Here is a 461,373-nt window from a genome sequence, read left to right on the forward strand (position 1 = left end):
TGGCGGAGCACCTACTAAACGAACATCATCAAAACGCTCGTAAACAAAAAGGATGAACTGGTTAGACTTGTAAAAGTCCTTTACATTGGCCTCAATTGTAGGCCCTGTAACAGCTGCTTTTGAAATTGCACTAAATACTTCAAGCATTTTCGAAGACTTCTCTGCTCCCTTTAAACCTTTAGTAGCTTCATTTACCTGTGCAGTTACATCTTCCATTTTTTGAAGAAAACGAACAAACAATCCATCAATTGGCTTCTCTTCGCCATAGTTTTTAGCATAAAAACCATTATCAAGGATATTGTTTTGCGCAGTTGAATTTGATGCAATTGCATCATAACCACAATGGTGATTGGTAAAGATCAAACCCTTATCAGATACGATTTCTCCTGTACAGAAGCCACCGAAATGAACAATAGCATCCTTTAAGCTAGATCCGTTCGCATTATACAGGTCTTTGGCAGTCAATTTAAAGCCCTGCTTCTTCATTTGCTCATAGTTTTTACCTATCAGCATTGGGATCCACATCCCTTCATCTGCTTTTACAGTGTTTACAAAGGAAAACACCAATGCAAACAACAGCAGGTATACTGTTTTTTTCATGAAAAAATAATTAGTTAGTGATGCGGTAAAGTTAATCAATATCAGCACAAAACGACAACCCCAATCTATAAAGTGACAATCAGCGATTACAACTTAATTTCGAACAGATTAAGGCTCCCTCCTCTGTAGTGCAAAGGCAACTCCTCTTCAAATCCCATTACCGTAATCCCTTTATCCTCAAAACCACAGTTAAAATAGTAGTTATTCAGCTTGTCATTACCGGCGGTAGTATCCATTCTTACAAACTCCTTACCGGTTTCTTTTGCGTGCCCTTTAGCCCATTCTACAATTTGCTTAACAAAAGAACTACCCCTAAATGATGGATTGGTTGCTATACGATGAATATAAATTGAAGGATCAGCATCTTTTTCTTTCCAAATTAACGGATCACTATAAGTGATTACAAAAACACAGGCAATCACACCATCCACTATAATTTTGTACTGTCTCTGTTCTTCAATCTCTCTTTTAACAAGCGATCTTTCAAAGCCCTTCCAATAATTAATAGTTTGTTTCTTCTGATACTCGGTAGCATCATCATAGATCTTAAAAATAGAATCTAAATCGTTCTGGGTGCTGTGTAAAATAGTCATATGTGTACTCTTAAAATAATAAAACAAAATTGAACAATATAATTACACCAACACAGATACAATTTTATTAAATTCGACCAATACAGCCGTAACCTATGGAAATAAAGCAACAACCTAAATCAGAGCCTTACTTATACCTTCAAATAGCTGCCCGCATTGAGAAACAAATCATGAGCGAGGTTCTAAAAGCAGGCGACAAACTACCTTCTGTAAGAATGCTTTGCCGAGAACTTGGCCATAATATGAGTACAGTTACGCAAGCCTATTATGAGTTAGAAAGCCGATCATTGATTGAAACAAGGCCCAGATCTGGTTATTACGTTTCCGTTCCTCCTAAAAAACGTTTAGCTGTACCCGGAACAAGCAACCCCTCTGCCGAGGCTACGCTGCGTAATCAGGATGACCTGATTACTAGGGTTCATAAGGATAGCGAAAACCCTAATGTAACGCTGCTTTCATTAGGAGTGCCCGACAAAAGCCTCCTTCCTATTGCAAAGTTAAACAAGGGAATGTTGCAAGCCATGAGAACATTGGACGGTAGCGGAACTGCTTACGATCATGTGCAAGGGAACGATAAGCTAAGAAGAGAGATTGCTAAATGGTCGCTCTCCTGGGGTGGCGATCTTGACGATACAGATATCATAACTACCTCCGGTTGCATGAACGCCGTTGCTTACTGTTTACACGCATTAACCAAACCCGGCGACACGGTAGCTGTTGAAAGCCCCGCTTATTTTGGCATCCTTCAGCTTACCCAAACCATGGGGTTAAATGTTTTGGAACTCCCTACAAATGCAACCACAGGAATAGAACTTGAAGCTTTAAAAAAGGCTTTAACAATGAATAAAATCAAGGTATGTCTGTTGATTAGCAACTTTAACAACCCTTGCGGCGCTTCTATGCCTAATGAACATAAAAAAGAAGTAGTTAAATTACTGGAGCACTTTAATGTGCCCTTAATTGAAGATGATCTTTATGGCGATCTTTATTTTGGCAGCAACAGACCTACCACTTGCAAAACATACGATGAAAGTGGAATGGTGCTTTACTGCAATTCCATATCTAAAACACTAGCTCCGGGCTACAGAGTTGGCTGGGTTGCCCCTGGAAAGTTTAAAGATCAAGTATTGAGATTAAAACTGAGTCACTCTATTTCCTCTACCACAATCACTTCCGAAGTTGTTGCCGACTTTTTAAAGAATGGTCGCTACGAGAACCATTTAAGAAAAATACGCCAGATACTCCACAACAACAGTATGAAGTATAGCCGTGCTATTGCCAATTACTTCCCGGAAAGCACATGCGTAAGCAGACCAGAAGGCGGCTATTTTTTATGGGTTGAACTCGATAAAGACATCAATACGCTCGATTTATATGAACGTGCAATAAAACACAACATAAGTATTGCTCCCGGAAGAATGTTTAGCTTGAAACAACAGTTCGATAATTGCTTAAGATTAAGCTTTGGACTGCCATGGAGCGATGAGTTAGAAAAGAAAATTAAGCTACTAGGAATACTGATTAACAAGGGATAGCACTATGGAGAAATAGTCTGTCCCTCAAGCCAGGCCTTAAAACCACTAACCCGTTCCCTACTAATAATCGCTTCTACATCAACTGCCGGTTGCAATTGCAAAATAAACCGGCTATTATAATAGGTTGTAATTTTTTTAATCGCATCTATATGAATAATCAGTTTCCGGTTAATCCTAAAAAACAGATTCTTATCCAACATTTTCTCAATCTGATCTAAAGAATAATCCAAGGGAATCCTCTGATCCGTCATTGTGGTGGCCCAGATTAGCCCATCGGCAAAGTAAATATGTGCAATATCTTTCGCCTTAACATAAATAAGCTGATTGTTGATTTTCCCTATAAAACGCGTGTTTTCACGCTTTGAAAACTCTTCTGCAATTTTAGAAATATTAACCCCGGAGTTTGCCGGAAGCTTAAAATATTCATATTTCTCGATAGCTCGTTTAAGGTCTTTTATATCAATTGGCTTCATCAAATAGTCAACACTATAAACCTTAAATGCCTGCAAAGCAAAACTATCATACGCGGTAGTAAAAACGATAGGAATCTGAACATCCCTCCTTTCAAACAGCTCAAAACAATTACCATCCGACAGCTGAATGTCCATAAATATCAAATCAGCTTTATTAGCCTGATTGTCGAACCATTTAACTCCATCCTCAACAGATTCAATTATAGCCACCACATCAATTTGAGGCAAACACTTTTGCAGAAGCTGAATCAATCTTTCGGCATTATGCCTTTCGTCCTCAAATATTACAATCTTCATAATCAAATATTATAGTCCTCATAATTACGTATTATTGGTACACGCACTGTAAATGTATCTTTTGTTTCGGTTACTGTAATTCTTTTATCACTTGTTAACTCATACCTTTTGCTAATATTATCAAGGCCAACACCAATAGAATTCTGAATACTGGCACGTTTCCTTAAATCATTGGAAACAACCAGATAGTCGTCCTCATCCTTAATACAAATACGCAGAGGATCATTAGCCGAAAAACGGTTATGCTTTACTGCGTTCTCTACCAGCATTTGTAAGGTTGCCGGCGGCACCATTCCTGTACATTGTACCTCCTCGCTAATGTTTATATGGAACTCTATACTGCTCTGATGCCTTATTCTTATTAGAAAAGAGTAAGACTCTAAAAACTCCAGCTCCGTTTTAATGGTTACCAGATTATCAAATTTCTTATCCAGTATATACCTGTAGCTTTTAGCCAACTGAGTAATATACTCGGCCGACAAATCCGGACTTTTATACACTAAATTGGTAAGCACACTGAGTGAATTAAAGAAAAAATGAGGATCTATCTGACTTTTCAATACATCGTATTTGGCCTGTATATTCTCGCGCATTAGCCGCTCGGCATTCAACTGCGATTCTTTCCAGTTTTTATAATAAAGCACTACCCCATTGTAAGCAAGCAATAGCAGATAGAAAATGAAAGTACCAAAGTTTAAATCGTAGCTAAAAGCTACAAACTGATTCCAGGCTTCATATTTTTTAAATAAAACGATGTCAAATACCGAGTAACAAAGGCCAAACAAATAAGAGATCAGCAAACCATACAACAGCAAACTGATACACAGAAACAACAGCTTGGAAGAAACACTTTTATTAAAAACATTCCTTTCGATGTACTTTGAGAGCCACACTGCCCCCTCCCATGCAATCAATCCGAAAATAATGTACAATACACTAAAAGCCTGTCCTCTAAATAAGAACGAACCAATCTCGTGCGGAAACGTCAGGTCAAAAGATTTAAATATCAGACTAAAAGTATAAAGCACCAATATTCTTAAACCGTATTTGAAGTATTTGTTCTGAAAAATCTGTTCAGCCTTGGCAGGATTCATCCTTAACAGCATTATTATAAAACCAATTAACATAGCATTAGCAGTAATTATTCTCTTTAAACCATGTTAATGCACTCCTAATAGCTTTATCTATTGGAGTATATTTTACGAATAACTCCCTTTCAGATTTTTTGCCAGAATAGTAGTTGTATAAACACAGCATATAAGCCGAAGAATAAGTCAACTTACCAGATGTTTTGCTTAATACTCCAACCAATGTACCCATTATTCCTATCATTTTTAAAACCAATTGAGGGATACGAACCATCGTAGGATCTTGTCCTGCTACCCCATTTAACAACTCAAAAAACTCTTTATAGGTTAAATTCTCTCCGGCCAGCAAATAGCAATCGCCTATTTTGCCCCTTTCCAATGCATTTGCTATTCCAGTGCATACATCATTTATGTGTACAAAGTTTTTACCTCCCGGCGGATAAAAAACAAGCCTCTTATTTATGCCATGCAGTATGATTTTTCCGGAACTTGGCTTTACATCATATTGCCCAATCATAAAAGTCGGATTAACAATAATTGCCTGCAGATTCTTACGCTCAATCTGCTCCAGAACATACTGTTGAGCTATATATTTACTGTTGATATACCCTGAATTTACGTGAAGCAACGTAAAAGAATTTAACTCATTAGCAGGCTTAACCCTATTACCCGGGCCAATAGTATTGGCCGTACTAACATGGATCAGCTTTTTTACATTATGCTGCAAACAAGCATTTACCACATTTATAGTTCCCTGTACATTAATTAACTCATACTCCTTAAAAGTTACCGCCCATTGTTGTGTTATAGATGCCGTATGCACCACATAATCACATCCTTTTACAGCCATTAATACCTCCTGCGCGTCGCTGATATCGCCATGATAAATCTCGCAAGGAATATCTGCCACTACACTGGCATCAGCTGTGCTTCTCATCATGAGCTTCACCTCATAGCCGCGCCTAAACAATTCACGGGCAACGTTAGAACCTAAAAAACCATTGCCTCCCGTTATTAAAGCTCTCATTATTCTTTCGGATTTTTATTTAATTGCTATTTCCTTTTTTACCGCGCGGGATACTATTCTAAGCTTTGTTTCTAAGGGTAAAATTCCCATCAGCCTATGATTTATCTTATTCCAAAACCCCGGAATAATTATGGCCTTATTATGCTTTGTTTGTTTCAGCGCAATGCGAACAATTTCGGAGGTTGTTAACAATCCAATTCTTCCTTTTGCACCTTGCCCCATTATCCTTGTAGATACGCCTGAATTTGTCATTATTGGCCCAGGGTAAACCACGCTAACCGACAAATTGGTATCAAGCAATTCTTCTCTTAAACCCAACGAAAACGAAGAAATAAATGCCTTTGATGCAGGGTACACTGTTTTATAAGCTATCGGAGTAAAAGCAGCCATGCTTGAAACATTTAGGATATAGCTTTTTTGATGCTTTAGCAAATGAGGCAAAAGCATTTGAGTTATTGACACCATACTCCGGATGTTAACCTGCAAAATTCTATCCATTGCCTCTAAAGAGCTCTCCGTAATAGAAGCAGTACCACCAATGCCGGCATTGTTAATTAAAAAGTCGACCTCAAAATTTTCAATAATATGATTCAATTTTTCTATAAGCAAAATGCCATCGGTAATGTCAAATTCAAATACCCTAGCATCAATTTTATATTCAAGAGCAAGACTCTCAGCAATAGAAGCCATATTGCTCCCCGGCAGCGCAACCATAATAATATTCCTACCCATGGCCGCACATTGAACAGAAAACTCTTTTCCCAAACCTGAACTGGCCCCGGTTATCAATGTATATCTAGTGCTTTTCATCTTGTTTAAGATCAACAATGGCCATTAAACAATTAAGATTACCATACACACTTCTCTTTCTTAAACCCTGCACATTACAACTAAAACTCTTTATAAACTGTTTAATGTTTACGCAAGAGAACCTTTTCCCTAAATAATTACTGATAATCTGATACTCTTCTTCGCTAACCGTAGCTATTGTTTTCCGGGTAATATATTCCAACAATCGCATGTTGATTTCATCCAGTTCATCTGTTACCACATAATCGGCCAAATACCTTAGCAAGTTGCTAACCATCAACAGCTCTATCCAACTGATTTCTAAACCGTAGCACACAACCCTATTCTTATGAATTACTTTTTCTTCGCGAAGAGCGACGCCCGTATAAGCCTTTTCCAGACACTCTAAAAAATCGACCAACAGAGTTGAAACTTCTGTATCTTCCAACTCGTAATCAACAATTAGCATGGTTACTTTATGCACCGTTCTGTGCAATGAAATCAAATCAGAAGTATCGCCAAGTATCTTTACTCCAGCTCCATTATTAAAAAGACATCCTGTTAACATAAATCAGCTTATTACTTATCTGTACAAAGCTGTAGATATGCAGATTAAGAAAAGACAAATAACTGATGAAGCGTAGATATTTCGCCTTGAGTTGTACTTATTTACTACCGAGCCAAATTAAGCTATTGATGATTAGTTTATTCTGAATTTCATTATCAAATGTGAATGATAACTCTTTGTTATGTGGTGGATGCTCATAATCAATATCGTTATGCCCCATATTCACATAAATCATTTTATACTTTGTATTTGTCCACACTACCGGATAATATCCGCTATGCCAAATTTCGTAAGCTTTAGGCCCAGTTCCTAGCGGAAAACTACTGCTATCTATAGACAATAGTATTTTAATATCAGGGTTCTTAGTAAGATCATTTGACCATTTATACCACTCATTAGGAGCCGTCTTAAATGTTTGAGGCAAGTTCTTAGTGGCAGGGTGGTTTTTATCTTCTACCTTAAGAATGGCAGATGTTGGTCGCCACGTATTGCTACCATAAGCCCCAGAGCCAAGGAACTTATTATGGTACCAATCCCAATTTTCTGGAAAATCTGAAGGTGATAATGCAAAAGCAGAAAAGTGAAAGCCCATCCATGCGCCTCCATGTTTCATATAATTTTCGAAGGCTTCACGTTGTTCCGGCTTGTCTGGTCTGGTATCTAAAAAGAGTACAACCTGATACTTGGAAAGGAAATCTGCATTAAGATTATCCCAGTTACTGGTAGAATCATAGCTGAAATTATACTTTACGCCCATTTTTGGGAACCATTTATTGGCTTCATGAACATAGCTTATATGTGCCTGATCGTTTTTACCGGTATAAAATGCAATTACTTTAAATTTAGGACTACCACTCTGGGCATTTGAAAAAAGGAAAAGGAAGCAAAATATGCTGCATACAAACACGCTTTTTAATAAAGCCTGAGTACATAAAAAGGAATAGGTTCGGTTCACAATTTGGAGGCGTTTATTCTTAACTTTATTGAAAAGAATTGGCTTACAAATCCAAATTACTAAATTTAATTAGCATTAGCTATTGAGGCATTTATCACATTTATGAGTAGTTGAATTAAAACTTGTTTTTAGATGCTAATTGCTCTCTTCAATTTTCTCAAAAAATTGTTTTAGTTCATCAAAAAATATCAGTGTTTTAAGTCTTTCTTCAGTTTCAACCTGAACTGCAGCATGGCCTGCCCATCCACTATAAAGTTTGTCAAGCATCTCGTGGATTTCTTCAAAAGAATGCTCATCAAAGAATTCCTTTGTCGTCACTTGTAGTTTTTCTGATTCTCTAATTTCTAATGGCATGGCAATTCCTCCTTATATTTTTCGGACCTCGACTGTAACTTATTTGTTGTATAACGCAAAAAAAAGAGGAATGATATAACCAATTGTTATTTGATTGAAAATTAACTATTAGCCCAATGGTTCTGTTATTTAAAGGAAAAAATTTAAAGCATATGTAAACCATTGGGAGGAAAAACGAAGCTAATTGGGCTTAGGAGTCAGTCCACGTTTTTCTAGAGAAAAGGTGGACTGAGGGTGGATTCATCGTGCGCTGAATGTGGGATAACATCAGCGTTACCTTATCCCTCTATTAATTTCGTAACAGTTAAATTATTAATTACATCAACAGGCTAAAAACGACGAAGCGCCAGTTAATACCCTGACTTAATTGAATTAAATGATGTAAACAAAAAAGGCTCAAACATTTTTTAAGATGCTTGAGCCTTTTTATTTGGATATTAATCCTTGTTAGTTAAACAAATATCTAACTCCGATTTGTCCTTGCCATCTTGAATCGAAAGATTCAGTAGATGTATTTCCAGGAGTTGTTGGAGAGAAATTGAATCCTTTTGCTGATGAATTATATGAAATCAACTGATAAGCCTGGTTACTGTAGCTGTATTGACGACCCCATTTCTTATTTAATAAGTTGGTGAAGTTAAATACATCGAACGATAGTTGTAAACGGTTTTTAGTTGAACCGATCATAGTACCGATATCTTGCATTACACGTAAATCAACTTGGTGTTGCCAAGGCAAACGAGCACCGTTTCTTTTCGCATACTGACCTCTAATAGTTTTAAGGTAAGAATCGTTGTTGATGTAGGTATTTAATGCATCCCATTGCTCTTGTGGGGTATAGCTTTTAATAACAGCACCTTTTGCATCTTTAATATCAAGTTTCACCATATTGATATCGCTCATTGTTCTAGGAACAAACAATAAATCGTTACCAAAAGCTCCGTCACCATTTAAATCACCATTGTATAGGTAGGTGAAAGGAGTACCCGAAGTACCTGCATAGAATATAGAGAAAGTAGTACCACTTGCTTTTTGACGGCCATAGTTAACAGCGTATGATAAGCTACCTAAAATTCTATGACGAACATCTTGATTAGAATAAACCAGATCTGGGTTATTAGGATCGTTAACGATCTGAACAAACTCCCAGTTAGATTGAGCTGTACTGTTAGCACCAGAGTTTACATCTTTAGACTGACCGTAGTTATAAGCTACAGTAGCAAATAAACCATTAGTGAAGTTTTTCTTCAATTCGGCAGTTAAACTATAAGAATAACCTTTGCTTGTATTGTCTAAAAGATAAGCACCAGTATAAGTTGGATCTACTTTGTTAGCATAAGCTGGACGTAAATCTGCTCCGTTACTCAATGCAGAGCTAATTGTTGTACCTTTTGCTTTAACATTTAGATCTTTGTAAAGAACGTTATTTACAGTTTTAGAGTAAATACCTTCTAAAGTACCTACCATACCTGCAGGTAATTTAAAATCGGCTGCTAAGTTGGTACGGAATACCTGAGGCACTCTGAATCTAGGGCTCATTAAGTTAACCTGGTAAGTATTTCCAGCTGAGCCAACTGTAGACTGTTTGTTTGGATCAGGCTCAAAACCTGCATTGTTAGCTGCAGTTCCAGATAATGCAATAGATTTATAATCTAAACCAGTATTTCCATATTGGTTAGAGAACCATACAAATGGAGCACGACCGGTAAATAATCCACTACCACCACGTACTTGAATTGTTCTGTCACCAGTAGCATCCCAGTTAAATCCGATACGAGGAGAAACTAAGATTTGTCCACTTGGTAAGTTACTTGTTCCGTAACCTGGGAACGAAGCTGCAACGGCCGGGTTATTAGCTGGTTTATCAAAGAATAAAGGAACATCTAATCTTAAACCTGCAGTTAATCTGAAAGTAGGATCAACCTGAATTTCGTCCTGGAAATAAAACCCTAATTGAGCTGCTTTAAATGCTGCAGGCGGAAGAGTACCGGCAACTGAAGGATAAGTAACGTCGATATTTTTTGGTTTGTCGTTATAGAAATCATCAAGATTATCAAAACGGTAGCGACCTCTATAGTTGTTTACAAACAAGTTACTGAATTTGAAAAACTCATTGTGTGTACCTAACGTGAAAGTATGGTTACCCGCTAATAGTTTTAAGTTGTCAGTAAATTCGATAACATCCTGATCAAGTGAGTTTGCTGTAGAGCTTCTTTCTGAACCGAATTGAAGCGTGCTTCCAGCTTGTCCACCCCAGTTTTGAATTTCAACTTGTGGGAATAAAGAGCCATTTGTAGCACGTGAATCTCTGATTCTTGAATAACCTACAATAAGGTTGTTTGATAAGTTAGAGTTTATTTGAGATCTTAACTCTAATACACTGATGTTTTGACTGTTCTCGAATTTATATCCATTATTTCCTAAACGGAAGAAAGAAGGGCTTCTGCTAAGGTTATCATCCGATGCTTTAATATAGTTATGACGTAAAGTTAATTGGTTTTTGCTGTTGATATTCCAATCTAAACGTGCAAAAATCTTATCACTTTTAGTTTCCTGATCAATTTTATCAAAGCTACCAACATTGTAGCCATATGTTTTTTGAACAAAATCAGCTAATGCATTAGCATCAGATGAAGAAAGCATTGCATTTGCATCGCCAACATTAAATGATGTAGGAACTTTATCTCTTGTTTGCTCAGCATTCACAAAGAAGAATAGTTTGTTTTTAACAATTGGAGCACCTAAACGGAAACCGTATTGAGTTCTGTAAAAGTCGTTAGCTTTTTCTCCTGCAAAGTTTTTACCTACTAATTTTTGGTTTCTACCAAAAAAGTAAGCTGATCCTTCTACGTTATTTGTTCCTGAACGTGTAATAGCATTAATACCACCACCTGTAAAGTTACCATAGCTCACATCGTAAGGAGCTAAAACAACTTGAATCTCCTGAACTGCGTCAAGTGAAATAGGTTGAGTTTTTGCTAAACCACCTGGTGCCGGAGAACCTGCGATACCGAAGATGTCATTGTTCATAGCACCATCAATGTTGATGCTGTTGAAACGAGTACTTGATCCAGAGAAAGAGTTACCGTTTGCCTGAGGCGTTAAACGCGTAAAATCCTGTAAGCTACGGCTTAAAGTAGGTAGATTTTGGATTTGCTCTTTCGAAATGGTTGTTGCCGCACCAGTTCTCTTGCTGTTCATAGTTGCATCTTTTTTACCAGATACTACTACTTCTTCAAGACTTTTGCTGTCATCACTTAATACAACGTTTAATGTATAAGGATCACCTAACTTTAAATAAACATCAGATGCAGTTTCTTTTTGAAAGCCTACATAGTTTACTTCAATAGTGTATGGCCCCCCTGGTCTCATGTTTGCAATGCTAAATCTGCCGTCGTTGTTTGTAGAAACAGAATATACAGTACCTGTAGGAACATGTATAGCTTTAACACTTGCACCTGGCAAAGCTCCTTTAGAGTCTTTGACTGTACCCGTCATAGCAGATGTGGTTACTTGTGCATTTACTGCAGAAATAGACCCTAAAAATGCTAAAACGATTACTACCATCTTGAATAGTAAAGATTTCTTCATATTGTTTTGTTTTTTTATGAATAACACTAAAAATTAGTGATATCGGCAAATTTAAATATTAATTTAATGCTGACTTTATTTTTCATGTTAAATAATTATTAAATATGTCAGAATTTTTCAACATTTAACACAGGAATTAAATATATAACCAACAGTTTATCAGTCGATTGTTTTCCAGTTATAATTCAACTGACACTTCAACATTACCATCTCTTAATATTTCATTCGATTAAATCACTTGCTCAAAAATCTTTATGGAGGTATTAACGAACATTTTTTTTTATTTTTGGGCGTTTATTAAAGTTAAATTCCTTTATAATAAGATATGAACTACGATGTAATTGTAATAGGCAGCGGTCCCGGTGGATACGTAGCTGCAATCAGAGCTTCTCAGTTAGGTTTGAAAACTGCAGTTGTAGAGCGCGAATCCTTAGGTGGGATATGCCTTAACTGGGGCTGTATACCTACCAAAGCATTACTAAAAAGTGCACAGGTTTTTGAATACATTAACCATGCTTCGGAATACGGTATTAAAACCGCTGAAGCTGAGGCTGACTTTGCAGCAGTTATTAAACGTAGCCGTGGTGTTGCTGATGGTATGAGCAAAGGGGTTCAGTTCTTAATGAAAAAGAACAAAATCGATGTAATAATGGGTTCGGGTAAAGTAAAACCTGGAAACAAAGTTGAAGTTAAAGCAGCTGATGGCTCTCAAAAAGAATATACAGCTACAAGTATAATATTAGCTACCGGCGGAAGATCAAGAGAACTTCCTAACTTAAAACAAGACGGTAAAAAAGTAATCGGATACAGACAAGCAATGGTATTACCTGAACAACCAAAATCTATGGTTGTTGTTGGTTCTGGCGCTATAGGTGTTGAGTTTGCTTATTTCTACGCTACTTTAGGCACTAAAGTTACTGTTGTTGAGTTTATGGACAACGTTGTTCCTGTTGAGGATGAAGACGTATCTAAACAACTATTGCGTAGCTTCAAGAAAGCAGGTATCGAAATCATGACTTCTTCGAGCGTTGAGTCTGTTGACACTAGCGGTGCTGGTTGTAAAGTACAGGTCAAAACTGCTGCCGGCATGCAAACTCTTGAGTGCGATATCGTACTTTCTGCTGCTGGTGTTGTTGCTAACATCGAAAACTTAGGTTTAGAAGAAACTGGAATCAAAACTGAAAAAGGTAAAGTAGTTGTTGATGAGTTTTACAATACTACTGTAAAAGGTGTTTATGCTATCGGCGATATCGTTGGTGGACAAGCATTAGCTCACGTTGCTTCTGCAGAAGGTATTATTTGTGTTGAAAAGATTGCTGGTCATAAACCAGAGCCTTTAGATTACAATAACATCCCAGGTTGTACTTATTGCAGTCCTGAAATTGCTTCAGTAGGTTATACTGAAAAAGCTGCTAAAGCTGCCGGATATGAGTTGAAAATTGGAAAATTCCCATTCTCTGCTTCAGGTAAAGCTAGTGCAGCTGGTGCTAAGGATGGTTTTGTTAAATTAATCTTCGATGCTAAATACGGCGAATTATTAGGTGCTCACATGATTGGTGCTAACGTTACTGAAATGATTGCTGAGATTGTTGTTGCCCGTAAATTGGAAACAACTGGTCTTGAAATGATTAAATCGGTACACCCTCACCCTACTATGAGTGAAGCGATTATGGAAGCTGCTGCTGATGCATATGGTGAAGTGATTCACTTGTAACAAGCAAAATAATATTTTGAAAAGGGCCGCACAATGCGGCCTTTTTCATTAATTTTAAAATATGAATTTACATACAATCAATACCGGTTTATTTAAACTCGATGGTGGCGCCATGTTTGGCGTAGTTCCTAAATCCATCTGGCAACGTAGTAATCCGGCGGATGCAAATAACATGTGCACCTGGGCTATGAGGTGTTTGTTAATTGAAGACGGTGATAGATTAATATTAATAGATAACGGAATTGGCGACAAACAGGATCAGAAGTTTTTAGGTCATTATTATTTGCATGGTGATGACACTTTAGATAAATCATTAGCTGCAAAAGGCTTTTCAAGAGATGACATAACTGATGTCTTTTTAACTCACCTGCACTTTGATCATTGTGGTGGTTCTATAACTCGCATTGGCGATAAACTTAGGCCAGCATTTAAAAATGCCTTCTACTGGAGTAATCAAAAACACTGGGATTGGGCTGTAAATCCAAATGAAAGAGAAAAAGCCTCCTTTTTAAAAGAGAATATTTTACCGATTCAGGATAGTGGGCAACTTAGGTTTATTGAAGACACTGACGGCGTTCAATTTCATGACGGTATTAGCATCCGCTTTGCGTATGGACATACTGACGCCATGATGTTGCCTCAAATCCAATATAAAGACAAAACGATTGTCTACATGGCAGATCTTTTACCTTCTGTAGGACATATTCCTTTGCCTTATGTTATGGCATACGACATGTTTCCTTTGCAAACTTTAAAAGAAAAGAGATCGTTTTTACAGGAGGCAACCGACAATGGATACATCCTTTATCTCGAACATGATGCCGTTAATGAATGTTGTACTTTACAGCATACAGAAAAAGGAATAAGACTAGACCAAACTTTTGATTTAAAAAGTATTACCGCTCTGTAGATAGAAAAACTGCTACATAAACAAAGTAAGAATAATCGCTTGGTTTTGTTTAGTTTTTTATAAATTGGATTATTAAAACAATCTACTGTAAAACCAAATTAAAAAAGATTATGGGCAAATTTGAAATCACAACAAGAAAGAATGGAGAATTCCAATTCAATTTAAAGGCAGGAAACGGCCAGGTAATTTTAACTAGTGAAGGTTATTCGAGCAAAAGCGGATGTACCAATGGGATAGAGTCTGTTAAGAAAAACTCTCAGGATGACAGTAAGTATGACAAAAAAACGTCTACAAACGGCAAACCATACTTTAATTTGAAAGCGACTAACGGACAAATTATTGGCAATAGTGAAATGTATGAAAGTGTTGCCAGCAGAGACAATGGTATTGAATCTGTTAAAAAGAATGCTCCAGAGGCAGAGATTTCAGATTTAAGCTAAATAATACTCATAAGTAATTTTTTAGAGCCTGCATCATTCATATTGATCAGGCTCATTTTCTATACACCTGAATACCTTCGAAACTCCAATATATCTCCGGGCTGACAATTCAAAACACTGCATATAGCCTCCAAAGTTTCCAACCTTACTGCCTTTGCCTTTCCGGTTTTCAATATGGAAAGATTAGACATTGTTACTCCTACTTTCGTACTAAGTTCGGTTAACGACATCTTTCTTTTTGCTAACATCACATCTAAATTTATAATTATAGGCATAATATAATTTTATAATAAGTCACCAATTATGAATTAATGTTCTCTATTTTCCCCAATTTTGAGATTGTTTACACATGTTTATTTTCCTGACATGAGCAAGACAAACTTTTATTTCGGCAAAAGTTAATCTATATTATTATTAATTTACAAAGAATAAACATTGTAAATCAATAATAGTATTATGTTTTACAATATAACGATATTAATACTGACAAAAGTATTTTGGAATAATTTTTGCTGCTAAATTATTGTATAATTAATACGTGTAAAGTGTAACGTTTTCAGTAATTTATGTTTTCTAATTGCCTTAAAATTCTTACTTTTGCACGTTCAAACACATAAAGAGTACCAAAGCATATAAATGAGACAACTCAAAATCACGCAATCGATTACCAATCGCGAAAGTCAATCTCTAGACAAATACCTTCACGAAATTGGTAAAGTGGATTTAATTACCGCGGAAGAAGAAGTAATATTAGCAAGAAAAATACGTGAGGGCGATCAGGCAGCGTTAGAACGTCTAACTAAAACCAATTTGCGCTTCGTGGTTTCTGTAGCAAAACAATATCAGAACCAAGGTTTAACTTTAGGAGATTTAATTAACGAAGGGAACTTAGGGTTAATTAAGGCTGCTAAGCGTTTTGATGAAACAAAAGGTTTTAAGTTTATCTCGTATGCTGTTTGGTGGATTCGTCAATCTATTCTACAGGCAATCGCAGAACAGAGTCGTATTGTTCGTTTACCACTTAACCAGGTTGGATCTCTAAGCAAAATCAGTAAAGCATTTTCAAAATTAGAACAAGAATATGAGCGTGAGCCTTCTCCTGAAGAATTGGCAGATATTCTCGAAACAACTGTTGATAAAATTTCTGACACATTAAGTAATTCAGGAAGACACGTATCAATGGATGCTCCATTTGTTCAAGGTGAAGAAAACACATTATTAGATGTACTTGAAAACCACGAGCCAAATACTGACAGTAGTCTTATCAACGAATCTCTTTCAGAAGAGATCAAAAGGTCATTGTCTACTTTAACAGAAAGAGAACGTGAAATCATTGTCCTATTCTTCGGATTAAGCACAAACCACCCTCTATCTCTTGAAGAAATTGGTGAAAAATTCAATTTAACTCGCGAACGTGTGCGCCAGATTAAAGATAAAGCACTTCAGCGTTTACGTCACACCTCAAGAAGCAAGATTTTAAAATCTTACTTGGGATAAGCTTAAAAGCATAAGAAATATATAAAGTAAAAAAGATTGGGCGAGTGCCCGATCTTTTTTACTTTTATGGCATTCTAACCAAATTTCATAACATGCTAAATAAGTACCAATCTGAATTCCAAAGCTGGATTGAAAAGGAAAAAAAGGCAATTCAATTAATCAATATAGTTGGGCAATTATGGTTCGACAAATCAATTGAACTGGTTCTATTTAGAAAGCCCTTATTTGATGTAAGTAGCAGCGAAATACTTTCCTATCATCAGTACGCCAAGGAAGTAAGTGGTAAAGACATCAGCATTTATGAAACATTAGAATTAGCTACTACAATAGCAAACAGCAACCTCGCTCCTTCTCGCATTGATATGGGAAGATTAGCCAGCGAATGGCTTGACGACAACAACACTCCTATTCAGGACTTTATAATCAATAAGCTAAGCAAACACATAGGCAAAGACAAAATTACCCTAATACCTAAAGATGTTGTGCTCTTTGGTTTTGGCCGTATTGGTCGTATTGCGGCCCGAGAATTAGTTTTACAGGCCGGTAAAGGAGAACAACTACGATTACGTGCAATTGTAACCAGAAGCAATGGCGATGAAGAACTTATAAAAAGAGCGGAGTTGTTACGCACAGATTCTGTTCAAGGCCCTTTTAACGGCACTATCACAGAAGATTTTGAAAACCATGCGCTAATTATTAATGGGCAAACCATCTATTTTATTGAAGCGGAACAGCCAGAAGATATTGATTATACAGCATATGGCATTCAAGATGCCTTACTAATAGACAATACAGGAATATTTCGGGAGAGAGAAGGCTTAAGCAAGCATTTACAGGCAAAAGGAATAACCAAGGTGCTATTAACTGCTCCAGCCAAAGGTGATGTCCTAAACATAGTAACCGGTGTAAATGATGTAGGCATTGACTTTAACAATGAGAGTATCCTTTCTAATGCATCTTGCACCACAAATGCTATAGTTCCGGTATTGAAATTAATTGATGATGCCTTTGGTGTTGAAAAAGGACATATAGAAACTATACACTCTTATACAAACGACCAAAACCTTCTGGATAATTACCACAAGAAATACCGAAGAGGACGTGCCGCAGCATTAAACATGGTTATCACAGAAACAGGCGCAGATAGAGCAATCGCCAAAGTGCTCCCTCATTTAGGCGGCAAATTGACAGGAAACGCAGTTCGCGTTCCTACACCAAATGTATCTTTGGCCATATTAAACTTGTCGCTTAATAAAGTATCATCCAAAGAAGAGATTAGCGAAATACTAAAGCAAGCATCTCTTTTTGGCGATCTATCCGAACAAATCGAATATTCAATCTCCAATGAACTGGTAAGTACAGACCTAATTGGCAATAGTCATTCAGCGATTATAGATGGGCCAGCCACAATAATGGCTAAGGACAATAAATCGGTAGTTATATATGTATGGTACGACAATGAATATGGCTATACCAGACAAGTTATTCGCCTCGCCAAAAAAGTTTCAGGCGTAGTAAGGTTAACCTATTACTAAAAATCTATATCAATAAGACTACTTAAGGGAATATGAATTCCATTTTTCAATTGAAGGTAAGTATCTGTAACTGACCAAACTGTAGTATTAACCGTTTTTGGCCCTTCTGTAGTGTTAAATGTAATATCTGCTTTTGATTTAAATTCATTTCCCAATCGTTGTGCAGAGTTTAATTTATCCCTTAATTCTTCTGTGTGATTCTGATCGGCTGAAACGATTTTACTAATATCTATTGACTCTTTTTCTATTAATTCCCCTAACATAGTAATATGACTTATTCTTACTTAAATATGCATTTATTCTATTTAAATAACAATAGACCACGAAAAGAGTTATAAAAGAATCACATATTCGATCAGTTTTATTACAAAGTCATGATATGTTCTATATCTTTACCTATAGAACTAAATCAACAAAATGAGATTGTACCTTTTAATATCACTTGGCTTTATATTAAGCTGTAGTTCTGTAAAAAAAACAGATGCACAAATTGGCAATCAACTACTTAAGGATGTAGAGGTATTATCTTCTGATGCTTATGAAGGAAGAAAAACAGGAACCAAAGGGGCTGAAATGGCGCGCACCTATATTGAGTCTCGCTTTAAAGAAATCGGTTTAAAAACTTTACCTTCTCTTGCGAACTATGAAATGCCTTTTGCTTTTAAAGACAACAAAGGAGCTGCAATACAAGGCAAAAACCTAATTGCTTACGTTGAAGGAAAAACTGAAAATGCGATAGTTATATCTGCCCATTACGACCACATTGGAATCATTAATAATGAAATTTATAATGGAGCTGACGACAATGCTTCGGGAATAGCTACTTTGCTAAAAATTGCAGCTTACTATGCAAAGAACAAACCAGATCATACCTTAATTTTTGCAGCCTTTGATGCGGAAGAGATGGGACTAAGAGGAGCACAAGCTTTTGTAGCAAAATCCCCTATCTCTATTGACAGAATCAAGCTAAACATTAACATGGACATGGTTAGTCACAATAACAAAGGAGAGCTTTATGCTTGTGGCACATTCAAATATCCTCAATTAAAGCCATATGTTTTCAGTGAGAATACTAAAATAAAGATCCGCTTAGGTCATGATGACCCTAAATTAGGAAGCGATGACTGGACGAATCAAAGTGACCATTCAGCCTTTAACAAAAAAGACATTCCTTTTATTTATTTTGGAGTGGAGGATCACAAAGATTACCATAAAGCTACAGATGAATTTAAAAACATCAATGCTCCCTTTTTTATTAATGCCAGCGATGTCATTCTTGAAATAACGAAAAGATTAGACAACAAGCTCTACTTAAAGGCTATAATAAAGGAAAAGAAAACAATTGATTAATCAGTTATTTTCTATTCTCAATCATCCCCACAAATTCACCACCTGATCTGTTTCCGATTGCTTGTGAACGCGTTGAGATAGATCTATTTGCAGTTACAGATACTTTTGCCTGACCAGTAACAGCAACACCAGGGGCCAAAAGATTAATAGCCGTAGCAGTACAATCATCTTTAGCATTACCGAAGTCGTACATCTTATCATCTGCGGCAAACTCATAACCTTTCACATTAGGAATCATTCCGTTATAATAACCGCCTTCATCCTTTGAGTTTCTAGTTTCAAACATTGAGAAATAAACATCATATTTATTCTCTAATGTTATAGGAAAAAACCCAATTGGTTTACCATAAGTGGTTTCTCCAACCAATTTTACAGTAATTATCGGCTTAAGACTATTTATTACCAACTCACTAGCAGAAGCTGTGTTTCTGGACACAATAAACACCACATTTTTTATTCCACTTAAATTGCCCTTCTTTTGAAATGTAGTTGTATTACCACTTATAGTATAATCGTCGTCAAAAAGCGTCCCTATAACCTGACCTCCAGTACTAACAAGTGGTTGATTCTTTAAGATAGTAGCTTTTTTATTCTGCATAGTTGAATTATAATGTTCAGTAAACATTACCCCTGAAGTTCCTGAAGGTGCTATAAGGTTCACCATATGCTCTGCAGTACTAATATAACCACCACCATTATATCGTAAATCGACAATTAAGTCTGTAACCCCTTTAGTAGCAAAATCATTAAAAGCAGTAGTTAACACACTCTCCGAATTCTCTTTATTTGAGAATCTTGCATAAGCTAAATACCCTATTTTTTTATTGCCGGCCGTAAAAACAGTAGTTTTATATATAGGATTACTCTTATAAATAGCTTTATTAAGTGTTTTAGTAAAACTTACACTTCCTCTTTTTCCTACTAGAGTTACCGATCCTTCTTTTGCACTTTCAATGCTACCTATTTCAGCATCAAAATTAGCTCCATAAGTTCTTCCGTTAACTTCAGTAATTTCATCACCTCTTACAATCCCAGCAACAGCAGCCGGAGAATTTGGATAAACAGCAGTAACAAAGATCGAGTAATCAGATTCCGAGGCAGTTTCAGGTATATCAAAATATCCAAACCTCAACCCCACATCATTCCCATTTCCATCCAGATCAACCGACAAAGTGGTATTTGGAATACTTGCAGTAGGATTCTTATCTGCCTGATCAAAAATATACGAGTACTTAGGGTACGGTTTATCGGTCAAATAATCCTGAGATTTTGAAGCTTTAACTATGTTAAACAAGTTGTTCTCGTACTTAACAAAATTCGTTGCACTGCCAGCACTATATTGTCTAGGCTCAAACGCATCATAAGTAGGCAACTTTGTATTCCAAAAATAAATTTCCTTAGCATACAGGAATAAAGAATCATTGGTTAAATCTGTCCTGTCAGTTGTTGGAGTTTGTTTAGTATTTTCCTTAACTTCAGGCTCTGGATTAGGCTCCGGATTATTTTTATTCTTTTTACATGCACTAAATAAAACGCTAATTACCAACACAGAACCAATTACATATCTTTTTAAGAGGCTATTTTTCATCAATATAGTTTTAGGCACCCACACCAGGTCCGGAGGTATAAACGGAATTAAGTTAACAATAGTTTATCAACATTCAAATATTCTATCCCTGCATTTGCTGCGCATTCTTCATCTGACTTCACTTTACCTACCAACAGGAGATCTTCCTTTTTTAGGTTATGCTTTTCCAAAATCTCCTGAATCCCATCAGTTGCAGGTTTAAGGGCTGTCTCTGCCGCGAAATAAACAGTAAGGTAGTTTTCCAATCCATGCCATTCCATCTGCTTAATCTTATTAAGCTGCATAATAGGATCTCCATTTGTAAATATAAATATCTGCTTACGTTCAACAGTTATCTTCTGTAAAAAATTTAACATTTCATTATACATCAAGAGTTTTAGTGGCAAGCGTGCACTCAAAAAAAGTAAATCAAAATTCACTTTATACTTTAATGGGATGTTAAACTGTTCGGCAGTTTTTTCAAAAATACCCTCACTACCACCTGAAGTATAAGTATGCTGCATGCTTTTAATGATCTCCTCAGCACTTATTTGTTCCGCATACTCTATAAACTGAGCAAACAAATAGTAAACCTGCAATAAATAGTCCTTTTGTGGATACAGAACGTCATCGATCTCAAAAACGAATGCTTTCTTATCTTCTATATATTGTTCAAATACCATTAAATACTTGTTAAATGGATAATTTGATCGTTTTCGGGTATTAACACCTGAATATTAAATTCCTCAAAAAGCACTTTAGATTTTGTGATATCGGCTATCTCAAATTCATGTAGAGGCAAAACTGCATCTACACCTTCATTTAGACAATGATTTAGCAAATTATGAGCTATAATCTCATCATTTCTCTCACCTAGAGAAATGAAATAATATCTTGCCGAAGGAATAGAAGGCATATCGCCATAATCAGCCAGTACAATGTTATCTTCGGCAAAAGTTTTAACCAGTTTTAGCGACTGAGCAGACTTCCCCCCTGTTATTAGTATTTTCAAAACTTAAATTATTAAACCGTCTTTCATAGTAACTACCCTATCACTAATTTTTGCTAAACCCTCATTGTGCGTAACAATAACAAATGTCTGTTTAAAATTATCTCTTAGGGTAATAAAAAATTGATGTAATGCGCTAGCGTTTGCTGAGTCAAGATTGCCGGAAGGCTCATCAGCAAGAATAATTGCTGGATTATTTATTAATGCTCTCGCTACAGCAATACGCTGCTGTTCGCCACCCGACAACTCATTAGGCTTATGATCTGCCCTATCCTTTAAACCTAAAAGATCTAAAAGCTCTGTTGCCCTTGATATTGCTTGCTTTGTTGGCACCTTAGCTATAAATGCAGGTATGCAAATATTCTCTAAAGCGGTAAACTCAGGTAAAAGATGATGAAACTGGAAAACGAAGCCTATATTTTTATTTCTAAAAACACTTAATAACTCGCCCGATAGTTTATTGACTTTAGATCCATTAAGTTCAACTGTACCCTCATCAGGTTTATCTAATGTACCTAATATATGAAGCAAAGTACTTTTACCAGCCCCTGAAGCGCCTATAATACTTACAATCTCACCTTTTTGAACCTCAAAATCTACCCCTTTTAAAATGGGTAAGTTCCCATACGCTTTTTTTATCCCTGTGGCTTTTAGCATAAATGCAAACTTACTGTTTTTAAAACCAATCTGAAATTGTAGATTTGGACAAATTTTTTCAGCAAATGAATATCCACGAATATCAAGGTAAAGAAATACTTAAAAGTTTTGGTGTTGCCGTACAAGAAGGCATAGTTGCCGACACGGTTGAGCAGGCTGTAGAAGCTGCTAAAAAAATGAAAACCGACTATAACTCTGACTGGGTTGTAATTAAGGCTCAGATTCACGCAGGTGGAAGAGGTAAAGGTGGTGGTGTTAAACTAGCCAAAAACCTTGATGAGGTTAAAGAAAGAGCTACCGCTATTTTGGGTATGCAATTAGTAACCCCACAAACAGGTCCTGAAGGTAAAAAGGTTAATAAAATTCTTGTTGCACAAGATGTTTATTATCCTGGAGCTTCTGAAACTAAAGAGTTTTATGTGAGTGTTCTTTTAAACCGTGCAAACGGAAGAAACATCATTATGTATTCTACTGAAGGTGGAATGGATATCGAAGAAGTTGCTGAGCATACACCACACTTAATCTTCAAAGAAGAAATTGATCCTAAAGTTGGTTTACAAGGATTTCAAGCTCGTAAAATAGCTTTCAACCTTGGCCTAAGCGGTCAAGCTTTCAAAGAGATGGTGAAATTCGTTTCTGCACTTTACAAAGCTTACGACAATACTGATTCTGCAATGTTCGAGATCAATCCTGTTCTTAAAACATCTGACGATAAAATCATTGCAGTTGATGCTAAAGTAGATTTAGATGAGAATGCATTATTCCGTCATCCTGACTACGCTGCAATGCGTGATAAATTAGAAGAAGATCCTACTGATGTTGAAGCAAGTGAATCAAACCTTAACTATGTTAAACTTGACGGAAACGTAGGTTGCATGGTTAACGGAGCTGGTTTGGCAATGGCAACTATGGATATTATCAAAATCGCAGGTGGAGAACCAGCTAACTTCTTAGACGTTGGTGGAACTGCAAATGCACAAACAGTTAAAGCCGGCTTTAACATTATCCTTAAGGACCCTAATGTAAAAGCAATTTTAATTAACATTTTTGGTGGTATTGTTCGTTGTGACCGTGTTGCTCAGGGTGTTATTGATGCTTATAAAGAAATTGGAGATGTTCCAGTTCCTATCATTTGCCGTCTTCAAGGTACAAACGCTGTCGAAGCTAAGAAATTGATAGATGACTCAGGATTGAAAGTTTTCTCTGCTATCGCGTTAAAAGATGCAGCTGATTTAGTTACTAAAGTATTAGCGTAAGCTAACAGCTATTCAAAATAAATCTTTATTAAAGATTAAAGCCAATTGTTAACTCAATTGGCTTTTTTTATTTACAAAAAAATTAAACAGAGCTCATTTCTGTTTAAAAACAAATTAAATATCACTTTTAAAATAAGAAGAGGCATACAACCATCCAGTTGTATGCCTCTCTAACCAAATATAAATTAAACGAGCATTACAAATATAGAGTTTTAAATTAAAAAACAATACTAAATTCAAATATTTAGCCATAAAAATCAAAAAATAACACAAAAACTAAATACAAAACCAATAAAACAACAAAAATACACACAAAAACTACATTAAAAACAAAATTAAATACCACAAAAACAAAAAATACACAAACAAAACAACTAAAACACAAAAAACAAACACATAAAAACACAATAACACCTATTAAAAACAAAGAAAACACCAATAAATAACACATAAAATCAATAATCACTAAAAATTCATCTAAAATACAACTACAACCTATTTAATTCTTCTCTAAAATATTCCCTCCCATTTATTAAAGGAAATCCTTATTTTTGACGCTCTCCACAAGAAAATCATGATTAAAAGAGAAAAAGTAAAAAGTTTGTTAAGCACAAACGAATTCGACAGAGAAGTTACAGTTATGGGATGGGTGCGAACATTTCGCAACAACCAGTTTATTGCAATAAATGATGGCTCCTGCCTTGGGAACATCCAAATCGTAGTTGATTTTAATAATACTCCCGAAGAACTTTTAAAACGTATTACTACAGGAGCTGCAATTTCTGTTAAAGGAACAATTGTAGAATCATTAGGAAAAGGTCAGAGAGTAGATATTAAAGCAGAAACTATCGAAATACTAGGCGATAGCGATCCTGAAAAATTCCCTCTTCAACCTAAAAAACATAGCTTGGAGTTTCTACGTGAAATCGCTCACTTGCGTTTCCGTACCAATACTTTCAATGCTGTATTTAAATTACGTCATGCATTAGCTTTTGCTATCCATCAATTCTATAACGAAAGAGGCTTTGTATACATGCACACTCCTGTTATTACTGCTTCAGATGCAGAAGGAGCAGGTGAAATGTTTAAAGTAACCACCCTTGATTTCGATAATACCCCTCGCACTGAGGATGGCAAAGTAGATTTCTCGCAGGATTTCTTTGCACGCGCAACTAACTTAACCGTTTCTGGTCAGCTAGAAGGTGAGCTTGCAGCAATGGCATTTGGACAGATCTATACATTCGGCCCTACTTTTAGAGCAGAAAATTCAAATACAACGCGTCACCTTGCTGAATTTTGGATGGTTGAACCTGAGGTTGCTTTTGCAGATCTTGATGACAACATGCAACTTGCAGAAGACATGTTAAAATATGTGATCAGCTATGCGCTTGAGCATTGCAAAGAAGAGATTGATTTCTTAAACAATCGTTTACTTGAAGAAGAGAAAACAAAACCTCAGAATGAGCGTAGTGAGCTATCTTTAATAGAAAAACTAAACTTCTGCTTAAACAATGATTTTGAGCGCTTAACATACACAGAAGCTATCGCAATCTTAAAGTCTTCTAAACCAAATCAGAAAAAGCAGTTTAAATACCTTATTGATGAATGGGGAGCAGATTTACAGTCAGAGCACGAACGTTTCCTTGTTGAAAAGCACTTTAAAAAACCTGTTATCTTAACAGATTATCCTGCTGACATCAAATCGTTCTACATGCGTCAAAATGAACCTGATGCACAAGGCAGAAAAACAGTTGCTGCTATGGATATCTTGTTCCCGGGGATTGGTGAAATAATTGGTGGTTCTCAAAGAGAAGAACGTCTTGACAGATTAACCCAAAGAATGGAAGATCTTGACATTCCTCAAGATGAAATGTGGTGGTACCTGGATACCAGACGTTTTGGATCGGCACCTCACTCAGGCTTTGGATTAGGCTTTGAACGATTGATATTATTTGTAAGCGGAATGACAAACATCAGAGATGTAATTGCCTTCCCTCGTTTCCCTAAAAACGCAGAGTTTTAACGAACTCATGAAAATAGCATAAAAAGAGGTGTATCAATCAGATTGATACACCTCTTTTTATTTGTACGCTACCTATTCTGATTTTGATTTAAATCATCAGCAAACGAGTTTGCATGTGTATAATCAACCAACGAAACCTTATAATCAGAAGGCACAAAACTCGTAGATACGCTCAATGCCATTCCCAGTTCAAATCTTATAGGATAAGGCGACTGCAATAAACTTCCTTCAGGAATATAAGGAAAACTCTCCATATACGACTGCATTACATTCGGTGCAATCCTTCTATTGATATAAGCTCTAGTCAATTGATGCGGGTGATGTAAACCTGCAGCACCAAGTAATTCCACAGCACTACCAACTGTAAGCTTATGGAAGTTATGCACTCTTACCGTTTTATCCTCTACTACAAGACCTTTCATTAAACTTGGGTCCTGTGTTGCTACACCAGTCGGACAAGTGTTGCTATTGCACTCTAAAGCCTGTATACAACCCAATGCAAACATCATTCCCCTGGCCGAGTTACATAAATCAGCACCAAGCGCAATATTCTTTACCAAATCAAAGCCTGAAGCTACTTTACCAGATGCAATAATCTTGATGTGCTTCTTCAAATTAAAGCCAACCAAAACATCATAAACAAAGGCAACCGCTTCTCTCAATGGCATACCAACTGCATTAGAAAACTCTTGTGGCGAAGCTCCTGTACCGCCCTCTCCCCCATCAACAGTAATAAAATCCACATATGTATTTGTTTCCACCATTGCTTTACAAATGGCAAAAAACTCGCTTCTTCTTCCAATACACAACTTAATACCCACGGGCTTACCACCAGAAAGCTCTCTTAGTTTTTTTACAAAACCAACTAACTCTAATGGCGTTTTAAAAGCAGCATGAGCTGGTGGAGAAATCACATCGAATCCCTCTTTTACAAGCCTTATTCTTGCAATTTCGGGAGTAACCTTTTTGGCGGGTAATATACCTCCGTGCCCAGGCTTAGCTCCTTGAGATAGTTTTATCTCAATCATTTTCACCTGATCTGTACTTGCTCGCTCAGAAAACGCTTCATAATTAAACGTACCATCGTGATGACGACAACCAAAATAACCTGTTCCAATTTGCCAGATTAAATCCCCACCCGGATTAGCATGATAATCACTTATACCACCTTCACCTGTGTTATGTGCAAAATTACCCAATTTAGCTCCACCATTTAAGGCCAGAATCGCATTCTGACTTAATGAGCCAAAGCTCATTGCAGATATATTATAAATACTCGCAGAATATGGTTTTAAGCAATCAGGCCCACCCACAAGCACACGAGGATCTTCATTCAATTCGGTATGGCTAATTGCAGAAATACTGTGACTTAACCACTCATAACCATTTTCATATACATCTAACTGAGTACCAAATGGAATAGTGTCATTTTCTCTTTTTGCACGCTGATAAATTAATGAGCGACTAAGTCTGCTAAACGGTTTACCATTGGTATCACTCTCCACAAAATACTGATATACTTTAGGTCTTAAATCTTCCATAAAATACCTCAACCTACCTACCACCGGATAGTTCCTAACTATACTGTGTTTTGGCTGATACAAATCATAAATACCCAACAAAACAATTGGTCCGGTAAAAATGAACAACCACCATAAAGGCGGATAAGTAAGGCCCAACATTACAGTAAGTGCCACTAAAAACGCTGCAATTGCGACAAATGCTTTTCTCATATTCCTTAATTTAATAAAAACATGCCAATAGAACAATTATAATCTGATTTCGGATCAATATTTTGTAAATTTACATATGCTTATTAAAATCTATCCTGAAAACCCAAATCCCAAGGCGATTGAGCAAGTTGTTGAAGTATTGAAAAAGGGAGGTATAATTATCTATCCAACTGATACCGTTTATGGGATGGGTTGTGATATTACAAATCATAAAGCCATTGAGAAAATTTGTCGGTTAAGAGGCATCAAACCCGAAAAGGCCAATTTCTCTTTTATCTGCTCAGATTTAAGGCATATCTCTGATTACATCAAACCTATTGACACCACAACATTCAGGGTATTAAAAAAGGCATTACCAGGACCGTTTACATTTATTTTTAATGCAAACGGAAATGTTCCAAAGCTTTTAAGCTCCAATAAAAAAACTGTTGGTATAAGGGTGCCCGACAATGACATTGCGCGGGAAATTGTTTTACAACTTGGAAACCCAATTCTCTCTACATCTATCTATGATGATGACGAGGTAATAGAATACTCAACAGATCCGGAATTGATCCACGAAAAGTATGAAGATACTGTAGACATCGTAATTGATGGTGGATATGGAGACAACGAACCCTCAACAGTTGTAGACTGTACATCGGGAGATTTTGAAATAATCCGTCAAGGAAAAGGAAACCTGGAAACCCACTTATAATGGCTAAACTAATAAACCTACAAGCATTCAAAGACTTTTTACGTTCAGGGCAAATTGGAGGCATACTACTCATGGTATGTGTTGCAGTCTCACTATTCATTGCAAATTCAAGCTATAAGGATGCCTTTTCATCCTTTTTGGCTACAGATTTCGGTTTTACATTTGGCTCCGGCTCTTATGTTTTTAGTGTTTCAGCATGGATAAATGATGCCTTAATGGCCGTATTTTTCCTTTTGGTAGGTTTAGAAATTAAAAGGGAGCTTGTAGAAGGCGAATTGTCATCTATTAAAAAAGCTTCATTACCTGTGGTTGCTGCCCTTGGAGGTATGCTTGTACCTGCGTTTATTTATTTCATTTTAAATAAAGATACCACTACTGCATCTGGATGGGGAATCCCGATGGCTACAGATATCGCCTTTGCACTAGCCATCATATCTATGTTGGGCAAAAGTGTTCCTGCATCTTTAAAGATATTTCTTGCGGCATTAGCTATAGTCGATGACTTGGGCGCTATACTGGTTATCGCTGTGTTTTACACCAATGAAGTACATTTTGAGTACTTGTTAATGGCAGGTGGTGTACTTGCCCTATTGCTTGTATTTAACTTTTTCAACATTAAACCGCTATTTTTTTACCTGATACCCGGAGTGTTTTTATGGTATTTCATCCACCATTCGGGTATACACGCTACAATTGCCGGAGTACTGCTTGCCCTTACCATTCCAACCAATTCACTCAGTACCGAATCGCCATTAGAAAAACTAGAGCATCTATTAAACGGGCCTGTAAACTATTTTATCATGCCAATATTTGCGCTAGCAAATACCAACATCACCTTTCAAAAAGAGATGCTTGGCGGCTTGGTATCACCTTTGGGATTAGGCATTGTAACCGGACTCTTTGTAGGTAAAACAGTAGGTGTTACTGTATTCTCCTGGATAGCAGTAAAACTGAAGCTCGGGACACTCCCTTCACAATCCGGCTGGAAACACATCATTGGCTTAGGTATGTTGGCAGGTATAGGATTTACCATGTCAATATTTATTTCACTGCTTTCATTTAACGATGAAATGCATGTAACCGAAGCAAAATTTGCCATTCTTTGTGCTTCGGTTATTGCAGGATTAGTTGGTTTTGTTTTCCTAAAATCTATTAAAAAAAAAGCACCGGTTACAGCGTAAATTCTTTCATGAACTGTTTAACACTGCCCTGAACATCATCGGCAGATAAACTTTTCACAAAGGCAGTACCTATAATTGCACCATTGGCATATTTACAGGCTTTATCGAAGGTTTCTTTACTACTAATACCAAAACCTATCATCGTTGGGTTGTTAAGTTTCATCGAAGCAATTCTAGCAAAATACGCTTCTGTAGTATCAGATACCTGCAGGTTCTTTCCTGTGGTTGCTGATGATGATATCAAGTAAACAAAACCATTGCTTAAGCCATCAATTTTACGGATTCTCTCTTCCGAAGTTTGAGGAGTAACTAAAAATATATTACTCAAATCGTATTTAGCAAACACAGGTGCGTAAAGTTCCTCATACTCAACCATAGGAAGATCCGGAACGATGCAACCATCAACACCAATCTCTGCACAAGCTTTACAAAAATTCTCTACACCAAACTGAAGCATTGGATTTACATAACCCATTAATAAAACCGGGATACTTACTGTTTTACGCAAGTCTTTAAGCTGTGCAAACAGCGTTTTCAAATCCATACCCTTATCTAGCGCCTGCTTACTGCTAGCCTGAATAACCGGCCCATCAGCAACAGGATCAGAATACGGGAAACCTATTTCTAATAAATCAGCACCTGAGCGTTCTAACTCTTCGGCAATTGCCACTGTATCTCCTAAATTGGGATAACCGGCTGTATAATAAATTGATAATATATCTTTCTTTTCCTGAAATAACTTTTTAATTCTATTCATTTCTTATAATCCAAAATATTTCATGTAAGTATCCATATCCTTGTCACCGCGGCCTGATAAGCAAACCACTACATTCTCTCCACCTTTAAAGTTCATTTTTTCTAAATAAGCCAATGCATGCGCACTTTCTATAGCAGGGATAATACCTTCCATTTGAGTAAGCAACAAACCAGCCTGTAAAGACTCATCGTCGGTTATAGAAACATACTCACCCCGACCAGTTTTAAACAAATGTGCATGCTGAGGACCAATGCCCGGATAATCTAATCCTGCTGATACTGAATGCGGTTCAACAACCTGTCCATCTTCAGTTTGCATCAAAATACTTCTGCTACCATGCAGAACACCTTCTTTACCTAATGCAGTTGTAGCTGCCGAAAAACCACTATCAACACCTCTACCGCCTGCTTCAATAGCAATAAGCTTAACTTTTTCATCATCTATAAAATGATAAAACATACCCATTGCATTACTTCCACCACCAACACAAGCCAATACATAATCTGGCTGATCGTTGCCCGTTTGCTCTATAAGTTGCTTTTTAGTCTCTTCAGAAATGATAGATTGAAAAGTAGCAACCATATCAGGGTAAGGATGCGGACCAACAACAGAACCTATAATGTAATGTGTATCAACAGGGTTATTAATCCAGTCTCGCATCGCCTCATTGGTAGCATCTTTTAACGTTTTACTTCCAGAAGTTGCAGGCACAACTGTAGCGCCCAACATTTTCATTCTGGCAACGTTAGGTGCCTGACGCTGAATATCAATCTCTCCCATGTAAACCACACATTCCAATCCACGTAATGCACAAACTGTAGCGGTAGCCACACCATGCTGTCCAGCTCCGGTTTCAGCAATAATACGTTTCTTACCTAAGCGTTCTGCCAGTAATATCTGGCCGATGGTATTGTTAATCTTATGTGCACCTGTATGATTAAGATCCTCACGTTTCAGAAAAATATTAGCGTTGTATTTTTGTGATAAGCGTTTAGCTAAATACAATGGCGAAGGCCTGCCAACATAATCCTTAAGTAACTGATGAAATTCCTTTTGAAAATCTTCATCATCAATTATTTTAAGATAATTCTGTCGTAGTTCTTCTACATTTGGATAAAGCATTTCCGGAATATAAGCTCCGCCAAAATCTCCGTAGTATCCTTTTTCATTTACAAAATAGTTCATAGTCTTGTTCTTAAGTCCTTTATTGAGCAAACTCAATAGGACAACATATTTTTAAAGTCAATCAATTTATCTATATCCTTTAGCCCAGGCTCCAATTCAAATTTACTATTGATGTCTACGGCATAAAAACGTGTATCTTTTATTCTATTGATCTCATCGATACTTTCCAGATCAATGCCCCCGCTTAAGAAATAAGGTTTATCCAATACATATTTCTTAAGCAAATCCCAGTTAAAAGTTCTTCCTGAACCACCATGATCGGGAGTTTGAGTATCAAACAAGAAGTAATCAACCGAATCTGAGTATGCTTCCAACTTATCGAAATCAAATTGTTCATCAACTCCGAAGGCCTTTATTACCTCAACATCCATCAAAGCCTTTAGCTCTGCACAGTAACTAGCAGGCTCACTTCCATGTAATTGAACCGCATGTAATCCATATTCCAGAACCCGTTCAACTACTGTTCTAAGTTCTTCATCTACAAACACACCGGTTCTTTTGATATTAGATGGCAGACTCTTAACAAAATGTGCTGAAAGATCTGCAACATATCTTTTCGAGCCTTTATAGAAAATAAATCCCATATAATCAGGCTGCAAGTCAGCCACCATTTCAATGTTTGATGGCACCTTCATTCCGCATACTTTCAGTCTTTTGTCCATTACCTTGCTATTAAGTTTTTAAAACTGTTCAGTGCACTTTTGCTCATTAAAGAAGCTTCTGCTTCATAAAAACAATCAGCAAAAGATTTAGTGTTATCTATTGTTTGAATAGCCAATGCAGCGTTGCAAAGCACAACATTTCTCTGCGCATCAGTACATTCATCATTAAGTACATTCATAAAAATCTTTGCCGATGATTCAACTGTATCACCACCTTTAATCTCCTGCTCATCAATCTGCGCAAAGCCAAGTTCCGCAACAGTTACCAGCGACTCTCCTTTTTTACTGAAAGTTTTAAAATCGCAACTTAAAGATACCTCATCAAAACCATCTACTGCATGCAGAATGGTATAGTTTTTATCTGTATCCTGATATAAATAAGCATATAACCTTGCCAGTTCCAAACTAAACACCCCAACAATTTGATTTTTCGGCTGCGCCGGATTAACCATTGGTCCAAGCATATTGAAGAAGGTTTTTACACCAAGTTCTTTACGTATTGGTGCAACAATTTTCATTGCCGGATTAAACAACGGCGCATGGATAAAGCAAATCCCTGCTGAATCTAAGCTACGTTTTAAAACATCCTGATCGTTGGTAAATGTATACCCTAAATACTCCATCACATTCGAAGAACCGCAGCCCGACGAAACACCATAATTACCATGCTTAGCTACCTTATGACCAGCACCTGCAACTACAAAAGAAGCAAGGGTTGATATATTAAAAGTATCTTTCCCATCACCACCGGTTCCGCAAAGATCTACAAGTTCATAATCAGAAAAATCTAGCTTTACGCAAAGGTCAAGCATTGCATCACGAAAGCCCTGAAGCTCTGCCACAGTGATATTTCGCATACCATAAGCGGTAATAAATGCAGCAATTTGCGAAGTATTAAATTCGCCCATAGCAATCGAAGTAAGTATCCTTTGTGCCTCTGATCTGGTAAAGGTTTTGTTTTCGAATAAGTGGTTAAGTATTTTCTTCATGTTATTTACTCCCAAAAGGAGCCTTTTCAAAATGTCGTAAAACAAAAAAGGTTGCCTTAAGCAACCCTCAAAATATTTTTATATAAAATATAACGTTCAAAACGGGGTTACACTACGCATTTGCGTTGTGCCACCACCAGTTGTTAAGTCCGTTTGTTAGTATCATTAAAGCAAATATGGAATTGTTTTTGCAAAGCAGCAAATCTTTTATCAAAAAAAATAAAATTTATTACTCTTTGCAAGAGGGGTTTACTTAATTAAGGCGTTCTTTTCTTTGGTAAAATGATTAAAAACCAGTTTATCAGCCAATGCAGGCAATAATTTATTAATCCACACAGTTAGCTTGCCTTGCCCGGTCATTACTAAAGTCCGCTTTCTCGCAGCAATGCCATCCACTATTCGGGTAGCAACCTCTTCGGCCGACATCATTTTACCTTCTTCCATACTTGTTTCGCCATGCGAAGCACCATCTTTAGCCAAGGCCGTAACACGAATATTAGAAGCCGTAAAACCCGGACAAGCCACCATTACATGAACTCCCGTTTTAAGCAATTCTGTTCTTAATGATTCCATGAAACCGTTCATCGCAAACTTAGAAGCAGAATAACCGGTACGACCAGGCAAACCGCGGTAACCTGCAATAGAGGACACTCCTATTACACTACCCTGAGTTTCTAAAATCTCAGGCAATGCATACTTAGTGCAATAAACTGTACCCCAGAAATTCACATCCATCAGATTTTTCAATACAGATAAGTCCAGGTCATTAAACAAAGCACGCATAGATAAGCCCGCATTGTTAACTAGTATATCTATCTTATTGAAAGTAACTAAAGCATTTTTAATAAGGACTTCGCAATCCTCTTCTTTGCTTACATCTGCCTGCACGGCTATTGCTCTTATTCCATATCTGGTTTCCAGATCGGCTGTAATTTCACAAAGTGTAACATATTGTCTGGCACCTAAAACCAGGTTGGCACCTCTTTTTGCAAACTCTTCGGCACATGCTTTACCAATACCAGATGATGCACCCGTAATTATGACTACTTTATTCTTAAAATCCATTCTAATTATTTAATTAATGAGTTTTCATAAGGCACCCTGGTAATGATAGATCTTCCCAGCGTAATCTCATCAGCATACTCCAGCTCTCCGCCAAAGGCAATACCTCTGGCAATTGTGGTAATTGGTATTTGAAAATCTTTAAGTCGTTTGTATAAATAGAAGAGAGTAGTATCCCCTTCCATGGTAGCGCTAAGTGCCAATATCACCTCTTTTACAGGAGTTGTAGCCACGCGCTGCACTAACGAATCAATAAACAGATCGGATGGTCCTACTCCATCCATTGGCGAGATTAACCCACCAAGCACATGATAAACACCAAAATACTGCGAAGTATTTTCCACAGCCATTACATCCCTGGTATCTTCTACAACACAGATTACTTCCTTTTCACGCTTGTTCGAAGCGCAAATTTCACAAATCTGGTTATCAGAAATATTATGACAAATGCCGCAGTGCTTAATTTCTTTTCTAAGCCTTACAATTGCATTCCCAAAATGCTCCACTTCCTCCTGCTCTTTATTTAATAAATGCAGAACCAACCTTAAAGCCGTCTTTTGTCCAACGCCAGGTAACTTCGAAAATTCGTTAACGGCATCCTCAAGCAATTTAGAAGAAAAGTTCATCTTACAAACTTAGATAAATTGTGAATGTAAATTAATATTTATCTCTTGATATTTACTTTTTATAAGTAGAAACTCATGATGGTTTCTTACATTTAGAACCTTAACAAATCATAAAAAATGAGTCCAATAATACTTTTGTCTTTTCTGCTAGGTTACTTTACACTGCTAATTGGTGTCTCCTATTTTACTTCCCGAAACAACTCAGACAATGCTTCATTTTTTATAGCAAACAGAAATTCTAAATGGTATCTGGTGGCATTTGGAATGATTGGAACAGCCCTTTCCGGTGTTACTTTCATTTCCGTTCCCGGAGCCGTAGGCAAAAGCGAATTCGGCTATTTTCAGTTCATATTAGGTAACGCTGTCGGCTTCGTTATCATTGCAACTGTATTGCTGCCACTTTATTACAGATTAAACATCATTTCCATATACACCTATTTGGAGAGGCGTTTAGGCTTTTGGAGTTATAAAAGTGGCGCTGTTATCTTCTTAATTTCACGGACTATCGGCTCATCTTTCAGACTGTATCTTGTAGCCATTGTACTACAGAAATTCATATTTGACGCATGGAATGTACCCTTTTGGCTTACCATAGTAATTTGTCTGGCACTCATTTGGCTTTACACACATAAGGGAGGATTAAAAACAATCATCATTACCGATACACTTCAAACCGTATTCTTACTCCTATCAGTAGTACTATCCATCATTTTCATTTCCAGATCATTAAACTTAGATATCGCCGGAACTTTTGAAGCTGTAAAGAATAGCAGTTATTCAAAAATCTTCTTCTGGGAAGACTTTATGGGCAGTAAAACCCACTTTATAAAACAGTTCCTCGGAGGTATTTTTGTAACCATTGCCATGACGGGATTAGATCAGGATCTGATGCAAAAGAACCTGAGCATGAAAACCATAGGCGAGGCTCAAAAAAACATGTTCACCTTTACTGCTGTATTCATTATCATGAACATTTTCTTTTTAAGCGTAGGTGCGCTTTTGTACCTATTTGCAGCTAAAAATGGCATTGATGTAGCAGCATTAAAAACACCAGACCACCTATACCCCGAAATTGCTTTAAACTACCTTAACGTTATTCCGGGTATTATTTTTATGCTAGGTTTAACCGCCGCAACATTTGCGACAACAGATTCTGCATTAACAGCCTTAACAACCTCTTTTTGTGTAGATTTTTTACATTTCGATAAAAAAGCTGATCAAAACGACCCTAAACTCGTTACTCAAAGACACTACGTACATGTTGGTTTTTCGGCGCTAATGGTCGCCGTTATCATGGTTTTCAAACTAATTAACGACGATTCAGTTGTTAATGCCATATTTAAAGCAGCCGGCTATACCTATGGACCATTGGTAGGTTTATTCGGTTTTGGCATGCTAACCAAAAGAGCGGCAACAGATAAACTTGTACCTTACATCTGTATTCTTTCGCCAATACTATGCTATATAATAGATATAAACTCACTAAGCTGGTTTAGCTACGCCTTAGGCTTTGAGCTTATCATATTAAATGGCCTGATTACGTTTATACTACTTTGGATAACCGGGAAACAAGCGACAACCCAGACCAAATTTTAAATACTTTAATACCTATTAGAATGACAAGTGAAGAGAAAATAAGAAGCGCATTTGAAAACAAAGACTGGCAGGAAATAAAAGTTACTGACTCCTGGCAGATCTTTAAAATAATGGCCGAATTTGTTGACGGCTTTGAAAAACTGGCTAAAATAGGCCCTTGTGTAACCATTTTTGGTTCGGCAAGAACTGCTGAAACCAATAAGTATTACCAAATAGCTGTTGAGTGTGGCAAACTATTAACCGACCGAGGTTACGGTGTTGTTACAGGTGGTGGCCCCGGCATTATGGAAGCTGGAAATAAAGGCGCACATACAAACGGTGGTAAATCAGTCGGTTTAAACATTGAACTACCATTTGAGCAATTCCACAACAAATACATAGACCACAACAAACTGCTAGAATTTGATTACTTCTTTGTAAGAAAAGTAATGTTTATGAAGTACTCGCAAGGTTTTATCGTACTACCAGGCGGTATGGGTACTATGGATGAACTTTTTGAAGCAATCACCTTAATCCAAACAGGTAAAATTGCAAGGTTCCCTATTGTACTTGTCGGCAAAGATTACTGGAGCGGATTGGTAGATTGGATAACGAACACCATGCTAAACAAAGAGCACAACATTCATGCAGAAGATCTAAACCTATTCAGATTAGTTGATACTGCCGAAGAAGCTACTGAGCATATCTTCAGATTCTACGAGAAGTACGTATTGAAACCAAACTTCTAATCGAGCCTTTAAATAAGCTCTTAGGCCTTAACCTAAAATATCATAAATCTTTTCTGTTGGTCTTGCTATCACGGCAAGATCATCAGAAACTAGTATCGGACGTTCTATTAGAATCGGATTTTCAACCATCGCAACAATCCATTCTTCCTCAGAAAGAACCTTACCTTTATATTTTTCTTTATAAATAACTTCCGATTTACGGACAAGTTCATGAGCCGAAATCCCCAATTTACCAACAATAGCGCGCAATTCACCCGTCGTAGGAACTGCTTCCAGGTAATTAACTACTTCAAATTCCTTTCCACTTTCCTCTAAAACCGTCATTGCGCAGCGGCTTTTACTACATCTGTTATTATGATAAATCTTAATCATTTTCTCTTAACTAAATTTAAACTTTACTTCCTTCCCTTTTTCCCCCTTCTGTCCGGAGTTACATTCATTCCTCAAAAAAACAACTGTTGAGAGACGACATGCAAATATTTTGCCCTTCAGCAAAAGATTTGAGGAGGCGAGCAATGGTTGTTTTTTTTTTAGAAATGGCTAACTCCGCCAGATACCACCAACTTCATGGCATCCGCCGCACTCATATTCAACGGTTTAATCTTTTCGTTTTTAACAACATAAACCTGACCCGCAAAAGAATAAGAAAACGGGAAATAAACAATTGCTTCACCCGGAAGACCGATAGATTTAAGATCAGACTGCGTAAGAAACCCAATCCTTTTCAAATCCCCTTCAACCTCAACAAGTACAGGATGATTAAACTTCTTCTCATCACCAACAAAAGCTTCAGTAAGATCTTTAATAGAAGAATAGATAAATTTCACCACCGGAAGCCTATCTAAAGCCTTCTGAAACCAATTATACATTGGTTCAGTAACAAAGTTAGTTACAAAAATTCCGGCAACCAGAATAATCGAAACTACCAATGCCAAGCCTAATCCGGGAATATTTCGGCTGGCTCCCGTTCTGGGATCTACGCCAAGAATATTGTTTATATTTAACCAGCTGTCAACCGTAGTAACAGCCCAAATCACGATAAAAATACTTAGTGCAATAGGCAGCACAATCAACAACCCTTTAATCAGGTAATTTAACAACGCCCTACCAATTCTATTCATGCTGCAAACTTATGTAAAACTACTCATAAAAATACACTCGTTTTACCCTTTGAGATACATTTGTTAATATTTCATACGGTATAGTGTCAATTTGTTTTGCCAATTCGGCGATGGTAAGTTCACCGTTAAAAACAATCACCTCATCGCCAGTTTTCACGCCCAAACCAGTAACATCGAGCATACACATATCCATACATATTACACCTACGGTAGACACCAGATTGCCATTAATCAACATTTTACCCACACCATTGCCAAATTTGCGATTATAACCATCAGCATAACCAATTTTAACAGTAGCGATCATGCCTCCTTCAGGTAAAACACCACGGCGACTATAACCCACCGTTTCATTAGGTCTTATTGGTTTCACCTGAGTTACCGTAGTTTTTAAAACGGCAACAGTTTGCAGGCCTTTATTATGAGACAAGCCGCCATCAAAACCATACATTCCAATACCAAGCCTAACCATATCTAATTGAACTTCAGGGTGACGAGAAATCCCTGAAGTATTAGAAATATGTCTAATAAATGAATACCCAACCCCATCTTTAATTTGATCAGCAACAGCTGTAAACCTACTCAGCTGGTGCGCTGTAAATTCATCATGATCAGCACTATCACTCCCTACCAGATGAGAAAAAACAGAAACAACCTTTACCTTTTCGGTTTCCTTTAACTGTTGTAAAAGATCAGTTAGATCAGCCTCTTCAAAGCCCAATCTATGCATTCCCGTTTCAATTTTCAGGTGTATAGGGTAATTCTTTACATTTTCACTTAAGAAATCGATGAAACTTCTTAAAATATCAAGATTATATATTTCGGGTTCCAGCTTATGCTTTACTATGGCATCAAAAGCAGACGGCTCCGGACTCATTACCATAATAGGCATAGAAATACCGCCTTTTCTAAGCGCAACACCCTCATCTGTATAAGCTACCGCGAGGTAATCAACTTTATGGTACTGTAGCAGATTAGCGATTTCAAAACTACCGCTACCATAAGAAAAAGCTTTAACCATTGCCATTACCTTAACTCCGGGACGTAATTTATTCCTATAGAATTGCAGATTCCCTGCCAACGCATTTAAATCTATCTCCAGAACCGTATCATGTATCTTTTGGGTAATCAGCTTACTGATACGTGCAAACTCGAACCTACGAGCTCCTTTAACCAAAACTGTTTCACTACTAAAATGTAGCGATGGAAAGTTCTCTACAAAGGCCAATGTACTCTCAAAAAAAGAGGCTTCCATATCAAACAATTCTGCTGCTGCAGAAATATGCGGGCCAACCCCTATCAACCTATTCACGTTCTTTTGCTTAAGCAGAGCCGCTATTTCGGCATAAAGATCCTCATCATTTTTCCCTGTTTCATACAGATCAGAAAGGATAAGCGTCTTTTTAGGATGCTGGTTTTGCAGATTTAAAAAATCGAGCGCAATGGCTAGTGAAGAAATATCAGCACTGTAAGAATCATCTATAACGGAACACTGATTGATCCCATTTTTCAGTTCTAAGCGCATGCTCACTGACGTTAACTTTTCTAACAAAGCGTCAGTTTGCTGTGGATTGTACCCCAAAGCAAGCAAAGTGGCCCAGCAAATCACTCCATTTTCGAGAGATGCTCTATCACTAAATGGAATTAAGCATTCTATTTCATCGCCTTTAAACTTTGCTCTAATGTAATTTCTGCCATCAATTTGCTCTATAAATAAGATTTGCAGATCTGCCTTTTGTTTAAAACTCCATGAGAATTTTGACTTACCTGGTAAATCATTTAAACCGAGTCCTTCAGTATACTCAGGAGAATAAATAAACAGTTCTGAATTTTTAAAAAGCTTTAATTTTTCGAGCAGTTTTTCTTTAATAGATGAGAATCCTTCTGCATGTGCTTCGCCAATATTGGTTAAAACACCAACGGTTGGCTGTATAATTTCGGCAAGGCTATCCATCTCGCCGGATTTGGAAATTCCGGCTTCAAATATCCCCATGGTATGATCTGAATCGATTTGCCAAACAGAAAGCGGCACCCCTATTTGGGAATTAAAGCTTTTAGGACTGCGAACAATATTAAAATCGGCAGCAAGTAATTGATATAACCATTCTTTAACTATAGTTTTCCCGTTACTACCGGTAATTGCAAGCACTTTTAGGTCGTACTGTTCACGATTGTACTTCGCTAAAGTCTGAAGAGCGGCTAATACATCAGTAACCAACAAGATATTGGCATCAGGAAAGTTATTCAAATAGCTTTCATCGCTGATTACAAAATTCTTAATTCCATTTGCATAAGCATCTTTAAGGTACGCATGACCATTTCTTTTTGCATCTAAAGCAAAAAACAAAGATTCATCAGGATCTATTACACTCCTGCTATCAATTACCAATTTAGTAATTACGGCATTACTGTTTATGATGAAAGGTTTTGCAGTTAAAATAGCGGCAATAAGAGAGATGGAATAGTTGGCATTACTCATGACCCAAAATTAAACAATTTTCAGTACAGGACATAAAGTAAAACATTACACCATTGCTTTGTCAAAGTCCATAGTGAGTCCATGTCATGTCCATGTATTACTGCAAAAAGGCGGACTCAGCGTTGACTGACCGTCTGGTCAATGTGGAGTAATTCTACCCCACTTCATAAACCGAATTAAATGGCTATTAAATTGCACTCAAAAAAATGAAATTGAAATTTTCTAACTTTTAAAACTGAATATCGGTAAACCATTTTTTATAAATGGTTTGATAGGTTCCGTTCTCTTTTAAAAGGCTCAAAACTTCGTTAAACTGATCACGAAGCTGAGTATCGCCCTTTTTCATAGCGATTGCATATTGAGAATCTGTTTTTGGTAAATACATCCCCACCTTTAATTTCTTGTTTTTTTGCAAAAACCCACCTGCTATTGGCGAATCATCAATAAGTAAATCTATTTTTCCAGCTTGTAGTTTTCTATACAACTCTTTATTGGTTTCGGCATGCACCATATTGTTCCCCGGGAAGTTTACATGAACGTATCTTTCTGCTTCTGTTGCCTCTCTAATGCCAATTGTTTTATTTTTAAGGTCGTTAATATCTCTTAAATCACCATCGCTATTAACCACAGCACACAATCTGAAATGTAAATAAGGATTGCTGAATTCAAGGATATGTCTGCGTGAAGATGTAACGGTTACGGCTGAACATATCAAATCTAACTCCCCTTTAAACAGTTTTTCGAGAATGGTTGCCCACAATGAAACCTCATATTCTACCTCTATATCAAGATGTTCGGTGATGGCTTTCATTAAGTCGACTTCGAAACCTTCAAATTTTTCAGAATTATAATCTGAGTGCATAGGAAATGGAGCTGCAGAATCTAATCCGACTTTCAATACTTTTTTTGGTTCCATAAAAGGAGAGTTAACTAAATGACATCCGAACGTAGCTAAAATACGCCTTTAAAACAATAATTTAACAGAAAAACCATCGAAACAACGGAAATGTTTGAAAAACTCATCTCTTTTTATTCATTTACAGCGAATTAAAATCAATTAGGTTCAAATATTTGATAAAAAACAAAATCTGCATCTTGTTTTAAGATAAATCATACTTATGACAAGCACATTTAGTAATATTGCAAATGCTGGATTCATCAAAACAACAAACTGTAAAGTTAGATAAGAAGGCGGCTTTGGCAAAAGCTGAGCATTACTGTGCTTATCAGGAACGGTCTCAACAAGAAATTAGGAACAAACTTTATGAATGGGGATTGTGGAAAAACGAGGTTGAGGAAATCATTTCGGAACTGATACAAACTAACTTTTTAAACGAAGAGCGTTTTACGATGGCTTATGTTTCTGGAAAATTTAAGATGAAGAAATGGGGCAAGATGAAAATCAAACAAGGGCTTAAGCTAAAAGGTGTAACTGAAAAGATGATTTCGAACGCGCTAAAAACGATAGATTATGATGAATATCTAGAAACAATACTCATTTTAGCGAACAAAAAGTTACCTTCTATCAAAGAAAATGATGCTTACAAGAGGAAATATAAGCTTACTTCTTACTTAATGGGCAAAGGCTTTGAAAGCAATTTAATATCGGAAGTCCTAAACGCCAATGGCTTAGCTTAAGTTCAATATTTTTTCTAAAAAATAACTTGACAGTAATACAAAAGTATTTATATTTGCAATCCCAAACGGAAACAAGGTTAACAACTTTATTCAAGTTTCAAAAAGGGAATCATTGGATAATGATTTAATGAAACCAATGCGAAAGTAGCTCAGTTGGTAGAGCACGACCTTGCCAAGGTCGGGGTCGCGAGTTCGAATCTCGTCTTTCGCTCTAAAAACCTGAAAAGGTTTTTAAGTAAACAGTCATCGTTTCAATAGATGTTGAAATAGGACTATGCTCAGATGGTGGAACTGGTAGACACGCAGGACTTAAAATCCTGTGACCTTAAAAGTCGTGCGGGTTCGATTCCCGCTCTGAGTACAATAAAACAACAATACAAACGCGAAAGTAGCTCAGTTGGTAGAGCACGACCTTGCCAAGGTCGGGGTCGCGAGTTCGAATCTCGTCTTTCGCTCTAAAAACCTGAAAAGGTTTTTAAGTAAACAGTCATCGTTTCAATAGATGTTGAAATAGGACTATGCTCAGATGGTGGAACTGGTAGACACGCAGGACTTAAAATCCTGTGACCTTAAAAGTCGTGCGGGTTCGATTCCCGCTCTGAGTACAATAAAACAACAATACCAACGCGAAAGTAGCTCAGTTGGTAGAGCACGACCTTGCCAAGGTCGGGGTCGCGAGTTCGAATCTCGTCTGTCGCTCCAAATGCCTTCAGTAGAAGGCATTTAATTTTCACAGGTTATTCACCTGCTCAGATGGTGGAACTGGTAGACACGCAGGACTTAAAATCCTGTGACCTTAAAAGTCGTGCGGGTTCGATTCCCGCTCTGAGTACAATAAAACAACAATACCAACGCGAAAGTAGCTCAGTTGGTAGAGCACGACCTTGCCAAGGTCGGGGTCGCGAGTTCGAATCTCGTCTTTCGCTCCAAATGCCTTCAGTAGAAGGCATTTAATTTTAAAAGGTTATTCACCTGCTCAGATGGTGGAACTGGTAGACACGCAGGACTTAAAATCCTGTGACCTTAAAAGTCGTGCGGGTTCGATTCCCGCTCTGAGTACACAAAGCAGCTATTTCAATAGTTGCTTTTTTTTTGAATAAGTTTAAGCTTTCACCATCACAATATATTAATGAACTTTTCTATTACTTCATGTTTTATAAACAGGAATATATCAAAGTCATGTTTATTGGTCTTTATAAAAAGCCTGGATTTATTATTAGTTCCCTTGTAGGACTTTATCTTTTAACAGCAACAGAAGAATGAAAGCTGAACATTGTTACCAACAGCTGAATTGCTTATCTTAGATTAGTAAATTAAACTCAATCAAGATCTAATGAACTTCGTAAAAACATGCTTCATTTATATCTGCTTTTTGGCGCTCATGACTTGCAGCATAAACACAAGTGCGCAGGATGTCCAAAATCTAGATTTGGTAGAAGGCATTTCTATTTTTAAATTCGGAACAGACACAAACAAAATCAAAGATCTGGAGGCTGTAGCCAATGCCAATCTGAAATCGAAAAACATTGCCCTTTACCGCTACACCGGAGATTCCCTTAGAACATTTTTCAATGTTCCAGTTAATGAGGTACTCCTACATTATTACAAGAACAAACTGTTCAGGGTTGATGTTAATTTCGGAACGAACAACAAAGAATATACGTTGCAGGAATACAGTCAGGTACATCAGGAACTGGAAAAAACCTATGGGACCGATAAAGTTAAGCTAGCCATGTCGGGCGCGGTAATACTGGGTGGATTCCGATGGTCTGGCAAAAAGATTCACATTTCGCATACACGACATTCCTATCCTCCCAAACGAAAAAAAGACAATGGCATTTTTGGCGAAGTTACTTTCTCAGACAATTCTATTCAAAAGCAAAGTGTGCTCGATAAATCTTAGAAATCATTAAGAATCTTCTTCGAAGGTAGTTTCACTAAAGATTCGATGTAATTACTGAAGTGTCGATCATTTTTGAAATTGAACTTTTCCTGAGCTATTATTAATCCAAGAGCGAAAACTAAGTTTGTGTAAATCTTTTTGTAAATAAATTTGCGCAACTGATCAGTTGCCTATATATTTGCAACCAATTGGTTTACTATTTAAATAAATTACAATGAAGAAAAAGATTATGTTTGTTTTATGCCTACTAGCAGGCCTAATGTTTATTAACGCGGGATTGGATAAATTCTTTCATTATATGCCGGTTCCAAAGGAAATGCCTGAAAAAATGTTGACGGCAATGAAAGCACTTATGGTAATCGGCTGGCTCATGCCTTTAGTTGGCACCATTGAAATACTTGGAGGTGCATTACTGATCTTCAACAAAACAAGAGCTCTTGGTGCAATAGTAATTTTACCTGTTTTAACTGGCATTCTCCTTACCAACATCAATGTGGCGCCATCAGGTTTACCTATCGTAGGTGTATTGATCGCAATCATTCTGTGGGTCATCATTGATAACAGAGAAAAGTACTTGCCAATGATTAAGGAATAGCATGAGAAGAGATATTTTTCAGGCAATTGCCGATCCTACCAGGAGGGCAATTATCGCCTTAATTGCTGTGCATGCAATGACCCCAAGTGCCCTTGCTGAGCATTTCGATAGTACCAGGCAAGGTATTTCAAAACACTTAAAAATACTGACCGAATGTCAACTGGTGAAACAGGAACAACAGGGTCGGGAAATCTATTATCAACTTGAAATTGACAAAATGAAAGAAATAGACAAGTGGTTGGAGCAATTCCGCAAGATCTGGGAGACTCGCTTCCAACAACTAGATGACCTTTTATTAACCATTAACATGAAATAACTATGAGAAGTAACTTGCAATTTGACTTCATTGCTGACAAAGCAAAAAATACGTTAACCATCAATCGTGAATTTTTAGCCGACCAACAACTGGTTTGGGACTGTTACACTAAAAGTGAACTACTCAATCAGTGGTTCGCTCCAAAACCGTTAACCACAAAGACAAAATCAATGGACTTCCGTGAGGGCGGACACTGGCACTATGCAATGGTAGAGCCAAATGGTACAGAATATTGGGGACTAACAGAGTATCTAAAAATCAAGCCAATAGATTTTTACACTGCGTTAGATGCTTTCACCAATGCAGAGGGTGAGATAAATAAAGACCTACCACGCGCAGAGTGGCTTGTAAATTTTAGCGAAAAGGATGGAAATGCTTTAGTAGAGACTATTGTGACCTATAAATCTCTTGCTGACTTGGAAACCGTTATACAAATGGGAATGGAACAAGGAATGATCTCAACTCTTGAAAAATTAGACGAGTTATTGTTAACGATAACATAACTTGTCTATGTTATCTCAATATCTTCTTTAAAACATCCTCTCTCTTCTGTCTTGAAATTGGGATTTGACTGCCATCTTCCATTGAGATATAGCCGCCTTCTGTTTTTACATAGGCTGAGATTTTTCGAAAGTTGATTAAATGCGATTGGTGTGTACGCAAAAAATTATATCGTTCCAGTAATTCTTGAAACTCTTTTAGTGTTTTGCAGACCAGGTATTTCTTATCTCCATCCATATAAATGTGTGTGTAATTACCCTCAGCTTCAAGCCTTATGATTTTACTTATTGCTACAAACTCTATTTTATCAGTTAGAGGCACAGCAATCCGCTGTTCATCATCTGCACGATCTATGTTTGCAATAAGCTCCTGTAACCTTTCATTTTCCTTTTTCGGGCTGATTTGCTTAGTTGCTGTTTCAACTGCATTACTAAGCTCCAGAATATTTATTGGCTTAAGCAAATAATCGATTGCACAGGCCTTAGCTGCCTGAATGCCATATTTATCAAACGCGGTAACAAATATAACTTCAAAACTTTGATGGCCATTCAACAGCTTTAACATATCAAATCCTGAAACTTCCCCCATTTCAATATCCAAGAATAATAGATCGGGCTTTTGAGTGGAGATTAACTTTAGGGCCTCTGTAGCGGAACCGGCCTCTCCTACCACTTCTACAGAAGGGCAATAAGCTGCAAGTAACTGTCGCAAGTTTATACGGCTCTTAGTCTCATCATCAACGAGTATACATTTCAATTTCATCAGTCAATAGGAATAGTTAATACCGCGCTTGTTCCACTTTCATCGCCTTCTAAATTACTGCTTAAAATTAAGTTTCCTTTAGCTCCACGTGCATTTAATAAATTCAATCTTTCTCTTACCAGCTTTAAGCCGAAACCATTGCTAGATTGATCTGCTGATTCCTTTTTTAAGCCCAGGCCATTATCTGTTACTTCTATTTTAAGATAAATTTGTTCCAAACATATTTTGATTTTTAATGCTCCGGCAGTTCCTTTTTGAGCAAGACCATGTACTATTGAGTTTTCTACAAGAGGCTGAATAATCATACCCGGAATCTCAATCAGATCAGCATTAACTTCTTTGCGTATATCTATCGAAAAAGTAAAATCAAAGCGAAGCTTTTCGAGCTCGCAATACAATTCGACTGCTTCCAGCTCGTCTGACAGCGTAACAAAGCTTTTTTCAGAATTATTCAGTACTCTACGCATTAGCAAAGCGAATTTCTGCAAGTAAACATTGGCTTCTTTGTATTGCTGATTATTGATTAAAGATTGAATAGAATTTAAAGCATTGAACAAAAAATGAGGATTCATTTGTGATCGGATTGCTTTGATTTCCAACTCCTTGATCTGTCGCTTCATCAACTCCTTTTTCTTAAGATTAGCCACCCTTACTTTATATATCCATAGCCCAACTAAAAATGAGACAAAGATGGAGCATGCGCTCCATCCTATTGTTCTAATTAATGCGGCTTTCTTTTCCGGACTCATCTGTCTGGTTATCATAGCACGCTTTAGTGCGTCTTCAAAAAGATGATCGTTTTGAGGCTTATAGCTGTCATCTATATTGTCATCTACTATTTTCAGGTCTGAGTCAAAAATGAATGTTTTAACATCCCAAAAGTCTAATAAAACAGCTTTATCTCTTTGCTCATCATCTCTGCTTACTTCAACATAGGTTACATTAGGAAGGCTTTTCAATATAGAATCTATGGTGCCTTTTGGAAATTCCTTCTGATCAATCTGAGCAATTACAAAATGAACCTTTTTAGGATCTTGCTTCTTTATCCGATCAATCAAATGCTTAATATTATCAGGATAATGGAAATTGAAAGTCAGACATAGTGTTTTCCCTTTAAACTGTTTTAAATCCAGTGTTTTTCCGTCCGACAGTTTTAGACTAGTCAATGGGCTTGCTTTGCCAGGAGCCCAGGCACTAATCACTTTCCAATTCTGTTTTACAGGGTTTGTTAAAATAGAATCTCCACAATTACGAATAAGATCTTCATAATAAGCTTTTAAACTTTGAGCCTGTTTCCAGGTGCTGTTTACCAATTCTTGCTTTAATGATTCGGATAACGAATAATATAATGGGAAACGTTTAAGAAAAGTTAAAGACCTTGGATAAGAGGCAAAAAAACCAAACTGCCCGCTCACCATACCTACCTTATCTCCAAGATATAAATCAAAATCATGCAAAAATCTTTGGTACCATCCTTCAGATGTCTGATCAATCATCAAAATTGGTAATGTATCAATACTTAAAAAGAAATCAGTAGGAAAATCCTTAAAAATTTCAGTTGATCCCGGAGTACTTAGATTACCTGTTCTTGAAAGGAAGCGAAGTTTTTTAGTTGCCTGCTCAAAGGTGAATTTAAAGTAATAATAATTCCATGCATCTTCTGGGATCTGACCTTTATAGGTATTCAATACATTTTCAAATGTGGCTTTATCTTTTTGTTGCTGGGTCATAAAATCAGCAGTGGAAAAAGATTTCGGATCAACCTCTTTAGTTCCGGCTGATATCTTACGCTCAATTTTACCCATTTGCACTCCAAGTTCAGCAGTTCTAGCTCCCTTACCTAAAAAGCGAAGACTTTCCTCTATATTATTTCCATCAGCTGTTATTGTCAAAGTATCTCCGGGCTTAACAAATAAAGAAATGTGCAGATCCCCCTCATCGTATAGTTGTACATCGATAGGCTCTTTAATTGAAAGCGGAATTTTAAAACTTCCGTCTTCTGCTATTGTGAAATAACCACCATTAGAAGCACTATACAAAGAAAGCTGTTGCTGAGTCCCATTTTTGAAATTGCTGATATTACCTGTAAGTAGTGTGTTTTTTGGAAGTGGAAAAGAGGCACCAAACAGCAAGATCGACAAATCAGAATCTTTAAGCTTACCTCCATTAAACAGTTGACTATGATGACTTCCTATAGCTGTTGTAACTGTTTCTGAAATTGTTTGAGCAGTTTCTAATTGCACAGGACTCATTTCAGCGGAAGACCCTCCGCTTTTTTTTCTGGCGGTTATTTCATTGAGTAGCACCGGCTGAAAATCCTTATCAGCTTTCATACTGATTGTTTTACCAACTTTGTTTACCTGAAGCTGAAACCCTGGCTTATCTAAAGTTTCATTGTTGCTCTGCAAGTACGCAGGATAATAAGAATCATACCCAAGTGACAAACTTCCCGGAGATAGAAGTTTTATTCTTATTCTTTCAAAGGTTAGGTTGTAATCTCTATTGCCATTATCCAGAATCTTGGCTAAATGATATTTCATTTCATACAAATAACCATTATAATCATTCACTCTCACTTCAAACCAATCACCTGGTTTCATTTTGGAGAATGAATCTTCCTGCTGAGCAAAAAGTAGTTGGGGTAGCCAAAGCAGCATAAATACTGCTGTGCTTAAAATTTTGTTCCGTTTCATAATTTAAGATTTGAAACAAAGTACCCTAAATGAGGTGGCTATAATTTGGTTCATCTAGCAGGCAACACTTTTCACTTATTATTTGGTTAAATACTAAAAGGCTAAAAATAAAAAAAGGGCTTTTCAGCCCTTAAATACATTCAAAAAGTTTTATTACACAATACCCTGCGCTATCATCGCATCAGCAACTTTAACAAAGCCTGCAATATTTGCACCCTTGCCATAATTTACATAGCCATCATCTTCTTTGCCATACTTAACGCAAGCCTGATGAATCTGGGCAATAATTACTTTTAATTTAACATCAATTTTCTCGCGATCCCATGAATAACGAAGTGAGTTTTGAGACATTTCCAATCCGGAAACAGCAACACCACCTGCATTGGCAGCTTTACCTGGAGCGTACAATATCTTAGCTTTTTCAAATACATGGATAGCTTCTGGTGTAGAAGGCATATTTGCTCCTTCTGCAACACAAAAACAACCATTGTCTACCAAAATCTTAGCATCACTTTCGTTCACTTCATTTTGAGTAGCATTAGGGAAAGCGATATCACATTTTATGCCCCATGGTTTCTCGCCAGCAAAGAACTGACAGTTATATTTATCTGCATATTCTTTAATTCTTCCTCTACGGTTATTTTTTAAGTCCATAATGAACTTAAGCTTTTCAGTATCTATTCCTTCTGGATCGTATACAAAACCTTCCGAATCTGACAAGGTTAATACCTTTGCTCCTACCTCTATACACTTTTCTGCAGTATATTGAGCCACATTTCCAGAACCTGAGATTACAATATTCTTTCCTTTTAATGAATCGCCTTTCAGCTTCAACATCTCCTCAACAAAGTAAACTACTCCGTAACCGGTTGCTTCAGGACGAATTAAACTTCCTCCCCACTCAAAACCTTTTCCGGTTAAAACACCAGTAAACTCACCTCTGATGCGCTTATACTGACCGAATAAAAAACCTATCTCTCTAGCTCCAACACCAATATCACCGGCTGGAACATCTATATCAGCACCAACATGACGATACAATTCTGTCATAAAGCTTTGGCAAAACTTCATTACTTCAGCATCAGATTTACCTTTAGGGTCAAAATCTGAACCTCCTTTACCACCGCCCATTGGTAAACCGGTAAGGCTATTTTTAAATACCTGCTCAAAAGCAAGGAATTTAAGAACGCTTAGGGTTACAGATGGGTGGAAGCGCAAACCTCCTTTATAAGGGCCAATTGCACTGTTCATTTGAACTCTAAATCCACGATTAATTTCTACTTCACCTTTATCATTTAACCAAGGCACTCTAAAAATAATCACCCTTTCCGGCTCAGCAATTCTTTCTAAAATCTTGTTTACTTTATACTTTGAATTCTTTTCACTAAAAGGGATTATTGATTCTGCTACTTCATATACTGCCTGTAAGAATTCCGGTTCATGTGCATTCCGTAATTCTATTTTACTCATAAAGGTGTTGATCGATGAATCCATTGGTTGGTTTAAATGTTAAAAAAATGATGAGTTTGGCTTAAACGCACATAAATGCTTTAGGCCTGGAGGTCCTAAGTAAATGGAAAATTCGTTATAGAACTTTATTATTTGATTCCCGCATAAAAATAAGTTTTTTTCATTTAAGGTCAAGTATTTTTTATATTCTAGCTGCTAATGTTACAGAAAAAGTTCTACCATCCGAAGGCCAAATCCCTGGTCCTGGATAAAATTGAGGCCTTTTGGTAAAGTAATGTTTATCAAAAGCATTATTTATATTAAATCCTAAATGTAGGTACTTAGTTATTGCCGTATTTGCATTAAAATCAAACAAATTATAAGAGGGAACAAGCCCGGCAGACCCTGTAGGAGTTGGAATTGTGCTGTTAAATGCATCAGCAAAAGATTTAGCTGTATAACTATGCAGCACACTCATACTCGATCTTTTAATCCGCAACGTTACCCCATTTCTACTTTGCCATTTCGGTACACTTTCTACCTCATTCCCATCTATTGATACGTTTTTATTTCCTGAACGCAATGTTGCATTCTTATACTTTGCATCCATATAAGAAGTTGCTGTAAATATAGAAACGGTAGTAGCTGTACCTAGTTGAAACTCTGCCTGAGTAAATAATTCCAGCCCTTTGGTAAGTGAATTGCCAATATTAGTTCTGTAGATGATCTCCTCTCCCTTATCATTTAACTGCGCCAATGTGCCTAAACGATTGTTATAGGCAAGTTGAAAATAACTTAGATCCCAATTCAAAAATTTCCAACTACCACGGAAACCTCCTTCAATATTATAACCTTTTGCATCTTTTAAATTCTTATCCGCTACTTCATACAACGAACCAGGAATAATATCTTTAAAAATAATAGGACGATATGCTTGCGACCATCCGGCATACAAATTCATATTCTTAGTTAACTCGTATTGTGCACTTGTTCCAAATAAAGGGAATTGATGTTTTATATTATTAGGAATTGCATTATCCGGATAGTTCACGATTACACCTGACATCTTTGTTTCTCCGATTTCGACACGAACGCCTGTATTAACTGAAAACTTAGGGAACAACACCCACCTGTTTTCTGCAAAAACCGCAGCATTTTTAGTTTTTAAGTGCATATCTCTGCCCCAGCCCGGGGTAACCAGAGAAAGGTCATAGTCGCTATCTGTACTGCCCTTTCCAAGTTGCTGACGGTGCAAATCGTTGTTCATATATTGAACACCCATTGCAAGATTACTGGTTTGCTTAAACAGCGTATAAGATTGAAGCAATCTAAGTTCGGCAGTGTAACTGTTAAAATGATCAATATCAACTTGTCTGTTGGCATACTTAAGCGTTACAGGATCTATCGCATCTACAGTTGTAGCCGGTTTATCAAACATCACACTGTTCCGCACACCTATAATGGCAGAGGTGATGAATTTTATTTGAGTTTGCTTCCCTGCTTTCCAGTCTAACGTAATAGATGGCACATTAATTTCAGGGCTGTAATAGTTTCTGGATCTTGTTGAGGCTTTAGGATCGGCATTAAACATTTCATCAGTAAGCGGTCCTGGCAAGTGAGCTACGTAATTAGATCTGGTCCATTCTGCTATCACTAACAGGTCAGGATTAAACTCATAGAATAAAGAAATATTCTGTGCATCATATTTTGAATCGCTGTTTTTGCGGTAGCCTTCAATTGCTTTTTTATTGAACCATGCGTAGTATTTAAACTTTCCTTTGGTTCCGCTAATAGAGTTAAATGTGCTTAACAAGCCATAAGACCCAGCAGTATTTATTGTTTCAAATGTAAAGACTTTTGATGAATCGGGTTGTTTACTTACATAGTTTAACATTCCTCCAAACTGGGCTCCATATTGTAAAGAACCAGTTCCTCTAACCAATTCAATTCTATCCACTGCTTCAAGTGGGATATTATAATGGCTTGCCGGATATCCATACATATCGGAATTGGTAATGATTCCATCTTTTCTGATGTTAAATTCCCATCCTCGATGCGGATCTAGACCTCTTGTAGAAATGTTGATTTGGTTACCTGTGCCATCCATATCGTAAACGAATATTCCCGGTATTTTGGCAAAAACCTGTCTGCCGTATTTCTCAGTTAACGCAGCATCACGATTTGAAAGTTTAATTACTTCGCTCTTTTTACCGGAAAAGATAAAAGTCCCCTGTAGGGAATCTAGTCTGGAAATATCGCGTTGCTTTTTAATATTGATATTAACCTCATTAAGCCTTGAGGCGGTGTCTTTGGGTAAAGTTTGAGAGAAAAGTGGTAAACAGATAAAAGAAAAAAGGATAGTAGAAATTATTCTCATAAAGTTTAATATTTGGTTCTAGACTAATATAGAAAACTTCGCCTTTTAATTACTATACAACAATAAAAAAGGGCTATCCAAATTGGATAGCCCTTTTTTATTGAGCGCTTATTTAATAGCCGGGGTTTTGAGTTAGCTCATTATTTCTATTGATCTCATCACGACTGAAGGGTCTAAAGTAAAGCTTAGCAACCCAAGCTCTCTTTTCCTGTGCTGTTTCAACTGTGGGAGTATAGGTGTAATTATAAACTGTCGGGTCATAAGCATAAGTTGTAGCCTTTGTTTTACCAGGTTTAAATACACCCGAAATTTTAATGTAAGTTGGTTGTCTGCCCAGTGTTTCTTTAGCAATTAACCAACGACGGGTATCATGGTAACGTTGTTCTTCGTAAGCCATTTCTATTCTTCGCTCATGACGGTATATTTGTTTCAATTCTTCCTTTGAACCTCCTACAATAGCCGGCATTCCTGATCTGAAACGAATACGGTTTAACCATGTAACTGCATCTGCAAGTTCATCAAGTTCAATACTTGCTTCAACATAATTTAGCACCGCCTCAGTGTATCTAAAAAATGGCCAAGGTATAAATTGAGGCATAGAAGCATCTATGATTTTAGGGTCTGGATCTATAAATTTATGCGTGTAGTATCCGGTCCAGCTGCCATTCCAGTTTTCAATTGAACTACCTCTGGTATCCAACCCTTTAAAACGGATAGTTTTATTATCCTCAACTAAATCATACTCGCCTGTTTGTATCTGATTTGCCGGGTCTACACCGCCAGAAACTTTATCGCGTGGTTTCCATCCTGCTCCATCATATAAAACAGTTGCATAAAAGCGCGGATCTCTATCCTTATAAGGATCAGCTTTTTGCGCAGGATTAGCCCAACTGAACTTTGTACCATCAGTCATTTCATAATCATCCACAAGCAATCCTATAGGTGTATTTCCTGCCCAGTTATGGTATCCATTAGGTCCATTAGCACGACCATAACGCATATCACTGCGGTCAATAAAATATCTCGCAAAAATTAGTTCAGATTCAGCATTTGCGTCTATTCCAGGAGCTTTACTACCTCCTCCCATTGCAATACTTTTATAATTATTACGCCCATCTGCCGTTGAAACTTTTGCTGTAAGATTTAATTTATATCCGGCACCTCCGTCGATAACCGCCTTAGCAGCATCTTTAGCGGCTCTCCAACGTGCCGACTGATCGCCTTGTGTGTAACCAAAAAGAAGCTTCTGCTCAGGTGTATATTTATCTACTAGTGTCCCTAATTCACTATCATGGCTTGATATATCAGATAAATCATGCAAATCACTAGCCGCATAAAGTAATACGCGAGCTTTTAATGCCTTTCCAGCTAATGCATTAGTTTGACCTTTCAGCATAGCCTTACCCGTTAAAAGCTTGATAGACTCATCACAATCTTTAATGATAAAGTTTACACACTCTTCGTACGATGATCTCTTAATTTTGAAATTATCAACCAGTGTATAGCTTCTGGTTACAAGCGGTACACCTCCATAGAAACGAAGTAATTGCTGATAAAAGTAAGCTCTTAAAAAATATGCCTGACCTAATAACTGATCTTTAACTGTCTCATCGGTAATTACATTATCATCAGCGGTCAACCTTTCTACAGTAATGTTACATGAACGGATGCGGTTATACATTTGGTTATAATCCCAGGTAGCATCAACCCAACCTAATGTTGTTGGATTTATTGTACCTCCATTTACGAGGTCAATACCCCTGTTTGGGTGCGTAAAAAGTGATTCATCAGAAACTGAGGATAGCATTTGCTCAGCAAAACCACCAACACTTAGTCCGTTGTATATTTCAGTAACAAAGGCCTGTGCCAATGCAGGATCCTTCCATACTAGTTCACCTCTAATGGCAGTTGGTGGTTCCACAGATAAAAAATCCTTTTTACAACCAGATCCGAAAAGGGTAATAAGAGCAATGGAAAATATGTATGTATTTCTATTTATAGCTTTCATATAAAATGTTTTAATTCGTCTAAACTTAAAAAGTAGCCTTAATTCCAGTGTTAATTACCCTTGCCTGAGGGTAGTACTGAGCACTTGAATTAGTTGATTCCGGATCCCAGATCTTAATCTTATCTAAGGTTACCAGATTTAGCCCATTTACATATACCCTAAGCGCGGTTAAACCCACTCTTTTTACTAATTCAGGAGCGAATGTATAACCCAACTCAACATTTTTTAATCTGATATAATTGTTACTGCGCATCCAATAGGTATTGCGTGCAGCATTATTAAAGTCTGTATAATAGGTTTTTCCACGGTTTGATAAGCGAGGGTTTTCACTACTTGGATTTTCAATGCTCCAACGATTTTTATATGACCATTCAAGGAAGTTACCTATATCGCCAGATTCTGTTAATCCTACAATCTGCATACCACCGCTAGCACCTTGAATTAATGCAGAAAGGTCAAATCCTTTATAAGCCAGATTCAAATTAAAGCCACCCGTAAAAGTAGGCGTGCTGGTTTTATCCATTCTAATCTGATCATCTCCATTAATTTTACCGTCACCATTTACGTCTTTAAACTTCATATCACCTGGCAATAAATTACCTGTAAAAGCGCTATAATCAATAGTGTTGGCATTTATTTCGGCCTGATCTTTAAAAACTCCTGCATATTGATACACCAATTCAGTTCCTGTAGGCATACCTGTTGAGCGCTGCCATGCAGGAGCTCCAGGTGTTTCATCCCAGAATATGATCTTGTTTTTTGCGTATCCACCATTAACACTCACTCCGTAAGCTAGCTCACCGACATTGTCATTGTAGCTAAGCTTAAACTCGAAACCTTTATTATTTACTTTTCCAAGATTTACTGGAGGAAGTTTGTCTGTAATTCCGGAACTACCTGGAATAGAATTACCTCTGGAAATTAGAATATTGGTACGCTTGTTATAAAAGGCATCAAACTCGAAACTTAATTTATTATCTAAGAATGAAGCATCTAAACCAATATTGGAGTTGTTTGCTACCTCCCATCCAAAGTCTCGGTTAGGTACACGATTTTCAATTAAAGTCTGAGTTAATTGGTCATCGATAACATAACTACCAAAACCCATTGTACTTAGGTATTGATATTCTGCAAGCGCATCACCAAAATACGCCTCGGCACCCATCTGCCCCCAGGAAGCTCTGATTTTTAAATTATTGATAAAGCTTACGTTGTCTTTGAAGAAAGGCTCTTCCGACACTCTCCATCCCAATGACATCCCCGGAAAAAACCCAAAACGTCTATCTTCAGGGAAGATATAAGAACCATCTACTCTCCATAAAAACTCAGCAAGATATTTTTCCTTGTAGTTGTATCCTACCCTACCGAAGTAGCTTAAGCGTGCTCTTTTGTATAAGTTATTTGGGTCGCCCGGATTACTGATTGATTGCTCTTTGTCGCTACCTGCCAATAGTTCTTGCAATGCAGTTGAAATAAAATATCTTCTGAAAGCTGAGAACCCATCATTGTCGACTTTTTCTCTGGTTACACCAGCCATTAAACCAAGGCTATGATTCCCTATTTTTTTATCATAGTTAACCATTCCCATTAAGTTTACTGCCAATTGAGCACCTGCAGTTTCCGTTAAACTAGGGTCAGTACGCTCTGAGCGGACAGATCCTTTTAGCAGTGGGGTTACACCGTCTGGTTCAAAAGACTTTTTATCCCAATAGTATAAAGTCCATGGTGTTTGCCATCTTTTTTGTCTGCCAGAAAATTTATCAATGGATGCAGTTCCTGTCACTTTTAAACCATCCACCCAAGGTATCTTTACTTCTACTTTACCTGTGGTTTGCAAATAATCTCTGCGATCTCTGTTATAGCCAGTTAGATCCGTAGTGGTTACATACGGGTTATACCCGAACTCAATATCTGGTCCCGGTAAACCATTTGGCCAAACCTCAATTTCTGTTGGTTTTCCGCGCATCAACATTCTAAATACATCAGATGCATTTACAGTAGGGAAATTACGGACTTCCTCTCTGCCTGTTACTCCTAAAGTTGCAGTTACATATTTATTGATGTTTGCTTCAAGATTAATCCTTAAATCATATTGTTGATATCCTGTTGCAGATTTTTTGTAATAACCATCCTGATCTAAATATCCTAACGACACAAGATATTTAATGTTATCTCCTCCTCCATTAATTTGTAAATTGTGCTTTTGTTGAGGCGACCAGTTTTTAAGTGTGGTATTAAACCAATCAGTATTTGGATACCTTAAAGGATCTGAACCATCACGTAACTTTTGCATCTCATCAGGCCGGTATGCCGCACTGATTGTGCCTTCTTTATCGGTACGTTTATATGACCCTGTTTCTTTAAATGCCTGCCAGGCGGCGCTCCACTGATCTTGCGGTAAATCCGCTCCGAATATGTTTAACTCATTCAATATCTCAGCATATTGAGAAGAATTAGACATTTTTGGCGTTCTGGTTGGCTGTTGTAATCCATAACCGTAATCGTAAGAAAGTTGTGGCTTACCAGATTTGCCTTGTTTAGTCGTAATTAAAATAACACCATTTGCCGCCCTTGAACCATAGATAGCTGCCGATGCATCCTTTAGTACTGAAACACTCTCTACATCGTTTGGATTTAAACGTTCTAAACCACCTGCTCTGTTTGGAACTCCATCGATAACAATTAAAGCATTGTTATTTCCTAGAGAGTTAACCCCACGAATGCGAATAGTTGAGCCATCGTATCCCGGCTCTCCACTTGCCTGAACCGCAGTAACACCTGGTAAACGACCAGCCAGTGAATTTGAAAGGTTTACAGTTGGTGTTTTTGCCAATTCAGCTCCTTTAACAGAAGCGACTGCACCTGAAACTACAGCTTTTTTCTGTGTTCCATAACCAACGACTACAATTTCTGATAGAGCTTGAGCACTTTCTACCAGTTTAACATTAATTGTTGACTGGTTATTCACCACTATTTCCTGGGTTTGATACCCCATATAGGAGAATAGCAGCGTTCCATTTTCCGGAACTTTGATGCTGTACTTACCTGTTGCATCTGTAGTTGCACCAATTTCGCTTCCTTTTAATTTAATACTTACTCCGGGGATACCAGTTCCATTGGCATCCGTTACCAGACCTTTCACCAAAATATCGGCAGCCCAAGTGTTTTTTAATCTTATTACAACCAGGTTGTCTTCTAATTCCTGAAACTCCAGATTAGTGTTCTTTAGCAGTAATATCAGAGCGTCAGCAACAAAGATCTGATTCTTTATTATCGTAACATTTTTACTACCCGAAAGGTCGTCTTCGCTGTACAGCAGACGTATGTTCCCTTTCTTTTCCAGCACGTTGAGTGCTTCCTTTAATTTGACCTTATGGAGCTCTAAATCAACCTTTGTACCCTGAGAGAAGGTAGACGCTGATACCTGCAAACATAAGAGGAACGATGAAACAAAGATCCAGTTTAGCATCATTATTAGTTTTTTTTTGGGAAAGTTGGCACATAGAACTTTATTGCACAGTTCTTTTTTTTTCATAGATTTGTGAATTTCAAAGTTAAAAATCTGTAATAGTAGCACTTAGCTACTCATGAAGGTTTAGGGGGAGAGAAATGTTAGCCGCATTTAACTCCCTTTTTTGTTTAGTAAATGATCAGGTCATGTTCTTTAAGTTTAAATTTAAACGGTTTGATTAATTGCATTGCTTTCAGGGTTTCTTCGATTGTTTCATTTTTAAATACACCTGTAAAGCGATAAGATTTTGGTTGTTCTATTTCAAACTTGATCTGCACATTAAACCAGCGTTCTAGTTTTGGTTTCAGATCCTCTAAAGATTCATTCTGAAATACGAGTTGGCTATCACGCCATGAGGTTTCTTCTATGTACTCATTCTCACCAATGCGCACGGGTACAACATGTTCGATCGTTAAAGTAATGTCCTTAGGGAGGTCTGGTAGGATATTGGATTTTGCACGTACCACCTTTTTATCCTCAACCAATGCAAATTTCTCTGAAGGACTCAGCAATATCTTTTGTTCTGATCTGTCGTTTACTGAAAGCTCAATGGAGCCACGAATAAGCGTAGCCTCTGACTTTTTATCGATGGGATAGGCTTTTATGTTGAATGCTGTTCCTAAAACTTTTACGCAGATCTTATCGGTACGAACAATAAAAGGCTGGGATTTACGATGCGCCACATCAAAGAAAGCCTCACCAACAAGGTAAACCACACGTCGCTTTTTTCTATTGATATCACTCTCGTAAGAAAGCTTACTATCGGAGTTAAGCCAAACCATCGTACCATCTGGAAGTTTGATTTTTTTACGGATGCCTTTTCCGGCCACAATCTGGGTATCTGGAGAAAACTTATCTCCTCTGCTAAAATAAAAGAGAGAGACAGAAACAATAACCAACAACACCGCAGCTATAGCAATGATGTTCTTATATTTTTTTAAACTGAATGATTTAGATTTTTCTTCAATTTGGATAAACTCTTCACTGAATTTAAGTTTATGTTGCAAATATGCCTGGTCCACATCAGGTATATCAGATTGTTCATCTGAATTTTCCCAAACTTGCGATAAAAATTCTTCATAATAAACAGAATCCGGATACCTTGTTATGAGGTCATTCAGCTCTTCCAATTCGCTTTGTGTGGCCTCACCAGCTAATTTACGGGCTAATAATTCTATAATTCTGTTTTTATACATACAGATAATCCGGATAGGTTTATATTGGTTTGTATGTATAGGACAATGTTTTTGAGAAAACTCCCTAGTCTTTTATAAAAAAAATAAAAGTTTTATTTACATGAGGTTAAACTCTGCTTTTAAAACAGTACTCATTTTTTTTATTGCCGATACCAAATGGGCATCAACTGTTTTAATAGAAATATTTAAAATGGATGCAGTTTCCTTATAACTCAACCCATCTTCCTTAATCAGTTTAAAGACTAATTTGCATTGAGAAGGTAATTTTTCGGTTGCTCCTTCTAATTTCTTTTTCAATTCGTCATTAATCAATAATTGCTCCGGATTCAAGTTATCCAGAATAATTTCGAAATCAATATCATCAAGAGAAATCCACTCCTGTTTTGAATGTTTGTTAAGAACATTTAATGATAAATTACGGGCAATAACAAAAGCATAAACTTTTATATTTCTTACTTCCGATAACTTTTCTCTGTTTCGCCACAGCGTAATCATCACATCACTCGCAACCTCTTCCGAAAGTTCTCTTGACTTTAATAAACAAAAGCAAAAACGATATAAAGAAGGAAACAAAGATTTGAAAAGCTTCTCATATGCGTTCTCATTATTGTATAAAGCAATATGACTTATCAGACTATTTAGGTCGGGTAAATGTTTAGGCATAGGGGTTATATTTGATTAATTCAAATGTATGAATTTAACAATACCATCCAAATCTCTATGCAATTCTATTGTAATTCGGCTCTACATAAGTACCTATTAATCAACCACAGGCAAAGAGAAACAGAACCTACTACCCTCTCCAATTGCACTTTCAACCCATATTTCGCCACCTTCAGCAGTGATAAAATCTTTTGAAATTGCGAGTCCCAAACCTGATCCGGATTTATTATTTCCATCGGTTGGCACCTGAAAATACCTATCGAATAATCTCTTTTGATACTGCTCATCTATCCCTTTTCCAAAATCACGAACAGAGAACTCTATGTTTTTTCCTATTTCAATAACCTGAATTACAACCTTAGATTTTCCTGAACTGTACCTTAAGGCATTAGAGAGAAAATTAATTAGCACCCATGCCGTTTTTTCAATATCAACACTTATATGTGGGAGATTATTTCTACTGATCAGCTCCAATTCTATTGACCTCTGCTCTGCCTGAAATCTTACAGCATCCATAGCATAAATTGCTATTTTCCGAGGGTCAGTTTTTACAAAATTTAGTTGCAGATTACCGGTTTCAACCTGAGCCAGATCTAACAGTTCGCTGGTAATTTTCAGCAATCGACTACAGTCTTCTTTAATGTGCTGAACCAATTCTTTTTGTTCGGGATTCATGCTTCCTACCCGCTCATCATCCATTAATTTTAAGCTCATTTTTATAGATGATATAGGGGTTTTTAATTCATGAGAAACTGTTGCTATAAAATTGGTTTTAGCTTCATCAAGCTCTTTAAACTGGGTAATATTTTTTAAAATATAAACCTCCCCCGCTTCTTTTCCTGTCTGCACAGTGGCCTGTTCATTGTTTTCATTATAGCTTGGCACTATTATTTTTCTACGCTCTAACTGGAAATAAGACTCCTTCTCATCAGCGTAAATTTTCATTAATTTTTCGCCTCCTTCATTTTGCAAAATCCTGTTTAACAGATCATTTTTTTTCATTAGATCCAAGCCATTTAATCCAATAACTTCTTTCTCATTTATGCCTATCAATTGCGCAGCTACTTTATTCATAAACAGCACATCGTTTTTTTCATTTAGTCCAATAATGGCATCCTGCATCTGCTCTATTATAGCTTCAATTCTAAGCTTTTCAGATTGAACTTTAGCCAGGTTACTATTTTCCCATTTATTAAGTTCAGCTACCATTGTATTAAAAGACATTGCTAGCTCGGCAAACTCATCCGATCCATTAAATTGCAAACGTTGTTTGTAATTCTTTTTACTGATCTCTTTAATTGCTTCAGAGAACTCACGTAATGGATTAGCAACAAAACCAGGGAAATTTACAATGAAAGAGAACAGAATTAAAAAGCACATAGATGCCGCGAAAATTAAATACATGCTAGCCCTTTCTACAGCCACCTGTGCTGCAGCATTTTTCCTAACTATTGCATTCATGTTCAATTGATCAATAACACTCAATTGAAGTCTGGCCTTACTTACCGCAGCTTGTCGACTGACGCTTGTTACTTCAGGATTAACAATATCCTTATAGGCTGAATTTAAAATAGCCACAGCAGCCCCCTCTCCAGGCTCTGTTATATTTTTACCTTCCTGTTCAAGTAATCCAGCAAATTGCGCTGATACATTAGCCGGAAGCGGCAAATTATTTACATCAAGTATCGCTCGCATTTGGCGTGTAAAACTTAATGTTTCGTAATTATCTTTTAAAATAACCTTTGAGCTAACCGAAATCTTATTCATATAGTACAAGGAAATTGCACCGAAAAAGAGAACAACCACGAATAGAAATCCGAATCCGAGGCGTAATTTGGTTTTTATTTTCATCGTATTTTAATATTATGTAAAAATTGGTTAAAAATATCGGTTCTCATAATATTCTGAAACAAGTATATCTTTAGTAATCTATAGCCAACATATGTACCACATCAACAACCAAAACAACAATAAGTTGATTATCAGCCAATAAAAACTATAAAACTATAAAATGAAATATTGCGAAAACAAATAACCCTTCCAAAATGGAAGGGTTATTTGTCATTATGATAAGATCATTAGTAATTACTATCATTCAGCTTTATGAGAGCCTCATCAAGTTCAGTAGGTTTAAAGCCTAATCCTTGTTTTCAATTTTTCTGTATAGAGTAGTTAAACCAATCCCCAGTAAACGAGCAGTTTCCGTTTTATTACCACCAGTGTACTTAAGTATTTTATCTATATGCTGTTTCTCTACTGTTTCCAATTTCATCATATCCCCTTCAGAAGCAATCTCCGCAACATGAAACTCATAAGGCAGCAGATTTGCTGTAATTGAGTTCCCATCGGCAAGAATAACTACTCGCTCAATTACATTTTTAAGTTCTCTAATATTCCCTTTCCAGTTATGTTTAAGGAGTAAATCACAAAAATCATCATCCATCGTAAGCTGAGGCTTATTTACTTTATTAGCAAACTCTTTCAAATAATGTTTAGCAATTAATATAATATCAGATTTTCGCTGAGATAATGGCGGCAACTCAATCGAGAATACAGAAAGTCGATAGTAAAGATCTAATCTGAACTTACCACTCTCCGCTTCAGCTTTTAAGTCTCTATTTGTAGCGGCAATGATACGCACATTAACCTTACTGGTTTGTGTATCCCCTACTTTTATAAAAGTTTGATTTTCCAATACACGAAGCAACTTAGCTTGCAGATCCAAATTCATCTCACCAATTTCATCCAAAAAGATAGTCCCTTCGTTTGCTTCTTCAAGTAAACCTTTTTTATCTCTAATTGCACCTGTAAAGGCTCCCACCTTATGACCGAATAACTCACTTTCTAAAAGTTCGTGATTAAATCCACTGCAATTTACGGCAACAAAGGGTTTCGTTTTCCTTAAGCTTTCATAATGGATCGCTTGTGCAAAAACTTCCTTTCCTGTACCTGTTTCACCAAGTAAAAGAACGGTAGTATCTGTACCCGAGACTTTTTCCGATAATGATATGGCTTCCTTAATCGCTTTCGACTGCCCCAGTATGGCAGAAAAATCATACTTCCTGGCTACTTTATTTTCCAATTCACTAACCCTAAACTGAAGCTTAGCTTTGTCCATTGCTTTATAAACAAGAGGGATAATTTTATCATTATCATCGCCTTTAGTGATGTAATCAAAAGCGCCATTACGCATGGCCATTACACCATCTTGTATCGTTCCAAAAGCAGTCAGATTGATCACCTCAGCATAAGGCTTTATCTTCTTGATCTCCTTTACCAACTCAACCCCATTAATATCAGGAAGTTTTACGTCGCTAATTACCACATACACATCCTGAGCAGCCAAAACTTTTAGCCCCTCTTTTCCAGTGTTTGCCTGAAAAACCTTAAAGCCTTCCAGCTCAATGATGCGCGCCAACAGGCTACAGATCTTTTTCTCGTCGTCTATTATTAAAACCGTGTTTTGCATCGCTGATAATTTCAACAATATTAACAATTATTCAAGACAAGTTGCTGTTCATACACTGAATCATCGATAATAGAAACATTGGTAACATCTTCTCTTACCGTAAATTTACACCTTGTATGATTTTTAATTGTATTTAATATCTCTTTTTCTGTGTAATTATGATCGTAAACAATTGCTACCGTGAATCGACACTCCTTAGAAGTGCAATTTTGTCTACCATCTGTATTTACGTGGGTAACTGTCATCTTAACAGGATCCGGCAGATTGTTTTCAATAGGAAATGTGTATTCAGAAAACCATAAAATATCACTTAGAGCACTACAAATGGCATTAGTTCCTTCTGCACCAGCTGCCAGGCTCAATCTTGGATAGGAGATACAATCAAGTACTATCTCACATTTTTCGCTGGCAGGTGTTAAGGCATGGGTATTGAAATTTTGCTTATGAGGATCAAACAACATGGCCGTGCACAAACAATTACATTTTTTCTTACCCTCCAAAATATTGTAATTAACGCAACTTTTACAACCCTCCCAAAAGTATTCATCATGGGTGATTTGATCAAACGTTACGGGTTCAAATCCTAATTGAGCATTCATTTTCATAATAGCAGCTCCTGAGGTGATGCTGAATATTTTAGCCTCAGGATATGTTCTTCTCGAAATTTTAAAAATTCTCTCCTTGATTGCCTTAGCCACTCCTGCATGTCTAAATTTTGGAGCGACAATTAAGCCCGAGTTAGAGACAAACGAATTGTTTTCATAAACTTCAAAATAGGAGAAGCCAACCCATTCACCACCTCCCGTAACAGCAATAACTCCCTTACCTTCCTTTATCTTTTGAACGATAGATTCCGGAGTCCTTTTCGCAATTCCAGACCCTCTGGCAATTGCCGAAGATTCAGTCTCTTTTACTATTTCATCAACATGTTTTATATCTGCAATGGTAGCGATACGAACAAATATCATTTGATTTTCCATTTTTTTAAACGATTAATAACCGTCATCATCAAATGAAATGCCCATGCCAAATTAAAACTCCAAAACCCACTCTAAAGACAAAAAAAGCCATTAAGAATCAATAAACGCATTTTCAAACACTTAAACCACCCTTCCAATATGGTATGGTTTTATTCCATTTTGGATAGATAAAAAGGTTAAAAGCATAAATAATAAAATATTTTTACATAAAGTCTAGTAATTTTATAGACTTTATATATATTTGTCCTATCAAAAGCGCTTAACTGCTTTTGATAAATAAAAAATAGTCATGTGGCCGAGTGGTTAGGTGAGGGTCTGCAAAACCTTTGACGGCGGTTCGAATCCGCCCTTGACGTCCAGTTCAATTTCTATATTGTCTGACTCATTAGATGTTTGGTTAGATCTAAGTTTTGTTTAAAAGCAGCCAGGTTGGATGACCTGGCTTTGCTATTTATTAGCAAAGTGGGCGACTAGAAAAATTAGGGCAAAAAGAAACGGGGATACAGCAATCCACCGTATCCCCGCTATCTAAATTAACGCTCTCATATACATAGACGCCTAAATATTCGATTTATTGTATATCATATCAAAAAAATTATTTCTCGTAAAATTCTATTGGAAGTTGATCAGGGTCGGATATGAAAGTAAATCGCTTATCTGTAAATTCATCCACACGTATTGGTTCGGCTTCCACACCTTTAGCATTAAGCACACTAACAACAAGATCGAGATCATCAACTTCAAAGGCGAGATGCCTTAAACCCATAGCTTCAGGTCTTGATGGTCGCTTAGCAGGATCAGGAAAAGAGAAAAGTTCTACAACATAATTTCCATTCAATGCCAAATCCAGCTTATACGATTGTCGTTCTGCTCTGTAAACTTCCCTAATAATTGTAAGCCCCAAAACATCAGTATAAAATGCTCTCGAAACCTCATATTCACTACATATTATTGCAATGTGATGAACCTTATTTATCATACGTTTTCTTATTATTTTGCGCCAATAATCAGTTTATAGATCTCTCCTTTGTTTCCCGCTAAAAGAATAAGCTTACCCTTTTTAGCTCTCTGAACCACATTGAAACTAGAGGACGATATGTTATGCCAATTTAGCCCACCATCTTTAGACACATCAGTTCCTGAGGTACCCGTTGCCAGTAAAGTCTTTGAATTTACATAAGCCACACCCGAACGATAACCAGTTATAGGCTTTAAAGGTTTTTTCCAAGTCTGTCCCCCATCGTATGTTAACAGCACATTGTTTGTATTCTCTTTGTCTTTTAAGTAATTACCACCTACAACTATGCCTTTACTTTTATCATAAAATGCCATAGAGAAAGGACCGGTACTACTCTCTCCCTGTAAAATGGGACATTTAAAAATTTTCCAGGTAGCCCCATAATTGCTAGAAAAGTAAATATTAGATGCAGCACCACCAGTAGCAATCCACACCTTTCCTTTTCCCAGTGTTTTTATTGTAGAACCACTTGCAGCAAAACCAGCTTCACCAGATGCCATCTCCTTTTTCAGGTTATCTGAAACATTAGCCCAAGATGCTCCTCCATCTTTTGTGCTTAACAACTGCATCTTATTCTTAATTGGGTCTCCAAACATCATTCCTGTACGCTGATCCCAAAAATCCATACCATCCAGAAAAATGGCAGAATCAACATTCTTATAGGTTTGAGTCCAGGTTTTCCCACCATCCTTTGTGAGCAAAATATAGGCAGGAGAACCTGCATTTACTACTACGGCCCTATCTGCATCAAAAGCCTCAATATCCCTGAAATCGAGTGTTTCGTATCCGGCAGGCATAATCCATTCCCATGTGGTTCCTCCATCAATCGTTTTACCTATGCTGCCATTGCTCCCACTTACCCATGCAACATGATCAGAAACAATAGACATCCCTCTTAAACTTGTATTTGTACCACCTGTTAATGGTATCAAATCATAGGTCTGTCCAAAACCTAATAAGGGGGAAAACAACAAGCACCAGATTAGTTTTTTCATTATTTAACTCTTTTCCAAACTTCTGATCTGCCAATTAAAGAGATACCAACGTACCCCCTCATATTTAGCAGACCACTATCTTTAAGCGTCATATTACAACTATATGTTTTACCAGATTTCGGGTCATAAATAGTACCATCGGTCCATTTACTACCCGTAAAAACAAAATCCTTAAGTATTTCTAATCCTAAAATAGGTCTGGTTTTTAAGTTTGCATCAGGATTCTTTAAATCTGCTTTAACAATCCCTTTATTGTCTTTAGTCTCTTTAAGCCAAACTATTTTACCATAGTATTTATCACTTTTTTTGGTGATTTCTACATGAGCCTCACCAGTCGAATTAATCCATTTTCCAAGGATTGCGTCCTTGTTTTGCGTAAAACCGGAGAATGATATTGCAGTTAAAAGCAGCATCAGCGAAAAATATTTCATAATCATAAGTTAGTGTTTTTTAAAGTTAGTGAATCCGCAAAAGAATAAGAAAAAAACTTACTCAGCTATCTCTTTTAAAAGCAAGGAAGAGATAGCCGAGTAATCATCATTAAAATGATGAGTCCCCGGAATGGTAATTACCTTTAAACCATTGCGCACAAATTTATCCTTAATATCGCTATCTTCTTCTGTTCCAAAAACACAAAGTAGTTTTAACGCCTTAATCTTTTTCATTTCAGCAATTACATCATACTTATCATTCGAACTTCCAATGCCAAGCATATCTGCAATATGGATTTCAAAATCCGCGGTTACATCAGGTGAAAGAGAGAAAACTGCTTTTAAAGCCCCTTTAAATTCAGTAGGCAACCTACTTGCCAGAAATGGAACAACTGAAGCACCAAAAGAATATCCGGCAAGAACAAAGCTGTCTTTCCCTAACTCTTCTCTATAATAAGAGATAGCTTTACCCAAATCCGCTGCAACAGCTTCTGGAGTCTTAGCATTCCAAAAATATTTCTGGGCATCAAGACCAATTACCGTTAATCCTTTTGAAGCCATTGATTCTGCCAGAGATTGGTCAAAACTAGTCCAGCCACCATCACCGGATATCATAAATACCAATGGCAAATTGTTCTTTTTACCTGAAGGAATCAGCGTTAAGGGCATGCCTCCTGTATAAGCTTTGGATCCTTTAAAAAACTCATAGGTCGACTTTTGCTCATTAAATGATGGAGCAGCCAATACCTTCTTATATGCAACATTAAAATCGGGAAGCCAATTATTTGCAATAGAAAATCCATGGCCCACCTTTGTCAATGTAACAAGTTCAGTCATTGGCATATCTTTTAAAAAAGTTGCTGTAGCCTCAAAGGGACAAGTCTGATCTTTTACTCCATTTAACACAATAAACGGGGCCGTTAAACTTTTTGTAACTTCCAGATAATAAGAAACTCCAGGCTTTAAAACGTGCTGAGTAAGGCCACTCCCTTTGCACAAAGGCTTTTTAAGGTCAATATCCGGACAAAAACCTAAAGCAATAGCACCTTTAAAGGTATTTGCAGGAGCTTGCGCTAATATTCCATATATTAAAACCGCACCATACGAGTACCCTATAAGTACAGGCTTATGATAGTTAGTTAATTTGTATTTCTTTTGAATAAAAAGACTCAACTCTTCAAAATCGGCTGCCGGATACAAACATTGAGCTGTTACTTTGGCCAAGTATTTCCCATAAAATTTACCATCAATACCTAATACCAATGCACCCTGGTTAGCAACATTTTTTGCCATATTAATTACTCCATTTTTCCACCCTCCATCTCCAGAGACAAATAAAGCGACCGAAGTTGGCGTACCAGTAGGATGGTAAACTGTTATAGTACCAAACTTACCATAAGTTATAGAGTCAATAACCATCGCTCTGCCTTTTGTTACCAAAAAACAGATCAGTACAAAACATAAGGCAGCAGATCTTTTCATAATGGTTAAGGTTTAATTACTTTAGTCAATACGTTTGGCACCTGTAAGAGATCATAATCCTGATCATATATCAAATATTTATTGTGCCATTCCGGCGAAAACTTCTCTTTTGAAGCCCTTAAGCCCTTATAATGAGAAAACGACCTGATCTTTTCATAAGCAAACTTCATTGATCGTTCAGTAAAATTATGTGGAGTGATAAGGCCAGATAAAGGAGCAAAACCGAGGTTAACCGCAGTATAATTCTGTTCCTTAAGGTGATTAAATAACGCTACCATAATAAAATCAACAATACCGTTTGGCGCGTCAGCAGTTTTTCTGATTAAATCATAAGTCCCCTCACCCTTTACATAATCAGGTATTACATTTAAAAACGCAACAATCTTTTCTTCTGTATTTTCTACCGTAATTATAGTCTGTTTTTTTAATTCATCCCATATAAACATCCCTTGCGAGAATACAATTTCCTCACGTTCAGTCCCTACCAACCATTCATCAGATACAGATTTCAATTTCTGAAGCAAGCCATCCTTAATTGGAGCATTATATGTTTTTGTATGAAAACCCTGTTCTGCAACCTTTTTTAACGCATTCCTGATAGACTTCCTACTTCCTCCCTCCAAAGAAAATTCCGTAAGATCAACCACTCCCTCCTGTCCCAGAAAAAGTCTTTTTTTACCTAGAGAAAGAAAATCATGCAAACTTTCTTCCGGAACTCTGTAATACAAACTTTTAACACCACTTTCCACACAATAACTATCAAAAGATTTGATAAATGACAGCCTGTTCTCAATCGAAGTAACCGGAAGTTCTAACACCACAGCAAAATTGCCTGCTATGCGATAAGCTATAAAACCGTCAAACTCATCTGTTGTATAGATTAGCTTATCGCTATATGTTTTAAAATAATCTATAGCCGAGTTACCATATTTTTCCAAATCTGTTTTTGCTGATTCAAACTCTTCCTCAGAAGTATCCATTTTCAGAATATATGGCCTGATCAATGTATAAATCAAGAATGCAATAGATAAAAACCCACTAATGTTAATAGAAAAAAGGAAGCCTCTGGCAAACGCATCCTGGGGTATCAAGTCTGAACTACCAATCAATAGAAAATTCTGCAAAGTATACCTTATAGATTGAACCCAGCTAAAGTCTATGTCAAAATGCTTTTCGTCAAGAAAATAGAAGCCAATAACACCATAAAGTAGCACACCTAGAATACTCAATAAAGTTGTTTGTATTCCTATAAATCTTAATCTGGAATTGTGCTTAATGTAATATTCCTTTCTTGACCCCAATAGAATAACAAGCACGATTATAGAAAACCCAGCCTCCTCATAATCAATTGCCTTAGTTAAATGGCCCACTAACGAGAGCATACACAAGGCAACGGCAAAATACCATGCCATCCGTAACCCCTTAAGCATAAATGCCGCTGTAACCAAAAGAAACAACCCTGCAACAAGTACAAAATAATTAGAAGCCGTTATCGCTCCCATGGGAAGAAAATCTTTAAGAAATGCAAGCCTTGAATGGATTGCAGGCGTAAGTACCGAGACAATATTGATGATACCCAATAGCAGCAACAATAATGCAGGTACAATCCTCATTAACAACTTATTGATCTTGAGTAAAAAACTTAACGCACCCAGAGCCATAGGAATCCAAAATTCCATAAACCTATATAACAGTGTAATTGAAACTGCCGCAGCATTAGAATAACCTAGCCTGATTAGAATGAATGTCATGGACGCTTCTACGGCACCAAGCCCCCTTAAAAAAGGAGAGATAATTAGGAAAACAACAGCAACGATATAGCTAATGGTGGCAAAAATTAGGGATGGGTTCATGTTCAGCGCAACCATGGCAATGTATATGTGGATGATCCCAACGATTTCTATCAACATGCTATACATAAAAGTCGAAAGAAAGTGTTTACGCTCAATCTTGTTCGCTCTAAATTCTTCAGCAAACACTTCAACAGCAGGAATATATTTAATAATGATTTTATAAGCTGCCCCCTTTTTGATAACTGATCTGTATAATGAATAAATACCGCCAATTAGTAGCAATGCAGCTAACAACCCAAACCATTCTCCCTGCCCCAAAGTCCCCTCTAAAACACCATACACAAATACAGGAATGGCAATTACCAAAACCGATAAAATACCTACAAAACCATATATAGATGAAGCAAAGTTAATTTGTGATCTGCTTACTCCTTTTCTTTCTATTGGCGCACTAAAAAAGGCCAATGAAGAAACTCCTCCGGCAGGTAAAAAAACACTCACAAAATTCCGCTTTAAGAAAAGAATGGTGCCATCGACCAGAGATATTTTACTTGATACAGCAGCAAATGAAGACCGATACATCATTCCGTGAATAAATACATAAACTACACTCAGTAGCATTCCAATGCTTAGCCACCACCAATTTGCAGTTACAATTAATCGTTTTACATGATGTATTTCCACACGCTCCTGCTTAATGAACCATATGGTCAGGCCGATAAAGAAAAGAGTAAAAATATAACTGGAAATTATCTTTCCATTCTCACGAATAAAGGGCACAAAAAACTTGAAGCGCTTCATTAATTGGGATAATTAGAGTAGTAAAGAAAGTTTTTTTACCTAATAAATATATGAAAAACATTATTTAAAGTAATGACAAGGTCCCTTTAAATCTCAATTACAAAAGGATGATCGCTGGTTGTAAGCTTAACAGCGCTTACATTGCTTAATGTTTGAATAGCATCAGTACCTTTTGTAGGGTCGTAAACTTTTATCAAAGGATATACTTTATCAAGCTTTATTTCTACATCCTCAGCTCCCTTTGCCTTCTCTCCCCAAACTACCAGTTCAAATTTCCCATTGCTTTTCTGAAGCAACAGATGATGTACCGTTTCAGGCTGATTAATGATTTGGAAACTTAGTTCCTCTGTTTTAAACTTAGATGGTTTATCGGCAAGAATTGTAGTTAAGTTATGAAGATATATTGCTGATTTACGAGGACTATAATCCGGTTTATAAAACCCGAAAGTTTGATTCCCTGCTTCATCAACCCTATCTCTCAGTAAATAAACAGCCGTATAGCTCCAATTTCTTTTAAATTGAGAAAGATAAAGATTCAAATATAGCCTTGCCTGTTTTTCTTCATTTATTTCGTCTGTAAGCGTAACACCAGTTTCGGTAGTAACCCTTGGCAATGTTAAAAGCTCCTTTTCTGTATATCCCTGATGTTTCCCTCGCCAGGTTTTTCCATAATTACCATAAAGACCATCAACCTTACAAAGTGGACCGGGATCAGCAGCATTCCAGGTTTGATTATCATACAGACCAGGATGAGAAGGGTGCGAGAAATAATTATGACATGTTGCAAAATCAGCATATTTTGTTCCATCAGGCATTAGTGTACCCGCTCCTTTTGGTATTTCTAGAAATTGCAATCCTACATTATCAGTTTGTGCACCATTTTCACAAAGATCCCACACAGGATACTTTTTTAATGTAGCATCGCTTTTAACCGCCTGGCACAAATCCTTTTGCAATTGAGCTATAGGCAACCAGGTTAAATTTTTCCCACCATCAACACCTTTGTACTTAAATCCCCAGTTGTTTGGTTCATTAGACCCTTCAAATGCCAAAAGCGCACCAACAGCATCAAGTTTTTTTGCTCCTGCTAATAACCTTTTAATATCGGTTCCGCCACTCAATAATCCATAGCTAAACCGAACGCCTGTTTCTTTATGAAGTTTAATAAAATCTGCATCTGGAATATCTCCCTCATAACCTGCACGAATCCATCTGATCCCAGTATACTTCATCAACTCTATAGTCTTATCCAAAGACTCTCCACGTTTAGAGATTGCTGAGTTTACACCAATACTATTTAAAAAATCAACTGCTTTAACTGCCTTCTCTTTGACTATTGGTTTTGATTTCACAGGTACTTTTGCACTTAATAAAATGGCAAGTAAAGCTATTCCTATAAAACCAGCTATTGATTTCATTAAAGAACCTGAATTCGTCATTAGTTTATTCATTAAAACAAATATTTAGTATTTAAAAAGGATGCCTAACAGCTTAATAAAGATGCAATAAAATTTGTATTGTGCTTAATTAAATTATTTTTGTATATGGAGCGTCGTCAGTTTATTTCTCTTTCCTGTTTTGCAGGGCTTATTGGTTTGCACCCTAATATTTTTGCTATTGCAGCAGAAAAATCTGGAGCTGAAAAAGGTTTTATCATGACTGTAAATGGTAAAATTGACATCAGTGCAATGGGCCTAACCTTACCACATGAGCATATTGTTACCGATTTTAAAGGTGCAGAACCTGCCAGCCGCCTTGAGTATGACAATGAAGCAACTGCAAGCCTACTACTTCCCTATTTAAAGGCTGCTAAGAAATCCGGAATCAATACAATTATTGAATGCACTCCGGCACATATTGGCAGAAATGTAAAATTGCTACAGTTACTTTCAAAAGCGAGTGCCATAAACATTATAACAAACACCGGTTATTATGCCGCCGTAGGCCAAAAATACCTACCTAAGCATGCCTTTACCGAAACCAGCGAAGAGTTAGCTACCAGATGGCTAAAGGAATGGGAAAGCGGGATTGATGGAACCGATATTCGACCAGGATTTATAAAACTTGGAGTGGATAATGCTCCTTTGAAACCCGTTGAAATAACACTAATTAAAGCCGCAGCAATTGTTCATTTAAAAAGTGGTTTAAAAATAGCTATCCATACCGGCAATGCTGCCGCTGCACGAGAAGAAGTTGAGCTTCTTATCAAGTCGGGTGTAAGTCCTGAAGCTTTAATATGGGTACATGCTCAAAACGACACTACCGGATTTTTGCATGTTGAACTAGCAAAAAAAGGTTGTTGGATTAGCTTAGACGGCATTAACGAACAACCAGACTCATTAGTTCAATATCGAAACCATATTTACAGGATGAAAGGTGAAGGATTATTACACAAACTATTAATTTCTCATGATGATGGTTTTGCAGTAACAGAAGACAGTGGTAAAGCTGCTTTCAAGGCTTTTGAAAATGGTAACACAGTACCTTACAAAACCATATTCGGAGTATTAAAATCTTCTCTAACAGCATTGGGCATTACTCGAGACGAATTTAAAATGATCACAGTGACCAATCCGGCTAATGCTTTTCGGATAAAAGTTTGCCCTCAGGGTTAAGCTTCTCTTCTTAATATTTCTTTAAGTTTTTTTGGGATAAATAGAAGCCCCTGATTTGTCTTGCCTTATTAATTAAAAAATTAATTAAAGTTTTCAAAACTTTATTAACTCTGAAAAGGTTGAGTATTTAGATACTCAGATTAACCGGAAACAGTTATCGCTCGAGAGTACCCTTTACTTAAATTGATTACACCATAAATAGAAAAAAAGTATAGACTAGAGTTTTTAAAATAATGCCGGTTAATTTGAACAGATGAGAAACAAACCAACAAACCATCTTAAGCTGTCTTTAATACTTGGGATACTGTCTATTTCTGCGCTCAACGCGAACAGCCAGACAACATCTCTTGAAACATGCTTTAATCTCGCCCGGGAACATAACATAACACTTAGGCAAGCAAAATCTGCACTGCTATCCAGTCAGTATAATTTGCAGGCCGAGAAGAAGAGTTATCTACCCAAAGTAGACCTATTATCCAGTTACACCTACCTCAGCAGTCCGCTAACCGTAAACCTTCAAACCGTAAAAGATGGCGTTGTTGAGGGATCGTCAAGGCAAAGTGTAAATGCCGCAAACGAGGCTTTCAAAGAAGTTACAGGCACCGACTTGTCGCAAGCCGCTCAGGATCGCATATACAACGCATCAAAAAACATAATCGGAGGCATTTACCCCGACTACAACCCTACCTTAAGCAAACAATCTTACTTTGTTGCAGGTTTGGGTGTAAGGCAACCCATATTTCTTGGAAATAAACTAGATGCGGCAGGCAATCTGGCACAATCCCTTGTAACCTCAGCCGGTATAAATGTAGAGCTGGTAAATAAAGAAATAGACTTTCTAATTGCCGCCCAATACCTCCGCATTTTATACTTAAACACCCTATTCAATAAACAACAGGTAATGGTAGAGGCCTTAACCAAAAACAAAACCTACGCTCAGGAATTAGTGAAAAACCAAATACTGGCACCCTACCAAAAAAGCTGGACTAACGTAGTGCTAATGCAAGCCGAAAGCCATTTTAACAACATCAAACTGGAGCAGCAAAACGCCTATCTGGAGCTTAACAAACTAATGGGAGTCCCTTTGGATTCTGCCATTGTAATTACCGATACCTTAAAGTACACAGCAATTGAGCCTTTTAAACCAGAAGGTGATTTTTGGGAGGCCAACCCTGTGTACAAGCTAGCTGGCAGTAAAATCAACTATGCCAAAACAGCCGAAAAGATCAGCAAATCATTTGCCTTACCTAATATTTTTGCCATTGGAAACTACAACTTATACCAACGCGATTTACCTGTTCTTATTCCAGACTGGTTTGTTGGTGTAGAACTACAATGGACTCTTTTTAACGGGCAAACAAGAAAAAGAACCCTCGCCGCCCGTCAATTGATAGAAGAAGCAAAACTTTCGGAGGATAATGCAAGCCTAGGGATAAAGGTTTTATCCACAGTTGCCAGAAACAAAATGAAATCCCTCCAAAATGAAGTAGGCTCATTAGACAATGCACGAAAGGAAGCCCACACCACAAGCCGCCTCATTACCGAGCGGATGAAAAACCAGCTCTCCTCGCCAAAAGATGTAAATGATGCTTTAGTCATAGAAACAGAAATAGAAAAAGGCTACCACACCGCCGTGTTTGGTTACTATTTAGCCGCAGCAGAATATTTCAACAGTTTAGGTAAACCACAGCAAATAACTCAATACATTAAGTAATGAAAGATCTTCTAAAAAACTATTGGGCACTGCTCATTCCAATATTGGTAGTAATTATTGCCTTGTTTTTCTTCTTATCAGGAAATAAGGATGATGAAAACAACTTTGTTGGAATGGTAGACGCGTCTAGCGTTGACGTGGCAGCAGAGTTCCCCGGCAGATTGGATTCCCTACTGGTTGAGCAAGGCGACACCGTAAAAGCCGGACAATTGGTAGCAATACTTCGCTCAAATGAAATAGATGCCATTAAAAACCAGGCACTTTCTGCTATAGATGCCGCCAAAGGTCAGCAAGAGTTATTAACCAATGGCGCCAGACCAGAACTAATTGAAGCAACTTCAAAACTTTATCAAATAAGTCAGGAGCAGTACAACCTTTTCAACACCACCTATCAGCGTATGGAACGTTTGTACAATGCCGACGTAATATCCGGACAGGAAAAAGACGTTTTCTATTTCAGGTATCAGGCAGCAAAAAAAGAAATGGAAACCGCAGAACTGAACCTAAAAATGCTAAAAAATGGCACAAGACCAGAATTACTTAAAACTGCAAATGCCATAGTAAAACAAGCCGAGCAAGCCTATGAACTCACAAAAGCCTTAGGCGACAACACCAAGGTTTATGCTACTGCAGATGGCGTTATTTCGAGCTTAGTTACCCATCAGGGTGAGATTGTTTCCATAGGCTACCCAATGATGACCATCGAAAAGAAAAACTCAACCCTCTTAAGATTTAACATCCGACAAGACAAAGCCAACTTACTCAAATTAGGCGCAGTAGCATCTGTAAAAGTACCGGGATGTGAGCCTGAAACCTTTAACGTAAAAGTAACCTCCATATCGCCAACCCTAGAGTTTGCCAACTGGGTACCTTCAAAAGACAAAGGCCAGTTTGAATTAAGAACCTTTACCATAGAGCTTAAGCCCGAAAACCCATCGCAGATAAAAGGATTACGTTCAGGCATGACGGCATCATTAATTCTGCCTTAATGAATCGCTTTGGTCATATCATCATTAGAGAATGGAAACGCATTCTCAGCTTAAAGGTATTTTACCTTGTTATGCTGGTTGTGCCCGCCCTTCTGTTTTCATTTTATGCAGTAATTTACCAAAAAGAAGAAGCCAAACATCTATCATTTGCCATCTGGGATGACGACCAAAGTCCGGTTAGCCGACAGCTTACCTTTTTACTGGAGCAAAGAGAAGCCCTACACATCACCAGAAGGGTAAACAGCGAGGCTGAAGTAGAAAAACTAATACAGGAGGGCAAAATATTAGGTGCGGTACATTTCCCGGCAAATATGCAGAAGGACATTTACAGCCGACATCCCGTTCATGTAACACTTTATACCAATGCCGCCTCTTTGGTGCCCGCCAAAATGGTATACAAAGCCGTGGCCGAAGTTGTAATAACAGGTAGCGCTGGAGTTATTTTAAAGAAACTGATAAAAACAGGGATGAAACCAGATCAGGCAATGGCGCTAGCCAATCCCATCAAGCTAAACTCCTACCAACTTTACAATGCCAGTTACAATTATCAGGAATATCTGGTACCCGGCTTAATAACCGTTGGCATGCAAATGATACTGATCATCAGCAGTATGCTGGCCTTAAATTACGAATGGAAAACTGAGACAATGCAAGAGCTACATCAACTCTCAAATGGATCTGCCCTCACCGTAATTACAGCCAAAACTATTGCACACCTTGTAGTTAGCTGGGTTAACTTTATACTAATTGCTTTTGTGGTGTTCCCCTTTTTTGACATCGGGGTCCCCTCCGCAACCGGGAAGTTCTTTGTTGTTTACACCCTACTCTCTCTGGCCTGTATTGGCATTGGAATGTTTATTTCGGCCTTATTTAAGGATGTAATGCTTGCTGGTGATACCGCATTGTTTTACACTTCTCCTGCCTTCGTTTTTAGCGGTTTTACCTTCCCAAGATGGGCCATGCCATGGTACGATCAATATTATGCAACCATTATGCCTTACACCCCATTTCTGGATGTTTTTTTTAAAGTTTACTACATGAACCTGCCCTTGCACTACGCACAGGCAGACATCAATAAACTCTTATTGTTTTGCACAGTGATGTTCCCTACAGCGATCCTTTTATTTCAACGTCAGTTTAATACCAGCACAAATGAAAAAGCAATCAGGGCAGTCCATAACTAAACTCTTATTAAGAGAAGCCTCTTTGGTGGCAAAGGATCATAGTTTGCTCCTTACCCTACTGATTGCACCCCTGCTTTATGCTTTTTTCTATGGAAGTATTTACATTAACAAAGAAGAACAGAACGTAAAACTTGCCGTTGTTGATGATGACCATTCCAGATTATCGCGCTTGTTACAGCAAAACATCGACAACTCGCCAACGGTTGAATTGATACACTTCCCAAATCTGGAAGAAGCCAAAGAACACATGTATCGTGGAAATTGTCAGGGTTATTTTTATATCCCAAAAGGTACAGAATCGAACCTGTTAAGCCTAAAACAAAGCAATGTGGTACTTGCAGTTAATGCCGCTCGTTTTTTGCCATCAAGCGATATATTGATGAGCGTACAGCAAATATGCCTTACAATTGGAGCTGGAGTACGGTTGCAATATTATCAGAAAAGCGAAGGCATGAGCTCAACAATTGCCATGCAAAACGTAATGCCTGTAAATTTAGACTACAGACCGCTATTTAATGAAAGATCTAGCTATGGCGCGTTCTTGCTTCCTGGTTTGTTGGCATTGATTTTACAACAAACCTTACTGATAGGCTTATCAGAAAGTGTTGCAGGAGAGCGACAACACTCAGGCATTAAAGAATGGCTAAAAGGAGGAGTATCAACAGGTATTTGGGGTAAGGGCTTATTTTACCTGCTCTTGTTTTCGGCTTATGCCTTTTTCTTTCTGAATGTAAATTACAGCTTACTCAATTTACCGATGCGGGGCAATGGCTTCGAGCTGAGTCTTTTATTGGTGCTCCTTATTCTTACCCTTATCCCTATGGCCCAATTTATAGGGTCGTTGTTTAAATCACAGCTGCTTTGTTTGCAAATGATGGCCTTTTCTACCTATCCCATTTTTCTGATTACAGGATATTCATGGCCGTTTGAATCACTTCCTATAGCTATTCAATGGCTTTCGAAACTACTGCCTACTACACCGTTTATACAAATCTATACTTCAATTGTACAGTCTGGCGCTAGTTTATGGGCTAACCTCGGCGCATTAATACACCTGATGTTGCTTTGGTGCTTTTACAGTACCATTGCCTATGTAAGGCTAAATATGCTTAGGGAAAAATCTTTAGGAGTTTAGTTGTTTTTAGAATCATCTGCTGCGATTACAATAAAGCACACAATCAATATTGCGCTGTATTCAATCCCGCCTGATCCATGTTCGCCTACAAACCAGCCATTTTCAGCATGTATAATTATAATTCCAATTAGCAGCATTACAATGAATCCTATTGAAATCCATTTTCTGAAATATCCGGCAATGAGTAATAAGCCACCGATGATTTCAAAAGTTGTAATTCCCCAAACAAAAGCGGTTCCATAAACAAAGCCTTTGCCGTTTAAAAAGCCGCCAAACCGTTCAATAGTTCCACCAGTAATGCGAACAATGGCATGAGCAAGGAATAGTAAAGAAATAAATATTCTTAAGAGAGTCAGGCTTTGATTTAATGAGATAAAAGGAAATGATTTCATAAGGCTTTGGCTTTTTTCATTTCAATGCGTTTCCTATAAATATAGAAAATTTTAGAACTTAATAAATAACAAAAAAAAGGCTATTTAAAATAGCCTCTTTTTTGTTATTTATTATAAACTACTTACTTATGGTTTCTTTTATATCACCACAGGTAAGCATACTCTCACCAAAATAAGGATTCTTTATTTCTTTTTGGTTACTTAACCACGATGCTCCTTTATCATTTAAAGCCATTGGGCAATACTCAACATATACCTCGCCTGAGTTTAAACCTGAGGCTTTTACGCGTTCAATAAAGTCTGTGCTTAACTCTGCAAATACAACTCTCTGCGCATCAATATCAGCTGCAGAACCGATTTTAGCTACCAATGTTGCTAAAGCTGCGCCGTTAGTTAACTCTTTTGAACCTAACTCAATTGCATTGGCAGCAACCTTTGCTTCCGCTACATCCCCCTTAACAAGCGCATTGGTTAAGTGAACATAATGTTGATAAACCGCGTTCAACTTATCGTCCTTTAAACTTACTGTAGAAGCACTCCCTTCTGTAGCTGCACCATGTCCTTCGCCTGCGGCATGATTGTGACCTTCGTGAGCATCGGCAGTCTCTGTTTTTTGTGGGTTACCACATGCAGCAAATAAGGTTACTGCAGCCAAAGTAATAACGAAATTAATTACTGTTTTCATCTTTTCTTTTTTTTAATGGTTGTGTGTTTATTATTATTTTATTTTAAGTCCTTCGACAGGATTTTTTCCCTTTTTAAGGATGTACTCGCTATATAAAAGGTAAGCTCCAGTTACTACTACCTGATCTCCGTTTTTCAATCCTTCAGCAATCTCTACCTCATTGTTATTCTCCTGACCAGTTTTTACTAATCGAGGCTCAAAGCTGTCCTTGCCATTTTTAATCCATACATGCATACCTTTTCCATCTCTTACCACAGCATCAACCGGAAGGGTTAATACATTGCTTTTACTTTCTGATGGAAGAAAAACGTTTGCCTGTAAGCCCGGCTGCCATTGATGTTGAGGATTAGGAATACTGCCTCTGATTTGCGTAAGTTGCGTGCCTGATTGAAGCGCAGGTGTAATAAAGCTAACGGTCATTTCCTGAGGCTGATCTTCCCAGCCGGCAATAACTACCTTAACTTTCTGCCCCATCTTAATATTTTTTGCCTCATTTGGATAAACGTCTGCCTCAACCCATAGCTGTCCGTACCCCTCTAATCTTAAAATCGGGTTACCCTCTGTTACATACTGGCCCTGAGTTACGGATAGCTCAGCCACTACTCCACCTTCAGGTGCATAAAAAACTACGTAAGGATCTTTCTTCTGGGTTTTAACAATCTGCTTTATCTGATTTTCAGATTGCCCGTATAACAACAGTTTTTGTTTTGCAGAAGCTACAATCTGTAACTCTATTTTATCGCCCTGAAATTGTTTTTCTTGCGCCACTGCCATCAGGTATTCCTGTTGTAGTGTAGCCAATTGTTCAGAATACAGCTTGTACAAAGGTTGCCCTTTGGCCACTTTTACGCCGGTTTCTCTTATGTACAATTCCTCTATTCTACCAGCAATTCTGCTAGAGATATAACTGCTTTGCTCGGGGTTAACTACTAGTCGGCCGTTAAGCTGTTTAGCTCCCGAGAGATTGCCTGTACCAATCATTACAGTAGTAATATTTGCCAATGCCTGACGTTTCTCATCAACCTTTAATGCCTTATCATTGCTGTTTTTTTCAAATGGAACCAAGTCCATTCCGCAGATAGGACAAGTACCCATCTCATTTTTTATCACCTGAGGGTGCATAGGGCAGGTAAATGTTTGCGGTTTTCCTTGTGCCACTTCCCCATTTGATTTTTCTTGATTACTGCAAGCAGCAACAAATACCGACGGAACCAAAGCCAGTAAGGCCATCTTTTTTATAAATAATTTCCGTTCCATAACTTAATTTCCTTTGTTTTCAGTCATTTTTATGAAGCTTTCGCTATCCACCAGATAAGCAGCATTTTTACTTACCTGCCAGCTACTGATGTCTTCTTTAATCTGGATCATTCCGGCAATGGTAATACCCGATTTTACTATTTTAGGGATCACAACATTGCCTTCTTTTTTAAAAACCACGGTTTTATTACCCAGAGATACCGCAGCCGATTCTGGCAACCACCATGAAGCGGATAGCAACACCGGAATTCTGGCAGTAAGTAACTCACCTACTCTAAAATTCGGTTTGTTCAGGTAAATGCGCGCAATGGTAAAATTTACTCCATCTTTAAAAACAGGCTGTATCATACCAATGCTGGCCGATTGAATGGTAGTTTTATCGGCAGTTTTATAGAATGCAAACTTATCGCCCCGTGCTATAAGCGAGGCCAAAGCAGGTTTTAAAGAGAATTCGGCAATTAGTTGACTTGCATTGTAGATGGTGAAAAGCGATTGTCCGGCGCTTACGTATTGTCCTGGCCTTAGTAATACCGGTGAATTAACAGGCACGGCACTCACTGGTACGGCTGAAGACGAGCTTCCGCCACCTCCCATACTGCTCATTCCATCTCCACCAGATGATGGCGCAGGTGTAGCAGTGGCAACAGGTGCGGCGGCAGCAGATTTTTCGAGGATATACCCATCCGCATTGCTATATACCGGAATGCGGTAATTTATTTTTCCGGTTCTTAATAACTTGCTGACATCTGAAGCGCTCATTCCCAACAAGATTAGTCGTTGTTTAGCCCCCTGAAGCATATTTTGGTCTGTTCCAGTGCCTTTAAGGAATAGTAATTCCTGTTGTGCAGCGGCCAGATCTGGAGAATAAACCTCCATTATCAGTTGTCCTTTTTTAACTGGCTGATAATTGTATTTAATGAGCAAACGCTCTATTCTTCCGCTTACTCTGCTGGCCACACTATTCTGATTCCTTGTATCGTAATTGATAATACCTTGCGCCTCTTCTGTGAATATTTTTGTGCCATATTCTGCCTTAATTACAGGCAGTGTAGATACCACCTGCTCGTTTGAAGGCTTTAACAAATGCGAAAGATTGCTGTCAATATTTACAACACCCGGATCATCATGATTGGCGTGTTTATTGTCCTTTTCTCTGTTACAAGAGCTAAATACCAATACGCCGATCAGTACCAGAGCTACCAATGCGTAGGTCTGCAGCTTAGCGATATAGTTCTTTCTCATAATCAGCTATCATTAAATAAAGTTTCAATTTCTCATCCAAAACACTGGTTTGCATCATGGTTAGCGCTTCCCATGAATCAATTACTTCTGGCAGTTCCATTTTATTCTCACGGTAATTCAAAAAGTTAACGTCAAGCGTTTTTTGAAGTGTTGGAATAATCTTACTTTCCATGGCATCTATACGTTTTTGCATCGATTGAATTTCGAACTGCATACCGTAAAGCATTCCTTGAGTTTCCTGCAACATTGCCGCTTTCTCTTTGCCCATAGCCTGCACTTCGTACTCCATCCCTTTTACTTCTGATTTATACATTTTTGAAGACCAGGGAGCAATTGGAATACTTATCATGCCCATTACACTGAAAGCCTTCGGCATCATCTTAGTTAAAGGCGACATGTGGTCGAACCGCAGCTTAAAATCAGGTCTGCTTTGCTTTTTCATCGCCTCAATGTTCAATTGCATCGATTGGATGTTGTAATCCATTTTCTTGATGTCGTTTCTGGCCATTGCCAAACTACCGGTATCAATAGCGGATGCTTGTACAAATTTTGGCTGATAAGTGGTATCAATGGTTATGTCTGCATTTCCCGGCTGATTCATTAAACTGTTTAGCCATGCTCTGGATTTGGCGATATCGCCTTCCTGCATACGGATCATGTTTTTGTTTTCTTCCAGTTTTGCAGTGGTTTTGTATACGCTACCCAATTTGGACTGATTGAATGGATACCTGATCTCTTCGATCTTTTTCATGGTTTCCATAATCTTCTCGTTCTTCTGCAATACCTCTATTTTTTGCGTTGCAACCAACCAACCAAAATACAGGCGTTTTGCTTGTGTTTTGTATTCGTTTAAGGTAACACCGCGAGTTTCGTTCTCTGCCTTACCTTTCGATTCGATATAGCGTTTGTTGGCATTCAGCTTAGCCATGTTTGGAATATCCTGCTCCAACTGTATCATTACAGATCCTTTATCCCTATCGTCCATAAGCACCTGGCCGGGATAAGGCGTCATAAACGTACCCACACCAACCATTGGTGCCATCCATGCTGTTGCTGCTTTTGCGGTGTGTTTATAGCTTTCGGCCTTTAAACCATACGATTGCAATAGCAGGTTGTTTTTATCTATACGGTGCAAAATCGTATCTAACGATAGTACCTCTTTTTGCTGTGCTGTTGTATAAAATGGCAGCAACAACAATACCCATGTTAATTTCTTAATGATGTACATCGTGAACCTCCAATTTTCCATATTTCCTCAATTCATATTCTTTGGACATTAAAAAGATGAGTGGTGTAACCAGCAAGATGTGTGTAGATGAGGTTAGCACCCCGCCTATCATAGGCAGTACTATTGGCTGCATTACATCAACTCCTACTCCACTAGCCCATAATACTGGTACCAATCCAAATAGCGACACACAAACGGTCATCAGTTTTGGCCTTAACCTTTTTGCTGCACCATGAATTACATACTCCCTAAGGTCTTCTTTAGTAATTGTCTCGCTTGAATTCCCTTTTAGTTTAATCAGTTGTTGCATACCATCATTGAGGTAAATGACCATCACAATTCCGGTTTCTACGGCAATCCCGAACAGGGCAATGAAGCCTACGGCTACCCCAACTGAGAGGTTAACTCCCCAGAAATAAATCATGTACGCTCCTCCAATTAAGGCAAAAGGCACCGTGATTAGACTTAAAAATGCCTCTCTGATGGAGCGAAATGCAAAGTAAAGAGAGAAGAATATGATTACTAAAACCACCGGAGCAATCCACATTAGGGTTTGCTTACCTCTAATCAGGTTTTCGTACTGACCACTCCATTCCAGGAAATAACCTTCAGGAAGTACACCTTTCTCTTTATTCAGTTTCTCCATTGCATCCTTAACCGTGCTGCCTAAATCTCTATCGCGGACGTTAAACATTACAGCGCCACGCAGAATCGCATTGTCAGAGCTGATCATTGGTGGTCCATCTTCAAACTTTACATCAGCTACTGCTGACAAAGGAACCTCACCAAATGAAGCCGATTGAATAGGGATTCTTTGAATACGTTCTACACTGTTACGGTACTCTTGAGCCAAACGTACGCTGATAGAAAAGCGCTGTCTGCCCTCAATGGTATTACCAATTGTTGCACCGCCCAGGGCGCTTTCTACAACCTGATTAACATCGTCTACATTTAAGCCATATCTGGCCAGTTCTTCTCTTTTTACATCAATAGATAGGTATTTACCACCTGTAATAGGCTCTACAAATAGGTCGCTTACGCCAGGGGTACCTTCTAGTGCTGCTTTTACTTTTTCTGATACCGAGGCAATGGTATCCAGGTTTTGTCCGAAAACTTTTATACCTACATCGGTACGGATACCGGTAGCCAACATGTTAATTCTATTGATGATCGGTTGAGTCCACCCGTTTACTACACCCGGAATTTGAAGTTTGGCATCTAGCTCTGTTACTATGTCTTTTTTGGTGATGCCTTTTCTCCATTCGCTTTTCGGTTTCAGGGTAATGATGGTTTCGATCATACTGATCGGCGAGTTATCTGTAGCGGTATTTGCTCTACCCGCTTTTCCTAGCACCTTATCTACTTCAGGTACCGATTTAATAATCTTGTCCTGCACCTGTAGTATCCTCTTTGCTTCTGCATTAGAAACATCGGGTAAGGTTACGGGCATAAACAAAATACTCTGCTCGTCTAATGGAGGTATAAACTCCGTACCCAGATTTTTAAGCAATGGTATGGTGATCAGCAATGCGATGATATTAATAGCAATTGTTGTTTTTCTCCATTTTAAAACCGTTCTGATAATCGGCTCATAGACCTTTTCTAGCACCCTGTTTACAGGATTTGCATTATCAGGTTTGAATTTCCCTTTCATAAAGAAAGAGATAAGTACCGGGGCTAGTGTAATCACCAACAAAGCATCAACAATCATGATGAATGTTTTGGTGTAAGCCAGTGGGTGAAATAATTTACCTTCCTGTCCGGTTAACATAAATACCGGTAAAAAAGAGGTAATGATAATTACCGTTGCAAAGAACACGCCTCTTGATACCTGTTTGCTGGATTTAGTGATCACCGCTAGACGATCTTCTTCGCTAATCCAATCCGGAGATTTGCGAAATATATTTTTGAACCAGTTCATCATGATGTTGTCGTTTTATTTTGATCCTTTTCCCATTCCTCATATCGCTCTGCCAAATGCTTGTAAGCATTTTCACTCATGATAATTCCATTATCAACAATTACCCCGATGGCCAGTGCGATACCGGTTAGTGACATAATGTTTGATGAAATATCGAAGGCATTGAGCAGGATGAAACTTGCTGCAATGGTAATAGGGATTTGTATAATGATACTTAATGCACTGCGCCAATGGAACAAAAACACGAATACAATTAGGGAGACTACGATCATCTCCTCAATCAGCGTGTTTTTTATAGAGTCAACAGATTCTTTGATCAGTTCTCCTCTATCGTAAACGATATCAAATTTTACACCTTTAGGTAGTCCTTTTGATACTTCCTTCATCTTTTCTTTTACACGATCGATTACTTCTGCCGCGTTTTCGCCGTAACGCATTACCACAATACCACCTGCGCGTTCACCTTTACCATCCTGATCGAATATACCTAGCCTGGTTTCTCCTGTCATCTGGACAGTGGCCAGATCGGATACCTTTATCGGTGTACCATTCTGATTTTTTACAGGGATATTAGAAATTTCTTCTATTGATTTAAGGTAGCCTGAGGTTTTAATGATATATCCCATGTCGCTCATCTCGAACTTTCGTCCGCCCGACTCGTTATTGTTACTCCTAACCGCAGCAATTACCTGTGGTACACTGAGTTTATAATACAACAACTTGTTTGGATCTATTGAGATTTGGTATTGTTTCTGGAATCCACCAAATGAAGCGATTTCACTCACTCCGGGGACTGTTTGCAAGGCAAACTTTACATACCAATCCTGTATTGCCCGCTGCTCTCCCAAGTCCATTTCAGGAGCATCTAATGTGTACCACAATACGTGACCTACACCTGTTCCATCTGGTCCCAATTGCGGAGAGACACCTTCAGGCAGGGTTCTGGAAATGGTACTGATCCGTTCCAAAACACGTTCTCTGGCCCAATATACATCTACATCATCTTCAAAAATTACGTAAATAAAACTCATCCCAAACATGGAAGAACCTCTTACATACTTAATTTTAGGAATACCTTGCAGATTGGTTACCAGCGGATAAGTTACCTGATCTTCTATCAATTGTGGCGATCTGCCCATCCACTCTGTAAATACAATCACCTGATTTTCTGAAAGATCAGGGATTGCATCTATAGGATTCTTTTGTACAGAGAATACTCCCCATATAAATAATCCGGCAGAAAGTACCAGCACAATAAATCTATTGCGCATCGACCATTCTATAATTTTATGTACCATTTATAATAACCCTCTTTCTTTTAGTTATTTTTTGTCTGTACTGTCTTTATCGTATTGGCAGCATGAAGGTAGTTTGCTATAGTTTTCGTCTTTGGCTTTTACCTTTTGGGTATCGTGCCCTACAGCGGCAACTTTTTGTTGAATGGTTTCGTTTGAAATCTTTTTACTATCATAGTTTACGGTTAATACTTTCGATTTCACATCCCATACAGCAGTTTTAACACCTTCAACTTTTAGGGCAGTTTCGATGCGTTTTTTACACATTCCACAGTTTCCTGATACATTGATTTTTTCAGTTTTAGATTGTGCGAATACAGCACTACCAAGGAAAGTCAAGCCGACTACCAAAAGAGATCTTAATGAGTTCATCTTAATAAGTTTTGAAGAAAATGATGTAAATAAAAATTGGGGGTTACAACAATGTTGCAACCAGGGCACGAATGTGCCAGGCATTAGAAAAGAAAGAGGGTATTATATTCTGTAGGTACAGTTTTTTAGGTAGACAGGCAATGCTTGTCCATCGGGTGGGGCATTACTTAATGCTTCCCTTACTATTTTTACAGGCACTGGCGCCTGATAATTAACGAATAATTCTGGTAATATAATTGCCGTAGATGACTGATCGAATTTATAAACCGTTTGGTTTACTTTCTGAGAACTCTCGACCTTTACTTGTTGCTTAACATCTTTACAGCATGATTTCTTTTTAGATTCTGCCATAGGCATTTTACAGAAATCACATAGCTTGCCAGATTGTTTTGTCATGCTCCAGCTTACCAGCTTGTCCATGCAATAATGAAAGTGCACAGCTGCCCCACTGGATACACCCAGGTAGAAAATGGCAAGTATGGTGAGCAGTGTTCTTTTCATTATGGGTCAAAGATTGAAAAAAGAACGGAGAAACATTTATATAATTCCGTTCTTTTTTTATATCACAATTTAATTACAGTGTGTAGCATAAGTTGGTGAGCCGATCTGATCTGCAATAATTAATTAATTAATGCTTTTTTCAAAAATAGAATTAGAACACTCATCAACCAAACGAAGTATAGAATAATAGTTCTGTCCTACTGCATCAGACAATGCGATTTCACAAGTTTTGGAGGAGGAGTAATAGCCATCATATTTGATTTCTTTAACTTCTTCCACTTCCTTTTTTGTTGCCGCCGCTGTAAGTTCGGGATAAAGAAAGCCTCTGTCGCCAGCCATGCCGCAGCATCCGGCAAATAATGGTTGAGTAACCTGTTCCGCAAAATGATTGGCAATGCTATTAAATTTTTGTTGCACGCCATCCATTTTCTGAATCGAACATACAGGATGCAAAACAATGTTTTCTTTTTTCTTCGAAATCTTAACTTTTGGTATGACATAATCAGCGATGTACTCAATGCTATCGATAATTTTTAGTGCATCAAATCTGATTTTGTTTTCGGCCGTTAATGAGTTACGACAATTCAAAAGAGTTTGTGTACAGGAACTAATGTCAAGCACTATGGGAAAGCGTCCTCGCTTGGTGGATTCCCATAATTTAGAAATAGTTTCATTAGCGGTATGACCAAAAGCTGCTGTAAACCCTTTGGAAGAGAAAATCTGTCCGCAGCAATGCCGTTCTATTTCAGATGGAAGAATTACTTGAATATTTGCTTTTGCCGAAACATCAATCAATGTTTGCATTACACCTTTGTCATTTTTCTGTGGATCTCCTATTACTCTTGAAATGCATGCCGGAAAATAAACAATTGCTTCCTGCTCATGTTTAAAATTTTCATCAGACAAAATTAAAGGCTTTCCAGCAGCTAATTGAGCAGACCACAATGGAAAAGAAGGAAATAGCTTTTTTATTGTTTTGGTTAGCTTCGACATCGTATGCGGGCCAAAGACTTTGTTCAACAAACCACCACTTATTAAAGCTAATTTCACAATTTTAGATACCAGTTTGAAATTTTTGGCCACCAACATGGCTAACTTATTGGCACCAACGGAGTGATTTTCTTTTCTGAGGCGTTTAACCAGATCACCTGTATTGATATCAACCGGACAAGCAGTGGCACATAAACCATCTACAGCACAGGTATCCAATCCTTGATATTGATATTGTGCTAAGAGTGTTTGGTACTCCTTTTTATTTCCGTTTTTGCTAAGATTTAAAAGTTCACGTCTGACAACAATTCGTTTACGCGGGGTAAGCGTAATATTTCTACTGGGGCACATATGCTCGCAAAACCCACATTCCATACACCTGTCCACCTCTTCTTCTACTGTTGGAAGTTCCTTCAAATATGAAATGTGTGCATTCTGATCAGCATTGATAATGACTCCGGGATTAAGTAAGTTATATGGGTCTACCATCTCTTTAATAGACTTCATGATATGGTATATTTCAGCTCCCCACTCCTTTTCTACAAAAGGTGCCATATTACGTCCTGTACCGTGCTCCGCTTTTAAAGCCCCATCATACTTGTCTACCACGAGATTAACTACTTCGTTCAGAAACAGATTATAACGGGTTATTTCGGTCTCCGTATCAAATGCCTGTGTAATTACAAAATGTATATTACCATCCTTGGCATGCCCAAAAATTATAGCATGTTTATAGCCATGTTTTTTAAAAAGTCCCTGCAAATCGGCTATGGCATCGGCAAGATGCACAATAGGAAAAGCTACATCTTCAAGGATGACTGAAGTGCCGCTAGCCCGTACCGCACCTACAGCCGGAAACATACCTTTGCGCACTTTCCATAATAATGCCTGCTCCGCAACAACAGTTGTAAATTCAGGAACATTTAAAAGCATTAGCTCATCAGCTGTTGCCAAAAAAGCATCAATCTGTAATTTCAGTTCTCTTTGGTCTTTACCTTGATATTCAACTAATAAAGCAGCAGCGGTTTCTGGTAAAGTTTTAATAATTTCGGGCATTCCCTTTATATGTTCTACCGACCGAAGTGAAGCTCTGTCCATTAATTCAACTGCAGCTGCTCCCGACTCCTTTAAAGGGATAATAGCTTTACAGGCAGCATAGATATCGGGAAAATACAACATAGTAGTTGATTTTTCGGGATGATCCGGAATCGTTTCCATTACTGCTTCAGCAATAAAGGCGAGTGTACCTTCTGCTCCTACAAGCAAATGCGCCAGAATATCAAGAGGTTCTTCGTAATCAATAAATGCATTTACACCGTAACCTACCGTATTTTTAGTTTGATATTTCTTTCTAATCCTTTCAAAAACCTCCGGTTGATTTAAAATCTCCGTCCTGATTGCTGCCAAATGCAGATAAAGCGCTTCATACTCCTGTTTAAAACGAATATAATCAAACTGACACTCAGTACTATAAACTTTACCATCAGGCAAGATAAACCTGATATATTTTATGGTATGATAGGAATTATGGGATACTCCACAGCACATCCCACTTGCATTATTGGAAATAATACCACCCATCATTGCAGAGTTGATACTGGCAGGATCAGGGCCGATCTTTCTGGCATTCTTTTTAAGATGAGTATTTACCATGGCGCCAATAGCACCAGGCTGTACCCGAACTAAACTTCCTTCTTCTTCAACTTTTATCCGGTCCCAGTGTTGGCTCAAATCTACCAGTATGCCATCCGTAATTGACTGTCCTGATAAACTTGTTCCAGCTGCACGAAAAACTAGCGGAACGTGCCTTTTTCTTGCAAATTCAAATAAATTAATAATCTCATCTTCTGAAACAGGTAATACTACAGCCAATGGCCTGAGGTAATAGAAGCCCGCATCGGAAGCATAGGCCACCAGGTCTATTAAGCTTGCCTTTATTCTTGATTCAGGAAAGATTTCTTCCAGTTCTTTCACAATTTTTTCTTGATGCATTACTTGTTTCATACGTAAACCGGCTCAGTTCTGAACCCGTAAGTTTTTGATAACAACAGACATTCCTCAGCCTGCATTATACTATCAGAAGAGGTTGCAGCAAATAAACTCGACGCCGCAGCACATACGCCAAGTTCAAGGCAGTATTCCATTTCGTGATCGTTGTGCAGTCCCATCAGTACACCGGCGGCAAAAGCATCGCCGGCGCCAACAGCTCCCTCAATTTTATTACAAGGCAAATTAATACTATGCTGAAATAGCTGTTTTCCCTCTTTATTAATCGCAATAGCTCCAAGTGGAAAATGAAGAATTACCCATTTATTTACACCCATTTCGATAATCTTAGCCGCAGCTTTATAACAATTATCCAGCAAGGTTGCTCCGACATCAGAAATAGTTTCTATTCCCGTAATCATTCCCGCTTCAAATTCATTTACAAAAAGATAGTCTATGTAAGGTAGCGAAGGTGTTATCACCTTTTTAAATCTGTTCGATTTTTCACTTACAATATCCGCTGAAGTAATAAATCCATTTTCCTTTGCCTGTTTCAAAACCTTAGACGCTCCAGTTAATCCATCTTCATCAATAAGGTCGAGCTGATCTAGCAATAGTAAATAGCCCAGATGGAACATTTTCGCGGAAGAAACAGCGAAATTGAAATCATCGGTTCCCAGCAATGCATTTGCACCCCGCTGATGAAAAAATGTTCTCTTTCCGGTTGATTTTACAGTCATCACATCTGTATAAGAGGTGAAAGTGCCCGCTTTTTTACGGATATGTGTAGTATCAATACCAAGGTTTAAACATTCCCTGATAATGCCGGAGCCGCGCTCATCATCACCAACAAGACCGAGACCTTGTAAAGGGAAATCTGCTTTTAGCTTCACAAGCCCTTTTAATACGTTATAAGCTGATCCGCCATTGCTGCTATACTCTTCTAAAATATTCACCAGTTTTTCTTCTTCCGGAAAAACGTCGATCACTTTTACCTGATCAATGATCCAGTTTCCACCAACTAATATTCCCTTTTTCATGATTATTTGTCGCTTATCAATTTTACAGCCGCAACTTCATCTTCAACAATATCTGAGAAACGGCCTATATTTTGGTCTGAAAAAAAGTTATCGTTATGGTCATCGTTAGCGGTTGACACCTCACCAATAATACAGGATTCGGAAGCAGGATAAAACTGATGCCAGATACCAGGCTCAATCGTTACACGTTCACCGGCATTCAATGTAACCTTATCTCCCGAAACTATCGCAGTGTATTCTCCGTTTATCTTTGTGTTAATTTGAGTCTGAATTATGGTTTTAGAAGGATCATCGGCCCAAAGCTGCACCATCAGCACCCCCGACCTGCAAATAATATCTTCCTTCTTTTTTTTATGGGTATGAGATGGTGTAACCTGATTTTTGACTGCATACATCAGCTTTTCACAATATTCTTGTTCCTCGGCCAGATTCACAAGAACCAGCCCAGATTTGAAAAAATCATTAAGACCGAAGTCGGTAACATCCCATTTTGGGGCAGGCGGAAGTGTCCAGCCATTTTCATTAAAACACGTTGTTGCTGTCGAAATTATGCTGTTTATCTCTGATCTTTTCATACGGTTTGGTTCTGATGATAATAAACATTTTCTACAGTATGTTTGGCAAAAGATTTCAATGCTGCATTAAATACATAATGACTATCTACTGCTTCCTGAGGCATTACACAACCAAATCTATCATTTAAAACGCCGGCTCTCTCAGCAACATATGCAGCAAGCATCTGCATAAAGCAATCCGGGAATCCGGGTTCAAAAATCCCCCCGGTTATAGTTGAAAAAGGCATTCCTTTAAAACCTAGGTCTGTTCTTTGCCATAATTGTTCCTTTTCGCAAGAGAATGTCCACAGTGCTTTTGTATCCTTGGTACTATATTTAACCCCTCCTTTTGTACCCAACACTTCAATATACCATGTATTTGTCTCTCCAGGAGCAATGCGTTTCATTTCCAGCGTCATAGGTACTTCTTCAGCACCTATCTCAACCTGAGTATTTAAAATAGCATTGTTCCATGTATCGCATACTGCTCTTCCACCCTTTCCATCAGGTCTTTCCGTTATGATCTTTTGCAGTTGGGCATATAAGCGTTTCGGCTTCCATCCCAGCCTTAAAGGTACATGTAACACATGCATACCCAAGTCGCCCATTACTCCTATTTCGCCACAAAACTGCGTTTGTCTTTTCCAGTTGATTGGCTTATTAGGATCCAGGTCACTTGAATGCAAAAAGCCTGCTTTAATTTCTATGATTTGTCCGAGTCTGCCAGAAATCACTTCTTCAATAACCCTTTGCGGGCCCGGCAAAAATGGCATTTCCGAGCTACAACGTACAAAACGACCTAATCTATCTGCCGCCTCTTTTATCTCTAAAGCGGCTTGTAAGTCTATTCCAAAAGGTTTTTCGCCCAAAAGATCTTTACCTGCTTCAAGTACTTCCAGATAGTATTTTTGATGCAAGTTATGCGGTAAAGCTACATAAACCACATCTACCGATGGATGTGCAAGTAATTCCTTATAATCCGTTGTGATCAATTCTACTGAAGGAACTGCCTCATACCATGAGAGTACCTCAGGATTCAAATCACAAACAGCTGTTAAAGCTACCTGAACCGGAAAATCGTTTAATGCAAACCATCTTCCAAAGGCACTGGCGGCCTCCTTCCCCATTAGTCCACCACCGATTATCCCTATATTTACTTTCTTCATTTATATTTGGTTGTTTAATTATTGAGCGATTAAATCTGTTGCTTTTATCAGGTGCATGACATCAACAGGACGAGCTCCTTCATGTACAATAGCCATTAATGCTTTAGTCATACCTGCTGGATTTGCATGTTGTATCACATTTCTCCCATACACAATTCCTTTTACTCCTTGCTGCATCAATCCAAAAGTTCTTTCCAGAATTTCTTCATCCGTAGCTTTCCCTCCACCTCTTACCAGAACAGGAATGTTTCCGGCAATTTCCACTATTCTATGATACTGATAAATATCGTCTGTAGGATCAGCCTTAATAATATCAGCGCCTAATTCCACACCTTGTCTCACCAATGGAATAATCTTTTCCGGATCACCATTTACCATATACCCCCCTGCTTCACTATTCGGCCTGAACACCAATGGCTCAATCATTAATGGCATAGCATACTGCTCACAAACCGGTTTTATCTTTAAAATATTCTGGATACACTGATCAGTTACTTCGGGCTCTCCGGGGATACTGAAAAGATTAACAACTACGCAGGTAGCATCTAGTCGTACTGCCTGTTCAACCGGATTTTCTATCATCCTGCTGAATAAAGTACGAGGAAGTTCTTTTCCATAAACATTAGCAACATCGGTTCTTAAAACCAATGAAGGTTTTTCTCTACCAGGTATGGATTGCAAATACTGAGCTTGTCCTATTGTTAGCTGTATGGCATCTGGAGCTGCTTGAACCAGAACCTCTACTGCCTTCTGTATATTTTCTATTCCGCTTAAAAAAGGGTATTCGTTAAAAAAGCCGTGGTCAATGGCAACGTCGAAACAGTTGCCCGATTTGCTATTAAACAGTCTATTTAATTTGTAAGTTTTCATACGTTAAAGGTATCATTTTTTCTACAACTTGTATACACAAGTAAATAAATTAAAAACTAATTTGAATAATGATTTTTGAACATATTAAAGAACAGATACGGATCTGTTACTTCAATATCTAAATCAGGGCGTTTCTTTTTAAGAACCTCAATTGCATCAATTACCTGACCTGGACTGGTCCATACAATCCTGAAAAAATGGAATCCCGGTTTATTTGTCCCCGACGAAACCGGGATCGCATCAGACATTTCCTTAGCTGTTTGTTCTTCATTTGAAAAATTACATGCAGAATTAATTAATTCCATAACGGGCATACCTTTCCATACCTGTGGTTTAGGCAGCTTACCTCCATCTTTATGCATATCTATTACAATGGTAGCGAACCCGTCTGGAGAAAATTGAGTAAAAGCATCTTTCACATCCGCAGTTGGCTCATCAAAATCAAGAACCATCGGCGAGAGCGTCATATCAAGTTTTTCATAAAATCGTTTATTGTGTCCTATAAAAAGTGGAAGATATTTTTTTTTGATTTGATTAGGGTTCATATATCCCGCAGCACTGGCATCAGCAGCGAAGTAGTCATTTTTTGATTTTGACCTATAAATATGCTGTATAATATCTGGGAATGTTTCAACCAAATTCGGGTTAATTCCCCAAAGAAGTGGAATAGTGCCTCTTCTTTTATCGTCCCAATGCTTTGGCATAAAATCATAAAGAGGAGTTGCAGAGTCATAATCGGCCATCAGAATACAGATATAGGTTTTATTCTCTGGCTTATGAAAAACAGCAGGTTTTTCCTGCTTTACAGCCGTAAATGGCGCCTGACTGTGAACAGATTGGTTATAACAGCTACTAGCAACCGTATTTTGATAACAATTATATGGAGAAATTATATGAACAGTTTCCCATTCTGTAGGAACCGGCTCATGTTTACTTTTGTTGCCAGGAACATTGCTGTATTTAGAAAACGCGAAGAAACCGGCAACTTCGGTCATCTTTTTCCCTGCAGTTTGTTTTAAAATTTCCTTTAACATTACTTTATAGGTTTTAAGATCTGTACCCATCTTTTGGCCAGGATCATCTGATGGGATCTCATCCCCCCAAGGCGACAAATCGTAAACAAACGAACGGTTCTTTACGGCCCAATCTCTTGTGATTACATATCCCACATCTCCTTTAGATCGTGTAGTAAAACTATCTTCGTACAAGCACAGCAAATGACTGGAGCATAACCCTTTATTAAGATACTCACGTACAGCCCATCGGTAAGCATCATTTTTTTTACTCCCCGTTTCTTTCCCTGTAAACATTCCCCGGAGATCTTTGATGATGGGCATATTCCATTTTGACTGATATTTCTCTGCAAATTCAGGGCTAAGAACAATTCCATCTTCAATACCGGCAATAGTAGTTGCTACATTTATTGAAGCCGGCACCTGGGGATCCCAAATAATTACGCCCTTTATACGTTTACCTGCAAACTTAACCAAAGCATCCAAATCTGCTATATCCCGGGTTTTCCTACCTGCAAGCCATCCATTTTCAGCTGAAAAAATATCAAGCCAGTATTCTGGTCTTTTATAGCTGTCAGACAAAACATATAAACTCGGTTCTTTTCTGTTTACTATACCTTGAATGCACGCAACCAGCATTGTTTCATCATAAGAAGTTTTTGAAGCCTCTTTTGAAAGCTTATAAGTATAGAGCAGATTTGATTCTGTTGCGATTTTTGCGTCCGAACCTATAGCTATAAATATTAACAAAACAGGGACTACATATTTAACGAGATTGCAAATTCTGTGGTTAATTTTCATAATTTAATGTTTATACAACAATAAAATTCACTAATTGGGTAGTTTACCTTCTGCCGCATCTTTATTTTCTTTTAAATAGATTCGGTACAATTCAAAAAATGATGGGGCATCAAGTAATTCTATATCAGGGTTTGATTTTTTTAATTCTTCAACAACTTTAACATACCATGTAGGGGATTTCAGGATGTTGCGAAACCAGTGAAAAGGTATATTCCGTTTATTTACCTGATCTGCAATAGTTTTTGCAGCAGCGGCGGGGCTATCTTCATTTACATCCCAAACGGAACGTAGAACGGGCATATCCCCATGTAAGAGTGTTAACGGAACTTTTTGTGGCACGATTCCATTGGGACTAAACCTGGCATAGCTATCCAATCCTTTTTGATTAAGCCCAGGTGCTTCTCCATCTATAATAAACCCCGTTATGGTTAATCCCCATTGCTTATAATAAGGCAGGTTGTGCTGTGCCCATGAATCAAGTCCATCCGGCAAATCCGATATAGGTCTGGGTGCCTGCAACATGCCGGGCATAAGATATCCTGCACCATTATCAGCAGCAGCAAAATAATCATTAGGTGTTGCCGTTTCTCTCCGGTATTCCATCGCCATTGGCACTCTTTCAGCTAATACCGGGCTTATACTCCACATTAAAGGAACCTTTCCTCTATTGGGATCATCCCAAATAGTAGGAGTTGTTTGAGACAACCATGAAGACGCATCATAATCACCAACATAGAAAACGAAAAAGTTTTTACCCTTGATCTGCAATTTCCCATCCTTACTCAAGTACCCTTTTTGCTTTAATTCATCGTGACCTACCCATCGTTGCTTATAGGTCTTTTGAAGCGGGTAATGCTGCCAAAAAGAGGCATTTGCCAACGCTCCGAATCCTATTGCATCAGCATCTTTAAAGGCGTTGTATGCGCTGATAACCCTTGAATATTCCCATTCTGTCTCCACATCTTCATGTTTTCCACCGGCATGACGGGTATATTTAAATGCCCAGGGAGGGAAACCCCCGAGATATGTAAATTTATTACCATTGTCATTATGCTGATACGCTTGCAAAAGGTATTCTTTCAGCGTTTTTAGATCTTCTCCTTTTTGCTGACTGGCATCATCTGTTGCTTTCTCATCTCCCCATGGACTCAGGTCGAAAAAGAAGGCATTTCTACTCACAAAAAAATCGTGATTAGAAAGCGTATGATGGTTTATGCGTGTAGCTCTGGGATTCTCCATCCATCGCTGGTCAATATAATAAGCACCATGAGCAGTATTACAACGTCCTGTTTTTACATAGTTTTCAATAAACCATAGATAGGCATCGTTCTTTGCGGATCCACTTGATTTCCTTTTTGTACTTGGAATGGTACCAATACCAGTAAATAATGAGGTACCATTTTGTTTTAGCAACCATTTTTTTACGGGAATTTTGGGGCCGTTCAGGATGAGTTTACTATACAGGCTACCGGGACTTATATCATACCTGATTGCAATAAGACCATCAGCTCCGGCTACGGAAGATGCCACATTACTTGTTGAAGGCACTTTGGGATCATATACCACTGCTCCTTTGATATCAGAAATAAAAGCTGTTGTCAATTTAACAATATCAGTATAAAGAACTGTATCCGCGCCGTGAAGCCACTTCTCCTCCTTTCTGTATTTATTCCACCAATAGCGATCTATATTTACACCATCATTTTCAATATAAAAGAAGTATAAACGAGGAGAAGACCTGTTTACAATACCCTGCAGGGTAGCCAATGTATGGGTATGATCCCAAATCATCTGAATATTTGAGGCTTTCTTCACATCCAGTTTCAGCGTATACCCCAGATCAAACAATGTGATGGGCGGCAGCTTATTTTCCCTTGATAGTGCAGTTGTACTTGCTAAGATTAGGATACTGATCAAAAATTTCTTCATAATAGTTAAATATCTAATTTTACTGCCGCAGCATAATTAAATTTTGCTTCAGGTAAATTAATCAGTGCACCTACTCTGAAAAAGTATGGTTTTCCGGGCTTTAACAAAGAACTATTTGCAGCCAGATCAATTTCCAATACAAAAACCTGATTTTCATCAACTACAGTATTAACATCCAACTCAGTTGCAACAGTTCTTATGGGCTCACCAACGATTGGTTCTGAGCTGGCATACAATCCTATTTTAGTTACATTATTAGGCACATTTTGCTGCAATTTAAAAGTGGCTTTAACTTTTGTTCCGTTTTTAACAATGCTGAGGTCTTTAACCCTAATGTAGGGAACCACTAAAAAATCGAGCACTGTTTTGCCTGTAATTTTTATTACCTGTTCGGGAATCTGCACAAAATTTCTCTGATCAGGTTGTATCGTATACGTATTTGCAAATAACATCTTATCGGCATAAGTACCATTGTTTGTTGCTCTTAAATATTGCGGCGAAACCGGATCATAGCCATGTTCGATAATTTTTAAAGTAGTACCTCTTATGATATCTTGTTGTACGAGTTCTTTTGTTCCTATATCGATTATGCTCCCCGACAATTCAGCATTTGGGCCATCATAATTATCGAGCTCGCAGGAAGCTAACAATACAGTTGTAATTATCATTACAGCCAAGTAAATTTTTCTTATTTTCATTATAACTCCTTGTTAAATATTTTTTAAAAGAATAAAAATTGGTCTTAATATTGAGGGTTTTGAACTAATCCATTCGCCCCAATGCCAGGGATAGATACATAATAAAAGTTGACCGGAAAGGTTAACGGTGCTTCTCTAGACAAGTTTCTTCGGACAAAGATATATTTGACTGGGTTTTCTCTTAAGTCAAGAAGAGGAACCAAAGCTTTCCGAACTGTATTATTAAAGAGAACATGATAATCTCTTCTTCTGACCAGGTCCCAATATCTTTTGTTTTCAAAAGCCAGTTCGACTCTCCTTTCACGCAATACATTTGTCAGAGACAATGGTATGTTCTGTTTGTGGCCTGCTCTCCGGCGAATAACATTTATAGCATCGGCTGCTTTTAGTTGCGCATTGTCAGCTGTATAATTACTTTCTATGACAGCCTCTGCATAATTAAGCAATATTTCAGCATAACGAAAATCCATCCAATCATTTGTTGAGGCACCTAAATTAGGTGGCACAGCATTTTTTGAAAGAAATTTTTTAAAACTGAATCCTGTTCTGGTCATATTTCCGGCCTGAACAGCAAACCCCGAATACTGAGGCCATTCTGCAGCACCGTAAGTATAATATTTTATGCCGTTTACAACAATAGATTCATCGGTTTCAATTTTCGCAGTTCCATCTGGTTGGATATATCCCCCTTGTATAATGATCGTTTTCCCTTTCCATTCCGTACCCGGCAGTATAGCTGTTGCCCATAAACGAGCATCTTTATCTTTAAAAATATCGTAGGGTGTATTAAAGGTCTTATATGATTTATTCTTATCAAAACCATTGTAATCATTAACATTTCCATCATTGGTAGTAACTACTGGTGCACTCACACCTGGATTACTATAACTTTCATACAAATCGACCAGCGCCAATGTAGGGTTCATTCTACCTGGGTGCGGTGAGCCGTCAGAAGTCTGGTTTGGATTGAACCAAAAGTCGGTACTATGCCCGGAAGACCCTGGGTTTGTAAAACCTTTAACAAAAATTGCCTCTTCAGGTGCGGCATTTGGGTTTTCAAAAAGTGCCCTGTAATTTTCGATAGCTTCCGCTACAGTAGCAGGACTGGGCTTGTATAACGAAAACTGACCTGAATTCATAATCGCTTCAGAAGCTTTAATACATTCCTGATAATAGCTATCCGCTTCAGCAGCATCAATACCTACCAGCTTCTGAGTTACAGCTGTACCTGAAAGCGGTGCTTTTGACCAATATTTTGCTATTGATGCTGCATGAAGAGCTGCACGAGACTTAAGTGCATAAGCACCCCATTTTGTTGCCCTCCTTTTATCTGTTGTACGTGTCTCTGGCAAGTTCTCTGCAGCAAGATCACACTCATCAAGTACAAAGTCCCAGATTTCCTTTTCAGTACTACGTGGTACCTTGAGGCTTTCCACTTCTCCATTATACTTTTGTGTATTGGTAATCAACGGCACACCACCGTATCTTTTTACCAGTGCGAAATAAGTATAAGCACGTATAAATGCTGCCTCTCCAGCAATTTCTGACTTATCCTTTTCATTAAGATTAAGCGTTGGAATGGTTTCTATTAAAAGATTAACATCTCTGATTAGCTTATAGCCCTGATCCCACCAGGGATAATTACCTCCACCATCTACCAAATGGCTATACTCTGAATTGGCTGCTTCATCAGTTTGAGTAGCGGGAGCAATACCAATGGTATTTATATTTGCCGAATTAAATCCGTTTCTGCCAAAAGCAAAATCTTCAATAGGTAACTGGCTGTACAAATTTGCCATATAGACTTTTATACCTTCTGGACTGGAGAATAGCGTTTTGCTATCTAATTTATCCAATGGTTTCAAATCCAATACGTTCTTGCATCCAAATACAAAGCATACAATACCTATAAACATTACTATATTTTTGATTGTTCTCATAATTGTAAGCTGTTAAAAATTTACGTTTACCCCTATATTGTAACTCTTGCTTACCGGATAAACCCATCCGGCATTATATGCACCTTCTATCTGTTCAGGATCAAAAGGCCTAACGAACGGATCGGTGATTGTAAATAGATTATAGGCATTGAGATATATCCTTAGTCCGCTGATTTTCAAAGATTGCATCAACTTACCTGAAAATGAATATCCTAATTCCAGACTTTTCAACCGCACATACGATGCGTCCTTCCTCCAAACAGAACTTTCGGAATACAAAGCACCAATATCCTGCTCAAGACGTGCTGCAGGCCATTTTCCTGGTATCCATTCACTGTCTGGATTATATGCATCGGCTTTATGCCACCTGTCATAGAAATAAGCAGGCTCATTACCCTGCCCCCAAAACATTGTTGCGTAAGCATGGGTAAATCTCACTGAATAATTTCCAGATCCCTGAAATAAGGCATTCAGATCAAAACCTTTCCAGGAAGCATTTAACGTTAGTCCGTAATGCATTTTGGGATTTCCGCCCCATGCTGAAGGAAGTGCATCATTTCCATCAATCAGTCCATCCCCGTTTGCATCTCTATATTTAAAATCACCAACGAGTTCACGGCTATTGCCAAGGTCTCCATTTTGGATAGGGGAAGAGACCAATTCATCCTGACTTTGAAACTGACCTTCTACATCATACATCCATACAATATCATTCCAACGGTTGGCAGAACCATTTCTCCACTTATCCATACTATTTAAAAAAGGCCCTCTTTCAACATAAACATTCATCGTTCTTGCAAAATTGAAATTTCCGCTAAGACTATAACTAAAATCACCCAATGTCTGTCTGTGATTGATCGTGAATTCTAACCCGCGAACGCGATCGCTATTAAGATTTTCTTGCGGCAAAGAGCCCCCAAAGGTGTTGGGTAAGGATACATTTCTATATGCAAGCAGCCCGGTTCTATCTCTCTGATAAGCATCAATTTCCATACTAAGTTTTCCTTCGAAAAAACCCAGATCTAAACCTACGTTTTTAATATTCGACTTAAACCATGTAAGGTTTTCATTAACAATCCCTGGTGCTGATGCACCAGAACTATAACTTCCATCATTAAATTCATAACCACCACCACCAGTAGTAGAGAATCCAGCCACATATTGAAAAGGATTGCCAGCATCCTGACCAACAAGACCATAAGATGCCCTAAGCTTAAGATTATATATAAAAGGAGCCTTTTCTTTTATAAAAGATTCTTCGGATATGCGCCATCCAACAGAAGCCACTGGAAATAGCCCCCATCTCCTATCAGGATGATACCTATAAGAGCCATCGTATCTAGCAGCCAATTCAAAAAGATATTTCTCTTTATAATTATATGTAGTACGTCCAATAAAAGATTTACTTCCAAACTGATGTTCAATACCACTTGTTTGTTGGTTATTCAAACCGGCCATATCTATCTGATCATTGGTATAAAACTGGTACTCTCTTCGTAACGATGCATTTCGATCCCAACCACTTCTTTGTTCATAAACTAACGTTATACCTAGTTTATGATCAGTTGCAATAACCTTATCATAAAGCAAATGTGCCTGAAGGCTTACACGGTTATTATCTATATATCCATTATGAATAGAAGTAGGGTTCCGCAAATCTGTAGCTATATATTTATCGGTTGCAGCATCGTAATTAAATAGCTGATAACTTTTTGCCAGATTCTTTCCCAAATAATTATTACCGTCAAAAGAAGCAAGTCCTTTAACTCTTAAACCTTCTAAAAAAGGCATATTATAAGTCAAAGCTACAGAAGATTGAAAAAATTTGTTTACATCTTCGGCATAACCGGTACGGTTGCGATCAGAAAGTGCAAGAGGATTTTTACTCTGCCCATCTGTTACCAATGCCGGGTATTCGGGGTTGTCATTTGCATAGGGTCTATGGTTTGGCAGACTGGATACAGTACCCCTTAAGATTTCAAAAAAACTTTCGCCTGGGGCATTTTTTTTATCATATCGTCCAGAAAGCTGTATCTCTGCTGTAAGATCTTTAGCTAGATTGGCGGTTAGATTGGTCCTGAAAGTATACTTTTCGTAGTTAAGCGCATTGCTCTTTAAAAGCCCATTATCTGTTTGATAGCCAAAGCTGGTAAAGTAGTTGATGGCATCAGAACCTCCCTGGGCAGAGATTGTATGTTGCTGCTGACCCGCATATTTTTTCATGGTTTCATCATACCAGTTGATACTTTCATACCCAGGAATGCCCTGTTGATATTTGAGAAGTTCTTCCTTAGAGATATAAGGACTCTTGCCGATGTTAATATCAGCTTCATTCCGCATTTCCATCCACTGAGCAGCAGTAGCCATTTCGGGCATACCAGTTGGCGATTGTACTCCTACAACCGCATTGTATTTAAACTGTGGCTTTCCCTTCTTTCCTTTTTTTGTGGTTACTATGATTACACCATTTGCAGCATTCAATCCATATATAGCTGCAGACGCATCTTTAAGCACGGATATACTTTCAATATCTTCTGGGTTGATTCGCTGAAATTCACTACCTCCATCGCGCGCTATACCATCAATAACATACAAAGGTGATCCAAACCCCCTGATGTTGATCATTGCATCAAAGTCACCTGGCCCGCCGGTATTCTGGCGTATTTGTAGGCCTGCTATTTTTCCTTGCAGCTTCTGTGCCAAACTGGTATGCGTAGTAGTTTGAATAGCTTTCCCATCAATATTACTAATAGCTCCCGTCAGGTTAACCTTCTTTTGGGTGCCATATCCAACCACCACGACCTCCTCCATCTGATTACCTTCAGATTCCAGTTGAACATTATGGACTTTAATCCCATTTATTGCTACCGTTTTCGACACAAATCCGACATAGGAAAAAACCAGACTATCAGTACTTTGAGCCTGAATACTGAAAGCCCCGATATTATTGGTTATCGTTAACTTGGAAGAATTTGATTTCAACCTAACAGAGACTCCGGGTAAAGCCATTCCTGAACCGGACTTAACCACCCCACTTACCATTATTTCATCCTGACTTAAAGTCATTTCTGCATACCCTCCTGGGATATAAATGGATGTCAAAAGCAAGACAATCGCTATTAACCTTTTCAAAGCATAATAATGATTACGTGTTACATTTTTTTTTCTCATTGTTTAGTGTTTATTTGGTTCACGGTTATCTTTTTTATATATTCATAATTATTTTTGATTGTATAGTTTCGATAAAGAATATGGTACATCTTCTTTTCTTATCCCCCGCGTTTTATTTGGATCTTTTTGCATTGTAAAATCAATTGTTGCCCCATTCATCAAAGCTTTATGACTGACCCAATTCTTTTGATGAAGACTACCATTAAATTTCATTGATTTTACGTAGCGATTACTGCTACTATTCGTAGTGGCGTTAATGGTAATTTTCCTCCGATTTTCTAAACTCACCGTTACCTTTTTAAACAAAGGCGCACCTACAACATATTCATCAGTACCAGGGCAAACCGGATAGAAGCCCATAGCAGAAAACACATACCAAGCTGAAGTCTGCCCGTTATCCTCATCCCCACAATATCCGTCGGGAGTGGGTAAATATAATTTATCCATTACTTCTCTTAACCAATATTGGGCTTTCCAGGGCTGACCAGCATAATTATACAAATAAATCATATGCTGTATAGGCTGGTTGCCATGAGCATATTGTCCCATATTCATGATCTGCATCTCCCTAATCTCATGGATCACCTGACCGTAATAACTTTCATCAAATAAGGGTACGGAAGTAAATACAGTATCTAATTGTGCGTTAAATTTATCTCTACCTCCCATTAAACCTATTAAACCTTCAATATCATGGAAAACTGACCAAGTATAATGCAAGCTATTGCCTTCAGTAAAAGCATCACCCCATTTATATCGGTTAAAAGGGCTTTGAAAATCACCGTTTTTATTTTTTCCACGCATTAAAGAATTCTCTGTATCAAATACATTTCGGTAGTTCAAACTACGCTTTGCAAAGCGATCAATTTCGTGTTGTGGTTTACCCAAAGCTTTCGCCAATTTGTAAATGGTAAAATCAGCATATGCATACTCCAGCGTTCGGGCTGTATTCTCCTTTACACCCACGTCATAAGGCACATAGCCTAATTCATTATAGTACTTAACACCTTTTCTACCTACTGAGCTAAGTGGACCCTCATTTTCAGAGTTTTTAAGCATAGCCTGATATAACGTTTCTATATCAAAACCCCTTGCTCCCTTTAAATAAGCATCAGTTATGATTGAGGCAGAATTAGAGCCGATCATACAATCACGATGCCCCGGACTGGCCCATTCAGGCAACCATCCACTTTCCTTGTAAGTATTTACAAGCCCCTCCATAATTTGTGCGTTTAAGCTAGGATACATCAAATTATAAAAAGGGAATACAGCCCTAAAGGTGTCCCAAAAGCCATTGTCTGTAAACATAAAACCAGGCAATGTTTGTCCGTTGTATGGACTATAATGAATTACCTCATTCTTTTTATTATACTCATAGAACTTCCTGGGGTACAACAGGGTTCTATATAAACAAGAGTAGAATGTTTTTATCTGATCTGAGTTATCCGTTTCTACTTTTATTTTTGCGAGCTCCTTGTTCCAAATTTGTGCTCCTTTAACTTTAATTTGGTCAAAATCGGCACCACCTATTTCTTTAAGATTTTGAATTGCTTGTTCGTGACTGATAAATGAAGACGCAACTTTTGCATTAACCTGTTCTCCCTTTTGCGTCTTAAATCCAATAACAGCTAAAGCATGATTACCTGTATATTCAAGTCCATTCTGCTTAACACTATGCTCAAATGTGGACTGATTAGTGAATGACTTATCAAAAGTAATTACAAAATAATTCTTAAAATTTGCTGGCACGCCCCCTTTATTCTTGGTATTATAACCAACGACCATGCGTTTCTCTGGAATGATTTTTACATAGGAGCCTTGATCAAATGCATCAATAACAACGTAAGCACTATCTGTTTTAGGGAAAGTAAATCTAAAAACAGCTGCACGTTCTGTTGGAGTTACTTCAGCTTTAACATCATAATCAGCAAGATAAACACTATAGTAATGAGGCTTAACAATTTCTGATTTATGAGAAAACCAACTTTCCCGCTCATCTTCAGTGACTTTTAGTTTTCCGGTAACAGGCATTAGCGAAAACTGGCCATAATCACCGATCCAAACACTCGGCTGGTGCGTTTGTTTTAAGCCTTTAATTTTATTTGCGGAATAAGTATAGAGCCAGCCATCCCCCATTTTACCAGTTTGAGGAGACCAATGATTCATTCCCCATGGTAATGCAATAACCGGATACTGGTTCCCATTGGATAGGTCATATTTGGAATCAGTTCCCATTAATGGGTTAACCCATTGCAACAGATTTGGCGAACCTGTTATCTGCTGAGCAGAGGCAGTATAGCCAAAAATGACCAACATTTTCAAAATCAGAATTATTTTAAATTTCATAGCTATTTAATTGTATAATGAAGTGTTTAAGTTGATATTTGAAGGTGGAATATCTGTTTCTAGAGCTCCCCATCTTTTATTTGGCTCACTGCCCATAAACAGCTCAAGTGTACCTCCGTGTACTAAGTCAGCATGAGTAAACCAGGGTTTTGTTAATTCCTTACCATTCAAAAGCGCACGTTGGATATAAATATGCTCTACCGCATAATTTTTAGCAATTACTTTAAATGACTTCCCATTTGGCAAGCTCATATCAATTTCACTGAATACAGGACTACCGATATTATAAACTGGAATTCCGGGAGTAACCGGAAAAAAACCCATCATAGAGAAGACTACAAAAGATGTCATTCCGCCACCATCTTCGTCACCAGGTAAACCAAACAAATTATCGGTAAACCAGGTATCCAACAACATTCTGATTCTTTTTTGGGTTTTCCATGGTGCACCTAAATAGTTATACAAATAAGGAATATGAAAACTAGGTTCGTTGCCCATCACAAACTGGCCCACCAAACCGGAAGCATCTGGCTGTATATTCCAAAATTTCCATTTTGGCAAGCTCAGGTCTTCTCTAAACAGCTGATCAAGTTTATTCTCTGCTAACTTCAGCCCACCCATCAATTGAAAAACCCCTTGCAGGTCATGTTTTACATGCCAATTGTAAGTGTATGCGTTATTCTCTGTAAAATATTCCCTAACAGCCAATTTTGAGTTAAATGGTTCTATCCATTTCCCCTCCGCATCTTTAGGCCACATCATCCCTTTTTCAGTCCTAAAAACATTCTTATAATAAGCGGCACGTTTTAAAAACAGTTCCTTATCACCCTGGTTACCAGACGGAATCGCTAACTGTGCAATGCACCAATCACTATAACTATTCTCAAGGGTAACAGAAACCGCCTGCCTCTTTTCCCATGTAGGTTCAACTTCTTTTACAGTTTCCTTTTCACCCATTGCAAGGCCCGGCATATAGCCGTTTTTATTATAAAATGAATCTAGTACAGTTGCGGGGCCATTTTTCCATGGAATTAATGTCCCTTCTAAAGAATTCTTTTTAAGCCCTTCATAAGCTTTTTTAACATCAAAACCCCTCAATCCCTTAAACCAGGCATCAGCAATCCAAGATGCAGCATGATTACCAGTCATTGCCGGCCAGTCCCCAAAAGTTACTGCAAATGAGGGCATCCATCCCCCCTGTTCATACATTTTGATATATGATTTTATCTTCTCGGTTTCCTTTTTCGGATCAAGAATCATGTGCAATGGTTCCAAAGCGATATAATTGTCCCAGATCCAGTTGTCTACAAAAAAAGGCTCCTTCGATTCATGTATCTTATGATCATAGGCACTATAATACTTCCCATACTCATTGATATCAACCATACGTTCATAACTTCTGTATAAAGAAGTATAAAACACCCGCTTTTGCGCCAGAGTCCCTCCCTTTACATTAATTTGCATAAACTTCTTATCCCAAACCAGAAAAGCTTTATGCTTTAATTCGCTAAAATTCCATGAAGGAATCTCTCTGTATAAATTTTGTTTTGCTTGTTCTATGCTGATATAGGAAATACCATATTTAAAGCCAACAGTTTTATTGTTATTACTAAATGCCAACAATAGCTGCTGCTTCTCGGTAGGACTCTGATAATGTGAGGTTATGATATCAGCATCACATTCTGCATAAAAATAAGCCTTCATTCCAGAAAAAGATTCTGTTCCCGACACGATTCTTTTACCCTCCACATTTACTTCGCCGGTTTTACCAAAAAGGCCTAAACGTAGATGATGTTTTTTAGGGCTATTAAAAGTTGTCTTGAAATAGCCACTCCTTTCCGCGGGACTAAACTCTACTACATCGGCATATTCTTCATCAGTAACTTTATAATAATAAGGAGTAAGGGCCTCCTTTTCAATAATTAAATTTTTATCCCATAGACTTTCTGTCTCATCTCCACTTACAGGAAGAAAAGAAAACACCCATGCAATGCGATGCGAAGCCACATTTAATGGAAAAGAACTGATCCTGTCATCTAATTGATCTTTTTTTATGGGATACACCCTAAGCATGCTATTGGGAAGGTGAACGGTAGGTCGGGCAGGCTCCAGTATTATCCCCACACCTCCTATTGAAGGGTCTACATAAGATACATTTGATTGTTTAACCTGCGCAAACACAGAACTAGTGATTGACAATAATATCCCTGCAAATAAAAAACAGGAAAGGTGCTCGCAAAATCTTACGTTCATAAGAATTAGATTTGGTTGGATTTCGGTTTATTTGGTTACAGCAACCTTTTCAGATGGCCTTAAACAAACATAAAAAAAACAACTTGTATATACAAGATAAATATAACATTTATAACAACTTATATATACAAGTTACAATACAACAACTTGTATAGCCATATTTATATAAGCAGCTATAAATAACTACATTTGCAGAGACAGCGCTAAACATGATATCGATGAGTAAAAAAGAAACCATTCCCTTATACAAAAAGGTTATTGATGACCTTAAAACATTAATAGACAAGGGAACATATAAAAAAGGAGAACTTCTCCCTTCAGAAAATGATCTTTGTAAAACCTACAGCACTACACGAGTTACCGTACGACAGGCATTAACAGGCTTGATGAGTATGGGTTATATTACCAGGCGACATGGCAAAGGCAGTATCGTTTCGGAACCGAAACAGGGCCTGGGAATTCTTTCTTTAAGTGGTGTTACTGCAGGAGTTGGTGATCAAACATTAACAACAGCAATACTACAAAAGCAAGCCAAACAAAGCTGGCCGCTCGATTTCTTCCATGAACTCAATAAAGAAGAATTGCGAAATGGATGTGTGTTTTTTAGTAGATTAAGACATATCAATGGTACACCTGTCTTATATGAAGAAACTTTTATTACTAATATCAATTTACCAAGATTTACTTCGCGAAATTTAGAAAACTGTTCTCTGTTTAAAATACTCAAAGAACATTATAATATAGAGGTTAAAGAAGGTGAGCAAAAAATATGGGCAATACATGGAGATAAAAACATCAGCAAGCTGTTGGATATTAAAACCAATCATCCTATTGTACATATGAAAAGAAGATTACAAACGAACATTAATAATCTGAATATTTACTCCTTGGTATACTGTAATACAACCGAGTACTTTTTACAAGATTATTTCTAAGCCATTCTTCAATACCATTTATTTCTAATCAAAAAAATGCTGGACCAGATTTCAAAACCTAGCCCAGCATTTACCCTAAATTAGCCTAATGCCCACCAGCAACATTTGCAGCTTTTACATCTCCCAACCTCGCTGAGCAGAAGAAACCAAAAAAAGCAATATATAAATAGGATATTACCGGAATAAAAAATGACTTCTGGATCCCTACTGCATCAGCAGCTGCACCTTGTATCAATGGAAGCAGTGCACCTCCCAGTATAGCCATCACCAATAATGATGATCCTTGACTAGTATATTTTCCCAAACCATGTATAGATAAAGTGAAAATATTTGACCACATGATGGAATTAAACAACCCAACACCAATTATTGCCCACATCGCTGTGACACCTGTTGAAAATATAGTCAGCAATATCAAGGCAATGCAAATCATTGCAAAAAACGAAAGCGTCCTCGCAGGGGCAGCCTTACCTATAAAAAATCCAATTAAGTTAATTCCAATAAGGATAAGAAATACTGACATCTGATCAAAACTCAGATCTACAATTGCAAAGATCAGTAGAAACACTGCTATTGCCGTACCTACCATAAATAACACTTTTTTTGAACCAGCGATATGATGATTTAAGGAAATTGCTCCCAGAAACCTACCTATCATTGCCCCACCCCAATATAAGGCCAGATAATTCTTACTCACCGATTCCGACAAGCCCATAATATCCTTATGTTCCAAAAAATTAATGATAAAGCTACCAATACACACCTCTCCGCCCACATAAAAAAAGATGGCAAATATGCCCAACTTAAGTTGAGGGAATTTAAGAGCTCCTAACGATTTTTCTGAAGTTTCTTCAGACCTAAAATCAGGCAATCTAATTTTATAAAGCAAAGCGGCCAATAATAAAAATACTCCCGTAAAGATAACGTAAGGAATCTCAGTAGCCTCAGCAGTAATTTCTCCGTTTACTGCAAAAAATTCGAAGATCAGAAATCCGCCTATTATAGGCGCAATTGTTGTCCCAAGGGAGTTGAAAGCTTGAGACAGATTAAGTCTGCTGGAAGCGCCTTCTGGTTTACCAAGCAAAGAGACATAAGGATTGGCTGCAATCTGCAGTAATGTAAAGCCCAGACCTAAAATAAATAGTGCACCTAAAAAAAGCCCATAAGAAGCATATCTTGCCGCAGGAAAAAACAAAAAACAACCTATCGAAGCCACTACAAGACCAAGTAGCAGCCCGTTTTTATAGCCTATTTTATTGATGGGATCGCCTTTAAAATAAGAGACTACAAAATAGGCAACCGAACCTATAAAATATGCTCCAAAAAACACAAACTGCACGAGCATTGATTGTAAATAATTGAGTTCAAATAATACTTTAAGGTGAGGTATCAATACATCATTCATACAGGTTAAAAAACCCCACATAAAAAAAAGTGTAGTAATAACGATAAATGGCATAGAATAACTGCCATGTTCCTTGGTTTGATGCATAAACTGATTTATATTGGTTTAAAGGTTATTTTCAAATGTAATTTAAAATACTTGTATATACAAGTATTTTAAATTACATTCTTTTCTCAATCTATAATTAAATTGAAAACAGTTTAAGCACCTGTTTAAATTTCTGTTTTATAAAATTAAGAAGCTAGTTTAGCCATTAACCTAAGGATACATATATTTGAGGGCTCAAATTTTAAAACTTTCACATATAGCATCACAGGAAATTAACTCCTAAGTCATAGCTTATGCCACTTTTTTGTAGCATAATATTAAGCTTTATCCATTACAGATAATTGTTCAATACATCTAACTAAACTGTCTCTCCAATAAGGAACTTCAATTCCGAAAGTGGTTTTGATTTTAGTTTTATCCATTACTGAGAACTTAGGTCGGGTAGCCTTTGTTGGGTATGCAGAAGTAGGAATTGGATTAACTTTTACCTGTGTATCACTAATATCAAAGATACCTTTTGCAAAATCAAACCATGAAATAGATCCTTCGTTGCTATAATGATATACACCATATTCCGTTTTACCTGAAGCAATAACATCGAGAATAGCATTTGCCAAATCGATAGCATAAGTTGGTGAACCAATCTGATCTGCAATGATGCTCAATTCGTCACGATCTGCCCCGAGTTTCAACATGGTTTTCACAAAGTTGTTTGCATACTCAGAATACAACCAGCTTGTGCGAATGATGTAATGCTCATTAAGGTTATCGATAATATCCGCTTCACCTTCTAGCTTAGTTAAACCATATATATTTATTGGTTCAGCAACATCTGCTTCTTTTAGCAATTCTGGAATAGCACCTTCAAAAACAAAGTCTGTAGATACATGAACTAGCTTAGCACCAAATTCTTTGCATAGTAAAGCGATATTTAAAGCTCCTTGTTTATTGATTAATCTGCAAAGATCAACGTCATCTTCAGCTTTGTCAACAGCGGTGTAAGCAGCACAATTAATTACGTAGGCTGGTTTTCTCTCGGCAAATAAAGTTCTTAGTTTTTCAACATCAAGGATATTTGCTACGCTTTCATCGGGGAAGTCTAATGTATCGATATTTCTTTTTGAGGCAACAGCCTTAAGGCATTGTCCTAATTGTCCTGATGCTCCTAGTACTAGTGTTTTCAATATAATTGGGTTAGAAGGTTTTCTACTTAAAAAGGTTAATTAATTAATCAAAAATAGAATAAAAACAGAAGAATGTATTGCTTTCGACAATTTACGGAAAAGTCATGCTAAACTCCATACTCACATTCCTCTTTGATCATTGAATATAAAACCAGGTCTAAAAATTCCCCATTCACTTTCTCGGCTTGTCTTAGAACACCTTCGACTTGGAACCCCAGTTTTTTGGGTATTGCCTGGCTTTTTAAATTAGAAATAGCCACTTTAATCTCGATACGATGTAATCCCAACTTCTTAAAACCATAATTAATCAATGCTTTACAAGAGCGAATCATAATCCCCTTACCCTGGGCACTTTCTGTAAGCCAGTAACCTATTGCAGCATTTTCATTTAAAAGATTCAAATAGTGTAGTCCGATCCTACCCACAGCTTGTTCATTAAATATGATTACAAAACTCACCTCCATTCGCTGTTGGTAAAATAATTCGCAGTTTTTGATATAGGCAATAAAATCATCTACAGACTGCATATTAGGCACCCAAGGCAGAAACTCTGACAACTGCTGTCGACTACTATTTAAAGCTTGAAATAAACCTTCTGCATGTTTTTCAGCTGTTAGCTCCAGTCTGAGATTTTGATCGATCGTTATTACCATTTCCACTACACTTAATACTGGTAGTAAAATTATCTATTTTAACATCGTAATCTCCAAAAAATGGGATTTATTTTGGAGGATTTATATGTTGGATTACTCCATCAAGCATAACGGATAGTTTTTTAGCACCAAATCTATTTAGATGATCAGCATCATGGAAATCTGAAATACTAAAAGAGTTATCCTTTAGCAGGTTTACATAAGTCACGTTATTACGATGAGCAACTAAATCTGCCATCAGATGGGTTGTTTGGTTCAATTGCTTCGCATCAAGGTGTTCAAAATATGTTTTATAAGCAGGCGGAGTATAAAACAGCACCTGTATGTTTCTTTGTTTTGCGAAACGGATAATGCGTTCTAGAACAGCTTTATTCTTTACAAAATACTCCTCATTTATTCCTGTATGTCTTTTGGCGGCCACGGGTCCACTATTAAGAAATTTAGTTTTACCTAACACTCTTTTGTGTTCTCCCCAGCCCAAATAGGAAGAAGTAAGAAGCGTACTTTTTTTAATATAGTACAAATATAGTTTGTTCATATTTAGCTCAAACTGACTGAATATTTCAAATTGGCTGAAAAGATCGTCTGTTACCTTAATTCCACAATAAATTTCATAACTCTTCAATCTCCAGCTTTCACCATTATGCTTCATGGAGCTATATAAGCTAAAATAAGAAATAGGCACGACGATGAATTTCAAACTTTTCCAGTCTGCGCCATATTTTTCGAGGATCTCATCATCTAAATCCAGTGTTTGTGAAACATATGCTGCATTGAAAGATTTCTCTTTAATATTGGCCGGGTTAATTCCATAAAATGCATGTGAACTCCCCAGAAATAAAACAGCTATCTCACTTGTGTGTAGTTTTAAGTAGTTACTCTTAAGTTCATAATCATTTGGAATATGACGAAGGAGAAATTCTCCCAAGATTCCAAGAACTAGTATTGGAAGCAGAAATAGAAAGGTAGATTTCAGAAACTGTCTCATATTAAAACTGAAAATAAATGAATTGTTGTTTTTCGCCGGCAAACCAAACAATTGCCAGCACCAAAGTATAATAAAAGGCCCACCTGACCGGTTTAGGAAAGTTAAACCCGAAATTAGCAATAGCATACTCCTGCATTCTTCCCCTCCATTCTATCAGTATAAACACTCCAATCAGCAATATGATAGATCGAGGAAATATTTGAGGTTTACTAAAGGCCGAAGTAGAAAACATACCTCCAAGATATTCAAAGGCATGATGAAGATCTTTTGCTCTAAAAAATACCCAGGCTATCACAGTTAACCCAAAAGTTACTCCCATGGCTATAATCTCCCTTAAATTCGGAAAAATCCTCCCCTGAGCTACAACGTCAAGATTGCGCCTATTTGTTTCAAAGAAAATCGAGGGCATTATGTATAAGGCGTTTAAAAGTCCCCAAACAATAAAGGTCCAGTTAGCTCCATGCCAAAAGCCGCTTACCAAAAATATTATAAATGTATTTCTTACTTTTTTCCAGATACTACCTTGACTTCCGCCCAATGGAATGTATAAATAGTCCCTGAACCAACTTGATAAGGAGATATGCCACCGACGCCAGAACTCAGCAATGTCTCTTGAAAAATAAGGAAAGGCAAAGTTTTTCAGCAGATCAATACCAAAAAGTCGGGCAGTTCCTAAGGCAATATCTGAATAACCGGAAAAGTCACAATAAATCTGGAAGGTAAAAAATAAAGCACCCAATATTAAAGTGCTTCCATTGTATTCAGATGAATTGTTAAATATCATATTGGCATATTCTGCACAACCATCTGCGATAACAATTTTTTTAAACAGCCCCCATAAAATCTGTCTTAACCCATCCACCGCTTTAGAAACATCAAAGTTCCTTTCTCTTTTTATTTGTGGTAAAAGATGGGTAGCTCTCTCAATCGGTCCGGCAACAAGTAATGGAAAGAAACTTACAAAAAGTGAGTAATCTATAAAGTTGCGTTCTTCCTTTATCCTGTTTTTATAAATGTCTATGATGTATGACAAGCCATGAAAAGTATAAAAGGAAATCCCAACGGGCAGTAATACATTTAAAGTGAGAAAACTTGGCTTAAAACCCAATAAAGAAATGCCATCAGCAAAAGAAGCCACAAAAAAATTGAAATATTTAAAGACCGCCAAAAAGCCTAGGTTTATACTTATGCTTAACCAGAGCCAGAAAAGTCTCACTTTTTTGCTGCTTGCTTCGCTTATTTTTATTCCGGAATAATAGTCTAATAAGGTTGAGAAAATAAGTAGAAACAGGAATCTGTAGTCCCAACAACCATAAAAGAAATAGCTGGAAACTAACAATAATTTATTTTGAAGCTTGAGGTTACCTTTTGTTGCAAACCAATACAGCAGAAAAACTACCGGTAAAAAGATGGCGAAACTTAAAGAGTTAAATAACATGCCTCAAGAAGCATTAGAGCTATAGATAAATGTAATAATTTCATTATTCTATTTGTGTGGTATAAATTACACAATCGAATCAAAATTGTATTATTCATCCAAAAAACTGTTTAATTCATTTCCACAGAATAAACTTCTGAGTAACTTTAATACAACCAAACTAAATTTAAGAGATAATATTAAATATAACATTTGCCAAATCCGCTTAATGATATGTTAATAATTATTAATAAATAGACTTTAACAAAGTATAATTTTATTGATTAACCATTTATATAGTTCGTCTTGTGGGGATGAGTTTTTTATTAAGTGATTTCCAGATCGAGCATTAATAATTATGAAATCATATCCATCTTTTACTGACGCTGAATTGATCACATTGTTTTGTGAAGGGGATAACCATGCATTCACTGAAATATATAACCGTCATTGGAAGCAGGTACTTTATTATGCAGCAAAAAAAACGGAAGACATTGCCGTTGCCGAAGACATTGTTCAGGATGTATTTGTTTCCTTATGGAAAAGAAGAGCACAATTAGAGATAATTTCAGAATTTAAGAACTATTTGATTGTTTCCATAAAGTATCGGGTACTGAAATTTTTAAACAAACAAAGGATTAAGAGATTAGCAGAAGAAAGTAATGTATTGAACTATGACATTTTGGACGATTCTACTCAACAATATCTTGATTTTGATGAACTTCGTTCTGCTCTTGAGGAAATGGTAGGTAAACTTCCAGAAAGGAGTGCGCTCATCTACCGTATGAATAAAGAAGAAGGCATGAGCCATAGAGAGATTGGCATTGAAATGGGAATGTCAGAAAAAGCAGTAAATGCTAATCTGGTACGAACAAAAAAAACACTTCGCGCAGGGCTAAACACTTTTCTTCTTAGTTTCCTGCTTTAAAACACACATTTTTTCCTTATTAATATTTTTTTATTTTTTTGTGTCATTTGGTTGAGTTGGGGTACTTGTCAATATATACCTGTTCTGAGAGATGACAAAAACAACGGATAAGACCAGACTTCAAGAGCTTGCTCATAAATATCTTCAGGGGAATCTTACCAAAGAAGAAAAGAATGAGTTTGACAGTTGGTTTAATCAAACTACTGATGAACCATTAGAAATTCATGCTTCTTATGCAAATGATGAACAAGCGCACCAACATGCTATTTTCGACAGGATTAGAAAGGAATTAGGTATTGTCCCCCCATCACGATTAGTTACTCTATGGAGAGGGATTGCGGCAGCTATTTTAGTTATTTTGTCTGTAGGTGCAGGATTATTGTATTTCAAATCGAATCAACCGATTTCAAAACAGACTGCAAAGACTAATAAAAATGATATTGCTCCTGGTAACAATCAAGCGACTTTAACCCTTGCGAATGGAAAACGAATCTTACTCTCTTCAAAAGACCAGTCAGTGTATAAGCAAGTAGCTGATAGCAGATCTGGACAGATGGAATTCAATACCCTAACCACTACTAAAGGTGAACAATATCAGGTTATTTTACCGGATGGCACTCATGTTTGGTTAAATGCAGCATCCTCAATTAGGTTCCCGGTTAGTTTTGCTCCTTCAAAAGAGCGGAAGGTATTCATTACCGGAGAAGCTTATTTTGAAGTGGCTAAAGATAAAACCAAACCTTTTAGAGTGGTTTCAGAAAATCAGCTGGTTACAGTCTACGGAACCCACTTCGACATCAATGGATATAAAGACGAAGCCGGAACAAGGACTACGCTTCTTGAAGGAAGTGTGGATGTAAATGGGACGTTATTAAAACCAGAACATCAGGCGATAAATGTTAAAGGAGAGATGAAAGTGGTATCAGTGGACACTGAAAATATAATAGCCTGGAAGAATGGCTATTTCAGATTCAAGTCCGAAACTCTTGAAAGCATTATGAGGAAAATTTCTAGGTGGTATGATGTTGATGTAGAGTTCCAATCTCCAGCACTTAAAGATATAGAATTTGGAGGGGTTATGACCAAGTATGTGAATGTTTCTAAAGTTTTGGAAATGCTTGAACTTACAGGGGAAGCTTCATTTGAACTTAAAGGAAGAACCATAATTATTAAAAATATAAAATAACAGATCAATTAAACAACCTAACCAAAAAAGTATGAGCAAAAACAGACCAGCCACGTAGCAATTACTAGTATATGGTTTAAGAAAATAATCAGAGGCGAAAGAACGCCCCTGATACGTTCTGGTAAAACCGAAAACAATTGAAATCAACTATTTCCTGCTAATTAGAAAAGTGTTTTTGAGCCTTGGACAGCTAACGCTTTTCGCTATTAACCAAACGACCAAATGTATAAAAAATATGTTAAAGATTTTTGTATGCCCAGTGGCTACATGCTTAAAATCCTGTTGACTATGAAGTTAACCGTTATTCTTTTAATCGCCGGTATGCTGCAGGTTTCTGCAGCAGGCTTTGCTCAAAACGTTACGTACGTAAAGAAAAACGTATCATTGTCGCAACTCTTCGACGAGATTAATAAACAAACCGGATATGACATTATCTGGTCAGAGAAAAAACTAAAGAATATCACCCCCATTAATGCCGATTTCCATAATGCATCTCTGGAAAATGTACTTCAAATCAGTTTAAAAAATCAACCTTTAACTTACATCATTAAAGACAAAACCATTGTTCTTCGAGAACGTGATCCAATACCTGTCACTCCTGTCTCCTTAGTCGCAGCTATTGACGTGAAAGGAACTGTTCTTGATGAGAACGGCAAGCCTCTAGTCGGAGCAACAATAAAAGTGAAGGGGAGCTCAATGACTACCTTAACTAATGAAAGCGGTTCCTTCTCGATCAAAGGGATTAATGAGAATGCAGAACTGATCATCTCTTTTTTAGGCTATGATACAAAACAGGTTAAGGTTACGGCTGGAAACATGGTGATTAGTTTATCCTTGAAGCTGAATGATCTTGAGACAGTTGAAGTTTCTGTAGGTTATGGCACAAAAAAGAAAATTAATCTTTCTGGTTCTGTAGCAAGTGTTTCAGGAAATACTATAAATGAACGCCCGGCACCCAATGTACAAAACTTATTGCAAGGCCGTATAGCTGGAGTAGATGTTGTACAGTCTACAGGAGAACCTGGCAGAGACAATGGTACCTTAAGAATACGTGGATTTGGTTCAAATGGAGCCTCCCCTAATCCACTTATATTAGTAGATGGTATTATTGGATCAATTTCGAATCTTTCACCTCAGGATATTGAAAGTGTAACGGTACTTAAGGATGCTGCTTCTGCATCTATATATGGATCAAGAGCGGCCAATGGCGTAATTTTAGTAACTACTAAGAAAGGTAAGTTAGGTACTAATGACATAGAATACAATGGCAATTGGGGTACTAGCGAGGCTACAAAGTTTCCGGAATTGATTACAAATTCGGTTACCTATATGGAAATGTACAACCAGGCAAAGGCCAGAAGTGGACAAGCAGCCCAATATACTCAAGCTCAGATTGATGCATACAAAAACAATCCAAATAGTGCTCAATACCCGAATTTTAATTGGCTGGAGTATGTCTTGGGTAAAGGACCTATACAAAACCATAACCTAAGTTTTTTAGGTGGAACCGATAAAAGCAATTACAACATTTCACTAAATTATTTAGACCAAAATAGTATTACCAAGGGGTACCTTTACAAAAGGTATAATGGCCTGATAGATTTTGCTACTCAAGCGCACAGCAGGGTAAAAGTAGGCACTAACATTAATTTTTCTTATCAGGATTTTAAAGCGCCTTGGTTAACTAATGATGATTTGCTTCTATTGGCTTATGCTTCTGCTCCTACTTTTCAACCATATTTACCAGATGGTACCGGTAGAGTGGCCAGTAGAGATTATGTTTCCAGTGGAGGTACAAACAGAACTGTAGAGGAAGTTTACAATACTGGAGGTCAGTACACCAAAAACTATAACGTAAATGCCCAGGCTTTTATAAATGTTGATATTACCAAGGATTTAAAATGGTATTCAAAAGCTGCCGTTACCTTTTTTAATCAAGATTATAGGCAACGTCAATTTGCAAGTCCTTCATTTGCCTATCAACCAAATGCAGCAGGAGAATATCAGCAGGTTAGTAATGGGAATCCCTCTTTTTTCGGGCTTCGACAACGTTCCGAAAGAAATATTACTAAAGTATTTTACAGCACCCTGAACTATACCAAAACGATTGCCAATGACCACAACATAGGTGCTTTGGCAGGATACGAACAACAAGACAACAGGAGTACAACCTTAAGTGGTAATCGGTTCGATTTCCCCAACAATACCATTATGGAATTGGACGGAAGCTCACCTAAAGACCAATCATTAGGAGGTAACTCTTTTGAGTGGGCTTTGCAGTCACTGTTTGGAAGAGTAACTTATGATTATAAAGGCAAATATATTTTGGAAGGCAATATTCGTTATGATGGTACATCCAGAGTAGATCCAAAATACAGATGGGGAACCTTCGGTGGAGGCTCCGCCGCATGGAGACTCTCAGAAGAAAATTTTATAAAAGATAACGTTTCCTGGGTTGATAATTTGAAGCTAAGGGCGTCTTATGGCGTACTTGGTAATCAGGAAGTGCGATATCCCAATGGTGATCTTAACTATTACCCCTATCAGGATATTCTTACAAATACCGTTTATCCATTAAACGGCTTAAATTCGGGTGTATACTTGTTAAGAAAAACCCAAAAAGATTTGAAATGGGAAAAAACAGCCATTGTTGATTTTGGTTTAGATGTTGATTTGTTTAAAGGATTATTTGGCGCAACCGTTGACTGGTATAATAAAAACACCACAGATATATTGGCATCAGCTTCCGATCAACCTCTCAGCGTTGGTATGGATCCACCTACAATCAATGCGGGCGCTATGGTGAATAAAGGAATAGAGATAGAACTAAGGCATCAAAATCAAATTGGCGAGTTTACCTACGGAGCAAACTTTATATTCAACAGATATAGAAACAAAGTAACTAAAGTTTTAGCCCCAACTGTAGGAACATTTGAGGTTGGCCAACCTTATGACAACTTCTTTTTATACGATTGGATTGGTATTTTCCAAAGTCAGCAAGAAATAGACAACTCACCCAAACAACCAAACTCAGGCACATTAAAACCTGGAGATTTAAAAATCAGGGATGTAAGTGGAAATGGAACTGTAGGACCTGAAGATCGAATTCGCATTAGTAGATTTCCTGATTACACCTATTCTTTCAGTGTAAATGGAGGCTGGAAAGGATTTAATTTAACCGCATTTTTTCAAGGTGTACAGGGACAGAAAGTGCAAGTAGCCCAATGGGGTTACGAACCATTTATGCAAGGTTCTGCCCCACCAACAAAGTTCTTGAACGCGTGGTCGCCAACCAATCCTAGTAATACTATACCTGCCGTTTATCTTACAGGCTATTCAGGTGTAGCTGGTTATACCTCGACCTATTTTCTTCAGGATGCTTCTTACTTGAGATTAAAGAACCTTTATCTCTCTTACACATTCCCTGAAGTGATCACCAAAAAAATTGCAGCTAAAGGAATAACAGTATATGTATCAGGTGACAATTTAATTACGTGGACTAAATACGAAGGTAATGATCCTGAAAGAGCTGGATCCGGCAGATTTGCCCAGTTCCCTCAACTAAGGATATACACAGCAGGTTTAAAAATTAAATACTAATCTGCCCGGTAAAAAATGATCACATGTATTGTATTCAATAAAAAAATTCATAAAATGAAAGCAAAACAAACCAGCATATTTTTAATTATTGTAATGATAATTGGAATGCTAACTTCTTGTAAAAAGGACTTTCTCGATAAAAATCCTACTGCCGCAATAGCCAGTCAGGCATTCTGGAAAAATGACGCAGATGCGCAAATGGGTTTAGTAGGTGTATATAGACGACTGCAAAGTGGATTTTATGGCCAAAGAAAATTATGGCTTGACGCTTACTCAGATAATGCATTGGATAGGCATACTTTCTATGGTTTCAACAGCAACTTAACATTAGGTGTAGTAAACTCGACCAATATTCCGACCCCCTTTTACAACATACCATACCAAGGTATTGCGGGATGCAATTTCTTTCTGGATAATATAGACGCAGTTCCAATTACTGATGCAAAAAAAACGGATTATAAAGCTCAAGTCAGATTTATTAGGGCAATGTTCTACTTTGATCTGGTGCAGGCATACGGAGGGGTTATATTATACAAAACTGCGCCAATAACAACTGATGATGCTAGAATAGCAAAAAGTACAAAAGAAGAAGTTTTGACTTTTGTACATGAAGAGCTTGATTATGCCATCGCTAATTTACCAGATGTAGCTTATACTGGTAGTGTAGTAAAGGGTAGTGCACAAGCTTTAAAAGCCAGGGTTTATCTTTTTCAACAAAACTGGCCATTAGCAGCTAGTACTGCAAATGCAGTAATGACCGGTAGTGGTGGCTTTCAAATTTATCAAGGTGGTTATGCAAACTTATTTCTTACCACAACGCAGCAAAACAACCCAGAGATCATATTCTCTACCAAATATCTTGCGCCTAATAATCCACAGGGTGATGAGGGTGTTTTAGTGGAACTAGGTTGGTATGGCTCTATTGCTCCTTATCAAAATTTAGTAGACGATTATGAAATGGCTAATGGAAAAACGATCAACGAAGTAGGCTCTGGTTACAATCCGGCCGATCCATACACTAATAGGGATCCACGTTTAAAGTTCACCATTAAAGTACCTACGGAAAAATATATTAACCCTGATGGCTCGGTATTTAATGAGTCTGATCCACTTTTAACTACCTATTCACAGAAAAAATATATTGATTTATCCAAACTTCCGTTTGACAGGAGTAAAACACCTCTTACCGACCAAAACATCATTCACATTCGCTATGCTGATGTGTTATTAATGTATGCAGAAGCAAAAAATGAGGTAAGTGGCCCAGAGGAGAGCATTTATGCGGCTTTGAATCAAATTAGACAAAGAGCAGGTGTTAATTTGCCGCCGGTAAACCAAGCCCTTTATGATACGAAAGATAAACTAAGAGAGTTCATTCTTCATGAGAGAAGAATCGAACTAGCCTTAGAAGGACATCGCTATTATGATTTAAAAAGAAGAAACTTAATGGAAAGTAAATTGGCCCCATTAAAAAATCCAGGCGGAGCACAGTTAATCTTCGGTGAAAAAAACAATGTATTACCGTTTGCTCAATCGGAATTAGATAGAAACAAACAATTGGTACAAAACCCAGGATATAATTAATAACTAAATTAACTCCTCAAACGTTTAAAACCTCACTGGCTCTATTTAATGAGCTTGTGAGGTTTTCTTGCAGCAATATTTCTATTTAAGGACCTGATAATTTTTCTGAAATTTATAAACAATATCCACATTACTCAAGGCCATCGAAATTTTTGCTGTAATATTTTTTCTGGTGTAAAAGCGCATTTTTATAAACCTTCAAGCCTCGTCAAACTTCTCTTGCTGTTCATATACAGTGCCCTTGTTATTCTGGAAATCGGCGATGAATTGTGTTCTGCTTTTTTATCATAATATCTCTTAAATCATAAAACAGGAGAAAAAGTGCTTTTTAGCCAAATCGTATAGGTTCTGCTTGGCACTGCTGATATGGTTATACTGAAAGGCCAGCCAAGTATAGATTATTCAGTGTCTACCAATAGTTTAAATTGAAATCTTGATATTAGGTATAAATTGTATACGGTTTACTCTTTAGCTTCAATATCATGATCAACTAAAGCATTTTTATAGCCAAGTGAATAATTAATGGCGCCCCATGCAGTTAGCATCGTAATGATATCTTCTTCTTTTAGTGGGCCTGTGATTTGATTTTTACAAAACTCCAGATATTCCGTTTCGGTCATAAGCTTTATTTCAAAATAAAAAAACTTCCGATATGGGAAGTTTTTCATGGTACTCACAAATGTACTATTATCAAGGATAATTTAAAAAGTTAAGGTGAAAATTGCCTGTATTTATAATTTCGCAGCCATTTCTTAAAAATCAAGAATATACTTCCCAAATTTATTTAAGGAAGGGTCTTTAATTTAATTCCTAACAGAAAGATCAACCTCATTTCTGGATGCATCTATCACTCCCTTTTTAAAAGTATCTGTTTCATTCTTTGCCTCAGAATAATTTTGCAACAGACTCACATTAATCATAGAAACATCGTTAATACGTTATGCTAGGGAGAGACCGCCAGACGCTGTGAAATTATAAGTTTCACCCTTTCTAGCGTATCTTTCGCCCGTTGCTTTACTTGTAAACCATTACCTTTATACAGTTTATAGGTAGGTTTTATCTTATCGTTGAAGACGATTTGTTCAACGGATAATACTTCCCCGGGAATATTCCCCCCGAACCACAACGAGTCGGGTTTTTGTTTCCAAATCACCTCATATAGAATAGTTCCAGCAGGATAATCATAATCGTTATTTGCATGAACATGATCCATAGCTAAATCATTCCCGTACAAAGTGGCCATTGTGTTATTGTTTGGGTTTATAGAGGAACTTAGCGGATGCAGCAACAATGGATTCTCCGGTAATTCATTCAGTGCTAAAACACTAGCGCCTTCATTTAAAACATTCACGTTAGATTGACCGCATCCAAACAAGTTTATCAAGATCAAAATATGGGTACTAATCATTAATAGTTTTTTCATTTTCGGTTACTCCTTGTTATTTTAAATTGAGTGGAATGGTAAATACATTATCATTCTCACGGACAGGCCTGTGACATGAAATACATTCAGTGGTGAAATTTATAGTTTTTCCGTAGGGTCTCAGATCATCGCCCTTCCACCTGGCCCAACCCCAACCTTCCGTTTTAGCGTATTTTTTTGAATCTTTGATCATGTACTCCACTTGTACAAATTGACCTGTAGAGACACTCCCGTCGAGGGCTATTTCTTGCGTCCAGGCCGCTTTTGCTAAAACACTACCATCTGGCCAGGGATTTATATTTTTGGCCTTGATTGCAGCAACGGCCACTTCGTTTGCAAAAATAATTCGCATAGTCCCATTGTCAAAACGATCTGTTGTACTGATGGCTTTCCAATTTCTGTAATCCGGCATATAAGCAATGCCATTTAGAGCAGGCTTTACCCATTTATGATCCCGTTCTAACGCCTTTAACTTTACACTATCGGTTTTGCCTCTGGCGGAGATTGACAACAAATATGCCTCAAGTACTTGCATCTGATTTTTATTTATTTTAGCAGCGGGATGTGCTAAGATATAGCTGGACAGCGGCATTTCTCCAGAACGTATTTTGTTGATGGAGTAATAAAGCACTGCCTTTTGCTTAGCGATGGACATACTCATCCAGTCCTTAAAGTTTAACACTTCAGTTCCTTCCTGAATATGGGATGCTACCAAAAAACTAACCGGTGTTATTTTATCATACCAGGCCAATTCGGAAGAAGAGGAATGACAGTTGAAACAAGAGTTCCTTAAGATCTCATTTACTTCTTTGGGAACTCCGGCAAGATCCTCAGTTTTCACACCATTCTCATATTTTTTTATGTTATCCGGCCTTATGAATTGTGCCAGACCAACAATGGCAGCTAATATTAACAGTATAATCGTTTTCTTTTTCATCTTAGTTGTATTGTGAGGCAAGGTTAAACATAGGGCAAATTTATAGGCCATATCAAGGTAATTTCATTGAAATCTGGTGAAAGGGATATTTTCGACCTTAAAGCCGAACACCTTCAATCCGATTTGTTTTTGTATTTTTACCGGAACGAAAAGCGCTCCGAAATTTAACAGCTTATGACTGATATACGCTCTTGTAATCCATGAAAAAAGGCCGCCTAAATACCATTCTCCTTATAGGGCTTAGCACAGTTGTCTTCATTGTAAGTTTGGTTTCTTTCATGCTACTCTACCAATCCGCCAAGGATAACCTTTGGAACAGCAGACTTGAGTCTGGAAACAGGAGGGTAAGGGAGATAAGTGGCCTGCTGGAAACACAATTACAAAGCGGGATACCAAGGAAACAGATCATAGTCAATCTCCAGAAGAGTATCGTCAATACCGATGTTGGGAGTGAATTTATCTGCATGTATAATACAGCCGGTGTTGAACTTTGTCATCCTAACCCAGCCCTCATCGGCAAGAAGATCAGTTTAGATAATTCCAGAATTCTGAAAGATGAGGAAAACTCCGCTTTTCTTGAGGTCCTGAATTCGGGAAAATTAAGTAATGGCATCAGGTCCTTCCCTGAAGCATCCAATAAAAGTTCAGAAATCGTCAATGTTTATCCAGTCAAAGGAACAGACTGGATGGTTGCTTCTCACGTTAAAATTCCAGCGCTCGAAGAACAGCTGACAGGTCTATACTTAAAATTTTCAATAGGCTTTCTTTTAAGTACATTCATCATTATCGGCTGTAGCGTCATTTTTGTACGTATGATTTACAGCAGGTACGAGGAAAGAATGAACCAGGAGATTGACAAGCTTAACCAGGAACTTAGCGTCCTAACCAGATTAAATAATCAACTGCGTGTTTTTCAGACAGAAGATAAAGTTTCGTTACCGGTTACAGGTCCGGATCAGGAGAAATCAATCCCTAAAAAACGAATTATCGCCTATCATAAAGACGAGCTTGTCTCCATAGATACAGATACTTTAGCCTTTGTATTTTTGCAAAATGGAATTACATACATAAGTACATTTTCAGAGGAAAACTATCCGGTAAGTGACAGTTTGGATGAACTGATGAAGCAATTGGACAATGGGGATTTCTATCGTGCCAACAGGCAGTTCATTGTTAGTCTAAAGGCAATTGCTACTATATATATCTATGGAAAAAACCAGCTAAAACTCATTACAACCCCAAAATCGCCAACTGAAGTGATCATTAGCAAAAACAAGGTAGCATCTTTCAAGCAATGGCTTGACAGGTAGGGTCACGTCTCATGTCTTTCTAATCTTAGACCAAATGACCAAATGTTCACCCAATTTAAATGCACAAAACAATATACTAAACCGGTTAAAATAACCGCGAAAAGGAAACCAAAATAGCGGCTTTAAGGATTATTTTACTACAATAATTTATTTAATTTTTTCCGAGACTCTGGATTTTCTTTTATGGACAAACACTTTTTAAAACATTCAATCGCTTTTGATTTATCGCCAATTGCCAGGAAATAGTCCCCATAAGAATCGTAGACATTATCACTTTCAGGATAATTGTCAACATTTATTTTAAATAACCTTCCGGCTTTGGCATATTGCTTTTGCTGTAATAGTTCATAGCCCAAGCCGTTTATCGTATTTTCAGGTGGGGAAACCTTATAACCAAACAGCTTTGAAACTTCCTGATAATGTTTCTCGAATTTATTTACTAAGTCTACCTTAGGATCTGTCAAATCTTTAAAGGAAAACTTAAAACGATACTTGTTAAAAATGAAGCGTAAAGCATCATATTCTGTGATTAAGGGTACAGATCCGTGGTCATCATTACTATAATATTTACTTTCATACCTTAACCCGTTTTGCTTTTGCGTTTTAATATATTTATCCAAATCAAGAATTGAACGGATATGCCTGGTACCACTAGATGTGTCACTCCGAACTTTAGTTATATCCATGCGCTCATCCATAGTATTTGCAATTCCTAAATACAAAGTAGTACCTGAAAAATTCTTTTCTTTCAGAGATTTCTTAGTTGTATTTAAAAAATTCATTTTATCCCACCACATGCTTGGGTCTATGCAAATGTAAGAGTTGAACAATTTTGTATGGTTTATTGCAACGTTCATCACCGTTAGACCTCCAAGCGAATGTCCGGTTAATATTTTGTAAGGTTGAGTTGGATATAAGGAATCAATACGCGGCATCAATTCCTTTTCAATAAATGAAACAAAGCGTTCGCCGCCCCCTGATGTTTTTGAAAATGCACTATCGATAAAAGGCGCGTCAGAATCTACATGTGTTGGAGTCAGATCCCTTGTTCTGTCCGTGTTTGGAATACCAACTACAATCATTTCTGGGCAAATAGTATTGCCATTTACCTGACTGAGTTGTTGAATCATACCTACTACTGAATAAAAATGGGCATCACCATCCAACAAATATAAAACAGGGTATCGCTGTTTAGAATCAGCCTGCCAACTACTTGGTACATATATCCAGATTTTTCTTTGTTCATTCAGAATTTTCGATTGGATGCTATCAATTGTGCCGATAGTCACTTTATTGTCCTTTTGAGCCAAGGCACACAATGAAAAAAATGCTATAAGAACTGAAAGAATTAATTTTTTCATTATCGAAGTATGATTTACTGTTATTAACATAGTACAACTCCTCAATATTTGGACCGCCTATTTTATGAGATCTTGGACTCAGATAAATCAGATAATTTGAGGTTGAGCATAATTGTTATTTTAGTAAATCCAAGATAATGAATTTCCATTGAAACATAGTGACATCAGTAAAAACAATACTAAGCTCATGATTTTGTTAATTACTCCTGATTGCTTCAATATAATTGATCATATTTCAAGTCCACAGAAAACAATCGATGAGATGGTAGTATCTGTGGTATAATAGACAAACGTGATCCAAACTAAAGGGGTTGCAGATAACCTGCAACCCCTTTAGTAATTGTCATTGGAAACATTAACCCTATACTAACACAGTGTTAAAAATATGTTCCGGTCAGGAGGAATACGTTGAACATCTAAACCGCTTTTTATTGCTTATTGAGCCTATAATCGAGGATTTGGAAAGAAAAAAATTCATTTAATCAGGCATCAAAAATCAAAGTGATTTTCGATTAGGACACCTTGACCAGATTATAATAGAACAAAAGATTTCGCAAATATGAAAAGAACAGAAGGATATTGAAAAATTTGAAATAAATACATTTTGTCACATTATGATTTTTTACTTGTCTATTTACTAAATACTAGATTTATACGTAAATAAAAAACGATGGAATTACACTTTTACCCACCAGAAAACGATATATTAAAACAGTACATTGAGGGTTACTATTTTTTAAATGATCATGGAACTGGGGCTGATAGGGCATACATGACATTCCCAAACAATTACTGCATTGTTACCGTAAACCTTAATTCTAAAGTAAAACTAGAAAGAAATAAAATCTCTATTGAACCCTCTTATACTAATAATATATATGCGAGTTTTGCGTATCGTTATGTAAATCCGATAGAAGTGCAATATACAAAGCCTTTCAGAGAGATTACTATTTACTTTAAACCGCTCGGTATTAATTATTTTGTAGAAAATCTGGAAACAATGTTTTCTCTAAAAAGAATGACAGAATTTATTCCGCAATTTTCAGATTTTAAAGAGGAAATGAATAAAATTTTCCATATAGATAAAAGACCTTTACAAATAAATGCATTAGAAAATTATTGGCTATCAAAGCTGGTGATGAAAGACCTAGCATTCATGAAAACTATTTTATTAGACATTGAATCTAACATGAAAATCGAAGACATTGCTAAAAAACATCATATTTCTAGAAAGCACCTAAACCATATAGTTCAGAAGAAATTAGGAAAGTCCCCGGTGGAATACAGGAAAATATTCCGGTTCAGAAAAGCGATTACCAAATATCAAGGTTTAAAAAGCCTAACTGAACTGTCGTACGAGAATCTTTTTTTCGATCAATCTCATCTTATTAAAGATTTTAAATCCCTTACTAAAATCAATCCCAATCTTTTCTTTAGAAATGTAAACACAGCAAATAAAAATGTTTGGCTTTTTACATAGTTGGTTACATTTTTACAATTTCGATGATTTTTTCCACGGTTACTTTGTAGCAGACTTATCACTTAAGGTAAGTATTGGTAATAAACTAACAACATTTTAATCTTAAAGCCAATCAGTATGAAAAAAATAATATTTACAATAGTTATCATCTTTGCTATTCTTTTTACTAGCCTAAAAAGTTTTTCACAGCTATCTTCTCTTAAAATTGATTCGCTTATGCAAGAAGCAATAACTAAATTAAAAGTGGCTGGAGCCGCGATAGCGGTTGTAAAAGAGGGGAAGGTAATCCATCTAAAAGGCTATGGAGTTAGTTCGATTGATACAAAACAATTAACCACAGAATTTACGAACTTTCAGATAGCTTCCAATAGCAAGGCATTTACAACAGCCGCACTATCTATACTCGTTGATGAGGAAAAAATAAAATGGGATGATAAGGTAAAGGACTACATTCCAGAGTTTAAAATGTACAATGAGTATGTAACTGATAATTTTACTATTGTCGATTTATTAACTCATAGAAGCGGCCTCGCACTCGGTGCTGGTGACTTGACATTTATTCCAGATGGAGCAGATTTCACAGTAAAAGACATTACCACTATTTTCCAGAATTTTAAACCAGTTTCGGCATTTAGAACAAAATATAATTACGACAATCTGCTCTATATTATTGCGGGTGAAGTTATTAAAAGAGCAAGTAAAATGAGCTTTGAAGATTTTATTCAAAAACGCATTTTCCTACCCTTACAAATGAGTAACTCGTTTATTGGTGATTCTCTAATCAATGAAATAAAAAACCTTGCAACACCGCATTCTACAGCAACAGGCACTTTAAAAACAATTAATCGTTTCAATATTGGAATGATTGGCCCCGCAGGAGGTATATACTCTAATGTGGATGATATGTCTAAGTGGATGATCATGCAACTAAACAAAGGTAAATATGGAAATGACCTGAAGTCTTCTTTGTTCTCTACAGTTAACAGCGCTAAAATGTGGACCATACAAACAGTTTTACCAAACTATGTATCTGAAAGATATAATACCCATTTTAATGGATACGGTTTAGGTTGGCTCCTAAATGACGTGAAGGGGAATTTGGTAGCTATGCACACTGGCGGTTTACCAGGTATGTTATCACAGGTGACCTTAGTCCCGGATTTGAATTTAGGCATTGTAGTTTTAACGAATACAGAAAGTGGTGGAGGAAGTGTTGCTTTTGCAGTTTCGAGAGCAATTACCGATAGTTATTTTGGCTTAGACGACGCACATTGGATTGATAACAGGGCAAGAAATCTTACGAAAAATGTAAGTAATGTTGATGCAGTAACTAAGAAAGTCTGGGAAAAAGTAGATTCCGTAAAGAATACCAAAATTAGAAACGAGGATTACATAGGTATGTATGAAGATAAATGGTTTGGAAAGATGGCGGTTTTTATGAAGGGCAAACAACTTTGGATTAAAAGTTTACGTTCCCCAAAATTAAATGGTCCAATGTATTTCTATAACACAAATACCTTTGCCATTAAATGGGAATACCAGGATATGAATTGCGATGCATTTGCTATATTTTCCTTAAAAGAAAACAGGAAAGCTCAATCTTTCAACATAAAAGGCATTTCACCATCTATCGATTTTAGTTTTGATTTTGGTGATTTAAATTTAATTAGAGTAAAATAATTTTTTCCCTGTTGCCTAACTAGTACTTATTATTAGCAAAAAAGCTTAATAGCAATTTTAATTGTTTAAATCTGGAATCGACGTAATTAAATAAACTTTCAATACTAAATATAAAGTATTGGTAGACTATTAAGTTTGATGAAAGTTCATACGTAGTCTCCCCGTTCCTCCTTTACCAGACTGAACCATTAGCAGGAATACTTTGAACAATGCTGGCACAATTAAAAACATCGATTAGGCATAAAAAACCGGACTTTGGAGTATCAAAGTCCGGTTTAGTACCCGAGAGCAGATTCGAACTGCCACGCCGTTGCCAGCACCAGCCCCTCAAGCTGGCGCGTCTACCAATTTCGCCACCCGGGTATCTTGGCTGCAAATATATATTTATTCGCAGTATAATGTCAAGCCATCATAAGCTAATTTGATATTATCAGGCAATTCTTTTTCCACAACCTCATGAAGGCCCATATTATGGCTTATATGCGTTAAATAAGTCTGCTCTGCTCCTATCTTCTGAGCAAATTCAATAGCTTCATCTAATGTAAAATGAGAAATGTGCTGCTCCTTTTGCAACGCATTTACAACCAATATTTTAGCTCCTTTAATTTTAGCAATCGTCTCTTCAGAAACGGTTTTTGCATCAGTTATATAAACGAAATCATTTATTCTGAAGCCTAAAATTGGAAGTTTATAATGCATTATGTCCAGAGGGACTATTACAGTCTCGCCTACAGAAAACGGCTCATCGCTAATTGTATTTAAATCAATTTGCGGTAAACCCGGGTAATGTGCCTCAGCAAAAATGTAAGAAAACTCTCTTTTTAAAGCATGCTGAACGCGTTCTGTTGCATAAATCTCAATATCCTTCTTAAGGAGGTAATTAAACGGTCTGATGTCATCTAAACCGGCAACATGATCTTTATGCTCATGAGTAAACAAAATAGCATCCAGATCTTTAACATTTGCCCTAAGCATTTGGTATCTGAAGTCCGGTCCACTGTCAATAACAATAGTTTTATCGCCTGTCTCAATCAAGACAGATACCCTTAAACGTTTATCTTTATGATCGGTAGAACGACAAACAATACAATTACATGCGATAACAGGAATACCCTGCGAAGTACCTGTTCCTAAAATCGTGATCTTCAAAATAGAGGAATTACTGTCATATCGCCAAACTTAGAAAAAATTGTTAAAAAAAGCTTATCTCAAATCAACTACTTCTACCCCAGGATACTTCTTAGCATCAAAAGCAAAAGTAGATTCGGGAACCTTTACATTAGGTACAAAACTCTTTATTGAATAAGCATATTTGTTGCCATTCTTATCAAAGATTAACACATTTGCAATTTGCTTAGCTGCCTTATCAATGCCCAAACGAATCTTAAAAAAGGATTTCTTGGTATCTATTGGCGACAAGTCAATCATGTGATAAACCTTACCACCAACCTTACTATCACCGGTATACAGATACTTAAAGCCTTTTTCATATACTGTAAAAATCCTTGCAGGATTTAATACATCATCGCTATTATCAACACTGGTGAGCTGTACCTCTTTGTCATCTTTCAAATAAGTCCATTGGCTTTTACCATCGCTAATTAAGTCCTGATCGGTCATAACTACTTTGTACTTATTAGCGCTTGCCTTTGCAAACAAGGTACCTTGCTGTGTTTCTTTAATTTTTGCTTGTTGATTATCTAAAGTAAAAGTAAAATCAGCTTTAACAACATCGTACGAGCGGTACTTCTTACTTACTTCTGCTAGTATGGCTTTTGCTTTTGCATCAGTTTGAGCATAGATGGAAAAGGTTAATCCCAACACAAACATCAACAACGTTATCTTTTTCATCATGTTCTTTAATTATTTACCAAGTTCATTCAAGAACTGTTCCAAAGCATAATCGTCAGGTATTAAAACCTCCCTTGCTTTGCTTCCTTCAAACGGACCAACAACCCCTGCAGCCTCCAATTGATCTATAATACGGCCTGCCCTGTTATAACCAAGCTTTAATTTTCTTTGTATTAAAGATGTAGATCCCTGTTGATGCATCACAATTAATCTTGCTGCTTCCTCAAACATAGAATCCCTGTCATTCGGATCAAACTCCAATTTAGCCGATTCCGCAGCCTCATCAATATATTCTGGTAGCTGATAAGCTTCAGGATAACCACGTTGAACACCAATAAACTCAGAGATTCTATCAACCTCAGGTGTATCAACAAACGCACACTGCAACCTGATCAAATCATTTCCTGTAGATAAAAGCATATCCCCTCTACCAATTAACTGATCGGCACCACCGCTATCCAAAATAGTTCTTGAATCTATTTTAGACAATACCCTAAACGCCAAACGTGCCGGGAAGTTAGCTTTAATAGTACCCGTAATAATATTTACCGAAGGGCGCTGAGTTGCCAGCACAAGGTGAATACCTACCGCACGTGCTAGTTGTGCCAGTCGGGCAATAGGCGTTTCCACTTCTTTACCTGCAGTCATCATTAAATCTGCAAACTCATCCACTATAAGCACTATGTAAGGCAAAAATCTATGTGAATTATTCGGATTTAATTTCCGCTTAATGAACTTCTCATTGTATTCTTTCAAATTCCTTACCTGTGCATCTTTTAATAGATCATAACGCTGATCCATTTCTATACAAAGTGAATTTAAAGTATTAATTACCTTTTTGGTATCAGTAATGATGGCATCAGCCTCACCAGGTAATTTTGCTAAAAAGTGACGTTCAATTTTATTAAACAAGGTTAACTCTACCTTTTTAGGATCGACCAACACAAACTTAAGTTGCGAAGGGTGCTTTTTATAAAGCAGCGATACTAAAATAGCGTTAATACCTACCGATTTACCCTGACCAGTAGCCCCTGCAACAAGTAAGTGGGGCATTTTTGAAAGGTCGGCAATATAAACCTCATTAGAGATGGTTTTACCAAGTGCGATAGGCAAATCCATTGTAGTTTGCTGAAATTTCTCTGTTGCCAGGATGCTTCTCATAGAAACCATCTCAGGATGCAAATTAGGCACCTCAATACCAATAGTACCTTTACCAGGCATTGGGGCAATAATACGAATACCTAAAGCGGCTAAGCTTAACGCAATATCATCTTCCAAATTCTTGATCTTCGAAATACGAACACCAGGCGCCGGGATAATTTCATAAAGTGTAACAGTGGGCCCAATTGTAGCCTTAATCTTATCAATTTCTATATTGTAATGATTTAAGGTTTCAACAATTTTATTCTTATTGGCCTCCAGCTCATCCGCATTAACAGATATTTTGTTAGAACCATAATTCTCCAACAAATCCAAATGAGGGTATTTATAACTGGCAAGATCCAGCGTAGGATCATAAGTACCAAATTGCTCTACCAGTTCTTCAGATTTCTTATCCTCATCTGTTTTTTCAATCGTCAATTCAGGTTCAGCCTTAACCGGAACCTCCAGAATAGGAGATTTGGGTCTTTCGTCAATTGTTGGCGAAAGTACAATCGGAGTATGCGCAGCTGGAGTATGCATCACATTTACAGCCTGAGTAAATGCTGGAGCTTTCTCTTCTTCAACAACTTTCTCTTCGAACCTTGATGGAGTGACTACTACATTCTGCTCTCTTTTGCGCTGATTCCCAAGCTTATCATTCAATGTAAACTCAACAGGTTCAGAGGCAACCTCATTTTCCAGCTCAATATTGTCTGGTGTTTCAGGTACAATTGCCTGATCGCGTTTACGTTCCGGTAGTTTAAAATCTATGTTATAAGCAATAATTAAAATGGTTAATCCTAAAAAAGTAATCAACCCACCTACTCCCGCTGCCCCAATCTGTGCAGCTAGTAATTTATTTGTCCAATAACCAAATTCACCTTCTAAAAAATGAGGGGCATTTGAAAAGAAAGAATGACCAAACCCAAGGGTTAAAGAAATAAACAGTAAAAAGAAAAGACTATAACCAAGCGTTTTTTCAAGCGCGAATATTTTCACCTTAAATAACAATCGGTAACCAATAACAAAGAATACAAAAATGAAAAGAAAAGAAGCTACACCAAACCATTCATAAATGAATTGATGAGATAATAATGCACCTATTTTTCCAAGCCAGTTTTGTACTACCGGAGGAATATTTACCTGCTGCAGTTCTTCATAAGTTTTAAACAAATTGCTCCATCCACCATTTGCATCTATTACGTAACTGTAATCTTCTTGCCAGGTGAATAAATAGGAGGTAAAAGCAATAAGAAAGTAAAGTGAAAGAATGACAAAAAACAAGCCTATGATCTTAATCGCTTTCCCATTCTGAAAATCCAGGCGGGGAAATAAATCTGGTCTCTCCCTGAATTTCTTTGGGTCTTGCGATCTGGAGCCTTGCTTATCAGCTTGATCATTTTTAAAAGAATTGGATTTAAATTGGTTTCCCCTTACCGACATTTTTGTTACGAATATTTATAATCAACAAACTTAAATAATATTATTGCCATCTATGCTAAGATATTACAAATACCGCTAAACATCGTTTAATTCAACAACTTTATTCAAGCTTTAAACGGCTATTTTTTCAAAAACTTTTAAACAAAATCAATATTTTCAAAATAAATCCTGTTAATACTTTAAACCTTTCTTCGCAATTAAAGTCATATGTACAAAGTGTTTAAGTTTTGATTTTTTAAATATAGTTTTGTTTTAGGGTAATCCCGTTTAGTATTCCACTAGGCGGGATTCTTTTTTTGATAAAACATTTTTCCCTAAGTTTGTTGATTTAATTAAGCATTTTTAATTTAAATTTAACAATGGACATTGCTCATCTTGAAAATTTAATAGAAACCGATAAGAAACAAGAGATTTCAGATCTTTTAACAAGACAGCCTCAGCTTGCCAATCAAAAAACAAGTCATGGAATATCTCCCGTATTATTGGCGTGCTACTACAGAAAACCGGGAATAGCATTATTAATTGCAAGTTTTGTTTCCAACATCACCATATTTGAGACATGCGCATTAGGCAAGTATGAACTTACTGCCAAATTGATTGCCCAAAATCCGGAATTAGTAAATTCATATTCAATTGATGGCTTTACTCCACTGGGTCTAGCTACCTATTTTGGAAACGAAGAAATCTGCAAACTATTGATAAGAAACGGTGCTGATGTAAATATCCCTGCCAACAATGGCTTTAATGTATATCCAATACATTCTGCTGTCGCTATTAAAAGCTATAACATCACTAAGATATTAATTGATGCCGGTGCAATAATAAATGTAAAACAACAAGCAGGTTTTACACCTTTACACGCTGCAGCGCAACAAGGGGATATTGAAATGATTATCCTGTTACTTGAGCATAATGCTGAAGTAGATATCCGAATGGAAGGCGGAAAACTACCTGCCGATCTGGCCGAAGAAAAGGGTTTTGCAGAAATTGCAGAAATTCTTAGAGTTTAAAATCAGTCTATACATCCCAAACTCGCAAACGTATTTTCTTAATGTAATGTCTTACATCAAGAACAAGCGCAGCAAGAATATAGAACACAATAGGAAAACCTACTGCTAAAAAAGAAGAATAAATAAAAAACAGCCTGATTTTACTAATCGACATATTTAAACGCTCGGCGAGGTAGGTACAAACCCCAAAACTCTGCTTTTCAAAAAATGTAACAATGCGTTGGAACATCTTATTTCTTTAATATTTTAATTCCTATACCACAATTTAAACATTTTTTTTGAGTACAGTAATATTTATTTAGTTGTAATAACGCTTGAGACATAAAAGCATTGTGTGCTTTTATCCCGGAATCTAAATATTGTTCAATTATTATATTGTCCTCTGCAGGGATTAAGTCTAAAAAATCGAGCGCTCTATCCATAAATTGCGGCTGATCGGTATACTTGCCATAAGCAAATAAAAATACGCAAACTGTATTTATCAGTAAATTTTGAATAGATTTTCTTCCCATTTGTACACTTACTTGCTTAGTGCTTTTGTTAAAATGAAAATGTGTAAGCCAATAATCGTTAACCGGTAAATTTTCAAACAACTGATACAATTGAACTAGATTATCAACCTCTAAAATCTTAGAGAAAAGATGATTTGATTTTATAATCAATGCCGAAAACTGCGCAAGCCTTATTGTCGGAAAACTCTGAGGTCTCATCCTTAAGAATTTCCACAATGATTTATCAATAGGCTTCAGTCCGTATTTCTTCTTTAAAAAACAATACTCACTTTTCAACCGAGTAGGATATTCATCCACTAATTCTTCCCCTAAGAATCCAGCCTGACCAAATATGAGTGCCTCAATTGCTATGTTGTTATCTTTATTCTTGGCAAGGATATGCTGAGATAATGAATCAGCAAGCAACTCAAAAGGGATTGCATTCACTTTAAAACCAAAGTTACCAGCCATAAAGCCATAAAATGTCTCATCCCAATCCCCTCTTAGCTTATCTAGTTTTTCGAGAACTGCACCGCACTTTTCTTCAAATCGTTCAACAATTAATCTCGACATCATGCCCTCAATACATATCTTATCCACCTGTCCGATTTGTTTGGCACATGGAAATTTATTTAGCGACATCATCATTGCATTATAATTCAGCAACAACTCTTCTTTAAACAAACCTTTTAATACCAAAACGGGAACCACCGCCCCATTCATTCTATAAATTGGCTTATCCTGCTCATAAACTACATGAAGTATTACTGATTCATAGGATTTATCCCTTTCATGGCCATGTAAAATCCAATCAGAAGACTTCGTATGAATCTCCACATTACCGGCCCATGTTGTCTGATCTATAACAAGCTTTGCCTGATTAAAATCAGGACCGGCATGTGTATTCAGCACACCTGGATTTAATACCTGAAGTTTTTCGCCACCAACACAATAAAGCTCATTTGTATTAAAGAGTCTGAATTGCCAAATAAAGTATAAGAAGTTCTCTGAGAAATGCATCCCAACGAACATAATCCAAAAAGATTCACTTAAACAAGTAGTAGCCTATATTTTTTGTTTCCTATAATTTGTGATGAACACACCAAGGATAATCAGAACCGTTGCAATGATGATATCAAACGTTACAATTTCATCAAGAATCAACCAACCTAAAAATAGTGCAATAACAGTATTGAAATAAGAAAGCACAGATACCTCAGTAGCCGTAACCTTTTTTAAAGCATAATGATAACAGAAATAACCAACCACAGATCCAAAAATTGCCAGATAGCCAACAGCCATTAAACTTTTGATACTCCAGGATGCCACTTGGGTATCACCAGAGAAAACAAAAGCAAGTCCAAGCTGTATGATTGCAGAGAATACAAACTGATAGAACAGATCAAGAAAAATATTATCGGTTTTAAGGGTGTATTTTTTTGTATAAATTGTTCCTGAAGCCCAGCCTGTGATTGCAAAACACAAAAACATGATCCCGGTTTTATAATTAGGATCTAACAGATCGCCCAGGCCAGCTCTAAAAATAAAAGCGACTCCAAAGAAACCTATTATCACCCCCAGGAATCCTTTTAAAGTAGCTTTCTGTAACCCAACCAATACACTCCCTAAAAACACAATCAAAGGACTCAGTGCATTTATTAATGATGTTAAGCCACTGGGAATGGTCTCTTCTGCTACGGTTGTCATACCATTCGCAACCACTATCATTAAAACAGACACCAATAGTTGCCTTCTTAAATAAGGCCAGTTTTTCCATTTTAATTCATTTTTGCTTAATAATATTACAAGCAAAATTAAGGATGCCATTCCTTGTCTGATTGCAGCTACAAACCAGGCAGGAATGGTTTCAACAGCCACACGGATTCCCAGATAAGTTGTCCCCCAAACTACGGCAACACCTATTAAAGCAAATATTAATTTAAAATCTGTTTTGGCGGTCATATCAATTTCGCAGACAGTAATATCTGCTCCATCTCTGTTTGTACTTTTAAAGCCTCTTCTCTTGCTTTCTCAGCAAAGTCCTCACCTTTACTTGCATAAATAATAGCTCTTGCAGAGTTTACCAGCAAGCCACATTCTTTATTTAAGCCATAGTTGCAAACATCAGCAAGACTACCCCCCTGAGCGCCAATACCCGGTACTAATAAGAAATTATCAGGTGCCAATCTTCTTATGTTTTCAAACTCCGAACCTCGCGTGGCACCTACAACATACATCAATTGATCACTGTTAGCCCACTGTGATGAAATTCTGATTACCTCTTCGTACAATTTACCTTCAGGTGTTTCGTGCAGTTGAAAATCACTATGCCCGGCATTCGAAGTTAAAGCCAACAAGATTACCCACTTATCTTTATACTCTAGAAACGGACCTACAGAATCCTTACCCATATAAGGAGCAACGGTTATAGAATCAAAGCTCATGTCAGACTTAGCTTCGTTGAAAAAAGCATCGGCATACATGGCCGAAGTATTTCCGATATCCCCTCTTTTTGCATCAGCAATTGTAAAAATATCTTTAGGAATATATTGCCAGGTTTTAATTAAAGTTTCCCAACCTTTTAGTCCCATCGACTCATAAAATGCAGTGTTAGGTTTATAAGCAACGCACAGGTCTTTAGTCGCATCAATTATTTGCTTATTAAATTCTAATACAGGGTTTTCATATTTTAATAAGTGTTTTGGAATATTTTCCAGAACCGGATCAAGGCCAACACATAAAAAAGATTTCTTACTTTTGATTTGTTCAAATAACTGCTTCTTATTCATCAGAGGGTAAATTTTGAGTGCAAAGATGCCAAATTTAACAGTGATTTAACGTGTATTTAAAAACTTTTGAATGAATTTATTTTAAACAATTTCAAGTTTTTCTTGGAGATTAGGTTACAAATACATACAATTGCAACATAATTCTCTAAAAGTTTATCTGCTCATTCCAGAAAATCCAATAAAATTTTGTCTTCCACTATCTTTTATAGCCGTTTTTTCTGCTTTGTTCAAGTGATAAATGCTTTTTTTAAAAATTTCTCTACACCCATATAATGTTTAATAAAACAGAATTAAATGAAAAACTCACAGCCGAATTGCGTGAGATTGCAAAAACTCAGGGCATACTAAATGCTGATGAGTTACGTAAGGCTGAATTGGTTGAAATTATTGCACAAATAACGGAACAAGAAACTGGCGCTCCTGTTGCAGAGGTGACTGAGATAGCTGAGGTAACAGCACCAGCTAAAGTCAGTAAAACTAAAACCGTAAAAGATACTGGCTCTACTGAAAAACCAACTCGTAAAAGAATCCGAATCCCTGCAAAGGAAGAAGAAGGCCCAACAACGAAACCTTTCAACAGAGCTTCATTGTTTGATCCACTTCCAGGTTCAGAACAAAGATATGCAGAAGAAGCAGCTCAAGAAGTAACCGTACCGGATGCTGAGCCTCAGCCTGAAACTTCTGAAACACCATCAGAGGTTCCAGCAGAAATTGCTCAACCTGCTCCTGTAGCTGCACCGGCACAAAACGCTCCTTCAGCCGAAAATAAAAAGATTCACAAGCCTCAGAGAGACGACAACAGACCTAAAGGTCCTAATACTGGTGGTCATCAAAAACAAAATGAGAATAGCTATTCAAACCTTGATTTTGATAACACGATTACCAACGAAGGTGTTCTTGAAATCATGCCAGATGGTTATGGTTTCCTTAGATCTGCTGATTACAATTACCTGTCCTCTCCTGATGATATTTATGTATCTCAATCACAAATCAAATTATTTGGTTTAAAAACAGGTGATACTGTAAAAGGAAGTATCCGTCCTCCAAAAGAAGGCGAAAAATATTTCCCTTTAGTAAGAGTAGAAACCATTAACGGGCGCCTACCAGCTGATGTTAGGGATCGTGTTCCATTTGACTATCTTACTCCTTTATTCCCTACTGAAAGGTTAAATCTTTTCACTGAAACCAACAACTACTCAACCAGGATTATTGATCTATTTACTCCAATAGGTAAAGGACAACGTGGTTTAATTGTTGCGCAACCTAAAACCGGTAAAACCAACTTACTGAAAGAGGTAGCTAATGCAATTGCTAAAAACCACCCTGAAGTTTATTTGATCATTCTATTGATTGATGAACGTCCGGAAGAGGTAACTGATATGGCTAGAAGCGTAAGAGCTGAAGTTATTGCTTCAACTTTTGACGAGCCTGCAGAACGTCACGTTAAAATTGCTAACATCGTTTTAGAGAAAGCAAAACGCCTTGTAGAATGTGGTCATGATGTAGTAATCTTACTAGACTCTATCACCAGATTAGCAAGAGCTTACAATACTACTGCTCCTGCTTCAGGTAAAATTCTTTCGGGTGGTGTTGATGCTAATGCATTACACAAACCTAAACGTTTCTTCGGTGCTGCACGTAACATAGAAAAAGGTGGATCATTAACCATCCTTGCTACTGCCTTAACTGATACCGGTTCTAAAATGGATGAGGTTATCTTCGAAGAATTTAAAGGTACAGGTAACATGGAACTACAATTAGATCGTAAATTATCTAACAAACGTATCTTCCCTGCTATCGACATTACGGCTTCAAGCACACGTAGAGATGATCTGTTACATGACAGAGATACGTTACAACGTGTATGGATATTACGTAACCACCTTGCAGATATGAATGCTCAGGAAGCTATGGAATTTGTACAAGCACAAATAAAAGGTACAAAATCTAACGAAGAGTTTTTAATCTCGATGAATAGCTAATAAATGATAAAAAAGCATATCCCTAATGCAATCACCTGTGCAAACCTATTTTCAGGTTGCATAGGAATAGTTTATGCTTTTAACGGAGCTCTGGAAACAGCAGCATATTTTGTGCTGCTGTCCGGAATCTTTGATTTCTTTGATGGCTTCGCCGCCAGATTGTTGAACGTTAAATCTAACATTGGAAAAGATCTTGATTCTTTGGCCGATATGGTAAGCTTTGGGTTCCTTCCGGGAGTAGTAATGTATCAGCTACTTTCTCAAAGTGACTACGCTTCCCCTTACCTCCCTTACCTGGCTTTTATTATTACCGTATTTTCTGCCCTAAGGTTAGCTAAATTTAATAACGACACCAGACAAACAGAGGACTTCATCGGTTTAAATACCCCAATGAATACCTTGTTTATCGTATCCTTACCGTTTATTCAAAAAGATTATCCTTCAGTAATCAATTCTACCGTGCTTCTTATTGGATTAACTGCCTTGTTAAGCTGGTTATTAATAAGTGAGATAAAAATATTTTCCCTTAAGTTCAGCTCAAAAAGTTGGGCACAGAACAAAATAAAGTACATATTTCTAATTATATCAGCCCTATTACTGCCTTTTTTAAAATTCGCAGCAGTTCCCTTTATCCTGATATTGTATATCGGATTATCAATTTTACATTTCCGGAAAATTCCTACAGCTTAAAGTCTTTTTTCAAGATCTGCTTTTGCAAGATCTAACTGCTTATATAGAACCTGCACAAACTCAACAACTTCAGTACATGCCTTTGGTAAGTCATCCACATTTATCAGTTCACGGGCATTATGTTCTATCATTTGCATATGCAATTTTGCATCTTCCCTTCCTACATATGCGAATGTAGGTTTCATTTTATGTGCACATGTTGATACCAATGGCCAATTCTTATCGGCAACAGCGCTTTCCAGTTCAGAAAGATATACTGGTGTTTGAACTTTAAAAAGATCAATCATTTCTATGATAAATTCTGCATTATCATCCGACATCTCTCTTAGATAAGAAAGATCTAAAGGTTCATCATTTTTATTTACGTTAATCATTACAACAAAAATAAAATTAAATTCTAGATACAGATAAATTATCCTGTAACCTTTCTAATACCTCACGAACAGTTATTTTTAAAACCGGATGCACATAATCAGCTGCTATTTCAGCCAACGGTTCTAAAACAAACTTCCTATACTGCATCTGCGGATGAGGTATTTGCAGTTCAGCTCCCATATCAACTACAATATCATCATAAAAAATGACATCTATATCAATTAAGCGAGATCCCCATTTTTCATGTCTCACTCTTCCAAGCTCTAATTCTATTGTCAAAGCTTTATTTAGTACTTCAATTGGTGTAAGTTTAGTATTAATGCCTAACGCAATATTTAAAAAAGAAGGCTGATCTTCCTTACCCCATGCAGCCGTTTCATAAACCGATGATTTTTCAATTACCTCTCCTATTCCACTATTAATTAGCGCAATAGCTTCATCAATTAACTGTTCCCTATCCCCCAGATTGCTTCCAAGTAACAAATAAACTTTTTTATTATCAAATATCATATAAAAGCCTCAGGCTATTTTTTAGTTATATTTACAAAATAAATATTAAACCACCACATGAGAGAATTTTTCAAGTATGTTTTTGCAACCATCGTAGGAGTCGTTATTTCACTTGTCCTTTTTACCTTGTTATTTGTAGTAATTATTGTAGGTGTTGTCTCATCTCTCGACAATGACAAAACTGTCAGTGTAAGCAGCAATTCAGTTCTTTATCTAAATATGGATCAAGCAATTACAGAACGGACAGCAGATGATACTTTTTCAAATTTACCAATAGTAGGTGGTGACGGCGAAAAAAGCATAGGATTTAATGACATTCTAAAATCGCTTAAAAAAGCAAAAACGGATGATGATATTAAATGTATTTATTTGAATGTAACTTCTCCAAATGCAGGTTTTGCAACATTACGTGAGGTTAGAAATGCTTTAATTGACTTCAAAACCAGCAAAAAGAAAATCATTGCATACAGTGAGGTTTATACACAAGGTGCTTATTATCTGGCTTCGGTGGCCGACAAAGTTTACCTGAATCCTGAAGGTGCTCTTGAATTTAAAGGCTTAAGTTCGCAAGTCATGTTCTTTAAAGGAGCATTAGAAAAATTAGGTGTCGAAGCTCAAATAATCAGAGTAGGCTCTTACAAAAGTGCAATTGAACCGTTCATTATGGATAAAATGAGCGATAAAAACCGTGAGCAGGTTACCGCCTATTTAAATGGGATGTACAATACCTTCCTTGAAGGAATAGCGGAAAGCAGACACATCAGTACACCAACGTTGCATCAAATTGCGGATGATTATAAAATTCAGCAACCAAAAGACGCAATCGCTTATAAGCTGATTGATGGTCTTAAATATAAAGATGAAATCCTTGACGAGCTTAAATCATTAAGTGGTAAAGATAAAAAAAGCAATATTAGCAGCATTACCATAAACGACTATGCTAAAAACCTAAAAGCAGATCAAAGTGAAAGCGGATCAAACAAAGTAGCTGTAATATATGCTGATGGGGATATTGTTGGCGGAGAAGGCTCTAATCAACAGATCGGATCGGAACGTCTTTCAAGAACAATCAGAAAAGCCAGACTAGATTCAAGCATCAAAGCGATAGTGTTAAGAGTAAACTCACCAGGTGGTAGTGCGCTTGCATCAGATGTAATCTGGAGAGAAATTATTCTTACTAAAAAAGTTAAACCTGTAATTGCTTCATTTGGTGATGTGGCAGCTTCAGGAGGTTATTATATTGCATGTGCAGCCGATTCAATTTTTGTACAGCCAAATACCATCACAGGTTCAATCGGTGTATTTGGTGTAATCCCTAACTTCCAGAAATTATTAAATTCTAAATTAGGAATCACATTTGATGGTGTTAAAACCGGAAAATACGCTGATCTTATGAGTACAAACCGTCCTTTAACTGACGGCGAAAGATTGATTATTCAAACTGATGTAAACAGAGTTTATGATACCTTTATTACTCATGTATCTGAAGGACGTAAAAAATCTAAAGCTTATATTGATAGTATCGGAGGGGGCCGCGTTTGGATAGGTACTGATGCAGTTAAAATAGGATTAGCAGATAGAACCGGAAGTTTTAATGATGCAATTACTTCGGCTGCTAAAAAGGCAAAAGTTACAGATTACAGAGTAGTAGAATATCCAGAAATGATAAGTCCATTCAAATCATTCATGGAAAACAGCGCTGATAAAGTAAAAACTTATTATGCTAAGCAAGAACTTGGTGATAACTATCCAATTTATCAGCAGATAAAATCTGCTATTTCAAAATCAGGTGTACAAACTCGTATGCCTTTTGAAATTACAGTAAAGTAAGTAAAGACGTAATCGTCATTCTGACCTCGAGGAAGCTGCGAAGCAAATTTATTTCAGAATGACGATTACTGTATTTTATCCCAACCCGGATGTATAGTTAAATACGTACTATTCACAGAAACATTTTTAGGATGTACAGTAATCGCTGTAGTAAAAAAGTGATCTCCCTTGTTTCTCACATCAAATGCTATCCCCTCTTCCTCTGCGTCATAAACAACCAGAGAATCTTTTTTAACCGTATTCAAATAAACAGCAGCTTTTTTTACATTCGGAAAAACTGCCTTTATCTCATCTAGAGAGACCCCAATTCTTAAACCTTTATCCGTGCGATAATTCGTAGCACTCACAACTATTTGTTTCACATCCTTAGCGGACATAGTACTGTCCTTATAAGAAGAATAAATGGATAACTCTCCTTTTTTTGTATCCGTTGAATCTCTTAAATACCATATCCCCCAAGATTTTCCCATTGCGGCGTCACCATCACTGGGATTACCCAAAATCTTAAAAACCTCTGACATGTCCTGTCCCAGAAACACCTTATCAATCGACTTTCCCGGAACGATCATCAAATCACCGGAATATTCGGGAAACGCACCCGCAGGAAGACGAGCCTCTGTATCCTCCTCAACTGCCTTTTTTTTCGGTTCATTGCAGCCCATTACCAGAGCCAGCAACAAAACACTTAAAATATTGAATTGTCTCATAGCAACATAAAGATAAAAAAACCATGCCAATAATAGTTTAATCAAAAAACCGGGCCTTTTTATTTAATTTAGCAACGATGAGGACTTTACCTTTTGGATACCCTTATTACTATTAAAGCAAAAAATAGCTCAATGGAAAACAAGACCATCGCTCGTACCCTGCGTCTTCTATCTCAACTGATGGAACTGCACAATGAGAACCCGTTTAAAATAAAATCAGTGGCTAATGCCGCTTTTAAAGTAGATAAACTACCCTATGCCATAAAGGATAAAACTCTTGAAGAAATTGCCCAGATAGATGGTCTTGGCAAAAGTATCTCGGCAAAAGTATGGGAGCTACTACAAACAGGTACTATGGCCGAGCTGCAAGCTATTCTTGCCGAAACACCCGAAGGCATAGTAGAAATGCTTGGCATTAAAGGTATCGGTCCTAAAAAAATTGTCGTTATCTGGAAAGATCTGGGTATTGAAAACATTGGTGAGCTATACTACGCCTGCAACGAAAACCGACTTATTGAAGCTAAAGGCTTCGGCTTAAAAACACAAGAAGAAATCAAGAAGGTTATTGAGTTTCAAATGGCAGCGCATGGCAAATTCCTATATGCGCAAACCGAAGGATTTGTTAACAAACTATTTGAAGATCTTGCTGTTTGGCTTAGAAGCACCAATGGAGAACCACTTTTAGGCGTTGCCGGAGCATATCGTCGCTGCCTCGAAATTATCGAAGAAATAGAACTCGTAATAGGTTCCGAAAGTACCGACGAAATCCTTTCAAGAATATCAGAATTTAAACCTTTGCAATTTGAACTGCAAGGCGATGATGTACTTGCAGCCCAAAGCCCATCAGGCCTCAAAATAAAGCTCTACCTAGTAGCCAAACAAGATTTCTACCTCAACTGGTTTAAATTAACAGGTAATGAAAAACATGTTACCGAAGTCTTAGCCTTAGCCGGAAACGGACCTTTCGAGGATGAGCAAGCTATCTATAAAAAAGCAGGATTAGCCTATGTAGAACCTGAACTTAGAGAGGGCTTAAATGAAATAGAGTTAGCCAAAGCAAACAAATTGCCTCACTTAATTACCTATAAAGACTTAAAAGGAAGCCTGCACAACCACTCTACATGGAGTGATGGTGTTCACACTCTTGAACAGATGGCGCTTTATTGTAAAGACAACCTTCAACTGGAATATCTGGGGATTTGCGACCACTCAAAATCTGCATTTTATGCAAATGGCTTGAACGAGCAACGTGTTTATGCACAACATCAGGAAATTGATGCATTAAATGCTAAGCTTGCTCCGTTTAAAATATTTAAAGGAATAGAAAGCGATATTTTAAATGATGGCTCATTAGATTACAGTGATGATATCCTTAAAACCTTTGATTTCGTAGTAGCATCCGTACATAGCAACCTGCGTATGGACGAAGAAAAAGCTACTGCAAGATTAATTAAAGCCATAGAAAACCCTTACACTACAATTTTAGGGCACCCAACCGGCCGACTATTACTGAGTAGAAAAGGCTACCCGATAGATTATGCTAAAGTAATTGATGCCTGTGCGGCGAATAATGTGGTTATAGAGATAAATGCGAACCCACTGCGCTTAGATCTTGACTGGCGCTGGCATCGCTATGCCCTTGAAAAAGGAGTGCTCCTATCCATTAATCCTGATGCGCACAGAACCGAAGGTTTCCACGACATGAAGTACGGTGTACTTATTGGTAGAAAAGGAGGTCTCGAAGCTAAGCAGTGCTTAAATACACTATCAGCGCAAGATATCTCCCAATACTTCAATAATAAAAAATAGTATTCCTTACCTTTGTACCATGATTAGTAAGCTTTGTAATAAAATATTTCAGGACGCCATTAACGATTATCACGTTTATAACAATATAGATCAACCTATAAACAATCCTTATCGCATAAGTACCTTAGAGCATTTATTATACATGAAATGCTGGATAGATACTGTTCAATGGCATATGGAAGACGTAATCCGTAATCCGGAGATTGATCCTGTAGAGGCTTTACAGTGGAAAAGACGTATAGACGCTTCTAATCAGGAGCGTACTGATGTTGTTGAATACATTGACAGCTATTTCTTAGAAGAATATAAGGAAATACAGGCAAAACCAGATGCTAAAATCAATTCTGAGAGCCCTGCTTGGGTGGTAGACAGGTTATCTATTCTTGCCCTAAAAATCTATCACATGACAGAAGAAACTTTGCGTGCTGATGCTTCTGAAGAACATAAGGAAAATTGTGGTGTTAAACTTAACATTTTGTTAAACCAAAGAACCGATCTTTCTACTAGCTTAGACGAACTGATTACAGATATAGAAAACGGCACAAAATACATGAAGGTTTACAAGCAAATGAAGATGTATAACGATCCGAGTTTAAACCCGGTACTTTACAACCCTAAATAATTAATGGCGGGAACACCTAAAATATTAGTGATCCGTTTCTCCGCGATGGGGGATGTTGCAATGACCGCTCCTATTTTAAAAGAGTTCACTCAAAACTACCCCGATGCAGAACTACTTGTAGTTAGTCGTAGTTTATTTAAACCTTTCTTTTCAGGAATTAAAAACCTGATTTTTCATACTTTCGACCCCAAGCAAACCCATAAAGGATTTGCCGGCTTACTGAAGCTTTTTACAGAGCTCAAAGCACATAAAATTACGGCTGTAGCCGATTTACATAGTAACCTAAGGAGTAAAGTACTCACTACACTTTTTTCCCTTATCGGGGTAAAAACAGTATCCGTTGATAAGGGTAGAAAAGAGAAAAAGGAGCTTACACGCAAAACCAACAAGATTTTATCTCCTCTTGAACTTACCGTACAGCGCTATGCTGATGTATTTAAGAAACTAGGTTTCCCTTTTACTATAAAAAACACCCTGCAACAAGTTTCTGCAGAAACACCCAACAAAGAAACCCTTGCTATAATTTCTGAAGCATTAAAATCTGCTCATTCAATTGCCAATAAAACACAAAAGTGGATTGGAGTAAGCCCCTTTGCCCAACATCTGCAAAAGGTTTATCCTTTACATAAAATGGAGGCTGTAGTGTTAAGTCTTGCCGCTTCAGGTCATCACCTTTTTATCTTTGGAGGTTCTGCAGAAGAGCAAGAAATTGCCGAAGGCTGGGCTGCTAAACATGAAAATATTACCTCAGTAGTAAGAAAAATAAAGCTCGATGAGGAGCTAAAACTCATCTCCAATTTAGATGTAATGCTAAGCATGGACTCGTCCGGCATGCACCTGGCATCTCTGATGAATATACCAGTAGTTTCCGTATGGGGAGCTACACATCCCTATGCCGGTTTTTTAGGTTATGGCCAGTCCATAAACGATGCAGCACAATTAGATTTGTATTGCCGACCGTGTTCTGTTTATGGCAATGTACCTTGCTACAGAGGCGATTTTGCCTGCATGAACAATTTAGCCGAATCAATTGTTATTGATAAAGTAATATATAAACTTAATAATCAAAAGGGGATTTAACGATGAGTAAACAGCTATTACTAGTAAGACACGGCAAATCAGATTGGGGAAATTCCCATCTTTCAGATTTCGACAGGCCTTTAAATCCAAGGGGACACAGAAATGCACCAGAAATGGCGTCAAGGATACTTCATAAAGACCTTGTCCCGCAATTATTGGTAAGCAGTCCTGCATTAAGAGCAATCACTACCGCTAGGCACTTCTCGCAAGTATGGCACAAATCTCCTGAACAAATTAAGGAAGAAACCACTATTTACGAAGCGGATGTAACCTCCCTTTTAAAGGTGGTTAATAAGCTTAATAATAAATATAACAGAGTAGCCATATTTGGGCACAACCCAGGATTTACAGATTTTGCAAACTATTTAAGTGATGCAAGTATCTATAATATCCCCACCTGTGGAATTGCAATTATTGAATTCCCTACAGATGATTGGGCTGAAGTAAGTCACTTTGGTGGAACGATAATTGAATTCGATTCCCCCAAGAGTATTGATGAGGACTAAAAATGAAGGTGCTTAACTGTAAGCCCATTATTAATTAGTTGCATAAGCGAATCTACGCCAATTCTTAAGTGAGTTTCCACATAATTGGTGGTTACACTGCTATCACTTTCGGCAGTTTTTACTCCTTCAGGAATCATTGGCTGATCAGAAACCAGTAACAAAGCTCCGGTAGGTATTTTATTGGCAAAGCCTGTGGTAAAGATAGTTGCCGTTTCCATATCAACTGCCATTGCGCGTAAACCTTTCAGGTACTTTTTAAAGTCCTTGTCGTGCTCCCAAACCCTACGGTTGGTGGTGTAGCATGTTCCAGTCCAATAATCTCTTGAGTGATCTCTTATCGTTGTTGATATTGCTTTCTGCAAAGCAAATGCCGGTAAAGCCGGTACCTCTGCTGGTAGGTAATCGTTTGAGGTCCCCTCGCCTCTTATAGCAGCAATAGGCAAAATCAAATCACCCAATTGGTTTTTCTTTTTTAAACCTCCACATTTACCTAAAAATAAAACTGCTTTAGGCGAAACGGCCGTTAGCAAGTCCATCATTGTAGCAGCCATCGGGCTTCCCATACCAAAGTTAATAATGGTAATACCATTCGCTGTTACACTTTGCATTGGCTTGTCTAAACCTAAAATAGGTGCGTTACCGTTCCACTCAGAGAACATTTGCACATATTTACTAAAATTGGTAAGCAAAATATACTGACCAAACTCTTCCAACGGTCTTCCGGTATACCTTGGCAACCAGTTCTTAACAATCTCCGCCTTAGACTTTAAGCCTTTCTTTACGGCAGTTTCTACTTCTTTGTTTTTCTTAGCCTTAGCTACTGTTTTTTCATCTTTTTTTACGTCTTTTTCTTCGTTCATATATTTATCCTTTCTTTATTATTCTTTTTTTAAACCGCTATTGCTCAAATAACAAGTTAAAAAAAAATCCCCGGTAAACCGGGGATTTAAATTTCTAAGCAGCTTTTAACTTTTTAAAGTCGGCTTTCTCAAATTTCTCCACGGCGTAGTCGAGCGTAATGCTCAGTTCCTGGACACTATCATCAGACGGCACGTCAAACATTGCATCAAGCATAATTGCTTCGCAGATAGAGCGTAAGCCCCTTGCACCAAGCTTATATTCCATAGCTTTGTCAACAATAAAATCTAAAACCTCATCTTCAAATACAAGCTTCACATTTTCGTATTCAAACAATTTCACGTACTGACGCAATAATGAGTTCTTAGGCTCAGTGAGGATATTACGCAAAGCTGCTTTATCTAACGGGTTAAGGTGTGTTAAAACCGGTACACGCCCGATAAGTTCAGGTATTAAACCAAACGATTTTAAATCCTGAGGAGTGATATACTTGTATAGGTTTTTAAGATCCAACTCATCGTCGTCCTTTTTAACCTTATAACCTACAGCCTGCGTACGCAATCTGTTTGCTATTTTACGTTCAATACCATCGAATGCACCACCACAAATAAACAAGATGTTATTTGTGTTTACAGGTATCATTTTCTGATCCGGGTGCTTACGACCACCCTGAGGCGGAACGTTTACTACAGTACCTTCTAATATCTTTAATAAAGCCTGTTGTACACCTTCTCCCGATACATCTCTGGTGATTGAAGGATTATCACTTTTACGTGCAACCTTATCAACCTCATCGATATAAACGATACCACGCTCAGCTGAAGCCACATCATAATCAGCAGCCTGCAATAAGCGTGTCAATATACTTTCAACATCCTCTCCTACATAACCTGCCTCGGTAAGTACCGTTGCATCACATATACAGAAAGGTACATGCAATATCTTTGCAATGGTTTTAGCCAATAAAGTTTTACCAGTACCGGTTTCACCAACCAACATGATGTTAGATTTTTCAATCTCAATCTCGTCGGCTTTATCAACCTTCTGACTTAACCTTTTGTAGTGGTTATACACCGCCACAGAAAGTACTTTTTTAGCATCATCCTGACCAATAACATACTGATCAATATGCGCTTTAATTTCCTGCGGTTTCAATAAGGTAATCGAAGGATCTAAAGCTTTACCCTTTTTGCTACCTAACTCCTGAACCAGAAGCTGATTAGCCTGCGCAACACATTTATCACAAATGAATGCATCAAGCCCTTCAATAAGCATTAAAGTATCCTGCTTACCTGAGCCACAAAAAGAGCAACGCGATTCTTTATTTTGTTTAGCCATTTTTAATCTTTCTTACTAGCAACTAGTACTTCATCAATCATCCCAAAACCTTTAGCTTCTTCAGCTTTCATCCAGTAATCACGGTCTGAAGCTTTCTCTACCCACTCATAAGACTGGCCGGAATGGTTAGAAATGATGTCGTATAGTTCCTTTTTTAATTTAAGCATTTCCCTAAGGTTGATCTCCATATCAGAAGCCACACCCTGAGCACCACCTGAAGGTTGGTGAATCATTACACGTGAGTGAGGTAATGCAGCACGTTTTCCTTTAGCACCTGCAACCAATAAAACTGCTCCCATCGAAGCTGCCATACCGGTACAAATCGTAGCCACATCAGGTGTGATGTACTGCATGGTGTCGTAAATACCTAAACCGGCATAAACTGAACCACCTGGTGAATTGATATAAATTTGAATATCTCTATTGTTATCTGTTGATTGTAAGAACAACAATTGAGCCTGTATAATGTTTGCATTTCCGTCATAAATAGCATCACCTAAAAAGATGATCCTATCCATCATTAAACGTGAAAAAACGTCCATTTGAGCTACATTAAGCTGACGTTCTTCAATGATATAAGGGGTCATGCTTTTTGGAGAGTTGTTTGTTGCTCCAATAAAACGATCAACATTTAAACCGTTTATACGGTGATGTTTAACTGCATATTTTCTAAACTCGTCTTTATCTATTTTCATAAGTTCTTATTTTTTTTATCTGTTATGAAGCTTCCTTCGGAGGTTTCATAAGTTCCTATTTTCTTGTCTGAAATCTATTCCTATTTTTTAATAATAACAACCAAAGTAGAAAAACTAAATTGGTAATTTATTGTGGCATTGTAAAATTTGAATATCTTTTATATAAATAAGGCGGCCTTAATAAAGCCGCCTTATTCGTAATACTATATAATTAATTAAGTTTTCTGTTTCCAGATCCTACTTATTTTAACTCTACAAATTTGTTATAAGCTATTTCTTTTTGTTCGATGGTAGCAACTGATTGAATGTGTTCGAAAACTTTAATCGCTTTTACTTCATCAAAAATACGGTTAGCATTGTCTTTCTCTTTAAGGAAAGTAGCAGTGTACTGAGCCAATTGATCTTCCGGCATCGGAGCTGGACTGTACATTCTAAATTGTGCGTCTAAACGTTGTTTTGCTGTTTGGAAAACATCTTCGTATTTAATCTCGATGTTATTGTCTTTAATCAATTTGTTTTCGATTAAAGTCCATTTCAAGTTTTTAGCGAAATCATCATAACCTTCAGCTAATTCTTCATCAGTTAGTTTTTCGTTAGTAGCTTTTAACCATTTACGTAAAAACTCATCTGGCAAATCAATTTTAATGCTGTCAGTAAGTTTAGTATACATATCGTTTTGTAATTTACGATCTGCATCTTGCTTAAACATGCTTTCGATTTCTTCTGTAATTCTGGCAGTAAAACCAGCCTCATCAGTTACTTCACCTGCACCAAATAATTTATCAAAGAACTCTTGATTTAAATCAGCTTCCTCTAAACGATTTACATTTTTAACCGTTACCTGGAATTTAGACTGTAATCCTTTAGCTTCTTCTTCACTGATGTTTAATAACTTAGCTATAATAACCTCGTTTTTATCAAAAGCTTTTTGAACATCTAATTCAACTACATCATCCTTTTTTAAACCAATTAAAGATTTTAAAATCTTTTTATCAGTAACCTGATCTAAACGAATAGATCCTGTTTGAGTAATGCCACCTTCAAAAACTGAACCATCAGGAGAAAGTTGTGCTAATTCGGCATAAAGTACGTCTTCTTCTGCCGAAACTTCAGGGTTTGACATTTTGCCATAGCTTTTGCGGATGTTTTTGATACGCGCAGCTAGAGTTTCTTCGTCAGCTTTAACAACATATTGAGTAAATTTATCTTTCGAAGAAAGGTTTACTTCAACAGCTGGGGCTAATCCTAATTCATAATCAAATTCAAACTCGTCTGTATAATCCCATTTGAATTCTTTTGAATCATCCATCACAGGTAAAGGTTGACCAAGAATTTCTACTTTATTATCAGTTAAGTGTTTGCTTAAAGTTTCGCTTAACAGGTTGTTGATCTCTTCTACAAGAATACTTCTGCCATACATTTTTTTGATGTGAGCAGCAGGAACCATTCCTTTACGGAAACCAGGAAGGGTTGCTTTTTTAGCTTGATCTTTTATAGTTTTATCAACTTTTTCAGTATAATCTTCAGGTGCAATTTTAATTTTTACAACTGCGTTTAAGTCGTTAATTTTTTCCTGTGTAATGTTCATCTTTCTGAATCAATATTTTTATAACCGTCTTTATATAAAAATTCCCCCGTGTTGCGGGGGAATTTTTGTGTGCGGAAGAAGGGACTCGAACCCCCACGCCGTGAAGCGCCAGATCCTAAGTCTGGTGCGGCTACCAATTACGCCACTTCCGCAGTTAGGATTGTTTTAGGACTGCAAATATAGGGATAGTTTTTAATTCACAAAACCCTTTTCAAAATATTTTCAATAAATATTCAGCACGCCTATTCCCCTTCCTTATTATTTAATCACGATAAAAATTTCACGCTTCTGATAACCAGTAAAATACATTCAAAACATTTAGCTTGGAAATAAATTTTAGGACGAAAAAAAAATTAAAATATTTTTTCATTTAACTGCTTTTCAATAGATCGATTTCCAATTTTCGCCCAAAAACCACTCAAATATTCCTTTTTTCAAATGTTTTTAAGGACTAAAAATTTTTAAACAGCCTCTAAAAAATCAATTTATTTCCATTTTCTTTTGAAAAAAAGATAGAAAGTCCGAAATAAAATGAATTCATCACTTATTTTGAGGTCTTTTTATTAATATTTTTTCTTATATTCAATTCTTCAAATCAATAGAATCCAAATGAGGATGTAATTAAAATGGAATTTATACCTACCTAAATTTCTATTGATTAAGTTTTGAATCGGACTGAGGTCCGAAAAACAACCTAAAATACAGTCGTCCCTTACACCATACTTAAAGGGACCTTGTTCGTACCTCGTTCGACCACAGTCGAACAAAGCCCGAACAAGTCACGTTCAAGAACCGATCTACTTTTCGGACCAAAAAAAATCCTATAAAAAAAGTGATAATGAAATTTATCATTACCACTTTCTTATATTTCTTTAAAAAACGTTACTTATACCCCAACCCCATATTGTAAAATAGAAACGCCCATTTGTCGGCAATCTCTTCAATAGCTTTATCTGTAGGTTTCCCGGCACCATGCCCGGCGTTGGTCTGTATACTAATCAGTACCGGTGCATCACCTCCCTGCATAGCTTGTAATGTTGCTGCAAACTTAAAAGAGTGCGCAGGTACCACCCTATCGTCATGATCTGCGGTAGTAACTAGTGTTGCCGGATATTTCACACCTGCTTTTAAAGCTTGTACCGGCGAATACTTATGTAAGTATTCGAACATTTCTTTTGAATCTTCTGATGTTCCATAATCATAGCTCCAGCCTGCTCCTGCCGTAAATTTATGATAGCGCAACATATCCATCACCCCTACAGCCGGAAATGCTACCTTAAATAACTCTGGTCGCTGCGCCATGGTAGCGCCCACAAGCAAGCCACCATTTGAACCGCCCATTATAGCCAGGTAATCTTTAGAAGTATACTTATTTGAAATCAGGTACTCAGCCGCAGCGATAAAGTCGTCAAATACATTTTGCTTTTGCAATTTGGTTCCTGCCAGATGCCATTTCTCACCATACTCGCCACCACCACGAAGATTAGGAACAGCATAAACTCCGCCTTGCTCTAACAAAACGACTACCGAAGTACTAAATGCAGGAGTTAAACTGACGTTAAAACCTCCGTAGCCATATAACACAGTAGGATTTTTGCCATTTAACAAGATTCCCTTTTTATAGGTGATAATCATTGGCACTTTAGTCCCGTCTTTAGAAGTATAGAATATCTGCTTAGACTCATATTTTGAAGGATCGAAATCGATACCCGGCTTTTTATACACCTCCGATTTACCCGTAGTTACCGAATATTTAAAGATTGTAGTGGGATAAACATATGATGTAAAGGTATAAAACAACTCAAGCTCTTTCTTTTTACTGCCAAAACCAACAGCAGTACCTATTCCGGGCAATTTAATTTCATGCTCCAATTTACCGTCCATATCGTATTGCAACACCATCGAAACTGCATCCTTTATGTAGTTGGCAAATAACTTACCCCCTCCGGTTGATGGACTTAATACGTTATCCGTTTCTTTAATCAGGTCTTTCCAGTTTGCCGGTTTAGGGTCGGCAGCATCAACAGTAACAATACGTCCGTTTGGTGCGTTCAGATTAGTATATATGTATAGCTTGCTACCAATGTTATCAATAATGCTATGGTTTTGCTCAAAATTATCAACCACAGGGATGATTGCAGCGTTGGCTACAGAAAGATCCTTTATATACAATTCATTGCCAGAGGTAGAGTTTGCGGCAGAGATAATTAGGTAATGTTCATCTTCTGTTAAACCTGCGCCAATATACCTGCGCGGAGTTTTTGCTCCACCAAACACTAACTGATCGTCTTTCTGCGAAGTTCCCAGTGTATGAAAATACAATTTATGCTGTTCCGTTAAACCGGATAGCTGACTACCTTCTTTTGGTTTATCATAACTGCTATAATAAAAACCGGTATTACCTTGCCATGCGATCCCGGAGAATTTCACATCTGTTAGTGTATCGCCAATAATTGATTTATCGGCTGCATGCATTACGACAACGCTAGTCCAGTCTGAACCACCTGCCGACAACTGATAAGCCACCAAACTACCATCTTTAGAAAAGCTGATATCTGCCAATGAAGTGGTAGCATCTTTAGAGAAAGAATTGGGATCGAGAAACACTTCGGGCTCCCCTCCTTCTTTTTGGCGATACAGAACGCTTTGGTTTTGCAAGCCTGTGTTTTTATAGAAATAAGTATAATCGCCTTCTTTAAATGGCTGAGAATACTTTTCGTAGTTCATCAACTTTGTTAGTCGCTCCTTTATGTTTTTTCGGTAAGGAATTTGAGCCAGGTACTTCTGGGTTACTGCATTTTCTGCTTTTACCCATGCTTTTGTGTCTTCTGCACGATCATCTTCCAGCCAACGGTACGGATCTTCTACTACAGTTCCAAAATAGGTGTCTTTTATATTTTCTTTTTTCGTTTCCGGATAAGTTATGGTCATTTTTTGCAATGTATTGTTTTTTTGAGCCTGAGCAAAAGTAGGGAACATAATGACAAGTGCTAGCAGACTGCTTTTAAATGTTATTTTCATAGCCAAAATTGTTTTACCTGAAGTCTATTATTGTATTTCTACTTATAAAAATAAACAAAAAATACGCACACAACACTGTTACTTTTCTTTATTACTATGAATACGTAACTTGGGCGCTTTAATTTGCTTCTATGAAGAACTTATTTTACAAATCGGCTTGTGTTGGACTGGCACTTATTTTAACGTCTAACTGTGTTTGGGCTCAGGTAGAAAAGACAGACGACATCAGTAAAAACTCGCCTTACCATGCTTCAGCAACCAAAATAAATGCACTGGTACATACGAAATTAGATGTAAAGTTCGATTATTCAAAGCGCCATCTACTTGGCAAGGAATGGGTTACCTTAAAGCCTTATGCCTATGCCACAGATTCGTTAACACTTGATGCAAAAGGCATGGATATCAGAACCATTGCTCTGGTAAACGGAAAAAATCTGCAAACGTTAAAGTACACTTACGATGAAGATCAGCTAAAAATACAGTTGGGAAAGAAATTCTTACCCGGCGAGGCTTACACCATCTTTATTGATTACACGGCAAAACCTGATGAGTTAAAAGTAAAGGGTAGTGCTGCCATAACTGATGCAAAAGGTCTGTATTTTATTAACCCTGATAGCGCAGTTAAAGGAAAACCTGTACAGATTTGGACTCAGGGAGAAACAGAAGCTTCTTCTGCCTGGTTCCCTACAATAGATAAACCAAATCAGAAAACTACAGCCGAAATTAGCATTACCGCACCTGCAAAATATGTAACCTTATCGAACGGAAAACTGGTAAGTCAGCTAAAGAACACCAATGGAACCCGTACAGATACCTGGAAAATGGATCTACCTCACTCTCCTTATTTATTTATGATGGCTGTTGGCGATTTCAAGATCTATCGCGATAAATGGAAAACTAAAGAGGTAAACTATTATCTGGAGCCCGCTTATGCTCCTTATGCGAAACAAATTTTCGGGCTTACCCCAGAAATGATAGACTTCTATTCTAAAACACTGGGAATCGATTATCCATGGAATAAATATAGTCAGATTGTAGTTCGCGATTATGTGAGTGGTGCAATGGAAAATACCACTGCAACCTTACATGGCGCTTATGTACAACGCACACCAAGAGAAATGCTCGATGAAAGTTTCGGACAAGCAGAAAGCACTATAGCACACGAACTGTTTCATCAGTGGTTTGGCGATTACGTTACTGCCGAAAGCTGGAGTAACTTAACTGTAAACGAATCTTTTGCGAATTACAGCGAGTATTTATGGGCAGAACATAAATACGGAAAAGATCCTGCTGACGCCCATAACTACGAAGATATGAGTCAGTATTTGGGTTCTAAAAAGGAGTCGCTAAAGAACCTTGTCCGTTTCCATTATGTGGATAAAGAAGAAGTTTTCGATGCAGTATCATATCAAAAAGGAGGTCGAATTTTGAACATGATGCGCAATTATTTGGGAGATAAAGTTTTCTTTAAAGGCTTAAATATCTATCTGAAACAGAATGCCTTTAAAAATGGAGAAGCACATCAATTGCGTTTAGCCATGGAGGAAGCAAGCGGACAGGACATGAACTGGTTCTTTAATCAGTGGTATTTTAATGCCGGTCATCCTAAAATAACTATTGATTATGCCTGGGATGAAACTATAAAAACACAGAAAGTTACACTTAAGCAAACTCAGGCAGGCGATCCGTTTACCTTGCCTATGGCCATAGATGTGTACAGTGGTGGCAGTAAAAAACGCTATCAGGTAACATTTAAAGATGCGGTACAGACTTTCACATTCGCTAGCACAACTAAGCCCGACCTTGTAAACGTTGATGCCGACAAAGTTCTATTGGCTGAAAAAGACGATCATAAATCTTTAGGTGAATTTGCTTTTCAGTATGCTCACGCTCCATTGTTTATGGACAGACTTGAAGCTATAGATGCTGCCGGAAAAAACAAAAAAAATGCGGAAGGGGCAAAAGTTTTGCTTTCGGCATTAAATGACAAGTATTACTCTTTAAGAATACAGGCACTTGATTCTATTGCTTCTGATGATTCAGAGCTTTTTAGATCTGCTATGCCTGCCATTCAAAAGCTTGCTGCCGCTGATCCGAATACAACTGTACAGGCTCAGGCAATTTCTATTATAGGCGGTAATAAAAATGCTGCCGATCTACCATTGTTTAAAAAAGGATTGGGAAGTAAATCGTATGCAGTTCAGGGGGCGTCGTTACTAGCACTTGCATTACAGCAACCTGAAGAGGCTTTAGCTACAGCAAGAGTACTTGAAAAAGACAACAAAGCTGCCCTTACACAAGCAATAGTAATTATTTATTCTAAATTTGGAACAGAGAAAGAGTTTCCTTTTATCACCGAAAAATTTGCTACCATGTCTGGCCAGGATCAAATAGAACTTGTTCCTACTTATGTAAACATATTAGGTAAGGTTACCGACATTGACGCGCTAAAAAAGGGAATTGATCTTGTTAAAAGTATAGGATTAAAATATAAAAGTTACGGTTATAACGAATATGTAACTAACTATCTGGCTCGATTAAAACAGCAAAAACAAAGTGACTCGGCTAGTCTAAGCTATATTGACAGCGCAATTAATGAATTGAAATAACAACCAACAATTTGAATTAACACACAAACTAAATATACAAACCACACAAATGACAAAGAAAACCATCTTATTTTTGGCGCTCGCAGTTAGCGTAACACTCTCGTGTAAGACAAAAAAGAAAATCGTTCAAACCACTCCAGCTCCTGTAGAAAAACCAGCAGGCGACACTGAACTTGACAACATTAGAAAAAATCTTCCTGAAAGTCAGGTAGAGCGTACAAATGCCGGAATTAAATTCACATTTAGCTCAGAGATTTTGTTTCCTACCAACTCTTCGTATTTAAATGAAGGTTCAAAGAAGAGCATTTCGGATGTTGCAACTGTTTTAAAACAAAAAGATCCAAGTCGTAAAATCCTTATCGAAGGACACTCGGATAAAACTGGAACTGCAAAAATACAACCAATGGTTATCAGAAAAACGAGCAGTATCTGTTAAAAAATACCTGATTAGCTTAGGCATTAATGGCAATAGAATCGAAACTTCAGGATTAGGCGACACTCAGCCAATTGCTGACAATAAAACCAAAGAAGGACGTTTAAAAAACAGAAGAGTTGAAGTTACGTTGTTAAAGTAACAGATAACTTTTAAAGATAAATAATTCAACCTAAGCCGGCCTGGTTAATAAAGTTCCTTTTGAAGCTGAAACAGATATTGAACTGCTTTAACCAGTCGGCTACCATACCAGGAGAACATTTCTCCATCAACCAACATTACTTTTGCCTCAGGTATTACCTGCCTTATTTCTTCAAGATGTTCTTCTTTGAAGGGATAAGGTTCTGAGGATAAAAATATCAAATCAGGCTTTAATTGGGCCAGTTCGCTTAGCTCAATTTCAGGGTACCTTCTTTCTTTAATTACATTGCTAAGGCCATTTATTGCCAATATATTGTCTATAAAGGTGTCTCTGCCAGCCAGCATATATGGCTTTTTCCAGATCAGGTATGCAACTTTTTTATTGATTCCGTTTTGTACGGCTAAAGTTTGAAGATCATTGAAACCAGCGTTTATCAAATGATTTAAGTAAGAGGCCTCGGGTTGCCTGTCTACCAGCTCACCTATTTGTGTAATGGTTTTCTTGGCATCATCTAAAGTATAAATGTCGCTCATCCATACGGGATAATCTTCCATTAGCATTTCAATCTGCGATTGCTGGTTTTCTTCTTTATTGCCAATGATCAGGTCGGGTTTTAGCTCCCTTATCAGTTCAATATTTAATTTCTTAGTGCCCCCTATTTTAGTTCGCTCCGCAAACTTTTCAATAGGATGGATGCAGAATTTAGTGAGCCCTATTATTTCCTTATCCAGACCAAGCTCAAACAGCAACTCTGTTTGAGATGGCACTAAAGAGATAATCCGCTTTGGCGGATAGTTGATTAAAATTTCTCTGTTTAACTGATCTGTAAAACTGCGTTGCATGATGCAAAGATAAATGCTTCATTACATTACGAAGCATTTATTCGTATTTCAGTGCCTTTACCGGATTGGCTTCAACTGCATTCTTTACCTGAACACTTACAGTAAGAGTCGTGATAAAAATAGAAACGATAAATGCTATAAAAAACGGTAAAACAGGCATTTCAATCCGGTATGCAAAGCCCGATAACCAATGCTGCGCAGCAATGTATATTAGTGGCCAGGCAACAACATTAGCACCTAGTATCAACCATAAATAGCCCTTATTGAGTAGCAAGAATATATCTTTATTATCTGCTCCCAATACCTTCCTGATGGCGATTTCCTTAGTGCGCTGGCGAGTCATGAATGCTGCCAGTGAAAACAATCCGATCATGGAAAGCGAAATGGAAAGAAAGGAAAAAAGCTTGACCATTTGTTTGAAACGCTCATGAGTGATAAACAATTTCTTAAAGTCATGCTCAAGAAAAGTAAAGCTCAAAGGATATTCCGGGGATGCCTCTTTCCATACTTTATTGAGTTCAGCTATTACTTGTTTTTCTTTTCTCTGATCGTACTTAATGAGATTGGCAAATCCATTATTTGGATAATCGGTAGCGTTAAATTTAGAGGCGGTATAGATAGTGGGGGCTGAGGACTTATCAAATCCTGAAACCTGTATATCTTTAATAATACCTATCACTTGTACTGTTACACTATCATTGTTATAAGTAATATATTTACCAAGCATATTGCCACCATATAGTTTTTCAAGACTCTCATTTAAAATAACAGCGCTTGAAGTATCCTGCTTGTGAGCTTTATCAAAGAACCTTCCGTTAAGCAATTTTGCCCCTACAACCTGCAATCCTTCTAAATTTACAAATACTGTTGCCAGTTCTTTCACCTCATTGTTATACTTATAGTTTGCGGTTAAATTTGGATGTCGGTGTACATTCCCATCGTTTGCGCCAACATATTTTACTCCATCTATATTTCTTGCATGTTCAGAAAGTATTTTACCCATAGGATCATCGACATAAATAACCCCGGTGGGATCAAAGCCTGGGTCTCTTGATTCCATGTATTTGATCTGACTGGAAATGATCATGATTCCAATAAAAAAGCCTACTGCAATAACAAATTGTATCCCAACCAGCCCTACTCTTAATTTCGACCCCTTCTGTCCCTGAGCAAAATTACCTTTCAACACTTGATGAGGATTATAGGAAGAAAGGAATACAGCTGGGTAAACTCCCGAGAGTAAAGTAATAAGAACCACCAGACTAATGAGCTGTAAAACAACAAGTCCAAAATTGTAGCTATTGATTATTGACAATGAAAGTGAAAATTGTTCATTTAAATAAGGAAGGAACAACTCCAGGAGAATAACCCCAAATATCAGCGCACAGAAACACTGCAAGAATGTTTCCAAAAAGAATTGCTTAATTAATGATGCCCTACTCGCACCAGTTACTTTTCTGATGCCCACTTCCTTTGCCCGTGAAACAGCCTGAGCGGTGAACATATTTATAAAATTAATGATGGAGATTAATAATAAAAGAGAAGACAGAAGAATGATAGGTTTTAACTGTGAAAACCAATCATCCTGATGCAGTGGCTGCTGATGTACACTATAAAAAGACTTGAATCGTACGGCAGGTTTATTTCCATTTTTCAGATACTCTGAGGGCGACCACTTCCATTTTTTGAGTATCGCAGCCCGGAAGGGCTCATAGACTTTTTGGAGTACCTGACTCGTCTCTTCCTCATTTTGTTTCCCGCTAAATTTCACGTAGGTGGGCCTGAAATTAAGAATCTGATCATTAAACTTAATGGGACTAGACTGAATAACAATACTGAGATCAAAAGTACCTGGGGTTTCAGGTTTTGCAATGACTCCAGTAATGGTATACGGTGCTATCCTTGACTGAGGCATTAATTTTACGACTTTGCCAATAGGATTGATATTTCCAAAATATTTCTTTGCAAATTCCTCTGTGATTACCATATCATTGAGGTTCTTAAATGACACAGCCGGATTCCCATAGATGAACTTATATGGAAAAACCGAAAAGAATTCGCTATTTGTTCTGTGTATATTATTTATAAGAAAAGGTTCTTTATTGTCGATAACAATAGCTTCCTCCTGTTTCGTTTCAAAGACATGAGTTACAGCTGTTACGTTAGGCAAACTGGTCTTTATCATTTCCGTTAGTCGCCCATCAGACTCTCCCCACCATTCTGCCTTTCCTTCCTTTAAAGAAAACAGATCTAGTTCCTGCACCTGGTAAACTTTATCCAGTTCTTTGTCCCAGGTATCATAGCTCTTCTCATAATTGATATATAGCAGAATAAAAATAAAGCCAGCTAACCCAAGGGCCAGCCCACAAATATTGATTGCAGTATAAACCCTGTTTTTAATCAGATTGCGAAAGGCTATTTTGAGATTGAGTTTGAACATTATGTAGCGCTTAATTACTCATATTTCAGCGCCTTTACAGGATTGCTAACCGCGGCCTTTCTTGCCTGTAAGCTCACAGTAAATAACGCTATTATTAAAGACATTAAAGTTGCAAGCACAAATGGAGCGAACGGCATATCAACCCGATAGGCAAATCCCTGGAGCCATTTATTCATGATGATGTAAGAAACAGGCCAGCTAACTAAGTTAGCCACTACGACCATCACCATAAAAGAGCGATTCAACATATTTACTATTTGCAAATTAGATGCGCCCAACACTTTACGAACAGCAATTTCTTTGGTTCTTCGTTTTGAAACAAATGCTGATAAGGCAAATAAACCAAGCAAAGAAAGTAATATTGAAAAGACACTAAAAATTGTAATCATTTTCATGAAACGTTTGTCTGAAAGTATCTGCGCCTGAAAAGCATCTTCACCAGAGGTATATATCATCGGAAATTCAGGGGAAATTTTCATCCACTCCAACCTTACTGACTCGACCATATGTTGGTAATTATCAGTATTGAAACGGACTAAAAGATTATTGGTACTAGACATGCCACCCAAATGAGTAACCTTATAAACTGTAGGCAAAACAGTCTTATCAAAACCTTCATTATTATAATCTTTGATCACTCCGATGATGCGAAAAGTATATTTTTTCTTTTCGTCTGGCACATCATAGTCCTGTCCAACAATATTTCCACCAAGTAATTTTGCAGCTGCTTCATTTAAAACAACCGTATTTACTGTATCCTGTTTATACTCTTTAGAGAACAGCCTACCACTAACCAGTTGTACACCCAAAGCTGGCAATGTTTCCATGGTAACTGTTACAGTATTGAAATCAAAGGTGTTACTTTTATACACTACTTTTTCAGAAACATTAAATGAATTACCCATTACCTGAGTTGTAGTGGCTACGTATTCAACTCCGGGTATTTTTTTTATCCTTTCAGCAAACCGTTCATCATAATTGGTTGATATATTGATGAGATGAGAACGATCAAAACCAAGATCCTTATTCACTAAGAAATTTGTTTGTGATTGCATTACACCAATTGAGATTATAAATGTTGCCGCAATTGCAAACTGAACAATAACTAATCCGTTTCTTAAAGCAATTCCTTTAAAACTATGCTCATAATTTCCTTTTAATACAGCAATGGGATTATAGTTAGACAGTACAGCTGCAGGGTACAAACCAGCCAATAAGGTAACTACAATAAAGACAGCTAATAGCTGGAACAATATAACTACTAGCTTTGTATTGTGCCAAAAGCTAAGCTGTACATCAAAATTACTACTAAAGGCGGGCAGTAACAGTTCAACAAGTGCAATACTAACTAATAAGGCCAGCATACTTTGAATGGCCGCCTCTAAAAGAAACTGCCATATAAGCTGTTTCTTGCTTGTCCCCAATACCTTTTTAACACCAACTTCTTTAGCTCTTTGTACAGATTGAGCTGTAGCAAGATTAATAAAATTGATGACAGATATCAGCAGTAAAAATATAGATAATGCTACTACAGGCTTAATTTTATCAATCCAGTTTTTTGCAAATGGAGGATTAGCATGTACATCTTTTAAAGGAATAATTTTTAAACTCGGAACGCGTGTACTTTTAGAACCAGCTTTATTTTGTGTTTCACCATAAAGTTTACTTTTATAATCAAAATGAGCGCTGTTAATTGTTTTATTTAGCGCATTTGTATCTATTGCTGCATTTACTAAACCGTATATTTTACAAGGAGTCGTGACATTCAAATTCTCCGGATCTTTTTCTCTTTCTCCGTCATGCAGTATTGCATTAAACTTAAGGCTTTCTGGAGCAGAGGGATCTTCAACCACACCTGTTACAGTATAGGTTGAGCCAGAATCGCCCTTCCACCCAAATACCTTAAGGGTTTTTCCTAAAGCCTCATTAGTACCAAACAACAACTTTGCAGTACTTCGCTTCAGAACTACTGAATTAGGGGATTGCAATGCATTATTTTTGTTACCCTGCAGAAACTGATAAGGGAATACCTTAAAGAATAGAGAATCGGCATTAACAAATCCCTTTAACAATAAAGGGTCGGCAAGTCCGGTTTTTATGGAAAGAACATCCCCCCAATCATTATCAATCTTAGTAACATATTTAAACTGAGGGATGCTTTTTTTGAGCATTGCTGCATTTCTGGAATTATTAAGTTCCTGCCAATGCGGCTTATTATCAGGAGTAGAAAGGTTGTGAAATTCTCTGATCTGATAAACATTCTCTAGTTTCGGATCCCATTTGTCATAACTATTTTCATGGTTAATAAATAACAATAAGAGCACAAAACCAGTAAGTCCAAGTGCCAATCCTCCAATATTAATTGCAGTATAAACCCTGTTTTTAACCAGATTACGAAAGGCTATTTTAAGATTGAGTTTGAACATATGTTATCAGGGATTCTTTAAACAGTTTGTGAGACAGTAACATCCTCCTTAATAACCCCATCCAATAAATGTAGGATACGACTACCATAGGCAGCATTAACTTCAGAGTGGGTAACCTGAACTATTGTAATCCCCTCCTCTTCGTTTAGTTTTTTAAACAGTTCCATAATTTGCAATGCCTGTGCAGATTGTAGGTTTCCTGTAGGCTCATCGGCTAAAATGATAGATGGCTGTGCTACCAAAGCACGTGCAATACCTACCAATTGTTGTTGACCCCCTGACAATTGATTAGGAAAAAGATCACTTTTAGCTACCATATTAAACCTATCCAACATATCAGCAATGCGACTTCTACGCTCAGAGCCCGGAACTTTTTTATAGAGTAATGGAGCCTCAATGTTTTCAGCTACCGTCATTTCATCAATTAAATGATAAGCCTGAAACACAAAGCCAATATGGTTGCGATACAATTCTATGCGCTTACGTTCGTTTAATGAAACTACATCTTCGCCCATAAACTCATACTGTCCGTAGGTAGGCTCTTCCAGCATCCCTAGTATATTTAGTAAAGTAGATTTACCGGCACCAGACGGGCCCATAATGGAAACAAATTCACCTTGTTTTATGCTGGTAGTTACGTGACGGAGGATGTAACTTTTTACACCTTTATTTGCGTAATATTTTTCTATGTTTTTTAGTTCTATCATGATGTTCAGGTTAAATCGGGTTCAATATTATTTTATTCGTATTTCAATGCATCTATAGGATTTGTATTCGCAGCCCTGTAAGAGCGCAGACTTACAGTAATTAGGGTAATGCCTATAGAAAGTAGCATGGCGATCATAAATGGCCAAATACTGAGCGGCGCTTTGTAAGCAAAGCCTTCCAGCCATTTGGAGATAAATATATAGGAAACAGGCCAGGCAATCAAATTGGCAATGAGTACCATCCAGAGAAATGAACTGTTCAACATTTTTACCAGTTCTAAAGTAGAGGCTCCGAGTACTTTCCTAATCGCAATTTCTTTTGTTCTTTGGGTGGCGATGAAAGAGATCAATCCGAACAAGCCTATGAAGGATATAAAAATAACCACACCCGCAAATACTTTAAAAAGCACACTCATCACACGCTCCGTTTCATAAAATGAACTGATCTGGTCGTCCATAAAGCTGGAGTTGTACACATAATCAGGAAATGTACTGTTCCATTCACTTTCTATCGCTTTCATCGCAGGCAGGAGTTGTGCGGATTCCATTTTAACGGCAAGCAGGTTATAAACCTGTTTAAATGAGAACAGTGCTGTAGGTTCTATTTTATCGTGCAGAGAAAAGTTATTAAAGTCCTTAACAACCCCAACAACCGGCATCTTCCGTCCCTGTGTTGTAATAAATTTACCCAAAATCTCATTGGGGTTAATGATGTTCAGTCTTTTCAGCAGAGTTTCGTTAACTACTGCTTCTCTGATAGTATCAGTTTTTGCCAGCGCTCTCCCGGCAATAAGTTTTAAAGAAAAGGTATTGATGTAATTCTCATCAGTCGACTTTACACTCAGCTGGAAATTCTCGTCTTTGGTACTGTTATATTTAAAACTGGAGCTATTGTTGTTGGTTGATGAGGGGGCTGCATTACAAAAACTTACTGCTTTCACCCCATTGATATGAAGTAGTTTCTCTTTTAAGGTGTTGAATTTTAGTTGGCTCAGGCTGTCAGAGGGTACATTAACCAATGCAATTGCGTTGGTATCAAACCCTAAAGACTGGGCCCGCATGAAACTCATCTGATTAATCACTACCAGGGTACCTACGATCAATACCGATGTGATGGCAAATTGTATAACTACCAGTGCTTTCCTGAGTCCAAGTGCTCCAGTGTTTGCCGCGCTGATCTTATTTTTTATCGCCAGCGCAGGACTGAAACCTGATACGATCATCGCCGGATAAAAACCTGCAAGAAAACTCACTACCAAAACCAGCAGGAGCATGAAGATAAATATCACCGGATGCCCGAATAGGCTAAAGGATATATTTCCGCTAAAGAGATTTCTCATCCCGGGCAAGGCCAATTCTGTAAGTACACTGGCAATCAGCAGCGCAATGATGGTGATCAAAGCGGTTTCACTTAAAAACTGAAGCACCAGCTGCTTACGCATACTTCCCATTACCTTGCGGACACCTACTTCTTTGGATCTACTCACTGCCTGAGCCGTTGCCAGGTTAATAAAGTTGATACAGGCTGTAATCAATAAAAAAGCACCAATTACAATAAGCCCAATGATCTGGCTGTCCGGCATAACTTTCTTGGTAAAGTTGCCGTATTTTTCGTTGTAATGAATCTCGCTGAGTGGCTGAAAATAATGATGTTCCTTTCCTACGCTTCCTTTTTCATAATATTTATCGATCAGTTTCAGTACCGGAGCTTTAAGTGTTGATGCGTCAGTTCCCTTTTTTAACAAGACATAACACTCGGATCTGGAACTAACAGATTGCCAGTTGTTCATACTTTCATCTTTGTCGGTCAGGTAAGAAATAACAACGTTAAACGGGAAACTGCTATTCTCTGGAAAATCCTCAAACACCCCGGTAACTTTGAGATCTAATCTGTTTGCAAACCGGATGTTCTTGCCAACGGCATTTTGCCATCTTCCGAAATATTTATCAGCTGTTTCTTTTGACAAGGTAACAGTGTTTGGAGCAGATAAAGCTTTGCGAGGTTCTCCTTCCAACCATTTGATTTTAATAATATCGAAGAATTGTGGTTCGATATAATAAACACTTGATTCTTCTTTGATTTCCGGTCTTTCCGATGTAGCCGGGATCTTGATGATGCCGCCCGATTCCTGCACTGCAGCACAATGCTCTATTTGTGGAAAATCATTACGTATTGCCGCAGCCATAGGTCTGGGTACACCTTTACTGTAAAAATCGCCCTCGGGGTAAGTCCAGGATGATACCACTCTGAATACTCTGTCTTCATTTGAATAATTTTTATCAAAACTCAACTCGTACCTTAAGAATATAAAAATAAGCAGACAGGCGGCCAACCCAATGGATAAGCCGATGATATTGATGAATGTATAAGCCTTATGTTTCCAAAGATTTCGCAAGGCGATTTTTAAGTTTAATTTAAACATCTCAATTCTTATTAGTCGTTTGGTTATTCGTATTTAAGTGCATTAATTGGATTTGACTTAGCAGTCCTATAAGCCTTATAGCTTACAGTAAGCAAGGATATTGCTATTGTCCCTACAGCTGACAAGACAATTATCCACCAAGGTATTGTAGTATGGAATTCGAAATTATCCAACCATTTAATCATGATATAATAGGCTATTGGAGCCGCCAGTACAGTTGCTATAAGAATCATCTTTATAAAAGACAGCGATAATAACTGCATTAAACTTGCTACCGAAGCACCCAATACTTTTCTTATTCCAAACTCTTTAGTACGTTGCTCAGCACTGTAAGAGATTAACCCAAATAAGCCTAAGCAGGATATAAAAATAGCTAAACCTCCAAACAGATTAGACAAAATCCCCAAGGTCTTCTCTTTGGTAAGTTTTTCCGCATATATAGAATTCATAAACTTGATTTCTACAGGATATGACGGATTTATTTCTTTGGTAATGCTGGTAATGGTTTCAATATTTTGTTGAAGGTTATTACTCGCATTTAAACGCATTGTAATTGCACCAGTCCCTACTTTGTTAAAATAAACAACCATCGGACTGTTTGATTGATATGGTGAATCCCATATGTAATCATCAAAAACCCCAATGATGGTAAAATTAGCATCAAACATCTTAATAATCTCTCCAACAGGCTTTTTTAGTCCCATTACCTTAACGGCTGAGGCGCTAACCATCACTGCCGAAGAATCGGAGGCATACTTTTTATTAAAGTCTCTACCGCTGATCAGTTTAATTCCATTTGTACTGATATAGTCATACGTAGTTCCAACTCTATTGAACATCACCTTATTTTCAGGCTGTGGCATCCCCTGCCATTCTAACCCGGTAAAATTAGAACCATGATGTGATAGGTTAACAGATGACTGATACATAGTTGTAACAGCACCGGATTTTAACAGCCTTGTTTTAAGTAGCTCAAATTTCTCTATAAGCTGCCCGTCTTGTGGCATTTCAACCAACGCATTCACGTCAAACCCTACAGGTTTGTTTTTTATAAACTGAATTTGTTTATAAATAACCAAGGTAGAAATGATCAGTATAATCGTAAAACAAAACTGCCCAATTACTAACACTTTTCTTAAACTAAAAGAAAAGAACCCCTTACCTTCTACATTTCTTTTGAGTGATTGGGTAGGATTAAATGAAGATAAATAAAATGCAGGGTAACTACCGGCAATTAGGCCCGTAAGTAACACAACAGACAAAAGCCCTAACCAGATGTAAGAATTAAAATAAGGAATGCTCATTTCAATATTCAACAGATTATTGAAAACCGGGATAAACGATTCTATCAATACAATCGCAATGATTACGCTAATTAATGTAAGCACCATAGATTCGGCCAGGAACTGCACAATCAATGATCTCCTGTTTGCCCCTATCGTTTTCTTTATGCCCACCTCCTTGGCACGTTTTTCTGACTTTGCAGTTGCCATGTTCATAAAGTTGATACATGCAATCAATAGTATGCCTATAGCTAATGCTGTAAAAAGCCATATTTGTTCAATATCACCACCTACGCTTTTACCCTCTTCAAACTTTCCATACAGGTGCATTTTACTTAGTGGGAACAGAAAGTTAGGTTGTGAAATTTGTTTATTGTTTCTTTTGACCAACTCATCAATTTTCTTATTAACCAGGTCAAGGTTTGCATCCGGCCTTAAAGAAACTAATGTTATGAAGCTATAATTACTCCAGTTTAAATCTTTCGCACCTTCATCTATTATTTCATAAAAAGACCATGGCATTAAATAATCGAATCTATTAGAACTGTTCTCCGGAAGATCTTGTATAACTCCGGTAATCTTCAGATTCTCTTTCTCCTGATATTTAACAGTTTTATTTAAAACATCTGTTGTTCCGAATAGGGTTTTAGCAGTGCTTTCAGTTAGGATTACTGACCTTGGATCTGTTAAAGCTGTTTTAGGATCGCCTGAAATGAAATGGTAATCGTACATTTTCAGAATATCAGATTCAGCAAATTTGGACTTCTTTTTAAAACCATTAATTCCGTTTGCAATTAAACCCATATTGCCGTAGTCCATTCGACTTATGTATTGTACTTCCGGAATCTCTCGTTTAATTAGTGGGGCAAAAGCAGTTGTCGACCCATTAAATGTTACAAAAATCTTCCCTTTGTCGTCAAGAACGTTAGTCATTACCACATGTACATTCGCAGAATCTTTCGACTGTTTATCAAAATTCCACTCGTACATCACGTAAATCAACAGCATTAAACATGCTGCAAGGCCAATAGCTAATCCAATAACATTTATAAAAGAAGATATCTTGTTCTTCCAAATACTTCGTAAGATGATTTTTAAATTCAGTTTGAACATTGCACCATGATTTTGTTTCAGATTGCTAATCGTATGCCAAATTAAAAAAACAGCCCATAAAGCTAAAAATCAAACAATTACCAACAAAAACAAAGTATTACATGTTCATTATCGGACAGGATTCGTACACTAATGAACAATGCTGTTTATTCATATTTCAATGCATCAACAGGATTGGCCTTTGCCACTTTTACCGATTGTATACTGACTGTTAAAATTGCAATCAGAAATGATAATGCAACTGCAATAGCAAATGGCAGTATGGATATTGCAACTCTAAAACTATAAGCAGACAACCAATGATTTATAATGATATAAGCAAGAGGGAAGGCTATAAGATTTGCTACAGCAACTAGTTTAATGAAATCCTTATTTAAAAGTGTTAGGATATTTACGGTACTGGCGCCTAAAACTTTACGTATACTAATTTCTTTCTTACGCTGCTCTGCCATAAACAATGCAAGGCCTAATAAGCCAAGGCACGAAATAAATATGGCAAAGCCACCAAACCAGTTAGACAGCATTCCTAATCGTTTCTCATTTTGAAGTTTATCTTCAAAATCATCACGAACAAATCTTCTGTCGACCGGAAAATTAGGATTCAGTTTCTTAATTATTTCATCTATCTGAGTTACCGACCTACTAACATTCTGTTCAGGATTTAGCCTGGCTAAAAGATAGCTATAGTTTGTGGTTGGATGATATATCACTAGGGGACTGGCATTTTGATAAGGAGATTCCATTACAAAATCCTTTACGAAACCAACTATAGTAATAGGTGTTCCGCCCCATGTTATAACCTTACCGACTGGATTTTTTAATCCCATTATTTTTGCTGCAGCTTGGTTTATCATCACATTTGTTGTGTCAACAAATTGAGAAGAAAACTCTCTCCCAGCCAATAGTGTTGTTCCAACAGTTTTAGTAAAATCATCTCCTGCCCCACGGAAATTAATTAAATTTAAGTCATTGAGTCCTTTACCCGGCCAGCTAAAATCATAGGTGGTATTTCCACCGCCATTTAAACTCTGACTAAAATAAGTAACTGAACTTACTGCACCAGACTTTAAAAGTTGTTCTTTAGCGAGATCCATTTTTGCCTTACTTTTAAGATCCCCTAGCAATGGCAGTTCAATTAATCCATTTCTATCATAACCAACTGGCTTGTTTTTAATAAAGTTTAATTGCTGATAAATAACACTTGTGCATACAATTAAACAGGCTGCAAATACAAACTGAAATACCACCAATACTTTTCTTACTGATATTGATGAACCCCCGGCTACATTAAACCCTTTTAATACTTTAACAGGTTCAAAGGAAGAGAGGTAAAATGCCGGATAACTACCCGCAATAAAACCAGTTATAATGGTTAAACCAATTAAAGTGCACCAAAACTCCCAGCTATTATAGTTAATAGCCAACTGAATATCCAACAAATGATTAAAATAAGGCAAACTAAGCTCTAACGAGATAAAAGCGATGCCCATACCAATAAAAGACAGCAACATAGACTCTAGCATAAACTGGCTGATGAGCGACTTTCTAGAAGACCCTATTGCTTTCCGAACCCCTACTTCTCTTGCCCTTTTTTCTGATCTCGCTGTTGAAAGATTCATAAAGTTTACACAAGCAATTAGCAAAATGCAGAATGCCAGTATAAGAAATATTCTGATCTGATCTATCTTACCCCCTGTTGATTTTCCATTTTCAAATTTATCATAGAGGTGCCATTTTGAGAAAGGGTGCATAGACCCTTCATTTGAAGAATTTTTCTGATTTGCGTAGAATACATTTTTTATAAATCCACTTGCATTCTCAAAATATTTATTGTCTTTAAGCTGCATTAGGGTAAGACAATAACTGTTTCCCCATCCTGGCGATCCCCTTACCCACTCATTAAGCTTTTCATTTAATGCCCATGGCATCAGGTAGTCGAATTGTAACGTGCTGTTAACTGGAACATCCTGAATAACAGCCTCAACTTTTAGTGGTTCTACATTCTGAAACTTTACAATCTTATTAATTGGGTCTTCATTGCCGAATAAATTCTTAGCAAGTGTTTCTGTCAGTATTACTGTATTAACTTCATGCAAAGCTTTTTCCGGGTTCCCTTTTATAAATTTATAATCAAGTATTTTGAGCAATGCAGCATCAGCAAAAATAGCCCCTTTTTTAAAGTTCTTATTCTGATAACTGATCAGTTCATTACCGGGATAACTAGAGCGTGAGGCATAAGCCACGCCAGGTGCTTTTTGTCTAATCTCCTCAGCCATAACTGATGGTGTATAGCCATAGCCAACAACACCTGAATTTGTTTTAGAATTGAGGCGCACCACGTATGTTTTATCATAATTCTTAAACTGTTTATCGTAACTCCACTCATAGGCAACATACATGAGCAGTAACATACAACTGGCCAAACCAATAGCCAGGCCTCCCACATTAATCAATGTGTAGACCTTGTTTTTCCAAAGGTTCCTTAGTGCTATTTTTAAGTTTAATCTGAACATGACTTAGCTTTTAGAGATTATTTATTACTCGTATTTCAATGCATCAATTGCGTTTGCCTTTGCTACTTTTAATGATTGTACACTTACAGTTAGGATTGCAATAATTAATGATATTCCTGCCGCTATTACAAATGGTAAAGCCGAAATACTCACTCTAAATTCGTATGCAGATAACCATTTATTGATGATAATGTAAGCCAGTGGAAAAGCGATTAGATTGGCAATGCATACCAGCTTAACAAAATCTTTGTTGAGCAATGTTAAAATATTTGCAGTGCTTGCACCCAAAACTTTACGAATGCTGATTTCTTTTTTGCGTTGCTCAGCCATAAATAAGGCAAGCCCCAACAGGCCGAGACAAGAAATGAAGATGGCAAAACCGCCAAACCAGTTGGACAAAGTACCAAGCAACTGTTCATTTTGAAATTTCTGTTCAAAACTATCATTCACAAATCTGCTATCAACAGGAAAATCTGGATTTATCTTTTTGAAGATCCCGTTAATTTGCTCAATCGAGGTACTGATATTTTGATCAGAATTTATGCGGGCAATAATAGAACTGACCTCCCCCATCTGATAAAACATGACTGTAGGATTAGCATTTTTATAAGGTGATTCTGATACATAATCTTTCATCACGCCAACAATTGTATAGGGAATATCACCTTTTTTAACAACTGTACCTACGGCCTGTTTTAATCCCATCGTCTTTACAGCTGCTTCATTCACTATTATAGTTGCTGAATCTGTAAACTGAGGAGAGAAATCTCTACCTGATAACATTTCGGCACCAATCGTTTTAGTAAAATTATAACCTGAACTCCCGTAATTGAATAAAAATACATCATTTGGGTTTTTTCCCGGCCAATTAAAACTACTGCTATTATTTCCACCTTCATTAAGTGGTTTACTAAAATAGGTTACATCAGTAACGGCCCCTGATTTAAGGAGCAGATCCCTAACCAGCGTTAGCTGAGATTCTGTACTAAGATTTCCCTGTATCGGAATTTCGACTAATCCTGTTTTATTATATCCAATGGGTTTGTTTTTAATATAATTTAGCTGCTGATAGATTACTGAAGTACAGATGATCAGACAAACGGCAAATACAAACTGGAAGATCACCAATATCCTCCGGATGAAAAATGAGGAACTGCCAGCTATCCTGTATCCTTTTAAAACCTTAACAGGCTCAAAGGCGGAGAGATAAAATGCAGGATAGCTCCCTGCAATAAAGCCTGTTAACAGTGATAAACCTATTAATATGCACCAAAATCTCCAATCATAATAACCGATGACAAGATCAATATTCAACAACCCATTGAAATAGGGTAAAGTCAACTCCATAAGCGCGAATGCAACCAGCATTCCAATAAAAGCCATTAGCATTGATTCCAGTATAAACTGGCTAACGAGAGATTTCCTAGACGAGCCTATAGCCTTTCGTACGCCGACTTCCTTTGCTCTTTTTTCAGATCTTGCTGTAGAAAGGTTCATAAAATTCACACAAGCGATGAGCAAGATACAAAAGGCCAAAACAAAGAAAATCCGGAGTTGGTCGATTTTACCACCAACAGATTTACCATTCTCAAATTTATCGTATAAATGCAATTTAGAGAGCGGCTGCAGTAATGCTTCACTAGCCGAAACCTTTCGATTGCGTTTATAAATACCTTTCATTTGACTGCTAACCTGATCAAAAAAACGATTGTCTTTTAACTGGAGAAGAGTTAAACTGTTGTTGCCTTTCCAATTCAATTCCTTCCTTTCAGGATCAAACTTTTCTAATAAAGCCCAAGGCAATAAATAATCAAACCGGAGACTAGTGTTATGAGGTATATCTTTAATAACGGCTTCTACTTTTAGCCCTTCTGTATTTCCTATTTTTACTATTTTATTAATCGGATCTTCGTTACCGAATAGATTTTTTGCTAAGGTCTCAGTCAGGATCACGGTATTTACCTGCTGTAAAGCATTAGTAGCATTACCTCTGATAAATTTATAATCCAATATTTTTAAAAAGGATGGCTCAGCATATATGGCATTTTTTTTAAAGCTGTTTGGACCATAACTGATCAGTTGATTTTCCGGAAAGCTGGAATGTGCCGCGTATTCTACTCCCTGGATTTTATCCCTTATTTCTTTAGCCATGGGTGTAGGTGTTGTAGGCCAGGTTGTAATTTTCCCATTAGCATCCATATTGTTATAAACCATATAGATTTTATCGCAATTACTGAACTGCTTATCAAAGCTCCACTCGTAAGCAACGTACATTAACAACACCATACAACTGGCCAAACCAATAGCCAGTCCTCCCACATTAATCAATGTGTACCCCTTATTTTTCCAAAGGTTCCTTAGTGCTATTTTTAAGTTTAATCTGAACATGACTTTAGCGTTTAAATTTATTCGTATTTCAAGGCATCGATGGGATTTGCTTTTGCCACTTTTACTGATTGTACACTTACAGTTAGTATCGCTATAATTAAGGAGACAAATAGCGCCACACAAAAAGGAATTATGGAAATAGAAACACGAAAATCGTAATGGGAAAGCCACTTATTCACAGCAATGTAAGCTAGTGGAAAAGCGATCAAATTCGCAACTGTTACTAATTTAATAAAATCTTTATTCAGCAATTCTAGAATACTCATATTACTAGCCCCCAACACTTTGCGGATACTGATTTCCTTTTTACGTTGTTCTGCCATGTAAAGTGCTAATCCTAACAAACCCAAACAAGAAATAAATATTGCAAAACCTCCAAACCAGTTGGCTACAGTTCCCAAAAGTTTCTCATTCCCAAACTTTTCTTCAAAATTATCATCAATAAATTTGCGTTCTACAGGGAACCCGGGATTAAGCGTCCTTACAATCTCATCAATTTGGGATATTAATTTGCTTAAGTTCTGATTTGGATTTAAACGAGCAACGACAACTGCTGAATTAACATTATCATTACCAATAACCATAGGCAGCGTTTTTTCAAATGGCGATTCAACGATAAAGTCTTTTACGACCCCAATAATCGTTGCTTTTCTATCACCCCAACCTATAAGAGTACCAACAGGATTTCTTAACCCCATTACGCTTACAGCGGTTTCGTTTACTATTACGTTTGCAGAATCTGAAAATTTCATAGAAAAATCTCTTCCATCAGCAATTTCAGCATCAATTGTCTTTACAAAATCGTACCCGGCAAATCGATAATTAAATAAAACATCTCCTCCTTTAGTTTTACCTGGCCAACTTACATTCATTGTCCTATGTCCCATTTGCCCCATGCTCCTGCTAAAATTCGTAACACTGTTAACAGCACCTGTTTTTAAAAGTTGTTCCTTTAAAAGATCTAGTTTTCCCTTATCCTGCAAGGAGCCTACAAGGCTAATTTCAACCAGATTATTCTTGTTATATCCAATTGACTTGTTCTTAATATAATTGATTTGTTGGTAAATGATTGTGGTGAAAATGATAAGGCAAGCTGCAAATACAAATTGAAATATAACCAATATCTTCCTAACAGATAAAGATGAGCCCTGAGCATTTCGAAATCCTTTAAGTGCCTTTACAGGATCAAATGAAGAGAGATAAAACGCAGGATAACTACCAGCAACGAGCCCCGTGAAAAAAGTCAATCCTATTAAGGCACACCATAATTCCCAATCCGAATAATCAATATTAAGATCAGTATTTAATACCCCATTAAAGTAAGGAATGCCTATCTCAATTAAAACAAACCCAACAATTAACCCAAAAATGGTAAGTAAAAAGGATTCGAGCATAAATTGCGATATCAACATCTTTCTGGTGGAACCAATGACCTTACGAACCCCCACCTCTTTTGCTCTTTTTTCCGACCTCGCCGTAGAAAGGTTCATAAAATTAACACAGGCTATAAAAAGAATACAAAGTGCCAACAGGAAAAAAGTTCGAACCTGAGTGATCTTTCCACCAACAGATTTCCCATTTTGAAATTCGCTATATAGATGCCATTTTGATAAGGGATGTAACATAGCCTCATTTTCTGATTTTGGATCATTTCTTAGATAAACACCTTTTATCATCTGACTCGCGGCATTAAAAGCCTTCTCATCAACCAACTGAACCATAGTTAAACAAAACATACCCTGCCAATGCATGTCTTTAATCCACGGGTTTTGACTTTCAAATAAACTCCATGGCATAAGGTACTCAAACTGAATAGAACTGTTTTTCGGAAGATCGGCCATAATACCCTCTACTTTCAGGAAGGTTTTATTATCCAATTTCACGGTTTTATTTATAGGGTCTTCAGTACCGAAAAGTTTTTTAGCTAATGATTCTGTAAGAATAACGGTATTTACTTTTTTTAGGGCCTGATCAGGATTTCCTTTTAAAAACTTATAATCGAGTATTTTTAAAAAATCTGGATCTGCATAAACAGAGCTTGTCTTATAGCTATTATCTCCATTCCCAATTAGATGTTGCTCCGGATAACTTGAGTGGGAAGCGTATTTAACACCTGATATTTTAGCTTTTAGTTCTGGCGCCATCACCCCAGGTGTCCAAGCATAGCTTGTTTTTTCAGTACTAGTCTGGTGATTAGTATAAAGTATATAAGTGTTTTTATAATTTGTAAATTGTTTATCATAGCCCCATTCGTAGGCTACATACAATAACAAAATCATACAACTGGCTAATCCAATGGCTAGCCCGCCAACATTAATCAATGTATAAACTTTGTTTTTCCAAAGATTTCTTAAAACGATTTTGAGATTGAGTTTAAACATGTTAGAGCTGATTTAGTTTATTCGTATTTTAATGCATCAACAGGATTGGCTTTTGCCACTTTTACCGATTGTATGCTTACGGTTAAAACTGCAATTAGAATAGAGATACATGCAGCCAGAGCAAAAGGTAAAAAAGATATTGAAATACGATATTCGAAAGCAGAAAGCCACTTATTAATAATGATATAAGCGACCGGAAAAGCGATTAAATTTGCAATGACAACCAGTTTGATAAAATCTCTATTTAATAAGGTTAGGATATTTCCTGTACTTGCTCCCAAAACTTTACGAATACTGATTTCCTTTTTGCGTTGCTCTGCCATAAACAAGGCTAATCCAAGCAAGCCTAGACAAGAAATAAAGATGGCAAAACCACCAAACCAATTAGATAATGTACCCAAGAGCTTTTCGTTTTGAAATTTGACTTCAAATGATTCATCTACAAATTTTCTATTTACAGGATAATTAGGTTCAATTCCTTTAACCAATTCATCAATTTTATTTAATGAGGAACCAATATTTTGATTAGGATTTAAGCGGGCAAGAATAACTTCAGGATTATCCAAATAACTTGGATAAAATATCATTGGAGCAACCTTTTGGTATGCACTTTCTATTACAAAATCTTTTACAACGCCAACATTTATAAACTTATCATCTCCTGCCGAGATGATGGCACCAACAGGATTTTTAAGTCTCATCATTTTTACCGCAGCCTCATTTAACATTACGCTTGCGCTATCATTTCTATTAATTGAAGAAAGTTCTCTCCCCCCAACTAACTCCGTTCCAATAGTTTTAATAAAATCACTACCTATCCCTCTGTTATTAAACAAAATGGATTCACCCGGACTTTTGCCCTCCCACGATACATCAGTAGTATTATTACCATCTTCAGTAATGTCTCTAGTGAAAAAAGTAACCTGAGATGCTGCACCTGATTTTAACAGTTGAGTTTTTAATAACTCAAGCTTACTATTTTCTCTCATTTTGCCTTGCACAGAAATTTGAACAAGGTTAGACTTATCATAACCAATTGGCTTATTTTTCACATACCTAAGCTGTTGATAAATTACTGTAGTGCAAATAATTAGGCAAGCAGCAAAACCAAACTGAACAACTACCAGAACTTTCCGGATAGAAACTGAAGAATCTGTTTTGATTTTGGAACCTTTTAATACTTTAATTGGCTCAAAAGAAGACAAATACAGCGCAGGATAACTTCCTGCAATAAATCCTGTAAAAATCATTAAAGCAAGAAGTGTAATCCAAAAATTAGCATTACGATAATCGATTTGTAATTGAAGATTTAATAAGTTGTTAAAGTATGGTAAACTAACCTCGACCAGAACAAAAGCCAGAACTGTTGAAAGAAAAGTTATGAATAGAGATTCTAATAAAAACTGGCCGATTAACGATTTACGAGTAGAGCCAATTGCCTTGCGGATCCCCACCTCTTTTGCCCTGCGCTCGGAACGGGCCGTAGATAAATTCATGAAATTTACACAGGCAATCAACAAAATACAAAAGGCAAGCATTAAGAATATTTTAAGCTGCTCAATTTTACCTCCAACAGACTTTCCATTTTCAAAATCATTGTACAAATTCCATTTAGTTAATGGGTGTAATAATGCCTCCGAAGTATTACCCTTTTGATTTCGCGCATAGATACCTTTCATTGAAGCATTTGATTCAGAAAAAAAATTATTATCCGTTAATTGAACAAGCGTTAGGCACATATTATTTCCCCAAGTAGCATTTTTCGCCCACGGCTCCCTTTTTTCAAACAAGGTCCAAGGCATTATGCACTCAAATGTGATGCTATTATTAGCTGGTACATCTTCAATTATGGCCTCAACTTTTAATACATCTTGATTTTCAAGCTTTAATATCTTATTTATTGGATCATCATTACCAAATAACTTTTTAGCAAAAGATTTTGTAAGAATAATGGTATTAACCCCTTTTAATACCTCATCAGGATTACCCTTGATGAATTTATAATCTAAGATTTTGACAAATGAAGGGTCTGCAAAAACCGCCCTGGTGTTTAGCTTATTTTCGCCCACACTAATTAATTTTCCACTCGGATAAGTAGAATGTGATGCATATTTAACACCTGGAATTTTTGCGGCAACCTCTTGAGCCATAACATTAGGTGTCCAGGCCCAGCTAAAAATTTTACCGTTTGCAGGCGCATTTTGATAAACTACATATGTTTTATCATGATTGGTAAACTGCTTGTCATACCCCCATTCATAAGCTACATAAAGCAATAGGATCATGCAACTGGCCAGTCCTATACCTAAGCCACCAATATTTATAAGTGTAAATCCCTTGTTCTTCCAAAGGTTTCTTAGTGCGATTTTGACGTTGAGTTTAAACATCTTAAAACTGGTTTAGGTTATTCGTATTTTAATGCGTCAACAGGATTCGCTTTTGCAGCTTTATACGCCTGAAAGCTTACGGTTAAAAAAGCGATTACACTGGTACCAAATATGGCAACAACGATGATCCACCAGGAAATTGCGGTGCGGAATTCAAAATGGCCCAGCCACTTATTCATCAGGTAATAGGCAATCGGCACACCAATTATTACTGCTACCAAAATCATTTTCATAAACGCCACAGAAAGCAATTGCATAATACTGGCTACTGAAGCACCGAGGACTTTGCGCACTCCAAATTCTTTAGTTCGTTGCTCTGCACTATAAGCTGCCAAACCAAACAACCCTAAACACGATATAAATATGGCCAGTCCGCCAAATAGATTAGATAAAATCCCAAGAACCCTTTCTCCCTGTAGCTTTTTGGCATACAGATCATTAACAAATTTCAAATCAACCGGGTAAGCAGGATTTATTTGTTTGGTTACCTGCGTTATCAATTCAACATTTTTAGTTAAATTATTATTCGGATTAAGACGCATGGTGATCTGACCACCCCATCCCGGATTGAAAGCAATTACCATAGGCCGGTCGGTATAATAGGGTGAGCCCCAAATGAAATCATTAAAAACTCCTACCACAGTGAAATCATTTCCATGATACTTTACCGGTGTACCAATCGGATTTTTAAGCCCCATCAATTTCACAGCAGTACTGCTTAACATTAATGCTGCAGTATCTGAAGCAAATGACTTAGAGAAATCGCGTCCCGAAACCATTTGTATTCCATTTGTTTTGGTAAAGTCGTAGGTAGTTGCAATCTGATTAAAAATTACATCCTTATCTGCTTTAGTCATTCCAGGCCATTCGAAATTCCAAAAACTAGAGCCACTATTTGATAAACTTAAAGACGATTGATATAAGGCCGTAACCGCACCCGATTTTAACAACTCTGTCTTAAAAAGATCAAACTTCTTTCCTAGTTCACCATCCTGAGGCATTTCAACCAAAAGATTTAGGTCATAGCCTACCGGTTTGTCTTTAATAAACTGAACCTGTTTATAAATAACCAGTGTGGCAATAATCAGAATAATAGCAAAGCTAAACTGACCAATAACCAGTACCTGCCTTAAGCTAACAGGAATAACTCTTGTTCTTGTAACTTTTCTTTTTAAAGTCTGGATAGGATTAAAAGCAGAAAGATACAATGCAGGGTAACTTCCCGACAGCAATCCTGTTAACAGGATCACACTTAGAATACCAACCCAATACCTGCTGCTATAGTAATCAATACTAAGTTCTATATTAAGCAGGTTATTAAATGTTGGTAGTAAAACTTCTACCAATACAATGGCGACTAATACACTGATAACGGTTAGTAGAATAGATTCTGTTAGGAATTGAGAGATTAAAGAAGCTCTGCTCGCTCCTATTGTTTTTTTAATCCCCACTTCCTTTGCCCTTCTTTCAGACTTGGCTGTTGCCATGTTCATAAAGTTAATACAGGCAATTAGCAGGATGCCAACGGCTAATGCGATAAATAAGTAAATACGTTCAATATCGCCACCAACACTTTTCCCATTCAAAAACTCCCCAAACAGGTGTCTGTCGGATAGCTTATATATAAAAGATTCATCCGTTGCATCTTTACTGTTTCTTTTTATAATTCCTTTCAGCTTTGCATTTATCAAAGAAATGTCGGCCTGCTCATTTACACGAACTACAGTTTGCCAGTTGTAATTTCCCCACTGAGGCCGTTTTACCCAATCTAAAAGCGTTTCAAATAAAGACCATGGCATCAGAAAATCAAATGTATTTGAGTAATTGGCAGGCAAATCCTTAATAATACCAGTAACCTTTAAATCTACCTCGTTGTTATAACGAACTGATTTGTTAAGTGCATCGCCATCTTTAAACAGCAACTTTGCCATCCGTTCCGTTAAAACCACAGATTTAGCTGTGTTTAAAGCTGTGGAAGGATTGCCCGCAATAAATTCATAGTTAAAGATTTTCAGATTATCGGGATCAGCATATTTAGCCTCTTTTTTAAAGCTATTTTCTCCATTGGCTATTAACTGTTGTCCGGCATTACAGACGCGACTTACGGCCTCAATACCTGGAGTTTCTTGTTTTATAACCGGTCCAATTGCGTTGCTTGTAGCATCTGACGTTTCTTGAATATTACCCTTTGCATCAACAAAATTGGTCATTACCTGATAAACACCTTCCGATCCTTTAAATTTCTTATCAAAACTCCACTCATAGGACACATATAATAGCAGCAAAAGGCATGATGCAAGACCTATTGCTAAACCGACAACATTAATTATCGATGAAGTTTTATGCTTCCAGAGGTTACGTAAGGCTATTTTTAAATTAAGTTTAAACATGGTGTGTTAATTAAGGTTATTCATATTTTAATGCATCAGCAGGATTTGTTTTCACTGCCTTTCTGGCTTGGATACTTACCGTAAGCACAGTAAGAACCGTTGATAGTACTGCTGCAATAAAGAAGGGAAAAAGAGGAATATCTATTCTGTAAGCAAAGGTTTCTAACCATTTCTTCGCCAATACATAAGCCAATGGCCAGGCAATAAGATTGGCAATCAATACAATCCAGATGAAAAAGGTATTTAACATTTTAAACATCTGAAAATCTGTAGCACCAAGTATTTTCCTGATAGATATTTCCTTTATTCTATTGTTCGTTGTAAATGCTGAGAATGCAAATAACCCCAGTACGGCAATAAATATGGTAAGCATTGCGGCAAAGAAAAATACCGACTGAAGCTGTTCCTGTTTTTTAAATAGTTTACCATACAATTCATCCAAAAACTCATATCTGAAATCTTCACCATCAAGCGTATTGATAGCTGGCCACTGAGACTTAAGTGTTGCAAGTGCAGAAGTCATGCTATTCTGATCGATATTGACCATTATCTTTAATTTCTTATCATTACATGGATTCTTAACCGCATATACTGTTGGCTCTACAGCTGCTTCAAAACCCTGAGCTTTAAAGTCCTTTACCACACCAACTATTTTATAATCCATGTTACAGCCTCTGATTATCTTACCTATCGGATTAGTTATTCCATATCGGGCAACTGCAGTTTCATTCAGAATTGCTGAATTGGCTGTATCAGCAATGAAATCTCTGGAGAAAAAGCGCCCATTTTTCAGCTTAATATCCAGCGTTTCAAAGTAATCAAAGTTTACATCCAGAAAGTCAATTGACAATTCCTTACTTTCTAATTTGTAATTATTTGTACCTGGTTTAGATCCATCAGGTATATCTGAAGCTACAGTTACATTGTTCACTCCAGGTATTTTCATTATTTTGTTTCTTGCACTTTCAAAATCTTTAGGGTTATTATAGAACTGGATATTTTTAATAAAAACCACTTGTGATGATTTAAATCCTTTGTCCTCTGCCCTCATGTATTTCAGCTGATTGTTCACAATCAACAAGCCCGCAATAAAGATGATGGCAATTACAAACTGACCTGCCAGAAGAGAATTTCGTAACCAAAGTGTTTTATAACTGGTTTGCATATTACCCTTTAAAACTGATGCAGGTTTATAACCTGAAAGAACCAATGCAGGATATATACCGGATATAACAGTAATCCCTATTAATATCAATAACAGTTGACCAAAAAGAGCTGTATTTCTATGCCATATCGACAATGGAATACCGAATAAATTATTAAACACAGGCAGCATCATTTCGGCTATAATGAGCCCTAGTATCAAGGCCAGCAAGCATTGCATAAAAATCTCTGCAAGAAACTGAAATGTAAGATTAAAGCGATAAGCACCCAATACCTTCTTTACCCCAACCTCTTTTGCCCGTTTTGTAGCTTGGGCAATGGTAAGATTTGTAAAGTTGATACAGGCAATAATGATAATCAGAATACCTAGGCCAAAAAGCGCGACTACAATCTTATAGTTGGTATCGTTGCCCGCCATTGGTCTTAAATGAAGATTCTTTAAAGGATCCAGAAATATAACGGATCGTCCAGCAATTCTACGATCGCTTTCAGGTAAGCCTCCTTTAATAAGCTCTGCCTTAAAAAGATGATCTATTTTTTGCTGAAGTGCCTCAATATTTGTTCCCTCCTTAACCTGTATAAAGGTTCTATAATTATTTGTTCCGTAATCATTGTTACCGAAGGCTATGTCCTTTGAAAGGGATACCAAATCAAATTTTATATTAGAATGCTCATCTGTCCTATCAATTGTACCAAATAACTTAGCCGACTGTGCAGCTTTTTTGGGTCCAAGACCAACTTCAATTGGGAATACTACTTTCTGATTTGGAAATAGCTCTTTAATAAACAATTTGGGTACATACCCTTGAAATCCAGGATCGTTTTCATCAACTGATTTTGCATCTGGCCAAATGTTAAACATTTTGGCAGTCTTAAAATCCATGATCAAAGCTTTGGTCGAATATATCCTACCCTTTTCTGTATTGAGCGGGAATTCAAACCATGTAGGAGTCATCTTTCCTGCCACCTCAACTTCAGGAAAATTATCTTTAATTAATTTGGCAAGTGGTGCAGGTGTATATTCAGTTTTAAAGTCGGGCAAGCTTCTGCCTACCTGATAAATTCTGTCATAATTGGGTACATCTTTATCGTAACTCGTTTCATAAGTAACATATAGAATCACCAATATAAAAGCCGCCAGAGCTATAGAAAGTCCACCGATATTAATTGCTGTATAAACCTTGTTTTTCCAAAGGTTACGTAGGGCTATCTTAAAATTCAGTTTAAACATATTATCGGTGCAGTTACTTGGTTGTTAACTCTGTTACTTAGAAATTAGATCTACCTAAATCAATTCCTCAGTGCGGCCTTTATTTATCTTTTCAGAAATCACGTGTCCATCTTTTAGGTTAATGATTCGGTTAGAGAAACTGGCATCATGCGAAGAGTGAGTTACCATTACTATGGTAGTTCCTGTTTCATTTAACTCGCACAATAATTCCATTACCTCATTACCATGAGAGCTATCCAAATTACCTGTAGGCTCATCCGCAAGTACCAGTTTAGGTTTAGTAACCAAAGCCCTGGCAACAGCAACACGCTGTTGCTGTCCTCCAGAGAGTTGTTGTGGGAAGTGTCCGCTACGGTTTACAATATTCATGCGTTCTATAATCTCGTTTACCAGTCGCTTGCGCTCTCCTGCAGCAACTTTATTATAGATCAGCGGAAGTTCAATATTTTCAAAAACTGTCAGTTCATCAATCAGGTTAAAGTTCTGGAATACGAAACCCATATTGCGTTTTCTGAAATTCGAACGCTCTCTGTCGTTCAGTTTCAAAAGCTCAGTATCAATAAATTTATAACTACCACTTTCAGGTTTATCCAGCAAACCCATTACATTTAATAAGGTAGACTTACCGCAACCGGAAGGCCCCATTATAGAAACAAACTCTCCTTCTTTTACATGAAGATTAATACCATTTAAGGCAGTTGTTTCTATTTCTTCAGTTTTGTAAACTTTTTCCAGATTCTCAATTTTTATCATGGTTATATTTTTATGGTGTTAATCTATTTTATGAATTTCAATTTAATGATAAGAAGGTTTCTCTGTTCCTCGCACAGACGCAGAGAAAACCTTTCTTATTCAACTAAACTAAAACTAAACTAATTTCTACTTACTAACTTCAATTATATCATACTGATTGAACTGATCATAAGAGGAAGTAATTACCTCTTCATTCTTTAGCAAACCTTCCAGTACTTCATAGTACAGATGATTTTTACGCCCAATCTTTATATTTCTTTTTGTTGCTTTTCCGTCTTTAATCACAAACGCCCACGATCCTCCGGTACTTTGGAAAAACTGTCCTTGTGCAAGAAGTAACGATTTGCTATTGTCAGACAAGGTTAGTTTTACCTGCAACGACAAACCTCTTCTTAAGCCTTCCGGCGATGCACCATCAAAGGTTAATTCTATCTGAAACTGACCGGCAGTTACCTCAGGAATTACCTTTTTAACTGTTAAACGATAGGTTTTACCATTAAACTCACAATTTGCAGATTGACCTTCTTTTACTCTGTTGATGTAATATTCATCAACACCGGCCTGCAACTTATAACCCTGCATTACATCAATTTTACCAAGCATTTCATTAGCACCATACGATTTACCTGTTACCGGATCGTATGATGATAAACGGCCTGCAACAGGAGCTTTAATCGTCATATTTTCAATATTCTGTCTGATGGTCTCCAAACTCTCGTCCATCCTGCCTATAGAGAAATCTATTTGCTTCAACTGCATCGTACGACTTTGATTCTCTTGCTTTACAGCCTCTCTCAGTATTTTTTTACGCCCTTGGTAATACTCGTAATCCTGACTTGAGATGTTAAACTCCTGTAAAGTGATCACCTTTTTTGAGAACAATGTACTGTCTATTTTATATTTACGGGTTGCCGTTCTTAAGCTATTCTCAATGTCCATCATATCCTGGCTCATTACCCTTTGGTTCTGTTCAAGATCTAGCCTAAGTTTCCTTAATTGATTGATTTGTTCAATTATACTGGTTTCGCTAGAGGTGTAATTAGATAAAGCATTAGGATTGGTTATTCTTAAAAGAGGTGTGCCTTTTACCACACTGGCACCATTTTCAGTAAAGATCTCTGCAACAGTACCCCCTTCAGGAGAACTAACAATTACTGAAGTTAAAGGAACAACACTGGTGTTCAACAAAACAACATCTTCAAAATCTCCATAAAGCACTTTGTTGATAGTGATTTTATCAGAATCGGCTTTATAAACTTTGTTCAACGACAAACTGTAACCATATGCAACAAGGCCCGCAAAGATTACTCCCCCAACCATCATCAGGATTGTTTTCTTATTGAATCTCTTTTTCTCTATTATTTTATCCATTTTATTTTCTACGCTTAACACTTACCGCTAAGCCAAGTATATGCCAACTGCGCAAATAACATTTACACAACTGAAAATCAACCAATTAAATATAACACAAAACAAAACATGTTCATAATCGAACACTCGATGTACATCATCGAACACTTTTACTATTTTTGAATAACAAACTTTTTATTACAATGATAGATGCAACCGTTTTAGTCATTGATGATGATGATGATATCCTTTTAAGTGCAAGATTATTTTTAAAACAGCACTTTAGTCAGGTCATCACCTGTAAATCACCAAAAGAAATTAATGTATTACTGAGCCGTAATGAGGTAGATATTATTCTGCTTGACATGAACTATCAAAAAGGAGCTAGTGATGGCCGTGAAGGAATTTACTGGCTGGAACATATCCTATCTATTGATAAAGACTATGTAGTTATACTAATGACGGCTTATGGCAATGTTGAACTTGCTGTACAAGCCATTAAAAAAGGTGCTACAGACTTCATACTAAAGCCATGGGAAAACGATAAACTGTTTGCTACCTTATCGGCCGCCTCCAAATTAAGGCAGTCTAATAAAAAGGTAAAGAAGCTAGAAAGGATTCATTCTTCTTTGCAAAAGGACATCAACAGGCAGTTTGAAAACATTGTAGGTAATTCAGAACCTATAAAGCATTTGCAAAACACATTGGTAAAAGTAGCACCAACAGATGCCAATGTATTAATTTTGGGCGAGAATGGTACAGGAAAGCAGGTTTTTGCTTACGAACTACATAAACTCTCGCATAGAAAGAACCAGATATTTATGCACGTAGATCTTGGCTCTTTAAATGAGAACCTGTTCGAAAGTGAATTATTTGGTTACGCTAAGGGCGCTTTTACAGATGCAAAGGATGATAAACCAGGAAGGTTTGAAATGGCTGAAGGAGGAACTATATTCCTGGATGAGATAGGTAACCTTTCCCTCCCGTTACAGGCAAAACTATTAAGTGTAATTCAGAACCGTACGGTTAACCGTTTGGGCGAAAGCAAAGAGCGTAAAATTAATGTGCGCCTCATTACGGCAACCAATATGCCTTTGAACGAGATGGTTTCGAAAGGTACATTCCGTCAGGATTTGCTGTTCAGAATAAACACGGTTGAACTACTTTTACCAGGATTGGCGCAACGTGGCGAAGACATTCTGTTACTTGCAGGCCATTTCCTTAACACTTTCAGCACCAAATACCACAAAAGCATTCTTGATTTCGAAGCCAAAGCAGAAACTATGTTGCTAAATTACCATTGGCCGGGTAATGTCCGCGAGTTACAACATGTTGTAGAACGAGCAGTAATCATGTCAGACAGCCTTAAGATTGGGGTAAACGATTTACAGCTTAGTCCACAGAAATTTGGTGGTGCTGCACCTATTCAATCAGATATGGGGCTAGAGGAAATGGAGAAGCTAATGGTGCAAAAGGCAATAGATAAGCATAAAGGAAACATATCCAGAGCCGCTGCAGATTTGGGCCTAACACGGGCAGCACTTTACAGGCGTATAGAAAAATTCGACTTATAATGTTTTACAACCGCTTCACCTTTCGTTTAATAAGTCGCCTGCTGGTTATCAATGCGCTGGCTGTTCTGTTATTTTATCTTATTAAAAAAACCGAACTATGGTTTACCATAATAGGCTTAAGTATCATATTGATTGGCACAATGCTAAGCCTGTATTATTACATCAACCAGATCAGAGATGACATCAACCGGTTTATTCTGGCGGTAAAAACACGCGACAATACCTTAAACTTTAGAAACAAGGCTACCAAAGGTAGTTTTCCTGAATTGTACGAATCTTTTAACGACATCATACAAGTTCAAAAGGATATACAGTTGGAAAAAGATTCCATGTTTCAGCTTATTAAAACAATTCTGGAACAGGTTCCCGTTGGCGTAATTGTGATAAAAGATGAAAGAGAAGACGCCAAACACGAAGAAATAGTATTCTTTAACCAGGCTGCAGCCCAGTTATTAAATGTACCTGCATATAAATACTGGCACAGACTAAGACAACACATCCCTCAGTTTGCCACCGAAGTAGAATCTATTGGCAAGGGAGGTAAACGGTTTATGGAGCTTAAGATACAGGATAAACTAATCCAGTTATCAACTGAAGTTATCCCATTAAACTTATACAATACAGATTACACGATCATATCTTTCCAAAACATTAAGGATGAGATTGAGCAAAAAGAATCAGAAGCGTGGAACAGGCTCATCGGGGTCATCTCTCATGAAATCCTGAACTCCATCACCCCTATCAGCTCACTATCAAATACAGTTGATGGCATGATTGCCGATAAACAAAGCTTAAATTTTGAAGAGTTGGAAGACTTAAAACCTGCAATTAAAACCATCAGAAGAAGATCGGAAGGTTTACTTGACTTTGTAAAAGATTACCGTTTAATAGCCGAGCTACCAACGCCAGACTTACATTACCATACCATTGGCGAGATTCTGCAACACATAAAAGTGCTGATGCAACCCTTTGCCAGTGGCCGAAATATCATCCTGAAAGTAGAACAAACCTCTTCAAAAATCACTATAAACATCGACTTAAAACTGGTAGAACAAGCTTTGATAAATCTGGTCACCAATAGTATTTATGCTTTGGAGGGTACAACAGAGCATCCCGTTATTGAAATCAACTACAGGCTTGATCAGAATAAGCTATACTTTGAGGTTAGTGATAATGGTAAGGGCATCGAACCCGAGTTAATAGAAAAGATCTTTGTACCATTCTTTACCACCAGAAAAAATGGTTCGGGTATTGGCTTAACCATTACCCGAAACATTATGAAAATGCACCAGGGAAGTTTGGAAGTAACTTCAGTTCCTTACGAAAAAACTACTTTTTCTCTGGTGTTTAAATATCAGTAATTAAATAGTTGTTCCGTCTGGTATGATAGCGCCTTTTTTAACCACTACAATACCATCCTTAACCGTATAAAGCGGATGATCACCATCAGGTAAATGGTCGCCGCCAATAATTGTTACATTATCGCCTATCCTACTGTTCTTATCAATTATTGCGTTTACAATTTTACAATTATCGCCAATACCTATCAGCGGCTTAGTACCTTTTTCCTTTTCAATTTCTATCAAGGTCTGGTATTTATCGCTACCCATAATGTAGCAGCTTTCTATATGCGTACCAACCCCAATTCTTGAACGGATACCAATTACAGCATGTTTTATACATTTAGCCTGTAAAATACAGCCCTCAGCAATAATGGTTTTATCTAAAGTTGTACCCAATATTTTTGATGGCGGCAACATACGAGCACGCGTAAAGATGCTATGGCCACTATCAAATAAATTAAATTTAGGGATATCATCAGTTAAGCCAAGGTTAGCTTCAAAGAACGAAGATATATTACCTATATCAGTCCAGTAACCATCATATTGATAACTTAATACGTCATATTCAGTTAGCATTCTTGGGATAATCTCTTTTCCAAAATCTTTTTCGTCTTCATTTTCTGCAAAAATCTTGATTAAAAGATCCTTATTGAAAATGTAAATACCCATAGAAGCCAGGTAATCGCGACCTTCAGCATGCATCTCAGGACCAGTATCTGAAATCCAGTCCTCCAAATTCGTCTTAGGCTTTTCAATAAACGAAGTGATGATATTATCCTCATTCGATTTCAAGATTCCGAAATCAGGGGCATCCTTAGCGTTTACCGGTATTGTAGCCAAAGTAATCTGTACCCCGCTATCAATGTGTGCCTGCACCATCTGTTTAAAATCCATCTGATACAACTGATCTCCAGACAAGATAAGCACATACTCAAAGTCGTGGTTCAGCAAATGATGCATTGTTTGTCTAACTGCATCAGCCGTACCTTGAAACCACGTCGGATTATCAGGCGTTTGCTCAGCCGCCAGAATATCAACAAAAGCCAAACTAAAATGACTAAAGTGGTAAGTATTTTTAATGTGCTTATTTAAAGATGCAGAGTTAAACTGCGTTAAAACAAACATGCGGTGTATACCCGAATTTAAGCAATTGGAGATTGGAATATCAACCAATCTGTATTTCCCTGCAATAGGCACAGCAGGTTTAGAGCGAGTTTGTGTAAGAGGGGCTAACCTAGAGCCCTGGCCGCCGCCAAGAATTACACCCAATACTTTGTCAGTCATGTTCATTCATATTTAAATTTGGTAAAGATCAATATACTGTTGTGCTGCATTGTCCCAGGAATGATCGAGCTGCATCATAAACTTACGAATTTCTTTCACTTTTTTCTTATCCAAATACAATTCATATGCACGTCCCATTGCATGGTTTACATCCCATACACTGGTCTGATCGTGGCATATACCAAAGCCACCGTCACCAATATCAATCACCGTGTCTTTAAGCCCTCCAATACGCCTTACAATAGGTATCGTACCATATCTTAAAGCATACATCTGGTTTAAACCACAAGGCTCTACCCTACTTGGCATAAGCAAAAAATCTGCTCCTGCATATATTTGATGAGAAAGTTGTTCATTATATCCTATATAGGCATTGTAATTTCCAGGAAAAGCCTCCTTTAAATGGTTTAGTCTTCCCTCCACCTGCGGATCACCAGAGCCTAACACCAACACATTTATATCACCGTTTGCCTGATGCAAAGCGTTATAAAATATATCAGGCAACAGATCTGCACCCTTTTCACCAACCAGCCTACCAATAAAGGTGTAAAGTGGTTTTGTTGGATCCAGGTTAAAAGTACTACAAAGTGCTGCTTTGTTTGCCTGTTTACCGGCTTCAACCGTTTTAATTGAGAATTGCTTTTCTAACATCGCATCCGTCGAGGGGTCCCAAACATCATTATCAATTCCGTTCAGAATACCTACGGACTTACCTCGCTCCTGCGCTAACAAATCTTCCAATCCGTTTGCCCTAAAGCTGATTTCGTCAAGGTAACTTGGAGATACAGTAGTTACCCTCCATGCACATTTAATTGCTGATGCCAACGGATTGATAGAACCTTTCCAGTCAAGCTGTCCCGATTTCCATAAGTCAAAAGGTGGAATGTAATGAAGTTTATCCCAACCAAACTGTCCCTGATATTGGGCGTTATGAATGGTTAATATAGTAGGTACATTGCTAATATTTCTAAACTGCTGACAGTACGCCATCATAAAGGGCACCAATCCGGTATGGTGATCATGACAATGAACCACATCCGGGCGATGTTCCCATTGCGAAATCCAATCTAAAACAGATATCTGATAGGCTAAAAAGCGTTCCGTATCGTCGTCGTAACCGTAAACCTTTTCTCTATCCATAAGGCCAGAGATGTGCACCAGGTAAAGATCAAAGCCAAGCTTATTGGTTTTCTCTCTGAATATCCTTACAGGAAAGTTATGGAAGCCTAGTTTACTCCAGCCATCATACACCACTTCAAACTCGTTCTCTTGCATAAATTTGGTTTGGTAAGCAGGCATAACAACCTTAGCTACGTGTCCAAGCTTATTTTGATACTTTGGTAAAGCACCAACAACGTCCCCCAGACCACCTACTTTAGCAATAGGATAACATTCGGCACTAAGGTGTATAATTTCCATAATTTGAGATTTTAAAAACAGTCTTAAATTAGCGATTACAACAGGGATTGCAAATAATTAAAGGAAAAAAATTTAATAAAAATGAAGTGGTTAGTTTTTAAAAAAATGGCATGCTATTCAGAGTCTGGAACAAATTACGCTGAAAAAGCGTAAATGATTCCTAGGCCTCTTCACAGCATATCCATTTTTTTCTAAGCGCCAAAAACAAACCGCTTCATTATTAGTGGAATTTATTGAGGGGAGATGTAAAGGGATGGAGGAGAGAAAGAGTAGAGGGACAGAGGAGAGAAAAGAAAAATGGGGAGAACATTACTAGCTTAAGCGTCTGGTAAAAAAATCAATTGCATTGCGAAGAGACCTAGGAACTTTTGCCCTTTTTCAGGGCAAAAGATTCCAGACTCTGAGTAGTATATTGATTTTTTTCAAAAGCAATTAAGAAAACTAATCCGCAACCGCTCTAAACATCAAAGCGGCAACAGTTAAATTAGTTCTGCTATCAATTAAAATGGCAGCACCATTTGCCTTATTATCCGTATAAAAATCGAAAGCAAGCGCATCAGCGGTTTTAATCACAATACGACCTATATCATTCAATTTAAAGTCGTAAGCCTCTTGCTTTTCAAGAGTGTTGATATCAACTTTGTGGATGATCTCACGAACTTTACACTTAGTAACCTTGCTATTGTGTTGCAATAGGTAAGTAATGTGCTCATCAAGAGGACGTGTATCCATCCAGCAAACATCAGCTTCAATCAGCTGAGAACTTTGAGGCAAGTGATCAGAGTTCACCAATACATCACCACGACTAATATCTATATTGTCCTTTAAATGAAGCGTTACAGATTGACCTGCATGTACTTCAGAAGGAGTTTGATCAAATATCTCTATGCGCTCAATAACAGAACTGGTACCAGATGGCAATACTGTTACTTTATCATTTACATTAAATGAACCACTAAGTACACGACCAGCATAACCTCTGTAATCATGAAGCTCATCAGTCTGAGGTCTAACCACCCACTGCACAGGCATACGGGCAAGGTTATAATCAGGACCAGTTTCTACGTCAACATTTTCCAGGAAATGAAGCAAGCTTTGACCTTTATACCAAGGCATATGTTCCGATTCATTAACCACATTATCACCTTTTAAAGCACTAATAGGAATAAAAGTAACATCCTTTAAGCTTAAATCCGTAGCAAGCGTTTTGTATCTGTCAGTAATGGTATTAAACACCTCTTCGCTGTAATCAACCATATCCATTTTATTTAAGCATACCACGACGTGCTCAATACCCAATAAAGAAACCAGGTAAGAGTGTCTGATGGTTTGCTCAATCACGCCATTACGTGCATCAACTAAAATGATGGCAAGTTTGGCGGTAGATGCACCGGTAATCATGTTACGGGTATATTGAATATGCCCCGGGGTATCAGCTATGATAAACTTACGCTTCTCAGTCTGAAAATATTTATAAGCAACATCAATGGTAATCCCCTGCTCCCTTTCAGCTCTTAAGCCATCAGTTAAAATAGCAAGATCAATTGATCCATCGTCGTTTTTACGGTTAGATTGCTGTAAAGCCTCTAACTGATCAGCTAAAATGGAATCTGTATCATATAACAACCTTCCAATAAGTGTGCTTTTACCATCATCAACACTACCGGCTGTAAAAAATTTAAGTAAGTTCATTAAAAGTATCCTCCTTTTTTGCGGTCTTCCATTGCAGCTTCCGATACTTTATCGTCCATGCGGGCACCACGTTCACTAATCTTTGATTCGCTGATTTCAGCAATGATATCATCCAGCTGATCTGCGTCAGACTCAACCGCAGCAGTACAGCTCATATCACCAACCGTACGGAAACGTACTTTCTTGTGCTCAACAATGTCATCCTCATCCATGTTTAAGAACGGAGAAGCAGCCATTAGCTGACCATTACGGGTAATCACATCTCTTTCATGAGCAAAATAGATAGAAGGCAGTTCAATGTTCTCACGACGAATGTAGTTCCAAACATCAAGCTCAGTCCAGTTACTGATAGGGAAAACGCGAACGTTCTCACCTTTGTGGATTTTTCCGTTATAGATGTTCCACAACTCCGGACGCTGACGTTTCGGATCCCACTGACCGAACTCATCTCTTACCGAGAAGATACGCTCTTTAGCACGGGCTTTTTCCTCATCTCTGCGGGCCCCACCAATACAAGCATCAAAACCATTGGCAGCAATAGTATCCAAAAGGGTAACCGTTTGCAGTGAATTTCTGCTCGCATTTTTACCTTTTTGCTCTACCACTTTACCCTGGTCTATAGAATCCTGAACCGAACCAACAATCAGCTTTTCGCCAATGCGTTCAATCATTTTATCCCTGTAGGTAATGGTTTCCTCAAAGTTGTGTCCGGTGTCGATATGCACCAAAGGGAAAGGAAATTTACCTGGTCTAAAAGCCTTTTCAGCCAAACGTACCAGTGTAATAGAATCCTTACCTCCCGAAAACAACAAGGCAGGTTTTTCAAATTGCCCTGCAACTTCACGCAAAATGTGAATTGCCTCGGCCTCTAATTCGTCTAAATAATCTAAATTATACTTACTCATTTTCTTTGTTGCAATTACGAAGTGGCGTGTAAACCACATTCCTTTTTTGATTGATCTTCCCACCACCAACGGCCGGCTCTAAAATCTTCACCGGCTCTCACCGCTCTTGTACAAGGAGCACATCCTATACTAGGGAAACCCTTATCATGTAATGTATTGTAAACGATGTTATTCTTTTTAATGTATTCCTTCACTTCATCCAGCGACCAGAAAAAGATTGGGTGAAACTTAATCAGCTGATTTTGCTCATCCCATTCCAGATTAGCCATATCATGTCTGTTTACAGACTGCTCAGACCTGATCCCTGTAACCCATAGGTCATTGCCTTTTAAAGCACGTCTTAAAGGTTCCATTTTACGGATTCCGCAGCATTCTTTTCTGTTCTCTACCGACTCATAAAAGCTGCTCGGGCCTTTCTTATTCACCATTTCCTGCACGGCTTCTGCCTGCGGAAAATAAGCTAATATCGGTTTCTTATAAATTTCTAAAGTACGATTCCACACGTAATACGTTTCAGGAAACAACCTTCCCGTTTCCAATGTAAAAACCTCAATAGGAATATCATTGGCAAAAATCATGTGTGTAATCACCTGATCTTCCCAGCCAAAACTGGTCGAAAAAACAATCTTACCCGGATATTCACTTGCAAAGAATTTAAGTGCATCAACCGGATCAAGTCCTTTTATCTTTTCTGCTATTTCTTCTAATTTTTCCTTCATGACTATACTAATTTGAGGATAAAGTTGATGATGCTTCTTAAGCTAACTGCAATTACCAAAATACCTACCGAAACCATAATAGTTTTAGCAGAGATCTTGTTTGATACTCTTGCTGCAATTGGCGATGCAAGCGCACTACCGATAACTAAACCTCCTACTGCCTCCCAATGTGCACCATTTAACATGGTGATAAAGGTTAGCGAACTCATCAACGCAATAAAAAAGCGCGTTATCTTTACTGTTCCTAACGAGAACCTGGCATTTCTTCCGCCGGCAATTAAGCTCGACAAAACAATTGAACCCCAGCCTCCGCCACCAACAGCATCAATAAAACCGCCAAACAAGCCCAATAAAGAAACTTTCTTTATCTTTTTCTTTGGACCTACTGTTTTCTTATTTGCTTTATATGCTTTAGAAAGGATTACAAAACCCAATATCAAAGTATATAAAGAAACAACCGGCTTGGTGTAATTGCTGTAATGCTCTAACGACGACAACAAATATGCTCCCGCTACCGCACCAATAATCCCAGGCAAAAGCAGTAACCTGAACAGTTTCCAGTTTACATTACCAAAACGATAATGCATCCAGCCAGCTATGCCATTACTCAAAATCTCCGAAAGATGGACACCCATACTGGCCGAAGCCGGTGGAACGCCCATTGCCAAAGAAAATGAGGTACTGGTAACACCGTACGACATTCCAATCGCACCATCAATCATTGCAAAAACAAAACCTCCCAGCAAGAACCAGTAGAACATCGGGTTCAGATTTTCAATGTAAGCCTGAAATTCCGGTTCTTTATGCCAAAAAGCAGCAACAACAATTACAAAAGAAAACACAATTGCCAGCCATATCAGCCACTTCATCTTACCTCTTCTGCTTTTTTCTTCCTTATCTTTAACTAAAGATGAGTCTTCAACAAGCTCAGCGGTGGCATCAATCGTCCCGTTTCCTTCAACTAACGACAAAGTCACTTCATTCAGTTTTTTAACCTTCGAAGCGAAATCACCATTAAGTGTATTTCTAAGCGCTTCCATTTGCTGCAAAGTATCATTCAACTCTTCAGGCAAACTATCATTCAGCACTTCTTTCAACCGTTTTGCAATGGTTGGCGATTTACCATTGGTTGATATTGCTATTTTAAGGTCGCCCTTTTTAACAATAGAACCTAGGTAAAAGTTACACAGATCAGGTTTATCAGCAAAGTTAACCAGCAAATTGCGCTGATCAGCCTGTATCCTGATCTCCTGATTCAGTAAATCATTATTTGTAGCTGCTACTACCAGATCTGCACCATTAAGATCGGCAGCAACAAACTCTTTTTGAAATACTGTTACACCCTCATGCTTATCAGCAAGCTCTTGCAATTCGGGTAAAATTTCGAGTCCAATAACGGTAACCCTGGCATCAGGACTATTACCTAATATTGCTGTTAATTTTTCCAAACCCACCGGACCGGCACCAACTAGTACGGTGTGTATGGTATTCAATTTTATGAAGACAGGAAATAATTGATTGCCTTCCATAAAAACTACAACTCTTCTTTTAAAGCCTGGTAAAAATCCTTGATTGGCTGAAAAGAAGGATGTAAAGAAACCACCTGACCAAATATCAATAAGGCCGGAGCTTCGATACCTTTTTCTGCTACCAATTCCACAATTGTATCTACAGTACCTACGGCTAGTTTCTCACTCTCTGTTGATCCACTTTGAATGGCAGCAACAGGCAATAAATTCTTACCCTCGTTTTGGAACAGTTTCACAATCTCTTTAAGCTTACCCAATCCCATCAATACTACTACAGTAGCTTTTGAGCGGGCAGCCTCATACAGATCATTAGATATTTTACCTGAAGAAGTAGTTCCTGTTACCACCCAGAAGCTTTCACTAAGTCCGCGATGTGTAACCGGAATCTGCTGTAAACCAGGTACAGATATAGAGCTGGATAAACCAGGTACAACCGTTACCGGTACACTATAACCCGCAGCAAAATCCAATTCTTCATATCCTCTGCCAAACACAAACGGATCGCCACCTTTTAAACGAACCACATGGCCGTAATTAAGGGCGTAATCGATCATCAGTTTATTTATCGCATCCTGACCGTATGAATGTTCGCCAGATCTTTTTCCAACATACACCTTAATGGCATCAGGGTTGGCATAATCTAAAACCCCTTCATTAACCAATGCATCATACAAAACCACATCAGCAGTTTTAAGTGCATTAGCACCTTTCATTGTGATGAGTTCCGGATCACCAGGACCAGCGCCCACAAGCGTGATCCTTGGTTCTCTGTTATATATATTTTTGTGAGTGATCATTAGGCTACTCCCCTCTTGTTCCTTTAATTGAGTTATAAAAACGTTCAACATCGGCTAAATAAGCAGTTGCAAACGCTTCTGTAGGCTCGTTTTTGTTAATTTGAAGTACCAGATCATTAAATGAACCTTCAAGTACAACTTCTCCGGTTTCAACATAGTTTTTATCAAACTCTCTGATTACTCCAATCTGAGTACTGCTGTTCACACCTTTATCAAGCAATAAAGCTTTGGCCGAACCAACAAACACTGCATAAGTATGGTAAATAGCGTCAGACCATGCACCAGCTTCGTACGAAGCTTTAGCCCAACCTAATTTCTCTTCAGATTCTAATAACAAAGTAGCCACAAGATCTATTACCACACCGGCACATTCACCAACACCGATAGCAGTTTCAAAAGTCTCTTCATGACCCCAATCTACATACTCTTCGTCTTTAAGGTTAGTCAAATCAGCAATTGGTTTTAACAACTGGTAGAAATAATCTTTACCGTTTCTGTCATAATACTGGTGGAAGCTTTCTTCTTTCTCAGCATTAGCAGCAAAATCGTTCAACAAAGCTCTTAACACATCTGTTGCGCGTTTAGATGGCGCTTTAATTACACGCTCAGCTACCCTACCTGCACCATCACCAACTGTACCGCCACCAAGCATCACCTGTACCGCAGGTACAACTTTACCGTTAGCCTTTACAGAGCTACCATGAAAACCAATGTGTGCTAAACCATGCTGACCGCAAGAGTTCATACATCCACTGATCTTTATTTTAATGTCTTTATCGTAAATCAATTCCGGATATTCTTCGTAGATCACATCTTCCAAAGCAACCGAAAGCGACATACTGTTTGATATACCAAGGTTACAAGTATCTGTACCAGGGCAAGTAGTTACATCACCAACGCTATCAAAACCAGGTTTAGCGAAACCTAAAGCTTTAAGTTCAACATATAATGACGGTAAAGCACCTTCTCTTACATATTTCAACAATAAGCCTTGATTCTGAGTAACACGGATCTCATCAGCAGCAAAAGGACTAATTGCCTCAACCAGCTTGCGAGCAAGGTCAGTTGGGATATCACCCTTAGTTACTTTAATGTACACACCATAAAAACCTTCTTGCTTTTGAGCAACGGCATTAGTAGCACGCCAATGTTTGTAATCCAATGAATTTACAACATCATCCAAAGCAGGATAATCTAACAATTCAGGAACCTGAGGATCAGGAACCGAATCGCGGTCTATTTTAAATGACTTTGATTTATTAGCTACACGCTCTTCTTCAATCAGTCTTACAACTTCTTCTAAGCCTAATTTCTGAACCAGGTATTTTAAACGCGCTTTATTTCTGTTTGTTCTCTCCCCGTAACGATCAAATACTCTTAGCATCGCTTCAGCATAAGGAATGATCTGATCTTCGTGTAGAAAATCATGAACCAATTCTGCTAAAAATGGCTGAGCACCTAAACCACCACCAAGAACAACTTTAAAGCCACGCTCGCCTTGCTCATTAATTTTTGGAATGAAGCCAAGATCGTGAATATAACTAAATGCCGTATCCGTTTCATCAGAAGAGAAAGAGAATTTAATCTTTCTTCCCATTTCCTGACAAATAGGGTTACGTAAAAAATATTTAAAGAATGCATGCGCATAAGGCGATACATCAAATGGTTCATTTGGATTGATACCTGAATCAGGAGAAGAGGTTACGTTACGAACAGTGTTACCGCAAGCTTCACGAATGGTAACATCATCACGCTGAAGTTCCTCCCAAAGCTGAGGAGTTCTATCTAAACTCACATAGTGAATCTGAATATCCTGACGGGTTGTTAAGTGTAAGTTCCCGCTAGCATATTCATCAGATACATCTGCAATACGTAAAAGCTGATTGAAAGTTACTTTACCAAATGGCAGTTTAATACGCACCATTTGTACGCCTGGCTGTCTTTGGCCGTAAACCCCACGTGCCAAACGCAAGCTTCTAAATTTCTCATCATGGATTTTACCTTCGCGGAATTCCCTGATCTTCTTTTCAAGATCAATTATATCTTTTTCGACAATAGGATTTTCTAACTCTGTTCTAAAGCTCTGCATCTGTTGTTAGGTCTAATTTAAAAAAAGCTCCTTTGTCGGGGAGACTGAAGAAGCTTTTAAAAGTTTTGTTCCAAACAGTCATAGTATTACCCATTCATGCAACGCATGATAATGGAGTTATTTCTATGTTTCACTGTTTTCATAAAGCAAATATATAAAGTATATAGGTTTGGTAGTACATAGAATTGTAAAAAAAGAATTAATACACTAATTATCAGTCAGTTATTTTGCAATTTAAAACCATTCAAGATTAGCTAAATTAGTGCATAATAAAAGGTTACGGATTAAAACTTTTTCAATCTGTGTTAAGCAACGTAAAAAGATTAACATAATGATAATATGAAATTTACACTATCTTTATGTTGTTTTGCAATTCTTAAAAACTATGTCATGAAAGATAAAACCAAGGAACTTCGTAAAGCTTTAAACGCACAATTAACCTCAGGAATTGAAGCTGTAATTACAGGATTAGACTATAACCCTAAAGACGCCAAGAAAGAAATCAATAAAGCAGTAGCCAAACTAGCTAAAAAACTTTCTAAAAAACATAAAGTAACCAAAGCTGAAACTGCTGAAGCAAGTGTTGAACCTAAAGAAACTGCTGCTCCAGCTAAAAAAGCTACAGCTCCTGTTAAAAAAACTGAAGCCCAGCTAAAGCTAAAAAAGTAGCAGCAAAAGAGCTCGCGAAATAATAACTTATCCAGAGGTAGCCTACACATTGTCCAGTGATTGTCAAATACTGAATTATCTGTAGACAATTCCTGGTTGCTTTGTTCTGAATTCTATTACATTATTTCAATGACGCAGCAGACTCTACTCTTTCGCTTACAGGATGGTTTGCGGTAAACTTAAAGCCCAGAAAATGTGCTAGTGTTTGTGCAAACTGATCCTGATAAATCTGTCCTTCTGTATTCATTTCGCCTTTAGCTGGAGTGTCTGGCCCTATTACAGCAAACCAGGTTTCGTTAGAGTGGATAGTTCCTGATCCGTGACTTACCCACCCTTTCTCTGTACCGCGACCATGATCAGGGCAAATCATGATAGTGGTATTGTCTTTATAGAATGGATCAGCCTGAAGACTCGCCCAAAGGCTTGCTATCATTTTATCCAGGTAATGACCGGCATCAAGGAAAGAATCGTATTCTCCGGCATGTCCAAAATCATCCGGATCTACAAAATCTATATAAACCAACTTAGGGTGATTGGCCGCGATATAGGTTTTAGCCATCGCATAAGTACTCAAATCGAAGCGTACTGATTTACCGAAATAATCTGGCAAAAGGTATTGCATTTCGTTAGCCAGCTTTTGTGCCTCTGTTAATTTAGCATCTTTTACATCTTCGTAAGGGTTGTACAAAGGCATTTTGTTTCTGTTGCGGTTCACAATTTGTGCCACAGCATCCCAACCGGCAAAGGTTACCACCTTGTTTTGATAGCCTTTTTGTTTATTAATAAACTCCAGCACGTTTTCGTTCGGATTATCCGGATAACTGTTCGAATTAATTGCCGGATCAAAGTATCCGCACAATGTTTCGCTCCTACCCGGGTATGAGAACCAGTATTTGTTTTTTACGTTCACGTAATTTTTTAAGTCGCGGTTACCGTATAATTGCCCTTGTTTAGCAATGGTATTCCAAAAAAACGGCATCAATTTTTCTCTGCGCTCTTTTGGTGTAGCTGCCCAATACTTTTTTACCAGCTCGGTTGAGTCTTGCTTGCGGTATTTTCTAGGAAACAAAAGGGAAGAGTCGGCCCCCTTAAAAATTTCTTGCCAGCGATAGCCGTCAATAGAGATAAGAATCACGTTTTTCGTTTTGCCTTTTTGCGCAAAGGAAGAGGTAATTGTGATTATCAAAAGAAACGACAACAGGAGTAATTTCGATTTCATAATTTTTAGTATATATAAACTTTAAGATTTAATAACAATAATTTAACAGTTTGTGTTTTTTAAGTTAAAAATAGACAATTACAACTTTAATCATATTATAACGCATTTTTAACGATCTGCACTTAAACCATACATGTTTACAAATATTAAAAATAAACTTCATTTATTTAAATATTTATTCTACAATTGTAGCTAAGAAAAAACCGGTTTGAACTTTAAAAAAGAACCTTGAAAAGACGCAATTTTTTAGTCAGCACATTAATTGGAACTGGAAGCCTTTCGGGAATACAAAACCTGTACAGTAAAAGCGAAACCTCATTTGTTTTATCAGGTAAAAAACCATTGCTACGCATAGGAATATGCACGGATCTTCATCATGATCTAATAAAAGACGGCGAACAAAGGCTACAGTCGTTCATCACCGAAATGAACCAGACTAAACCGGATTTCATCATTCAAATGGGAGATTTTTGCGTCCCTAAGGAAAAGAACAAAAACCTGATGAGCATCTGGAACAAGTTTACCGGACCAAAATACCACGTAATAGGGAATCATGATACTGATGGTGGTTTTACGCAAGATCAGGTTGTCGATTTTTGGAGTGCTAAAGGGAAGTATTACTCCTTTGATGCTAATGGGTATCATTTTGTAGTGTTAAACGGAAACGAAAGATCTGAAGGAGATACTTCGAAAGGGTATCCGCGATCTATGAACCCAGCTCAAATCAAATGGATGAAGCAGGATTTAGAAGCGACTAATTTGCCTGTGATCATATTTTGTCACCAGGGAATAGACAATGATCAGGATGGCTTAAAGGAAGGAGCGCTGATTCGCTTGATATTTGAAAGAATAAATAAAAAAGCGGGATTTAATAAGATACAGTTTGTTTTTAGCGGTCATCATCATCAGGATTACCACAATATTTATAATGGAATTAATTACGTGCAGATCAATAGCATATCTTACCAGTTTACCCATCCGCTTACAGGTTATGATTTTGCGCATACTAAAGAACCGCTGTGGGCGGTTTTAACTATTCACTCTAATGGGGTAGCTGAGATTAAAGGCCATAAATCGGAGTATCCAGGTCAAGAAGCCACGCAAAACGCCCCGGAGTATAACGGTTACGGAACTGCGCCTTATATTTCGGACCGGGTTATTAAGGTTTAGTAGGATGACGGAGCGTGACGATAGTTGTACTAATGTCATATTGAGTAACATACCAAACACTTTGTCATCCAAGCTGTAATTTTAATTCGTTTATAAAACTACATGAAGAGAAGAATCAGTGTCTTACCACTCGCAATTATAGCAATATTACTTTTTGTTTTAAACTGGTATGTGCTTTCGGGCATCCGAACAATTAGCTCAAATTCGTTTACTACACCCCTTTTTTGGGGCTTTATCGCCATCACAACTGGCGCACTCATCTACTCCATTGTTAGAATGCGCGACAATGGAATGGACTTACTTTTTAAAGTGACCACCCATGTTTTCCTAATCCTATTTGTTACAGAAGTGGTATTTTCGGCATTCTTACTACTAGGCGACATCTACAGACTAATCACCCAAGGCGAAAGAAACGTGCATTGGGTTGAGTTTGCCCTACTCGTTGTCCTGCTTGTGATTATCATTTTCATTTACGGCATTGTTAAAGGAAAATACGCCTACAGGGTAATTAAACACACCTTATATTTCGACGATTTGCCTTCAAATTTTGATGGCTTTACCATCACCCAAATCTCTGATGTACACGCCGGAAGCTTTAAAAATTCTTTGGCAGTACAAAAAGGCATCAACCTGATCAAAGCTCAAAACTCGGATCTGTTTGTATTTACAGGTGATCTTGTAAACAATAAAGCTGAAGAAATTAAGCCTTGGATTGAGCATTTTAAACAGGTAAAAGCGCCATTCGGACAGTTTTCTGTTTTAGGAAATCATGATTACGGAGATTATGTACCCTGGAAAAATGAAGCAGAAAAAGCAGCAAACCTCCAACAGCTAAAAGAATATCATGGAGAATTAGGCTACAGATTGCTACTTGATGAAGATATAATACTCCACAAAAACGGACAAAAAATTGTGCTTGCCGGAGTAGAAAATTGGGGTATCGGTTTTGGAGAAAGAGGCGACTTAAATAAGGCTTTAGCAGGCACTAACGCCGATGACTTTAAAATATTACTTTCACATGATCCATCACACTGGGAAGCTGAGGTTGTAAAACACCCTTCAAAAGTACACCTTACCCTAGCCGGACATACGCACGGTATGCAGTTTGGAATAGAGGCTTTTGGCATCAAATGGAGCCCAGTAAAGTATCGCTATGCACATTGGGCAGGAATAACCAGCAAAAATGGAAGGTTTTTAAACATCAACAGAGGCTTCGGATTTCTTGGATTTTCAGGCAGGATCGGCATATGGCCGGAGATAACTGTAATAGAATTGAAAAGATCACCTGGAATAAGTTAAAATGCCTACTTTTGTAGCGCGTTATAAAAAGCATACTTGCAACCCCTGAATGGAAGAAACACAAGATTTGAAAAGGATATTTCAAGACAGAAAAAGAACTAATATCTTAAGAAGTGCTGAACAAAAAACCATTTCCTACCTCGTAAAGCGAGTTCCTTCATTCATCACATCTGACATGCTAACCTACACAGGCACTTTCGGCTCGCTGTTAGTTCTTGCTGGTTTTATTTTAGCTACATACGACAATCGAAGTTTTTTATTACTTGGTATTTTAGGTTTGGCAATTAACTGGTTCGGCGACTCGCTTGACGGAAGAATTGCTTACTACAGAAACATCCCAAGAAAATGGTATGGCTTCTCTCTAGACATCATCATGGATTGGGTAAGTACCGTACTTATTGGCCTAGGCTACATGGTTTATGCCAGAAATGAATACGAACTTATTGCCTTCGTTTTTGTAGTTTTATACGGCTGGGCGATGATTATTTCGCAATTACGCTACAAAATTACCGACATCTACAGCATTGACTCAGGTATTGTGGGCCCTACCGAAATCAGAATTATACTTGCTATCATATTTATTGTCGAGGTTCTTTTTGGTCATCTGATAGAATACTTTGCTGCCATAATCTGTATCACCTTATTTATCATTAATTTTTTAGATACCAGAAAACTGTTAAAACTTGGCGATATTCGTGATAACGCAGAGCGCGAAGTTCGTTTAGCCAAAAAAGAGACCGTTTAATAAAAGAAGATTGTTAAAAAAGAGTGCCGTTTAATGAGTAAAAAGAATGCTGTATTTGTTTTTGCCAAAGCCCAGCTTTCTGCCTTTACAGGTGGAATAGTTGACTATCTGGTAATGATATTATGCACAGAATTACTTGGCATTCATTACACCATTTCTATCGCCATAGGCGGAATTGTCGGCGCAGTAGTTAACTTTTCGGTTAACCGTTACTGGACCTTTACCACAGCCAAAGCAAGCCACGCTCCCGTTGGACAACAATTGATTAAATTTATATTTGTTGTAGGTGGCAGTATTTTATTAAAATCATCAGGCACTTATTTGTTTACAAACTGGCTAAAACTTGATTACAAAATATGCCGTGTTATAGTGGATATTATTGTATCTCTGGGCTTTAACTACGTTTTACAGAAGTACTGGGTGTTTAGAAGAAAATCACTCTAGACTGTTAAAATCAACATTATCTTATTATTGAATATTTGTAATATTTCTATTGTTTAGTTTTACTAAACAAATATTTACATACATTTAACTCTTGAAAGGAATTGATACGTTCTTTAATGCGCCACGACAGGTGTGTTATTTATACTCAACAAAACCTCATTTAAACCACAAGTAGCAAATGAAAAAACTAATTATTGCCTCCTGCTTATTCTGTTTCGCAATACAACTTAATGCCCAGGTGAAAAAAGTAAAACACGTCGTTTTAATTGGATGCGACGGATTTGGCGCATATGCTGTTCCTAATGCCAAAATGCCAAACTTAAAAAAGCTTATGGAAACAGGATCATGGTCGTTAAAAGCCAGATCTGTATTGCCTTCTTCGAGTGCTGTGAACTGGGCTTCCATGCTTATGGGTGCCGGACCAACCGAACATGGGTACACCGAATGGGGAAGTAAAACTCCAGAAATCCCTTCAGCTACCACTACTAAATACGGCCTTTTTCCTTCAATTTTCAGCGTAATCAGAGAGCAGAAACCTAATGCTAAAACCGCAGTAGTTTACAGCTGGCCGGGTATTGGTCCATTAGTAGAGAAAGATGCAATCAGCATTGTAGTTCCAGGAAACGATAATGACGATTTCTGCACTGATACCGCAGCTACGATCATTAAAAGAGATAAACCTTACTTCACTTTTGTACATCTTGACGAACCAGATGGCACAGGTCATGGTATCGGACATAGAACTCCTGCGTATTATGAGCAACTGCAAAAGGTTGACATCAGAATCGGCAAGATTGTACAAGCAGTTAAAGATGCAGGTATTGAAAACGAAACCATCATCATCTTATCTGCAGATCATGGCGGCACAGGTAAAGGGCATGGTGGCAAATCTTTAGACGAGGTTGAAATTCCATGGGTAATAAATGGAGTTGGTGTTAAAAAGAACCACGAGATTAAAGATGTGATTATCACATATGATACAGGTGCAACCATTGCATGGATATTAGGATTGAAAACGCCGCAAAGCTGGAGAGGTAAAGCTGTGGGGGATAGTTTTCAGTAAGAAACAGATACCCAATCCTATCATCACTGTCATCATCCTGACCTCGAAGAAGCTGCGAAGCAAATTTGTTTCAGGATGACGGGGATACATAAAGCATAAAGATCATTACAAATTTTGCTTACTTTTGAACAAAACGCCAAACTATGGAAGACGACATTATCTTAAAAATTAGTTACAGAATAAAAGAAATACGTAAGGAAAAGAACATTACCATACAAGAACTGGCTGATAGGGCCGGCGTAAGTAAAGGATTGATTTCTCAAATAGAAAACAACCGTACTATTCCGTCGTTGCCGGTGCTAATGAACATTGTACACTCCTTAAAGCTTGATCTGACTGGTTTCTTTAAAGACATTTCCCCTGCCAATAGTCCGGAAAAGGTTTTCGTAATTCGTGCCGCCGACTACAAGCCGCTCAAAAAAGAAACAGCAAAAGGTTTCAATTACCAACGTATACTTGCGCGCAACATCCACGGTGGCCCTGTTGATTTTGTATTGCTGGAACTAAAAAAAGGTGCCCGCAGAAATAAAATGGTAACCACTGACGCTTTTGAATACAAATACCTGATAAAAGGAAAAGTAGACTATCTGATTGAGGACAAAAACTACATTCTGGAAGAAGGCGACTCTATTTTCTTTGACGGAAGATTAGGCCACAACCTATCCAACGTTGGTGACTCTGATGCAATTATGTTAGTGGTTTATTACTTCATCACAAACGACTAATTACTACCCACCCATCTTTCCTGAGTTTATAAGCACTAAATATAAAAGCTGCACCCCTAAGCTTATATTAACTACTAGTTTTTATTTTACACCTATAAGATAAAAAATAAATTACAAAAAGTAACTTTAAAGTAATTTATTGCCTAAAATTATAAATTAAAAAGTTTAGCATTTATTAACACTTTCTTTACATAAAGTGTTTACATTTGTATATATACTAAACAATAGTATAGTAATTATAAACTTTTTAAATATGAAAATAATCAGCATTGCTGCTCCCCAAAATATCATTCTTGTATTAGCTTTAACAGCTATGCGCCAAAAATAAAGGTTAGTTTATTAGGTTAAGGGCCGTTTAAAAGCGGCTCTTTTCATTAAATTATTCTAAACCATCAAACACAGCACATCTACCTAAAAATATTTAAGTAAGAAAAACAACATAATAATGGACAATATATCAACTCAACCCTTTTCAGTTAACGGTAAAACGTATACACCACCGGCAAAACCTATCGTGGTAATTTGCATGGATGGTTCTGCCGATGAATACCTGGACACTACGATGGCTCACGACCGCATGCCGAATCTTAAAAAGATGGCTTTGCAAGGTTACAGAGGTATGGTACGTGGTGCATTACCTTCATTTACCAATGTAAATAACTCGTCGATAGTTACAGGCGTTAGCCCTGCTGTGCATGGCATTTGTGGTAACTTCTTTTATGATACAGCAAAAGATCAGGAAGTAATGATGAACTCATCGGAATACCTTAGAGCAGAAACATTGCTTGCTGCGGCTGCAAATGCAGGCCGAAAGGTTGCTGTAGTTACTGCAAAAGAAAAACTGCGCGACATCCTTTCTTATAAACTAAACGGCATTGCTTTCTCTGCTGAAAAAGCAGATCAGGCAAAACTGGATACGCATGGTATTGAAAATGCAGAGCAGGTTATTGGTCACAAAACCCCAGCTATTTACAGTGCTGAAGCCAGTTTATTTGTATTGCGCGCTGGTGTTGCGTTAATTGAAAATGGCATGGCTGATTTCTTATACTTATCGTTAACTGACTATATGCAACACACTTATGCTCCTGATACGGAAGAATCATTGGCATTTTATGAAGCGCAGGATGTTGAGCTAGGCAAAATGCTTGAGCTAGGTGCAATTATCGGCGCTACTGCTGATCATGGCATGAATGCAAAGATTAAAGCTGATGGTACTCCTAATGTATTGTTTATTGAGACCATGCTTACTGAGAAGTTCGGCAGCGGTTTTAGAGTGATTTGTCCGATTACAGATCCTTATGTAAAACACCATGGCGCTTTAGGTTCTTACGTTGCTGTTCATGTTGATGATACTTCGAAGGTTAACGAAGTGAAAAACTGGTTAGCTGTACAAGATGGAATTACGGAGGTTTACGATAAAGAAACCGGATGTCGCATACTTGAACAACCTTTAGATAGAACAGGTGATCTGTTTGTATTATCGGCCCGTGATGTGGTAGTCGGTAAAACCCCCGCACATCACGATTTAAAAGCATTGGATGGCACATTGCGTTCACATGGCGGCAGGTATGAGGAAATGGTTCCGTTAGTAGTTTCTCATCCGCTAAATGCGACGTACAAAATGAAAACGCAAGGCGACCCCCGCAATTTCGACGTGTTCGATTTTACTGTTAATGGCACTAATTGAGTAACACACCGTCACCCTGAATTTACTTAGAAAATGAAAGACGTAAATACAATAAGCACTTATAAAGTTTTAAAATTAGCTTCCCTAATTGCCGGCAAGCCTATTTCATCGGGCAACAAACTAGCTGTGCACAATCCTTACAATGGTGAACTTGTAGGAACAGTCGAAACAGCTGACTTAAACGACACCAATAACGCCATTGAAACCGCTTTAAAAGCTGGCCCGGCAATGACCCGTTTTGAAAGATATACTGTGCTTGATAAAGCCAGAACACTACTTTTAGAAAGAAAAGAAGAATTTGCGCAACTGATTACCGCCGAATCTGGCTTATGCATATCTGAAAGCACTTATGAAATTGGCAGAGCACATGATGTGCTTCTGTTTGCAGCAATAGAATGCCTTAAAGATAATGGACAGATTTACTCGTGCGATATTTCGCCTAATGGTAAACAACGCAAAATATTTACTACTACTGAGCCTCTAAAACTCGCAGTAGCCATTACCCCATTTAATCATCCGCTAAATCAGGTGGCACATAAGATTGCTCCTGCCCTTGCAGCTGGAACTCCGGTAATTTTAAAACCATCAGAAAAAACACCTTTAACCGCTATTCGCTTTGTAGAGTTGTTGTATGAAGCAGGATTGCCTCCATATATGTTAAGTGTGCTTTTAGGAGATACCAAAGTAGTTTCAGAAATACTGGTTCAAGATCCGAGAATTGATGTGGTATCCTTTACCGGTAGCGTTGCTGTGGGTAAAATGATAGCTAAGACTGCCGGTTATAAGAAAGTGATCCTTGAACTTGGTGGTAACGACCCTTTGATTATTTTGGAAGATGCAGACCTTAATTTGGCAGTTGAACTTGCCGCCGAAGGTGCTTTCAGAAACTCCGGTCAGCGTTGCACCGCAGTAAAACGTATTCTGGTACACGAAAATCTGGCAGAAGAATTTACCAAACGTTTTGTTGAGAAAGCCAAAGAATATACCTACGGCGATCCTTCAAACCCTGAAACCAAAGTTGGGACAGTTATAGATGAGCAATCAGCTATGTATCTTGAAAGTGTAGTAAAGAAAGCAGTCGCACATGGTGCTAAAGTTCTTCTTGGCGGCAAACGCTCAGGCGCTCTATTGGAGCCAACCGTAATTACCAATGTACCTAGAGACGCACAAATGGTAGTTCAGGAATCTTTTGGCCCACTTGCTCCTATTCTGACATTTAAAGACATAGACGATGCAATAAAACTTTCTAATTCTACCGCTTTTGGCTTATCTTCAGGAGTGGTTACCACAAATATGGAGCATGCCATCCGTTTTGTAAAAGAGCTAAAAGTAGGTACAGTAAACATTAATGAAGTACCAGGATACCGCATAGAAAACTCTCCATTTGGAGGGATTAAAGATTCTGGCTTAGGAATAAAAGAAGGAGTTATTGAGGCCATTAAGTGCTTCTCGTATGTAAAAACATTTTCAATGCCCTGGTAATTATGACAAAGAATACTCAATATGATCTAATAGTGGTGGGCTCCGGCATATTAGGCACTTTCCACGCGTTACACGCTTTAAGGTTAGGTAAAACGGTATTGCTTACTGAAAAGGATCAGTACCCGGTAAATGCTACAGTACGGAATTTCGGACAGGCAGTGGTATCAGGCATGTCGTCTGACTGGTTTAATTACGCCAGAAGATCAACTGAACTCTATAAGGAAATTCAGCAGGAAGCCGACATCAGCGTACGCAACAATGGAACTGTTTATCTTTCTTCTGACGACGACGAAACCCAGTTGCTACATGAGCTAAAAGAACGAATGAATGCAATTGATTATGAAGCCAATCTGTTATCTGTTGACGACTGCTTAGCAAAATGGCCTTCATTAAAAAGAGAATATTGTAAAGGAGGATTGTTCTTTCCGCAGGAAGTAAGTGTAGAGCCCAACAAACTGATTTACCAATTACTTGAATATGCTGTTGCGAAATACCCAAAGCTTACTTACATGCCATCGACAGCAGTTTTAGATTGTGTTGTTATTAGAGACAGAGTAGAAATTACTACTGCCAACAAACAGGTATTTACCGCAGAAAAGGCTATTATTTGCAATGGAGGTGAGTTTAAATTGTTATTTACAGACCTGTTTAGAGAAAGTGGCATCATTTTGAGCAAACTACAAATGATGAAAACCGTACCGATGCCAGAGGTGCAACTGGAAGGAAATATTCTTACAGGATTGTCTATCCGCCGGTACGAGTCTTTCCAGGAATGTCCATCATATGCAGGAATTTCTACTCCTGAGCATTATAAGGAATGTCAGAAATGGGGAATTCACATCTTGTTTAAAAAAGCAGTTGATGGCTCTATCATTATTGGTGATTCTCATGAATATGCTGATGTAGACCACACCGATGATCTGGGTTTTGGTATTAATAGTCACATCAATGAACTAATGCTGGAGGCAGCGCAAGAGATTGTAAGCTTTGATGTACGCAAGATAGCATCAACCTGGGCTGGTTTTTATCCTCAGCACGATAGCAAACATATTGTGGAATATGATATTGACGACCGAATACACATCCGCACTGCGATAGGCGGAAAAGGGATGACCTCTTCGGCAGGATACGCGGAAGCAAGTATAAAGAAGATTTACAGCTAGAAAGACTCAACTCCTAGATCATTCCTTATGAAGCGAATAAACCATTTACTGGCCAACTCGAAACTCTTCTTCATTATCTGGTGCATGCTTGCCGCCTTTGGCACTTACTTTTGCATGTACGCTTTTAGAAAGCCCTTTACCAACGGAACTTATACAGATATCACACTTTGGAATCTTGACTATAAAGCCATTTTAATAATTGCACAACTTACAGGCTATACGCTTTCTAAATTTGTAGGCATTAAGGTGATTTCGGAACTTAAGGCAACGGGCAGAAAAAAACTCATTGTTTGCCTTATCCTCTTTGCTGAGGCAGCACTGCTTCTTTTTGGTGCCATGCCTCAGCCTTACAATTTCTTTTTTCTGTTTTTAAATGGCCTCCCCCTGGGCATGGTTTGGGGAATTGTGTTTAGCTACCTGGAAGGCAGGCGTTTTACTGAAACACTAGCCATGGGATTGAGCATTAGCCTGATCTTTTCGTCGGGCATGATTAAAACCATTTATTTCATGATACATGAATGGCTACCTATGGTATCTGAGTTCTGGATGCCAGCTTTGATGGGGATACTTTTTTTACCACTCTTTCTCACTTTTGTGTGGATGCTTTCGGTGATTCCCGACCCTACTGAAACGGACAAAATACTACGTGTTGAGCGTTTGCCAATGAATGCAGAGGATAAACGTTCAGTAATGGCAGAATTTGGGTTCGCAATTTTTGGGATTGGTTTGATTTATATGATGCTGACCACCATGAGGGATTTCAGAGACAATTTCTCCGTGGAGATCTGGAATGAAATAGATAGTGGCTGGGATAAAGGTGTACTTTCGTTAACAGAATCGATTTCGGGGATTATCGTATTGATTGCCATAGGAAGCCTTTCGATGATACGCAATAACATCCGCGGATTTTGGGCTACACAATACCTGATTGCCCTGGGTTTACTACTTAGCGGTACCAGCACGCTGTTTTTTCAAATGCATCTAATCAGCCCATTTTGGTGGATGTTACTGGTAGGCATGGGTATGTTTTTAGCTTACACGCCTATCCAGGTGGTACTGTTTGATAGGATGATTGCTTTATTTAAGATAAAAGCTAACGCAGGTTTTTTTGTATACATCTGTGACTCTGTAGGATACCTCGGAAGCGTACTCTTATTGCTTTACAAAGAGTTTTTCATGAGGGATTTAAGCTGGTGTAACGTATTGATTCGGTTCAGCTATGCGCTTACCGTGGTTTGCCTGGTATTAATGGTAATGGTATCTATATTTTTTAATCGTAAGATTGGCATTAAAGGACCAATTACGGGCGTTTTAGACAGGAGAGTTTAGTGCATTTCTGTCTAAAACTGCCCCGACATCGAAAACCCAAAGGCCTTATTCTGATACAATGGTGCTACATTGAAATTAGTTGCCTGTTTACCCATTATCAGCTTTTTTAAATGCGGATACACCAGGTAACTTATTTTAGTTGATAATATACCAAACCCTGCTCCTGCTACTACATCGCTAACCCAATGCCTGTTGTTATATAACCTGAAAACACCTGTTGCACCCGCAACCGCATACCCTGCATAACCTATCCAAGGCGATACATCTTTATACTCCTGCTTTAAAAACTCGGCCGCAGCAAACGATGTTGCAGTATGGCCAGAAGGAAATGAATTGTTGGTACTACCATCTGGACGAAGTCTGTGTGTAGTAGATTTAACAATAAGTGTAGAGGCTTTCATCAACCCGAAAGAGATTGCGTAAATACCAGTAGCATCGGCCAGATTATGACGGCCTTTTACTCCCGATAGGTTTAAAGCATAAACAGCCGCCGCGGGAACATATTGCATCACATTATCGGCATGTACAGAAAAGAACGGATGATCTTCCTGCAGTTCGTTTCGTGTAGTTACATCAAGATCGTGCACAAAGTTGTTGCCTCCTCCCATTGCTCCATACGCAAGAAATACAGCTGGAATAATGAAAGGTGCGACTTTTAAAGTACTCTTTTTCTGGGGTAGCGAATCGGTTTGACTAGCGTATTGTGCGAAACCACAAAATGGTAAACAAAGGACAAGTAAAAAGCCGTACTTCATCTTAAACATTATCTTATTTATTTAATTCTTTATCAAAACTATGTGTCAATTTTGGAGCAACTCTGAAGCTCTCCCTTGTTTAAAAGCTAACCTTAAAAACATGTCTCGTATCCTGATAAGCGTAATTGAGCTTAAAATGATATAAGTTACAAATTTGATTAGATATAGCAAGCCCTAACCCCATACCTTCTGATGCCGCATTCTTATAAAACCTTTCAAAAACTTTACTGGCAATCAATTCATCATCTGAGCCACTATTGCTAATGGAAAGCTCCTTTTCATTTAAATGAATATAGATTTCGCCACCTTTATAATTATGCCGGATGGCGTTACTGAGTAGGTTATTGATTAACATATCAGCAAGGTGCTTATTCATATTAATCTGCTTACCGGCTAGTTCTGTTTTCAGGTTGATATCCTGTGATTGAAGCAACTCCTGAAACTGTCTTGTTTTTTGTCTGATCAATTCATCAAGATCTATTGTTTCCTGATCCCCAATTAGATTATTCTCAATCTTAGCCAACATCAATAAAGATTGGTTGAGTCTGGATAACTTACCCACTGCCACATAAATATCTCCAATCAGTTCGCCCTGCGAATCACTGAACGTTTCTGTTTGAATTAAAGTATCCAATTTGGAATTGATTACAGCCAATGGGGTCATCATTTCATGAGAAGCATTATCGGTAAAACTCTTTAGCTCCCTATAATCTTGTTTTACACGTAAAGACATTGAGGCTACCGCAGCATTTAGCTCTGTAAACTCATCAATTTTGGTTGGCTCTATTTGGATATCGTTTTTATCAGCAAGATTAAAGGCCTTCATTTGCGATAGGATTTCATAGAAAGGCTTCCATATGTTATTGAGCACAAACCTATTGATTAACAACAATGTTACCAGTAGCACAATAGTTATACTAAGCGTGATTAGAAAAATTATTCTGACCAGATCTTCTGATTCTACTCTGGATTTTGTTACAGTAACAGAATATAGCTTCCCGTTTACTTCTATTGTTCTGATGAGGCTTCGCCCAGGTTCTATCCTTTGTTCTGACTCATTAAAATAATCATTATAGAAATAACGGCGTTCAAAATCATGAGCAGGATCAATGAGGTGATAGCTTACCTTTTGCTCTTTAAAGCTACCTGCCTGCGGTAATTTACCATAGGTTTTTACATAGGCTGCAATTTCATCCTCCTCAATAGCCAAATCCCTATCCAGCTTATCAGTTAGAATATAATGGATTACCGAATAATAAATTACCCCGGTAAATACAAACACAATAATGGAGGCAATTAAGGTAACCCTGTTATATTTTGTGGCCAGCTTCATATGTTCTCAAATTTGTAGCCGACACCGTACATAGATTTGATGTAATCTTTGCAGCCTGCTTCTACCAGCTTTTTCCTTAGGTTTTTAATGTGTGTGTAAATGAAATCGAAATGATCCGACAGGTCAATCTCATCTCCCCACAAATGTTCTGCTATTGCACTTTTGGTAATTACCTTGCTATTGTTGGCAATAAAATAAACCAGCAAATCGTACTCTTTACGGGTAAGGATTAGCACACTATCTCCTGTTTTAACGCTCATCGCCTGAGTATCAATCTGTATTTCATTAAAGGTGATGATATTACTACCATCATAACTTTTTCTGCGCACTATGGCAGTTACCCTTGCTTTAAGTTCCGACAAGTGGAAAGGTTTTACGAGGTAATCATCCGCTCCAAGATTTAAGCCATCAAGCTTATCATCCAATGCGTGCCTTGCAGAAATAATGAGTACGCCATCCTTTTTATTGATCTTTTTGATGGCACGCAGAATCTCCATTCCATCGCCTCCCGGCAAGGTAAGATCTAAGAGAATACAATCGTAATTATAAATATTGATTTTCTCCATTGCCGATTTATAATCCATTGCAGTTTCACAAATATTACCTTCCTCCGTAAAATAAGTGATAATACTTTCACTCAATGAGCTTTCATCTTCTATCAGTAATATCTTCATTCTGGAGATGTTAAAAAATTAAATGAAATTTAGCTTTTCCTCTTATGATGAATAAGCTTATCCATAGCTTCTTGGAATGATCCTGCCCTGGTTACTTCTCCACTGTTTACGAAAAAGATCTCATCAGCATTCTCAATGGTATTTAAACGGTGAGCAATAATCACCAAAGTAGTTTCTTTGGGTAATTTATCCAATATCTCGCCTAGTAGCCTTTCTGTTATCGTATCAATATTGGCTGTTGCCTCATCAAGAATTAGTAAATCAGGTTTTCTAAGTACCGCCCGCATAAAAGCGATCAACTGTTTTTGCCCCAGACTTAAGCTGTCGCCAGAAGAGAGCACCTTTGTTTCAGCCCCATCTTCAAATACAGAGAGTAGCCCTTCCAATCCAGTAGCTTTAATTACGGCCAAGAAACTTTCCTGATCATATTGATGATATTGTTCATTACCGTATAAGATATTCTCTCTAACCGTTCCTGTAAACAAAAAGGGTTCCTGTAGGATGAATCCAATTTTCTTGCTTCGTTCTTCGGGTGTATAAGATTTAATGTCTTTTCCATCTAACAGAATTAGCCCACTAACGGGATCATACAAACGGGCCATAATAGATGCTGTGGTGGTTTTACCTCCACCTGTTGGTCCTACCAGCGCATATGTTTTTCCTTTCTCCAACTTAAAGTTCACATTGTGAAGTATTTCATTGCTGGAGGTATAGCCAAAATGTACGTTTCTGAATTCAAGCAATGAATCTGAAACTTTTATATCAATATTATTGGCAATTTGCAAATTACTTTCAAGCGATAACATTCTGGAGATCCTATCCCAACCTGCAAGCGCCACCTGGAAACTTGTCCACAAAGCAGCAAGCTGTCTCAATGGGTTATAAAAGTTAGTAGAGTAAGCTAAATAACTGACCAACAAACCTATACTAAATTCTGATTCAGTGATCAGATATATCCCGTAGCTCAACACTATTAATTGCGCCAAAGCAGAGAATAATCCAAATACAGGCAAGAACATGTTGTTTGCCATTCCCGTAACCATCGCAGTTTTGTAATTATGCTGATTGGCTACATCAAACTTCTTTCTGAAATAATCTCTTCTGTTAAAGGCAATTATAACCTTAAAATTATTCAGACTCTCTTGTATCTCGGCGCTTAATCCACCCGAGCTTTTTAAACTTAATGCATTTCTTTTCCTTACCCAAGGCGAAACACTTCTTGTAAATATTAGGATAATTAGGGCAGGCACCAAAGTAGCTAGTCCGAGTTTAATATTTATAGACAACAGGAACACTCCCGAGCCCACCATAGTAATGATACTACTGATGAATTGCATCAATGCCTGAGAAAAGAACTGGCTCAGTTTATCAGTATCATTATTAACCCTTGATATTAGGTCACCAGCTTTGTTTTCATTAAAGAATGCCACTGGTAACTGCTGAATTTTATTGAAGATTACGTTTCTTAATTTGAATATGGCACGTTGCGCTACTCCTCCCATCCACTGCGTTTGCAGGTAACTGCTTACAAAAGCGATGGAATACATGCCCAATAAAATACCAGCGAATACCAATACACCATGATATTTTCCGGTTTGCACATAATGATCTATGGTGTAACCTATTAAAAAGGGGCCTAAAAGGTTAAGCGATGCACTAACAAGAATGGCCGACAAAGAAAGAAAAATACGCTTCCGCTCTTCCGATACCAGATTCAACAGGTTTTTAAGGCCTGTCCATGATGAGCTTTTTTTCTCCTGCTCGGCTAATGTGTTCAGATTATAATTCATAATTGCTGGTGCTTTTTTGTGAATTAAAGATCTGTACATATTCAGGGCTAGTATTCATAAGCTCTTTGTGGGTTCCAGCAGCCAATATCTCACCTTGCATCAGCAAAATGATCTGTTCGTAATGCTCTACCGCAGCTATTTTTTGCGTTACCGAGATCAGCGTTAAATTGGGGTAATTGCGTTGGATATTTTCGAGTATGCGGGCTTCAGTCTGATTGTCGACCCTTGCCGTGAAATCATCGAGCAACAGTACATTTGGGTTTATAGACAATGCACGCGCCAGCATAATCCGTTGCTTTTGTCCACCCGAAAGGCTCAACCCACGTTCGGAAACACTAGTATTTAAGCCTTCAGGCAATGAGTCCATAAAATCTTTTAGCTCAGCAGTTTCAATTGCTCTTTGCAAAGATTCATCAGTTACCGTTTCACTAAAAGTGATATTCTCCCGAATGCTCATATTGAACAGGATACTATCCTGAAATACAAGACCTAGCTTTTGGTAAAAAGATTCACTTTTATATTCATCAATCTGATGTCCGTCAAACGTTAAAGTTCCACTATCAGGTTTAATTAAACCACTAAGTAAGTAAAGCAATTGTGTTTTACCGGCAGCCGTTGGGCCGATAACTGCGGTACGAGACCCTGGTTTTACAGAGAAGTCAATCTGCTTTAATACCGGTTTTTCACCGTAATTAACATTGACGTCCTTCATCTCTATAACTCCGGTTAAATTCGCATCCAATTGCCCGGTTTCAAGGGTATCGGGTCTTTCGAGCATTTCGCCGATCCTACCGTATGAAGCTGTGGCCTGAGCAATTACATTACTCATAAAGCCTATTACCAAAATTGGGAAAATAAGCAAAGCCAGATAACTGTTAAAAGCAGCAAAATCACCTAAACTCATTCTGCCATTAATTACATAATGACCGCCTAATACCAGAATCATTAAACCCGCCATATTTGCTGTAAATATGATTATAGGGATTAGCCAGGCAAATAACCTCAAAATTGAAAGTCCAATGTCTTTAGCCTTATTACTAGCCTCAAAAAACTTATCATATTCCAGTTGTTGCGAATTAATTACACGAATTAGCATTGCCCCAAGAATACTTTCATTGATTACCTTGTTTAGCCAGTCGATTACTTCCCTGCTTTTTTTGAACAGCACGCGTACCCTACCGAGAACAATGAAAAACGTACCTCCGATAATTGGAATAATGGCCATTACGATTAGACCAAGTTTCCAGTTGATGCTTAGCAACAAAATACTTGCTCCGATGATGATAAACAAAGAAGATACAATGGAAACAATGGCCTGCGATACAAACAGCTTTATAGAATCTACATCAGAAGTAAGATTGGTAAGCAACCGCGATGGATTGGTGGTTTGTATGTAAGCAAAGCTTTGTTTTGATATTTTATCTGCAAGGCGAGTCCTTAAGTCTCTTGCTACCTTTTCTGAGGCATAAGTTTGCATTATACTTTGCAAGAAACTGAACAGAAAGATTATGAGTACTACAATTATAAACTCTGTAGCAATTGTTTTATAAGAAAAATTACCTGCGCTATAAGCATCGATACCACTACCGATCAATTTTGGTATCAAAAGATTGAGACCATTACTTAGCAATGCAAACAAGATCAACAAAGTAATCAGGCCTGAATACGGTTTAAGCAAGCTAAAAATGCTTGAACCTTGCTTAACTTTTTGTTTTGGAACCTGAGTATCTGAATTCTTCATTTTCAAATACGAAGTTGGGATTTTTTTTCAACACTATAACTCCGTTATCTTTAAATTACGAAAATGAATCTCTGCCCCTTCAGATTCCATACACAGGTATCCCTTCTTTACGGTTGATTTGCTTATCCCATTTACGAACTTTCCGTTTACCGATAATTTAATAGTTCCATCTACACAAACCACCGTATAGCTATTCCATTCACCTTTTCCTTTACAGCGATTCTCTACAGATTTACTGCGTTCGCCCCTTGGATTATCGGGAACCGTTTGCACACCTCCAACTCCAAAAAGTTCACCATGAACATATGCAATAGGAGGTTTCTCTCCGTTCGAAATATTTTGATTTACCCAATCAAGCTCAAGCATTTGCACTTCTACCCCGGCGGGTAAACGGTTTTCTGCTCCCGGTTTAGCATCACTCCATACAAACACCCCCGAATTACCCCCGGCTTCCATGTGCTTCCACTCAACCTGAAGTATAAAGTTTTCATACAATTTTTCTGATCGCATAACCCCTATAGGCTTGCCCTTACAAATGAGTAAATCTTTTTCTACCCTCCAGGTATCTGGATCCGTATTTACATTGATCCAATTGATAGCTTCCCCTTTAGCCTTACCTCCACTTGTTGCTTGCTCAAACTTTAATTCGGTTCCAAATTTAAGGGGTTTCGACTGCGCATATAATGATGGTTTACAAAACAGAACGCACAGAAAGGCCATACCTATTCCAGTTAATATTTTCATATCTATCAAGGTATGTTTATTAAATTACTTTGGTGATACCAGGTAAAGCTACAGGATGATCTTCCCATTTAAGATCCCAATGATAATCTTCTATTTTAGGCCCTAGTGTTTCGGTAGATTTCATTGCCTGATCTAATGTGAGCGTTTGTCCGCTATATGCAACCATACGTCCCCAAATAGCCAACATGGTACTATTTGCCATTTCATCACCCTGGTTTATTGGATTTCCGCTTCTTATGCCTGCAAACATCTCGTTATGTTGAGTTTGGTACATATTGTTTTTCTCTCCATTATACAACCATTTGTTCTTTCCGGTTATTTCGTATTTGCTACCTACATTAATAATGGCATTTCCATCTGAGCCCAATACGTCTACGCTATTGCGATGGGAGGTTCCCTCTTGCTGTCTGCAGAAATGATATCCTTTAGCTCCGTTTGCGTATTCAAACTCGATGGCAAAATGATCATATATATTACCAAAAATCTCATCAACACGAACTTGTCGACCACCAGTACCAGTCGCACTTATCGGCATCTTTCCACCCATTGCCCAGGACATCAGGTCGAGGCTATGCACAGCTTGTTCTGCAATAAAATCGCCCGAAAGCCAACTATGGTAATGCCAGTTGCGCATTTGATAAGTAAGATCCGTCCAGCCCGGCTGACGAGGATTTGACCAGTTTCCAGCACCATTTCTAAACGTAGAAACAGTTCTGATGTCTCCCAAATCTCCATTTAAAATTCTTCCGAAAGTAGCTCTGCTTGGCAAATCATACCTGAAACAAAAACCAGATACCAGAGAAAGATTTTTCTCGCGAGCTTTCTTTGCCGCATCTAAAACCTTGCGGATACCCGGTACATCAACTGCAACAGGTTTTTCACAAAAAACATGTTTATTTGCATGGATAGCAGCGGTTAGATGGTCTGGTCTAAATGCCGGTGGAGTGGTAAGCAATACTACATCCACACCAGAATCAATCAGCTTCTGATAAGCATCAAACCCTATAAATTTATTCTTTTTATCTACTTTAACCCTATCACCTCCAATTTCTACAAGGGCAGCGTATGCTCCATCAAGTCTATCTTCAAAAACATCAGCCATTGCTGTAATGATTACATCAGGATCTGCCTGCAAAGCTTGCGCCGCAGCCCCTGTACCTCTACCACCACAGCCTATTAATCCTACTTTAAGTTTAGATTTAGCGGAAGAAAACAATGGCGAAGCAAAGCCAGATTGATAAGCCAATGTACTTCCAACCAGTACCAGCCCCGATTTCTTTAAAAATGATCTTCGATCTGTTAAATTTGGAATTGTAATTTTAGTCATGATAATTGGTTCATTTGGTTGAGTGTGTTCTCCTTAACAGGAGTAGTGTCAAATAAAAATACAGTTAATTTATTACAAAAGTATTTTCCACTAAATTTAATTGAAGTTATTGAAAGATGATGTTATTCACAAAAAGGTTACCTAAAAACAGACATAAAAGCGCCAAAGGTTTTGTCGTATATTCCCCCTTACATTGTCGTTTGCACACACCCTGCCTTATGCTTTTTCGTTGCAATTTTGAAACATCAACAACCATTTAATTAATTAACTGTTTTTAAACCATCAAAAGAATAAACAACAACCCTAAAAATTAAACAAAATGAATACAACTGAAAAAACAACAATTACAATAGAAGCTACAATAAATGCACCGGTAGAAAAAGTTTGGAACTTTTGGACTAGCCCTGAACATATTATTAGATGGAATAGCGCATCTGAAGATTGGCATACTCCTAAAGCCGAAAACGATTTGCGGGTGGGTGGATCATTCTCATCACGCATGGAAGCGAGAGACGGAAGTTTTGGTTTCGACTTTGGCGGTGTTTACGATGAGGTTAAAACCAATGAGCTAATTGCATATACTCTTGGTGATGACCGAAAAGTGAAAATTCAATTTACCAATAATGGTGATACTACCACAGTAACGGAATCCTTTGATGCAGAATCTGAAAATCCTATTGAAATGCAAAAAAGTGGCTGGCAAGCAATTCTTAACAGCTTTAAAACTTATACAGAAACAAACGCATAATAACATATGTAATTAACATCTCTTTTTAATGATTAAAAAAATAACTTAGTGATGTCCAGTTTCGGAGATTACAATCGTCATCTGTTTTTAACCATTAAAATTTAAACAAAATGAAAGAGTTCTTATTTGTATTTAGAAATGATTATCAGGCTGTGCATAAAGGTTCACCTGATGAAATGCAGGCCGAAACTAAACAATGGATGGATTGGATTGGCGGTATTGCAGCACAGAACAAACTTGTTGACCGAGGTAACCGTTTAAGCTCTGAAGGCAACACCATAAAACCAGGAAATGTAATTACCGATGGGCCATTCATGGAAATTAAAGAAGCCATTGGAGGGTATACACTTATTAGGGCAGAATCATTAGAAGATGCTACTGAAATAGCCAAAGGCTGTCCTATCTATCAATTTGGCGGAAGTGTAGAAGTTAGAGCAATTAATCCTTTGTAAACTATAATCCCCCGATTAGTTTAAAAAATGAAAAGCCTTTGTACTTTGCAGAGGCTTTTTCAATTTTAAATGGATAAACTCATCATAGTTTCGTTATGGAACAATCAGAACAATTAATACCACATCTATTTAGATCAGAGTACAGAAAACTTACAGCCGTACTCACTAAAATATTTGGACTGGAGCATATCGAAATTGCAGAAGACATTTCCAGCGATACTTTTCTGTTGGCTTCCGAAACCTGGGGAATAAAAGGTTTACCTGAAAACCCTGTTGCCTGGCTCTATACCGTTGCAAAAAACAAGGCTAAAGATTATTTGAAAAGGAATACCCTTTTCGAACAAAAAATCATGCCTCAAATTCAAAACAGCACTTCCGAAATTCAAGAATTAGAGATTGATTTATCTGAACAGAACATTACAGATTGTCAGTTGCAAATGATGTTTGCTATTTGTCACCCTTCCATTTCTTCTGAAGCCCAGATCAGTTTATCACTCCGTGTACTTTGCGGTTTTGGAATTGATGAAATAGCTACCGCATTTTTAACCAACAAGGAGGTGATTAACAAAAGGCTGTTCCGGGCTAAAGAAAAACTTAGAGAAGAGCAGGTTAAGATAGAATTCCCCAATCCATCAGCAATTGAAGACAGGCTTGAAGTAGTTTTAAGGACACTATACCTTCTTTTTAATGAAGGATATTACTCATCAGGAAAGGATATAACCTTACGAAAAGACGTTTGTCTGGAGGCCATGCGCCTAACAAACCTATTACTTGAAAATAAATCGACCAACAAACCAGCCGTAAACGCGCTAATTTCCTTAATGTGCTTTCATGCCTCACGCTTTGAGGCAAGGGTAAACGTAAACGGAGAAACCATCCTTTATCAGGATCAGAATGAAAATCTCTGGAATGCAGAGCTCATTCTACAAGGGCAATACTTTTTAAACCATGCTTCTGTAGGAAACAAACTCTCCAAATACCATTTGGAAGCAGGCATCGCCTATTGGCATACCCTAAAGCAAGACACAGAAGAGAAATGGGAAAGCATTTTGCAACTGTATAATAAGTTGCTGCAGTTAGAATACTCTCCAATGGCAGCCTTAAACAGAACCTACGCGTTATCAAAAGCCAATGGCAAAAACGACGCAATTATAGCCGCAGAGAAACTAAATCTGAGCAATAATCATTTATATCATGCGCTCCTGGGCAATTTATATACAGGAATTGACAACGCTATAGCTCGTTCTCATTTTCAAACGGCTTTAAAACTGACTAAATCTAAAGCCGATAAAACGGTTATAGCCAGAAGCATAAGCAACCTCGATGCCCTTTAAAGCACTCTACATTTCTAGAAATATTTTAATTAACTATTAATTAGTCTCATTTTTGGCTAAAAGAATGATTTAATTTTAATATTTTTAATCTTGAAGACATCTTAATTTACCACAGCACAATTATACCTTATTGTACTTATTTAAAACTAAACTACCTATGGAGTTATTGGAACGAAAACTACCTTTTTTGAATACATTATTGAAAGGCGTTGGTCAGATTATGCTTCAGGAGAATTCATTAACCGGACTACTTTTCTTACTTGGTATCTTTTATGGTTCTATCCTTATGGGTTTAGGTGCGGTTTTAGCTGTTTTGGCTGGTACCCTTACAGCCAAAGTATTGAGATACGACAAAAAGGAAACTGAACAAGGTTTATACGGTTTTAGTGCAGCTCTGGTTGGTGTAGCACTTATACTGTTCTTTAAACCGGTTATTATTACTTGGATAGCCATTGTAATTGGTTCTGCTTTGGCAACTATAATACAGCACTGGTGTATTGTTAAAAAAATACCCGTTTTTACCCTTCCATTTGTTCTGGTTACCTGGACGTTTATCTATATTTTTCATCATATTTATCCAATTGCGGCTCCTGAATTGCTAACCGCCGAAACACACATCACCAATGATTTCACATTTGCGCTAAGAGGTTACGGTGAGGTTATTTTTCAAGGAAGCGCCATTTCGGGCATTATTTTCTTTATAGCCGTATTTATCAACTCACCAATTTCTGCACTTTACGGAATTGCGGGAGCAATATTGGCCGCTACTATATCTGCATTATTTTCTGCACCTACAGAAGCCATCGAGATGGGTTTATTTAGCTACAATGCCGTTTTATGTGCCATCGTTTTTGCCGGCGACAAGCCCAAAGATGGCGCCTGGGCAGCAGTCGCGGTAATACTATCGGTATTTATTGCATTTTTAATGAATAAATTTAACTTTATTCAACTTACATTCCCCTTTGTAGCCGCCACCTGCATTACTTTGGCGGTTAAAAATTTGAACATCAAACAAAGATTAGAACAAACTATAACTGACTAGAAATGTTAAAAACCTACCTTTTTTTATTCATTGCTATCATTTTTGAAATTGTTGCAACATCGGCTTTAAAAGCATCCGACCAATTCAGCAAACTAGTGCCATCAGTTTTAACTGTCATAGGGTATGCAACAGCATTTTATTTTTTGAGTCTTAGCCTCAACAAGCTCAATCTCGGCATTGCCTATGCAATATGGTCGGGAGTTGGCATTGTTATGATCTCTGTAGTAGGTCTTTTACTGTTTAAGCAAAAACTCGATCTTCCGGCAATAATTGGTATTATCCTAATTATCTGTGGTGTAGTTGTTATCAATGTATTCTCTAAAGCCGTAAGCCATTAGGGTTTTTCGCCAACTACGTCTCTTTTCCATTACACTATCTCAAAAAATTTGATAGAATCGTTAATATTTGGTAATCTTGGCGCCACACAAATAAACCAAAACCTAGCTTCGGTTAGAGAAACAAGTAATAAATGAACACAAACCAATTAAGCTCCGACATTCTAAAAACTAAACAGCATTTTGAAATACTTGATGGATTAAGAGGGATAGCCGCAATTGCCATTGTAGTGTTTCATTTTATGGAAATGGTGTACCTTCCAGGCGATAACTTCATTGCACATGGTTTTCTTGCAGTAGATTTTTTCTTTTGCTTATCTGGATTTGTGATTGCTTATGCTTACGATGACCGTTTGCAAAAAATGGGTATCAAGGAATTTTTCAAATCCAGGCTGATCAGGCTCCACCCACTGGTTGTATTAGGTTCCGTAATGGGACTATTGGCTTTTTTATATGATCCATTTGGTGGCGGTTCGGAACTTTATAGTACAGGAAAAGTAGCACTTATTTTCATATGCTCTATCCTACTTATCCCTTTCCCGGTAATTACGGAGCGTTCTTTTAATCTTTTCGGCCTCAATGCCCCTTCCTGGTCTTTATTCTGGGAATATGTTGCCAATATCCTGTATGCTTTTGTACTTTCCAGACTCCACAGGCGTTACCTGCTGATTCTTGCCTTTATTTCCGTATTTGTACTTTGTTATGCAAGTTACCGTGCCGGCGGCTCCCTATTGGGCGGCTGGGCTGGTGAAAACTTTTGGGATGGCGGTGCCCGTATAGCCTATTCTTTTTTAGCAGGCATGCTGATTTTCCGTTTCAACTGGATCATCAAAACTAAACTAGGCTTCATAGGTCTTTCCATCTTGCTGTCATTGGCTTTTGTGGTACCCTTCACTACCTGGAACTGGCTAACAGAGCCATTGGTGGTATTGGTTTATTTCCCTGTACTGATTGCTCTTGGTGCTGGCGCCCAACTATCGCAGGGTCTTAAAAAGATCTGCATATTCTTCGGTAAAATATCCTATCCTTTATACATGACGCATTATGCGGCGATCTGGATATTCTTAAACTATTACACCAAGTATAAACCGGCAACCGGACAACTAACCATAATCATCATTACTGGCACTATCCTTCTGCTTGGTGTAGCCTACCTGGTAATGGTATTTTACGACATTCCTGTAAGAAAGTATTTAACCAGTAAAAGAAAACAAGCTTAAAAAAGGTTAATGGTAATTGATTTGTAATTTCACAAAATCAAACTGGAGTTACTGGTTTTCACTATAACATGTCAGACTCAACTCAGACTTACCTTAGACTCAAGTCAGACTTCGGTTAGACTATAGCCTAATAAACTCTTATTTTATTGTCTTTTCAACCTTTTATCAATCTCTTATTGACTTAATGCCGACCAATACTCCTAAACGGGTAAATTAAACACCAACTGACTATTTAAGGCTTTTTAAATATCGATAAATACCGTTTTCTTTTAATAAAACGGTATTATTCCAAAACTGCTCATCATCCAAAGTATCATAACTATAGTCCCACTTGGTAATTGTAGCTAGATTTCCCATGACGCTATTATTAATTACTCCTTTTTTCTTTATAGACCTCGGAAAATAATTCCATTCGTAAACTTCATCTGAGCCGGAAAGAATCACAAAATACCTTACCGTAACTACCCCTTTATCATCTTTAACCTCTATTGGATTGATGACAACCTTTTTATTTGAATCATAAATTAACACAAAGTCTTTCAAAGCAGACTCGTAGCCGGAAATTTGATGCTGTTTTGATTTAATAGCTGCATCATAAAATGGCTTAAAGATATTATTAGCTATACTATCTTTAAGCACCTTTTCTGCAGCAGCTTTTTCTTCTTTTAAACGCTCGGCAACTAATTCATACATCCCTATATAGTTCCTGTTTTCACGTTCTTCATCTTCCCACATATCCTTGTAATCTTCCCAGTCTGGATGCTTTCTTTTATCCTCTATTTTCTCAAATAGCTTTCCTTCCCAAAAATCAGAATCAATTTCTGTTTGGCCATCTTTAAAATATCCCCAACCCTGCAAATTATTTAGGTACTTCAACTTCCCTTCGCTTTCATTTTCTGCCTCAAAATAAGTGACCATATCTTTTTTATAGTACCAAAGGCCATTGCTTAAAATACCTTTAATGATATATGCATAATTCTGTGGGATATCCAGAAAATCCTTATCTCTAATAGTACTTCCTGACAATATCTTCACATTATGATCCTTCTTACTATCCGAGAGACCTTTTAGATTTTGCTTATCCACTTTACGAAATAAGAAACCTATGAATTTACTTTTATTATCATTATAGAACGTTTGATATAGATCCGGAAGATTGATTGTACTATCCGATTCACCAATTACAGATTTTATTAATGATGGATCTGAGTTCTTTAAAAAGATATCGGTTTTAATGACCTCAAACCTTTTTAGGGCTAACATCCGTTCGTCCTGCAATGTTTTATTATTTGATGCAATTTGGAGAATCACATCTGGTAGAGCAGCTGATAATGCGTTATTAATAATGCACTGAATAGAACCATCACAAGCAAATTCAAATCCCTGATTAATTTGATCACCAGTATATTCTTTATCCACCACTAAGGAATTGCTTTCAGCTTCATATAATTGCACCTTAAGGTGCAATACAAATTTCCCCTTTTCTTTTGCGACATGCGCAGACGGGAAGCTTAGCACATAAGGCATTTTCTCATCTACGGCAATCTTTGCCAGATCAGTTAGCCCATTTTCTGCAGTTATATCTTTTAGAAGAATCAGCGTATTTGGGAAACGCTCGATAAACCGATAGCCGAGGTAGTCTTGACAAAACAAGGGAATTTGGTTAAAAAAATTTAGCTTTCTCATATACTCAATGCCACTTTGTCTCATCAACCTTATATTTTCATCCTTTTTATTTGACAAATCTGGTTGTTCCTGATTATCAATGTTTCGTTTTAACGCCTTATTTTTTTCTTCAATAGCCTTAGTTGCTGAAGGATCAAAACTAATTTTACCAGGGGAGATAATTAACAGTTCAGGCTCAAATTTACTTTTAGGAGCCTCTTTAATTACTCGCTTCTCTTTAACCTTAGTTTTAATGACCACTCCAAATAGCATCTCTGAAACATTATACCCCTTTAATTCGGCAGCGTCAATAACATCAACACTAATAAATGTACTATCAGCAATGCTTGCAAGATCACCTTCGTAATTGTTTTTTAAGACTTTCCCATTTAAGATATATTGGATTTTTTGATCGCCCGCATTGCGGGTAAGTATTTCTTGATACTTGGGCGACTTTGATGACAAGTACTTCTGAAAAATTTGTCGGCAGTGAACTTTAGTTTCAATCAAAACAACTCCATTCCTACCCTTTTCGCCATAAGACTTGGAAGATTCTGGCTTAAGAACAGTTACCATAGCAATATCATCCGGATTTATATTACTCATCCCAGATTTGAGTATCTCTTTCCCATCCATAAAGAATAAAGGATCCTTATTGGCATCTCCTCCAGGCTTTGTCGTATCCTGAGCTAAAAGCCCAAAAGAACAGAAAATGAAGAAAACGAAGATAGTTGCAATTGTTAGAGGTTTATTCTTGTAGACCATGAGTGAAAGGTTAATATGCAATATTAAGAAGAATAAAATAAGTTTTCACTTAAAGTTGTTTGTATTAAATCTAAATAAGAATACCTTTGCCGGCAGTTTTAATTATTACACAAACAAACTATGCCAGATTCCCAAATCAAAACGCATGCTCAAAAACAATCTACTTTATTAACAAGTAAATACAAATTATTACTGATTCTATCATCTCTGTTTCTTACTATCGCACCTTTTATCTCATTCGGACAAAACAACAACGGTTCGAAGGCTACATTATCAGGTACAGTTAACGATACAGAAGGCCAACCGCTGAAATATGCAACTGTTGTAGTTAGCGGCGGAAAAAGCACTCCTACAGACAACTTAGGTAAATTCCTGATCAAAGATCTTTCTGTCGGTAGCCATCGTATCAGTGTTAGCCTGGTTGGTTATCAAACTGTAACTAAAGAGGTAAAACTTACTGCTGATACTACTACCGAAGTTTCTTTTGTACTTGAGATAGGAAATGCGCTCTCTGAAGTCATTGTTACAGCTGGTAGAAAACCGGAGAGCCTTAAAGATGTCCCTTCTTCTGTAACTATCCTTACCGCTCGAGATGTAAAGGAACAGCTAAATGTTAACCCTTCAGTCTCTGCAATACTTGGAAATACAGTTCCGGGTCTTGGAACTTCCAGTAATAAGGCAACCAATTCTGGACAGACCCTCCGCGGCCGTCAGGTACTGGTGTTGATTGATGGTATTCCTCAATCTACTCCACTTATGAACGGAAGTCGTGACATCCGTACACTTGATCCTGCGGCCATCGAGCGCGTTGAGGTTATTAAGGGGGCAACTTCTATTTATGGTAATGGATCTGCAGGTGGTATCATCAACTTCATTACTAAAAAACCTGTTGCAGACAAAACGTTTAGCGGCACAACCAGCGTTGGACTAAATGGCAACCTTGTACATCCATCAAATACAGCCGGATACAGGTTTTCGCAAAGTTTTTCAGGAACGGTAAAAAAGTTCTCTTATGTGGTTAACGGCACTTACAATTATACTGGCGTACTTAGAGACGCTAAAGGAAACGTAAATGCTCAGGCAGATGGACTTGGCGAGAATTCACTGTACAATACTTTTATCAAATTAGCTTATAAGCCAAACGAACATAGTGAGATTATCGCCTCATACAACCTCTTCAGAAGTGTGCAGAGCAGTGACTATATCAATGTAACAGGAAAATACTTGGAAAGCCCTTCTGTTGGCAAAAAAGGCGATGATCTGGGAGAACCCGCAGGAACGCCATACAACCATAATGCCCTAATTTCCTATCATAACGATGCCTTGCCTTTGAGCAGTTCCCTTGATATTTCGGCTTATTACAATAGTTTTGTTTCTATGAACAGGTATGTAGAAAAGGCAACAGCTTGGTACGGTCCGGGTCAAACGAAGATACAGTCATTCAAAAAGGGTGTTCGCTTAACATTAAACACACCCTGGCAGATGGGCGCCATCGGCAACGGAGAACTCACTTATGGACTCGATCTGCTAAATGACCGAACTAACCAGATTCTTACAGATGGCAGGGTATATATTCCGGATATGAACATGCTCAATCTTGCACCATATGCCCAAATGAAAATGGACATAATGACCAACTTCGTTTTGAAGGCCGGAATCCGCTATGAAAATGCCGACGTTAAAGTACATGATTTCAAAACTATCGCCAAAGGCCCCAATGGTGAAGGCAGCATTGCGGTAAGCGGAGGTAAAATTCCTTATAATGCAACTACTTTCAACGCAGGTTTACGATACAACAAATATGATATTTTCAATCCTTTTGTGAGTTTTTCTCAAGGATTTGCAATTAATGAATTGGGCCGTATATTGAGAAGTGCAACTAGCAATACACTGGAGAGCATTGCCACGGACCCTATTATTACCAATAATTACGAGGCAGGTTTCAGCAGCAGACTTGGTATTGTCAATTTAACTGCGTCTTATTATATCAGCACATCCAAATTAGGTGCCAACCTTGTTGATATTGATGGTTTTCTAGTGCCTCAACGCGAGCCGGAACGCATACAAGGATATGAAATTGCAGCTGATGTTTACTTTAGTAAGCAGTGGACATTTGGAGGTAGTTACTCATTTGTAGAAGGTAAAGCGGAACAGGCAAGTGGCACAAAAGTATATATGAACGGCTTACGCATTGCCCCGCCCAAAGCTACCGCTTACCTTGGTTACCGACCATTAAGCTCACTTGACATGAAACTTTATTGGGTATATACCGGAAGTCGTGATCGTTTTGATGTTCGCGCTAATGGTTTGTATGCTAATAGCGAAGGTGTTGTGAAACCGGTAAGTCTTTTCAATCTTTCGGCCGGCTACCGGATTAACAGTAAATGGTCTGCAGGACTTGGTGTGGAGAACCTTCTGAACAGTTCTTACTATCCAGTGGTAAGTCAATATCGGGCTATTGATGCAGAATATGTGCGTGGTAATGGTGCAACTATGAGTCTTAACCTTTCTTATAACTTTTAATAATGCTGCGGAAAATATTTTTCTGGATGCATAAATGGCTAGGTCTGATTACAGGCCTGGTTGTTTTGATTGTTAGCATAACCGGCTGTATAAACGTTTTTTCAGATGAACTGAAAGAATACTTTTATCATAAACGATATTATGTCGAAACTGAGGGAAACCCTAAATTTTTAAACTTTAGCGAACTTCGCGATCGGGCACAAAAGGCACTAGGCCCCGACATTAAAATTTCCCGGAGTGAGATCTATCCCGCCAAAGGCCGTACTTGGGTATTTAGGGCCTCCCTGACCGATAAAAAAGCCATTGGACACTGGAACTATTATAAATATTATTACAGGGTCTACATCAATCCATACAATGGAGAAATAGTACACATAGAAGACTCGAAGAATGAGTTCTTTCAACTGGTACTGAATCTACACATGAACCTGTTATTGGGCGACGCAGTGGGTAGCATGGTGACAGGAATTTCAGCGTTATGCTTTTTTGTTCTGCTGCTAAGTGGTCTTATTCTCTGGTTTCCTCGGAAATGGAAGGCAAAGGCTTTCAAGAAAGGCCTTATATTTAAACGCAGTGTAGGAATAAAACGCCTGAACTATGACTTACATAATATATTAGGATTTTACATCCTAATCCCAGCCATATTGATCTGTATAACAGGTCTGGTCTTCGCCTTTCCCTGGGCCGACAAATCTGTTCAATTTGTAGCCAACGGAGGAAAAACTGTTAAAAAAAGAATCATTCCTTTATCTACGCCCAATGAATTCTACCATCCGAAAACGACCGACAGTGCGATTGCTCATCTTTTTCAGGTATATCCTCAAGCTGATGTGTTATCAATCAGAGTTAGGGAAAAGAATACGGATCCAATGGATGTTCAAGTACGACTTGCCAAAAATCGCACACATGTGTTCGAATGGCATTATTTTGATCGTAATACGGGCAAACTGCTGATGAAATATGGTGATCAAGATGTAAAAGGTGGCGAAAAATTCAAGAGTATGAATTATGACCTGCATACCGGAGCTTTTGCAGGAATTCCGACGAAACTACTTGCTTTCTTTGTTTCATTAATCTGTGCGGCTATGCCTGTTACCGGTTTTTTGATCTGGTACAACAAAGGAAAGAAAAGCAAGAAACCAAAAAAAGATTTCGACTTATTTGCGTAAATATTAAATACGAGCTAAAAGCTCGCATTAGCGAAAAGGTTTATTATCAAATTCCATGTACTTCATCAAATAAAACTTTAGGTCCAATTAGTATATATATTTCTGATTTTCAATTCCTTAATTTTTGATTTAAGCTCATTGGTGGGTATAAATAGCTCCGGCATCTTTTCTTCATGAGTTTCAACAAAAATATAATCGATTTTTTTGTGCACTTCTTTATCAATAAGGTGATTCACAAGTTCAACTTCAGCCCCCTCAATGTCAATTTTGAGAATAAAAACCTTTGACGAGAGTGACACAATGAAATCAATTAGGTTTATCACATTAATTTCATAGTATTCTTCTGAATTAACGTTGTTTTTAAAAGAACATAGCGACGAACCTGTTGAATACTTTAGCTCATCAGTATCTGAATTGATATGTTTATAAAGTTTTGATTTATGTTCGTATACCCCAACAGCAACATCATAAACACTCGCATTTGCAACATTTTCAAATCTTTGCTTTAGTTTCTTAAATGCAAGTGGGTGGGGTTCAAAGCAAAACAATTTAGCACCTGAATCAATTAAGGGGAAGCTAACTTCGCCAATGTTGGCTCCACAATCAATTACAATCATATCCTTTTTCAATTTCCTTAACAAATACTTGGGCACTTTTTTGTGCTTGATATTAAAAAAATTTTTTAATTCAAAGTTCGCTTGTGCAAACATATTGTTTAAAGAATTTATCATGGTGTATAGTTTTATAAGTTCTTTCAAAATTGAATTGGGAAAATGGTTTTAAGTGCAGGGAAACGATTATTCAGCCACTTCAATAAAGCCGATTTTGAGGCTCATACTAGCAAGTAAAAACAGATAAATGGACCACCTATACCAAAACACCATCGGATTATGATATTACCCAAGGAAAGAGGGTACCAAAATCAAACTTCAAGCAAATGCGCACCATTATCCAACAGGAAACAATCTTTCACAATATGATAGAAAAGATGGTGAAGCATTATAGGCTAGGGTGGAAAAGCATTGTATTACCAAAGTAAGTAAGTCGAAAAAGATTAATATTTCCCTGACTTAGATGTTTCATATGAGCTGAGGGTAATTGTTATAAATATTCTGTAGTTTTTCAAACTCACTTATTGTTCTGAGATTTAGAATTTTCAGAGATGAGATTTAACACCTCATTATATTTTTCTAAAAGGACAACATATTTATTCATCCAGAAATAAACCAAATTGTTATCTTGTGTAATTTCATTTGCAACCGAAGGAGTTTCGGTTTCGAGCAAATGACGATAGTTTTTCATGAAAGTTTCAGGAAGTTCTCTGGTAAAATCGTGCCCAATCACATCGCCAACTTTTAAGATAATATGCGGATTTAAATCCTCTTGCTTAAACCAGTTGTAAATTGTTCTTCTGCTTACTTTAAGTTTGCGAGAAAGTTCACTAATTCCTATACGCTCCATGCGAACAGCTTGTTCTAGAACGTGCCCTACATTGATCTTCATAATTATACAATAAATGTGAAACTTGGATTCTTAATTAGCCTCAAGCAGGTCTAATTCTTGGTATCGGGAATTATTGCTGATAAAATCAGGCAAAATTTCTTTCATTTTCCTAACCATATTAAAGTCATCTCCTTTTTGGCTGATGTCAATTAGATCTTTTATAATCTGGCTTACATATAGGTAGTTATAGGCTATATTTTGTGATATTTTAATTTTTGGATGATGTGTAGCTATAGCTTTCTCTTCTAACAAAAGTAGTTCTTCGTAAATTTTTTCTCCTGGCCTTAATCCAGTAAAAACAATATCGATATCTACATAAGGTTTTAGGCCGGCAAGTTTAATCATGTTTAAAGCCAAATCGATTATTTTAATGGGCTTGCCCATGTCGAACAAGAAAATTTCTCCACCTTTACCCATTGCCCCTGCTTCTAACACCAGCTCAACTGCTTCGGGAATGGTCATGAAATAGCGGGTAATATCTGGATGGGTAACAGTAATGGCGGTTCTGCGTTCTATTTGGCTTTTAAATCTTGGTATTACCGAACCGTTCGATCCCAGTACATTACCAAACCTGGTGGTAATAAAACGTGTTTTTACGGTCCCGTTAACCCTATTTTCTAGACTATTTAACGATTGAATATATATTTCGGCTAATCTTTTTGATGCCCCCATTACATTTGTGGGCTTTACAGCCTTATCTGTAGAAATCATTACAAATTTTTCCACTTCAAATTCTACGCATAAATCAGCCAAATTTTTAGTACCCAATACATTGGTTAAAACTGCTTCCGAAGGATTTTCCTCCATCATGGGTACATGTTTATAAGCCGCAGCATGAAAAACAATTTCGGGTTTATAGAGTTCGAACAAAGTTCTGATACGGCTGGGATTTTGAATATTAGCCATAAAAACTTTCACATTATCGGCTTGCAGATTGTCTTCTAAACAAAGTTTTAAATCGTGCAGAGGCGTTTCAGCCTGATCACAAAGAATGAGCATTTGTGGATGGTAGTTGATGGCCTGTCTTACAATTTCTGAACCTATTGAACCTGCTGCTCCAGTAATAAGGATACGCTTACCGCTTAACTCTCTTAGTATATTTTGCTTATCAAGTCTTATGGGTTCTCTTTCCAGAAGATCATCAATTTTTAAATCTTTAAGCTGGTCTGTAGCAAACTTCCCATACAGCCACTTATCGGCCGATGGTACTTTAACCATTGGAATTTCGGCATTGCCGCACAAATCAATAAATTTTATTTTATTTGAGGTGCTTAATGCATTTTCTGAAATTAAAATTCTAGCAATCTGATACTTATTTTTCAATAACGACAATGCGCGAAATGCGAAAACATTTTTTTGTTCAATATGCTTATCTACCCTATCTATATCATCATCTATAAAACCAACAATATTTAAGTTACTGGTATTATCTTGATCAATTGCTTTTTTAATGAGCAACGAATGATGAGTTGTGCCATAAATAAGGATATTTTCTTTTTTAATCTCCCCTAAATTTTTAATCGAATTGTATAAAGCCCTAACAGTGATTCTTAAAAGCACCAGCAAAGATGAAGATATAAAGAAATTTAAAATCAGTGCTTTTTCGAAACCAGCAAAATGCAATGGAAACAATTGAAAAAACACTGCGTAAACACTCATAAATAACAGGCTTACAGAAAAAACAGCTAAAAAAATCCGCAACATATCTTCTGTATTGGAATACCTGATAATGCCCGTATTTACTTTTAAAAACACAAATACGCCAACAGATATAAAACTATACACCCATATAAAAAGATGGTTTTGCCCATTAAAAAAAACGGCATAATCGTTTCCGTTTGTTAAAAAAATAGCTAAACATAAAGTGCAGATAATAATTACCTGATCTATGAATAAGATAAGCCATTTGGAGTGTATTCTTTCGGGGAGAATTAATTTTATCATAGCCTTTAAACTATTTGTGAAAATTATTTAAGCTTGTTGTGGCAACAGTCTGTAAAGCGGGAAAAAATCGACAGTACTGTTTATATCATTACCTGTTTTTTCTACCAAATGGTAATACACGGTTTCATTGGCGATATAGCGCCAACTGTTATAATTAAAAAACAAATCTGAAAAACCGGTTTTCCAATAAAATAACGAGTCTTCTTTAAAGCCCAATCCACCACCTAAATGATAGTATTTCATACCTAATGTTCGACCAATTACACTAACTTGATCAAATAGAAATTTAGCGGGAGAATCTTTTAAATACTCTTGTAAAGTACCCAATAAATAGGCCTCTACAATGCCGTTTGTGCAGGCTATAATTTGTCCGCTTATTATCTTGTCTTTTGCATAAACCAGAACTAAGCGGCAATCTATTTCATCAGACTGAAGAAGTTCTATAAAATGTTGTTTATTAAATAAATAAAAATCTGTTGAGCCAACACGTTGCATATTTTCGCTATAGATATTATAAAAAGCCTCTACATCTTCAGGACTTTTGCTTTCTTGTATAAAATACCCCTTCTTAATGCAACGTTTTATGTGTTTGGCAGTGGTTTCTCTATACTTTTTTCGTTGGGTTTCAATAGTACACCGAAGATCTATCGCTACTGTTCTTCCGTTTCGATGTAAAGAACCAAATTTTTGAATTAAAAAGTTTTGATTCAGAAACGGATTAAGTCTGGAGAATACCGTAACAATTTTTTCATTTTCAAGAAATTCTAAAAACGATTTTTTGAAGTTATCTATCAAACAACTATCCAAATCTTCAAACTTTTTGTTCGATACTGGGCCTGTGTAGCCATAAACAGAACTTAAATCGAAGAAAGAAGTATTTGGAATTGACCTTTTTATAAATGGAAAAGCTATAAAATCTATTTTTTCTTGATATACAAAAAGGATAGGATCGCCACCTTTATCAATAGCATGATAACTCCAGGTATGGTAAAAATCGTAGCTATGTGATTCTTTAATATAGGTGTTCCATTCTTCTTTTTGATCAATGGTAATTAATTTCCTCATAATGATGTTGTTTTTACGTTAAGAGATTGAATTACAGTTTGGCCAATTACGTTTCCATAAAACCATCAGTTTCTATGACTTCCGTCCTTAAGTAAGATGTACTTTATAGAATTGATTTTTACTGAGTATCATTTTTATTAAGCCATTATTTTCGTCATGAACAGTAGATACAAAACCTAATTTTTTGTAAACTGTAATTGCCGGGGTGTTTGATGCGTTAACTGCTAGTGAAACTTCATCTAAACCCAATTCAGAGAAAGCATATTCTAATATTAATTGACTAGCCTGCTGGCCAATACCCAGTCCCCAAAAGTTTTTTTCACCAATAAATATATGGTACCCAGCTTGTCCGTTGTTTATATTTACTAACTGAATATTACCTATATATTTATGATTTTCTGCCAAACAAATGGCAAATCTCTTTTCGTTATTGTTAGTTAATTTACTCTTCAACCATTCTTCTTCCATTTCTAAAGAAATCAATTTATCTGGCTTAAACTCAGTTAATTCCCATACTTCAGCATCATTTCTCCATTGATAAGAGACTTGAGCATCATCTAAAACTAATGGCCTTATATAAACAGCGTGTTTCATACAATTTGGATTAATGCTGTAAACTCGCGAAGATTTATTATGAAGAAATAAATTATTCAAAATTTTGTCACTTGTTTACCCAATGGCATTAGATTAGCATAAATATTTATTGCTTAATAACAACACCTCTTTTAATGATTTAACAATTAATTTCATGTCATTTAAATTGTAGCGATGATCTATTGGTAAAAGAACCAAATACTTAGCAAGGTAATTTTCAATCATCTGATTATTTGTCCACTCAAAAACATTAGGCCAATAGGTTGGCGTAAATATTTTTTTCTCAATAAGTTTATTTCTAACATCCTCATTATTTACTAAAAATGGATAAACAAGTGGCCCATTTGGCACGGGCATCTCAATATTCAGTTCATTTAGTTCAGCCAGGCTCTCATGTAAAAAACTAAAATTTTCGTTTCTTGTATTTTTACAGCTTTGATAATCAATACCAGAAAGGATTTTTTGGGTTAGGACAGACATTTGTTTAATATCTTGATTTTCTAATCTTTTTTCATTTTCTTGATAAATTCCAAAAGCCTCCTCTTTTCCAATATCCATACTTTTTATAAGATGAGTAAATCTCTCTACTGAAACATCAGTTTCTAAATCTAATCTCGTATTTATATTTAGATATAAATAAGCCCCATCAGATACCCCGAAAAACTTACGGCATGAATAAATAGTATCAACTCCTGAAATCGGTTCAGAAAAAAAAGCTTGAGCATTATCTATTACAATATTTTGTATGGTTTTGCATAAGCTATTAATGGTGCTACTTTTTAAGCCAAAATAATTGGTGTACAAAAAACATTCAGTAGGCCCAATTTCAAAATCAATAATAGGATCTAATTCGCTATTAATTGAATAAAACTCGTAGGCAACACCTAATTTTAGTATAGGCTCTAGTAAAACACTACAAGTAAAATACGGAATATAAATTTTGGTGTACTGTTTTACCTTTAGTATATACTCTAAAGCATTTCTACTGGTGTTTAATTTAATTAATGAAGGATAATATTCTTCTCGGACAGGCAGTTGCAGCTGAAAAAAACCGCCAATTGCGTTTGAATTTTCTTTGTACAAGTTCATAAAATAAGTTGATTGATTATTAGACTTTACATAAGAATTTCATCCTTGATTAGATAAATACATTCTTTTATGTGGTGGCTGGTAAAACTCATATAAATTTGCAGGAACGCGAGCATTATAACCTACAACTTGCCTTAAATCTTCGTTTAGTGTTTCGCCAAATTCGTAACCTAAAAATCGTGGAAAATCGAATTGTGGTTTAAAAAATGGTTTGGTAAAACTCAATGTTAATACTCGCCTATTGTTATCAGTGTAATTTTTGCCGGCAGCATGCCATAAACTCGAATCAAATAATATGATGCTGCCTTTTTTTGCTATTGCCCTATCTGCTTGCTGATAGAAATAATCATTATCCGGTTTTATATCATATTTATGTGAGCCCGAAAGCAAATAAGTTGCACCATTATCTTCTGTAAAATCATCAAGCAATACAATCATTTGAATCATCATTTTTAGTTCATCGGTAAAACTTCTTAAATCGCGATGCACATTTTGAACGTAAGGCCTTGAGTTTTTAGCATTAATTACACCACTCATGCCATTTAAAATATAGTTTCCTTTTAAAAAATGTTTCATTTCCTTGTCGCAGAACATTTGCTCCAAAAAATGCAAACCAAAATTGTTGGGCTCTAACAAATGATGTAGGGTGCCTTCCATATTTGTATCTATCCCATTTTCTATTTGTATTTGTCTCCTTAAAGAGTATGCCCTATCCAAATCACCGATAATTTCGGCAACCAAGTCTTCGCTTAAAGCGTTTTCGTAAACAACCCAGCCAAATTCATTAATTGCTCCATCAAAATCGCCAATGGTGGCTTCAGAATAGTTAAATTTATTTTCCATAACATTAAAATTTAAATTTCTTTCATTTTAAAAACCTGCTTAATTAGGACTTCTGTATAAAGGAAAATAATTTGAATTTTTATTAGCACCCTCAACAAGTTTATCGTATGTATTTTTATCGGCAATAAACCGCCAGATATTATCTTCTAAAGTAAGATTAGAAAAAGAAGCTTTAAACTTAAATAAAGAGTCTTCTTTACCGCCAACACCTCCGCCCAAATGAAAATATTTTAAACCCAATTTTCTACCCACAACACTAATTTCGTCGGTAAGCAATTTACTTGGCGATTGATTAACGTGTGTAGCACTGGTGGCCGATAAATGGTTTCTAATGATATTGCCAGAATATAAAACAATGGCGCCACAAATCATTTGGCTACCGTCAAATATGGTGATCAACTTGCTGCCCGATTCGTTGTTTTTTAATATTTCTGTAAAATATTCTTCGCTAAAAAAATAGCTTTTATCGGCTTGTAACCTATGCATGTTATCATTATACATAGCCGTAAAAGTTTTAATATCGTTTGGCTCAGTAGTTTCCTTAATAGTATAATTTACTTTTCGTAATTGACGAATTTGTCTCCCTAACCTTTTCTCGTAATTGGCTCGTTGCTCTTCTAAAGAAATGGTTAAATCCATATATATAGTTTTGCCATTGCTGGAAACCCCACCTATTTTATTTAATAGCGGTTCTTGCTTTATAAAGGGATTAAGCCTTGAAAAAACACAGATATATTGATTGCTATGCATGAAATTTAAAAATGATGTTTTAAACTTCTCCAAAAAACAATCCGATAAATCCTCATTTGTTTTGTTTGATATGGGACCAACATAACCATAAGCAGAAGTTAAATCGAAGCTAATGGAGTTAGATATATCGCGTTTTATTAAAGGTAATGCAATAAAACTTTCTTCTTCTTCGTAAACAAAAAGAAGGGGTTCGCCCCTTTTGTCCATAGCATGGTAATGCCATGTATGATAAAAATCATAATCTACTGCATTTTTAATGTAGTAAACCCATTTGCTTTCTTGCTGTATAGAAATAACTTGATAGGCCATAGCGAAAAAAAGGAGTTAATTTTTATTAAAGATCTAATTGCGTTGCCGATAGGGATTCCGGCAAGGGATTCTAAAGAACAATGTTGGTTAGACATGAGGAACCAGGAAATAATCAACAACAATATTTTATAAAAAAGCTTTGTTTCAAATGTCCTTTTTATGCCTGCATTATTTTAAGCATTTCGGTGTTTACCAGATTTACGTCGAACTTTTCTTGTGCGTAATTTCTACCATTAATACCATTTAAAACTATATCTTTTGAATTGGTAATATAGTACTCCATTGTCGTGGCCAATACAGAAATATTCTTAATGGGTATTAAAAACCCATTTTTTTTACTTGGCAAAATGGCAATAGTTTCTCTGCAACCTACCGAATCGCACGTAATTATTGGTCTGCCCATGGCCATACCTTCTAACAAACACCTGGGCACACCCTCGCCATAATAAGATGGCAATACCATAATAGATGCTTTTTTAATATATGGTCTTACGTCATTTACTTCACCAACATATTCAATAACATTGCCCAATTGAATTTTTTGATACAGCTCTTCACTTATCGTGTCAATATTGTCATTATAGGGGCCAATAAGTGTAAATTTTGCGCTGGGAAAATTAAGTTGAACTAGTTTAGCGGCTTCGTAAAATTCTCTGATGCCTTTGGCATTAATTAATCTGGCAATCATTAAAAAGCTAATATTTTTCATATCTGGCTTCGAGTAATCGTAATGTGATAAATCTACACCAGAACCATTTACAACATAGGCTTTATGCTTTAAACCAATTATTTTTGCCTCTAACAATTTGTTGTAATCGTCTTTATTCTGAAAAATTATCCGGAGCCTTTTATTAGCATTTAAACTAAATTTTAATAAAATTTTAGTTATTCTACTTACTATTTTCTTTTTTGTTCCGGCATTGGTGAAATTATAGCCTAAACCAGTTAGCATAGGTGTTATACGGCTTACGTTGCAAATTTTGGCAATTACGGTACCGTATATTACAGGTTTAAAGGTATAAGGGAAAAATATATCTGGTTTTATGTTTTTAATGATTTTGTATAAACCCGCTATATATTTAAGATCGGAAAGAATAGATACATTACTACCATTTAATTCGTTTTCATGCACAATAACATTAAGATTGTTCAATGTGTCGGCAACATTTTGCTGGCAAATTTTAGGGGTAAAAACATGAACCTCGTTATTTTTAACAAGCTCCTCTATTAATTTACCTCTAAAATCTAATAATGTACGCGAAGAATCGCAGGCGATAAGGATTTTCTTTTTCAACATGATCAATTTAATCAGATTTATAGAGGTCAGCCAGGTTTACATAATAACCTGCTTAACAGCATTTATAAAAATTTCGGGGTCGTTAATTGTACGCTTATAGACTTCTTGTCCATTAATAGCTATATGTTTATAAAGATTATAATTGGATACAACGTGCTCGGCTTTTTCTTTAAAATCACTTAAATCCCAAGCTACTGGTATATATGTTTCATTAGGGATAAATAAATTCGGGAATGTCACTAGGTGTTCAACCGATGGCTTAATTAATAAGGATCCAGAAATAAAAGTTTCAAAATCTCTGTAACAAATCTCCCCATATCCAAAAGGGCTAATACTAACTTTTGATTGGCTCAATTCCCCTAAATATTGTTTACGGGGCAAAATATCACCAGTCGCAACATTTAAGTTTAAAGTATTAAGCATTTTTAATAATGTATTCCTTTGAGATACTGTTACAATTTGCTTATTATAATTTATCATGCCTCTAAATGACAAGTCTAAAACCCTTTTTTCATCTACATTTGTGAACTTAAGTGGACAAATTTTATAATTAACATAATTACTTAAGAGATGTTGTAATCTAAAATATCTGTGATCAAAATAGGCTATATTCCAACCAACTTTAATTTTATGTAATTGATCATCAGGACAAGGAAGGAATTTCTTTTGTTTAAGTTCTGGATCTAACCAAACATTAACATTTTTGTTCTCATTTTTTTCAGTATAGTATTCCGTGTTTTTTAATATTTGCTTTTTGGCAAAAGTATCTACATAATTAATTACAGGAAATTGAGTTGTGCCTGATGAATCATCCGCATCAAACCAAACAAGCTTACCCACATTTTTTTTTAATTCATATAAATAATTAATTAATCTGCTATCATTTTCAGAAACATTTTTTAAAGCGTTTTTCATCCCATGATCAAAATATCTATGATATAAAAGAACACGATCTGCATTGTACATCCTTTTATTGTTGTGATTGAAGATTATTTCAATATTTATACCATGATCTCTAAACTGATTTTTCCATCTATAAAAAGGGTGCAAATCCGAGCTTAATCTTGTTCGTGGTAAAGAAAGAATTTTTAACGTAATCATAACTGAGAATTCTAATTTAGCTTATAAAATAAATGTTATAAACTATTAAAGCCACCTATACAGGCGGCTTTAATAGTTTATTTAAATATTGTATTTTTTGACTTTAGCTTTTACTTATTTTTGTCCTGCTCCCGCTAGTACAACAGAAGGAACACTCGCTGCTGCTGTAAGCCCGGATTTGTACTCATAAGTTGGTACGAAACTAGAAGCTGAAGTGGTTACTTTTGCAGCACCACTACTCTTAAAGATATTAGTAGCTAAACCACCAACGTATCCTCCTGGACTCTCAAGGTCAGTTCTTATCGGGTTATTTATACTCTCAAAGTAGTTATTTTCTACTAAAACAACTGCTCCTGAACGAGAAGCTACAGAATAACCGCTTGAAGTAGCACTTTTTAAGAAGTAGTTATTAAATAGGTGACCCGTACCATACCCAAAACTAGGAGCCCTTTCGCCTATGTTTTCAAATAGGTTATGGTGATAAGTAATACGTAGTCTACCTTGCCCAGCATCAGAACTACCACCCACACCTGTTCCTTTAAAGCTGTTTGAGAATTTAGTCCATGAAACGGTAACATAATCAGACTGTTTTGATATGTCTAAAAGTCCATCATAATATTCCCAATCTGAGTGAGAAAGGTCTGCAGATAATTCACAATGGTCAACCCATACGTGATCTGCCCACTTTAAACCAATAGCATCATTATCACCACCACCAGTTACAGGATCGACTGCAATAACATTTTTAATTTTTAAATTTTGTATAATTATATTCTTTACATAATCACTAGTGCTAGTGCCATGCAATCTTAGCCCTACGCCATTAAGTGTTGCTCCAGTTAGACCAATAATTGATTTATTGGATCTTACAGCAACACTTCCAGTACCAGTTATCGTACCTGAAACTTTAATAATCATCGGCGATGACGAACCTGCTGCACTTTTTAACTGTGACAAAGAAGTAACCGTAACAGTTTGTCCACCTGCACCACCTGTTGTCATTCCATTAACAGCTGCATAACCAATTGGTTTTGTTGATGAAACACCCTGATCCGTTCCACTAGGAGGTGTTGTTGTTGGAGGAGCTATTGTCGGAGGAGTTGTTCCTTGCGCGCCTACAGTATAAGTATACTTTCTACCGTTGGTTTGAGGGTTTGAATTATCAGATGTTGAAAAATATAAAAAACCTGCCCAATGACTAAAACGGCCACCACCTATATTTCTAATCTGATCATGTACTGAGTGTGCTGGGCCAATTTCTACACCATTTTCATAAACTCTTACAGTAGATGCTTTTGGTTGATTACTCGAATCGCTTATCAATCTTGGATCCATTGCAACTCTAAATGAATATTTGGCATCAATTTTACCAGTACTTACATTAATCGCAATAGCGGAGCTAGGTGGAACTGGTACAGGATCACCCATGGTATAGGTATATTTTCTACCATTTGTTCTCGGATCGCTATTATCAGATGCTGAAAAGATAACAGTTGACCCCCAGTGGCTAAACCTTCCTTTTCCAACATTTCTGATATCATCATGTATTGAATGTGCAGGGCCTATTTCAACACCGTTTTCATATAATCTTAATATAGATTGAGTTGGTGCTGAATTGCTATCCCCATTTGAAATCTCTTCTCTTAATTTGTAACTAAAACCTCCATCAGATTTAAAGCTAGTTGGGCTTAAAATTGCAGTTGTGCCTTTAGTACTTGGTAATGTCGCTATACCATTTGTATCATATATTTCGTTAGTTGCTGGGTTTACCAGTTCTGCCTCGTTTTTTTCACAACTACTGAAACTAATAATTGTTGTAAAGAATAAGGTTGTTAAAATCACTTTGTTAATTGATGTACGCTTTACTTGCATTGTTCTTATCTTATTTTTAAAATTTACTCTCTAACGCAAATGCGGAAGATTATATATTTCAAAAAATACAGATAATGAAGCAGTTAAGTGTTTCGTTTAAGAAAAATTATTTTAGGAAGACTTGTTTTTCAAGCACTTACGATTCGTTTGTTAATCGATTTATTATAAAATTTGTAAAGTTTCGCTAAAGACACTAATGACATTAAAATGACAAACTAAGCGCTCTTTTGTATATTTTTTTGAACTTTATGTACAATAGATGTATAATAGTTGTTGAACCATTTCACAAAATGGTAAACCCCCTTATGTACTGAAACCATTGGCTGATAGCATAATTTGTTTTTTAGGTCATCGATATTTGCCGAAGTTGCTGCTACGTCCCCATCTTGCATTGGCAGCAATTTTTTAATGGCTTTAATTCCAGTATGTATTTCTATTTCATTAATAAAATCTAATAGGCTTACAGGTTCTCCCCTACCAATATTGTATACTGCATACGGCACTTTTGAAGTTGCAGGATCTGGATTTTCTTCATTCCAATTTGGATTTGACTCGGCGGGTGTATCAATTACCCTAATAATACCTTCTACAATATCATCTACATAGGTAAAATCTCTTTTCATTTCACCATTATTGAAAACCTCAATCGGTTTGCCCTCCATTATGGCTTTGGTAAACATAAACAAAGCCATATCTGGTCTGCCCCAAGGGCCATAAACGGTAAAGAACCTTAAGCCGGTTGTAGGTAAATTAAACAATGAGCTATAGGCATGCGCCATTAATTCGTTGCTTTTTTTAGAGGCGGCATATAATGATACCGGATGGTTTACGCTATCGTGGGTAGAAAAAGGCATTTTTTTGTTCATACCATATACACTTGATGAGCTGGCATATAACAAATGTCCAATATTAAAGTTTCGGCAACATTCTAACACATTTAAAAACCCTCTGATATTGGTATCGATATATGCCGCTGGATTGGTAATACTGTACCTAACTCCAGCTTGTGCGGCCAAATTGCATACTGCATCAAAATGAAACTCTTCAAAACAATCTGCTAATTTTTCGCTATCACAGATATCCAATTTAACAAAAGTATAATTTGGATATTTTGTACTCATTATGGATTGGCCATACATCGCATTTTTAGCATCAATTCCCGTTTCAAGCAGCCTGTCATATTTCAAGTCAACATCATAATAATCATTGATATTATCTATCCCAACAATACTATCCCCTCTTTCTAATAAACGTTTGGCCAAATGAAAGCCAATAAATCCGGCTGTACCGGTAACTAAAATTTTCATATGATTTAGGTTTTAGTAATGATAATCTGAGATGAAATTTCTGTGTAAATGAAAAACTTGTTTAATTGCTAAACTGCTTCATTGTTTGGTAGTAAAGCACTAAGACATTTTTTATGCTAATGCGCTAAGAATGGATTGCGCAAATTTTTCAGGATTTCGTTGCTTTAAATAGACGATGCAATTTCTATATCCTGATTGGTCTGTTTGTTGCAAGGTCTTTTCTATTGCTAAAGCAAGCTCTTCAACATCGTTTACTTTTGCTGTTTGGATATAAGGAATTGCCGAAATACCACCTGCACAAAGGGTACTTACAACAGCTTTGTTTAAGGCCAGCATTTCTAACAGCACATTTGGAAACCCCTCTGTTATGGATGAGATGACGCAAAGCTTAGCATATTTAAAATAAGGGGCCGGATTAGCAATATGGCCTTTAAACACAATTGAATCTTGCAGCTTATTTTGCTTAACCAAAGCCATTAAATGTTGTTTTTCTTTTCCCTCACCTAGTATAAAGAGTTTAAGCCAAGGATATTTTTTGTGTACAATACTGAATGATTTAATCAAAACATCAAATCCCTTTTCGGGTATAAGCCTACCTGCAGCACAAATAAAGCTAATGTCGTGCCTTTCGTTTAGCAAAGGTTGCTCAGCATCTTTAACCAGTTTTTCAAAATCTACAGGGTTGGGCTGTACCAATACTTTTTGCTCATTAATAAATGGGTTGTATTTAATAAGCTGTTCCTTCATCAATTCAGTTTGGCAAACCATCAAATCTATTGCGGGATATCCCATGCGATAAATTACTCGATAAATGAGTCTTTTAAAACCTTTAAACCTGGTAAAAACAGAGGTACATTCCCTGGCAATTAATTGTGGTTTTAACCATCCTATTCTTTTAAAAAAACCCAGATAAGCATTTAAATAAGGATGAGAACTTATTATCACTTCATCTTTTTTAAACTTTCTGAGCAAGGGTATCAGTTTCAAAAGTCCAAAAAATATATTTGTTTGTGATAGGTATGTGATTGCTACATGGGATGATATTGAAAGCCTAGGACCATTGTTTTTTTTCAGAAAGATCAGTTTTGCGTTAATTGCTAAGGCCATTTTTAATAATACCTGCTCCGCCCCGTTAGGTACATCAGAAAGGGAGATAACCTGAAATTGCTTTTGCTGAGAATTCATTGCTAAAAGTGTCAATTGCACAATTTTTGAAAATGGTTAACTGGTTAGTTACTTATTTAACAAGTCCTAAATAGCATTCCTTGAAATTGGGTATCTCTCCCAAGGATAGAACTTTACTATATATGATTACCCAAGGGAGAGATGGCTTATTTTATTAATCTGTAAAAACTGCCGTAGCAATTTGAACGATTTTGAGTTGGCCTATACATAAAACCTTTAACTAAAAACTAACTACCTACGCTTCTGCAGGCTTCATTTTTAACCGGTATCGGGTTTAATTCGTGTGGTTTGTAATCTCCATCTATATGACTGGTATAGTAGATGTATAATCTATCGGGCACATTCGCAACACTTGTAAAAAGCCAACATTTATAGTTGTAAAAAATAATCGAACTATCAACAAATGACATGCCGTACAGCAATACTTTTTGCTTAGTTAATTTTAAATTATTGTAATTTAATTTTGACAGTTTCTTGGTTTCAGAAAATTTATTGTAAAAAAGTATAAACGATTCAACATCCTGTTCTATTAATGCTGTAACCCCACCTTTTATAGCTCTTCTTATTTCGTAATTGGTATTTTTATCAAAGGTGCTTTGTATTAAATAAATGCTTTCTGTTAGGTTAATAGTTTTGGTAAAAAAAACTCTTTTTTATACCAAAAAACTAATTCGCATGACAACTTTGTTTTATAGGGTTGTTAAACAGTTCCAATATGCAGGCTTAAAACCATACCAAGTTATTTTACGATCTAAAAACCGCATAAACTTTATTTTAACACTAAGCATATGTAGCTTGAAGTTTCACCTTGGTTTTTTCATTCCTTAGCCACTGCGAGAGCACCAATAATTTCCAAATTTGAGGAGAACGATTCCATTTCCCGGTTAAATGTTCTTGAATTATTTCTTGTGTTCTTTTTATATTAATACCAGGAATATTTTTAAGTTCGCTTTCAGAAAGATTATCCAAAACATAATCTTTTAGCTCGTTTCTAAACCACTGTTGAAGGGGTATGGCAAAACCCGCTTTGGGTCTATTAAAAAAATTAGCCGGTACATGCTCAAAAAGTAAATCTTTTAAAATTCTTTTTTGGTTACCTTGGTAAAACTTAAAATGGGTTGGTAGTGACCGCGAAAACTCAATAATCCGGTAATCCATTAACGGCGATCTAGATTCTAAAGAAAAAGCCATCGAAGCTCTATCAATCTTCGTATTTATATCACCATTTAAATATGTTTTAATATCAAAATCAGAAATTCTTTCTAAAAGTGGCTTTAGTGGATTGTTTAACACTTGCATCATTTCATTTTCTAATCCTACATTATTTTTTAGCACCCATGAGTTTTCCATACTCCCAAGCATTTTAACATATAGATTTTCAATATTATCTATTGAAATACCCATTGCAATAAGTTTATGGCGATATTTTGGCGACAAGTTGATCAAAGTGGCAATGGCTTTTCTGCCACTTAACGGTACATTAAATAACATTTTAACATCATTTAACCATTTATATCGATGATAACCTAAAAAGGCCTCATCACCAGCATCGCCACTTAAGGCAACTGTAACATGTTTTTTTGTGTATTTACTTAATAACATGGATGGAATAGCACTTGAATCCGCAAATGGCTCATCATAATATTTTGATACATTTTCTATTAAACTGATGCCCTCGTTATAGTTACATTCTATAGTATGATGTTCTGTACCCAAATATTTGGCTACCCTTTCTGCATATATACTTTCATCAAAACCTTGCTCATTAAACTTTATTGAAAAAGTTTTTACTCTTTCTACTTGCTTTACTGCCAAGGCCGATACCAAAGATGAATCTATACCACCCGATAAAAAAACACCCAAGGGCACATCGGCAAATAAGCGTATTTTAACAGCGTTGGTTAATAAATCTGATAATTGATGTTTGGCATCCTGGTAAGTTCCTATAAACTTATTTTCCAAATTGTAATCTAAATCCCAATATTTAGAAATTTTTAGTTTACCGCTATATAAATCGAATTTAAAACTATGAGCAGCCGGCAATTTTTCAACTTCCCTATAGATAGATTTAGGTTCTGGAATGTAAGCCCAGATTAAATAGTCGTGTATTGCAGTTTCATCTATAGTTAAATTTCTGCCAATATTAATTTGACTAGGTTGGCTGGAAAATTCGAACTCCTGCCCCGAATGACTGTAATAAAAAGGTTTTTTACCGAAGCGATCCCTTGCACCAAATAATTCTTTTTTAACCGAATCGTATATTACAAAGGCAAACATGCCGTTGAAATGTTTAACACAATCGGTACCATATTCTAAGTATGCTGCACAAATTACCTCTGTATCAGAAGTTGTACGAAAACTATATTGTTTTTTCTGAAGTTCAGACTTAATATCTTGATAATTATATATTTCGCCATTAAAAACAATTTTTAAATGGCCATAAGAAAATGGTTGATTTGAGCGTGGATCTAAATCAATAATAGATAAACGGTTATGACCTAAAGTAATACCCTCAAAATGTTGAAAAGCTGAAAAATCAGGCCCTCTGAACTCGATGCGAGCCAATTTCTCCCTAACAATTTCGTCTCTATATCTTAGAGTTGAGCCATAAATACCGCACATAAAAGTTAATAATTAAGGTTATATATTATTTATCAAATACTCGTATTCTGCAGCTACTTTATCCAAAGCGTATTTATTGTAAACATCATTTTTTATAGCGCTGAAATCCCAAGGTTTATTGCAAGCTGTTATTATTTGATTTTTAAAATCTTTAAGGTCTCCTTGTTCAATTATATATCCGTTAAACCCGTCTTTAATCAAATCTGAGATACCGCCCACTCTAAAACTAACCACAGGTAGGCCTACAGATAAAGATTCTAAAACAACATTTGGAAAACCTTCTGTAAACGACCCCAACAATAAAACATCGTGTTTACAAATAATGGAAGTTACATTATTCACATTACCTAAAAAGGTTACTCTAGATTGAAGATTTAAGACATTTACCTGCTCAACAATTTTATTTTTTAATACCCCATCACCCGCTATACTTAATGTATAAGTTTCGGGTAATTGAGAAAATATATCCAATAAGCGTTCAAAGCCCTTTTCTTTAGACATACGGGCTATGATCAACAACTTCTTTTGACCATTTAAAGAACGCTCACCCTTTACTAAATCACTATAGATAAGTGGGTTATGTATAACAACTAATTGATTTGGATTTAAATTATATTCAGCTAAAACTGATTTTTTCATTTCATCAGTTTGACAAACTATCCTATCATAATTTTTATAACTCACACGAGTAAACAACCTCCAGAATCTGGTTTTTAATCCTTCAAATTGCTTCATTTGATGTGGATTATTTGATGCTCTGGCTATTAAATTTGGTATCTTAACAAAGATAGAGACGAAAGAAACCAGCATATTAATATGATCAGTGGTTGAGAAAACCGCAAATGGCTTCTCATTTTTAATTAGTTTATATAATTTCCAAAAGGATCTTGAGGCTCTTACAGTGCCTAAATCGATAAATTTAACTCCAGTAATTTCTGTAGAAAAGCAACCATTACTCGAATCAAGTATGATTACACAAACATTATATAATTCTTTATTAAAGCCTTGAGATAGAAGCCAAAATACCCGTTCTGACCCACCACCTTGTAAAGAAGTTATGATAAAAAATACTTTCTTTTTCATAAAATCGCATTCTTACACAAATAAAATTAAGCTATCCTACCTAATTTGATAATTTGTTTGGTAATGGTTAGCGGCAACATATACATTAAGGCAATCATTACATATTTAGGATAGTTAACTAATGAATTGCGCTCAAAAATTGCCTTTTTTATATAGTTGTATGATACAGTAGTATCGCAGTGATTTAAATACGATGCATTACCCAAACTTTTCCAATAATCGGCCATGTAATTTGGCCGTTGTTGTGCTTTAGTTTTTTGCAGAAAGGTTTTAATATGTTCTAATTCCAAATCAACCACATCGGCATTTTTATTTTCTGCGTATTTCATACGCAAAACTTTGTTAAATAAATCTTTAGCATGTAAACTTTTGGTACTGGCAACCGGTGCTGTTCTGTAAAAATACAATGGTTTATTTATTACATGTACTTTAGCGCCTTCGCTAATTAATCTAAGCCAAAACTCTCCATCTTGAACATAGTAAAACCTGGCATCATACAAGCCCACATCTATTAACTTTTCTTTTTTTAGAAAAGCACTGCCATGCGGAAAAATTGCTTTACGATTTAACAATGCATTTTTAAAATCTTTTATTGAGGCATAAGATCTATCCTCATAAACAATGTTATCGTTAATGTCGATTACAAAACTATTAGAGCCAATTAAATCAGTATCTTGATTATCTAAAGCGTACTTTAATTGAACTTCTAAACGGTTAATAGCAGAGCAATCATCAGCATCCTGACGGGCTATATAAGTTCCTTTTGCTATGGTTATGCCTTTATTTAGAGCGGCCGCCAACCCCATATTCGTTCTGTTTTGCATGAATACAATCCGAGTATCCTCGGCTGCAAATCTTTTACAAATCTCTACCGACCTATCGGTAGAACCATCATCAATTACTATAAATTCAAACTCGGTAAATGTTTGCGTTAAAATTGATTTTATGGCTTTCTCTAAATAAATTTCAGCATTATATACGGACATTAAAACGCTAACTAACATACTATTATTAATTTAATTGGAATAAGCTAAATTTCCTGTATCTAAATAATTAAAATAAAAATTAACCTCCGTGGCTATATTCTTAACCAAATTACATTGTGCGTTTGTCCATTTAGAAGCTCCACAGCCCAATCTATTCATTTCTATTTCATTTGCAAATAGTTTGAGTATTTGCTGTTTAATTTGTTCGGCATCAATATTATTTATTAAAATGCCATTCACATTATCAATTATACATTCTCTAATTCCAGGCACATTCGTTCCTATAACAGGTATACCGCATGCCATAGCTTCCAATAAAACTTTTGGGTTTCCTTCATATTCTGAGACAATGATGAAGCATTTTGCACTATTATAGTACATCGGTAAATCAGCATTATCAACCTTTGTTTTGTAAATTATGTTTACATGTTTATTCACTGCATCCTTTACAAGCTGCGCTAATGAGCCTTTTCCAATAACTAACATTTTTAAGTCAATTAAGCTAGCAACTTTTAATAGCAATTTGATGTCTTTTTGTTGTTCAAGCCGGCCAATAAATATCAAATCGTAGGTTTTAGGTATTGCTAATGGCTTAAATACGTTTAAATTAACCGTGTTGCACATACTTAATATCTTGCTGGCAGGTATATTGTAAGTGTGTGTAATATAATTTGCTGCTTCTACCGAGGTTGTTAAAATCAAATCACATAGTTTAAAATGAAGACGCTCTATTAATTTAGTTTTATAACTATTTTTTTTGAAATGCGAATAATAATACCCCATTCTTATTACTAAAGGAATTTTAAAGAAAATTTTTAAAAGCAAACCAAAGGTCGATGCAGAAAACTGGTTTGTTTTAGCTAATAAAACCCTTCTGAAATATGATTTTAAAAAAAACAATGAGCTTAAATTGTAGATCAAATTTTGCAATGTATAAGGTATTTTGGTAGAAATCCACGGAGGCATGCATAATACTTTTATAGTAGGGTATTTACTTAAATACTTATTATCATTACGTCCATAACTATAAATTATAAGGTTAAGATTTGCTTTTTTGCATAAAGAATCATAATAATTTAGTTCACGAGATAACTGTCCTAATTCATCCCATTTTTCTAAACTCATATTGGGTGTCATCAGCAACAATAAGCTATTTTTCATAATATTTGAAGGCTATATTGGAAAAATAATTCTAATTTATAATTACACGCTTTAGTGTAATAAATATAATTTTGATATCAATTAAAATAGTATGATTACGGATATATCTTAAACTTTGATCTAGTTTTAAAGGAATAATTTCTTTAATATAAAATGTTTCCGGATCGTCCGATTTCTCTAAAAGATCATTTTCGTTACAAAATTCTATCGAAGCCCAATCAGTAATACCTGGTTTAACAGTAAGCACCATTTTTTGTTCTGCACTATACAGTTCCACATATTTCCTAACCTCAGGTCTGGGACCAACAAAACTCATATCGCCTATTAAAATATTAAATAATTGAGGGAGTTCATCTAGTTTATATTTTCTTAACCAATAACCTATATGGGTAATACGGGCATCATGGCTGCCAACTGTAAGCAACTTTTGGTCTGCTTGATGCACATACATGGTTCTAAATTTATATAGAACAAAATCTTTCATGTTTCTACCTACCCTATGTTGCTGGTAAATAACGCTACCTCTAGAATCGAAAACAATTAGTAAACTAATTATAAATAAAAGCGGTAAAAATAAGATTATCCCCACTATGGCCAATACCACATCGAATATTTGTTTAATGGCCATACCCGTAAATTTGATTTGGAATAATAACCCTTGTTTTTCTTACTGTGGCCTTTTCTATCAAGTTGTTCTGTTTGTATAATTGTATACCAACCATTGCAATGACAGAGTCTATAATAAACTGAATCTCTACCGCTGTAAGTTGCGGATAAATAGGCAATGAGATTTCGCAGGCATATTGTTCATAAGCTATGGGGAAATCTTCTATCTTATAGCCTAAGTTTTTAAAATATGTAAGCATGGGCATGGGTATAAAATGCACGTTGACAGCTACGCCAAGTTGCGCCAAATCATCAATTATTTGATCTCTTTGTCCTTCGGTTATTCCTTTTACCCTTAGCGGAAACAAATGGTAACATGTTTCTCTTCCTTGATCGTATAATGGTGGAGCAATAAACCAATCCATTTGTTCAAAACCTTTGCAGTATTTTTGGGCTATTTCTTTACGTTGCGGCAATAATTCGTTTCCATATTTTTTTATCTGTGCCAAGCCAATTGCCGCACATATATCCGGCATGTTAATCTTTAATCCTTGAAACAAAATATCATAACGCCAACCACCGCCTTTTGATTTAGCCAAAGCATCTTTATTTTGACCATTTAAAGTATACATTTTTAAAAATTTATACTCTGTATCATTATCAAAAGTAGTGGGCAAATTCAAGCAGATACATCCGCCCTCCGCAGTAGTAATATTTTTTACAGCATGAAAAGAGAAAATAGCCACATCGCTATGTTTGGCTGCGGCATTGCCATTATAAGTTGCCCCGATAGAATGCGCAGCATCGGAAATTAGCATAATACGGCCTAAAAGATCTTGTTTATCAGAATTCGGCTCAAATAAGTCAGCAATATCTTTTTCTTTAATTATAGCATTTAGTTCATTATAATTACAAGGCCATCCAGCAATATCTACCGCAATAATTGCTTTAGTTTTTGATGTAATAGCTTGGCGTACTTTTTCAGGGTCGATACAAAATTCTTCATTAATATCAACCATTACCGGTTTTGCACCACAATGCAACACGCTTAAAGCCGTAGCACAGTACGTATATGCCGGTATTATAACTTCATCACCCTCTTTAACGCCAAACCATTTTAACATTAATATTGCACCAGAGGTCCATGAATTTACACAAACAACCGCTTTAGAATCTGTTAATTTAAGAATTTCTTCTTCTAAGGCTTTTACTTTTGGCCCAGTGGTAATCCACTTATTTTGAAGGGTTTCCAATACTTGATCAATAACCGATTGGTCGATAAAGGGTGGTGAAAATGGAATATTCATTTCTGCGACTTTTAGTTGTTTGGGAAAAATATTAAACACAAAGAAGTAATCCCCGTGTTTGTAATAACAGGCAATTCTTATTGGCAATAAAAAAAATTCAAATGAAAAAACAGAGTCTATAATATCTTTACAAGATCCGCATTGTTGGTTTTAATATTATATAAATGAAGTACACTAAAGTATAAAAATAGAGTTGGCCCGCAACCGCTTCCTAAGAGCCATTCATTATGAAATAATGCATTTATAGAAATTGCCATAAATGAAAAACACAGACATACTAACAAAGCATAATCTTTATCCCTTAAATGATGTATTGCAAACCAGGTAATTTTTACGATCTTTTGGTAAATAAAAAATAATAATATGCCTCCTACAACTACACCCAAATAAGTTACAAACATCAAATAAGCATTATGTGATGTCACTAAACCCTGGGCACCAATTTTAAAAACCGGATTACGTCCAGCAACCTCATCCCAGGTTTTGCCTTCAAAAATTAAACCATAAGGATTATCGGCTAATATTTTAATGTTTTCGGCCATTAAATCCTCCCGATTACCTTCCTGTCCTCTTTCATTTTTCGAAAGAATATTTTGCTTTCTTCCAGATGAAAGTTCTTCTATTGTTGTTCTAAAGCCAAAAGCTAATGCAGCTAACAATCCAAATATTATCACAACTTTGAAACGATAATAAAGCATCCAAAAAAACATTACAGCACACCCAACGGCAACCAAGGCAGACCGATTCATACCATACAAAATCACGTAACCACTTACACCTAAAACCAACAACAATACAATTTTTTTTTGTTTAAAGATTGTTGTTGCAATAATTGCAAAAGAAGTTAATGCTGCAATTTGATACCCAAAAGAAAATACATTTGCTGTAATGCCAGACGGAGATTGCAGTATTAATTCGCCTCCTATCAACATACTTCTTAAACGATCTATTTGAGTAGGCAGGTGATGGTTAAGAACCATAACAAACGATGAAAAAGAAAGCAATGCATAAAAAATAATAATCGAAATATTAAATCTTAGCAAATCAGAGCCAATAACATAGTTAAAATAACAACAACAAAAAACAAGAATAGTTATTACCACAAAGAAGTATTTCATATCCTGATAACCTAAAATATATAGAAAAAATGAGGCTATAAAAAAAATGATCATTTCTTTTTTATAAGCAAACGATTGTTCTAAAGGGTTCGCTGCAATTATAAGTAGTGGAAAACCAAATAAAACTGCATTTGGTAATAGCCTTATCATAAATATATTAAATGTCAACGTATACAAATACATAAACATAAACAGTAATATGATTAATTTCTTATGCATGATATTAAAGTGTTATAATAACAATACATTAGTATAAATGCTTTAGGTTTAAAGCAACTGGACTATTGTATTATAAGCGTTTTTAATTTTAAAATCTATAATCTGAAATAGAAAATACTTTTTAACATATATTTTTAGCAGGGCTCTTTTTTGTAGTGATGAATACTTAAAGTTGTTAATCAACAGATTGAAATCGCTTATCTTCTTTCTTTTCCTGATCCTTGGATCGATCATGCTCCAAACACCACCTTGATGAATTCTATAGCAACTCATTAGCTCGGGAATTACATAGATTTTGCCGCCGCTAGTTGATGTTATATAAAGCTTTAAAAAATTATCTCCGGCCCCAGCATCATAAAACCAGTTGGTTTCACCTAAATTTTCAAACTCTTTTGTGGCTTTAAACATTAAAGATGCCGTACGTGTTTCTCCTTTTCTATCCATCAATAAATCATCGTATGTATATTCAAGTGGAACAAGATTTTTTGCTACATAAGTAGTTTCATCCTTATCATCAATTACTTTTGAGTAATGACTGCAAGCAACAAAATTTTGATTTAGTTCTAAAAAATCTACTTGTTTTTGGAGTTTGTGGGCATCAATCCAAAAATCGTCCCCATCGCAAAAAGCATAATACTTACCTTTAGCATTATTAATTACGTTAATTAAATTCCCCCCACTCCCAATATTCGTTTTACCTGATAAGATTTTAATTAATTGCGGATGTTTTTTCTGATAAGTTTCAACAATCTGCCTTGTATTATCGGTAGACCAATCTTCACCAATTAAAATTTCAAAGGCAAAAGTTGTTTTTTGCATTAAAAATCCTTCAATCGCTTGTGCAATATATTTTTCGTGATTATAGGTTGTGCAACAAATACTTACCGTTATTTCAGATTCTGGTCTTTCCATAAAAATAAAATTAATTGGGCCTACTGCCATTAATGGTTCTTTCTATTTGGCCTGTTATTAATGCACCATAATTTTTAGCTCTTGTTACACTTCTTTCAGGTTCCTCTTTACCTATTTGTAGATATTTTTGTACTCTTAACATGGTTCTACAAATTAAATCAACATCAGAATTGGTGAGCTTATGATATAAAGGCAAACAAATAATTCTTTTTACAATCGAATCACATACAGGCATCGACACATTATCTACGTATGGTAATGCAGATAATGATGGATAAAAATATCTTCGGCAATAAATTTTGCTTAATTCCAGTGCGGCCAAACAGGCATGCATTAATTCTTCCTTTTCAAAAATTATTGGGACATAGGCATAGTTATAATCTTCTTCACTTTTAATTTTTTGAAAATTGCATTTTAGATTCGTTAACCGTTCCATATAATGCAGAGATAAAGACTTTCTTTTTTCAAGTATTTCGCCTATATATTCTAAATTGCATAGTCCCATTGCAGCATGAAATTCGCTGTTTTTGCCGTTGATACCTGCAATAGAAAAACTATCCACTCCACTGTACCCAAAATTCCGTAAGGCTGCCATTTTCTTTAATAAAGAGGCATCTTTAGTAAATACCGCTCCGCCTTCTATAGTGTGAAACAATTTAGTGGCATGAAAACTTGTTGTGCTTATATCGCCATATTCAAAAACAGATTTGTTTTTATATTTAGCACCAAAACAATGAGCAGCATCATATATAACTTTTAACGAATACTTATCGGCAATTGATTGTATTGCGTCTATATCGCATGGATTGCCATATACATGGGTAGCTAAAATGGCAGTAGTTCGTGGTGTTATAGCTTCTTCAATTTTATTAGCATCGATATTAAATGTTTCGGAATCGATATCTACATATACCGGTTTGCAACCCTGCCAAAGAATGCTGTTTGTTGTGGCCACAAAAGAAAATGGTGTTGTAATAATTTCTCCTTCTAGTTCTAATGCCTTTATAGCAATTTGTAATGCTATTGTACCATTAGAAACATATAATAAATGGTCTACATTTAGATATTCTTTAAGTTTTAACTCTAAATCATTAACTAGCGGACCGTTATTAGTAAGCCATTGGCGCTCCCAAATACTATCTATATAGTTTTGGAAATTTTCCTGATTAGGAAGAAAGGGTTTAGTTACTGGTATCATCTTTTTAAGATTAATTGTTTAAAATCTATTACAGCATTCATTTTCACTAAATAACCGATACCTAAATAAGTGATAATGTAAAATGCACTAGTTATTGCAATTCTAACAGGATCTATTAAGCTAAACTGATGAGTTAAAAAGACATCAAACAAATAGCTAAAAACACCTACGACTATTGAAAAAATAACGGTTGGTAAAAAATCAGAAATTTGTTCTTTAATTGGGTAATTAATAAGTTTTCCGCTATAAGCTGAATTTATGTAGTAGGCGAGAAAATTAAAAAGCAATTGAAAGTATAATAAGCCATAAATGCCGAACGGGATAACACTAAAAATGCCTATTACACCAATTGTTTTTTTTATAACCTCTAAACGTAAAACTAAATCGCTACGACCCTTTACCTTTAAAATATTTAAGTTGTATGAGTGCAAAGGATATATAATCCCCGACAAACACAGTATTTGAAAGTATGGAACAGCCGGCAACCATTTTTCGGTTAACACAAATCTAAAAAGTGGCTCGGCAACTATGCATAAAAGAATTAACATAGGTGCATTCCAAAAAACAAGTTGTTGTATTAATCTTTTATTAACAGATTTAAGTTTTTTGTCATCATCCGATATTTTTGCGAACATTGGATAGGTTACCGTGTTTATTGTTGCAGAAATAATCCCAATGGGTAGTTGACTTATTGAATCGGCTCTAGAATAAAACCCTAATTGCGAAGCCGAGTAGTATTTACCTATAATTAAAGTGTATAAATTTTGATAAATAGTATTCAGTAGACCCGAAAGGGTCATTTTATAACCAAAATAAAAATGTTTTTTAAAGCTTGTATAATCAAAAACAAATATTGGTCGCCAACTAGAATAAATCCAATACATTATGGTTGATAGGAGCGAAGTAAACATATTCATCCAAACCAAACTCCAAACTCCATAACCAATTTTTGCTAGCACAATACCTATAATACCACCACCAAGAGATGCCGGAATCTGAATACTAGTTTGTACTTTAAAGTTCATGTCTTTAATTAAACATGCACTTTGAATACAAAAAAAAGCATTAATGATAAGCGTTAGTCCATAAACTCGGATAATTTTAGTTAAGATATCTTGATGGTAGAATAACGATATAACTGGCGCTGTAAAAAAGAGTATAAAATATATAACAATGCTGCCAATTAAATTAAAAAAAAAAAAACCGTGCTGTAATCTTTTTGGTTAGCATCGGCAGTTCTAATTAACGATGAACTTAAACCACTATCTGACAAACTATTACCTAACGAAATAAAAACAGAAAGCATTGCAATTAAACCGAATTCTGCCGGCACTAATATTCTGGCAAGCACAATGGTTATTAAAAACCCAACCACTTTTGCTCCCAATTGCTGCCCCACAGACCATATAATCCCAGAAATGGTTTTTTCTTTTAAACTCATGATAAGTTAAAGACGTACATCTACCACTCCATCTGGTAAAAGTGATTTTATATCATATACTATCGCATCGGTTTTACAAAGGCTTTTAATATCTAAATCTTTAAATTCTTGATGAGCTACGGCCAACAAAATACCATCGTATTTACGAGTTTTCGATTCGCCATTTTCACAAATAACACCGTATTGATTTTTGGCTTGATCTACATTTGCCCAAGGATCGTGTATAGTTACCTTTACTTTATATTCTTGGAGTTTTTTAACTATATCTATTACTTTGGTATTGCGTACATCGGGGCAATTTTCTTTAAAAGTAAAGCCTAAAATTAAAACTTCAGCTCCAATAACACACTTGCCTTTGCAAACCATTTTTTTAATCAGTTGCTCTGCAACGTAAGCACCCATGCCGTCATTTACACGTCGACCGGCAAGTATAATTTCGGGATGATAGCCTATTTCTTGAGCTTTTTGCGCCAAATAATAAGGATCTACTCCTATACAATGACCGCCAACCAAACCTGGTTTAAAGTTTAAGAAATTCCATTTGGTGCCCGCAGCAGCTAATACTTCTGCGGTATCAATGTCCAACTGGTTAAAAATCATGGCTAACTCGTTTACAAAAGCAATATTGATATCCCGTTGTGCATTTTCGATTACCTTTGCGGCCTCAGCAACTTTTATAGACGAGGCTTTGTAGGTACCGGCATTAATTATAGATTTATATAGCTCATCAACTTTTGTTGCAGCTTCTGGTGTAGAACCCGATGTTATTTTACGGATGTTGGCTACGGTATGCTCTTTATCTCCTGGATTAATCCGCTCTGGAGAATAGCCCACAAAAAAATCTTCATTAAAAATTAACCCCGATTTCTTGGTCAATACCGGTACGCATTCTTCTTCTGTTGCTCCCGGATATACGGTTGATTCATATACAACGATATCACCTTTTTTAAGGACACTCCCCACAAGGGTACTAGCTTTAATCAATGGTGTTAAATCTGGTCGATTATTCTTATCAACCGGTGTTGGTACTGTAATAATGTAAACCGAACAAGAACTTAATTCATCAATTTTATTGGTACAAAATAATCCTTTTAGGGTACTGCAATTAAAGCTTAGTACTGCATCGAGCGCTGGTTTGTCTATTTCTAAAGTGGCATCGTTACCGGCATTAAGTTCATCAATACGGTGTTCAAGAATATCAAACCCCACCACTTTATGTTGTTTTGCAAATTCTACAGCAAGTGGCAGACCTACATAGCCTAAACCAATTACAGCCATTTTTATAGGGACTAATGTCTGTTGCATAATAATGTATTTTGAGGTATGGTTTTTACAACTTGACTAACTGGGACATAGGTCACCAATGCACAATCCAAATGATCGAAAGACATCAGCACATTCTTACCTTGTATTTTAATGATATTACCTTCCTGGTTATGGAAAAGGCCACTTCGAATTCTAACCTTATCACCCGCCGAAAGCTCATTAAGGCCAACAACTTGTAGGTTATTGTAATTTTTGACCATTTCTTTCAACTGTTCAACCTCTGCATCTCTAATCACTGCAGGTTTGCCCATAAAATAGATGTAGTTCATTACACCCATCGTATATCGCACTTTGGTAAGGTCTCTATCATCTATTTTAACAAAAACATAACCCGTAAAAAGTGGCCTTGTTACCATTTTTTTTCTGTCGGCCCATTGATTTTCGGTTGTTGTAGTTGGGCAGAAAGATTCTATGCCTTGTTCTTGCAATAACTGATCTACCTTTTTTTCCCAACGCGGACGAACGTAGATAACCAACCATTTTTTCTCAAGAGGTTTTCTGTACTTAAATTCAAATTCCATAGCTGTTTTTTTTAGATGACAATCCCCCTAAATCCCCTCCAAAAGAACACCCTCGTAACACATGGGAGCTTTTATCAGGGATATTTCATTGAGCAAAACCTTTTTTAAAAGCGCTACATTATTGCCCGAACGGGGCTTCGCCATATCACTTACAGCGATGATTTTAGAATTTTTAAAAAGTATTATTAGAGAATGGGAGCACTATTAAATTCACTTATTGCTTTGCACGGTTTGCATTAAAAATTAGGCAATACAATACTTTTTTTATTAACTTATATATTTTAATTGTTTATTAGTATTATGGCTAACGAGGTATCTGACTGTCACTGGGAAGCACCTACAGTTAGCCTTTTTGAAGCTAGGTATCCCTACCCAACTTCCCCTTTTTATATATTTACCTTAGTTTGTCATGGCATAACCGTAGCCGGCATAACTGTATTTTTGATTCTTCTCTCGTTTGGCATCATTAAAAACCACTAAAAGATTGTTGAGTTTATTTTCATCACAAATATCTTTCAGTATTGCCATTTGGTAATTATTGGTATAATTATACCTTACCACATAAATACTTACATCAACATGTCTCGCTAAACTAAAGGCATCGGCAACTTGGCCAACCGGCGATGTGTCTATAATTACATAATCAAATCTTTCTTTTAGCTCCTCTACCAATTGGCTAACCTTGGGGTGCGTCATAATTTCGGCCGGATCATCAGGTATTTCGCCACAGCCAATTACACTTACATTTTGCGACATTAAGCTGGGCTGTATAATTTTTTCTACAGTAATTGTATCGTTTTTAATATAATCTGTAAAGCCAAATTCAGAAGTGAGATCTAGTTTTTTCAATAGCGTTGGTCGTCTTAAATCAAACTCTAGGATAATCACTTTTTTATCGCGCATACCCAAGGCGGTTGCCAAATTAATGGTAAAAAAGGTCTTTCCCTCTCCCTGCATGCTTGATGTTACCAAAATCACCTTGTTGCTCCCCTTACTCGTCATAAAGTCCAAATTCATTCTGATATACCTGAACAATTCTGATATGGTAGAGCGATTATCCTTCTGAAAAACATTGGTATTTTTATCCAAATTATGAGAGAGCTCGCCCAATAACCTTGCGCCGGTTAGTTCAATTGTTCTTGCATTTGTTACTTTATTGTTAAAAAATCCTCTAGCATAAATTACACCTGCTGGTAAAAAGAATCCGAACATAAAGCCACATAAGTAAAGAAGCTTTCTTTTAGGCGATTCTGGCGTGGTATTATAGGCTGGTTTATCAATAATTTGAGAACTGGGTATCGTGGTAGATAAAGATAGTGCGGTTTCCTCACGTTTTTGAATCAGGTATCTGTACAAACCAGATTTCACACTTTGCTCACGGCTTCTTTCTAAAAGTCCACGTTCTATAGAAGGTCCTGATTTACTTTTGTTGCTATACTGAGAATAACTAGTCAATAAATTGTTCCTTTCTATTTTAAAACCATCTTTAATAGAATTTAAATTTTCAAGGATATTGATTCTTAAAGCTGATAATTGATCGTTTAAATTTAAAACCAATGGATTTTCTGCATTAGCAGTACGCAACATTCTATTTTTTTCGAGTTGTAAATCGTTAAACTTTGCGATCAATCCATTTAAAATTGGATCTTCTATGCCCATAGCGCTGGGTGCCAAATTACTCTGACCTTGTTTTCCTTTAAAATACCTTTCTATAGAATTGATAAGGCTTAACTTTGTAGCGGAAGATGACAACATTTGGTTATAATCTACAGATCTTGTAGCATTTAACTGTGCATCTATATTAATATCAGCCACTTGGTTTTGTTGTTTAAAACTTTCTACATCATGCTCAGAGCTAGATAAATCGTCCACCAAATACCTTAATCTATTATCTATAAACTTAATTGTACTTTGAGCGATGATATTTTTTTTGTTTACATTGTTGATATTATAGGTTTGTATTAAAAGTGTTAACAGATCGATACCTCTTTGTGGCACGTTGTCACTTACACTGATCACAACCGTATTGGCATCTTTAACTACCGGAGCAATTCTTAATTTAGCCAAACTATATGCCTCTGTTAGATTATATAAATCATTAAATTTAATATTAATACTTCCATAGCTATTGCTAAATGCAGGGCCTTTGGCTACCCTAATCACATAGTTTTTATTCTTAATCAATGCCCCATAAGCAGCAACCACTTTTACAGTACTATCAGTAAGCTTAAACAAAGAATCATTAATCGATGCAATACTGATATTTCTTGCATAGGCACCACTTTTTAAATCCAATACTTCGATTTTAAAGGGAAGTGTTTTACCATATAATTCTTTAGTTTTAAAACCATTAAAACCATCTTTTTTGAAATAACTCGTTTCTAAATGCAACTCGCTTAAAACTTTATATATCAAATCTCTCGACCGTAGAACTTCTATTTCGTTATCAACAGTTTTAACAGTCTGAAACATGTTTAAATCACTAAAAGCAGTGCTACTAGACATGGCTGTACCATTTTTATCATCTTGAATTAACAATGTGCTGCTTACCTTATATTGTTGCGGCGTAATATATAAGAAACCGTAAACATAGGTCATAGCCACCGCTAGGCTGATGATAAAATAAGGCCAGTTTCGGGCAAACTTTTTCAAGATCTCTATAAAATCATTGTTGCCGTTTAAATATTGTGCTGAAGCCATGATGCTAATTTTTTAAAGGTTATCTACGTAAAAATACTGATATCAGTACAGCTACTGCTGATATGGATGCTATCACTATAGGCATTATTCTGGTATTTGGGCTATATTCTATTGCTTTTGATTTATCGGGTTCTACATAAACGACATCGTTTTGTTTAAGTGTAAAAAATGGAGAATTAAGCACATCTTGTTCGTTAAGGTTTAACCTTTTCATTATCCGTTGCCCATTCTGTTGTCTAATAATCAATACATTCTCACGTTTACCATATGCTGTCATATCACCCGCCATCCCTAGAGCTTCTAATAAATTTATATGATCTCCCGGCACTGTAAAATTAGATGGCCGGTTTACCTCGCCAATAACCGTAATTTTAAAATTCTGGATTTGTACTTCAACAACAGGCTTTTTAACGTATTTATCAAGTTTCGACGCCAAGATATCCTGTGCCTCGGCAATTGTTAAGCCCTCAACCTTGATATTACCAATTACCGGAATATTAACTTCCCCATTTTTGCTTACTCTGTACCCCGTAGGTTCTTCATTATTTCTAGTTGTAGGATTTTGGACTGATGCGAACAAAAGATTAGATTCTTGATTAAGGCTATTTACGTTAATCCGTAACAAATCATTTTGTTCTATTTTAATCGATTGATCTTCTACTTTTTCACTGCCGTTTACTTTAGCTAAATCGCTGAAATAAACAAGATTTCTTCTTTCTGCACATGAGGAAAATAAAAGTGTATACAGCGCAAATATTAGATAAACTTTTTTCATGATTTTTAGATTTAAAAAAATGGCTACGTTTATTGAGAACTAAGTTATATACAGAATGAGCAATATTTTACAGCAATAATTACATTGTATTTAAAGTGTATAACATCGTATACAACATTCACAATGTTCACTTTTTACACCTACACATTCATCAACTTTTGAGAATATTCTGTATTAAAAAGTGTGTATTATCTGTGGTCACTTTTTGGAAATTTTTCTGTTTTTCTAAAAATCGACCAATAAAAAAAGCGCAAAAGCGCCCAGATTTATTGTAACTATCAGAATTTTTAAAATTTTAGTTCACAACTAAATTTGCATTAACACAAGGATTAATCTCATTCCGGAATTAAAATGCACAGTTTTTTTGGAATAAAAACCCACGTGTGTCAACTTTACAGCTAAAATACCCACTTTTTCTCGCTTAATTTTGAAAAACACGTTCAACTTACACACATTGCATCTCTTAGCACAAGCGAATATCAATGCTTTAAAATAGTTGTTGTAAACATAACGGGACTAGCTTACATAAACATTCTCAGCACCTTCCAGAGTTTACACATTAGGATCTTTAACGAAATAAAAGGCTGCAGAACAACCTCAACATTACTGTCCAGAAGAATTTTCCTGTTACTTTCTATATAGACTTCATAAGCCTGCGTTTGAACAGTTAGCAGGTTTTCTAGCGCAGGCTAGCCTCTTCTTTTTCAAATCGTGCATCCTGCCCCCTATTAAGACGATAAAGAAGGCTTTTCCCACTGGAAATTTTAATTTATGGAATAAGGCTGTGTGTTGTAGCGACTTTGAATACTTGCGCCAGGTGCAGGTTAGTGTGTATGTTTATTTTCAAGGAATAATGATTTACCTAGAGGATTAAAAACATTTATAACCGATATGTTAGTGACATGAAATGTCATTAACTCTTTTTGGTGATATTAAAACTCACCAAAAAGAAACTAATTGCTAGTTATTTGAAATGATTGAATAATCATTGATTTATTTTAATTGAGTTTTTTAACAGAGGTTATTTTAAAATGGTTTGTTAAACTCATTTTCTTTATTCATTAAACATTCGTTATATTCTTCTAATAATAGAATATACTTGCGCATCCAATAGTCAACATCTCGGTTCTCACCGGGTTGCTTATCTAATACTTGCCTATCCATTTTCTTTTCTCTATTTAAAGAAAACACCTCTGGAAATTCTTGAGAAAAATCATAATTGATACACGATCCAATTTCAACTAATACCTCATAAGGCAAATTGTCTTGTTCAAACCAGTTATACAAAGTACATCGACTAATTTTCATATACCTCGCCAACTTACTAATATTGTGTCCTTGTTTTCTGATAATTGATTCGATAATACTTCCCGCGTGACGTTTCAGAGAATGCTGTTTAAGGTTTCCGTCACTTTCCTTCCCTAGGTTAAGATTTAAGTAGGTAGTTTGAGTTTTGGTAGCGTTCATAACTAGTTCTATATTACATTATCGTTAAACATTAATTTAGCAACCAATAGGGAGATATATGAGATTAGTAATTGAAGTTCATATAAAACAATTAACAACGAAATGATTTATATCACCAGAAAGAATGATATTGGTCATGTTTTAAAGCACTTATGACCTTCAATCTAAAAGTTAATGATTCCAGATGTATAAAAATATTAAGATTTTAAACAAAAAAGAAGTAAATTTATATTAATTCTCTTAAAACGATAATTAAATGAAGAACATCCTAATTATTGAAAGTAATCTCAAGTTAATAGAAGAATATTCTGACACCCTAAAAAACGCTGGATACCAAATCACTACGGCTTTAGATGGCGACACTGGAATTAACGAGGCTATTAATACAGCCCCACAACTCATTTTGTGCAACACAAACTTATTCCGTATAGATGGTTTTGGTGTGTTGGCGGTGTTATCCAAAAATCCTATAACAGCACAAATACCATTTATTTTTATCAGTTTAAATTCAAAATTGACCAGTTTAAGAAAGGGGATGGAAATGGGAGCTGATGATTTTATTACCAGACCTTTTCAAAACAACCAATTAGTAAGAGCAGTTGATGCAAGAATAAATAAATTAAAAACAAGAAATCCAAACCCAAAAACCTTTGACAGTAATAAATTTGAAAATCTCGAAGGTCTTCAAAAACTTTATGAAGTAGTTTTCCAAAGTAATAATAAACGTTTAAAAAAGAAGCAAACTTTATATTTCGATGGCGACCACTCACAGGGCATTTACTTTTTAGACGAAGGATGTATTAAAACCATAAAATTAAACAACGATGGTAGGGAGTTGATTACAGGGCTTTACAAATCAAAAAGCTTTATCGGGTTAGATTCATTATTGCTTAACAGCCCTTTAACAGAAAGTGCCGAAGCTGTAGAAAATTCTTCAGTTTACTTTATTTCAAAGAAAACAGTTCTAGATTTACTAGATGAATACACAGAACTTAACCAACATATTATTAAAATTTTATCTATTAATTTAAAACAAAAAGATGATCAATTGATGGAACTTGCTTATGAATCGGTAAGAAAACGTCTATCAAAAGTACTAATTAGATTAAATAATGACGCATCTCCCATCGATCACATAAATATTTCTAGAGACGAGCTTGCTGGCCTTACCGGTATAGCCACAGAAACCGTAAGCAGAATACTTTCTGATTTTAAGGATCAGGGATTTATCGAAAAAAACGGCAGTCAAATCCATATCATAGACCTTGATAGTTTAAAGAAAATTAAAAATTAAGGCTTTATTTACCATTGAAAAACATATTTTTCTCTATTTATGTAAACCAAATTTCACGCTAAACATCAATATTTTAACTGATTTCCATCATTGTTGTACCTATGCCCTAGGGGTAATTTTGTGCCCAGGAAATAATTGCATGGAAAAAATTTTGGTTGCTACAGATTTATCAGCAAATTCTGTTTCGGCAGTGCGCTTTGCCTATAAACTTTCTCAACTAACAGGGACTAAATTGGTGATTGTTCATATTTATCATTTGCTAAGGCCAACCAGTTGGCGTAACCATCGATTTGAAAACCATCGCAATATTAGAAAACAATTTATAGCTCAAAAATTGACTAAATTTTTAGATCGAATTTTTAAGGATTATGATGATGAATTTACCAACTTTGAATTAGACCTTAAAATGAGTCCTAACGTTATCACTTCAATTTTAAGCAGTGCATCAAACCATAAGGTTAATTACATATGCATTAGTACTCTGGGCTCTGGTAAGTCGAAAAAGATAATTGGTGCTACTTCCAGCAAACTTATTGTAAAATCTCCCATCCCCGTCATTAGCATTCCCAGTACGTATAATATTAAGCCGTTAACTCAAATATGTTATGCTACAGATATGTCTAATTATCAAAAGGAGATTAGAAAAGTAATTGACTTTGCTACCCCTGTAGAAGCCGAGATTAAAATGTTGCACATTGCTTTGCAGCAAGAAACATTACCTAAAGTTAGCGCTGTAGAAACCAAACTACTTAAAAGAACTGGTATCAAGGTTAAGGTTAAATATGTGCAACGCAACCCCGTTAATACTTTAAGCGAAGATGTTAATCATGCCGTTAAAAAAATAAAATCAACATTGGTTGTATTTTTCATCCATCGATCTAAACCTTACTGGAATTCTATGCTCCACCCATCAAAAATCCAACCCTTATCAATTTATACCAAAATCCCGATTTTAAGCTTTAAAAAGTAAGGATGGGAGATATTAAAAAGGTGTCATAATCCTTAAAATATTCCACTTGATTCCCATCAAAGCATTATTTACAGCCGAAAAAGCAGTTTTAAAAGAAAAACCCCTTTTTACTTGCGTAAAAAGGGGCTGTACCCAGCGCCGGAGTCGAACCGGCACGGTTTCCCACAGGTGTTTGAGACCAGCGCGTCTACCAATTCCGCCAGCTGGGCTTTTGCTTATTAGCGGGATGCAAATGTATTAATTGAAAAACTAATTACCAAGACTTATTTAAATTATCTTCTTTAAGTTTTTTATCTACCCAAAAAGGGGCAAAAGGCAATAAAGACGCAAACCCTATGAGTACCACCTTTTTAAAGTTCCATTTGTACTCTTGCCATGCCATAATTAAAATAACCATATAAAGCATAAATAAAACGCCATGAGCCCAACCTGTATATTTTACGGCCAAAGGCAAGTCGGCCCAATACTTTAGGGGCATAGCAATAAACACCAAAAAGACGTATGAAAGTCCTTCTGCAACGGCAACTTTTCTAAAAATGGATAATGTGTTCATATGTGTGGATTTTCGGCAAAGGTATTCAAACAATCATTGTAAAAAAGTAGCATTTTACTTTTTTACAATGATTTAACAGCCAAGCCTATAAAGCAGTTGCTTTAGCAATACTTTCCCTAAGCCTCAGCAAGTATTTGGTACGGTAATAAAGATCTTTTACCGCAATAAGAGTTTTATTTTGTTCTTCAGTGTCCTGAACTTCAAAAGAGGTCGTAAGAGTTACGATTTCGTCCGACAGACCTTTTTCTACACCATTAACATCTTCTTTCAACGCAGCCAGCTTTATGGGGTCAGGATCAAACTGTAGATCCATCAATGTCTCGTTAATATCCATCATATCCATTAAAAAGCTTTGAGGTAAAACATAGTTCTCCCCTTCTGTTAATAAGCCTTTCAATTCTAAAATATAATGTAACCTTTTCTGCGGATCACTTAGAACCTGATATGCTTTATTGTTTACTGTACTTAATTCCAATACTTCAGCCTGCTTCTCATCACTCTCATTGATATAAAAATCAGGATGATACTTCTTACTGAACTCATAAAACTTCTGTTTTACAAGAGCAGCATCAGGATTAAAGCTTAATGGTAAGCCATAAAATGAAAAATAATCAGTCATGAGAACCTAATGCATTATGGCCTTAAATATGTCGTTACCGAGCACAAAGACCATTAATGATAATAAAAGAACAAAACCAACCATTTGAGCCCGTTCCATAAATTTATCCCCAAGAGGTTTTCCTTTAATCATCTCTACAACCAGGAACACAACATGTCCACCATCCAAAGCAGGAATAGGCAACAAGTTCATAAATGCCAAAGCAATAGAAATAAAGCCTGTTGAAGCCCAGAATCTAGACCAAACCCACTCTCCGCCGTAAACTTTACGTGCGATCTCTACAGGGCCTGAGAATGCTTTGTTTGCCTGGATTTTACCAGTAAGCACTTTCCAAATTCCTTTACCATTATCGCTAAAAACTTTCCAAGCTTGATTCGCACCTATTGGAAGCGAAGCAAAAAGACCGTAATTTATGGTTTCTTCTTTTATCTGGCTTGTAGCAATAAACCCAATACCTACAGTACCGGAAGTATCTACCGGAACTTTAACAGAAAGCTTCTCTGTACCTCTATCAATACCTAGATCTACTGTTTTACCTTTATATTTTGGGACAATTGATCTGAAATCAACATCATACTTCATAGGTATACCATTTACAGAAGTAATTTTATCACCTTTCTTTAAGCCTGCTTTCTCTGCAGCCTTTCCCGACACTATACTATCTATTCTGGTACTTAAAAGAGGCATCCTGCTGATAAATGATTCAATTCCCATATCAGGCTCAGAAATTCTATTTAGGATATTTTCAGGCACTTTAATATCCAGAGTTCTCTCTCCACGGATAACAGTTAAGTTTGTGTTTCCAAGTAAAACTTTTGAACTGATCAATTCATCAAAACGAATCACTTTATTGCCATTAATGGCAATAACTTTATCTCCTTTTTGAAGTCCGATTTCTTTACCGATACTACCTGGATTAATACCATTCTGTACAGAACTGTTTGGAATAAATGTTTCACCATATTTAAAAGTTAGCATCCAGAAAATCAGAATACCAACTACTACGTTCACAATAACACCCCCCAGCATTACAATTAAACGCTGCCAAGCTGGTTTAGATCTGAATTCCCAAGGTTGAGCAGGTTGATTCATTTGCTCGGTATCCATAGATTCATCTATCATACCTGCAATTTTAACATAGCCACCTAAAGGCAACCAGCCAATACCATACTCACAATCCCCCTTTTTAAAACTAAATAATTTAACACCCCAGGCATCAAAAAACAGGTAAAACTTCTCTACCTTAATTCCAAAAGCACGTGCTGCAAGAAAATGTCCCAATTCGTGTAAAATAACTAATATCGATAATCCCAGAAGTAACTGGGCCGCCATAATCAATCCGCTCATATATGATTTTAAATGTTTCTAAATTTGACTGTAAAAAACTTATTTTGTTACTAGCTCACCCGCAAATATACGTGTAAGCTCGTCGGTTTCTAAATAATTGTTGAGTGTTGGCTTGGCTATAAAGCTGATATCAGACATACATTGTTCTATAATATCGCTCATTTCCAGGAAACCAATCTGATTTTGTAAAAAGGCATTTACCACCACTTCATTGGCAGCATTAATAATGCAAGGCATATTTCCGGCTCTGCGTAAAGCCTCAAATGCAAGATCAAGATTTCTAAAAGTACTTCTGTCAGCTTGTGAAAACGTTAGCTCAGGATAATCCATGAAATTGAAACGTTTAAAACTGCTACTTATTCTATCTGGATATGCAAAAGCGTAATGAATTGGCAATTTCATATCAGGCAAGCCCATCTGTGCTTTCATAGAGCCATCATTAAATTGCACCAACGAATGTACAATAGACTGCGGGTGTACAATTACATCTATCTGTTCAACATCCAGATCAAACAGCCACTTGGCTTCAATAACCTCCAGCCCTTTATTCATTAGAGATGCAGAATCAATAGTGATCTTTGCTCCCATTACCCAATTGGGATGTTTAAGCGCCTCAACTTTTGTAACATTGGCTAAAAAATCCCGCTCTTTACCTCTAAATGGCCCGCCCGAAGCAGTCAAATAAATCTTTTCAATGGTATTGAAGGCCTCGCCTACCAGGCATTGGAAAATTGCAGAATGCTCAGAGTCTACAGGAATAATTTTCACGCCATGCTCTTTAGCCAAGGCAGTTATCAAATCGCCTGCTACTACCAGTGTTTCTTTATTGGCTAACCCGATGTCCTTTTTAGCTTTTATAGCAGCAATAGTTGGCTTTAAACCAACAGAGCCCACTATCGCAGTAAGCACTAAATCTGTTTCTGCTAAACTCGCAGCTTCACACAACGCATCTTCACCAGCCAAAACTTTGATCCCTGTACTTGCCAAGGTTGCTTTTACCGACTGATATTTACTTTCATCGCCAATAACAACCATCAAAGGCTTAAACTGTAAAGCCTGAGCAATTAATAAATCGGCGTTTGATTGTGCTGTAAGCGCCGTAACCTTATACAATCCAGGATTTGCCTCAATAACTTCTAAGGCCTGTGTTCCTATTGAACCAGTTGCGCCTAAAATGGATATGTTCTTCAATTTATAAAACTACTTAAATTATCTGCAATCTTTCTGTCGTTCGATAATCTTGGAACTTTATTCTGTCCGCCAAGCTTACCCTGACTACGCATAAAGTTCACAAAAGCATCCTTCTGTAAGGAGCGAATGATCAGAGGTTGCAGTATTTTCCCATCAATGAGGTCAAAATAGTAAATATTCTTCTTTTGTAGTGCTTCGTCTACTTTTTTACTGAATGCATCAAGATCCTTTGGAGGATTAGAAAACTCTACAAACCACTCATGGTAAGGCAATTCACCCTGTGGAGTTTCTACCTGAGGCGCTACAGTAAATTCTGTGATACCAACACCTTCTTCGTTAGCTACAGTAAGTAAAGCATGTTCTACCTCTTCGCCAATTACATGTTCCCCAAAAGCGGAGATAAAATGTTTAATACGTCCGGTAACCAATATTTTATAAGGGTTCTTAGATACAAACTTAACTGTATCTCCAATGCTATAGCCCCACAAACCAGCGTTTGTATTGAGTATCAAAGCGTAATTCTTTTCAAGCTCAACATCCTCCAGACTAACCCTTAAAGGATTCTCATTATAATACTCATCTGCCGGAATAAACTCATAAAATATACCAGCATTTGCCAACAATAACAAGCTTTTATCCTGCTGACTGTCCTGATAAGCGATAAATCCCTCTGATGCCGGATAAGTTTCAATCGTATCGATCTTCCTGCCTATGCTTTCTTCTATTTTAGCACGATAAGGTTCATAATTAACTCCCCCATATACAAACAAGCTAAAATTCTTAAAGATGTCTTTAATCTTTTCACCACCCGATTTCTGCGTAAGCCTATCAAAATACATTTGTACCCATGGCGGTATCCCCGAAATCAGAGTCATATCTTCACTAAAGGTTTCTTCAACTATGGCATCAACCTTTTGCTCCCAATCTTCAATACAATTTGTAGCATAAGAAGGCAAACGGTTTTTCTGCAAATAACCTGGAACAAGGTGAGCTACAATACCAGATAGTCGACCCACATTAATACCATTCTTTTTACTCAATACCGGGCTTCCCTGTAAAAAGATCATCTTACCATTAATAAAACTGGTATTACCCGTTTCATAAATATAGGTAAGTAAAGCATTGCGGGCAGCCTTAACATGCTCGGGTACTGACTCTTTAGAAAGCGGGATATATTTAACACCGGAAGTAGTACCAGAGGTTTTTGCAAAGTAAAGGGGCTTACCCTTCCACATTACATCAGGCTCACCTGCAACTATTCTTTCAATATAAGGTCTTAGCTCTTCGTAGTCTCTAACAGGCACTGCCTTTTTAAAGTCATCGTAGGTTTTAACAGAAGCGAAACCATGATCTTTACCAAAGGCCGTATTTTTTGCAGAATCAATGAGTTGGCTCAAAGTTTCCTTCTGTGCTCCCACTGCATTTTTTTTCCATTTATTGATGCCTTTTACAATAAAGGCTGCAAACGGTTTACTTAATGCCGCTTTTAATCCCATAAGTTCTGATTAAACTATGTTGTGTATAATATCTGGTTCAGCATCTCCTTTGTATTCACTCATCATTTTGCGATAGGCAATAGTTAAGGCCACGCTTGATAGAGGTACAATAATAAAAGAGCTCAAAATATTTATAAAGAAAGATACTACCGGCCAGTGTATGTAACTAAAAAACAAGTAAAGCAGATGGAAGCTTAGTAGCACCAATAAAAGCAAAAAGATCTTTGTAAAGTTACCTTTTGTAGTAGCTAAGCTAAATTTGATGGATAGAAACGGAGGTAAATCTTTATCAATTATAAAAAACGGAAAGAAAGAAATGCGGATCCATGTAATGAATATTGCCACCACACCCACCGAAATAGCCACATTGGTTATAATATCCATCTTTATCCCAGTATATATAAAAGGGAATGCAATCAATACTACTATTGAATACACACCTACAATACAAAGCATAAAGTAAAGGGTAGCCACCAAAAATCTAATGATCTGTTTTCTTGTAGGAATAGTACTCACGATACTTACATCATGCTCTTCATCATCCAGTAAATGAAAAATGTACTTAAATAATGACAAATTGATGGTGAAATAGAACATCACAAAGATGAAAGCCATCAATATGCTCAATCCCTTACTCACATCCTTTAAAAAGAATGCCATCAAACCCGAAGCATTAGAAGTAATAAACATCAAAAAACACAGTGTCGCAATAGAAAAGTAATTCCTTTTGGTCACTGTCCAGGCCTTGCTAATCACCTCATTTACAGCAAATGTACTCTCCTTTAAAAATTCTATCATTGTTGTTTAAATACTACTCTTTTAATAAAATCCTGTATAAAACCCAGACCGTAGGCCGTTAGCTGAATGAATGCGGCAATAATGCTCAAAAATGCAACTTTTAATGACTTATTAACCTGCCACGAGTGAAAAAATATCAACATAAAGTATACCAGCATTACAAAGTTACAAATGAATGCTAAAGGCCAATAAAATATATTAATAAGCACAGTAAATATCACACCACAGGTAAATGCTGCCGGAAAGAAATGTACCAATTTCAATTCGGAAGGGAAATGTTTATAAATATTTATCCTGGCCCTGCCAAAAAAATGCAGTTGTTTATAAAACTGACCAAAACTTGTACGTCTTTTATGAAAAACTCGGGCTGCCGGAATCAAACCAATCTTAAAGCCATGTTCGTGAATACGGATACTATATTCAATATCCTCACCAAGCCTTGTTAAAATAAAACCGCCAACCTTTTCCCACACCTCTCTGGATACCCCCATATTAAAGCTACGAGGATGAAACTGTCCGATATGTTTTTTATTACCCCTTATTCCACCGGTTGTAAACGGCGAAGTCATAGCATAACTGATAGCTTTTTGTACCGGAGTAAAACTTTGATGGGCGGCATCCGGACCACCGTAGGCATCCAGTTTATGTTCGTAAAGATAGTCCTTAACTATTTCGAGATAATCTTCAGGAATCAGACAATCAGAATCAAAAACAACAAAGTAATCGCCTTTGGCTCTTTCAAATCCATAATTGCGCGAAAAACCCTGTCCCTCATTAGGCTTAAAAAAATACTTTACATCAAGGGTATTGGCATATTTATCGACAATAGCTTTAGCATCATTTACAGAACCATCCTCAATTACCAGTACTTCAAACTGGGTATAAGTTTGCTTGGTAAGTGTAGTTAGCAGTTCATCAATCTCCTGAGGGCGATTGTAAAGAGGGATTATAATCGAGAAAAACATTTATTATAAAATCTCCTTTTCTATTAAATAGTGATTACGCTCTGGTGCATTTCTAGTAACCAATTCTGCAACAAATCCTGTTAAAAACAACTGAGAACCAACTATTATAGCCACTAACGCAATATAAAACAAGGGCTGCTCAGTTATATCTCTTTTATATGGGATAGCCATCGAAATATGGTACAACTTAACACCTATAAGCCATAAAGCCATAAATGTTCCTAATACAAAACTTAAAACTCCTAATGAACCGAAAAAGTGCATTGGGCGTTTACCAAATTTACCGACAAAGAAGATAGACAACAGATCTAGAAAACCGTTAATAAAACGGCTCATTCCAAACTTAGTAACCCCATACTTACGGGCCCTATGTTCTACTACCTGTTCTCCAATATTCTTAAATCCTGCCCATTTTGCAATTACAGGTATATAACGGTGCATCTCTCCATAAACTTCAATGGTTTTCACCACATCGTTACGGTAAGCTTTTAAACCACAATTAAAATCATTCAATTGAATGCCTGACATCTTGCGAGTGGCCGCATTAAAGAGTTTAGTAGGTATGGTTTTAGTAATCGGGTCGTAGCGTTTCTTTTTCCAGCCGGATACGATATCAAACTTCTCCTCTTTTATTCTACGGAAAAGCTCCGGTATTTCATCTGGGCTATCCTGTAAATCGGCATCCATAGTAATCACAACGTCACCTTGGGCAGCCTCAAAAGCCACATTTAAAGCCGCTGACTTACCGTAGTTCCTCCTAAATTTAATTCCTTTTACTGAACTATATTCCTGCTTTAAATTCTCGATGATACTCCACGAAGCATCAGTACTTCCGTCGTCAACAAAAAGAACCTCATAACTAAAGTTATGCTCTTGCATTACTTTAGCAATCCATGAAGTTAACTCAGGTAACGATTCTTCTTCATTATATAGGGGGATTACAACAGAAATATCCATGTGTGATTACAACGCTTAAAACTGTGCAAACTTACTTAAAACTTAACAAATATGCATATATGCAAAATTGTTAAGTTTTACCACTACCTGAGCCTATTTCTATCTGTAACAATATTAGCCCTCACAAATAAAATACTTATAGAATTACTATGAATAATCCCATTTAATTATAAATTTGAATAGTTATAAATTAATTCACACAATGATAAACATGCGTAAATCAGTTATGCTTGCTACATTAATGATAGCAGGAATTAACATTGTTCAGGCACAAGATGCTAAGCCTGAAGACACTGAAGTATATACCCCGGTTCCTAAAGTGGTATCAGCGACGGAACTTACTATAGCAGCTCCTTCTGATGCTATTATACTTTTTGATGGTAAAAACCTTGATCAATGGGTTATGACTGAAGACAGATCTAAACCTGCTCAATGGACTGTTGCCAACAAAGTGTTTACTGTTAACAAAAAATCTGGGAACATAGAAACCAAACAATCATTTGGTAACTACCAGTTACACCTGGAATGGAAAGTACCTGCAAACATTACTGGAAAAGGTCAAGGTAGAGGCAATAGCGGACTTTTCCTTGCTTCTATTGGTAAAGGCGATGCTGGTTACGAATTACAAATTCTTGACTCTTATAAAAACGACACTTATACAAACGGACAAGCTGCAAGTATTTACAAACAAGCTGTACCTCTTGCTAACCCAACCCGCAAACCGGGCGAATGGAATACTTATGATGTAATCTGGACTGCCCCTACATTTAACGATGATAAAACTGTAAAAACTCCTGCAAGAGTTACCGTTCTATTTAACGGCGTATTGGTTCAGGATAACACTAGCTTATTAGGTCCGACACAATATATTGGAACTGCTTCATATAAAGAAGCTCATGGTCCTTCACCAATTAAGTTACAATCTCATGGAGATCCTAGTGAGCCATTGAGTTTCCGTAACATCTGGATCAGAAATCTGTAATTATGGATTTTTAGGCTAAGGGGCTGTTCGAAGAATGCAAAATTCTTCGAACAGCCCCTTACTATTTATTTATTAGAAAAATAAATCCAATCCAGATTAAACAAATCTTGCTTCTGATCTCCTGAGGCACTAAACACAAAATAAAGATCATGACTTCCTTTTGTGTCATTTACTACTGCAGTCAACTCTTTCCAATCTGTTTTACCATTAGCCACTGCAGGCACAATAAACTTACTTATTAACGGTCCATTCATACTATCTAACCTCAATTCAATATTTCCTCCAGCCCCAATGGCCTGTACATTATACTTAAGCTGTTTTATACCTGTCAGATCTATTTTGTTAAACTTGATATAACTCCGATCTGCGATTCCAGTTGCATAAGCCATAAAAGCAGTAGTAATGGTAGCTATACGAACATTTCCTTTATCAAAATCCTCTGCCTGAACATAAGGATTGTGCAAAGAAATATAAGCTCTGCCATCTAATGGCTCAATACCATTGGCTCCTTTATCTCTATAGGAAGCATTCAGCAGATAGCTTCCTTCCTTTCCATTTCCAAGATGGTCTTTTAAAGAGATACTATTTTTAAGAGGCAGTTTCCCCGACTTTTTAGAAAGCGAAAGGATATAATTAACCATTTCTGCTGCTGCATCCGGAGAGACTGCCGGATGTGCCGACATAGCCCGTTCTCCCCAGTTTCCACTACCACCTTCTATAACCTTTTTAACTAGCGTTTTTACTATATCTTTCTTGCCGGCATAACGCATCGATATCGACTTATAAGTAGGTCCAACTGAAGCCTTATCCATAGAATGACATGCCTTGCAATCCAAATTAGCCAACATCCCCGACCCTTTAAGGTAATTATAAGCTCCAGGATCTTGATTCCCGGCGAGGATAACCGCTACATCTTTTCCCTGAGGTAAATAACCGAAAGAGACCTTCACCTTATTCTGATCTATCACCTTATCCTCTACGTCCTTAACCACAACCTGATAATCTAATAGCTCACCATCCCAGTAAAAACTTCTATTTGAATTGCTTTTAATAGCTACTAACGGAGGTGTATTCCCTACATGTATTTTGGAAACTGCGGTTCCTATTGCGCCTTTATCATCCTTAACATTTAGTTCAACGCTATAAATACCCGGCTTCTTAAAGGTGTACTTCATTTCCGATCCATTGATTATTTTACCTGCTATCTTCCAGCTGAAATCAAGTTTATCTTCTTTATCAAAATCAACTGATTTATTACCTGACAGACTAATCGATAAAGGCGCTGCACCATACGGTTTATCTACTGCAATTTCCGCAATAGGTTTTCTATTTCCTTCCTGATATTCTATCCTTACAAGTTTTGCATCTGTATTTTTAGAAAACCAATTAGTGCCATATTCAAGCATATACACTGCACCATCCTTACTAAATTGCATATCTACGGGAGCAGAGAACTTAAAGTGTTTTAAAAATGGTTCCATCTGCTTATAGTTACCACTTTCATCAAAAGTAACCGCCATAATCCAGCCCCTAATCCAATCGTAAATAAATAACTTACCATTGTAATATTCCGAAAGCTTATAGGGAGCATTTGGGAATAGGTCGCTATAATAAACCGGACCAGCCGCTGCAGTAGCACCACCACTTCCTACCAGAGGGAAATGTTTAGAAGGCATTTTACCATACCAAATCATTGCTGCCTGAGCTGGAGGCAACTCCTTTTCACCGGTATTATTTGGTGAATTATTTAATGGCTTAGTATGATCCTTTTTTTCCCCCGGCCGTTTAGTTGCATAATTATACAACGGTAATGTCTGATTGTTGCCTAAAAAATATGGCCAACCAAAAAAACCGGGTTTCTTAGCCTGATTAATCTCATCAAAACTCATGTACTCCCCATCTTCACTTTCTACTTTTGTATCCGGACCAACATCCCCCCAATATACATAGCCATTTTTTTGATCGATGCTAAACCGATAAGGATTACGGGATCCCATTGTGTAAATTTCAGGTAAGCCTTTTGAACCATCTTTAGGAAAAAGATTCCCTTCAGGAATAGAATAACCACCACCCTCTTTAGGAATAATACGAAGTATCTTTCCTCTTAAATCATTAGTACTAGCAGAAGTTGCCTGATCATCCGCTAATCCTCTTCCCGGTCTTTCATCCACAGGAGTATATCCTTCTGTTTCCTCTGCATTAGTATTATCACCTGTAGATAGATATAATACCCCTTTCGAATCAAATGCAAGATAACCTGCAGAGTGGCAACAATATTTACGCTGAGTGGGGATTTCAAGCAATACCTGTTCAGACTTACTAATTAGCTTATCACCAACTAGCTGATACCGTGCTAATCTACTTTTTGATTCATCTCCTCCTACTGCAAAATAAAGGTACACCCAATGATTTTCGGCAAACTTAGGATCAAGGGCTAACCCCAGCAGTCCATCTTCTATACCGCTAAAAACATTAATATTTGCTATAATTTTAACTGCCTTTGTTTTACTATTATAAAGCTTTACAGCACCTTTACGTTCTACAAAAAGTACATTTAAGTTAGGGAGCACGGCCATTTCCATAGGTTCATCCAATCCTTCCGCTAATACAATACGCGTATACCTGCTACTATCAGGAACTTTTGTATCGATCTTACCTAATATTTGAAAAGGATGATTCGTGTATGTATTTTTCCCGATCCATGAGCTACACACAACAATAAAAAACGCTGCAGCTACTAATAAATAGTTTGATTTCATTTTAATAATTAAACATTAGCCAGTGAAACTGGTGAACCATTCTGTTTTCTGCTCAGATCTGCAGCCTTTATAAAAGAGAAAATTTCCATGGTTTCCTTTTCAGAAACAGGAGGTTTACCCGTTTCAAAAAAACCGATGATCTCAGCTATTAGTGGAGAATAAGAATTAAACGGTCCTAATGGACTTATTCCACTTTCTCCAAAAGCAGTACCTGCAATATTTGAGGCCCCATTTCGTATTCCACGTACACTTCCTACTCGCCCATCTTCCCATACACCTGTTACAAAATCAACACCATCGTTATATACCCTTGTTACTGTTTTACAACCTGGCCCCATGACTGTAAACAACATTTCTATTCCATGTATAGCATACCAGGCCATATCCATGTGATTCGATTCAATCTCCGCCGGAGTATAAACATCTGCTCCTAATACCTTTCCAATACTTCCAGAAACAACCTTTTGCACATTACCATCAAAACGCAATGCCGAAGAACTAAAAACTGGGGCGTCATATTTTTTAGAAGCCGCAAAAATTTTCTTTACATCTTCCAGTGAAGCTGCAATAGGTTTGTCGATAAACATCCTTTTTCCTGCCTGCATCACCGGTAAAGCTTGTTCAAAATGTGGTCTTCCGTCAATTGTTTCCAACAGGATAACATCAACCTTCCTAATCAATTCTTCAATTGAGTCTACTATTTCAACCCCACTCGCCTTAACAGCTTCAATGATACCTGGTTTCATTTTTAATGCAGCTGGAATATCTTTACTTCCATGCGGATAAGCTGCTATTACTTTATAGCCCTTCATTTCTGGACCACCTCCATTAATAGCTTTGGTAAAAACCTCGCTGTGCGAAGTATCTAATCCAATAATTCCAATACGTTTCCCTGTTTCCGTACCTAACGGCGCATTACCTAACGAAGGCAAAGAATGAAGCAAACCTGCACCTAAACCTGCAAGTGCAGTGTTTACGATGAAAGATCTGCGATTAAAAGATCTCATATATATTTGGTTTTGTGTGTTTCAAGCAAGAGACTATACAAACAATTCGTTCTTCACATCGATTGTATTCCACAGTATCCCGAAACAGAAAAGAAACCTTACTGATTTGAGAGCCCGACATAAGTCGAGATAATTGAGAGCTTTAATTATTATTGTCTTTCAGAAATAAAAAGTTCTTTTTTAACAGACAACAATCAACATAAGCAGCTGGAACACAGAAATTACGACCGCACTTTTTGAACAACCTCAAAACAATAATAAACAAAAAAAGACAATTATTAAATCCATTAATGGATTTAATAATTGTCTTTTTTAACAAGTCCTGTATTTTATATTGTTAAAATACTATTCTTCGTAAAGAGGTTGTTCTTTTTTAACAACAGCTGCACCAATTAAGCTAACAATCAGCCCATATATAGTGTAACTCACTGCTACTCCAAATCCAATAAAAAGAACCATATATGGCCTCATCATTTCTACACCTTTAATCTTGGCTTCATCATCACCGGCCTGAGCCACTGCTGCATCCATTATCTGATTAAAAGCATTTGTATCTACCACTTTATAGTAAAGAATAGTCAGTACTGCTATAAACAAACCAGCATAAGCAGCTACTTTAAAGCCTGCAGAAAAAGCCTTTCCAAAGGTTATGTAACCACCCAACTCCTTTTTATAAGTAGTCTGCACAAACACAACAGCCATTATAAATGGAATATAAGATGCAAGAGAGTAAATTATTTTCTCTGCAGTACTTGTATTCGGATTATTCTGATCTACCCCCATCCACTTCATCACAAACATTAATACAAAGAAGTAAACAGAATATGCCGCTGCGCTTTTAAACGCTAACATATTGGGATTCTTTTTGGGTTCAACTACTAATTCCTCCATTTGAAAGTTATAAATAAACGTTAATATATTAGTTAATAATAAAAGCTAATGCCTAAGCTGTAGCTGCATTAAAGTTAGCGATTAAGGTATATACCGCAATATCAAACTCTTTGTTCGAACTATAGTCTTCAAGCTCTTTAATTACCTTATCATTAGCTTTAGGCTGGTGGAAGAAAACCATGAACGGAACAAAAAGATCTTGCATTTCTTCACCAAGTTCAATCATGCCTGCATGACCGCAAATATCTTCAACACTAGATTCAATCAAATTCTGATTGCTGATCAGGTCTTCATAAATATGGAATTCATCCTGAAACTCATCTTCCTCAACTAATAAGAATTCTTTAAGGAAATCGCCTAGTTCAGGTTTTATGCGCTCATCATGACATTCATTAATATATAGTAACAAGTTTAATAACTCTGTACCTCTATCAATTGTTTCCTCTTCAATATCTGCCCATTCATCAGATTCCAGGTAATCTTCTTCCAATTTCTTGATATCATTAGAAAAGAAATTGATCATCAACAAATCAAAGAAAACTTCTCTAAGTTCTTCAAATGACGGATGTTCATCAAAAACCTCATCAAACTCTTCAACTTTTTCTAAAAAGCCAAGGTCTTTGCTAAATACTTCAACAAGGCTTTCCTCTAATTTAACCGAGTCATTACCAGATACTGCTGCGAATTTATCTAACGATGCAATTAGCGCAACTTTTACATGATTATCCATAAGATTGTAATTGTTTGTTATTATATACCAGTTGAACTTTACCGGTCAGTTTTTTATTTAATAATGGAGTGTTAGCTGATTTAGAATAGTTGTTGGCAATAGTATACTCCCATTGCAATGCAGGATTGTATATTGTAAAATTAGCTTCAGCACCTTCTTCAATTACAGGAACTGCAAGTCCTAATAACTTACGCGGATTTACCGAAAGTTTTTCAGCTATCTGTCCAGCATCAAGTCCTGCTTTAATAAGCAAAGGCAAAACAGTTTGCAGGGCAATGATACCGTACGATGCGATTTCAAATTCGACATCCTTAAACTCTATTTCGTGTGGGCGATGCTGAGATCCTACTGCATCAATAGTTCCTTCTTTTAAACCAGCAATCAATGCCTTAACATCCGGTTTACCACGCAACGGCGGTTTAACCTTATAGTTGCTATCAAAATCATTCAGCAACTCTTCAGTAAACACCAAATGATGGGCGGCAACATCACAAGTTATCTTAACACCATCCTTCTTAGCTTTCTTTATAAGTGCCACAGAACCTGCTGTCGAGATATTGCTGATATGTACAGGAGCATCATGGTAAGTAGCTAAAAAGATGTCTCTACTAATGTGCATTTCTTCTGCCAATGTAGGCACACCCTTCATGCCTAGTAAAACACTGGTTTTACTCTCATTAATCTGCGATTTTCCTGCGATGGATTTATTCTCAGGATACACCATTAAAAGTCCGTTAAAACCTTGTGCGTATTGTAAAGCACGACTCATAAAGCCATCATCAACAATAGCCTTTCCACCATCAGAAAACGCTACTGCACCGGCTTGCTTCATATCGTAAAGCTCAGCAAGTTCTTTACCTTCCATTCCCTGACTAACAGCTCCTATCGGCAACATATCTACAAGGTTGTTTTTAGCTCTGTTAATGATGTACTCAACCTCAGCTTTAGATTGTACCACAGGCTTAGTATTAGGCAAAACAGCTATACCTGTAAACCCACCCGCTTTAGCAGCTGCAGTTGCCGTATTTATATCTTCTTTGGTTTCGAAACCAGGATCACCAATTGAACAGTTTAAATCAAAGAAACCCGGAGAAAGAATAGATCCCTCGCCATCAAAAACTTGTTCGTTATTTGAAGCAGTTAGATTATTCCCTATAGCCGTTATCTTTCCTTGTTCTACACGAACATCACATTTCTTTAGATTGAACTGGCTGTTTGGATCGGCAATGGTTATGCCCGTGATAAGAAGGTTCATGATCTTTCTATGTTTTTTATGTTATTAAAGAATTTAATAAGTAGTATTTCGCCGGCTAAAAAAACAATAGCTAAAATTAGGCAAAGTTTCCATAATTCGCTGCTGCTATTTTTAGTCTCGATATTCAATGATTGTGCGTCTTTTTTAGAATTAAATACTGCCACCTTTTGTTTACCAAACAAGCTGCCAAGCTCGTTTTCTGTAGCGTAATGCATATCAGATTCTGTACGGTTATCGTTAAATGCGACAACAGCTAAAACAGAATCTGCTTTTTTCAATTCATAAAAGCCTGATTTCTTTACCTGATCAGCTACATATAGCAAAGTTTTCCCTGGTGTTTGTCGTACCTCCGGGATAACCTCAAAATCATCAGATACCAGTTTTAAAGACTGATTGGCCAAAAGGCTAATTTTTTCGCTTTCTATTAGGTTGTTCAAACCTATAGTATAATACAATGGCTGCTCTTTTGCACTTCCAAACGCAACTTTATACATTAATGGTACAAATACAGGATGCTTAGGCAGATTATTGTCCTTAATATCTAATGAGCTGGCCGAAAGATATATTTTCCCTGCACCCACTGTATACTTTGCAAACAGTAGCTTATTTAAAGGTAACTGTAAAATATTCTCTTTTGCACTCGTATTCTGTTCTGCATAGCTGAAATACCTGTTTACCAATGGAAGATCCATGTTTTGAGGAATCTGATCAAATACATCCTTAAAAACGGAGTTCTTTAAATCCATACTGCTTGCAACAGGTACTCCGGAATTTAATTGTTGAACTCCTGGCAACGACAAGCCGGTTAAAAACGAAGTATAAACAGCCACATTTGCATCAAGGTCTGGAAACACGACCACCGACCCACCGTTTTGCACATATCCTTTTAACTGTTGAGCCAAACCTGACGAAGGTTCCTTTAGTCCACTTAAAATGATTAAACTGTAATCAGAAAAGCTGGAATACTTAATATTGGATTCCGACATTTCTGTTAGCTTAAAATAACTATCAGAGGCAAAGAGTGCTTTAATAAATTTATCAGAAGGATTACCTGCAATATTTAGCACCTTCAGTTCATTACTTACTTTAAAGCTAAAATTCAGGTCATCATCAAACGTTAAAGGAAAATCCTTAATATTGATAACGCCCTTTTGCCAGCCATTTTGCAATCCACTAAATGATAATGTATCCTTAACAGATTTTCCGGCTTCAACATTTACACTACTAATGGCCTTTTGCTGTTTGTTTATGGTTAGCTTTAAAGATACGCCTGAGGCATCCTCTTCACCGTAATTTCTTAATTGAACAACAACCTTCTCGGCTTGCCCTGGTTGGTGTACCGGAGAAAGGCTCCAAACACTATCAACAGAGATATTTGGCAGGCTGTTGGCATTTAACTTAATAAAAGTATAATTGATGTCCTTGTTAGCTTGCAAAGGTTTATTGCCAGCAAAGGTGGTTTGAAAATCAGAAAGCAGATAGCAGATTTCGTTTCTATTGGCAGCAAAACTTGCCTGTTGGCGGTTAAGTATTTGTTGCAGGGTTTTATTTGCGGCAGATATCTTTATTTCATCCAGTAGCTGAATAAACTCATCCTTATTAACCAAACGCTGATGTTTACCTTCAAAATCGTTAGTGACCAATTGAAATTGATCATTGATATCGTATGACCTGGCAATTTCCTTTGCCTTCCGTTTAGCCTCATCCAATAAACTCCCCTCCTTGTTTACCGTTTCCATACTATACGAATTGTCAATATAAATACTGATCACATTTCGTTGCCCCGGATTGTGTTTATTACCTGATGGGATAAATGGTCGGGCAAATGCCAATACCAGAAATGCGATAGCCAATACACGGCACAAAAGCACAAGTAGATTCTTAAGCTTTTCTCTAGAAGAATTTTGCTCTTTAGCCTCCTTTAAGAACTGTACATTACTAAAATATACTTTCTTAAATTTTCTGAAATTAAATAAGTGAATTACAATAGGTATGGCTATTGCCAGCAGAGCGAAAAGAAAACCTGGGTATAGGAAATTCATTAAAAACCAAAGGTAAAACTTTTACATGAATTTTTTCATAGCATCCCATAAAGTTTCGTCTAAACTATAAACATCTGGTCGGAATTGAAGGGTGCCATTTTGCGACCAGGCGGTTATGTAATTGATGATCAAGGGAACAGGCTTTTTAACACCAAACCACTTAGGTCTTAATTTAAAAATATTTACTGTATCAGTCTTTTTAGCCATTTTTTTCCTAAACACCTCCATTTTAGTGGTATCTATTGGTGGCAGATTAACTTCCATCCTTAACTGATCATATTCGTACTTATCTTTAACCAGAGTTTCGGCAAATTGTAACGGATTTTCTACACGAACACAACCGTGGCTAATGGCACGGTTAGTTTTAGCAAATGCACTTTTATTATTGGTATCGTGCAAATAAATACTCGATCCATTATCAAATATAAATTTAAACTTACCTAAAGCATTTCGCTCTCCCGAACCTTGCTTAAATTGAAAAGGCAAACTTTCTCGCGAATACCTGCTCCATTGTATGGTATCAGGATCCCTTACCTCCTTACCCTTGTAATAAACTTTAATGTTACTGTTCGAAAGGTAATACGGGTCTCTAACTGCCTGCCAGTAAATCTCACTTTGAGCTATGCTGGCAGGAATATTCCACACCGGATTTACCTGTATAGAGTTAAGTTTACTATACAACAATGGTGTTTCATGATTTTTCGGCTTGTCATCCAAATTTCCTGATTTCAGGTATTGCTTAATCTTATCAGCATACCCTTCTTCACGCTTACCTCCCACACAGACCTTCATTTGCGTAAGTGTATCCTGATTCTTAAACCAGGTAAGTGAAAAATCAGGAATGTTTACTTGCACATACTCATCACCAAGCTCTGGCAGCTTCCAACGCAAACGTTCCATATTTACCATAATGGTTTTTACCATATAGCTTTTACTACCGGAATCTGCTTTGTATTTTGAAAGTTTATTTTGGAATACCTTATAATCCGGAGAAGAGGGTTGAATACTGGCTAGTAATTTCTGAATGTCCTTTGTTTGAATAACAGCAGTTACACTTAAACTATCAGGTCTTTTTACAGGTACATAATATCTGCTAAATAATTTCCTTGGATTGACAACACCGTAATAAACAAAGTTATTGTATTTGATGAGGCCTTCCGCAGCATTAAGCTCAAGATCGGCAATGATAGGATATACTTCTTCAATAGACTTAAATTTATTGGTGTGCAAGGTTGCCAATAGCGACTCTATTTGTTTATTTCTAAACAACGATGGGCTGAACCCATGCTCCTCACTCCTATCTATGTACTCTTTAAGACTATCCAATCCCCCATTCACAAAGAATTTAGTAACCAGTTCCGGCTTAAATTCATTTGAATAATAATAATTCTTTAATGTATTCGGGTTAGAAAACTTAGGGCTTAAGGAATCAAAGTGTTTCTTAAAAACAACATTATAAACAGCAGTATCGAATTTTTTGTACAGCTTATTTTTAAAGTGATCGGATAACACGCTACCAACTTCAGGTACGTCTTTAAACCAATTACACGATGCAAGCATCATTATTAAGAGAACAGCAAGTAGTAGAGTTTTTTTCAAAGCAAGTAAGTTAGCGGCAAATTTAGGCTTTTTTTGTACTTAATACTTACCTAAACAAATTAAGTGCCACTTAACTGACAACCTCTTACTCCTTACCCTCCAAACTTCCTTACTTTAAATATAAATGAAAGCATAAAATACCTTCCAAGTCTGTTCACTTGTCTATCGACAATTATGTTATCAAAAACGTCTCTCGAAATACCCGAGTTTTCATTAAACAAATCAAAACCATCCAATCTAAGAGTACCCATATCCTTTTTAAGAAACTTATATTCCATAAACAGGCGCAGGATTGTGGGGTTTCTTACAAAAGAATTATCAAAGCCCGAATTAATCTGTTTGCTAAAATCGTAACCTACAGTTAGGTCTTTTAAAAAGTAGTTACGCCCCTCTAATCCGTATTGAAAACGATTAGTTTGACGATCTACAAATGCCGACTGTGAATAGGTAGTTTTGTTTTGCGAATAAGATGCTTCAAGTCTTAGGTTAATTATATTTTCAAGATCAACTCTAAACCCAAGCTCCTGTCTCCATTCCACATTTTTAGCCACATTCTTATTGTCATCAATAAAAGCCACATTATTCCTTAATGCCCCCCAGCCAGAATACTCTATGGTAAACTTGCGCTCAAGAATAGGCTTTGAATAATTATAATCTGCATTCAAATTATAAAACCCGTCAGTATTGGTATAACTGGTTACCTGATTTACAGTATTGGGAATAAGCACCTTTGTAGTTACAATTTTATCCCCCGTTTGGTTATACGAAATACCGGCCGACAACATGTGTCCCCTGTTCCAATCCGACTGCTTATACCTTGCATTTACACTATTAACAAACTCGGGTTTCAAATTAGGATTACCTATAATCACGTTTTGAAGATTTGAGTTATCGGCAATTGGCTGCAATTGGAAAAACCCGGGTTGGTTGTTACGCCCCCAGTAATTAAACTCGAATGATTCCTGATTCGAAAACTTATACACCATCCTTGCCGAAGGAATAAGGTTAAACGTTTTTTGCATAGTGCTAACGTCTTTACTTAAATTTTGACCCCTCAAAACAGCAGGTTGACCGTTTACTCCTAAAGTATAATTTAGCTTATCTCCAATATAGCGATAGTTTACCCCTACCTTATTGGTAATAAACTGATAATCGTAACTATTACTTAAATCAGGATTAAACACTTCCTCACCTGAAACTACATCACGTGTATCCCTAACATTCGAAGTAGCAGACCTGCTAAAATTGTAGTTCAATTCAATAAATGTTTTATTCCATAAGGGCTCCATGTAAGAAAACCCGGAATAAAGACCAAGGTTATTATTATTCTGATTGTTTAATTGATTTTGCAATCTGGTTGAATCAACTCCACCTTCACTGATCAGATAATCATTAGATACATTGTTGAAATTATCACCATTCGAATAATTTCCACCACCCCAATAGCTAAAGTTCCTTCCCTTTTTTGCGAACTTATGATTATAAAACAAGTTCACTTTTAAGAATAAGTTCGAGGAAGTATTACTATTATTACTGTTCCTGTTGGTAACAAGATCGTTCTGTGTAATAGCAGAAAACCCTGTATTACTCCCTGTATTTGTATTGTAAGAAATCTGTGGGGTTGCCTTAAAGAAATTCATGGTATCAGGCTTATACTCTACATTACCATTAAAATCGTGATTAAACCTATTGTTTAAATTATCGTTTCTCGAATTTTCTAAACGCGTGTAATTGTCCAGGAAGTTCTGAGTATGCGCTGTACTGGATGTATTATTTTTGGAGTTATCAAAATTATAACTCGCATTAGCCGAAAGCTTAGGGCTCCACTCGTTTCTATAATTCAATCCCGCAGCATTTCTAGTCGTAATACCATCACCACCGCCTCTTTGGTTGGCATTGTTTACCGTACCATCAAAAGAAAGTTGGCGCTCTCCCTTCATGCTGTTCCCTCTGAAACTACTATTGTATCTATCCAAGTTACCTAAACCTCCCTGAGCGCGGGCAAAGTAGCCTTTTTTCTTATCCTCCTGTATGGTTAGGTTAAGCACCTTTTCCGGTTCACCTGTTTTTATCCCTGTTAATTTTGCCTGATCACCATAGTCATCAATAAACTGAAGATTTTTAATGATATCGGCCGGTAAGTTTTTGATAGCTGTAGCTACATCTGTTCCAAAGAAATCTTTTCCATTCACCTTAATTTTGGTTACAGGTGTTCCCTGATTGGTTACATTACCATCCTTATCTACCTTTATTCCCGGTAGCTTTTTCAGTATCTCATCTGCCGCATCACCTTCCCTAACCGGAAAAGAAGCAGCATTAAAGCTTACAGTATCTTCTGAGATTTTTACGGGAGGCACGCCCGAAATAACTACTGCATCCAGCGTATTAGAAGTTGGCTTTAACTTAATATTAGAAATATCAAGACTATTGCCCTGTGTAATGATGTATTGTTTGGTAAAAGTATCAAAACCAATAAAAGCTGCTGTCAGCGTAAATTGTTTTGCTTTAACTTTCGTGAAGATAAAGCTTCCGTCGGTATTAGCAGAAATACCCAAACTATCTTTAACCCAGTTAATTCTAACAACGGCACCGGGCAATGGTAATCCTGCGGTATCTAATACGCTTCCCTTGACTGTGTAATTTTGCGCTTTGGCGTTTAAAAACGCGCCTGCAAGCATTACAAATGCAAGAATTGATTTAATAAAATGGTTCATTTGGTTATTTGTGTTCCATAAAGGTACATTAAGCTATACTAAAGCGTTTTAATAGTAATTAATATGTTACAAGAAGACACACTTGAAATGATTTCTGTTAAAGTTCATCCGTCGTGAGAAACCATGATCGGGAAGAGGCTTATCAAACAGGACGATTGTACTTTTTGAACAGCCTCACCGATCTTTTACGCTTGAGAGTCGCTGGATATCATTATACTAGTTTTTTTTATCAACATTTATATTTAATCTTCTTTTTTAGGCAGAACGTAATCCATTGGCACCATGTCAGCAACTTTTTCATATCCCCAAAACCCTTCATACAGCAATGAACCAGGGTCATAAATACCCCCATTCTCATAAAAATTGATGGATGGTTTTAATTGATAAACCAAAGAGATCTGATATCTGGAGTATTCCGATGGTCGGCTAATTTTTAAGCCGGAATAGTCGGCGTACCTTCTTGTTTCCTTTTCATTTTTATAGATGATATACAAAGCATCTTTAAAATTCAAGCTTTTTAAGCTACTTAACTTTTGCTTAACCAGAGTATCAACTAGTACTTCGCCCCTATTCAGAACCTCTACCGTATCCGATTGATTTTTCATAACAGACCAATGGCTTAATGAATCCTTTCTGGTTCTAAAATTGATTTCCTTACCTTTGACATTCGAAAAAAACCTAATCTTTTCATCAATAACTGTATCAGCATATTTCTCTTTATTTCGGGCCTTCACAAGCTTATTTATAACAAAGCCATCCTCATCAATAGAATTACTATACAGAGCCCTAAAAAAATGCTGTGGAGACCCAAGGTATGCTACCTTTCTTTTTTCTAGATACCCTCTTGTTTTTGATTTGCTTGCTTTAATTTCTTCAAAGTAAGGATAGCCGTAAAACAAAACAACATTTGTTTCTTCATCCTCCTGAAAGTACTTAAGCAGATACTTTATCCTATAACCAAGTGCTTTATTTTCTACCACAAGAAACTCGTCCGCCGCTGCTTTCAGTATATGTTTTTCATCATCGTAATCAAATTGAATTACTTCAGGGTTAATGATTTCACATTTTTCAGAATTTGGTGATGTTCCAATAAAACTTTCTGTAAATGTTTTAAGTCGCTGTTCCCTATTCGGATCCACTGTAATCACAACCTCCTTTAATTGTTTAACATTTTCCTGAAGTATAATTTCTATATCGGCCGATTTACTAATGATGGTTACATTTTGATTGGCAGGCAAGTAACCGATCATCTGAACAAGAACATTGTAATTCCCCTCCTTTAAATTCCGGATAACAAATTTACCCTCGTTATCTGCTACGGTTCCCGTCTGATATCCACTGAGCAGAATACCTGCTCCAGGCAATGTTTCACCATTTTTATCTTTAACCACCCCCGAAATGGCATACAAACTCTGCGGCGGAAGAACCTCATTCTTATCTTTAGCAGTGATCATTACAATTTTATTTTCAATGATGTAGGTGATTGGAAGCCCATCAAAAACAGTACTCAATATTAAATCAATACCTGCATTTTTAACCGTTACACTTACCGGCTTTAAATCTTGAAGCAGGGAGTTGTCATAAAGAAAATCGTAATTGCACTGTTTTCTTATTTCCTTAAAAACAGAAGACAATTCGGTATCCTTCAGCGACAAGGTAATACCCTGTGCATTCGCGCAAAATCCCGAAGACAGAAACATGACCAAGAAAAATGCAAACATCAATCTCATCTATTTTATAACTATAACCCTGTTCCCGTCTACTTTAAATTTAACTTTCCCTGTTACTTCGAGCGCTTTTAATACCGCCGAAATATTTTTTGAGCGCGATACAGTACCGCTTAAATGAAGATCTTCATGGTTTCCATTGTCAATAATTTCAACATTATACCATCGGGCAACCTGACGAAGGATACTTCCGAAATCTTCATTATCAAATATAAAATCTCCGTTTTTCCAGGCCACAGCTTCCTGGGTATTTACGTTTTGAACACTAAGCGCATTGTTTGTCACCACCGATTCCTGTCCCGGGTGCAAAATCTTTTGTTCTTTTTTATCTGATACTTTAACCGATCCTTCTAACAAGGTAGTCTTGGTTGTATTTTCATCACTATACGAATTCACATTAAAATGAGTACCCAGTACTTCAACCTCCTGTTTATCCGTTTTCACAATAAATGGATGAGCCTTATCTTTTGCAACTTCAAAATAAGCCTCTCCGCTAAGCTCAACCTTACGTTGCTTTAACGAAGCAAAAGTTGCAGAAAAGGTAAATGATGAAGCTGCGTTTAACCAGATCTTTGATCCATCGGATAATTCAACCTGATATTGCTGTCCCCTTGCCGTGGTTATTGTATTTAATCCTGAGTTTTCAGAAAAAGACTCACTAGTACTTGCAGTTGAAGATTTGGCTTTGTAAACTAATTTCCCATCTGCAGTTTTAAAAATTGAAACATCTGCTTGTTCGGCAATTAGACCAGTTGGTGCATCTGCAAGACTAATCTTTTTCCCATTAGCCAACGTTAAAGTTGCAGTATTTTGAGCAGGTGCTGCATCATGAATTTTGTTTACAACCACATCATTTTTGAGTATCTCGGTATTTTGCAGATTGTAATAAAACAAACCGACACCTAGAATCATCAACAGACAAGCGGCAGCAACTGCCGGATACCATAAGCGCTTCACTTTTGCAGGAGTACGTCCATCCATCAGCGAATTATAAATTATTTCTGTTTCCTGATTAAGTTCATCTTCAGAAAGCGCAGGAATATCATCTTTAGAAAAATAGTGCAGCCAATATTTGGCTGTGTACTCTTCTTCAGAGGTGGCAGTACCCGCACTCACTTTATTTAAAATTTCTTTAATATCTTTCTTTTCCATTGCCATATTAGGATTTCCTGTTAATTAGAATTTAGGATTCCGCTTATTGTAGATATAGACAACTCAGGAATACCAAATGGGGACAGCATATAAAAATATTTTTTTTCGGATTAGGAGTTCACTATAAAAATGAGATAAACAACAAATCCAAGTTTTAGCTTTAAGTGCTTCATTGCCCTTTTAAGCTGGGTATTTACAGTAGATTCAGCAACGCCTAAATGTTCAGAAATATCTTTGGCCGACATGTATTGTTTACTTCTTAGTTCATAAACTTTTCGCATTCCCGGCGGCATCGCCGATATTTCCTTCTCAATCATTGCAGCAATATCTTTTTCTCTGATCAAGAAATCCGTTCCATCACTATCCACATCTATGTAGTGATTCCCTTCATCCGCATACCTTCGTAAAACCTCACTATGCTTAAAAACATTAAAGATTTTATTTAGAACAGATTTGTAGAGATAACCGGATAAAGTAGTTTTTAAATCAAGAGTTTCGCGGTTGTTTAGCATCCAGGCAAAAACATCTTGCACTATATCTCTCGATTCTTCTTTATTTCCTAATTTATGGTATGCGTAGAGGTAAAGCGGTTTATCGTATCTAATGTAGATTTCTTTAAACGCAGCATCATCCCCTAGCTTAAAAAGCCGGATTAATTCATGTTCGTTATATTTGGTATAGTCTAACATCTCAATTACTTCTCTAAAGTTAACTATTTTCACAATACTCAAACTATAAAAATCCCGTTAGTGAGAAAATTGCGGTTAGTATTATAATCATTTCTTCGGGCTTGCTTGCACCGGCTCTAATCAGTTTAAGTTAAAAGTTCGACTGACAAAGGGCTATTAAAGGACTGTTATAGGACTAATAGTCCTTTAATACTCATATGTAAGTCCTTTTGTAATACTGGCCAGCACAAATCCATATACCGGCCAGCACAGAGTTGCTATTATTGCTATTAGTTTGAGCAACTATTTTAATGCGGTTGCCCTGCAACTTTGAGGCTGTTTTTATTTGGTTCATCAAGAACTTCTTAATTTTAAACCAAATTTTATTTGGAATTGCGATTTCAATCTATATATTTGCATCTCCTCAAGATGCTAGTCATTGTTGATAAGGAACTTAAATAATATTATGAACACTGTTTTGAACCATCATTTACATTTGCACCATCGCCAATTGGCGATGTATATGTAATGTTTTGTACTTCAAAACTTGTTTCCGACCTTATTTTCTTGTTCAATTCAATAATAATCAAAAGCACATTTGAAAACACTTAAAATTGCTATCCAAAAATCGGGTAGACTAAACGAAAAATCAGTAGAGATCCTTAAAAATTGTGGTTTATCTTTCGAAAACTACAAAAGCTCATTAATATCAACAGTTACCAACTTCCCTTTAGAAATCCTTTTCTTAAGAGACGATGATATCCCGGAATATGTACAGGATGGAATTGCAGATCTTGGTATAGTTGGCGAAAACGTAATCGTTGAGTCAGGATCAGAAGTTACCTATCTTCAAAAATTAGGCTTCGGTAAATGCACACTTAAAATTGCAATTCCTAACGAAGCGAACATCACAGAAATTGCACAATTGGAAGGTAAAGCCATCGCAACTTCTTACCCTGTAATCCTTGAAAAATACCTTAAAGATAATCACGTAAATGCTGAGGTTCGTACCATTTCAGGCTCCGTAGAAATTGGTCCAGGTTTGGGACTAAGTGATGCGATTTGCGACATCGTTTCTACTGGTGGAACTTTGAAAAGTAATGGTCTAAAACCATTCTCTGAAGTGATGAAATCTGAAGCAGTTTTGATTGGAAAAGAAGGTTCAGAATTACTACCCGAAGTTCAGGAATTGTTGCAACGCATCCGTTCGGTACTGCGCGCTAAAGAGACAAAGTATGTTGTGCTTAATGTGGCGAAAACTAACCTTAAAAAAGTAGTAGATCTTTTACCTGGTGTAAAAAGTCCGACTGTAGTTCCGTTGTTTGATGAGGAGTGGGTTGCCGTACATTCGGTAATTGCCGAGCACGATTTCTGGGAAAAGATCAATAGTCTTAAAGCAGCCGGCGCACAAGGAATTGTTGTTATGCCAATTGAAAAAATCATTGCTTAATCATAAGATCGCAATAGAAAAACGCTTATTTTATCATTAACTAATAGTTAAACTTAAAATATAACAACTTGAAAATCTACAGTTACACTGATTTATCTAAACAAGAGATTGAATCAATCTGTTTAAGACAGCTGGAAGACGACACAACCATACAAGACCGTGTTAAGAGCATAGTTGATGCTGTTAAAACTGACGGAGACAAAGCCCTATTCAGCTTTGCGAAACAGTTTGACCAGGTTGAATTACCGCAGCTCTTCATCGATAAAAAAGAGATTGAGGAAATAGCTTCTTCAATTCCTGCCGATGCAAAAGCAGCGATTGACACGGCCTATCAAAACATAAGAACCTTCCATGCAGCTCAAGCCAGTAAGGAAGAGAAGATAGAAACAATGCCCGGTGTTACCTGCTGGCGCGAAACAAGAGCTATCGACCGTGTAGGCCTTTACATCCCCGGTGGATCTGCTGTTTTACCAAGTACTTTTTTGATGCTTGGGATACCAGCTACTCTTGCCGGATGCAAAGAGATTGTGGTTTGCTCTCCTCCTCAAAAGGATGGAAAAACAAATTGCTATCTGGCTTATTGCGCATTGAAATTAGGGATCGAAAAGATCTATCTGGTTGGAGGTGCGCAAGCAGTTGCAGCAATGGCTTACGGAACTGAGAGCGTACCTAAAGTGTACAAAATCTTCGGTCCGGGAAACCGTTATGTAACGCAGGCAAAGCAGTTAATCCAGTCGACCACGATGACTGCAATTGATATGCCGGCTGGCCCTTCAGAGGTTTTGGTGCTTGCAGACGAGACTGCCAATCCGTCATATATCGCTTCCGACCTTCTTGCACAAGCTGAACATGGAGCTGATAGTCAGACTATTATAGCATCTACCTCAAACGAGATCATAACTAAAACACTAGAACAAGTTGAAATTCAACTCAAAGAACTTCCAAGAAAAGATGTAACCGCCCTTGCAATAGCAAATTCATATGCTGTATTGGTTAAAGATCTGGAACAAGGCATGGAATTCAGCAACATTTATGCTCCTGAACACTTAATCCTTTCAACAGATCATTTTGAGCAGCTTATACCGCTGATTTCCAATGCAGGATCTGTATTCTTAGGCAATTTAACGCCGGAAAGCGCAGGTGATTATGCTTCAGGAACTAACCATACCTTGCCTACAAGTGGCTTTGCGAAAGCTTATTCAGGCGTTTCGCTTGATTCGTTTGTAAAGAAGATCACCTTCCAGCACATCAATCCTAAGGGCTTGGAGAATATCGGAGCCACTGTTGAGGTGCTTGCAGAAGCAGAAGGCTTAAGGGCACACAGAAATGCAATAAGTATCAGATTGAAATAATCCGTGATACCGGCCTTCGCCGGCATGACGACCGCTTAAAAAAAGTACAATGGATATTAATAAATTACAAAGAGAAAACATTAAAAACCTTCGCCCCTACTCTACTGCGAGGGATGAATATAAAGGGCAGGCAAGTATCTTTTTGGATGCCAATGAGAACAGCTACGGCTCTCCATTAGATCAAAATTACAACCGTTATCCTGACCCTTTGCAGCTTGACCTTAAAGATGCGATTAGCAAAATCAAAGGAGTTCCAATCGAAAACACCTTCCTTGGAAACGGAAGTGATGAAGCAATTGACCTTCTTTTCAGAGCCTTTTGTGAGCCTGGAAAAGACAATGTAATCATCCTCCCTCCAACCTATGGTATGTACGAAGTTTCGGCAAACATCAACAACGTTGAGATACGTAAAGTTGACTTGTTACCGAACTTTCAACTGGACCTGGAGCGCATTGCTGAAGCTATCGATGAGCACACGAAACTGATCTTTATTTGCTCGCCAAACAACCCGACCGGAAACTCAATTATCCGCACAGATATTGAAACGGTATTGGCTAATTTCAATGGCTTGGTTGTGATAGATGAAGCTTACATAAACTACGCAAAACAACGCACGTTTATTAAAGAATTAACGGAGTATCCGAACCTGATTGTATTACAAACTTTCTCTAAAGCATGGGGTCTTGCAGCACTACGTTTGGGTATGGCTTTTGCCGCCCGTCCGGTTATCGATGTACTGAATAAAGTTAAGCCTCCATACAACATCAACCAGGCTACTCAGGACATTGCTTTGAAAGCTTTAGAAAACATAGAACAGGTAAACGACTGGATTAAAATTACTGTTGCAGAAAGAGATAAATTAAGCACTGATCTGGCCGAGCTTGCTATGGTTAAAAAGGTATATCCATCTGATGCTAATTTTATACTAATACAGGTTGATGAAGCGTTAAATACGTACAATGCTCTGGTAGATCAGGGTATCATCGTCAGAGACCGCTCTAAAGTATCGCTATGCGAAGGATGTCTTCGCATCACCATAGGAACCACCCAAGAAAACGAAATCCTCTTAGAAGCTTTAAAAACCCTATCAAAGCCATCTAACGCCTAAAACCCAAATCATGAAGAAAGTATTATTTATAGACCGCGATGGCACACTCATTAAAGAACCCGCGGATGAGCAGATTGATTCATTTGCCAAATTAGAATTTTACCCTAAAGCGCTGTACTATCTCTCTAAGATTGCAGCAGAGCTGGACTATGACCTGGTAATGGTAACCAATCAAGATGGTTTGGGTACTGATTCTCATCCCGAGGAGAATTTCTGGCCAGTGCATAATTTCATTATGGATACTTTTTCTGGTGAAGGTGTTGAGTTTAGTGAGGTAATCATCGACAAAACATTTGCGCATGAAAACGCAATAACACGTAAACCTAATACCGGTTTATTGCAGCATTACTTTACCGAAGCATATGATTTAAAGAATTCATTTGTACTTGGCGATCGCATTAACGACGTTATTTTAGCTAAAAACCTTGGTGCAAAAGCCATCTGGATTTGCAATAATGAGCAACTCGGCGCTAATGAAAAACTTGAAAAAGCAGAGCATTTAAGTGATGTTATTGCATTAAAAACTCAAAATTGGGTAGATATTTATACTATGCTTAAGGCTGGTACAAGAACAATTACGCATGAACGCAATACAAATGAAACCAAAATCAGCATTAGCATTGATCTTGATGGCACAGGTAAAGCAGATATTGATACCGGCTTAAACTTCTTTAACCACATGCTTGACCAGATTGCGCGTCATGGCAGTATTGATTTAAAGATTAAGACCAATGGTGATTTACATATTGATGAGCATCATACTATTGAAGATACCGGTATTGCATTGGGAGAAGCTTTTGCTAAGGCTATAGGCAACAAACTTGGTCTTGAGCGTTATGGTTTCTGCTTGCCAATGGACGATTGCTTAGCACAAGCTGCAATAGACTTTGGTGGTCGCAACTGGATTGTTTGGGAAGCAGATTTTAAACGTGAAATGGTTGGCGATATGCCTACAGAGATGTTTTATCACTTCTTTAAATCATTTAGTGATGCATCAAAATGCAACCTGAATATTAAAGCCGAAGGCGATAATGAGCATCATAAGATTGAGGCAATATTTAAAGCTTTTGCTAAAGCGATTAAAATGGCCATTAAGCGTGATGCTGAAAAGCTGGTTCTACCGAGTACTAAAGGAGTATTGTAAATATATCGGCCGTCATCTCTCCTTCGTCGAGATAAGAGGTAACAGGAACGAAAAATTAAGAATTAAAACAATGATTGGAATAGTAAACTACGGCGCCGGCAACATCTTTTCCCTTACTTCTGCATTGGAAAGGCTAGACATACCTTTCGGGATGGTAAACACAGAAGCTGATCTGGATAAATATACCCACATCATTATTCCAGGTGTAGGACATGCCGGAGCGGCGATGAGTAAACTGGAACAAACAGGACTAGTAGCACCAATTAAGGCACTAAAAAAACCGGTACTGGGCATCTGTGTTGGTATGCAATTACTTACCGAACATTCGGAAGAAGGAAATGCTGATATGATGAATATAGTACCCGTTAAAACAAGGTTATTCGATAAGAATCAAGGGATTAAAATCCCGCACATGGGTTGGAACAATATAAACCATAAAAACAATTCTTTGTTTGAAGGTGTAGAGAATCTGACACAATTTTACTTTGTGCATTCGTACTTTATTGAATATAACCCTACTTTTGATATTGCAACTGCAAATTATGGCAAGCCATTTTCTGCAGCAGTGCAAAAGGATAATTTCTATGGCGTACAATTTCATCCAGAGAAATCTGGTATCGCCGGAGAACGTTTATTAAAGAATTTTTCAAACTTAAAACAATAAAATGTACATAATTCCCGCAATTGATATTCTAGATGGTAAGGTTGTTCGCCTTAGAGAAGGTGATTATAACCAAAAAACAGTATATGATGTTTCCATCGCTGAAATGATAGAGACTTACCGGTCTAATGGTACAGAATTCATACATATTATTGACTTAAATGGAGCAAAAGGCGATTTCAGTAACCAGAAAGAACTTTTCGACATCATTAGAAAAACCGACATGCGTGTGCAGTACGGAGGTGGTATACGTACAATTAAGCAAGTTACAGATTTGCTTGATGCAGGTATTCACCGTGTTATTGTAGGCACACAAGCCATTACCAACCCTGATTTCTTAAAAGATCTTAGTACTGAAGTAGGCAAAAAATATGACTATGCTAACCGTATTGTTATTGCTATCGACGTTTTAGACGAAGTAATTAAATACTCAGGTTGGATGGAAAGCTCGCCCATTAAATTAATGGATTATGTTGATAAATGTTTACAACTTGGCTTTTTCAGGTTCTTGTGCACAGACATCAACAAGGATGGTAAACTAGGTGGTGCAGCTGTAGATTTGTATAAAAAGCTATTGGAGCACTCTCCGTTTATTAAACTAATTGCTTCTGGCGGCATCAGTTCAATGGCTGATATTGAAGAGTTGGCAGCTTTAGATATCCGTTCAGTTGTTGTTGGTAAAGCAATATATGAAAACAGGATTTCTATTGATGAGATTAAGCAATGGAATTTGAAGCAAATGACTTCTCTTTAATCGATGTTAAGCAAACGTATTATTCCATGCCTTGATGTTAAAGATGGGCGCACGGTTAAAGGTGTAAACTTTGTCGACTTAAAAGATGCAGGCGATCCGGTTGAACTTGCCTGGCAATATGCACAACAAGGGGCTGATGAGCTTGTATTTTTAGACATTACCGCAACACATGAAAGACGCGGCACAACGATAGAAATGGTAAAATCAGTTGCCCGTCAGCTGAATATCCCCTTTACTATTGGTGGCGGTATAACAACCATCGCTGATGCTGAGGCTTTATTAAATTCTGGCGCTGATAAAATCAGCATCAACTCCGCAGCAGTCAGAAACCCTAAATTAATTGAGGATTTGGCTAAAGCTTTTGGTGTTCAGTTTGTAGTTGTGGCTGTTGACACAAAGTTGGTAGATGGCAAAAACATGGTTCACCTTAATGGCGGACGACTGATTACTGAACTGGAAACTGAGGACTGGATTCTTAAAGCTGAAAGCTTAGGAGCCGGAGAGATCTTATTGACTTCAATGGATCATGATGGCACCAAAAACGGCTTTGACTGTTCTTTGCTTGATAAGGTAGCGCGATCTATCAACATCCCTGTAATTGCATCAGGTGGTGCCGGTAAGGTTGAACATTTTACAGAAGTATTTTTAGAGACAGGTGTTGATGCAGCTTTGGCAGCATCGGTTTTTCACTTCGGCGAGATCCCTATACCCTATTTAAAGAGCGAATTAAAGAAACACAATATACCCGTAAGGTTGTAAATCAATGGAAATAGCATTATCATCAGAAAGACTGTATTTAAAAGAAATGAAGGTTACAGATGCACAAAACCTCTTTCTTTTAAACAGTGATATTGAAGTGATTCAGTATACAGGTGATGTGATGTTTACCAGTATTGATGATGCACTTAATCTTATTGAGAATTATGATCAGTACGAGAAATATAAAACCGGTCGTTTAAGCCTATTTGACAAAGCCAGTGATGAATATATCGGATGGTGTGGATTGAAATATCTCGAAGAAACTGGTAAGTTCGATATAGGTTATCGACTATTAAAAAAGCACTGGGGTAAGGGTTATGCTACTGAGGCAGCCATAGTTTGTCTCGATTATGGCTTTAATACCTTAGAATTAGAAGAGATAATTGGAACTGCCATGATTGAGAATACGGCATCAATAAACGTATTCAAAAAGCTTGGAATGAAATATGACACAGATGAACCTTGCGGCAATAAGCCTGGGGTGATTTACAAGATCAAAAAATCAGAATGGAAATAGATTTTGAAAAAACACAGGGTTTAGTACCTGTTATTATACAGGATGTACATACCCTGGAAGTTTTAATGCTGGGTTATATGAACCAAGAAGCATGGGACAAAACGCTTACTGAAGGGAAAGTTACTTTCTTTTCGCGCAGCAAAAACAGGCTATGGACCAAAGGTGAAGAAAGCGGAAACTTCCTTTTTGTAAAGGAAACCCATATCGATTGCGATAATGATACGATCCTTATAAAAGCTACTCCGGTTGGCCCAACATGCCATACAGGCTCTCGTAGCTGCTTTAAAACTGACTACAACCAGAACTTTATCTTTGAATTAGAGCAGATCATTGCCGATCGTTATGAGAACCCTTCAGAGGAGTCTTATGTAAATAAACTTCGCGCAAAAGGCCTTAATAAGATCGCACAAAAAGTAGGTGAAGAAGGCGTTGAAACCGTTATCGCCGCGTTGGCAGAAACTGATGTAGATTTTGTTAACGAAAGCTCAGATTTGATCTTCCACCTATTGGTTTTACTTAGAGAAAAGGGCAAAACCCTTGCTGATATTGGCTTAAACCTAAAAGGCAGACATAGTAAATAATGTTAAAGCATTTACATACACTTAGCGGTCACCAAAACCCCATATATGCACTTGCAAGCCCTGCAACAAAAGAAGATGTCTTTTTTAGTGCCGGTAACGACAAGGGGGTAGTTGAATGGTCATTAAAAACAATGACCTTTGTGAAGGTTCTGGTGCCCGTACAAAGTTCTGTTTATGCTTTACATAGCTATAAAGATTTGCTTTTTATAGCGCAAAGAAGTGGTTTAATCCTGGTGTTTGACATAAAGCTTCAGCAAACTATAGCCACATTAAGTCATCACCAAAAGGGAGTATTCGACCTGAAAACCATTGCTTATAAAAACGAACTTTTAAGTACCGGAGAAGATGGAACAGTTGCTGTATGGTCACTAACTGATTTCTCTTTACTATACAATTTCCCTATTTTACAGAATACAGTACGTACCATTGCGGTAAGCAATTCGGAAGAAGAAGTTGCTTTTGGATGTAAAGATGGAATTATCAGAGTTTACAATTCTTTGGATTACAGCTTAAATATCGAGCTAAGCAGTCATAAGTTGCCAATTACTTCATTGCAGTACACTCCAGATGGATTATCTTTAATCTCAGGTGGACGAGACGCACAATTAAAAGTGTGGAGCTTGCCTGATTATCAATTGGTAAATAACATCGCCGCACACATGTTTAGCGTATACAGCATTGCCTTCCATCCTACCCAGCCTTATTTTGCTACCTGCAGTCAGGACAAGAGCATTAAGCTATGGGGTTCTAATGATTTTAAATTATATAAGATCCTTAGTTTAGAAAAGAATACCGAAGGGCATTTTCACTCCATCAACAAACTCATCTGGAGCTCAGATGGCCAATACCTGATCTCCACCGGAGACGATAGACAGGTAATGGTATGGGAGTTTAATTCTTAAGGTTTTTTCTTTTCGGTACTTCCAAAAAAACGGGGATAATAAGCCAATGTTAGCATAAAATACTGCTGCAATACATTAACCGAACCGGTTGAAATGCTATTATTATAACCATAGTTGATGATACTTTTATTCTGCCCCAATAAATCTAATGCAGAAACCTTGATTTCAGCATTCTCTCCTTTTAAGAACCTGTAGGCAATACTTGCATTCCAGATAGCAAAATCGATGGGTTTTGAATAATTAGACGTGCTTCTATTGAAGTTAATATTCGTATTCCAGTATAGGCTCTTAGGCCATACCACGCTCATTCCACCAGTGGTTCCGAAATTCTTATAACTGTAATTCACATTTCCTTCCTGCTTAGTAGTACCTGTAGAAATTGACTGAGAACCAGAAAAGCCAATCAGTGAATTGAAATTGTACGATAACCTAAGCCGATTGTAAGTAGTCAGGTTTTTTTGTAGTACTTCATCGCCATTGATGTAAGCTGGTGTATTTGCGTAGTTTAATTCACTTGCAAACGTAAGCTCCAAAAGGTTCGCTTTCATTTTAAATGCCTGTTGCCATTCAGCTCTATATCCTACATCCTGATAGCCATTTACGTTAACATTGTAGTGCATTCTTCTACCCAGAGCATCATACCTGCTGCTATCGCCAATATAATTACCAATCTTACTTATCCAAAATCTAAGATTTAAACGTCCAGTACTTCCTACCCTTGTTCCATTATGTTCAAAACCAAATTCAAGCCTCTGTTTATAATCAGATTTAAGGTTAGCATTCCCATAATGGAGAAAATATACATTCGAACTATCAGTTAAAGGAGCTAACTGGTATACATTTGGATAGTTCGCAGAAGTAGTATAATTTAAACTGTAGGTTCTATTAAACGTGCTCGCTTTATTGTGCGTATAGTCAACGAACACAGATGGGAGAAAGCGAAAATTGAATTCACTAAATCGCTGAAATACCTTTTCAGATGCATTTTTCTGATAAAAGACCTCACCTTCGGTAAACAGGCTCACTCTAAGTGTTTTATAATAACGATTATCTAAGTACTTTCTAAAGCTTTTTGAAAAGCCTATTACCGGTTTTTCACTGAGTGTACTGTAATTACTTTTATTGGTCAAGTAGCTATTCTTAACATACCCAATAGTATTATCCAGATCGCCAACTACAGCAGTTTCCTTATTATCATTAACCTTCAATGCATTTTTAAACTCCATGTTCACACCTAAATACCTAAGAGAAAGCGGCCCGACATTCGGTACAGTTAAATTGATAGTATGTACTGAATTGTTAAAACTGGTATTGTATTGCCTGTTGAAATTTTCATTCTGCGATGGGTCGGAAGTACTAAAATCTGTGGTTCGCTTACTATTATTACTACCAGAGGTATTGCTATAAGCATATTGTGTATCAAACTTTGCCTGTTTGTTACTCGAATTTAGATATGAATTTTTATTGGAAAGCTTTAGATTTACATCAATTGTCCGTTGGTCTCCACTATTTTCCTGCCGCGCTGCATTTTGGCTAGCCTCTCCAGTTGCATTATTAAGGCCAACAGCAGTTTGAGTGTTGATACTATTATTAATGCTGTTCCTAATGTTAAAATTTGCATCTATATTTCTTTCGTCTGAGGAATGATTGTAAGAAGAATTAAAATTATGACTTCTATTTACATTTTTTGATGTTCCAACATTATCTCTGATAAGTTGATTTCCGTCATTTAAGCTTTCAACTGTGTGAACCTGTTCTTTAAGATCATTGTCGGAATTAGAAAAGAAGTAACTAGTATTAAGGCGGTCTGGCTTACCAAACTCATGAGCAAGGGTAAAACCTGCGGAGGTAAATATGTTTAGTCCACGCTGACGAAAGTCAGACTGATATTCATAGTTTGTTCCTTCGCCTTTGTAAGAGCTATTCGCCATAAGTGATTGAACATTATTGGCCGTTTTGTTAACATTATTGTGTGTACCTATAATACCTACCTGCGTCTTGGGGGTATAACCATTAAGCATACCATCTATAGCATATCTCTTATCGGTACCATAACCACCTCCTATCTTACCAAAAAGACCACTCTTTTTATCCTTCTTTAGCACAATATTCATATTTACATCAGGATTTACCTTATCCGGACTCTCCTTGTTTTCATAGACCTGGATTTTCTCTACTACATTTTTAGGAAGATTTTGGATGGCTATTTTAGGGTCGCCACCAAAAAAGGGCTTCCCTTCGACATAAAGATTACTTATTTTCTTTCCATTTACAGTAATCAATCCATCGCTCCATACTGTTACTCCGGCAAGCTTACGAAGTAAATCCTCTACAGTAGCATTGGTATCCAGCTTAAATGCATCCGCATTAAATACCAATGTATCCCCCTTCATTTCTACTGGAGCTTTTTGAGCAACAATCTTTACTTCCTCCAGATTATTCTCTGCTCGTTCTGCAATAAGCATCTTTAGATCTAGTACTCTGGAATCTGCCGGAATTACAAACTCCTTCTTGTAAACCTGGTATCCAACATAACTCATTAGTATATTTAATTTAATGCCAACAGGAAGCTCTTTGAACTGAAACTTACCAAAGTTGTTAGACAACTGGTAACTGATCAGTTTATCATCACCGGCTTTATAAACGGAAAGCGTTGCAGATCGGAGTACATAATTGTGAACGGAATCCTTTACTACCCCCTCTATTGCCCCTACATAAGTAGAGTCTTTTTTTTGGGCCCTGGAAGTAATAAAACATCCTAGCATAAAGATCTGTAAGCTTATAATGGTTAAATATTTGGTCAATATGAAAGCGTTTAAATTTGTTTGTACTGGTTTAAGCTACAATTTCTCCTTGAGTTTGAACTTCAAAATTACAGGATTATCTGTTTTATTTCGTTTGGTAAAATAGCTACTAAGTATGCTGTTGTATTTTATATTCTTGTCCTTATTTTCTTCATGCGCATCAAACATTACAGCAGATGAAAAGCTAGTATAAACAAATTCTCCATCACATGCAGATAAAGGAAAAGTATGATAATACTTACTATTCACTGGTAGAAAATAAGTACTGCTATCCGTAAGAATATGATCAACATCAATCGACGCACCTGATTTCAGATTATAGATTAGATTGACGGGGTGAAACTTACTTATGTAAAACAGCAGATTATTGCCGGTTTTCATAACGTTGGTTACATCATAAATCCATTCAGGATTAGCTGAATAAAGCTTTTTCCTTGAAATGTACTATCCGCTAGAAAATTTGCAGGAATAGAATTTACAGTGGGAAATATTATCCTATACAAATTCTGAACCCTCGAGGGACTTATCTTAAAAATATTGTAATCACTACTTCTGGTAAAAAAAACAGCTGTATCTAATCCAGAATCAGATAATCTAATAAACTGTGATTGGTAATCATCTTTTAGTTTTAAGCTTGGCACATCATAAGGAAAAGCTTTTGCTGTAACATTCGTATAGTCTGTAACATACTTAATCAGAAAACGCGTTTTTATTCTATCTGTTTTATCATCTTCATAGAGCCAAGGTACAATTGTAGTGTTTCCCGCAACAAACCTACCTTCATTTATCAATTCATAATCATTGACAACAACCTCTGCTTTTTTTTTGCCATCCAAATCAAAAAATATTTGGGTTATTATGTCATTTGGCCATTTAAAAATTGAGATTTCATTTTTCCAACGGTTCAATCTAAAACCAAGCACACTTTTTTTACTGCCTAAATAGATTTTGTGATGGAATTTTCCATTTTTAGTAAAAAACAAAATACACTTGGTAGTTTTATCTAAAATGATGAAATAATCATCAGTTATTTCCAAATGATCTATCCTACCAAAAAGGCTTTCTTTTGTAGTCTCAAGAGGTATATAAGTACTACTTTCAAACACTTCACTTGCCGACGCACCAAAAGCATTGCCAACGTCTATTCTCATAGTCGTAACATTTGAAGTATCTATTGGGATAATTTTCTGTGCTTGCGAATAGAATCCGGTAAACAGCAGACAGATGATGAGCGTTTTTATCATAACGTTTTAGTTCATGTGATACTATAAATTGTCTTTTAACTTAATCTGAACCAGGACTGGGTTATCCTCCCCACTTCCTTTTCCGAAATAGTCAATTAGCACTCTATTGTATTTGACGTTTTTATCCTTGTTATCTTCATGAATTTGAAACATATCAATTGATGAAAAAGTAGAATACAAATATTTACCATCACCGGCAACAAAACCTGTATATCCGGCCATTCTATCATCAGCTATAGGTAAGAAATAAGACATAGCATCTGTTGTGATATGACCAAGGGCAATAAGTGAACCTGATTTAAGATTATAGATCATGGAAGATTGATTTCTAAAGTCATTATTTAAACAATTTACTTTAAAGATCAGGTTATCGCCAATCTGAAAACAATTACTCAGGGCGAAGATGGCATTCGGATTATCTTGGAGATATTTAAATCTTTTGCCTTTAAAATCATTATTAAAGAGGAAATCCTTAGGTAGTGAATTGACTAATGGAAAAAGAAATCTGTAAGCATGCTCAACAGTATTTGGAGAAGCTTTGTAGATATTGTAATCATTTGGCTTAACAAAAAATACCGCTGAATCAACTCCATAGCTAAAAAAGGGGCCGCTTCCCGCACTCATGACCTCTTCAGAAACAGATAAACCTTCTGCCTGATAAGGAAAAGCAAAAGTTTTTGGTTTCTTAAAATCATTTGTATATCCCATCAAATATTTTGTCTTTACACCATCCTTTCCATCATCATCGTAATTCTCAGCAGTAATCATTAGATTCTTTGATACAAATCTTCCATCGTAGATCATTGCCTCATTTTCTCCTCTCAATATCTCTTTAGTTTTCTTGCCATCAAAATTGTAGAAATAATGTGTTTGCTGTCTTGTTTTATTATTCCACATTGAAAACATAATTTCCTTATTCCATTTATTGATTTTAAAATCACGGATTCGAGTACTAGCGTCCCCCAATGTAAAGCTGCCACCCTTTATTTTGCCATGAAATTTACCGTCCTTTTTAAAAATTAAAATAGAATTGGTGGTTTCATCAAGAATAATATAATATTCATCGGTTATTTCCAACTGATCTACCTTTCCAAAGGTGCTTTCTTTTGTAGTTTCAAGAGGAATGTAAGTAACACTTTCGAATATTTCTGAGGCATTGCCCCCATTGGCATTTATAGGATCTACCCGTAAAGTCATTACTTTAGAAGTATCAATAGGAATTACCTTTTGGGCAAAAGCACCGAAACCAGCAATCGCAAAAAGGCATAGCAAGGCTAAAGATTTGAGGAGTTGTTGAGCGCGCATATTTGGTTAAATTTATTTTAAGAAAATCTTAATCTTCTACACAAGTATACTGTTTTTTTAAGGAAAGTTTGTTTAAATTCGAGGATACTAAGTATAAGTTATGGCTAAAGAACACCTATATCAAACGAGTTTAATATGGACAGGCAATAAAGGTTCAGGAACAATGGACTACCGGTCTTACGAGAGAAGTTATACTATATCAATAGACCATAAAGCAGATATTCAAGGATCATCTGATTCAGCATTTTTGGGTGATAAAACCAAGCACAATCCAGAAGATTTACTGGTTTCATCATTATCATCATGTCATATGCTTTGGTTTTTACACCTATGCTCGCAAAACGAGATCATTGTATTAGATTATACAGATAATGCAGTAGGGAAAATGGCTGAAGAGCCAAGCGGAAGTGGTCATTTCACCGAGGTCATTTTAAACCCCGTAGTTGTAATTAACAATCAAGATCATGTAGAAAAAGCCAATGCATTACATGAACAAGCAAACAAGATGTGCTTTATTGCTAACTCATGCAATTTCCCGGTTACACACAATCCTAAATGTATTGTTGAAAGGGGTTAAAAGAAATTAAAACGGGGAGGACGACTCCCCCATTAAATAATCACATAAAAAATGTTAAGAATAACGCTTTATGATTCTAAGTTTATGTGAATACCTACCCAATTCAGCATTATAAATACCCTGATTATCCATTGGGTCTATTCTGACTTTACCCGAAGCATGGATGATATCTTTTGCATTAAGCATAATGCCCACATGAATGATGCGACCATCTTCGTTATCAAAAAAAGCCATATCCCCTGGTTTAACTTCCGGTAAAAAATCGACTGTTGTTCCCTGTTCAGCCTGCTGCCATGCATCCCTGTTTAATTGTATTCCGTGCAGTTTAAATACAATCTGCACAAATCCTGAACAATCCATACCAAACAAGTTTTTACCTCCCCATAAATAGGAAACATTTTGGAAAAAAAGCGCAGTATTTATCACATCAACAGGCCCAGAAACTGGCAATTCTGTCGGAGTAAACAAAACTTCATATTTTTCATCACCAATACTACAATGGCCGTTATCAAAGGATGGAAGATTACTTCCAGGCGATATGTAATATTTACTACCCTGCGTATCTGTTATTACATTACCCATTTCTGCCGGTGCCAGATGTTTACAATTATGGTTATAAACAAACTCCTCTAAAGATACTTCTGCCAACTGCTTAAAATCCATCCAACCCTCATATCCATCATAAGCATTACGCACTTGCCACCACTTTTCAGTTTTCGAAATGATCTCTACATGATCACCAAAAAGCAATTGAGAAGCAATTTCAGCTCTGTCTGATGGCTCAGTTCTTAGGGGTGCTACTGCTACCCTGCATATTCCATAGTATTCTTCCATAGCATAAAATCAATGGTATAAATGTAAACTTTTGAACAGTTATTTTGTTATTTTTATAGTATAAACCTTAATCTATAAGACGATGAACCTCAAAAAAATTTTAATTGCTGTTGATAACAGTACCTGTTCAGAAAAAGCGGCAAAAGTGGGTTACGAAGTAGCAAAAACTTTTGGCGCAGAGGTTGCACTTGTTAATATTATAGAACCCGTGCCTGCTAATATCAGTCCTGATTTAACCTTAGCCCCTGTTTTTTTGGAAACTTACGACAATAGTGAAGAGAACAGCCATTTACTTTTAAAAGAAATAGAAACAAAATTTAGCCATGGCATACCTACCACTTATTTGAGTGTGGTTGATAGCGCAGCGCATGGTATTATACAGCAATCTGATGAGTATGGCTCTGATCTGATTGTAATTGGAACTTACGGTCGTACCGGTTTATATCACTTTTTAATGGGAAGTGTAGCAGAGCATGTTGCCAGGAAATCGGCTTGCCCTGTTTTAATCGTACCGAACAAATACGAAGAGAAAAACTAAAACAAAAAAAGGACGCCCAATGGGTGTCCTGTATAAATTTTGTTATTAAGCTAAAACTAGTTTTCCTGATGTAACCAAGCTTTTTTTGCTAATAATTCTTCTTCTGTTTCGCGAACATCCTCGTCATCAACGCAACAATCAACCGGGCAAACGGCAGCGCATTGAGGCTCATCATGAAAGCCTTTACATTCTGTACACTTATCCGAAACGATATAATAGACTTCATCCGATCCTGCATCTTGTGCAGCCTCAGCATCTATTTGTTTGTCGCCAAAATCGATAATACCATTTAAATTGGTACCATCAGAAAATCTCCAGGCAGTGCCTGCGTCATAAATTGCATTATTAGGGCATTCAGGCTCACATGCTCCGCAGTTAATACATTCGTCTGTTATTTTAATAGCCATGTCTTCGTGTAAATCTATTGCTAAGGGTTAACTTTGCAATGCAAATATAACACTTAAACTTTAAAATTGTTGGAAATATGCCAATCCTTACTACAGAAAAACTAATTATTGCTTTAAAAGAACTTAGCGACTACATGGCCAAACCTAACGAAGGTTTCAAAAACCTAATGTTTTCGGGCCAAAACAGCAATGCATGGTTTACTATAGATGAGGTTCAAAGATCATTAAATGCTTTGCATAAAATGTTGAACCAACAGGATCTGGAGATCTGGTTTCAGGACATTACAATTACCGACACTCCTAAAAAAGTAGGGTTGATACTTGCCGGAAACATCCCTTTAGTTGGCTTTCATGATGTTTTATCAGTTCTTGCTACAGGAAACATCGCATTAATTAAACTATCATCATCCGATGATAAATTGCTTCCTGCCCTACTCGTTCAGCTGGTAATTATTGAACCTCAATTGGCAGAACATATTATATATGTTGATCGTTTGAAAGATTTTGATGCTGTGATAGCAACCGGCAGTAACAATACATCAAGATATTTTGATTTTTATTTTGGCAAGGTGCCTAACATCATCCGTAAAAACAGAAATAGCATTGCGGTATTAAACGGACAAGAAAGCCCTGCCGAAATTGCACTTCTTGGACACGATATATTTGATTATTTCGGTTTAGGATGCAGAAATGTTTCTAAATTATTCATTCCTGAAGACTACGATATCAAAAACTTTTTTGAACCTCTAGAGTCTTTCAAAGAAATCATCAACCATTTCAAATACAACAACAATTACGATTACAACAAATCGATATACCTTGTAAATATGGCAGAGCATTATGATAATGGCTTCCTGCTATTGAAGGCAGACACTGGAATGGCCTCTCCATTGGCTGTATTGTTCTATGAACGCTACAAAAATATTGATGATGTAGCAGAAAAATTAAAAGCAGAAGAAGAAAACATTCAATGTGTGGTAAGCAACATACCTTTTGAACTGAAAACTGGCGTACAAGCCTTTGGCGAAAGTCAGTCGCCAAAACTTTGGGACTATGCTGATAATGTAAACACAATTGCATTCCTTACAACAATATAAAAAAAGCCGGCATATCTGACACACTTATTGGGTGTCAGATATGCCGGCTTTTTTACGACAAGTACAAGTATTATTTGTGTACTACCCCATTTAACTTAATAGTTATTAAATAGGTGCCCAGTTGCTTAATCTGGAAGCCAAATCTTGGATTGATACTAAACGTTGTTCCAGCGGGATGACCAGCTGGGAATGTAGTCAACGAAGCATACTTGCTTGGTATTCTGTAATACATTAAAAAATCTCCATATCCGCTAATTCTCTTTATCGGGAATGGGGTAATCTCAAAATTACAAACCATCGAAGTATCCGTGTAAGTTACAGGGTTAAATTTCGCGTAAGATTCAAAGGTTGGTCTATCTCCCCTTTTAATAATCTCACCTGCCTTAGGATTAAACGGAACTCCATTTTGATCCACAATCTTTACGATTGCATTTGTACCCTCATCACTAATTTTTGTGATAATCATTTCTGGGTTAACAGCTAATGCCCCATTATCGGTCGTTACTCCATTATCATTAAACCAGCTTGCAGCTATAGCATAAGACTTAAATAACTCCGGATCCGTAAAATGAATTTCACCAATGTTTTTAAACACTTTTGTTCCGCTCTCATTACTTACTTCTACGTCAAATTCGTACTGAGATTTAGCCGGCAAAAACGCTGTTCCTGCATTAAACAGGAATTGCCCGCTTGGCAAAAATTCAAAAGGAGGTAGCATCTTTTTCTCTCTCTTTGCATTTACCTGGGCAATAGTTGTATCAACATCAGGGTCAATTGCTTGTTTATACACATAAACTTCATGTTCTGCATAAAACTCTTCAGCTTTACCCGTAGTTCCTTTTTTTCGAACCTCAAGTAATTTCACCAAAACAGGAAGTGTTGAGCCATCCAAATTTAATGAACTGGTTACTACTTTAACATTTCCCTGTTCAATCGAAAAAGGACTGTCCTTATAATACATTGTTTCTCCAATAAAACCTATCGGAATCTTTTTGCAACCCACCCAGGCTAAACTCACAAACACAATGAGTGTTAATATATATTTTATAGTTTTCATTTCTTTCTAATTAATTGAATAAAAGATTTACCAGTAAAACTTGTGCCTATTGTTTAATACATGAAGCACCCCGTTGGTAGTTAGAATTCCTGAGGTTTGAACCAGATCTACTATATCCTTATCTTCATCAGGATAATCATCTGGAATAGGATCCGGATCCAGACCATTTCTTATTTTAGTCAAATAAAGATATTGAGGTTTAGTAGTATTCAACCCAGTGTAATCATTAACCTCTTTTAATAAAATAGAGAAATCTTCACCGGCTAAACTCTTGAAAACTTTATTTTGTAAAGTAAGCTGTTCACGATTAATCTTGCCTGTAAAAAGATGAGATCTTAATGAATCTCTTAATTCCGGAATGGGTAAACTATCCAATGTATATTTGATATTCTCATCTTGATATTTCTGTTGAATGATCAATGTTCTCCTTTCCAAAAGAGACTTAATTGAATAATCTGTAGGAGCAAAAAAAGTATTGTCTCCATTGATTTCATCTTTCAATCCAGCCTTATCAATCAGAACTACCAGTGTATCAAATAAAGGTTTTGTTTTAAGGAAATCATAGGTTGTCATATTTACATGAGGATCATGTAAATCGCCTCCAATGATATAGTCATTCTTTTTACAAGCAGTAAATGCAACACAAAAAGCGACTAGAGTTAAAATGTATGATAATTTAATTTTCATGATATTTAATTTAAGAGTACGGTTATCTTAATTTTCCGATCCAGTATTTATTTTGTGTCAGGTCTTTATTATCAACAAACAACCCTCTGTTGATAGGCCATTTCCAGCCTTCTTCGTCATATCTCACTTGAGAGAAACGATCAGCGCCAAGATAATCCACTACCATTTTGTTGCGAACCATATCATACCAGGTATGTCCCTCGCAAAACAATTCACGGAAAGTCTCATCAAATATTTCATACCTGAGATCATCACCACTTCCAGCATAATTACCAAGATTAGACCGCTTTTTAACTAGATTTAGATCGGTAAGTGCATTTCCATCCTTACCAAGTAGATTATTACATTCTGCTCTTAACAATAACATTTCGGCTAGTCGGAAAATACTGATATTACAATCTACTACAGCACCAGTTTGAGCATTTGGATCTTTAAAAACTATGTTTTGTTTATTTTTACCTACATATTTTGTTAGGATCATGTCTTCAGGCTTTGTTCTATCAAAATAGTAGTTATACCTTACATCCTCAGGGTCCGCAAAAATGGCATTAACCATATCCTCATCAAAAATTGTCGCCTTTCCTTGATTTGGGATATACGGTTCCCCTACAGTATATAAATAGAAACCTCCAGCTATCTGGTATTCATTCTGTGCAAAACTTGTGGCAATCTCAAATATACCTTCTGATGATTTTCCTTTAAACAGTTTGGCAAAATTAGCAGCCGGTTCCAATTGATATTTACCTGACATCGTGATAGAATCAATTGCAGCAACTGCATTATTCAACAAGTTTTGATCAGTTCCCTTTGTTACAAAATACTTCCATCTGTTTAAATGTGCCAACAAAGCAAAAGCCGCTCCTTTATCAGCTCTCACAATTCCATCATTGCTCGTTTTCCAAGCTAAGAGTTTTATGGCTTTATTCATATCCACAACTGAAGAATCTAAAACAACGGTTTCCGAAGTACGTGGAATATTTTTAGAAGATACAGGATCCGGATCATACTGAAGTACCAAAGGCACATCACCCCAAATACGAACCATATAAAAATAAGTATAGGCACGAATGAAATATGCTTCGCCAATAATTTTTCTTTTTTCAGCTAGCGATTTAAATGCGTTATCCGGCATTTTCCCTACTTTTTCGATTACAGTATTCGCTTGAGTTATTGTTTTATAAAAAGGTGTCCAGGTTTGGAAATCATCCAGGTAATCACCTCTAAAATCGTTAACATTTAATCCTGTTCCGTAATACTCGTCTCCTTTAACAAGGAAGTTTAATGCATAATCGCCCCCCTCATTAAAAACTCCGGCAGTAAAATCGCCAAACACAAAATTCGACATGCCCTGTCCGCCAAGAGTAAGTGACTTACGCAATAAGGAATAAGCCCCCATTAAGCCAGAAGTTGCATCATCTTGAGTTTTCCAATACACTCCTTCATATACAGAGCCTTCTGGTTTTAAGTCTAATAATTTTTTGCAGGAAAATAATCCTGTGCAAAGTATTCCTCCTAAAAGAAAGATACTTAATGCTCTATATTTTGATAAAATCATGATCTATGTTCTAATTATTAATTATTTATTTACAGCAGTTTAAAAAGATGCCTGAATACCAAAGGTGAATTTTCTAGGTACCGGATAACCATCGCCTGTATAAATACCTAATTCATTTACTGCCTCTACATCCGGTAATGATGATTTTTGGAATGAATAAACATTATCAATAATGGTATAAACCTGTAAACGCTTCATCTTTAACTTTTCTAGCAGCTTACTCGAAAAGCTATAAGATAAATTGATGTATTTAATTTTTGCATAAGATCCATTCTCCATGTAAGCCGAAGAAAAATTATTAAACTGATAATAGTAATCACCATAAGGGTTTAAGTCTGCATAAGTAGCGTTGTCGCCAGGTTTACGCCATATTGGTAATTTATCCAGGTTAATAAGACCAGTGCTTGGGAAAGTTCCAAGTTGCTTATATTGATTTAATAAACCGGAGATATAAGTGTTATATACTTCTCTACCCAGTAAGAATGTGGTAAAAACCTCAAGAGAGAAATTTTTATAAGTAAAAGTATTACTTAAACCACCCGTGATTCTTGGATTCGGATTTCCTGTTCTTACTTTGTCAAAATGATCCCATACGTCATAATCAAAGTTCTGATCTATCCATCTGTATGAACCAGGTTTTGCCGTTTGTGCTCCATTCCAGTAAGTAATCAGGTCTCCCGTACGAGGATCAAAAGGGATTTGGCTTTTATCTGAGTATACTCCCGCAGATTTAACCAAATAATATTCATATATCGGACGGCCTTTTGTAAGTATAAAAGTGGTACCTGTGTTATCATCTGTAACCATAATATCTCTATTACCATCAGGTAATGAAGTAATTTGATTTTTATTGAATGACATAACCAATCTTGGGTTCCATTGGAACTTACTTTCTGGATTAAATACTCTTCCTGTTACATTTAAATCAACTCCTAAATTCCTTATGTCCACCGCATTAGTTTGAACCTTATCATAACCACTGGTAGGAGGCAAAATTAAATCGAAAATAATATCGGATGTACCGCGATTGTAAGCATCCACCGATAAATTCAATCTACTTTTGAACAATTCAGCATCAATACCAATATTCGCCTGAATTGACTTTTCCCATGTTAAATTATCTTGTGTAATTGACTTAGGGTTATAAGTAACCGCATTAACACCATTATAAGTATTTGTGGCAACAGATCCTTGATAACCGGCCCCACCAGTTCCCGTGATATAAGAATTAAAAGGTGCATAATAATCTGCAGGCAAGCTACCAGAAACACCATAACTACCTCTAACTTTCAATAAAGACAACCAACTTTCTGTTGATTTCATGAATGGCTCATCAGATATTACCCAACCTGCTGAAACCGATGGAAAACGCGCCCATCTGTAATTTTTACCAAAGCGAGATGATGCATCCCCACGTAAGCTAACAGAGAATAGATACTTATCTTTATAATCGTAGCTTGCTCTTCCAAAGAATGAAAGTAAGCCTGAAGCCTCACGTAATGATCCGGAAATAAGCGTTCCATTTGGATCTCTAAGTACATAATCACTAGGGCTAATGCCTTGAACTGTAGAAATAACATTATTTCCTTTCCCAAAACCTCCAATTCCAGTATATTCTTTTGTTGAATAGTTTATACTATTTCCACCCAATACTGTTATATGATGATCCGAATTTATCGATGTAGTATAGGAAAGAAGGTTATCTATATTAAAGTTATCGAAATTGGCTTTTGAAGATTGAGCGTAAAAATTACCATCTGCATCCAACATACTTGGTCTGAAAATATCTCTACCTCCCCTGCTTGATTGCAATGACCCCTGTGTTTGGAAATGGAATTTTTTACTAATATCATAGTTTAACGTTATACTAGAAGTGATGTCATCGTTAATATTCTTATCCCTTGCTTCATCAAGCACACCCGTAAAGTTTCGTCTGTCTATATCACTTATGTACAATAATGAAGACGGGAATGTACCAGCAGTTATTGGAAGTGGCTTTTCCCATGGTGCCTGGCCGCGTGCTCTTGAACGATCTCCTCTCGAAAGTCTGAACAACGCGTCCAATTTAAGGCGTTCAGATAGCTTAACCCCCATAGATCCAGACATGGTATAACGCTTAAATCCGGTCCCTTTGATAATACCTTCCTCATTATAATAGTTGCCGCTAAAGCGATAGTTAATATTCTCCGCACCTCCAGCAGCAGAAGCATCATAGTTTTGAATGATACCCGTGCGATAAAATATTCCCTGCCAGTCGTTAGCGTTATTAAATGCCGGATTCAAACTATCTGTTAATATCATTGGATACAAACCTTGCTGGGCATGATTGGCATACTTGTTTAAATAGTCCATTTTATACCTGCGCTCTTGTGCACCCGTGATATACTCCTGCATTTTACCCTGTTTTGAAACACCGGTATATGCATTCACATTAATTTCTGGTTTACCAGCCTTACCACGTTTAGTTTTAACAACAACTACTCCGTTTGCACCTCTTGAACCATAAATTGATGCTGCCGCAGCATCTTTTAATACATCAATAGATTCAATGTCATTAGGATTTAAGCCTGCAATGAAGTTTGTCCCGGTTAAATCACCAAATGAAGAAACATCTTCATTTGAAATTGGAATTCCATCGATCACAAATAAAGGGCTACTTAATGCACGTGCTGCATTTACTGCTCTACCAATTGATGAATTACCACGTACAACAAATGTTGGCGTTCCACCTGGTTCTCCAGAGAAACCCTGAACATTCAAACCTGCAACTCTGCCTTGTAGTAATCTATCAAATGTTGGAGATGGCAAATTTTCTATGTCCTTAGCCTTCACTGTTGATACTGCTGCAGTAGATTTCTTTCTTGATACTTCCTGATATCCAATTACCACTACATCTTTAAGCGCATTTTCTGAAGGTGCTAGCTGCACATTCAAATCACTTTGTCCTGCAATACTTACATCCTTTGCGTTATATCCTATATAGGAGAAATGTAGCACACCATTAGCAGGTGCATCAATTGTAAATTTTCCATTTGCATCTGTACTTGCACCTTTAGAGGTACCTTTTAATACGACAGACACGCCCGGAAGAGGACCTCCGTCGTCCGATCCCTTAACCGTTCCGGTAATCTTTTTTTGTGCGAACGCAATTACGGAAAACAGCAGCAACAGACCGGTTAAGAGTTGCTTCTTGTAAAAATTATTCATAAATATTGTTTTTAGTTTAAAGTCAAATAGTTGAATTCAATAAAAAGAGTGTTTCTCTTATCATTTTAAGTGACTGAACTACACCTGGATAGTCATATTCACCGATTACAATTAGGCAGTTTGATTTTTCATGGATTGGTTAGTTTTTTGTAAATGTTCAAGTAAGTTTGTTAATAAAATTATGGCATAGGAATTCCCGCGCTATATTTGTTGCAAATAGTCAACTGAGGTTTACCTAGTGCCCTCGTTTAAATTATATGTGGTTTTTGTTGCTCTGGTTTGATGCCCTAAATCAAACCCTGGTTTATGATAATGAAAATGGTTAATTAATTAATTATAAAGCCTTTGTGTGCTAAAAATGTAATTTCCGTTTTTATTGATAGGCCTAATCTAGTGTTAATGAAATGTCATTTAACAAATTTTAGCAACACAAACGTTTGCATTAATCAAATGACTTTATATAAAGCTCTTTTATGTGGTTATAAATCTTAAATATCATTAGAAAAAAATTAACTATTAAGATATAAACATTACCTAATCATTACAGATGCAAGAGATTGGAAAATCAAATCGATTAGATTTAACGGAAATTTAACACAACCGTTTGTGTTAGATGAAAAACATCAATTAAACCATTTAAAGGCACTATTTTAATCGGAACATAGCAAATGTATACACAAACCAAGACAAAACATAAACGACTAAAAACAAGACACTTAATGTTTTAAATCTTAAATACCCTTAACTTTCCTCTCTAATTCTATTTTCCAAAATTCTTAGTGATGACTTTAGGGTAAGATAAATTCTCTCAATTACATGTAATTTGCTATTGCCTCTCCTATCCTCTACAGATAAATACTTCACATACCTTATTTCTCAATTTGAAATACTATTTTTGACCTAATGTATGTTATTAAAGTAAAAGGCATTGCCAAAATCCCCGATTACGTACAATTAAGGGATGATAAATTTACCCTATTGGCCTACTTTAGGGTAGACAGACCCGATAAATCATTAGAAAAATTGGGTTTAGGCGACAAATTGCCTTATATAATGAACTTTGTAAATGATTTGCCTTTTGGACAAATTGCTAAAATAGATATTTAAAAATGACAGGAAACGCAGTTATAAATTTAAAGAATGTAGATGTATTTCAACAAAAACACCTGGTTTTATCAGATGTTAATTTGAATGTTGATAAGGGAGAATTCGTTTTTTTAATTGGCCAAACCGGTTCCGGTAAAAGTAGTTTACTTAAAATCATTTATGGGGATCTTCATATTGGTAATGGCGATGGGCAGATAGCTGGTTTTGATTTAAAAAACCTTGCCATTAAAGACGTACCCTATTTACGCAGAAAACTAGGAATTGTATTCCAGGATTTCCAATTGCTTACTGATAGAACCATCGAAAAAAATCTGGAGTTTGTATTAAAAGCTACAGGATGGAAAGATAGTGGCTTAATTGAAGAGCGTATAAAGGATGTTCTTGAAAAAGTTGGCCTGCGTTCAAAAATCAGAAAAATGCCTCATGAGCTTTCAGGAGGCGAACAACAACGCGTTGTAATTGCCCGTGCATTATTAAATAACCCAGAAATAATACTTGCGGATGAGCCTACAGGAAACTTGGATCCTGACACGTCAGAAGAAATAGTAATGTTACTTAAGCAAATTAGTCAAGGTGGAACTGCAGTTCTTATGGCTACCCACGATTACCATATCATAAGAACATTCCCGTCAAGAATTATCAAATGTGAGGGTGGCATTGTGCATGAAGATGCACAAATTGTTTAACCGCCAAAATCTGACAAAATTTTCCTTTTCAGTCATTATCGTCAGTTTATCTTAAATAAAACTGCCACCATGACTGATATATTTCATTGGCAAAACTTTTGAGTTTACTATCAAAAATTCTACTATACCATGTTTAGCAAGAAGAAAAAAAACGATAACACAGATCCAATAGTGAAAAATAACGCTGAAGAGCAGATGAATAATACAGACGATCAATTAAATACTGAAGCAACAACTGAAGAAAATGCGGCTGTTGAAACTGAAGTTGTGCCAGAGCTATCTGCCGAAGAGAAATTACAAGAAGAAAATGCAGCATTAAATGATAAATATCTACGCCTGTTTGCTGAATTCGACAACTACAAACGTCGTACTCAAAAAGAACGTGTAGAGCTTCTACAAACCGCAGGAAAAGATGTAATAATTTCACTTTTACCTGTTTTAGACGATTTTGATCGTGCAAACAAGGCAATGGAAACTGCTACTGATATAAATCCAATCCGCGAAGGTGTCGCACTGGTACATAGTAAACTAAAAGGAATTTTAGGTCAAAAAGGGTTAAAGGAAATGGAAAGTATCAACACTGTTTTTGATACCGACAACCATGAGGCTATTACTAAAATACCTGCACCAAACGAAGATTTAAAAGGAAAAGTAATTGATGAATTAGAGAAAGGCTACACTTTAAATGACAAAGTGATTCGCTTTGCTAAAGTTGTAGTGGGTAGTTAATATTATGAGTAAGAGAGATTTTTATGATGTACTTGGTGTAACCAAAAGCGCATCTGCCGAAGAGATTAAGAAGGCTTATCGTAAACTAGCCATCAAATTTCACCCTGATAAAAACCCTGGTGATAAAGCTGCCGAAGATAACTTTAAGGAAGCTGCAGAGGCTTACGAGATTTTAAGTAATCAGGAAAAGAAACAACGTTATGACCATTATGGTCATGCCGGTGTAGGTGGTGCTTCTAACGGCGGTGGATATGGCGGTGGCGGCATGAACATGGAAGATATCTTCAGTCAGTTTGGAGATATTTTTGGTGGTGGAGGTGGCAGCCCTTTTGAAAGCTTCTTTGGCGGTGGCCAACAGCAGTCGAGAGGCGGCCGTCGTGTAGCTAAAGGAACTAACCTGCGCATCAAAGTAAAACTTACTCTTGAAGAAATTGCCAACGGCACAGAGAAAAAAATAAAAGTAAATAAACAAATTAGCTGTAAACCATGCGACGGGACAGGAGCAAAAGATCGTTCGTCTGTAAGTACATGTAAAACATGCGGTGGAAGCGGTGCAGTGCGCAGAGTAACCAATACTATTCTTGGTCAGATGCAAACTACCTCTACCTGCCCTACTTGTAATGGTAGCGGTCAGCAGATCACAGCTAAATGTACATCTTGTCATGGCGAAGGTATTGTTCGTGGCGAAGAAACCATTACCATTAACATCCCTGCCGGTGTAAGTGATGGCATGCAGTTAAGCATGAGTGGAAAAGGTAATGCTGCCCCTAGCGGTGGTATTCCGGGCGATTTAATCATCCTGATTGAAGAGATCCCTCACGAAACTTTAAAACGCGAAGGAAACAACGTAGTTTATGATTTACATGTTTCTATCATCGATGCAGCATTAGGCTACAGTGCCGAAGTGCCAACAATTGATGGTAAAGCAAAAATCAAAATTGAACCAGGTACCCAAAGCGGAAAACTATTGCGCTTAAAAGGTAAAGGTATTCCTGAAATTAATTCATACCACAGAGGTGATGAAATTATTCATGTAAACATCTGGACACCAAAAGCATTAAGCTCTGAAGAAAGAAGCATGCTTGAAAAATTAAGAGAGTCTCCTAATTTTAAACCGCAACCTGGTAAGCACGACAAAAGTTTCTTCGAGAAGATGAAAGAATATTTCGAGTAATAAATAATTAATCTTTTTTATAAAAAGCCGCCCAAATTTGGACGGCTTTTTTGTTGCGTCACAATTTATTATTTTTCGGTGTGTTGCACTACCTACTTTAAATTCAACAACACATTAAAATAAACTATAAATTTGACAGCAAATAAATCTTTGATGAGAGCTGCAGTTATAGACCTTGGTACAAATACATTTCACCTAATCATAGCAGATATATCTGCTTCAGATGTTAAAATAATTTATAAAACCAACGTACCTGTCAGGCTTGGACAAGGACGCATAAACGAAAACATTATCATCCCAGAAGCTTTTAACCGTGGAGTTGAAACATTAAAGACTTTTAAACAGGAAATTGAAAAACATCAAGTTCAACAAACACTGGCAATTGCCACTTCGGCAGTAAGGAGTGCTGCCAATGGGAGCGACTTTGTTAAAGCTGCAAAGCAAGAAGCTGGCATCAGCATAGAGGTTGTGGACGGCGACAAAGAGGCCGAATACATTTACAAAGGGGTAAAAGCCACAGGAGTAATCAATGGTACATCATTGATTATGGATATCGGAGGAGGCAGCACTGAATTTATTATCTGCGATCATCAAAAACTGTTATGGAAAAAAAGCTATAACATAGGCGCTGCCAGATTAATGCAGGCTTACTTCAATTCTGATCCAATTAGCGAACAAGATAAAACTGCCATCATTAATCATTTAGATAATGAATTAGGCGATTTAAAACAGGCTTGTACATCTTTTAAACCTAATCATTTAGTAGGATCAGCAGGGGCTTTTGAGACCTTTGCAGGCATGATTTTAAAAGGAACAGATATAAAAAACACTAAATCTGCACCTATTGAAATTACAGCATATAAAAACCTGTCCGAAAAACTGATTACCTCCACCCATGCAGAGCGAGAAAACATGCCTGATCTGATAAAATTAAGGGTAGATATGATTGTTATTGCCGCCATTCTTACCAACTACATTGTATCCATGTCGGGTATTAAACAGATAAGCTTATCTACTTTTGACCTGAAAATGGGTGTCCTATATTCACTGTCAGAATTAAAATCCTGACAAAGCTTTATATAACTTTTCTGTTGGCAAACCCATCACATTAGTATAAGAACCAATAATTCTCTCTACTGCAACTAAACCTATCCAATCCTGAATACCATAAGCACCGGCTTTATCAAAAGGATTAAAATTGGCGATGTAATAAGCAATTTGCTCAGCTGTAAGCGGATTAAAGAACACCTCTGTAACATCGTAAAAGGAATGCATTTTACCCGCGTGTGCAATGCTTACACCTGTATACACCTGATGATTTGTGCCCGATAGCTTAGTTAACATTTCAGTAGCATGAGTTACATCCTCAGGTTTACCCAATATTTCGTTGTTGTAAGCAACAATGGTATCGGCAGTAATCACAATGCTATCATTACTGTCATCTGCAAAAGCTGCTGCCTTTTTTTCAGCAATATAAATCGCAATTTCTGCTGGCAGTAAATCTTCAGGATAGCTTTCATCAACCTCTTTTAAAACTACTTTAAAATCAAGGTCCATCGATTTCATTAGTTCTTGTCGGCGTGGAGATTTTGAGGCGAGTATTATTGGAAGTGTCTGCTTATACATATTTAAAATTTGCTCAAAAATAACAAAAGCGACTGGATGCCGCTTCTATTATTTTAAATGTTTTTACAATTACCAAATACCGTCTTACTGGCCACCGCCATTACCCTCAGCCCTTTTTTTCATTGCTTCTTTTCTTTCTTCTTTCCAGGTAGTGTAAGCTTTTTTCTGATCGTCGTTTAATAGTGCTGTAACTTTAACATCACTTTCCTCATTAGATTTTTTCATTGCGGCTCTCATTGCATCCCTATCTCCTGATGCATCAGCACGCAGTTTTTTCATTGCCGTTGCTTGCTCCAAATAAATCGCAGAAACTTTAGTTTGCTGATCTTCTGTAAGGTTTAGTTTTTTGGTAAGCATTTCGGTATTCCGTTTTGCTCTTTCCTCAGGTGTACCCATTCCCCTACGACCATCTTTTCCTTGATCTTGTTGTGCTTGTGCAAATGTTATTACACTAAATAACAATCCGCAGATAATCATTAATTTTTTCATACTCTTTTACAGTTGTTTTAAATGGTTGTAAAGCTATTTAGCTTCGGTTTTGTAAAAGATTAGAGAACAAACCCATTAATAGGTTTAATCTAACTTGCGTAACATAGTTGTTGCAGATTATTACTTACCTGAATCGGCTGCTGAGGGGTTCTCATCGAACCATTTTTCTTGTACTTTAAGTACTTTTTCAACAATATCACGAACTGCTGTTTTGCCTCCAGAGTACGGAGAAACATATTCTGATATTGCTTTTATTTCGGGAACAGCATCTGATGGGCAGGTTGGCAGCCCTACCAATTGCATTACTTTAAGATCGGGAATATCATCACCCATGTACAATACTTCGCTGGCGCTGATATCGTATTTTGCTAAAAGAGAATTGAATACTGCTACCTTATCAGAAACACCCAAAAACACTTCTGTAATACCTAAACCTTCAAAACGCCTCTGCATCGCTAATCCACGACCTCCAGATATGATACAAATAAGGTATCCTCTTTTTACGGCCAGCTGTAAAGCATAGCCGTCTTTAATATTAAATGTGCGCAGAAACTCTCCACTATCTGAGGCAATAATATCACCATTAGTGAGCACACCATCCACATCAAAAATGAGAGTGGTAATAGTTTTGAGTTTCTGCAGGAACATATCTTATTAATCCTGGTTATCTCTCCATTCATAAACCCAGGCCGACTGGATTTGCTCCAGGTGACCTTCACTACTTTCTTCTCTGGTGCCTTTAAAATTAGGTAATTCTAATACCCATTCTATTAACTCAGTAAATCTGATACGGTATATTTTGGCTTCGTTAAAATCGTCACCAAATTTCTCATATAACTCCTGGGCAATATCCTCATGGTCATTCCAGTATATTGGTAAAGCAAATTTATCCTGCATGTTTTCTGTATAATTTATTGATTTATTATTAGTGACCTAAAAATTCTGATTGATCAGGAATGGTTACTTCTATGTCGCCATCTATAACAACACACTGGCATCCTAACCTCGAAGTAATTCTTGGACGAACAGCTCTGTCTATAAAATCTTCTTCTTTATCAGAGATTTCCTGGATATTATCCATGCCTTTTAATACGTAAACATGACATGTACTGCAGCCACATACTCCGCCACAGTTGTGTTGTAACTCTATTCCGTGATCTAAACAAGCATCAAGTACCGACTCACCACCTACAATAGGCAATTCGATTGGTTCTTTTCCTTGCTCTTCAAAATTTATCTTTAATTTAAAAATACTCATAATTGTGTCCAAAAATAAGCACCAAAAACGGCATTTGTAACTATAAATGTGTTTTTTTAATGCTTTTACTTAAAGTTTGATAGATTTCTTTTAATTCAGGCATACTAATCAGTAAATCCTGATGTTTAATCATTGTCTGTTCATCATTCCGAACAGCAGGACCTGTTTGTACATTTATTGGTAATTCGGTCTGCACCTTTAAGGCTGTCTCCATAATTAGTGGTTTAAGCATCTCAAAATCGAGCTCAAAATGTTCCACTATTTTATCACTTAATGTGTAAAGATGGTTCACAAAATTACATGCAAACACTGCAGCTAAATGCAATATCTTTCTTTTCTCACTGTTCACCTCATAAACCGGAGAAGTGAGTTGATTTGCTACTTTTTTTAATACTTCTAAAGATGCTGCATTTCTTGCTTCTATACACAACGGAACATTTGCAAAATCAATTGGCTTTGCTTTAGAGAAAGTTTGCAAAGGATATAAAACACCGTAGTTTTTTAGGGCTGACAAAGCATCTATTGCTGTAGCTCCCGACGTATGGACTACCAGTCCGTTTACATCTTTTAAACTTTCAGACACCGTTGAAATGGCATCATCCTTTACTGCAATAACATATAAATCGGCCGAAGGATCAATGTCTTTCAGATTAGAAATAGCAATCGAATCTGTAATTTTAGCCAGCTCGGTTGCATTGATTAAATCTCTACTCCAAATCTGAATCAGATCTGCCCCTTTTGCTTTTAAAGCATAAGCCAAATGCGTTGCCACATTACCAGAACCAATACAGACTACTTTCATTAAACAGTTTTAACTTCTTTTTGTCTTCTGAAAATTGAGATTACAAATCCTACAACCATTACAATGGTACCAATCCAATACAAATTGATGTAAGGGAATTCGATAGATTTGAAAACAACCCAATCCTTAGCTTGCTGAGGTTTTTCGTAAACCTGCAATTGTACCTTTCCTTGTTCTGGAATTACTTTTGTAAACCTCACCCTTAATCCTAATTCATCAATATTACGGGCAAAGTCGAACACGTTATTTCCTTTTACCAGGAAGATAGGTTCAGTTTTATATATTTTACCGTTTACGTCTACTTCAATTGGCATACCAACAGCTAAATCTTTAGGGCCTAACACTAAATCTTTTGCTTGTGGTTTTGGGTTTAGTGCTTTCACCGTAAGAACACCGCTGCTAGTATGCAGGGTATCACCAACGCTCACAGTCACAATTCTTGGAGCTTTATAATTCTCCTCTTCGCTGTGGCCTTCATGATCCTCATGCTCTTTATCTTCTTTCAAAGGAGCACTGGTAACGTGAGTGTAAATATCGTAAGTTAAATAATGCTTAGTATCCGGCGAAGCGATAAGTCCCATTTTTTCATTCGACTGAATATGTGGATTTACTTCAAAATCTTCTTTTACCTTACCTGTCTCTTCGTCATAAACCTTAAAGTTTAATTTGTAGAAAGTATTTGGAGCAACAGTAGTATCACTAATATAGGTAACAGTGTATTTACCCATTTTCTTTGGCTCATTTTTGTAAAGCACAATGTTCTCTCCGGGTTTTTCGGCCTTTTCAAAATCCTTAACAGGAATAAAGTTTGTGGCGTTTAAAGAGATAGGCTTGTTGGTTGCAGCAGCCACTAAAGCACCTAACAACAACAAGGCAAAACCGATGTGTGCAACCGCTGCGCCTACTAATTTACGTTTACCTCCAAAGGCTTGTCCAAGAATTTTTGCGTTAGAAATTACTGCAAAAACACAGCTGAAAGTAAGCAAAATATACATCAGGTTGTGATATACATTGGTGATGTACACAAAACCCGCAGTAATTACCAGCGAGAAAATTACCGTGGCTGCAAGGCCACTGTAGAATTTACGGATGTCAGTTCTTTTGTATTTCATGAACTGGGTAAATCCTGATATAATCGTTACTAAAATAGCAAACGGGGCCTGCCATTGGTTATAATATTTAATAGCGTCTATAGGAGGCGCAAAGTTGGTTCCAAATGCAGCATTAAACACCGGCACCGAAGTAGAGAAAATTACTTGAATACAAGCCACCGTAATTACAAGCGAACCGATAAACATCCAGAATTCCCTTGAATAAGTTTCTTCATCCTTGTTGGTAATTGGCAACTCTTTCCATCTTACAATTAGTAAAATTACAGGGATTGCCAAAAAGACAACATTATATAATATAAGGTGACCAAACATGCCCAGATCAGTAAATGAGTGCACAGATGTTTCACCCAAAATACCACTTCTGGTAAGGAATGAAGCATAAAGCACTAACACAAAACTGATGAAGATTAATACAATTGCAGTGAAGAACGCATGCCCAGTATTCTTAAAGGCAATCATTACGTGTACACCCGCAATAAGGGTTAACCAAGGAATAATAGAGGCATTTTCTACAGGATCCCAAGCCCAGAAACCACCAAAATTTAGTGCTTCGTATGCCCAGAACGACCCCATAATGATACCCGTTCCCAAAATCATTACTGCAAACAAAGCCCATGGCATTGCAGGTTTTACCCACTCTTTATACTTCTTTTGCCATAATCCTGCAATTCCATAAGCAAATGGAACAATCATACTAGCAAACCCTAAAAACAAGGTTGGTGGGTGGATAACCATCCAATAATTTTGAAGTAACGGGTTTAATCCACGTCCGTCTACTATAAATTTAAGGTAATTTTTAAAATTCTCAGGATCAGCAAATACAACCGGCGCCATCGCCTTAATGTCTAAAGCATCTCTTAAAAGGATAAAAGGTGAGCTGCCTATTCTTTCGCCAAATACTTGAACTCCTAACAACATTGAAGTTAAAAATGCTTGTGAGAAAGCAACTGTAGTCATTACTCCATTTTCCCAGCTCTTTGCTTTCCATATTAATATTACGCCTAGCAATGATTGCCAAAACGCCCAGAGCCAAAAGCTTCCCTCCTGTCCTTCCCAGAATGCTGATACGATATAATAAACCGGCAGTGCTTTTGAAGAGTGTGACCAAACGTAATAATATTCGTTGTAATGATTTAAGATTAGGAAAAACAGTGTGGCACCGATACCAATTACACTTACCCAGTTTATTAGAAATGAGATACGTCCGATACGTTTCCATGACTGATCTGCAAGGTCCTTATTTTGGGTTGCAAAAAAATAAGAGATAGTTGATAGTAAAGACGCCGCAAACGCTAAAACAATAAAAAATTGCCCGACTTTACCCGGAAGGAGGTTCTCTCCAATAAATTGTATATCCATTAAGATTAATTGTATTTTTCCACTGTACCGTCCTTCTTGATCTCAACTAGATCGTTATTATATTTAGATGGACATTTCATGAGTATTTTAGAAGCGTAGAAGGTATCATCTTTCATTTTACCGATTAACACCAACTTTTCAGAGCGTTCAAAATCCTGAGGTTTTGTTCCGTTATAAACAACTTTATTAACACTACCTTTTTGGTCCTTCATGTAAAAAGCAAAGTGGTTGGCATCTTTTTTAGCATCGTAGTAAGTGCCCTTTTCTTTTTCCCAGTAACCCATTACGTGAAATTCCTTAGGATCTTTTGCAGCTTCAGTAAATGTAGAATAGCTATTTGTATCTGCATTTAGGCTAACTAAAAAGCCTACACATATCGCTATCGTAATTAAACCAACAATTGCACTTTTTCTCATGGTCGTAATAAAAATTAATTGAACCCTACAAAGATAAAAAATATAAGCACCTAAAGACCTTTAGCACTGTCCAATTCGGTATGATGACAGTTTATTGATAGTTCTCTGACAAAAAATGAGATTATCAATGGATTAAACATAAAAAAGGCTTCTATTTTTTAGTCTTTGTATTCCGATTTTATGAGATAAGGCATAGTTTTTCTGAGTTTTAGCACCTTTTTACGGGAAACATTTCGAATATATTGATCCCAGCTATTCTTCCTGTAATAATCCTGATGTTCAGTTTCGGCCGGATATATTATTTTAAACGGAACAACTTCGGTTACTACAGGCCTATTGTAACCATTCACTGAGTCAATTTTACTAATTAAGTTTTGAATTATTATTCGTTCTGAGTGTGTTCGATAAAAAGCGATCGAACGATAATCAGAGCCCAGGTCTGGACCTTGCCCATTCTCTTGAGTAGGATCATGGGAATTAAAGAATGCTTCAGTTAGCTTCTCAAAGCTAATTATTTTAGGGTCGTAGTAGACCTGAACTGATTCGGCATGTCCAGTTGTTTTAGACAAAACCTCATCGTAATTTGGATTTGCTTTGGTGCCACCTGAATAACCACTGATTACTTTATTTACACCTTTTAACTCCAGCATACATTCTTGCATTGCCCAAAAACAACCTCCGGCGTATGTTGCCACAGCTTCTCCTTTTTTCGCATCTGTTATTACAGCAAACCCATCTTTCGTTTCTAATTTTTGTACATCATTACAGGCACAGAAAAAGGTAGTAAGTAGTATAAAAAAGATCACCTTAACTTTCATAATCAAACTTTATGCAATATACGTGCACAATATCATTTTGATTTTCGTACCAGCTTTAATAGCAAACAGATGACAAAAAAATCCGTATCACTTGATGTGATACGGATTAAAATACGTCTTTTTAAGCCCTATGGCCAAATACCAAGGTTCATATAAGAAACCGCGATTTTATCTATTGAACCAACAAAAGCAGCTGTTCTCAATGTTTGAATACCAGGCTTAGTGGCTAAACTCTCTCTGATTTCATGGTATGAATGAATCATTGTGTCTTCCAGTCCTGAATTTACAAGATCAAGTTCTGATGCTCCTTTAACAATCATCAAACGATTCTCAGCAGGAATTTTCTTACCTGTAAGATTCTCTAATGTATTGATCAGGTTTGCATTGGAATTTTCAGCATAACGGTTTTCCATACGACCAAACGCTACGTGAGAAAGGTTTTTCAACCATTCGAAATAAGAAACGGTTACACCACCAGCATTGCAATACATATCAGGGATAATGATACCACCCATTTCAGTAAATATCTCTTCGGCTTCTGGAGTAGTTGGTCCGTTTGCACCTTCAGCAATAATTCTTGCTTTAATATTACGGATGTTATTTACTGTGAGCTGGTTCTCTAAAGCTGCCGGAACAAGAATATCACATGGTTGCTCTAATCCTTCCATTGAATTTTTGAAGTCCGTAGCTCCCGGGAATCCTAAAATAGACCCTGTATTTTTGCGATGAGCAAAAACCTCATCAATATTTAAACCATTTGCATTGTAAATAGCCCCTTCAAACTCGCAAAGACCAACAATTGTTGCTCCAAACTCTGAAAGAAATTTAGCCGAGTGGTAACCCACGTTTCCTAAACCTTGTACAATAACACGTTTATCACCTAAACCAGCTTTAAAGCCAATCTTTTGCATATCCTCGGCAACATTAACACACTCCTTAACTGCATATGCAACACCACGACCAGTAGCTTCTTTACGTCCACGGATACCATGCAAAGCGATTGGTTTTCCGGTTACACAACCTAAAGCATCCAACTGTCCCGGATTCATAGTCATATAAGTATCTGCAATCCAACTCATTTCACGCTCGCCAGATCCATAATCAGGAGCAGGAACATCAATACCGGGACCAATAAAATTCTTCTTTATCAACTCTGTGGTGTAGCGACGAGTTATAGTTTCCAACTCGGCTACAGAGTAGTTTTTAGGATTGATGCAAATACCACCTTTTGCCCCACCAAAAGGAACATTTACAATTGCACATTTATAAGTCATCAGGGCAGCTAAAGCCATCACCTCATCTTCATTTACCATTTCACTGTAACGGATACCACCCTTGGTTGGGCTCATGTGATGAGAGTGTTCTACACGCCATGCATCAATAACTTCAAATCCATTTCCTCTTCTAATTGGGAACTGGAAACGATACACACTGTTACAGGCTTTAATCTGATTTAATAGTCCCTCGGGATGGGAAGTGAACTTCGCTGCACTGTCAAAATTTTTGCACACGTCGGCAAAAAAATTTGTCTCATTTGCTGAATTAGCCATTATTTGTTTTTTATGAATTTTGAATAAGTTCTCAGTTATGAGTACAAAATTGCACTAAAAAAAACGATTAATACAAATGAAGATTTACTTAGTGTATCGTGCACACTAGCCCTAAAAAGACATAAAAACGACGATTAGGCGTTTTAAAATTAGTTTTTATCGGAAGATTTCTTTTCTATTTTTTTTAATCTTTTATCTAGCGAGAATAGATAAATCAACAAACCAACAAGAATTATGACAATGCAGATCACAACAACATATATCTTTCCGTTACTGCGTAAAGCATCAGCCATCTCCACATCATTGGATTGAGCAAACAATTGCACTGAACTTAATAACAGCATTAAAGCAAATATGATCTTCTTCATCTTATGAGTTTTGTTTGTTTTCTATTGTACGGATTCTGAATCTAATGGTATAAATCCAATAGCCAATTATTGACCAACCAATAAAAGCCGGATATAAAACAGCGCGCATACGGCTGTCTAAATCATAACTATTAAAACCTGGATTACCCCCATTTCCGGGATGTAGAGAGTCAGATAAACGAGGTAATACCATTATGAGTACCACCATCATCGGAAACGCAAAAATATTGTATATGGCCGATATTTTAGCTCTTTTTTGTTGCTCATCTATAGCATTTCTTAGAACCAGATAAGCAAAATATAAAAGTATAGCTACTGCTGTAAAGTTCTGTTTCACATCAAAGCTCCAAAACTGCCCCCAGGTAAACTTAGCCCAAACTGCACCTGTTACTAAGCCAAGTATACTAAAAACGATCCCCACATTTACACTTTCTACCGCTCTGATATCATCGGCTTCTTTTCCGTATAACAAGTTTTTAATACTGTAGAATACTGAAATTGAGAACAAGGTAAGCATGGCAAACCACATAGGTACGTGAAAATACAGGTTACGTATTGTTTCATTTAATATAGCTAAATGAGGTACACCTAAAAGTAATCCTGCAATGGCGGTATATATAACTAATACCGACCCTAAAATTTTCCACCAAAGTTTGTTCATTATATAGGCTTAATTGTAACAAAGGTAATAACTGGCCTGTGCATTTCCCACTTAATCTCTCCATAGATATGGAAAAAGTAGTAAGGTTACTGCAGCAACCAGGGCATTTATGATTAAAAGCAAACCAATTTCATCCAAACTTACGCTTCTGTCCAGTCCATCTATTGCATTTTTTGTCAATTTTATCAGCACAATCAGCACCGGTATAATAACTGGGAAGCTCAATATTGCCATCAACATACCGCCATTACCTGCTTTTGAGGCAATTGCCGAGATCATTGTAAAAATGGTTGAAAAACTTAAGCTACCCAATACAGTTGCAACGATGTAAAGTCCAAGATCCTGAGGCACATAATCAAATACCATCATGTAAAAAAACAATGCAATAAGGGTAAGCAGCATCATTAATAGCACATTATAGATTGTTTTTGAAATGATGAGTGCTAATGGGCTTGCTATGGTATAAATGTACAGCTGCTGACCTTTACTTTCATGTAAAAACCCTTTCGAAACTGCATTTATAGAGGCAAAGAGCATGATAATCCAAAACAATGCATTCCAGGTAACCGGAACAATACTGACAAAAGACAGGAAACAAACAAAAACGGTTGATACTACATAAAGCAGAACGCCATTAAGTGCATATTTCGAGCGCCATTCCAGCAGTACCTCTTTCTTAATTAAATATTTTACCTGGTGTAGTAATTGCATGCTGTGGCAAAGATAATTTTTAATCGCTTATTTTCGAGCTATATGAATGTTTTGTAAACTAAATATGAATATTATTGTAGTAGAAAATGAATCCCAAGCTATGAATGAGTATTTAGATATCATATTAAGGAGTCTTGCAGTTTATGCATTTATGCTTGTCGCCATTCGCTTAACCGGCAAAAAGGAGCTCTCACAGCTTAATACCACCGATGTTGTATTGATTTTACTCATCAGTAATGCTGTTCAAAACGCTATGGTAGGCAACAATACAAGCCTTTGGGGAGGATTGGTTGCCGCAGCAGTATTGTTTGCTTTAAACTTCGCTTTAAAGAAACTCATGTTTAAAAGCAAAAGGCTGAGAGATCTTATCTCCCAGCATCCTGAAATCCTTATCCATAATGGCAAATTAAATTTCGACAAGCTTGGCAAGCTGGATATTACCAACGAGGAACTTGAAGAAGCCATGAGGGAACATGGAATTGAAAAATATAAAGATGTAAAACTTGCTATCCTTGAAGTAGATGGAAACATCAGCATCATCAGTGGTGATGAAACACTGAAACATACCCAATTTAAAAGAAAAAGAAAACACAAATCACTTGGCGATTTGAACTAACCCGCTCTTTTACCTATTTAACTTCAGCAACTTCACTCACCATAATAACCTTTGGTTTTCTTACGGTAATTAAAATAAATGCTCCGGCAGCAATAACATACCAACCCCATTTATACTTTACCATACCTGCACCAAAATTGATTAGCTTGGTAAAATGAAGAAAGCTAAATGAATCGTGTGCTTTAAAATAAATACCGGCCAAAGTAATCAGCACTAACACAATTCCGCCCCAACCAGCAAGTTTTATAAGTCCGGCTTTATTTGCAAACGCACCTATTAATCCAATTACTACCAGTAGATAAAAAGCAATGGCTAACCGCTGGTCAATATCAAAATAATTCCAGTTACCAATAATTGGAATACGCATAAGCGGACACATCCCTCCTACGGCCATAATTACTGACCCTATAATTCCTTGCAGTCTCATTTTACTTATCCCTGAGTGTTGATTCCCATTTTATCCGCAAAATGTGCGCAATAATCACGCAAATCTTCAACTATAAGCGTTTCTCCGGTAGCCTTTAAAAAACTATCCCCCATAGTTTGTAGTGTTTCATAAAAAAAACGCTTCATCTCATCAACTGGCATATCTTTAGTCCAAAGGTCAATACGCATTGAGTTTTTATAGTTATGATCCCATAATGCAAGCATCATAGACTTAACCGGAACTTGTTCCTGAGTTTGTGCATCTGTAGATTCCCAAAGGATATTATCAGGAACATTATTATCGTCTAATTGAACGGTGATTTTAATTTCTGCTTGCTTCATTAACTTATACTAGCTTTTATTATAAATATTAAAATGGTGATGAAAATAACTAACATGCCTTCTACAACCCATAGTTTTTTGATGTTTAAAATAAACCTTCTAAAAATTTGATCGGAGATGAAAGCAACAATTGCGGTTAAAAAACTAAATCCTGCCAAAATCCCAGTAATATCTACATATTTAGGATTCCCCTCTTCTTTCTTATTTATCAGCAGTAGCACAGCGATAACCAGACAAATGGCAGAAACAATATTAAGGGGTGTCAGTTTTACTTTCAATGTCTTTAACTATTTTTTGAATTTCTTCTTTTTCCACGCAGGCTGCTTATTTGTTTTATTTCTTGCAGCGGCTGCAATTGCGGCAGCATGTTTTTTCTCATGAAAAGCACCTTTAAAATCAGGGTCTTCTTTACGCTTTTGATCGTCAATAGCACGATTTATGGCCTGTTTTTCCTCATAAGGTGTTTCTTCCACAAAAACTTCCGGTGGTAAAGGTACAACAGGGATCTCCTGTCTTATTAATTTTTGTATTTTCTCAATGTAATATTTTTCGGCAGGCGTATAAAAAGTAAGTGCATCTCCTTTAGAATATGCTCTTCCAGTACGGCCAATTCTATGTACATAATCTTCAATAATGATTGGTACATCAAAATTAATTACATGACTTACTTCCGAAACATCTATACCTCTTGATGCCACATCGGTTGCTACCAATACTCTGATATTACCTTCTTTAAAATTATTTATGGAGTTAATCCTCGTATTCTGACCTTTATTAGCATGGATTACCCTAACAGCCTCTGCTCCAAACCTACGCTCAATAAAACTAAAAATATTATCGGCTACAGTTTTTGTTTTACAGAAAATGATAAGTCTTTTAAACTCCTCATCATTTTTCATTAAGTGCTGTAGCAAGTTAATCTTCGTTTTGAAGTTTGGTACTTCGTACAAAGTTTGTGTAACCGTTGCTGCCGGCGTTGCCTGCTCTGCTACCTCAATTATAGTTGGGTGCTTTAAAAAGTCCCCAGCAATCTTTTGTACAAGATTACTCATTGTAGCCGAAAACAAAAGGTTTTGTCTTTTGCGGGGTACAACCTCTAAAATTCTATGAATAGAGCCGATAAAGCCCATATCCATCATTTTATCTGCCTCATCAAGCACCAAAAACTTTAGGTATTGGGTATTGATATGTCCTGCCAGATAAATATCTAAAAATCTCCCTGGGGTAGCAACGATTATATCAACACCGGCTTTAATTTGTTCAATCTGAGTTTTAGGCCCAAGTCCTCCATAAACAACAACAGTACGCAGATCTGTATATTTAGAAAAGATCTGGATATGTTCAGTAATCTGCATTGCAAGCTCTCTTGTTGGAGCTAATATTAATGCACGTGCAGAATCACCCTGTGCATATTTCAATTGCATCAAAATAGGCAACACATAGGCCGCAGTTTTACCGGTTCCGGTTTCGGCAATACCGAAAATATCCTGACCGGATAATACAGGTGCTATTGCTTTTTCTTGTATTGGAGTTGCAACAGTAAATCCGGCATCGGCAACAGCATTTAAAATCTGTCGATTTAGGTTAAACTCTTCGAATTTTTTGGGCATTCGGCAAAAATAGTCAAAATTTATTTACTGACCTGTGGTTTTTAACTGGCACATTATTCTGACTTCTGTTTTTATTGTGAGCATAGCGGCATCAAAGAAATTTTTATTTAAGTTTGACACCATGAATACCATACTGATAAAAGCTGCTTCAATTGTAAATGAAGGCCGAATAGTAGTCGCCGACGTACTCATCAAGGCTGGGTTTATTGAAAAAATTGCACCTAACATTGATGAACCTGCCGATCAGGAAATCAATGCGGAAGGATTACATCTCTTTCCTGGAATGATAGATGACCAAGTCCATTTCAGAGAACCAGGGCTTACTGACAAGGCAGATATTTTTTCTGAAAGTATGGCTGCAGTAGCTGGTGGGATTACTTCCTTTATGGAAATGCCCAATACAATTCCAAACACATTAACGCAGGAATTACTTGCAGATAAGTATCAGATTGCAGCCGAAATGTCGCTTGCCAACTACTCCTTTTTTATGGGTGCATCAAATACCAATATTGAAGAAGTACTAAAAACTGATCCTAAAAATGTTTGTGGAATTAAAGTTTTTATGGGTTCTTCAACCGGCAATATGCTTGTTGACAATGAAACGGTCCTAGAAAACATTTTCAAAGAAGCTCCAATGTTGGTAGCAACTCATTGTGAGGATGAGGCAACCATACGAGCTAATATGGCCTTATACAAAGAAAAGTATGGCGAGAACATCACTATTGATATGCATCCGCTTATCAGAAGTGCCGAGGCTTGTTATATTTCTTCGTCGATGGCTATTGAACTTGCAAAAAAGCATGGAACACGCCTACACATTTTACACATATCAACTGGCCGAGAGGTTGCGTTATTTGACAACATAACTCCTTTAAAGGATAAGAAAATCACAGCAGAAGCCTGCATTCATCATCTATGGTTTGATGACAAGGATTACGCTACCAAAGGAAACTGGATAAAATGGAACCCTGCTGTAAAAACAGCGGAAGATAAAGATGCCATTCTAAAAGGAGTACTTGACAATTACATCGATGTTATAGCTACTGACCATGCCCCACATACCATTCCTGAAAAGGAACAATCTTACCTGAAAGCTCCATCTGGCGGTCCATTAGTACAACATGCATTGCCTGCTTTATTTGAAATGTATCATCAAAAAAAGATCACCTTAGAAAAGATAGCTGAAAAAACGGCACACAATGTTGCTACTTGTTTCAATATCGACAAAAGAGGTTTCATCAGAGAAGGCTATTGGGCAGATCTTGTTTTAGTAAACTTGAATGATCCATTTAAAGTAACCAGACAAAATGTGCTTTACAAATGTGGTTGGTCGCCTTTTGAAGGCCAAACATTCCAGGCAGAAGTAACCCACACCTTTGTGTCGGGTAACCTTGCTTATCAAAAAGGACGATTCATGACTAGAGAAAACGGAAAAAGATTAACCTTTAATAGGTAATGAATGCAGCTTATAAACCTGAAATACGAAAGTTTGTTATCCTGTTATCTCTTTCAGTAATTGTATTTTTAGCTGGCTTTTTTAGCCAGCTTATTGAAAATATTTACTCAGAAGGGATTTACCAGGTTAGCTCAGTTGTTCAGCGTTTTATAAGTTCATTAGTTCCTTTTGCGCTTGGCGATTTTCTTTATTTGCTACTAATTCTTTTTGTTCTCAGAAGCTTATTCCTATTCTATAAAAAGATAGTAGCCAAATCATTAAAAAGAGGAGATCGGGTAAGAGTACCATTACAGATACTCAACTTTATTCTTATTCTTTATTTACTCTTTAAAATCCTTTGGGGCTTAAACTATTCGCGCCCTTCTGTTTCTAAACAACTAGGCATAAGCGATGAGAAATACAATACTACCGAACTGGTTTTGCTTGGAAAATTTTTCATTAACAAACTGAATCATCTCCAGAAAGTCAAAAAAACCAGGTACAGTATTACTGAATTAGAGACTAAAGCTAAAGCCGGATATAATAAAATGGAGCAAACAAACTCCATTTTCAAATACCGTAGTCCTGCTGTAAAGCCTGTTTTAAACAGTTGGGTAGTTACTAAAATTGGTATTGAAGGATATTACAACCCACTTTCGGGAGAGGCCAATGTAAATACCAGACTGCCTTCAATTTCATTGCCTTTTGTTACTTGTCATGAAATAGCTCATCAGCTTGGCATCGGTCGCGAGGATGAGGCAAATCTTATCGGCTATTTGGTTGCCTCAAACAGTACCGATCCTATTTTTCAATATTCAGCATCTTATGCAATGTTAAAAAGCATCCTTTTTGAGGTCAGAATTAAATCTCAGGAAGATTATGATGCTCTTTATGCCACCATTAATACACGCACGATACAGGACTTCAAAAACGATCGTGATTTTTGGCGCAAGTATAATAACGAGATGTTTGGATACCTTGATGTTGCTTTCGACAGGCTCTTAAAGCTTAACAACCAACAGAAAGGCACAGATAGCTATCAGGACATTGTTCTTTGGCTTTATAATATCCATAAAAAGGAACTGCGAAATCAATAAAAGGTCATAAAAACTTCATTAGCCACAAACAAATTCATTCTAATTAAGAATTACCTTAAAACATTCCTAAATTTGCCAAACTATGGCAAAAATATCCATCAACCTGGCAACAGGCTCATTGCAACAAGAAGAGATCATCGTTGGAATTGATTTAGGAACAACTAACAGTCTGGTTGCCTTTATCGATCCGGACAAAAACCCGAAAGTAATAAATGACACTGGCAAAGGTTTACTGGTTCCTTCTGTTGTACACTTTAATGCACAAGGTGACGCTTTAGTAGGTAATGATGCCAAAGAGTTTTTAATTACCGATCCTTCAAACACCATATTTTCGGTTAAACGTTTACTTGGAAGGTCATACAAAGATGTAGCCAGTCATCAGGATACATTCTCCTATAAAATAATTGATGATGAGAACGATTCTCTGGTAAAAATTAAGGCCGGCAACAAATTCTACACACCAATTGAATTATCTGCAGAGATTTTAAAAGAGCTTAAGGCAAGAGCTGAACACGCGCTTAAAACACCTGTAAACAGAGCGGTAATTACTGTTCCAGCATATTTTAACGATAGTCAGAGACAAGCAACCCGCGATGCAGGTAAACTTGCAGGCCTTGATGTTCTAAGAATTGTAAACGAGCCTACCGCGGCTAGTTTAGCATATGGATTAGGTCTGGATCCTACTCAACAAAAAACCATAGCTGTTTATGACTTAGGTGGCGGAACCTTCGATGTTTCTATACTTTCTATTCAAAATGGAATATTTGAGGTATTATCAACTAATGGCAATACCTTTTTAGGTGGCGACGATTTTGACCGTGCAATAGTTCATTATTGGATAGAAAAAAACAAATTAAACAAAGAAGACCTTGCTGCTGATTCAAGCTTAATGCAAGCCTTAAGGTTAAAAGCGGAAGAAGCTAAAAAAGCTTTAACCACTCAAAACCTGTTTAATGAAAAACTCGCCTATGGTGAGCTCAACCAAGTTAAACTTGACGAAATCTGGTGTTCTATAGATAAACAAACTTTTGAGCAATTGATTGCAGCTAAAGTTGAAGAAACCATAACCTCATGTAAGCAAGCTTTAAGCGATGCTAAATTAACCATAGAAAACATTGATGAAGTAGTACTTGTTGGAGGCTCTACCCGGACTCCATATGTTAAAAAACAGGTTGCTGATTTCTTTGGCCGTACCCCTCATGATCAGATCAACCCTGATGAAGTAGTTGCCTTAGGAGCAGCAATACAGGCTGATATCCTTGCTGGAAACAGATCTGACATACTTTTACTTGATGTAACTCCTTTATCATTAGGAATTGAAACAATGGGTGGCTTAATGGATGTAATTATTCCAAGAAATGCTAAGGTTCCTACAAAAGCAGGCAGACAATATACTACATCAATTGACGGACAGGTAAACATGAAAATCTCTGTATTTCAGGGAGAGCGTGATCTTGTTCAGGAAAACAGAAAACTAGCTGAGTTTGACCTTAAGGGTATTCCATCTATGCCGGCCGGCTTACCTAAAGTAGACATCAATTTCCTTTTAAACGCTGATGGCATTTTAACCGTACAGGCTATTGAATTACGCTCTGGTGTAAAACAAGAAATAGACATTACACCTAGTTATGGCCTTACCGATGAAACTGTTGAAAAAATGTTGATTGACAGTATTACTCATGCAAAAAGTGATGTAGAGCAGAGAATGTTGATTGAAGCCAGAAGTGAAGGTGAACAATTGACATACACTGCTGAACGTTTCATTGAAAAACATGGAACTTTCCTTACAGCCGACGAAATCTCAAACACTAATATTCATATCGCTGCACTAAAAGAAGCACTGGCTAAGGCAGATAAAGATGAAATTCTTAAGAAAGCCGACGAATTAAATGAATTTACGCGCCCATTTGCTGAACGTGTTATGGATGTAGCTGTTTCTTCTGCAATGAAAGGGAAAAGCATAGACAAATAACCACTTTAAAGGTTTCTTTATATAGTTTTACGGGAATGAAATACACTTTTATTTCCGTAATGCTTGTTACAGCATTAATGCTGTTCAGTTCCTGGGGCTTCTTTGCCCACATTAAAATTAACGAACTTGCAGTTTTTACACTCCCCTCTGGTATTAGTCGATTCTATAAGGCTAACATACAGTATATCTCTGAACATGCAGTTGACCCTGATAAACGTAGATATGCCGATACAGCAGAGGCTCCCCGGCACTATCTTGATGTTGAATTGTATGAGCAGAATATTGATAGTATTCCGCGTAAATGGAATGATGCAGTTGAAAAGTACGGCTCTGAACAATTGACTAAGAATGGTATCCTTCCATGGCAAATTCAAAGAAGCTATTATAAACTTGTAAATGCCCTTAAAAGCAGGGATTCTTTAAAAATCCTAATCTATTCCGCATATCTGGGACATTATATTGCCGATGCTCATGTACCTTTGCATACTACACAAAACCATAACGGCCAACTAACTAATCAGGTTGGTATTCATGCTTTTTGGGAGAGCAGGCTCCCTGAGCTATTTTCTCAGGATTATAACTATCTGGTAGGAAAAGCAAAGTACATTGAAAATCCGCTTACTGAAACATGGAATATAATAACTCATACACATAGCCTGGTAGATTCTGTTTTAGTACTGGAGGCTGATTTAAATAACACATTTCCAGGATACAGGAAATATAGCTTTTCAGAAAGAAACAATCAGGTGCTTAAACAATACTCTGTAGAATATGCCACAGCCTACCATAACATGATGAACAATATGGTTGAAAAACAAATGAAATCTGCTATACTAACTATTGGCTCATTCTGGTACACTGCGTGGGTTGACGCAGGTCAACCCTCACTAGAAAACTAGCTTTACTACGCTATTTTATCAGTTTGCTCTTCCACAGCAGCTTCTTGTTTTACTTCTTTCTTTTTAAACTTAGATTTTAAAGCAGCAAAAACAGCAGGAAAGAAAGTAACTACAGCAATCACCACGATTACGATATCAAAATTGTTTTTAACTATTGGTATTTGCCCCAATAAAAAACCCGCAAGTAACAAACTAGCTATCCAGGCTACACCACCAATGATATTAAAGAACGTAAATCTTCCGAAAGGCATTTTAGCAACACCGGCAACAAAAGGAGCTATTGTTCTAAAAATAGGTAAGAAGCGACTAAAAATGATGGCTTTACCGCCATGCTTTTCAAAAAAGATATGTGATTGATTGTAATATTCGAGTTTCAATATTTTGTTACTCTCCTTAAACACCTTCACTCCAAAATAGCTACCCAGTTTATAATTCAAGGAATTACCTGCAATAGCAGCTATAATTAATAGAATTAACATCACCCAAATGCTCAAGCCGGTGTTACCACCTGCAATTAAAGCACCTATTGCGAATAACAACGAATCGCCCGGTAAAAATGGGGTAACTACAAAACCTGTTTCGGCAAAAATGATTAAGAAAAGAATGGCGTATGTCCAGTTCTGATAATCTCTAATGATCTCCTCCAGATGCTTATCAATGTGAAGAAGAAAGTCTATTAAGAAAGTGAAAAATTCCAAGTTTTATAAATTAAGCCCAAAAATAAAAATATCATGGCAATAACCATGATATTTTTAAACTTAGTAATGTCATTTAATTAATTAGTAGTTTGTAATAATGTGTCCCGTCAACTCGTTTGCAGTCGCACCATCAATCCATATTGTATAGTTTTTATCTGCAAGAAAGTCTCCGCCAATCTCAGGTGAGGTAGTAACACCAGTGGCTTTAAATGTAAACTTGGTATCTGGATCTACATCAATATAAGATGAAGCAGTTCCAAACGCTAGCCCAGTCAAAAGATCCTTAGTTGCCGACACAATTGAAACGGAATTGCCTAAAAGATAGTTTAAATGAATAAACCTAATCCTTGCTTTGCCTGGAACCAATGATGGCTTTAGATCATCATTAATTATAGTTGCTACAAGAGACTCTTGAAGTGTAGTCGGATTTTTTACTTTAAAATAAAAAGTAGTTGCATGAATACCGATTGGAACACCTACAGCTTGTGTAGCAGCATTAGCTGTAGTAGCATTGATATCAGCAAATGCAAATTGGCTACTTCCAGAAGTTACCGTAATGTATGGAGTAGATTCACCATAAGCAATTGCTGCATCACTTTTCTTAGTCCCATTTAAATAAAACTGTTGTGCTGTTGATCCTCTTACTGCATTAACTGCCTTAACATATGCATCTCCAACAGGCTCTGGTTTTGGCGCCTTAAAACAGGAACTTAAAAAGAGAATGCCTAGAGTTAGACTTAAAAAGAATGATTTTTTCATAGTAGTATTTTTAAACTTAAAACAATTCTAATCTAAACAGCAATGACTTGGTCAAAAACCAAGCCATTACAAATATTTAAATGAGTATTAATTATAATTATTTAACATTACCGGCATAACCAGCATCAAAACATCTTCGTTCTCATCATTGGTTTGTGGAATTAACAAACCTGCACGATTTGGTGTTGAAAGTTCTAATGTAACTTCCTCTCCACTCAAATTACTTAACATTTCGATCAAGAAACGTGCGTTAAATCCAATCTCCAAATCTTCACCTTCATACTGACAGCTTAAACGCTCATGAGCTTCATTAGCAAAATCTAAATCCTCAGAAGAAATGTTTAATTCGCTTCCATTGATTTTTAATCTCACCTGGTGAGTTGTTTTATTAGCAAAAATAACTACCCGACGTAGTGTATTCAAGAATAAAGCTCTATCAATCACCAATTTATTAGGATTATTAGCAGGAATAACCGCTTCGTAATCCGGATAACGCTCATCGATTAAACGACAAACAAGGTTTATATTTTCAAATTTAAAGAAAGCACTTGTTGCATTGTAATCAACAGAAACATTCACATCTGTTGAAGGTAAAGCTGCTTTCAATAAAGTTAATGCCTTTTTAGGAAGGATAAAAGAAGACGACTTATCGGCCTTGCTATCCATACGTCTGTATCTTACCAATTTATGAGCATCAGTTGCAACAAAAGTGATATGTTCTTCAGACAATTGACAGAAAACACCAGTCATTGCCGGTCTCAACTCGTCATTACTTACCGCAAAAATAGTTTTGGTAATTGCCTCTGTTAATACCGATGCAGGTAAATTTACTGATGAAGCATTTTCAACTACAGGTATTTTTGGAAAATCATCTCCATTTTCGCCACTTAGTTTATATTTACCATCTCCGGCGCTTATCTCAATAGAGAATGAAGCATCATCAATGTTAAAAGAAATAGGCTGATCTGGTAACGTTTTTAAAGTATCTAACAATATTCTTGCAGGTACAGCTACTTTACCACCCTCTTTAGATTCAACAGCCAAAGAAGTGGTCATGCTGGTTTGTAAGTCCGTTGCAGATATAGTTAAATTTCCGTCTTTAATTTCAAATAAGAAATTTTCCAATATAGGCAAAACAGTACTGCTGCTCGAAGCACCATTTACTGTTTGCAAATGTTTTAATAACGTTGATGTGGATACAATAAATCTCATAGTATGATCTTGTCAGTTCTCAAAAATATAAAAATTACCTTGCATACTTATGCTTGCGGTAATAATGTTGAAAAATCGCGAACGATATTAACAATAGTAAAGGAAAAACAACATTAATTAGCTGCCATTGCAACTTTTCGGTACGCAAACGCACCTTATCCAACAGCCTGATCTTAACTTCTTTATTACGTAAAGCGATCAAATTGTCGTCATTAGATAAAAAGTCTGCAATATTTAATAACAATGCCTTATTTCCGTAGTTTCTTTCTGTATATCTGTCAAATCCCAATGGAAAAACAGAACCATCTCTCGCACTTATCTGATTTTTGAAGATATCTCCGTCTCCAATCACAATCATTTTAGTCGGCTTGCTTTCCGCAGGAAGGTTATACGGCTCAGTAATTCCGACAGGTACAGACCTATTCAGAAAAACTGATGGAAATTTACCTTCTATAAGCACCCCAACAGTTTGGGGAGTACTCGCATATTCACGCGGATTGGGTTGTTCTGCAACCATTTGCAGAGAAAGCATTTTAGGTGTATTATGCACTTTATTGTAAGCCGAAGTTTGCAAGATCACCTTTTTACTAAGCCCTTTCACTCCTATAGTATCAACAGTACTTACAAACTCACTCCTTATTCCATCAATATTTTTCACAAGGTTATTTGAAGTATCAGGCATCAGTATTGGATAAAACACCCAAGGTGCCATCTGAATTTGCCCCTGCTGACCGCCCATACTTAAAGGAATTTCAGCACAATTGGCATCGGCAACAAGGTTATAATTAACTCTTGCGCCATACATAAACAGCATGTCATCAAGGTTTAGTTTTTTATTAAATGCCAGCTGCTCACCTGCACCTCTTAAACTATCCAAACTGGCACTAACCTGATCAATAGACCAAACTGCCCTACCCCCATTCATTACAAAATAATTGATCTTGTATTTTTCAGCTTCCGTAAATTCCTTTTCCGGCTTGGCAATAACTAATACTTTCAATTTATCTAATCCGGTCTTATCAATCTGATTCAGATTTACTCTACCGACATCATAACTCTCCGACAAAGTTTTTATCGCATCACTCAAAAACAAGTCGGAAAGCTCTCCATTTCCTTCAGTAAAACCTATCCTTGGATGCTGACCGCTTAGTACCTTTTGAATTGCTGAGGTAAATATGTACTCAAGGTTCTGAATGGAATTATTGATGTTCTCTTCGTAATTACCCGAAGCATCCAGATTTTGCAATAATTTAACCGATTGCTGATGGTCATTACCTTCAACAATTGCCATCGGAAATATAGTTTTCTGTGCAAATCCGTTATCATTCTTAATATTTAGGGTAGTAGGTTCTATCCCTATTTGATACAAATGATTAGTAACAGTATCCTGCTCAGCTCCCGATAATCCTGATATCGGATCAACAAACTCGATGTTAATATCTGTACCTGAATATGCTTTATAATCGGCCAACAGATCTTTTGTTGCATTTCTTAGCCGTTTAAAAGCAGCCGGTAAATCCCCATCCAAAAAGACGGTAATAGTTATTGGTTTTGTTGCCTCTTTTAAAATCACTTTAGACTTAGAAGTAAGTGTAAAACGCTTCTCTTTCGTAAAATCTATTCTAGTAAAAATGTATTGTGCTACTATGTTCAGCAATACTAATCCGATTACAAAAGTCAGTAATCTTACCATTTTATTCTCCCTCAGCTTTACCATTTCCGACCTCCTATTACCAGTTTAGTAATACCCAAAAAGAACAGTACAAAAGTGATGAAATAAATAAGGTCACGGGTATCTAAAACGCCCCTGCTTATAGATTGATAATGCTCGTTTATACTTAAGCCCAGAAAAACAGTTTCCAGATAGCGCATAGCGAAGATTTTACTTAAAGCATCAAAGCCGCTGTAAGCTATAAAACAGATAAATACTGCCACAGCAAAGGCAATAACCTGGTTTTTAGTAATTGACGAAGCAAATATTCCAATCGCTACAAATGAACTTCCTAACAGCACTAACCCTAAATAAGACCCGATTACTGCACCTGTATCAATATTTCCAACTGGCATCCCCAGTTTATAAATAGAGTAATAATAGATCAATGTTGGCATTAATGAAAACAACACCAACACGAAACATGCAAAATACTTAGCCAAAATGATCTGCCAATCGGTTAAAGGGCGCGATGCCAGTAAAACGTAAGTACCTTCACGTCTTTCCTCGGCAAATGAACGCATAGTAATTGCAGGAATAAGAAACATAAACAGAAACGGTGCAAGACTAAAAAAGCCTGTCAGTTCAGCATAACCATATTCCAATATAGAGGTATCGGGAAAAAACCAAAGCAATAATCCCGAAGCCAATAAAAACACACCAATGGTTATGTAAGCCATTAATGAGTTTAACAAGCTGAATAATTCTCTTTTAAAAACTGCGTACATTAATTTGCTTTTAAAAATTATAGCCGGCCCTTATGCCAATAAACGATGTTGTACCTGTATTTTTAGTCCAGCTTTCATATCTGGCTCCTATATCTAACGATCCATTACTCGACACCGGAATTTCGAAACCCAAACCTGGAGTATAAATAAAGGAAGCACCGCTTCCACCAGTCGTAGCAATGTATGAACCTACCTCGGCTGTTCCATATATATTTTGAGTAAGGAAATACCTCGCGCCAACTTTAATTGGTATAAAGCTTTGCATGTATTTCAATGTACCTATCGTCTGTTTGCCATTAAATTTAATATACCCTACATTTCCTGTAATGTTTAGTGATGTGGATACCGGATGTTGATAAAGTATTGAACCTCCTACCCCATAATTTGCAAAATCTCCGAAATCGCCAATGGGCAAACCTACATCAAAACCTATCCCCAATCTTGGTTCAGCAACCTGAGTGCTTGATTGCGCATAGGCACTGGCAAATAAGAAAAGCATAGCTAAAACAGTAGAGAAGAATATTTTTTTCATTAGTTAAATTTCAATGAGCTGCAATATTATAAAATATACCCATGATAACAAAAAAGGGCTTCCAATAGGAAGCCCTTTTAACTCTTTTCGGTAAATATTAATTACAAACCAAAGTTATATGCTAATCTAAGTCCAATGAAAGAACTAGTATGCGAATCAGCTGACCATCCTTCATAACGTCCACCCAATTCGATAGCTCCGCCATCAGAAACCGGGAACTCTATACCAATACCAGGAGCATAAGCAAAAGCCGTTTTTCCACCTGATTCAGTAGAGAAAGCAGCACCAAGTTCGCCACCTATATAAAAGTTCTCAGCCACAAAGTATCTTGCACCTGCTTTAACTGGTACATACCCAGCATTACCACCTTTATACGTTACACCAGCAATATCAAAATCTTTACCTTTAAAATTTAAATAACCAGCACTACCCGTTAAATTTAAGTTTGCTGCAATAGGATGTTGATACAACAATGAACCACCATAACCTAATTTACTTACATCACCAAAATCACCCATTGGAAATGCAAACTCAGCTCCAATACCTAACTTTGGACCTGTCATCGCAACATCTTTTTGAGCTTTAACGCTTGAAAATGCAAAAATGCCTGCGATTGCTGTTAGTAAAAATACTTTTTTCATTTCTGTTTAATTTAAATTGTATAATTAATTATATAACTTTTACCCTAAGACACAAAAACTTGGCCAATAGTTACAAAGAATAAAACCATACAGTAAATAATTATTAACAAAAGCAACCTTCTGAAAAACAAAATATTAGAAAAAATAGCACTTATTACGATTCTAATAAACACAAACCTTTTTAACCAAACCGACAGATAATTCAGTTATTAACAACTGACTTATCTTATTAAGAAGTCAATTTTCTAAAAATATCCTCTAGTGATGAAGATTGGTGTTGCCTTTTAAGTTCAGTAATTTCAGCATTTGCTACAATTTTTCCTTTATTAAGGATGATAACTTCATCGCAAACTGCTTCAACTTCTTGCATAATATGGGTTGAAAGGATCACTGTTTTGTCTTTTCCCAATTTCTTTATGAGCTCTCTAATGTCGGTTAACTGATTAGGATCCAATCCTGATGTAGGCTCGTCAAGTATTAAAATCTCAGGATTATGAATAATCGCCTGTGCCAAACCTACCCGTTGCTTATAGCCTTTAGAAAGCATATTTATCTTTTTATGCTGCTCGGCAGTTAAACCAACAGCTTCAATAGTTTCTTTAACTTTTTGTTCCGGATTTTGTAATTTATAAGTATTCGCAACAAACAATAAAAACTCCTTTACATACATATCGGTATATAAAGGAGTATTTTCAGGCAGATAACCTATAATGCGCCTAACTTCGATACTTTGAGTCTGAGAATCAAATCCACACAATTGAGCTGAACCTGAAGTAGGCTTAAGATAACCGGTAAGCATGCGCATGGTGGTAGACTTACCAGCCCCATTAGGGCCCAAAAAGCCTAATATCTTACCTGGCTTAGCTTCAAAGCTAACTTCATCGACAGCCTTTTGCTTATCGTAATATTTAGACAAATACTGTACTTTAATGCTCAATTTATTTAATTTTTACGTTTGCGGGAGAGATCATTTTCAAAAGTAGAAAAAACACCACTGCATTCATGGAAACCATTAAAATATTTTATCTAAGTTTGCATCATTATGGCAAAAAACACTAACGACGAGCAATTTAAAAATGTAATATCACACGCCAAGGAATATGGTTTTGTATTCCAAAGCAGCGAAATTTATGATGGACTAAGTGCTGTATATGATTACGGGCAGTTAGGAGCAGAATTAAAAAACAACATCAAAACATATTGGTGGAAAGCCATGGTACAAATGCATGAAAACATTGTAGGTATTGATTCTGCAATATTTATGCATCCAAAAATATGGAAAGCAAGTGGTCACGTTGACGGCTTTAACGATCCAATGATCGATAATAAAGACTCAAAAAAACGTTACCGTGCTGATCAGTTATTAGAAGATAAGATTGCCCGTTACGAAAAAGACGGCAAAACAGATAAAGCTGCAAAGCTGCAAGCTGATATGGATGAGGCCTTAAAAGCTGAAAACCTACAGGAATTAAAAACACTAATTGAACAACACGAAATTGCCTGCCCTGTAAGCGGAACTAAGAACTGGACTGATGTACGTCAGTTTAACCTAATGTTTAGCACCCAGTTTGGTGCCATGGCCGAAGGAGCAGAAGAGATATATTTACGTCCTGAAACTGCCCAGGGTATCTTTGTAAACTTCCTTAATGTTCAAAAATCAGGAAGAATGAAGATTCCTTTTGGAATTGCACAAATAGGAAAAGCTTTCAGAAATGAAGTAATTGCCCGTCAGTTCATCATGCGTATGCGTGAGTTTGAACAAATGGAAATGCAATTCTTTGTACGCCCTGGAGAAGATGAAAAATGGTTCACTTATTGGAAAGAAGCTCGTTTAAAATGGCATCTGGCTTTAGGTACATCTGCGGAAAAATACAGATACCATGACCATGTTAAACTTGCTCACTATGCCAATGCAGCTACTGACATTGAATTTGAATTCCCATTTGGCTTTAAAGAAGTAGAAGGTATTCACAGTCGTACCGATTTCGATCTTTCTCAACATCAGGAATTCTCTGGCAAGAAAATGCAATATTTCGACAATGACCTTAACGAGGAAGGAAAACCATATGGCAACTACGTTCCTTATGTAATCGAGACTTCAATTGGTTTAGATCGTATGTTCTTATTAACCATGATCAATGCTTTTGAAGAGCAGGATTTGAGTGAGGGAGAAAAACAAGATAGCAGAACATTGTTACGCTTACATCCTTGCCTTGCTCCTGTTAAAGTAGCAATTTTCCCACTTACTAAAAAAGATGGTTTACCGGAAAAAGCAAGAGAAATCATGAACAGCTTAAAGCTGGATTTCAACTGCGTATACGAAGAGAAAGATGCTATTGGTAAACGTTACCGCAGACAAGATGCCATTGGTACTCCTTTCTGCTTAACAATTGACCACCAGACATTGGAAGACAATACTGTAACCATCCGTCATCGTGATACAATGGAACAGCAACGTATTGAAATTAAAGATCTTCAATCATTAATTGAAAGCAAAACAAGCTGGAAAAACTTGTTAAGATAAAAATAAGAAAAGGGGGCACTGTATATGAAGTGAACCCCTTTTCCTATTTTTTCAAAACACTACTCAGCGAGTACTCCCAGTTCATTCTTGCAATATTAAGAACTGAAATCTGTTGCGGGCACTCTACCTCACAGGCCTCCGTATTACTACAGTGACCAAAATTCTCATCGTCCATTTGCTTCACCATAGATAGCACTCTTTTCCTCGATTCCATTTTTCCTTGTGGCAGTTTTGCCAAATGAGAAATTTTAGCCGAGGTAAATAGAGCCGCGCTAGAATTCTTACAAGTCGCAACGCACGCTCCACATCCTATGCAAGCTGCAGAATCAAATGCCGACTCGGCCTGTTCGTGAGTAATAGGGATTCCATTAGCTTCCGGTGCCTGACCAGTATTTACTGAAACAAAACCACCAGCCATAATAATCCTGTCAAAAGCAGATCGATCAACCCTTAAATCTCTTTTTATCGGAAAAGCAACTGCTCTAAAAGGCTCTACATATATGGTATCACCATCTTTAAACTCACGCATATGAAGCTGACAGGTAGTAAGATTTGCTATTGGGCCATGTGCCTGTCCATTGATCATCATTCCACACTGGCCGCAAATCCCCTCCCGACAATCATGATCAAATTCTACAGGTCGGTCTCCTTTTAAAATCAGCTGCTCATTAAGAGTATCCATCATCTCCAGAAAGGACATATGTGGAATCACATTATCAAGTTCATAATCTACCAGTTTACCTTCGCTGGCAGCATCACTTTGTCTCCAAATTTTTAGATATAACTTCATAAGCCGATTTATTTATAGCTTCTTACCGCCAGTTCAACATTTTCAAATTGTAGTGGTTCAGGAATCAATAGCTCCTCCTGTCCTTCTCCCTGCCATTTCCAGGCAGACACAAAACAGAACTTTTCATCGTTCCTTAAAGCCTCTCCTTCAGGAGTTTGATATTCTTCTCTAAAATGGGCACCACAAGATTCCTCACGAGTTAAAGCATCCTGACACATCAAGTCTGCCACTTCAAGATAATCGCCAATGCGGCCTGCTTTTTCCAGCTCCCCATTCATTTCATCCTCTCCACCAGGAACTTTGAGGTCGTTGTAGAAGTCTTCTCTTAACTTTTTTATTTCAGCTATGGCATGAATTAACCCTTCTTTACTTCTTGATAAGCCACAATAATCATACAGTAGCTTACCTAAAGTTTTATGATAGTAATCGGCAGTTTTGTTTCCATTAATAGCCAATAGCTTGCCTAAATGGGCACGAACCTGAACCTCGGCGTCAACAAATGCCTGATGATCTGTTGGTAACCTTTCAGATTTAATTTCACCGGCCAGATAATTCGAAATCGTATAGGGTGCAATAAAATAACCATCAACGCATGCTTGTAGTAATGAATTAGCGCCTAACCTGTTAGCTCCATGATCAGCAAAATTGGCTTCACCAAGTGCGAACAATCCAGGAATAGTAGTCATCAATTCATAATCAATCCACAATCCTCCCATAGAAAAATGAGCGGCCGGAGAAATCATCATCGGCTCTACATAAGCATCAGTGGCCGTAATTTTACGATACATATCAAACAAGTTCCCATACTTCTCTTTTATACGCCCCTTACCTTGCTCTTTAATGGCTTTAGAAAAATCAAGATAAACAGCGTTTCTTTGAGGCCCAACCCCAAAACCTGCATCTATTCGCTCCTTTGCAGCTCTCGAAGAAATATCACGTGGAGCAAGATTACCAAAAGCAGGATATCTTCTTTCCAAATAATAATCACGTTCTGTTTCCGGAATATCATTTGGCTTCCTGTTTTCCGAAGGCTTTAGCGGCACCCAAATCCTACCATCATTCCGCAGCGACTCAGACATTAGCGTGAGTTTAGATTGATAATCTCCAGACTGAGGTAATGATGTAGGATGTACCTGCGTCCAACTTGGGCAAGCCATTAATGCGCCTTTTTTATGAGCGCGCCATATGGCAGAAGCATTACATCCCATTGCAAGAGTAGACAGATAATAGATCTTCCCAAAACCACCGGTTGCTAAAATCACAGCATGTGCACTATGCCTTTCAATTTCTCCCGTATCCAGATTTCGCACAACAATACCTCTTGCCTTTCCATCAATCACCACTAAATCCAACATTTCATGCCTTGTGTAAAGCTTTATGGTCTTAGCAGCTACCTGTCGCATTAGTGCCTGATAGGAACCTAAAAGCAACTGTTGCCCTGTTTGTCCCCTCGCATAAAAAGTTCGGCTTACCTGTACCCCACCAAATGATCTATTATTTAAATAACCTCCATATTCTCTGCCAAAAGGAACACCCTGAGCAACTGCCTGATCTATTAACTGAGCCGAACATTCGGCCAGTCTATAAACATTGGCTTCGCGCGATCTAAAGTCGCCTCCCTTAATTGTATCATAGAACATGCGATAAATACTATCTCCATCATTCTTATAGTTCTTTGCCGCGTTTACACCTCCTTGTGCAGCTACTGAGTGTGCCCGCCTTGCAGAGTCCTGAAAACAGAAGGATTTAACGTTATATCCCATTTCAGCTAATGATGCAGCGGCGGCACTACCTGCCAATCCCGTTCCAACCACAATGATGTCCATTTTTTTTCTGTTGGCAGGATTAACCAGCTTAGCGTGGTCTTTATAGAAACTCCATTTATCCTTTAATGGCCCCGGTGGTATTTTAGCATTCAGTTCCATAAAACATGTTGAGTTAAGTAAATATAAACTGGAATAATAGCAAAACCAATGGTAATTATATAGCTATAGCCTGTACCAAAAACCCGTACCCACGAAACATATTTAGGATGATACAGACCCAGCGATCTTGCTGCACTATAAAAACCATGTAATAGGTGATAGCCCAGTGCAAACATGGATAACACATAGAACAACACATACCACCAATCCTGATATGCAGCAATCACTATTGCATACAGATCTTTATGTCCATTTTCATCTTTTGGCAAACTTCCAAACTTGTACTGATACCAAAAATCCTTGAAATGAAAGACTAAAAATATCAGGATCAATGTACCTAGAATCCCCATATTTCTTGAGTACCATTTACTAGCCTTCCCCCTGTTATCTACCACATATTTTCCTGCTGTTTTATTATTTTTAAGTGTAATTACCAATGCATCCAGGCAATGAATAATAATAGATGCATAAAGAACATAAGAAATAATCTTTATAAAAATATTGCCCGAGAGTAACTGAGAATAGCCATTAAAACTCTGCTTTGCCTGTTCGGCAGGCAATAATAATTGCAAATTCCCAAGCAAATGAATGACAAGAAAAAAGCACAGGAATAATCCCGTAAGCGCCATCAGTGTTTTTCGCATCAGCGTAGATGCTCCGTTTTTATTATCCATAAGCCTTAAATTAATATAAGCCAATAACTTTCCACCAGAGCCCACCAATTCCCATCCAGATCAGAAGAAAAACTATACTTAACACAAATCCCTTCGACCACCAATCTTTCACATCAACAAAGGTGCTTCCAAAAAATACCGGTGCCGGGCCATGTCCATAGTGTGTTAGCGTTCCGAAAATACCACCACAAAAACCCAGAGATAAAGCAAGCAACATTGGCGGAATTCCAATCGTGATACCTACACCAAGCAAAGCGGCATACATAGATGCCACATGAGCTGTTGCACTTGCAAACATATAATGGCTGTAAAAGTAAACAAGAACGATAATCGGAAAAGCCATTGTCCAACTCAGCCCTCCTATTTTTACCCTTACCAGCTCACTAAACCACGGAATCAGGCCAAGAGAATTTAGCGAACTTCCCATCATTACCAGTGCAGAGAACCATACAATCGTATCCCAGGCGCCCTTTTCACTTTTCACATCTTCCCAGGTTAAAACCTGAGATAACAACAAGAATACCAAACCAATAAAGGCAGTCGTCGTGGCGTCAATTTTAAAAATATCGCCTGTAATCCATAAAAACAGCAATACAACGAAGGCAATTAACATCAACCATTCATTACGTGTAACGGCTCCCATTTCCTTCAATTTCTCAGAAGCCATTTTTGGCGCTCCACCTGTCGATTTAATTTCGGGAGGATAGATTTTGTACAGGATATATGGTACTAAGATTAAAGAGATTATTCCCGGAATAATGGCTGCCCACATCCAGGACATCCATGTGATATCAATGCCAAGATCTGCCGCAAATTTCTGGCACATAGGATTACTCGCTGTACCTGTTAGAAACATTGATGACGTAATGAGGTTGATATTATAACAACTTAAAGTTAAATACCCTCCCAGTTTACGGTGTGTTTCAGGTTCTTCAGGAACGGACCCAAAATTAAGGGCCATAGATTTCATAATGGGATAAATAATACCCCCACCTCTGGCGGTATTACTTGGAATTGCGGGTGCCAATACCAGATCTGCCAATCCCAAACCATATCCTAAGCCCAATGAGCTTTTGCCAAACACTCTGATAAAAAGATAAGCTATTCTGCTTCCGAGGCCTGTTTTAATAAAACCTCTGGCTATGAAAAATGAAATGCCAATTAACCAGATAACCTTATCTCCAAAGCTACTCAGTGCCATTGAGATTGATTTACCGGGATTTCCAGGAGCCAATACTCCTGTTAAAGCTACCAGCGCAATGGCAATCATTGACATTGTGCCCATAGATGCCGCTTTTAGAATAATACCTAAAATGGTTGCCAAAAAAATAGCCAGTAAATGCCATGCTTCTGGTTTAACACCATCGGGCACTGGCAGAAACCAGATTAACAACCCAAAAGCTAATGTAGCCAACATCATTTTGTAGTTGATTTCTTTCATAATTTAAAGAGTTATAGCGTGTATTAGATATTTTAAAATCTCGCTTGCACCTGGCAAATGATCCTATTGGTATTGTACTGCGTTGTATTAGGAATATTTCTTTCGTATCTGTCCATTAGCAATCCAAGTTGAACTCTAATGGCATAGGCCTCAGCAAAAGCTGCACTTATCATAGGAACATAACTTTGTCTGGAATTTCCTGCCTGCTTAAAATCTGAATCCAGATACTCATACCGCATGGCAAACTCCAGACTTTTAAGTCGCGCATTTTTAATGTTGTAAGCCACATTTGGCAGTACATAGATACCACGCATTGCATACTCACTTACCGGAATAACAGGTTTTTCCTGACCGAAGAAAGCCACACTGTTTATACCTTGCTTGTATTCTGAAACAAGTTCTACACCCCATCGCTCATTAAGCTGTTTCTTATAATCGATATCTGCTCCATAGGCCCATATTTTTTGTCCCATGTTTTTACCAACACCACCACTCGCACCCAATTGAAAAGTTTTACTTAAACCAACAACAATACGGGCAGGAATTATTTTACCATCGTCATTATCGCTTACCTGATTTCGGTTGTTACCATTAAAAATACCTACGTAATACTTTACAGGAATATCTGAATTTTTGATTTCACCAAAATAAGTTGCTCCAATCTGAAAACTCTGCCAACTGTTTGACCCAAATAAATAGTATTGATTAGAATAGTCGATAGAACGAACAAAATCAACCGGATAGTTATCCTCCTGACCAAATTGAGGTCTGAATTGGCCGAACTGAAAATTTACATAATCATTAACACTATATTTAATATAAGCGTTTTCGAGTACCTTATTCTGAGGATTTCCAGTAAAATCTCCAAAATTGACCAGAATAACGGCATTAATACGATCGTTGATTGTTGCATTTACTTGTAAACGCGCCCGCTTCACAGAAAAAGAATTACGAGAAAAATGCTCATCACCGATATGATGTAAACCAGTAATGTCAATATCCTGATTGAGCGAATAATTGAACTGGGTTTGCAACATTCCTGAAAAATTGATCTTAGCTTTTTCAGAAACCGGAACGTTTATTCCTTGTGCTTTTATTAAAACGGGGCTGAAAAACAAAAAGACAGCGATAATCTTAGAACTACATTTCATAGGCATGATTGATGTAAATGTTTCCGTTAAAGCAAATTAATCAAAAATAAACGCTAAAAAAAATGTTAAGAGTTATTCTTTTTAATAATCTGTATCACTTTATTACAAAGGGATTCATTTTATGTTCAATGGCCAAACCTTGGACCTGAATAAGTGATATTCTCACCAGCCCATAAATAGCACTCTTTCAATCTATTTAAATTAATTCTAAATAAATTTGTTTCTATAGTACAGAGATATTACTTTTGCGCCCAGTTAGAATTGATCTAAATAAAGCAAATGAAACACTTATACAAATTACTTATTCTCACAACTTTCATCTTCTCGGGCATAGCTGCTTCTGCTCAATTGGCATCAGCACCTGCAAGAGGAACTATAAATGGAAAAATAAAAACCAACGATGGAAAACCTGCAGCTTATGTAAGCGTTCAAATTGTTGAGAACAACAAAAAGACAGCATCTGATGAAGACGGAAATTTTAGTTTTAACAATTTAAAAACCGGCGAATACACACTTAAAACTTCTTATGTAGGCTTACAAGTACAAACTCAAAAAGTATCGGTTACTGAAGGACAAAGTACAACAGTTGAATTTACATTATCTGAAAATTCTGCTCAGTTAGATGAAGTAGCTATTAGTGGATACAGAACACCTAATGAGAAACCGGTAAACGTTGGAAAAATCGCTATTGCACCTAGAGACCTGCCTCAATCTGTTCAGGTAATTGGCGCTCAGGTTATTGCAGATCAGCAAGCTAATCGTTTAAGTGATATCATGAAAAACGTAAACGGTGTTGCTTTAGGTGCTAACCGTGGATCTGTTGGTGATAACTTTTTTGCAAGAGGCTACAGTCTTGGCACCAACAATATCTTTAAAAATGGTGCAAGAACAACTATTGGAGGTTTCCCTGAGGCAAGTACATTAGAATCCGTAGAGGTTTTAAAAGGTAGCTCAGCATTACTTTATGGTGGTGTATCAGGTGGTGCTGTAGTAAATATGGTAACCAAAAAACCTAAATTTGAATACGGTGGTGAGGCATCTATGCGCATTGGAAGCTACGATCTATATAAACCAACTGTAGATGTTTACGGTCCTATTTCTCAAAAAGTTGCATTTCGTTTAATTGGAACCTACGAAACCGCAGGTAGCTATAGAGACAAAGTAGATTCTAAAAGATTTTATGTAAACCCATCTCTACTTTACAAAATCAATGAAAATACAGATATACTAATTCAAGGTGATTACTTGAAAAGTGATTTCACTCCTGATTTTGGTATCGGTACTGTTGGTAACAAAATATCTCCACTTGGAAGAAATGTATTCGTTAATACTGATTGGGCATATAACAAAACAAATACTGCTACTGCACAAGCTGCCTTAAACCATAAATTTAATGACAACTGGAAATTAAATGCAATAGTATCTCTACAATCGTATAATAGAAACTATTTTTCTTCAGAGCGTCCATTTGCTGATAACGCAGGAGTATGGTATCGTGCACTAACCCGTTCCAAAACAAAAGAATTAACTTACAATGAGCAAATCAATTTAACCGGAACATTTAAAACCGGTTCAATTGCACATACTTTATTAGTTGGTATTGATGCAGATCAATCTAATGTAACAACCGGAGGTTTTAGCAACCCTAACATTAAGGATAAAACTACAAATCCTGCAGGGACAGCATATTATGATTTGGTAAATATTCTTGATCCATCATCATTTAACATACCAACAAACTTTAACACTCCTGAAACTAATCTTCTAACCAATGCAAAAGCTCCAGTTTTTAGAATGGGTGGTTTTGCACAGGATTTAGTTGCATTAACAGATCAGTTTAAAGTTTTAGCAGGTGTAAGATGGTCGTTCCAAAAAACACCAGTAGTTACAACAACTACATTATCTGATGGTAGCAAGAAAAAACCTGACAATGCACTTGACAAAATAGATAAAGCATTCTCTCCAAAAGTAGGTCTTATCTATCAACCAATTAAAACTACATCTATCTATGCAAGTTATTCAAATAACTTTACATCAAATGCAGGTACAGATGTTGCTACCGGTGCACCAATGCGTCCATCAATCATTGATCAATATGAAGCTGGTGTAAAGAACGACTTCCTTGACGGTAAACTATCTGCGAATGTAACTTACTATAAAATACTCAACAATAGATTTGCACAAACCGCTAATTTCAACCTTAACGGAGACCCTAATGGTGATACTAATTTAAAAGAGTTTACTGGAAAAACTGCCAGTGAAGGATTGGAATTTGATATCTCTGGTACAATAGTTAAAGGACTAAACTTTATTGCCGGATATAGCTACAACTACATGCGCTACACTTCTACAGCTGAAACAAGGAAATATGTTGATCCTAAAACAGGTAAAGAAACAATTATTTCTGGCATAGTAGAAGGAGAACGTTTAGTAGGTACAACTAAAAACACTGCTAATGGAACATTATTCTACACTTTTAGTGAGGGTGCTGTTAAAGGATTAAAACTTGGAGCTTCTGCATTTTACACAGGAGATCGTAACGGAGGTAGAAATACAACCAAAGCGGGTACTTCTTCAGGTATTATCCCAGTTAAAGGTTTCACTACTGTTGATTTCTCTGCAGGATATGCATACAAAAAGTTCACTATCCTTGGTAAATTATCAAACATAACCAATGAATTGAATTACTATGTTCATGAGAACTATAGTGTAAATCCAATTCCTCCAAGACAATTTGTTACTACACTTAGCTACAGATTCTAAGTATCTATTATAATATAAACGAAAAAGGCGCCCTATGGCGCCTTTTTCGTTTATATTGGCCTGGCTTTTGCTATCCTATGCCATCATGAAACTGTTATCAATATCTATCCTATTTCTATTTTCTTTTTTTACACCTACTTCAGTAAAAAGTACTTCTGACTACTATGAATGGTCTAGAGAAGAGTTAAAAGCGGCTAACACAGCAGGCAACGCCAGTTATCTGACAGGTGAAGAAAAAGACCTCGTTATCTATATGAATCTGGCCCGTATGGACGGAGAAAAGTTTTTTAACACCTACTTCCAGGATTTTGTCGACGATTACAACAAAAAAATAATGAAGTACAGCAATTACAATGAACTTAAAATAAGTAGAAACGACAAATATTATAGAAGTCTGGAACAACAGATAAGCGCTATAAAAGATCTTCCTATGCTTTGGCCTGATCAGGCGTTATCTGTAGTAGCAAGACAACACGCCAGAGATATGAACCGTAATAATTTTACCGGTCATAAATCAAGTGATGGAAGATCAGTCAAAGACAGGATTTCAAAAGTATACCCTAAAAGATCAAATGGTGAAAACCTTGCCTTTGGATTTTCTAGTGGTCTTGAAAACATTTGTATGCTACTACTCGACAAAGGAGTACCTGATCTTGGACATAGAAAAATAATTCTGGGCGACTCTTATGGACTTAATTATGTTGGTGTAAGTATACAACCACATAGAAAATATGGCTATTCCGCCGTAATTGATTTTGTTTCCTTACCTCGGCAATAAAATTCATAAATGAATGCACCATTAATTTATTATTAACAATTCGTTTTCAAAATACTTAAATTTACCGCCTCTAATTAAAGACAGTTGAAAATTAAGAACACAAAAACGGTAAATATTTACTTGGCACTAGCATATCGGTTTTTTATTGTATTGGTTTTATATACACTTTGCAGACTAGGTTTCTACGCCTTTAATCATAGCTTATTTCAAAGCATTTCTCTTCCAAAATACCTATACATATTATACGGAGGAGTAAAATTTGATGTATCGGCGCTCCTCTACATTAATCTGATATTTATATTACTAAATGTCATCCCTTTTCCTTTCAGGTATAAAGAAGGGTATCAAAAATTTTGCAAGTGGCTTTTTATTATAACCAACAGTATAGGCATATTGGCAAACTTTGCAGATTTTGCTTATTTCAAATACACACTAAAACGTACAACAGGAACAGTTTATGATCAATTTAAAAATGAGCAGAATAAACTTAAGTTATTCGGCGATTTCCTTGTAGACTACTGGTACCTTGTTATCATTTTTGCTGTTTTAATCTGGCTATTTGTTAAACTCTACGATCTGGTTAAAGTTAATAAAGCACCACGTTTTACCTGGCCAATATATCTTTTACATACAGCTCTATTGTTTATTATAGCGCTTGCCTGCCTTACCGGAATCAGAGGAGGATGGGGTTTTGGCACAAGACCAATTACACTAAGTAACGCAGGTGAATTTGTGGATACCCCAGATCAGATGAATCTGGTTTTAAACACCCCTTTTTCCATATTCAGAACACTCACCGCTTCTACACTAAAGCCTGTTCATTACTATGATGAGCAAACATTAAATACGATATATAATCCAATTCATTTGCCTGCCGACACAGGTAAATTTAAACCGTTAAACGTAGTTTTCTTAATAATAGAGAGCTTAGGAAAAGAGCATGTTGGCAGCTTAAATACCGATCTGGATGGCGGAAAATATAAAGGCTACACTCCTTTTATTGACTCGCTGGTTTCGCAGGGATATACCTTTACACATACTTATGCAAATGGTCGTAAATCTATTGATGCATTGCCTTCTGTTATTACCGGTATCCCAAGCATTAGAGAGCCATTTATACTTTCAATTTATTCGGGTAACAAAACAACAAGCATCGCTAAATTATTAGGAGATAAAGGTTATGAAACCGCATTTTTTCATGGTGCACCTAATGGCTCGATGGGATTTTCTTCTTACACTCACCTTGCCGGGATAAAGCATTATTTTGGACAGAATGAGTATAAAAATACAGGCGACTCTGACGGCACATGGGGAATTTGGGATGATCCTTTTATGCAATACATGGCACAAACCATGAATACATTTAAACAACCTTTCTTTTCAAGTTTCTTTTCTTTATCGTCTCATCACCCATTCAGGTTACCTGATGAATACGTTGGTAAATTCCCGAAAGGCCATCTACCTGTACAGGAAGTATTAGGATATACAGATATGGCTCTGCGTAATTTCTTTAAAACAGCTTCAACTATGCCATGGTATAAAAACACATTGTTTGTACTATGCGCAGATCACGCAACGGTTTCATACTTCCCGGAATACCAAACAACACCTGGATACTTTTCGATTCCAATTGTACTTTATTATCCTGGCGGTAACTTAAAAGGAAAGGCCGAAAAAATTGTACAGCAGATAGACATTATGCCTACCGTATTAAACTATTTACATTACGATAAGCCATATTTTGCTTTAGGTTTTGATGCTTTTAAAGAAGGCAATGATAACTTTGCTGTAAATAATAACGATGGAACTTTTAGCTTTTATCAGGATGACTACCTATTGGTTAATGACGGAAAACTAAATATCGCTTTGTACAATTTAAAAACAGATCGTTTAACAAAAAACAACATTCTGGAAAAAGAACCGTTAATTGCAGACAAAATGGAAAAATACCTGAAAGCATTTATCCAGCAATACAACAATAGAATGATTGAAAATAAACTAACAGCGAATTAATTGCATGAGGAAAGCCTTATTACGAATAATAGACTTCTTTTACCCTCCTTTTTCGCGTTGGTTACCCATTCATACATTCAGATATATGGTATCTGGTGGTACTACAGCCATATCTGGAATCATCAGCTATTACATTGCCTACAACTGGATTTTGCATCAAGAAAACATTCAGGTTGATTTTCCTTTTGTACCGAAATTGATTACCGCACACTCCGCAGCACTAATTATCAGCACCCTAGTTAGCTTTCTGATTGGGTTTACATTAAATAAATACCTCGTATTTACTAAATCTAATATAAAAGGAAGAATACAGATGTTCAGGTATGCTACAGTTTTAACTGTAAACTTTGGACTTAACCTTGCAATGCTAAAATATATGGTGGAGGGATTGCATTTTTACCCTTCTATATCGCAGGCGTTCATCACTATTACCTTATCATTGTGCAGTTATTTTCTGCAAAAGCATTTTACCTTCAGGGTTAAAAAATCTCATTAGAAATCCAGTTACAGGCTCCCACCCTTACCTATTATTTGCGTAACTTTACAATATTTACTGAATTCATGCAATGAGTGATTTTAATGACTTTAATAATCCACAAGTAGCTAAGCTGCCTAAGCACCTAAGGCAATTTATTGTGGAGCAGCATTATGAGAAATATACTCCGATAGATCAAGCGGTTTGGAGGTATGTAATGCGTCAGAATTATAGTTATTTAAAGCATGTTGCTTATTATCCATATATAAAAGGTTTGCAACAAGCGGGTTTAAGTATTGAGTATATCCCTAACTTACAAACTATGAATGACAGCCTCGGCAAAGTTGGCTGGGGTGCCGTAACTGTAGATGGCTTTATACCACCTGCAGCATTTATGGAATATCAGGCATATCGTGTACTAGTTATTGCCGCTGATATCCGTCAGATTAATCATATAGAATACACCCCTGCTCCCGATATTATTCATGAGTCGGCTGGCCATGCACCCATTATTGCAGATATTGATTATAACAATTACCTCAGTTATTTTGGCTCTATTGGCGCTAAGGCAATGTTCTCTTCAAAAGATTTTGAATTGTATGAGGCTATCCGTCATCTATCTATATTAAAAGAAGCAATTGATGTACAGGAACAGGAAATTGCAAAGGCTGAACAGCATTTACAGCAAATTTCTGAAGACATGGGCGAGCCCTCCGAGATGGCTTTGTTAAGTCGTTTACATTGGTGGACTGTAGAGTATGGTTTGATTGGCACTTTAGAAAACCCTAAAATTTACGGGGCTGGCTTGTTGTCATCAATTGGCGAGAGCTCATCGTGCATGAAGCCTAATGTAGAAAAATTATGGTACAACAAAGATACCGTTAACTACACATACGACATCACTAAACCACAACCTCAGTTGTTTGTAACCAAAACATTCCAAAATCTAATTGATGTTCTTGAAGATTTTGCCAACACAATGGCATTCAGACTAGGAGGTTCGGAAAGTATAATTAAAGCTATTGAATGTAAAAACCCGGCAACTGCTGTTTATAGTTCAGGCTTACAGGTAACAGGTGTGTTTACCGACATGGGTATCGATCAGAATGATGAACTTACCTTTATTAAAACTACCGGACCATCGGCGCTAGCTGTAGAAGGCAAACAGCTTGAAGGACATGGTAAGTTTTATCATAAAGATGGTTTTTCATCGCCTGTTGGCAAACTGAAAGGCCAATCCATACCAATTGAGGACTTCACTGATCTCCAGTTAGAAGAATTCGGAATCATGAAGGACCAAAAAGCTGACTTGATTTTCGAAAGTGGAATACATGTAACCGGCTTGGTTAAAGACATCATAAAACATAACGACAAGCTTGTTTTAGTGGTACTCGAAGATTGTACTGTTAAAGAAAGTAATGGAAACATTCTTTTCCAACCTGAATGGGGAACTTATGATATGGCAATCGGCGCAACAATTATTTCCGTATATAATGGAGCGGCTGATAAAGGCAATTATGAGGAGATTACGCATGTTAGCGATAAGCAAACTCATCAAGTAAGTTACGACGAGAAAACAGAAAAACTTCATAATATATATAAAAGTGTACGTGCTATTAGAGAGCACGAAGTGGACTTTGAACAATTGCATGATTTGTTTAAAAAAGTAAAAACAGAACACCGACAGGATTGGCTTGCCGCCCTAGAGATGATGGAGATTTTACATCACAAACAGCTTTTCCCTGAATTGGAAAAAGAGATCCGTAATTATTTAGAGTTAAAATCAGAAAACGAATCAGAACATAAAAAATTGATCAATGATGGATTGCATGTGATTGAAAATCCGGTTTCTCAATTGATCACCGAAAAAGATAATTAATGAATATAGTATTAACTGGCGCAAGTAGTGGCATTGGGTTTGAAGCTGCTTTAGAATTTACATTAAACACTGAGAATAAGGTAGTATGTATTGCCCGCTCTTCAGATAAACTTCGCAAACTTTTAGAAATAGCTAAAGGAATTAACCCTGATTGTACATTGCTACCTGTAGAATTTGACATTGTAAATGATGACTATGCTGCATTGGTTCCTTTTTTAAAAGACAGACTGGGCAAGGTTGACATTTTAATAAACAATGCCGGGGCATTAATTAATAAACCATTTCTGGAAACTACTCCCGCTGATCTTTATGAGATGTTTGAAAGCAATGTAATTGGGCATTTTAGCATGATCCAAAACCTGATTCCTTTAATGGCAGAGAGTGGTCATATTGTAAACATTGGCAGTATGGGCGGTTTTCAGGGTAGTGTTAAATTCCCTGGTCTTTCTGCTTATTCTTCAAGTAAATCAGCATTACATACTTTAACAGAATGCCTGGCTTTTGAACTAGCAGAGACTGGCATTAAAGTGAACTGTCTGGCTCTTGGTTCTGCTCAAACAGAAATGTTAGAACAGGCATTTCCAGGTTATCAATCACCGGTTTTAGCTTTTGAAATGGGTAAGTATGTGGCAGACTTTGCAAAAACCGGACATAAGTTTTTTAACGGAAAGGTAATTCCTGTTGCAGTAACAACACCATAATCAACAAGTTATCAACATTTTTAGGGTTCAAAGATAATTTTAATACCTTTAACCCAATTGATATGAAGAAAACCATTATTCTATTCAGTGTATTACTTTTAAGCTTTACGACGGTCAAGTCGCAAACTACTATACCCGTTCAATTTCAAGAACTGGTACATGAGTTGAGCCAGGAAGTACCGGATAAGGATAAAAAATCAGCAATCACTACTTCACCAAATCGTTTACTGGAATTTGCAAAATCGATGCTTGGCATCCGATACAGAACAGCATCGAGTAGCCCTAACAGAGGTTTTGACTGCTCTGGTTTTGTGAATTATGTTTTCAGTAATTTTGGGTTTAAAGTACCGCGTTCATCCAGAGAATTTGCAACAAGCGGCGAGGCCAAGAAACTTGAAGAAGCAAAAATTGGAGATGTAATTCTATTTACTGGAACAAACAGCAGGTCCAGAACACCTGGACATGTCGGAATTATCTACTCTATAGATGGAGATGAAATCAAGTTTATCCATTCTTCTTCAGGAAACAAAAGAGGAGTAACAATAACTAGTCTTGATGAAGGCTTTTATAAAAAACGGTTTATAAAAGTAATCAGTATTCTATAACAATACTACTTTTAAAGCCTCATTCACATTCCCTTGCTCTAGCCAGGTTCTGGCAAGTTCATGAAGTTCACGTTCTCTATTGTTGCTATCACCAATAGTTGCATCTAAAATATCCTTAACTTCGGCAAGATTTCTAACCGCATCTACTTCGTCGTCTGTTGGTAAATGCTCTACGTTACCCAGCTTTCCAAGGTCATTGCCTGTTAATACCATTGAATTGCGAACTGCCTTGGGCAATGCATCCACTCCTATCCCAAGTGTTGTTAATGGCTTAGCCACTTTAAACAGATTTTCTGGAGTAACCCTACAATACCAGTCGCCTCCTAAACGGGCAACCAGATCAATTTTAGCCTGATCGATTTTTCCTTCTTCGTCTAAAATCTCCTCTTTAATGTGTATTAGCTTTACTTCTGCCAATATTAAGTTACCAGCCCCAGGGTTTTCACCAAGATGAATTACTTCCTTAACAATGCACTCCATTTGAACCGGAGCCTCTGCAACCCTTGGTGGCTTAACCAATTGAGAAGGAAGCATAGTAAAGCCAGCCTTTTCGAATTCATTTACTCCCTTTGGATACTCAGTGCTAGCTAAACTGGTTTGCTGCACCATTGAATAGTTTACAATATTAATTACGCATTCCTTTACCTCAAGTATATTTTCAAGCGTGTGTTTGGTTGTATTATCACGCACCCTTCTTGCCGGAGAAAACACACACAATGGTGGGTTAGTGCTAAACATATTAAAGAAACTAAACGGACTTAAATTGATATTTCCAGCCTGATCGATAGTGGTAGCAAAACAAATTGGCCTCGGTGCAATTGCGTATTGCATATAGTTCTGCAATTGCGCTGGCGAGAGCTCTGAGGTATTAAGGGTCAGCATAAGGTTATTTCTTTTTCAAAGACAGGATAGAAAAGTCCGTATCAACTTTTTTAATGGTATTACTTAAATGGCCAAGGCCTGTAATTTCCATTTCTACTACATCACCATCCTGTAACCACTGAGGTTTAAAGTTCGGATCATTTAGCAATCCTGTGCCATTTAACTCGAGAAAACACCCGGTTCCAACAGTACCCGAACCTATTACATCCCCAGGCAAAACATCAGTACCATAAGCACAGCGCTCTATAATTTCAGCAAAAGTCCAGTCCATATCAGCCATATTTCCGGCAGACACCTTTTTGCCATTCACGATACAGGTCATCTGAAGATTATAAGCATTACCAGTGTGCCCCGCTTTAGCCGAAGTTTTGTATTGACTCAACTCATCTGGAGTTACCAGCCATGGGCCTATTACAGTAGAAAAATCCTTACCCTTTGCAGGTCCAAGATTTAATAGCATCTCCTCCATTTGTAATGTTCTGGCACTCATATCATTCATGATAGTAAAACCAGCTATATAATCATCCGCTTCAGCAGCAGTGATGTTTCTTCCTTTTTTACCTATTACTACAGCAACTTCTAATTCAAAATCAAGCTTTTGGAAATGATCAGGCATGCATTCAATTTCCCCCGGTCCCTGAATGGCATTGTGGTTAGTGAAATAAAAGATTGGATATTGATCAAATTCTGCAATCATATCAACCCTACGATTCCTACGGGCAGCCGCTACATGCTGACGAAAAGCATAACCATCCCTACACGATGTTGGATGTGGTACTGGAGCCAGCAATTCAAAAAAGGCCTCCTGCTTTGGTTCAATCTCTCCTGATTTGATCTGTGCATCAACTTTTTTTGCTCTTTCCATCAAAACATCCCCCCCCTGCAAAAAGGCATTCATCTCATCAGGCAGCTGTTTATCGCATGAATTTAAATTGTAAATGTGTCCATTTACAAAAACACCAAGGTGTTCTCTGTCTTCTGTTTTATAGGATACCAATTTCATATGATCAGTAGTTTTATGTGGTTATTCAAATCTATAATAAAAATACACCAAAGTGGTTATAAAACAATTCCCGAAGAGAATTATAGTCTACAATTTGTTGATTAGCAGATAAAATACCTACTTTAGTCACTGCAAAAGAAAAATGATACAAAGCAATTTTACATATCAGAGTCAGGTAGCCATGCAAGCATTGGCTTCATTTAGATATGCCATGCTTTCCAAAATCATTTTTGCGCAATATTCCATTTAGACTTCCCTTTCTTCTGTCTTTATTTAAAACGTTTTACACGTTTTAATCGTTATTAAATTACACTTTAACCAAATACCTACTGCTATGCCAATATATCATACCTTAGGAACTATACCTGCTAAACGCCATACTGTTTTTCGTAAACCGGATGGAAAGTTATATGCGGAAGAACTGGTCTCTACTGAAGGATTTTCAAGCCTATATTCACTCGTTTACCATTGCCATCCCCCTACCATTGTTAAATCTTTGGGAGAGCCGTATTCTGTTGAACCTAAGATTGCCCGTGAAAAACACTTGCGCCATACCAGTTTGATTGGCTTCAATATAAAACCTGAAGATGATTATTTACAAAGCCGAAAACCGGTATTGGTAAACAGCGACTTACATATTTCTTTGGCTGCACCCAGAAAATCAATGACCGATTATTTCTATAAGAATAGTCAGGCTGATGAGGTCATTTTTATTCATGAAGGTAGTGGAACTTTAAAAACCGGTTTTGGTAAGATTCGCTTTGAATATGGTGATTATCTAGTGGTTCCGCGCGGAACCATTTACCAAATGGAATTTGACAATGAAAAGAACCGACTATTTATAGTTGAAAGTTTTAGTCCCATCCGAACTCCAAAACGTTATCGTAATGAATACGGACAGCTCATGGAGCACTCTCCTTACTGTGAACGTGATATTAAACTACCTACAGATCTAGAAACCATAGATCAATATGGCGATTTCAAAGTATTGATTAAAAAACAAGGGTTGATATATCCTTATGTTTATGGTACTCATCCTTTTGATTTTGTTGGATGGGATGGATTTCATTATCCCTGGGCATTCTCTATCCATAATTTTGAACCTATTACCGGTCGTTTACACCAACCCCCTCCGGTTCACCAAACCTTTGAAGGTCATAATTTTGTGATCTGTTCTTTTGTACCTCGCAAATACGATTATCACCCACTTTCTATTCCTGCTCCTTACAACCATAGCAATGTGGATAGTGATGAAGTACTATATTATGTTGATGGAGATTTTATGAGCAGAAAAAGTGTGGTGAAAGGACAAATTACACTGCACCCCGGAGGTATCCCTCATGGTCCTCATCCTGGAACTGTTGAAAAGTCAATAGGTAAGGAAAGTACAGATGAACTTGCTGTTATGATTGATCCTTTCAGGCCGTTAATGCTTACCGAAGACGCGGTTAATATAGAGGATGAAAGTTATCATAAAAGCTGGCAGGAAAACATAGAGTAAAAACTGAAACTAACTTATTATTCAAAAAAAACTAAAATGACTACACAAACATTTGCAGAGAAGATTGCTAAGGCACAAGATTTTCTGCCCATAAATGGAACTGACTATATAGAATTTTATGTAGGAAATGCCAAACAGGCTGCACATTTTTATAAAACAGCATTTGGATTTCAATCACTGGCATATGCGGGTCCCGAAACAGGAGTTCGTGATCGGGCATCCTATGTTTTGCAACAGGGAAAGATTAGGTTGGTATTAACCACCGGATTAAAATCAGATAGTCAAATAACAGAGCATGTAAAAAAACATGGAGATGCAGTTAAAATATTAGCCTTATGGGTAGATGATGCCTACAGCGCTTTTGAAGAAACTACCAAACGTGGTGCAAAACCCTACTTAGAGCCTATTACAAAAACCGATGAGCATGGTGAAGTGCGCATGTCTGGCATTTATACTTATGGTGAAACCGTTCACATGTTTATTGAGCGCAGGAATTACAACGGTTCTTTTTTACCGGGATATCGGGATTGGAAAAGCGATTATAATCCAATTGAAACGGGCCTGCTCTACATAGACCACTGCGTTGGGAATGTTGGCTGGAACAGGATGAATGAAACAGTTAAATGGTACGAAGATGTAATGGGCTTTGTAAATATCCTCTCCTTTGACGACAAACAGATCAACACTGAATATTCAGCGCTGATGAGCAAGGTAATGAGCAATGGAAATGGATATTCGAAATTCCCTATTAATGAACCGGCCGAGGGTAAAAAGAAATCACAGATAGAAGAATATCTGGAATTTTATGAGGGCGAAGGGGTGCAACATATTGCTGTAGCAACAAAAGATATTTTATCTACAGTAAAAGACTTAAAGGCTCGAGGGGTTGAGTTTTTAAGTGCACCCCCCGAAGCCTATTATAGCATGATGCCGGAACGTGTTGGAGAAATTGATGAAGAAATAGTACAATTAAAAGAACTTGGAATTCTGGTAGACTGCGACGAAGAAGGATACTTGCTTCAAATATTTACAAAACCTGTAGAAGATAGACCTACCCTATTCTTTGAAATTATACAACGCAAGGGCGCTCAATCCTTTGGTGCCGGGAATTTCAAAGCACTATTCGAATCTTTGGAGCGTGAACAGGAACTGCGAGGAAATTTATAACTTTTAATAGATTAACACATAAGAAGGGCATTCAAAAAATGCCCTTTTTTAATGTCCTTCTTTTGATTTAAAAAAAATGGCTATTTTCGGGCTTCAAGGCTATAATGTGGAAATGGAAATCAATAGAGTTAACAGGATAGTGCTGTTTTTTACACATTTTAAAGCAGCTTTTAAATTATTTCAAAAAAACGACCCGTTACGTTTAGCTGGAGCCACAGCCTTTTTTGCAAATTTTGCGTTACCCCCTATTTTGATAATACTGATAAGGTTATTTGGTTATTTTATAGACAGAAAAATCCTTGCATCCAGAATGTTTGAGCGCCTGGCAAATATTTTAGATGACTCAAGTACAGGACAAATAAGACAAACCTTAAGAAACATTAGAGGAATTGATCATGAATGGTATGCTACCTTATTAAGCTTTATCTTTTTCTTATTTGTTGCAACTACACTCTTCACGGTAATTAAGAATTCAATGGATCAGATTTGGTCTATAGCAAATAAGGAACATGCAGGTTTTATGTTTAAAATGAGACTAAGAGCTCGCTCAATGGTCATCATTTTACTAGCCGGACTTTTATTTACGATGGGTTTTATTACCGACAGTATCCAGGCATTTATTGGCTCTTATATAAACACTGCGGCTCCTACTTTCGGTAAAGTATTCCTATCCATATTAAATCAGCTGCTATTTATTGCTATTGTAATGATCTGGTTTACCGTATTATTTAGATTTCTAACTAATGGCAGACCAACCTGGAAAGCAGCATTAAAAGGCGGACTATTAACAGCTGTATTATTCACTATAGGAAAATACATTTTAAGAATTATGCTTCCTTTAAGCGGAATCGGAAATATTTATGGCACTTCTGGCTCAATTGTTCTGATCATGCTATTTGTGTTCTACTCCTCTTTTATATTCTATTTTGGAGCTTGCTACATTAAGGTATTGAGTGACTCCAAAGAAACCCCCATACGCCCAATAAAAGGGGCATTCCAGTATGAAATAAAAGAAGTATTAAAGAATGCCTAGCATACCTGAGGCTTGGAGATCTGCTCGAACCCATGCATTTCAAATACTGCCAGTTTACTTAATAAATTGTAATGTAGCGTACCAAAGAAGTTAATAATTCCATCTTTGTTTTTACCCTCGATACAGATAGTCTCTTTTACAATTTCCTGGTGTTCTAATTTCTGATCAGTTAGAAGGACATCTTCATCCTGAATTTTCACATCATCAGCTTCAATTGAGAACTGATTTAGCAGCTTAGAAAAGCTTTGGCCGTTTAGCAATAGTTCTTTGATATTCATGATCAATTTGAATTAAGTTAGGGAGAAAAGCAACATCAATTTTAAAGCCAAAAAAAAGGGTAAACAATTAATGTTTACCCTTTTACAATAAATGTTAATAACTTAATGTTTTTAGAATAACCTGTAGGCTAATCCTAATGTAAACAAGCTAAGTTTTGCATCATTGTAACCATCTTTCCCAATTTTAGAAAGTCCGGTTTCATATCTTAAATCAAGGCCCAAATTTCCGATATCCAAGCCTGCGCCAAATTGCCATGCGAAATTTTGTCCTTTAAAATTCCCTTTAAATACATCACCGGCGGCTTGTCCGAACGATTGCTCATCATCCAGGATAAAAGAAACCACAGGTCCGGTGTTCAACCTGATGCCAACGCCTGCAGCACCTATTTTTGTACCTACCAAAACCGGTACATCAAGGCTTGTAAATTTTACTTTATTTTCATCACCATTACTTGCTTTTAATGTTGTGTTTTTACCGGTTAAGTAAAGCTCTGGCTGTAAATGAATACCAGCAGCACCAATACGAGCCCATAAACCTGCGTAATAGCCTGCCCTGTTGTCGCTGCTAAAAGTGTTATCGGTACTTAGTTTAGAAAGATTGGTTCCTGCTTTTAGTCCCAATTGGAAACTAGGCAATACCTGGCTAAATGCCACCAGATTGAAACACACAAATAATGCAGACAAGATTAACTTTTTCATATTAGAATGATTAGGATTATATTAATTAAATAACTATAACTATGTAAAATTAAGAATATTTTTAATTTGTAACTAAATTACGTAGTTTTATCTTAAAAAGCCTAATATCTAAATCGGTATTAGACCTATACTCCCTCATTGTTATTACCATACCAGCTTAAATGGATTTTACATTTAATTTATACGCGATTGTTCTAATTTTATTTGGTGCGCTCGCGCTCTTGCTTTCCTATTATATTTATAAAAAAGAAGGTGGGGCAGTCCGAATTTTTGGCCTGCTTATGCTCTCCAGTGCCATATGGTCATTAGGCTATGGTTTTGAATTGGCTAGCCCTATACTAGAGCAAGCAAAACTCTTTGTAGATATTGAATATCTAGGCATCTCAACCATTCCTTTAAACTGGCTTCTCTTCTGCTTAAAACTATCTGGAAAAGAAAGGTGGTATAAACAAAAAATCAATATTTCAATACAAATAGCAATCGCTATTATTGTCACTTTAGTGGTCTGGACAAATGATCTCCATCACCTTCATTTTAAAGGCTTCCATATGGATACGACAGGAGATTTTCCAATGCTTGCCCTTGAAATGGGGCCATTCTACTGGATATTCACAATATATTTCTATGTGCTGCTAGCAATAGGGAGCTATTTATTGATCACTACCTTCCGCAAATCAGATCCAATTTACAAGAAACAAAACTACAGCATAATTATAGCTGCCTTTATACCGTGGATAGCAAACCTCGCTTATTTTTTTGGCTTTAGGCCGTTTGGTGACTTAGACATAACTCCCTTTTCCTTTATAATCACTGTATTTTTAATCTCAATTTCTATTTATCGTTTCAAGTTATTTGATATTTTACCTGTTGCCAGAGAGAAAGCCCTCGAACTAATGCAAGATGGTTTCGCTATTCTAGATAGCAAAAACAGGATAATTGATTATAACTCTGCTTTCAGAAAGTATTTGTTAGATTTTAAAGAAAACAAGATAATGGGGACTCAAATCGAGCTCCTTTTCCCCGATCAGCAAAAACTGCTGGCACTAATAAATGAGCGTCAGTCAGGAAAAACTGAGTTGAAAGTTCAAAACTCTGCCGGATCATTTGATTTGGAGGCTGAGATTAAAACGCTAAACGAAAATCACTTAAAATTAAATAGTGAAGCCGTTATTATAAAACTGCAAGATTTAACAGCACTTAGAGAAGAAGCTTTAAAATCTAAATCTCAAACGGAAGAACTTCAACAATTAAATCAACTTAAAGACAGGATATTTTCGATAATAGCACATGATTTAAGAGGCCCTCTAATTAACCTTTCGGAAATAATAAAAATGACCTCAAATGATATGATTACCATTGAGGAGTTTAAAGTACTCGCTCCTACGCTTAGCAGAGATATTTCTTATACAACCGACCTTTTGGATAATATTTTGCATTGGTCCAGAAGTCAATTAAAAGGCTACGGAATTAACAAAGTTTTTTTTGATCTCAAAAGTATGCTTGTTAATGAAATCAACTATCACTTACCGGTAGCCGAAGCAAAAAAGGTTCAAATTATACAGGATGTATTTCCCGGTGAAATGGTCTATGCAGATAGGTTAATGATCCAGATTGTGGTTAGAAACATCTTAAATAATGCCATTAAATTTTGTAATGAAAATTGCAAAATACACATTACCGCAGTATATAAAACAGATGGTTTTATTGAACTTTGCATAGAAGACAATGGCATTGGAATGTCGGAAAGTGTACTCAAAAAAATGTTTAACGGTGAAGGTGCATCAACACGTGGTACAATGAATGAGAAAGGTACCGGCCTGGGCTTAGTAATATGTAAAGAGTTTATCGAAAAAAACGACGGTAAACTTATTGTAAAAAGTGAAATAGGTAAAGGCTCTAGCTTTTACATTTATTTACCGGTTGATGTAAAATAGAAATACCTCAAAATCGGAGGTATTTCTATTCAAATTACATTTTTATTTCCCTGATACAGCATTTATAGCTTGCTGCTCTTTCAATGCATCAACATTGTTTTTATCACCAAAGTTTTGGGTTTTGTCGGCAAAATAATCAAGTATACCAACAATAGTATCTAAGTTATCCGAAACTCTTTGGTGCATATCAGTTAGATCTTTGTCTAATCTTTTATCTCCGAGCTCAATGTTATCAACTTCAATTTTCCCTATTTTTTGAATAATTGCCTGTTGAGAGTGTTGTAAGTCTTCTAATTCTCTTACGATTTTCTGCATCAATTCAAACTTCTTTAAAGTATCCATATTCGTATTTTAATTAAGATTAACATTCAATTTATATTATAATTCAACCAATTACCCTGCCAATATGTTTTGTTTTTTTATAACAGAGTCACGAATATGTCGTTATGTAACCAATAATTTAGATGTTTAATTTGCATTCCTAACAAATAACTAATACTTTAGTTGTTTAAAACATAACTAGTATGAAAAGAGCACTTCTTCTATTTTTTGCAGTCGTTTCCTGTCAGATCACTTATGCACAAGACAAACCTGTCCTTGATAAAGAAAAACTACTGGAATATTATCAAACGCAAAAATATACTGATGCTGCGCAGTACTTACAAACTGTTTATGCCGAAGACACACAGGATGAGAAAGAAATATCTCAGCTTGCTTATGCCAATATGATGGCAGGTAAACTACCCGAGGCAGAAAAGAACTATTTAAAGTTGCTGGAGAAACAACCTCAAAGTTTACCTGTATTGTTTAGTCTTGCAAACATAAACCTTAGAAGAGGTCAGGACGAAAAAGCCAAAAACTATTACATGGATATCCTTAAGATAGACAGCACTAATTTTACTGTATATAAGCAGCTAGCTAGCTTAAACAAAGGAGAAATGAACGTTGCTAAAGTAGTTTACCTCGAAAAAGCCAATGCGATAAACCCTACAGACGCAGATGTTGTATTTGATCTATGTGAAATATATTTCAAATCGAACTTTTTTGATAAAGCAAGCAATATACTGGAGCCGGCTTTAAGTGCAGACAGTACAAATCTTCAATTGTTAAAAATGAAAATGCCAATCAGCATGGCAAAAAAGAAATACGATGAGTCTATCCAAACAGGGCAAAAATTATTAAGTTATGGAGACAGCTCAACCTTTGTACTTAACAACCTTGGTAAATCTTACTTCTTTGTTTTAGACTATAAAAATGCTTTAAAGAGCTTTTTGGCAATAGAAAGTAAATCAATGGACAGTGAAACCTTGTATTACAGTATTGGACTTAGCTACAGAGGATTAAAAGACTACAAAAGCGCAATACCTTATTTGGAAAAAGCCATACAAGAAGGTATATCTACAAAAATTGCCAGCTATTATGGCTTACTAGGCGATTCCTTTGAAAATATAAATAAGAATACCGAGGCAAACACATCCTATAAAAAAGGCCTCCAATTTGAGAATAATGGAAGCCTCTTGTATAATATTGCCTTGGTTTATGAAACCAAGCTTAGTGATAAGAAAAGTGCGATAGACTATTACGAGCAGTACCTAAAAACAATTAATGAGAAAGAACAACCTAAACTAATTGGCTTTATCAAAAATAAGATTACTGAATTGAAAAGGTAACTACCTGCTCACCAATCTTGCTACATACTTACCAATAATATCAAACTCAAGATTAACAGTATCACCTACGTTAACCTCGTGTAAATTGGTATGTTCAAATGTGTAAGGTATAATGAATACTGAGAATTCATCAATTTCCGAATTTACTACAGTTAAACTGATTCCATTAACAGATACAGAACCCTTTTCTACTGTAACATTACCATTCTGTGAGTCATATTTAAAGCGGTACTCCCAGCTTCCATCTAACTCAGCCCGTTTAATACATACAGCCGTTTGATCTACATGGCCTTGAACAATATGTCCGTCTAATCTTCCATTCATTAGCATGCAGCGCTCCAAATTCACTTTGTTCCCTACCTTTAACCCATCGAGATTACTTTTCTGAAGAGTTTCTTCAATTGCGGTAACAGTATGGGTATCTTCAGATAAGGCAACAACAGTTAAACACACTCCATTGTGCGAAACACTTTGATCTATTTTTAGCTCATTACTTAAATTCGATTTCACAATATAATGTCGGTTTGTTCCTTCTGATACTATATTTGTTACCTCTCCAAGTGTTTCTATTATTCCTGTAAACATATTTATTAATTAAACTTAACTCTATTTTTTCGCCAATTACTTATTGCAGCAGTCTGATTTTGCGACTGCATTACTTCCGGCTTTTTCAATGAAAGTGCGGCAATTAATGCTGCCATAAGCGCTTCATCTTCGTCCTCATGCTTCAAACTATCCGCGTTAAAATATTTACTTACAAAGTGGGTATCAAATTTACCCTCTTTAAAAGCACCATGCTGCATTACAAATTTCCCAAAAGCAAGTGTAGTTTTTATACCTGTAATGTCATATTCATCGATAGCTCTAATCATCCGTTCGATGGCCTCTTCCCTATCCTTACCATAAGTAATTAACTTAGCAATCATCGGATCATAGTAAATTGGAATTTCCATACCTTGCTTAAAACCGTCATCTACACGTACTCCATTGCCTTTTGGGGTACTATATGTTTGCAGTATCCCGATGTCGGGTAAAAAATTATTTTCCGGATCTTCAGCATAAACCCTCAGTTCCAATGCATGTCCGTTAATTTTTAAGTCTTCTTGTTTATAGGAAAGCTTTTCCCCTCTGGCAATCTTAATCTGCTCTTTTACAAGATCTAACCCTGTTATCATTTCAGTTACAGGATGCTCTACCTGAAGCCTGGTATTCATTTCAAGGAAGAAGAAATCAAGATTCTCATCTAAAATAAATTCAACCGTTCCAGCTCCTACATAATTTACAGATCTGGCCACGTCTACAGCGCAAGCGCCCATTTTTTCTCGTATTTCCTGAGTTAAAATACTGGATGGCGCTTCTTCAATTACTTTCTGGTGTCGCCTTTGAATGGAACATTCACGCTCAAACAAATGAACAATATTACCATGAGTATCGCCAAGAACCTGAATTTCTATATGACGAGGAGACGAAACATACCGCTCAATAAATACAGATCCATCACCAAATGCAGAGGTTGCTTCACTTACTGCCAATTGCATTTGCTCCTCAAAGTCAGATGCCTGTTCTACTACTCTCATACCTTTACCACCACCACCGGCAGCAGCCTTAATTAAAATAGGGAAACCAACTTCAACCGCTCTTATCTTAGCTTCTTCAACATCGGTAATGGCTTCTTCGGTTCCAGGAACCATAGGAATATTATATTTCAAAGCAGCGGCTTTGGCGGACAACTTATTCCCCATAATTTCCATAGCCTCAGGAGTTGGCCCAATCAGTGTTAATCCCGACTCTTTAACTAACCTCGCAAAGCTGGCATTCTCCGATAAGAACCCATAACCCGGATGTATTGCTTCTGCTCCGGTAACTTTACACGCATCAATAATTTTTTGCCCTACTAAATAAGATTGATTAGATGGTGCCGGGCCAATACAAATTGCCTCATCAGCATAAAGCACATGCAGTGCCTCTCTATCAGCTTCAGAATATACGGCAACTGTCTTTATCCCCATTTCACGAGCTGAACGCATAATGCGCAAAGCAATCTCACCCCTATTGGCTACAAGAATTTTATTCATTAGTAAAGTTATTTATGGGCTGTTGGATGCAAATGTATTATGTTTTCGATAGCCATGTCAATCATTTCCGAAGAAACATCTAAATGAGTAACCATTCTAATTGTATTCGGACCTGTGGTATTACAAGCAATACCTTTTTCAGCCAAATGATGAACAATATCATTAGCTCTAAAGCCTGCTGCAACATCAAATAAAACAATATTTGTTTGAACCGGCATTACAGAGGATACGTAATTGACCTGACCTAAAGCCTCTGCCAATGCAGCTGCGTGCAGATGGTCTGTTGCTAATCGAGACACATGATGATCCAATGCATAAATCCCTGCTGCTGCTAAAAAGCCTGCCTGTCTCATTCCGCCCCCAAATGCCTTACGTATTTTCCTGGCTTTATTAATCGTTTCTTTTGAACCAAGTAATACTGAGCCTACCGGTGCCCCAAGCCCTTTTGATAAACAAACAGATATTCCATCAAAGTATTTACCATAATCTTTTGCATGATCACCTGTAGCAACCAAAGCATTAAATATTCTGGCCCCATCCAGGTGAAGCTTTAATCCTTTAATGTTACATAAAGTATGAATTGGTTCTATCTGATCCAATGTATAAGCAATTCCTCCACCTTTATTTACCGTATTTTCTAAAACTACCAAAGTTGAATTCGGATAATGAATATTGTCTTCATTAATTTCAGGCTCTATCAGCTCAGGTGTCAATATCCCCCTTTCGCCATATAAAAGTCGTACTGAAGCCATAGAGTGATAAGCAATACCACCGCCCTCATAGCGATAAACATGAGATGTCTGATCGCAAATCACCTCGTCCATTGGCTGTGTAAAGCACTTAATCGCGATCTGATTGGTCATTGTACCAGAAGGACAAAACAGACCGGCCTCCATATTAAACATAACTGCTAGCTTATTTTCCAGCTCATTTACCGTTTCATCTTCACCAAAAACATCGTCTCCTACTTTTGCATTCATCATTGCAAATTTCATTTCTGCTGTAGGCTTTGTTACTGTATCACTTCTAAAATCGACTTTTATTGCCATATTAATTTTTACTGAATACAAAATTTACATTTAGTTCTTAATGGAATTAAGAATGATAATATTACAAAATACTATATAAAAGAGTGCTTTTAGTTAAAAAAAGAATTATCTCCATCTTTAAATGTTTAAATCGTATGTTTTTCATCAAAAAACCAGTATAATAGCGATTGCAATCTTGGTTGATAAAAGGAGAAAATTTTATAATTTGGATTTTAAAATAACAAGTGTATTTTAGCCTTAGTGTTTATTTAACAATATGGTAATCTAAAAATCACGAGCAAAATTAGAAAAAACACTGTTTTTAAGCATTTAAAGGCAGGAAATTAAAAACTAACCGAAACTAGAAAATTAAATTTATGAAAAAAAACCATACAAAAGTTGTAGGATTATTTACTTTTATCCCGAAAAAATCAAATTAAGATGATAGTTATTGCAGATGGTGGTTCAACTAAAACCAATTGGTGTTTAATTAATGAGGCTGGTAGAAAAATTCATTTTAATACAGAGGGCTATAACCCGTACTTTTCGAGCACAGAGTACATAGTTGAGTCATTAAGAAAAACACTACCTGATCACTTGGAAACTGACAAGTTGAAAGAGGTAAATTATTATGGAGCGGGCTGTTCAACAGACGCCAAACGTAAAATTGTTGCTGATGCAATGAAACAGGTATTCGCAAATGCCGAGATCAACATTGGTCACGATTTATTAGCTTCATGCAGAGCTTTATTAGGTGATGAACCTGGTTTCGCTGCAATTTTAGGAACAGGAACAAACTCTTGTTTATATGATGGGAAAGACATCACTTTAAACATCGATTCACTAGGATATTTCTTAGGTGATGAAGGAAGTGGTTGTTTCATCGGAAAAAGAATTCTTTCAGATTACATGAAAGGTTATATGCCAAAAGGACTTAGAGAAAGTTTCTATGACAACTTTGCATTAACCAACGAAGATATTTTTGATCATATCTATAACAAACCATTGCCTAACCGCTTCTGCGCTGGCTTTAGTAAGTTTTTATATGATTTCAAAGACAATTATGAGGACTATACTTTCTCAACTGTTGAATATGCATTTACTGCATTCTTTGAAAACCTTGTAATTCACTATCCTAACTATAAAGAACACACATTAAACTGTGTAGGTTCTGTAGGTTATAGCTTTAGAGATATATTAAGTATTGTTGCAGATAGATATGAAATGGGTGTTGGTAAAATTATCCGCTCACCTATAGATGATCTTGTTGATTACCATTTACAGGTAGCTAACAAATAACAATCATAAATAAGCACATAAAAAAAGCTCCTAAATATTTAGGAGCTTTTTTTATGTGCTTAGAGTTTAAAAGGAGATTTCCTTTTCAAACAATTTAGCATATTTTCTCTTATCGAACTTATACAATGTGGCAGCTCTGAAAGATACGCCCTGTTGTTTTTCCTGAAGATCTCTCAATACTCCAAAACTCAACATCTTCTTTCTAAAGTTTCTTTTATCCAGCTTCTTGTTTAAGATAATTTCATACACATTTTGCAACTGCGTTAGTGTAAACTTCTCTGGTAAAAGTTCAAATGCTATCGGCTGATGTTTAATACGACGTTTGATCTTTTCAAGACCTTTATCAAAAATCTGCTGATGGTCAAATGCCAGCCTTGGCAAATCCTTTACATTAATCCAATGTGCCTGTTTAGCATAGGTGCTAATCGGTTTTACTGCTTTATCACCACCTAAACGCAACAATGCATAATAGGCTATACTCACTACCCTTCCTTGTGGATGTCGGTTAACATCACCAAAGGTGTAGTATTGTTCCATATAAATATTACTTAGTCCGGTGAGTTCGTTTAAAATTCTGGAGGCCGATTGATCTAAACTCTCAACTTCTCCAACAATATTACCCGGCAAGGCCCACCAGTCTTTAAATGGCTCTTCATTTCTTTCGATCAGAAGAATCTTCAACTCTCCCTCATCGAATCCGAATACAACACAGTCGATGGAAAAAGTGGAATCAAACTTTGGTAAGATTTCTTTCAAAATATTAAATATTAATTACGCTAATTATTCGTTATACAATACCTCTAAATACAATTAAAGGCGGTTTCATTTTTTTCATAAAGATAGATAAGAATCCCAATTTAGCAACATATGTACATTTAGCCTCTAATTTATTTTCAAACACACCATTTTTACAATAAAACGTTTAAGTAAAACAATAAATATGCATCTATTTTACTTTTTTTCCATTCCTTTGAAAGCGGGTACAAACTGCATGCTTATAGTTCTGTTTCAATATATTAAATTTTTAAATATTAAAGCAAATAAATATACTTGTCCCCAAATTACACAGAAAAATAAAAAATAATTACTTAGTGTAAAAAATACACCCTATATTCGTATAATAAATCATGAGACCAAATATCAAAAATATCGCTGTATTGACATCTGGAGGAGATGCTCCGGGAATGAACGCTTGTATTAGAGCTGTAGTAAGAACCGGAATATACAATGGTATAAATATGTTTGGAGTTTTGCAGGGATACCAGGGGTTAATAAATAACAATATTAATCCGATGGATGCAAGATCCGTAAGTAACATTATCCACCTCGGAGGAACGATATTAAAAACAGCACGTTGTCTGGAATTCAAAACTGAAGAAGGACTTGACATAGCTTTTGCAAATTTAAAGGCAAGAGACATAGATGGATTAATTGTAATCGGAGGAGATGGAACCTTTACGGGAGCTCAACGGTTTGCAAAAAAACATGGCGTAAAAGTTATAGGTATTCCTGGAACTATCGATAACGACTTATCCGGATCAGATTTCACTTTAGGATATGATACCGCGATAAACACAGTTATTGAAGCCATTGACAAGATCAGAGATACAGCCGACTCACACGACAGGTTGTTCTTTATCGAAGTAATGGGTAGAGATTCAGGATGTATCGCTTTAAGAAGTGCTATTGCCAGTGGAGCAGAAGCTGTTTTGTTGCCAGAAAGAGAAACCAGTGTTGATGAATTGGTAGCGCAACTGGAATCAGGTGCATCTACTAAAAAATCTTCGAGCATAGTTATTGTTTCTGAAGGACATAAAGATGGTGGAGCATATGACATCGCCAAAAAAGTTAAGGAAAGGTTTAACCACTATGATACAAAAGTAACTATCTTAGGCCACCTTCAACGTGGAGGCAGTCCGAGTAGTTTTGACAGGATACTAGGAAGCAGGTTAGGCTTTGCTGCAGTAAATGAAATCCTGAAAGGAAGTACCATGCAAATGGTTGGTTTACGTGGTAACGAGATACATACAACCTCAATTGAAGATGCGCTTACAAAGCACAGCTTTAAATTGGAAAGTGATTTATTGGAAATGACTAAAGTCTTATCAATATAATAAAATGATTGCAGTAGTTTATAGCGGATCAAAAACAGCATTTTGGAAAATTGCACGTGATGGTAAAACCATCGCTGAGTGTACTATGCCCGGAATTAATCCTTGTTTTAATGATCAGAAAGCAATACTGCAGTTTTTAAATAAAAAATCTACCCTAATCAATCATGCCGAAAGCATAAAGAAAATTTATGTGTTTGCTGCCGGTGCTTCTTCAGTAGAAAGAAGAAACGAATTAGCAGAAACCCTTGGTCTTTTCTTTAAGTTCAGCAAAATTACAGTTAAGGATGATTTATATGGAGCAGCAATATCTGCTTGTTACAATAATAGTGGCATTGTCGGCATTTTAGGCAGTGGCGCTAACTGTGCGTACTTTGATGGTAAAAGTCCTGAGAAAAACAACTTTGGTCTTGGATTTATCCTTGGCGATGAAGGCTCAGCAACTTACCTTGGAAAAACTCTTGTAAAGAGCTTTCTTCAGGAAAAATTACCAAAAGATTTACAAAGTGAGTTTGAGGTTAAATATAATCTGGACAGACCGCAAATACTTGAGCGAGTGTATAAAAAACCGATGGCTCAGCAGTTTTTCAGTTCTTTCTTTGATTTTTTCGTTGAACATCGCAACCATAAATACATACTAGACCTGATAGATAATGCGTTTGAAAGTTATTTCAAAACCTATTTACTACCAACTATAGAATTACACCCTGGAAAAGAAATACACTTTGTAGGTCTTGTTGCAGGAACATTTCAGGATCAGCTACGCGCTATTGCTGCAAAACATGGATTAACAATAACATCAATAACTAAAGAACCAATATATAATTTACTAAACTACTATTCAAATTAATAAGATGAGCAAAATAGGAATAAACGGCTTTGGCCGTATCGGCAGACTTGTTTTTAGAGCTGCTTTAAAAAGAGGATTAGATATCGTTGCAATCAATGACTTAGTTGATCCAGATTACATGGCTTATATGTTGAAATATGATTCTACACATGGTCGTTTTGATGGCACTATCGCTGTAGAAAATGGTAATCTTGTTGTAAACGGAAAAACTATCCGCATCACTGCAGAAAGAGATCCTGCAAACTTAAAATGGGATGAAGCTGGTGTTGAAACTGTTATCGAATCAACTGGTTTATTCTTAACTCAAGCAGATGGTGCAAAACACCTTGCTGCAGGTGCAAAAAGAGTAGTATTTTCAGCTCCGGCAAAAGACGATACCCCTACTTACGTAATGGGTGTTAATCATCATAAATTAACTGCAGATCAAACTATCGTTTCAAATGCATCTTGTACTACAAACTGCTTAGCACCAATTGCTAAAGTATTAAATGATAATTTTGGTATCGTTGAAGGTTTAATGAGTACTATTCACGCTGTAACTGCAACTCAAAAAACAGTTGATAGCCCTTCAGCTAAAGACTGGAGAGGTGGACGTGGTGGTTTCTCTAACATTATCCCTTCATCAACAGGTGCTGCTAAAGCTGTAGGCTTGGTACTTCCTGAATTAAAAGGTAAATTAACTGGTATGTCTTTCCGCGTTCCTGTAGCCGACGTTTCTGTTGTCGATCTTACTGTACGTTTGGAAAAACCAGCTACTTACGAAGACGTAAAAAAAGCCATGAAAGCTGCCTCTGAAGGTGAGTTAAAAGGCGTATTAGCATATACTGAAGACGAAGTAGTTTCTACTGACTTTATCGGCGATGAGCATGCTTCAATTTTTGATGCAAAAGCTGGTATTTCATTGAATGATAACTTCGTTAAAGTGGTTTCTTGGTATGATAACGAATGGGGCTATTCTAATGCATTAGCTAAATTCGTAGAGTACTACGGAAACTTAAAGTAAAACCCGTTCATACAGGTTTATATTTGGTTAGAAAAGGGATGTGCGTGGATGCGACATCCCTTTCTTTGTTTCTATCAAATTTGTTATGCATCCCCTGATTAGAATTAAGCACTTAGTTAAATCCAGACCATGTACATTGTTTTAATCCGGTTAATCCCTAAGAACCTATTTGATCAATTTATTACTTGATTACTGATCTTACCGTTTTTGCATTCAACCGTTTACAACCTTGGTATCTTTAAGATGTGGTAATTCTCTTATTACTGTCCAATATTATTCCCTAACATCATCATCAATTTTAACAGAAACGCACTATTTCATTAGCTTTCTTTAAATTGGGAGTTATATGCTTTTACGTGATGAGGAAACTCTTCTTCAAAGAATGGATAAGCCACGCCTTCCAATGTAATTTCAAATTCATCGCCATCCACTCCGCTTATTTGATTTCCTAAGCCTTTAATTTCAACCCCATGTTCGTTTCTAACTACTAGGTTTTTAATTGTTCGAGTTGATATTAATTTGTCTTCCGGATAGTAATATGCCAATTCGTTTTCAAGACAGTATTTTCTAAAAAAGTCATACCCTGAAACAATATTAATAAAATGAATTTGTCCAAATATAACGCCCATTGGTACGTCTGCTTTTTCAAGTTCAGTAGTTCCTATTATTTTGTCATCAAGGAATATGTCATACCATTTTGTTATCATTAGCTGCGTGTTAACTCAATAATTTCGATTTCTTAATGCAGTGACAATGATGAAGGTAAATAACAATACAACATGTGCTGACGTTGCGACCAAAAGCATTAATCCTAAACCTAAACTACCTCCACCTGCATCTAAATATGTAAGGGCATAACCCCACCCAATAATGTTATAAATAGCTATCATAACAATATTCGTAATAATTATTTGCTTCAAGAACCTCTTATACTTTGACCCCCAGCTAATTAAAAGAATTGCAAGAAGAAGCATTGTAATTAGCACTATCATTATTCCCACTTGAGTTTGAGAGACTAATATCCATATTTTTTAATAAAACTTTTATTTAAGAGGTAGGTTTATCTTTTGGACATTACCCCTTTTAAGGTAAAAGTATCCTTTGATAATTGTTAGCTTCATCCTTTAAACAGACAGGAACGATTGTTCATGTTCTACCCACTCTTTTGGTGGTAGAATAAATTTGCAATCAAATAGAGTATTCCAATAGCGCTTGAATTACTCGCAAAATAAATGATTAAAGATGACAGCACGCACAACAACCCTAAACAAACAATAAATATTTATTGCTTATCAATAAATATTTATTATTATTGCATGTAAATATAAGCGCATTATGAAAACACTTGGGAACAAATCTTTATCAACAGTTATTGCAATAACTCTTAATGTAGTTTGGTGGATCGAATGGGCGGTTGCAGCCGGTTTCCTAATATTATTGGCAGTTGCCGGACATATTAGAGGTGGGTATGTTTTGCAACTTCCAGTCACCTTCTCTGAAACCACGATAAGTACAGTTCGCTCTATAAGCAGTAATTTCCCTGGTGGTCATATAAATGCTACTGATGGCATCTTATCCTTACAAATTCAGGCTAATAGTCCAAACATAATACTGCTATTGTTTGGGTATGGGCTTATTTTTGCTTCTATCAATATCATTACTTATCAATTAAAGATTATTTTCTCAAACTTCAAGAAGAACTTGCCATTTAATGAATTAAACATCAATAGAATTAGGAATATAGCCATAGTATTAATTGCCTATTCCGTAGTTCAATGGTTATATGTAGTTCTAGTGAATGTAATTTTAAGTTCCAATTTGAAATGGGGGCATATGGATCTCACCTATAATTTTAGTGTAAGCTATGCTCTAATGGGGCTCATGCTGATCATTGTTGCAGAGATATTTAAAATAGGGCTTTCTCTTGAAGAGGAAAAGCAATTAACTATATAATCATGGGGATTGTAATTAACCTAGATGTAATGATGGCAAAAAGAAAGATGTCATTAAATGCATTATCTGAGCAAGTAGGCATAACTTTATCCAATTTATCAATATTAAAACAGGGAAAGGCTAAAGCTATACGTCTAAGTACACTTGAAGTTATCTGTAAAGCCTTAGAATGTCAACCAGGTGATATAATTGTATATGAACCGGATGAGGACAATTTAGTATAAATACTTTGGTTAACCTTTTCTATCTCTACATAACTAAAGAAGGTGACATCCCGTTCTTTGTTTCTATCCAGCCTTACAATCTATGTATTTCTTTTATTAATGAGGGAGCAACAACTCAGAAAATGATTTCAATTGCGGCTGATAAACACCAGCATATTGCTACGACAGTAAGTATTCTTAAGATCCCATTTGACTTTTTTGAATCAATATTGAATACTTTATTTTCTCCACTTCCCTCCTTTTCTATTCTTAGTATACTGAAAAGAAAAAAATAATTTAGCCCCCCAACTATTAAACTAATTAACCACACTAATCCTTTATTTTGTGGAAGTGATATAGCATCATTCGAAAAGACATTTATTACGAGTAGCACATTTGTTGTAATAAGAAAAAAAACACCAAGAGTGAGCAAAGATGCCAATATGTGGGTCAGAGAATTATAGCCGTCTCTCTTAACAAAGAAATTAAACAGAGTTTGATATATAAGTTCAATAGTCGTTTTAATCATTTTCTCAATGGTCTTCGTGTATATTCCAACTACCTCAAATGAGTTTAAGCCACAACTTTTGTGAGTGAGGATGGACTGGAAATTCTATTAATGGATTAATCATATATGATCCTAGCTGAGTCAAATCTTCGATCGTAATTGAACACATCATAAATTAAACGGGCAAGTAGGATTTTGATCTCCAATGCATCTTTAAACTGATCAAAATGATAGTGGTATACCCATTGCTCTTCTTCAAGAATGAATCCCAAAGCACTAATCTCTTTGCCATCCCCAAAAACCCTTCCATAATCATAGTAAGCATCTTCATCATATAACAATGTAATTTCAATGATGTGGTCTTTTAATGTAAATCTGGCGAATATATCTGGTCTGGATTTAAAATACAGATTAAAACCATTAAGAACCCCTTTAACCAAATCAAACAGCGCATTGTCAATCTCCTGACTATCGTATATTGGACTAATAGCAATCTGCTGCCATTCCGTGATTTTGTTTTCACCTTCGCGAAGCCTGTCTGCAAAATGGTCTGCTCCCAATAGATCGAAATATTTTTTATATTCTTCACTGGTCAACATCTTGCTGATATTTTTCGCTATGCTTTTTTCTTCTGAAATGAGCCTGTAAAATGGATTTTGTATGCCTTTAAGGATATCGAGCGTTTTATTGATTTTTCTTAACGCTTTATTATGATAATGAGCATAAATATAGTCTCCTTCCTCAACATATCCGGAAATCAGTTTTTCAAGCTCTGCTTTCTCAATTTCATAGGCTTCAATTAATTCTTCGAGATCTGATTTCATATAAAGCTATATATAGTAAACAAATAAGACTCGTTCCTTAAAACAGTCGCAGTACATCGATGATTAAAAGAAGTAATCCTCCAAAAATAAAGTAGTTTGAATATTTTTTCCCAGAACTCCATCCATCATTGTTCGTTGAATACTTTGTCATAAAACCAAGAAATATTAAACAAGCAGAAGATATTAAACCTATCATAATTTAGCAGCAATTAACTTTAAAATCAATATCGTTACATTTCCTGAAGAATGGAAATTTCCAAATTCAATCTGTGTACTTTCCTTAGGAACAATGCAATAGAATTACTGAATTAAGCAATTCCATTTACCTGAAAGTCAAAGTAGATTTTTTCTGATAGATTTATTTTTAAGTTGAAATAACATTTCCCTCCATCATAAACAACAATCTTCTTCGTTTTCCAATCATCGTTATCACTAATTGCGCAAAGACAATTTATCCAAACTTCCTTTTGTCCTTTTTTATTAACTAACACAATGTATTGTCTTTTATATCTTTTTAAATCAATGGTGTAATCACTTAAATCATAAGTGAACTTGGGATCTTCCAATTTCCTTTTCTTAAATCTTACCTCAGTTTTGTCATTAACAACTTTAACTGATTCTTTTACCAAAGAATCAGTTATTATGAGTTCTTCCCCTGTTAATTTAATTTCTTCCTTAGAGTTTTTATTTGGTAAAATAGCAATATACTGCTTCCCATCTGTTGTGTCAACTGACACCTCCCTATCGGGAACTTGAACATTCATTTGCTGGCTTTTTTGTCCACAGGACAATAAGCCAAATACAATTAATAGTATTGATAGAATTACTTTCATAAACCTACTGTTTTACTTCTTCTTTCCATCAACACAGTATCTCGCCAAACCCCGTCCATCTTACCTATCTTTTCCCTATAGCCAATTTTTCTAAACCCAAATTTCTCATGTAATGCAATACTGCCAAGATTTTCAGGAAAAATGCCTGATTGAAGTGTCCAAATACCCTTTGCCTCACTCTCAGTAATCAGTCGCTCTAGTAGCACATTTCCAACCCCCATTCCTCTATAATCCTCATGAACATAAACGCTTACTTCCATTACGCCAGCATACACAGCCCTTGAAGAAACCGGACTAAGTGCTGCCCAACCTGTTATGATCTCATTTATTGTTGCTACGAACCGGAGACCTTCTGAGTGGCTCTTGTTCCATTCCTCCCATGTTGGGGCCTCTGTCTGAAATGTAGCCTTTTTTGTAGAAAATCCTTGTACATATATAACCACTACTGATGGCCAGTTAACAGGCAGCATCTCCTCTACTACTATGTTTAGTTTGTTTTCGTTCATTTTAATACTCAAGATTTGAACATCGGTAATCCAACTGCCAGAAATATAAGAATAGGTGCAACAACCATTATAAATCCTGTATAAGTAAGATAACTCCACCTGACTATAGGTGTCAATGTATTAAAGTCTTCAATCTTTTCAGCCGCACTTTTTCTATGGTGAACTTTTCTAAAATGAAAGGATATTAATGAGATTACTAACAACAAAGCGAAACCAAAGACCATATATAAGTTTACATCTAAATAGTTTATTGCTATAAACAGCCATAATATAATGATTATACCAATTGATGCATTGACCAACCTTAATCCTGAAAGTTCATTAAAAAAGCGTCCCCATATCTTTCTTTGAAGGTATAGCGCAGAGTTTTCCAAATTCGAATAAAAAGCGTTTATTGATTTCAATGTTTTATATCTGGTATATCAAATATAATGGATATTTATTCTCAATGAATAGTTAATGATTTATTAACCATTATTTCAATGAGGATATTGAGTACATTGTAAACAACCAAGTTCTAAACAATATGAAAACCATCAATATTGTTCAGGATTCAATAGCTCTTGAAAATTTGGTGTATCAAACACGAATTCAGGTTCTATATGATTAGGACTATAATTAGTGACAAGTGGAAAACGACTTGCCCGTTCTATGGTTACCATAAGTGCATGCGAACCCTTTCCAAAATAGTCTTCAAACACAGCTATTCCCCGTGACTTGTGGATTAAATTAATCTGAAATGAGCGCGTTTTGCCCTTGTAGTCAGTGGTGCTAACTTGATAAACATTTTTGCCCTTTAGCTGCACATCATTCATCAAACGTACACTTCTTTCCATTTCTTGCACGATCATAGTACTGTCGTTTAGAGATATTCTCCGTTGAGGCCCACTGGAGGGAGAATAGACATAAAATCGCCCTTTGTACACATGAAGCTGTACCCAGTTACGAGGCAGATCACCAAAGCTAATGTTTTTATTGGGCGTTTTTCTGTATTGCAGAAGCTCCTTAATACTTTGCAAATAACTCTTGTCTGTGCGTGTATAATCGAGATTAGTAAGCTCAGTAAAATATGGTGACTTCTCTCCGTCTTTATCCACATATACCGCATGTCCTTCCGCATTTGGTTTTCTCAGAAAAATAGTGTCACGTTGCTCCTTTTCGTTTTTTAATTGAATATCCCGTCTAATCTGACTGTACATGGGTGTGACCATACTAAAGAACGTCTTGAGAATAGCATCATAGTGGCGGTAAACAGGTTCATCTGGATATTCTTTCATAGGATCCTCTGGTGGCCCAAATCGGAATGACCTAGTTTTTCCATCCATTTTATAACTGAGAAGGTATGGAGATAAGAACCCTTTCTTATAAATCTCATTCTGGTTGGGAAGTGTAGTAATCTGATGTGAGAGCAATAACTTTACAACTGAATCCAAATTAATATCTTCAAGCTGAAACTTTTTGAAGTTGTATCTCTCCCATTTACCCTTATACTTGATCACAGAATCTTTCTCATACATCGGAAAGGTTTCCGTCTGTTTATGATAGAAATACCCCTCATATTTTCCATCCTTACGTGATATTACATTAATTATCCTGTCATTCCACTTGGCAAATATGTCAAGTCTGATCTCAAGATCATTAGCCGATTTGCTAATGCTTTTAAGTTCTCGATGGCTGGAGCTATTCCATTCAAAATCGGGGCACTCACAGTCCAGCGTAATTTCTTCAAATGAAAACCGTTTTTCCTGAGCGTGACAAAGATTTAAAGAGAGCAAGATAGCCAGAAGGAGAGCAACGCTAAACATCTGATATTTCATCATTCTAATTTAATAAAATTCTCTAGATTTCGCTTATTGAATTGGAATGTTCGCGCCTAAAGCGTCTATCTTCTCTTCACAAAGAGATCTAACAATCTCCTGCATTTTAGCAACCTTATTTATCAGCTCTTTCAATTCTTCTTCCGCAATAACATAATCCATTTTATACCGGGAATCGACATAACCTCTTCTGAGCACATCAAAAGGATTAAATTCGCACTTATCTGATATAGGAGTTTTAGAGCTAAATTGGAAACCGTTCTTTTCATATTCATCCGCAATCCAATTGCTTCTTGCATAACTACCAAACAGAATAACTTTCTCAGAATTTGCTTCTTTTTTATAATTTGTAAAATTTCAACAATTTCCTTTTGCTGGATTTCGGGAAGATGTGTAAGTGAAGTTTTCATCTACTAACTTAATCAAACTTGAAAAAGTAAACCAAACCAATTTTTCCAGTATAGTAAAGTATCTTAGAAATAACATTATTGATTACTTACATTACATTTGAAAGTTTACAAAACATGAAAAATAAAAAGGCGCTTTTAATCTCTACAACTTTAATCATGCTACCTCTTATTGGTTTTAGTTTTATTCAAATGATAAAATCATTTCAATCAGACAAAAGTATTCTTGCGGCAGCGGGATTTCTGTGTTCCATCGGAGCATGGTTTCTTGTAATTAAGGCTTTCACTCCAAAGAAAGAAATAAGATAACTGATATTTTTAACGCTATTGATATCTTTTTCAAAACATCATCAGATTAAATTTAACATAAAAAATATTTTATTCATATCAATGTTACCAAGTTATATTTGGATATTTAATGTCAGAATTTAACTTTGTTTTAACCAAATATTCCTTTTATCTCAAAATTTTATGAAAAGTATTTTTTACGCCCTATTAGCATCCGTTGTTTTCACTGCTTGCCAAGGCAACAAAGAAAACGCTGCGACTTACACTCCTAGAGTATTAACCGCTACAGAAAAGTTTAACTACAACCCTGAAACCAGAGGTGATACCTTGGCTCTTATTAGCGCAGTAGGCGATAATAAAGAGGCGACGGAATTATTTAATGTAAAATACATGGATACGGTTATTCAAATCCAAACAAACCCTGATGATAAAGCCTCTGCAAATGGTAAATTTTCTTCGGCAGAATATGTAAACACTCAAAGAACTACTTTGTTAGTGCAAATTGCTGACAACTCAGGCCTTCAGGCTCCAGTTTATCTAATTTCAATTAAAGATAAAAAACCAGAAGTAATTAGCCTTTACAGAGCATCTAAAGGTGCAGAAGATAAAAAATACACCAAAGGCATCACTAAAGTTGGAAGAGATGGATATGTTGTTAACAACGACTTCTTTGTTACCAATGTTAATGCTAAAGTTTTCTTAATCAAAAGACAGAATGAAGATGAAAGAATTCAGGGTGATTTTATGTTAAAATCTCCTGATAAACAAACACTTGCATTTTTATGTGCTAAGTCATTTTTTCAGGTTCATTATCCTACGGGAAAAACATACAATCAACCTTTAAAAACCATTCCTACAGCAACTGGTAATGAATTATTTACCTGGGTAACGGAAAACTTTAAATGGGATAGAACTAAAGATGGCATCTCGTTCTTAATTCCTAATGACAGTGATAGAATTGTTGATTTAAAAGAATTTAAAAAGTAATCATTACACGTTTTTACACAAGAAGCGCCTGTGTCATTGATACAGGCGCTTCTTTTTTTACCCCCCTTTTCTGAAAACCTCTCGCTCATTACCATTCTAAAGTCATATAAAACGTCCAAAACTACTTATTGCGTAGAATTACGTCGAATAGTACCGCAAAGCGCACCAGACGCAGCTGTCCATTTATATTTTTCCTATATTTAATTATTCAAATCGATAGAATTTTGGACTAAATTAAATTGATACTGCTACTTAACTAAATTCTTATTGTTTTAGTTTTGAATCAGAAAAATATTGCTTTTGCGACCTAAAATATAGTCGTCCCTCGCATCACCTATAAACGTACCTTGTTCGTACCTCGTTCGACCACAGTCGAACAAAGGGCGAACAAGGTACGTTGAAAAGCCGACCAATCTTAAGGACCAAAAAAAAATTAAAAAAGGAAAAAACTACCCGATTTGAACACTTTAACAGATATCAAATGCGCTTAAATCAATAATGATTTTACGTACATTAGATCAACAAATAAAAAAACTGCATGAAAACATCTTTAAAGGTTCCTTTGGTTGCGATGCTTGCAATTCTCACCTCTTGTCAAAATAACGGCAAAAAATCTACAGCTAACGACGCAGCTTTATCTCCATCCAATCCTTTTCTTAGTCAAAGCAAATTACCTTACCAGGCTCCAGATTTTAATCAGATAAAAGATACCGATTTTAGGCCTGCATTTGAAGAAGGAATGAAAATTCATTTAGAAGAAATTCTTAAAATCGCAAACAATACCGAGGCACCAACATTCAAAAACACGCTTGTGGCAATGGAGAAATCAGGCGAAATGCTGACAAGAGTGAACAGGATATTTGGCCTGCTCACCGGTGCAAATACAAACGATGACCTGCAGAAATTACAAGAAGAGATTGCACCTAAACTTGCGGCTCATCAAGATGCTATCCTACTAAACTCTGCCTTATTTAAAAGAATAGAGTCAATTTATAATACAAGAGATCAATTAAAATTAGATCCGGAATCGAAACGTTTAATAGAATATCAATACCAGACATTTGTTTTAGCTGGCGCAAAGCTTTCAGATGCGGATAAAACAAATCTTAAAAAGCTGAATGGTCAGGAAGCATCTTTAAGTGCAAAATTCTCAAATCAGCTTCTTGCAGCTGCCAAAGCCGGTGCTTTAGTAGTTAATGATAAATCGGAACTTGCAGGACTATCAGAAGGCGAACTTGCCGCTGCTGCCCAGACCGCAAAAGCAAACAAGCTAGAGGGTAAATGGATGTTGCCTTTGCAAAACACTACTCAGCAGCCTTCTTTACAAATGCTTTCAAACCGTACTACCCGACAAAAACTATTTGATGCATCATGGAATCGCGCAGAACGTAATGATGCAAATGATACCAGAAAAGCAATTGTTGAAATAGCAAAAATCCGTGCAGAGAAAGCCAAACTTATGGGCTTCCCTAATTATGCAACGTGGAAATTGCAGGATCAAATGGCTAAAACTCCGGCAGCAGTAGAAACCTTTTTCGATAAACTCGTGCCATCTGCAACTGCAAAAGCTAAGATTGAAGCAGCTGATATCCAAGCGGTAATTGATCAACAAAAGGGTGGTTTTAAAGTGGAAGCATACGACTGGAATTATTATGCAGAACGGGTTCGCAAAGCAAAATACGACCTGGATGAAAATCAGATCAAGCCTTATTTCGAGCTAAACAAAGTGCTTATAAATGGCGTATTTTATGCAGCTACCCAACTTTATGGAATAACTTTTAAAGAACGCACAGATCTTCCGGTATATCATAAAGACGTTAAAGTGTATGAGCTATTTGATAAAGACAAAACTACCATAGGCTTATTTTACTGCGATTATTTTAAACGCGACAATAAATCTGGCGGTGCCTGGATGGACAACATGGTCGGCCAATCTAAATTATTAGGTACGAAACCAGTAATTTTTAATGTTTGTAACTTTACTAAACCTGCAGACGGTGAACCGGCATTAATCAGCTTTGATGATGTAACTACTATGTTCCATGAATTTGGTCATGCGCTACATGGTTTCTTTGCTAGTCAACAGTATCCAACTTTATCGGGCACCAATGTAGCTCGTGATTTTGTTGAATTCCCTTCACAGTTTAATGAGCATTGGGCACTAAACCCTATGGTATTTAAAAATTACGCGGTTCATTATAAAACTGGCGAGCCTATGCCGCAAGCATTGGTTGATAAAATCAAAAAAGCAGGTACATTTAACCAAGGCTATGCGTTAACTGAAGTCCTTGCCGCAGCGGCACTTGATATGCAATGGCATAAGCTATCTGCCACAGATCCACTACAGGATGCTGACAAATTCGAAATTTCTGCGTTGCAAAAAACACACCTTGATTTATCTTACGTGCCTTCCCGCTATCGCTCCAGCTACTTTTTGCACATATGGGGAAATGGCTATGCAGCAGGATACTATGCTTACCTATGGACGGAAATGCTAGATCATGATGCTTTCTCCTGGTTCGAAGAAAATGGTGGCTTAACCTTAGCTAATGGACAGCGCTTTCGTGATATGATTCTTTCGAGAGGTAATACAGAAGAGTATGGCAAAATGTTTAGAGATTTCCGTGGTCATGATCCAAATATTGCTGCAATGCAAAAATATAGGGGCTTAATTACCAAGTAACAGAAAAATGCGAGATACCGGTTATCTTGCTTTGCTTCCTATCCATACCGATAAAAAGGACAGTCCTAAAAACACAAGCATTACATAAAAGCAGTTTACAAAAACAGTTTCGTATCCGTATTTTGCCACATCTACAAAAGGGTAAGGGTAAAATCCGGATACTGATCCTCTAAATAAAATAAACATCAAGTAAATAAAAGGGTAAATAAGCCAACTAAAAGTATCCCTCCACTTCAATGTATTTTTGGGTACATACATTAACCAATACACTACAAAAATTAGCGGTACAATTGCATGCAGCAACTCATCAACCACCATTTGTAAGCCTTTAGGCTCCCATGTAAATCTTAATATCAAATTATAAATTATAGCCACCACAGTAATGTAAACCGCCGTAGCCGTAAGTGTAGCAGGCTTTGTAAAGAAACTACCCCACTCTTTTTTAAACAAAAGCGCAGTGAAACATACTGCTACAATGATATTCGTTAAAACAGTAAAGAAACTGAAATACCGAATAACTGATTCATCAACAGGAACAAGTGCATTTTGTGTAGTGAGGTAAAATTGTGCGACAAGTGCAAACCAAGCTCCGATAACGCCTGCTATAACCAACCAATTACCTCTTTTAGCATTAACTTGTTCCATATAAGTTCAGTTTTATCGTCTGTGTTTACTCAAATACCAAGTTACGAAAAAAGCAATAATAACTGTAATGATAACCCCTAAGCCAATATTGTTTAATCAATAGCCATTAATAAACAATATTCCTAACCAATAACGCTTAAATTAGCTATCCATTAACCAAATACTAAACCATTTCTATAATTGAAGCATCCATGAAAACTGTAAAGGCAATTATCACTTCAGGCATTTTATCTGTTTTAACATTTACCACATCTGTAGCACAAGACATTGAAAGGTGGGACAAACAGGCTAATGAAAAGGAAAACCCTAATACAAAATGGTTTAAAGAAGCGAAATTTGGAATGTTTATCCACTGGGGTTTATATTCTAAACTTGGCGGAGAATGGAATGGAAAAGATTATTATGGCAGTGGCGAATGGTTAATGTATCAGGCAAAGGTTTCGGCTGCCGATTATGCAAAGGTTGCTACTGAATTTAATCCTGTAAAATTTAATGCCAATGAGTGGGCTGATCTGGCAAAAGATGCCGGTATTAAATACATGGTTATTACCGCAAAACACCATGAGGGTTTTGCAATGTACAACTCAAAAGTAAGCGACTTTAATATCGTAAAAGCTTCTCCCTATGGAAAAGACCCTATGAAAGCGCTCTCTGAAGCCACAAGAAAAAGAGGTATACAGTTTGGCTTTTACTACTCTCAATTTCTGGACTGGCATGAACCTAATGGTGGAGGAAATAACTGGGATTTTGATGAATCAAAAAAAGATTACCTAAAGTATTATAAAGAAAAGTCAATTCCGCAGCTAAAAGAATTGCTAACCAATTACGGAAATCTGGGTATTGTTTGGTTTGATATGCCAGGTGGTTTGGACAAAAAACAAACACAGGACCTGGTTGATAGCATGCACGCCTTACAACCAAAAAGTTTATTCAGCAGTCGTGTTGGACAAGGCCTGGGCGATTACCGCACCTTTGGCGACTCAGAGGTTCCGGCAACTCCAATTAAAGGCGCCTGGGAGTCTATATACACTCATAACGACTCATGGGGATACATTACCCATGACATGAATTTCAAATCTCCTAAAGAGATCATTCAATTACTTGCCATTGTTGCATCAAAAGGAGGCAATCTTATGTTAAATGTTGGTCCTGATGGAGAAGGAAACATTCCTCCTTATTCCTCAAAATACTTGAGAGAAACAGGTAAATGGCTACAAACAAACGGGGAAAGTATTTATGGAACTACTTATGGGTTAATTCCGGCACAACCTTGGGGTGTAACAACTTCTACTCCAGGTAAATTATTTCTTCATGTATTAAATAACCCAAGAAACGGTAAAATTAGCATTCCGGGAGTAAATGTAGACATCACAAAAGTGTATCAGCTGGCTACAAAACAACCTGTTAAATGGGTAAAACAGGGTAATAATATCATTATTGATATGCCTAAATCTTTAAACGATCACAATACTGTACTTGCGGTGCAGTTTAACGGCAAACTTAATGATGGTTACTCGGCTTCATTGCCACAGGTTTCGTTGCAATACGATTTCAACACAATTGATGTCGTAAATGCAGCGATAAAAGGTAATGCAAAAATAGAATCGCTTACCTACAGCCACTATTTTGGCGACTGGAAACACACTACTTGCATCACAAATATGAGCAAACCAGAGGATGAAGCAATCTTTAAGTTCTCTGTAACAGAGCCTGGCGATTATAAAATATTACTGGAATATTCATGCCCTCAAGAGAATAGCAAACAAGAAGGCTTAATGAGCTTTAACAATAAAATATATAAGTTTCAAACCTTAAGGACATCAGAGTTTGACTCAGGGAAACCTTTGCTATTTATTAAACATCCTGTTGCTATTGTTTCAGTAGACAAACCCGGTGTTTACAGCATAAAATTAAGTCCAGATACTAATGGAAAGGCGTTATTTAACCTTAAATCGATTATTCTGCAACCTGTTTTGTAAAGGCATATCTTAAAAATACAATTAAGATATGCCTTCACAATTAGGTTACTTCACTTCTGTGGTATCCTTTTCGAGGGTTGGCACAACATAGCCGCCAAAATCAAGCGTTACTTTAGGAAACACTTTTTTAAGCAAAGCTTCATCAGCTTTAGTTACACCACTCTGGTAAAGATAAATGCTGTTTAATTCTTTTAGGGGGTTAAGTTCTTGCACCCCTTTGGCAGTTACTTTTGTTCCAACAAGATTTACATATTGCAAATGGTTTATGCCTTTAAGCAATGTAACTCCTTTATCAGCAACCTTAGTTCTGCTCAAATTAACACGAGTCAGGTTATCAAGTTTAGCAATAGTTTCCATTCCTTTATCATCAAGAGCAGTATTGGCAACATTAAGCCAAATTAACTGTTTCTTTAATGGCTCTAAAAGTTTTAATACCCCAATATCTGCCTTTGCAGTAACAAAGCTAGCTGATAAATAATTACTACTACCTACTGCAGGTATAACCACTACGCCAGCTTGTTTCAATTTCTCTAGAGCAGCATCGTCGGCTTTTGAAACCTCCGCAGTAGGAATATCTGATAGTTTATTTTCCTTTTTAGCTGCACCTGTTTGAAAACTCAACAACAGCGCTTTATCTTTTTCAGATTGTTTTATGTCCTGTACTTTTTTATTAAAATCTGCACCTTGCTGCACCCACCATTGCAACAATGCAATTTCTTCCGGAGTTAGTTGCGGTTTCTCTTTGGGAGGCATATGATCGTCGTTTGTAGACGGCAAAAGTAACCTTTTAATCAGTTCACTTTCTTCAGCACTTCCGGGAACCAATGCTTTACCATCTTCACCTCCTTTAAATATAAAATCCTTACCGTCAAGTCTCAGTTTTCCTTTTTGTTTATCTGCACCATGACAACTATAGCATCGGTTTTGCAGCAAGGGCTGAATCATATGGGTATAAGCCATTGCCTGTTGTACATTTGCTACCGGTGGTATGGCGGCCTTTCCTTTTCCGTCATCTTTTAAGGCAGAGGTTATATAATCTGATCCATGGGTTAAAGAGCCTCCGTAATGCCCTGTAACTGAAATAAGAACAATTAAAACAACCGCCACTATGTTCAACGAGCCCTCGCTTGCCTGCTTTCTGTACATCGCATAAACACTTAGCGAAATAATAGATACGCTAATGCCCAGCCATTGATGTATATCGACCATATTGCCATCGTAATCGCCACTTTGTGACAACAGATAACCACTAACCGAAGAAAAAACGGCCCCCAAGCCACCTAACAAATAAATTAAAGGTACTGCCGGCCTTACCCCTAAAAATTTAGGGTTTATGGTTAACAACTGAAAAAGACACCCCAACAATAAAATACCTATAGGTAAGTGAACAAGAATGGGATGAAACCGACCAATAAATTCTGGAATTGATAATAGTATCATTACTTACAACTGATAACGCTTGCGCAGCAGGTTCATCATATAAACATTTATCGCCCACTGGTCTGCTACCGGTTGTCGGGTATAAGGTAAAGTTTGCAGGTAATCAGGGGGTCCAAATTCAGTCAGAATTGTCATCCTTTCGCCTTTAAGTTTCTTGCGTTCTATTACTTTATCCCACCATGCGAGGTGCGCTTTTACAGCGCTATCCCATTCTGGCGCTCTTGGATCGTTCACCTGCGCACCTTGCGGATGTCCCACTCTGGAATGAATGTGACCTACTCTTTCCAGTGCCAAATCAATAGTTTCCTTCTGATCTCCGAGCAGACTTTCATGTACCACACACCAGTGCGATATATCTAAAGTTAGTCGTAAATCAGGATTTTTCTCTATGAATTTTCTTGCTACAGGAGCTGAATAAAGCATTCGCCCACGATGAGTTTCATGATAGATAGGAACGCCGGTATCTTTAGTTTTCTTGGTTGTATAATCTATAAATAGCTTGTTCTCCTCATAAGTAAAATAATCCTTTCCAGAATGGCAATTGATATAAACCGGTTTCTGAAAGCTATTACCAGCAGCGGCATCCAGGTTTTTCTTAAAGGTATCTAAATGTACTGCTGCATCACTCTGGGAACCTCCACATAGAAAACCTACCTGTAAATTATGTTTTTTCAAAGCTGTAAACAGCGCTTCCTGAGCCTTGGCATCTCCCGGCCACCAGACTTCAATTCCCTCATATCCTTCTTTTTTTGCGGCAGCACAGAATTCATCTGTTGTGCCACTAAGACCCCAATCGGTAGCCATAAATAACAATTCGTATCCTGCTTTTGCCTTAACGTAAGGAATTTCCTTTGCAGCCATTTCGCCTAGTGGAACCAATAATCCGGCAGCTGTTGCCGTTGCAGTAGTTTTTAAAAAATGTCGTCTGTTTTGGTGCATTTATATTTGCGGTAAATTGTTCTAAGTAAAATTAATTAAGCAATAATATCATGTATAATCTTCCCTCCCACATCCGTTAAACGGAATGGACGCCCTTGAAAAGGATAGGTGAATTTCTCATGATCAAAACCAAGCTGGTTTAATATGGTGGCCTGTATATCGAAGGCATCAACTTTACCACTTATACCACTGTATCCAATCTCATCAGTTTCGCCGTGTGTATAACCTTTTTTAACGCCACCTCCGGCCATCCAAATGGTAAAGGCATCGGTATGGTGGTCACGACCATTATAAGGGTTCTGAACACCGTTACGGTTCTCCATCATTGGTGTACGCCCAAACTCACCACCCCAAACTACCAGTGTCTCATCAAGTAGGCCACGTTGTTTTAAATCAAGCAACAATGCAGTAATAGGTTTATCAATACTACGGCACTTGTTCTTTAAACCTATGTTTAAAGAATTTTGTGGTCCATCACCATGCGCATCCCAACCCCAATCAAACAATTGTACATACCTTACCCCTTTTTCTACTAATTTACGGGCAAGCAATACATTATTTGCGAAGCATGATTTGCCTGGCTGCGTTCCATACATATCATGAATATACTGCGGTTCATCATTAATATTCATTACTTCAGGGGCAGAAATCTGCATCCTGTAAGCCATTTCATATTGCGATATACGCGATAATATCTCCGGGTCATTATAAGCAGCATACTCCTGTTCATTGGATGCATTAATAGCATCTATGGATGCCTTACGCAAATCGCGACTCATTCCATGAGGATCTTTGATAAACAATACCGGATCTCCTTCACTTCTGCACTGTACCCCTTGGTACACGGAAGGTAGAAATCCGCTACCCCAGATACTTTTTCCTGCGTCAGGGAAACTTCCACCACTGGTAAGCACCACAAAGCCCGGAAGGTTCTGATTTTCGGTACCTAAGCCGTAAGTAGCCCAACTACCCATACTCGGCCTGCCTAAACGTGCACTACCTGTATGAATTAATAATTGCGCTGGGGCGTGATTAAACTGATCTGTATGCACTGCCTTTAAAAAGCTAACATCATCTACCATGGTAGAGAAATGTGGAAGGTTATCGCTAACCCAGGCACGACTGTCGCCATGTTGTGCAAATTTTGCCTGTGGCCCCAACATTTTAGGTACACCTGTAATAAAAGCAAATTTCTTACCTGCCAATAAAGATTGCGGACAATCCTGCCCATCCATCTTCATCAATTCAGGTTTAAAATCAAATAGTTCTAACTGAGAGGGTGCACCTGCCATATGCAGATAAATCACACTCTTTGCTTTCCCTAAAAGTGGTGGTGCCTTTGGCAACAACGGATGCACCGGATCATATAAAATATCACTGGCAGTTTTGCCTCCTAAACCACAACTACCTAACAATGCCCCCATAGCTACGGCACCAAGTCCCATTGCACTCTCTTTAAGGAAATGTCTACGTGTAAAAGCCCTTAGTTCAGTTTCCTGAGCTTCCTTTACCAAACGATGTGCATTCAATTCATCTCTTGTCATTACAATTAGTTTTTTGTTACCGCTTCATCAAGATTCAACATTGCATTTGCTACTACCACCAGTGCAGCTGTTTCGGGGTACTTATCAGTTTGCTGGCCCCCAAGTATTTGTTTGGCCTTTTCAGGATGTACTTTGTAGTCGTTTAGTGCCATCAGATAAAGGTTATCTAAAATTTTAAGCTTGGCACCTGAAATAGGCTTGTACATCATCCATTCATATCCTTTGGCTATTTGGCTTTTCACCTCTTTGCCACCTTCCTTTTTCATTCTTAAAGCAAAGAATTTAGCCATATCAATGTACACAGAGTCATTAAGGGTAACCAAAGCCTGTAATGGTGTATTGGTCCTAATCCTCCTCGGACTACATACTACCCTTTGGGCACCATCAAAAGCAATCATAGATGGATAAGGAGCTGTTCTTTTCCAATAAGTATAAATGGCTCTTCTAAACTGATCTTCGCCAGCCGAACTATTCCAGGTAGCCCCATTGTATGGAGAGTTCCAGATTCCGTTTGGCTGCCATGGCATTACACCCGGGCCATACATTTTAGTACTTATTACCCCACTAACTGAAAGGTGCTGATCTCTGATCTGTTCTGCACTTAATCTCATCCTTGGGCCACGTGCATAATACTTATTAAACAAGTCTTTCTTTTTTGTATCCTCTGTCACTTTCGAATCCTGTCGGTATGTTGCACTCATCACCATCTCCTTAATCAACCTCTTCATGCTCCACTTGTAATCATTCATGAGTTGCCACGATAAATGATCCAGTAATTCTTTATGCGTTGGGTTCATTCCTTGTGTACCCATATCTTCAAGCGTTTCCACAATTCCGGCCCCAAATAGCTGCTCCCATAAACGGTTGGCCATAGTTCTGGATAGTAAAGGATTTCTCTTATCGGTAAGCCACATGGCTAGTCCTGCCCGGTTTTTGGGTGCATTTTTAGGCATGGCATAAGCTAACGACTTAGGAACACCAGCATGTACCTCAGCGCCCGGAGTAATCCATGCGCCACGCTCAAACACAAATGTTTTGCGTAATCTGTTTGATGGATTTTCGACAAGAATAGGTATAGATCCTCCATTGGAATCCATTAGTGACCAGAAGATCGCTTTATTTTCTTCATAACCAGGCTTTCCTTTTCCAGGGAACTGCTGAGAAAAACGGAACCAATCAAAATATACAACAACCTCATCCTTATTTGTGGCAGTTGGGTTGGTATAGGTGAGGTAGACATCATGTATACCAGTTTGTTCTTTAAAATCGACAGCCAGATTACGATACCCCGGTCCTTCAGGAACTTTCCAGGAAGCAATTACAGGTCCATTAGGTTTATCCAACCTCAACTGCATACTTCCAGCTGGTTTACCTGATGAATATCTATAAATCATCTGATCAACCTTGTTAAGGTTTACTGCCGGAATTCTTGCTACTCCATTATTTCTAAAGGCAAGTGCAATATTTTTATTAGCTATAATGGCGTTTTCAAGACTATCAGTAGAAACAGAATTGATAATCGGTTCTCCGGTTTTTAAGAATTTATGAATCTCAGTTGCTTTCCCTGCAGGTGCATTCACTTTTAACCAATCTGTTAATGAAGTAAGTTTTCTTTGTAATGAATCATTATACTGCCTTAACAAAGGATACTCGGATGAAAGATCTTCATCACGTGTATTGTTAAAATAAGCCATGAATTCATAATACTCCTCATGCTTAAAAGGATCGTACGGATGACTATGACATTGTACACAAGCAAAAGTGGTGCTTAACATCCCCTCCCAAGTCGTGTTAACACGATCCAATACCGCGGAAACTCTAAACTCTTCGTTATTTGTACCACCTTCATCGTTGCTCATTGAATTTCGTTGAAACGCAGTAGCGATGTACTGATCATCTGTAGGATTTACCGCCAAGTCTCCAGCTACCTGCTCAGTAACAAATTGGTTGTAAGGCATATCATTATTAAATGCGCGGATTACCCAATCGCGGTACGGCCAGATGTTTCTTCCTGCATCAGCTTCATATCCTTTAGTATCAGCATATCTGGCAACATCTAACCACATAGAGGCCCATTTCTCTCCAAAACGTTGAGAAGCCATTAATGAATCAACTAAGGCCTGATATGCTTTATTACCATCTTTCGCAGTTAAATACTGATCGGCTATTTTCTTAGGGGGTGCCATACCTATTAAATCAAGGCTGGCTCTTCTTAATAAAGTAGGCCTGTCTGCTTCTTCGGATGGTTTTAAATCCTGCTCATCCAATTTTTCAAGGATGAATTTATCGATATCATTATTTGCCCAATCGCCACTAACACTTGGCACTTCTACCTCTTTTACAGGCAGGTAAGCCCAGTGATCGCCCCATTTAGCACCCTGCTTTATCCAGCGTTTAAAAATATCTATTTCATCTTCATTAAGTGCGTCGTGTTTATAAGGCATACGCTCTTCGGGGTCTTTACTTAATAAGCGTTTGATAAGCTCACTTCCATCAGGATCTCCCGGAATAATAGCAGGTTTACCGCTTTTAGTAGCTGCAAGTGCTTCTTCATGGAAAAGCAAGCTAAATCCGCCCTGCTTTTTCACGCCACCGTGACAGGAAATACATTTCTTATTAATGATAGGTTTTACTTCGGTATTAAAGTCCACTTTCTTATCATAAGACATCAGTAGTGAGGATAAAACAACCACTGCGGCAAGGACAAGCAGGACTAATAGCTTCTTGTTGCGAAAAAATTTCATACGGACATTACAATATTTGGCTTCAATGTGTTAATGTAAATTACCTATTATTTCACACAAAAACCTAATAGGTAGTGTAAAAGTTTCTAACAAAAGAAGCCAAAAAAAGCAAAAAATGGCCTTTATTTAGCAAAACAAACCTTTGCGCAATATTTTTAATGTTTTCGCTAATTTTTGAAAAAAAATAGAACTAATGATTAAGAGGGATAGAAAGAGAGTTTAAATAAACTCTCTTTTAAAATTTAATATTCTGAATTCTTACTGCATTCAGAATCGCAAGCAGTGCAACACCAACATCCGCTATCACAGCTTCCCATAATGTTGCAACACCTCCGGCACCCAAAACTAAAACAGCTATCTTCACAATCATAGCAAGCGAAATGTTCTGCCAAACTATGCTGCGTGTAATTTTACCAATCTTTATTGCTGTAACAATTTTTGATGGCTGATCGTTTTGTATAACAATGTCGGCTGTTTCAATGGTGGCATCACTACCCAATCCACCCATGGCAATTCCTGCGTCAGCCAATGCTACAACAGGAGCATCATTAACCCCATCACCAATAAAGGCAATTTTTAGACTCTTATCCTTAAGTTCCTGTACTTTCTGCACTTTATTCTCTGGTAAAAGGTCTCCAAATGCGGCATCAATCCCCAGAAAAGTAGCTACTCTACTAACCACACTTTGCTTATCGCCACTTAGCATTACAGTTTTAATATTTAATGCATGCAAATCAGTTATTGCTTGTTTAGCATCTTCTTTTACTTCGTCGGCTATAGTAATATAACCTGAATACACGTTATCTATGGTCAATACTACTACACTATCATCAATCTCATCTATAACCTTATCATAAGATATATTAAACTTCTTAAGCAATTTGGCATTACCAGCAAGCACTTCCTTACCGTCAATTAGTCCTTTTAAACCATGACCTGCTATCTCCTCTACCTGCTCTATTTTTATTCCTGAGATATCATCACCTGCATATTGCTTAACCGCAATTGCAATTGGATGGGTTGATTTACTTTCAAGTGCCGCAGCAGTACGAACGAGCTCTTTTTCGCTGTACCCATTAACCGCTACTACTTTTTGCACATCAAAAACTCCTTTTGTGAGGGTTCCTGTTTTATCCATTACTACTGTATTTACAGTAGTAATTACATCCAGAAAATTAGATCCTTTAAACAAAATACCGTTTTTTGAAGCAAGACCAATCCCTCCAAAATATCCTAATGGAATGGAAACCACCAACGCGCAAGGACAACTGATTACCAGAAACACCAAGCCTCTGTAAAGCCAGTCGCTAAAGTTATAATCAGCAACAAAAAAGTAAGGAAGCACAACGACAAGAACAGCCAATAAAAACACGATAGGTGTATAAACCTTAGCGAATCTGGAAATGAACAATTGTGTTTGAGATTTCCTTGCTGTAGCATCCTGTACCATTTCAAGAATCTTGCTTAGCTTACTATCTTTAAACAAGGCAGTAACTTTTAATTCAGCAAGCTGATTGAGGTTTATCATACCGGCAAGTACGGTTTCGCCTTTATTTTTGTTATCTGGTTTACTTTCTCCAGTTAAAGCAGCAGTGTTAAATATTGCCTTGTCTGACATCAACACACCATCAAGCGCCACCTTTTCTCCAGGCTTAACTTGTATAGATTCATTAATCTGAACCTCTGAAGGAGATACATTAACAACTTTTCCATTCCTGATTACATCAACGCTATCGGGTCTGATATCCAACAAAGCCTTAATACTTCGCTTTGCATTACTAACTGCCGAATCCTGAAACCACTCTCCTATAGAATAAAATACCATTACAGCTACCCCTTCGCTGTAAGATCCAATGGCAAAAGCACCCAAAGTTGCTACACTCATCAGAAAAAACTCGTTAAAGAAATCAAGTCTTATTGCTTTTCTAAATGCAAGAGCCAATACATTATATCCAGCCAATAAATAAGCAGGGATAAAAATTGCCAACTGAATAAGGTTATTGAATGTGATGTTAAACCCATATTCCAATACCATCATAACAACAATAACGGTTAATGCCGTTAATAGTGGCCAGTGATCTATCAGTCTTGATGGCTCTGCGGAACCATGATTGTGCCCATCATCATCAGAATGCTCTTCATGCTGATGATCGCGTTTATGATTGTGTACTGCTTTAAGTTTAGGTTCCTCAACTGCACAGCAGTCTGTATGTTTATTTGATAGTTGCATAACGTTAAATTATACAAACAAAGGTACAGGCTATAGCTATGCAATGCTATTGCAAAGGTATCGATGGATTACACTGATCGCATATTCCTTTAATGATTAGGTTCATCTCCTGACGAAGAAAATTGACAGGTAATGAGATATCAGGTATTTGGGTGTTTGGGAGACAAAATGTTTCCTTGCACGTATTACAATAAAAATGAACGTGGAGATCGTGATGATTTTCTCCATCACAATCTTCCTCGCATAAAGCATATTTTGTAGCGCCGGTTCCATCTTCAATACTGTGGACAAGCCCTTTTTCTTCGAAAGTTTTTAGCGTACGATAAAGTGTTATCCTATCGGATGGAGCCATACCCTTTTCAAGGTCGTTTAGGCTGATGGCGGCACTTTGCTTGGTTAAAAACTCCAGTACCAACAAACGCATAGCAGTAGGATTGATATCCTTACCTTTTAATTTATTTTCTATGTCTATTGTCATATGCCTTGTTTTATTTATCAGAAGTCCGACTATTTATGGTCGTCATTCACTTCCAGCCAATGGCCATCAGGATCTTTAAAATAAACCTGTTTTATACCATCCACTCTTAATGTAACTGCTTTACGTGTACCTGCCCAATCTTCAAATTCAATTTTCTTAGAATTTAGCAGGGTAATAAACTTATCTACAGATGGCACACTAAAACATAAATGTTCATTTTTATCATGCTCTACATTGGGCTTTGCACCTTGAATTAAATGCAAATGTCCGGCTGGGCCTAATGAAAACCAGGTATGTCTGCCATCTTTAAATGGCTCCGGGATGATTTCCAGATCAAAAACATCTTTATAAAATGCCGTTGATTTAGCAAGATCAGTAACGTAAACTGCAATGTGATTTAGAACGGCTCCTTGTTGTTTTTTTTCTGTTTGACCCATTGATTTTTGGAACGGGGTTACCATTATTAAAGTTAAAACGATTAAAGTAAAGGTCTTCATATAAAATGATTAAGATTTCTTTAACAAGATGGTCAAAATTCTTGGAATCTCTGTTCTGTTATTGTCATCAAAATACTCTTCTACATCAACTAAGGTTAAACCATGCTTTTTACCTGCCTGAATAAAGTCTGATATATTATGATTAAAGCAGTCTACAATCTGTTTTCCATCTTCAGTATCAAACCTTGCTGTAGTACCAGTGTACTGCTTAAATGGATGTAATTCACCAATATAAACATAGCCATCAGGGTTTAAAGATTTTGAGACCTGATTAAAAACATAGTCAAGATTATCGATGTGTTCCAATATTAAACTAAAGGTTACCAGATCGTACAAGCCATCTCTAAAGTTCCAACGGGCAGTAATATCAGCCTGTTTAAACTCAACTCTGTTAGAAGTTATTTTATCCTTTGCTCTTGCCAGCATTTGATCAGAAAGATCAACTGCTGTTATCATTGCTGCCTTTCCAATCAGCCATTCGGTATTTTTTCCGGTTCCACAACCAATTTCCAAAACTTTATTAAACGGAACACGGGCAAGGCATAATTTTAATGCCAACCCTTCCAGATCCCTTGTTTTATTGTCGTTAGTATCGTATTGTGCAGCCCAGATATTATAAGCTTGTTTAGTGTTCATAAAACAAAAATAAGAAAAATCTACCCTTTGTTGTCCATCATTCCATTTTTGTCAAGCCAGGCTTGTACTTTTCCTATGCTAATATTCGCTGCTGTTGAACTTTGTATCCAGCCAGTTTATATGTGTGCTGAGGAAATTCCTTAAGTAAGTGACCTCCCCTTTGTAAGATCCTGACACCTGAAGTTCTAAATAAGATTCTATCTTTAAAATATCCCACTTGGTGAAATTTCTAGCCTGAGAAACGTCCAATTTCTTTGCCAGTTGATCGGCTAAACCAGGTAGCAAACGAATCTTTGGTTCCACTTCATTCCATCTCGTTTTTATTCTTGCTCTAAAAGCAGGATCTTCCATTAGGCGTTTAAACCATTGTTTAGGTTCAAAAGCCGAATTCAGCATTAATCCATTCACCTGATCACCCAAACGGTTGTCGTTATTTGCTGCCTTGTCGAAATCCCAAATCGGGCCAACGTAAATTTTATCATCATCACGTTTTTTGAACATATAGGTACTTCTAAATGCATCCGGATTGCCAATTACCTCATTGATGATGTAGAAATCTACATAGCTATTTACATCAAAATATTTTCGGTAGCCATTTACAGGATCGGTAAAATTATCTGCATATAAGGCATCTTCAAACTTCTGAAAATGATTATGAATGTAATCTTTCTGTTCCTGAGTAATCTTATCTTCATCAGGATATTTGATTACAAAAGGCATATCTTTTTGAGTGTAAAAATGTACAGGCTCACCGTAGGCAAATAAGTCCTGCTCTATCAGGTATCCTCCAGAGAGGGTTGGTAATGTCGTCGTTCCATCAGGTTGTTCCTCAATATCAACCAGGCCTTTGCCTTCTTTAATTTGTTCGGTAAGCTGATAATTACCTATAAATGTCCCATTTAAATACACTTCTACATATCTGGAATTTGGAGTAAATGCGCGCTCCATACTTCGACTAAGCATAAAAGCCAGTTCATTACGCATCAATGTTTTATCTGCATAATTAGCTAAAAGCACCCAGTTTTTGCTTTCTGCCATGCCTAGCAGGCTAGCCTTTTTATCAAGTTTAATGCGATATGGTTTTTTAGGCATATCATACCAAGTGGAATTGCCTCTTCCCTTTATTTCTGTTTTACCCTCATAAACCACCTCAGTAAAATTACTCACTAACTTTAATGAGCCCGTTACATAAATATCTTTACTGGTAATCTCAGCACCATTGGTATTGATGTAAAGTGAAGCAATTCCATTGTCGGTAAATTTTACAACATAAGTCTTTTTACTATTGTCCTCAGCAACAACACTATATTTTAGCAACTTAGTAAAATCGTTAACTGTTGTATCGCTCTTCTGTTTTACCTCATCAATTATCACTTTCACTCCATCATAAGTAAATGATGGAACAAGCTTACTAATATTGGTTCCTGAAAAAGCCCTGGCGTAAATCGTATCGCCTATAATTTCGCCAGTAATATCATTGACAAGCACAGGATTCTTTTTTGCACTAAACTTGAATGTTTTAAACTGCTTGTCGCTTTTTAAAACCACTGGAGGTTCTTTTGGCTTTTCCTCTTTCTTACAGGAAGAAGCGACAATAAGCGTTGATATGACAAATATCAATCTATACCAGTTTTTTGTAGATTTTAAAACATTTTGAAGCATACTGGTTGGTTAATTTGGTAGTTCAAGATAAAGAATTTTTATGAAACCACTCAGTACCAAAGCTATTTAAGATTTCCTCATCAAATCCTTATGCTCAAAATATCGTGTATCGCATGCTTTGCATTGGGAAACTGAAAAACAAAACCAGATTCCAGTAAGCGTTTAGGTATTACCCACCTGCTCTTTAAAACCAGTTCTGTTTCTGAGCCTATCAAAAGCATTCCAATTTCCAACAACCACTGTGGACTAGGTAAACCAAACGGTATCCCATAAGTATTTCGTATTAACCGCATCAGCTCTGTATTTTTAACCGCCTCAGGAGCACTGCAATTCACAACACCTGTTAGTTCTTCATTGCTTAACAACCATTCTGTACTCCTGGCAACATCATGCTCATGAATCCATGAAACATATTGCTGTCCATCACCTTGCTTACCGCCCAACCCAAATTTAACCAGATTAAGCAACCTTGGAAACACACTATCATTTCGGCCCAATACTATTCCCATTCTTAATGCAACTTTCCTTGTCAATGGTGTTTCTGTTTCAAAAAATGAACCCTCCCATTGTTGACATACATCAATAGAAAAACCGTATCCTATATCTCCATTATACTCATCCTGAGGGTGATCCTCTGCATGGCGATAAATAGTTGCAGAAGTTACATTGATCCAAAGTTTTGGAGGGTTAGCCATTTCTGATATCACCTTATTTAATAGTCTTGTGGGTATTGTTCTTGAAGCAATAATCTCGGCTCTATTTTGTTTGTTATAACGGCAGTTTACATTTTTCCCACAAAGGTTAATCAACATATCTGCACCTTTAAGTGTTTCAGTCCATGTACCTTCAGTTTTTCCATCCCACAAAACTGTTTCTACATTACTCTCTGCAGCTTTAGCTTTCCTACTTAGGATCACTACCTGAGTCGCAATTGTTTTATAGTAATTAGCCAAAACATTGCCGAGATACCCATTGCCACCAGCCAGAACTATTTTCGCGTATTTCATATTCTTTAAATAAATAAGATCAGTAAAAGGACAATTATTCTGTACATCACCCAGGTTAAGGTAGGTATATATCCAAGTTTTAAAATGCCCATTCGTCTAAAATGTTCCAAAAACATAAGGCCTGCAACTCCCATAAAATAGGTAGCATAAAAAAGCGCAGGCAATACCAGGAACTTCGCCATCAATAAAGCAGGCAACAACAATAAAGAGCCGGCAAAAGATATGGTCATCATATTGCCCAGGTACTCCCATTTCTTATCCCAGCCAATAATACCCACCACAATAGCCTGAAAAACAATTTGTCCACCGCAAATAAAATACTCTCTGTAAGCACCTCCTACTGGCATCAGTTCTTTTAATAAACCGATATAATAGGTAAGTATAAAACTGGCTATAAACCAAGTGAAAAATAAATATGCAATACGATACCTCAATTTAAAAGTCGGCTGAATTGCATAGCTGTCCGCTGTTATTTCTGCAGGTATAATAACCTTTCTATTATAAGATACAAAAGCATATACTTTACTCATTAGCCAAACGAAGGGTTTAAAAGAAAACAGCGGACCAAAAACAGGGATTGAATTTGTAAGCACTTTAAACAGACTGTGTATACCGTAGGTTACCTGCCCTGTATCGGTATCAACCAGTGCAATTTCGTTAACCGCCCTCTGCTGATCCACATATGGACAAATATTTTGAGGCATGTTCTGGTAAGGTTGTGCTCCTGTCGGATCAAGCATTCCAACCTTAGTAAAGCCCTTAGTATACAGCTTGCACATTGGGCATTCTGCATCAAAAAGGATCAAGTGGTTTTTTAAGCTTTTCATAGATCAAATGTACTGGTAAATTATTAAACTTTCAAAACTTATTGAAAGTTTAATTTATAAACACAGCGATTATGCTGATTTATTTTATGACATAAATAAAAAATAACTAATAAATTAGTTATAACAACTAAATAGTTAGTTATATTAGCTTTTACAAAACTTAAGCTTCACTTATGCTCCTATTTTCAAAATTTAGCCCAGCCCGATTTTTCATTATTACTTCCTTACTATTATTAATGAGTCAACATCTAAAGGCTCAGTCTAAAGCGTCAAATAAAGGCACAATAAAAGGTTCAGTGACTGACGAGAAGAAGATTACCATTCCTACGCCTCATTAATACTAAAAAATCAGGCCGACTCTTCTATTTTTAGAACTTCTATTAGCGACCAAAATGGAACATTTACAATTGAAGGTATTAAAGCAGGATACTACTTTTTAGAGGTAAAAATGATGGGTTACGAAACCCTTACCAAAACAGAACTTGGCATCACGGAAAACACTTCAACAATTAATACCGGTTCGCTCCAATTAATCCCAACTGCAACTATGCTAAACGCAGTCACCATAAAGGCGACTAAACCATTTATTGAAAGAAGAGCTGACAAAGTAATCATCAACATGAATGACGAGGTGAGCACAGGTTCATCAACCTTAGAAGTGATGGATAAACTACCTGGAGTACAGGTAACTCCTGACGAACGTATTAGTCTGAACGGCCAATCAGTGCAGATTTTCATAAATGGAAAAGCTACTCCCCTATCTTCCGAAGCATTATCTGGTTTGCTGAAAGGTATGTCGGCCAAGGGCATTGAAAAAATTGAACTAATAGCCCACCCTTCTGCAAAATATGACGCAAGTGGTGGTGGCGGTATTATAAACATCATAAAGAAAAGAAACCATAGCGAAGGTTTAAGTGGAAATGTTATTGCAGGCATAGGCCAGGGCAATTTTGGCAAGCACAACGCAGGACTAACTCTTAATTATAAGACCAACAACATCAACATACTATTTAATCCAAATTACTCCTTCAATAAGTATTCTATTGACTCTAAAATTGAATCTAATTTTCTAAATAACAGCGTTGGTAACTCACAAACTTCATCTAATATTTCGAGCATAAGAAGTAACAGGATTTATACCCCAAACCTTGGACTTGATTTCTATCTATCAGAGAAAACCACTTTATCCGCCTCGGCCATTAAGGAGGTTCAACTGTTTAATAAAAACGCGACCTCTTTTACCGAACACTTCAGTATAGAACAACCAACGTCTAATAAAGAAGATTTTTTAGATCTTGTAAAAACAAGAACAGAAAACTTTAGTTCTGGCCTTCATTTAATACATAAAATTGATACCTCCGGAAGAGAATACACTGTAGATTTTGATTACTTTAATTATTTGAATAACTCGGATGAAAATTATACCATAAAAAAATACGGCAGTTCAGCAGATCCGGTTGAACCTTCACATTCGCTACTAGAACAGCAGCGTAAGTTTGATGTTTATGCTGCAAAAGCAGATTATTCTCATCCTTTAACAAAAACTGCACATATAGAGGCTGGCTGGAAATCAAGCTACGTGATCTCAAAAAACAACAATGATCTTCTGACGCTGGACGAAACCACAGCTGATATTTCGAATACTCAGAATGATTATTTTAAATATTCTGAGAACATCAATGCACTGTATACAACATATGGGAATTCAATTAAAAAACTCTCTTATAACATTGGACTCAGGGCAGAAAGCACCTGGGGAAAAGGCAAGCAAATTTATACAGGTGAACAATTTACGAAAGAATACATTCAACTATTCCCATCAGTTTTCTTTGATTATAAATTCAACAAACAGCACAGTTTAAACCTAACAATGAACAAAAGCGTTAACCGCCCTACTTATGAAAACCTAAATCCATTAATCCGTATTATCAATTCCAATAACTACACACAAGGAAATCCAAAATTATCTCCTTCGGTTTCTTACAATTTTTCGCTAACCCATTCATTTAAAAATGCATTGTCTAGCATGATTGAATATAGACGAACGCTAAAGGATTTCACTAGTTTCTCTTCATTGTACAATGAGGATGGCATTACTACAACAGCCCCAATAAATAATAATTACAGTGAATATATTGGTCTGCATGTTGCGTTTAATAAGCAAATCAACAAATGGTGGTATGCCGGGACTTTCTCAAATATGTACAAGATTTCGTTTAAAAGCAGTGTAGACGGCATTGACATAAATAACTCAGGGAGATTAAATTTTACATTTGATACCTATAACAATTTTAACATTACGCGTGATTTCTCATTACAAATTCTGTTCAGATATCGTGGAAAAATTCAGGAGCGCAATATCACCAACGACCCTTATGGGTATTTGGTAGCCGGAGTAAGACAGAGCTTGTTTGGGAAAAAAGCAACCTTAGCTTTTAACGTAACCGACATTTTTAATACTTACAAAATCAGGTACAACCAAAATTCGCCTTTTATAAGACAGGTATGGCAAAATAAATATGAGACCAGAATTGGTAGATTATCTTTCACCTATAATTTCGGAGGAGCTATAAAAAGAACAAAAACGGGGACTGGAGCTAATGAAGAAAAAACAAGAACAAACTTATCTGAAGGATATTAAAAAAATTGTACTGATGTACTCTTTACAATTTACTTGAAAGTTCCTTTGCTTTCTCATAATTAGCCGTGCCTTCTGGAATTTTCGACAACCAGTTTAAGGCGTCCTTTTTATTGTCTTGTTTTACATAACTCAATGCGATGTAATAAGCCGCATCGTATTTAAACGCAGATTCTCCTTCATACAGTTTTGCGAGCACTGTTCGTGCTTCATGCTCCTGAGAATTTTCAATTAATGTTATAGAAAAATAATAAGACAACAATGGATCCTGAGGGTTACTCATGTATTCCTTTTGCATTATTTTACGGGCCTTGTCGTAATCACCTGCGTTATATAACTCTGCAGCTTTAGCAAGCGCACCAGCACTATCTCCGCGCTCTGCGACCGACATTTGTCTGCTAATGGCGTATTTACCATACAGGCCTGATGACCATGGTGCCCAGACAAACAAGCCAAGTACTAAAACTGCAGCTACACTTATCCATTTTAAATATGATTTAAATGAGACCACCTTAACCTCATTCTCAACCACGGGCTCTATTTGGCGGGTCTCTTTAAAATATTTTTGATTTAAGTCAGAGAGTGTTGCTGCAACCTTTTTATCAGCTACTGAAGGAGCAATCTTAATCTTCAATGTTTCATGAACATCATTATATTCTGCTACTAAATTTTGTAGTTCAGTATCTTTTTCAAGCTGGGCCTCAAACTCCTGTTTTTCCTGAAGCTCCATATCACCTTCAAGGTAACGCGCAACAGTCAGTAATTTTTCCTCATTCATCTTTATTCTTCTATTTTATTAGCTTTCACCATCATAATAAGAGAAGCCATGCATTCAGACTTTTTCTTACGCAAATAGCCATAAGTAACACCAAGGCTTTCGGCCACCTTTTCTTGTGCCTCTCCCCTCATACTCCAGGTAATGATCTCCTTGCAACGCTCTCCTAATTTCTCAAAGACTTTAAGAAATAGCTGCGATTGCTGTTCCTGACTTTGCAGATAATCTGCATTGGCAAAAGTATCTTCTCCGATATGTAATAAATCATCCTCATTATTTGTTACCGGTAGAATTGCTCTTTTCTTTATTTCATTTAACCATTTACGTTTGCAAATCAACAAGATAAAAGGTTCGAATGGACAAGTAAGTTCCAATGACTTGTATTTTGCTTGTCGGTAAACATCCATCAGTCCTTCCTGAAATATATCCGCAGCATCATCGTCACTCCCGTTATTAAAGTTGATCCATGACTTGATCTTTCCTGAACAATTCTTATAAATCTCATTGATAACAACAGTATCATTGTTTACCAACCCAACAAGATAACGCTGATCTGAATGTATTTTTTTGGCCATTGACGGATTATAGTAAATGATATCGCCTCTAATTTAAAACTTCTTTTTATAGCCCGCTAATAAAATATTTAAACATGGGGGTAACAAATTTAATGTGTTGCTGATATCTATTCAAATCACCCTATGGCGTACGCTGAAAAGCCCGAAAAGAGTAAGCAACTATAAAATTAAAGACCATGAAAAAGTTCAACTTAACATCAGCATTATTTATTGCATTAATTTCATTAACGATTGCCTGTAAAAAGGATAGTCCAATTAAAACTGGCTCAATAAATTCCGCTAAAGAATTTATGGAAAAGTTTGGAGCACAAAAACAAGTAAATCAAATAAACGCATCTGCTCTGCCTAAAACAATAACGCTTTTAAATGGATCAAAAATTACATTTCCTGAAGGATCATTAACTAAAGGAGGAGTTGCTGTAACCGGAAATGTATCTGTTGAAGCTTATGAAGTACTTAAAAGAAGTGATATTTTATTTACCGGGGCCAACACTAATCATGCTTCCGGTGCTCCATTGGCATCAGATGGTTTTATATTTATAGATGTAAAATCTGACGGAATTAGTGTAGATCAAAACCTGGCTGTACCGGTAAAAATCTCTATCCCAGCTAAAAGAGATGGGACTACACAACTTTGGGTTGGCGTGGACCAACAAGATAAGCCGCTAGTGGCAGGCAACAATAACCAAATGGCATGGCAAGCTCCCGGTAAACAGAACGACAATATAAAAAGAGAAGTACCTGCTGTTGAGAATGCATTTACCTTCGATTTCGGAAATCTTGGATGGATTAACTGCGATGTATTTTACAGCAACAATAATCCAAAAACAACTGTAACTGTAGAAGTTGCAAATAATCCTGGCGCTATGGCTACTTTCCGTGGATTTAACGGAGAAACCTTCGTTTTCTTTTGCGCAAAAGGCAGTAATGTGGCGGCACAATTATACACACCTAATGGACCAAGTAAAGTAAAAAGCTATGATAATATGATGCCAATTGGTGCTGAAGGTCGTATGCTTGCTTTTTCAATTAAAGATGGAAGATACTATTATGCAGCTATAGAAACTACCATTAGTGCCAATCAAAATGTGGTACTTACTTTAACTGAAACAACAGAAGATGCTATACAAACTGCCATCAATAGTTTAGATAATTATTAATACTTATCTACAAATACACAAATGAGATAAAGCACCTAAACCCTGCTTTATCTTTTTTTATTATTTATAAAGTTAATTGCTAATTTTATTACAGATGAAGAAATTAATTTACCTGCTCTTTTTGATCTCTGTTGGAACTGTGATGGCACAAACACAACCTTTACCATTAAAAGTTGTTCCGGCAGATACTGTACCGGCGGTGATTAATTATAAGGAGGAAAATGGTGTTGTTAAATTTAACTCAGTACTGCGCCCGTTAAGACAAATAGCTGGTGCTCCGGAGCCTTTCTACACCTACTTCTGGGAATTTGGTGATGGAAAGTTTTCATTTGAGAAAGAACCGGCACATATATTTACTGATACTCTTCTTCATAATGTGCGGTTATTTGCGACCAATAGTTATGATGATGGCAAACCACCTCCAACAAGACCTAAGCCATTAAAACCAGGTAGTTCCAAACCAACTCTTGCAGCGAACCAACCTAGTACTGAACCAATATTCTTTAAATCGGGGGGCTCGATTGAACTAAAAACTAACAACATGCCTAAACCTGGTGACGATATGATGTTGATTGTTGGTTATAAAAACAAACGGGAAAATGGAATCGCAAATTTGAGCGGTACGCTTTCTGTACTGTACAACGACAAAGAGTTCGAGAAAAACAATTTTGATCTGGTAGAAACCAGGGCTTATAATAAAGAGCAAAAAATTTCAATTGATAAACATGGTAGTTTTGCACTGCTAAAAGCTAATGCCACTAATGATGCTTATTATGCCTCTGTATCCGGTCCAAATGTTCAGGAAATTAACAATCTGGTTTTAGATGCCGAAGGCTCAGCACTCATCAAAGAAAAAATGGCTGCCTTTAGAAAAAGTGAAAGCTGGAAGTTTGAAAATTTAAAATCAGGTGAGGAAAAGTTTCTGTTCATGCAATTCAAAACTACACCTGAAATGATCAAAGACACCAACGCCACAATAAACCTTACCGGGATGTTTATACCTGACAATCCACTTGTATCAACTGAATTTTTCACACTGGAACTTCAAATTGTAGCCTCTCATGATCCCAATAAGATGTCGCTAAAAAACAGTCGAATGAATTATCGTTTTAGTGGTAAAAAGAAAAAATTGACCTACAAAGTAAGATTCCAAAATACTGGTAAAGGCCCTGCTAAAAAAGTTGATGTTGGCGTTGCTATTGCTGACGTATTGGATATCAACTCAGTTAAAATATTAGATTCCAAACCCAAAGTAATTTCATGCGACTCTGCCTACACCAACCAGAGTTGCATTGACACGTTACACACTACGGATAGTGTTCACTTTGTTTTTAAAAATATTTATCTACCTGGATTAAAACAAAAAGGTGTAAATGATGCCGATTCAACAATGGGTTATATTGAATATTCAATTGGATTTAAAGACAAGCCTAAAAAACTGCCTTTTAAAAGTGGAGCCGCAATTGTATTTGATAAAAATGAACCTATTTACACCAATAAATCAACAGGAAGATATAAAATGGGCTTATCTCCTGGCATTATTGTCGGTTATGGTTTTCCTTTTGAAAGTGGAAAAACACCTTTTGCAGGACAGAAAAGCATTACTCTTGGAGTAAGTATTGCTCCATACGCACCACACCGCTATTATTTACAAGCCGAGTTGTACATGAACTCTTATGCAGAAAAAGAATATCTGATAAAGCATACCCCCGGTGATGGAAGATTCATTGTAGTGCAAAATGCAAACGGTAAACGTGAAGAAGCAAAAGTTGATTATGTAGATAGTACAGCAGTAATTAAAGTGGTAAACATTAATATTGTTCCACTTCAGTTAAGGTATAACTTTAACAAATACATTGGTGCAGGCGCTGGTACACTGGTTTCTTTTAATCTGGATAAACAATACAAACCCTCTACAACTATTGCCGCTCAACTGCTTCAGTCGGGTGGGATTCATAAAGCAACGGAAACGTTTAAAAAGATTTCCAGTAGTTTAAATGATTTCCAAAATACACTATTTGCAGATCTGCAAGTAGGAAAAGTACATGTGGGTCCCTCTATTGGATTTCGTTACCTGTTCACTTTACAAAACAGCAATAACAGGTTAATTACTTATTTAACATGGAAGTTTTAGCTAAAAAAAGTATTTTAGCTAAAACGACCATTAATGAGAACCATTAAATTCTGGTACAGCATTTTTCTGATTCTTCTCGCATTTACAACATCGGCTGTCGCACAGATTCAGTCAACCATTCCTCAGTACATTGTTAAAACCTTAGATTCTCTAAAAAAAGCAGATAACCTTACAGATTGGCTATATACAAGAATAGATTATAGCATAATTAACCGCAGGCAAAGTTTGCCTTTTCTAATGAGCACACAAAAGGCTTCATGGCGCAAGGCTCTCTCAGTTTCTGAGCGCGAAGCATGGCTAATACTTTTGAGCAACCAAGGCTACAACCAATTGTTTTCAGGCTATATCCTCGAATCTATTAACTGTTATGAACAGGCGTATAATTACTGCATAGACAACAAACTAAATATTGAAAGTATTACAGACTATGTACTAAAACCCTGGGCAAATAACTATACCCGTTTAGGTGATTACGAGAAAGCCATATTTCTTCAACAAAAGCTACTTGACATCGCGTTAAAGCAAAATGACAATGAACTAATCGCTTCAGTTTACAACAATATGGCTATTTCTTATCGCTCATTAGGAGATTTCAAAAAGGCCAAGGAATGTATTGAATCTGGCATTAAAAAAATCGCTCCAACATCAACCTTAAATATCCTGCTAGACAATACTCTGGCCGATATCTACAAGGATAAAAATGATATCGTAAATGCCGAAAAAGCGATAAACAGGAACATCATCAGGCAAAAAAAACTTAAACAGGATACTCAAACAGCATACTGGCTACTAAGCAGTTATAGCTCTGCCGGAGATATTCAACTAGCTAAGCAGAACTTTAATTTAGCTCAAAATTATTATCAGCAAGCTTTAAAGCTGAACGAGAGTTACTACAAAGGAAACAGACTTAGGGAGAAAGCATATATCATCACCCAGTTGGGGACAATTAAACTAAACCAAAAAAATGGGAATGAAGCCTTAAACTATTTTAATCAAACCTTAAATACCCTTGGATTAATAGGTAGAGACAAAAAAATCAGGAAAGAAAGGATTTATGGAGATAATCGTCTGGTAGATGTTTTTTATCAAAAGGCGATGGCTTATTTGCTCTTAGGAAATGAAACTGAATCATTAGATAACATCAGGTTATCCTTAGTTGCTGCCGACAAAATTCGATTTGAACTGGCTGATGTAAAAACAAAACAACGTTTTCAGGGGGAAATGAAACAAAAAGCAGAGAAAGCCGTGGCCATAGCCTTCAAGTTGTTGGGGAAAACGCAGGAACATCGCTATGCAGAAGTGATTGCTGATATTTTTGAGCAGACCAAAGCCCGCACATTACTGGATGACATCAGAAGAAATCAACAACAACTAACGATTCAAAATAAGGATACGCTATTTGCTTACAAACAAACACTGGAACGCGCAATTGCATTTAATGATAAGGAACTGCTGCAGGATCCGAAAGACATTAAATCAATCGGTAAGAATAATGCAGAGCTTAAGTTTAAACTAGAATATGTAGAGAAGCAATTGAGAGAACGTTATCCTGCATTAAATATAGCTACTGATACTAAAGACTACACTTCGTTGAAACTTTTGAAGCAGCTGCCTTTGAATACACATTTCATTGAGTACTTCTGTGGTATGGATCATATTTATGCATTGGAAATAAAACATGGCCGGGTTAAGCATGTAAAAAGAATACCCAATGCAGATGGCATTAAGAAATTGATAACTGACTTTGCTGATACCTATTATCACAATGGCCCCACAGCAATGATGAATCACCCTAAAGATTTTTTTACTACCTCTAATTCAATTTATACTACCCTATTGGGAGGATTTGATTTAAAGAAGAATGAAAAGATTATTCTGATCCCCGACGACTTTTTGGGTTATCTATCTTTTGATGGCCTGATTACTGATGATAAATATAGCCCTTCGATCTCTGTCTGGCCTTATCTTATTAAGAAAATTACCATCTCTTACGCCTTTTCCATTCAGACCTGGTTAAACCAATCGCAGAAGAAAACTCAGGAAAACAAAACCTTTTCAGGTTTATTTATTACCCATCAAAACAACGACCAACAAAGCATACCTGCAGTTGCCAAAGAGGCCAAAGCTATAGAAAAGATTGTCGCAGGCAGTTTTTTGACAGATGAGGATGCCAGTGTAAAAAACTTCTTTAAAGCATTTGATGAATCAGCTGTACTCCATATCAGTACCCACTCTTACCTCTCAGGAGCTCAACAAGAACCTACACTTGCTTTAAACGATGACCAGATATTTCTATTTGAGTTATCTGCAAGAAAATATGCCCCAGCCCTTGTGGTGCTTAGTGCCTGCCGAACCGCCGATGGCATGATGGCCGCCGGAGAAGGAATTATTAGCTTAAACAGAGGCTTTACAGCCATAGGCACACAAGGTACCATTGCCGGCCTGTGGAATGTAAATGATGATGCTGCCGCTCAAATTACAGCAAACAGCTATCACAGTATCATTAAAGGAGAAGAGGTAGGCACAGCATTACATCTTTCCAAATTAAACTGGTTATCAGGCAAACGAAATACAGAACAGGAATACCTACCCTATTATTGGGATGCCTTGATTTACATGGGGTACGACCAAAAGATAGCACTACAGCCTGCAGGCTTCTCCTGGACTCACTACACAATAATCGGTGCAATTATAATAGCACTCCTTACTTTGCTTGTTTTAAAACCAAGGCTCCTAAAGGCGGGATATTTAAAGAAATAGAATATTCGCGGCCATGGCAGGTCTCATTTAGTGGCAATAATACTTCAATATTTAACTTCCCACTTCCAAAAAACTCTTTGGCATCCGTACTAAATATTTCCTTCCATTTTGCTTTAAATGGCAAACCAACGAGATAGTTTTCGCGATAAACCGGGGTAAGATTAAGGATTACAATAAGTGTATCTTTAGCCTTAGTTCCTTTTCTAATGTAAATGTAAACAGAGTGTTGTGCATCATCGGCATTGATCCATTCAAATCCTTCATGCGAAAAACTGTGTTCATACAACGCAGGTTCAGATTTATACAGGTTATTAATGGCCCTTACCGTTTTCTGCATCCCTAAATGAGGAGGATGTTGTAATAAATGCCAGTCTAATGAGTTTTTGAAATCCCATTCGTGGGTTTGAGCAAACTCATTTCCCATAAAAAGCAACTTAGTGCCAGGCTGAGTAAACATGTAAGCATAAAGCACACGCAGGTTGGCAAATTTTTGCCACTCATCGCCGGGCATTTTATAAATCATCGAAGACTTTCCATGCACCACCTCATCATGAGAAAAAGGCAGCATAAAGTTCTCGCTAAAGGCATAAGTTATGCTAAAAGTTAGTTGATGGTGGTGAAATTGTCTGTTGATCGGATCGTTTTTAAAGTACTTTAAAGTATCATTCATCCAGCCCATCATCCACTTCATTCCAAAACCAAGTCCACCGGCAAATACAGGATGTGTTACACCCGGATAGGTACTGCTTTCTTCGGCGATAGTATGTACTCCTTCAAAAGCGCCATAAACGGCTTCATTAAGGTCTTTTAAAAACAAGGTTGCACCGAGGTTCTCACTACCACCAAATTCATTGGTAGCTGCTTCTTCGGCTTTTCTTGAGAAATCAAAATAAAGCATAGAAGCCACGGCATCTACACGCAAACCGTCTGCATGGAATTTATCCAGCCAGTACATCGCATTACTGATCAGGAATGATCTAACTTCATTTCGATCATAATTGAAGATATAGGATTTCCAATCTGGATGAAAGCCTTTGCGCATATCTGCATGCTCATACAAATGAGTACCATCAAATTTGTAAAGCCCATGTGCATCTCCTGGAAAATGCGAAGGAACCCAATCCAAAATAACCCCAATATTGTTTTTATGCAGTTCCTCTATCAGAAACATTAACTCCTGTGGAGTGCCATGTCGGGAGCTTGCTGCAAAGTAGCCCGTAATCTGATACCCCCATGATGGGTAATATGGGTATTCCATAATTGGCATCAGCTCAACATGAGTAAAGCCCATATCCAATACATAAGGCACCAAGCTTGCTGCTATTTCTTTATAGGTTAACACCCTTTTTGGTTCTGATGGATCACGCTGCCAAGAGCCTAAATGCACTTCATAAACCGACATGGGTTTGTTTAATGCATTTGCTTTTGGGCGTTTATTGAGCCATGTTTTATCCTTCCAACTGTAATCTGTATCCCAAACAATTGAGGCCGTTCTTGGCGGATGCTCCCACTTTGTAGCAAAAGGATCACCCTTTTCTATGTTGCTGCCATCAAAGCCTATAATGGCATATTTGTAGACTTCGCCTTTACCGATGTTAGGAATAAATCCTTCCCAGATACCTGAAGAATCCAGCCGTCTGTTAAGCGGATGCGATGTTTTATTCCATTTATTAAAATTACCGGTAACATTTACTGCCTGGGCATTAGGTGCCCAGACAGCAAAGTAAGTTCCATCTGTTTTGTTGTGTTGTATGAGGTGTGCACCAAATTTCTCATACAACCGAAAATGCTTGCCTGAAATAAATAATGAGATATCAAAATCGCTAAATAAACTGTAGGCAAGTACTTCCATTAATTATAGATTTTTATTGTGGTGAAATTTTTATTTGATTTAAAACGTAAACAATTACGTTCATCTAAGGTATAATCTGTGATGTCAATATCATCAACCGTAATTTTATTTACATTGAACGGCAAACCAACAACATTGTAGTTGTACAACTCGTAATTAGGGGTATATAATCCACTTCTTGTTTGTTGAATAGTTAAAGCATATTGAGTTCCTTTAACGCTGAATTTTTTCTCAGAATAGATGTCTTGCTCGTAAGCAAAGGTATCTCCATGATCTTCAAAAAGGAATGAATTTACCTCATAATCAGCAAAGTAAACGTTAAGCAACACTTCATCTATGTCTTTTTCGCCAACATATTGCATTACAGGATATTCCGGAATTACCGAACCCGCTCTTACGAACAGCGGCATATGATCTAAAGGTGTTGCAATGCTGTGCTCACTCTCTCCAGTTAACACCTCATGCGTCCAGAAATTGTACCACTTTCCTTTTGGCAGATAAACCATACGAGAGGCTGCACCTTGCTCTAAAACAGGGCAAACCAATATTTTATCGCCAAAAGTAAACTCATCCTGACGGTATCCGTTACTAATATTTTCTTGCTCAAGCATCACCAATGGTCTTAAAATTGGGAAGCCATAACGGTGATGTTCCCAGAATACTGAATACAGATAAGGCAATAACCTGTATCTTAATTCAATATAAGTTCTGTTGATACTGGTATATGGTTCTCCAAAACTCCATGGCTCTCTTTCGGCAGTGTCACCGGCAGAGTGTGCTCGCATGAATGGCGAGAATGTACCCAATTGGATCCATCTTGTGAACAATTCCGGATCAGGTTCTCCACTGAAGCCACCTATATCTGTTCCGCAAAAAGGAACACCCGAAACAGACATACGCTGACATTGGATGTTACCGATTTTTAAATGCTCCCAGGTAGCCACGTTATCACCAGTCCACACACAACCATAACGCTGCATACCTGAATAACCCGCACGGGTAATGGTAAACGGACGCTTGTTGCGCATTAGTTTTTTCAGACCATCGTAAGTTGAGCGTACCATTTGCATACCATACACATTATGGGCTTTACGGTGCGAACCTCTATAACCATCATAGTTATGTCTTACGTCGTTAGGAAAAGTACCAGAACCAAATACAGCAGGTTCGTTCATATCGTTCCACACTCCGGCAACTCCTATATCTACCAATTCTTTGTATAAATTACCCCACCACTCTCTTACGGTTGGATTGGTAAAATCAGGGAACTGGCATCTGCCCGGCCAAACATGACCTTCCATAAAATAGTCATCACTTCGGCGACAGAAATAATTATTTTCTTTACCCTCTTTAAATACCCAGTAGTTATCGTCTACTTTGATACCAGGATCAATCATTACAACGGTTTTGAAACCATCATTTGCAAGTTCCTTGATCATTCTTTTTGGATCAGGGAAATGGCTTTTGTTCCATGTAAAGCAACGGTATCCATCCATATAGTCTATATCCAGATATATGGCATCACAAGGGATATTACGCGATCTAAAGCCATCAGCAATTTCTTTAACCTTCTTTTCAGGATAATAACTCCACCTACACTGGTGGTAACCTAAGGCCCATTTTGGAGGCATTGGGTGAGTCCCTGTTAATGTTTGGTATCTTTTTACCACATCCATCATGTGTGGACCGTGGATATAATAATATTGCAATTCACCGCCATCTGCCCAGAAGCTGGTTTTGGAGTTGTCTTCTCTACCGAAATCGAAATAAGAACGGAAGGTATTGTCGAAGAAAATACCATAGGCTGCCTGCTGATTTACACCAACATAAAACGGGATGGTACGGTACAATGGATCTTGATCCCATCCAAACGAGTAAGCATCGGTATTCCAGTTTTGGAAATGACGACCTCTCAGGTTCATATTTCCTGACTTATCGCCAAGACCAAAGAAGTTCTCTTCTGTGCCACATTTTTTAGTAGCATACACATAATAACCACCAAACTCTATGTTTTCTTCCCAATGCATCGGTGTCGCATCTTCACTCATCACCATCTGATTCAGATTGTCGGTAAATGAGATGTGGAAATCATCCTTTCTTACTTTACAAGTAACGGTATTTGTTGATATGCTATAGTAGTCTGCGAGCTCTTCTAATTTAAAAGTAGTAACCTTTTGGTCTACCACCGGAACAGCATATGAGAAATCATCCAGAAAAACACCATGTGGTGCCAATCTCACTCTGATAATCTCATCACTTACTACTCTAATCTCAACTTTTGCGTCACCATCGGCAAAGAAAAATTTATTCCCAACAGTAGTAACACTTTGCACTGGACTAAGGTATTTTTTAACTATTGGTTTTATATCTGTAACCGGATTGTTTAAATGCTGAACTGGCTCCTCTACAATTTCTTTAGTGATTATATTATTTATTAATTCTTTATTATTTTCCATGAAAAAACGCTTTAGTAAAAATTTGCCCCCCTTTTGAGCATGTAATAGATCGTGTATTTTGTACAACTAAAGTGTTAAAATTTCTATTAAAACCAAAGGATTATTATCAGATAAAAATACAGGTATAAAAAAGGCCCTGACATTACTATCAGGGCGCTTTTATAAAACTAATTAATTGATGTAGAGCTTAGTTAATTTGATTTTATGGGTTAAATGTGAATCCTATGTAGTAAAGTGCACCTACAGCAGGGTTACCATACGAAGTAAAGTAGTATTTATTTAAAATATTTGATCCTCCAAGTTTAACCATCGATTTTACTGAAGGTATTTTTAAATTAACCTGCGCATCAATTGTGCTGAATGAAGGAACGTTTCCTGAAGCAAAAGATGAGTTCCAGTAAAATTTATCCTGCCAACGATAATTCACATTGAAACCAAAGTTTTTAATAATCTCCTTATTCCCAAGACCTAAATTATAACGAACCTCAGGAGTGTTAAAGTCATTGATATAATTTACAGGAAGATCACCTAATTTGTTGTAAGATACGTTACCACTCAGGTTATATCCACCTATTAAATAATCTAATCCTAAAGCACCACCATAAGAGGTTACTTTACCGGTTGCATTTACAGGCACTCCAAATTTAGAGAAAGATCCGGTTTTCGTGTTTTGTTGAAAAACATCTACTGCCGTAATGAAATCTTTATAAGTATTGTAATAAGCATAAGCATCAATCAGGAATCTTGACCCTAATAATCCTTTGTAACCAACTTCATACGCCTGAACACTTTCCGGACGAACTCCTCTTGGATCGAAATTGTATTTCTGTAATAACCCAGGGTTTGGAGTGCCACTTGCCACAGATCCAAGGAATGCACGGTAACTTACATCTGTATATGGAACATTAGTTGTAAGCATATCATATTTATTTAACATACTCGGTATACCACCAATAAGTCTCTGCAAACCACCTGCAACGGAAAGATCGATATACTGATTCTGGGTTGTTGGATTTCGGTAACCTGTTTGGTATGATACCCTGATGTTGTTATCAGGAGCTACTGTAAGGACACCTGAAATTCTTGGTGTAAAACGCCCATCAAAGTTAGAGCTCTTATCATACCTTCCAGATACAGCTAGTTTGAATTTATCATCAAACATTTTTTTTGCTACCTGAGCGAAAGCTCCGTACTCATTGATGTCAATTTTGTTTGTAAGGTCATCAAAAATAGTACCTCCTGAACGCAACTGATAAATCCTGTACGATCCACCGACCTGTAATTCTACAACATTATTAAGGGCATTTGAAAAATTGTACATTCCCTCGTAATGATACAGATTGGTTTTATCATTAAACCTGGCGCCAGTTCCCGAAGCGATTGTACTATTAACAATTTTATCCTTAGCGGCGTCAAACTGTGGTGTACCAGGTATAAAACGCCCCTGATCAGCAACATTTCTTGCTGCAGCATGGGCTTGTGCATCAGTAATTCCCGGAGTTGTCAATTTGGCACCGATATAAGTACCGATGTATTGTGGATACCAGTCAAGTGATGATTTTGAAGCTTCATTGATGAATGCTCCTAAAATTGAGGAGATGTAAGAATCGCCTGAACGCTCTTGAGTTGTATATCCTCTAACAAAGAAATCTTGTCCTTTTAATTCCAATTTGTATTGTCCGATGCTAAAGTTACGCAATGAGTAACGGTCAGAACCTGTGTATACCGAAGTACCCGTTCCCCAATTTAACTGTGCAATACCCTCTATTGTTGGCGTAAACTTGTAATGTAATGATCCAGATGTTTTAAGTGACTGAGTATTGTAATCAACCAGTGCATTTTCATTATAACCTGTTCTCGTTACTTCCTGATTTGGAAGAATACCCGGATTTTTAAGTCCGAAATAGAATGGCAAGTATTGACCTGCAACTGCAGGACGCAATGGAGCAGGAACATTGCTATTTATTAAGTTTAGATATGCTGGATAGCTAGCTCCCGGCCCAAGATTATCAAGTAATGCTCTCGGATCTAACAAACCTCCGGATGCTGCTAAAATACCCTCACGAACTTTAGGCTCAATACCTTGTTGAACTACACTTCTCATATTTTGAGAACTTTCATCACCATAAACATTTATACCATCGTACGCAGGATCTGAAGCTCTATTTCCTTCTTTAAAAGCGCGTCCGTTACGATCAAAATTGCTATAGTTATCAGCCTGCCAATCTTTTGCCTGCAGGAATGAGAAAGTAGCTTTTACAGCAAACTTGTTATTCCATGATTTTGCCAAACGTACATCCAGCTGGTTGTACTGCTGATTTCCGGTATTATCATCATTTATGTGATTGATCCCTGATTTGTAAGAAAAGCTTGCCCCAGGATAATCAAAAGGGCTTTTAGAGGTCATTAACATAGTACCGCTAATACCACCCGCACCATATAATGCCGAAGAGGCTCCAGGTAGTAGCTCCACATTATCAAGATCAAGATCTGATACTCCGATAATATTTCCTACAGAGAAATTTAATCCAGGAGCCTGATTATCCATCCCATCAACATACTGATTAAAACGATTGTTACCATTAGAGTTAAATCCTCTCGTATTTACAGATTTGAAAGTTAAACTCTGGGTACTGATCTCAACCCCTTTCATATTGTTTAAAGCATCGTAAAATGATGGCGCAGAAAGCTCTTTTAATACCGCGGGCCCCATCCTTTCGACTGACACCGGAGATTCCAAGATTCGTTCCGGAGTTCTGGATGCAGAAATAACTACTTCCTGACCTAAAACTACGGCTGTTTCTATTTCAAAGTCTAAATTGGCAATATTTCCTGTGATTTCTTTTTCAATTGATGTATAACCCACGTAAGAAATAACAATAATAAACGGGCCGGTTTGCTTAACAACAAACGCATATTTACCACTCATATTTGTTGCAGTTGCCGTTGTAGTTCCTTTGACAGTAATCCCAACACCTGGTATTGGTTCCTTAGTGGCTTTATCAGTAACGGCCCCACTAATGGTTACAGTTTGTGCATGGGCTACCACAGCGGTAACACATAGCAATAAACACGTAAAGATTGCTTTAGTAAACGTTTTGCTCATACAGTTAATTTATGTTAGGTTAATTTTATTATAAATATAATAAAATAATTTAATTTTCCAAATCAAATTTCGACGAATATTTAGTTGGTAAAATCCGATTTTCATTGCATTTGATTTAACTTTTATGCTAAATTGCAAAGTCAATATTTTAATATCAAGGGAAGTAGTAACCAAGTACTTTCATTTATGTTTTAGAAGTGCCTTTAACTGAAAAATGATGAATAAAATAAAAGCCCTCATTTGCATTGTTATACCTATACTATTAACGTATGCTCTCAATACAAAATTCGGCGATACTCCCCCACTTCTTAAATTCCTTAACCCTTTTACAGGCTTTTGGCAAAACGCTGAAAAAACATCTGTAAATCCTAATAGAAAACTGATTCTGAAAAATGCACTTCAGAATGTAGACATAGCATTTGACGGTCGAATGATTCCACATATTTTTGCTCAAAACGACCATGATGTTTATTATGCACAAGGTTATGTAACAGCAATGCATCGCCTGTGGCAAATGGACTTCCAAACTCGTTTTGCAGCAGGTAGATTATGTGAAGTAGTTGGCAAAAAGGCAATTGAACTAGATAAATATCAGCGCCGTATGGGAATGGTTTATGGCGCCGAAAAGTCATTGGAGGGAATGATGGCTGATCCTAAATCTAAAGAAATGGTATTAGCCTATACTGCCGGCATTAACGATTACATTCATTCCTTATCGCAGGCAAATTTACCTGTAGAATACAAGTTACTGGACTTTAAACCTGAAGACTGGACACCCTTAAAGTGCGCACTCTTGCTAAAACAGATGTCGGCAGTGTTAGCCATGGGTTCTGACGAGTTTTACATGACCAACATCAGAAAGAAATTTGGAACTGATGTACTTAAAGATTTGTTCCCTGATTATCCATTCAAAGAAGACCCAATTATCCCCGTAGGTACCAAGTGGGACTTTAATCCTCTACCAATACCGACACCTCCGGCTGATGCTTTGAAGGAAATGACGACAGGAAATATACAAACCAAGCAAAAGGAAGAAGGAATTGGAAGTAACAATTGGGCCATTTCTGGTGAAAAAACTGCATCCGGATACCCTATTCTGGCCAACGATCCTCACCTTGACTTAACGCTTCCTTCCATCTGGTATCAAATTCAACTTCATGCTCCAGGGCTAAACAGTTATGGCGTATCATTACCGGGAGCACCCGGTATAATTATTGGATTTAACCAAAATATTGCCTGGGGAGTAACTAATGTTGCAGCCGATGTACTTGATTTTTATCAGATTAAATTTAAAGACAACACTCATAAAAGTTACTGGTATAACAACGAGTGGAAAAATACAACCACACGTTTTGAAAAAATCATAATAAGGGGCAGTAAACCAGAAATCGATACGGTGTATTACACTCATCAGGGACCTGTAGTATACCTTCAAAAACCGGAAAAGTTCTCTAAGGCGAATAACGTCCCTGTCGGTAATGCGCTCAGATGGATTGCACACGAAAAATCTAATGAGCTTAAAACCTTTTATTTACTAAACCGTGGTAAAAATTATACGGACTACCGAAAAGCACTCACTTTTTATACAGCGCCTGCACAAAATTTTGTATTCGCATCCACGGACAATGACATTGCCATTACTGCAAATGGCAAGTTTCCATTAAAATGGAAAGATCAGGGGAAATTTATCTTAGATGGTTCTGATCCTAAAAACGATTGGCAAGGATGGATTCCGGCTGATCAGAATCCTACGGTTAAAAATCCTCCGCGGAATTTTGTTAGCTCGGCAAACCAATCATCAACCGATCCGAGCTATCCTTACTACATTAATTGGGAGTTTAGTCCTTATGAACGCGCCAAGCGTATAAATGATAGATTAACTGTGATGACTAAAGCTACTGCTGATAGCATTAGAATTATGCAAACAGATACTTATAGTATCCATGCCCAAAACATTTTACCTGCAATTTTACCCTTAGTGGATGCCAGCAAACTAAACGCTACACAAAAGGAAGGTTTCTCTTTGGTATCGGCATGGAACAAACGTTATGAGGGAAAAGAAATTGCAGCAAGCATTTTTGATCTATGGACTAAGCGCCTTCAAGACAACCTTTGGGCGGATGATTTTAATGTTGATGGTATTCCAATGCGTTATCCATCCAGAGATAGAACAGTACAGTTAATTTTAACACAACCTGATTCTAAATGGATCGACAATATTAATACACCTGAGAAAGAAACTTTGAGCGATCTGGTAAACGAGGCATTTAAATACTCATGCGATAGCCTGGAACGAAAATACGGGCCGATTGGTGAACGCTGGCAGTGGGCTAATTTAAAACACACTAATGTGCCTCATTTAGCGAAAATACCAGGTTTCGGCTCAAAAACACTAATGATTGGTGGTGGAAAGATGACTATTGATGCATTAAGTGAAAGTAATGGGCCATCGTGGAGAATGGTAATTGAACTAGGAAAAACACCTAAAGGACATGGCGTTTTTCCGGGTGGACAATCAGGAAATCCAGGAAGTAAATTTTATGACAACATGATTGATACCTGGGCAAATGGCGAGCTGTATGATCTTTTCTTTATGCAGTCATTTGATGATCCTTCGGCCAAAATAATCTCTAAATTAAAAATATCCAAAAAATAGCATCATGGTATTTATTGTAATTTTAATAGCCTCTTTTTTACTTCAAATGGTTTTACCATGGTGGGTCGTTGTAGTGATTTCATTTGCCACATGTGGCTTAATTGGTAAAACAGGGAAGATCTCCTTATGGTCGCCATTTCTTGCAATTCTATTGTTATGGACTGGTATGGCTTTATTTAAAAGCTTACCTAACGACAATGTTTTAGCCCTAAGAGTAGCAGGTATGCTTGGCGTAAATTCATGGATATGGGTGCTTGTTTTAAGCGCCATATTAGGTGCATTTATAGCAGCGATTAGTGGTTTTTGCGGTTATCACTTTAGAAAAGCTGTGCTAAGCATGAAAACCAATTCTTAATTAAAACATTGTTGTGTATTTTTGCACACGTGAAGGATTTAATCAGGCAAATTTTCTCTATTGAAACTCAAGAACAGTTTGAACAAATAGCTCTTGAGGTATTTAGGTATCAGGCAAAAAACTGTTTTGTTTATCGTGAATACATCTCGCATCTGAGGATTAAGCCTAATGAAATATCCTCATCAGATCACATCCCCTATTTACCGATCGCCTTTTTTAAAAGTCATGAAGTATTAAGTTCTACTGACGAAATTGAGATCGTTTTTAGTAGTTCAGGGACCACCGGTATGCTGCAAAGCCGACACTTGGTTACTGACGTTAAAATTTACGAACAAAGCTTCAACCTTGCTTTTGAGCAGTTTTACAGTAAGCCTGAGCAAACTTGTTTCCTTGCACTGTTGCCTTCTTACCTGGAGCGTGATGGCTCTTCTTTGATTTATATGGTTGATGCGCTACTAAAACAAAGTAAACACAAAGACAGCGGTTACTTTTTGCACAATCATGACGACTTGTTTGAAAAACTAAAGGAACAACAAGCCTCCGGTCAGAAAACAATTCTAATTGGTGTTACTTATGCCTTGCTCGACTTTGTTGAGCAATACAAAATATCATTCCCAGAATTGGTTGTAATGGAAACAGGTGGTATGAAGGGGAAAAGGAAGGAAATGGTAAGAGAAGAATTACATGAAATACTTCAAGATGGTTTTGGTGTAAACGCCATCCATAGTGAATATGGCATGACTGAGCTTTTATCGCAAGCCTACTCTTATGGAAATGGGATATTTAATTGCCCGCCATGGATGAAGATTAATCTTCGTGATACAAATGACCCTTTAAGCCTGATAGCGAACAACAAAACAGGAGGAATAAATGTTATCGATTTGGCTAACATTTACTCCTGCTCTTTTATAGCGACCCAAGATCTGGGCCGCGTATTTAATGATGGGTCTTTTGAGATTTTAGGCCGTTTTGATAATGCGGATATTAGAGGCTGTAACCTATTGGTTCAATAATCATCATTATCACCCTGACCTTGAAGAAGCTGCGAAGCAAATTTATTTCAGGGTGACGATTCTCTATTTTACAATAAGCAAATAATAGTTCTTTTTACCTTTTTGAACGATAATGAATTTATCATTCAATAGATTCCCATTATTAAAAACACCTTGAGGATCAGCAATTTTTTCTTTGTTTACCGATACTCCGCCACCTTGAATTAGCTTTTTAGCTTCACCTTTAGAAGCGAAAACACTTGATTTCTCGGCAAGCAAAGTAGCTGCATCTATTCCTTGCTCAAGCTCTACTTTTGAAACTTCAAACTGAGGAATACCTTCAAATATCTCTAATACCTGATCGTCATTTAAAGTTTTAAAAAACTCTAAAGAACCATTACCAAATAAAAACTCAGAAGTTTTAATTGCAGTTTCCAATGCCTCAACAGAGTGCGTTCTGATGGTTATATCTTCAGCCAATGCTTTTTGAAGAACACGTAAATGTGGCGCTGTGTCGTGCTCGGCCTCAAGATTTTCTATTTCTTCCTGTGTCTTAAGCGTAAAGATTCTGATCCATTTTTTTGTATCGTCATCAGAAGCATTAAGCCAGAACTGATAGAATTTATATGGCGATGTTTTTGCTGGATCTAACCATACTGCTCCGCTTTCCGTTTTACCAAACTTAGTACCATCAGCTTTTTTAATCAGGTTGGTAGTAACCGCAAATGCAGTACCCGCATCTTTTCTTCTGATTAATTCTGTTCCGGTAACGATATTCCCCCATTGATCTGAACCACCCATTTGTACCAGACAATTATGGTGTTTCCATAAATAATAAAAGTCATATCCTTGAATCAATTGGTAGCAGAACTCTGTAAAAGAAAGTCCAGAATCACCTTCTAATCTTCTTTTAACACTATCTTTTGCCATCATGTAGTTTACAGTGATGTGCTTACCGATGTCTCGGATAAAGGTAAACAGGTTCATATCCTTAAACCAGTCATTATTGTTTACCATCACCGCACCATTGCCTGCCGCTTCAAATTTCAAAAATTTAGAAAGTTGTTTTTTCATCCCGGCAAGGTTATGTTCTACCATGGCCTCCGTCTGAAGATTTCTTTCATCAGATTTACCTGAAGGATCACCTACCATACCGGTAGCTCCACCAACCAAAGCATATGGCTTATGGCCTGCACGTTGAAAATGAATAAGCGTCATAATCTGAGTTAAATGACCTACATGCAATGAATCAGCAGTAGGGTCAAATCCTATATAACCCGCGGTCATTCCTTCATTCAATTTTTCTTCAGTACCGGGCATGATGTCTTGCAACATACCTCTCCAGCGTAGCTCTTCAACGAAATTGGTCATTATTATATCCTTTTGCGGCAAATATAGGAAAACCTATGTTATCCTTTAAATTCAATACACTTCAAAAACAGTTAAATTAAACAAATTTAGCTACTTTTAAAGCAATGAACTTTTTGTCGCATTTTTATTTCGAGAGAGACAACCATGATGAAAACATGGTAATTGGAGTAGTTTTGCCCGATTTTGTAAAGAACGCACAGAAAGACAGCAACTTATATCCATTAAAAGAAAGACGGCTTTTTGAATCTGATGCTAATGAAAATTCCATTCTTAGCGGATGGGCCCGACACATCGCAGTTGATGCTGTTTTTCATTCTTCGGAGTTCTTTAAATTACACACTCACGCTTTAAAGCAAATCATTTTACCTGTACTTGAAGGCAGTCCTGTAAAACCTTTTTTTTTAGCACATATTGGTCTTGAATTAGTACTGGATCATTTATTAACCATTCATGGAACTGTAAACATCAATACTTTTTATGAGCAGCTGGGGCAAGTAAACAAAGAAGCGCTGGATTCATTCCTAAAGAAAAGTGGCGTAGTAGACACCACACTATTCTTTAAATTTCTGAACAGTTTTATTTCGAGTAGATACCTTTTTAGTTACCAAAAGATCGAAAACATTTCTTACGCCTTAAATCGCATTTGTATGCGTTTGTGGGACAGCCCTTTTACAGAACCACAACTTGCATTATTAACGGATAAACTCATTATTTTTAAGTCAGGTATTGAAGATAACTATATGTCAATATTTAGAGATATTGAACTCCATTTAAGTGCCGGTAATCATTAGCACCAAAATATTTCATACAAATCTCAATTAGCTCCTAAAGCTAATTTGTATCTTCGCTCTTATGTCACTATTTGATATAAAAGACAAAATGGATGCATTGGTTAAGGAGCTTAACCAACACAGTTACAATTATTATGTATTAGCAATGCCTACCATTGCAGATTATGAGTTTGACAAAAAACTGGAAGAGCTTACTAAGCTAGAAAAAGAACATCCGGAATTTGCAGACCCAGACTCACCTACCCTAAAAGTTGGCGGCGACATAACGAAAACTTTCACCACTGTAAAGCACAGATGGCCAATGCTTTCTTTAGGCAACACCTATAATGAGCAGGATCTCCGTGATTTTGATGAAAGAGTTAGGAAAACCATTGGCGAAAGCTTTGAGTATGTATGTGAGCTTAAATTTGATGGTCTTTCCATCAGTTTAACTTATGAAGACACTAAGCTTGTAAGAGCCGTTACACGTGGAGATGGGACGAAAGGTGATGATGTAACTACCAACATTAAAACAATCAACAACATCCCTCATAAACTAAAAAGTGAAGAAGTCCCTCCTCTGTTTGAAATCAGAGGTGAAATCTTTATGCATCGTGCGGCCTTTGAACGATTAAATAAAGAACGCGAAGAGCTTGGAGAGGTACAATATGCCAATCCTAGAAATTTTGCCTCAGGAACCGTAAAAATGCAGGATTCGAAAGAAGTTGCAAGACGCCCGCTAGATTGTTTTCTCTATTCTTTAAATACCGATAAGAATTATTTTAAAACGCACTGGGAAAGTCTGCAAACCTTAAAAAGCTGGGGATTTAATGTAAGCGATAACTCTAAACTGGTTAACAGTATTGATGATGTATTGTTATTTATAAAACACTGGGAAACTGAGCGGTTCAAATTATCTTATGATATTGACGGCATTGTAATTAAAGTGAACAGTTATGCACAACAGCAAGAATTAGGCTTCACCGCAAAATCTCCGCGTTGGGCCATATCCTTTAAATTCAAGGCTGAAGAAGTAGAAACTATACTGGAAAGGGTAACTTATCAGGTTGGTCGTACAGGTGCAGTTACTCCTGTTGCCAATTTAAAACCTGTACAACTTGCAGGCACCACTGTTAAAAGAGCTACCCTACATAATGCCAATGAGATTGAAAGACTCGATTTGCATGAAGGAGATAGTGTATTTGTAGAAAAAGGTGGTGAGATTATTCCTAAAATAATTAATGTAAATCTGGAGAAACGTAAAGCGGGTGCACTTAAGATTATTTATCCTTCTACCTGCCCTGAGTGTGGTGCAGAACTGATTAGAAAAGAAGGCGAGGTTGCGTTTTACTGTCCTAATGATGAAGCTTGTCCACCACAAATTGTAGGCAAGATCCAACATTTCATTGGCAGAAAGGCCATGAATATCGACGGTCTTGGAGATGAAACCATAGAAACATTTTATCAGAAGGGCTTAGTAAAACACATCAGTGATTTATATACACTTCATGAAAAAGCTGAGGAATTGAAAACACTAGATCGTTTTGGTGAGCGTTCTATAGAAAATATGCTGAAAGGTATTGAACTTTCTAAACAAATGCCTTTTGAAAAAGTACTGTTTGGCCTGGGGATAAGATATGTGGGAGAAACTGTTGCCAAAAAATTAGCTTTTGGCACTAAAGATATTGAGAAACTATCAACAGCCAACCTTGAAGAGCTAACGGCAATAGATGAAATTGGACAGCGTATTGCGGAAAGTATCATTGAATATTTTGGAAATCCCGAACATTTACATCAAATTGGCCTTTTAAAATCCTACGGACTTCAATTTGAAGCTATAGAAAATGAAATTGCTTTACAAAGTGACAAATTAACTGGAAAAACATTTGTAATTTCGGGCGTTTTTGAAAATTATAGCAGAGAAGAACTTAAGGATCTGATAGAAAGCAATGGTGGTAAAATATTAAGCGGCATTTCAGCAAAGCTTAATTACCTGCTTGCCGGCGACAATATGGGTCCGTCTAAACTGGATAAAGCGAAAAAACTGAATGTACCACTGATTTCAGAGGGTGATTTATTAGAGATGTTGAAATAATAACTAAACAATGAACAAATTTCACGGAACGGGTGTAGCATTGGTTACGCCATTTAATGCAGATGGGTCGGTAGATTTTGATGGGTTGAAAAACCTGATCAATTACCAGATCGAAGGAAAGGTAGAATACCTGGTATCATTAGGTACTACAGGAGAAGCATCAACACTCAATAAAGACGAAAAGAAGAAGATCTGGGAATTTACAGCAGAAATAAACAATGGCCGCTTACCGTTAATTGCCGGTATTGGCGGTAATGATACACGAGCTATTGCACAAAATATAAAAGATTTTGAAGTAAACGGTTATGAGGCCATTTTATCTGCAAGCCCATACTATAATAAACCAACTCAAGAAGGTATTTACCAACATTATAAAGCACTTAGTGAATCCAGCTCCTTGCCAATTTTCTTGTACAATGTACCAGGGCGCACAGGAAGCAACATCAGTGCTGAAACGACTTGTCGTTTAGCCACTGATTTCAAGAACATCATTGCGATTAAAGAGGCCTCTGGAAATTTCGATCAGTTTAATCAGATCATGAGAGATAAACCAGCGGATTTCATGTTAATTTCAGGTGATGATCCGGTTGCCATGCCAATGATTTCAATAGGTGCGGTTGGTGTAATATCTGTTATTGGAAATGCGTTACCAAAACAACTGTCTGACATGATAAGATTGTGTTTAGCTGGTGACTTTGCCAAAGCTCTTCCTTTACACCTTAGCTTGATCGAATTTACAAGATTAATGTTTGCAGAAGGCAATCCGGCTGGCGCTAAAGCCGCATTGAAACACCTTGATGTTTGTGAAGATAACCTTAGACTTCCTTTAGTTCAAGTATCTTCGAATATACGTGAGGCGATTATTGCAGAAGCAAATAAGATTACCGCATAGGAAATATAACCTAATAAAAAAAGCGTCCCGAATTATCGAGACGCTTTTTTTTCATCAAAACAAAAATAGGGGTGGTTCTAACCTTTATTTTTTGTTTCTTGAATCTCTAAACGAATAGTTTGAGCTAAGTTCTTAAGGTCCTGCATACCTTTACGTACACGTGTACCTGCAGCGCTGTTCGCCTTGTTGTAGAATTTGTCGGCATCAGCTTCTAAAGCTGCTACAAGTTCTTTTACTTCATTAAATTTTTTCATCGTTAATTTACTCCTTTTAGGTTTTTAAGGTTTTGATTAATACTCTATTACTAAAGTAAGATGTTTATTTTACAAAAAAAACTTTTGGAATAATAAAAAAATGCCCATAACACTGTTTTTTTCCACATTTAAAGGGGTTATTCACAATTAAATCTTCATAAAACAAATTCACATAACTGAAAATCAATAGATTACAAAAAAGCATTCAACAAAAAAGGCCCTCTAACTATGCTAGAGGGCCTTTTACATTAAATAATGTTATGCTATTGAGAATTGATTCTCTTTGTAGTATCCACTTTTCAATTTATCAGAAACCTCACTAAAGGCATCTAATGTGCGCTGTACATCTTCCATTGTGTGAACAGCTGTTGGTATCAACCTAAGCTCAATCAGTCCTTTAGGGATAACAGGATACACTACAATCGAGCAGAATATTCCGTAGTTCTCACGAAGATCCATTGTAAGCGCAGTAGCTTCCAACAATTCACCCTTTAAGAATACCGGAGTAACCATTGTATTTGTTACGCCTAAATCGAAACCACGCTCTCTAAGACCTTTTTGCAATGTAGTAGCTACATTCCATAATTTCTCTCTAAGCTCAGGGTTGTTCTTTAATAACTCTAACCTTTTTAACAAACCAATAACCATTGGCATTGGTAATGCTTTAGCAAAAGTTTGAGAACGCATGTTGTAACGGAAGAAATTAGTCATTTCTTCTGTAGAAGCAACAAACGCACCAATACCAGCCATAGACTTAGCGAAAGTACCGAAGTAAACATCAACCCCATCTATACAGTTTTGCTCTTCGTGAGTACCTGCGCCGGTAGGTCCCATAGTACCAAAACCATGAGCATCATCAATCAATAAACGGAAGTTAAATTCCTTTTTAAGATCAACAAGTTCTTTCAATCTTCCTTGTGCACCCGACATGCCGAAAACACCTTCAGTAATTACAAGAATACCGCCACCACTTTGTTCAACAAGCTTAGTTGCTCTTTCAAGTTGTTTACGTGCGCTGTCAATATCGTTATGTTTATATACAAAACGTTTACCCATATGTAAACGCAATCCGTCAATGATACATGCATGAGATTCAGCATCATAAACAATAACATCATTTCTATCTACAAGACTATCAATGATAGAAACCATCCCTTGATAACCATAGTTTAATAAGAAAGCATCTGGTTTACCTACAAACGCTGCAAGTTCCTGCTCTAATTGTTCATGGTATTTAGAGTTACCCGACATCATACGAGCACCCATAGGATAAGCCATTCCAAATTCTGCAGCACCCTTTAAATCAGCTTCCCTTACTTCAGGGTGATTAGCTAAACCTAAGTAGTTATTTAAACTCCATACCAGGTGTTCTTTACCGCGGAAATTCATGTGAGGAGCGATATCGCCCTCTAATTTAGGAAATGAAAAATATCCATGTGACCATTTGTGATGTTGCCCAATCGGGCCCATATGCTTTGCTATCTTTTCAAAAATATCCAATGTTATATGTATTAAGTTCTTTTATTTTTTTTTGCAAATTTAAGGTTAATATGACTGATACGCAACATCAGCATGTACCAAGGCGAATACGCTATTATTATGCCAAAAAAGCCTTAACATATTTATTGCTAAGGCTTTTTGTTTTTTATATGTTAATAATTAATCAACATTATCATGAAGGAAAGAATTGTTAGGTCTGATTTCAGTTGATCCATCTTCATCATTACTTAAAGTAAATCTTGAAACCTGAGATTCAGATGAGTGCTGAACCTGCTGTAATTGCATTTGCTTACGTTTATAAGCTGGCTCATTCTCCAACTCCTGTAAACCATTGCTGGTTCTTAATTTCATACTAAGATCTTTTAATCTTAAGATTCTCTCTTTTGATTTTTTTAACTGATCTTCTATTGATTCATCGTTTTTGTCATCATCAGCTCCTGCTTCATGAACTTCTTCTCTATGAGGTTCAACATCGTTATTAAAAACAGATGCAGGGGTTTCAAATACAAAATCAGTTTCGGCAAGCTTAATTTCGAATTCAAAGCCTGAAGACTCTTGATGAGTTTCCTGAATAGGCTCTTCTTCAATTAAGGTATGTCTTACAATTGTATTTTCTGGTTCGTCAACTTTTCTGGCTTTGTTGATGTTGAACAAATCACCGAAAAGATCAGATTGCTTTATTTCTTCTTTAGCTTTCATTACCGGCTCCTGAGAAGGAACCTCAGTCTTAGGCTGTATGAAAGAGTTAACAGGCTCTACAGGACGCACCATCGGCGCTTCTTCGGGAGTTAATAAAGAGATTTTTTTAACGTTCTTCTTATCTTCTTCGCGCTGTTCTTTAGTTTGGAAACCAGTAGCAATAATAGTTACTGATAATCTTTCACCAAGGTTCTCATCAATACAGTTACCCCAGATCAAATCAGCAGAAAGACCTGCTTTTTCCTGAATGTAATCAGTGATGATAGTAACCTCATCCATTGTTACTTCCTGTACTCCAGAACTAATATTTAACAAAATATATCTTGCACCTTCAATCTCATTATCTTTCAACAATGGAGAAGCTAAAGCGCCTTCAACAGCATTCAATGCTCTATTTTCGCCTTCGCATGCAAAACTACCCATTATAGACACACCACTGTCTTTCATAACAGTACGCACATCTTTAAAATCCACGTTGATATATCCGGGTACAGTTATAATCTCCGCAATTCCTTTTGCTGCAGTTGTTAAAATATCATCCGCCTGGGCAAATGCTGAACCTAAAGTAAGGTTACCGAATATTTCACGCAACCTGTCGTTAGAAATAACAAGGTAAGAATCTACATATTTTTTCAGTTCATCCAAACCATCGTTAGCTTGCATTTTACGTCTTTTACCTTCAAAGGCAAAAGGAGTAGTAATGATTGCTACCGTTAAAATATCTAATTCTTTAGCAGCTTTGGCAATGATTGGACTGGCCCCTGTTCCGGTACCTCCACCCATTCCCGCGGTGATGAACAACATTTTTGTAGTGCTGCCCAACATCTGCTTAATATCATCAATATTCTCTATGGCTGAATTTTTACCAACTTCAGGGATTGAGCCCGCTCCCATACCTTCAGTTAAACTTGCACCAAGTTGAACCTTATTAGGAATAGGACTAAACTCCAAAGCCTGAGCATCAGTATTACAAATGATGAAGTCTACACCTGTAATTCCAGAACGGTACATATGGTTTACCGCATTACCTCCACCGCCACCAACACCAATTACCTTGATGATTGACGACTTATCTTTTAACATTTCAAACTGCATATCTTTATGAATCAGTTATTTAAAAATTCGTTTTTCCTGTTCATCTCTCTATGTAATATTAACACTTTTTTAACAGGCGTTTTCCACAACTGTTAAGAATGTGGAAAACTCGCGTTTTGTTGAAAAATATTACGGCTTTATATAATCTTCATCACTAACATTCATGTCGTCTTTGATGAAATCCTTCGTTTTTGCAAGGAGTTTATCAAACAATCCGCCACCTGAACGCTTCACTTTTTCTTTATCTTTTGGTCGCTCAACAAATACTCCCGGCTGCTTCATCTCTTCAAGCAACTCCTCAGCTTTTTGTATTCCTTTAATTAACAAACCAACACTGGTAGCATACATTGGGCTTTTCAAATCATCATAGATGGTTTTAGGCATATCTTCATATTTAGACAAATGCTCATTTGGATATCCAACGCGGCAATCTAATCCGGTTACATATTCTACCAACTGCGACAAGTGTTTCAACAAAGCACCACCACCTGTAATCACTACTCCTCCGATTAGTTTTTTCTCATATCCTGAAGATTTGATTTCGTAATAAACATGCTCAATAATTTCCTCCATACGGGCCTGGATTACATAAGCAAGATTTTTCACAGAAATCTCTTTAGGTTCTCTTCCTCTTAATCCTGGAACACAAATAATCTCGTTCTCTTTATTTTCTTCAGCAAGTGCTGAACCAAAACGGGTTTTCAACAACTCTGCCTGATTTCTCATCACAGAACACCCCTCTCTGATATCTTCCGTTACGCTATTGCCTCCAAAAGGAATAACAGCAGTATGACGGATAATTCCTTCATGGAAAATTGCAATATCGGTAGTACCACCACCTATATCAACTAAAGCAACACCTGCTTCTTTCTCTTCGTCGCTCAACACCGATTCAGAAGAAGCTAATGGCTCCAGTATTAATTCCTGAGTTTGTAAACCTGCATTGGTTACACACCTCATTATATTTTTTACCGCAGTAACCTGACCAGAAATGATGTGGAAGTTTGCTTCCAAACGTACTCCCGCCATTCCAATAGGATCTTTAATACCTGGTTCATTGTCGATAGTAAACTCTTGTGGCAAAACATGAATGATTTCTTCTCCTGGGGGCATAACCAGTTTGAACATATCATCAATTAATTTGTCAATATCTTTCTTCCCTATCTCATTATTTAACTCTCTCCTGGTCAAAATACCTCGGTGTTGTAAACTTTTGATATGCTGGCCAGCGATACCTACATTAACAACGCGGATTTCGACGTTCGATTGCCCACTTGCAAGTTCCACCGCCTGAGATATCCCCTGAACTGTTTTTTGGATATTGGATACCACACCACGTGTTACCCCTGCGGATTCTGCTTTTCCTATACCTAATACTTCTATTTTTCCGTGTTGTGTTCTGCGACCAACGATCACACAGATCTTAGTAGTACCAATATCCAATCCTACTACAATTGGAGACTGAGTGGTTAATTTTTCTTTGCCCATAACTATATTGATTTGTTGAGTTTTTTATTCTTGTTTTTCCTGGTATCTGTATTAATTGTCTTCCTTTAGTTCATCCGGCATCTCTTCACGCACCATTGTATCTATCGGCTTCTTATCCGTAGAATCTAGACCCGCTTTAGCTCCCCCGGTTAAAGAATCAACCTTGTTCTTTTCGCAAACAACCTGGTTGGTATATTTTATATTGATGGTTTTATAAGTGTCCCATCCCACCTTAGGCATTGCCTTGTTGTAAAAAGCACGTAGGTTCCTCATCTTAACTTCCAAAGAATCCGCACTTCCCAAAATGATCCGCTGATTACCTACTCTTGGCACCAATTCAATATCATTCTTATCATTTACAACCAATTGTTCAATCTGCGCATCCCACAGTGTATCCTGCTCTATGTAGAATGCCGTTTTATATAAATCTTTCGCGAGCTTAGTAATTAAAGTATCAACCTTACCACTAAAGCTTTCCAATATTCTTCCATTTGCCACCAATACACTGGCGGTAAAGTTTGGAGAAATTGGCATTTTCAGTCCATTTCTATCAATATAGAAGTCCTGATCACTAGCATTTATTATCCTTAATATCGGCTGACGCTGCTTAACATTAATATGAATTACTCCATTCATATCAGCATAAACTGTTGCAAAAGCGATATAAGGATTGGCTTTTAACTTTTGCTCTATCTGCTCAAGATTGATCTGCTCTAATTTCTGTCCGATCAATACTCCCTGACTCTGTTTTAAAATTGCGTCTACTTCTTCCCTCTCAATAAAATTATCCGCTCCCGGAATTAAGATTTTAATATTGGTACAAGTCACAGTATTTTTCTTAATGCTCACAAAACTCATGAGCACTATGGTTCCGGCCAGACTAACTATCCAGGCAAAACCTTTAAATACCGATCTCCAATCTATTCTCTTAAGCATTCGTTAACAGAGTTTTTAATGGTTGTATCAATGTATCTATATCTCCAGCTCCTACAGTTAAAAGTAACTCAGGCTGTTTATTCTTTATGCGTTGCACAACTAAATCTTTTCCACATATCTCTTTGTTATTCAACGAGATCTTATCCAACAAATACTGCGAATTAATCCCTTCCAGCGGCAATTCTCTGGCAGGGTAAATTTCTAACAATACCAAATCATCTGCTGTGCTTAAAACTTTCGCAAAATCATCTGCAAAGTCTCGGGTACGGGTAAACAAATGCGGCTGAAAGATCACAGTTAGTTTCTTATCAGGATACAGTTGTCTCACTGCATTAAAGCAGGCTCTTAATTCTTCAGGATGATGTGCATAATCATCGATATAAATATGCTCCGGAGAATTTACGATATACTCAAATCTTCTCTTTACACCTTTAAAATTACCTACAGCAGTTTTTATTTTATCAGGATCAATCCCTAATTTCAAAGCAACTGCAATTGCAGCCACCGTATTTTCTACGTTATGTTTTCCAGGAAGCATCAGGCTGATTCCTTCGATCAAATGCTCACCATCACTATAATCGAACACAAAACTTGCATTTTCCACCCTGATGTTTTGCGCCTTAACCTGTGAATCCAGATCTGCGCTATAGCTTATAGCACCTGATAATGGCAAACCTTTTTTCGCAAACAGTGTTCCCTCAGGTTTTAGCTGACCGGCAAACAACTTAAATGATTCCTGCAATTGCGAAGCATCACCGTAAATATCCAGGTGATCTGCATCCATAGAAGTGATTACAGAAATATCCGGATATAATGTCAAGAATGAACGATCATACTCATCAGCCTCAACAACTACTACATTATTACTACCAATTAAAAAGTTACTGTTATAATTGGTAGCTATCCCTCCTAAAAAGGCAGTACAGCCGTATCCAGTATCCGTTAAAATATGCGCTACTACTGATGAAGTAGTGGTTTTACCATGTGTACCGGCAACAGCAATACAAAACTGTCCTTTACTGATGATACCTAAAACCTCAGAGCGTTTCTTAAGTTTAAAACCATGCCCTTTAAAATAATTCAGTATTTGAGTATCCTTAGGGATAGCAGGAGTATAAACAACTAGTGTTTCTTTATCATCTATAGTAAAGCAATTAGGCAAAGTATCTTCATTATCTACATAAGATATCAAGACCCCTTCTTGCTCAAGGGCTGTCGTAAGATTGGTTTTTGTCTTGTCATAACCGCACACAATACACTTCCTCTTTACAAAATAGCGAGCAAGTGCACTCATTCCAATTCCACCAATCCCTACAAAATAAACTCTTTTTATATTGTCCAGTTCCATTATTTATGCCCTCCCTTTCCAGCTAAATTTAAAACCTGTTGTGCAATCAGATTATCGGCATCAGGCAAAGCCATCCGACCAATATTCTCAGAGAAAACTTTACTTCTTTCCTTGTCCTTTAATAAGGCCAAAGCTTCAAGAACCAGTGTATCTTCGGCAGAACGATCTGCAATTAAAAGTGCGGCATTGTTTTTCACTAAAGCCAAAGCATTTTTAGTTTGATGGTCTTCAGCAACATTTGGCGAAGGAACCAGAATAACAGGTTTCTTAATCAAACATAATTCTGCAATAGTACCTGCTCCGGCTCTTGATATAATAACATCAGCCGCTGCATAAGCCATATCCATCTTGTTCAGGAATTCCAAAATGCGTACATTCGGATGAAAATTTAAACCTAAACGTTCAACAATTCCTTTATAATAGAACTTACCTGTTTGCCATATTACCTGCACATCTTCCTTCAGTATTTCCGGCAAGTGCTTTTCAATACTTTTATTTAATGTGCCAGCGCCTAAACTACCACCAGTAACCAGTATTGTTTTTTTAAGCGGATCAAGCTTTAACAATTCTGCTCCTGCATGATGCTTATTTAAAATATCGACAACATCTTTCCTCACAGGATTTCCAGTTTTCAATATATTGACAGCAGGAAAAAACTGATCCATGTCATCAAAAGCCACACAAACTTTAGCAGCCTTTTTGCCCAACCATTTATTGGTTATACCTGCATAAGAGTTTTGCTCTTGTATCAGGTACGGGATATTTTTTAATGATGCAGCGTATAATATAGGTCCGGATGCATACCCCCCAACCCCAACAACTACATCAGGTTTAAATTCAGAGATTAGCTGTATTGCCTTTCTCACACTTCCTAAAAGCTTAAATGGCAAACCAAGGTTCTTAATAATAGATCCTCTCTGAATACCACTGATATTTAAACCGACGATTTTATATCCGGCAGCAGGAACTTTTTCCATTTCCATTCTGCCGATAGCGCCAACAAATAATATTTCGCATTCGGGCTCCATACGCTTTAGCGCATTGGCAATAGATATGGCCGGAAAAATATGTCCGCCAGTACCGCCACCTGAAATAATTACTCTTATTGGTTTCATCATCTTACATTATGCCATTGCAGGTATTTCACCTACAATTACTTTCTTATTATTCTCTTCAACATCCTTACTCACACTCAATATTATACCAAATGCAATACTTGTAAATAACAAAGAGGTTCCTCCCATACTTACCAGCGGTAAAGGAACACCGGTAACCGGCCCCAAACCTACTGCAACAGCCATATTTGCAAAGGCTTGTATGGTTAAACTAAAACTTAATCCCGCTGCCAATAGCGCACCAAATGCCTTGGGTGCTCTGGTTACAATCTTTATACATCGATAAAGCAATACCAGATACAATGACATTACAATTATCCCTCCAATTGTTCCGTATTCTTCAATAATCATTGCAAAAACAAAATCGGAATAAGGGTGAGGCAAAAAGTTCTTTTCAATACTATTTCCGGGTCCTTTACCAAACACACCACCAGAGGCCAGTGCAATTTTTGAATGATCTGACTGGAATGTTTTATCCGAGTTCTGACGTTCGGGATGTATGTAAGTCTCAATACGAGATTTATATACTTCTCTACGTGGACCTAAAAAAGCTACAAAAAGTAAAAGAACAAAGCCTCCAGCACACACCATCATAATCTGTTTAATACTGATTCGGCCAATAATCAGCAACAAAATACTTACACCAAATAGCATTAAAGCTGTCGACATATTTGCCCATGCAATCAGCACAAATACCGCACAAACAGAGCCCATAATAGGAATAAATGCCTCTTTAACATCTTTAATATTCTCCTGTTTTCGGGTCAGCATTCTTGCCAAAAACGTAATAAGGGCCAGTTTAGCTAAATCGGATGTCTGAAATGTTAAGCCAATCAAAGGTATCTTCACCCATCTTGACGCCTCGTTCACGTTTGCTCCAAAAATCAGTGTATACACCAGTAATGGAATTGTAATCACCATCAACACTTTAGAGATTCCGGCGTAATATCGATAATCCAAGAGGTGGGCTATATAAATCATAGCTATACCTATCAGTACAAAGATTACATGCTTGGTAAGCAATAATTTTTCCACTCCCACACCACGCTTAAATGCCAAAGTACTGGTAGAACTATATACTACCAAAATGGAAATAAGCGACAACAAAATGATGATCAGCCAAATCCAGCGATCTCCTTTTGTTTTGTCCAGAAGTTTATTTATTGCAAACATAATCTACAATTCTTTAACAGCAGTTTTAAATTGATTACCTCTATCTTCGTAATTTTTAAACAAATCAAAGCTTGCACATGCAGGAGAAAGCAATACTGTATCTCCTTTTTTAGCAAGGTGATAAGCTACCTGTACCGCTTCGTGAGCAGAAAAAGTATTCACTATGATCTCTACATCATCTTCAAAAGCTTCGTGAATACGCTTGTTGTCTTTACCCAAACATACAATGGCTTTCACTTTCTGATGTACCATATCCTTAAGCATATTGTAGTCATTGCCTTTATCAACACCACCCATAATCAGGATCACATCCGTTCCTACGCTCTCTAAAGCATACCAGGTAGAATTCACGTTAGTAGCTTTAGAATCGTTGATATAATCTACACCCGAAATCTTTGCGACATGCTCTAATCTGTGTTCAATATTCTTAAAATCTCCCATACTCTCGCGAATGGAAGTATTTCGAATGTCTAATACTTTCGCAACTATGCCCGAAGCCATAGAGTTGTAAATATTATGCTTGCCCTGAAGGGCTAACTCTGAAATAGACATGGTTAGTTCGTCGTTTAGGTGTATATTTATGTGTATGTTATCGCTTTCTAAGTATGCCCCACTCTCAATTTTCTTACGAATAGAGAAGGGATACATTTTTGAACTTACGTTCGTATTTTTTAAAACTTTTAAAGTTTCAGGGTCATCAGCGCAATAGATAAAAACATCATCTGCTGTCTGATTTTGAGTAATCCGCATTTTTGAAGCCGCATAATTACCCAGTTTATAATCGTACCTGTCTAAATGATCAGGTGTAATATTCAATAGTACTGCTATATCAGCCTTAAACTCATACATGTCATCCAACATAAAGCTCGAAAGCTCCAATACATACCAGTCATATTCTGCAGTGGCCACCAAAGCAGCAAAGCTATGTCCAACATTACCCGCCAAACCTACATTCATCCCAGCATTTTTCAGCGCATGATAAGTAAGCATTGTAGTTGTTGTTTTACCATTTGAACCGGTAATACAAACTGTTTTTGCATTGGTATAACGCTTTGCAAATTCAATTTCCGAGACTACCGGAATCCCCTTTTTCTTAATCTCCTTAATAATTGGAGCTGTATCGGGTATCCCCGGACTCTTGATCACCTCAACTGCATTCAATACTTTTTCTGCAGTATGCTGCTTCTCCTCAAAATCAATACGCAGTTCCTCCAGAATCTCTTTATACTGAGTTGCTATAGCTCCAAAATCAGACACAAAAACATCAAAACCCTGTTTTTGCGCTAGCATTGCTGCACCAACCCCACTCTCTCCTGCTCCAAGAATTACAATTCTATCCTTTTCCATTATCGCAGTTTTAAAGTCACTAAAGTGATTATGGCCAATAAGATTCCAATGATCCAAAACCGTGTTACGATTTTAGCTTCATGGTATCCTTTCTTCTGGTAATGATGATGTAATGGCGACATTAGGAATACCCTCCTACCTTCACCAAACCGCCTTTTTGTATACTTAAAGTAGCTTACCTGAATAATCACAGACATATTCTCTATAAGAAAAACCCCACATAAAATGGGAATCAGTAATTCTTTTCTAATCATGATAGCAAAGGCAGCAATGATACCTCCAATAGCCAAACTACCTGTATCTCCCATAAATACCTGGGCAGGATAAGAGTTGTACCATAAAAAGCCCACACAAGCCCCCACAAAAGCACCCGCAAAGATCATTAGCTCTCCCGAATTGGGGATATACATAATGTTCAAATAATCAGCAATAACAGTATTACCAGACACATATGCCAACAGACCCAAGGTTAAACCAATAATAGCCGATGTTCCCGTTGCAAGCCCATCAATACCATCCGTAATATTAGCTCCATTAGATACTGCAGTTACAATTATGACTACAAACAACAGAAAAACCATTACCGCATATTTCTCATAGCCTGGGCCTAAAAACTTAAGCACCTTAGCGTAATCGAATTCATTATTTTTATAGAAAGGAACATTCGTAAGTGTCGACTTAACATCCTGAGTGTAATAAAAACTCTCTCCTTTTTGTCTTAAAACCATTGGAGCAGCAGTCTTTGCTCCAATGCCCGTAGCCACCTTTGCATTCGCCCCTTCATCAACAGTCTGTCTTACAACAATATTAGGGTTAAAGTACATTGTCCACCCTATAATGAGTGCCAATCCTACCTGTCCAACAATTTTAAACCGTCCTGCTAATCCCTCTTTATTTTTTCTAAAAACCTTAATGTAATCATCAACAAAACCTATAACCCCCATCCAAACAGTGGTTACAATCATCAGGATTACATAAATATTAGTAAGATTGGCAAATAACAATGTAGGCACCAAAATACCTAGCAAAATTATGATACCCCCCATAGTAGGCGTACCTTGTTTTTGCATCTGGCCTTCTAAACCAAGGTTTCTGACCGTTTCACCTACCTGCATTTTTTGCAGATAATTGATCAATCTTCTACCGTAAACAGTTGTGATGATCAGCGAAATAATCACAGCCAAAGAAGTACGGAATGTGATATATTGAAACAACCTCAATCCGGGAAACTCATAATTCTGATTTAGATACTCGAATAAATAATACAACATTAGCTGATCAAGTTAAATTGTTCCATCAATACCTCTTTATCATCAAAATGATGTCTTACACCATTTATTTCCTGATACTTCTCATGCCCCTTACCTGCCAATAAAATAATATCACCAGGTTTGGCTAAATGACAGGCCGTTTTAATTGCCTCTTTCCTGTCCACTATACTTAATGTTTTTCTTTTATTTGTTGGCGAAACACCCTTTTCCATATCCTCCACTATCGTTTGCGGGTTCTCCGTTCTTGGATTATCCGAGGTTAAAATCACCTTATCACTCCAATCACAAGCAACCTGCGCCATGATAGGTCTTTTAGTTTTATCCCTATCACCACCACAACCAATTACGGTAATCACCTGTTCGGTTCCTTTTCTTATATCCTGAATAGTACTCAATACATTTTGTACGGCATCAGGTGTATGTGCGTAATCGATTATTCCAATTACACCAGTATTAGAAACTATGTATTCAAACCTACCCTCAGCCCCTGTCAATCTACTCAACACAGTCAATACAGAAAGCTGATCCTGCTCCAATAACATTGCAGTACCATATACTGCAAGCAAATTGTAAGCATTAAAAGAACCTACCAGTTTAAAGAATACATCAGCCCCGTCAATATCAAGATGCAAACCGTTAAAGCTATTCTCCAAAACCTTTGCTTTGAAGTCACCTAACTGCTTAAGCGCATAAGACTTTTTTGATGCCTTAGTATTCTGAAGCATCACCATTCCATTCTTGTCATCAACATTAGTTAATGCAAAAGCCGATTTTGGCAACCCATCAAAAAATGCTTTTTTCGCTTTTATGTAATTATCAAAGGTTACATGAAAGTCTAAATGGTCGTGAGTGATATTAGAAAACACACCACCAGAAAAGTCTAAACCTTCAATTCTATGCTGAACAACAGCATGAGAGCTTACTTCCATAAAGCAATAGCTGCAATCAGCCGCCACCATATCCTGTAAAAGACTATTTAAGGCCAATGGATTTGGTGTAGTATGAGTAGCGGGAATAACCTCATCGTTGATATGATTTTCAACTGTAGAAATCAACCCAACTTTATAACCAAGCTCTCTAAATAATTTAAATAATAAAGTCGCAATGGTAGTTTTACCATTAGTACCCGTAATGCCTATTAATTGAAGTTTAGAAGAAGGATTTCCATAAAAATTAGAAGCCATAATACCTAGTGCTGCTGCACTATTTTCTACCCCTATATAAGTTACCAGTTCATTTTTAACCTCAGGTATCTCCTCACAAACAATCACACTCGCACCAGCCTCAATAGTAGCAGGAATGTAGGTATGTCCATCAGACAAAGTACCTTTAACTGCAAAAAACACACTATCCTTAACAACCTGACGTGAATCAAACACCAAAGCAGTAACCTCCCTATTGGTTGACCCAACCAGGTTTGTTATTGCTACCCCATATAAAATCTCCTGCAATCCCATCTTATTGTAATTCAAGTTGAACTAATAATCCCCTTCCAATTCTATTTCCGGCAGGTATAGACTGAGCTATCACCTTACCGCCACCTTTTACTCTGGTTTTTAAGCCTGCATTACCCAACAGATATAATGCATCTTTTAAACCCATACCTTTTACATCAGGCATTACCCCTTTTACGGTAGCATGCTCTTCATACGGAACACCGTTATTGGTATCAATACCGCTTACGGACTTGTCAGCATAAAGCGCTTTAATACCCAAGGTTTTATATATCTTTTTAACCGCTTTACTCTCACCCACTTTAGCTTCAGGAGCTTTTGTATTTCCTACCAGATGATTGTTGGGAATGTCATGATACATTTCCATATCACTGGCATAAATGCGATCTGCAATTTCTTTAAATACCGGACCAGCCACTGCTGCACCATAGTAACCATTTTTGGGTCCGTTAATAGCAACCATAATGGAGTATTTAGGTTTATCAGCTGGGAAATAACCACAAAAAGAAGCCTGATAGCTTTTCTTTGCCCTATAACCTTTGTTACCATCAGCTACCTGTGCAGTACCTGTTTTACCTGCTACCCTATATAATGGAGATCCCATTTGTTTACCGGTACCTTTAGTAACTACAGCCTCAAGCATTGCTTGTAATTTCCTAACCGTTTTTTCAGAACAAACTCGCTCCGATATCACCCTTGCACTAAACTGCTGAATCGGATTTCCCAGTCTGCGGATTTCCTTAACAAAAATTGGAGATATGTACTTACCATCATTAGCAATGGCATTATAAAATGTCAGCATCTGTAAAGGAGTAATCTGCATCTCATAACCATAAGCCATTTGTGGCAGGGTCATATTTTTATTCCAACTTTTAAAAGAAGGATTCTTTATTACAGGCTTAGTCTCTCCAGGTATCTGTAGATCAAGCCTTTCATTCATATGAATATCATACAAATGATCAGTAAACTGCGATGGGTTATCCTGATAAGCGGCATTAACCAATTTAGCTACCGCAGTATTTGCCGATTGCTCAAAAGCTTTCATTACAGTAACCGTTCCAATACCACCATGGGAATCTTTAATCGTATGTCCCGGTATTCTGTAAGTTCCATCTCCGGTAGCCACCATTGTATTGGTATCTACTTTATCATCTTCCAAAAGCGCCATATAAGAAGCCAACTTAAAGGTTGAACCAGGATCCTGACTACCGCCAATAGCATAATTAAACTTCTCTTCGTAAACCCCTTCTTTAACCCTGGTGTAATTAGCAACCGCCCTTACCTCTCCGGTAGCAACCTCCATCAATATCACAGTTCCGTGATCCGCATCGCTAATTTTCAATTGTTTCTCTAATGCGCTTTGCGCAAGATCCTGCATATTAATGTCGATGGTAGAAATGATATCAGCACCCTCTTTAGGCGCTACCTCAGCTTCATCATTAACAGGCATCCAAACACCACCAGATATTCTCTGAACCAGTCTTTTTCCACTTTCACCATTAATGTATTCGCCATAAGCACCTTCTAAACCAACACCATTGCTTACATTTTCATTTTTATAACCAATAGTTCTGGCCGCCAGGTATTTAAATGGCTTAATTCTTTTATTTTGTTGAACAGCAATTAAACCACCAGTGTATTTCCCTACATTATATAAAGGAAAAGTCCTGATTGTTTTCAATTCCTGATAACCAACTTTACGCTTAATCAGCAGGTAACGTGCACTATCACGTCTGGCTGAACGTAAATACCTTGAATACTCTTTAGGGGTTTTATCTTTAAAGAACTGAGAAAGTCTCAATGCCAATGAATCAACCTTGCTATCAAACACTTCATTATCAGCAATACCACCGGCATACAAATCCATGCGGAGCTCATACTCAGGAATAGAAGTTGCAAGCAAACTTCCATCGTTTGAATATATATTTCCACGCGCCGCTTCCACATTGATATACTTTGTAGAGAGACTGTCGGCCATGGCACGCCATTTATGTCCCTCCACAAACTGTACATCGCAAAGCCTGATCAGTACTGCCACGGCAAACAGCACAATCAGTCCGAAAGACAGATAAACACGTAATAATATGTTGGCTCTAATATTCATTACTGCTTATTACAATTTTTTTAGGTGGCTCTGTTAATTCTTTTATACCCAGAGTATCCACCTTTTTAGCAACCTCTGTTAGTTTACTTTTGAACATCAAATCAGCTTTAAGCGACTTGTATTCCCAGCTCATTTCTTTTACCTCTTTACTTAACTGATCAATATTTCTGATGTTTTTGATGGCCATATGGCTATTCGCGATATATAGCATTCCCAAAACCGACAGAAATATCAAAAACGGCAACATCTCTGTTGCAGCTTCTTTACTCACTACTCCTTCTGTAAATAACTTCCTAAAGAACTGATTTTCGGATACCGGAGCTTTTTTCTTGATCCTGATATCCATCTCTCCTTCTTCTTCGGGCTCCTCATCTAAATGCTCCCTAAACCTGTTACTCATAACCGCTCTCCAATCCTCAATTTCGCACTTCTGGATCTGCTATTGCGTTCCAACTCTGCTTCATCAGCCATTATGGCTTTCCTGGTTATTACTTTAAAAGGCTTTTGCTCGTTCCCGTAAAAGTCTTTATCCACCTCACCTTTAAACTTTCCTTTGGCCAGGTAATTTTTTACCGGCCTATCCTCCAAAGAATGGTAAGACATCACCACCAGACGTCCTCCACTCTTTAGCACATCAGCAGTCTGTACCAGAAAATTCTCCAGCACTTCAATCTCGGCATTCACCTCGATGCGCAGGGCCTGAAAAACCTGCGCCATATATTTATTTTCTTTTCCTTTTGGAATGTGTGCAGCAACAGCCTTCTTAAAATCGGCCAACGTTTCTATAGGGTGTTCAATACGACCGGTTACAATTGCTTTAGCCAGCGACTTTGCATTTTTAACCTCACCGTAGATTCCAAATATCCTATGTAGCTTTTCTTCTGTATATGTATTTAATACTTCCGCAGCAGTCAACTTGCCCTGTTTATCCATTCGCATGTCTAATGCAGAATCGAACCTGGTCGAGAAACCTCTTTCCGGCTCATTAAACTGATGAGAAGAAACACCTAGATCAGCCAGGATGCCATCAACAGCTTTAAAACCTAACAAACGCAGGTTATTTTTAAGGAAGGCAAAATTCTGATCTACAAAATGAAAGCGCGGATCATCAATCTTATTTCTCTGCGCATCCGGATCCTGATCAAAAGCAATCAGTACACCGTCTTTCCCCAAGTGTTTAAGAATCTCTCTGGAGTGTCCACCACCACCAAATGTAACATCAACGTAAACACCATTAGGTTTAATATCCAAACCATCTATACACTCCTTTAACAATACCGGAACGTGGTAATTATTTTCCATCTTCCCTCCTGTTTTTATCACCCATCACTTCGGCAGCAAGCAGCGCAAAGTCAGCAGGATCTTTATCAAATAATGCTTCGTATGATTTTTTAGACCAAACCTCAATCTTATCAAACTGACAAGCCAGCACCAGCTCAGTATTAATTTCAATACCTACTGATTCCAGTAAAGAGTTAGGCAAATTAACCCTACCGGTCGCATCCAGTGTCAATTCCGTCGCGCCGCGGGTAAATAATCTTATAAATTCTCTGTTTTTTTGTTCGTACGGATTCAGCTTACTCAAGTCCTCCACTATCTTTTCCCATACTTTTTTAGGGTAAACTACCAAGTGCTTCTCAAAACCCCTGTTAATCACAAGTCCCTCTTGCTCAACATTAGGCAATTGTTTTTTTAGGCTCGAAGGGACCATCAAGCGGCCTTTCGCGTCTAATTTACAATCAAATTCTCCTAATAACTGAACCATTATAATATGTGCACTTTTTATGTAGTGTAAAAATAGGTACTTCTACCACTTTTTACCACATTCTACCACAAAAAGTTTTCCACATATTATTTAACTACCACTTTCCCCCATTTTTACTACAAAAAGGCCATAAAAGACGGTGGGAAGAAGTGGTAAACAAAACAGGCGTTTCGCAAAAACGAAACGCCTGTCCTTAAAATTAGTCAGGTTGCCTAATCATTTATAGCCTTAACACCCGGTAATTCTTTACCTTCCATATATTCAAGTAATGCACCACCACCGGTAGAAACATAACTTACTTCATCTTCTAAATTAAACTTCGCAATTGCAGCAGCAGAATCACCACCACCGATTAAAGAGAAAGCATCGTTTTCTTTCGTCGCAGCCACAACCGCGTCAGCAACCGCACGTGTACCTTGCTCAAAGTTTGCCATTTCAAAAACACCCATTGGACCGTTCCATAACAATGTTTTAGAGTCTTTAATGATACCGGAGAACAACTCAACAGTTTTTGGACCGATATCTAAGCCCATCCAGTCAGCAGGAATTTGACCAGCATCAACCGATCCTTTTTGTGCATCATTGTCAAACTTATCGGCAATAACAGTATCTACAGGTAAAACTAAGTTTACACCTTTAGCTTTTGCTTTATCCAATAACTCTAAACAAAGCGCCATTCTATCAGCTTCTAATAAAGAAGTACCAATTTCACCACCTTGTGCTTTAGCAAAAGTATAAGCCATACCACCGCCTATAATCAGGTTATCAACTTTATCAAGTAAGCTTTCAATCAATAAAATCTTGTCAGAAACCTTAGCACCACCCATAATAGCAGTAAAAGGTCTAACAGCACCATGATTTACTTTCTCAGCGTTTTTCAATTCTTCAGCCATTAAATAACCGAAGTATTTATCTTTAGGGAAAAACTCAGCAACAATAGCAGTCGAAGCATGTGCACGGTGTGCAGTTCCGAAAGCATCATTTACATATACGTTTCCAAGTTTAGACAACTTTTCAGCAAAGGCTTTATCACCTTTTTCCTCTTCTTTATAAAAACGCAAGTTTTCTAATAAAAGAACTTGTCCTGGAGTTAAGTTTTTCGCTTTATCTACCGCTTCAGCACCAATACAATCATTAGCAAATTTCACCTCGATATCTAACATTCTCGAAAGGTCACCTAAAATATGTTTCAAAGAATCTTTATCATTCGGACCATCTTTTGGTCTACCAAGGTGAGACATTAGAATTACACTACCGCCATCATTTAATATTTTATTGATTGTAGGTAGCGCAGCACGCATTCTTTTATCATCAGTAATATTAAAATCTTTATCCAAAGGGACGTTAAAGTCAACTCTGACTAAAGCTTTCTTATCTGCAAAGTTGCATTGATCTATTGTTCTCATTTTTTAAATTATTGTTTTTGTATTGGTTGGTTCTAAATTTATGCTGTTAAATGTTTAATCATGTTAAAGTGCGGCCCTATTCCAGGAACTTCAAACTCATCGGAGACTACCTCAAAGCCTAATTTCTTGTAGAATACCACAGCCGAACTTCTTGCGTTGCACCAAATATAAGAAGCATTAGCGGATGTAAGTGCTGAAACTGCAAAATTTATCAGTTTTGCACCATAACCTTTACCTGCAAAAGCCGGATCGGTAGCCATACCACGAAGTCTAAATCCCCCTAAACCCAACTCAGGATAGTCTTCCGGAAAAAATGTAGCTATAGAAACTATTTGCTCATTTGCTACAGCCCCTAAGTGAAAACCTCCATCAATATCATCTGTAGGAAACACACACTGATCAAAAGGAAGGTTATTCCTTAAAACACTACTCCTCAGCGGCAACGTATCTTCAGTACTTATGCATTTAACCATTATTCTTTATAATTTTCTGCACCACATCTACCAGTCGTGCAGAGTACCCCGACTCATTATCATACCACCCTACAACCTTTACCAGATCACCAACTATAGAGGTTAGCTGACTATCAAAGATGCAGGAATGCGGATTGTCTAAAATATCAACGGAAACAATCGGGTCTTCAGTATACTCCAATATTTCATTCATCTCATTTTGCGAAGCTTTTCTAAAAGCCGCATTAATCTCTTCGATGGTTGTTTCCTTTTTAAGGATACAGGTAAAATCAGTTAACGACCCATTTAATACCGGAACTCTGATACCGGCACCACCTAGTTTACCATCCAGATGAGGAAATATATTGGTAATTGCTTTAGCAGCACCTGTACTGGTCGGTATAATAGATGCCGATGCTGCTCTTGCTCTGCGTAAATCTTTATGTGGAGCATCATGCAGGTTCTGATCGCCGGTCATCGAGTGCACAGTAGTGATGTATCCATCAAGAATCCCCCAGTTGTCGTCCAATATTTTAACCATCGGTGCCACGTTATTTGTGGTACATGAAGCGTTGGAAAGCACCTGAGCTGTCAAATCTACACCCCCATCATTTACACCCAACACCACCATTTCTACACCTTTATCACCACAAGGCGCCGATATAAGCACTTGTTTAGCACCTGCTTTCAAATGAAGATCAGCCCCTGCCCTACTTGCAAACTTACCTGTCGACTCCAATACCAGGTCAATCCCCAGATCAGTCCACGGTAGTTTTTCAGGATTAGGTTCCGCATAAACAAGAATCTTCTTTCCATTAATGATCAAGCTGTCATTTTCAAATTTCACTGTCCCCTTAAAACCTCGGTGTACAGTATCGTACTTAAAAAGGTGAGCCAATGTAGCCGGATCTCCCAGATCATTGATGGCAACAACGTTGATGTTTTTTTCGATAGCTGTACGCAAAAAGATACGCCCAATCCTACCAAAACCATTAATTGCGATATTCATTTTACTCGTTTTATTCTGGTGGCAAAAGTACCTATATTCTTATTAGCAGTGGTATAAAATTGGCAGGGATTATTAAAAATTACTTGGGTATTATACCAATAGTATTTAGTAAGTAGTATTTAGACACTGGTATTAATTGCACTTACTTTATTACCACTATCACTTTCATACACCATCCAGAAAATATTATTATATTTATGTACACAAGCACCAATAACATGACAAAACGTATCACAGGCATCGGCGGTATTTTCTTTCGCTCTAAAAACCAGGAAGTCCTGGCAGATTGGTATGAGAAACATTTCGGCATCAACTCTATGAAAACCGGATACATATGGAATCAGGATGCCGGCCCCACTGTATTTTCCCCTTTCCCTCAGAACACTGATTATTTCGCTAATGACAATCAACAGTTCATGCTCAACTTCCGTGTTTCCAATCTCGATGAATTGCTTGCTGAGCTAAATGCTGAA

Annotated in this window: 379 protein-coding genes, 12 tRNA genes and 3 pseudogenes (2 of these 394 cut by a window edge); 132 read left to right on the forward strand and 262 right to left on the reverse strand. The window is 37.0% G+C overall.

Annotated features, from left to right (window positions below):
- Both J1905_RS01125 and J1905_RS01130 read right to left on the reverse strand, forming a co-directional pair.
- A protein-coding gene (locus tag J1905_RS01125; protein ID WP_214225302.1) for a S46 family peptidase crosses the window boundary here: on the reverse strand, nt 1-600 show its start. The gene continues 1,563 nt to the left of window position 1, outside the view; only the first 600 of its 2,163 coding nucleotides appear in the window; its start codon is at nt 598-600; its stop codon lies beyond the left edge, outside the window.
- An 86-nt stretch (nt 601-686) separates the two neighbouring features.
- Nucleotides 687-1,193, reverse strand: coding sequence for a GNAT family N-acetyltransferase (locus J1905_RS01130; RefSeq protein ID WP_214225304.1), 507 nt, complete (start codon nt 1,191-1,193; stop codon nt 687-689).
- Nucleotides 1,194-1,288: 95 nt separating this feature from the next.
- Here J1905_RS01130 and J1905_RS01135 point away from each other — a divergent pair, with 95 nt between their 5' ends.
- Nucleotides 1,289-2,728: an aminotransferase-like domain-containing protein gene (locus J1905_RS01135; RefSeq protein WP_214225305.1), complete on the forward strand. Its 1,440-nt coding sequence runs from the start codon at nt 1,289-1,291 to the stop codon at nt 2,726-2,728.
- A 2-nt stretch (nt 2,729-2,730) separates the two neighbouring features.
- On the opposite strand, the gene J1905_RS01140 is transcribed toward J1905_RS01135, so the two are convergent.
- The 8 genes from J1905_RS01140 to J1905_RS01175 all read right to left on the reverse strand — a co-directional run bounded on the left by J1905_RS01140 (nt 2,731) and on the right by J1905_RS01175 (nt 11,870).
- Nucleotides 2,731-3,498 carry a LytR/AlgR family response regulator transcription factor gene (locus J1905_RS01140; protein WP_214225306.1) on the reverse strand — a complete coding sequence of 256 codons (768 nt, stop codon included), beginning with the start codon at nt 3,496-3,498 and terminating at the stop codon, nt 2,731-2,733.
- Between the two features lie 2 nt (nt 3,499-3,500).
- Nucleotides 3,501-4,592: a sensor histidine kinase gene (locus J1905_RS01145; RefSeq protein WP_250317955.1), complete on the reverse strand. Its 1,092-nt coding sequence runs from the start codon at nt 4,590-4,592 to the stop codon at nt 3,501-3,503.
- Between the two features lie 37 nt (nt 4,593-4,629).
- On the reverse strand, nt 4,630-5,613 hold the full coding sequence (locus J1905_RS01150; protein WP_214225310.1) for an NAD-dependent epimerase/dehydratase family protein: 984 nt from the start codon (nt 5,611-5,613) through the stop codon (nt 4,630-4,632).
- A gap of 15 nt (nt 5,614-5,628) precedes the next feature.
- Entirely contained in the window at nt 5,629-6,423 is a 795-nt protein-coding gene (locus tag J1905_RS01155; RefSeq protein WP_214225311.1) for an SDR family NAD(P)-dependent oxidoreductase, read from the reverse strand.
- Complete coding sequence (locus tag J1905_RS01160; RefSeq protein WP_214225312.1) at nt 6,410-6,970, reverse strand: DUF6904 family protein; 561 nt, start codon at nt 6,968-6,970, stop codon at nt 6,410-6,412. Before J1905_RS01160 ends, J1905_RS01155 begins: the two co-directional genes overlap by 14 nt.
- A 97-nt stretch (nt 6,971-7,067) precedes the next feature.
- Entirely contained in the window at nt 7,068-7,925 is an 858-nt protein-coding gene (locus tag J1905_RS01165) for a ThuA domain-containing protein (protein ID WP_214225314.1), read from the reverse strand.
- Nucleotides 7,926-8,060: 135 nt separating this feature from the next.
- The gene (locus tag J1905_RS01170; RefSeq protein WP_214225315.1) at nt 8,061-8,279 is read right to left on the reverse strand and encodes a hypothetical protein; all 219 of its coding nucleotides are present in this window, start codon (nt 8,277-8,279) and stop codon (nt 8,061-8,063) included.
- Between the two features lie 447 nt (nt 8,280-8,726).
- Nucleotides 8,727-11,870 (reverse strand): TonB-dependent receptor, encoded by a 3,144-nt coding sequence (locus J1905_RS01175; RefSeq protein ID WP_214225317.1) that lies wholly within the window; start codon nt 11,868-11,870, stop codon nt 8,727-8,729.
- 325 nt (nt 11,871-12,195) lie between these two features.
- Between J1905_RS01175 and lpdA the strand changes: the two genes are divergently transcribed.
- The 3 genes from lpdA to J1905_RS01190 all read left to right on the forward strand — a co-directional run bounded on the left by lpdA (nt 12,196) and on the right by J1905_RS01190 (nt 14,934).
- Nucleotides 12,196-13,584, forward strand: coding sequence for a dihydrolipoyl dehydrogenase (gene lpdA, locus J1905_RS01180; protein WP_214225319.1), 1,389 nt, complete (start codon nt 12,196-12,198; stop codon nt 13,582-13,584).
- A 61-nt stretch (nt 13,585-13,645) separates the two neighbouring features.
- Entirely contained in the window at nt 13,646-14,494 is an 849-nt protein-coding gene (locus tag J1905_RS01185; protein ID WP_214225321.1) for an MBL fold metallo-hydrolase, read from the forward strand.
- 110 nt (nt 14,495-14,604) lie between these two features.
- The gene (locus J1905_RS01190) at nt 14,605-14,934 is read left to right on the forward strand and encodes a YegP family protein (RefSeq protein WP_214225323.1); all 330 of its coding nucleotides are present in this window, start codon (nt 14,605-14,607) and stop codon (nt 14,932-14,934) included.
- Between the two features lie 59 nt (nt 14,935-14,993).
- Here the strand turns inward: J1905_RS01190 and J1905_RS01195 are convergent, their stop codons facing one another.
- On the reverse strand, nt 14,994-15,209 hold the full coding sequence (locus tag J1905_RS01195; protein WP_214225324.1) for a helix-turn-helix domain-containing protein: 216 nt from the start codon (nt 15,207-15,209) through the stop codon (nt 14,994-14,996).
- Between the two features lie 361 nt (nt 15,210-15,570).
- Here J1905_RS01195 and J1905_RS01200 point away from each other — a divergent pair, with 361 nt between their 5' ends.
- A complete protein-coding gene (locus J1905_RS01200; protein WP_008242129.1) occupies nt 15,571-16,431 on the forward strand; it encodes a sigma-70 family RNA polymerase sigma factor in 861 nt (286 codons plus the stop codon).
- Nucleotides 16,432-16,523: 92 nt separating this feature from the next.
- Complete coding sequence (locus tag J1905_RS01205) at nt 16,524-17,966, forward strand: glyceraldehyde-3-phosphate dehydrogenase (protein ID WP_214225328.1); 1,443 nt, start codon at nt 16,524-16,526, stop codon at nt 17,964-17,966.
- On the opposite strand, the gene J1905_RS01210 is transcribed toward J1905_RS01205, so the two are convergent.
- Nucleotides 17,963-18,229 (reverse strand): hypothetical protein, encoded by a 267-nt coding sequence (locus tag J1905_RS01210; RefSeq protein WP_173093476.1) that lies wholly within the window; start codon nt 18,227-18,229, stop codon nt 17,963-17,965. The two genes, J1905_RS01205 and J1905_RS01210, sit on opposite strands and share 4 nt — an antisense overlap.
- 154 nt (nt 18,230-18,383) lie before the next feature.
- Between J1905_RS01210 and J1905_RS01215 the strand changes: the two genes are divergently transcribed.
- Nucleotides 18,384-19,316: a M28 family peptidase gene (locus tag J1905_RS01215; RefSeq protein WP_214225333.1), complete on the forward strand. Its 933-nt coding sequence runs from the start codon at nt 18,384-18,386 to the stop codon at nt 19,314-19,316.
- A gap of 4 nt (nt 19,317-19,320) precedes the next feature.
- On the opposite strand, the gene J1905_RS01220 is transcribed toward J1905_RS01215, so the two are convergent.
- Genes J1905_RS01220 through J1905_RS01235 form a run of 4 tightly spaced genes read right to left on the reverse strand, consistent with a single transcriptional unit; the run spans nt 19,321 to nt 22,549 of the window.
- Nucleotides 19,321-20,904 carry a S41 family peptidase gene (locus tag J1905_RS01220; RefSeq protein ID WP_214225335.1) on the reverse strand — a complete coding sequence of 528 codons (1,584 nt, stop codon included), beginning with the start codon at nt 20,902-20,904 and terminating at the stop codon, nt 19,321-19,323.
- A 47-nt stretch (nt 20,905-20,951) separates the two neighbouring features.
- On the reverse strand, nt 20,952-21,566 hold the full coding sequence (locus J1905_RS01225; protein ID WP_214225337.1) for an HAD family hydrolase: 615 nt from the start codon (nt 21,564-21,566) through the stop codon (nt 20,952-20,954).
- The gene (locus J1905_RS01230; protein ID WP_214225344.1) at nt 21,566-21,895 is read right to left on the reverse strand and encodes an ATP-grasp domain-containing protein; all 330 of its coding nucleotides are present in this window, start codon (nt 21,893-21,895) and stop codon (nt 21,566-21,568) included. Before J1905_RS01230 ends, J1905_RS01225 begins: the two co-directional genes overlap by 1 nt.
- Nucleotides 21,896-21,898: 3 nt before the next feature.
- The gene (locus J1905_RS01235) at nt 21,899-22,549 is read right to left on the reverse strand and encodes an ABC transporter ATP-binding protein (RefSeq protein WP_214225345.1); all 651 of its coding nucleotides are present in this window, start codon (nt 22,547-22,549) and stop codon (nt 21,899-21,901) included.
- Between the two features lie 65 nt (nt 22,550-22,614).
- On the opposite strand from J1905_RS01235, the gene sucC reads away from it, so the two are divergent.
- Together sucC and asnS are read left to right on the forward strand one after the other, a co-directional pair.
- Complete coding sequence (sucC, locus tag J1905_RS01240; RefSeq protein ID WP_214225347.1) at nt 22,615-23,805, forward strand: ADP-forming succinate--CoA ligase subunit beta; 1,191 nt, start codon at nt 22,615-22,617, stop codon at nt 23,803-23,805.
- Between the two features lie 574 nt (nt 23,806-24,379).
- Nucleotides 24,380-25,828: an asparagine--tRNA ligase gene (gene asnS, locus J1905_RS01245; RefSeq protein WP_250317956.1), complete on the forward strand. Its 1,449-nt coding sequence runs from the start codon at nt 24,380-24,382 to the stop codon at nt 25,826-25,828.
- A gap of 68 nt (nt 25,829-25,896) precedes the next feature.
- On the opposite strand, the gene J1905_RS01250 is transcribed toward asnS, so the two are convergent.
- Nucleotides 25,897-27,561 carry an FMN-binding glutamate synthase family protein gene (locus J1905_RS01250; RefSeq protein WP_214225353.1) on the reverse strand — a complete coding sequence of 555 codons (1,665 nt, stop codon included), beginning with the start codon at nt 27,559-27,561 and terminating at the stop codon, nt 25,897-25,899.
- Nucleotides 27,562-27,637: 76 nt separating this feature from the next.
- Here J1905_RS01250 and J1905_RS01255 point away from each other — a divergent pair, with 76 nt between their 5' ends.
- Both J1905_RS01255 and nhaA read left to right on the forward strand, forming a co-directional pair.
- Nucleotides 27,638-28,258 carry an L-threonylcarbamoyladenylate synthase gene (locus tag J1905_RS01255; RefSeq protein WP_214225365.1) on the forward strand — a complete coding sequence of 207 codons (621 nt, stop codon included), beginning with the start codon at nt 27,638-27,640 and terminating at the stop codon, nt 28,256-28,258.
- Nucleotides 28,258-29,439: a Na+/H+ antiporter NhaA gene (gene nhaA, locus J1905_RS01260; protein WP_214225367.1), complete on the forward strand. Its 1,182-nt coding sequence runs from the start codon at nt 28,258-28,260 to the stop codon at nt 29,437-29,439. The genes J1905_RS01255 and nhaA overlap by 1 nt, the downstream gene beginning before the upstream one ends.
- Here the strand turns inward: nhaA and trpA are convergent.
- The 6 genes from trpA to recR form a co-directional block, all read right to left on the reverse strand.
- Nucleotides 29,429-30,196 (reverse strand): tryptophan synthase subunit alpha, encoded by a 768-nt coding sequence (gene trpA / locus J1905_RS01265; protein ID WP_214225369.1) that lies wholly within the window; start codon nt 30,194-30,196, stop codon nt 29,429-29,431. The genes nhaA and trpA overlap by 11 nt on opposite strands.
- Before the next feature lie 3 nt (nt 30,197-30,199).
- Complete coding sequence (gene trpB / locus J1905_RS01270; RefSeq protein WP_214225371.1) at nt 30,200-31,381, reverse strand: tryptophan synthase subunit beta; 1,182 nt, start codon at nt 31,379-31,381, stop codon at nt 30,200-30,202.
- 32 nt (nt 31,382-31,413) lie between these two features.
- The gene (locus tag J1905_RS01275; protein ID WP_214225378.1) at nt 31,414-32,043 is read right to left on the reverse strand and encodes a phosphoribosylanthranilate isomerase; all 630 of its coding nucleotides are present in this window, start codon (nt 32,041-32,043) and stop codon (nt 31,414-31,416) included.
- Nucleotides 32,043-33,032 carry an anthranilate phosphoribosyltransferase gene (trpD, locus tag J1905_RS01280; RefSeq protein WP_173093499.1) on the reverse strand — a complete coding sequence of 330 codons (990 nt, stop codon included), beginning with the start codon at nt 33,030-33,032 and terminating at the stop codon, nt 32,043-32,045. The genes J1905_RS01275 and trpD overlap by 1 nt, the downstream gene beginning before the upstream one ends.
- Before the next feature lie 249 nt (nt 33,033-33,281).
- Nucleotides 33,282-34,097 carry an SDR family oxidoreductase gene (locus tag J1905_RS01285; protein ID WP_214225380.1) on the reverse strand — a complete coding sequence of 272 codons (816 nt, stop codon included), beginning with the start codon at nt 34,095-34,097 and terminating at the stop codon, nt 33,282-33,284.
- A gap of 5 nt (nt 34,098-34,102) precedes the next feature.
- Nucleotides 34,103-34,720: a recombination mediator RecR gene (gene recR / locus J1905_RS01290; RefSeq protein WP_214225383.1), complete on the reverse strand. Its 618-nt coding sequence runs from the start codon at nt 34,718-34,720 to the stop codon at nt 34,103-34,105.
- Nucleotides 34,721-34,837: 117 nt separating this feature from the next.
- Between recR and J1905_RS01295 the strand changes: the two genes are divergently transcribed.
- Complete coding sequence (locus J1905_RS01295) at nt 34,838-36,316, forward strand: sodium:solute symporter (RefSeq protein WP_214225384.1); 1,479 nt, start codon at nt 34,838-34,840, stop codon at nt 36,314-36,316.
- A 20-nt stretch (nt 36,317-36,336) separates the two neighbouring features.
- Nucleotides 36,337-37,044 (forward strand): LOG family protein, encoded by a 708-nt coding sequence (locus J1905_RS01300; protein ID WP_108203682.1) that lies wholly within the window; start codon nt 36,337-36,339, stop codon nt 37,042-37,044.
- A gap of 27 nt (nt 37,045-37,071) precedes the next feature.
- Here J1905_RS01300 and arsC read toward each other — a convergent pair whose 3' ends face one another.
- The 4 genes from arsC to J1905_RS01320 all read right to left on the reverse strand — a co-directional run bounded on the left by arsC (nt 37,072) and on the right by J1905_RS01320 (nt 41,560).
- On the reverse strand, nt 37,072-37,416 hold the full coding sequence (gene arsC, locus J1905_RS01305; protein ID WP_214225385.1) for an arsenate reductase (glutaredoxin): 345 nt from the start codon (nt 37,414-37,416) through the stop codon (nt 37,072-37,074).
- Nucleotides 37,417-37,574: 158 nt separating this feature from the next.
- Entirely contained in the window at nt 37,575-38,165 is a 591-nt protein-coding gene (locus J1905_RS01310; RefSeq protein WP_214225386.1) for a DUF502 domain-containing protein, read from the reverse strand.
- 19 nt (nt 38,166-38,184) lie between these two features.
- A complete protein-coding gene (locus J1905_RS01315) occupies nt 38,185-40,644 on the reverse strand; it encodes a bifunctional UDP-N-acetylmuramoyl-tripeptide:D-alanyl-D-alanine ligase/alanine racemase (protein WP_214225387.1) in 2,460 nt (819 codons plus the stop codon).
- A gap of 229 nt (nt 40,645-40,873) precedes the next feature.
- Nucleotides 40,874-41,560 (reverse strand): substrate-binding periplasmic protein, encoded by a 687-nt coding sequence (locus J1905_RS01320; RefSeq protein WP_214225388.1) that lies wholly within the window; start codon nt 41,558-41,560, stop codon nt 40,874-40,876.
- 230 nt (nt 41,561-41,790) lie between these two features.
- Between J1905_RS01320 and J1905_RS01325 the strand changes: the two genes are divergently transcribed.
- The 13 genes from J1905_RS01325 to J1905_RS01385 all read left to right on the forward strand — a co-directional run bounded on the left by J1905_RS01325 (nt 41,791) and on the right by J1905_RS01385 (nt 45,599).
- Nucleotides 41,791-42,282, forward strand: a complete 492-nt coding sequence (locus J1905_RS01325; RefSeq protein ID WP_214225389.1) for a regulatory protein RecX — start codon at nt 41,791-41,793, stop codon at nt 42,280-42,282.
- Nucleotides 42,283-42,420: 138 nt separating this feature from the next.
- Nucleotides 42,421-42,493 (forward strand) — tRNA-Gly (locus J1905_RS01330).
- Between the two features lie 65 nt (nt 42,494-42,558).
- A tRNA-Leu gene (locus J1905_RS01335) sits at nt 42,559-42,643 on the forward strand.
- A gap of 21 nt (nt 42,644-42,664) precedes the next feature.
- A tRNA-Gly gene (locus tag J1905_RS01340) sits at nt 42,665-42,737 on the forward strand.
- Nucleotides 42,738-42,802: 65 nt separating this feature from the next.
- Nucleotides 42,803-42,887, forward strand: a tRNA-Leu gene (locus J1905_RS01345).
- A gap of 21 nt (nt 42,888-42,908) precedes the next feature.
- Nucleotides 42,909-42,984, forward strand: a tRNA-Gly gene (locus J1905_RS01350).
- A 45-nt stretch (nt 42,985-43,029) separates the two neighbouring features.
- Nucleotides 43,030-43,114, forward strand: a tRNA-Leu gene (locus tag J1905_RS01355).
- Between the two features lie 21 nt (nt 43,115-43,135).
- Nucleotides 43,136-43,211: transfer RNA gene (locus J1905_RS01360), tRNA-Gly, on the forward strand.
- A 45-nt stretch (nt 43,212-43,256) separates the two neighbouring features.
- A tRNA-Leu gene (locus tag J1905_RS01365) sits at nt 43,257-43,341 on the forward strand.
- Nucleotides 43,342-43,615: 274 nt separating this feature from the next.
- Entirely contained in the window at nt 43,616-44,185 is a 570-nt protein-coding gene (locus J1905_RS01370) for a hypothetical protein (protein WP_214225390.1), read from the forward strand.
- Nucleotides 44,186-44,399: 214 nt separating this feature from the next.
- A complete protein-coding gene (locus tag J1905_RS01375) occupies nt 44,400-44,780 on the forward strand; it encodes a DoxX family protein (protein ID WP_214225391.1) in 381 nt (126 codons plus the stop codon).
- Nucleotide 44,781: 1 nt separating this feature from the next.
- Nucleotides 44,782-45,096 carry an ArsR/SmtB family transcription factor gene (locus J1905_RS01380; protein WP_214225392.1) on the forward strand — a complete coding sequence of 105 codons (315 nt, stop codon included), beginning with the start codon at nt 44,782-44,784 and terminating at the stop codon, nt 45,094-45,096.
- 2 nt (nt 45,097-45,098) lie between these two features.
- Complete coding sequence (locus J1905_RS01385; protein ID WP_214225393.1) at nt 45,099-45,599, forward strand: SRPBCC family protein; 501 nt, start codon at nt 45,099-45,101, stop codon at nt 45,597-45,599.
- Nucleotides 45,600-45,609: 10 nt separating this feature from the next.
- Here J1905_RS01385 and J1905_RS01390 read toward each other — a convergent pair whose 3' ends face one another.
- From J1905_RS01390 to J1905_RS01440, 11 genes are all read right to left on the reverse strand, one after another.
- A complete protein-coding gene (locus tag J1905_RS01390) occupies nt 45,610-46,359 on the reverse strand; it encodes a LytR/AlgR family response regulator transcription factor (RefSeq protein WP_214225394.1) in 750 nt (249 codons plus the stop codon).
- Complete coding sequence (locus J1905_RS01395; RefSeq protein WP_214225395.1) at nt 46,359-49,052, reverse strand: sensor histidine kinase; 2,694 nt, start codon at nt 49,050-49,052, stop codon at nt 46,359-46,361. Before J1905_RS01395 ends, J1905_RS01390 begins: the two co-directional genes overlap by 1 nt.
- A 153-nt stretch (nt 49,053-49,205) precedes the next feature.
- The gene (gene gdhA / locus J1905_RS01400; RefSeq protein WP_214225396.1) at nt 49,206-50,546 is read right to left on the reverse strand and encodes an NADP-specific glutamate dehydrogenase; all 1,341 of its coding nucleotides are present in this window, start codon (nt 50,544-50,546) and stop codon (nt 49,206-49,208) included.
- Between the two features lie 157 nt (nt 50,547-50,703).
- On the reverse strand, nt 50,704-52,878 hold the full coding sequence (locus J1905_RS01405; RefSeq protein WP_214225397.1) for a TonB-dependent receptor family protein: 2,175 nt from the start codon (nt 52,876-52,878) through the stop codon (nt 50,704-50,706).
- 112 nt (nt 52,879-52,990) lie between these two features.
- Nucleotides 52,991-54,886, reverse strand: coding sequence for a RagB/SusD family nutrient uptake outer membrane protein (locus J1905_RS01410; RefSeq protein ID WP_214225398.1), 1,896 nt, complete (start codon nt 54,884-54,886; stop codon nt 52,991-52,993).
- A 25-nt stretch (nt 54,887-54,911) separates the two neighbouring features.
- A complete protein-coding gene (locus J1905_RS01415) occupies nt 54,912-58,358 on the reverse strand; it encodes a TonB-dependent receptor (protein ID WP_250317958.1) in 3,447 nt (1,148 codons plus the stop codon).
- 167 nt (nt 58,359-58,525) lie between these two features.
- Nucleotides 58,526-59,593, reverse strand: a complete 1,068-nt coding sequence (locus tag J1905_RS01420; protein ID WP_214225400.1) for a FecR family protein — start codon at nt 59,591-59,593, stop codon at nt 58,526-58,528.
- A 96-nt stretch (nt 59,594-59,689) separates the two neighbouring features.
- Complete coding sequence (locus tag J1905_RS01425) at nt 59,690-60,256, reverse strand: RNA polymerase sigma factor (protein WP_173092512.1); 567 nt, start codon at nt 60,254-60,256, stop codon at nt 59,690-59,692.
- 96 nt (nt 60,257-60,352) lie between these two features.
- Entirely contained in the window at nt 60,353-62,107 is a 1,755-nt protein-coding gene (locus J1905_RS01430; protein ID WP_214225401.1) for an ATP-binding protein, read from the reverse strand.
- A 286-nt stretch (nt 62,108-62,393) separates the two neighbouring features.
- Nucleotides 62,394-63,725 (reverse strand): sigma-54-dependent transcriptional regulator, encoded by a 1,332-nt coding sequence (locus J1905_RS01435; RefSeq protein WP_214225402.1) that lies wholly within the window; start codon nt 63,723-63,725, stop codon nt 62,394-62,396.
- 20 nt (nt 63,726-63,745) lie between these two features.
- Complete coding sequence (locus J1905_RS01440; protein WP_214225403.1) at nt 63,746-64,705, reverse strand: zinc-binding metallopeptidase family protein; 960 nt, start codon at nt 64,703-64,705, stop codon at nt 63,746-63,748.
- Between the two features lie 285 nt (nt 64,706-64,990).
- On the opposite strand from J1905_RS01440, the gene J1905_RS01445 reads away from it, so the two are divergent.
- Nucleotides 64,991-65,064 (forward strand) — tRNA-Cys (locus tag J1905_RS01445).
- 236 nt (nt 65,065-65,300) lie between these two features.
- On the opposite strand, the gene gloA2 is transcribed toward J1905_RS01445, so the two are convergent.
- The 6 genes from gloA2 to J1905_RS01475 form a co-directional block, all read right to left on the reverse strand.
- A complete protein-coding gene (gene gloA2 / locus J1905_RS01450) occupies nt 65,301-65,684 on the reverse strand; it encodes an SMU1112c/YaeR family gloxylase I-like metalloprotein (protein WP_214225404.1) in 384 nt (127 codons plus the stop codon).
- A gap of 11 nt (nt 65,685-65,695) precedes the next feature.
- Complete coding sequence (locus J1905_RS01455) at nt 65,696-66,718, reverse strand: WD40/YVTN/BNR-like repeat-containing protein (RefSeq protein WP_214225405.1); 1,023 nt, start codon at nt 66,716-66,718, stop codon at nt 65,696-65,698.
- Complete coding sequence (locus tag J1905_RS01460) at nt 66,718-67,149, reverse strand: DUF2147 domain-containing protein (protein WP_214225406.1); 432 nt, start codon at nt 67,147-67,149, stop codon at nt 66,718-66,720. The genes J1905_RS01455 and J1905_RS01460 overlap by 1 nt, the downstream gene beginning before the upstream one ends.
- Nucleotides 67,150-67,206: 57 nt before the next feature.
- Nucleotides 67,207-68,631 carry an AcvB/VirJ family lysyl-phosphatidylglycerol hydrolase gene (locus tag J1905_RS01465; protein ID WP_214225407.1) on the reverse strand — a complete coding sequence of 475 codons (1,425 nt, stop codon included), beginning with the start codon at nt 68,629-68,631 and terminating at the stop codon, nt 67,207-67,209.
- Nucleotides 68,632-68,636: 5 nt separating this feature from the next.
- The gene (locus J1905_RS01470) at nt 68,637-71,225 is read right to left on the reverse strand and encodes a phosphatidylglycerol lysyltransferase domain-containing protein (RefSeq protein ID WP_214225408.1); all 2,589 of its coding nucleotides are present in this window, start codon (nt 71,223-71,225) and stop codon (nt 68,637-68,639) included.
- Nucleotides 71,226-71,311: 86 nt separating this feature from the next.
- A complete protein-coding gene (locus tag J1905_RS01475; protein WP_214225409.1) occupies nt 71,312-72,676 on the reverse strand; it encodes a hypothetical protein in 1,365 nt (454 codons plus the stop codon).
- 93 nt (nt 72,677-72,769) lie between these two features.
- Between J1905_RS01475 and J1905_RS01480 the strand changes: the two genes are divergently transcribed.
- The 5 genes from J1905_RS01480 (at nt 72,770) to J1905_RS01500 (ending at nt 78,862) form a co-directional block, all read left to right on the forward strand.
- A complete protein-coding gene (locus J1905_RS01480; RefSeq protein ID WP_214225410.1) occupies nt 72,770-73,840 on the forward strand; it encodes a phosphotriesterase family protein in 1,071 nt (356 codons plus the stop codon).
- A gap of 253 nt (nt 73,841-74,093) precedes the next feature.
- Nucleotides 74,094-75,554 carry a TolC family protein gene (locus J1905_RS01485; protein WP_214225411.1) on the forward strand — a complete coding sequence of 487 codons (1,461 nt, stop codon included), beginning with the start codon at nt 74,094-74,096 and terminating at the stop codon, nt 75,552-75,554.
- Nucleotides 75,554-76,543: an HlyD family secretion protein gene (locus J1905_RS01490; RefSeq protein WP_214225412.1), complete on the forward strand. Its 990-nt coding sequence runs from the start codon at nt 75,554-75,556 to the stop codon at nt 76,541-76,543. Before J1905_RS01485 ends, J1905_RS01490 begins: the two co-directional genes overlap by 1 nt.
- Nucleotides 76,543-77,727 carry an ABC transporter permease gene (locus J1905_RS01495; RefSeq protein WP_214225413.1) on the forward strand — a complete coding sequence of 395 codons (1,185 nt, stop codon included), beginning with the start codon at nt 76,543-76,545 and terminating at the stop codon, nt 77,725-77,727. Before J1905_RS01490 ends, J1905_RS01495 begins: the two co-directional genes overlap by 1 nt.
- Nucleotides 77,696-78,862, forward strand: a complete 1,167-nt coding sequence (locus tag J1905_RS01500; RefSeq protein ID WP_214225414.1) for an ABC transporter permease — start codon at nt 77,696-77,698, stop codon at nt 78,860-78,862. Before J1905_RS01495 ends, J1905_RS01500 begins: the two co-directional genes overlap by 32 nt.
- Here the strand turns inward: J1905_RS01500 and J1905_RS01505 are convergent.
- The 21 genes from J1905_RS01505 to J1905_RS01605 all read right to left on the reverse strand — a co-directional run bounded on the left by J1905_RS01505 (nt 78,859) and on the right by J1905_RS01605 (nt 108,512).
- The gene (locus tag J1905_RS01505; RefSeq protein WP_214225415.1) at nt 78,859-79,254 is read right to left on the reverse strand and encodes a DoxX family protein; all 396 of its coding nucleotides are present in this window, start codon (nt 79,252-79,254) and stop codon (nt 78,859-78,861) included. The genes J1905_RS01500 and J1905_RS01505 overlap by 4 nt on opposite strands.
- Before the next feature lie 118 nt (nt 79,255-79,372).
- Nucleotides 79,373-79,939, reverse strand: coding sequence for a DUF3347 domain-containing protein (locus tag J1905_RS01510; protein WP_214225416.1), 567 nt, complete (start codon nt 79,937-79,939; stop codon nt 79,373-79,375).
- 33 nt (nt 79,940-79,972) lie between these two features.
- Nucleotides 79,973-81,196: an efflux RND transporter periplasmic adaptor subunit gene (locus tag J1905_RS01515; protein ID WP_214225417.1), complete on the reverse strand. Its 1,224-nt coding sequence runs from the start codon at nt 81,194-81,196 to the stop codon at nt 79,973-79,975.
- Between the two features lie 3 nt (nt 81,197-81,199).
- A complete protein-coding gene (locus J1905_RS01520) occupies nt 81,200-82,438 on the reverse strand; it encodes an efflux RND transporter periplasmic adaptor subunit (RefSeq protein ID WP_214225418.1) in 1,239 nt (412 codons plus the stop codon).
- Nucleotides 82,416-83,687: a TolC family protein gene (locus tag J1905_RS01525; RefSeq protein ID WP_250317959.1), complete on the reverse strand. Its 1,272-nt coding sequence runs from the start codon at nt 83,685-83,687 to the stop codon at nt 82,416-82,418. Before J1905_RS01525 ends, J1905_RS01520 begins: the two co-directional genes overlap by 23 nt.
- The gene (locus J1905_RS01530) at nt 83,653-85,590 is read right to left on the reverse strand and encodes an efflux RND transporter permease subunit (protein ID WP_214225419.1); all 1,938 of its coding nucleotides are present in this window, start codon (nt 85,588-85,590) and stop codon (nt 83,653-83,655) included. The genes J1905_RS01525 and J1905_RS01530 overlap by 35 nt, the downstream gene beginning before the upstream one ends.
- A complete protein-coding gene (locus tag J1905_RS01535; RefSeq protein WP_173092471.1) occupies nt 85,587-86,885 on the reverse strand; it encodes an efflux RND transporter permease subunit in 1,299 nt (432 codons plus the stop codon). The genes J1905_RS01530 and J1905_RS01535 overlap by 4 nt, the downstream gene beginning before the upstream one ends.
- Nucleotides 86,886-86,909: 24 nt before the next feature.
- A complete protein-coding gene (locus J1905_RS01540) occupies nt 86,910-87,254 on the reverse strand; it encodes a heavy-metal-associated domain-containing protein (protein WP_214225420.1) in 345 nt (114 codons plus the stop codon).
- 102 nt (nt 87,255-87,356) lie between these two features.
- The gene (locus J1905_RS01545) at nt 87,357-87,755 is read right to left on the reverse strand and encodes an HYC_CC_PP family protein (protein ID WP_214225421.1); all 399 of its coding nucleotides are present in this window, start codon (nt 87,753-87,755) and stop codon (nt 87,357-87,359) included.
- A 123-nt stretch (nt 87,756-87,878) separates the two neighbouring features.
- Nucleotides 87,879-90,749, reverse strand: a complete 2,871-nt coding sequence (locus tag J1905_RS01550) for an FAD-binding and (Fe-S)-binding domain-containing protein (RefSeq protein WP_250317960.1) — start codon at nt 90,747-90,749, stop codon at nt 87,879-87,881.
- Nucleotides 90,746-91,771, reverse strand: a complete 1,026-nt coding sequence (locus J1905_RS01555) for a carbohydrate kinase family protein (protein WP_214225422.1) — start codon at nt 91,769-91,771, stop codon at nt 90,746-90,748. Before J1905_RS01555 ends, J1905_RS01550 begins: the two co-directional genes overlap by 4 nt.
- 2 nt (nt 91,772-91,773) lie before the next feature.
- Nucleotides 91,774-92,346: a D-lyxose/D-mannose family sugar isomerase gene (locus J1905_RS01560; RefSeq protein WP_214225423.1), complete on the reverse strand. Its 573-nt coding sequence runs from the start codon at nt 92,344-92,346 to the stop codon at nt 91,774-91,776.
- Nucleotides 92,343-93,491, reverse strand: a complete 1,149-nt coding sequence (locus J1905_RS01565; RefSeq protein ID WP_214225424.1) for a Gfo/Idh/MocA family protein — start codon at nt 93,489-93,491, stop codon at nt 92,343-92,345. Before J1905_RS01565 ends, J1905_RS01560 begins: the two co-directional genes overlap by 4 nt.
- A gap of 18 nt (nt 93,492-93,509) precedes the next feature.
- Complete coding sequence (locus J1905_RS01570; protein ID WP_214225425.1) at nt 93,510-94,361, reverse strand: class I fructose-bisphosphate aldolase; 852 nt, start codon at nt 94,359-94,361, stop codon at nt 93,510-93,512.
- A 56-nt stretch (nt 94,362-94,417) separates the two neighbouring features.
- Nucleotides 94,418-96,175, reverse strand: coding sequence for a GxGYxYP domain-containing protein (locus J1905_RS01575; RefSeq protein ID WP_214225426.1), 1,758 nt, complete (start codon nt 96,173-96,175; stop codon nt 94,418-94,420).
- A 30-nt stretch (nt 96,176-96,205) separates the two neighbouring features.
- On the reverse strand, nt 96,206-98,104 hold the full coding sequence (locus tag J1905_RS01580) for a GxGYxYP domain-containing protein (protein ID WP_214225427.1): 1,899 nt from the start codon (nt 98,102-98,104) through the stop codon (nt 96,206-96,208).
- Nucleotides 98,105-98,109: 5 nt separating this feature from the next.
- Complete coding sequence (locus J1905_RS01585; RefSeq protein ID WP_214225428.1) at nt 98,110-98,802, reverse strand: DUF3823 domain-containing protein; 693 nt, start codon at nt 98,800-98,802, stop codon at nt 98,110-98,112.
- 44 nt (nt 98,803-98,846) lie between these two features.
- Nucleotides 98,847-100,742, reverse strand: coding sequence for a RagB/SusD family nutrient uptake outer membrane protein (locus J1905_RS01590; RefSeq protein WP_214225429.1), 1,896 nt, complete (start codon nt 100,740-100,742; stop codon nt 98,847-98,849).
- A gap of 12 nt (nt 100,743-100,754) precedes the next feature.
- Entirely contained in the window at nt 100,755-103,913 is a 3,159-nt protein-coding gene (locus J1905_RS01595; protein WP_214225430.1) for a SusC/RagA family TonB-linked outer membrane protein, read from the reverse strand.
- Nucleotides 103,914-103,961: 48 nt separating this feature from the next.
- The gene (locus J1905_RS01600) at nt 103,962-106,259 is read right to left on the reverse strand and encodes a GH92 family glycosyl hydrolase (protein WP_214225431.1); all 2,298 of its coding nucleotides are present in this window, start codon (nt 106,257-106,259) and stop codon (nt 103,962-103,964) included.
- Nucleotides 106,260-106,265: 6 nt separating this feature from the next.
- Nucleotides 106,266-108,512 (reverse strand): GH92 family glycosyl hydrolase, encoded by a 2,247-nt coding sequence (locus J1905_RS01605; RefSeq protein ID WP_214225432.1) that lies wholly within the window; start codon nt 108,510-108,512, stop codon nt 106,266-106,268.
- Between the two features lie 218 nt (nt 108,513-108,730).
- Here J1905_RS01605 and J1905_RS01610 point away from each other — a divergent pair, with 218 nt between their 5' ends.
- Nucleotides 108,731-109,447, forward strand: a complete 717-nt coding sequence (locus J1905_RS01610) for a GntR family transcriptional regulator (protein ID WP_214225433.1) — start codon at nt 108,731-108,733, stop codon at nt 109,445-109,447.
- Between the two features lie 85 nt (nt 109,448-109,532).
- Here J1905_RS01610 and J1905_RS01615 read toward each other — a convergent pair whose 3' ends face one another.
- The 5 genes from J1905_RS01615 to J1905_RS01635 all read right to left on the reverse strand — a co-directional run bounded on the left by J1905_RS01615 (nt 109,533) and on the right by J1905_RS01635 (nt 115,163).
- The gene (locus J1905_RS01615) at nt 109,533-110,939 is read right to left on the reverse strand and encodes a sugar MFS transporter (RefSeq protein ID WP_250317961.1); all 1,407 of its coding nucleotides are present in this window, start codon (nt 110,937-110,939) and stop codon (nt 109,533-109,535) included.
- A gap of 278 nt (nt 110,940-111,217) precedes the next feature.
- Nucleotides 111,218-112,084: a dTDP-4-dehydrorhamnose reductase gene (gene rfbD, locus J1905_RS01620; protein WP_250317962.1), complete on the reverse strand. Its 867-nt coding sequence runs from the start codon at nt 112,082-112,084 to the stop codon at nt 111,218-111,220.
- 107 nt (nt 112,085-112,191) lie between these two features.
- Nucleotides 112,192-112,737, reverse strand: coding sequence for a GNAT family N-acetyltransferase (locus J1905_RS01625; RefSeq protein WP_214225434.1), 546 nt, complete (start codon nt 112,735-112,737; stop codon nt 112,192-112,194).
- Between the two features lie 67 nt (nt 112,738-112,804).
- Nucleotides 112,805-113,725, reverse strand: a complete 921-nt coding sequence (locus J1905_RS01630; protein ID WP_214225435.1) for a DUF1574 family protein — start codon at nt 113,723-113,725, stop codon at nt 112,805-112,807.
- 1 nt (nt 113,726) lies between these two features.
- Nucleotides 113,727-115,163: an MBOAT family O-acyltransferase gene (locus J1905_RS01635; RefSeq protein ID WP_214225436.1), complete on the reverse strand. Its 1,437-nt coding sequence runs from the start codon at nt 115,161-115,163 to the stop codon at nt 113,727-113,729.
- Between the two features lie 337 nt (nt 115,164-115,500).
- Between J1905_RS01635 and J1905_RS01640 the strand changes: the two genes are divergently transcribed.
- From J1905_RS01640 to J1905_RS01655, 4 genes are all read left to right on the forward strand, one after another.
- Nucleotides 115,501-116,070: an RNA polymerase sigma factor gene (locus J1905_RS01640; protein ID WP_214225437.1), complete on the forward strand. Its 570-nt coding sequence runs from the start codon at nt 115,501-115,503 to the stop codon at nt 116,068-116,070.
- A gap of 91 nt (nt 116,071-116,161) precedes the next feature.
- The gene (locus J1905_RS01645; RefSeq protein WP_214225438.1) at nt 116,162-117,256 is read left to right on the forward strand and encodes a FecR family protein; all 1,095 of its coding nucleotides are present in this window, start codon (nt 116,162-116,164) and stop codon (nt 117,254-117,256) included.
- 288 nt (nt 117,257-117,544) lie between these two features.
- On the forward strand, nt 117,545-120,856 hold the full coding sequence (locus J1905_RS01650) for a SusC/RagA family TonB-linked outer membrane protein (RefSeq protein ID WP_214225439.1): 3,312 nt from the start codon (nt 117,545-117,547) through the stop codon (nt 120,854-120,856).
- Nucleotides 120,857-120,910: 54 nt separating this feature from the next.
- The gene (locus J1905_RS01655) at nt 120,911-122,440 is read left to right on the forward strand and encodes a RagB/SusD family nutrient uptake outer membrane protein (RefSeq protein WP_214225440.1); all 1,530 of its coding nucleotides are present in this window, start codon (nt 120,911-120,913) and stop codon (nt 122,438-122,440) included.
- Nucleotides 122,441-122,901: 461 nt separating this feature from the next.
- Here the strand turns inward: J1905_RS01655 and J1905_RS01660 are convergent, their stop codons facing one another.
- The 3 genes from J1905_RS01660 to J1905_RS01670 form a co-directional block, all read right to left on the reverse strand.
- Nucleotides 122,902-123,060: a hypothetical protein gene (locus tag J1905_RS01660; protein ID WP_214225441.1), complete on the reverse strand. Its 159-nt coding sequence runs from the start codon at nt 123,058-123,060 to the stop codon at nt 122,902-122,904.
- Between the two features lie 323 nt (nt 123,061-123,383).
- Nucleotides 123,384-123,863 carry a cytochrome P460 family protein gene (locus J1905_RS01665; RefSeq protein WP_214225442.1) on the reverse strand — a complete coding sequence of 160 codons (480 nt, stop codon included), beginning with the start codon at nt 123,861-123,863 and terminating at the stop codon, nt 123,384-123,386.
- A gap of 16 nt (nt 123,864-123,879) precedes the next feature.
- A complete protein-coding gene (locus J1905_RS01670; protein WP_214225443.1) occupies nt 123,880-124,800 on the reverse strand; it encodes a heme-binding domain-containing protein in 921 nt (306 codons plus the stop codon).
- Between the two features lie 200 nt (nt 124,801-125,000).
- On the opposite strand from J1905_RS01670, the gene J1905_RS01675 reads away from it, so the two are divergent.
- Nucleotides 125,001-126,110 carry a LytTR family DNA-binding domain-containing protein gene (locus J1905_RS01675; RefSeq protein ID WP_214225444.1) on the forward strand — a complete coding sequence of 370 codons (1,110 nt, stop codon included), beginning with the start codon at nt 125,001-125,003 and terminating at the stop codon, nt 126,108-126,110.
- Nucleotides 126,111-126,247: 137 nt separating this feature from the next.
- Here J1905_RS01675 and J1905_RS01680 read toward each other — a convergent pair whose 3' ends face one another.
- Nucleotides 126,248-127,471: an alpha/beta hydrolase-fold protein gene (locus J1905_RS01680; protein WP_214225445.1), complete on the reverse strand. Its 1,224-nt coding sequence runs from the start codon at nt 127,469-127,471 to the stop codon at nt 126,248-126,250.
- 670 nt (nt 127,472-128,141) lie between these two features.
- Between J1905_RS01680 and J1905_RS01685 the strand changes: the two genes are divergently transcribed.
- Together J1905_RS01685 and J1905_RS01690 are read left to right on the forward strand one after the other, a co-directional pair.
- Nucleotides 128,142-128,951, forward strand: a complete 810-nt coding sequence (locus tag J1905_RS01685) for a helix-turn-helix domain-containing protein (protein ID WP_214225446.1) — start codon at nt 128,142-128,144, stop codon at nt 128,949-128,951.
- A 216-nt stretch (nt 128,952-129,167) separates the two neighbouring features.
- Nucleotides 129,168-130,631, forward strand: a complete 1,464-nt coding sequence (locus J1905_RS01690) for a serine hydrolase (RefSeq protein ID WP_214225447.1) — start codon at nt 129,168-129,170, stop codon at nt 130,629-130,631.
- Between the two features lie 279 nt (nt 130,632-130,910).
- Here the strand turns inward: J1905_RS01690 and J1905_RS01695 are convergent.
- The 4 genes from J1905_RS01695 to J1905_RS01710 form a co-directional block, all read right to left on the reverse strand.
- A tRNA-Leu gene (locus J1905_RS01695) sits at nt 130,911-130,994 on the reverse strand.
- A 21-nt stretch (nt 130,995-131,015) separates the two neighbouring features.
- The gene (locus tag J1905_RS01700; RefSeq protein WP_214225448.1) at nt 131,016-131,780 is read right to left on the reverse strand and encodes an MBL fold metallo-hydrolase; all 765 of its coding nucleotides are present in this window, start codon (nt 131,778-131,780) and stop codon (nt 131,016-131,018) included.
- A 54-nt stretch (nt 131,781-131,834) separates the two neighbouring features.
- Nucleotides 131,835-132,485: an outer membrane lipoprotein periplasmic chaperone LolA1 gene (gene lolA1 / locus J1905_RS01705; RefSeq protein ID WP_250317963.1), complete on the reverse strand. Its 651-nt coding sequence runs from the start codon at nt 132,483-132,485 to the stop codon at nt 131,835-131,837.
- A gap of 9 nt (nt 132,486-132,494) precedes the next feature.
- Nucleotides 132,495-135,068, reverse strand: a complete 2,574-nt coding sequence (locus J1905_RS01710; RefSeq protein ID WP_214225449.1) for an FtsK/SpoIIIE family DNA translocase — start codon at nt 135,066-135,068, stop codon at nt 132,495-132,497.
- A gap of 359 nt (nt 135,069-135,427) precedes the next feature.
- Here J1905_RS01710 and J1905_RS01715 point away from each other — a divergent pair, with 359 nt between their 5' ends.
- Nucleotides 135,428-136,078 (forward strand): ankyrin repeat domain-containing protein, encoded by a 651-nt coding sequence (locus tag J1905_RS01715; protein WP_214225450.1) that lies wholly within the window; start codon nt 135,428-135,430, stop codon nt 136,076-136,078.
- 7 nt (nt 136,079-136,085) lie between these two features.
- Here J1905_RS01715 and J1905_RS01720 read toward each other — a convergent pair whose 3' ends face one another.
- The 4 genes from J1905_RS01720 to pyrF are packed head-to-tail and all read right to left on the reverse strand — an operon-like array spanning nt 136,086 to nt 139,358.
- Entirely contained in the window at nt 136,086-136,307 is a 222-nt protein-coding gene (locus J1905_RS01720; RefSeq protein ID WP_173092413.1) for a PspC domain-containing protein, read from the reverse strand.
- Nucleotide 136,308: 1 nt separating this feature from the next.
- On the reverse strand, nt 136,309-137,589 hold the full coding sequence (locus J1905_RS01725; RefSeq protein ID WP_214225451.1) for a DUF2851 family protein: 1,281 nt from the start codon (nt 137,587-137,589) through the stop codon (nt 136,309-136,311).
- A 45-nt stretch (nt 137,590-137,634) separates the two neighbouring features.
- Nucleotides 137,635-138,531, reverse strand: a complete 897-nt coding sequence (locus J1905_RS01730; RefSeq protein ID WP_214225452.1) for a DMT family transporter — start codon at nt 138,529-138,531, stop codon at nt 137,635-137,637.
- Entirely contained in the window at nt 138,528-139,358 is an 831-nt protein-coding gene (gene pyrF, locus J1905_RS01735; protein ID WP_214225453.1) for an orotidine-5'-phosphate decarboxylase, read from the reverse strand. The genes J1905_RS01730 and pyrF overlap by 4 nt, the downstream gene beginning before the upstream one ends.
- Before the next feature lie 272 nt (nt 139,359-139,630).
- Between pyrF and rho the strand changes: the two genes are divergently transcribed.
- Both rho and pssA read left to right on the forward strand, forming a co-directional pair.
- Nucleotides 139,631-141,340: a transcription termination factor Rho gene (rho, locus tag J1905_RS01740; protein WP_214225454.1), complete on the forward strand. Its 1,710-nt coding sequence runs from the start codon at nt 139,631-139,633 to the stop codon at nt 141,338-141,340.
- A 3-nt stretch (nt 141,341-141,343) separates the two neighbouring features.
- The gene (pssA, locus tag J1905_RS01745; RefSeq protein ID WP_214225455.1) at nt 141,344-142,030 is read left to right on the forward strand and encodes a CDP-diacylglycerol--serine O-phosphatidyltransferase; all 687 of its coding nucleotides are present in this window, start codon (nt 141,344-141,346) and stop codon (nt 142,028-142,030) included.
- On the opposite strand, the gene J1905_RS01750 is transcribed toward pssA, so the two are convergent.
- Both J1905_RS01750 and folK read right to left on the reverse strand, forming a co-directional pair.
- Nucleotides 142,027-142,404 carry an Hpt domain-containing protein gene (locus J1905_RS01750; RefSeq protein ID WP_214225456.1) on the reverse strand — a complete coding sequence of 126 codons (378 nt, stop codon included), beginning with the start codon at nt 142,402-142,404 and terminating at the stop codon, nt 142,027-142,029. The genes pssA and J1905_RS01750 overlap by 4 nt on opposite strands.
- A gap of 16 nt (nt 142,405-142,420) precedes the next feature.
- The gene (gene folK, locus J1905_RS01755; protein ID WP_214225457.1) at nt 142,421-142,915 is read right to left on the reverse strand and encodes a 2-amino-4-hydroxy-6-hydroxymethyldihydropteridine diphosphokinase; all 495 of its coding nucleotides are present in this window, start codon (nt 142,913-142,915) and stop codon (nt 142,421-142,423) included.
- 57 nt (nt 142,916-142,972) lie between these two features.
- Between folK and sppA the strand changes: the two genes are divergently transcribed.
- Nucleotides 142,973-144,745, forward strand: a complete 1,773-nt coding sequence (gene sppA, locus J1905_RS01760) for a signal peptide peptidase SppA (RefSeq protein ID WP_214225458.1) — start codon at nt 142,973-142,975, stop codon at nt 144,743-144,745.
- A 65-nt stretch (nt 144,746-144,810) separates the two neighbouring features.
- On the opposite strand, the gene J1905_RS01765 is transcribed toward sppA, so the two are convergent.
- A complete protein-coding gene (locus J1905_RS01765) occupies nt 144,811-145,452 on the reverse strand; it encodes a hypothetical protein (RefSeq protein WP_214225459.1) in 642 nt (213 codons plus the stop codon).
- Nucleotides 145,453-145,584: 132 nt separating this feature from the next.
- On the opposite strand from J1905_RS01765, the gene J1905_RS01770 reads away from it, so the two are divergent.
- The 4 genes from J1905_RS01770 to J1905_RS01785 are packed head-to-tail and all read left to right on the forward strand — an operon-like array spanning nt 145,585 to nt 149,469.
- Complete coding sequence (locus J1905_RS01770; protein WP_214225460.1) at nt 145,585-147,261, forward strand: DNA polymerase/3'-5' exonuclease PolX; 1,677 nt, start codon at nt 145,585-145,587, stop codon at nt 147,259-147,261.
- A gap of 19 nt (nt 147,262-147,280) precedes the next feature.
- Nucleotides 147,281-147,883, forward strand: a complete 603-nt coding sequence (locus J1905_RS01775; protein ID WP_214225461.1) for a DUF4254 domain-containing protein — start codon at nt 147,281-147,283, stop codon at nt 147,881-147,883.
- Between the two features lie 3 nt (nt 147,884-147,886).
- Complete coding sequence (locus tag J1905_RS01780) at nt 147,887-148,963, forward strand: glycosyltransferase family 9 protein (RefSeq protein ID WP_214225462.1); 1,077 nt, start codon at nt 147,887-147,889, stop codon at nt 148,961-148,963.
- Between the two features lie 2 nt (nt 148,964-148,965).
- Nucleotides 148,966-149,469, forward strand: coding sequence for a SixA phosphatase family protein (locus tag J1905_RS01785; protein WP_214225463.1), 504 nt, complete (start codon nt 148,966-148,968; stop codon nt 149,467-149,469).
- Here the strand turns inward: J1905_RS01785 and J1905_RS01790 are convergent.
- From J1905_RS01790 to J1905_RS01815, 6 genes are all read right to left on the reverse strand, one after another.
- Entirely contained in the window at nt 149,466-150,329 is an 864-nt protein-coding gene (locus J1905_RS01790) for an AMP nucleosidase (RefSeq protein WP_214225464.1), read from the reverse strand. The genes J1905_RS01785 and J1905_RS01790 overlap by 4 nt on opposite strands.
- Before the next feature lie 94 nt (nt 150,330-150,423).
- Nucleotides 150,424-151,665, reverse strand: coding sequence for an ATP-dependent Clp protease ATP-binding subunit ClpX (gene clpX / locus J1905_RS01795; RefSeq protein ID WP_214225465.1), 1,242 nt, complete (start codon nt 151,663-151,665; stop codon nt 150,424-150,426).
- Between the two features lie 2 nt (nt 151,666-151,667).
- Nucleotides 151,668-152,360 carry an ATP-dependent Clp endopeptidase proteolytic subunit ClpP gene (gene clpP, locus J1905_RS01800; RefSeq protein ID WP_108203614.1) on the reverse strand — a complete coding sequence of 231 codons (693 nt, stop codon included), beginning with the start codon at nt 152,358-152,360 and terminating at the stop codon, nt 151,668-151,670.
- A 241-nt stretch (nt 152,361-152,601) separates the two neighbouring features.
- Nucleotides 152,602-153,948 carry a trigger factor gene (gene tig, locus J1905_RS01805; RefSeq protein ID WP_214225466.1) on the reverse strand — a complete coding sequence of 449 codons (1,347 nt, stop codon included), beginning with the start codon at nt 153,946-153,948 and terminating at the stop codon, nt 152,602-152,604.
- Between the two features lie 70 nt (nt 153,949-154,018).
- A tRNA-Leu gene (locus J1905_RS01810) sits at nt 154,019-154,100 on the reverse strand.
- A gap of 730 nt (nt 154,101-154,830) precedes the next feature.
- Nucleotides 154,831-156,969 (reverse strand): prolyl oligopeptidase family serine peptidase, encoded by a 2,139-nt coding sequence (locus J1905_RS01815; protein ID WP_214225467.1) that lies wholly within the window; start codon nt 156,967-156,969, stop codon nt 154,831-154,833.
- Nucleotides 156,970-157,100: 131 nt separating this feature from the next.
- On the opposite strand from J1905_RS01815, the gene J1905_RS01820 reads away from it, so the two are divergent.
- From J1905_RS01820 to J1905_RS23685, 3 genes are read left to right on the forward strand one after another with little or no spacing between them, the layout of a single operon-like run.
- Nucleotides 157,101-159,578 (forward strand): M1 family metallopeptidase, encoded by a 2,478-nt coding sequence (locus tag J1905_RS01820; RefSeq protein WP_214225468.1) that lies wholly within the window; start codon nt 157,101-157,103, stop codon nt 159,576-159,578.
- A 49-nt stretch (nt 159,579-159,627) separates the two neighbouring features.
- On the forward strand, nt 159,628-160,014 hold the full coding sequence (locus J1905_RS01825; RefSeq protein WP_284445082.1) for an OmpA family protein: 387 nt from the start codon (nt 159,628-159,630) through the stop codon (nt 160,012-160,014).
- 7 nt (nt 160,015-160,021) lie between these two features.
- On the forward strand, nt 160,022-160,153 hold the full coding sequence (locus tag J1905_RS23685) for an OmpA family protein (RefSeq protein WP_284445096.1): 132 nt from the start codon (nt 160,022-160,024) through the stop codon (nt 160,151-160,153).
- Between the two features lie 44 nt (nt 160,154-160,197).
- Here J1905_RS23685 and J1905_RS01830 read toward each other — a convergent pair whose 3' ends face one another.
- The 14 genes from J1905_RS01830 to J1905_RS01895 form a co-directional block, all read right to left on the reverse strand.
- Nucleotides 160,198-160,995, reverse strand: a complete 798-nt coding sequence (locus J1905_RS01830) for an ABC transporter substrate-binding protein (protein WP_214225469.1) — start codon at nt 160,993-160,995, stop codon at nt 160,198-160,200.
- 37 nt (nt 160,996-161,032) lie between these two features.
- Nucleotides 161,033-163,435: an ABC transporter permease gene (locus J1905_RS01835; protein WP_214225470.1), complete on the reverse strand. Its 2,403-nt coding sequence runs from the start codon at nt 163,433-163,435 to the stop codon at nt 161,033-161,035.
- A gap of 14 nt (nt 163,436-163,449) precedes the next feature.
- Nucleotides 163,450-165,861 carry an ABC transporter permease gene (locus J1905_RS01840; protein ID WP_214225471.1) on the reverse strand — a complete coding sequence of 804 codons (2,412 nt, stop codon included), beginning with the start codon at nt 165,859-165,861 and terminating at the stop codon, nt 163,450-163,452.
- 17 nt (nt 165,862-165,878) lie between these two features.
- Nucleotides 165,879-166,568, reverse strand: coding sequence for an ABC transporter ATP-binding protein (locus J1905_RS01845; RefSeq protein ID WP_214225472.1), 690 nt, complete (start codon nt 166,566-166,568; stop codon nt 165,879-165,881).
- Nucleotides 166,569-166,600: 32 nt separating this feature from the next.
- Complete coding sequence (locus J1905_RS01850; RefSeq protein WP_214225473.1) at nt 166,601-168,991, reverse strand: ABC transporter permease; 2,391 nt, start codon at nt 168,989-168,991, stop codon at nt 166,601-166,603.
- A gap of 23 nt (nt 168,992-169,014) precedes the next feature.
- The gene (locus tag J1905_RS01855; RefSeq protein WP_214225474.1) at nt 169,015-171,387 is read right to left on the reverse strand and encodes an ABC transporter permease; all 2,373 of its coding nucleotides are present in this window, start codon (nt 171,385-171,387) and stop codon (nt 169,015-169,017) included.
- Nucleotides 171,388-171,533: 146 nt separating this feature from the next.
- A complete protein-coding gene (locus J1905_RS01860; protein WP_214225475.1) occupies nt 171,534-173,900 on the reverse strand; it encodes an ABC transporter permease in 2,367 nt (788 codons plus the stop codon).
- Between the two features lie 24 nt (nt 173,901-173,924).
- Entirely contained in the window at nt 173,925-176,288 is a 2,364-nt protein-coding gene (locus J1905_RS01865) for an ABC transporter permease (RefSeq protein WP_214225476.1), read from the reverse strand.
- 17 nt (nt 176,289-176,305) lie between these two features.
- Entirely contained in the window at nt 176,306-178,669 is a 2,364-nt protein-coding gene (locus J1905_RS01870; RefSeq protein WP_214225477.1) for an ABC transporter permease, read from the reverse strand.
- 17 nt (nt 178,670-178,686) lie between these two features.
- Complete coding sequence (locus tag J1905_RS01875) at nt 178,687-181,056, reverse strand: ABC transporter permease (RefSeq protein ID WP_214225478.1); 2,370 nt, start codon at nt 181,054-181,056, stop codon at nt 178,687-178,689.
- Between the two features lie 17 nt (nt 181,057-181,073).
- Nucleotides 181,074-183,446, reverse strand: a complete 2,373-nt coding sequence (locus J1905_RS01880) for an ABC transporter permease (protein ID WP_214225479.1) — start codon at nt 183,444-183,446, stop codon at nt 181,074-181,076.
- 16 nt (nt 183,447-183,462) lie between these two features.
- A complete protein-coding gene (locus J1905_RS01885) occupies nt 183,463-185,841 on the reverse strand; it encodes an ABC transporter permease (protein WP_214225480.1) in 2,379 nt (792 codons plus the stop codon).
- A gap of 54 nt (nt 185,842-185,895) precedes the next feature.
- Complete coding sequence (locus J1905_RS01890; RefSeq protein WP_068890251.1) at nt 185,896-186,594, reverse strand: ABC transporter ATP-binding protein; 699 nt, start codon at nt 186,592-186,594, stop codon at nt 185,896-185,898.
- Nucleotides 186,595-186,720: 126 nt separating this feature from the next.
- Nucleotides 186,721-187,965, reverse strand: coding sequence for an efflux RND transporter periplasmic adaptor subunit (locus tag J1905_RS01895; protein WP_214225481.1), 1,245 nt, complete (start codon nt 187,963-187,965; stop codon nt 186,721-186,723).
- Between the two features lie 182 nt (nt 187,966-188,147).
- Here J1905_RS01895 and J1905_RS01900 point away from each other — a divergent pair, with 182 nt between their 5' ends.
- Together J1905_RS01900 and J1905_RS01905 are read left to right on the forward strand one after the other, a co-directional pair.
- A complete protein-coding gene (locus J1905_RS01900) occupies nt 188,148-189,518 on the forward strand; it encodes a sigma-54-dependent transcriptional regulator (RefSeq protein ID WP_214225482.1) in 1,371 nt (456 codons plus the stop codon).
- Nucleotides 189,518-190,879, forward strand: a complete 1,362-nt coding sequence (locus J1905_RS01905; RefSeq protein WP_214225483.1) for a sensor histidine kinase — start codon at nt 189,518-189,520, stop codon at nt 190,877-190,879. Before J1905_RS01900 ends, J1905_RS01905 begins: the two co-directional genes overlap by 1 nt.
- On the opposite strand, the gene J1905_RS01910 is transcribed toward J1905_RS01905, so the two are convergent.
- The 8 genes from J1905_RS01910 to J1905_RS01945 all read right to left on the reverse strand — a co-directional run bounded on the left by J1905_RS01910 (nt 190,880) and on the right by J1905_RS01945 (nt 201,295).
- Nucleotides 190,880-192,145, reverse strand: coding sequence for a glucose-1-phosphate adenylyltransferase (locus tag J1905_RS01910; RefSeq protein WP_173092340.1), 1,266 nt, complete (start codon nt 192,143-192,145; stop codon nt 190,880-190,882).
- 12 nt (nt 192,146-192,157) lie between these two features.
- Entirely contained in the window at nt 192,158-193,564 is a 1,407-nt protein-coding gene (locus tag J1905_RS01915) for a glycogen synthase (protein WP_173092338.1), read from the reverse strand.
- A 441-nt stretch (nt 193,565-194,005) separates the two neighbouring features.
- A complete protein-coding gene (locus tag J1905_RS01920; protein WP_214225484.1) occupies nt 194,006-195,256 on the reverse strand; it encodes a sulfate adenylyltransferase subunit 1 in 1,251 nt (416 codons plus the stop codon).
- Nucleotides 195,256-196,161: a sulfate adenylyltransferase subunit CysD gene (cysD, locus tag J1905_RS01925; RefSeq protein WP_173092334.1), complete on the reverse strand. Its 906-nt coding sequence runs from the start codon at nt 196,159-196,161 to the stop codon at nt 195,256-195,258. Before cysD ends, J1905_RS01920 begins: the two co-directional genes overlap by 1 nt.
- Before the next feature lie 14 nt (nt 196,162-196,175).
- Nucleotides 196,176-196,880, reverse strand: coding sequence for a phosphoadenylyl-sulfate reductase (locus tag J1905_RS01930; RefSeq protein ID WP_214225485.1), 705 nt, complete (start codon nt 196,878-196,880; stop codon nt 196,176-196,178).
- A 2-nt stretch (nt 196,881-196,882) separates the two neighbouring features.
- Nucleotides 196,883-198,409, reverse strand: a complete 1,527-nt coding sequence (locus J1905_RS01935; RefSeq protein WP_214225486.1) for a TSUP family transporter — start codon at nt 198,407-198,409, stop codon at nt 196,883-196,885.
- 5 nt (nt 198,410-198,414) lie between these two features.
- Nucleotides 198,415-199,206 carry a uroporphyrinogen-III C-methyltransferase gene (gene cobA / locus J1905_RS01940; RefSeq protein ID WP_108204412.1) on the reverse strand — a complete coding sequence of 264 codons (792 nt, stop codon included), beginning with the start codon at nt 199,204-199,206 and terminating at the stop codon, nt 198,415-198,417.
- 4 nt (nt 199,207-199,210) lie between these two features.
- Nucleotides 199,211-201,295, reverse strand: coding sequence for a ferredoxin-like domain-containing protein (locus tag J1905_RS01945; RefSeq protein WP_214225487.1), 2,085 nt, complete (start codon nt 201,293-201,295; stop codon nt 199,211-199,213).
- Between the two features lie 390 nt (nt 201,296-201,685).
- Here J1905_RS01945 and J1905_RS01950 point away from each other — a divergent pair, with 390 nt between their 5' ends.
- On the forward strand, nt 201,686-201,964 hold the full coding sequence (locus J1905_RS01950) for a hypothetical protein (protein WP_214225488.1): 279 nt from the start codon (nt 201,686-201,688) through the stop codon (nt 201,962-201,964).
- A 121-nt stretch (nt 201,965-202,085) separates the two neighbouring features.
- Here J1905_RS01950 and J1905_RS01955 read toward each other — a convergent pair whose 3' ends face one another.
- Nucleotides 202,086-203,183 carry an alkaline phosphatase family protein gene (locus tag J1905_RS01955; protein WP_214225489.1) on the reverse strand — a complete coding sequence of 366 codons (1,098 nt, stop codon included), beginning with the start codon at nt 203,181-203,183 and terminating at the stop codon, nt 202,086-202,088.
- A 228-nt stretch (nt 203,184-203,411) separates the two neighbouring features.
- Between J1905_RS01955 and J1905_RS01960 the strand changes: the two genes are divergently transcribed.
- The 10 genes from J1905_RS01960 to J1905_RS02005 all read left to right on the forward strand — a co-directional run bounded on the left by J1905_RS01960 (nt 203,412) and on the right by J1905_RS02005 (nt 214,290).
- Nucleotides 203,412-204,353, forward strand: a complete 942-nt coding sequence (locus J1905_RS01960) for a metallophosphoesterase family protein (protein ID WP_214225490.1) — start codon at nt 203,412-203,414, stop codon at nt 204,351-204,353.
- A 102-nt stretch (nt 204,354-204,455) separates the two neighbouring features.
- Nucleotides 204,456-205,652 carry a metallophosphoesterase gene (locus tag J1905_RS01965; RefSeq protein WP_214225491.1) on the forward strand — a complete coding sequence of 399 codons (1,197 nt, stop codon included), beginning with the start codon at nt 204,456-204,458 and terminating at the stop codon, nt 205,650-205,652.
- Nucleotides 205,653-205,701: 49 nt separating this feature from the next.
- Nucleotides 205,702-206,397 carry a CDP-alcohol phosphatidyltransferase family protein gene (locus tag J1905_RS01970; protein ID WP_214225492.1) on the forward strand — a complete coding sequence of 232 codons (696 nt, stop codon included), beginning with the start codon at nt 205,702-205,704 and terminating at the stop codon, nt 206,395-206,397.
- A gap of 33 nt (nt 206,398-206,430) precedes the next feature.
- Nucleotides 206,431-206,841 carry a GtrA family protein gene (locus J1905_RS01975; protein ID WP_214225493.1) on the forward strand — a complete coding sequence of 137 codons (411 nt, stop codon included), beginning with the start codon at nt 206,431-206,433 and terminating at the stop codon, nt 206,839-206,841.
- 178 nt (nt 206,842-207,019) lie between these two features.
- Nucleotides 207,020-207,904, forward strand: a complete 885-nt coding sequence (locus J1905_RS01980) for an alkaline phosphatase family protein (RefSeq protein ID WP_214225494.1) — start codon at nt 207,020-207,022, stop codon at nt 207,902-207,904.
- Between the two features lie 143 nt (nt 207,905-208,047).
- A complete protein-coding gene (locus J1905_RS01985) occupies nt 208,048-208,629 on the forward strand; it encodes a helix-turn-helix domain-containing protein (RefSeq protein ID WP_173092306.1) in 582 nt (193 codons plus the stop codon).
- Between the two features lie 445 nt (nt 208,630-209,074).
- A complete protein-coding gene (gene phnA, locus J1905_RS01990; RefSeq protein ID WP_214225495.1) occupies nt 209,075-210,316 on the forward strand; it encodes a phosphonoacetate hydrolase in 1,242 nt (413 codons plus the stop codon).
- 33 nt (nt 210,317-210,349) lie between these two features.
- Nucleotides 210,350-211,798: a phosphonoacetaldehyde dehydrogenase gene (phnY, locus tag J1905_RS01995; protein WP_214225496.1), complete on the forward strand. Its 1,449-nt coding sequence runs from the start codon at nt 210,350-210,352 to the stop codon at nt 211,796-211,798.
- A 2-nt stretch (nt 211,799-211,800) separates the two neighbouring features.
- Nucleotides 211,801-212,961: a TIGR03364 family FAD-dependent oxidoreductase gene (locus tag J1905_RS02000; RefSeq protein ID WP_214225497.1), complete on the forward strand. Its 1,161-nt coding sequence runs from the start codon at nt 211,801-211,803 to the stop codon at nt 212,959-212,961.
- A gap of 27 nt (nt 212,962-212,988) precedes the next feature.
- Nucleotides 212,989-214,290 (forward strand): DUF5690 family protein, encoded by a 1,302-nt coding sequence (locus J1905_RS02005; protein WP_214225498.1) that lies wholly within the window; start codon nt 212,989-212,991, stop codon nt 214,288-214,290.
- Nucleotides 214,291-214,301: 11 nt separating this feature from the next.
- On the opposite strand, the gene J1905_RS02010 is transcribed toward J1905_RS02005, so the two are convergent.
- From J1905_RS02010 to J1905_RS02040, 7 genes are all read right to left on the reverse strand, one after another.
- Entirely contained in the window at nt 214,302-215,054 is a 753-nt protein-coding gene (locus J1905_RS02010; RefSeq protein ID WP_214225499.1) for a phosphatase PAP2 family protein, read from the reverse strand.
- A gap of 70 nt (nt 215,055-215,124) precedes the next feature.
- Nucleotides 215,125-216,378, reverse strand: coding sequence for a sensor histidine kinase (locus J1905_RS02015; RefSeq protein ID WP_214225500.1), 1,254 nt, complete (start codon nt 216,376-216,378; stop codon nt 215,125-215,127).
- Nucleotides 216,375-217,052 carry a response regulator transcription factor gene (locus tag J1905_RS02020; RefSeq protein WP_214225501.1) on the reverse strand — a complete coding sequence of 226 codons (678 nt, stop codon included), beginning with the start codon at nt 217,050-217,052 and terminating at the stop codon, nt 216,375-216,377. Before J1905_RS02020 ends, J1905_RS02015 begins: the two co-directional genes overlap by 4 nt.
- A gap of 29 nt (nt 217,053-217,081) precedes the next feature.
- Complete coding sequence (locus tag J1905_RS02025; protein ID WP_214225502.1) at nt 217,082-218,842, reverse strand: ABC transporter ATP-binding protein; 1,761 nt, start codon at nt 218,840-218,842, stop codon at nt 217,082-217,084.
- Nucleotides 218,832-220,583, reverse strand: coding sequence for an ABC transporter ATP-binding protein (locus J1905_RS02030; protein ID WP_214225503.1), 1,752 nt, complete (start codon nt 220,581-220,583; stop codon nt 218,832-218,834). The genes J1905_RS02025 and J1905_RS02030 overlap by 11 nt, the downstream gene beginning before the upstream one ends.
- Before the next feature lie 33 nt (nt 220,584-220,616).
- Nucleotides 220,617-221,327 carry a 3-keto-disaccharide hydrolase gene (locus tag J1905_RS02035; RefSeq protein WP_250317964.1) on the reverse strand — a complete coding sequence of 237 codons (711 nt, stop codon included), beginning with the start codon at nt 221,325-221,327 and terminating at the stop codon, nt 220,617-220,619.
- 19 nt (nt 221,328-221,346) lie between these two features.
- Entirely contained in the window at nt 221,347-222,654 is a 1,308-nt protein-coding gene (locus J1905_RS02040; protein WP_214225504.1) for a Gfo/Idh/MocA family protein, read from the reverse strand.
- 319 nt (nt 222,655-222,973) lie between these two features.
- Between J1905_RS02040 and J1905_RS02045 the strand changes: the two genes are divergently transcribed.
- The 6 genes from J1905_RS02045 to J1905_RS02070 all read left to right on the forward strand — a co-directional run bounded on the left by J1905_RS02045 (nt 222,974) and on the right by J1905_RS02070 (nt 227,785).
- Nucleotides 222,974-223,402: an SRPBCC family protein gene (locus tag J1905_RS02045; RefSeq protein ID WP_214225505.1), complete on the forward strand. Its 429-nt coding sequence runs from the start codon at nt 222,974-222,976 to the stop codon at nt 223,400-223,402.
- A gap of 110 nt (nt 223,403-223,512) precedes the next feature.
- On the forward strand, nt 223,513-223,854 hold the full coding sequence (locus J1905_RS02050; RefSeq protein ID WP_214225506.1) for a YciI family protein: 342 nt from the start codon (nt 223,513-223,515) through the stop codon (nt 223,852-223,854).
- Between the two features lie 95 nt (nt 223,855-223,949).
- Nucleotides 223,950-225,188 (forward strand): RNA polymerase sigma factor, encoded by a 1,239-nt coding sequence (locus tag J1905_RS02055; protein WP_214225507.1) that lies wholly within the window; start codon nt 223,950-223,952, stop codon nt 225,186-225,188.
- 157 nt (nt 225,189-225,345) lie between these two features.
- Nucleotides 225,346-226,230: an urea transporter gene (locus J1905_RS02060; RefSeq protein WP_214225508.1), complete on the forward strand. Its 885-nt coding sequence runs from the start codon at nt 225,346-225,348 to the stop codon at nt 226,228-226,230.
- Between the two features lie 2 nt (nt 226,231-226,232).
- Nucleotides 226,233-226,568 carry an SMR family transporter gene (locus J1905_RS02065; protein ID WP_214225509.1) on the forward strand — a complete coding sequence of 112 codons (336 nt, stop codon included), beginning with the start codon at nt 226,233-226,235 and terminating at the stop codon, nt 226,566-226,568.
- Between the two features lie 131 nt (nt 226,569-226,699).
- Complete coding sequence (locus J1905_RS02070; protein WP_214225510.1) at nt 226,700-227,785, forward strand: acyltransferase family protein; 1,086 nt, start codon at nt 226,700-226,702, stop codon at nt 227,783-227,785.
- 228 nt (nt 227,786-228,013) lie between these two features.
- On the opposite strand, the gene J1905_RS02075 is transcribed toward J1905_RS02070, so the two are convergent.
- The gene (locus J1905_RS02075; protein WP_214225511.1) at nt 228,014-230,215 is read right to left on the reverse strand and encodes a hypothetical protein; all 2,202 of its coding nucleotides are present in this window, start codon (nt 230,213-230,215) and stop codon (nt 228,014-228,016) included.
- Nucleotides 230,216-230,335: 120 nt separating this feature from the next.
- On the opposite strand from J1905_RS02075, the gene J1905_RS02080 reads away from it, so the two are divergent.
- Both J1905_RS02080 and J1905_RS02085 read left to right on the forward strand, forming a co-directional pair.
- Complete coding sequence (locus J1905_RS02080) at nt 230,336-232,738, forward strand: TonB-dependent receptor (RefSeq protein ID WP_214225512.1); 2,403 nt, start codon at nt 230,336-230,338, stop codon at nt 232,736-232,738.
- Nucleotides 232,739-232,740: 2 nt separating this feature from the next.
- Nucleotides 232,741-233,907, forward strand: a complete 1,167-nt coding sequence (locus J1905_RS02085; RefSeq protein WP_214225513.1) for a PepSY-associated TM helix domain-containing protein — start codon at nt 232,741-232,743, stop codon at nt 233,905-233,907.
- Nucleotides 233,908-233,984: 77 nt separating this feature from the next.
- Here the strand turns inward: J1905_RS02085 and J1905_RS02090 are convergent, their stop codons facing one another.
- The 28 genes and pseudogenes from J1905_RS02090 to J1905_RS02225 form a co-directional block, all read right to left on the reverse strand.
- Nucleotides 233,985-234,638, reverse strand: a complete 654-nt coding sequence (locus tag J1905_RS02090) for an FkbM family methyltransferase (RefSeq protein WP_214225514.1) — start codon at nt 234,636-234,638, stop codon at nt 233,985-233,987.
- A gap of 397 nt (nt 234,639-235,035) precedes the next feature.
- A complete protein-coding gene (locus J1905_RS02095) occupies nt 235,036-235,410 on the reverse strand; it encodes a helix-turn-helix domain-containing protein (protein ID WP_214225515.1) in 375 nt (124 codons plus the stop codon).
- A gap of 30 nt (nt 235,411-235,440) precedes the next feature.
- On the reverse strand, nt 235,441-237,354 hold the full coding sequence (locus tag J1905_RS02100) for a polysaccharide biosynthesis protein (protein WP_214225516.1): 1,914 nt from the start codon (nt 237,352-237,354) through the stop codon (nt 235,441-235,443).
- Between the two features lie 27 nt (nt 237,355-237,381).
- Nucleotides 237,382-238,419, reverse strand: coding sequence for a GNAT family N-acetyltransferase (locus tag J1905_RS02105; protein WP_214225517.1), 1,038 nt, complete (start codon nt 238,417-238,419; stop codon nt 237,382-237,384).
- 87 nt (nt 238,420-238,506) lie between these two features.
- Complete coding sequence (locus J1905_RS02110) at nt 238,507-239,013, reverse strand: GNAT family N-acetyltransferase (RefSeq protein WP_214225518.1); 507 nt, start codon at nt 239,011-239,013, stop codon at nt 238,507-238,509.
- Nucleotides 239,014-239,106: 93 nt separating this feature from the next.
- Nucleotides 239,107-240,102: a hypothetical protein gene (locus tag J1905_RS02115; protein ID WP_214225519.1), complete on the reverse strand. Its 996-nt coding sequence runs from the start codon at nt 240,100-240,102 to the stop codon at nt 239,107-239,109.
- Nucleotides 240,103-240,141: 39 nt separating this feature from the next.
- Entirely contained in the window at nt 240,142-240,945 is an 804-nt protein-coding gene (locus J1905_RS02120; protein ID WP_214225520.1) for a phytanoyl-CoA dioxygenase family protein, read from the reverse strand.
- A gap of 39 nt (nt 240,946-240,984) precedes the next feature.
- Entirely contained in the window at nt 240,985-242,004 is a 1,020-nt protein-coding gene (locus J1905_RS02125; RefSeq protein ID WP_214225521.1) for a GNAT family N-acetyltransferase, read from the reverse strand.
- Nucleotides 242,005-242,161: 157 nt separating this feature from the next.
- Nucleotides 242,162-243,301: a glycosyltransferase family 4 protein gene (locus tag J1905_RS02130; protein ID WP_250317965.1), complete on the reverse strand. Its 1,140-nt coding sequence runs from the start codon at nt 243,299-243,301 to the stop codon at nt 242,162-242,164.
- Between the two features lie 36 nt (nt 243,302-243,337).
- Nucleotides 243,338-244,402: a glycosyltransferase family 1 protein gene (locus tag J1905_RS02135; RefSeq protein ID WP_214225523.1), complete on the reverse strand. Its 1,065-nt coding sequence runs from the start codon at nt 244,400-244,402 to the stop codon at nt 243,338-243,340.
- A gap of 114 nt (nt 244,403-244,516) precedes the next feature.
- Nucleotides 244,517-246,274, reverse strand: coding sequence for a pectate lyase family protein (locus tag J1905_RS02140; RefSeq protein WP_214225524.1), 1,758 nt, complete (start codon nt 246,272-246,274; stop codon nt 244,517-244,519).
- A 215-nt stretch (nt 246,275-246,489) separates the two neighbouring features.
- Complete coding sequence (locus J1905_RS02145; RefSeq protein ID WP_214225525.1) at nt 246,490-247,581, reverse strand: NAD-dependent epimerase; 1,092 nt, start codon at nt 247,579-247,581, stop codon at nt 246,490-246,492.
- Between the two features lie 111 nt (nt 247,582-247,692).
- The gene (locus J1905_RS02150; protein WP_214225526.1) at nt 247,693-248,766 is read right to left on the reverse strand and encodes a glycosyltransferase; all 1,074 of its coding nucleotides are present in this window, start codon (nt 248,764-248,766) and stop codon (nt 247,693-247,695) included.
- Between the two features lie 780 nt (nt 248,767-249,546).
- Entirely contained in the window at nt 249,547-251,388 is a 1,842-nt protein-coding gene (gene asnB, locus J1905_RS02155; protein WP_214225527.1) for an asparagine synthase (glutamine-hydrolyzing), read from the reverse strand.
- Between the two features lie 18 nt (nt 251,389-251,406).
- Nucleotides 251,407-252,471, reverse strand: a complete 1,065-nt coding sequence (locus tag J1905_RS02160; protein ID WP_214225528.1) for a glycosyltransferase — start codon at nt 252,469-252,471, stop codon at nt 251,407-251,409.
- A 26-nt stretch (nt 252,472-252,497) separates the two neighbouring features.
- Nucleotides 252,498-253,475: a glycosyltransferase gene (locus tag J1905_RS02165; RefSeq protein WP_214225529.1), complete on the reverse strand. Its 978-nt coding sequence runs from the start codon at nt 253,473-253,475 to the stop codon at nt 252,498-252,500.
- A 12-nt stretch (nt 253,476-253,487) separates the two neighbouring features.
- Nucleotides 253,488-254,618: a glycosyltransferase family 4 protein gene (locus J1905_RS02170; protein ID WP_214225530.1), complete on the reverse strand. Its 1,131-nt coding sequence runs from the start codon at nt 254,616-254,618 to the stop codon at nt 253,488-253,490.
- Between the two features lie 31 nt (nt 254,619-254,649).
- A complete protein-coding gene (locus tag J1905_RS02175; RefSeq protein WP_214225531.1) occupies nt 254,650-255,246 on the reverse strand; it encodes a sugar transferase in 597 nt (198 codons plus the stop codon).
- Entirely contained in the window at nt 255,236-256,531 is a 1,296-nt protein-coding gene (locus J1905_RS02180; RefSeq protein WP_214225532.1) for a DegT/DnrJ/EryC1/StrS family aminotransferase, read from the reverse strand. The genes J1905_RS02175 and J1905_RS02180 overlap by 11 nt, the downstream gene beginning before the upstream one ends.
- 116 nt (nt 256,532-256,647) lie before the next feature.
- On the reverse strand, nt 256,648-257,799 hold the full coding sequence (locus J1905_RS02185; RefSeq protein ID WP_214225533.1) for an O-antigen ligase family protein: 1,152 nt from the start codon (nt 257,797-257,799) through the stop codon (nt 256,648-256,650).
- A gap of 117 nt (nt 257,800-257,916) precedes the next feature.
- Nucleotides 257,917-258,780: a glycosyltransferase family 2 protein gene (locus J1905_RS02190; RefSeq protein ID WP_214225534.1), complete on the reverse strand. Its 864-nt coding sequence runs from the start codon at nt 258,778-258,780 to the stop codon at nt 257,917-257,919.
- A gap of 10 nt (nt 258,781-258,790) precedes the next feature.
- A complete protein-coding gene (locus J1905_RS02195; protein WP_214225535.1) occupies nt 258,791-259,978 on the reverse strand; it encodes a DegT/DnrJ/EryC1/StrS family aminotransferase in 1,188 nt (395 codons plus the stop codon).
- A pseudogene (locus J1905_RS02200) lies at nt 259,975-261,419 on the reverse strand (lipopolysaccharide biosynthesis protein). The gene J1905_RS02195 and the pseudogene J1905_RS02200 overlap by 4 nt, the downstream one beginning before the upstream one ends.
- 6 nt (nt 261,420-261,425) lie before the next feature.
- Nucleotides 261,426-262,724: a Vi polysaccharide biosynthesis UDP-N-acetylglucosamine C-6 dehydrogenase TviB gene (tviB, locus tag J1905_RS02205; protein WP_214225536.1), complete on the reverse strand. Its 1,299-nt coding sequence runs from the start codon at nt 262,722-262,724 to the stop codon at nt 261,426-261,428.
- Complete coding sequence (locus tag J1905_RS02210) at nt 262,709-263,266, reverse strand: UpxY family transcription antiterminator (protein WP_214225537.1); 558 nt, start codon at nt 263,264-263,266, stop codon at nt 262,709-262,711. The genes tviB and J1905_RS02210 overlap by 16 nt, the downstream gene beginning before the upstream one ends.
- 399 nt (nt 263,267-263,665) lie before the next feature.
- The gene (locus J1905_RS02215) at nt 263,666-265,966 is read right to left on the reverse strand and encodes a GumC family protein (RefSeq protein ID WP_214225538.1); all 2,301 of its coding nucleotides are present in this window, start codon (nt 265,964-265,966) and stop codon (nt 263,666-263,668) included.
- Between the two features lie 19 nt (nt 265,967-265,985).
- Complete coding sequence (locus J1905_RS02220) at nt 265,986-266,741, reverse strand: polysaccharide biosynthesis/export family protein (RefSeq protein ID WP_214225539.1); 756 nt, start codon at nt 266,739-266,741, stop codon at nt 265,986-265,988.
- A gap of 1,026 nt (nt 266,742-267,767) precedes the next feature.
- Nucleotides 267,768-268,208 (reverse strand): helix-turn-helix domain-containing protein, encoded by a 441-nt coding sequence (locus tag J1905_RS02225; RefSeq protein WP_214225540.1) that lies wholly within the window; start codon nt 268,206-268,208, stop codon nt 267,768-267,770.
- Between the two features lie 256 nt (nt 268,209-268,464).
- On the opposite strand from J1905_RS02225, the gene J1905_RS02230 reads away from it, so the two are divergent.
- On the forward strand, nt 268,465-269,502 hold the full coding sequence (locus tag J1905_RS02230; protein ID WP_214225541.1) for a cyclic nucleotide-binding domain-containing protein: 1,038 nt from the start codon (nt 268,465-268,467) through the stop codon (nt 269,500-269,502).
- Between the two features lie 139 nt (nt 269,503-269,641).
- A pseudogene (locus J1905_RS23890) lies at nt 269,642-270,001 on the forward strand (universal stress protein); the annotation flags it as partial.
- A 600-nt stretch (nt 270,002-270,601) separates the two neighbouring features.
- Here the strand turns inward: J1905_RS23890 and J1905_RS02240 are convergent.
- The 9 genes from J1905_RS02240 to J1905_RS02280 all read right to left on the reverse strand — a co-directional run bounded on the left by J1905_RS02240 (nt 270,602) and on the right by J1905_RS02280 (nt 278,398).
- A tRNA-Leu gene (locus J1905_RS02240) sits at nt 270,602-270,681 on the reverse strand.
- Nucleotides 270,682-270,725: 44 nt separating this feature from the next.
- The gene (locus J1905_RS02245; protein ID WP_214225543.1) at nt 270,726-271,025 is read right to left on the reverse strand and encodes a DUF3817 domain-containing protein; all 300 of its coding nucleotides are present in this window, start codon (nt 271,023-271,025) and stop codon (nt 270,726-270,728) included.
- A gap of 85 nt (nt 271,026-271,110) precedes the next feature.
- Nucleotides 271,111-271,644, reverse strand: coding sequence for an iron-sulfur cluster co-chaperone HscB C-terminal domain-containing protein (locus tag J1905_RS02250; protein WP_214225544.1), 534 nt, complete (start codon nt 271,642-271,644; stop codon nt 271,111-271,113).
- Nucleotides 271,645-271,650: 6 nt separating this feature from the next.
- Nucleotides 271,651-272,991, reverse strand: a complete 1,341-nt coding sequence (gene rseP / locus J1905_RS02255; protein ID WP_214225545.1) for an RIP metalloprotease RseP — start codon at nt 272,989-272,991, stop codon at nt 271,651-271,653.
- A gap of 39 nt (nt 272,992-273,030) precedes the next feature.
- On the reverse strand, nt 273,031-274,182 hold the full coding sequence (locus J1905_RS02260) for a 1-deoxy-D-xylulose-5-phosphate reductoisomerase (protein WP_214225546.1): 1,152 nt from the start codon (nt 274,180-274,182) through the stop codon (nt 273,031-273,033).
- The gene (locus J1905_RS02265; protein WP_214225547.1) at nt 274,179-275,678 is read right to left on the reverse strand and encodes a GH3 auxin-responsive promoter family protein; all 1,500 of its coding nucleotides are present in this window, start codon (nt 275,676-275,678) and stop codon (nt 274,179-274,181) included. Before J1905_RS02265 ends, J1905_RS02260 begins: the two co-directional genes overlap by 4 nt.
- A 9-nt stretch (nt 275,679-275,687) precedes the next feature.
- Nucleotides 275,688-276,476 (reverse strand): hypothetical protein, encoded by a 789-nt coding sequence (locus J1905_RS02270; protein ID WP_214225548.1) that lies wholly within the window; start codon nt 276,474-276,476, stop codon nt 275,688-275,690.
- The gene (locus J1905_RS02275; RefSeq protein ID WP_214225549.1) at nt 276,473-277,441 is read right to left on the reverse strand and encodes a glycosyltransferase family 2 protein; all 969 of its coding nucleotides are present in this window, start codon (nt 277,439-277,441) and stop codon (nt 276,473-276,475) included. The genes J1905_RS02270 and J1905_RS02275 overlap by 4 nt, the downstream gene beginning before the upstream one ends.
- 3 nt (nt 277,442-277,444) lie before the next feature.
- The gene (locus J1905_RS02280; RefSeq protein WP_214225550.1) at nt 277,445-278,398 is read right to left on the reverse strand and encodes a glycosyltransferase family 2 protein; all 954 of its coding nucleotides are present in this window, start codon (nt 278,396-278,398) and stop codon (nt 277,445-277,447) included.
- A 211-nt stretch (nt 278,399-278,609) separates the two neighbouring features.
- Between J1905_RS02280 and J1905_RS02285 the strand changes: the two genes are divergently transcribed.
- Nucleotides 278,610-279,380: a 3-keto-disaccharide hydrolase gene (locus J1905_RS02285; RefSeq protein ID WP_250317966.1), complete on the forward strand. Its 771-nt coding sequence runs from the start codon at nt 278,610-278,612 to the stop codon at nt 279,378-279,380.
- Between the two features lie 65 nt (nt 279,381-279,445).
- Here J1905_RS02285 and J1905_RS02290 read toward each other — a convergent pair whose 3' ends face one another.
- From J1905_RS02290 to J1905_RS02340, 11 genes are all read right to left on the reverse strand, one after another.
- On the reverse strand, nt 279,446-282,139 hold the full coding sequence (locus J1905_RS02290) for a PQQ-dependent sugar dehydrogenase (protein ID WP_214225551.1): 2,694 nt from the start codon (nt 282,137-282,139) through the stop codon (nt 279,446-279,448).
- Nucleotides 282,140-282,147: 8 nt separating this feature from the next.
- A complete protein-coding gene (locus J1905_RS02295; protein WP_214225552.1) occupies nt 282,148-283,146 on the reverse strand; it encodes a Gfo/Idh/MocA family protein in 999 nt (332 codons plus the stop codon).
- 345 nt (nt 283,147-283,491) lie between these two features.
- Nucleotides 283,492-284,037: a DUF4199 domain-containing protein gene (locus tag J1905_RS02300; protein ID WP_214225553.1), complete on the reverse strand. Its 546-nt coding sequence runs from the start codon at nt 284,035-284,037 to the stop codon at nt 283,492-283,494.
- Nucleotides 284,038-284,089: 52 nt separating this feature from the next.
- Nucleotides 284,090-284,767 (reverse strand): hypothetical protein, encoded by a 678-nt coding sequence (locus J1905_RS02305; protein WP_214225554.1) that lies wholly within the window; start codon nt 284,765-284,767, stop codon nt 284,090-284,092.
- Entirely contained in the window at nt 284,760-286,022 is a 1,263-nt protein-coding gene (locus tag J1905_RS02310; RefSeq protein WP_214225555.1) for a dihydroorotase, read from the reverse strand. The genes J1905_RS02305 and J1905_RS02310 overlap by 8 nt, the downstream gene beginning before the upstream one ends.
- On the reverse strand, nt 286,019-288,064 hold the full coding sequence (locus J1905_RS02315; protein WP_214225556.1) for a vWA domain-containing protein: 2,046 nt from the start codon (nt 288,062-288,064) through the stop codon (nt 286,019-286,021). The genes J1905_RS02310 and J1905_RS02315 overlap by 4 nt, the downstream gene beginning before the upstream one ends.
- A 21-nt stretch (nt 288,065-288,085) precedes the next feature.
- Nucleotides 288,086-289,663, reverse strand: coding sequence for a L,D-transpeptidase family protein (locus J1905_RS02320; RefSeq protein ID WP_250317967.1), 1,578 nt, complete (start codon nt 289,661-289,663; stop codon nt 288,086-288,088).
- A gap of 92 nt (nt 289,664-289,755) precedes the next feature.
- Complete coding sequence (locus J1905_RS02325; protein ID WP_214225557.1) at nt 289,756-292,377, reverse strand: outer membrane beta-barrel protein; 2,622 nt, start codon at nt 292,375-292,377, stop codon at nt 289,756-289,758.
- Nucleotides 292,378-292,619: 242 nt separating this feature from the next.
- Nucleotides 292,620-294,098, reverse strand: coding sequence for a carboxypeptidase-like regulatory domain-containing protein (locus J1905_RS02330; protein WP_214225558.1), 1,479 nt, complete (start codon nt 294,096-294,098; stop codon nt 292,620-292,622).
- A gap of 9 nt (nt 294,099-294,107) precedes the next feature.
- Nucleotides 294,108-295,256 (reverse strand): FecR family protein, encoded by a 1,149-nt coding sequence (locus J1905_RS02335; RefSeq protein ID WP_214225559.1) that lies wholly within the window; start codon nt 295,254-295,256, stop codon nt 294,108-294,110.
- Between the two features lie 110 nt (nt 295,257-295,366).
- Nucleotides 295,367-295,978, reverse strand: a complete 612-nt coding sequence (locus tag J1905_RS02340) for an RNA polymerase sigma factor (protein ID WP_350027959.1) — start codon at nt 295,976-295,978, stop codon at nt 295,367-295,369.
- Nucleotides 295,979-296,522: 544 nt separating this feature from the next.
- Between J1905_RS02340 and hisG the strand changes: the two genes are divergently transcribed.
- From hisG to J1905_RS02390, 10 genes are all read left to right on the forward strand, one after another.
- A complete protein-coding gene (hisG, locus tag J1905_RS02345) occupies nt 296,523-297,374 on the forward strand; it encodes an ATP phosphoribosyltransferase (RefSeq protein WP_214225560.1) in 852 nt (283 codons plus the stop codon).
- 68 nt (nt 297,375-297,442) lie between these two features.
- On the forward strand, nt 297,443-298,726 hold the full coding sequence (hisD, locus tag J1905_RS02350; protein ID WP_214225561.1) for a histidinol dehydrogenase: 1,284 nt from the start codon (nt 297,443-297,445) through the stop codon (nt 298,724-298,726).
- A gap of 49 nt (nt 298,727-298,775) precedes the next feature.
- The gene (hisC, locus tag J1905_RS02355; RefSeq protein ID WP_214225562.1) at nt 298,776-299,834 is read left to right on the forward strand and encodes a histidinol-phosphate transaminase; all 1,059 of its coding nucleotides are present in this window, start codon (nt 298,776-298,778) and stop codon (nt 299,832-299,834) included.
- A gap of 10 nt (nt 299,835-299,844) precedes the next feature.
- Nucleotides 299,845-300,978: a bifunctional histidinol-phosphatase/imidazoleglycerol-phosphate dehydratase HisB gene (gene hisB / locus J1905_RS02360; protein WP_214225563.1), complete on the forward strand. Its 1,134-nt coding sequence runs from the start codon at nt 299,845-299,847 to the stop codon at nt 300,976-300,978.
- 70 nt (nt 300,979-301,048) lie between these two features.
- The gene (hisH, locus tag J1905_RS02365) at nt 301,049-301,642 is read left to right on the forward strand and encodes an imidazole glycerol phosphate synthase subunit HisH (RefSeq protein ID WP_214225564.1); all 594 of its coding nucleotides are present in this window, start codon (nt 301,049-301,051) and stop codon (nt 301,640-301,642) included.
- Between the two features lies 1 nt (nt 301,643).
- Nucleotides 301,644-302,393: a 1-(5-phosphoribosyl)-5-[(5-phosphoribosylamino)methylideneamino]imidazole-4-carboxamide isomerase gene (hisA, locus tag J1905_RS02370; protein WP_108203543.1), complete on the forward strand. Its 750-nt coding sequence runs from the start codon at nt 301,644-301,646 to the stop codon at nt 302,391-302,393.
- Nucleotides 302,394-302,396: 3 nt separating this feature from the next.
- Complete coding sequence (gene hisF / locus J1905_RS02375) at nt 302,397-303,152, forward strand: imidazole glycerol phosphate synthase subunit HisF (protein WP_173092553.1); 756 nt, start codon at nt 302,397-302,399, stop codon at nt 303,150-303,152.
- Between the two features lie 4 nt (nt 303,153-303,156).
- Nucleotides 303,157-303,669, forward strand: a complete 513-nt coding sequence (locus J1905_RS02380; RefSeq protein WP_214225565.1) for a GNAT family N-acetyltransferase — start codon at nt 303,157-303,159, stop codon at nt 303,667-303,669.
- On the forward strand, nt 303,660-304,250 hold the full coding sequence (gene hisIE / locus J1905_RS02385; protein WP_214225566.1) for a bifunctional phosphoribosyl-AMP cyclohydrolase/phosphoribosyl-ATP diphosphatase HisIE: 591 nt from the start codon (nt 303,660-303,662) through the stop codon (nt 304,248-304,250). The genes J1905_RS02380 and hisIE overlap by 10 nt, the downstream gene beginning before the upstream one ends.
- The gene (locus J1905_RS02390) at nt 304,250-305,152 is read left to right on the forward strand and encodes a WD40 repeat domain-containing protein (RefSeq protein ID WP_214225567.1); all 903 of its coding nucleotides are present in this window, start codon (nt 304,250-304,252) and stop codon (nt 305,150-305,152) included. Before hisIE ends, J1905_RS02390 begins: the two co-directional genes overlap by 1 nt.
- Here the strand turns inward: J1905_RS02390 and J1905_RS02395 are convergent.
- Genes J1905_RS02395 through J1905_RS02410 form a run of 4 tightly spaced genes read right to left on the reverse strand, consistent with a single transcriptional unit; the run spans nt 305,149 to nt 310,505 of the window.
- Entirely contained in the window at nt 305,149-307,956 is a 2,808-nt protein-coding gene (locus tag J1905_RS02395) for a TonB-dependent receptor (protein ID WP_214225568.1), read from the reverse strand. The genes J1905_RS02390 and J1905_RS02395 overlap by 4 nt on opposite strands.
- Before the next feature lie 36 nt (nt 307,957-307,992).
- Nucleotides 307,993-308,337, reverse strand: coding sequence for a hypothetical protein (locus J1905_RS02400; protein WP_214225569.1), 345 nt, complete (start codon nt 308,335-308,337; stop codon nt 307,993-307,995).
- Nucleotides 308,338-308,345: 8 nt separating this feature from the next.
- Nucleotides 308,346-309,200 (reverse strand): DUF4934 domain-containing protein, encoded by an 855-nt coding sequence (locus tag J1905_RS02405; RefSeq protein WP_214225570.1) that lies wholly within the window; start codon nt 309,198-309,200, stop codon nt 308,346-308,348.
- A gap of 21 nt (nt 309,201-309,221) precedes the next feature.
- Nucleotides 309,222-310,505: a DUF4934 domain-containing protein gene (locus J1905_RS02410; RefSeq protein ID WP_214225571.1), complete on the reverse strand. Its 1,284-nt coding sequence runs from the start codon at nt 310,503-310,505 to the stop codon at nt 309,222-309,224.
- Between the two features lie 100 nt (nt 310,506-310,605).
- Here J1905_RS02410 and J1905_RS02415 point away from each other — a divergent pair, with 100 nt between their 5' ends.
- Nucleotides 310,606-311,082 carry an OsmC family protein gene (locus tag J1905_RS02415; RefSeq protein WP_173092560.1) on the forward strand — a complete coding sequence of 159 codons (477 nt, stop codon included), beginning with the start codon at nt 310,606-310,608 and terminating at the stop codon, nt 311,080-311,082.
- A 54-nt stretch (nt 311,083-311,136) separates the two neighbouring features.
- Here J1905_RS02415 and J1905_RS02420 read toward each other — a convergent pair whose 3' ends face one another.
- Nucleotides 311,137-311,916: a C40 family peptidase gene (locus J1905_RS02420; protein ID WP_214225572.1), complete on the reverse strand. Its 780-nt coding sequence runs from the start codon at nt 311,914-311,916 to the stop codon at nt 311,137-311,139.
- 82 nt (nt 311,917-311,998) lie between these two features.
- On the opposite strand from J1905_RS02420, the gene J1905_RS02425 reads away from it, so the two are divergent.
- On the forward strand, nt 311,999-312,454 hold the full coding sequence (locus tag J1905_RS02425) for a universal stress protein (protein WP_173092563.1): 456 nt from the start codon (nt 311,999-312,001) through the stop codon (nt 312,452-312,454).
- Between the two features lie 56 nt (nt 312,455-312,510).
- Here J1905_RS02425 and J1905_RS02430 read toward each other — a convergent pair whose 3' ends face one another.
- Nucleotides 312,511-312,861: a 4Fe-4S dicluster domain-containing protein gene (locus J1905_RS02430; RefSeq protein WP_108203536.1), complete on the reverse strand. Its 351-nt coding sequence runs from the start codon at nt 312,859-312,861 to the stop codon at nt 312,511-312,513.
- A gap of 77 nt (nt 312,862-312,938) precedes the next feature.
- Here J1905_RS02430 and J1905_RS02435 point away from each other — a divergent pair, with 77 nt between their 5' ends.
- Nucleotides 312,939-313,958 carry an acyl-CoA reductase gene (locus J1905_RS02435; RefSeq protein WP_214225573.1) on the forward strand — a complete coding sequence of 340 codons (1,020 nt, stop codon included), beginning with the start codon at nt 312,939-312,941 and terminating at the stop codon, nt 313,956-313,958.
- 70 nt (nt 313,959-314,028) lie between these two features.
- Here J1905_RS02435 and J1905_RS02440 read toward each other — a convergent pair whose 3' ends face one another.
- From J1905_RS02440 to J1905_RS02455, 4 genes are read right to left on the reverse strand one after another with little or no spacing between them, the layout of a single operon-like run.
- On the reverse strand, nt 314,029-315,015 hold the full coding sequence (locus J1905_RS02440) for a DUF5007 domain-containing protein (protein ID WP_214225574.1): 987 nt from the start codon (nt 315,013-315,015) through the stop codon (nt 314,029-314,031).
- Nucleotides 315,016-315,042: 27 nt separating this feature from the next.
- On the reverse strand, nt 315,043-315,702 hold the full coding sequence (locus tag J1905_RS02445) for a fasciclin domain-containing protein (protein WP_214225575.1): 660 nt from the start codon (nt 315,700-315,702) through the stop codon (nt 315,043-315,045).
- A 22-nt stretch (nt 315,703-315,724) separates the two neighbouring features.
- Nucleotides 315,725-317,257 carry a RagB/SusD family nutrient uptake outer membrane protein gene (locus J1905_RS02450; protein ID WP_214225576.1) on the reverse strand — a complete coding sequence of 511 codons (1,533 nt, stop codon included), beginning with the start codon at nt 317,255-317,257 and terminating at the stop codon, nt 315,725-315,727.
- 39 nt (nt 317,258-317,296) lie between these two features.
- A complete protein-coding gene (locus J1905_RS02455; protein WP_214225577.1) occupies nt 317,297-320,464 on the reverse strand; it encodes a SusC/RagA family TonB-linked outer membrane protein in 3,168 nt (1,055 codons plus the stop codon).
- Nucleotides 320,465-321,367: 903 nt separating this feature from the next.
- On the opposite strand from J1905_RS02455, the gene J1905_RS02460 reads away from it, so the two are divergent.
- The 5 genes from J1905_RS02460 (at nt 321,368) to J1905_RS02480 (ending at nt 325,228) form a co-directional block, all read left to right on the forward strand.
- Nucleotides 321,368-321,571 carry a hypothetical protein gene (locus tag J1905_RS02460; RefSeq protein WP_048904292.1) on the forward strand — a complete coding sequence of 68 codons (204 nt, stop codon included), beginning with the start codon at nt 321,368-321,370 and terminating at the stop codon, nt 321,569-321,571.
- A gap of 2 nt (nt 321,572-321,573) precedes the next feature.
- Complete coding sequence (locus J1905_RS02465; RefSeq protein WP_173092575.1) at nt 321,574-322,257, forward strand: cell division ATP-binding protein FtsE; 684 nt, start codon at nt 321,574-321,576, stop codon at nt 322,255-322,257.
- A 129-nt stretch (nt 322,258-322,386) separates the two neighbouring features.
- Nucleotides 322,387-322,986, forward strand: coding sequence for a nucleotide exchange factor GrpE (locus tag J1905_RS02470; protein ID WP_214225578.1), 600 nt, complete (start codon nt 322,387-322,389; stop codon nt 322,984-322,986).
- Between the two features lie 4 nt (nt 322,987-322,990).
- Nucleotides 322,991-324,160, forward strand: coding sequence for a molecular chaperone DnaJ (dnaJ, locus tag J1905_RS02475; protein ID WP_173092579.1), 1,170 nt, complete (start codon nt 322,991-322,993; stop codon nt 324,158-324,160).
- Between the two features lie 153 nt (nt 324,161-324,313).
- Nucleotides 324,314-325,228: a Ppx/GppA phosphatase family protein gene (locus J1905_RS02480; RefSeq protein ID WP_214225579.1), complete on the forward strand. Its 915-nt coding sequence runs from the start codon at nt 324,314-324,316 to the stop codon at nt 325,226-325,228.
- Here J1905_RS02480 and J1905_RS02485 read toward each other — a convergent pair.
- The 13 genes from J1905_RS02485 to J1905_RS02545 form a co-directional block, all read right to left on the reverse strand.
- The gene (locus J1905_RS02485) at nt 325,217-325,786 is read right to left on the reverse strand and encodes a Maf family protein (RefSeq protein ID WP_214225580.1); all 570 of its coding nucleotides are present in this window, start codon (nt 325,784-325,786) and stop codon (nt 325,217-325,219) included. The genes J1905_RS02480 and J1905_RS02485 overlap by 12 nt on opposite strands.
- A gap of 84 nt (nt 325,787-325,870) precedes the next feature.
- Nucleotides 325,871-326,275, reverse strand: a complete 405-nt coding sequence (locus J1905_RS02490) for a DUF4890 domain-containing protein (protein WP_214225581.1) — start codon at nt 326,273-326,275, stop codon at nt 325,871-325,873.
- Between the two features lie 120 nt (nt 326,276-326,395).
- A complete protein-coding gene (locus J1905_RS02495) occupies nt 326,396-326,923 on the reverse strand; it encodes a KdsC family phosphatase (RefSeq protein WP_214225582.1) in 528 nt (175 codons plus the stop codon).
- Between the two features lie 6 nt (nt 326,924-326,929).
- A complete protein-coding gene (gene iscX, locus J1905_RS02500; RefSeq protein WP_048904286.1) occupies nt 326,930-327,172 on the reverse strand; it encodes a Fe-S cluster assembly protein IscX in 243 nt (80 codons plus the stop codon).
- Between the two features lie 28 nt (nt 327,173-327,200).
- The gene (locus J1905_RS02505; protein WP_108203527.1) at nt 327,201-327,533 is read right to left on the reverse strand and encodes a 2Fe-2S iron-sulfur cluster-binding protein; all 333 of its coding nucleotides are present in this window, start codon (nt 327,531-327,533) and stop codon (nt 327,201-327,203) included.
- Nucleotides 327,534-327,573: 40 nt separating this feature from the next.
- Nucleotides 327,574-328,335 (reverse strand): Rossmann-like and DUF2520 domain-containing protein, encoded by a 762-nt coding sequence (locus J1905_RS02510; RefSeq protein WP_214225583.1) that lies wholly within the window; start codon nt 328,333-328,335, stop codon nt 327,574-327,576.
- Nucleotides 328,335-330,806 carry a cytochrome c biogenesis protein CcsA gene (gene ccsA, locus J1905_RS02515; RefSeq protein WP_214225584.1) on the reverse strand — a complete coding sequence of 824 codons (2,472 nt, stop codon included), beginning with the start codon at nt 330,804-330,806 and terminating at the stop codon, nt 328,335-328,337. The genes J1905_RS02510 and ccsA (J1905_RS02515) overlap by 1 nt, the downstream gene beginning before the upstream one ends.
- Nucleotides 330,807-330,811: 5 nt before the next feature.
- Nucleotides 330,812-331,222, reverse strand: coding sequence for a cytochrome c maturation protein CcmE domain-containing protein (locus tag J1905_RS02520; protein WP_214225585.1), 411 nt, complete (start codon nt 331,220-331,222; stop codon nt 330,812-330,814).
- 158 nt (nt 331,223-331,380) lie between these two features.
- Nucleotides 331,381-332,040 carry a peptide-methionine (S)-S-oxide reductase MsrA gene (gene msrA, locus J1905_RS02525; RefSeq protein ID WP_214225586.1) on the reverse strand — a complete coding sequence of 220 codons (660 nt, stop codon included), beginning with the start codon at nt 332,038-332,040 and terminating at the stop codon, nt 331,381-331,383.
- Nucleotides 332,041-332,168: 128 nt separating this feature from the next.
- Nucleotides 332,169-333,590, reverse strand: a complete 1,422-nt coding sequence (locus tag J1905_RS02530) for a Glu/Leu/Phe/Val family dehydrogenase (protein WP_214225587.1) — start codon at nt 333,588-333,590, stop codon at nt 332,169-332,171.
- Between the two features lie 149 nt (nt 333,591-333,739).
- Nucleotides 333,740-333,958: a CcmD family protein gene (locus J1905_RS02535; RefSeq protein ID WP_172660721.1), complete on the reverse strand. Its 219-nt coding sequence runs from the start codon at nt 333,956-333,958 to the stop codon at nt 333,740-333,742.
- 1 nt (nt 333,959) lies between these two features.
- The gene (gene ccsA / locus J1905_RS02540; RefSeq protein ID WP_214225588.1) at nt 333,960-334,619 is read right to left on the reverse strand and encodes a cytochrome c biogenesis protein CcsA; all 660 of its coding nucleotides are present in this window, start codon (nt 334,617-334,619) and stop codon (nt 333,960-333,962) included.
- Nucleotides 334,620-334,670: 51 nt separating this feature from the next.
- Nucleotides 334,671-335,330, reverse strand: a complete 660-nt coding sequence (locus J1905_RS02545; protein ID WP_173092602.1) for a heme exporter protein CcmB — start codon at nt 335,328-335,330, stop codon at nt 334,671-334,673.
- 64 nt (nt 335,331-335,394) lie between these two features.
- On the opposite strand from J1905_RS02545, the gene J1905_RS02550 reads away from it, so the two are divergent.
- On the forward strand, nt 335,395-335,946 hold the full coding sequence (locus J1905_RS02550) for a DUF421 domain-containing protein (RefSeq protein WP_250317968.1): 552 nt from the start codon (nt 335,395-335,397) through the stop codon (nt 335,944-335,946).
- A gap of 13 nt (nt 335,947-335,959) precedes the next feature.
- On the opposite strand, the gene J1905_RS02555 is transcribed toward J1905_RS02550, so the two are convergent.
- From J1905_RS02555 to J1905_RS02570, 4 genes are read right to left on the reverse strand one after another with little or no spacing between them, the layout of a single operon-like run.
- Nucleotides 335,960-336,373 carry a hypothetical protein gene (locus tag J1905_RS02555; protein ID WP_214225589.1) on the reverse strand — a complete coding sequence of 138 codons (414 nt, stop codon included), beginning with the start codon at nt 336,371-336,373 and terminating at the stop codon, nt 335,960-335,962.
- Nucleotides 336,374-336,378: 5 nt separating this feature from the next.
- The gene (gene gldC / locus J1905_RS02560; RefSeq protein ID WP_048904276.1) at nt 336,379-336,714 is read right to left on the reverse strand and encodes a gliding motility protein GldC; all 336 of its coding nucleotides are present in this window, start codon (nt 336,712-336,714) and stop codon (nt 336,379-336,381) included.
- Entirely contained in the window at nt 336,714-336,992 is a 279-nt protein-coding gene (locus tag J1905_RS02565; RefSeq protein WP_214225590.1) for a hypothetical protein, read from the reverse strand. Before J1905_RS02565 ends, gldC begins: the two co-directional genes overlap by 1 nt.
- A 9-nt stretch (nt 336,993-337,001) precedes the next feature.
- The gene (locus J1905_RS02570; RefSeq protein WP_214225591.1) at nt 337,002-338,324 is read right to left on the reverse strand and encodes a DEAD/DEAH box helicase; all 1,323 of its coding nucleotides are present in this window, start codon (nt 338,322-338,324) and stop codon (nt 337,002-337,004) included.
- A gap of 121 nt (nt 338,325-338,445) precedes the next feature.
- Here J1905_RS02570 and J1905_RS02575 point away from each other — a divergent pair, with 121 nt between their 5' ends.
- The 4 genes from J1905_RS02575 (at nt 338,446) to J1905_RS02590 (ending at nt 343,727) form a co-directional block, all read left to right on the forward strand.
- Nucleotides 338,446-339,780 (forward strand): dihydroorotase, encoded by a 1,335-nt coding sequence (locus J1905_RS02575; RefSeq protein WP_214225592.1) that lies wholly within the window; start codon nt 338,446-338,448, stop codon nt 339,778-339,780.
- Nucleotides 339,780-340,856, forward strand: a complete 1,077-nt coding sequence (locus J1905_RS02580) for a DUF3810 domain-containing protein (protein WP_214225593.1) — start codon at nt 339,780-339,782, stop codon at nt 340,854-340,856. The genes J1905_RS02575 and J1905_RS02580 overlap by 1 nt, the downstream gene beginning before the upstream one ends.
- Nucleotides 340,857-340,938: 82 nt before the next feature.
- Nucleotides 340,939-342,828: a molecular chaperone DnaK gene (gene dnaK, locus J1905_RS02585; RefSeq protein WP_214225594.1), complete on the forward strand. Its 1,890-nt coding sequence runs from the start codon at nt 340,939-340,941 to the stop codon at nt 342,826-342,828.
- A gap of 35 nt (nt 342,829-342,863) precedes the next feature.
- On the forward strand, nt 342,864-343,727 hold the full coding sequence (locus J1905_RS02590; protein WP_214225595.1) for a zinc dependent phospholipase C family protein: 864 nt from the start codon (nt 342,864-342,866) through the stop codon (nt 343,725-343,727).
- Between the two features lie 5 nt (nt 343,728-343,732).
- Here the strand turns inward: J1905_RS02590 and J1905_RS02595 are convergent, their stop codons facing one another.
- From J1905_RS02595 to J1905_RS02630, 8 genes are all read right to left on the reverse strand, one after another.
- Nucleotides 343,733-344,425: a DedA family protein gene (locus J1905_RS02595; RefSeq protein WP_214225596.1), complete on the reverse strand. Its 693-nt coding sequence runs from the start codon at nt 344,423-344,425 to the stop codon at nt 343,733-343,735.
- Nucleotides 344,426-344,506: 81 nt separating this feature from the next.
- Nucleotides 344,507-345,184, reverse strand: coding sequence for a DUF4397 domain-containing protein (locus tag J1905_RS02600; protein WP_214225597.1), 678 nt, complete (start codon nt 345,182-345,184; stop codon nt 344,507-344,509).
- A gap of 87 nt (nt 345,185-345,271) precedes the next feature.
- The gene (gene dnaN / locus J1905_RS02605; protein WP_173092622.1) at nt 345,272-346,396 is read right to left on the reverse strand and encodes a DNA polymerase III subunit beta; all 1,125 of its coding nucleotides are present in this window, start codon (nt 346,394-346,396) and stop codon (nt 345,272-345,274) included.
- A 34-nt stretch (nt 346,397-346,430) separates the two neighbouring features.
- Nucleotides 346,431-348,089, reverse strand: coding sequence for a gliding motility-associated ABC transporter substrate-binding protein GldG (gene gldG, locus J1905_RS02610; RefSeq protein WP_350027960.1), 1,659 nt, complete (start codon nt 348,087-348,089; stop codon nt 346,431-346,433).
- A 17-nt stretch (nt 348,090-348,106) separates the two neighbouring features.
- A complete protein-coding gene (gldF, locus tag J1905_RS02615; RefSeq protein WP_214225599.1) occupies nt 348,107-348,835 on the reverse strand; it encodes a gliding motility-associated ABC transporter permease subunit GldF in 729 nt (242 codons plus the stop codon).
- A 10-nt stretch (nt 348,836-348,845) separates the two neighbouring features.
- Nucleotides 348,846-349,367, reverse strand: coding sequence for an outer membrane beta-barrel protein (locus tag J1905_RS02620; protein WP_214225600.1), 522 nt, complete (start codon nt 349,365-349,367; stop codon nt 348,846-348,848).
- A gap of 101 nt (nt 349,368-349,468) precedes the next feature.
- Entirely contained in the window at nt 349,469-350,008 is a 540-nt protein-coding gene (locus J1905_RS02625; protein WP_214225601.1) for an outer membrane beta-barrel protein, read from the reverse strand.
- A gap of 229 nt (nt 350,009-350,237) precedes the next feature.
- A complete protein-coding gene (locus J1905_RS02630; protein ID WP_214225602.1) occupies nt 350,238-350,945 on the reverse strand; it encodes an ATP-binding cassette domain-containing protein in 708 nt (235 codons plus the stop codon).
- 105 nt (nt 350,946-351,050) lie between these two features.
- Here J1905_RS02630 and J1905_RS02635 point away from each other — a divergent pair, with 105 nt between their 5' ends.
- Nucleotides 351,051-352,532, forward strand: a complete 1,482-nt coding sequence (locus J1905_RS02635; RefSeq protein ID WP_214225603.1) for a glycine--tRNA ligase — start codon at nt 351,051-351,053, stop codon at nt 352,530-352,532.
- 43 nt (nt 352,533-352,575) lie between these two features.
- Here the strand turns inward: J1905_RS02635 and J1905_RS02640 are convergent, their stop codons facing one another.
- From J1905_RS02640 to J1905_RS02660, 5 genes are read right to left on the reverse strand one after another with little or no spacing between them, the layout of a single operon-like run.
- Complete coding sequence (locus J1905_RS02640; protein ID WP_214225604.1) at nt 352,576-353,322, reverse strand: succinate dehydrogenase/fumarate reductase iron-sulfur subunit; 747 nt, start codon at nt 353,320-353,322, stop codon at nt 352,576-352,578.
- A gap of 8 nt (nt 353,323-353,330) precedes the next feature.
- Nucleotides 353,331-355,247 carry a fumarate reductase/succinate dehydrogenase flavoprotein subunit gene (locus tag J1905_RS02645; protein WP_214225606.1) on the reverse strand — a complete coding sequence of 639 codons (1,917 nt, stop codon included), beginning with the start codon at nt 355,245-355,247 and terminating at the stop codon, nt 353,331-353,333.
- A complete protein-coding gene (locus J1905_RS02650) occupies nt 355,238-355,921 on the reverse strand; it encodes a succinate dehydrogenase cytochrome b subunit (protein WP_214225607.1) in 684 nt (227 codons plus the stop codon). The genes J1905_RS02645 and J1905_RS02650 overlap by 10 nt, the downstream gene beginning before the upstream one ends.
- Nucleotides 355,922-355,931: 10 nt before the next feature.
- Nucleotides 355,932-357,362 (reverse strand): anion permease, encoded by a 1,431-nt coding sequence (locus tag J1905_RS02655; protein WP_173092648.1) that lies wholly within the window; start codon nt 357,360-357,362, stop codon nt 355,932-355,934.
- 32 nt (nt 357,363-357,394) lie between these two features.
- A complete protein-coding gene (locus J1905_RS02660; protein WP_214225608.1) occupies nt 357,395-358,513 on the reverse strand; it encodes a porin in 1,119 nt (372 codons plus the stop codon).
- A gap of 279 nt (nt 358,514-358,792) precedes the next feature.
- On the opposite strand from J1905_RS02660, the gene J1905_RS02665 reads away from it, so the two are divergent.
- The 7 genes from J1905_RS02665 (at nt 358,793) to J1905_RS02695 (ending at nt 367,727) form a co-directional block, all read left to right on the forward strand.
- Nucleotides 358,793-361,276, forward strand: coding sequence for a TonB-dependent receptor (locus tag J1905_RS02665; protein WP_214225609.1), 2,484 nt, complete (start codon nt 358,793-358,795; stop codon nt 361,274-361,276).
- 85 nt (nt 361,277-361,361) lie between these two features.
- On the forward strand, nt 361,362-362,054 hold the full coding sequence (locus J1905_RS02670) for a CAP domain-containing protein (protein WP_214225610.1): 693 nt from the start codon (nt 361,362-361,364) through the stop codon (nt 362,052-362,054).
- Nucleotides 362,055-362,138: 84 nt separating this feature from the next.
- A complete protein-coding gene (locus tag J1905_RS02675; RefSeq protein ID WP_214225611.1) occupies nt 362,139-364,067 on the forward strand; it encodes an LTA synthase family protein in 1,929 nt (642 codons plus the stop codon).
- Nucleotides 364,068-364,071: 4 nt separating this feature from the next.
- Entirely contained in the window at nt 364,072-364,563 is a 492-nt protein-coding gene (locus tag J1905_RS02680) for a GtrA family protein (RefSeq protein ID WP_214225614.1), read from the forward strand.
- A 70-nt stretch (nt 364,564-364,633) separates the two neighbouring features.
- Nucleotides 364,634-366,421, forward strand: a complete 1,788-nt coding sequence (locus J1905_RS02685) for an aromatic amino acid hydroxylase (RefSeq protein WP_214225616.1) — start codon at nt 364,634-364,636, stop codon at nt 366,419-366,421.
- A complete protein-coding gene (locus tag J1905_RS02690; protein WP_214225618.1) occupies nt 366,421-367,122 on the forward strand; it encodes an SDR family NAD(P)-dependent oxidoreductase in 702 nt (233 codons plus the stop codon). The genes J1905_RS02685 and J1905_RS02690 overlap by 1 nt, the downstream gene beginning before the upstream one ends.
- Before the next feature lie 62 nt (nt 367,123-367,184).
- Complete coding sequence (locus tag J1905_RS02695; RefSeq protein ID WP_214225620.1) at nt 367,185-367,727, forward strand: C40 family peptidase; 543 nt, start codon at nt 367,185-367,187, stop codon at nt 367,725-367,727.
- Here J1905_RS02695 and J1905_RS02700 read toward each other — a convergent pair.
- Both J1905_RS02700 and J1905_RS02705 read right to left on the reverse strand, forming a co-directional pair.
- On the reverse strand, nt 367,722-368,609 hold the full coding sequence (locus tag J1905_RS02700; protein WP_214225622.1) for a flavin reductase family protein: 888 nt from the start codon (nt 368,607-368,609) through the stop codon (nt 367,722-367,724). The two genes, J1905_RS02695 and J1905_RS02700, sit on opposite strands and share 6 nt — an antisense overlap.
- A gap of 4 nt (nt 368,610-368,613) precedes the next feature.
- The gene (locus J1905_RS02705; protein WP_214225624.1) at nt 368,614-369,612 is read right to left on the reverse strand and encodes a fumarylacetoacetate hydrolase family protein; all 999 of its coding nucleotides are present in this window, start codon (nt 369,610-369,612) and stop codon (nt 368,614-368,616) included.
- A 334-nt stretch (nt 369,613-369,946) separates the two neighbouring features.
- Between J1905_RS02705 and J1905_RS02710 the strand changes: the two genes are divergently transcribed.
- The 3 genes from J1905_RS02710 to J1905_RS02720 all read left to right on the forward strand — a co-directional run bounded on the left by J1905_RS02710 (nt 369,947) and on the right by J1905_RS02720 (nt 373,313).
- The gene (locus J1905_RS02710) at nt 369,947-371,113 is read left to right on the forward strand and encodes a homogentisate 1,2-dioxygenase (RefSeq protein ID WP_173092679.1); all 1,167 of its coding nucleotides are present in this window, start codon (nt 369,947-369,949) and stop codon (nt 371,111-371,113) included.
- Between the two features lie 36 nt (nt 371,114-371,149).
- A complete protein-coding gene (hppD, locus tag J1905_RS02715; protein WP_214225626.1) occupies nt 371,150-372,280 on the forward strand; it encodes a 4-hydroxyphenylpyruvate dioxygenase in 1,131 nt (376 codons plus the stop codon).
- Between the two features lie 76 nt (nt 372,281-372,356).
- Nucleotides 372,357-373,313: a YihY/virulence factor BrkB family protein gene (locus J1905_RS02720; RefSeq protein WP_250317969.1), complete on the forward strand. Its 957-nt coding sequence runs from the start codon at nt 372,357-372,359 to the stop codon at nt 373,311-373,313.
- On the opposite strand, the gene J1905_RS02725 is transcribed toward J1905_RS02720, so the two are convergent.
- Nucleotides 373,310-373,591: a hypothetical protein gene (locus J1905_RS02725; protein WP_173092683.1), complete on the reverse strand. Its 282-nt coding sequence runs from the start codon at nt 373,589-373,591 to the stop codon at nt 373,310-373,312. The genes J1905_RS02720 and J1905_RS02725 overlap by 4 nt on opposite strands.
- Before the next feature lie 111 nt (nt 373,592-373,702).
- Complete coding sequence (locus tag J1905_RS02730; protein ID WP_173092685.1) at nt 373,703-374,290, reverse strand: porin family protein; 588 nt, start codon at nt 374,288-374,290, stop codon at nt 373,703-373,705.
- A gap of 161 nt (nt 374,291-374,451) precedes the next feature.
- On the opposite strand from J1905_RS02730, the gene J1905_RS02735 reads away from it, so the two are divergent.
- The gene (locus J1905_RS02735) at nt 374,452-376,224 is read left to right on the forward strand and encodes a sensor histidine kinase (RefSeq protein WP_214225628.1); all 1,773 of its coding nucleotides are present in this window, start codon (nt 374,452-374,454) and stop codon (nt 376,222-376,224) included.
- Between the two features lie 42 nt (nt 376,225-376,266).
- On the opposite strand, the gene J1905_RS02740 is transcribed toward J1905_RS02735, so the two are convergent.
- Nucleotides 376,267-376,566 (reverse strand): hypothetical protein, encoded by a 300-nt coding sequence (locus tag J1905_RS02740; protein ID WP_108203474.1) that lies wholly within the window; start codon nt 376,564-376,566, stop codon nt 376,267-376,269.
- A 182-nt stretch (nt 376,567-376,748) separates the two neighbouring features.
- Between J1905_RS02740 and J1905_RS02745 the strand changes: the two genes are divergently transcribed.
- Nucleotides 376,749-377,894 carry a tetratricopeptide repeat protein gene (locus J1905_RS02745; RefSeq protein WP_214225630.1) on the forward strand — a complete coding sequence of 382 codons (1,146 nt, stop codon included), beginning with the start codon at nt 376,749-376,751 and terminating at the stop codon, nt 377,892-377,894.
- Here the strand turns inward: J1905_RS02745 and J1905_RS02750 are convergent, their stop codons facing one another.
- From J1905_RS02750 to J1905_RS02760, 3 genes are read right to left on the reverse strand one after another with little or no spacing between them, the layout of a single operon-like run.
- Nucleotides 377,895-378,479 (reverse strand): riboflavin synthase, encoded by a 585-nt coding sequence (locus J1905_RS02750; protein WP_214225632.1) that lies wholly within the window; start codon nt 378,477-378,479, stop codon nt 377,895-377,897.
- A gap of 5 nt (nt 378,480-378,484) precedes the next feature.
- A complete protein-coding gene (gene accC, locus J1905_RS02755; protein WP_214225634.1) occupies nt 378,485-379,969 on the reverse strand; it encodes an acetyl-CoA carboxylase biotin carboxylase subunit in 1,485 nt (494 codons plus the stop codon).
- Between the two features lie 8 nt (nt 379,970-379,977).
- Complete coding sequence (locus J1905_RS02760) at nt 379,978-381,018, reverse strand: threonine aldolase family protein (protein ID WP_214225636.1); 1,041 nt, start codon at nt 381,016-381,018, stop codon at nt 379,978-379,980.
- Between the two features lie 420 nt (nt 381,019-381,438).
- On the opposite strand from J1905_RS02760, the gene J1905_RS02765 reads away from it, so the two are divergent.
- The gene (locus J1905_RS02765) at nt 381,439-382,296 is read left to right on the forward strand and encodes an N-acetylglucosamine kinase (RefSeq protein ID WP_214225638.1); all 858 of its coding nucleotides are present in this window, start codon (nt 381,439-381,441) and stop codon (nt 382,294-382,296) included.
- A gap of 66 nt (nt 382,297-382,362) precedes the next feature.
- On the opposite strand, the gene J1905_RS02770 is transcribed toward J1905_RS02765, so the two are convergent.
- Entirely contained in the window at nt 382,363-383,052 is a 690-nt protein-coding gene (locus tag J1905_RS02770; protein ID WP_173092699.1) for an NUDIX hydrolase, read from the reverse strand.
- Between the two features lie 371 nt (nt 383,053-383,423).
- Between J1905_RS02770 and pfkA the strand changes: the two genes are divergently transcribed.
- The 3 genes from pfkA to gap (J1905_RS02785) are packed head-to-tail and all read left to right on the forward strand — an operon-like array spanning nt 383,424 to nt 386,260.
- Entirely contained in the window at nt 383,424-384,410 is a 987-nt protein-coding gene (pfkA, locus tag J1905_RS02775; protein ID WP_214225639.1) for a 6-phosphofructokinase, read from the forward strand.
- A gap of 4 nt (nt 384,411-384,414) precedes the next feature.
- Nucleotides 384,415-385,257 carry a hypothetical protein gene (locus J1905_RS02780; RefSeq protein WP_214225640.1) on the forward strand — a complete coding sequence of 281 codons (843 nt, stop codon included), beginning with the start codon at nt 384,415-384,417 and terminating at the stop codon, nt 385,255-385,257.
- Between the two features lie 4 nt (nt 385,258-385,261).
- On the forward strand, nt 385,262-386,260 hold the full coding sequence (gene gap, locus J1905_RS02785) for a type I glyceraldehyde-3-phosphate dehydrogenase (RefSeq protein ID WP_214225641.1): 999 nt from the start codon (nt 385,262-385,264) through the stop codon (nt 386,258-386,260).
- 320 nt (nt 386,261-386,580) lie between these two features.
- Here gap (J1905_RS02785) and J1905_RS02790 read toward each other — a convergent pair whose 3' ends face one another.
- Nucleotides 386,581-386,967, reverse strand: coding sequence for a hypothetical protein (locus J1905_RS02790; RefSeq protein ID WP_214225642.1), 387 nt, complete (start codon nt 386,965-386,967; stop codon nt 386,581-386,583).
- A gap of 628 nt (nt 386,968-387,595) precedes the next feature.
- On the opposite strand from J1905_RS02790, the gene J1905_RS02795 reads away from it, so the two are divergent.
- Together J1905_RS02795 and J1905_RS02800 are read left to right on the forward strand one after the other, a co-directional pair.
- A complete protein-coding gene (locus tag J1905_RS02795; RefSeq protein WP_214225644.1) occupies nt 387,596-388,213 on the forward strand; it encodes a DUF2975 domain-containing protein in 618 nt (205 codons plus the stop codon).
- 2 nt (nt 388,214-388,215) lie between these two features.
- Nucleotides 388,216-388,437: a helix-turn-helix domain-containing protein gene (locus tag J1905_RS02800; RefSeq protein ID WP_214225647.1), complete on the forward strand. Its 222-nt coding sequence runs from the start codon at nt 388,216-388,218 to the stop codon at nt 388,435-388,437.
- 603 nt (nt 388,438-389,040) lie between these two features.
- On the opposite strand, the gene J1905_RS02805 is transcribed toward J1905_RS02800, so the two are convergent.
- The 6 genes from J1905_RS02805 to J1905_RS02830 form a co-directional block, all read right to left on the reverse strand.
- Entirely contained in the window at nt 389,041-389,748 is a 708-nt protein-coding gene (locus J1905_RS02805; RefSeq protein WP_214225649.1) for a hypothetical protein, read from the reverse strand.
- Between the two features lie 308 nt (nt 389,749-390,056).
- The gene (locus J1905_RS02810; RefSeq protein WP_214225651.1) at nt 390,057-390,581 is read right to left on the reverse strand and encodes a hypothetical protein; all 525 of its coding nucleotides are present in this window, start codon (nt 390,579-390,581) and stop codon (nt 390,057-390,059) included.
- A complete protein-coding gene (locus tag J1905_RS02815) occupies nt 390,578-391,087 on the reverse strand; it encodes a GNAT family N-acetyltransferase (protein WP_214225652.1) in 510 nt (169 codons plus the stop codon). Before J1905_RS02815 ends, J1905_RS02810 begins: the two co-directional genes overlap by 4 nt.
- A gap of 8 nt (nt 391,088-391,095) precedes the next feature.
- Complete coding sequence (locus J1905_RS02820; protein ID WP_214225654.1) at nt 391,096-391,491, reverse strand: hypothetical protein; 396 nt, start codon at nt 391,489-391,491, stop codon at nt 391,096-391,098.
- A gap of 132 nt (nt 391,492-391,623) precedes the next feature.
- A complete protein-coding gene (locus tag J1905_RS02825; protein ID WP_214225656.1) occupies nt 391,624-392,892 on the reverse strand; it encodes a hypothetical protein in 1,269 nt (422 codons plus the stop codon).
- Nucleotides 392,893-392,937: 45 nt separating this feature from the next.
- The gene (locus tag J1905_RS02830; protein WP_214225658.1) at nt 392,938-393,102 is read right to left on the reverse strand and encodes a hypothetical protein; all 165 of its coding nucleotides are present in this window, start codon (nt 393,100-393,102) and stop codon (nt 392,938-392,940) included.
- Nucleotides 393,103-393,428: 326 nt separating this feature from the next.
- Between J1905_RS02830 and J1905_RS02835 the strand changes: the two genes are divergently transcribed.
- The 3 genes from J1905_RS02835 (at nt 393,429) to dcp (ending at nt 397,269) form a co-directional block, all read left to right on the forward strand.
- Nucleotides 393,429-393,620 (forward strand): hypothetical protein, encoded by a 192-nt coding sequence (locus tag J1905_RS02835; protein WP_214225660.1) that lies wholly within the window; start codon nt 393,429-393,431, stop codon nt 393,618-393,620.
- A 162-nt stretch (nt 393,621-393,782) separates the two neighbouring features.
- Nucleotides 393,783-394,586, forward strand: a complete 804-nt coding sequence (locus tag J1905_RS02840; protein ID WP_214225666.1) for a hypothetical protein — start codon at nt 393,783-393,785, stop codon at nt 394,584-394,586.
- Nucleotides 394,587-395,124: 538 nt separating this feature from the next.
- The gene (gene dcp / locus J1905_RS02845; RefSeq protein WP_250317970.1) at nt 395,125-397,269 is read left to right on the forward strand and encodes a peptidyl-dipeptidase Dcp; all 2,145 of its coding nucleotides are present in this window, start codon (nt 395,125-395,127) and stop codon (nt 397,267-397,269) included.
- Between the two features lie 21 nt (nt 397,270-397,290).
- On the opposite strand, the gene J1905_RS02850 is transcribed toward dcp, so the two are convergent.
- Nucleotides 397,291-397,914 (reverse strand): Pr6Pr family membrane protein, encoded by a 624-nt coding sequence (locus J1905_RS02850; RefSeq protein WP_214225668.1) that lies wholly within the window; start codon nt 397,912-397,914, stop codon nt 397,291-397,293.
- Between the two features lie 191 nt (nt 397,915-398,105).
- Here J1905_RS02850 and J1905_RS02855 point away from each other — a divergent pair, with 191 nt between their 5' ends.
- Nucleotides 398,106-399,893 carry an alpha-L-fucosidase gene (locus J1905_RS02855; protein ID WP_214225670.1) on the forward strand — a complete coding sequence of 596 codons (1,788 nt, stop codon included), beginning with the start codon at nt 398,106-398,108 and terminating at the stop codon, nt 399,891-399,893.
- A 45-nt stretch (nt 399,894-399,938) separates the two neighbouring features.
- Here the strand turns inward: J1905_RS02855 and J1905_RS02860 are convergent, their stop codons facing one another.
- The 11 genes and pseudogenes from J1905_RS02860 to J1905_RS02910 form a co-directional block, all read right to left on the reverse strand.
- Nucleotides 399,939-401,333 carry a c-type cytochrome domain-containing protein gene (locus J1905_RS02860; RefSeq protein WP_250317971.1) on the reverse strand — a complete coding sequence of 465 codons (1,395 nt, stop codon included), beginning with the start codon at nt 401,331-401,333 and terminating at the stop codon, nt 399,939-399,941.
- A 3-nt stretch (nt 401,334-401,336) separates the two neighbouring features.
- The gene (locus J1905_RS02865; RefSeq protein WP_214225672.1) at nt 401,337-402,272 is read right to left on the reverse strand and encodes a sugar phosphate isomerase/epimerase family protein; all 936 of its coding nucleotides are present in this window, start codon (nt 402,270-402,272) and stop codon (nt 401,337-401,339) included.
- 35 nt (nt 402,273-402,307) lie between these two features.
- Complete coding sequence (locus tag J1905_RS02870; protein ID WP_214225674.1) at nt 402,308-403,816, reverse strand: DUF1501 domain-containing protein; 1,509 nt, start codon at nt 403,814-403,816, stop codon at nt 402,308-402,310.
- Between the two features lie 5 nt (nt 403,817-403,821).
- Nucleotides 403,822-406,560, reverse strand: a complete 2,739-nt coding sequence (locus tag J1905_RS02875) for a DUF1553 domain-containing protein (RefSeq protein ID WP_214225676.1) — start codon at nt 406,558-406,560, stop codon at nt 403,822-403,824.
- Nucleotides 406,561-406,795: 235 nt separating this feature from the next.
- Nucleotides 406,796-408,790 carry a heavy metal translocating P-type ATPase gene (locus tag J1905_RS02880; protein WP_214225677.1) on the reverse strand — a complete coding sequence of 665 codons (1,995 nt, stop codon included), beginning with the start codon at nt 408,788-408,790 and terminating at the stop codon, nt 406,796-406,798.
- A gap of 46 nt (nt 408,791-408,836) precedes the next feature.
- The gene (locus J1905_RS02885) at nt 408,837-409,268 is read right to left on the reverse strand and encodes a Fur family transcriptional regulator (RefSeq protein ID WP_214225679.1); all 432 of its coding nucleotides are present in this window, start codon (nt 409,266-409,268) and stop codon (nt 408,837-408,839) included.
- 29 nt (nt 409,269-409,297) lie between these two features.
- Nucleotides 409,298-409,765: a VOC family protein gene (locus J1905_RS02890; RefSeq protein WP_246254556.1), complete on the reverse strand. Its 468-nt coding sequence runs from the start codon at nt 409,763-409,765 to the stop codon at nt 409,298-409,300.
- Nucleotides 409,766-409,774: 9 nt separating this feature from the next.
- Nucleotides 409,775-410,404: pseudogene (locus tag J1905_RS02895) on the reverse strand (class I SAM-dependent methyltransferase); the annotation flags it as partial.
- A 75-nt stretch (nt 410,405-410,479) separates the two neighbouring features.
- Nucleotides 410,480-412,063 (reverse strand): CotH kinase family protein, encoded by a 1,584-nt coding sequence (locus tag J1905_RS02900; protein ID WP_214225683.1) that lies wholly within the window; start codon nt 412,061-412,063, stop codon nt 410,480-410,482.
- A gap of 80 nt (nt 412,064-412,143) precedes the next feature.
- The gene (locus J1905_RS02905) at nt 412,144-413,070 is read right to left on the reverse strand and encodes a TIGR01777 family oxidoreductase (protein ID WP_214225685.1); all 927 of its coding nucleotides are present in this window, start codon (nt 413,068-413,070) and stop codon (nt 412,144-412,146) included.
- A gap of 5 nt (nt 413,071-413,075) precedes the next feature.
- A complete protein-coding gene (locus tag J1905_RS02910) occupies nt 413,076-413,897 on the reverse strand; it encodes a thiol-disulfide oxidoreductase DCC family protein (RefSeq protein ID WP_214225687.1) in 822 nt (273 codons plus the stop codon).
- Between the two features lie 448 nt (nt 413,898-414,345).
- On the opposite strand from J1905_RS02910, the gene J1905_RS02915 reads away from it, so the two are divergent.
- A complete protein-coding gene (locus J1905_RS02915; protein WP_214225694.1) occupies nt 414,346-416,538 on the forward strand; it encodes an outer membrane beta-barrel family protein in 2,193 nt (730 codons plus the stop codon).
- A 22-nt stretch (nt 416,539-416,560) separates the two neighbouring features.
- Here J1905_RS02915 and J1905_RS02920 read toward each other — a convergent pair whose 3' ends face one another.
- Together J1905_RS02920 and J1905_RS02925 are read right to left on the reverse strand one after the other, a co-directional pair.
- Nucleotides 416,561-417,313, reverse strand: a complete 753-nt coding sequence (locus J1905_RS02920; RefSeq protein WP_214225696.1) for a tetratricopeptide repeat protein — start codon at nt 417,311-417,313, stop codon at nt 416,561-416,563.
- Between the two features lie 2 nt (nt 417,314-417,315).
- Nucleotides 417,316-417,885 (reverse strand): RNA polymerase sigma factor, encoded by a 570-nt coding sequence (locus tag J1905_RS02925; RefSeq protein ID WP_214225697.1) that lies wholly within the window; start codon nt 417,883-417,885, stop codon nt 417,316-417,318.
- A gap of 176 nt (nt 417,886-418,061) precedes the next feature.
- Here J1905_RS02925 and J1905_RS02930 point away from each other — a divergent pair, with 176 nt between their 5' ends.
- The 3 genes from J1905_RS02930 (at nt 418,062) to J1905_RS02940 (ending at nt 423,939) form a co-directional block, all read left to right on the forward strand.
- Nucleotides 418,062-419,045, forward strand: coding sequence for a hypothetical protein (locus J1905_RS02930; RefSeq protein WP_214225699.1), 984 nt, complete (start codon nt 418,062-418,064; stop codon nt 419,043-419,045).
- A 94-nt stretch (nt 419,046-419,139) separates the two neighbouring features.
- Nucleotides 419,140-421,179, forward strand: a complete 2,040-nt coding sequence (locus J1905_RS02935) for a PKD domain-containing protein (RefSeq protein ID WP_214225701.1) — start codon at nt 419,140-419,142, stop codon at nt 421,177-421,179.
- Between the two features lie 33 nt (nt 421,180-421,212).
- Nucleotides 421,213-423,939: a CHAT domain-containing protein gene (locus J1905_RS02940; protein WP_214225703.1), complete on the forward strand. Its 2,727-nt coding sequence runs from the start codon at nt 421,213-421,215 to the stop codon at nt 423,937-423,939.
- Here the strand turns inward: J1905_RS02940 and glgB are convergent.
- From glgB to J1905_RS02955, 3 genes are all read right to left on the reverse strand, one after another.
- On the reverse strand, nt 423,884-425,791 hold the full coding sequence (glgB, locus tag J1905_RS02945) for a 1,4-alpha-glucan branching protein GlgB (protein ID WP_214225705.1): 1,908 nt from the start codon (nt 425,789-425,791) through the stop codon (nt 423,884-423,886). The genes J1905_RS02940 and glgB overlap by 56 nt on opposite strands.
- Nucleotides 425,791-428,247, reverse strand: coding sequence for a glycoside hydrolase family 31 protein (locus J1905_RS02950; RefSeq protein ID WP_214225707.1), 2,457 nt, complete (start codon nt 428,245-428,247; stop codon nt 425,791-425,793). The genes glgB and J1905_RS02950 overlap by 1 nt, the downstream gene beginning before the upstream one ends.
- 202 nt (nt 428,248-428,449) lie before the next feature.
- Nucleotides 428,450-431,353, reverse strand: a complete 2,904-nt coding sequence (locus J1905_RS02955) for a TonB-dependent receptor (protein ID WP_214225709.1) — start codon at nt 431,351-431,353, stop codon at nt 428,450-428,452.
- A 214-nt stretch (nt 431,354-431,567) separates the two neighbouring features.
- Between J1905_RS02955 and J1905_RS02960 the strand changes: the two genes are divergently transcribed.
- From J1905_RS02960 to J1905_RS02970, 3 genes are read left to right on the forward strand one after another with little or no spacing between them, the layout of a single operon-like run.
- On the forward strand, nt 431,568-434,009 hold the full coding sequence (locus J1905_RS02960) for a penicillin acylase family protein (protein WP_350027961.1): 2,442 nt from the start codon (nt 431,568-431,570) through the stop codon (nt 434,007-434,009).
- Between the two features lie 4 nt (nt 434,010-434,013).
- Entirely contained in the window at nt 434,014-434,364 is a 351-nt protein-coding gene (locus J1905_RS02965) for a hypothetical protein (RefSeq protein WP_214225710.1), read from the forward strand.
- Nucleotides 434,365-434,393: 29 nt separating this feature from the next.
- Nucleotides 434,394-435,377: a LuxE/PaaK family acyltransferase gene (locus tag J1905_RS02970; protein WP_214225711.1), complete on the forward strand. Its 984-nt coding sequence runs from the start codon at nt 434,394-434,396 to the stop codon at nt 435,375-435,377.
- 63 nt (nt 435,378-435,440) lie between these two features.
- On the opposite strand, the gene tyrS is transcribed toward J1905_RS02970, so the two are convergent.
- Complete coding sequence (gene tyrS / locus J1905_RS02975; RefSeq protein WP_214225714.1) at nt 435,441-436,727, reverse strand: tyrosine--tRNA ligase; 1,287 nt, start codon at nt 436,725-436,727, stop codon at nt 435,441-435,443.
- A 104-nt stretch (nt 436,728-436,831) separates the two neighbouring features.
- Here tyrS and J1905_RS02980 point away from each other — a divergent pair, with 104 nt between their 5' ends.
- The 3 genes from J1905_RS02980 to dapA all read left to right on the forward strand — a co-directional run bounded on the left by J1905_RS02980 (nt 436,832) and on the right by dapA (nt 440,484).
- A complete protein-coding gene (locus tag J1905_RS02980; RefSeq protein WP_214225715.1) occupies nt 436,832-437,518 on the forward strand; it encodes an ACP phosphodiesterase in 687 nt (228 codons plus the stop codon).
- A 61-nt stretch (nt 437,519-437,579) separates the two neighbouring features.
- Entirely contained in the window at nt 437,580-439,592 is a 2,013-nt protein-coding gene (gene ligA, locus J1905_RS02985) for an NAD-dependent DNA ligase LigA (protein ID WP_214225716.1), read from the forward strand.
- A 10-nt stretch (nt 439,593-439,602) separates the two neighbouring features.
- Nucleotides 439,603-440,484, forward strand: a complete 882-nt coding sequence (gene dapA, locus J1905_RS02990) for a 4-hydroxy-tetrahydrodipicolinate synthase (RefSeq protein ID WP_214225717.1) — start codon at nt 439,603-439,605, stop codon at nt 440,482-440,484.
- Between the two features lie 77 nt (nt 440,485-440,561).
- Here dapA and J1905_RS02995 read toward each other — a convergent pair whose 3' ends face one another.
- The 18 genes from J1905_RS02995 to gap (J1905_RS03080) form a co-directional block, all read right to left on the reverse strand.
- A complete protein-coding gene (locus J1905_RS02995; RefSeq protein ID WP_048904203.1) occupies nt 440,562-440,738 on the reverse strand; it encodes a BF3379 family histone-like protein in 177 nt (58 codons plus the stop codon).
- A gap of 258 nt (nt 440,739-440,996) precedes the next feature.
- Nucleotides 440,997-442,238 (reverse strand): aminotransferase class I/II-fold pyridoxal phosphate-dependent enzyme, encoded by a 1,242-nt coding sequence (locus J1905_RS03000; protein WP_214225718.1) that lies wholly within the window; start codon nt 442,236-442,238, stop codon nt 440,997-440,999.
- A gap of 159 nt (nt 442,239-442,397) precedes the next feature.
- Nucleotides 442,398-444,032 (reverse strand): cell division protein FtsZ, encoded by a 1,635-nt coding sequence (gene ftsZ, locus J1905_RS03005; protein ID WP_214225719.1) that lies wholly within the window; start codon nt 444,030-444,032, stop codon nt 442,398-442,400.
- 129 nt (nt 444,033-444,161) lie between these two features.
- Nucleotides 444,162-445,520, reverse strand: coding sequence for a cell division protein FtsA (gene ftsA / locus J1905_RS03010; RefSeq protein WP_108203430.1), 1,359 nt, complete (start codon nt 445,518-445,520; stop codon nt 444,162-444,164).
- A gap of 51 nt (nt 445,521-445,571) precedes the next feature.
- Nucleotides 445,572-446,456 carry a cell division protein FtsQ/DivIB gene (locus J1905_RS03015; protein ID WP_214225720.1) on the reverse strand — a complete coding sequence of 295 codons (885 nt, stop codon included), beginning with the start codon at nt 446,454-446,456 and terminating at the stop codon, nt 445,572-445,574.
- The gene (murC, locus tag J1905_RS03020) at nt 446,449-447,804 is read right to left on the reverse strand and encodes a UDP-N-acetylmuramate--L-alanine ligase (protein ID WP_214225723.1); all 1,356 of its coding nucleotides are present in this window, start codon (nt 447,802-447,804) and stop codon (nt 446,449-446,451) included. The genes J1905_RS03015 and murC overlap by 8 nt, the downstream gene beginning before the upstream one ends.
- Complete coding sequence (gene murG, locus J1905_RS03025) at nt 447,804-448,919, reverse strand: undecaprenyldiphospho-muramoylpentapeptide beta-N-acetylglucosaminyltransferase (protein ID WP_214225939.1); 1,116 nt, start codon at nt 448,917-448,919, stop codon at nt 447,804-447,806. The genes murC and murG overlap by 1 nt, the downstream gene beginning before the upstream one ends.
- Nucleotides 448,920-448,928: 9 nt before the next feature.
- On the reverse strand, nt 448,929-450,092 hold the full coding sequence (locus J1905_RS03030; RefSeq protein WP_214225725.1) for an FtsW/RodA/SpoVE family cell cycle protein: 1,164 nt from the start codon (nt 450,090-450,092) through the stop codon (nt 448,929-448,931).
- Nucleotides 450,093-450,095: 3 nt separating this feature from the next.
- Nucleotides 450,096-451,439, reverse strand: a complete 1,344-nt coding sequence (gene murD / locus J1905_RS03035; RefSeq protein ID WP_214225727.1) for a UDP-N-acetylmuramoyl-L-alanine--D-glutamate ligase — start codon at nt 451,437-451,439, stop codon at nt 450,096-450,098.
- The gene (gene mraY, locus J1905_RS03040) at nt 451,439-452,710 is read right to left on the reverse strand and encodes a phospho-N-acetylmuramoyl-pentapeptide-transferase (RefSeq protein ID WP_214225729.1); all 1,272 of its coding nucleotides are present in this window, start codon (nt 452,708-452,710) and stop codon (nt 451,439-451,441) included. Before mraY ends, murD begins: the two co-directional genes overlap by 1 nt.
- Nucleotides 452,710-454,167, reverse strand: coding sequence for a UDP-N-acetylmuramoyl-L-alanyl-D-glutamate--2,6-diaminopimelate ligase (locus J1905_RS03045; protein ID WP_214225730.1), 1,458 nt, complete (start codon nt 454,165-454,167; stop codon nt 452,710-452,712). Before J1905_RS03045 ends, mraY begins: the two co-directional genes overlap by 1 nt.
- Before the next feature lies 1 nt (nt 454,168).
- On the reverse strand, nt 454,169-456,268 hold the full coding sequence (locus J1905_RS03050) for a PASTA domain-containing penicillin-binding protein (protein ID WP_214225731.1): 2,100 nt from the start codon (nt 456,266-456,268) through the stop codon (nt 454,169-454,171).
- Nucleotides 456,258-456,668 carry an FtsL-like putative cell division protein gene (locus J1905_RS03055; RefSeq protein WP_173092998.1) on the reverse strand — a complete coding sequence of 137 codons (411 nt, stop codon included), beginning with the start codon at nt 456,666-456,668 and terminating at the stop codon, nt 456,258-456,260. Before J1905_RS03055 ends, J1905_RS03050 begins: the two co-directional genes overlap by 11 nt.
- On the reverse strand, nt 456,665-457,570 hold the full coding sequence (rsmH, locus tag J1905_RS03060) for a 16S rRNA (cytosine(1402)-N(4))-methyltransferase RsmH (RefSeq protein WP_214225739.1): 906 nt from the start codon (nt 457,568-457,570) through the stop codon (nt 456,665-456,667). Before rsmH ends, J1905_RS03055 begins: the two co-directional genes overlap by 4 nt.
- Nucleotides 457,560-458,033 (reverse strand): division/cell wall cluster transcriptional repressor MraZ, encoded by a 474-nt coding sequence (gene mraZ, locus J1905_RS03065; protein WP_173092994.1) that lies wholly within the window; start codon nt 458,031-458,033, stop codon nt 457,560-457,562. The genes rsmH and mraZ overlap by 11 nt, the downstream gene beginning before the upstream one ends.
- Before the next feature lie 212 nt (nt 458,034-458,245).
- Nucleotides 458,246-459,439: a phosphoglycerate kinase gene (locus J1905_RS03070; RefSeq protein WP_214225741.1), complete on the reverse strand. Its 1,194-nt coding sequence runs from the start codon at nt 459,437-459,439 to the stop codon at nt 458,246-458,248.
- A 38-nt stretch (nt 459,440-459,477) separates the two neighbouring features.
- Entirely contained in the window at nt 459,478-459,912 is a 435-nt protein-coding gene (locus J1905_RS03075) for a GNAT family N-acetyltransferase (RefSeq protein WP_214225743.1), read from the reverse strand.
- A complete protein-coding gene (gap, locus tag J1905_RS03080) occupies nt 459,905-460,900 on the reverse strand; it encodes a type I glyceraldehyde-3-phosphate dehydrogenase (protein ID WP_214225745.1) in 996 nt (331 codons plus the stop codon). Before gap (J1905_RS03080) ends, J1905_RS03075 begins: the two co-directional genes overlap by 8 nt.
- Before the next feature lie 218 nt (nt 460,901-461,118).
- On the opposite strand from gap (J1905_RS03080), the gene J1905_RS03085 reads away from it, so the two are divergent.
- A protein-coding gene (locus J1905_RS03085; RefSeq protein ID WP_214225747.1) for a VOC family protein crosses the window boundary here: on the forward strand, nt 461,119-461,373 show its 5' portion. It continues 114 nt past the right edge of the window; the window shows 255 of its 369 coding nt (coding positions 1-255); the start codon lies at nt 461,119-461,121; its stop codon lies beyond the right edge, outside the window.

Source organism: Pedobacter sp. B4-66 (assembly GCF_018492665.1).
Lineage (GTDB): Bacteria > Bacteroidota > Bacteroidia > Sphingobacteriales > Sphingobacteriaceae > Pedobacter.

Coding starts and splice junctions, on each gene's coding strand:
- J1905_RS01130 (WP_214225304.1), bottom strand. CDS start 1,193: ATGACTATTTTACACAGCACCCAGAACGATTTAGATTCTATTTTTAAG.
- J1905_RS01135 (WP_214225305.1), top strand. CDS start 1,289: ATGGAAATAAAGCAACAACCTAAATCAGAGCCTTACTTATACCTTCAA.
- J1905_RS01140 (WP_214225306.1), bottom strand. CDS start 3,498: ATGAAGATTGTAATATTTGAGGACGAAAGGCATAATGCCGAAAGATTG.
- J1905_RS01145 (WP_250317955.1), bottom strand. CDS start 4,592: ATGAATCCTGCCAAGGCTGAACAGATTTTTCAGAACAAATACTTCAAA.
- J1905_RS01150 (WP_214225310.1), bottom strand. CDS start 5,613: ATGAGAGCTTTAATAACGGGAGGCAATGGTTTTTTAGGTTCTAACGTT.
- J1905_RS01155 (WP_214225311.1), bottom strand. CDS start 6,423: ATGAAAAGCACTAGATATACATTGATAACCGGGGCCAGTTCAGGTTTG.
- J1905_RS01160 (WP_214225312.1), bottom strand. CDS start 6,970: ATGTTAACAGGATGTCTTTTTAATAATGGAGCTGGAGTAAAGATACTT.
- J1905_RS01170 (WP_214225315.1), bottom strand. CDS start 8,279: ATGCCATTAGAAATTAGAGAATCAGAAAAACTACAAGTGACGACAAAG.
- J1905_RS01175 (WP_214225317.1), bottom strand. CDS start 11,870: ATGAAGAAATCTTTACTATTCAAGATGGTAGTAATCGTTTTAGCATTT.
- lpdA (WP_214225319.1), top strand. CDS start 12,196: ATGAACTACGATGTAATTGTAATAGGCAGCGGTCCCGGTGGATACGTA.
- J1905_RS01185 (WP_214225321.1), top strand. CDS start 13,646: ATGAATTTACATACAATCAATACCGGTTTATTTAAACTCGATGGTGGC.
- J1905_RS01190 (WP_214225323.1), top strand. CDS start 14,605: ATGGGCAAATTTGAAATCACAACAAGAAAGAATGGAGAATTCCAATTC.
- J1905_RS01195 (WP_214225324.1), bottom strand. CDS start 15,209: ATGCCTATAATTATAAATTTAGATGTGATGTTAGCAAAAAGAAAGATG.
- J1905_RS01200 (WP_008242129.1), top strand. CDS start 15,571: ATGAGACAACTCAAAATCACGCAATCGATTACCAATCGCGAAAGTCAA.
- J1905_RS01205 (WP_214225328.1), top strand. CDS start 16,524: ATGCTAAATAAGTACCAATCTGAATTCCAAAGCTGGATTGAAAAGGAA.
- J1905_RS01210 (WP_173093476.1), bottom strand. CDS start 18,229: ATGTTAGGGGAATTAATAGAAAAAGAGTCAATAGATATTAGTAAAATC.
- J1905_RS01215 (WP_214225333.1), top strand. CDS start 18,384: ATGAGATTGTACCTTTTAATATCACTTGGCTTTATATTAAGCTGTAGT.
- J1905_RS01220 (WP_214225335.1), bottom strand. CDS start 20,904: ATGAAAAATAGCCTCTTAAAAAGATATGTAATTGGTTCTGTGTTGGTA.
- J1905_RS01225 (WP_214225337.1), bottom strand. CDS start 21,566: ATGGTATTTGAACAATATATAGAAGATAAGAAAGCATTCGTTTTTGAG.
- J1905_RS01235 (WP_214225345.1), bottom strand. CDS start 22,549: ATGCTAAAAGCCACAGGGATAAAAAAAGCGTATGGGAACTTACCCATT.
- sucC (WP_214225347.1), top strand. CDS start 22,615: ATGAATATCCACGAATATCAAGGTAAAGAAATACTTAAAAGTTTTGGT.
- asnS (WP_250317956.1), top strand. CDS start 24,380: ATGATTAAAAGAGAAAAAGTAAAAAGTTTGTTAAGCACAAACGAATTC.
- J1905_RS01250 (WP_214225353.1), bottom strand. CDS start 27,561: ATGAGAAAAGCATTTGTCGCAATTGCAGCGTTTTTAGTGGCACTTACT.
- J1905_RS01255 (WP_214225365.1), top strand. CDS start 27,638: ATGCTTATTAAAATCTATCCTGAAAACCCAAATCCCAAGGCGATTGAG.
- nhaA (WP_214225367.1), top strand. CDS start 28,258: ATGGCTAAACTAATAAACCTACAAGCATTCAAAGACTTTTTACGTTCA.
- trpA (WP_214225369.1), bottom strand. CDS start 30,196: ATGAATAGAATTAAAAAGTTATTTCAGGAAAAGAAAGATATATTATCA.
- trpB (WP_214225371.1), bottom strand. CDS start 31,381: ATGAACTATTTTGTAAATGAAAAAGGATACTACGGAGATTTTGGCGGA.
- J1905_RS01275 (WP_214225378.1), bottom strand. CDS start 32,043: ATGGACAAAAGACTGAAAGTATGCGGAATGAAGGTGCCATCAAACATT.
- trpD (WP_173093499.1), bottom strand. CDS start 33,032: ATGAAGAAAATACTTAACCACTTATTCGAAAACAAAACCTTTACCAGA.
- J1905_RS01285 (WP_214225380.1), bottom strand. CDS start 34,097: ATGGATTTTAAGAATAAAGTAGTCATAATTACGGGTGCATCATCTGGT.
- recR (WP_214225383.1), bottom strand. CDS start 34,720: ATGAACTTTTCTTCTAAATTGCTTGAGGATGCCGTTAACGAATTTTCG.
- J1905_RS01295 (WP_214225384.1), top strand. CDS start 34,838: ATGAGTCCAATAATACTTTTGTCTTTTCTGCTAGGTTACTTTACACTG.
- J1905_RS01300 (WP_108203682.1), top strand. CDS start 36,337: ATGACAAGTGAAGAGAAAATAAGAAGCGCATTTGAAAACAAAGACTGG.
- arsC (WP_214225385.1), bottom strand. CDS start 37,416: ATGATTAAGATTTATCATAATAACAGATGTAGTAAAAGCCGCTGCGCA.
- J1905_RS01310 (WP_214225386.1), bottom strand. CDS start 38,165: ATGAATAGAATTGGTAGGGCGTTGTTAAATTACCTGATTAAAGGGTTG.
- J1905_RS01315 (WP_214225387.1), bottom strand. CDS start 40,644: ATGAGTAATGCCAACTATTCCATCTCTCTTATTGCCGCTATTTTAACT.
- J1905_RS01320 (WP_214225388.1), bottom strand. CDS start 41,560: ATGGAACCAAAAAAAGTATTGAAAGTCGGATTAGATTCTGCAGCTCCA.
- J1905_RS01325 (WP_214225389.1), top strand. CDS start 41,791: ATGCTGGATTCATCAAAACAACAAACTGTAAAGTTAGATAAGAAGGCG.
- J1905_RS01370 (WP_214225390.1), top strand. CDS start 43,616: ATGAACTTCGTAAAAACATGCTTCATTTATATCTGCTTTTTGGCGCTC.
- J1905_RS01375 (WP_214225391.1), top strand. CDS start 44,400: ATGAAGAAAAAGATTATGTTTGTTTTATGCCTACTAGCAGGCCTAATG.
- J1905_RS01380 (WP_214225392.1), top strand. CDS start 44,782: ATGAGAAGAGATATTTTTCAGGCAATTGCCGATCCTACCAGGAGGGCA.
- J1905_RS01385 (WP_214225393.1), top strand. CDS start 45,099: ATGAGAAGTAACTTGCAATTTGACTTCATTGCTGACAAAGCAAAAAAT.
- J1905_RS01390 (WP_214225394.1), bottom strand. CDS start 46,359: ATGAAATTGAAATGTATACTCGTTGATGATGAGACTAAGAGCCGTATA.
- J1905_RS01395 (WP_214225395.1), bottom strand. CDS start 49,052: ATGAAACGGAACAAAATTTTAAGCACAGCAGTATTTATGCTGCTTTGG.
- gdhA (WP_214225396.1), bottom strand. CDS start 50,546: ATGGATTCATCGATCAACACCTTTATGAGTAAAATAGAATTACGGAAT.
- J1905_RS01405 (WP_214225397.1), bottom strand. CDS start 52,878: ATGAGAATAATTTCTACTATCCTTTTTTCTTTTATCTGTTTACCACTT.
- J1905_RS01410 (WP_214225398.1), bottom strand. CDS start 54,886: ATGAAAGCTATAAATAGAAATACATACATATTTTCCATTGCTCTTATT.
- J1905_RS01415 (WP_250317958.1), bottom strand. CDS start 58,358: ATGATGCTAAACTGGATCTTTGTTTCATCGTTCCTCTTATGTTTGCAG.
- J1905_RS01420 (WP_214225400.1), bottom strand. CDS start 59,593: ATGTATAAAAACAGAATTATAGAATTATTAGCCCGTAAATTAGCTGGT.
- J1905_RS01425 (WP_173092512.1), bottom strand. CDS start 60,256: ATGCCTAAACATTTACCCGACCTAAATAGTCTGATAAGTCATATTGCT.
- J1905_RS01430 (WP_214225401.1), bottom strand. CDS start 62,107: ATGAAAATAAAAACCAAATTACGCCTCGGATTCGGATTTCTATTCGTG.
- J1905_RS01435 (WP_214225402.1), bottom strand. CDS start 63,725: ATGCAAAACACGGTTTTAATAATAGACGACGAGAAAAAGATCTGTAGC.
- J1905_RS01440 (WP_214225403.1), bottom strand. CDS start 64,705: ATGGAAAATCAAATGATATTTGTTCGTATCGCTACCATTGCAGATATA.
- gloA2 (WP_214225404.1), bottom strand. CDS start 65,684: ATGATAAATAAGGTTCATCACATTGCAATAATATGTAGTGAATATGAG.
- J1905_RS01455 (WP_214225405.1), bottom strand. CDS start 66,718: ATGAAAAAACTAATCTGGTGCTTGTTGTTTTCCCCCTTATTAGGTTTT.
- J1905_RS01460 (WP_214225406.1), bottom strand. CDS start 67,149: ATGAAATATTTTTCGCTGATGCTGCTTTTAACTGCAATATCATTCTCC.
- J1905_RS01465 (WP_214225407.1), bottom strand. CDS start 68,631: ATGAAAAGATCTGCTGCCTTATGTTTTGTACTGATCTGTTTTTTGGTA.
- J1905_RS01470 (WP_214225408.1), bottom strand. CDS start 71,225: ATGAAGCGCTTCAAGTTTTTTGTGCCCTTTATTCGTGAGAATGGAAAG.
- J1905_RS01475 (WP_214225409.1), bottom strand. CDS start 72,676: ATGAATAAACTAATGACGAATTCAGGTTCTTTAATGAAATCAATAGCT.
- J1905_RS01480 (WP_214225410.1), top strand. CDS start 72,770: ATGGAGCGTCGTCAGTTTATTTCTCTTTCCTGTTTTGCAGGGCTTATT.
- J1905_RS01485 (WP_214225411.1), top strand. CDS start 74,094: ATGAGAAACAAACCAACAAACCATCTTAAGCTGTCTTTAATACTTGGG.
- J1905_RS01490 (WP_214225412.1), top strand. CDS start 75,554: ATGAAAGATCTTCTAAAAAACTATTGGGCACTGCTCATTCCAATATTG.
- J1905_RS01495 (WP_214225413.1), top strand. CDS start 76,543: ATGAATCGCTTTGGTCATATCATCATTAGAGAATGGAAACGCATTCTC.
- J1905_RS01500 (WP_214225414.1), top strand. CDS start 77,696: ATGAAAAAGCAATCAGGGCAGTCCATAACTAAACTCTTATTAAGAGAA.
- J1905_RS01505 (WP_214225415.1), bottom strand. CDS start 79,254: ATGAAATCATTTCCTTTTATCTCATTAAATCAAAGCCTGACTCTCTTA.
- J1905_RS01510 (WP_214225416.1), bottom strand. CDS start 79,939: ATGAAAACAGTAATTAATTTCGTTATTACTTTGGCTGCAGTAACCTTA.
- J1905_RS01515 (WP_214225417.1), bottom strand. CDS start 81,196: ATGGAACGGAAATTATTTATAAAAAAGATGGCCTTACTGGCTTTGGTT.
- J1905_RS01520 (WP_214225418.1), bottom strand. CDS start 82,438: ATGAGAAAGAACTATATCGCTAAGCTGCAGACCTACGCATTGGTAGCT.
- J1905_RS01525 (WP_250317959.1), bottom strand. CDS start 83,687: ATGGAAAATTGGAGGTTCACGATGTACATCATTAAGAAATTAACATGG.
- J1905_RS01530 (WP_214225419.1), bottom strand. CDS start 85,590: ATGATGAACTGGTTCAAAAATATATTTCGCAAATCTCCGGATTGGATT.
- J1905_RS01535 (WP_173092471.1), bottom strand. CDS start 86,885: ATGGTACATAAAATTATAGAATGGTCGATGCGCAATAGATTTATTGTG.
- J1905_RS01540 (WP_214225420.1), bottom strand. CDS start 87,254: ATGAACTCATTAAGATCTCTTTTGGTAGTCGGCTTGACTTTCCTTGGT.
- J1905_RS01545 (WP_214225421.1), bottom strand. CDS start 87,755: ATGAAAAGAACACTGCTCACCATACTTGCCATTTTCTACCTGGGTGTA.
- J1905_RS01550 (WP_250317960.1), bottom strand. CDS start 90,749: ATGAAACAAGTAATGCATCAAGAAAAAATTGTGAAAGAACTGGAAGAA.
- J1905_RS01555 (WP_214225422.1), bottom strand. CDS start 91,771: ATGAAAAAGGGAATATTAGTTGGTGGAAACTGGATCATTGATCAGGTA.
- J1905_RS01560 (WP_214225423.1), bottom strand. CDS start 92,346: ATGAAAAGATCAGAGATAAACAGCATAATTTCGACAGCAACAACGTGT.
- J1905_RS01565 (WP_214225424.1), bottom strand. CDS start 93,491: ATGAAGAAAGTAAATATAGGGATAATCGGTGGTGGACTAATGGGGAAG.
- J1905_RS01570 (WP_214225425.1), bottom strand. CDS start 94,361: ATGAAAACTTACAAATTAAATAGACTGTTTAATAGCAAATCGGGCAAC.
- J1905_RS01575 (WP_214225426.1), bottom strand. CDS start 96,175: ATGAAAATTAACCACAGAATTTGCAATCTCGTTAAATATGTAGTCCCT.
- J1905_RS01580 (WP_214225427.1), bottom strand. CDS start 98,104: ATGAAGAAATTTTTGATCAGTATCCTAATCTTAGCAAGTACAACTGCA.
- J1905_RS01585 (WP_214225428.1), bottom strand. CDS start 98,802: ATGAAAATAAGAAAAATTTACTTGGCTGTAATGATAATTACAACTGTA.
- J1905_RS01590 (WP_214225429.1), bottom strand. CDS start 100,742: ATGAGAACAATCAAAAATATAGTAATGTTTATAGGTATTGTATGCTTT.
- J1905_RS01595 (WP_214225430.1), bottom strand. CDS start 103,913: ATGAGAAAAAAAAATGTAACACGTAATCATTATTATGCTTTGAAAAGG.
- J1905_RS01600 (WP_214225431.1), bottom strand. CDS start 106,259: ATGAAATTTAAAATAATTCTGATTTTGAAAATGTTGGTCATTTTTGGC.
- J1905_RS01605 (WP_214225432.1), bottom strand. CDS start 108,512: ATGAACGTAAGATTTTGCGAGCACCTTTCCTGTTTTTTATTTGCAGGG.
- J1905_RS01610 (WP_214225433.1), top strand. CDS start 108,731: ATGAGTAAAAAAGAAACCATTCCCTTATACAAAAAGGTTATTGATGAC.
- J1905_RS01615 (WP_250317961.1), bottom strand. CDS start 110,939: ATGCATCAAACCAAGGAACATGGCAGTTATTCTATGCCATTTATCGTT.
- J1905_RS01625 (WP_214225434.1), bottom strand. CDS start 112,737: ATGGTAATAACGATCGATCAAAATCTCAGACTGGAGCTAACAGCTGAA.
- J1905_RS01630 (WP_214225435.1), bottom strand. CDS start 113,725: ATGAGACAGTTTCTGAAATCTACCTTTCTATTTCTGCTTCCAATACTA.
- J1905_RS01635 (WP_214225436.1), bottom strand. CDS start 115,163: ATGTTATTTAACTCTTTAAGTTTCGCCATCTTTTTACCGGTAGTTTTT.
- J1905_RS01640 (WP_214225437.1), top strand. CDS start 115,501: ATGAAATCATATCCATCTTTTACTGACGCTGAATTGATCACATTGTTT.
- J1905_RS01645 (WP_214225438.1), top strand. CDS start 116,162: ATGACAAAAACAACGGATAAGACCAGACTTCAAGAGCTTGCTCATAAA.
- J1905_RS01650 (WP_214225439.1), top strand. CDS start 117,545: ATGAAGTTAACCGTTATTCTTTTAATCGCCGGTATGCTGCAGGTTTCT.
- J1905_RS01655 (WP_214225440.1), top strand. CDS start 120,911: ATGAAAGCAAAACAAACCAGCATATTTTTAATTATTGTAATGATAATT.
- J1905_RS01660 (WP_214225441.1), bottom strand. CDS start 123,060: ATGACCGAAACGGAATATCTGGAGTTTTGTAAAAATCAAATCACAGGC.
- J1905_RS01665 (WP_214225442.1), bottom strand. CDS start 123,863: ATGAAAAAACTATTAATGATTAGTACCCATATTTTGATCTTGATAAAC.
- J1905_RS01670 (WP_214225443.1), bottom strand. CDS start 124,800: ATGAAAAAGAAAACGATTATACTGTTAATATTAGCTGCCATTGTTGGT.
- J1905_RS01675 (WP_214225444.1), top strand. CDS start 125,001: ATGAAAAAAGGCCGCCTAAATACCATTCTCCTTATAGGGCTTAGCACA.
- J1905_RS01680 (WP_214225445.1), bottom strand. CDS start 127,471: ATGAAAAAATTAATTCTTTCAGTTCTTATAGCATTTTTTTCATTGTGT.
- J1905_RS01685 (WP_214225446.1), top strand. CDS start 128,142: ATGGAATTACACTTTTACCCACCAGAAAACGATATATTAAAACAGTAC.
- J1905_RS01690 (WP_214225447.1), top strand. CDS start 129,168: ATGCAAGAAGCAATAACTAAATTAAAAGTGGCTGGAGCCGCGATAGCG.
- lolA1 (WP_250317963.1), bottom strand. CDS start 132,485: ATGATGAAAAAGATAACGTTGTTGATGTTTGTGTTGGGATTAACCTTT.
- J1905_RS01710 (WP_214225449.1), bottom strand. CDS start 135,068: ATGTCGGTAAGGGGAAACCAATTTAAATCCAATTCTTTTAAAAATGAT.
- J1905_RS01715 (WP_214225450.1), top strand. CDS start 135,428: ATGGACATTGCTCATCTTGAAAATTTAATAGAAACCGATAAGAAACAA.
- J1905_RS01720 (WP_173092413.1), bottom strand. CDS start 136,307: ATGTTCCAACGCATTGTTACATTTTTTGAAAAGCAGAGTTTTGGGGTT.
- J1905_RS01725 (WP_214225451.1), bottom strand. CDS start 137,589: ATGCATTTCTCAGAGAACTTCTTATACTTTATTTGGCAATTCAGACTC.
- J1905_RS01730 (WP_214225452.1), bottom strand. CDS start 138,531: ATGACCGCCAAAACAGATTTTAAATTAATATTTGCTTTAATAGGTGTT.
- pyrF (WP_214225453.1), bottom strand. CDS start 139,358: ATGAATAAGAAGCAGTTATTTGAACAAATCAAAAGTAAGAAATCTTTT.
- rho (WP_214225454.1), top strand. CDS start 139,631: ATGTTTAATAAAACAGAATTAAATGAAAAACTCACAGCCGAATTGCGT.
- pssA (WP_214225455.1), top strand. CDS start 141,344: ATGATAAAAAAGCATATCCCTAATGCAATCACCTGTGCAAACCTATTT.
- J1905_RS01750 (WP_214225456.1), bottom strand. CDS start 142,404: ATGATTAACGTAAATAAAAATGATGAACCTTTAGATCTTTCTTATCTA.
- folK (WP_214225457.1), bottom strand. CDS start 142,915: ATGATATTTGATAATAAAAAAGTTTATTTGTTACTTGGAAGCAATCTG.
- sppA (WP_214225458.1), top strand. CDS start 142,973: ATGAGAGAATTTTTCAAGTATGTTTTTGCAACCATCGTAGGAGTCGTT.
- J1905_RS01765 (WP_214225459.1), bottom strand. CDS start 145,452: ATGAGACAATTCAATATTTTAAGTGTTTTGTTGCTGGCTCTGGTAATG.
- J1905_RS01770 (WP_214225460.1), top strand. CDS start 145,585: ATGGAAAACAAGACCATCGCTCGTACCCTGCGTCTTCTATCTCAACTG.
- J1905_RS01775 (WP_214225461.1), top strand. CDS start 147,281: ATGATTAGTAAGCTTTGTAATAAAATATTTCAGGACGCCATTAACGAT.
- J1905_RS01780 (WP_214225462.1), top strand. CDS start 147,887: ATGGCGGGAACACCTAAAATATTAGTGATCCGTTTCTCCGCGATGGGG.
- J1905_RS01785 (WP_214225463.1), top strand. CDS start 148,966: ATGAGTAAACAGCTATTACTAGTAAGACACGGCAAATCAGATTGGGGA.
- J1905_RS01790 (WP_214225464.1), bottom strand. CDS start 150,329: ATGAACGAAGAAAAAGACGTAAAAAAAGATGAAAAAACAGTAGCTAAG.
- clpX (WP_214225465.1), bottom strand. CDS start 151,665: ATGGCTAAACAAAATAAAGAATCGCGTTGCTCTTTTTGTGGCTCAGGT.
- clpP (WP_108203614.1), bottom strand. CDS start 152,360: ATGAAAATAGATAAAGACGAGTTTAGAAAATATGCAGTTAAACATCAC.
- tig (WP_214225466.1), bottom strand. CDS start 153,948: ATGAACATTACACAGGAAAAAATTAACGACTTAAACGCAGTTGTAAAA.
- J1905_RS01815 (WP_214225467.1), bottom strand. CDS start 156,969: ATGAAAATAACATTTAAAAGCAGTCTGCTAGCACTTGTCATTATGTTC.
- J1905_RS01820 (WP_214225468.1), top strand. CDS start 157,101: ATGAAGAACTTATTTTACAAATCGGCTTGTGTTGGACTGGCACTTATT.
- J1905_RS01825 (WP_284445082.1), top strand. CDS start 159,628: ATGACAAAGAAAACCATCTTATTTTTGGCGCTCGCAGTTAGCGTAACA.
- J1905_RS01830 (WP_214225469.1), bottom strand. CDS start 160,995: ATGCAACGCAGTTTTACAGATCAGTTAAACAGAGAAATTTTAATCAAC.
- J1905_RS01835 (WP_214225470.1), bottom strand. CDS start 163,435: ATGTTCAAACTCAATCTCAAAATAGCCTTTCGCAATCTGATTAAAAAC.
- J1905_RS01840 (WP_214225471.1), bottom strand. CDS start 165,861: ATGTTCAAACTCAATCTTAAAATAGCCTTTCGTAATCTGGTTAAAAAC.
- J1905_RS01845 (WP_214225472.1), bottom strand. CDS start 166,568: ATGATAGAACTAAAAAACATAGAAAAATATTACGCAAATAAAGGTGTA.
- J1905_RS01850 (WP_214225473.1), bottom strand. CDS start 168,991: ATGTTTAAATTAAACTTAAAAATCGCCTTGCGAAATCTTTGGAAACAT.
- J1905_RS01855 (WP_214225474.1), bottom strand. CDS start 171,387: ATGTTCAAACTGAATTTAAAAATCATCTTACGAAGTATTTGGAAGAAC.
- J1905_RS01860 (WP_214225475.1), bottom strand. CDS start 173,900: ATGTTCAGATTAAACTTAAAAATAGCACTAAGGAACCTTTGGAAAAAC.
- J1905_RS01865 (WP_214225476.1), bottom strand. CDS start 176,288: ATGTTCAGATTAAACTTAAAAATAGCACTAAGGAACCTTTGGAAAAAT.
- J1905_RS01870 (WP_214225477.1), bottom strand. CDS start 178,669: ATGTTTAAACTCAATCTCAAAATCGTTTTAAGAAATCTTTGGAAAAAC.
- J1905_RS01875 (WP_214225478.1), bottom strand. CDS start 181,056: ATGTTTAAACTCAACGTCAAAATCGCACTAAGAAACCTTTGGAAGAAC.
- J1905_RS01880 (WP_214225479.1), bottom strand. CDS start 183,446: ATGTTTAAACTTAATTTAAAAATAGCCTTACGTAACCTCTGGAAGCAT.
- J1905_RS01885 (WP_214225480.1), bottom strand. CDS start 185,841: ATGTTTAAACTGAATTTTAAGATAGCCCTACGTAACCTTTGGAAAAAC.
- J1905_RS01890 (WP_068890251.1), bottom strand. CDS start 186,594: ATGATAAAAATTGAGAATCTGGAAAAAGTTTACAAAACTGAAGAAATA.
- J1905_RS01895 (WP_214225481.1), bottom strand. CDS start 187,965: ATGGATAAAATAATAGAGAAAAAGAGATTCAATAAGAAAACAATCCTG.
- J1905_RS01900 (WP_214225482.1), top strand. CDS start 188,148: ATGATAGATGCAACCGTTTTAGTCATTGATGATGATGATGATATCCTT.
- J1905_RS01905 (WP_214225483.1), top strand. CDS start 189,518: ATGTTTTACAACCGCTTCACCTTTCGTTTAATAAGTCGCCTGCTGGTT.
- J1905_RS01910 (WP_173092340.1), bottom strand. CDS start 192,145: ATGACTGACAAAGTATTGGGTGTAATTCTTGGCGGCGGCCAGGGCTCT.
- J1905_RS01915 (WP_173092338.1), bottom strand. CDS start 193,564: ATGGAAATTATACACCTTAGTGCCGAATGTTATCCTATTGCTAAAGTA.
- J1905_RS01920 (WP_214225484.1), bottom strand. CDS start 195,256: ATGAACTTACTTAAATTTTTTACAGCCGGTAGTGTTGATGATGGTAAA.
- cysD (WP_173092334.1), bottom strand. CDS start 196,161: ATGAGTAAGTATAATTTAGATTATTTAGACGAATTAGAGGCCGAGGCA.
- J1905_RS01930 (WP_214225485.1), bottom strand. CDS start 196,880: ATGAAGGAAAAATTAGAAGAAATAGCAGAAAAGATAAAAGGACTTGAT.
- J1905_RS01935 (WP_214225486.1), bottom strand. CDS start 198,409: ATGGAAGGCAATCAATTATTTCCTGTCTTCATAAAATTGAATACCATA.
- cobA (WP_108204412.1), bottom strand. CDS start 199,206: ATGATCACTCACAAAAATATATATAACAGAGAACCAAGGATCACGCTT.
- J1905_RS01945 (WP_214225487.1), bottom strand. CDS start 201,295: ATGCAGAGCTTTAGAACAGAGTTAGAAAATCCTATTGTCGAAAAAGAT.
- J1905_RS01950 (WP_214225488.1), top strand. CDS start 201,686: ATGAAAGATAAAACCAAGGAACTTCGTAAAGCTTTAAACGCACAATTA.
- J1905_RS01955 (WP_214225489.1), bottom strand. CDS start 203,183: ATGAAATCGAAATTACTCCTGTTGTCGTTTCTTTTGATAATCACAATT.
- J1905_RS01965 (WP_214225491.1), top strand. CDS start 204,456: ATGAAGAGAAGAATCAGTGTCTTACCACTCGCAATTATAGCAATATTA.
- J1905_RS01970 (WP_214225492.1), top strand. CDS start 205,702: ATGGAAGAAACACAAGATTTGAAAAGGATATTTCAAGACAGAAAAAGA.
- J1905_RS01975 (WP_214225493.1), top strand. CDS start 206,431: ATGAGTAAAAAGAATGCTGTATTTGTTTTTGCCAAAGCCCAGCTTTCT.
- J1905_RS01980 (WP_214225494.1), top strand. CDS start 207,020: ATGAAAAAACTAATTATTGCCTCCTGCTTATTCTGTTTCGCAATACAA.
- J1905_RS01985 (WP_173092306.1), top strand. CDS start 208,048: ATGGAAGACGACATTATCTTAAAAATTAGTTACAGAATAAAAGAAATA.
- phnA (WP_214225495.1), top strand. CDS start 209,075: ATGGACAATATATCAACTCAACCCTTTTCAGTTAACGGTAAAACGTAT.
- phnY (WP_214225496.1), top strand. CDS start 210,350: ATGAAAGACGTAAATACAATAAGCACTTATAAAGTTTTAAAATTAGCT.
- J1905_RS02000 (WP_214225497.1), top strand. CDS start 211,801: ATGACAAAGAATACTCAATATGATCTAATAGTGGTGGGCTCCGGCATA.
- J1905_RS02005 (WP_214225498.1), top strand. CDS start 212,989: ATGAAGCGAATAAACCATTTACTGGCCAACTCGAAACTCTTCTTCATT.
- J1905_RS02010 (WP_214225499.1), bottom strand. CDS start 215,054: ATGTTTAAGATGAAGTACGGCTTTTTACTTGTCCTTTGTTTACCATTT.
- J1905_RS02015 (WP_214225500.1), bottom strand. CDS start 216,378: ATGAAGCTGGCCACAAAATATAACAGGGTTACCTTAATTGCCTCCATT.
- J1905_RS02020 (WP_214225501.1), bottom strand. CDS start 217,052: ATGAAGATATTACTGATAGAAGATGAAAGCTCATTGAGTGAAAGTATT.
- J1905_RS02025 (WP_214225502.1), bottom strand. CDS start 218,842: ATGAATTATAATCTGAACACATTAGCCGAGCAGGAGAAAAAAAGCTCA.
- J1905_RS02030 (WP_214225503.1), bottom strand. CDS start 220,583: ATGAAGAATTCAGATACTCAGGTTCCAAAACAAAAAGTTAAGCAAGGT.
- J1905_RS02035 (WP_250317964.1), bottom strand. CDS start 221,327: ATGAAAATATTAACTGGAATAGGTATGGCCTTTCTGTGCGTTCTGTTT.
- J1905_RS02040 (WP_214225504.1), bottom strand. CDS start 222,654: ATGACTAAAATTACAATTCCAAATTTAACAGATCGAAGATCATTTTTA.
- J1905_RS02045 (WP_214225505.1), top strand. CDS start 222,974: ATGAATACAACTGAAAAAACAACAATTACAATAGAAGCTACAATAAAT.
- J1905_RS02050 (WP_214225506.1), top strand. CDS start 223,513: ATGAAAGAGTTCTTATTTGTATTTAGAAATGATTATCAGGCTGTGCAT.
- J1905_RS02055 (WP_214225507.1), top strand. CDS start 223,950: ATGGAACAATCAGAACAATTAATACCACATCTATTTAGATCAGAGTAC.
- J1905_RS02060 (WP_214225508.1), top strand. CDS start 225,346: ATGGAGTTATTGGAACGAAAACTACCTTTTTTGAATACATTATTGAAA.
- J1905_RS02065 (WP_214225509.1), top strand. CDS start 226,233: ATGTTAAAAACCTACCTTTTTTTATTCATTGCTATCATTTTTGAAATT.
- J1905_RS02070 (WP_214225510.1), top strand. CDS start 226,700: ATGAACACAAACCAATTAAGCTCCGACATTCTAAAAACTAAACAGCAT.
- J1905_RS02075 (WP_214225511.1), bottom strand. CDS start 230,215: ATGGTCTACAAGAATAAACCTCTAACAATTGCAACTATCTTCGTTTTC.
- J1905_RS02080 (WP_214225512.1), top strand. CDS start 230,336: ATGCCAGATTCCCAAATCAAAACGCATGCTCAAAAACAATCTACTTTA.
- J1905_RS02085 (WP_214225513.1), top strand. CDS start 232,741: ATGCTGCGGAAAATATTTTTCTGGATGCATAAATGGCTAGGTCTGATT.
- J1905_RS02090 (WP_214225514.1), bottom strand. CDS start 234,638: ATGATAAATTCTTTAAACAATATGTTTGCACAAGCGAACTTTGAATTA.
- J1905_RS02095 (WP_214225515.1), bottom strand. CDS start 235,410: ATGAAGATCAATGTAGGGCACGTTCTAGAACAAGCTGTTCGCATGGAG.
- J1905_RS02100 (WP_214225516.1), bottom strand. CDS start 237,354: ATGATAAAATTAATTCTCCCCGAAAGAATACACTCCAAATGGCTTATC.
- J1905_RS02105 (WP_214225517.1), bottom strand. CDS start 238,419: ATGAGGAAATTAATTACCATTGATCAAAAAGAAGAATGGAACACCTAT.
- J1905_RS02110 (WP_214225518.1), bottom strand. CDS start 239,013: ATGAAACACGCTGTTTATATAAGGCCATTAGTTTTAGATGATGCTCAA.
- J1905_RS02115 (WP_214225519.1), bottom strand. CDS start 240,102: ATGAACTTGTACAAAGAAAATTCAAACGCAATTGGCGGTTTTTTTCAG.
- J1905_RS02120 (WP_214225520.1), bottom strand. CDS start 240,945: ATGGAAAATAAATTTAACTATTCTGAAGCCACCATTGGCGATTTTGAT.
- J1905_RS02125 (WP_214225521.1), bottom strand. CDS start 242,004: ATGGCCTATCAAGTTATTTCTATACAGCAAGAAAGCAAATGGGTTTAC.
- J1905_RS02130 (WP_250317965.1), bottom strand. CDS start 243,301: ATGTTGAAAAAGAAAATCCTTATCGCCTGCGATTCTTCGCGTACATTA.
- J1905_RS02135 (WP_214225523.1), bottom strand. CDS start 244,402: ATGATTACGTTAAAAATTCTTTCTTTACCACGAACAAGATTAAGCTCG.
- J1905_RS02140 (WP_214225524.1), bottom strand. CDS start 246,274: ATGCAAGTAAAGCGTACATCAATTAACAAAGTGATTTTAACAACCTTA.
- J1905_RS02145 (WP_214225525.1), bottom strand. CDS start 247,581: ATGAAAATTTTAGTTACCGGTACAGCCGGATTTATTGGCTTTCATTTG.
- J1905_RS02150 (WP_214225526.1), bottom strand. CDS start 248,766: ATGAATTCTCAGCAAAAGCAATTTCAGGTTATCTCCCTTTCTGATGTA.
- asnB (WP_214225527.1), bottom strand. CDS start 251,388: ATGTGCGGTATTTATGGCTCAACTCTAAGATATAGAGACGAAATTGTT.
- J1905_RS02160 (WP_214225528.1), bottom strand. CDS start 252,471: ATGAAAAAGAAAGTATTTTTTATCATAACTTCTTTACAAGGTGGTGGG.
- J1905_RS02165 (WP_214225529.1), bottom strand. CDS start 253,475: ATGTTAGTTAGCGTTTTAATGTCCGTATATAATGCTGAAATTTATTTA.
- J1905_RS02170 (WP_214225530.1), bottom strand. CDS start 254,618: ATGAAAAATAGCTTATTGTTGCTGATGACACCCAATATGAGTTTAGAA.
- J1905_RS02175 (WP_214225531.1), bottom strand. CDS start 255,246: ATGGCCATTAAACAAATATTCGATGTGGTATTGGCCATAGTGGGGATA.
- J1905_RS02180 (WP_214225532.1), bottom strand. CDS start 256,531: ATGAATATTCCATTTTCACCACCCTTTATCGACCAATCGGTTATTGAT.
- J1905_RS02185 (WP_214225533.1), bottom strand. CDS start 257,799: ATGATAAGGCTATTACCAAATGCAGTTTTATTTGGTTTTCCACTACTT.
- J1905_RS02190 (WP_214225534.1), bottom strand. CDS start 258,780: ATGGAAAGACCAGAATCTGAAATAACGGTAAGTATTTGTTGCACAACC.
- J1905_RS02195 (WP_214225535.1), bottom strand. CDS start 259,978: ATGATACCAGTAACTAAACCCTTTCTTCCTAATCAGGAAAATTTCCAA.
- tviB (WP_214225536.1), bottom strand. CDS start 262,724: ATGCAACAGACATTAGTCCCTATAAAAATGGCTGTAATTGGTTTAGGC.
- J1905_RS02210 (WP_214225537.1), bottom strand. CDS start 263,266: ATGGAATTTGAATTTAAGTACAGAAAACCTCTTGAGAAAAAATGGTTG.
- J1905_RS02215 (WP_214225538.1), bottom strand. CDS start 265,966: ATGGCTTCAGCACAATATTTAAACGGCAACAATGATTTTATAGAGATC.
- J1905_RS02220 (WP_214225539.1), bottom strand. CDS start 266,741: ATGAAAAAAGTTTATCTAATATTTGCGCTGTATACACTTTTATTTTCC.
- J1905_RS02225 (WP_214225540.1), bottom strand. CDS start 268,208: ATGAACGCTACCAAAACTCAAACTACCTACTTAAATCTTAACCTAGGG.
- J1905_RS02230 (WP_214225541.1), top strand. CDS start 268,465: ATGAAGAACATCCTAATTATTGAAAGTAATCTCAAGTTAATAGAAGAA.
- J1905_RS02245 (WP_214225543.1), bottom strand. CDS start 271,025: ATGAACACATTATCCATTTTTAGAAAAGTTGCCGTTGCAGAAGGACTT.
- J1905_RS02250 (WP_214225544.1), bottom strand. CDS start 271,644: ATGACTGATTATTTTTCATTTTATGGCTTACCATTAAGCTTTAATCCT.
- rseP (WP_214225545.1), bottom strand. CDS start 272,991: ATGAGCGGATTGATTATGGCGGCCCAGTTACTTCTGGGATTATCGATA.
- J1905_RS02265 (WP_214225547.1), bottom strand. CDS start 275,678: ATGGGATTAAAAGCGGCATTAAGTAAACCGTTTGCAGCCTTTATTGTA.
- J1905_RS02270 (WP_214225548.1), bottom strand. CDS start 276,476: ATGATAGAATTTTTAAAGGAGAGTACATTTGCTGTAAATGAGGTGATT.
- J1905_RS02275 (WP_214225549.1), bottom strand. CDS start 277,441: ATGTTTTTCTCGATTATAATCCCTCTTTACAATCGCCCTCAGGAGATT.
- J1905_RS02280 (WP_214225550.1), bottom strand. CDS start 278,398: ATGGATATTTCTGTTGTAATCCCCCTATATAATGAAGAAGAATCGTTA.
- J1905_RS02285 (WP_250317966.1), top strand. CDS start 278,610: ATGCGTAAATCAGTTATGCTTGCTACATTAATGATAGCAGGAATTAAC.
- J1905_RS02290 (WP_214225551.1), bottom strand. CDS start 282,139: ATGAAATCAAACTATTTATTAGTAGCTGCAGCGTTTTTTATTGTTGTG.
- J1905_RS02295 (WP_214225552.1), bottom strand. CDS start 283,146: ATGAGATCTTTTAATCGCAGATCTTTCATCGTAAACACTGCACTTGCA.
- J1905_RS02300 (WP_214225553.1), bottom strand. CDS start 284,037: ATGGAGGAATTAGTAGTTGAACCCAAAAAGAATCCCAATATGTTAGCG.
- J1905_RS02305 (WP_214225554.1), bottom strand. CDS start 284,767: ATGGATAATCATGTAAAAGTTGCGCTAATTGCATCGTTAGATAAATTC.
- J1905_RS02310 (WP_214225555.1), bottom strand. CDS start 286,022: ATGAACCTTCTTATCACGGGCATAACCATTGCCGATCCAAACAGCCAG.
- J1905_RS02315 (WP_214225556.1), bottom strand. CDS start 288,064: ATGAATTTCCTATACCCAGGTTTTCTTTTCGCTCTGCTGGCAATAGCC.
- J1905_RS02325 (WP_214225557.1), bottom strand. CDS start 292,377: ATGAACCATTTTATTAAATCAATTCTTGCATTTGTAATGCTTGCAGGC.
- J1905_RS02330 (WP_214225558.1), bottom strand. CDS start 294,098: ATGTTTGCATTTTTCTTGGTCATGTTTCTGTCTTCGGGATTTTGCGCG.
- J1905_RS02335 (WP_214225559.1), bottom strand. CDS start 295,256: ATGGAAAAGAAAGATATTAAAGAAATTTTAAATAAAGTGAGTGCGGGT.
- hisC (WP_214225562.1), top strand. CDS start 298,776: ATGGATATTAATAAATTACAAAGAGAAAACATTAAAAACCTTCGCCCC.
- hisB (WP_214225563.1), top strand. CDS start 299,845: ATGAAGAAAGTATTATTTATAGACCGCGATGGCACACTCATTAAAGAA.
- hisH (WP_214225564.1), top strand. CDS start 301,049: ATGATTGGAATAGTAAACTACGGCGCCGGCAACATCTTTTCCCTTACT.
- hisA (WP_108203543.1), top strand. CDS start 301,644: ATGTACATAATTCCCGCAATTGATATTCTAGATGGTAAGGTTGTTCGC.
- hisF (WP_173092553.1), top strand. CDS start 302,397: ATGTTAAGCAAACGTATTATTCCATGCCTTGATGTTAAAGATGGGCGC.
- J1905_RS02380 (WP_214225565.1), top strand. CDS start 303,157: ATGGAAATAGCATTATCATCAGAAAGACTGTATTTAAAAGAAATGAAG.
- hisIE (WP_214225566.1), top strand. CDS start 303,660: ATGGAAATAGATTTTGAAAAAACACAGGGTTTAGTACCTGTTATTATA.
- J1905_RS02390 (WP_214225567.1), top strand. CDS start 304,250: ATGTTAAAGCATTTACATACACTTAGCGGTCACCAAAACCCCATATAT.
- J1905_RS02400 (WP_214225569.1), bottom strand. CDS start 308,337: ATGAAAACCGGCAATAATCTGCTGTTTTACATAAGTAAGTTTCACCCC.
- J1905_RS02405 (WP_214225570.1), bottom strand. CDS start 309,200: ATGATAAAAACGCTCATCATCTGTCTGCTGTTTACCGGATTCTATTCG.
- J1905_RS02410 (WP_214225571.1), bottom strand. CDS start 310,505: ATGCGCGCTCAACAACTCCTCAAATCTTTAGCCTTGCTATGCCTTTTT.
- J1905_RS02415 (WP_173092560.1), top strand. CDS start 310,606: ATGGCTAAAGAACACCTATATCAAACGAGTTTAATATGGACAGGCAAT.
- J1905_RS02420 (WP_214225572.1), bottom strand. CDS start 311,916: ATGGAAGAATACTATGGAATATGCAGGGTAGCAGTAGCACCCCTAAGA.
- J1905_RS02425 (WP_173092563.1), top strand. CDS start 311,999: ATGAACCTCAAAAAAATTTTAATTGCTGTTGATAACAGTACCTGTTCA.
- J1905_RS02430 (WP_108203536.1), bottom strand. CDS start 312,861: ATGGCTATTAAAATAACAGACGAATGTATTAACTGCGGAGCATGTGAG.
- J1905_RS02435 (WP_214225573.1), top strand. CDS start 312,939: ATGCCAATCCTTACTACAGAAAAACTAATTATTGCTTTAAAAGAACTT.
- J1905_RS02440 (WP_214225574.1), bottom strand. CDS start 315,015: ATGAAAACTATAAAATATATATTAACACTCATTGTGTTTGTGAGTTTA.
- J1905_RS02445 (WP_214225575.1), bottom strand. CDS start 315,702: ATGAAAATTAAATTATCATACATTTTAACTCTAGTCGCTTTTTGTGTT.
- J1905_RS02450 (WP_214225576.1), bottom strand. CDS start 317,257: ATGATTTTATCAAAATATAGAGCATTAAGTATCTTTCTTTTAGGAGGA.
- J1905_RS02455 (WP_214225577.1), bottom strand. CDS start 320,464: ATGAATAATTTTTACAAGAAGCAACTCTTAACCGGTCTGTTGCTGCTG.
- J1905_RS02460 (WP_048904292.1), top strand. CDS start 321,368: ATGTATGTTATTAAAGTAAAAGGCATTGCCAAAATCCCCGATTACGTA.
- J1905_RS02465 (WP_173092575.1), top strand. CDS start 321,574: ATGACAGGAAACGCAGTTATAAATTTAAAGAATGTAGATGTATTTCAA.
- J1905_RS02470 (WP_214225578.1), top strand. CDS start 322,387: ATGTTTAGCAAGAAGAAAAAAAACGATAACACAGATCCAATAGTGAAA.
- dnaJ (WP_173092579.1), top strand. CDS start 322,991: ATGAGTAAGAGAGATTTTTATGATGTACTTGGTGTAACCAAAAGCGCA.
- J1905_RS02480 (WP_214225579.1), top strand. CDS start 324,314: ATGAGAGCTGCAGTTATAGACCTTGGTACAAATACATTTCACCTAATC.
- J1905_RS02485 (WP_214225580.1), bottom strand. CDS start 325,786: ATGTATAAGCAGACACTTCCAATAATACTCGCCTCAAAATCTCCACGC.
- J1905_RS02490 (WP_214225581.1), bottom strand. CDS start 326,275: ATGAAAAAATTAATGATTATCTGCGGATTGTTATTTAGTGTAATAACA.
- J1905_RS02495 (WP_214225582.1), bottom strand. CDS start 326,923: ATGTTCCTGCAGAAACTCAAAACTATTACCACTCTCATTTTTGATGTG.
- iscX (WP_048904286.1), bottom strand. CDS start 327,172: ATGCAGGATAAATTTGCTTTACCAATATACTGGAATGACCATGAGGAT.
- J1905_RS02505 (WP_108203527.1), bottom strand. CDS start 327,533: ATGAGTATTTTTAAATTAAAGATAAATTTTGAAGAGCAAGGAAAAGAA.
- J1905_RS02510 (WP_214225583.1), bottom strand. CDS start 328,335: ATGAAAGTAGTCTGTATTGGTTCTGGTAATGTGGCAACGCATTTGGCT.
- ccsA (WP_214225584.1), bottom strand. CDS start 330,806: ATGGATATACAATTTATTGGAGAGAACCTCCTTCCGGGTAAAGTCGGG.
- J1905_RS02520 (WP_214225585.1), bottom strand. CDS start 331,222: ATGAGAAAAAGTGCAATTGTTGGTTTAATTACGATAGCGATATGTGTA.
- msrA (WP_214225586.1), bottom strand. CDS start 332,040: ATGAAAGTTAAGGTGATCTTTTTTATACTACTTACTACCTTTTTCTGT.
- J1905_RS02530 (WP_214225587.1), bottom strand. CDS start 333,590: ATGGCTAATTCAGCAAATGAGACAAATTTTTTTGCCGACGTGTGCAAA.
- J1905_RS02535 (WP_172660721.1), bottom strand. CDS start 333,958: ATGAAGAAGATCATATTTGCTTTAATGCTGTTATTAAGTTCAGTGCAA.
- ccsA (WP_214225588.1), bottom strand. CDS start 334,619: ATGAACAAACTTTGGTGGAAAATTTTAGGGTCGGTATTAGTTATATAT.
- J1905_RS02545 (WP_173092602.1), bottom strand. CDS start 335,330: ATGCAATTACTACACCAGGTAAAATATTTAATTAAGAAAGAGGTACTG.
- J1905_RS02550 (WP_250317968.1), top strand. CDS start 335,395: ATGAATATTATTGTAGTAGAAAATGAATCCCAAGCTATGAATGAGTAT.
- J1905_RS02555 (WP_214225589.1), bottom strand. CDS start 336,373: ATGAGACTGCAAGGAATTATAGGGTCAGTAATTATGGCCGTAGGAGGG.
- gldC (WP_048904276.1), bottom strand. CDS start 336,714: ATGAAGCAAGCAGAAATTAAAATCACCGTTCAATTAGACGATAATAAT.
- J1905_RS02570 (WP_214225591.1), bottom strand. CDS start 338,324: ATGCCCAAAAAATTCGAAGAGTTTAACCTAAATCGACAGATTTTAAAT.
- J1905_RS02575 (WP_214225592.1), top strand. CDS start 338,446: ATGAATACCATACTGATAAAAGCTGCTTCAATTGTAAATGAAGGCCGA.
- J1905_RS02580 (WP_214225593.1), top strand. CDS start 339,780: ATGAATGCAGCTTATAAACCTGAAATACGAAAGTTTGTTATCCTGTTA.
- dnaK (WP_214225594.1), top strand. CDS start 340,939: ATGGCAAAAATATCCATCAACCTGGCAACAGGCTCATTGCAACAAGAA.
- J1905_RS02590 (WP_214225595.1), top strand. CDS start 342,864: ATGAAATACACTTTTATTTCCGTAATGCTTGTTACAGCATTAATGCTG.
- J1905_RS02600 (WP_214225597.1), bottom strand. CDS start 345,184: ATGAAAAAATCATTCTTTTTAAGTCTAACTCTAGGCATTCTCTTTTTA.
- dnaN (WP_173092622.1), bottom strand. CDS start 346,396: ATGAGATTTATTGTATCCACATCAACGTTATTAAAACATTTGCAAACA.
- gldG (WP_350027960.1), bottom strand. CDS start 348,089: ATGGTAAGATTACTGACTTTTGTAATCGGATTAGTATTGCTGAACATA.
- gldF (WP_214225599.1), bottom strand. CDS start 348,835: ATGTACGCAGTTTTTAAAAGAGAATTATTCAGCTTGTTAAACTCATTA.
- J1905_RS02620 (WP_214225600.1), bottom strand. CDS start 349,367: ATGAAAAAAATATTCTTCTCTACTGTTTTAGCTATGCTTTTCTTATTT.
- J1905_RS02625 (WP_214225601.1), bottom strand. CDS start 350,008: ATGAAAAAAGTATTTTTACTAACAGCAATCGCAGGCATTTTTGCATTT.
- J1905_RS02635 (WP_214225603.1), top strand. CDS start 351,051: ATGGCAAAAAACACTAACGACGAGCAATTTAAAAATGTAATATCACAC.
- J1905_RS02640 (WP_214225604.1), bottom strand. CDS start 353,322: ATGAAGTTATATCTAAAAATTTGGAGACAAAGTGATGCTGCCAGCGAA.
- J1905_RS02645 (WP_214225606.1), bottom strand. CDS start 355,247: ATGGAACTGAATGCTAAAATACCACCGGGGCCATTAAAGGATAAATGG.
- J1905_RS02650 (WP_214225607.1), bottom strand. CDS start 355,921: ATGGATAATAAAAACGGAGCATCTACGCTGATGCGAAAAACACTGATG.
- J1905_RS02655 (WP_173092648.1), bottom strand. CDS start 357,362: ATGAAAGAAATCAACTACAAAATGATGTTGGCTACATTAGCTTTTGGG.
- J1905_RS02660 (WP_214225608.1), bottom strand. CDS start 358,513: ATGAAATGTAGTTCTAAGATTATCGCTGTCTTTTTGTTTTTCAGCCCC.
- J1905_RS02665 (WP_214225609.1), top strand. CDS start 358,793: ATGAAACACTTATACAAATTACTTATTCTCACAACTTTCATCTTCTCG.
- J1905_RS02670 (WP_214225610.1), top strand. CDS start 361,362: ATGAAACTGTTATCAATATCTATCCTATTTCTATTTTCTTTTTTTACA.
- J1905_RS02680 (WP_214225614.1), top strand. CDS start 364,072: ATGAGGAAAGCCTTATTACGAATAATAGACTTCTTTTACCCTCCTTTT.
- J1905_RS02685 (WP_214225616.1), top strand. CDS start 364,634: ATGAGTGATTTTAATGACTTTAATAATCCACAAGTAGCTAAGCTGCCT.
- J1905_RS02690 (WP_214225618.1), top strand. CDS start 366,421: ATGAATATAGTATTAACTGGCGCAAGTAGTGGCATTGGGTTTGAAGCT.
- J1905_RS02695 (WP_214225620.1), top strand. CDS start 367,185: ATGAAGAAAACCATTATTCTATTCAGTGTATTACTTTTAAGCTTTACG.
- J1905_RS02700 (WP_214225622.1), bottom strand. CDS start 368,609: ATGCTGACCCTTAATACCTCAGAGCTCTCGCCAGCGCAATTGCAGAAC.
- J1905_RS02705 (WP_214225624.1), bottom strand. CDS start 369,612: ATGAAATTGGTATCCTATAAAACAGAAGACAGAGAACACCTTGGTGTT.
- J1905_RS02710 (WP_173092679.1), top strand. CDS start 369,947: ATGCCAATATATCATACCTTAGGAACTATACCTGCTAAACGCCATACT.
- hppD (WP_214225626.1), top strand. CDS start 371,150: ATGACTACACAAACATTTGCAGAGAAGATTGCTAAGGCACAAGATTTT.
- J1905_RS02720 (WP_250317969.1), top strand. CDS start 372,357: ATGGCTATTTTCGGGCTTCAAGGCTATAATGTGGAAATGGAAATCAAT.
- J1905_RS02725 (WP_173092683.1), bottom strand. CDS start 373,591: ATGAATATCAAAGAACTATTGCTAAACGGCCAAAGCTTTTCTAAGCTG.
- J1905_RS02730 (WP_173092685.1), bottom strand. CDS start 374,290: ATGAAAAAGTTAATCTTGTCTGCATTATTTGTGTGTTTCAATCTGGTG.
- J1905_RS02735 (WP_214225628.1), top strand. CDS start 374,452: ATGGATTTTACATTTAATTTATACGCGATTGTTCTAATTTTATTTGGT.
- J1905_RS02740 (WP_108203474.1), bottom strand. CDS start 376,566: ATGGATACTTTAAAGAAGTTTGAATTGATGCAGAAAATCGTAAGAGAA.
- J1905_RS02745 (WP_214225630.1), top strand. CDS start 376,749: ATGAAAAGAGCACTTCTTCTATTTTTTGCAGTCGTTTCCTGTCAGATC.
- J1905_RS02750 (WP_214225632.1), bottom strand. CDS start 378,479: ATGTTTACAGGAATAATAGAAACACTTGGAGAGGTAACAAATATAGTA.
- accC (WP_214225634.1), bottom strand. CDS start 379,969: ATGAATAAAATTCTTGTAGCCAATAGGGGTGAGATTGCTTTGCGCATT.
- J1905_RS02760 (WP_214225636.1), bottom strand. CDS start 381,018: ATGGCAATAAAAGTCGATTTTAGAAGTGATACAGTAACAAAGCCTACA.
- J1905_RS02765 (WP_214225638.1), top strand. CDS start 381,439: ATGATAGTTATTGCAGATGGTGGTTCAACTAAAACCAATTGGTGTTTA.
- pfkA (WP_214225639.1), top strand. CDS start 383,424: ATGAGACCAAATATCAAAAATATCGCTGTATTGACATCTGGAGGAGAT.
- J1905_RS02780 (WP_214225640.1), top strand. CDS start 384,415: ATGATTGCAGTAGTTTATAGCGGATCAAAAACAGCATTTTGGAAAATT.
- gap (WP_214225641.1), top strand. CDS start 385,262: ATGAGCAAAATAGGAATAAACGGCTTTGGCCGTATCGGCAGACTTGTT.
- J1905_RS02790 (WP_214225642.1), bottom strand. CDS start 386,967: ATGATAACAAAATGGTATGACATATTCCTTGATGACAAAATAATAGGA.
- J1905_RS02795 (WP_214225644.1), top strand. CDS start 387,596: ATGAAAACACTTGGGAACAAATCTTTATCAACAGTTATTGCAATAACT.
- J1905_RS02800 (WP_214225647.1), top strand. CDS start 388,216: ATGGGGATTGTAATTAACCTAGATGTAATGATGGCAAAAAGAAAGATG.
- J1905_RS02805 (WP_214225649.1), bottom strand. CDS start 389,748: ATGAAATCAGATCTCGAAGAATTAATTGAAGCCTATGAAATTGAGAAA.
- J1905_RS02810 (WP_214225651.1), bottom strand. CDS start 390,581: ATGAAAGTAATTCTATCAATACTATTAATTGTATTTGGCTTATTGTCC.
- J1905_RS02815 (WP_214225652.1), bottom strand. CDS start 391,087: ATGAACGAAAACAAACTAAACATAGTAGTAGAGGAGATGCTGCCTGTT.
- J1905_RS02825 (WP_214225656.1), bottom strand. CDS start 392,892: ATGTTTAGCGTTGCTCTCCTTCTGGCTATCTTGCTCTCTTTAAATCTT.
- J1905_RS02835 (WP_214225660.1), top strand. CDS start 393,429: ATGAAAAATAAAAAGGCGCTTTTAATCTCTACAACTTTAATCATGCTA.
- J1905_RS02840 (WP_214225666.1), top strand. CDS start 393,783: ATGAAAAGTATTTTTTACGCCCTATTAGCATCCGTTGTTTTCACTGCT.
- dcp (WP_250317970.1), top strand. CDS start 395,125: ATGAAAACATCTTTAAAGGTTCCTTTGGTTGCGATGCTTGCAATTCTC.
- J1905_RS02850 (WP_214225668.1), bottom strand. CDS start 397,914: ATGGAACAAGTTAATGCTAAAAGAGGTAATTGGTTGGTTATAGCAGGC.
- J1905_RS02855 (WP_214225670.1), top strand. CDS start 398,106: ATGAAAACTGTAAAGGCAATTATCACTTCAGGCATTTTATCTGTTTTA.
- J1905_RS02860 (WP_250317971.1), bottom strand. CDS start 401,333: ATGATACTATTATCAATTCCAGAATTTATTGGTCGGTTTCATCCCATT.
- J1905_RS02865 (WP_214225672.1), bottom strand. CDS start 402,272: ATGCACCAAAACAGACGACATTTTTTAAAAACTACTGCAACGGCAACA.
- J1905_RS02870 (WP_214225674.1), bottom strand. CDS start 403,816: ATGACAAGAGATGAATTGAATGCACATCGTTTGGTAAAGGAAGCTCAG.
- J1905_RS02875 (WP_214225676.1), bottom strand. CDS start 406,560: ATGAAATTTTTTCGCAACAAGAAGCTATTAGTCCTGCTTGTCCTTGCC.
- J1905_RS02880 (WP_214225677.1), bottom strand. CDS start 408,790: ATGCAACTATCAAATAAACATACAGACTGCTGTGCAGTTGAGGAACCT.
- J1905_RS02885 (WP_214225679.1), bottom strand. CDS start 409,268: ATGACAATAGACATAGAAAATAAATTAAAAGGTAAGGATATCAATCCT.
- J1905_RS02890 (WP_246254556.1), bottom strand. CDS start 409,765: ATGAAGACCTTTACTTTAATCGTTTTAACTTTAATAATGGTAACCCCG.
- J1905_RS02900 (WP_214225683.1), bottom strand. CDS start 412,063: ATGCTTCAAAATGTTTTAAAATCTACAAAAAACTGGTATAGATTGATA.
- J1905_RS02905 (WP_214225685.1), bottom strand. CDS start 413,070: ATGAAATACGCGAAAATAGTTCTGGCTGGTGGCAATGGGTATCTCGGC.
- J1905_RS02910 (WP_214225687.1), bottom strand. CDS start 413,897: ATGAAAAGCTTAAAAAACCACTTGATCCTTTTTGATGCAGAATGCCCA.
- J1905_RS02915 (WP_214225694.1), top strand. CDS start 414,346: ATGATGGGTTACGAAACCCTTACCAAAACAGAACTTGGCATCACGGAA.
- J1905_RS02920 (WP_214225696.1), bottom strand. CDS start 417,313: ATGAATGAGGAAAAATTACTGACTGTTGCGCGTTACCTTGAAGGTGAT.
- J1905_RS02925 (WP_214225697.1), bottom strand. CDS start 417,885: ATGGCCAAAAAAATACATTCAGATCAGCGTTATCTTGTTGGGTTGGTA.
- J1905_RS02930 (WP_214225699.1), top strand. CDS start 418,062: ATGAAAAAGTTCAACTTAACATCAGCATTATTTATTGCATTAATTTCA.
- J1905_RS02935 (WP_214225701.1), top strand. CDS start 419,140: ATGAAGAAATTAATTTACCTGCTCTTTTTGATCTCTGTTGGAACTGTG.
- J1905_RS02940 (WP_214225703.1), top strand. CDS start 421,213: ATGAGAACCATTAAATTCTGGTACAGCATTTTTCTGATTCTTCTCGCA.
- glgB (WP_214225705.1), bottom strand. CDS start 425,791: ATGGAAGTACTTGCCTACAGTTTATTTAGCGATTTTGATATCTCATTA.
- J1905_RS02950 (WP_214225707.1), bottom strand. CDS start 428,247: ATGGAAAATAATAAAGAATTAATAAATAATATAATCACTAAAGAAATT.
- J1905_RS02955 (WP_214225709.1), bottom strand. CDS start 431,353: ATGAGCAAAACGTTTACTAAAGCAATCTTTACGTGTTTATTGCTATGT.
- J1905_RS02960 (WP_350027961.1), top strand. CDS start 431,568: ATGATGAATAAAATAAAAGCCCTCATTTGCATTGTTATACCTATACTA.
- J1905_RS02965 (WP_214225710.1), top strand. CDS start 434,014: ATGGTATTTATTGTAATTTTAATAGCCTCTTTTTTACTTCAAATGGTT.
- tyrS (WP_214225714.1), bottom strand. CDS start 436,727: ATGACCAATTTCGTTGAAGAGCTACGCTGGAGAGGTATGTTGCAAGAC.
- J1905_RS02980 (WP_214225715.1), top strand. CDS start 436,832: ATGAACTTTTTGTCGCATTTTTATTTCGAGAGAGACAACCATGATGAA.
- ligA (WP_214225716.1), top strand. CDS start 437,580: ATGTCACTATTTGATATAAAAGACAAAATGGATGCATTGGTTAAGGAG.
- dapA (WP_214225717.1), top strand. CDS start 439,603: ATGAACAAATTTCACGGAACGGGTGTAGCATTGGTTACGCCATTTAAT.
- J1905_RS02995 (WP_048904203.1), bottom strand. CDS start 440,738: ATGAAAAAATTTAATGAAGTAAAAGAACTTGTAGCAGCTTTAGAAGCT.
- ftsZ (WP_214225719.1), bottom strand. CDS start 444,032: ATGCAGTTTGAAATGTTAAAAGATAAGTCGTCAATCATCAAGGTAATT.
- ftsA (WP_108203430.1), bottom strand. CDS start 445,520: ATGGGCAAAGAAAAATTAACCACTCAGTCTCCAATTGTAGTAGGATTG.
- J1905_RS03015 (WP_214225720.1), bottom strand. CDS start 446,456: ATGCTTAAGAGAATAGATTGGAGATCGGTATTTAAAGGTTTTGCCTGG.
- murC (WP_214225723.1), bottom strand. CDS start 447,804: ATGGAACTGGACAATATAAAAAGAGTTTATTTTGTAGGGATTGGTGGA.
- murG (WP_214225939.1), bottom strand. CDS start 448,919: ATGAAACCAATAAGAGTAATTATTTCAGGTGGCGGTACTGGCGGACAT.
- J1905_RS03030 (WP_214225725.1), bottom strand. CDS start 450,092: ATGTTTGCAATAAATAAACTTCTGGACAAAACAAAAGGAGATCGCTGG.
- murD (WP_214225727.1), bottom strand. CDS start 451,439: ATGGAAAAGGATAGAATTGTAATTCTTGGAGCAGGAGAGAGTGGGGTT.
- mraY (WP_214225729.1), bottom strand. CDS start 452,710: ATGTTGTATTATTTATTCGAGTATCTAAATCAGAATTATGAGTTTCCC.
- J1905_RS03045 (WP_214225730.1), bottom strand. CDS start 454,167: ATGGGATTGCAGGAGATTTTATATGGGGTAGCAATAACAAACCTGGTT.
- J1905_RS03050 (WP_214225731.1), bottom strand. CDS start 456,268: ATGAATATTAGAGCCAACATATTATTACGTGTTTATCTGTCTTTCGGA.
- J1905_RS03055 (WP_173092998.1), bottom strand. CDS start 456,668: ATGAGTAACAGGTTTAGGGAGCATTTAGATGAGGAGCCCGAAGAAGAA.
- rsmH (WP_214225739.1), bottom strand. CDS start 457,570: ATGGAAAATAATTACCACGTTCCGGTATTGTTAAAGGAGTGTATAGAT.
- mraZ (WP_173092994.1), bottom strand. CDS start 458,033: ATGGTTCAGTTATTAGGAGAATTTGATTGTAAATTAGACGCGAAAGGC.
- J1905_RS03070 (WP_214225741.1), bottom strand. CDS start 459,439: ATGAGAACAATAGATCAATGCAACTTTGCAGATAAGAAAGCTTTAGTC.
- J1905_RS03075 (WP_214225743.1), bottom strand. CDS start 459,912: ATGGTTAAATGCATAAGTACTGAAGATACGTTGCCGCTGAGGAGTAGT.
- gap (WP_214225745.1), bottom strand. CDS start 460,900: ATGAATATCGCAATTAATGGTTTTGGTAGGATTGGGCGTATCTTTTTG.